We start from the raw sequence: 395,273 nt of genomic DNA, 5'->3' as shown, positions 1-395,273 counted from the left end.
ACCAGCAGCATTCCACTCGTATTGCCAATGGTCTTTTTTACTTCTAAAAATGCTGCTACTACCTTTGTACTTTTCGGTTAAAAAACCGTCGGCATCGTATTTATAGTTCCAGCTTCCTTTTTTCTCTAATCGTCCGCCTTTGCTATATTCTCTATCGTTATGGTTGGTGGTTTCAAAAAGATTACCAACATTATCTTGGTCACGTACTTGTTGCGTACCATCTTGAAAGTTGGCTTGCTCTAAATGTCCTGTTGCTGTGTACCCATATTTAGTAATCCCTTGTTTGCTATCGTCTGTTTTTTGTAAACGGTCGTTAATTCCCCAAGTGTATTTACGTTGGTGTTTTTGTTGCTTTTTGGTAAGTGTTTGCTGCGTGGTTAGTCTACCAATATTATCATAACTAAATTGTTGCTCCACTTTACCTGGCAACATACGTTCGGTTTCAAAACCTAAACTATCATGTTTGTATTGTGCTTCCCAATTGTTGGTGTCTTGACTAGCGCTTAAATTGGCTAGATTACCAAAATTGTCATGTGCATAATTAATATGAGCATCTAGACTGCTTTCTAATTGTGTACGTACACCTAAAGCATTGTATTGATTCGTAATGCTATGTTTATCTACTTGCTCATTCGTAATTAAACCTAAGGTGTTGCGTGTAAATACAACTTCGGCATCGTTATTTATAGCATTTAATAATTGGCCTGCAGGATTGTAATTAAATACTTGTGTATTGTCGTTACCGTAATCTATTTCTGTAATTCTACTCGCAGTATCATAGGTGTATTTTACTTTTTTACCACTGGCTTTGGTCAGTTCTAGAACACGTCCTGCTAAATCTCTTTTGAAGTGTTTTGTCGCTTCATCAAAACTTTGTTCTTTGGTAACGTTACCAACACTGTCTAAGGTAAAGGTATATGGATTTCCTTTTTCGTTTATAATTTTGGTAAGCTGCTCTTCGGTATCGTAATAATAATAGGTGGTACCACGCGCATCACTACGTCTGGTCATTTTCCACATACCAGAATAGCTGTAATTTACTTCTTGGTGTGTGTCTTGGTATTTTAAAAGATTGTCTATACCATCATACTTTAAATGGATTTTGTTACCATCAAAGTTAGAAACCTCTTGAATTCGGTTTATTAAATCAAAACCTTTCGTTTGTACCGCACCTTTTGGGTTGGTGATTTTAATGCAATTTCCTAAAACATCGTATTTGTACGTAGAAATATTGTTTAGGCTATCTCTTATTTCTTTTATATTATACTGTGCATTGTAAAGTAGGGTTGTGGTATTGCCTAAAGCATCTGTAATACTATCTAATAAGCCATCTTTATATTGCATTGTAGAGCTTGCACTCATTGGGTTGGTACGTTTTATAACGTTACCATTTGCATCATATTCCCATTTCCAGATACCACCATTGGCATCTTTTACTTTTACAGGAAGATGATTTTTGTTTTCTTTTACACTGTATTCTGTTTCTACAGTGGCTCCAGCAGGATCGATGCTTAGAATTTCATTTCCAAAGTCATCATAGGTATACAATTCTTTGTTTCCTAAAGGATCTGTGTAGGAGGTAAGCTGATTATCTTCATCATGCAACCATTGGTTAATAGCGCCATTTGGTTCTACTTTTTTGTATACTAAACCTCCTTTATGGTAATACTCGGTGATGTGCCCAAGGCTGTTTTCAACTTTAGTTAAACCGTCAAAAAATGCTAGTTTGTGGTTGTAAATATTATTATCTCCCCAAGTTTGAATACATCGCGAACCGATTTCTTTTCCATCATATACAAAGAACCATTTTAAACCATTTCGCCAGGTTTCCTTTACCATTAAATAGCCTTCATATTCAAAATGCATGCTATCTCCAACGGCATTGGTTTGCTTCAGCATATTACCTTTGGCGTCATAAACATAGCTAGCAATGGTAAATCGCTGACCTATTAATTCTGGATGTGGTGCCGTAATCTCGGTAATGCGTCCTTCTTTATCATTGGTTACTTGAAGTACACGATGTGCACTGTCTGTAATTTGAATTAAATGACCTTCTCTATTATAGTTAAACTGAATACTAAAACTGTTCGCATTTACAACGCTACGTAATTTTTGTACCCCGTTAAATTTTTCTTTAGTGAAATGGTAGTATACATCTTCGTTAATATCCCAAACATGGTATTCACCACTATCGTTTACACGAAGTTCCAATTGTTCGCCTTTTCTAAAGGTTGGTGTAGCGGTAGTTGGTTTTCTTAAGGCTAAGGGTCTTCCGTCCGGCATTCTTAAAGAGACGTTGTTTTCGGCTTCGTCTTCAACAATAGCAATATCATAGTTATGATGCCAACCGTTTCCTAACGGACCTTTGTAATCGCTTTCGCAATACCAAGAACGTTCCCACGAAAGCGGAATTGGACCTGGAAGGAAGAAATCTTCTTCGTCTGTAAAAAACATTCCAGAAGCTACATCTACTGGATGTCCTGTTTTAGTACATAATTTTTTATGTAGTTTATTTGCTAGTTTATTATTTCCTAATACTTTATTGATGGCACCATGGCCAAGTTTAGCTGCTAATTTATTAAAGTGTCTACCAAAGGCACCTTTAACGGCTTTGGTTAAAAGCGCCATAGGATTAAAAGGCGCAGGAATAGGACTGGTAACAATAGATTGTGCCATTGGAATAGGCATAACCACACTTGTAGGTAAATACAAGGTCATTTTTTCTTTAGTACCTCCAGAGGTATTTTTACTTTTTCTTGTAGCATGCACAGAAGGCATACCAATAGGGTGCGATTGGCAACTTAAGTGTAAGTGCAAACCACCACCGGCAATAGGGTCATTATCTGCTAAAGCAAATAAACTACCTAGCATAGCGTGACCAGTATTAGTAGGAGGAAGCGGCGCAAAGGTAGCGCCCATCGGGAAATGCGGAATGTTTTTAGTTGGTGTTCCTGCAACCGTTCTTGGTATAAAACCACCAATTTTAACGGTAGCTCCAATCATACCAACCACCATACTAAGTCCGGTGTTCACCAGTGTTGCTGTTTTATGATCGTTTGCTGCTTGTTGTTGTCCTTCTGTTGCTTGTTCCCCTTCTTTAGGTCCTTCTGGAGCTACTGGCGGCGGTGCAATAAAAGAAGCAAGAGCTGCTGCAATAAAATCTTCTGCTTTAAATAACATTCCAATATATGGATGTGGCATTGGTATAGGAAGAGGAGCAGGCGGTATCATAACCGTATGCACGTCAATACCTATAACAGGATCCATTTGTTTGGAAATAGGAAAGCTGGCAATACCTTTCATGCCTAAGGCAGCCATTGCAGGCATCAAAACCGATTGTGCAATGCTGTCTACCGTACCAGTAAGTGCACTAAAGGTTTGTATTCCTGTATCCACAGCATTTAAATTATGTGCTACATCTGCGGTACTAGCGGTAAGATTTGTATTTTGAGAAATAGCATCACGTTCTTGATTGCCTTTTTTAAAGCCTTCAATTTGCTCTCCAGTAGTAAGGCTTATTTGCTCGCTTACATTATCAAAATATGATTTATCTGTTGGCATAGATACGTGTTGTTAAATGTGTATAATGATTAATTTCTATAAATTACTAGCCCTATTGCTAAAGCAATTAATGCAATTGTAAAATAAATAATAGCCATTACTGTTTTACCAGATAGCTTGTTATTAGTTAGATTACTTAAGTTTTGTAAAGATTTTTTCTCTCCTTTGTCTAACAAAAAATTTTCTTTATAAAAGGCACTAAATACTAATGCTATTATAAAAATACTAGCAAAGATTTTTTTGAAAGGTATGTTGTTGAAAAATTCTTCCACTTTTATAAAACATTATATGGGTATTGTTGGTACTAATTTTTAAATGGTACTTGTTATTTATATAAATCCGGATTATAATTAAAATAACCATATAAACAGAGTATAATACCTATTAGCATAATAGAGCCATAAATAATACGCACTGTTTTTCTACCAAATGCATTAATAAAATATGCGATATTAAAATAACCTCCACCAGGTTCTACTACCCAATCCCAGTCTAATATTAGTCCTAATATAATGAACAGAAAAACACCTATACCTAATAAGTAACCATATTGCGGATTTGATGTCATTACTTCTGTGATTTCTTCCATTTTTATTGTTTTATTTTTTTACTTAGTTTTCCGAATTCTTCAATCGTTTCTTCCCATTGTTCCCCAAATAGCGGAGACATGTCTTGGTCCATTTGGTCGTCACTTAAAAATTGGTTTCTACTATAATCTTTTAGTAATTGTTGTACTACTAATGGGTAGGTAGACGACCTTGCTAAATCTGTGCCTAAATCATCTTTTAAATGATATGCTTGTAAGTAGTATTGTGTCGATTCATTTTTCAAACTCATTTTATTAGCCATATAACCTGCTAAACGCAAAGATTCACATTGCATTAAATAATCTTTTGCAGTTGCATACGCTTTTGCTGCTAACTCGTAATCTTTTACCGACTTCTCTTTATTTTTTTTTAATTGGTGTAGGGCACCTCTACCTAAATGTGTTTGACCAATAAGGCGATAAGCCATTTCTGGTTTTAATAAGTCTTTAGATATTATTGCTGTTTCTACCGCTTTATTAGAAAAGTAAAGCGCATCGTCATAATTTTTATACCCTAATTGGTCATTGTATAAAATGGTATACACGGTAACTATTTGCATGAGCCAATGGGCATCTTCTTTAAGTGCTTTGGTAGCTATATCTAAACAGTTTTTTGCTGCATGCTGTACTTTTTTTTCGTCTCTTTCTTTTACGCCATTTATTAGTTTGGCTAGATTTGCGCGATACGGCGTTTCTGTTGCAGTAGGATCTCCTAGTGCCGCCATTTGTTCTATTCCTGCATCGATGTTAAAATCGGGTTCAATGGTATAAACTTCTTCCGGATAGTTTTCTGCTAAGGAATTATAAATAGGATTTTCTCTAGTATCGTCAATTCCAATAATAAGATGCGATTCCATATCGGTCTCTAATACTGCATTAAAATAATCTGTCGCGTTTTTTTCTGAAATAGATTGTATTAATAGAACAATACTAATTTTTACTTTTTTTTCTGGCTGTAAGTAATTAGCAAAACTATTTAAGTTTTTTATAAGTAGTTGTGCAGGATTTTCAGGATTACCTAGGCTATAATCTGGTTTCCATGTAATGGTTTCAAATGGTATAGCGTCTGGGATTTCTGCAGTATTCCAATTATTTATTTCCTCTTCTAATTCTTGTAATAAATCGTTACTGTAAGCTGCTGCCGAAGTAAAAGGGGATGTTAAAATGAGTACAAAGTCTTGCTGATTAGAGTCTACTGCTAGCATATACTGGTAATAGGCTCCCAGCATATCTTGTTCGTCTTCTGCTGCTAAAACGCGAACAATTTTAACCTTTGGTGTGTTAATAGCCAATGTCCATTTTAGGAGCATTTGATCTACGCGCTCTTGTATTGGATTGTTTTGACCCATTTTAGTTCAGCTTTATTATAGTACCTGCTACAGAAGTTGTTCCTGAAGAAGTTAATGTTGCTTTTGCGCCACCTGTTACTGCTACTTCAACGCCTCCACTAATAGCCACTTCTTTTCCTCCATTAATAGAAACTTCATCACCACTAACAATACTTACTTCGGATCCTCCATTAATAGAAACTTCATCACCACTAACAATACTTACTTCAGATGCACCATTAATAGAAACTTCATCATCACTAGAAATACTAACTTCCGAAGGGGCTGTTATGGATACTTCACTAGAAGCAGCTGTAATGCTTATATTACCATTACCATCTAGAATTATAGAACTTCCAGCTTTATCTTGAATAGTGATACTACCATCTTCGTCATTTAATTTAAAAAACGAACCGCTTTTGCTCATTAGCATTTTTATATGGTTGCTAGCGTTTGCGCTACCTTCTGGAGGAGTGGCATTTGAATTATAAACGCCTCCCATTACAAAAGGAGCTTCTGCATTGCTACCTTCAAAGTCTACTAGAACTTCATCATTTACTTCTGGTATAAAGAAAAAACCTTGTCCTTGGGATGCACTAGGTGATATATAACGTATCCAAGGTGTTGTTAATCCGTCTTTCTTTTGCCAAACAAATTGCACTTTTACTCTTCCCATTCCTTCTGGGTCATGATTTTCTATTACTTTAGCTACTTGGCTTTGTGCAATAGGAAATGCATTAATTTCCGTTTTAGGGTATGTTTTTATGTTCGAAGAAGTCGCTTCAAAAAAGTTTTCATATTCTCCATTACTAGAATAGGAGTGTGTCACTTTTGTAATTATATAATTGTTTTGAGATACTTTTACTGTTGTTGCTAGCATTACGCCAGGATTATCTGAAGTACCATTGATTTTTACTTGATTGGCTTGTAGTGCATTTTGTTGCAGTTCTACATATTTATCTAATCTGCTTTTCGCATTGGTATCATCAGAAATGTTAACCCAAATCTTTGTTGGGTTCGCATAAATGTCTTTGGAGCTATCATTAACTACACCAAAATAGCCATTGCTAGATTTGGTTGCTGAAGACGATTCTTTTTCATGTACATCATCTGTAAGATAGTCATTGGTATAATAATTAAAGTTTTGAGGTATTGGAACTAAAGAGGTATTTAAATCTTGTAGATCTCTACCAAGTATTAGTTCTAATTCTTCCGACTCTGTGTCTACACCAAACATTAATTCTTCCCCATCATAGTACATCCATTCTCCATTTCTGGCTGCCATGCGTTGTGCAAATTTAAAGCAGCTTTCATTGTATTGTACGGTATACGTTAACGGTTCTGAAAGGTCTGAATTTTGTGTGTTTATTTTTAATCTAGAAGTGTCATAATTGCTAAAAGTATCTTCCATGATATCAATGAAACTTTTATCATTGAAAGAAGTATGATGCGGACCATCATCAGCAATTATTGTAGGACTTTGTGCTTTTATTAAAATTAAGTCACCTGCGTTAGAATACAGTCCTTTTTGATAACTTAATCCGGTTATAATTCCTTTAAACTTTAGGGTACCATGAAAACTTATACCTGCATAAGATTTAGTTTCTATAGTAATTATGGTTCCCAAGAGTTCTTCCATTTCTTGGTTATTGTCACCACAAAATTTTTCAATAGTTTCTAACAAGCAATATAAATCTAGTGTGTGGTGTTCCCCAATTTCTTGATGTAAACTACAACTATTATAGTAGGGAAGTTTATTTCCGTTTATATGTATATGTGTTGTTGAAAGAATAGCCATTGTTGAAAAATTTGTAATTAAGAAGTATTAATTTATGCCCATTCCAGGATTCTGATATAAGCTATCGTCTAACTCTAAGGATTCTACTGCTAAAACTAAGCTAGTAGACATAGGGGTTTTACTATTGTTTTCAAAAGATTCATTATAATTAATACAAAAAGCACCAGTGAATTTTAAAGTTCTTGAGCTTGCCATTGCATCTCTTTTATAAAAAATTATCTCGCCATCTTTTTGTTCGTACGGACTAATACTCCATGCAAAAAAGCCAGAATTACTAGAAGATTCAATTAATATATGTAAATGATTAATTGTTGGCATACCAGTTGGTCTACTAGAACCATGGTGTACTTGTTGGGCAACATCAAAAGAAAATGAAAGTACATTATACTCTTGATCATCTATACTTAATTTTGCTAAAAAAGACATGACCTGTGATTTATATTAATTAATTGTGTAGCATAAATTTAAGGAGTGGGTTTACACTCCTTAAATTATGAATGTATTATAATGAAATACGAAACTATGAAGTCCACTCGTTAACGTGCTCTCCGTTTCCTATACCTATAGTTTTTGCAGAAATAACTACAGTTTCAGCCATAGGATTGTCTCCTGAATGGTCAAATTTTTCGCTATAATTGATCATGTAAGCTTCTGTGAATTTTAATTCTTTAGCTTTAGCATCTGTATCTCTTTTTAAGAAAGTGATAGATCCATCTTTACGCTCAAAGTTGTTGAACATCCAATCTGATAAAGATGTGTCTGCAGTAGATTCTACAGTGATTTTAATTTTACCTCCTCTAGTAATAGAAGAAGGGCGTCCGGTTGCGTCAGTTTCTTGGTGCAGCTCATAACTACAGTTTAGTACGTTGTACTCTTTTCCACCAACATTTAGTTTTGATTTAAATGACATAATAATTGAATTTTAATTAATAATTAACAAATGATAAAAAGGTTTTTGAACTATTTATAATTGTAGTATTTTACTAAATACTACAAAATTTAAAAAAGCTATAACTTAATTTATTTACTATTTAATACTCTCTAAAATAAAAAGTTAACACAAAGGCATTCTTTATTTTATTTATTTTTTATGCAGGTCAGTAGAAATAATAATATTTCTAAAGATTTGGTTTGCTGTATTTTATTTATTTACTCTTTGACAAACAATAACATCATTTTCATGAATATCATTATTTACTACTGTTTTTTCAAAATTGATATGTTTTATGTTTCCTAGCCAGTTGGGTTTAAAATAGAAAACCCATTCTTGAGGTTGCATGTTATTAGGGTCTAAATACTCTATAGTACTTTCAGGGTGTCTTTCATTATAATCATTAATAAAGAAATAAAAGAGTTTCCCAAATTCCATGTTTTCGGGCGCTTTTATTCTAAAGTTGGTGATTTCATTAATCTCAAATTTTTTCTGAAATTCAAAACTAATAACAGCTGGATTTATTAATTCGTTTTTGGTTGGATCTTTAATACTTCCGTCTAAAGGGAATAACCATTTTTTATATACAGGAATAGGAATGCTAAATGCAAATTCGTACAGTTTTTGAAATAAAAACGGCGTGATAAAACATAAACTTGTTCCTAAAAATAAAATGCTAAAATTAGGTCTAAATCTATGTACTACATTCATGTAAGCGATAAGGCCAATACATAATATAATGATGGTAAATAGTAACTCGTAAAATATTCCGGATTTATCTTTCTTTAAGTCTGGAAAGTATTTATCCATTACATGTAGGTGTAAAATACCTAGGGCAAAGAACACTAATTGTATACCAATAAAACTGTTTAATGGTGTGTCATTTAAAACAAAATGAGAGCTTAGTAAAGCGGTAAGAGCAAAGGTTACAAGAATAAAAAGTAAGTACAGTATTGCTGCCTTTTTGTTTTTGTTAAAGATCGCTCGTATCTTTTTCATTAAACCAAGAATAATAGAGCTAATAAAAAACAAGCCTAAACTTAGTTTAAACATGTTTCCGTTCATTATATGGGTTAATGCATTCATACTCTTGTATAATTATATTAATGTTGTTAAACCTATTATTGGTTCTTTTTCTCTACTTAATAAAAAACCATCTTTAAGGTTAACTTTAAAGGATGTTTTTATTTCTACTTCTATTGGAAAAAAATAATCATAAAAAACATTTAAGAATTTTGTAAAGCCGTCTTTTTTTAAATAATCTTCAATATTATCTTCTAAAACCGGTCCGATTTCCACTTGATAAACTGGTTGCAAAATCGAATCCTTTTTATTGGTTAGGGTGAAACTGGTACCCAAATAATTATCTGTACTATTTAACTTACGTTCAAAAGTTGTTTTTGGACTATATACTTTCTTAATTTTTACTTTTTTATTTATAATATTTTCTAAACAAAGACTGGTGAGTTCTAAATCTCCAGCTATTTTGTAGCTATATGGCAATAGTTTTAATAATTTAAGTAAATACATTTTAGGGATAGATGCATCTACTTTCCAAAATTTTATTAAAAATTCATCTTCTAAATTTAGAAAATTATTTAGTAAATCTTGTTCTTTACTTTCAATTTTCAATTTCTGATTAAAAAACTCGTTTTCTAATGGTGAAAAAAAATGTCTAGCTTTAGTTTCTTCCTCTTTATAGGTCTTTCTTAATTCTGAAAAACCAACGCTACCTTTAGAGGTGTCTTTGGTATGAAATAAACCTTCTGGTAATTGGTCATACAAACCATTTCTACTTAGATTTAGGTGTAATTTTCCATCTTCATCTACATTACCAACATCTAAGATATCTCTTCTATGGGATCTTTTAAAGGTGCTTTTGTTCTTTATTATTATATCATCTTCATGAATAGTTGTGTTCTTTTTCAAGTCGGCAACTACAACTTCCGCTTTTAAGTTTTGATAAACAGAAATTAGTTCTTCAAATATTGCTTCTAATTCATCTGTGCTCATACCAGTGTTTCCTTTTTTATCTTCTTCCTCCAGCTACAAATCTTTTAGTCCAAAACGGATCTGTTAAATTGCTTATTTGTACTCCTGACAAACCATTATCTTTAGTGTAAGAAGTGGCATGCACAAAATAGCCGTTATGAAGAAATATACCAACATGAACGATGACTTCTTTGTTTTCACCAGAACCTCTAAAGAAAATTAAATCTCCTTCACGTAAAAATTCTTTTTTTCCAAATTTATCGGTAAGTTTAGAGTCGAATTGTTTTTGAGCGGTACGTTCTAAATAAATATCATAAACACTAGTGTAAAGTCTTTGTGTAAATGAAGAGCAATCTATACCTTCTCTAGTTTCGCCTCCTAAGACATATTTTGTTCCGTCCCAACTATCAATAAATTCGTATAATTTTGAATTAGATATGGTTTCTGGAGTGACATCTAGTTTAGATCCATATTTTATTTGTAAGCTAGTCACTTCTGCTGTTACAGGCAAAGGAGTTGCTTCAATAGGTGTGGTGTTTTCTATATTTATTTCGTTATTGTCTTTTTTGTTTTTAAGAAGTTTTTTCTTTTGCTTTTCTAAGATTTTATCTCTTTTTTCTTTTTCCTTTTGAGATTCTTTAAGAAACTTATCTCTTTCCTTTTGAGATTTCTTTTCTTCTTTTTGTTGTGCCTTTATCGCTTTATCTCTTCTTTTTCTTTCTTGTTTGTTAACTTCAATTTTAACATTATCTAGTATGATGTTTTTACCAGGACTCACCTCAATAAGTATATATTTTGTAACATAACCATCTTTAGTAATGGTTACCACATGGTCTCCGCTAGGGATGTCTTTTAATATGTTAAATGCACCATTTAAATCTGTTCGTTGCGCAATAGCTGTGCCTTCAATTGCTACAATAGCGTTGGTGACATTGAGAGAGGTGTCTTCTTCTATTACAATACCTTTAAAAGAGGTTTGCGCATTGGTAAAAGTAGTTACTAAAAGGGTTATAAAAAGGAGCAGTTTATGATTCATGAAACATGTTTTGATAATTAATGTTTTTTTTAAAATTAATGTTAACTAACATTAAAAAATAATATTAAATAAAAGTAATAAATAATTGTATTTAAACAATGTTAAATCTATTATTTGTAAAAAAAATCGTCAATTAAATTCTTTTTTTATTTAAAACACAAAAACGTGAAATTTTAGTATAATTAATATTCTATATTTACTTTTACAAAATTATGAGTAAACGCTTTTATAAATTACCAATTAAACCGGACAGCTTTTTTACTAAAAAAGAGCATGATAAATGTGATATAAAACAATCTATAGCACATTATATTCATTTAATAAATACAACATCTTTTGGGGAATCTACTTTTGATGAAACCTTTGGTAGCTCTATCTGGGAGTTAGATTTTGATAATTTAAAGAGTGCTAATAAATTAAAATCTTTAATTAAAGATTCTATTGAAGATTCTATAAAAGCACATGAGAAAAGACTAACCAATATTAGCGTTCAAGTTAAAATCAAACAAGAAGAAATTTTAAGCACAGACGCAGCAAATAGAATTAAAAAAAGAGTGGACCTTGTAATTAGAGCTAAAGTAAAACAAACGAACGAAGATTTTAAGTATGTAGAATACTTTTATATTGGACCATTATCCTATCAATAAATTTACCAAATGAAAACAGAATCTTTCGAACATATAAAAAACAGAATGGTAAAGAAAGCAGCCTCTATTTGGGGAGTAGCTGCTAATGAAATTGAAACGTCCTTTGATCCTGTGGTGTCTTTATTAATTTCTGCTTGCGCTTCTGAAATTTTGAAAATTGAGGCCGAGTTAAACGAATCTCAAAACAGGGTTACTGAGAAGTTAGTGCAACTAATGACACCAGAAACGGCAATAGGCTCTAAACCTGCTCATGCTATTTTACATGCAAACACCTTAGACGATAAAGTAAACATAAAACCAGAGTATCAATTTTATTTTAAAAAGAGAACCACAGAAAAAAAAGGTTCGGAAAAACTAAAAAATATTTTCTTTTCTCCTGTGCAAGACTTTAACCTTATTAATGCTAATGTTAAATATCTAGCAAGCGGAAACAAATGCTTTAGTTTGGATGGAAAAAAAGAAAAAACTAGAATAACTAAAAAAACGGATAAAGAAGAATTACCCGCGTCGACCATTTATTTAGGTATAGAAAGTAATTTGAAAGAGTTGCCTTTACAAGATATTTCTATGTATTTTGAAATCGATGATATTGATAATAGCGAAATGTTTTACCATTATTTAAAACATGCAAAATGGTCTATTAATAATGCCGAATTAAAAATAGAAGAAGGCTTTTACAATAGTAGTTCCTTAAATAAAATCGAGCTTCAATCCATTTTTAAAGAAGTTTCTAGAAATACACAAAATATAAAAAGTCAAGTATTACAATTCTATAAAAAAAATTACATCACTATCAAAGATGTGAAGTCCTATAAAGCTGCTGCTTGTGATGATTTAAAAGATTTTATTGCAGTAAACCAATTAGAAATTCCTGAAAATATAACTTGGCTTAAAATTGAGTTTTCAAGAGTATTAAGTAATGCTATATTGCAAAAACTGCATTGTTCTTTAAATGCTTTTCCCGTTTTAAATAGAGAATTAAACTCCTTTACATACCAGGTTAAAAACTACATTAATATTTTACCTATTAAGACAGAAAATTACTTTTTAGATGTGAAGTCTATTGTGAATACCAATGGCCAAACATATATTCCAAAACTTCAAGATGCCTTAAATACAGGAAAAGGCAATTATACGGTAAGAGGAAATAATGTTGGTAAGTTAGACCAACGCGGAGCAAAAGAATATTTAATTCATTTAATAGAATTACTTAAAGATGAAAGTGCTTCTTTTTCCTTTTTAAACAATGATTTTTTACATAGTAATCTTAAAAACTTAAATCAGCTAATTTCGTTATTAGAGAAAAAAGTAGCTGCAACAAAAGAGAATCTTACCGAGAGTAGTTATATCACCTTGGAGCCATATAGTAAAAAAGAAAACTTATTAATAGATTACTGGACAACCAATGGAGACGAAGCAAATAATATTAAATCCGGAAATGATATAGAGGTTTACAAGGCCATTGGAATAAAACAAAAAGGCAGTTACTTATTAACTACCACTTTTAATGGTCGAAATAATTTAAACATGGAAGAGCGTTTAAATTCTTACAGACGTTCTTTGCTTTCTAGGGACAGAATTGTAACCAAAGAAGATATTAAAGCATTATGCTATGAATTATATAATGATAAAATTGAAGCAGTAGAAATAAAAAAAGGATACACGAATAGTATTGAGGTTAATAAAGGAATAACACAATGTATCGAAATTGAACTGTATGCTAATAAAAATATGAAATTTGAACAAAAAGAATGGGATTCACTTAATAGTAATTTGCTGCTCTTTCTAGAAAAAAAATCTATAAATATATTTCCATATAAAATAAAAATAGTAAATTAATCCTTAATTTTATAGGGTTGAAAAATGAATACTACAATGAAAAATACATCCACACATCTAGATAAATCAGTCATTTATATTTTCTTGATTGTCTTTTTTTTATCCGCATCTATGTTTGCTTATAAATATTCAAAATATGCACCTTGTGAAGATGTAAGTTTTAATATTAATACCAATGATTATACTATAGGTTCGCTAATTAAATTTGAAGACTTTACCGATAGTGCAACAAATTGGGAATGGGATTTTGGAGATAATTCCATCATTTCTACGCAAAAGAAACCATTACATATTTATAAAGAACCAGGAGACTACAATGTAAGATTGCTAGTAAATGGTATTTGTGAGCAATCGGAAATTATCACCATATTACAGAAAAAAGAACTTTTAGATTCTACAAAATTCCCGGTTTTTAATATTCCAAAAACTATTCGTGTTGGTCGTACATTAACGGTAGAAGACAAAACGGAAAATGCTTCCAGTTGGGAATGGAGATTTGGTGAAACAGCAGAAGCAAATTCAAAAACAAAATTAGCATCCTATATATATAAGGAACCAGGATTTAAAACCATATCTTTAATTGTAAATGGAGAATTAAAGTATATTTCTAAACAAAAAATTGAAGTATTACCTCTAAAAGAAGTAGTGAATAATATCTTTGATGATATACCTGATGCACCTTCTAAACCTGTTTGGGATATTAAAGAAGCACCAGAAAATACAACCATTAAAGATAGACCTAATACTCCAAAATTAGTGCCCTATATTGGTCATGAAGATTTTAAGAAAAAACTTATTCTTGTTTCTAAAGAAGAAATGAGTCCAAATCAATTTGTAGATTACTTTTGCGGAGATATAAATAAACCAATAATTGCAAATGGTAAAAACACTACATTTTTAGTCTTTTGTGAACAGATTAAAGACAAAAAATTAAAAATTAAAAATTTCGAAATCTTTAGAGATAAAGGATCTAATTGTATAAAAACAATTACTATAGATTACAAAAAAGGATTTGGAATATTTTAAAGAAAGAAAGAAAGAAAGAAAGAAAGAATGAACGCACAAGATAAACATAGAGTAAATTGGATTGATGGAATGAAAATTAATAAAGATCACTTTATTGATTTTGAGGAGTCTATGATTTATGCCATTAAAAACTCCGAACAAAAACAAATTACACCAGTAAGTTACGGACTATTACCAGATTTTTCAGAACAAGGAAGCGCTATAGATTTATTAATTTCTATAGATGGACAAAGCACCATAGAAGTTATTCTTAATAAGTGTCATGCCATTACCTTAGGTGGGTATCAAATTAATATTTCAGAAAAAACAAAACCGCTATTAGAGCAATCTGGTTACATTTTAAAACAGCAATACGATGTTGGTACAGAAGATAATGAGTTTTATATTGTACTTACTGTAAATCCTTATATTAGAGTTCCGGTTGGTGATGCAGATCCCAATGAAGAACCACCAAGACATCCTTACGTATTACCAGAATATAAACTAGATGTGCTGGCAAGTGCAGAAGTTTCCAAAAGAGAACTTGGTTTACATCATATAACCATTGGTAAAATAGTAGTAAAAGATGGTACGCCAAGATTAGTAGATAACTTTATTCCGCCATGTAGATCTATTCAAAGTCATGCCGACTTAAAGTTTACATTTCAAGAAATTGTTACCTTTTTTAATCTTATGGAATCGTATGCAATGCATATTATTCAAAAAATTTATCAGAAAAAACAAGCGAACGATTTATCACACATGGTACTTCATATTTCGCAACGCGTATTAGAAAATTTAAACCGAAGTATTCCAGAATTTAGAATGCAAGATCAATATGAACCGCCAATTGTAATGATTAATAAACTTTCTGGTTTAGCAAGAGTTATCAAAAGTAGTTTAGATGTCTATGTAGGAACAGGGAAAGAAGAATTACTAAATTACCTAACAGATTGGTGTGATTTAAATCAAGGTGCTTTTGAAAACGTTTTAGTTGAAATGTTAGAGATTAAATACGAACATACAGATATTAATGAAGCTCTATTAAAAGTATCTTCCTTTTCTAAACTGATGCTTTCCTTATTTAAAAAATTAAACGAATTAGATTACATCGGTAAAAAATCAGATTCTACCATTTTTGTAAAAGAAGAAGTTGTAGATAACGTAGAAGTTAAAAACAGAAGAAGTTTTCTCTTAGATTAATAAAAAACTAAAATTAAATATTTATGAAACCAAAAAATAGTAAAGATAGACGTGCTTCCTTTTTAAAATTTTTAGCACTTTTTGTTATAACTATTACTGCTATTTTATTTGCGGTATACTTTAATTTTAAAGTTCCAAATAAAGAAAATGCAATATTAAAAGACCAAGTAAAATCTGTAGAAAAGGAAATGACTTTTCAAAATGGTTTTTCAAAAGAAATGAAAAGTATTCGTGGAATGATTGATTCTTTAGAAATTAAAGGTGCAAATTTGTCCTACCAAAACTCATTAATTAGTGGTAAATTAGTGGACTTACAAAAAACGATTCCAACTAAAGATTCTACCTATAGATATGATATGTATACAGGTATAATATCGGTATATGCCGAGCTTTTAGATGGTAAAATTCAATTAAGCGAATTAAAAGATTCTAAAGCTACTATTGACGAATATAAAATTGCTTTAGAAAAAGCAAGATCCGATTTTAAACAATGTGAAAGAGATTTATACATTGCTAGAGGATCTAATTAGTTGTCCATTGCAAATAAAATGTAACTTTTCGGTTTTCTGAAGGTTTTTTTCGAACCAGTATTTTTACTGTTTCTAAGTGCCGAAAAAAAACAAACCTTTAAAATAACTACTAAATATTAAACAACTTTTAGTTTTGTATCTCCTTCATCCTGTAGCATTATAATGAAGTACTCTTGGTTGTTTCTAGTAACTTTATAGCTTCCGAATATATACTAGGAATTTCTTCATTCAAAATTTCTCGTATTCTTGAAACCGTTTGTTTTATTTGTGTTTCAAAACCATTATAATGTTCTAATGCTGTTTTTTGGCCTGCAGGTTTATCTTCTAAATATGCAGTCAAGCCAGCTTTTGTAGTACTAAGAGATTCTTTTAATGCCACTTGCATAGCTTTAACTTGTGTAGCATGCGTTTTCATTTGAAGATTATAAACTTTAAAAGCACTTAAAGCTTGGTTTGTATCGTTCATAGATAGGTTAAGAGATGTTGGTTGGTTTTTTATAATATCACGAAGTGGCTTTATGCCAACTTCTAATGCGTTTATTGCTAGCCTTTCTCTTGCTAAAAACTTGGTCAATGTAGTGCGTATTTTTGTAAACTTAACATCATACTTTAGGTTGATTTTATCTCTGTTTTTAAAAAGCAAACGGTGATGTTCCGCCGTAATATTAATTACCCAAGAACCCCTTGGTAATTGTGTTAGGGTTTTATCTACTGTAGAGATTTTTTCTAAAAAACTTTTTAGATTGTGTATTGAATTTTGATCAGATTCCATAATGTTAGTTTTTTTATTTTAATCAAATAGATGCTATTTGTCTATTAACCTCTTGTATTGCTTTTTTGTTAGTCCCAAATTGATGATTGGCTTCTTGAGCAAGATTAGTCCAAAGATCGGTAGTAGCCATTATTGTTACTTGTTTCATAAAGTTGGATAAGTCACCATTCTGAACCGTATTTACACTAGCACTTATATTTTGCATTTGACCTATAAAATCCACTACAAGTCCAACTAAAGACTTTACAGCATTGTTAGCAGTGTTGGTGTCATTGCTTAATTCTGTAAACTGTATGCTTAATGTGTTTACAGTGCCTTTGTAAGATGCTTCCATAACATTGTATTGTGCTTTTGCATCCGATTGTCCGCAAGGTTGTCCATTAGCATAATCCAACATTCTTGTCAGTGCATTTTGTGTATCGGCTTCTAAACTATTTTGAACAGATTGTACAGCTAAAGTAGCGGTGTTTTGCCTATTCACAAAAGCAACCATTGCAATATTACCTTGTCCAAGTTCTGTTTCACTTTGCGTAAGGCCATTTTGTATAATATCAAATTGTTTAATCAATTCGGCTTGTTGCGCAGGCGTTATTGTTCTGCTTGAACCTATTATTTTTAAGATAGCCAGTATTATTTTTGCGGAAGCATCAAAAGTGACGCTAAAACTAGGAAGCGTTTGTTGTAGCCAATTTGTTACAGGTTGAAAACTGGTAAAGAATGTTTTTGCGCTGGTTTGTGCATCATTGATTAATTCTACTATTGGTGCTGTAGATATTTCAACACCAGTCGAATATTCACAATCTTTACATCCCGCATCATAAGAACATGTAACGTATATTCGATAAGGTCCTAATGTTGTTGCTGCAACAGCCTTTGCAACGTTATTTATTTGTGTCGGAAAATTTACTAGTACTGCAATATCTTGTTCACCGGTTGCCATCTTTATTTTTTTTAATTGTTTAATTAAATATTACGTGCATTTTGAATTTCGAACCCGGAAATAGTCATTTTTATAGCGGTAACATTTTTCCAGTTTCCTTTATCTACTGTTAGCGTCCATTGTGTATATGGCGAAGGTGTTAAATAGTTAGGAGCATCTTCTTTTGCAAATTCCCATTTAGTAATAAATGCAGGTAATAGGTCTGGTTTATAATCGGAAGACATAGAAAATCCAGAGGAAACAAATCGGAATTCTTTTCCATTTAATTTATTAGAATAATTGGCAGAAGTCTCAATCTGTAATTCCACCTCACCAGATTGCGAAGCACCTTGAAGTTCAAATGTAGCTTCTGTTATAAAGAATGCAGTGTTTCCATTAAGTTGTTCCGAAAGTGTAGTATCCTTTAAAGTAATAGACCATTGCGCTTGTCCTTTACCATTAACTTCCTTAAACAAAGGGTTTAGTTCTGGTCTTACATAATAATCAATTGGGCCAAAATCTTGTCTTGGTTTTATAACATTTGGTAAATTACCATGTAGTACGTTTTTTAAACTTTCTATTGAATTTTCCACATTTTGAACCAATTGTAAATACGTCATAGACGAGTCTACTGTAACAGTTGAAGGACGTAACCATTGGTAGTTAAAAGCAGCTCGATAATTATTTACAGAAAGCACAATACTTCTTTTTAGGTTTGTGTATCCTTTTTCTAGAAAGCCAATAGCGGCATTTATTTTGGCTTCTTTTGTTGCTAGTTTTGCTTCAAGAGCATTCCATTGTGCTTCTGCTTGGTGTATAACGCTTAATTGATCAAAGGCAATCATACCTTGATTATATAGCTCTAGTAATTTTGCTTGTTGGTCACCAATACCTTTACCATAAGTGGATGATAACTCAATAGCTTCTATATACGCTCGAGCTGGCGCACCAGTTTCTGATCCACTTAATAAAGGTTCCAGAGATGCTTTAACCTGAACAACCATAATTTCCCAATATGTTGTTGGGTCTATGCCTCCAATAGAAAACCCATTTAAGTTTGGAATTTTATCCATTGCTTTAACCATGTCTGGTGAAAAGTTAATTTGATTTTCACCACTTGCAATGGCACGACTCACAATATCCCAAAGTAAAGCACTAGCAAGGCCAAACCCAACTTGCGCACCCATTAAGACTTCTGCACCATTTCCTGTTTCGTTTAAATTTGGTATGGTTGGCGGACTATGTGCTGCAGTAGAACCAGATTCAATGGCTTGACTTATGAGTTCTTCTCCAGCTTCCGCTAATTTTTCTGCGATCTCTAGGGCAGCTTTTGCAATTTCACCAGATTCGGCTCCTATTAAGGCGGGATCTACTAAAATTGCACCAACACTAATATAAAGTGTGATTACTTTAAAGAGCATTTTAAATGCAGTTTCTAATAATTCCTTTTGAAATTGATCTGCAACAGCTTTATCAATTGCGTCTTGTAAAGGTGCAAGGGTTTTACTTATATTGTTTAACTGCAGCGCAGCACTTGTTAATTCACCTTGTGCTAATTGTGATTGATTTACTAATCGTTTTAAGGTGTTAAATAAAGGTGTTTTTGCTTCAGAATTGATACTTTTTAATGTGGATGCTAACTTATTTAGTAATTCATCTGTGTTTTCTTGCGATTTAAAATCTTGTATTTTTTGATTATATGCACCAGCGACTTTTAATAAACCATTCATCTCCTTTTCATATAAATTAACAGATAGGGCAGGTACATAGGTTGCATTAGTTACTGAAGCTTGTGTGAAGCTTAATAACGCCATGCTATTTGCTTGTAATGAAGATATATTTGCAATATCTAAATTAGTATAATTAGCACGTTCTTTAATTAATGCATGTGAAACTCCTGTAACCCAACGCAACATTTGGGATGCTAATTGCTTCGCTTCTTTATTGTCTAGTTCTACTAAATACGAAGCGGCAGAAAATGTAAGTTCTGCACCTAATATGGACCAAGGAGAATGAAATACATCGGCAATGTCATTTGCGCTATTACTTATAGAGGCTCCATTTGCGGATAAAGTTTGTACTTGTGGAGGTGCTTTATCGGAAGCAACTTTTACTACTTGAGCAGTTGCACCAACTCCTAATGTAACAGATAATTTACCTTTTATTTCAGAAGTAGCAATTTGAAAATTTGGTATGTTTATAGATGTTACTATAAGATTAGCATTACCATTGTTTAATACCTTTACAGAACGTGCAATTATTTGAACACCAATACTTGGTATTTTTATTTCACCTTCGGCTATATTTAAAGTATCTACAACTATTACAAGCCCTCCTTTTAATGGATTGTGAGTTTTCAATGCAGTTTTGACTATATTAGTTAAATCTCCAGTTAAACTTGTAAATACAAATCCTTTATGAGGTGCTGCTGTTGCTATTTGGGGAATTAATGCAGATGAATTTTTATAATTTGCCGCATGTGCTTCGAGTAATTTCCAGTTTGGTTGATAGTTAGACATGATAAAGTTGTTTTATTAATGTATAGATATAAATGCTGCCACCTTTTAGATAGATAACAGCATTTTCAAATAGTTAGTTAGATGGGTTAAATGAAATAAACCCTGCTTTTGAAAATTGCTCTGCTTTTGATGCAATTATCTTCCATGAATCTAAGGCAGTTTGAAAGTTTACTTTTTGTAAAAAGGCGCTCCAATCTTTTAAATCTTCTGGAGTTAAATCTTCCAGTTGGCTTTCAATCTCGCCTGCAAAATCTGTCCAGCCAGCAACCATTGATCCTATAGTCTTAACAAATGCGTCACCATCTTCTTTTACATGTACTACACTTTTATTAAAATGCCCAAGTATAGCAACTAAAGCCGCTTTTTTCTTTTCTTCTGCTCCTTGAGTTGCTAGATCTTTTCTCGCCTGATCTAAAGCATCTTTAGTTTCTTTTGCAAGGGCACCAAAGGTTGCAGCATCTGCTATGGCAAATAATATTCCAAAGAACGGAATTAGTAAGAATATTGGTGACATACTCGCAGCAACTGTAAAACCAATGTACTCATCATTAAGCTTATCAATATGGTGGTTTAATTTTTTTAAATTTGCAAGATCTGTTTTTACAATTTTTTTTGCCGCATCAAGTACATTACCGTCTTGGTTTAAGTATACTTGTAAAGACTTTGTTGGTCCAGTTAATTCGTTGTTTAGTGTGGTATAAAAATTAGCAGTTTTGGTCGAAAATTCAGCTATATTTTTTTTTAATGATGTCGCTCGTTGGGTAATCCCGCCATGACCAGATAGTAAGCCTTTTAAATCAGCAAGTCGTTTTACTGGATCTGGCTCTTCACCAATAAATTTCAGACCTTCTTGTAATTGTTTAATAATGAATTCCGCAGCAAATTGTGTACTGCTGGATAACCAAACGGCATTTCCATAAATAGATTTAGGAGCACTTGTTGCTTCCTGAAATGCTGCAATTTTTGTGAATAACGTGTTAGGGTCACCATATTCAGTAAGCACTTGCTGAATAGCTTTTAGAACAGCTACCGCATCTAATATAGTTTGTTCATTAGCAAATGTTCCATATAGTTTTGTAAATGTATTTGCTGTAATAGGAAATCCCATAGCAGTATGCGTAACGACTTGCATTTTTAACCATGCTTTGGTTTGAAGTGGAAAAGCATAATTTGGTTTATTAGTCTGAGGGTTTGTTACTTTAGTTAGTAATTGACTTGGAGGAGTTAGATTAAGGAATCCCGTTGTTGCTGTTGCTGCTTTCATGATTTTTAATTTTGTGTGTTATTAATGTTTAGTAAAATTAAAACTTTAAAACACTGATTGTTAGAGTAATAACACTAATTTGTTAAAATAGGTGTTTATACGTAATACAATATCTATGTCATTATTATTTATTACATTTATAGAAAATAGTCTATAAATGTTGAAAAAAGTCTATGCAAGTGCTGTGTTTGGAGTGGAAGCTTCCACAGTAACCGTTGAAGTAAATGTAGATTCTGGAATTGGTTATCATTTAGTTGGTCTACCAGACAATGCTATTAAAGAAAGTAATTATAGAATTGCCGCAGCATTACAAAATAATGGGTATAAAATTCCCGGAAAGAAGATTATTATAAACATGTCTCCAGCAGATTTGCGCAAAGAGGGAAGTGCTTATGATTTAACACTTGCGGTTGGCATATTAGTCGCAACCAAACAAATTCAAGCGGAAAACTTAGAAGACTTTCTCATCATGGGAGAACTTTCATTAGATGGAAACTTACAACCAATACGAGGCGCTTTACCAATCGCTATTAAAGCAAAAGAAGAAGGTTTTAAAGGTTTTATACTTCCAATTCAGAATGCAAAAGAAGCTGCCATTGTAGATGATTTGCAAGTTTTTGGAGTAGATAATATAAAACAAGTAATTGATTATTTTGATAAAGGAGAAGCGCTAGAACAAACCATAATAGATACTAAAAAAGAGTTTGAAAAAAATCTGGATTTCCCAGAGTTCGATTTTAGTGATGTTAAAGGACAAGAATCTATAAAGCGCTGTATGGAAATTGCAGCTGCTGGCGGACATAATATTATTTTAATTGGTCCGCCAGGAGCGGGAAAAACCATGTTAGCCAAACGATTACCAAGTATTTTGCCTCCAATGACTATTCACGAAGCATTAGAAACTACAAAAATTCATAGTGTTGTTGGTAGAGTAAAAGCAAATGCAGGTATTATGGCGCAACGTCCTTTTCGTAGCCCGCATCACACAATATCAAATGTAGCACTTGTAGGCGGCGGAAGTTACCCGCAACCTGGTGAAATTTCCCTATCCCATAACGGTGTTTTATTTTTAGACGAATTGCCAGAATTTAAACGCGAAGTTTTAGAAGTAATGCGTCAACCATTAGAAGATAGAGAGGTTACTATTTCTAGGGCGAAATTTACAGTTACGTATCCTTCGTCTTTCATGTTAGTAGCAAGTATGAACCCTAGTCCGAGTGGTTATTTTAATGATCCTGGCGCTCCTGTAACTTCTAGCCCAGCAGAAATGCAACGCTATTTAAGTAAAGTATCCGGGCCATTATTAGATCGAATAGATATTCATATAGAGGTGACTCCTGTTCCTTTTGAAAAGCTTTCCGAAGAACGAAAAGGCGAAACTTCTGTAGAAATAAGAAAACGAGTTACTGCAGCTAGACAGCTGCAAACAAAACGATTTGAAGATTCAGATACTGTTCATTACAATGCGCAAATGAATACCAAGCAAATACGAAAACATTGTGTGTTAGACGAAGCCTCTAAAGCATTATTAAAAACAGCAATGGAACGTTTAAATCTTTCCGCAAGAGCGTATGACAGGATTTTAAAAGTATCTAGAACCATTGCAGACCTTGAAAACCATGAAGAAATAACCGGTTCGCATATTAGTGAAGCCATTCAATATAGAAGTTTAGATAGAGAAGGTTGGTTAGGGTAAAAATTACAGTGCAGATAGAATTCCCTTTTACCCTTTTATACTGGGTTCATTAATTAAAGAGTATAGCTTTACTAAAGAATATAGAAGTATTGAAGGAGAACGTTGTCCAGGCTATTTTTTTTATTACCTTTATGGAGCTATTAATTAATCAATAACTTATGAAAAAATTATTATTACTACTACTTGGCTTTGCTATTGGATTCTTGATTTGTTATTTTTATTTCTGTAACTCACAAACAAATATACATATGACAACACCCAAAGGGATTATTACACCACAAGAAGCAAAGGTTTTAGATAAAGCTTTCGATTCTAGGCATCAATTAATTAGCGACTCTATTGTTGGTAGACCTGACAACCGTTCTGCTTGGTGGTCTTTAGAAGATATAGAAGGTTTTATTGAACATGCTAAAGCACAAAGTGAAAAATTAGGATATGACATGAATGGTATTCGTGTGTATTTAGGAGCGCATGCAGACGAAGGAAAAATGGTAGGGTACACAACCATGTTTATGGTGCCAACTGGTAATGCTTCTTTATCGGAAGGAAAAGTACTTTCTGCTCCTCCTGGTAACGGAGATATTCCTGGAGGATCTGGATTGAATGATGCATCTGGCGGTGAGCCACCTTCTGCAAATTACCCACAATAAAATGATTGATTATTTAATAGATAATAGATCAATTTTTATATTATTTATAGAAATATTAGCAGCTGTAACTGGACTTTTGTTATTTAAGAAGTTTACAAATACCGCTGCTAAATATTTTATTTGTTTTTTAGTCTATGTAATATTCATGGTTATTTGTGGTAGATACACTTATTTAATTCCTAATGATGGAGTTTTTAGCTTTCTACAAAATACCTTATTAGAAAGAAATTACTGGTGGTTTACCATTTGCTGGAAAATAGGAGCAATTGTTTTTTTTGGTTGGTATTATTTACAAGTATTGCATAATGCAAGGAGTAAAAGAATTCTAAAAACATCTTTAAGTGTTTTTATGCTTATTTCTGTCCTAATTATTTTATTTACTTTACCCGATTTTTTTAAAAAACCAATTCCCATTATTAGTATTATGGGAGGAATAATAATCTTACAATGTGTTTGTTTCTATTTCATTGAAATTTTGCAGAACGAAAAAATTCTTACCTTTTATAAATCACTAACTTTTTATATAAGTGTTGCCATCTTACTGTTTTGGTTAATTAAAACACCATTAGTATTTTATGAACAGTATTACAATACAAAGGATACGGATTATATAAACCTTAGAAGTTGTATTAACTTATTGGTTATACTTTTTATGTATGGAACGTTTACTATAGGCCTAATAGTTTCTAAGCCAGAAAATGAAAAAGAAGGTTTTGAGAAATAAGGGACTTTCCTTTAAAAACTTCCTTTTTGGGTATCTGTTTTTGAAATGTTTGAAGGAAACGGGATTGTTTCTAAACCCAAATTAAAGTATTCATGATTTCAGAAATAGTGAACTTTTTATCTATAATGGCAAATGCAGCACTAGCTGTTTCTGCTGGAATTGGATATTTCTCTTTAAAAAAATATAAAAATACATATACAAGGTATTTTATTTACTTTTTAATCTATGTGTTCCTTATGGAATTGATTGCGAATTACCCTAAGTTAAATGCTTTAGAGTCTTTTGCATGGACAAAAGATAATAAGTTTTTGAATAATAATTTTTGGTATTACACTATTTTTTGGACTATTGCCAGTGCTGTTTTCTATAGTTACTACTTTCAAAAAGTACTAAAAATAAAGCGATTTAAAAGCCTTTTAAAATATGGCAGATTTGCATTTATAGCGCTATCTGTAATATGGATAGTAAAGGATTATAATAAATTTTTCACTTTTGGTTTTGTAATATTAGACTACCTTAATACGGTCTTAATTATAGGAAGTGTAATTCTGTTTTTTTTAGAAATTTTGTTAACCAATAGAATATTAACTTTTTATAGAGATATTAATTTTTATATTGCATCAAGTATATTAATTTGGTGGCTAATTACCATGCCTTTAAGTATTTTTAGTGACTATTATAATGCAAATGATATGCATTATGTTTATTTGCATCGTATTTTAATTTATGCTTCCAGTATTTTTATGTATTCTTGTTTTGCTATAGGATTAATAGTTTCCAAGCCAAAACATTAAACAAATTATATGTTATTTAATTTAATACAAGACCCGCTAGTTTCTACAAGTGCAGAACGTTACCTTTTGATTTATATGGTAGGTGTTTTGTTAATTGTAACCTCGTTAGTCGTTCTCTTTTTTATTGTTTTTCAGAAACGGAAAAATAAATTATTACTAGATAAAATTAAACAGCAAAAAGTATTTGACGAAGAGATCTCTAGAACGCAAACCGAAATACAAGAACAAACTTTAAAAAATATAGGTTGGGAATTACATGATAATGTTGGACAACTTTTATCGGTAGCAAGTATGCAATTAAGTGTTTTAGGCACGCAAGTTTCTTCAGATATGAAAGAGAATATTAGAGAGACTACAAATATTGTTAGAGAGAGTTTAAAGGAAGTGCGTTCCCTTTCTAAATCGCTTAACAATGAAGTTATATTAAATATTGGTTTTGAAAAATCTATTACGAACGAACTAGATAGATTAAAACGAATGAAATTTACGAAAGCAGAATTACATGTAAAAGGAAATACGATTCCTATAGAAAATAAAAAGCATGAAATAATTATGTTTAGAATTCTTCAAGAATTTTTGTCTAATTCTGTGAAATACTCCGAAGCAAAAAACTTAAAAATCATCTTAGATTACCAAAACGAAAGTTTACTAATTGAAGCTAGTGATGATGGTAAAGGTTTTGATGTTGAGACTGCAGAAAAAGGGTCTGGACTATTAAATATGAAGAGTAGAGCGGCACTTATTAATGCTACATTTAGCTTAGCTTCAACAATAGGAGAAGGTGTTGTGCTTATTATTAATTATCCTTTGCATAAAGAAAGTTAATAGACGGTATCCTTTTTTAATCTTTCTTTAAGCAAGGTGTCTCCAAGGTTGGAAGGAGTTTTATGTTTTATGCAATCCAAGCATCTCAAATTACATCTAGCCAACGAACACAGAATTTTAATTTGTATTTCTATTCCAACTCCGTACTTTAGAAAAAGGAAGGTGAATTTTAGTATATAATTCAGATATATTTAAAAAATAAGACAAAATATTTTTTATAAAGAAAGAGTGAATTTGTTTTTGAGATATAAAGTTCGCTTTTTTTTTATGGAGTACAAGCATCCCAAATAGGATCTTTTGGTAAAGGAGCAGTTATATTAATATCTTCCTTAGAAACAGGATGTGTAAACGCTATTTTTCTAGCATGTAAATGTATACCTGCATCTTTATTACTTCTGTCAAATCCGTATTTTAAATCGCCTTTTATAGCGCAACCAATAGTGGATAGTTGCGAACGTATTTGATGGTGTCTTCCCGTTTCTAGATTTACTTCTAATAAATAATAAGTATCTAATTTTTTTAATGTTTTATAATGAAGAATTGCATTTTTGCTATCCGAAACTTCTTTTATATACGCTGTAGATTTGTTGTTTTTCGGATTCTTTTTTAACCAATGTATTAGCGTGTCACTATTTTTTGGCGGTGCATTTTTTACAACTGCCCAATACGTTTTACTAATATCTTTGGAAACAAAAAGTTTATTTAATCTCGGTAATACTTTACTCGTTTTAGCAAAAATCACTACCCCAGTTGTAGGTCTGTCTAGTCTGTGTACCGTTCCTAAATATACATTTCCAGGTTTGTTATATTTATCTTTAATATATTCTTTAACCACATCACTTAATGGTTTATCTCCCGTTTTATCTCCTTGTACAAGATCTCCAGCACGCTTGTTTACAACAATAATGTGATTGTCTTCGTAAATAACTTGAAGATTACTTTTATTAGATAAAATTTTTTCTGATGGTCTTCCCACAAATACTTGAATAATTTTTATTTACTGAACACTGAACACTGAACACTAGTACTGCTCCTCATCGTTAGGGAAATCACCAGTCTTAACGTCATTTCCATATTGCGTAAAGGCAGTAGTCATTTCTTCATATAAATTCATGTATCGTCTTAAAAAACGTGGATTAAATTCATGTGTCATACCAATCATATCATGGGTAACCAAAACTTGACCATCCACACCATTTCCAGCGCCAATACCAATAACAGGAATAGAAACACTAGCTGCAACCTCTTTTGCTAATTTAGCAGGTATTTTTTCTAAAACAATAGCAAAACATCCCGCTTTTTCAAGCATTAAAGCATCATCTTTAAGTTGTTGTGCTTCTTGTTCTTCTTTAGCACGTACTGTATACGTACCAAATTTATATATAGATTGAGGCGTTAAACCTAAATGCCCCATAACAGGAATTCCTGCATTTAATATTCTTTTGATAGATTCTTTAACTTCTTTTCCACCTTCCATTTTTACAGCATGACCGCCAGATTCTTTCATAATTCTAATGGCAGAACGCAACGCTTCTTTTGGGTCACTTTGGTAGCTACCAAAAGGTAAATCTACAACTACTAAAGCTCTATGTATTGCTCTAACTACCGAAGATGCATGATAAATCATTTGATCTAAAGTAATAGGTAACGTCGTTTCGTGCCCAGCCATGACATTACTTGCAGAATCACCAACTAAAATAACATCAATTCCCGCACCATCCACAATTTTTGCCATGGTATAATCGTAAGCAGTTAGCATAGAGATTTTCTCACCATGCTTCTTCATATCGACTAATGATTTTACGGTTACTCTTTTGTATTCCTTTTTTGCTACAGACATCTGTTTTTGTTTAGTTTGATAGAATGTAAAAGTACTAAATTAAGTGTATATTGTTATACTTTTCTTTTAAGAGGTCTTAAAATGCTAATCTTCAATTCTTTTAAGTGAAAATTCAAGAATATGGCAACAAGTGCTATCACGCTTTTCCAAGTTTTTTCTGTTTTATAGAAAAAAATATCTCTGTAAAAATACTTGAGTTAGAAGATTCGTTTACATATTGCTAACGCGGTATGGCTGATTACTGAATTAACAATCTGCCATATTAACACTAACCGCCAAACCACCTTCACTAGTTTCTTTATATTTAGAACTCATGTCCTTAGCAGTTTCCCACATGGTAGCCACTACTTTGTCAAAAGGAACTTTTACATTGTTAGGATCGGTATCTAAGGCTAATTCTGCGGCATTAATAGCTTTAATTGCTCCCATTGCATTACGTTCTATACAAGGTATTTGTACTAAACCACCAATAGGATCACAAGTAAGACCTAAGTGATGCTCCATAGCAATTTCCGCGGCAACCAATACTTGTTCTGGAGTACCACCAAGTAATTCCGTTAAAGCACCTGCAGCCATAGCAGAACTCACACCTATTTCTGCTTGACATCCTCCCATTGCAGCACTAATGGTCGCACCTTTTTTAAAGATACTTCCTATTTCTCCGGCAACTAATAGAAAACGTTTGATGTCTTCAAAATTACCATCGTGGTTTTCAATAACCAGATAATACATTAAAACGGCAGGGATTACTCCAGCGCTTCCGTTTGTAGGTGCTGTTACAACGCGACCTAAAGACGCGTTTACTTCATTTACAGCTAATGCAAAACAACTTACCCACTTTAATATTTGTCGAAACTTAACTTCGGTATTTCTAATAGAATAGAGCCACTCTACATGTGTGGTATACGGTTTTTCGCCTTTTAGCTTTTGATGCATATCATAGGCGCGACGTCGTACATTTAATCCGCCAGGAAGATTTCCTTCCGTATGACAACCAAGATACATGCATTCTAACATCGTGTCCCAAATACGTTGTAATTCCTTGTCAATTTCTTCCGAAGAGCGAATCGATTTTTCGTTTTCTAAAACGACTTGTGAAATTGGCAATTCTAAGTTTTTACAAAACTGTAAAAGCTCGGTTCCTTTATCTATAGGATATGGAAAGGAACATTTTATTTCAAAATTACGTTTCGAGTTTCTACGTTCTTCTTTAACCACAAAACCGCCACCAATAGAGTAGAAGGTAGACTTCTTTTTCTTGCCATCTATGATTGCTGTAAATGCCATTCCATTAGAATGAAATGGTAAAAATTTCCGGTTGAATATAATAGCTTCCGAAGGATGAAAAGGAACAGGCTTCTCGCTATTAAAAGATAAAGTGTTCGTCTCTTTAATAGTAGAAATTATTTCTGGAATATTTTCTGTAGGAATCGTTTCCGGATCCAATCCACATAAGCCAAGCATTACCGCATAATCTGTAGCATGCCCTTTTCCTGTTAAAGATAAAGAGCCATAAAGATCGACTTGAATACTTTCCACTTTCTCAAAAGTGTTATTTGCTTTTAATTCTTTGATCCATCGTTCTGCTGCACGCCAAGGACCTAAAGTGTGGGAACTTGAAGGTCCAACACCAATTTTTAACATATCAAAAACTGAAATACATTCCATTTACAATAACCTTTTAAAGTTGGCGTAAATATACATTTTGTAGGGTAAGAAACTTACTTTTTTTCAAAAGCTTCTATACTATTTGCTTTCATTACAGCTTCTATATTAGAGGTGTCTACAGCGTCCACATCATCTGCAGGAACAACAACTACTCTAAAAAGTTGATTTTGAGTCCAACCAGAATCTATAGCATTCAAGTTTACCGTACCATCTAAAAAGAATCGAACATCTGTTTGTGTGAAATCATAATTGTAAATTAAAATACTTTCATTGGTAGTACCTTCATCAAAAGTAACTTGTTGTGGCATTAATCTCCATGCATTTTGTCCGTCTGTTCCTGGCCATAAAATATAAACCAATGTCACATCTGAAGGATATACTTGAAAGCCATAATCTTCAAAATATTCATAATTATTAGTACTGTTAAAATCAATTTCAATTTCAAAAGCACTAGCAACAAAAATCCCTCCATCTTGCCCATCAAGACCATCTTCGCCCTGGCAAGAAGTTAATATTAATGCAAATACGAATAATATCGATACAATCTTTTTCATAAGTTTTTTGTTTAAAGTTACAAATCACTTTTAATATTAATTGTTAAAAAAGCATAATTTAATGATTTAAGTATTTTATGACATCGTGTCAGTCATATTGTATTGGCATAATCCTTGACTTATACATGACAAATAAAAATAAATTTCAACACACAAAAAATATAATTATGAGTAAAATTATTGGAATCGATTTAGGAACAACCAACTCTTGCGTTTCTGTAATGGAAGGTAACGAACCAGTTGTAATCCCAAACGCAGAAGGTAAAAGAACAACACCTTCTGTTATCGCTTTTGTAGAAGGCGGAGAAATTAAAGTTGGTGATCCAGCAAAACGTCAAGCAGTTACAAACCCAACTAAAACGGTTTATTCTATTAAACGTTTTATGGGAAACAAATATTCTGAATCTAAAAAAGAAGCAGAACGTGTACCATATAAAGTGGTAAAAGGAGATAATGACACACCACGTGTGGATATTGATGGTCGTTTATACACGCCTCAAGAATTATCTGCTATGATTCTTCAAAAAATGAAGAAAACGGCTGAAGACTATTTAGGTACTACAGTAACAGAAGCAGTAATTACTGTTCCTGCTTATTTTAACGATGCACAACGTCAAGCAACTAAAGAAGCTGGTGAAATTGCAGGTTTAAAAGTACGTCGTATTATCAACGAGCCTACAGCAGCAGCTTTAGCTTATGGTATGGACAAAAAAGGAACAGACCAAAAAATAGTAGTATTTGATTTTGGAGGAGGAACACATGATGTATCTATCTTAGAATTAGGAGATGGTGTATTTGAAGTGCTTTCTACAGATGGAGATACGCATTTAGGAGGAGATGATGTAGATCAAAAAATTATTGATTGGTTAGCAGATGAGTTTAATGCTGAAGAAGGTATTGACTTACGTAAAGACCCAATGGCTTTACAACGTATTAAAGAAGCTTCAGAAAAAGCGAAGATTGAATTATCATCTTCTGCACAAACGGAGATAAACTTACCATACGTTACAGCTACAGCTTCAGGACCTAAGCATTTAGTTAGAACATTAACGAAAGCTAAATTCGAGCAATTAATTGACGATTTAGTAAAACGTACTATTGAGCCTTGTCAAACCGCTTTAAAAGCAGCAGGTTTATCAAAATCTGATATTGACGAAGTAATTTTAGTTGGTGGATCAACACGTATTCCAGCAGTACAAGAAGCGGTAGAGAAATTCTTCGGAAAAACACCAAGTAAAGGTGTAAATCCTGATGAAGTTGTTTCTTTAGGAGCAGGAATTCAAGGAGGAGTTTTATCTGGAGATGTTAAAGATGTATTACTTTTAGATGTAACACCTTTATCTCTTGGTATTGAAACAATGGGTAATGTAATGACAAAACTTATTGAAGCAAATACAACGATTCCTACAAAGAAAAGTCAAGTATTCTCAACAGCAGCAGATAACCAACCTTCCGTAGAAATTCATGTACTACAAGGAGAAAGATCTATGGCCGCAGATAATAATACGATTGGACGTTTTCATTTAGACGGAATTCCACCAGCACAACGTGGTACTCCTCAAATTGAAGTAACATTTGATATTGATGCAAACGGAATTATTAAAGTTTCTGCAGGAGATAAAGCTACTGGTAAGACACAAGATATTCGTATTGAAGCATCTTCTGGATTAACAGAAGAAGAAATTAAGAAAATGAAAGCAGATGCAGAAGAAAATGCAGAAGCAGATGCTAAAGCAGCAGAAAACGCTCAAAAATTAAATGAAGCGGATTCTATGATTTTCCAAACGGAAAAACAATTAGCAGAATTTGGTGATAAAATATCAGAAGATAAAAAAGCACCAGTAGTAGCAGCTTTAGAAGAACTTAAAAAAGCATACGAAACTAAAGATGTAGCGGTAATCTCTCCAGCTTTAGATACTTTAAACGAAGCTTGGAAAGTGGCTAGCGAAGAAATGTATAAAGCACAAGCAGATGCACAAGGTGGAGCAGAAGGAGCTCCTGATGCAAACGCTGGAACAGATTCTAAAGAAGAAAGCGACGTAGAAGACGTAGACTTCGAAGAAGTAAAATAAGCAGAGAACCAATTTTCATAAAATGAAAATGGTGTGAATCGCTTATGCCGACGAAGGTGGGCATCTCAGAGAACCAATTTTCATAAAATGAAAATGGTGTGAATCGCTTATCCCAAATTCATTTTGGGATCTCAAGAGGTTTAGCTTAATATTAAAAACGCAATCATTAATTTGATTGCGTTTTTTGTTTTATACAAATCAAAATAAACTATGCGTGCATAATAAATTTATTATTATATTTGCGAAGCTATTCCAAAACCTTTGTTAGGAATGGAACGAATAGAATTTTCAGTTTAATAAAATAAGACAACCACTTTTGTGGAAAATTGATATGGAAACCAAACTTACACAACTCTTAAATATAAAGTATCCAATAATTCAAGCGCCAATGTTTTTGGTCTCTAATGTTGCCATGGTAACAGAGGCAATGAAAGGAGGAATTGCAGGTTGTATTCCAGCACTTAATTATAGAACTTTAGAAGAGTTAAGAGCTGCTTTAAAAGAATTAAAAGCGAATAAAGTAGTAGGTGGTTCTTTTGGTTTCAATTTGATTGTAAATAAATCAAACATAAAATATAAAGAACAATTACGTGTAATTTGTGAGGAAGGTTGTGATTTTATTATCACCTCTTTAGGGAGTCCAGAAGAAACCATAAATCAAGCGCACAAAGCAGGTATAAAAGTTTTTTGTGATGTTACCGATTTACGTTTTGCAAAAAAAGTAGCAGAATTAGGAGCAGATGCTGCTATTGCGGTGAACAATCAAGCTGGCGGACATCGAGGTAACTTATCTCCAGAGGAATTAACCAACCAATTAAGTACCGCTTTAGATATTCCTGTAATTTCTGCAGGTGGAGTAGGTTGTAAGGCAGATATAGATAAAATGTTAAGCTATGGCGCGGCAGGAGTTTCTGTTGGTAGTCCGTTTATAGCATCTATAGAAGCTGGAGTAACGCAAGAGTATAAACAGGCTTGTGTAGATTATGGAGAGAAAGATATTGTGATGACAGAACGTATTTCTGGAACGCCATGTACCGTGATAAATACGCCTTATGTAGAGAAAATAGGAACCAAACAAACGTGGTTAGAAACGGTTCTAAATAAAAATAAGAAATTAAAAAAATGGGTTAAAATGGTTCGTTTTTCTATTGGTATGAAAGCTGCAGAAAATGCTGCAACAAAGGCGACCTACAAAACCGTTTGGGTAGCAGGACCAAGTATAGAATACACGAAAGAGATTTTGCCTACTATAGAAATTGTTAGAAATTTAACGCATTAATTAGAATTAGTTCTTTTTACGTTTATAATAAAACCAAATAATTAGCACTGTTAGTATAGCTAGAATAAGCCAGAAAAACAGGAACTTAAATACATTATTTGACATTGGGTTTATGGAAGAATAACCAGAGCTAATGTTGTCTTTGGGTATGAAAAGAGTAAATCCAAAAGATTTATCAGCCTTGTTTATATCGTTTTGATATTGCTTAAATTCATTTGGTTTTATATAGCTATTCTGAATTTTCAGGTATTGCTTAACATCTACTTCATTTTTCTTTTTATTGTATTTCACTTCCCAGTCGTAATAAAAAATATCAGAGCTTACTAGTTCATTCATATTTTCAATATTCCATGGTTCAGGAAGTTTTATTTTAAAATTATGTTGTCTAGAAACCGGATAGGCTAAGTCTACTTCATATTTTCTGTTTTCCTTTGTTGGTATGTATAATAAACCAATAAGACTTGCTGGAGTAAAAGAGGTAGAAATATGGTCTTCTTTATATTGCATAGGACTCCAAATACTATCCATTTTATACGCTTCAAAAGTGGTAAATTCGTTTGCAATTAAATTATCTGTAAACTCTGGCTTCTTAGTAGATTTTATATTAAAATAATAATTAGAATAGAAATCTTCATATTCCTTAGAAATCGAATTTATACCGTTATTTTTAAAATAATTCCGCATATTATCAGCTTCTCCATCGGTATACGTGGTAATAACATTTAGTATAGCTCCTTTGTTTATATCTTCCAGAATGTATTCTTCATTTGTAGTAACCACATTAGAAGATTTAGAAGTTATGGTATCAAAATCGGTAACTCCTGGTTTTAGAACTAAACCAAATTCATAATTTGGAAAATGTGTGTTTTTAAAAGTTCCTCCTTGATTTGTAGAAGTAGGATCATAATATAAAATGTTTTCTGCTCCATCGATAACTTTTACTACACAATGATCAAAAAAGATAGGAGAAGGCAAAAGCTCTTCTTTAATAGTATGTTTTAAATAGGTGTTTAAAAGCATAGGATAAGACTCAATCCCTAACGTATTCAACATAGTAACCATTAGCAAACTTTTATCTTTACAGTCACCAAATCGTTGTTTAAAAACTTTATTAGGACTGTTGGGTTTATAACTTCCTATACCAAGCTCATATCCTAAATATCTAATGTCATTTTGAACAAAATTTAAAATAGCTTTAATTTTTTCACCTTCTGTTTTATATTTCTCGTCTATTTTATTTATTTCTAATGCTAGTGTTTTGTCTATTTTGTAATTAGAATTGTAGGTGCTATTTCCCCAATGAACAACTTCTTCCCAACTGTCATAATCACTAATTACTAGAGTAGGATAGGTCATTTTCCAGGCAGGAATAGCATCTTCATAATCAAATTTTTCAGGGGTGTTAACAGACCATTGGTAATTGTTTAAACCATTTTTAACGCTTATTTCTGGTTCAATATCTGTATTGATGGTTTTATAATTTATATCGTTTTTTGTGAATAATGCCACATGAATTTTTCCTATTGGTACATTATCACTTAAATAAAAGATATCACTGTATTTGTTGTTATGTATAGGATTAAACCCAATAATAGAATAACTGCAATCTATTATATCATTGGTTCTTACATCCGATAGGTTAATCATGGCGCTAAGAGAGCCATCATATAAATAATTTTCCGCATTTAACTCTCTTCTAATAACTTGAAAGTCATTGGCATTCAATTTGTTTATAATTTTGTTATCTCTGGTTATAGTTAGTTTATGAAAGATTAATTTTTGATATAATGGGTCATAGGATACATTAATATTGGAAGCAGATTGTATACCAACATTATCTGTTATTTTGGTTGTAAACCTATAGTAATATTGCTGCGTTGGTATGTGTACTTGATAATCTGCAAGTAACATTAAGGTACCATCCGATAAATCGTCGTAATTAATATTAGGAGTTGTACTATAATCGTGATTAATCAACCACGAAGGATTTTCTTTAGTTGTAACTTTTATTTGGGAAACAGCGTTGTTTGAGAAAAAGACTAAAAATAGTAGGGTAAGTATGTTTTTCAAAGTATAGATTTTAAAAGCAAAGATGCTATTTTAAGTTTAAACCAAAAAATTAAGAATGCTATAGAACGGATTTCTTTAAGCATAAAATCAGTGTTTCTATAAAATGTTTCGTTTTTGTTGTAACTTATTGGCACTGTTAGGCGTCCTATGTTTTTAATCAATCAAAAACAATCATCATGAAAAAACAATCCAAACACCATTCTCGTAAAACCAATGCTTTTATCGTATTTGCTTTATTATTTTTTGTCCAAGTAACTTTTGGTCAAGTTAAAGAGGCGCAAATAACCAAATTAATTAATACATACACCGAATATAAATCCTTTAATGGTTCTGTTTTAATAGCAGAAAAAGGGAAGATTATTTATAAAAAGGGCTTCGGGTTTGCTAATATGGAATGGGATATTCCAAATACTTCAGTTACCAAACACCGGTTAGGTTCTATTTCTAAACAATTTACAGGGATGTTAATTCTTCAATTAGCAGAAGCTGGCAAAATAGATTTGCATGCTCCTATAACAAAGTATCTTCCAGATTATCCAAATGCAACCGGAGATATAATAACGACACATCACTTATTAACACATACTTCTGGAATACCTAATTACACCTCGTTTCCAGATTTTTTCAAAAATAAAAGTAGAGATCCGTATACACCAACGGCGTTTGTTAAAGAGTTTTCTGAAATGGATTTAGATTTCACTCCAGGAGAACAATTTAGCTATAGTAATTCTGGATATTTTCTTTTAGGGGTTTTAATTGAAAAAATTTCGGGAAAGTCCTACGAGCAAATGTTACAAGAAAAGATCTTCACACCTTTACAGATGAAAGGTTCCGGATTTGATCATCATGCAACCATTTTAAAGCATAGAGCAACAGGTTATGAGAAACAAGGCGGCGATTTTGTAAATGCTAGTTATTTAGACATGTCTATTCCGTATGCTGCAGGATCTTTATACGCTACAGCGGAAGACTTATACCTTTGGGATCAAGCTTTATATACTAACCAACTTCTTTCTAAAGCATCTATGGATCTGTTTTTTGGAGAACATATTAAAGCCGGAAACGGACATTATGGTTATGGTTGGTTTATTGGAAGTGAATCGATAGGAAACACAGAAGAAAGTGTGGAAGCAATAAGTCATGGCGGAGGAATTAACGGATTTAATACCTTAATTACTAGAGTGCCATCGGATAAGTCTTTAATCGTACTATTAAATAATACTGGAGGCGCACCACTTAGTGAAATGGCTAGAGCTATTCGCGGAATTTTATATAATAAATCCTATGATTTCCCTAAGAAATCAGTGGCTACTGCTTTTGCCAATGCAATAGAATCGAAAGGAATAGATGCTGCTATAATCTACTATAATACCATTAAATCTTCTAATGATTATAGTTTAAACGAAAGCGATATGAATAACATAGGTTATACATTATTACAATCGGAAAAAGTAGACCAAGCAATTACTGTTTTTAAACTTATTGTGGATGAATTTCCAAAATCATTTAATGCGTATGACAGTTATGCCGAAGCTTTAATGACTCAAGGAAACAAAGAACAAGCAATTGTAAATTATAAAAAATCGGTAGAAATAAACCCAAATAACCAGAATGGTATCGATTACCTAAAGAAGTTAGGAGCAGACGTTTCCGGTTTAGAAAAAGAAGTAGTTGTAGCAGATAGTATTTTACAAAGTTATGTTGGGGATTACGAACTTGCTCCAGGATTTATACTTAAAGTAACCAAAGATGGAAGTCAATTAAATACACAAGCAACAGGACAAAGTATGGTTGCTATTTTTCCAAAATCAGATAACGTGTTTTATTTAAAAGTAGTTGCAGCACAATTAACGTTTAATAAAAATGCTTCAGGAGAAATAGAAAGTGTAACCCTTTTGCAAGGAGGAAGAGAAATGGTAGGTAAGAAAATGTAAAACAAACATTTTTAAATAGTAAAAACCCTTGAAAATATTCGAGGGTTTTTTTATTTGTAATAACTAGGTTTTATATGTTTTTGGCAAATCTAGAAAATAATCCATTAAACGAAATCTTTAAAAATACTAGCTTTTATTGCTGACCATTCTTCTTTTAAGATGCCATAACAGCAAGTGCTGCGTTTAAAACCATCTAGCATTAAAGTGTCTTTTCGTAAAAGGCCTTCAAGAATTCCTCCAACTTTTTCAACAGCTTTTCTAGATTTTATATTGCGCGCATCCACTCGAAACTCTACTTTATCAAAGGCTAAAGTTTCAAAAGCATATTGAAGCATTAAAAATTTCATTTGCATATTCAATCCAGAACCTTGAAAATCTGCACCAATCCATGTCCAACCAATATGCAGTACTTTATTTTTATAATTTATTAAGCCAAACCTTGTGCATCCTGCATAGGCTTGTTTTTTCTTATCGTAAATTATAAAAGGAATTGCGGTTTTTTGGTAATAACTATCTACAGCTTGTTGTACATATGCTTTTAATTTTGCAGGAGTTGAAATTGCACTAGGTGAGTAGAATACTAAATCCTTTTCTCTAGCAATTGTTGCTAAATGTTCGTAATTACTCAAGTCTAAAAGACTAAGTTTTACATGTTCGTTTTCTAAGGTTTGTGCTTTCATGTGTGCTTTCCGCGAAAGCGAAAATATTTTTAATTAAACCAATCCATTTATCAATGGGACATTAACAATATGTTTTCCTTCAAAAGGAAGGATATGCAAATGATCACCAAATAATTCTTTTGCTCTTTGGGTTTCCTGTGTAATGCGTTCTTCATTTAAATATTCGTCTTCGGTACCATAAATCATAGATACTTTAGCATTAAAAAAATCAAAATCTTTAGGTTCTATTTCTTTTGGTATTCCTCCAGAATGTAAAACTAATTGCGCACATTGTAATTTTCGTCTAGCAACAAAACGCGTAACAATGCTAACACCTTGTGAGTATCCTAAAAAGATGAGGTTTACATCGTTTGGAACATTTTCTGCTTCAAGAACTGCATCCAAATTACGCATAACGTTCTCCGTTTCTTTTATGGTATTTTCCTTAGTTAACCAACTTGCTCCAACATGTTTGAATTTTGGGGCGCTATAGAATTTGCTCTGTGCTTGTGGTGCAATAATATAGTTTTCGTCTTTGTTTAATCCTTCAAAATATCTTAAAAAATATCTACTTAAATAACCCATTCCATGACAAACAAACCAGACGTTTTTAGTTTTGTCGGTTAACTTATTTAAAGTAGCATAACTATTGGTAGTTGTGTATGAAATTTCTTTTTCTTCTAAATTCATTTTGTACTTTTACAATCCGACAATAAAAATACATTATTTATATGCAATTATCTAAAGAAAGCGTCCTAGCAAAAGCAAATGCTGCGAGTAAAAACACCTTAATGGAAACCTTAAATATTGAAATGGTAGACTATGGCGAAGATTTTTTAGTAGCAAGAATGCCTGTAGATTCTAGAGTATATCAACCAGATGGTGTTTTACATGGAGGAGCAACTGCTGCTTTAGCAGAAAGTGTAGGTAGTTTTGCTTCACATGTTTTTATGGATACTGAAAATAAATTTGTTCGTGGTTTAGAGATTACAGCAAATCATTTAAAAAGTGTGACCGAAGGTTTTGTATACGCAAAAGCTACTTTTTTGCACAAAGGAAGAACGACACAATTATTAGATATTAGAGTTACAGATGATCAGGATAATTTGGTGTCAATTTGTAGACTATCTACCATCTCATTACCTAAAAAGAAATAGGTTTCCGTTTTCACGGAAATGAAACACATAGTATTTATGCAAACCTCCGATTTTTTAGAAATTGCCCAGAATCATTTTGACGATGCTTTGCCTTTTGTGCTGTACCGTAAACCGAAAGCTTCCGTTTTAAAAGGGATTTTTCAAAATAATGATTCGGTGTATACTTCTAAAGATCTAACGGAAAGTGGTTTTGTCTTTGCACCTTTCAATAGCAAAAAGCAAACGATTTTAATGCCGTTTTCAGCTTCGGAAACATTGGAGTCTAGTTTTATTATTTCAGAATTTATAACGGAAGATGTACAAGAAAAAAGCGAAATTCAGCAGCAAGAAGAAAGTGTATTAAAAGAAGCACAAGAATTTCATGTTGATTTGGTTTCCAATGCAATTCAAGCAATTGAAATAAAGAGCTTAAAAAAAGTAGTCGTTTCTAGAAAAGAAGAAGTAAAGCTTATTGAAAGTAATCCGCTGCAACTTTTTAAACGCTTATTAGCACAATACCAAAACGCTTTTGTGTATTGTTGGTATCACCCAAAAATTGGTTTATGGCTTGGAGCTACACCAGAAACCTTATTAAGTGTAACCGGAAATAGGTTTACAACTATGGCTTTAGCAGGAACACAAGCTTATTTGGGAGACGATAATCCAAATTGGGAAGCTAAAGAAACGGAAGAACAACAGTTAGTAACCGATTATTTAATTTCTAGTTTAGAGACTTCGGTAAGTAATATCAAGGTAGCAGATACAGAAACTATAAAGGCAGGGAATTTACTACACATAAGGACTCGGGTTTCTGGTATTTTAAACGCCAATTTAAAAGAGGTTGTAATGGCTTTGCATCCAACACCAGCTGTTTGCGGATTACCAAAAATGGCTGCGAAGGAATTTATTTTAGAAAATGAAAACTATAATCGAGAATTTTATACGGGTTTTTTAGGCGAAATAAATAGTAAAGAAATAACAGCAAGAAATACCAACCGCAGGAATGTAGAAAATAACGCATATTCGGCCATTAAAACGGTATCTAACTTGTATGTGAATTTGCGTTGTATGCAGTTAACAGATATAAAAGCAAGTATATATGTTGGTGGTGGAATTACGAAGGACTCTATTGCAGAAAACGAATGGCAGGAAACCGTAAATAAAACGGAAACAATGAAGGCTGTTTTGTAGTCCAAGCAAGAATCTATCCGTGTTTTTTAGCTAATACTGAAAAATATAAAACCAAAATATAATCGGGTATTAGTAGCAAAAACTTACATTTGTATATCGCTTTTTTCTTAATTTAAAAAGATTCCCATTTTCAGGGGAAGTACGCATGAAATACCCGAAAATCCCTTTAGCCCAGACCGTTATTCAGCTTTGTAAAGCAAAGCATATAAACCATATTATTATTTCTCCAGGAAGTAGAAATGCACCTTTAACCATTGGTTTTACAAACGATGATTATTTTACATGTTACAGCGTTGTAGATGAACGTTGTGCTGCATTTTTCGCTTTAGGTATTGCGCAACAAATGCAAAAACCTGTTGCTGTTATTTGTTCTTCTGGTAGTGCATTATTGAATTATTATCCTGCAATTGCAGAAGCTTTTTATAGTAATATTCCGCTGGTAGTTTTATCGGCAGACAGACCAAAACATTTACTGGGAATTGGTGATGGACAAACCATTAATCAAGAAAATGTGTATGAAAATCACATTTTATATTCGGCAAATTTGAAACAAGATTTGAAAGCCGAAAATAGCTTTATTCAAAATGAGGAATTGCCCATTTTTAAGAACATTGAAAATAAATTAGAAAAGCTTTTAGGTTTACAGCAAAATATTCAATTGCAAAATGAAGTAGAAATAAATGAAGCTTTAAATATAGCGATACATAAAAGTGGTCCTGTACATATTAATATTCCGTTTGATGAACCTTTATATGAAACCGTTGACACGTTAACGGTTGCACCAAAAGTAGTTGAGGTAATTCCAAAAACGAATAAAATAGAAGAATTACTGTTATCTAATTTGGTTAGTGATTGGTATGATGCTAAAAAGAAGATGGTAGTTGTAGGTGTAAATCCACCGAATAGTATAGAACAAAAATGGTTAGATGAACTTGCAGAGGATGAAAGTGTTGTTGTATTTACAGAAACTACTTCTAATATACATCATCGACATTTTTTTAATAGTATAGATAAAATAATAGCCCCTTTAAATGAAGAAGAATTTAAAGCCTTACAACCTGATATTCTTGTAACTTTTGGCGGGTTAATTGTATCGAAAAAAATTAAAGCCTTTTTACGAAAGCACAAACCGAAACAACATTGGCATATTGGAACAGAAAAAGCGAACGATACTTTTTTCTGTTTAGAACATCATCTAAAAATAACGCCAAATTTATTTTTTACGCAGTTTTTTCAGGAAGTAACGCATCTTACCAAAAGTGATTACCAAGCATACTGGACAACAATAAAAAAAGATAGAAAAAAGAAACATGCAGCGTATTTTGAAAACATATCGTTTTCCGATTTAATAGCATTTAAAACTATTTTTAAATCTATTCCAGATCATTCGGTTTTACAATTAAGTAATAGTTCTACCATTAGATATGCCCAACTGTTTAATCTAAATAAAACGCTGGAAGTTTTTTGTAATAGAGGAACTAGCGGAATTGATGGCAGTACAAGCACAGCAGTTGGTTGTGCCGTTGCTAACCAAAAACAAACTGTTTTTATTACTGGAGATCTAAGCTTCTTTTATGATAGCAATGCACTTTGGAATAATTACATCCCTAATCATTTTAGAATTATTGTAGTTAATAATCAAGGAGGTGGTATTTTTAGAATTCTTCCTGGAGAAAAAAAATCTGAAAATTTTGATACCTTTTTTGAAACCACACACAATCTCTCAGCGAAACAATTAAGTGATATGTATGGTTTTACTTATGAAAGTGCTAGTAATCAGATAGAATTAAAAACTGCTTTGTCGTCCTTTTATTTGGAAACTGATACTCCTAAAATTTTAGAAGTCTTTACACCAAGAACCGTTAATGATACTACATTATTAAATTATTTTAAAGCTTTAAAGTAGCTTGTCGATTTATTTTGTGTTTCATCGATCATATCCAGTATTTAAAAATTTATTAATATTGAAAAATGCTTAAATACCTTATCTTTAAGATACTTAAAACAATCAATAACTATAAAATATAATACCATGAGTAAAAGAGATGATTTAATTGTAAAGTATGCTGCAGATTTAAAAGATAAGATTGGTGTGACTCCAGATATGGATTTACTAACGAAAGTAACTATTGGTTGTGGACCATCTATTTATAATGCAGATGCAGCTACAGTTTCAGGATCTGATGCATCAGAACTAGCAACCGTTAAAAATAATTTTTTAATTAAAAAACTAGGTTTAGCAGATACTGCAGATTTAGACAAAGCTATTGATTCGGTAATGGAAAAATATGGTAAGTCTAATAGAAGTAAGTACAGAGCAGTTGTATATTACTTACTAACACAACATTTTAAAAAAGAGGCTATTTATAAATAGATTTTTTTTACTAAATATATCGAAGCGCTACAGGAATGTAGCGCTTTTTTGTTTTCTAGTGATTTCGTTTTTAAAAAATTACATTTTTGAATTTTAATATCCTTACTTTTGCAGTATGATACATTTAGGAGAATACAATACGCTTACTATTATACGTGAAACAGAACCAGGATTATTCTTGAGTGATGAAGAAGATAATGAAGTTTTACTGCCAAATAGATATGTGCCAAATGAATTTGAAATTTGGGACAAGCTAGAAGTATTCATCTATTTAGATAATCAAGAACGGTTAGTAGCAGTTACAGATAAACCGTATATACAACGTAATGAATTTGCTTTATTACGCTGTAATGAAACAACAAAACATGGTGCTTTTTTAGATTGGGGAATGGTAAAAGAATTATTCTGCCCTTTTAAAGAACAGGCCTATGATATGATAAAAGGAGGTTGGTATTTGGTGTATTGTTACTTAGACGAAGAAACCAATAGGTTAGTAGCTTCTAGCAAAACCAATCAATTTTTAGATAATAAGGAATTAACGGTTGCAGAATATGACGAAGTAGACTTAATCGCATCTCATAAAAGTGATATTGGTTGGAATGTTATTATAAATAAAATACACTCCGGCTTAATTTATACCGATAATATTTTTCAAGATATTAGCGTAGGAGATAAGCTAAAAGGAATTGTTAAAAAAATAAGACCAGGTAATAAGATAGATATTATTTTAGGTCAAGTGGGCTATAGAAATATAGAGCCAAATGCAGAAATAGTAATGGGCTATCTGCAGGATAATAATGGGTTTTTAAATCTAACAGATAAATCTAGTCCAGAAGTTATTAAAGAGGTCCTACAAATGAGTAAAAAAAGCTTTAAAAAGGCTTTAGGTAATTTATATAAGCAGAAACTTGTAACCATTAAAGAAGACGGTATTCACCTAATTTAGAAATTTATTTCTATTTATTTTCTATAGATGAAGTTTGCTGCTGTAAATTTACCTCTTTAACCCAATTAATAGCTTCAAAAATACTATGGAAGCGTTCTAGTTTGGAGTTGAAAAACAGCATTTCAATAGCTACATTTGCTCTAGCATTTTTAGTGTAAGTTACTACGGCAAGACCATTTAGTTTTCTGCCCGTTTTAAAGAAATTATGCCAACCTAATGGATTTATAGAATATTGGTTTATCCTGTTTGATATTAGGCATATTGGGGCATCTTTCCCGTAATAGTTTTTTGCTAATGTTACAACTCCTTGTGTAATCCCCCAATTATAGTCCACACCTTCATTAACTTCAGAAACAATAAAATCTTTAAAGAAGTAATATACGCCATGTTCAAAAACATGTGTGTCTTCTATGAGTTCTTTTAAGTTTGTGTCTGTAATTCTCATTAATAATATTTTATAAAATTAATTAATAACAAATAGCTTAATTTTTATTAAGCTATTTGTTTGTAGGTTCTATAGAATGTTAGATACACTAACAAAATAAAAAGGTAGGTTTTGGAGCAAAAAAGAAAAGGCGGCTTGCGGTAATTTAAATTAGTTTCTAGGTGCTACTAATTGTGTTTAGGGATTTTTAATCTACCTTATTCAAGCGGTCCTCTTATCAGTAATACTGGAAATACTATCTATAGCATCATGCAAGCTTTTATAGCATTCTGATTTACATTTAATAAATGTTTGTTCTAATCTTGCATTAGCATAAGCCAATTCATTATAATAAACAAAAGAGACATTTTTTAAGGAGTTAGCATTTTCATTTTTATAAAAATCGAACCAATACGTTGGTTCTATAGAGTAATTATTTATTCTATTCGATATTACCTGTAAATTAGTATTTGTTCCATAATAGTCAAAAATTAAATTTGTTAGTTGAATGGATGATGCAAAGCTAAATAGCTCACCTTCATTTATTTCGGTGACGATAAACGTGTTAAAAAAATAAACTACACCAAATTTAGTGACGTGGATACCTTCAATTGAGGGAGCAAATTTTGAATCAATTAATTTCATAGTGGTTATTAGTGTGAGACAAAATTATATACTAGACGTCTTATTATCAGTTCTTTAATTTTGTTTTCTTAAAAACACGATGAAGGGGCTATAAATCAGCCAAAATACATGTTTTGTGTAGGAAATTACTACATAATTAAATTTAGTAAAATATAATTTGTTGTTTTACAGTTGTTTGTGTGGGTTTTAGAAATTATTGAAATGGATGTTTTAATGCAATGATTTAAATAATAAAAAAAATGTATTTTTACAGTCTAATTAGAGAACATGAGCCAAATAGATTGGAAAACCGCTAAAGAGTATGAAGACATTACTTATAAAAAATGTAATGGCGTTGCAAGAATCGCTTTTAACAGACCAGATATAAGAAACGCATTTAGACCAAAAACAACAAAAGAACTGTATGATGCATTTTATGATGCAGGAGAAGATACAAGTATAGGTGTCGTTCTATTATCTGCGGAAGGGCCTTCTACCAAAGATGGCATTTGGAGCTTTTGTTCTGGAGGAGACCAAAAAGCAAGAGGGCATCAAGGTTATGTAGGAGAAGATGGTTATCACAGACTAAATATTTTGGAAGTACAACGTTTAATTCGTTTTATGCCAAAAGCAGTAATTGCAGTCGTTCCTGGTTGGGCTGTTGGTGGCGGACATAGTTTACATGTGGTTTGCGATTTAACGCTTGCGAGTAAAGAACACGCCATTTTTAAACAAACAGATGCAGATGTAACTAGTTTTGATGGTGGTTATGGTTCTGCATATTTAGCCAAAATGGTTGGACAAAAAAGAGCACGTGAAATCTTTTTCTTAGGAAGAAATTATTCTGCACAAGAAGCGTATGATATGGGAATGGTAAATGCCGTTATTCCACATGATGAGTTAGAAGAAACAGCTTTTAATTGGGCACAAGAAATATTAGAAAAATCGCCAACATCTATTAAAATGTTGAAATTCGCAATGAATTTAACAGACGATGGTATGGTTGGTCAGCAAGTATTTGCAGGGGAAGCTACACGTTTAGCATATATGACCGATGAAGCAAAAGAAGGTCGAGATGCTTTTTTAGAAAAGCGTAAACCAAATTTTCCAAAAAAATGGATTCCTTGATTTATGAGTACATTTAAATATTGGGTACAAGCAGCAAGATTAAGAACATTACCGCTTTCTGTTTCAGGAATTATTGTGGGTTCTTCTTTGGCTGCATATAATGGATTTTTTAATTGGCAAATTTTCATATTTGCTATATTAACTACCATTAGCCTTCAGGTATTATCTAATTTTGCAAATGATTACGGTGATGGCGTAAAAGGAACCGATAATGAAGATAGAATTGGGCCGGAGCGTGCTTTACAAAGCGGAAATATCTCTGCAGAACAAATGCTGGAGGCCATAAAAAAGAACATTCTTATTTGTATTGTTTTATCCTTAGGTTTAATTTATTCTGCCTTTGGGTCTAAACACTTAGTATATGCTTTAGTCTTTTTTGTTATTGGTTTATTTTCAATTTATGCTGCCATTAAGTATACTATGGGAAGCAATGCTTATGGCTATAAAGGTTTAGGCGATGTTTTTGTATTTCTGTTTTTTGGTTTAGTAAGTGTAATAGGTAGTTATGTTTTATATAGCAAACAAATAGATCATGTTACTTTTTTACCCGCTTGTACTTTAGGTTTGCTAAGTGCTGCAGTGCTAAATCTTAATAATATGAGAGACATTGCATCGGATAGAAAAGCAGGAAAAAACACACTTGTTGTTAAACTCGGGAGTAATAAAGCGAAGAAGTATCATTACTTTTTAATTATTTCAGCGATTGCTTTATCTACCTTGTATGGAATTCTATATTATAATTCCGTATTTAATTTTTTATTCCTTATCGCGTATATTCCTTTATTTCTGCATCTTAAAAAGGTGAAAAATAATAAAGAGCCTGTGCATTTAGATCCAGAACTTAAAAAACTAGCACTAACCACATTTTTATTAGCAATTCTTTTGTCTGTAGGACATTTATTGTAATCTATTTCTTATAAAGCGCTGTATAGAAGTGAATTACAGGTTTATTTGTTTGTGAAACAAATAATTATATGTATATTTAAGATGTTGATACATCCTAGTAATTTAAAATACGAGGGTATTAACTTCAATTTTGGGGATTGAAAAACTCAGACAAATTCTACAATATGTCTGAGTTTTTTTTGTAATTTTCTTTTCTAAAAAATAACGAATGAAAATCACATTTTACGGCCACGCAAGTTTAGGAATTCAAATAGAAGATATACACATTCTTGTAGATCCATTTATCACAGGAAATCCAAAAGCTTCACATATAAATATAGATATGCTGCAAGCAGATTATATATTACTTACACATGCGCATCAAGATCATATTTTAGATGTAGAAGCTATTGCGAAACGTACAGATGCTGTAATTGTTTCTAATTTTGAAATTGTTACGCATTTTCAAAATTTAGGTTTTGAAGGGCATCCTATGAATCTTGGAGGAACTTGGGATTTTGAATTTGGAAGTCTGAAATATGTAAACGCTATTCATACTTCTTCTTTTCCAGATGGAAAATATGGTGGACAACCAGGAGGTTTTGTTTTAGAAAGCGAACATAAAAATATTTACATCGCTGGGGATACTGCTTTAACTATGGATATGAAATTAATACCTATGCAAACCAAATTAGATTTAGCCATTTTACCTATTGGTGATAATTTTACAATGGGAATTGCAGACGCTATTCTTGCTAGTGATTTTGTGGATTGCGATAAGGTTTTAGGCTATCATTTTGATACTTTTGGTTATATAGAAATAGATCATGAAGTTGCCAAACAACTCTTTTTTAATAAAGACAAAGATCTTATGTTATTAGATATTGGTGAAAGTATTGAGCTTTAAATTAAATGGAAAACCGTTTTTAATTATCCTTCTAATTCCTCTAAAGCCATAGTGTAATCATATTGCAAGTCTTCGTGTAAAGCAGAAATAATCTTTTTTATAGCGGCAATTTGCCTGTCATAAATATTGGTTAGCGTAACGTTTCTTTGGATAGAAGGTTTAAAGTCCTTTAACTTTTGGCAGAAATAGAGTAGTAGTTCTACTTCGGTTTCCTTTTTTAAAGAATATCGGCTAAACTTTTTAATGAGTCTTAATATTTTACGGACACTCTTTTTAATGTAAAAAAAGCTGTCCGTATTGATAGTTTCAAACTGTGTATCTATTTCCTGTTTTACGTTTTCAATATAACTAGCTTCATCATGCGCTTCAAAAAGCAGGTAGGTAAGCAGTTCCTTGTTTTCTTTTTTAAAACGAGATAAACGCAAACAAAGATCCATTAACTCTTCGGTAGAGTTATGCTTCAATTCGTCTTTAAGTTGTTTTACAGTAGCTGTTTTCATCTTTACTTTTCTCTAAAATGGAATCTTTTTTTAGTTAACGCAAGCTTTATACTCTTCTAAAATTTGTTTTAAGTTTTGTATTTCGGAAAGATCAAACTCTTTGTTTTTAATGTCTTCTGATACATTAGTACAGTTAGAAATATATTCTGCTAAAGCGTCTGATAGTTTATCATTATTTCTATTGTCTATCATGAATCCATCTTCCTTATCTGAAAATTTTAAAACATAGGTACCGTTTTCTCCTGGTTTGGTAAGCACCATACTATTATCTACAGTTTCTACTACTTGATAGAAATACGAATTGTTGAATCCGAAATTAGTAGCATTTGCAATTTTCTTCATGGTATTTCCTTTTGTTTTTAAACCATAAAAACATTTTTCTACACCATTATCCATGGCACAAAAAGAAACGTTGTCTTTTGCTGCGAATTTTTTAATTCGTGATCTACCTTTATCATTTAAGTATTTTATACTAACGTTTTTGCCATAATTATCTATAGATGTAGCATCATAAACATTAGGTTCTTCTTGGTTTGGATTTAATTCTAATTGTTCAAAAACGGCATAAATAGTTCCTTCATATTTCACACCTTCTTCATCTATAATAGAACCCAAAACGCCATAAAGATTGATGCTATTCTCTTTAGCGACCTTTACTTTTGCTTTGTGCAATGCTACCTTATTTGCTTTTGCTTGTCTGCCAAACGTATAACCTTTTATTAATAATTCTTCCACCAATAATTGTGCAAAGCTTCTTGAAAATTGTCCGGTTAACATGGTTCTTGAACCATAATCGTAGGAGAACGAATCTCCAGAATAGGTGATTACATGAACAGAAGTATCTGTGTTAGATGTTTTTTTAGTTTGTGCTACAGAAATTCTGTCTAGATCTGTAATGGTATATACATTATCATGAAAGGAAGCATGACCCACGATGTTTGTACTTTGAAAACCGCCAAATAAAATAGTACCATCGTCTTTTACAAAGGGATTGTACTTACGCATTAAGCTCTTTTTAAGCGCTTCTTTATTTTCTAAATCGGCAATGTCTCCAGCATATTTTTCACTTAAAGAGATTCTTTCTTCAGCAAAGAAACTTGCTACATTTGCTTTATTAATGCCGTTCGGATCTATTAGGTTATATTTTTCGGAAAGTAAACGGACCATTATTTTTTTAGCACTAAAGGATACTTTTAGAATTTCGAAAGGAATTTCGGTTTTTATACCTTCGTTACTAATGACTTCTACCCATTGAAAACCTTCTATTTTATATTCTTCTTCGCCATGAAAAATAGCATCAAAAGCTTTTTCGCCATTTAAATAAGAGAAATGGTATGTTTTGTCTTTAGAATCAAAATTGCCAACCGGAGTATCATCGAATAGAAGTTTGCCTTTTTTAATTTTTATTTTCTGTCCGAAACTTACTAATGGTAAAAGGAGCAGGATGCATAATATGTTTTTCATAAACTGTTTTTCTAATTCACGTTGCAAAAATACAAAAACAGAATCAAGAAGGTTTTTATATTATTTTATAGTCTGTTATAAGAGATTGCTTAGGATTCCTATTGTATTTTGTAATGCTTTTTTATGGTTTTTTTTACTCTAAATAATCGAATAATACCAATTAAAAGTATCACCGGAGAAATGGCAACTAGCGTAATACCAAAAGTTTTCAATTCACTAAAAAGAGCTAATTTTAAAATGGCAATTCCGGTACCAAGAATTACTAAAAAGGTTCTAAAATATGCTAGAAAGGTTCGCTCATTCGCAAGCTTGGTTCTTTCTATTGCCAACCAATCTCTAGTCGTTAATTTGTTGTCTTCTTTCATTTAAATATTATCCTTTTAATAAATTTACACTTACCGTTGCCAAATCGTTATCTGGAAATCTTGAAAAATAATTCTTATCGGGTTGCAATCCAACTTCTGTTGCTATTTTATTAAAAACATCCACTTCTAAAATAAATTGGTCGCTATAACCATGTGTCGCATCATAAGCGGTAGCTGCAGTTTTACCAATATTGCTGGCTGTAAATTTTGGATCTATAGTATGTAATTCAATAATTAATAAACCAAATTGTTCTACATAAGGTTTCCATTTTAACAGATGATCGCGTAAAGAATCTTCTACCAAATTATTGCTAATACGTTCCCCTTGACTGGCATACGCTCCTGTAGAAGAACTTATTTTATTAGTAATCGTTTCTGGGGCTTCCCAAATTCTATTATGATCTAAAAAGGTACGCACATTTAGTAAATCTTTAAGTTCAATATTATAATCTTCTTTAAGATCGTTTGCCAATAAATCTGGTCTGCCAATATCACCCCAAATTACTTTTGCCCAAATATCTGCTTTAATTAAATTGGCTCTAGTTACTTTTAATGCTGCCGGATTAAAATCTGCTCCAACCAATAATAAAGGATGCTCCTCTAACATTTTGCCACGTATTGTTTGGTGCTCAATGACATCAAATATATGTTTTATAAAGGCACCATTACCACAACCCATATCTAGAATACCTTTTGGTTGTTCATCAATTGGCTTATTAAAGAGTTTGATGATTACTTGATCTATCACTTTAAAGTATGTCGAATGCGCGCCACCACTTCCCCAAACATTCATTTCTCTATGGACGTGTTTTTCTGTTTCGTCAGGTGAATCTGTTTTTAGTACTAAAGGATTACCAAAAAGTAATTCGTCTAATTGTAAAAAGGTAGGTAAATAAGAAACCGTTACTCCATAAGCACTTGCTCTTTTTGCGAAAAATAAACCAGAATCTGTAAATTGATAGGTGTTTTTCTTTTTTGTAAACCAACCCAAATGGGAAAAGAAATCGAGTATTTTTTTAAAACTCTCTGGATCTTTGTGATATTCTTCAGCAGTAAAGGAAGCTTCCATAAAGTATTTATGGAATAAGCCATTTACGCCTAACATTACAATTATAGGAGCAACGATACAGCCTTCAATATGTTTTAAGACTTGTTGTTCTATCTCGCTTTGTGCTTTTAAATCGAAGTTATTTTGATACGTTTTAAAAATACGTTCTAAGGCTATAAAAGCATCTGCGCCAATATGCTTTTCTGGGAATCTCACCGAATAGGAGAGTAGCTTTACTGCGTCTTCATATAAAGGAGCAAGTTTAAAAGCTTCTTCGCTATTTTCATTTATTTGATAGGTAACGGCATTGGAAGCATTATCTATACGTTGTACCAGCCAACCTTGCGAAGCTAAAACGCGCAATGCAATGTTTAAATAGCCTTCATTTGCTTCAAAATGAGAAGAAATTTCTTCAATAGTAACTTTTTTGTTTTTCAGTAAAAAAGCGAAAATTCCTTTTTTATAAAGAGCAAAAGTGGTGGTAGCTGTAGCAATACCATCTAAGTGCCTGAAAATAATTCCTCGAAGTTGTTCTTTGTCTATTTTGGTTAGCATTTGCTTTTCAGATTGATTTCCTATAAATATAAAAAAAACCTTCCAAGAAATATTGAAAGGTTTGTTAATTGATTTTTAAATGTTAAGTTATCTCAATTTTGGAAAATCACCAGGATTAGCCTCATGCATTACTTTATAAACAGCTTCAAAAATATCTTCGTGAGACGGTTTAGAAAAATAATCACCATCTGTACCATAAGCAGGACGATGACTTTTTGCTGTTAAGGTTTGCGGTTTACTATCTAAATGCTCGTATGCATTTTGTGTGTTTAATATTTCGTTTAAAATATAAGCAGAAGCGCCTCCGGGAACATCTTCATCTATAACCATTAGACGATTTGTTTTGGCTATACTTTTTACAATATCATGATTGAGATCAAAAGGTAATAAAGATTGAATGTCTATTACTTCCGCATCAATACCAACTTCTATTAATTCTTTTGCTGTTTGCGCTACAATATTTAATGTAGAACCATAAGAAACTAATGTGATATCACTTCCTTCTTTAACGGTTTCAACAACTCCTAAAGGTGTTTTGAATGCACCAATATTATTTGGCATTTTCTCTTTTAGTCGATATCCGTTTAAGCATTCTATTATTAAGGCTGGTTCATCACTTTCTAATAATGTATTATAAAAACCAGCAGCCTTTGTCATGTTTCTTGGTACTAAAACATGAATACCACGAACCAGATTAATAACACCACCCATTTGTGATCCAGAATGCCAAATACCTTCTAGTCTATGGCCGCGTGTACGAATAATTAATGGTGCTTTTTGGCGGCCATGAGTTCTATAATGTAGTGTTGCTAAATCATCACTCATTATCTGTAAAGCGTATAAAATATAGTCTAGATATTGTATTTCTGCAATTGGTCTTAAACCACGCATTGCCATTCCAATTCCTTGTCCTAAAATGGTAGCTTCACGAATTCCAACATCGGAAACACGCAAATCGCCATACTTTTCTTGCATCCCTTCAAGACCTTGGTTTACATCGCCAATATGTCCTGCATCTTCACCAAAAACTAAAACTTCTGGGTATTTGGTGAAAAGGGCATCAAAGTTATCTCTAATTACTAATCGTCCATCTACTAACTTCGCATCATCGTCATAGGTTGGTTTTACTTCTTTTACGTGTAAAGCCGAAAGATTAGATTGACTATGTAAATGGGAACTATATTTGGGTTGTATTTTTTCTATATATGAATTTATCCAGTTAGCAACCTGTGTTTTTTCTGAAGAATTTTCATTAAGTACATAACGTAACGCTTTTCGAGCAGCAGAAAGACTATCTTTTCTAATAGGCTCTACAATTGCAATTAAGTCGTTTGTAAGTTTGGTTAAGAAAGCCTTATTGGTACTTGATTTAGCAAGATTTTCTAAAAGCACTATAAGTTCACTACGTTCTTGATTGATAGGATTATTGTAAGCAAGCCAAGCTGCTTTTTTACCTTCACGGACTTCCTTTTTTATATTTTTTTCTATGGTTCTAAGTTCGTCTTTGGTCGCAAAGTTATTTGCAATTAACCATTCGCGCATTTTAAGATTACAGTCATTATCTGCTTCCCAGTTAAGACGATCGGTGTCTTTATAGCGTTCATGCGATCCCGAAGTAGAATGTCCTTGCGGTTGTGTTAATTCATTTACGTGAATTAAAACTGGAACATGTTGTGTTCTTGCAATTTTGGAAGCTTTTTGATACGTATCTACTAAAGCAGGGTAATCCCAGCCTTTTACTCTTAAGATTTCGTAACCATTAGTTCCTTTTTCACGTTGAAATCCTTTTAAGATTTCAGATATATTTTCTTTTGTGGTTTGGTGTCTTGCGTGTACTGAAATTCCATATTCATCATCCCAAACACTCATTACCATGGGTACTTGTAAAACTCCGGCTGCATTTATAGTTTCAAAAAATAGACCTTCGCTGGTGCTTGCATTACCAATAGTTCCCCAAGCAACCTCATTTCCCTTATCCGAAAATTTAGTAGTATCAATTCCTTTTACATTTCTATAAATTTTAGAAGCTTGTGCTAAACCTAGTAAACGAGGCATTTGTCCTGCAGTAGGAGAGATGTCTGCACTAGAATTTTTTTGTTTTGTAAGGTCATTCCAATTTCCATTTTCGTCTAAACTATGGGTTGCAAAATGTCCTCCCATTTGTCTTCCTGCAGACATTGGATCGTGATTAATATCTGTATGCGCATATAAACCTGCAAAAAATTGCTGGATGGTTAATTCACCAATGGCCATCATAAAAGTTTGATCGCGATAATAACCAGATCTAAAATCTCCATTTTTAAAAGCTTTTGCCCAAGCAAGTTGCGGTATTTCTTTACCATCTCCAAAAATTCCAAATTTCGCTTTTCCTGTAAGTACTTCACGACGACCTAATAAACTGCACTCCCTGGAAGTTACAGCAATGGTATAGTCTTTTAAAACTTCCGTTTTAAAATCGTTAAAAGAAATGTCTTCTATTACCTCTGGATTTGTTGTCATTTTAGATGCTTTCATATAGTTACAAATTTAAGAATAATAAAGCATTTTTGCAATATCGCAAAGTCTTAAAAAAATGTATAATTATTGTTTTGATAGCCATTTTTTTGTCAAATAGTGAAAACAATGTGATTATATAGGTTTTTGCTGAATATCTTTTAAAGTATTTTTGTTTTAGATAATGAAATATTTAACGTTTTTTTATCTATTTCAAAAGTTATATAACTATAAAAGTTAAAATTCTCAATGGTTTTAATGTAGTAAATAAAAAGGGGAAAATAGCATTAAAGGAGATACTTATTGTTCTATTTCTTTAGAATAGTAATAAGAGGCTTTCTGATAAGTGTTTATAAACTATTTTTTAGGTATAAGATCTTTCATTCTTTTTCTTATACTGCGTTTTTCAGAAGAAAAAAATATTAATACCAACGCCTTCTAAACAATCCTAATAGCGATTGAATGTCTGCTGTAAATTTGAAACGTATTTTTTGACTGTATTGCGGTTGTGCTATTTCCCAGCCAAGGTTAGAATAAACAGGAAAGTAGATTTCAAAATAATCTTCTACTAGATTTACGCGAACACCAGAATCGTATACAAATTTCGCGTTTTGGTGTTTGTTTTTTAATGTACCTAAATCTCCGTAGGCATGAATATATTGCCAAATAGATGTGCTAATATTTGTGGTTGCCATCCATTGATTTGCATAAGGTACTTCTAGTTTCGATTTAAATCCTCCTTCTGCAATAATTAACTCCTGACTAAAGAGGCCTGTGTTTTCTGATCTTCCTAAATAACTATAATCAAATAAGTAATCTGTTGGCCTATCTAGCGCAAAACTAAAATAGTTGCTATTCGCTTCGTTTTTATTCTTTAAGAATGCTCCAGCAAAGAAACGAACGCTTAGTTGTCTGTTGTTTTGATATAGCTTTCTGTACTCGTAATTAAAGGATATTTTACTAAATGTTTGGGATGCTTGAAAGTCTGCAAACCAACTAGAATGCTCTATTAATCCTGGATCTTTATTTATATATCTTACATTAAATACGTTGTAATTGGGCTTCGTTTCTTCTAATAAAATCTTTTCAACATCTTTGTCTCTATGAATGCTAACATATCTAAAATTTAAAAACTCTCTTTTATTTGCACGTAAGTTTTTAGTATCTCTAAAATGAAGCGTTATAGATGGTTTTATGGAAGTAACAAATAAATCTGGAGCATAACTATCATAGCTTCCGGTAAGCACGTATTGAATTTTAAATAAGTTTCTGTTACTGGTATTATATTGTTGATATACTAGGTTTCCAGAGCCTGTTATAGACTGCGATTTTAATCCGTATTGTGGTGCAACTTTATACGTTAAGTCTTTTTTAAGCATGGTTTTATTATATGCTTTTGTACCCACAACAATACCATCATATATATTATTAAACTCTAAAATAGGCATAATTAAGACTTGGTTATACCTGGTGTCTTCTACATCTTTTAAAAGTCTAATCTGTAAAGGTTTATTTAATAAAGAAGCCGTTAGCGATTTAGTATTATTCCTGTCGTTTATTTCTGGTGTTATTTTATCTTGATTAATAACCAATTTTGTGGCATGGTTGTTTGGTAGTGTAATGGTATCCAGGTGTTTGTTGCTTTGAATCCATGATTTAGATAAAATACTATCTTTTTGTAAAGCAAATAACGAAGAAGGCATACTTGTTCTGCTCTTGTTTTTAACTATTACCGTAATCGAATCTTTTCCTTTTTCTACCTTTTTAATGGTGTAATCTATTTTTTTTGAAGTTTTAAGATACTCCTCAAAAAACCAATCAATATCTTTAGAAGCTTTTGGTTTTATAAAGTTTTCAAAATCTTTTGTGGATGTCGCTTTTAGTTTTTGATTGGTTACAAAATCCAAAATCGATTTATCTAAATCTAAGTTTTCGTCAAAGCTATTTAAGTATTCTAAACCAATTGCTGCTTTGTTAGGGTTTGCTATGTTTTTGTTGAATTTTAATAAGGAATCTTTTTGCATCGCAAGTGGTTGGTCTTGCCTACCTCTAGCCATATTCATATACAAAAGATTATACTGATCATTAAAATTAAGTTGTGCGGCATGAAAAGACTTGATACCCCAAATTTTAGATAGTGTTCCAAAAATTTTCTTTTCAGGATAATATTCTTTCACATACTTTTTTAAATAATATATCTGAAAACCATCAATTAACCATTGGTCTTTTCTCGGGTTTATTAGGAGTGTGTTTTCTAAATAATTATATAATACTGTTTTTAAAAGCTTTAATTCATATTGAAAACTATCCGGAAAAGGACGGAAAAAATCTGGCAATAAGTTAAGTCCGTAAATGGGTTTCTTTTTATAATCGGTATGGGAGACTAATAAACGCTCATGCGGATAATCACCAAGGTTTTTAGTTATAAACCCTGCAACTTTATCGGTTAGTATAACTCTTTCTACTTGCGCTATATTTTCGTCATCAATACTAGATACCACGTTAAAATAATCTGTTTCAACCGTATTGAATTTTGGTTCTTGTAATAGGAATAATTTGGTATTAATTCTATCTTTTCCTTCTAAGGTTGTTGTGATCGTATTGTTCTCCTTTGTGCTTCCCGTTTCGTTAAGTTCTGAAGTTAAGATATAACGCTCCGGATAGGTGATTTCGAAACTGTGATCTGCCTTGGGGATATATCCATCTTCTAAATCTTTATTACTAAAGTATTGCCAAGTGCCATCATAAATAGCAGGGGTAATGTACCAATATTTTATAGTGATATTATTATCGTTGTAAATACCATAGCGTGTAAACTTGGCATTAGGTATCTGCACTATATAGTTTAAATGAAGGGTATAGGTTTCGTTTGGCGCTAAAGCTTTATTTAATTTTACTTTAATAATATCGAGTTGGTCTTTCAGCCTTTCGTGCACCACATCTTCGTTGTCTTGTTGTAACGAAGTAATTACGGTGTAACCTCTATCTTCATTTTTTGCAAAGTGAAAATCATTTTTATATTCTTCAGCAAAACGTTTTGCTAAAGGAGTACTTTTTGTAGAATAACTATTGCTCCAATCGTTTAAATAAATATATTCTAAAGTGTTGTTTGTTGTGTTTTGATATTGAATTGTTTGCGCTATTTTTATCTTTTTATTTTCCACATCAAATGTAGCCTTAAGGTCAATGGTGTTTTGACTAAAGCTATAAAAATTCACAAAGGTGAATAGGGCAATAAGTAGGTGTTTATTTCTCAATTTACTTTCACAAACTTTAAGGATTCTAAATTCAAATTAGGCCTTGTCATGTAATATAGCCCTTTATATATGTTAGAAACGTTCATGTGATGCATTTCTGTATTGTTTAAAGGAATAGTTTTTACTACTGGCCCTAAAGTGTTAAAAATGTTTGGTTTTTTGTTGGTGAATGACTGATGGTTGGTTTGTAAATGTAAAGTATTAGATATTATATTTATGCCAATTATTTCATAATAAATGAAACTAGTGATCTTGTTTTTTGCAGTTAATATAAAATCAAAACGAGTATCCAATCTGTGCGCCGTTGCATCTAAACCTTGAGCTATGCGGATAAATTGCGTAGAAATAGCTATGAAATTGTTATTTGAAAAGCTTTTTTTATTAGCGGTTATCCCTTGTGAATTGGTGTAAGACAAATTATAAAACCTAATATTCAAGGTGTCTAAAGCGAAGACACCTTGAATACTTAGTATACTTAGAAAAACTAGTAATAGGTTTTTTTTCATGCTTACTTTCCACGAAAGTGAAATCTTAATTTATTTATTTAAGAGCCAAATACTTTAGAAGTTCGGACTAAAGCCAGACTTTTTATAAAAAGCATCTAAAATATTGATTACTTCATCTTCGGTATCTACAAGGTGAATTAAGTCTAAGTCTTTAGCGCTAATGTTGTTAAATTTATCTAATAAAGTTGCTTTTACCCAGTCTAATAAACCTTCCCAGAAATCGGTACCAACTAGAATTATAGGGAATTTTTCAATTTTATTGGTTTGTATTAAAGTGATTGCTTCAAACAATTCATCTAAAGTTCCAAATCCTCCAGGCATTACTACAAAACCTTGTGAGTATTTTACAAACATTACTTTACGTACAAAGAAGTAATCGAAATCTAAACTCTTATCGTGATCTATATACGGATTATCATGTTGCTCAAAAGGTAATTCTATGTTTAAACCTACAGAGGTTCCACCACCTAGATGTGCTCCTTTGTTACCAGCTTCCATAATTCCTGGTCCTCCACCAGTAATTACACCATAACCATGATCTACAATTTTATGTGCAACTTTTTCGGTTAATTTATAATATTTATCTTCCGGTTTTGTTCTTGCAGATCCAAAAATGGAAACGCAAGGTCCAATTCTACTTAATTTTTCATAACCATTTACAAATTCACCCATGATTTTAAAAATCGCCCAGGAGTCATTTGTTTTACTTTCATTCCAACCTTTATGGTGTTTTTCTTCTCTCATCTATTTTAATATTTATTTTAGTATTTTGTATTTTCGGCAACTTGCTAATTTAATTCTTTTTTTAGCACATCAACAAAACTAGATACTATTTATTTTATTCCAATTCTTTCTTTAAAAACTTCGCTGTGTAGCTCGTTTTATGTTTTGCAACTTTTTCTGGAGTACCTTCTACTATAATTTCTCCTCCATTTTTTCCGCCTTCATAACCTATATCAATAACGTGGTCTACGGTTTTTATAACATCTAAATTATGTTCAATAATTAAAACGGTATTTCCTTTATTTGCTAGTTTGTTGAGCACAATCATTAATACTCTAATATCTTCAAAATGCAATCCTGTGGTAGGTTCATCTAAAATATAAAAAGTATTTCCTGTATCGCGTTTACTTAATTCTGTTGCTAGTTTAATTCGCTGTGCTTCACCACCAGAAAGCGTTGTGCTTTGTTGTCCTAATGTGATATATCCTAAACCAACATCCTTAATGGTTTTTAGTTTTCTGTTAATTTTTGGGATATGCTCAAAAAAGTCCACTGCTTCATTAATTGTCATGTTTAAAACATCACTAATATTCTTTCCTTTATAACGAATCTCTAAGGTTTCGCGATTAAAACGCTTGCCTTGGCAGGTTTCACATTCTACATATACGTCAGGAAGGAAATTCATTTCAATAACACGTAAGCCGCCACCTTGACAGGTTTCACAACGTCCTCCTTTTACATTAAAACTAAATCTTCCTGGTTTATAACCACGAATCATTGCTTCTGGTATTTTGGCGAATAAACTACGTACTTCACTAAAAGTACCGGTGTAAGTTGCAGGATTACTGCGCGGTGTTCTACCAATTGGTGATTGGTTAATATCGATTACTTTATCTATATGTTCTAAACCTTTAATGCTTTTGTAAGGCATTGGTTTTTTTACACCATTAAAATAATATGCATTAAGAATAGGATAGAGCGTTTCGTTAATTAAAGTAGATTTTCCACTACCAGAAACTCCAGTTACCCCAATCATTTTTCCTAATGGAAATTTAACCGAAACATTTTTTAAGTTATTTCCGGTACAGCCTTTAAGCTCCATGAATTTACCATTACCTTCTCGACGTGTTTTAGGAACTTCAATGTTTTTAGTTCCATTAAGGTAATCTGCAGTAAGGGTATGGTGTTTTAAAACTTCTTCCGGTGTGCCTTGGCTAATAATTTCACCGCCATGTTTTCCTGCATGCGGACCAATATCAATCACGTGATCTGCACGTAAAATCATATCTTTATCGTGCTCCACAACAATGACAGAGTTACCAACATCCCGCAAAGCAACTAAAGAGTTTATTAGTTTTTCATTATCGCGTTGGTGTAAACCAATACTAGGTTCATCTAAAATATAAAGCACTCCAACCAGTTGTGATCCAATTTGTGTCGCCAATCGAATACGTTGCGCTTCACCACCAGAAAGTGTTTTAGAACTTCGGTTTACAGAAAGGTAATCTAAACCAACATCTAACAAAAATTGTAGTCTGTTTGTTATTTCTTTAATAATTTCTTCTGCAATTTTGAATTGTTTTTTAGAAAGGTTTTTTGGTAATTCTTTAAACCATTCCGCTAAATCTACAATGTCTTTATTTGCTAGTTCGGCAATATTTTGATCGTTTATTTTGAAATATAGAGATTCTTGACGTAAACGTGCGCCATGGCATTCGCTACAATCTACTTTATCCATATAGTCTTTTGCCCAACGTTTTAATGACGTAGAATCTGCGTTTACATATTGGTTTTCTATAAAGTTGGCAACCCCTTCAAAATCTATTTTGTAATCTCTTTTTATACCAAGTGTTTTGCTATCTACTGTGAATTTTTCGTTTCCACCATACAAAATCATTTGTTTCGCTTCTTCAGGTATACTCTTATACGCATCGCTAATTTTAAAATTATAACGCTGTGCTATTAGTTCTAACTGTTTAAAAATCCATGAGTTTTTTTCTGGTCCATGCGGAGCAAGAGCGCCATTTTTAATGGAAAGCGAGTCGTCAGGAATTATTTTACTTTCGTTTACTTGATACAGCGTTCCAATACCATTACATTTAGGACAAGCACCTTTTGGGGAGTTAAATGAAAAGTTATTAGGCTCTGGATTTGGATATGAAATTCCGGAACTAGGACACATTAAACTTCTACTAAAAAAACGTGTTTCGTTCGTATCTTGATCTAAAACCATTAATACATCATTACCATGATACATGGCAGTATTTATGGTTTCGGTTAAGCGTTTATCATTATCTACGGAAGCATCAATCTTCAATCTATCGATTACAATTTCAATATCATGATTCTTATATCTGTCGAGTTTCATACCTTTTACAAGGTCTTTTATTTCACCATCTGCACGTACTTTTACAAAGCCTTGTTTTGCAATTTGCTCGAATAATTCTCTGTAATGTCCTTTACGGGAACGAACTACAGGAGCAAGAATGTTTATACGTTTACCAGAAAAACTCTCTATAATTAAAGCTTTTATTTGATCGTCATTGTAGCTAACCATTTTTTCGCCCGTATTATAACTATACGCATCACTAGCTCTTGCGAAAAGCAAACGCATAAAATCATAAATTTCGGTAATGGTACCAACAGTAGATCGTGGTGACTTGCTCGTTGTTTTTTGCTCGATGGCAATTACAGGCGAAAGTCCGTCAATTTTATCCACATCCGGACGCTCTAAACCTCCAAGAAATTGTCTTGCGTAGGCCGAGAACGTTTCAATATATCTTCGTTGCCCTTCGGCATAAATAGTATCGAAAGCTAATGACGATTTACCACTACCAGACAAGCCAGTAATAACCACTAGTTTTTCTCTGGGAATAGTAACATCTATGTTCTTTAAATTATGAACACGAGCACCTTGAACTTCTATATTTTCTTCGAATTTAGACATAAATTAAGCAACCTGACTGTTTGGTAAACAAAGTTGCAAAGATACGCTTTTTACTTATCCTTTTGAAAGGTATTTAGTTAGGATTTTATTAATATTGTAATGAGAATATGTATAAACCGTTTTCCGTTTTCACGGAAATTAAATATGAATTTTATATGAAAATATTAGGAATAGGTTCCAGAATAAACCACGACGAATTTGGAAAAGGAGTAATTACAAATGTCGATAGTACCCATTATTGGGTAACTTTTATCGAGAACGGATTAGAAGAAATAGAATTAGATACCGAATTTGAAGTTATTGAAGCAGCAGAAAAGGAAGTCGATACCGTGAGTTTATTTGATGTAGAAAGTAGTTTAGTCCAAATTTTAAAAAAATGGAGCGATGTTTCGGAAGTAATTTCGATAGGAGATAAGTGGAAAGGCGGAAAACTTATTTTAGAACCAGGAGATACCAATTTAAAAAGTAAAGAAATTAAAGTGGAAGACTTTTTTCATAAAATAACGATGGTTAGAGACCGACTTCGTGTTATGGAACAAAAGGTGAATTCTAGTAGTCTTGAAGAACAAGAAAAAATAGATTTACAACAATACATCACGCGTATTTACGGAAGCTTAACCACGTTTAATGTGTTATTTAAAGTAAAGGAACAACAGTTTGTTGGACAAAAGAGTAAATAAGTATGCCGTTTGCAGTGTTCGTTTTTGGTATAAGATATGTATTCCTCTAAATATTGCGATTGCAATTAATTTTTAGAAGCTTGCACTTTTTTTAAGATGTTTTTTCCTGTTAAAGCAGTAGCGGTTAAAACACCAGAAAAAAGTGCCGATCCAATTCCTGCAGTCATAATATCTTGTCCAGTAAGATAGAAGTTTTTAATTGGTGTTCTAGGTTTTAAAAACTTTTGTCTAAAACGTTTCGGACTATGATCTAATCCGTAAATTTCGCCTTCTTCATAATTCACAAAATGTTGTGTGGTTAATGGTGTAGACAATTCATAACAATCCACTTTTTCTCTAAGATGTGGTAGTTTTTTAAATAAGGCTTCTAGTAATCTTTGGGCTATTTTTTCTTTTAACAGGTCGTAATCTTCCCCTCTTTTCTTCCACTTGCTACCTTTCCATTCGTTAAAAGTAGTGCTAGGCATAAGGGTAATAATATCTATAGCACTTTTTCCAGGATATCTATTTGGCCAATCTGGATCTTTAGCCGAAGGAAAAGAAATATAAACAACGGGAAAAGGTTGGTCTGTATCTTTTAAATAGCGAGCAATACACGCATCATGATCTAAATCTTCGGGATAGATCCAGTAATTCGTTTTTGGTAATTTAAGTTCTTCAGGAGAACCTTCTAAACCGATATATAAACAAGCAGAAGCAACAGATCGTTTTACTTTTTGTAATTGCTCTTTTAAATTGTGTTTTGCTACTATATCTTCGGGAAGTAATTTGTTGTACGTAGTCATAATACCAGCTCCGCTGATAATGTTTTTAGCATAAAAAGATTTTCCATCTTTCATTTTCACACCTTTCGCCGTATTATCTTCAATGATAACTTTATCTACTTCGGCACTTATTAAAAGTGTTCCTCCAGCTTTTGCTATTACAGGAACAATGGTTTTTACAAGTTGTGAAGATCCGCCAACAGGAAAGCTACCACCAGCAAAATAATGTTTGGCAACTGCGGTATGCATGACAAAACTACTTTCTTTAGGTGCTAAACCATAATCACCATATTGACCAGTTAAAACTTTAATTAATTCTTCGTTATCGGTAAGATTTCTTAATACTTCATAAGTGGTTTTATCAGAATACGTATTATAAGGTCTACGCATAAAACCACCTATTAATTTACTTAATAACGGCGGAAGTGATTTATCTAAATAGAATTTTTTACTAGTTTTACTAGCTTTAAAAATAGTATTGATGTATTCGGTGATTGCTTTTTCTTCTTTGGGAAAATAGGAAATCATTTTGTTTTTAAAATTGGTAACACCTTTAACAAAATCATATTCTTTGTCGCCTATGATGATTTTATCATATACTTCTCCCATATCTGCCCATTGTAAATTATCATCAGATATATAACTAAATAATTTTCTTAAAATACTTTTTGGGTGTTCCATATCCCCAATGTAGTGAATACCAACATCCCATTCATAGCCTCTACGTTTAAAAGTATGTGTAAATCCGCCAGGTTCATAATGGCGTTCTAGAATTAAGACTTTTTGCCCTTGCTTTGCTAATAAAGCGCCAGTTGCAAGACTGCCAATACCGGATCCAATAATAATAGTATCGTAATTTTCTTGAAGGGCTAGTTTCTTTTTATAAGATTGAATCATGATGGGTTTTATTAGGATAATATAGTCTTAAAATAAATGCGTTTTATTTGGTTTTAATATCTTCAATCTCCAATCCTAAAACTAGCATTTTATGAAAAGTAGGAAGCATTGCTCCAGTTTCGGTAGTTTCCCAGTCGCTCCAGGAAGCTTCTAGACCATCAATGGGCAGAATGGAAGTCCACATTTTAAAACTAGTAGGCTTACCAGAGTCGTCCAATAGCCATAAATAGGAATCTCCTGGAGTAGATCCTCCAGAAGTATAGGTGATTAAAAGCGCATGCTTTCCATTATCTAAAGTTACTAAACTTCTTTTTGTTCCTGCATCAAAAACTTTATATGGTGCGACTAACCAAAAAGAATCGTTATTAAAATAGTCTGTTGCTTTTTGTATTAATTCCTCTGCTTCACTTGTTTCTATTTTTGTTTCGCCTATATAGGCTTCGCTTTTAGAATTATCATTAAAGTCTAAATCTACTCTATAATTTTTCCAATAGACTTCACTACTAGCTGCTTCTTTATTCCATTTAAAATGATGCCTTTTTTTAAAGGTCCACTCTATATAATCTGTAGCTTCATATTTTTTATGATCTAAGGCATCTAGCATTTTGTATGCCAAAGCATCTGCTTGTTGATCTTGTATTCCTAAAGGTAATTCTTCGTTATATTTAAAATATAAAAATCCAAAGAAAAGGAAGGTTGGTAAGGTGAAGAAAATGATTACTCCTGCAATTATTTTCACTATTTTTTTTATGCTTGTTTTTTTAGCCACTTGATTTTGTGTTTGTTATCGTTTTTATAAAGAAAGGAATTTAATTAAAAACCTACAGCGGTATCATCACCGCGTTTGTCTGCACCACCTTCTAGTTTCCCATCTTCTAAAATTAAAATAGCATCCACTTTTCCAATAATAGGAGCATCTTTTTCATTAATGTTGTACCCTTTTAATTCCAATTGTTTTATGGTTTCTATAGCAAAAGAATTTGGTTCCATCATAATTACGTCAGGTAACCATTGGTGGTGAAAGCGAGAAACATCTACTGCTTCTTGCATGCCCATTTTGTATTCATGTACATTTAAAATAGTTTGCATTACGGAAGTGATAATGGTAGAGCCACCAGGAGTACCAACAACCATGTGTAATTTTCCATTTCTTTCTACAATAGTTGGTGTCATAGAACTTAGCATGCGTTTTTCTGGAAGAATACTATTTGCTTCTGCACCAATTAATCCATATACATTTGGGACTCCGGGTTTGCTAGAAAAATCGTCCATTTCATTATTTAAAAAGAAACCTAATTCGCTACAGAATAGTTTAGAACCAAAACCAGAATTTAGAGTTGTAGTAACTGAAATAGCATTACCAAACGGATCTACAATAGAGTAGTGCGTGGTTTCATCACTTTCAATAATTTGTACTTTTCCGTGGGATACTTCGGAAGATTTAGTCGCTTTTTCAAATGAAAAATCTTGCATTCTATCTTGCAAATAACGTACACTAATTAATTCTTCTTGAGGTACTGTTACAAAATCAGGATCTCCTAAATAGAAACTTCTATCGGCGTAGGCACGACGTTCTGCTTCTGTGATAATCTGAATCGCTTTTTCAGAGTTGTGACCAAATTCTTCTAAAGGATAAGGTTCAATCATTTTCATGATTTGTGCCAAACAAACGCCACCACTGGAAGGAGGCGACATAGAAATAATATTTAAATCATCATACGAAAAGCTAATAGGTTTACGCCACTTTGGTTTGTAGTTTGCTAGGTCTTCTTCGGTTACAATGCCGCCATTATCTTGAATATGCTTTGCTAGTATTTTTGCTGTTTCTCCTTTGTAAAATTCATCCGGACCATTTTGCATGATTCTGGTTAACGTTTCTGCAAGACTATTGTATTTGATGGTATCGTTCTCTTTCCAAGCTTTAGTAAATAGAAAATCTTCCGTATTCGTAATTTTAAAGTCCTCTTGTTTTTCAGCAATACGTAATTCCTGATTTTTGGTAACCACAACCCCTCTTTTTGCAAGGGCAATTACTGGTTTCATAATGGTTTCTATTGGTAATTTACCAAAACGTTTATGTGCTTCAAAAGTTCCTGCAACGGTTCCAGGAATACCAACAGCAAGTGCGCCACGAGTACTTAAATTAGGAATTACATTACCAAGCGAATCTAAATACATGTTTTTTGTCGCCGCTGCAGGAGCTTTTTCTCTGTAGTCTAAGGCACCAGTTTCTCCATTTTCTAAACGATAGACCATAAAACCACCACCACCAAGATTTCCGGCATACGGATATGCAACCGCTAAAGCCAAATCTGTGGCAAGCATAGCATCAAAAGCATTTCCGCCTTGTTGCATAATAGCACTTCCTATTTTAGAAGCTTCTTCACGGGCAGAAACAACCATTGCTTTTTCTGTGATAAGTCCAGTAACTTGTTTTTTAGTTTCTGTTTTACAAGCGGTTAAGCTAAATACTAGTATTATAAAAATAATTCTTAAATTCATACCTCTCTATAGTTTAATGAGATTGCTAAGTCGCTTAAAAAAGCACATCGCAATGACAATTAGTTGTTTTGTTTCGTTTGAATTTCTAATAATTTCTCCTTGGAAAACGGAATTAATTCTTCAAAAAAGCGTGTAAATTCATCTTCAAATTCGTTATAAAACTCTTGTAATTCGTTTACTGCTAAATTCATTTTAGAACGGTTTTCTGTTCGCTTGTTCATTCCAACTAAAACTTTAGAAATACCTTCAATAGTGGCATAGCTTAATAACCAATTATCTGCAATCATATACGGCATCATTTTCTGAATTCTACTTGGTAGAACCTCGAAATTGTCTTGCAAAGAATCATAAAAAGTATCGACATAGATATCTAATGGAATATCAGAATAGTTGCTCCAATTTTTCGCAAGAAAATGGTCGTAGAGTATATCGACTATCACACCAGAATAGTGTCCGTAATTTTTATGCAATCGTTTGGTGCTTTCTCTTACCGTTTTATGCGCATCTGTAAATGTATCTATTTGTCGGTGCAATAATATTCCGGTTTGAATTTCTTTAGGAAACTGCTGGTATTTTTTACCTCGAATACCATCCGCAATAAAATTACCAATGGTTACAGATTCATTATTTCCAGAAAGATAGATGTGTGCGAGAAAATTCATAATTTTTTCCCACGAAATTGGGAATCTTTTAATTCGTTAGACATGAATGTAAATTTACAAAAACCGATTTAAGATTTCCCCTTTTGAAATACTATATTTGTAATTCAATTTTAAAATAATATTTATGACCTTAATAAAATCAATTTCTGGAATTAGAGGAACTATTGGCGGACAAGTAGGTGAAAACCTTACACCAATTGACGCGGTAAAGTTTGCGGCGGCTTATGGTACTTGGCTAAAAGAACAACGTGATAAAGAAAATTATAAAGTTGTTGTTGGTAGAGATGCTAGAGTTTCTGGGGAGATGATTCAGAATTTGGTAATGAATACGTTAGTTGGTCTTGGCATTCATGTAGTAGATGTAGGTTTATCTACAACGCCAACGGTTGAAATTGCTGTACCAATGGAACATGCGGATGGCGGAATTATTTTAACGGCCAGCCATAACCCAAAACAATGGAATGCATTAAAACTTTTAAATGCGAAAGGGGAATTTTTAAATGGCGTGGAAGGAGAGAAGATTTTAAATATTGCAGAAGCAGACACGATGCAATTTGCAGGAGTAGATGATTTAGGGAAAATAACTAGAAATCAGGCCTACATAGATTTACATATTGATGCTGTTTTAGCTTTAGACTTGGTAAATGTAAAAGCGATAAAAGACGCTAATTTTAAAGTAGTTGTAGATGGCGTAAATTCTACAGGAGGAATTGCTATTCCGGAGTTATTAGAACGTTTAGGAGTGCATCCAATAAAATTGTATTGTGATCCAACGGGACATTTTCCTCATAATCCAGAACCTCTTAAAGAGCATTTAACAGACTTGTCGGAAATGGTGGTTAAAGAACGTGCCGATTTGGGTATTGTTGTCGATCCAGATGTAGATAGGTTAGCTTTTGTAGACGAGAATGGCGAAATGTTTGGGGAAGAATATACTTTGGTTGCCTGTGCAGATTATGTGTTGAGTAAAACGCCAGGAAATACAGTGAGTAATATGAGTTCTTCTAGAGCGTTACGTGATGTTACTGAAAAACATGGCGGAACCTACGAAGCAAGTGCTGTAGGAGAAGTAAATGTTGTAGCATTGATGAAGAAAAATAACGCCGTAATTGGTGGTGAAGGTAATGGCGGAATTATTTATCCGGCGAGCCATTATGGTAGAGATTCTTTAGTTGGTGTTGCTTTGTTTTTAAGTCTTTTAGCCGAAAAAGATATGCAAGTAAGTGAGTTGCGTAAAACGTATACGAGCTATTTTATGAGTAAAAAGAAAATTCAATTGACACCACAAATTGATGTCGATGCTATTTTGAAAACCATGGAAGCTCGTTATGCTAAAGAAAACATAACTACTGTAGATGGTGTGAAAATTGATTTTGCTGAAAACTGGGTACACTTACGTAAAAGTAATACAGAACCGATCATTAGAATTTATACAGAAGCAAAATCACAAGAAATTGCAGATGCTTTAGCAGATCGATTTATTGGTGAAATAGAAGCTATTTCAAAGTAGTATAAAGCTTACATTATAAAATAAAAACAGCGTACAAATGCATTATAATTTGTACGCTGTTTTTTTATGTGGAAAAGGCAATTGTTTATTGAAATTCAGTTGGAACTTTGTCTTTATGTTTCCAACGTTTATGTGTCCATAAATAATATTCTGGAGCGCTATAAATTTGTTCCTCTACCAATTTTAAAAACATATCGGTAATTTCGTAGTTTTTATAATCATTGGCATTTTTAGCTAAGGTTTTAAAAGTAGTTTCGTAGTAACCACGTTTTATTTTTTTAACGCCAAAGAAAACAACCGAAGAGTTTAAGCGCTTTGCAAGCATTTCTGCTCCGGTATGGACAGGAACTTTAATTCCCATGAAATCATTCCAATGATATGCTTTATTTACTTTTGGTGATTGGTCAGATACAAAGCCACTAATAGATAATTCACCATTTTTAATAGACTCCATTAAAACAGGAATGGTTTCTTTTGTGGTGATAAGTTGTGTATTATATTTAGCTCTTTTTCGTTTTATTAAGCGATCAAAATATTTATTTGCCAAACGTTTATAAACACCATATCCTTTATGTTTTACAAATTTTTGAGTAATAAAAATCCACTCAAAATTGGCATAATGCGCACACATTAGAACAATGTTTCTATTTTCTTTTTCTAGTTTGTGTATTTCTTCAATGTTCGTAAGCTTAAAACGTTTCATCATTTCCGCTTCAGAAATGGTTAAAGATTTTACAGATTCTAAGATCATATCACATAAATGATGGTAGAATTTTTTAGAAATTGTAGTGATTTCTTTTTCCGATTTATCAGGAAAGACAAGGTTTAGATTGTACTTTACTGTTTTTTTTCGGTAACCAATGATATAGTATACCAAAACATATAAAATATCGGAAACAACGTATAAAATTCTAAACGGAAGAATAGAAATAATCCACAAAAGCGGATAAATTAAAATGTAAGCAAGGAATTGCATGAAATAATTTTAGATTTGCAAGAACAAATATATGTTATATTTGATTTAAACGTTTCAAATTTATGGGCAATTTAAGTATTGTAACAATAGTAATTATTGTAGCAAATGTATTAATATCTTACAAAGGGTTTAGTGATTTTAACTTTTTTGAAAAATATAAATTCAATGTTGGTAGTATAAAAAGAGGGGAGAAGTTTAGAATGTTTAGTTCTGGCTTTTTACATGTAGACACGCAGCATTTGTTGTTTAACATGCTTACGTTATACTTTTTTGCCGATATTGTTGTACAAGATTTAGGAACCTTAAGTTTTGTACTTGTGTACATTGGTAGCTTGATTCTTGGTAGTGTATTATCCTTATATTTTCATAAAGATGAATATCATTATAGTGCCGTTGGAGCAAGTGGAGCAGTAACAGGAATTTTATATTCGGCTATTTTATTACGACCAGAAATGAGCTTGTATATGTTTTTTGTGCCTATACCAATCCCAGCTTATGTATTTGGAATTGGTTATCTTTTATATTCTATTTACGGAATGAAAACAAGATCCGGTAATATTGGTCACGACGCGCATTTTGGTGGTGCTATTGGTGGTTACGTAATCACACTACTTTTAGCAACATGGCTATTTGAAACGAATCTATTAATGATAGGTTTATTAGCTATACCAATTGTATTATTGTTTGTTTTAAAACGAATGAATAAGATATAAATAAAAATGTCCTTTTGACTAAAGTGGAGAAGTCTCTTTACTCGTAATTCGCTAACAAGATTTTTCTATTTTGCTTAAAATGACAAAAAAAGATATAAAAAATGCTGAAAAATTATTTCAGCATTTTTTATATCTAATACGTAGTTTCTGAAAATAAATTCAGAAAGTAAAAGTGCTAATCGTTTTTAGTTTAGCAAGGAAGCTATTTTTTCCTCTAGTGCTGGACCTCTTAGGTTTTTAGCAATAATCTTTCCTTCTGCATCAATTAAATAGGTTGCAGGAATAGCGTTAATATTAAATTGCTTAGCAATAGGATCATTAAAATATTGCAAGTTAGAAACGTGATTCCAAGTTAGTTTGTCTTGTTGAATAGCATCTGTCCAAGCTTGCTTAGCATCTTTTTGTTGTGGCGTACCATCTAAAGAAACCCCAATGATTTCTAGGCCTTTTTCATGATATTTATTATAAACGTTTACAACGTTTGGGTTTTCTTTTCTACAAGGTGCGCACCAAGCAGCCCAAAAATCAATAAGCGTAACTTTTCCTTTGATATCATTTAGAGCTATTGTTTTTCCTTCAGGAGTTGGTCCAGAAAAATTTGGTACTACACTACCAATAGCTGTTTTTTCGTTTGCTTCAATATAGGTTGCAATTGCTTTTCCTGGTCTTGTGTTTTTTAAAGATTCCTCAAAATTAGTGTATAGTTCTTTAATTTTCGCAAATTCTAATTTGTTAGACATTAAAGCACGTTCTAAAATAAGAGCAGACAAAACAGCGCTATTGTTTTCTGTAATAAAATGTATATCGTGCGCATCATTTTCAGCCATGATCGCTTCATATTTATTACGTAAAACAGACATTTGAGCAGTGTCTTTTGCGCTTTGGGAAGCTTGAAACTCTTTGGTTAAATTATTGTTTTTTAATCGGAGTGTTTTAATGAATTCTTGGTATTCATTTAGGTAATCATTTTCATTTCCTCCTTTAATAGTAGAAGTGAAAATACTGTCTGAGACGATAGTTAAATCTATAGTTTCATTTTCAACAATAAAAGGAAGGCTTCCTCTAACACCTTCGATAGTTAAAAAATACATATCGGGATTTTCTATTTTTCCATTTAATGTAAAAGTATTATCTGTAACCCTGGCAGAGTCTAAAAGAATTTCCTGTCTATTCTCTGTTCTAATTAATTTAACCAAGCTATTATTTTTAGCGTTGTCTACATTTCCATTAACCACAAAACCATCTGTTTTTTCTTTAGTACAAGAAATAATAAAAAGAGAAATACATAATAAGGATAGAATACGTTGCATAAATTATTTTTTTTATGCAAATATAACAGTTAATACTTATTTATTTTCAAAATGTAAATATGTTAGTTTTATTTTAACAATTGCTTACTTTTGCTACATGATATTAAATGATACTATAATTGCATTAGCAACACCTTCGGGTGCTGGAGCAATAGCTGTAATACGACTTTCGGGACCAGAAGCGATTAACATTTGTGCTGCTTTTTTTAAATCTATTCATAACAAAGATTTAACGAAACAAAAGACGCATACTATTCATTTAGGCCATATTAAAGAAAAAACGAAAACACTGGATGAAGTTTTGGTTTCTGTTTTTAAAAATCCAAAATCCTATACCGGTGAAAATGTAGTAGAAATTTCTTGTCATGGATCTATATTTATTCAGCAGGAAATTATACAATTATTTTTACGTAATGGGTGCAGGATGGCTAATGCCGGAGAGTTTACTTTGCGTGCTTTTTTAAACGGAAAACTAGATTTAAGTCAAGCCGAAGCAGTTGCAGATTTAATAGCGAGTGATAATGAAGCTTCGCATCAAATTGCGATGCAGCAAATGCGAGGTGGTTTTTCTTCGGAAATAGCCAAACTACGGGAAGAACTTTTAAATTTCGCTTCTTTAATTGAGTTAGAATTAGATTTTGCAGAAGAAGATGTTGAATTTGCAGACCGAACACAATTTAAGTCTTTAGTAGAAAAAATTGTTTTTGTGCTAAAACGCTTAATAGACAGTTTTGCTGTTGGAAACGTTATTAAAAATGGGATTCCTGTTGCTATAGTTGGAGAACCAAATGTTGGTAAATCGACATTACTCAATGCCCTTTTAAATGAGGAAAGAGCTATTGTTAGTGAGATTGCTGGAACGACAAGAGATACTATTGAAGATGAAATTGTTATTGGCGGAATTGGCTTTCGGTTTATAGATACCGCAGGAATTAGAGAAACTAAAGACGTTGTTGAAAGTATTGGGATTAAAAAAACTTTTGAAAAAATTGAACAAGCACAGGTAGTCGTTTATTTATTTGATGCTGAAAAATTTAAAACCAATAGTAAAAAGTTTATCGTTGAAATAGAAAAAATAAAAAATAAATATCCTTTAAAACCATTATTAGTGATTGCTAATAAATTAGATATCCTTTCCGATACTGAAGTGGAAGCTTTAAAAACTTCCATTGAAAATCTACATTTATTATCTGCAAAAACAGGAATTGGAGTAGAAGAACTAAAGGATAAACTTTTAGGTTTTGTTAATACTGGAGCGTTGCGTAATAATGAAACTATAGTTACTAATTCTAGACATTATGATGCATTGCTAAAAGCTTTTGAAGAGGTTACCAAAGTGAAATATGGTCTAGAATCTGATTTGTCAGGGGATTTACTAGCTATAGATATTAGACAAGCACTTTATCATTTTGGTGAAATTACAGGTGAAATTACTAGCGATGATTTGCTGGGTAATATTTTTGCTAACTTCTGTATTGGAAAGTAACTATAAACTTCTTCAAAAGTTTCTGGATATTTTTATACTTACTTAAACAACAGTTTTTTGTTAGTGACGCCTTGGTTACTGTAAACCCTAACAATACCATATGTTTGGTTAGTAAACCGTGTTGGTAGTTTCAATGTTTTTGTATTTAGATCTTCTTTATTTAAAATACGCTTTCCCAGTAAGTTGTACACTTCTAATTTAGAAATGTTTTGGTTAGAGTGGATGTAGATTTCTTTCGATTGTCTTAAAAAAGAAATAGAAGTTTCCTCCATATTGTTTTCATCTACAGCAAGCTGTATCGTATAACTATTAAAAACAGAACCGTTTGTGTTGTTTCCAAAAGAAATGAAATAACGATCTAAATAGGTTCCTTCATTAACATATTCTTGAAAATCGATTTCCGTAAGTAAAGTGTAGGTGTTGTATAAGGAGTCAAATAAGAAAACGTCAATGTCAGTTTCAAAATTTTCTAATTCATCCAGAGATATAGATATATCGCCAGCATTAGAAATAAACATACCTAAAGGATATTGGTTCGAGCTATTGAAAGCACCAACACCTTGTATTACGTAACTTTGATCTTCTATAATCCAGTTAAGGTCATCTGGAAAATCATCGATACTTAATGCGTCGTAGCCGTAATCTACTCCATCGGAAGCCGCATTATTAGGCGTAAAGCCTAAAAGTAAGTGTTTTATATAGCCGGTTGGCATGGTAAAATCGATTCTAACACGTTGAATATCGCTATAAGCCATAGCTGTTGCTGTGTTCTTGGAAAATGGATTGGCGCTCATTAATGTGCTAGTAAAAAGCACAATAAGGCATAAGTAGGTTTGTTTATTCATTTTGTTAGGTTTTAAATGAATTGATATGATTTGGGACTGCGAAGATATGTGATTTTAACAAAAAAATCTATTAAAAGCATAAATAATCGACGAAATACATCTTTTTTTCTTGTCGGTTTAAAATTGTGTATTAGTTGTAGCTGTATTTTTGTGCTTTTTTTTGTTTAGATAGTAGCTTTGAAGTCTTAGATATAGTTGACGTTTCTATACTTATTTAGCAAAAAAAAAGCGACCCAAAAGGATCGCTATTTTAATTTGTAATTTCGGATGTATTCGTTATTGTTTTACTACAATTTTCTTGTTAATGAGCGCATTATCCGAAGTTCGTACTTTAATTATGTAGGTGCCTTCTGATATTTTCTTAACCGGAAGTTTACATTCATGGGATAGAGGTGCGTTTGTTCCATTCCAAGATTTAACCGTTTGTCCTAATAAATTAACCAAGTAGACTTGTTTAATATCTACAGAAGTTGGTACATTAATATAAATTTCACTTGTATCCGTTAAATAGTTAATCACTACGTTAGAGAATTGCGCGTCAGGAGTATTTAATGCGCTTCCATCTTTGAAACTAATAAAGTATCTATCGCTATGGCTTCCCGGATCTAGTGCTACTTCATAATGCGTGGTATTGATACGTGTATAAGTTCCTAATAAGGCATCGTATATAAAGACATCAATTTCTTCGTCAAAATTTTCTAATTCTCCTAGTGCAATTTGTATGTTTCCAGAAATACCTAAATCAATCGTCACAGGATACATACTCTCGTCATGGAATGCACCAACACCTTGAATAATATATTTTTCTCCTTCTATGATAAAGGACATATCACTTGGATAGTAATCGGTGTTTAAGGCATCGTAGCCATAGTCAACACCGTCACCAGCTTCATTGTTTGGTGTGAAACCTAATAGTAGAGGTCTTAATGCTCCTTCCGGTGAAGTAAAGTTCACACGAACACGTTTTATGTCGTCTGAGGTGTCTGCCTCATCGGCTCTTCTTAAGAAAACAGAAGTACCTGGAGTTTCTTTAACAAAAGCACGTTGGCTATTATTAAATGTGATATTTCCACCATCTGCATCGCCAGTAACATAAAAACCTTGTCCAACAGCAACGTGTTTTCTAGGAGTTAAACCAACAGAACCGATTCCTCCTAAACCAATAGGTGGTGTAGTTGCAGCTGTACCACCAGTTAAAGAGTAGGTAGCGTAACCACCTTCGTAATCTGCAGTAATATGAGAGGCATTCGTTTTAGAATGTTCCCAGAAATATAAAGGACCTGTGATACTTCCTGCATTTTCTAAAATAAATAGATCTGCATCTATTGCGGATGGATATGGATTACCAACCAAGGCTTCATTTCCTCCGGTCACTGGAGTTATTATAGTACCATTATTTGGTTGCCCTACAAAGGTATAATTTTGAAAGTTAGTAATAGGATCGCCAACACCACTACCTTTCATAGTGAATCCAAGACCTACCGGGATATTGTAATTTTGATTTATTATATTCCAATCTGCATAATTTCCAGCAGTATAATTTTCATATAGATATAACCAACGGTTACTTAATGTTATAGGGTTTGTACTGCCAGTAGCATCATTAGCAGTAGTCCAATTTACTGGGTTTACACCATCATGAAGCGCTCCAATTTGGTAGGTGCTTCCGTTTGTGCTTACAGGAGATCCCCAGTAATTATAATTATATAAATTGGTAGTTCCTTGTTGATCACGATGCAGCGCTCCGGTTCCAGAGTAGTCGACTTCACTTCCCATAGGTTGTAATAATTGGGATTCCCCTTCTAGGTCTAACACGCTATCAATATTTAAATAGTTGTTAACGGTTAATATTTGGTCATTATTAATAGTGAACGTATTAGCATCCACTAATAAACCAAGAACTGTAGTTGTTCTATTGCCAGAGTTTACATTATGTTGGGTTCTAACAATGTTCCAGTTAATACCAATGGTATTTGGTAAGAGTTGCACGTCATTATTTAGCCAAGTGCTTGGTGTGTCCCAGTTTCCATTTGCTGCAGTTATATATGGTAAAGGAGCAGTTTCGGCTTGTAAAGATGTTATATTTCTAAGCGTACCAGCAACACCAATATTTCCATTTAAATTTCCTCCTGTAATATGTGTACTTTGATTCATTTGGTAGTACGCAGTTAAATTACTCCATGTTAATCCTGCAATATCTAAAGGAATTTCTGTTCCGTGAACCTGTCCACCATTATTTTGAATTTCTTGATTCATCATTTGACGAATTTGTTGTGTGCTCAAATTAGTATTCCAAATACGAATTTCATCCATCCAACCATTATAATAATTTGTAGGCACGTTATTTAATCGTGACATGGCACCTAAGCGCATATTTGAATTATTGGTTGTTGGACTTGGGCCATTAGCAGCATTTCTTTGAACACCATCTACATAAATAGTATACGCTGTACCATTATAGGTTACCGCAATATGATACCATCTATTAGCCGTTATTCCTCCTGTAGTTATACCAGAGCCATTAGCTCTAAAGCTGATGTTATTCCCTACAAGTCTTAAATCATAACCTGTAGCAAGATTATCTGCATTTCGTTTAGAAAGTATGGTTTGAATATTACCGTTAATAGCATTTGGTTTTATCCAAGCTTCGATACTAAAGTTTCCTGATAAATTATAATTATTAGAAAAATCAACATTGTCATTAATTCCATCAAAATCTATAAAGTCACCACAAGAAAGGAAGTTTACATTCACTATCGCTGTTCCATCAGCACAAGGTGAAGGATTATCGATAGTCCAAGTGATATTATATGCTATACCACTTTCCCCTGCAAAGGAAGCATTTGGATCTGTAAGATTGGAGAATGAAAACGGACTACCCGCAGGAACAGAAACTGCAGACCAAGTTCCAGTTGCGTTTGCTGCTAGTTGAATGGTAGTATCGCTACAAGAACTAATCGTTGTAGTATTACTTGCAATAGCAGTTACGAAAGGAGCAATAGTTACTTCCATGGTGTCACTTACTGCGTTACAGGTTCCTGTTGGGTTGTTAGTGGTATATGTTAATAATATAACAGATCCAGATGAAATGTCACCAAGACTTGGTGTATAGGTATTTCCTGCTATGGTTCCTGATGTTCCATTAGAACTCCATGTTGCAGAAGTTGCTCCACCACCAAAAGTTCCAATTGCTGATAAATCTAAAGTTTGTGAAGCACATAATGTTTGATCCGGACCAGCGTCTACAGTTGCAGCTTCATCAATAGTAATAGTAACAGTATCTATAGCAGATCCACAAATACCTGTTGGATTATTGGACGTTAAAGTAAGTATTACCGTTCCAGCTAAAATATCAGCAGGGCTTGGATTGTAGGTTGTGTTTAATACGGAAGCATTCCCAAAAGAACCTCCAGTAATCGAACTCCATATTCCAGAAGTTGCACTACCACCTAAACTACCGTTAAGAACAATCGTATCGGAACTACAAACGGTATAATCTGCACCAGCATTTACGGAAGCTGCTTCATTCACTGTTATAACAATAGTATCGGTAATTGGTCCGCAATTAGCTGGATTATTAACTGTTAAAGTAAGTGTTGCCGAACCACTTGTAATAGTTGGTGTATATGTGGCATTTAAATCATTTACGTTTGAGAAGTTTCCACTTGAAGCACTCCATGTATAAGAATTAGCATTACCACCGATACTTCCATTTAATATAACGCTTCCATCACTACAAATAGTTTGATTCACTCCAGCATGAACGGTTGGAAGTTCGTTTATATTTACAATCATAGAATCACTTACCGGTGAACAAATACCATCACTAGGAGTGTTTGTATAGGTAAGCGTAACTGTTCCATTAAAAATATCGGTTGCACTTGGTGTATAGATGCTTCCGGTAAATGTACCATTTCCTGATGTAGACCAAGTTGCTACTGCGTTTGAACCAGAAAAGGAACTAGTGGATAGATTTACGATATTTCCTTCACAAATTGTGATATCTGCAGGAGCTGTAATTCTTGGAGCTGTATTTACTGTAATAGTAACTGTTTCATTAAGTACTATTGGACAATCAATATTACCAGGATAAGCATTTATATCGTAGCGACTACTATTTAAAGTATAAGTCGTTGTAGTAGTTGGTGCAACAGGTAATGAAAAAGTACCATCGGGTTGTATATTATACCAAATATTTCCACTACCATCATAAACGCTTATTTGACTAGTTGCTACACCTTCAAAAGTTATTGTGCTGCTTTCTCCTTCACAAATAGTGGTGTCTGGTGAAGTGATTTCTGCTACAGGTGTTTCTAGAATATGTATTTCTAGGTTGTCTGCAACAGGACTACATGCTGTTGTACTTGCATCAAGAGTAATAGTTATAATATCACCACCTTCAGCATTTGAAGGGAATGTATATGTACTGGTTACAGTAGTTGTCGTGACTCCAGCTTCCAAGTGACCACTCCAGCAAATGCCAAAAAGGTAAAAATCACAAACGTAAGTTGGTGGTGATGTTACTGTTGAAAAACTACCAGAAGTACCATCAATTCCACCATTGTCAGTCCATTCCCAATCACTATAACTTAAACCTCCTACATCTCCATTCATTTGAAATGAAGTCGTTCCTTCACAAACATATATAACATCAGCATCTCCAGAAGTATCATCTGGTGTATAAACTTCAATATCTAATGGATTCAAGTTTAAAATCCATACAGTTTCAGATACGGAATCAGTACCACAAGGGTTTATTGCAGTTACACTTGCCGAATGACCAAATGCTCCAGTTTCTGTTACGTAAACATCAACGCTGTTAGCATTTGGATTACTAGAAATTATAGTGAAATTTGAACTTGAAAAGGTCCAATTATAAGATTCTACATTTGGATCTAATGGAACTGAAAAAGTAGCTGTTTGTGGTGTGTCACATATATTTGTAGGCCATCCTCCTGTATTATTTATACTACCAGAAATATTAGGAGGACCATTATAAACTTTTATAACTCCATCAATAGATGCAGCAGGTCCACAACCAGTAGTTGTTACCGTATAATTATAGGTTCCTACAGTAGTTGTAGATCCACTTATTGTATATACTCCAGTACCAGCATTAAAAGATCCAGTAATTCCAGCAGGTAAGGTAGGTGTGCTAGTTAAAACAGCACCTGCTGCTCCAGTACTCAATTGAAATTCTATTGGAGTCATAGCGGCTCCGCTATTGCATAAACCTTCATAAGCATCTGAAGAAATTAAGTTTATAGTGGCATCTGGTTGAATAGTAATTGTTCCAGAAGCTGTATTACTACCACAACCATCTGTTGAAACTGTATAATTAAAAATACCTACTTGTGATGATGAACCACTAATAGTTAAGATTCCTCCTGAGTAGTTGGTTGTTAAATCAGTTGGTAAACCAGTAAAAATTGCATTAGCTGCATCTGTTATATTATAAACAATATTTGTCATTGCAATTCCATTACAAACCGTCTGAATGTTATTAGCTGAAGTTAAATTAATAGTAGCATCCGGACTCACAACCATAGTTACACTTTCTGTTGCAGGTATAGGACTCGCACAAGTTTCACTAGAAGTTATTTCCACAGAAACTATTTCACCATTTGTGATTGTTGATGAGGTATAGGTATTGGTACTCGTACCTGCTGGAGTTGCACCTTCATACCATTGATACGTTGGTGTTGCTCCACCATTGGTTAATCCAGTAACAAAGAAAGTAAGATTGTCTCCAGAACAAGCAGGATTTGCAGAAGCATTTAATGTAAATGTTACTGGTCGCAATGGATTCACTGTCATAATAATACTATTACTAATCGTTACCGTATCACAAGGCCCAGAGGTGATTTCTACATACACGTCGTCACCATTATTTAAACTTGTAGTGGTATACGTTGCACTATCCGTTCCTACTGCTATACCACCTAAATACCATTGATAAGATGGAGTAGTGCCCAGATTCGTTCCAGTAGCGGTAAAGGTTACAGACTCTCCTTGACATATTGGAGATACAGGAGTAGATGTTATGGATGCAGTAGCACTTTGTACATTATCTAATATCGTTACTGTGGTATTGCAAGTGGTAGTATTTCCATTTGCATCGGTAACTGTTAAGATTACATTATTAACTCCAATATTAGTACAATCAAAACTAGTTTGGTTGGTATCAAAAGTTAATCCGCCACAAGCATCCGAAGAACCATTATTTACAGCATCTTCCGCAATGGAAGCATTTCCAGAAGCATCTAATGTTATGGTTAGTGGTTGACAAATAGCAATAGGATTTTCGTTATCTTCTACAACAACAGTAAAGTTACATGTAGAAGTTAATCCGTTACCATCATCCGCAATAACATCTACGCTAGTTGTTCCTAAAGGGAAAGCATAAGGAAAAGTTATTGGTATACTAGCAATTTCGTAAGAAACAACAGGAGTTGCACTACAATTATCTGTAGCTGTTGCGTTAAAGGATAATGTTGCATCACATTGGCCTGCATCTGTATTGTAAAAAGCATTTGGTATTGGACAAGTAATTACTGGAGGTGTTACATCTTGAACCGTAACCGTTTGTGTACATGTTGTACTTAAACCTACTGCATCTAAAACTGTCCAAGTAATAGTATGAGTACCTACAGGTAAAGGTAAAGTCAAATCGTTTGTTACCGTTGCCACACTACAATTATCATTGGTGGTTGGCATTCCTAGAGTAACTGCTGTTACTTCGCAATTAGCATCTGCATTTACGGTTATATTTGGTGGACAAGAAATAGTTGGTAGTTCCGTATCTGTTACTATTACTGTGAAAGAACAAATTGTATTATTTCCATGGCCATCTGTAGCAGTATATTCTATAGTTGTTGTTCCTATTGGAAATAAGCTACCAGATGTTAAACCTGTTACATCTGTTTGTGTTACGGTTGCTATTCCACAACTATCTGTTGCTGTAGGTATGGTATAATTTACAATTGCTCCACATGCTCCAGGATCATTGTTTCTAGAAACATTAGAAGGGCAGGAGTTAAAGGAAGGAAGTATAGTATCAATAATAACTATATTCTGTGTTTGTGTCGCAGTGTTTCCGTTTCCATCATCAAAGGACCAAATAACAACTGTTGTTCCTTGCGTTGTGATAGGAAAAGAAGTGGTTGTTGTTCCTGTTATTGTTCCGCTACAATTATCTGTAGTTGTTGGAGGTGTGATTGCAACAGAACATTGATCTGTTATATTAGCCAAGGTTGGCGTTACGGGATTCGTCGTATCATCGTAATTATAAGTTTGCGGAACAGAAATTATATTTCCGTTACCATCATCAAAAGTCCAGTTGATTATGGTGTTACCACCTTCAACAAAAGAAAGCGTATCAGTCGTTGTTCCTGTAATCGATCCAGCACAAACATCAGTCGTTGTTGGAGCAGTTAATGTTCCGTTGCAATCTACAGTAATAGAAGCTAATGTTGGAGCTATAGGATTCGTCGTATCATCATAATTATAGGTTTGTGGTACAGAAATAGAGTTTCCATTACCATCATCAAAGTTCCAGTTTATTGTGGTGCTTCCACCTTCAGAAAAACTTAGGGTATCTGTTGTAGTTCCAGTAATCGATCCAGCACAAACATCTGTCGTTGTTGGAGCGGTTAAAGTTCCGTTACAATCTACAGTGACAGAAGCTAATGTTGGCGTTACAGGATCTGTTGTATCATCATAATTATAGGTTTGAGGTACAGAAATCGTGTTTCCGTTACCATCATCAAAACTCCAGTTGATTGTAGTGCTTCCGCCTTCAGAAAAACTTAGCGTGTCTGTTGTCGATCCAGTAATGTTTCCAGCACAAACATCTGTCGTTGTAGGAGCAGTTAATGTTCCGTTACAATCGACAGTAACAGGAGATAAAGTTGGGGTTACAGGATTTTCATTATCCAAAACTGTTACATCAAAAGTGCAGTAGATTGCAGTGAAAGAAGTACCGTCATACTCTTCGTAAGTCACTGTGGTTGTTCCTAAAGGAAATGTACCTCCATCACCTATACTAGTTCTTAAAACCATAGAGCCACCAGTTATATTTGTCGTTGGAAGTGCAAATGTTACTACTGCACTACAAACTCCTGGATCTACATTTCTAGAAATATTTGGACCTGGACAAGTTGTAATAGTTCTAAATGTCGAATTATTTAGAGTATCCGTTTTATATTCAGAAAACAAAGCGGCTTCCGTATTTAAAGACGTATTGTTGTATGCGCTAGTTGAAGTTGTGTCAAGGGATAGGTGCTTAACATTTGTCGAAAATCCATTAAAACTATGTGTAAAAATAGTTATAACAAGCGTAAAAAAAAGTAGATTTTTTTTCATAATAGCAATCATTTTATAGGTCAAGCCATTGGCATAACGCCATGACAAAATCTTGTTCATTAAATAATTTGCTATTAATCTTAATGAGAGAAGCGAAAATAAGTGGAGTTCTTCCACAAAAAGAATTTAATCGTTAAACTACTTAATTACTCTTTAAAGCTTTCTATAATACGATGTATGACGTTTTTTATCGCTCTAATATATGGGCGATTTTTACTACCTGTTTTATATAAAATACTGTTTAGATTTAAAGGAATAGCAAGCACAAAGGGTTTATATTATGGCGTTCTAAAAAGCGTAAAACCAACAGAAGTAAGTACATATACTATTTAGTATAGAATTAAATAGGTAGTATAATTATTTCGTGATAATATTCACTTATCTTGCAGCCGTTTTATTTGCAGTCCATGCAAGTAATATAAAAGTGATAATCATGGAGAATAGAAGTAATAGCGAAGATAGAGTAACGCAAATAAATAAGGTAATAGAGAATTACTTTACTACAAATACGGATAAAGATTGGATTCCTGCAAAAGACATCATGTCTGATTTAATAGAAGCTGGTGTTTTTACAAAGGATCAAAAAAAAGGCTTACCGCTTAGAAAAGTATTAAGAGCTTTAGATAAAGAGAATACATTAAACACGATACCTTTTGTGCATGCAGAAAGAACAGAGACAGCTGTCTATTGGTATTTGGTAAGAGAAGGAGTTACGTTTCCTAAGAGTGAAACTGTAAGTACTATTTCTAAAAAAGAAAGATCCAAAGAAGTTAGAGAGAATAGTGATGAGTTCTACATTTTAGATCTTTGTGACGAAATACTTAAAGAAAAAGCTTCCCGTAAACATACCTTTTCTTTTTTGTTTGGCGATATGCATAAAAAAGGAAAAACAAGAACAAAATTACCTTTAGCAGCTTTTTATGAAGGAGCTAATTTAGTGGTTGAATTTTCAGAAAAGCAAAACCAAACAAAGGAGCATTTAGAAAAACTAGATGTGATGACAGTTAGTGGTATTACTAGAGGAGAACAAATAAAAAAGTATAATAAAAGACGAAGAGATGTTCTTAAAAAAAAGGAAATCCATTTCATCGAAATTGATTATTCTTTATTTGAATGCGATAGTAAAAAGAATCTAAGTCGTGAAAAGGATAAAGATGTAAGACTTCTTAAAAGTCTCCTTAATAAGTATATAAAATAAAAGAGTTATCTGTTGTTAAGCATTATATTTTTTAAGGTTAAATGAAATTATAATGCTTGACTTCTAGTAAATACATTCCTTTTTAGAAGTAAATACATAAATGATTGTATCGTTCTAAACTAAATTCTTAACCTTCTCAAAAGGTATCTCATTAAAGTTAGAAACTACTTTGTTCGCTAAAGAATAGTCTTGGTTTTTAGAATTTAAACTATCGTAACCAACACAATAAATTCCTGCATCAAAGGCAGCTTTAATTCCGCTAGTCGAGTCTTCAATTACCAAACATTCCTTTCTTTTAAAACCAGAAGCTTCCGCTGCTTTTATAAATATTTCAGGATGCGGTTTAGATGCTTTTAAATCTGCCCCACTTAATTTGGCTACAAAATATTGGTCCAAATTAAATTTAGTAAACACATTATTTATGGTAAGCATAGAAGCAGAAGAGGCAAGTACTAAGGTGATTCCATTTTTATGGTACTCTTTAATAATATCATGTACACCATCTATTAGCTTTAGGCTAGGATCGTTAAAAAAAAGATCTTTAAAATGGTATCTTTTTCTATCTACAAGTGCATTTGGGTTTTCGTTCAAATCAAAATGGTTACATAATTTTTTGCAAACATTTTTTGTGGATTGTCCGGTAAGGCTTTCGTATAAATCTTTGTTTACTTTTATGTTGTAGTCGTTAAACATCTTGTGATACGCTTTGTGATGTAGTGGTTCTGTATCTACAATAACACCATCCATATCAAATAAAACCGCTTTTAGCATTTTGTTTTTTTTACGAAGATAAGTGATCGTATATTTTTTTATTCTCTAAAAAATAGAATATTTTGCAAATACAATTTAAGAATATGATTTACACATTTGTTTTTATAGTATTTGTAATTTTTGTTTGCTATGCTTTCTATGTCATGAAAGCTAAAAAGGTACAAGAAACGCCAAAACATTGGCATGCTATTTTAATGGAAAAGGTACTTTTTTATAAAAATTTAACTCCAGAAAATCAAACAATATTTAGAAAACGGATTATGCTTTTTTTAAGTGAAATACATATTGATGGAGTAAATACAGAAATAGAAGAACTAGATAAGATTTTAATAGCTTCTAGTGCTATTATTCCGGTATTTGGGTTTTCTAATTGGAGTTACAATAACTTGTCTGGTATTATTGTTTATCCCGATAGTTTTAATGCGGATTTACAGTTTTCGGATACAGATGAAAATAAACAAATTCTTGGAATGGTAGGAACTGGTCGTTTTGAGAAACAAATGATTCTCTCTAAAAAAGCAATCCGATTAGCCTTTAATAACAAAACAGATAAACACAATACGCCAGTGCATGAATTTGTACATTTATTAGATAAAATGGATGGGGAAACCGATGGTATTCCAGCGTTTTTTCTAGGTAAAGAATATATTGCGCCTTGGTTAGCATTAATGCACAAAGAAATGGAAGCTATTAATAACGATGCATCGGATATTAGAAATTATGGAGGTACAAGTGACATTGAATTTTTTGCGGTAGCTTCCGAGTATTTTTTTGAAAGACCAAAGCTTTTTAAACAGAAGCATCCCGAATTGTATGCTATGCTTTCCGTTTGTTTTCAGCAGCCAAAAAAGTAGCGTTTGTTTCCACTGGTATTGTAAAATAAAAAGTGGTTCCGATTCCTTCTTTAGATTGTAACCAAATTTTTCCGCCATGCGATTCTACAATTTTTTTGCAATGTGCTAATCCAATACCAGTTCCTTCATATTTCTCTCTATTATGTAACCGTTGAAAGATAGCAAATATTCTGTCTTGGTAGTTTTCTGGGATACCAATACCATTATCTGTTACCGCAAATTGCCAATATTCTTGAGATTCTTCATCCTCGGTTTTAATGCATGAAATCATTATATTGGGCGTAGTGTTTGCATCTATAAATTTAACGCTATTACTTATTAAATTTTGAAATAATAAGCGTATTTCTATATCAGAACCAGTGATAATTGGTAGGTTTTTAGTGGTTATTTTAGCATTAGATTTAGATATCATGCTCCCTAAATCTATTTTTATAGCTTCCATTAATGTAGAAGTATTTATGGCGTTGTACTCTTTAATTTTTCCTAATCTAGAATATTCTAAAAGCGAATCAATGAGTGATTTCATTCTTAAACTAGATTCATTAATAAAGTTTAAACTCATTTGTCCGTCTTCATCTAATTTGTCTTCGTATTCATCTAGTAACAATACAATTAATCCAGAAATGGTGTTTAAAGGTTCTTTAAGGTCATGACTAGTAATATAAGCAAATTGTTCTAGCTCTTTATTTTGCGAGGCTAATTCTTGTGTTTGCTTATAAATAACAGCATTTTTTTGTTTTAATACTTGCAGGTATTTTTTATTAGAAACATACATTCTATAGATGCTATAAAAGGCAATAAGCGTTAACAAAGCTAATGCTGCTAATAAATAATTAAATAATTTTAGTTTGCTTATTTGACTATCATTTTCTTTTAGAATAGCTTGCTTTTTTTCAATATCTTGATATAGCGTTGTTAGAAAATCATTCTGAACTTTAATTTTTTCGTTACTTTCTCTTATCGTTTCACTTTGCGATTTTAAGGTGTCTATTTGTGAGTCTATAATTTGCTCTAACTGTTTTTCTATAGCAATTTTATCTTCTATCTTTTTGTTTTGTATTCTATTGTATTTGTTTAATTGATTTATCCAGTTTTTCTGATCATTCAATTTTATAGAAATAGTGTCTATTACATTATTTTTATCTAGGATCGTTTTTGTTTTATCTCGAATCTCCTTTTCACTATTTTTAATTATTACTTCTTGTAATGCTGAGGTATCTTTTGTTTTGTTTAAATTTTTACTTGCATCTTTATAAAGAAGTTTCCATTTGTCTGAAGAAGTTATTGCATGTTCACCTAAACTTTCAGCAGTTTGAAATCCTTCACGTTCTATGCTTTTTTCGTTTATTTCGTATTCAAAAGAATTATCTACATTAACCATATTAATCATAGAAGTATTATAGTTGTAATCTTCTGTAATAAGTAAAATGTTTTTATTTGCTATTTTGTTTAGAATGTAGTTAATATTATAATTGTAGTGATTATTAACGTAAAGCACCTGAATATTCCCAATGTCTTTTACAGCATTAAAATTTACAACTTGAACAGGTTTATTAAAAATTCTTCGTTTTAAGGATAAGGATTTTAAGTCTATAATGGTTCTATCGGGACCAAGAACTCCAATTTTAAATTGGTCAAGTTCCTCTAGATTAGACCAACTTACTTGTTGTGCAAAATTAAAAATAAAGATACTTCGTTGTATACGTTTAATCTCTTCATTATTGGATTCTTGGGATTGTGCAGTAAAATTAAAAAGAAAACAGACGAACAAAAAGGCTAAAATAGCTTTTAAATTTAAGGAGGATTTAGTTGTAATTATTATCATAATTTTAATAAAAATCTAACGTAATAATTAGAACCTTTAACATCAAATTGCTGAACCCTTCTACTATAAATAAAGTTACCGTTTTCTGTATTGGCAGCGTGTGTGTGTTTATCTGGATACACATTAAAGATATTTGTTCCTCCAAGTGTGATATTGCATATTTTTTCAAAGGTGTAAGATAGTGCTAAATCTGTTACCAATTTAGAAGAAAACGTTTGGTCTCTAGTTTCCAGTTCTCCAGAAAATTCATTTAATACCCAATTTTCTTGAATACCATCTTCTGCGTTTACATATTTTACTTTTCCAAAAAAGGTGTTTCCTAATTGTATTCTGTATTTATCAAAATGATAGGATATGATAGAATTTACTTTATAATTTGGTTGTCCAAATTCTACTCTAGCTATATCTTCACGATTGAACAAAGTGCTTTCTTGACCTTCTAAAAAATCAGAAACTTTATTAAGAGCAATAACTTCCGTTTGTTTTAAATTTCCTGCTAAAGATGCGTTTAATTCACCATTACCAATTTTGTTTTTGTAATGTACAGCCACATCTAAACCAATCGTTTTTGTATCTATGGCATTAGAGAAAAATTGAGCAGCACCAACATTAAATGGTTCTAGGGTTGCTTCGTAGCCTTCATCAAATCGTCCAGAAAGCACAATTCTATCTTTAATTTTTATATTGTAATAATCTGCAGTAAAGGATAATTTTTCAGCTAGTTTACCAGAAAAACCTGCGTTAAAGTGGTTGGAAAGTTCTGGTTTTAAATTTTTTATCTGAAAAGCTTCTTTAGCAACGGCACTTTCATTATTAAAAGTTCCCACTTGTACAATTTCGCCATCAATAAATTGTGTACTTATACTTTGAAAATATACTTGGTGTAGGGAAGGAGCTCTAAATCCTGTAGATAAGCCTAATCTAAAATTTAAATCTTTACTTATTTTATATCTTCCAGATAGTTTCCAAACAAACTGTGCTCCAAAATCATTGTAAGCCTCGTATCTAGCAGTAGCTTTAAGTAAGGTTTCTTTCGATGTATTTACTTCTACATCTATATATCCAGAACTGTTGGTTCTAAATCTGCTTAGTTCATTTTCAGGCTGAATACCTGGAAATACTTGAGCACCAGCAATACTTTGCTGTTCTATACCATCACTATCTATATAGGTGTTGTTTCCATCCAAATAAGAATCTTCTTCACCAGCAATAATGTTATAGTTTTCTACACGTAATTCTCCTCCAAAGGCGATGTTTACTCCAGATAACCAATCATAACCTCTAGAAATATCTAGATTAGATGTGTTTTGTTTATAAGAAAATCCACCCGAATAAAAAGTTCGAGGAGAGGTAATCCCTAAGGATGCATTATTTGAATTGTTTACCGTATAATCTAGAGTGTTAATACCAATGGTATGACTAAAATCTAATTTCCAATTATTTTTTTCTCCTTTAAATCCTAAAGAAATGGCATCATCTTGTATGTCGGTTAATATTTCTGGAGAAAAACCATTCGGAAATAATTCTAATACCACACGATCTATCTCTTTCGGAAACCTGTAAAAACCTTTAGATTTTCCTTCTCTGTAATTTCGCCCTCCATGAAAATAAAATAAAGAATTATTTGAAATGGGGAATTCTCCATTAAAGGATAATGCAAGATTTTGTGTAGAAGCATTACCAATTTCCATGACTCTTTTCCCGGAGTACTCATTTTGCCCGTAAAAATTATTTGCAGCAATTAAGTCTGCATCTTCATCCGGATCATTAGAATATACTAAACCATTATAATCACCAGCTCTATTATATGCTTCTCTATTTCGGTATTCTCCAGTAATATTTATAAATCCTTTTTTTCCTACTTCAAAACCAAAATTTGCCGAAAAATAAGTAGTAAAACCATCTCCTGCTGTAGTTTGTTCTGCACGTCCTTGTACATCTATGGATTGGGTTTGTTTTTTTAGTATGATATTAATAACTCCCGCAATAGCATCCGATCCATATTGTGAGGTTGCCCCATCTCTTAAAATTTCTATTCTTTCAATCGATGCCACAGGAATTGCATTAAAGTCGGTACCTACCGTTCCTTTACCAACGGTTCCGTTCACATTTAAAAGGGAACTGTTATGTCTACGTTTACCATTTACTAATACTAATATTTGATCTGGACCAAAACCTCTTAAAGTAGCAGGATCTATATGGTCTGTTCCATCCGATATGGTTTGATTTGTAGAGTGAAAAGAAGGTACTAAGTAATGTAATATGTGGCTTAACTCTATTTGAGGTGAGTTCGTAATATCTTGTGGAGAAATAATATCTACAGGGGCAGTTGTTTTTAATACGGAACTAGGTTCTGCCCTAGAGCCTAAGGAAACAGGCTGTTCTATAGAAAAACCAGTTTCTAAAATAAAATCGAAAACCACTTCTTCACCAGCGTTAACGTGTACCGATTTGGTTGCTGTTTTGTACATAATAAAGGCTACATGAATAATAACATCACCTTCTTCAATATTTAAAACGTAATCTCCATTAACATCACTAGTAGTAGACGTGTTTGACCCTTCAATGCTAATTTTAGCTCCAGGAAGACTTCCAAATTGATCTGATATTTTTCCTGTTATTTTAACTTTATTCTGCGAAAATGCAGAAAAGGTAAAGAGTGATATAACTAAGAAAATTAAAGCATTTTTATTAAAATATGGCACCGAATTATTTAGTTTTAACATGCAATACTAAATTAAGAAAAAATAATTACTTGTAAGTAAAAACTTCAAGTATAAAAAAATCTTTGTAAAGTGAAGAGGGCTTTACGTTTTTTTACTGGAAGCTAATATGTAATGACTTTGCTTAACGTGGTCTAAAATATCAGAAGTTAGTGGCTTGTTAATAAAATCTGAAATTATTTCAATGGTTTTAGAACGTTTAAAATCATCCGGATTATTAGAAGTAGTCAATAAAATAACTTTTATAGAGTTCGTGAAGTTAGAATCTATTTTATTAAATTCTTCTAAAAATTCCCAACCATTCATAGCAGGCATATTAATATCTAGAAATATTAAATCTGGTTTTGCTATTAATCCATTCTTGGCATCTTTTAAATAATCTAATGCATTTTGGCCACTGTTAACAGAGGTTACTTGTCCGAAATCATTATGTCTGTTTACAATTTTTTCATTGTAAAAATTGATAACTTTATCGTCATCAATTAAGAGGGTGCAATTAATGGAGTAATTATTAGTCATATTGCAATTTTAAAAAAATAAATGGTTTGTTTCTTATCTATATATTTTATTTTATTTCTAATCGATGAAAAGCAAATAAGAACGCCATAAGGCTGTGGTTTTAGATAACTACGAAGTACTTACTTCAATAATATGGCAATAGTAATTTACAACGAAGTTATTTATATAACTTTGTGAAGAAGAATATTTTATTATGTTAGACGAATTACAACAGTATTATGGTTATTTATTTGAAGATGCATTGCTTCAAGAAATTAATAATGTAGGTACTTATAAGGACATTCCGGAAGGTTTTAAACTAATAGAAATTGGAGATTATATAAAATCCATGCCACTTTTAGTAAGCGGAGCCATTAAGATTTTAAGGGAAGATAAAGATGGAGATGAGCTTCTTTTATATTTTATTGAGCAAGGAGATACTTGCGCCATGACATTATCTTGTTGTTTGGGAAATTCTAAAAGTGAAATTAGAGCAATTGCCGAAACAGATACCAAGTTAATAATGATACCTATTGCAAAAATGGAAGAATGGTTGGGTAAATATAAATCCTGGCAACAATTTGTATTACAGAGTTACCATAACAGAATGACAGAATTGCTTGAAGCTATTGATACTATTGCTTTTTTAAAAATGGATGAACGTTTGTTTAAGTATTTAAAAGATAAAGCAATGGTAAATCATAATGAGGTTATTGTGGTAACACATCAAGAAATAGCTAGAGATTTACATACTTCAAGAGTAGTCATTTCTAGATTACTTAAAGCACTAGAAAATTTAGGAAAAATTGAATTACACAGAAATAGTATTAAAATTTTAGATTTGTAACGCATGTTACACACTGTTAATTTATATAAATTACCTTTGTTATTCATATGGATGTACAGCAAATAATAACGTATTTAAGTGCTTTTTTAATTGGAGCAGTATTAGGCTTAATAGGTGGAGGAGGATCTATTCTTACCGTGCCATTATTGGTTTATTTTTTAGGATATAATCCTGTAATAGCGACAGCATATTCCTTATTTGTGGTAGGTTCTTCCTCACTAGTTGGTGTTATTCAAAAGCATCAAAAAGGATTGGTAGATTTTAAAATAGGATTAGCATTCTGTTTCCCGTCGTTTATGGCGGTATATATTTCAAGAAGATTTCTTGTTCCAGCAATTCCAGAAACACTTTTTACTATTGGAGCATTTTCTTTAACAAAAGGAATGGCAATCATGATATTTTTCGGAATAATCATGTTTTTAGCTGCTTTTTCTATGATTAAATCAAAAAAGAAAGAGCAAATTAGTAGTGGTTCGCAACCCTATTATAAAACTTTTATCCAAGGTGTTATTATTGGTGTTATTACAGGTCTTATAGGAGCGGGTGGCGGATTTCTATATGTGCCAGCATTAGTACTTTGGGCTGGTTTAGATATGAAAAAAGCCGTAGGTACGTCTTTAATAATAATAGCAATAAATTCGTTAATAGGTTTTTATGGAGATGTACAAGTCTTAGAAATAGAATGGTCGTTTTTATTAATATTTTCTCTTTTAACCATTATAGGAATTTTAGTAGGTGGTTATTTTTCTAAATTTATATCCAGTAAAAAACTAAAAAAGAGCTTTGGGTGGTTTGTATTGGTCATGTCTATTTATATTGTTTTCAAGGAGTTGGTTTTTTAAGAATGTAACTTATGTTGCAAAAAAAGAATAAAAATAGTAGTAAATTTGAAGTAGTAAAATAATTGGAATGTCTCATATACGAACACATTTTTACCAAAATTAAATAGAATTAAAAAATGCACCAAGCCGAAAGGCGAACACATTTTTACCAAAATTAAATAGAATTAAAAAATGAAAATAGAACAAATTTATACCGGTTGTTTAGCACATGCAGCGTATTATATAGAAAGTAAAGGCGAAGCAGCTATTATAGATCCATTGAGAGAAGTACAGCCATATATTAATAGAGCAAAGCGTGATAATGCAAAAATCAAGTATATATTTGAAACGCATTTTCATGCAGATTTTGTTTCTGGTCACTTAGATTTAAAGGCGAAATCTGGAGCACAAATAGTATTTGGCCCTACAGCAAAACCTTCGTATGACGCTATAATAGCTACCGATGGACAGGTCTTTGAAGTGGGAGATTACAAAATTAAAGTAATCCATACGCCAGGTCATACTATGGAAAGTACCACGTATTTGCTAATGGATGAAAACGGAATAGAATATGGTATCGTTACAGGAGATACACTTTTTATTGGGGATGTTGGTAGACCAGATTTAGCGCAAAAAATAGCTTCAAATTTAACGCAAGAAATGCTAGCGGGCTATTTATATGATTCTCTAAGAAATAAAATTATGACGCTTCCAGATGATATTATTGTCTTTCCAGCGCATGGAGCAGGTTCTGCTTGTGGTAAAAACATGAGTAAAGAAACTACCGATACTTTAGGGAATCAAAAAAAGGTGAATTATGCTTTACGTGCAAATATGACTAAAGCGGAATTTATTGCCGAACTTTTAGATGGTTTGTCAGAACCACCAGCTTATTTTCCTCAAAACGTAATGATGAATATTCAAGGGTATGAAAGTTTTGATAAAGTAATGACAAAATCCCAAAAGCCATTAACACCAAAAGCTTTTGAAGCCGCAGCTAATGAAACGGAAGCTATTGTTTTAGATGTACGTAATCAAGCAGATTTTGTTAAAGGACATATACCACGTTCTATTTTTATTGGTATTGATGGTGGGTTTGCACCTTGGGTAGGCGCATTAATTGCAGATGTAAGTCAGCCTATATTATTAGTTGTGCCAATAGGAAGAGAAGAAGAAGTAATCACCAGACTTTCTCGTGTAGGTTTTGATAATGTTATTGGTTATTTAGCGGGTAGTTTTGAAGCTTGGAAAAAAGCAGGAATGGAATATGATTCTATAACTTCTATATCTGCCGAAGAATTTGCAAAACGCTATAAAGCCAACCAAGATGTTATTTTTGATGTTAGAAAAGATGGCGAATATCTTGCAGAGCATGTAGATGGTGCAAAACTCACAGCGTTAGATACTATTAATAGCCATCTAAGCGAGTTTCCAGAAAATAAACCTTTCTATATTCATTGTGCTGGTGGTTATAGATCGGTAATTGCAGCTTCTATTTTAAAAAGTAGAGGTATTCATAACTTAATCGATGTTGCTGGTGGTTATGGCGCTATTAAAAAAACAAATGTACCAACAACGGACTATGTTTGTCCTAGTACCTTAAAATAAAATTAGTTTTTAGTTAATAAAAGCGCGTATTGCATTATGGTAATACGCGCTTTTTTGTGTAACAAAGGTTACTAACTAATAGGGTTTTATTCGTTATTTTTATAGAAAATAAATCATGAAATGAAATACATAATAAGCATATTTTTTATAACAACATTATTAGGATTAAATAGTACAGAAAGTAGCGTGATTACCGTGCTTTCTTCGGAAGATTTCAAAGGACAAACAGAAAATCTAAACGTACAATTAATAGATGTTAGAACTCCAAGAGAGTATGAGACTGGGCATATTTCGGAAGCCATAAATATCGATTTCTACGCTAATAATTTTAGTTTGGAATTTAATAAATTAAACAAAGATCAAGTAGTTTATATCTATTGTAGAAGTGGAAGAAGAAGCAGCAAGGCTTCAAAAAAATTAGAAGCAATGGGTTTTACAGAAATTTATGATCTTAAAGGTGGAATACTAAACTATAATTAAAAATGAAAACTTCCATACTAGTACAAAACCTAAAATGTGGTGGTTGCGTAAATACGATAACTACTAAATTATCTGAAATTAAAAATATTTCTGATATTCATATAGACCTTGATGAAAGTAGAATTTCATTTCGTTTTAGTAATGAAGCAGATCCTTTAGCTGTAAAAGATAAACTTAAAACTTTAGGTTATCCTTCCATTGATGAAGATAATAATATTGTATCTAAAGCAAAATCTTTTGTGAGCTGTGCAACAGGGAGGCTTTCTAAATAAAATAATGTATCATGAAAAATGTAATACTATTCGTTGTCTTTTTAACGTTGATTTTTAGCTGTAACAATTCCAAAAAAGAATATACTGCTTTCGAAAAACAAATGGAAGCTAACCAGCATCCAGGAAAAAAACTATTGGAAACCAATTGCTATACATGTCATAGTCCAACTGCAAGTCAGGAAGATAGAATTGGTCCACCAATGATTGCCATTAAAAAGCATTATATCAAGAAAGGTACTACCAAGCAACAATTTATTGCAGATATGCAAGCTTGGATTATAAACCCAAATACCGAAGATGCTAAAATGTTTGGAGCAGTAAAACGTTTTGGAGTAATGCCAAAACAAACTTTTCCAGAGAAAACTATTGCTCAAATTGCAGACTATATGTTCGATTTTGATATTGAACAACCGGAATGGTTTGAAAGCCATTTTAACGAAGAAAAAAGCATGCACAAAGGGAAAGGTAATGGAATGGGTAAAGGCAAAGGAATGAGAAATGGACAAGGCATGCAAAAGCAACAAGCAAACGCTAATAAGGATTCTTTAACCTATGGAGAACGTGGTTTAAAATATGCACTAGCTACCAAAGCGGTTTTAGGTAAAAACCTAATGGGAACTATTCAAAAAAAAGGAACATTAGAAGCGCTAACTTTTTGTAATGAAAAAGCATATCCTTTAACCGATAGTATGTCTGTAGTGCATCATGCAATTATAAAACGTGTTTCCGATAAACCTAGAAATCCAAATAATTTAGCAAATAAAAAAGAATTAGCGTATATTAATTCTTTTAAAAACGATATAAAAAAAAGTAAAGAACCAGAACCTATTGTAGATCTGTTTGACAATAAAGTACATGTGTATTATCCTATAACAACCAATGCAATGTGTTTACAATGTCACGGAAAACCTGATCAAGACATAAAGAACCTAACATTAAGTAAACTTTCTAGTTTATATCCTCAAGATAAAGCTATCGGTTATGGTGTTAATGAGGTTAGAGGTATTTGGAGTGTAACTTTTGATAAATAAAATTAATTGAGTTATGAGTAAATTTTCAGAAATAATAAATCAAGATAAACCAGTATTAGTAGATTTTTTTGCAACTTGGTGTGGACCATGTAAAGCATTAGCTCCGGTTTTAAAACAAGTAAAAGATGCTTTAGGCGAAAACGTTTCTATACTTAAAATAGATGTGGATAAAAATCAAACATTAGCAGCAAAATACCAAGTAAAAGGTGTGCCAACCATGCTTTTGTTTAAAAATGGTAAACAAGTCTGGCGACAATCTGGAGTCCTTCAAAAAGAAGAATTAATTAAAATAATTACCACTTCTAATTAATGGATTTAAGCGAAAAATTCTGGGATAATAGATATCAAACTGAGGATATTGGTTGGGATTTAGGCGAAATTTCTCCACCATTAAAAAAATATATCGATCAGTTATCTAATAAAGAGTTGAAAATACTAATTCCAGGAGGAGGGAATAGCTATGAAGCGGAATACCTTCATAATAAAGGATTTAAAAATGTGTATGTTGTTGATTTGTCTAAAACAGCACTCGACAATATAAAAACGAGAGTACCTTCCTTTCCTGCTTCACATCTTATTCTAAATAATTTTTTTGATGTCGACATGACTTTTGATGTCATTATGGAGCAAACTTTTTTTTGCGCTATAGATCCTAATTTAAGAGCAGCTTATGCCGCAAAAGCATTTGAAATGTTACAGGTAAATGGAAAAGTAGTAGGCTTACTTTTTAATGTACCTTTAAATAAAACACATCCACCTTTTGGAGGTTGTAAATTAGAATATATTGAATATTTTAAGCATTATTTTGATACTAAAATAATGGAAGCTTCCTATAATTCTATTGCATCAAGACAAGACAAAGAGTTGTTTTTTATCATTCAGAAAAAGAATATAATAACTACTGTTTAATAAAAGATGTATTTCCTGAAAAAGGGAAAATATCGTATTCATATTATATAAAAATTTTAAAAAGAAATCCATATTTATCCTTTTTTTTAGCTGATAAAAGTCATATTTATTAAGACAAATTATTATTATTTTTATACTTTTAAAAACACTAACACCTATTTTTATGATATCTCAAAGCATTGCATTAGCGAACTGGAATAACGGCGTAATTATGATAGCTATTTTTGGATTAGTTTGTCTAGCTCTTGTTGGTTTTTTAGTAAAATCTATGTCTAACAACGATAGAGATAATGAAGAACCAAAAGAAAGATAATTTTATTTAAAACATTTAATTATAAAAAAAAAGTAGCATATTTTTAAATACGCTACTTTTTTGTTTTTAGATTAAGTATGTGCTAAAATTTATACTGTAAAAAAGCAGAGAAATTACGACCGGGTTCTGTAATTGGTGTTCTTCCAAAGTCTGCTTGATTCGTAAAAGAGAAGTTTAAATGGTTATTATAAGCTTCGTCTAAAGCATTAATTACGGCAACCCCTAAAGTTATGTTCTTAATCGGTTTCACGCCAAAACGTACATCTAAAGTTTGGTAGCCATCGGTTTCCGTTTCTCCAAAACTTCTTGAAATGTTTTCTTGCTTAGAAACTAAGTTATATTGAACGCTTCCCCAGAATTTTTCTTTTTGAAATCCTAAACTTAGCTTACTAGTAAAAGGTGGTGTTAGTGGCAGCGACTCTTTTAAATCTTTGTTTTTTGCATATACGTAAGCAAATTCTGTTTTAAAATAATAATCTTTTAAAAAATCTACTTGTGCCATTGCTTCAAAACCAGTTTTGTATGCCTCGTCTATATTTTGAAATACTTTTACGTTGGTAGGATCTGCTGTAGGATTAAACTTTTTAGCAATTGTTGGATCTATAACACCTACAATATAATTTTCAAAAAAGGAATAATAAAAAGAGGTTTCATATCGAAAACTATTAAAACCATTTTTTAAAGCTTGTTTTCCTTTAAAACCAATTTCAAATTGATTATTTACTTCTGCTTTTAAATTAGGATTTCCAACATATTCATAAGGATCTTGGCCAACAGTAAAATGATTTATAAAACGTTCAATCATATTTGCAGAACGAATACCACGACCATAAGCAGCTTCTAAAGTGAAATTATCAGAGACTCTGTTTTTAAGAGATACTGTTCCGCTTACATTATGTTCTGTGCGTTTTTCTAAATCATACATAGCAGCAAAATCTGCTTCTGGATCTTGTATGTCTGAGGTTACATGATCATAACGAATACCAGCTGTAAATATGGTTTTAGGAGTCATATTATACTTGGCTTCAGTAAAAATTCCTAAATCTGTGATATAAGAATCTTGCCACACTTTATCATTAAAAGTCATGGGTGTTGGTAACATATTTCCATTCATTATTTTCACCAATCTAGTTCTTCCGCCATCTCTAGCAATATGCATGGCATCTAAACCAGAAAATACATTTAGTTTTTCTACAGGTTTCCAGTTTAGTTCTAGCTTTCCTCCAATAGTTGTTGCATCCACGCCAGAAGCTGCTTCCATCATCATAAAAGAAGGTCTGTTATCATTAGTCATTAAATGATCTACATAACTGTAATACACTTTTGCGGTTAATGATTTTGCTACTTCTCCAATATTATCTAGTTTATAATCTAAAGACAAAATACTGCTATTATCGTATTCGGTATCCATCGCCAAAGCAGCATGCTGTACATCACGTCCAAAAGATTGTCTCCAATGTGCTTGTAAACGTTGGTCGTCTGTAAAGTTATAACCTACTTTAATGCCGTAGTCGGTACTTTTAAAAGACGAAGGTATTTCGGTACCATCTCCATCTTCATAATTACCAAAATCTCTATAACCTGCATTTGCAACGATGTCATATTTTTCTTGAATATATTGAAGTTGTGCCAAGTTTACTAAAGAATTTCCGTTGCTTTCATATCCAGCCGAAACTTTTCCGTGTAACCCATAATCTTCATAATCTGGTTTCTGAGTTACCAAATTAATAATGCCTCCAAAAGTTGCTCCGTAGCGAACTGTGTATGGCCCTTTTATGATTTCTATTTTTGAAATTTCTTCCGGAATAATATGCGTGGTTATGGGATCCATTCGATTCGGACAAGCATGCATTGCTTTTGTTCCTCCATCGTATTGAATGTTTAATTGTTCGTATTGTGAAGCTCTAAAGGAAGGATCAATCGCGTAATTTCCTCTTTTTATAACCGAAAAACCGTTGATGTTATTAAATAAATCGGCAACGTTTTTAGGTTGTACAATTTTTTCGTCATAGGTATTGGAAACAACGGTTAATACGGGATCTTTTTTTAAGTTTCCAGTAACAATAACTTCATCTAAAGTGGTCGTTTTTTGTGCTGTGCTGTCTTGTTTAATTTCGTTTTGTTCTTGACCAAAAGAAATTGCTGAAATTAATGTGCATAATAACACACTATATACTGTTTTCATGTATAGTAATTTTATATTTTGTTTAAGTGTTTGCAGTGGGTTTCACTGAAAATAAGGAAATGAAAAACTACACTTTTGGAGGATGAAAACAATCGTTTATATTGTGGAAAGAATATAGGTTTTGATACGTACTTGGGTTTTGTTTTTTAAGTCGTATTTTTTGCTGAAATACTATAGTTTCCATTGTATTTGTGAATAAAAGGAGCTCTTTAAAATCTACAATACTTTCCGGAGTTTTTTGGTCTTTATCTTGTGATTTGGAAACCTTTTTTAAATGACATTTTCCATTACATTTTAATTCTGGTTTGTCCTGGTTTACACAAAATGCTTCTATAAAACCAATAGTGTCTATATGGTAATACCCATAATTTAACGTTACTCGCATTCCATTAAATAGAAGAAGCGTTGTTAAACCAATAGCGAATATTTGTGTGCTTAATTTCATTACAACAAAAATAAGATCCAGAATTTCTTTTAAAGCTGATTTTTATCATGTTTATAAATAATTCGGATATTTTTATCCACTATTGTCAATCCTTATAATACCATAAGAATTTGCTGTAGTTTAAGTGACAAATGTTACAGACCAATAATTGGTTGTGGTGTAATTTTATACTATTAATAAATAAAATCGATACCACTATGAATACTTTAGAAACAACAGAAAAACAAGAAGTTTTTACCATGCCAAGAATTGGAGATAAGGCTCCTGAATTTACAGCTACAACAACGCAAGGTGAAATTAATTTCCCTTCAGATTATAAAGGGCAATGGTCCATATTATTTAGCCATCCAGCAGATTTCACTCCAGTTTGTACTTCAGAGTTTATGACATTTGCACATTTAGAGGATAAGTTTAAAAAAGCTAACTGTAGCCTTATAGGTTTATCTATTGATGGTTTATACAGTCATATCGCTTGGTTAAGAACTATTAAGGATAAAATTGAATTTAACGGAATGAAAAACATTGAAGTTAAATTTCCTTTAATTGAAGATATCTCTATGAATGTTGCCAAAAAATATGGAATGATTCAATCTGGAGAAAGTAAAACACAAGCGGTTAGAGCGGTCTTTTTTGTAGATCCAGAAAGTACAGTTCGTGCATTAATCTATTACCCATTAAGTTTAGGACGTAATTTTGATGAATTATACAGAGCGTTGATTGCAATGCAAACATCCGACAAATTTAACGTGGCAACTCCGGCAGATTGGAATCCTGGAGATGATGTTATTGTATCTCCTGCCGGATCATGTGGTGTTGCTGAAGAAAGAATGACATCAACAGAAGGTTTAGATTGTAAAGATTGGTTTTTCTGTACAAAGAAATTGGATAAAGATTTAGTGTTAGATACGATTCTTAAAAAGTAAAATAATTTTAAACTTAAAAAGAGTCTTTATATTAAAGGCTCTTTTTTTATTTAATTCATTAGTAATAGTGTATTCTTATCAAAATAGAAAAATATAATGCTGTTTTACCATTTTAGTTTTAAATTTATAAGATCACTAATTTTTTTATCCTATTAATACACATAAAAATATAAAAATTATGAATGTTATACAGTTTGAAGATAAACCATTGGCTCATTATTCTTACGCTATAATAAGTAATAATGAAATGGCTATTGTGGATCCATCAAGAGATCCAAAACCTTATTACGAATTAGCAGAAAAACATAATGCAAAAATATCAGCGATTTTTGAAACACATCCACATGCAGATTTTGTGAGTAGTCACTTGCAAATACATAAAGAGACTGGCGCAAAAATTTATGTAAGTAAATTGGTTGGTGCTATGTATACACACCAGGCATTTGATGATGGAGATACTGTTAAAATTGGCGATATTACATATGCTGCAATTAATTCTCCCGGACATTCTCCAGATAGTATTACTATCATTGCTACAGATGCAGATAATAATCATGTCATGTTCTCTGGAGATACTTTATTTATAGGGGATGTTGGAAGACCTGATTTAAGAGAAAAAGCAGGTAATATGAAAGCAAAAAGAGAAGAATTAGCACAAAGTATGTACTATACAATTAAAGATAAGTTTAATCACTTAACAGATGCTACACTAGTATATCCCGCGCATGGAGCTGGTTCTTTATGTGGTAAAAATATGAGTGCAGATCCATCTAGTACCTTAGGAAGAGAACGTAATGAAAATTGGGCTTTTAAAGATTTAACGGTAGATCAGTTTAAAAATCACATTTTAAAAGATCAACCTTTTATTCCTTCTTATTTCGGATTTAACGTTGCTATAAATAAGGAAGGTGCAGATAATTTTGAAACTGCATTTTGCGATGTACCTTTCTCGTTTGGAATAACAGATTTTAAGGAGGATAACAGTTTAATTATTGATGTAAGAAGTGCATCCAGTTTTAAAAAAAATCATCTTAAAGGAAGTATTAATATTATTGCAGAAACCGAAGAGGACAAAGTGGAAACATGGCTAGGTTCTATTGTAGCACCTAAGGAAGCGTTTCATTTAGTAATTAATTCTATAGATGATAGAAAAAACATTCTTAGCCGTATAGCTAAAATTGGTTACGAAAAACAAATCAAATCGGTTATAACTTTAGGTGCTAATACATTTGAAACATTCAAATCATTAGATATACAAGACTTTAAAAAACACCCAAATCAATATACTATTATTGATATTCGAAATACTAGTGAAGTGGAGGAAGGTAAGATTTTTAAAAATGCTATTTCAATTCCTCTACATCAGTTAAGAGCTTCTAAAAACAAAATTCCTACAGATAAACCCATTGTAGTGCATTGCGCTGGTGGATATAGAAGTGCAGCAGGTAGCAGTATTATTTCAAATGCAATAGATAATGTTGCGGTATATGATCTTAGCGATGCGGTTAAAGAATTTAATGTGCAACACTAAAGGCACAAATGAAAAATTTTAATGGTATTAAAAGTTCTTTTAGTACCAATTATATAGATTGGTTTTTCGGTACGAAAAAATTAGATAAAGACTTAGTATTAGATACGATTCTTAAAAAGGTCTGAATTATTATTTCTTAATTTTAAAAAGCCTCTTTTAGAGGCTTTTTTGTAATAAAAGTTACATAGCGTTACGCGTTTGTGTTGTATTTTTATAGTCTAAAATTAGAATATGGAAGACATGATCTTTTACGATAGGTTGCAATTTGCATTTACTATCACATTTCACTATATATTTCCGCAATTAACCATGGGATTATCTTTATTGATCGTCTTTCTTAAAGGAAAATATTTACTATCCAAAATTGAAAAATATAATAATGCAGCAAAATTTTTAATGAAAATCTTTGCTATCAATTTTACCATGGGCGTGGTAACCGGGATTCCTATGGAATTTCAATTTGGTACCAATTGGGCGAAATTTTCGGAATTAACGGGAGGGATTATTGGACAAACATTAGCAATGGAAGGGATGTTTTCCTTCTTTTTAGAATCCTCTTTTTTAGCACTCTTTATTTTTGGTGAAAAATTGATGGGACAAAAGCTACATTTCTTAACGGGATTTTTAGTGTTTTTAGGTTCCTGGGCAAGTGGTTGGTTCATTCTAGCAACCAATGCTTGGATGCAACATCCGGTAGGTTATGAAATTTTAGAGAATGGAAAATTTGTCTTAGAAAACTTTTCAGCGCTGTTTACTAATCCGTGGTTATTACCTGCTTTTTTACATAATCAAATGGCTTCTGTGGTTACTTCTTCTTTTGTTGTAGCAAGTATAGGCGCTTTTTATATTTTAAGGAATAAACAAGTGGAATATGGTAAACTATTCTTGAAAACAGGTGTTGCTTTCGGATTAGTTTCTAGCATTTTAGTTGCTTTTCCAACAGGAGATTGGAATGCTAAAAATGTAGCAAAATACCAACCAGCATCTTTTGCCGCTATGGAAGGCATTTTTGAAACCGAAGAAGCTGGAGCAGAAATTGTATTGGTTGGTCAGCCAAATATGGTAGAGAAAAAATTGGATAATAAAATTGCTGTCCCAAATATATTAAGCTTTTTAACACATCAGGATTGGGATAAACAAATCCCAGGAATGGATCAGTTTAAAGAGGAAGAATTGCCAGGTAATATTCCAGCACTTTATTATTCGTATCATATAATGGTTGGTTTAGGGACCATATTTATAGGGGTTATGGTATTGGCACTTTTACTTTTATGGCGAAAAAAATTGTTCACTTTTAAGCCATTACTTTGGTTTATTATGTTTTTAGTTCCGTTTCCTTATATCGCAAATATTACAGGTTGGTATACCGCAGAATTAGGAAGGCAACCCTATTTGGTATATGGCTTATTAAAAACAAGCGATGGTGTTTCTCCAACAGTTTCTTCTGGTAATACCTTATTTACTTTATTGGGTTTTGTTGCTTTATATATGTTACTAGGATTGCTTTTTTTAGTCTTAGTTGGTAAAACTATTAATCAAGGTCCAAAACCGAAAACACATTAATTATGGAAATATTTTGGTATATAATAATAGGAATTGTTTTAGCGATGTTTTTTGTTTTAGATGGTTATGATTTTGGAACAGGAATTATTCATTTATTCTTTGCTAAAACCGAAGAAGATAAAGAAGTAATTGCTAAATCTGCAGGTCTTTTTTGGGATTCTAATGAGGTGTGGTTAGTGGCTGCCGGTGGCATGTTGTTTATGGCTTTTCCAACTTTTTATGCATCTGTTTTTAGCGGATTCTATTTACCATTAATCATCGTTTTGTGGTTAATTATTTTTAGAGCGATTGGTTTAGAATTTCGAGGTCAGTTTAAATATCAAATGTGGAAAGATATTTGGGATACTTCTTTTGGTGTTTCTAGTTTGTTATTAGCCTTGTTTTTCGGAATTGCTTTAGGTAATATCGTAAGAGGTGTCAATTTAGGAGGTGTAGAAAACGGAATCTCTGCTCATGAAGGACATTATTTTTTCTTGCCATTATGGAATAGTAGCTTTAGTCCGCTAACCGAAAACCCCGGAGTTATCGATTGGTTTACCATTGTTATTGGTTTAATTTCGGTGGTCACCTTAGCAATTCATGGTGCGAATTGGGTAATTTTAAAAACAAACTCCAGCGTTAATAAAAAGCTTAAATACGTTATTTTAAAATTAAATATTACCTTATCTATTCTTACTGTATTTTCTCTTTTTGTATGGCAAATAGTGAATCCGAATGCTTTAGATAATTTTATAGACAGACCTTATTTATTAGTGTTTCCTCTTCTTTATTTAATAGGATTAATTGGGTTGTTTTTTATTAAAAAAATAAAGAAAGATAGTCATGCTTTTGTATTATCTACCTTATTAATAGTTGGAGGAATTACATCTTCATTAGCATCGCTATTTCCTGTGATATTACCTTCTGTGAATAATATTCATGAAGATTTAACTATTTATAATACTGCAGCTCCTGAGTATGGTTTATCTGTGGCTTTAACGTGGGGAATTGTTGGCTTTATTCTTCTTTTTGTGTACATGATTATTCAAAAAAGACTGATGGGAGGAAAGGTTGATAAAATGGATTATGGACATTAGTACAAACCTACTATTATGACAGAAACATTAATTTCTTTAATCAGTATTCTAATCGGAATAATAGCTGCTAATAGTACAGGAGTGTTGTTTAAAAAATATTCCTTTGGTGTGATAGGAAATACTATCGCAGGTGTTTTTGGAAGCATATTTCTAATTAAATCCTTTGGAAGACTAGGTTTTGATCCGCTATCGATAATGGAAAACGGAACATTTCATACATCATTATTTATAATTAATGGTATTGTTTCTGCTTTAGGAGGCGCTTTAGGAGTACTAGTTATTAATTTAATCTATAAAAAGCTGAACAAATAGCGATTTATTCAGATTACATGATATAAATCATTTTTTACAATTACAATTCATTATATATTTGTTAACCACTTGGTTAAACCATGTAGTTATAATGAAAAAATCAAAAGACAAAAACACAGAAGAGCAGATTCTAAATGCGGCTAAAAATATATTTCAGTCTAAAGGAATGGATGGTGCTCGTATGCAAGAGATTGCCGATAAAGCAGGTATTAACAAAGCGATGCTTCATTATTATTATAGAAGTAAGCAGTTGTTGTTTGAAGCGGTTTTTAAGAATGCATTTAGCTTATTAGCACCACAATTAAATGCTATTTTAAATGATGATTCTTCTATTGAAGCGAAGGTGAAGAACTTTACATCAGACTATATAACATTCATTGTTAAACATCCTTATTTGCCAAATTTCATCCTTCAAGAATTGAATAGAAATCCAGAGTTTCTTCTTAAAATGAAAGACACCAATGGTTTTCCAAATATTGAAAAGTTCAAGAAACAAGTAGATAAAGAAATTGCAAATGGGATACTAAAACCAATTAGTGCGGAACATTTATTCATTAATATATTGGCTTTAAATATTTTTCCTTTTGTAGCCAAACCTTTAATAAAAGCATTTACAAATACAGACGATAAAGCATACAAGCAATTAATGGAAGATCGTAAAACCGAAGTTGCTAATTTTATTATCCATTCTATAAAGAACACATAAAATGAAACAATTATTAATCCTTCTAATTTTCTTAACTGTTTTCCCTAGTGTTGCGCAACAAAGTATCACGTTGGAGGAATGTTACCTATTTGTGACGTCAAATTATCCGTTAGCAAAACAAACAAAACTATTAGAAACGCAAAACGAATTAGATGCAGCTGTAATAGCCACTTCCAAATTACCTCAAATTAATTTGGATGCACAAGCAACCTATCAGTCAGATGTGATTGAAATTCCTATTCCAAATGCAAATATGGAAGGATTAAATAAAGATCAATATCGTGCAACGGTTTCTGTGAATCAATTGATTTATAATGGAGGCGCAACAGATGCCTCATTACATTTGAAATCTGCTCAGTTAAAAACAAAACTAAAGCAGGTAGAAGTCAGCTTGTATCAACTAAAACAGCAAATCAACCAAATCTATTTTTCAGTTTTGCTAATTCAAGAATCGGAGTTGTTATTAAGAGCAAAACAAGCACAATTACAAGCAAAATTAAAAGAAGTCCAATCCGGAATTAAGTATGGCGTTATTCTGCCAACTTCTGATAAAATATTAGAGGCAGAATTATTAAAAATTAACCAACAGTTTCAAGAATTAGCAAGTAATAAAGTAACACATATAGAAACACTTTCCAGTTTAATAAATCTTCCTTTAAATACTGCAACACAATTCCAAAATCCAATAGTAGAAACACAATTAGAGCAAGATTTAAGTAGACCAGAATTAGAATTATTTCAGCTTAAAAAAGAAGAAATTCAAAATTCAGAAAAGCTAATGTCTAAGCAAAATGGACCAAAACTTCTTGGTTTTGCAACTGGTGGATATGGCAATCCTGGATTGAATATGTTGGATAATTCCTTTCAACCATTTTATACTGTTGGTGTGAAACTGAATTGGTATGTTTTCGACTGGAATTCCAATAAAAAACAAAGACAATCCTTAGCTATCAACAAAGATATTGTAGATAATGAAACAGAAATTTTTAAACTGAATACAAACATTAAATTAAATCAACAACAAAAAGAAATAGATAAAACGGAAGCTTTTATTACTTCTGATTTAGAGGTAATAAATCTTAGAAAGGAAGTTTTGAAAACAGCAGATTCACAACTTAAAAATGGCGTGATTACGTCTTCAGCATATATCACAGAATTGACCAATTTATATGAAGATGAAAATACTTTGGTACGACATAAAATTCAGTTACAACTTGCAAAAGCAAATTACAATGTTATTAAAGGAGAAAAGAAATAAAATCTTACAGATAGCGCAGATTAACGCAGAAAAAGTTTGCATAATCAATTAAAAAATTCTGCGTATATCAGCGGGAGAAAATAAAATAATCATGAAGAACTACAAATACATATTAGGATTAAGCATCATGGCTTCTAGCTTATTTTCCTGCGGAAATGATAGTGAAAGAGCAGATGGCTATGGAAATTTTGAAGCAATAGAGATCACTATTTCAGCGGAGAATAATGGAAAACTAATACAGTTTAATGTCACCGAAGGAGATGTGCTTCAAAAAGAACAATTTATAGGTTATATCGACAGCATTCCGTTAGCATTAAAACGTGAACAACTAGAAGTGGCTAAGGCTGTGATTAGTTCAAAATCAAAAGGTGTTTTATCTCAAATTCAAGTGCTAAATGCAAAATTAAAAACAGCAAACACCAACAAAAATCGGGCTGTGAATCTATTAAAAGATAATGCAGGAACACAAAAACAATTGGATGATGTTTCAGGAGAAATCGATGTGATTAGAAACCAAATTAGAAGTGTAGAAATACAGAATGGTCCAGTGGTAAACGAACTGAAATCCATAGATGTTCAGGTAAAACAAATCGAAGATCAAATTCAAAAAAGTAAAATTATTAATCCAGTAAATGGAACGGTTCTAACCAAATACGCAGAGCCAAATGAAATTACAGCTTTTGGAAAACCACTGTATAAAATTGCAGATTTAAACACCATGCAATTACGCGTTTATATTAGTGAAACACAATTGGCAAATATTAAAATCGGACAAGAAGTCACAATTAAAATCGATGATGCAGACGCTATGCAATCCTTTAAAGGGACAATTAGTTGGATTGCTTCAGAAGCAGAGTTCACACCAAAAATAATTCAAACGAAAGAAGAACGTGTTGCTTTAGTTTATGCTGTAAAAGTGGATGTGAAAAATGATGGTAGCCTAAAAATAGGAATGCCTGCGGAATTATGGATACATAATTCCACAGAAAATTAGCAATAAAAATCAGTAAAATAATTTTAATAAAGCATTATGGAAAAACATATGTATAACGTCAATGTAAATTGGACGCAAGACAGAAAAGGAACGCTGTGTTCTCCGGAATTGAAAAATAACGGAACTAACGAAACGAATTGCATCGAAGTGGCAACACCACCAGAATTTCCAGGCGGAATGCCCAACATTTGGACTCCAGAACATTTATTTACAGCAGCAATAAGCAGTTGTTTAATGACTACTTTTTTAGCCATTGCGGAATATTCAAAATTAGAATTTGTAAGCTTTAAATGTGGGGCAAAAGGTATTCTAGAAAAAGTGGATGGCAAGTTTGTAATTAGTGAAGTATTATTGTTTCCAGAAGTTGTGATTACAGAAGAATCTAAAAGAGAACGCACAGAACGAATTTTAGAGAAATCGGAAAAGGCTTGTTTAATCTCAAACTCTATTACTTCAAAAATTACAATGGAAACTAAAATTAGTGTTCAAAATTAAAATCTTGTGAGTATATCTGTCCGCCATATTAGCAAATCTTATAAAAATGTAAAAGCTTTAGAAGACATTTCTTTTGAAGTGAAATCGGGTGAAATATTTGGACTCATTGGTCCGGATGGCGCAGGTAAAACAACGTTGTTTAGAATTCTAACAACCCTTTTAATTGCTAATAAAGGTACCGCAACAGTTGCTGGTTTTGATGTGGTTCTAGATTATAAAAAGATTCGGAATAGCGTTGGCTATATGCCAGGGAAGTTTTCACTCTATCAAGATTTAACGGTCCAAGAAAATTTGAGTTTTTTCGCAACTATCTTCGGAACCACGATAGAAGAAAATTACGATTTAATAAAAGAGATTTACGTTCAAATAGAACCTTTTAAAGATCGTAGAGCAGGAAAATTATCTGGAGGAATGAAGCAAAAACTCGCTTTATGTTGTGCATTAATTCACAAACCTAAAGTGTTGTTTTTAGATGAACCAACCACAGGAGTAGATCCAGTTTCTAGAAAAGAATTTTGGGAAATGTTGAAACGTTTACAACAAAAAGGAATCACCATTTTGGTCTCTACACCGTATATGGATGAAGCGGCTTTGTGTGATAGAATTGCCTTAATTCAAGATGGGGAAATTTTGCAGATAGATACACCTCAGGCGATTGTAAAACATTACCCAAAACAAATTTACAACGTACGTGCAAATAATATGTATTCGCTAATTAATAGTTTAAAAGCATACGAGTATAACCATAGTGTTTATCCTTTTGGTGAGTTTGTGCATTATACCGATCGTAGAGCAGATTTTAATCCGAAAGATTTACAAGTGTATTTAGAATCGAAAAATATTTCCAATGTGGAAATAGTAAAAACAGTAGCAACTATTGAAGATACCTTTATGGAATTAGCAAAATAAATTAATTAGGCCTGACAGGTTTCTAAAATATCCTGCGCGGTTTTTAAAATCTTGTAGGTATAAAAAAAAAGCAGGTAAATTAATAAGATTCCCATTTTCGTGGGAAATGAATATGAACAAGAACAAAGTCATACAAGTAGAAGGATTAACCAAAATGTACGGAGATTTTGCAGCTGTAGATGCCATTACTTTTGAAGTGGAGAAAGGTGAAATATTCGGATTTCTAGGAGCAAATGGAGCAGGGAAAACTACAGCTATGAAAATGTTGATTGGTATTTCTAAACCGACAGCGGGAAAAGCACAGGTTGCAGGATTTGATGTGTATAAACAAGCCGAAGACATCAAGAAAAACATTGGTTATATGAGTCAGAAATTTGCTTTGTATGACGATTTAACCGTTAAAGAAAATATTGCTTTTTTTGGGGGGATTTATGGATTATCAAGAAGAAGCATCAAAGAAAAATCTACTGTTTTAATTGAAGAATTAGGGTTAGAAAAAGTTGCGAACAAACTAGTTGGTGCATTACCATTAGGTTGGAAGCAAAAGCTGTCCTTTTCTGTTGCACTACTTCATGATCCTAAAATTGTGTTTTTAGATGAGCCAACAGGTGGCGTGGATCCAATTACTAGACGTCAGTTTTGGGAAATGATTTACAAAGCAGCTAGCGAAGGAACAACCGTTTTTGTAACCACGCATTATATGGATGAAGCAGAATATTGCGACAGAGTTTCCATTATGGTAAATGGTAAAATAGAAGCTTTAGATACGCCTAAAAAATTGAAAGAACAGTTTCAGGTAGGTAATATGAATGATGTGTTTTTAAAACTGGCAAGAGGATGACAAAGTTTTTTGCAAATGTCTAAAAAATAGTTTACCGCGGATTTCTCAGATTTACGCAGAAATGAGACTAAAAGAATCTGTGGTAATCGGTGTAATCAGCGGGAGAAAAAACAAGTAATTTATGGAAGAAAAAACAGAAAATGAATTATCCTATATAATCAGAGGAGGGATTTTTAAAGTTTATAATGAATTAGGTCCAGGTTTATTAGAATCTGTATATGAAAGCGTTTTAATGTATGAATTAGAAAAGCAAGGATTATCTGTAAAACGACAAGTAGCATTACCTATATTTTATGATGGTATAGAATTAGAAATTGGTTACCGATTAGATTTATTAGTGAATAATAAAGTAATAATAGAAATTAAATCAGTAGAAATTTTAGCGAAAGTTCATCATAAACAAGTTTTAACATATTTAAAGCTTTCAGAAATAAAACTAGGCATTTTAGTGAACTTCAATGTTGATGATATAACAAAAGGGATTTTCAGAAAAGTAAACGGGTTATAAAATAGTTTCCCACGGATTTCTAAGATTTACGCAGAAATGAGACTAAAAGAATCTGTGGTAATCGTTGTAATCAGTGGGAGAAATGAAAAAAATAAATGACCTATGGAAAAAAGAACAGGAAATGAATTATCCTATATAATTAGAGGAGGACTTTTTAAAGTCTATATAGTAAACTTCAATTTTGCTGATATAACAAAAGGGAATTGCAGAAAAGTAAACGGGTTATAAAAATAGTTTCCTGCGATTTCTCGGATTTACGCAGAAAAAAATATAGTTTGATTAACAAATCTGTGGTAATCGGTGAAAACTGCGGAAAAAGAAAATAAGAAATGAAACGATTCATAGGCTTCATAAAAAAAGAATTCTACCACATTTTTAGGGATAGACGCTCGTTGTTTATACTCTTCGGAATGCCTATTGCTCAAATCATGCTTTTTGGTTTTGCAATTACTAATGAAATCAATAATGTAGATATCGCTATTTTAGATCATTCAAAAGATGCAACTACCCAAGAAATTATCCGTAAAATTTCAGCTTCAAAATATTTCAGTATTAATCAAATCATCGAAAAGGAATCAGATATTGAAACCATTTTCAAAAAAGGAAAAGTAAAAGCAGTTCTAAATTTTGAAAAGAATTTCAGCAAAAACCTAATTAAAGATCATAATGCAAGCATTCAGATTATTACAGATGCCACAGACCCAAATACTGCAAATACGATAAGTAATTATGTAAATGCTATTCTTCAGAAATATCAAAAAGAATTAAACAAAGAGATTACTATAGTTTATCAAATAGTTCCACAAACACGCATGGTTTACAATCCAGAATTAAAAAGTGTGTACATGTTTGTTCCTGGTGTAATGACTATTATTTTAATGTTAGTTTCTGCAATGATGACCTCCATTTCTATTACTAGAGAAAAAGAATTAGGTACCATGGAAATTCTTTTAGTGTCGCCAATAAAACCAATTCAGGTAATTATAGGTAAAGTGTTTCCGTATATTTTTCTGTCTATAATTAATGCAGTAGTTATTGTTTTATTAAGCATTTTTATTTTCAAGATGCCAGTACAAGGAAGTCTCTTTTTATTGGCAATAGAAAGCGTTTTGTTTATTATTTCAGCATTAGCTTTAGGGATTTTAATCTCCACTATTTCAGAAACACAACAGACAGCAATGATGATTTCGTTAATGGGACTCATGCTTCCAGTGATTTTATTATCAGGTTTTATTTTTCCTATTTCAAGTATGCCTGTTCCACTTCAAGTTATAAGTAATATTATTCCCGCAAAATGGTTTATCATCATTATTAAAGGGATTATGCTCAAAGGAGTAGGATTGCAATTTATATGGAAAGAAACCTTGATTTTATTGGGAATGACTATATTTTTTATTGCATTAAGTGTGAAGAAATATAAAATAAGATTAGAGTAAAAAAGTACGTTTTCCTGCGAGGTTTTAAAAACCTTGAAGGTATTTTAAATTAATAAAAGAGATTCCGGCCTGCGCTGGAAGTTATATAAATCGAGCATGTTCAAAATTTTATCAGACAAGTAAATGAATAATAGCGAACAGCATGTGACCATAGAAAAACAATAGATATAGACACATGAAAACAATCTTATACATCATACAAAAGGAGTTCAAGCAAATCTTTAGAAATAAAGGCATGCTTCCTATCATTTTTGTTTTGCCATTATTACAACTCGTTATTTTATCTAATGCAGCTACTTTTGAAGTTCAGCATATTAAATTCGGATATATAGATAACGATCATTCTTCCACATCCAGAGCTTTAGTAGAAAAATTTAATGCTTCCACCTATTTTAATGTTTTAACAGATTTCCCTTCGGAAGCAATAGCAAGTGCAGCAATGCTTAAAGGAAAAGTAGATGTTATTCTACAAATTCCGCAATATTTTGAACGTGATTTACAAAAAGAGAAATACAACAATTTAGGAATAACCATTAACGCAATTGATGGCGCAGCTGCAGGTGTAGAAAATGTATATGTAACCCAAATTGTACAAAGCTTTAACCAAAATATAAAAGTAGACTTATTTCAAGTTTCAGATAAACAAATACAGCCAGTCAATATAGAAACCATTCCATTATTCTGGTATAATGAAACCTTAAATTACAAAACCTTTATGGTTCCAGGAATACTGGTTTTATTGGTAACTATGATTACGCTGTTTCTTTCAGGGATGAATATCGTTCGTGAAAAAGAGATAGGAACTTTAGAGCAAATTAACGTAACTCCAATTAAAAAAAGTCAGTTTATTATTGGGAAGCTCTTTCCATTTTGGGTCATAGGAATGGGGTTATTAACGGTTGGATTAATCTTAGCAAAACTCATATTTAATGTACCAATGCTTGGAAGTTTACCACTCATGTATTTTTATACCTCTATTTATATTTTAGTGATTTTAGGGATCGGTTTATTCATTTCTAATTTTACAGATACCCAGCAACAAGCTATGTTTATCGCTTGGTTTTTTACCGTTATTTTTATTTTAATGAGTGGGTTATTCACGCCAATAGAAAGTATGCCAGAATGGGCTCAAATAGTTACAGAGTTTAATCCAATAAAATACTTTGTAGAAGTGATGCGAATGGTAATGCTTAAAGGTTCTGGGTTTATGGATATTCTTCCACAGCTATTAAAAACATTGCTTTATGCTATAGTTATGAATGGATTAGCAGTTTGGAGTTATAAAAAAACAAACTAAAAATATCGTGTATGAAGACTAATAAAAAAATAAAACTATCTACAGATGAATCTTTGTTTGTTAGAGGGCCTCTATCGCGTTTTAAAGAATTATCCTTTGCTTTAAAAGTGTTCTTCAATTTTATAAAAGCCTTTCGGAAAATGCATTTTATTGGTCCATGCGTGACTGTTTTTGGTTCTGCAAGATTTACAAAAGATTCTGATCATTATCAAAATGCCGAAAAAATAGGTGCAGCCTTAGCAAAAACCGGATTTACAGTAATGACAGGTGGAGGTCCAGGAATTATGGAAGCTGCCAATAAAGGTGCTTTTGAGGCTGGTGGAAATTCTGTTGGTTGCAATATTATTCTACCATTTGAGCAAAAGCCAAATCCGTATTTACATAAATGGATTAACATTCCATATTTCTTTTTACGCAAAGTTATTCTAGTAAAATATTCGTATGCTTTTGTGGTTATGCCTGGCGGAATTGGCACTTTAGACGAATTGTTTGAAGCACTTACTTTAATTCAAACTAAAGTAATTCAAAATTTCCCAGTTGTTATTTTCGATTCGCAATATCATAAAGAATTATGCCAACATATTCATTTAATGGCAGAAAATGAAAGTATCAGTCCAGAAGATATGAAACTGCTATTTGTAACAGATTCTGTGGAAGATTTAATGACACATATTGAAACACATTCTATTAAAAAATTCGGATTAGTTAAAAAACAAGTCCAACCAAAATGGTGGCTTGGTGAATCAACTAATAAATAAATATCACATGAAAAACAGAAAGATTATTACCGCTGTAAGTGCTATTATTTTAGCACTGTTTGCATTGCTCACTTTATTTTTAAGTAGCTCTGTGATTTTTGATTGGTTTGGTATTAGGGCAAAAGAAGGAAACTATGTCTTGTTTATAGTTTGGGTAAATTTTATTTGTAGCATTTTATATCTAATTGCTGTTTATGGTTTTTTTAAAAGAGAAAAATGGACTTTTGGGATCTTAATAGCTGCTTTGGCTGTATTAATTGTTGCCTTTGTTGCTTTGCAATTTTACATCAACAATGGAGGAATTCACGAAGTAAAAACTATAAAAGCCATGGTTTTTAGAATGTTGGTGACTTTAGGTTTTTCTCTTCTGGCATATTTCAATTTTAAAGAAAGTAGGATAAGTACTAAAACCAAAGTATAAAAATAAATCAAAATAATTTAACAGAATAAAAAATTAATATTATGGAAAAAACAAAGTATTCTAAAGTATATCGAATTATTCATTGGGGAATTGCTGTTTCGTTTTTACTATTGTTAATCACAATATTTTTGCGGTTAACATGGATGAATAAGTATAACGTTGCAGCTATTATTCAAGATTATTTGAGTAATACAGGGCAGAATTTAACGGAAGACCAGCTCATTACATTAGCAAAAAAAATAAGACAACCCATGTGGGATTGGCATATTTACATTGGTTATGTATTGGTAGGATTATTTAGTATTCGTTTAATACTTCCTGCATTCGGGCAAATGAAGTTTCAAAACCCTTTTGAAACAAAACTAACTACAAAAACGAAAATTCAGAAATGGACCTATATCCTTTTTTATGTATGTGTCATTGTTTCACTTGTTACAGGATTAATTATAGAATTAGGACCAAAAGAATTAAAAAAACCAATGGAAGAAATCCACGTACTTGGTATTTACTATTTGATAGCATTTATAGTCATCCATTTAACAGGAGTATTAATTGCAGAATTTACGAACCAAAAAGGAATTATTTCAAGAATAGTTAGTGGCACAAAGGATAAAGAATAAAAAGACAATATTAAAGTAAACATGTTATAAAAATGAAAGTGTACATCTTGTTTATGTGTTTGTGTTCATCACATGTTGTTTTTTCGCAAAAAGATGTGGATACAATACCACATCTCGATTTGTACAAAATAGCATTAATAAATCAAACAGATAGTTATATCACATTCCCAACAGATATTGGAAATATAGAATCTTTAATGTTTGAAGCAAATCTAAATCCGTCATTTGTTATTAGAAAACGAAAGGATTCTAAACTAATGGCAGTGTTAACACCGCAAATTACCATTAGGATGTATAAAGAAGATTCGTATCCTGTTCGTACACCAAGTTACATTCCTCAGATTTCCCTTTATTACCTAGCTAACAAAAAAGAAGCACTTAGCTATTTGGTTTTCTTCGGAAAAATAGCACATCATTCTAACGGACAAGATGGTAACTTTTACAACGAAGAGGACGCAATCAACTTACAAACAGGAAATTTTGCTACTAATTTTGTTGAATTTGGCTTTCTTAAAACGGCATATAGTAACAAGCTTAAAGCAATAAAAACTTTAAAAAGTGCAATGGAAATTCATCCGAAAAGTTGGATGCTTGATGAGTTACAAGGTAAGTATAGTGGTTTAAGATGGCATAATGCATTTACATCGTTTAAGTTTCCTCTTAAAATATCGAAGAACAATAGAGCTAATTTTTCTTTAAAAGTGGAAACAACATTTATGCTTGATAATTATAAAGACTTGGATGTTTTTGATTTAGATAGATGCAATGCAAGTCTTACCTTTTATTACCATCCAAAGTTTTTAGAAGATATAGGTTTGTTTGTTCAGTTTTATCACGGAATGGATTATTACAATATATATTTTGAGCATCAATTATCAATTATTCGATTTGGAATTATGACAGAAATTCTAAGATTTTAAAACGTTTAAGTATCATGGAAAAACAAATTTATATTAAAAAGAGTAATGATGAGATCGAACTTTTTTCATTCGAAAAATTAAGACAATCCCTTCAATCAGCTAAAGCATCTAAAGAATTAGTTGAAACTATAGTGAAAAGAATGCAACCAGATATCTATGATGGTATGTCTTCCAATGAAATCTATAAAAAAGCCTTCTCCTTATTAAAAGAACAAAACAAAGTGTCTGCTTCTCGTTACAGCTTAAAACGTGCTATTTTCGATTTAGGGCCAACAGGTTTTCCTTTTGAGAGATTGGTTGGTGCGTTATTAAAAGAAAAAGGATATAAAACTAAAGTAAGTGTCATTTTAAATGGTGCTTGCGTGACTCATGAAATGGACGTATTGGCAGAAAAAGATGGAAATGTATATGCTATTGAATGTAAGTTTCATTCCGATGCTAAAGCTACAAGTAACGTTAAAGTTCCCTTATATATTAATTCTAGATTTTTAGATATTCAAGAGCAATGGAATTCTAATTCAGACAATAAAACACATTTAAAACAAGGTTGGTTGGTAACCAATACCAGATTTACAGAAGATGCCATTAATTATGCGAAATGTGTTGGTTTAACTTTGTTAAGTTGGGATTATCCAAAAAATAATGGATTAAAAGCAAATATAGATTCCTTGGCTTTATATCCTGTGACTGCATTAACAACATTAAATAAAAAAGAAAAGCATCAACTAATTGAATTGGATGTTATTTTAGTAAAGGAACTAATTAATGCAACAGAGAAAATGAAAAATATAGGATTATCAGATTTAAGAATGCAGCGTGTTTTAACGGAAGTGAAAAAATTGTGTATTATTAATCCTTCTGTAACCTAAGTTACTGTACAATTTTAAAAAGAGAATTACCTTTATTAAAAATATATATAATATGGCTAAAATTGTAATTCTAGGAGCAGGAATTTCTGGTCACGTTGCAGCAACTCATTTACGTAGAAAACTGCCGAAAAAACATGAAGTTGTGGTTGTTTCACCTAACAGTAATTACCAATGGGTTCCGTCTAATATTTGGGTTGGAATTGGTAGAATGAAATCGGAAAAAATCTATTTCCCATTAGAACCTTTATATAAAAAGAAGGGTATTGGTTATAAACAAGCCAAAGCCATTTCGTTTTTTCCTGAAGGAGATAAAACCGAAGAGAAACCTTATGTTTTATCGGAATATGTTGCAGGAAATAATAAAGGACAACAAGAAAAAATAACCTATGATTATTTAATTAATGCTACTGGTCCGAAATTAAATTTTGAAGCAACCGAAGGTTTAATTCCTGGTAAAAATAAAACGTATTCTGTTTGTACCTATACACATGCAGACCATGCTTGGGAAGGATTAAACACCTTGATTCAAGAAATGAAAGCTGGTAAAAAAGCCAAAATTTTAATTGGAACTGGTCATGCTAAATCTACCTGCCAAGGTGCTGCTTTTGAATATGTATTGAATGTGGAAAAAGAATTGTGCAGGCATAATGTTCGCGATATGGCAGAAGTTACTTGGATTGCAAATGAACATAAATTAGGCGATTTCGGTATGGATGGTATGTTGTTGAGTTATGGCAGTATGACTATGAAATCTAGTGAAATGGTAGAAATGATTTTTGAAGACAGAGATATAAAATGGATACTTGGAGCAGGAGTCAATAAAATTGAAGATGGTTTAGCACATTACGAAAATTTAGAAGGGGAATATAAAACAGAATCCTATGATTTTGCAATGTTAATTCCTTCATTTTCTGGTCATGGTTTTAAAGCGTATGATAAAAATGAAAAGGACATTACAGAGAAGTTGTTTAAAGGATTTATGATTGTCGACGCAGATTATACACCAAAACCATATGAAGAATGGTCTGTTAAAGATTGGCCAGAAACGTATCAGAATCCAAGTTACAAAAATATTTTTGCGCCAGGAATTGCATTTGCACCTCCTCATGCTATTTCTAGACCAAGAACTAGTAAAAATGGGACTGTTATTTCTCCTGCACCACCAAGAACAGGAATGCCTTCTGGTATTACCGCAAAATTAGTTGCAGATAATATTATCGATTCTATAAAAAGTGGAAATGAATCGCTAAATCATAAAGGATCTATGGGAAATATGGGAGCAGCTTGTATTGCTTCTGCTGGTTACGGTATGACATCCGGAAGTGGCGTAAGTATTACAACGTTTCCAATTGTTCCAGATTATGAAAAATATCCAAAAACTCAAGGTCGGCAATTAGGGAAAACCTTTGGGGAAATTGGTTTAGCAGGGCATTGGTTGAAACTAGCTTTGCATTATGCCTTTATATATAAAGCTAAAATGAAACCTTTTTGGTGGTTGATTCCAGAATAAAACAAGTATGCATTCGCAGTATTTAGTAAGCAGTAAAAAATAGAAATCATGACACAAAGAATTTCAAAATATCAAAGATTTAAAATGATGAATCCTATTATTCAGTTTTTTAAATTTATTTATTTAAGTATAAAAATAATGTTAGTTGTTGCTGGCGGACATGGAGGCACGAGAAAGGTTAGTTGATGCAGTGGTTTCTTTGTTCTATAAAGACGCTGATGTTATAATATGCACACCCATTGCTATCATCTGTTTTTTAATGTTTTCAAATTTTCCTGTATTTAATGCTTTTGAAGCATCTTCAATAAAGAAGCAGTCAAAACCTTCCTTAATACCATCACAAATAGAAAAGTAAACACAAATATCTGAAGCAAGACCACAAAAATATAGTTGGGTTGTTCCTTTTTCTTTTAAATAACCAGTTAATCCGGTTGGCTTTAAGTGATTGTTGTCATAAAAGGCACTATAACTATCCACGTTTTTATCGGTTCCTTTTCTAAAAATAGCTTCGTATTTTGTAGTGTCTAATTCCGAATGCAATTTAGCACCTTCGCTGCCTTGTATGCAATGTTCTGGCCATAAGGTTTGCATTTGTCCACGCCATTCTATGGTCTCAAAATTAGATTTCCCGTCCTGATTTATAGCAAAGCTAGAATGTTCTTTAGGATGCCAATCTTGCGTTGCTACTATCCAATCAAATCTATCTTGTATGCTATTTATTATCGGTATAATTTTATTACCGTTAGGAACAGCAAGGGATCCGCCAGGCATAAAATCATTTTGTGCATCAATCACTAAAAGTGTTTTCATATTTAGCTTTTATGTTGGTTAATAAGATTATTTCGTTCTTTTTTAAGTTGGCTACTAAGTCCGATTTTATAGGTATGCGGATTCTGAAAACGCTTATATTCATTAGGGAGTTGTGCTAAACGGGATTGCGAATATTGTGCAATTTCTGTAACTGTTCTAACCAGTGCCACACGTTTACCATGCTCCATGACTAATTCTAATAAAGGTTCTTTTTTAAGGGTACTAATATCTATTTGTTTCGTAATATCAAATGGATGTTCCATTTGGTTTATTTCACCTTCAGAAAAAATAGCCACCGCATCTGCACCATAAAACATACCATCGGCATCTATCATTCGGTATACTTGCTTTTTAAAAGGCAACGATACTTTTATGATGTTTTCAGAGAGTTTAATTCGTGGAGCACCATTGTATTCCGATAATTTATAAACACCATCTAATGCAGCATCTGGTCTTCCGGTAACTAGATTGGTTCCAACACCAAAAACATCAATAGGTGCGTTTTGTTCTTTTAAACTTTTTATAACAAATTCATCTAACTGATTGGAAACTACAATTTTTACGTAACCCAAGTCCGCAGCATCTAAAACCACTCTGGCTTTTTTAGATAAATAGGCTAAATCGCCGCTATCCAAACGTATTCCAAACAATTGCTCTCCTCTTTCTTCCATTTCTTTTGCTACTATAATGGCATTTGGAAGTCCTAGTTTTAAAGTGTTATACGTGTCTATTAACAGCACACAGTTTTTAGGTCGTACTTGTGCAAAATCGCGAAAAGCTTCTAATTCATTATCATAGCTCTGAATAAAAGCGTGCGCCATTGTACCTGTAGATGGAATATTGTAGTCTTCTGCTGCTTTCACATTACTAGTACTGTCAAAACCACCAATTGCAGCCGCTCTAGACGCATAATAGCCACCAGTAGCATGTGCGCGACGTAAACCCATATCTAATAATATAGCATCTTTAGCACTGTATCGTATTCTGCTGGCTTTGGTTGCAATTAAGGTTTGAAAATTAAGAATATTAAGTAAAAGTGTTTCTATGATTTGTGCTTCAATAATATTGGCTTCTACTTGTAAAATAGGGCGGTTAGGAAAAACAAGATCACCTTCTTTGCTGGACCGAATACTCCCTTTAAAACTAAAATTTTTCAAGTAGTCTAAAAACTCGTTTTCAAAACCCTTTTGTTTTAAGTAAGAGATATCGGAATCTGAAAATTTTAATGATTCCAAAATATCTAATACATCTTCTAATCCGGCAAATATGGCATACCCATTATCAAAAGGATTACGACGATAATAATAATCAAATACAGCTTTACCATTTGGTTTGGTAACAAAGTAGACTTGTGCCATGGTAATTTGATATAGATCGGTATAAGCAGCAGTAATGTCCATAAATTTATAAGTTTAGTTTACAAGATATTCAAAATTTGAAAGACTTCTAATTCCAAATTCGAAAGATGTTAATTGTTTTGTTGAAATTAATTTCCTTTTAATCGTTGCCATAATTCTGTTAGCAGTTTTTTGCCATCGCGATTATTTTTAGGTTCTTCCGTAAATGTAACTTTCCCAGAAGCATCTACATCTAGTCTATATTTAAAAACAAAGTTGTCCGATTTTGGCGTTACACTTAACAATCCAAATCGTAAATCATTAAAATAAAGACTCTCATCTTTTTTAGAAATAGTATACCATCCTTTGGAAATAGATATCATACGTTGCACTTTTTCGTTTGTCACTAGATTCCCTAAAAGCGCGTGATTTTTAGGATAGCTTTCAAAAGTGATCGGTTTCGTATCCAAAAAGGAATAATTAGCTAATAAATAGGCGTCTTCCGTTTCTACATTGGCACTCCAAAGTATCGTATTTAAAGGAGAAGGTCTCGTGTCTATTTGTAAATAGGCTATGTTCTGGTTTTTTAAAGCCGCTTCAAATTGAGTAAATGCCATGCCTTTTAAAAAGAAGGTAAGTAGTAAATAAGAAGAACTTACTATTAACCCAATTTTATTATACAAACGACGCTTTTTAGAGGTTCTTTTTTGTCGCATGGCAAGAATTAAAAACACTAAAAAAGGCACTGTATATAAGGGATCAATAACAAATATAGTCTTGAATGCCAATCGTAGATCAAAAGGCCAAAAGAGTTGTGTTCCCCAAGTGGTATGTGCGTCTAAAATTGGATGCGTGACAAAGGACCAGAAGAATAACCAAGACCAATTTTTAAAGTTCTTATAGGTCTCATATCGAGAAACAATCCACCCAAAAATGGGAGCAAAAAGTACGGAAAACACAATGGAATGTGTAAATCCGCGATGTATGGAAAGTGCAGAAACGGTATCTGTAAAAAAGGAAGCAAAGACATCAAAGTCCGGTATAGTACCAGCAATAGCTCCATAAAGCATTGCTTTGTTTCCAACTTTCTTTCCTAAAACAGCTTCTCCTACAGCTGCTCCTAATACTATTTGCGTTAATGAATCCATATAGCATGCAAAAGTAAGGGATACCAATATAATTATACTAATACTTTATTTTAAAGTTCCTTTTTTACTTGGTTAATAAAACGGTACTTATACGTGTGTTCTTTATTATTTTATGTGTGCTTAATTAATTATTGGCCAGTGTTTTATATGATAATTATCAGTGTATGCCCTTTTTGTTTGTTTTAATTTAGAACAATTAATGGTGCCTTAATTCAAATTACTTTTCTTAAGTAACCTATGTTACTGACTAAAGTATATTCCTGAAGTATTTTTGTACTGTAAATTAATAAGGAATGAAAAAAAATATTTATATATCTGCATTACTTTTTGTTTTCAGCGTGACTGTAAAAGCACAAGAAGTAGTAGCTATTACAAAAACGGAAGTTTTATCTAAAGTGTCTGAAAATAACACAAGTATAAAAATTTCTGAAGAAGAATTTAAACAAGCTAAAGCAGATTATAGTCAGACCAACGCTGTGTTTTTACCAAACATTACAGCAAGTCATACGGGAATTGCAACTACAAATCCGTTAATGGCTTTTGGATCTAAATTAAATCAAGAAATTTTAACGGCTAACGATTTTAATCCAGCGTTATTAAACAATCCTTCGCAGATTGAAAACTATGCTACCAAGTTCGAAATTCAGCAACCGCTAATTAATTTAGATGGCGTTTACCAGCGCAAAGCTGCAAAGTCTAAAATGGAAGCGATGTCTTTAAAAACGGAGCGTACGCAAGATTATTTAGTGTTTGAAGTAGAAAAAGCATACATGCAATTACAATTGGCATATAAAGCAGTTGTTGTTTTAGAAAAAGCATTAGATGCTGCAAATGTCAATAATAAATTAGCAGACGATAGTTTTAAACAAGGCTATTTGCAACGTGCAGATGTGTTAAATGTAGAAGTACGAGTGACGGAAGTTCAAAATCAATTACAAACCGCTAAGAGTAATGTACAAAATGCTTCCAATTATTTGTCCTTTTTAATGAATGATGAAACTTACGTGGTGTACCTACCAACAGATGAATTGACTGTTACTGCTTTTACTATTGAAGATAAAAAGGTTTCCGAAAACCGATCGGATATTAAAGCAATGCAATTATCTTCAAATGCTTACGAAGCTATGAATAAAGCAGACCGAATGGCGTTTTTGCCAAGACTGAATGCTTTTGGAAGTTATGAGTTATACGATGATCAAATTTTTCAGGGGGATGCCAATGGGTATTTATTTGGAGCACAATTAAGTTGGGATATTTTTCAAGGTTCGAAACGTTTTGGAAAAGCGAAAAAAAGTAAGTCCCAATTTGAACAATCGAAGTTAGAATACCAACAATATGTATCTAAAAGTAATTTAGAATTAAACAAAGCGAAACGCGCTTTTTTGGATGCCGAAAATAAATTAAAACTAACCACTTTAGCATTAGAACAATCGGAAGAATCTTTACGAATTAGAACCAATAGGTTTAAAGAAGGTTTAGAAAAAACATCCGATTTGTTAATTGCCGAAACAAAATATGCACAAAAGCAATTAGAGTATTACCAAACCATTTTTGAATACAATTATGCACAAGCATACTTACAATTTTTAACCAAAGAATAAAAGAGAAACAAGACAATAGAACCAAGAATCAAGATTGATTTTCTTGAGTTTACAGGAATAAAAACTGTCACACTGAGCGAAGTCGAAGTGTCTTAAATAAAAAAGAATAATGATGAAAAAAACATATACAATCCTAGTGCTTTCTGTAACGCTATTAGTCGCAAGTTGTGGTAGCGAAGACCAAAAACCAGTTGTAGATAATTCGCCAGCAATTAGCGTAAAAACGAGTCAGGTGGAAGCAAATGGAAACAGTCCATTCTTATCTGTTAGCGGAAAAATTCAAGCTTCAAAAAGTGCAGATTTAAGTACTAGAATGATGGGTTATGTCAATAAGGTGCACGTTAATGTTGGTGATAAAGTAAAAAAGGGCCAGTTATTAGTTTCTATAAATAATAGCGATTTACAAGCTAAAAGAGCACAAGTAAATGCAGGAATCACCGAAGCTACTGTTGCTTTAAATAATGCTCAAAAAGATTATAATCGTTTTAAGAATTTGTTTGCAGATCAAAGTGCATCGCAAAAAGAAATGGATGATATGACTGCTAATTTTGAAATGGCAAAAGCGCGAGTAGAAGCAGCAAACCAAATGAAAAACGAAATTAACGCACAATTTGCCTACAGCAATATTACTGCTCCTTTTAGTGGAACGGTAACTAGTAAAAACGTGGAGGCCGGTAATATGGCAAATCCAGGAGTGCCTTTAATAAGTATGGAAACTCCAGGAAATTTTGAAGTGATGGCTATGGTTCCGGAATCTGAGATTTCTGAAATTAAAAAAGGAACGACCGTAGATGTGTTGGTGAAATCGATAAACCAAACTATGAAAGGAGAAGTTACAGAGGTAAGTACTTCTGCTAAAAATACTGGCGGACAATATTTAGTGAAAATAGAATTAGAGAAAACAGATGCTAAAATCTTATCCGGAATGTTTACAACCGTTCAATTTCCCGTGGAAAGAAAAGCGAAATCCACAATGGTTTTAATTCCGAAGGATGCAATAATTACTAACGGACAATTATCGGGAGTGTATACCGCAAGCCAAAGCAATACTGCCATGTTACGTTGGTTGCGTTTAGGTAGAACTTACGGGAATCAAATAGAAGTGTTATCCGGTTTAAATGCAGACGAAGCATATATTATTTCTGCAGAAGGAAAACTTTACAATGGTGCTAAAATTATCTCATCCTCAGTCCTTCCCAAAGGGAAGGAAACCAGTACGGAAAGAAACTAAATAGTTGTCCTGCGAGGTTTCTAAAACCTTGTAGGTATTAAATAAAAGGAGTATCACGATGTATCGCGTTAAGGATAGAAACGACATCCTTTTTACGTCAGTTCGAGTGCATTTGCCCAAGCAAATTTGTATCGAGAACAAGTAAAAAGATATAGTGGATAGCCTGTTAAAACGCCCAAAATATAAAGATTACCTCCTTTGAGGTAGCTAAAAAAAGTAATAATTATGAAAGAAGGTATCGCAGGAAAAATTGCCAAAGTCTTTATGCAATCGAAGTTAACCGTGTTGTTAATGATTGTATTTATGGTAGTTGGTGTGTATAGTTCATTTTTAATTCCGCGGGAGGAAGAGCCACAAATTGATGTGCCAATGGCAGATATTTTTGTTGGATATCCAGGAGCAAGTCCTACGGAAGTAGAATCTCGAGTGATAAAGCCATTAGAGCAATTAATTTCGAATATCAAAGGTGTAGAATATGTGTATTCTACCTCGATGAAAGAGCAAGGAATGGTCATCGTGCAATTTTATGTTGGCGAAGATATTGAGCGTTCGTTTGTAAAATTATACAACGAGATCAACAAGCACATGGACGAAATGCCACAAGGTGTAACGTTTCCATTAGTAAAAACACGTGCTATTGATGATGTGCCCATGTTAGGTTTAACTTTATGGAGTGAAAATTATGACGATTACCAATTAAGTCAAATGGCGCAAGAATTGGAAGCAGAAATTAAAAAGGTAAACGATGTTTCGACAACCCATAAAATTGGTGGTAGAAATCGTCAATTACGCGTGGTTTTAGATAAAGATAAATTGGCGGCTAGTGGATTGGATTTCTTGTCTGTTTCTGAAATGATTACAGCGAATAATAGCCAATTAAGTTCCGGTAGTTTTGATAAAAATGATACGGAATTCCTTGTGAATACTGGAAAGTTTTTAGAATCGGTTACCGATGTGGAGAATTTGGTGGTTGGCGTGCAGCAAAATCAGCCAATCTACTTAAAGCAAGTTGCTAAAATTTTGGATGGACCAGAAGTACCACAGAATTATGTGAGTTTAGGATTTGGAAAAGGAGGAGAAAAATCTTTGGATTATAAATCGGAATACCCAGCGGTTACCATTTCTGTTGCAAAACGAAAAGGCGCTGATGCCATGAAGCTTTCGGAAATCATTATAGATAAAGTAGCGCATTTACGTAGCACTTTAATTCCGGATGATGTACATGTAGAGATTACTAGAAACTATGGGGAAACAGCATCGCATAAAGTATCCGAATTGTTGTGGCACCTTATCGGTTCTATCTTTGCAGTAACACTTGTGGTAATGTTAGCGATGGGTTGGCGTGGTGGATTGGTGGTGTTTTTATCGGTTCCTATTACCTTTGCATTAACGTTGTTGAGTTATTATATGATGGATTATACTCTGAATCGAATTACATTATTTGCTTTAGTATTTGTAACTGGAATTGTGGTGGATGACTCGATTATTATTGCCGAAAATATGCATAGGCATTTTAAAATGAAACGCTTGCCTTTTAAAGATGCTGCTCTATATGCGATTAATGAGGTTGGAAATCCTACTATTTTAGCAACATTTACAGTAATTGCTTCGGTATTACCTATGGCTTTTGTTTCTGGTTTAATGGGGCCTTATATGGCGCCAATGCCAATTGGAGCTTCAATAGCAATGATCTTATCGTTGTTTGTAGCCTTAACAATTACACCTTATTTAGGTTATATTTTTTTAAGAGAAAAAGATAAGAAAGGCGCGGTCGAAAAACCACAGAAAGCAGTTGAAGACACGCTTATTTATAAAGTCTATAATAGGTTTGAGCGTCCGTTGTTAGAAAGTAAGGCAAAACGTTGGTTGTTTTTAGGAGGAACATTTTTGGTGTTAATGGTAACTATGGTATTGTTTTTTACCAAATCGGTAGCGGTTAAAATGTTGCCTTTTGACAATAAAAATGAATTTCAGGTAGTCATTGATATGCCAGAAGGTACCACCTTAGAACGTACAGGAGTTGTAGCTCAAGAAGTATCACAGTATTTATCTACAAGACCAGAAGTGGTGAATTATCAAAATTATGTAGGTACATCTGCGCCAATTACTTTTAACGGTTTGGTACGTCATTATGATTTACGTGGCGGATCTAATATGGCAGATATTCAAGTGAATTTAATTGATAAAGGAGAACGTGATATTCAAAGTCATGGGATTGCAAAATTAATGCGTCCAGACATTCAGAAGATAGCAGCAAAATATAATGCGAATATAAAATTAGTCGAAGTACCACCAGGACCACCAGTAATGTCCACTATTGTTGCTGAAGTTTATGGGCCAGATTATAACGAGCAAATTAGAATAGCCAATAGTGTTCAGGATATCTTAAAAAATACAGAAGATGTAGTGGATATCGATTGGATGGTAGAAGCAGATCAAACGGAATATCAATTCGATATTGATAAAGAAAAAGCAATGCTGTATGGTGTGGCTCCACAACAAATAGCATACACCATGAATATGGCATTGTCGAACAGACCTATCACGAATTTATATGATGAAAATGCGGTACATCAAGTCGGTTTAGTATTGGCTTTAGATGAAAAGGAAAAATCCACTATTTCAGATATTTCACAATTAAAAGTAAAATCGAAACAAGGCAATATGGTTCCTATTGCAGATTTGGTGGATATTAAACAAACCATAGCTGCTAAAAGTATTTCTCGTAAAAATCAAAAACGAGTGGTTTATGTCATGGCAGATATGGCTGGAAAATTAGAAAGTCCTGCGTATGCTATTCTAGGAATGGAAGAAAAGTTAAAAGAAATTCCGTTGCCAAAAGGCTTTGAATTAAATGAAATGTATTTGGGGCAACCAGATTTTGAAGATAATTATACTGTAAAATGGGATGGCGAATGGCAAATTACCTTAGAAGTATTTAGAGATTTAGGGATTGCCTTTTTAGGAGCTATTATCTTGATTTATATCTTAATTGTAGGATGGTTTCAAAATTTTAAAGCGCCAATTGTAATGATGGTTGCCATACCGTTATCCTTAATCGGAATTATTCTAGGGCACTGGATTATGGGAGCGTTTTTCACTGCAACTTCCTTTATTGGAATGATTGCTTTAGCAGGAATTATGGTACGAAATTCTGTCTTGCTAATTGACTTTATCAACCTTAGAACTACGGAAGGTATTCCTTTAAAACAAGCATGTATAGAAGCAGGAGCAGTACGAACAACGCCCATTTTATTAACTGCAGGAACGGTTGTTATTGGCGCATTTGTTATTTTATTTGACCCTATTTTTCAAGGATTGGCTATCTCATTAATGGGAGGAACTATTGTTTCTACTGTGTTAACGTTGTTAGTTGTGCCATTGGTTTATTATATGATAGAGAAGAAGAATTACAAGTAATAATTGTCCCGCAGATTTCTCTGATTTCCGCAGAAAAGAATAGTGAAAATCTGCGTGAATTTGCGAAATCTACGGGAAACAAAAAACTAAAAATTATGAAATTAGTCATAGTTACAGCAGTCGAAGAATTTCAAAAAGAGGTTTTGAAATTATTCAAAAAAGCAAATATTGAAAATTTTAGTAGTTCAGATATTGATGGTTACAAAAGCGAACCGTCATTATTAATGGCTTCCAATTGGTTTTCTGTAGAAAAAGGAGGAAACGAATCGAGCATGTTTTTTTCTTTTACCGAAGATGAAAACATTGATACATTATTCCAATTAATTAAGGAATTCAATACAAATCTTGAAACCAATAATCCATTGAAAGCGGTTGTTATTCCTATTGAAAAGTCTATATAAATTTAAAAAATAAATCAAAATGTTAAATACATATTTTAGAGTAATTGTTGGTGTAATGGTATTGTTGAGTGTCATACTATCTGTTTATGTGAGTCCGAATTGGATGTGGTTTACCGTTTTTATAGGTGTGAATTTAATCCAATCCGCATTTACAAAATGGTGTTTGTTAGAAACTATTTTGCAGAAATTAGGGATTCGAAAAGAAGGAGCAAGTTGCGGTATAAAATAGATTAACTAATTTTTAGTACATAAAATTTCCATAAAGTAGTTTATAGCATGTATTTTTGTTGAAATTTATTTTATGGAATTTTTCTTTCAACCTTGGCCTTGGTATATCTCCGGTTTTTTAATAGCATGCACGATGCTGGTTCTATTATTAATGGGGAAAAAGTTTGGTATGTCTTCCAACTTAAGAACCTTTTGTGCAGCATGTGGTGCAGGAAAAGTAAGTTCTTTTTTTCAGTTTGATTGGAAATCAGACAAATGGAATTTACTCGTTGTAGTAGGAGCGATGCTTGGTGGTTTTGTGGCTTCGCACTATTTATCCAATGGAGAAATGCCAGCGATAAGTGAAGCAACAAAAGTATCTTTAGAAAGTATAAATATCGCAACAAATAATGGATACTTGCCTGCGGAGTTATTTTCTATTTCCGCTTTAAGCGATATAAAAACAATACTTATTTTAATTGTTGGCGGATTACTTATTGGTTTTGGTGCTCGTTACGCAGGAGGTTGTACTTCTGGTCATGCCATTTCTGGTTTAAGCAATTTACAACTTCCGTCTTTAATTGCTGTTATCGGCTTCTTTATTGGAGGTTTGGTTATGGTTCATTTGTTATTCCCTCTAATATTTTAAAAATGAAAAGCATTTTATATATCCTTGTTGGTTTTTTCTTCGGAATAATTATGTACAAATCGGAAGCTGCTTCCTGGTTTCGTATTTACGAAATGTTTCAGTTTCAATCTTTCCACATGTACGGAATAATAGGAACAGCATTAGCTTTCGGAATTGTATTTGTTCAAGTAATTAAACGGTATAAAATAAAATCTATAGATGGTAATCCTATTGTAATTCTTCCTAAAGAAAAATCATTTTCTAGGTACATGATTGGTGGAATCATTTTCGGACTTGGTTGGGCTTTAGCAGGAGCATGTCCGGGACCTATTTTTGTGCTGGTAGGTGCAGGGTATTTACCTATATTAATTGTTTTAGCTTCTGCAACGGTTGGTACTTTTTTATACGGAATTGTAAAAGATAAATTACCGCATTAAATACCTTTGCTCTTTGTTATGTGTAACATTTTACTGTTTTGTGCGTCCTATAAGTATTCATCAATAAATCAATCATCATGAGAACAGATAAACAACTTTTAGTAATTGCACATTTAAGTCAACTAGTAACTTTGGTTATTGGTTTTGGTAGTTTAATCGTACCACTTATACTTTGGGTTACCCAAAAAGATAAAGTGCAACAAATGGATGCACATGGTAAAAACATTATTAATTTTCAGTTGAGCTTAATTGTGTACTGTATTATATGTGTACCATTAATTCTTTTATTTGGTCTTGGACTTTTAGGTTTTCTAGTTTTAGGAATCATCGCTATAGTATTTCCTATTGTAAATGCTATTAAAGCAAGTAATGGAGAAACACCAACCTATCCTTTATCTTTTAATTTTATTAGTTAGGCGTATGAAAAAGGATAGTAAATTCACAAAATATATTGGACTAGGAATCGCATTAGGTTCTTCTTTTGGAGTAACTACGGGAGCAGTTATAGGAAGTTTAAAGAACGATGTTCCTACTTGGGTTAGTTACGGAATAATCATAGGAATGATTTTAGGTCTAGTAATAAGCATTATTTACGGATGCTTAATACAGGAGAAAACAAACATAGAAAAAAATAAAACATCAAAATAAAGACCTTTATCTTTTAATTTTATTAGTTAGTTAATTACTTAGATAAAGAACAACGCAACCCGAAAAGGTTGCGTTGTTTATTTTATAAAAATGGTTGTCTAAGTCCTTATTGCTTAATAAAATTGAATGCGGAAAAATCGGCTAATAGTAAATCTCCATTAGAAGCAAACTCAAAAGTAGTGGTGATGTCCTTATTATCTTGAGATATGGTTAATATATCCTTATCTACTTTCCATTCTATAGAAACAATATTCGAAATAACACCTTGTTCTGTATTTTTTTGATCTACTATGTATCCGGTATGGTTTTCCTCAAAGGTTAATTTGTATTCCGAATTGGCTTTAAAATCATGGCGTAACCATTCGCCAATTAAAGCATTGTTCTTGTTGTTACAAGAGAATTGCGTAACGCAAAGTGTTACCAGGAAGAATAAAGATATTCTACTTTTCATTTTTGTTAGATTAATTATTTAATTTCAATAACCAGATTTAAGGGAATCATTTTGAGGGTATTGATACGCGTAAAAGTAATAAAAAGAGTACAATATTAAAATAGTAACCGAAAAATAATTTGAGATACAAAAAAAAGCAATTCCGGAGAATTGCTTTTTTATTATTTTAAAGAAGATAAAATGTAACTATTTAGCTATTCAACATCACAGGCATTACTAACATAGTAACTTGTTCCCCTTCATCTAATCCATCTACAATAGTTGAAATTCCAGCTCTGTTTGGTAGACTCATCATTCCTGCGAAGGCAGGAATCTCTTGATTTTTTTCAAATTTTATAGCTCCCATAAAAGCAAAAAAAACACCCATTTATAAATGAGTATTTTTAATATTTAAAGGTTGTTTATCTCGATTATGAGATTCCTGCGAAGGCAGGAATTTAGCTATTTAACATCACAGGCATTACTAACATAGTAACTTGTTCTCCTTCATCTAATCCATCAACAGGAGTTAAAATTCCTGCTCTGTTTGGTAGACTCATTTCCAATTGCACTTCACCAGAAGTTAGGTTGTTTAACATTTCGGTTAAAAAACGAGAGTTAAAACCAATTTGCATATCGTCCCCTTGATAATCACAAGTTAAACGCTCTTCTGCTTTGTTAGAGTAATCGATATCTTCGGCAGAAATATTAAGTTCTGCTCCAGCAATTTTTAAACGTATTTGGTGTGTTGTTTTATTAGAGAAAATACTAACACGACGCACAGAATTTAAAAACTGTGTTCTGTCAATGCTTAATTTATTCGGATTCTCTTTTGGAATAACCGCTTCGTAGTTAGGATATTTTCCATCAATTAATCTACAAACTAATTCTGTGTTTTCAAAAGTAAACTTCGCATTAGAGTCGTTATACTCAATAGTTACAGCATCATCACTAGCAGCCAAAATTCCTTTTAAAAGATTTAAAGGTTTTTTAGGCATGATAAATTCTGCCACTTGGCTAGCTTGAACATCAGAGCGCGTGTATTTTACTAATTTGTGTGCATCTGTTGCTACAAAGGTTAAACCTTCTGTGGAGAACTGAAAAAAGACACCACTCATTACCGGACGTAAATCATCGTTTCCAGCAGCAAATATAGTTTTGCTAATTGCTGTTGCTAAAATATCACCAGAAATGGTTGTTGAACTAGGGTTCTCTAAAGCTACAGCTTTCGGAAATTCTGCACCATCGGCATATGCTAAAGCATACTTACCATGATTAGAGCTAATTTCTATCGTATTATTTTCTTCTACAACGAAAGTTAACGGTTGCTCCGGAAAAGTCTTTAAAGTGTCTAAAAGTAAACGAGCAGGAACTGCAACGCTACCTTCGTTATCACTTTCTACATCTAATTTAGAAGACATGGTTGTTTCTAAATCACTTGCAGAAACTGTAAGTTCGTTATGATTTAATTCGAATAAAAAATTATCTAAAATCGGTAAAGTATTAGAGCTGTTAATAACACCTCCAAGAACTTGTAATTGTTTTAGTAAATAGGTACTGGATACTATAAATTTCATGTATATAATACGTTAATTCGTTTCAATATTGAATAGATACAAATATATTCTAAAGCTAGTGAAAATGGAAACAAACTTATTAACAACTTGTTTCTGTGAAATGGACAAAATATTGCTGTTTTAAAATCTTATTTCGCGTACTTTTTTCTTCGGAAAAAATTAAAAATAAATCCGAAAACACCTAATAAAACTAGTGGTAACAGAATATTTACTATTTGCCATTTTGCTTTTTCGGAAGCTACTTTTTTAGGATCTAAAAATGCAACAGCAATTTCTTTGGTACGAATGTTTATAAGTCCATCGTCGTCTAATAAGTAGTTTACGGCGTTTAGCAGAAATTCTTTGTTTCCGTAGGTTTGTCCGGACCATTTATCAAAACCAAGTTCCTGAGGTCCATTTCTGCCCACATCATTTTTAATGACATCGCCATCTGCAATGACAATCATTTTAGTAGGAATACTTTTATTTAATTCGTTTTCTAAAGCAAATGGTTTCACTCTATTATTATACACGGAAGTAAATTGGCCTTCTAATAATACCGCAAGATTCTGACTGCCTTTGTTATATTGTTTGGGGTCTGGTTCTTTCTGCGTCATCTCTAAGCTAATCTCACGTGGTGTGCCGTCTATTTTAGAAAGAACAGAACTTTTTAACAAAATAGTCTTATCAATATTGTTTTTTAAGGTGTCTATTTGGTTCGCAAAATCAAACTTTACCAAGTTTAGATTATTGGTAATAGCATGCTTGCTTTCTGCATTTACTAATGGCGAATAATACCAGGGTAGTTGCTTAAATTGCGATTGGCTGCCTTCGCCTGAAGCTAAAGTTATAGGAGCAGAGTAGAGGTCGTTAACCAAAACGTGATTGATACGAGCGCCGTATTTAAAAAAGAAATCAGTAAGATTTAAATCTCTTGCAACAGCAACACTTTTTCCTGTAGGATTATACAAGCTGTCTTTTTCAATGGAAACAGCATCTATTAGCCAAAGACTTTTTCCACCTTTCATTGTAAATTGATCTAATACCAATTTTTCTTTTTCTGAAAAAGCTTCCGTTGGTTTAGCCGAAATAATCAAATCGAATGCATTTAAAGCTTTCGATGTTTTTTGCGGATTAGAAGCAACACTATCTAAAGTAAAAGGTGCAATGAAATAGTAGTCCCCAATGGTTTTAATGAAATCGTAAATGTATTTATCTTCTAATTGATTGTTTCCTCTAAGTATGGCTACTTTGCGTTTTTTAGGGTTTACGAGTTTGCTAAATGCATCTGCAAAAGCATATTCTAAATGCTGTACAGAGTTGGTAACTAATTCTTGTTGTGTAGCGCCAATCTTCGTTTTTACTAACGGAATTTTAACCGTTTCCCCATTATGGCTCGCTAAAGCCCAAGGGAAAATTACTGCTTGGCTAGACTTACCACTTTCTTGAACGGTTAATTGCATCGGAGTTAAACCTCTATCGTTTAACTGTTGCATGCTGCGATCACGAGTTGCTTCGTCTGCAATCGGATTTATAAAATGAAATTTAATGTTCGCATTTTGTGCTTCAAACTCTTCTAGTAATTGTTTGGTTTCGTTTTTAAGTCGTCTAAATTCCGTAGGAAAATCTTCGCCTTCTAAGAATACATCTATCAAAATTGGCGATGCTACTTTATCTATAATTTGTAAAGCAGCATCACTAATAGTATATCGTTTATCCTGGGTTAAATCATAACGTTGATATAATCCGCTTTTCGCTGAAAATATATTGAAAAGCAAAAGACCTAAAGGCAATAATAGAAAAATGACATAGTCTTTTTTTACAAAAGGTTTTGTCTGAATTTTTCTTGCTGTGAAGAAAATAAACAACACTGTTACGCTTAAAAAGTAAACAATATCTCGGGTGTCTAAAACACCACGACTCATACTTTTATAGTGTGTGCTCATGCCTAATTGCTCAACAAGTGTGCTAGACATAAAGTCTGCAATGCCTTGAAAGCCAATGTAAAAAAGGAAGCATAAAAAAACCGAAGTAATAAATGCTACAATTTGATTGTCGGTAATGCTAGAAGCAAATAAGCCAATTGCGGTATACGCTGCAACTAGAAATAATAAACCAAAATAGGAGCCAAGTGTGCTACCAACGTCTAGATTTCCTTGCGGATTACCAAGTTGGTTTACCGCATATACATAGAGTAATGTTGGTAAAAGGGCAATTAAAATTAAAATCAATGCGCCAAAATATTTGCCAAGTACAATGTTTACTTTGCTAATAGGTTTTGTTAATAAAAGTTCTAGTGTTCCTTGTTTTTTTTCATCACTAAAACTACGCATGGTTACCGCAGGAATAAGGAAAATAAGAATCCAAGGTGCAAGTAAAAAGAACGAAGATAAATCGGCAAAGCCGTTATCTAAAATATTGAATTCGCCTTTAAATAACCAAAGGAATAGACCGTTTAGCAATAAAAATATAGCAATTACTAAATAACCTATTGGTGAAGCGAAGAAGGAGTTTATTTCTTTTTTAAGTATTGCAAACATGCTTTGTTTATTTGTTTTTTGCTGATGCGTTTATTTGGTTTGTTACTACTGTTTACTTTTTTCACTTACGGAACACGGAACACGGAACACGGAACACTACTTACTTCAGCGAAGCGACTTTATCCACACTCCAGGCTTCCGGTTTACCATTAAACATTGGTTTTGTTTTTGCCCAGATATCTTTAAATAAATCAGAATGTCTATAATTTTCTAAATCGGCTTCCGCTTCCCAATAACTATACGTGAAAAATATATTCGAATTTGTTTTATCTCTGTATAACTCTAAAAAACGACAGCCTTCAAAGTTTCGTATATTTTCTTTCTTTTCATTAAAGTTTTCTAAAAATTCTTCAATTTTAGAAGGGTCAAAACTCATTTTTACAATACGTACAAACATAGATGTATTTTGTTTTATTTCCGCGAAAGCGAAAAGCTTAATTTATTTACTGAACACTGAACACTGAACACTGAACACTGAACACTATACTTTATTAATATGAATAGTTACCGTATCTCTAAGTTGTAAACCCATTAATGTGGATGCACTACCAACGGTATTTGTATTACTTTTATACAACGCGATTTCCAAATAATTGGAGGAGTTAAATACCACAACCCGGCGTCCTTCATCATGTCTTTTTTCTTCGGGAATATCAAAATTTATAATATCGCTATACTTTTTATGAATGGTTTTAAACTTATAATTTCTAGCAGATATTTCAAATTCACGACCTTTTTGGATTTCTTCAAAAAACGATTTTCTAATATTCGTGATCACATTACCGTAATTGTCAATATAAATAACACTTCCTATAATTTGTGTTCTTTCTTCGTTTACAAAAGGATGTATGTTGGTGGTTGGTTTTATATCTGTTATCACTTTACCAATAACTTCTAGCGTACCACCGCGAGCCAAATGCGAAGCGACTTTTACAAACACATCTAAAACAGGGAAACTAGTAACTATTTTATCGTGTATATTAATTTCTACAATTTTCTCAGGTGCAATTTCTGCACAAATCATACTCATAATACCATTATTGGCACAAATAAAATAATGTCCGTCTAACTTCACAGCAATATGTTTGTTCTCTGGATTTATTTCGGCGTCAATTCCTATAAGGTGAATCGTACCTTTTGGGAAACTACTATATGCATTTTGAATAATATACGCCGCTTCCGGAATATTAAATGGGGAAACAGAATGAGAGATATCAACAATTTTAACATCAGGAATTTCGCTATAAATAGCTCCTTTTATCGCACCAGCAAAGTGATCTTTCTCACCAAAGTCAGTCGTTAATGTTATTATTGCCATAAATTAATGTTGATATTTTTTTAACATAACACACCTTAAAATTGTTTAAGTTTGTTTAGCTTTCTAATTGGAAAACAAATCTAATAAAATAGAACAGATTACTATAATTAAATCGATACGCTTTTGAACGAATTAATAATTGAACTTGAAGAAATTACACCAAAAGAATTTTTTGGTGCTGGAAACGAAAATATTAAATTATTAAAAAAATACTTTCCTAAATTAAAAATTGTTGCTAGAGGCAATGAAATTAAAGCTTACGGAGAAGAAGAGCTTTTAGACGAGTTTAATAGGCGAATCACAATGTTGATAAAACATTTTGCCAAGTATAACAAGCTAGACGAGAATGTTATAGAGCGCGTTTTAACTAGCAATACTAGTCAAGATTATGCTACAAGTGCAAAAAGTGGAGAAACGATTTTGCATGGTGTAAATGGGAAAATTATTAAAGCCCAAACGGCAAACCAACGTAAAATGGTGGAACTTATGCGTACAAACGATATGGTTTTTGCTATTGGCCCAGCAGGAACAGGAAAAACATATACCGGAGTTGCATTAGCCGTAAAAGCATTAAAAAATAAGGAAGTAAAACGAATTATTTTAACGCGTCCTGCAGTAGAAGCCGGAGAAAATTTAGGATTCCTTCCCGGAGATTTAAAAGAAAAACTAGATCCATATATGCAACCTCTTTATGATGCGTTGCGAGATATGATTGCGCCAGAAAAATTAGCACAGTATATAGAAAATGGAACCATTCAAATTGCGCCTTTGGCATTTATGCGGGGACGAACCTTGGATAATGCATTTGTTATTTTAGACGAAGGTCAAAATACCACGCACGCACAAATGAAAATGTTTTTAACTCGAATGGGAAAGAATGCAAAGTTCCTTTTAACGGGTGATCCCGGACAAATAGATTTACCCCGTCGTACGGTTTCCGGACTAAAAGAAGCCTTATTGGTTTTAAAAGATATTGAAGGTATTGGTATGGTTTTCTTAGACGACAAAGATGTGGTTCGTCATAAACTTGTAAAAGCTGTAATTGCTGCCTATCGAAATATTGAAAATCTGGAAGGCTAGTTTTTTTAGGAGCCAGGAACCTGCTTTTCGCTATATCTTTTTACTTGTTCTCGATACAAATTTGCAAAAAAGCAAATCCACTCGAACTGACGTAAAAAGGATGCCGCCGCAATCAGGACTAAGGCTTTCTAGATAAAAATAAAAAATACAATTATTAAAGGCTAATAGCCAACAGCTACTAGCTAAAAGCAAAAAAAAATGAGTAATACAATTACAGATACCAACTTTAATTTTCCAAATCAAAAAAGTCTTTACAAAGGAAAAGTAAGAGCCGTCTATAATATCAATGATGAAGAATTAGTCATGATAGCAACCGATAGACTTTCTGCTTTTGATGTTGTGATGCCAAAAGGAATTCCTTTTAAAGGACAAATACTAAACCAGATTGCTACAAGCATGATGAAAGCTACCGAAGATGTGGTGCCAAATTGGTTAACAGCAACACCAGATCCAAATGTGGCCGTTGGTCATTTATGTGAACCGTTTAAAGTAGAAATGGTAATTCGTGGGTATATGTCTGGTCATGCAGCAAGAGAATATAAAGCAGGAAAGCGTATGCTTTGCGGCGTTGCAATGCCAGAAGGTTTAAAAGAGAATGATAAATTTCCTTCTCCAATAATTACACCTGCTACCAAAGCAGAAATGGGAGATCATGATGAAGATATTTCACGTGAAGATATCTTAAAACGAGGAATAGTTTCTGAAGCAGATTATATTGTTTTAGAAGATTATACCAGAAAATTGTTTCAAAGAGGAACGGAAATAGCTGCTTCTCGCGGATTGATTTTGGTGGATACTAAATATGAATTCGGAAAAACAAAAGAAGGAAAAATCGTTTTAATTGACGAAATTCATACGCCAGATTCTTCCCGTTATTTTTATGCAGATGGGTATCAAGATCGTCAAGATACAGGCGAAGCGCAAAAACAGCTTTCTAAAGAGTTTGTGCGTCAGTGGTTAATTGCAAACGATTTTCAAGGTTTAGAAGGACAAACGGTTCCTGTAATGTCTGACGAGTATATAGAAACGGTTTCCGAAAGATATATCGAGCTTTACGAAAAGATCATGGGAGAGACGTTTGTAAAAGCGGATGTTTCTAATATACAAGAGCGCATAGAGAAAAATGTTTTAGCGTATTTGGCTAGCTAAATTACCAACATATACATATTAGACCTGACAGATTTCAAAACCTGTCAGGTCTTTTTTTTACTTAAACTTTGTAAAAGGAACTATCATGGGTACTTCCTTTTGATAGATTTCATATTTTTCTCCAATAAATTTTCGTAAATCTCTTTCTTCTAAATATTTAACTGCAATCAGCATGTAAAGCGTGGTAACTATAGCAAATAGCAGATGCCCAACGGTCATAAATGGGGTTGCCCAAAACGCTATCATAAAGCCAAGCATAATAGGATGTCTTACCATTTTATAGAAATAGTTGGTTTGAAAGGTTGGGTCTTCCGTATGTTTATTTTTATAATTATTAAATATTTGTGTTAAACCAAATAACTGAAAATGACTAATCATAAACGTAGAGAGAAATACAATAAGCCATCCCATAAAAAAGACTCCCATAATTATATAATAGAAGGTGGTGTTTTCAATATTCCAAACTATAGTAGTCATTGGTTGCCATTTCCAATAAATTAAAAGCAGCGCTAAACTAGATAATAGGATGTACGTGCTACGTTCAATAGCTGGATCAATAACAGGTGAAATCCACTTTTTAAAAGCAGGTCTCGCCATAACGCTATGTTGTACAGCAAATAAACTAAGCAATCCTAAATTTATAAATAACGCATTGGTAAAAGAAGTTTCTACTCCAGAGTTTATTGCTTTTGGAACTATAAAATCTCCTACAAAACCGATAGCGTAAAGAAAAGCAATTAGAAATACTACGTACGCGATTAGGCCATACAGAATAATGATTAATTTTTTCATAATATATAATTTGATTAATAGCTTGTAAATCAGTGGTTAAATATCATGAATAAACTAGAGTTTGAATATTCTTAAAAGTTTAAATAATGTTCTCTAAGGTTTATTTGTTTGTAAGCAGCTTGTTTTTAGTGTTTTAGTTTGCGTTTTCTGTATTTATTTGGGGAAGTGTTATATTTTTCTTTAAATACTTTTATAAAATGAGAGTTGTTTTTAAAACCACTTTCGTAACATATTTGGTTTATGTTTAATTCGTTTTCTAATAGAAGTTTTTTTGCGTATTCTAAACGTTTTGCTTTTAGCCATTTATATGGTGTAGTATGGAATTGATTACTAAAATCTCTTTTAAATCCAGATAAGCTTCTTCCACATAGTTTTGCAAATGCTTCCATTTTTAAATGATATTGAAAATTGTCAAGCATCGTTTTTTCCATATCAATTTTAGCGTATTTAGTTTTCCTTTTAATATGTTGCTTTAAATCACTAATAGGTTTAATTCCTGTAATAAATTCCTCCATTGCTTCTAGAGCCGAATTGGAATCACCAACCCAAAAACAATGATCATTACCTTTTAGTTCTATAAATTTCGAATTAATAATTTGATTTGCAAGATACTTTCCTTCTTCTATATTTACATCTATATCGTCGGTTCGATGTAGTATTAATGTTGGCGTTTTTATTTTTTTTAAAATACCAGTAATGTCTGTTTCGGTATTCATTTTTGCGAGAGCAAGAGCAGCACTCGGACTTGCCGCAGAACGTAAATAACTTGCAAACCAATTATAGTAATTTGTGTCACTAGCTAGAGATGGCATAATTTTTTCCAATCCCATTTTTTGTCCATTTCCCCATTCTTTTTCAATAGTATTATAGAAAATCTCACGTGCTTCGGGTTTAGGAGCCCAAGGATAATTAATCGAATATTTTCTTTTTGCAAATACACCAAAAGTGATTAGAGAAATCATTCGTTCTGGATACGTTGCAGCAAAAAGACTTGCAATTGTTCCTCCTTCAGAATGGCCAAAAAATATAGCTTTTTTACTTCCTACCGCTTGCATCACGCTTAAAACATCCTCCATTCTTTCCTCCAGGGAGCATAATGCATTTACGCGATCGGAAAGCCCTGTTCCTCGCTTATCGAATAAGATGAGCCTTGAAAACTGAGAAAGTGCCGTTAAGAATTCCGATAGTTTACTATCTAACCACATCATATCTATGTTGGAAACCCATCCCGGAATAAAAACGAGGTCAACATTACCTTCTCCTATTACTTGATATGCAATATTAATATCGTTGTTTTTTGCGTATTTCGTGATTGGTTTCAATGTGTGTAAATGCTGTTTTCTGTGTTAAAGTGTATGATAAATTAATTCCAGATATTTTTTAAAAATAATTTGCTTATTTTAATACGTTAAGTTACATTTTTTTTAACCAATCTTCCAATTATTTTTTTGTAAAAAGGGCTTATTTTTCTTTTAATTATTGTCTAATTCTATTAATCAAATATTGATTTTAATCCATAATTTTGTAATTATGTTGAGGGTTGTATTAAGATACTAGTAGTAATTTCAATACATTTATAAAAAAATATCAATTTGGAAAAACTAGACCAATTTATTGCAAACTTCGCCTCCTTTGTTTGGGGACTTCCATTATTAATTTTACTAATTGGAGGTGGTTTGTACCTGCTTATTTTATCCCGATTTTTACCATTTCGGTATTTAGGTCATGCTATTCAAGTACTTCGCGGTAAGTTTGATAATCCAGAAGATGCTGGGGAAATCACACATTTTCAAGCTTTAACAACCGCTTTGTCTTCTACCATTGGTATGGGGAATATTGCAGGAGTTGCAGTCGCAATTTCTATTGGCGGACCAGGAGCTGTATTTTGGTTATGGGTTAGCGCAATTATTGGTATGGCTACAAAATTCTTTACTTCTAGTTTGGCAATTATGTATCGAGGAAAAGACAGTGAAGGTAATACGCAAGGCGGACCCATGTATTTTATTATGGAAGGTCTTGGTAAAAACTGGAAACCCTTAGCGGTGTTTTTTAGTCTTTGCGGATTAATAGGCGCATTACCAGTTTTTAATGTAAATCAGCTTACACAAGCAATAAATGATATAGTTTTAAAACCGAATGGTGTGGCAGTAAATTTCACTTCCAATCTAATTATAGGTCTTGTTTTAGTAAGTATAACTTCAGTCGTTATTTTAGGTGGATTAAACCGAATTAGTAAAGTGGCTTCCAAGTTAGTACCAAGTATGGTTTTGCTTTATTTTGTGCTGATTCTTATTATTTTGTTCGCTAATGCGGAAGTAGTTCCAACCTATTTCAAATTTATTTTTACAGATGCTTTTGCAGCCGAAAATTATAAAGGCGATGCCTTTTTAGGCGGACTTCTAGGCGGATTGATCATTTTAGGAATTCGTCGTGGTGCATTTTCTAATGAAGCGGGAATTGGTACCGCACCTTTAGCCCATGGAGCAGCAAAAACAAACGAACCAATTCGAGAAGGTTTAGTCGCGATGTTAGGTCCTGCAATTGATACTTTAATTGTTTGTACGCTTACTGCTTTGGCAATTTTAGTGACCGGAGTTTGGCAAACTACTGAAGCGAATGGCGTGAGTTTAACAGCAAATGCTTTTGGGGCTGCGATGCCAACTTATGGTAGGTATTTACTATTACTTTGTATAGTGGTTTTTAGTGTGTCTTCCTTGTTTTCGTATGCCTATTATGGCGGAAAATGTTTGTCGTTTCTAATTGGTGAAAAGAATAAACATTACTATAATTACTTCTATATTTTAAGTATTATTCTAGGAGCTACAACATCACTAGCTTTAATGATTAATTTAATTGATGGTGTTTTTGCATTGATGGCAATTCCTACCATGACGGCAACATTAATTTTAGCACCAAGAGTAGTGAAAGAGGCGAAAGCGTATTTTAAGAGAATGAAATCTAGTTAGCTTTAAAAAAAAATAAAAGCATAGAACTAAAAGCGATTTAAGCCTTATTAATAGAAGCCTTAAACTGCTGCGGCGTCATCAATTCCATTTTCTTAAACTGTCTATTAAAATAACTCGTGTTATTAAATCCGGATTTAAAAGCAATCTCAGACATTCTAAAATCGGAAGATTCTTTCATTAGTTTTTTTGAAAATTTAATCTTTTCCGAGTTTATATAATCAATAGGAGAGATTCCTAATGTGTTTTTAAACTGCTTATGAAAGTGAGAAGCACTCATATATGCTTTCTTTGCCAATACATCTACAGACATGTCTTTATTGGTTAAATTTTCTTTAATAAACTTAATAACCGTTCCTATTCTAGTATCATTAAAAACTTGATGCGGATCATTTATTATTAATGCTTTGGCTTTGGTTTGTAATAGCCTAACAATTAACTCCTGAATCATTAAATCTAATAATACATCCTTCGATTTATTATTGTTGGTAAACGTATATGTTAATCGTTCTATTAGATGGTTGACATCTGTGTTGTTTATTAGATGTGAAGTGGTTTCGTCTAAATCCCAAGTGTTATTTTCATTTTCAATCGCTACATGCTGATTAAACTTTTCCACAACCTCATCAATTTTAAAAGCATCAATTCCTAAAGCTAGGCATTGCGTCGGATTCTCTTTTGTTGCCACCGGAAAATCAATAACCATTTCTTTATTGGTTGGCATCACTACAGATTCGCCAGGAAAAAAATCAAAAGCTTCAAAACCGTCTAAGTGCATAATCTTCTTTCCCGTAAGCATACTTGCTATAATGGGAAAGTTAAACGTTAGCGATATTTTTTCCGCGAAAGCGTGGGTTTCAAAAATATTAAGCTCTGCATAATCGGCACTATACGTCGTTCTGTTCTCCACTAATGTGGTCAGTTTTCTGTGGTTTCTATGTTGATTTAATACCGAATTCATACTCAATGTTACAAAATTTTAGTTAAGAAATCTGTTAATAATAGATATGTTCAAAACTATGATAAATACGTGCAAGGTAATTAGGATATGATAAAATAACTTTATCAAAAATAAAGATAATATATTTTTTAGATTAAAAAATTATCTAATTATTAATTTAACAAGAAATTATATGAGTTATTCTAAACCGAAGTTTAAAGAGAAATATGGCAATTTTATTAATGGAAAATTTGTCGAACCATTAGGCGGACAATATTTTGATAATACATCACCAATAGATAATAGTTTTATTGCAAAATATCCACGCTCTCAAAAAGAAGATGTAGAAATGGCTTTAGATGCAGCAAATGCAGCTAAGGAAGCTTGGGGAAATACCTCAGCAACAGAAAGATCTAACTTATTAAATAAAGTAGCAGATATTATTGAAGCAAATTTAGAAGAGTTTGCACTTATTGAAACTTGTGATAACGGAAAACCAATTCGTGAAACGCTAAATGCAGATGTTCCTTTAGCGGTAGATCACTGGCGTTATTTTGCAGCTTGTATCCGTTCGGAAGAAGGTGGTGCATCCGAGTTAGATCAAAATACATTGTCATTAACCATTAAAGAGCCGCTAGGTGTTATCGGACAAATTATTCCATGGAATTTTCCTCTATTAATGCTATCCTGGAAATTACCTCCAGCTTTAGTTACCGGAAACTGTGTGGTTTTAAAACCTGCGGAACAAACGCCTTCTTCTGCTACTTTTTTAATGGAAAAAATTGCAGCGGTATTTCCTCCAGGTGTTGTAAATATTGTTCATGGTTTTGGTCCGGAAGCAGGAAAACCGTTAGCGTCCAGCTCAAAAGTAGATAAAGTCGCTTTTACTGGTGAAACTACAACAGGACAATTAATCATGCAATATGCGTCTAAAAACTTAAATCCTGTAACTATGGAATTAGGAGGGAAGTCTCCTAACGTGTTCTTTAATTCGGTGATGGATTATGACGATGCCTTTTTAGATAAAGCTATTGAGGGCGCCGTTCTATTCGCTTTTAATCAAGGTGAGGTTTGTACAGCGCCTTCCAGAATTTTAGTGCAAGAAGATATTTATGATGCTTTTATGAAACGCGTTGTGGAAAGAACAAATGCAATTATTCAAGATAATCCGTATGATATAAATACTATGGTTGGTGCACAAGCATCTAACGATCAGTATGAAAAAATTCAATCGTATTTTAAAATTGGTAAAGACGAAGGAGCAAAAGTATTAGCGGGTGGATCTGCTAATAAATTATCTGGAAATTTAGCAAACGGATTCTATATTAAACCGACTATATTAGAAGGGCATAATAAAATGAGAGTTTTTCAAGAAGAGATTTTCGGACCAGTAGTTTGTGTGACTAAATTTAAAGATGAAGCGGAAGCTATCGAAATTGCCAATGATACACTTTACGGACTAGGAGCAGGAGTTTGGACACGAGATGCGCACCAATTATACCAAATTCCAAGAGCCATTAAAGCTGGTCGTGTTTGGGTAAATTGCTACCATGCATATCCAGCACATGCACCTTTTGGAGGGTATAAAAAATCAGGTTTTGGAAGAGAAAATCATGTGATGATGCTTAATTATTATCGTCAAACCAAAAACATGCTAATTTCTTATGATAAAAACAAATTAGGTTTCTTTTAGTAGTTTTGATTAATAGCACTAAAGGCTGAATTATCTTAAAATTCGGCCTTTTTAATATTTTATACATATGGAAAGAATAGCAATTACAGAAAAAGCATCAAAGGTTTTAGAACAACTAAAAGCAAAACATGGCGAATTAATTTTTCATCAAAGTGGAGGCTGTTGTGATGGCTCTGCACCTATGGTTTTTGAAAAAGGAGATATGTATCTGGATGAAAGTGATATCCTTTTAGGAGTCTTAAATGGTGTTAGCTTTTATATGAATCAAGATCAATTCGAATATTGGAAACATACCCATTTAACCGTAGATGTAACCGAAGGTCGCGGTGCTAGTTTTTCTTTAGAAATACCGTTAGGACTTCGCTTTTTAATCCATTCCCGTTTATTAACAAAAGAGGAAGAAACTTTTTTCAATGCATAGTTCAACGGAAGCATAGTAAATTAGATTTTATTAATTTTAGCTCTAAAATTCAGGTTTATTCTTGGTTTTAGAGCTTTTTTTATACTAAAGCTTTAAATTTTTAACAGTATGCTTTTATTTTTATTGCTAAATTGATATATTTATGCTAAATTAATATATATGACCGTAGATTTATGTCCTAATTGTGGATCAGACCATTACATTAAAAGCGGAATTGTTAACAACAGACAGCGTTATAAATGTAAAAAATGTAACTATTTTTTCTCTGTGAATAAGATAGGAAAGAAGATAGATGACTACTACGTTAATAAATCATTACAATTATATCTAGAAGGGTTAACGTATCGAGAAATTGAACGTATTCTAGGGATCTCTCACGTTAGTATCATGAATTGGGTGAAAAAATATAATATTAAGCGCCCTTATAATTCTAATTATCATCCGACTTATAAGATTTTAAATGCTTTAGAATTAGGGAAGTACTTTAGCAATGCAGAAAATATTAAAGGAGCAGGTGTGGTCGTTACCGAGTTAGGCGATAAATTCATGCTGATTAAGTGGGAGCGTTTTAAGGATTAGTATAGTAAATTAACAGAAAGATATATTAGTTTTTTGTTAACACATTGTTTTTAAGAGATTAGTGGTGCACACAAAACCAATTATTACTAACTAATCCTTTAAACAATGAGAAAACAAACCCTTTTATTGATCGGACTCTTTTTAATGTCCTTTCAATTTATGACTGCTCAAGGCTCTCCAGATTATGATGGCGGACTTAAGTTTAAATTTAACGAAGATGGTTCTAAATATCTTCGACTAATTTCTTGGGCGCAAGTTCAAGCGAATTATAATACCGATGACACCTTTGATGCAAACGGAAACGAAAACAGTAAATTAAATTTTAACTTACGTCGTGCTCGTATATTGATGTTTGCACAAATTAACAAAGACTTTTTAATCGTAACCCATTTCGGATTAAACAGTTTAACAAGCACTACTTTAAGTCCGACAGGTAAAGGAGATGGTTCACAACTCTTTTTTCATGATGTTTGGGCACAATATAATGTAGGTGCAAATCATACCGTTGGTGGTGGTCTACACTATTTTAATGGTATTTCTAGATTAAATAATCAAAGTACTTTAAACATGATGACCCTAGATAATAATCGTCAATCCTGGGCAACTATAGGTTTATCCGATCAGTTTGCACGTCATTTAGGAATCTTTGCAAAAGGAAAATTTAACAAACTGCAATATCGTGTTGCTGTTAATGATGCTGCTAATGCTACTTTAGATGCTCGTACGGCTGTTGCTGGAGGAGATGCTGTATATAACGGTCGTTCTTCTTTGGGTTCTAAAGATGCAGGGAAAACGTATGCTGGTTATTTTGATTATAACTTCTTCGATCAAGAATCAAATTTTTTACCTTATAAAGTAGGAACCTACTTAGGTACTAAAAAAGTATTTAATGTAGGGGCTGGTTTCTTTTTACATCCAAAAGGATCTGTTATAGATACAGGAACGGCTTTAACTCCAAACCTAGAAGGTGAAGATGTTTCTATTTTTGCTTTTGATGCATTCTACGATGCTCCAATTGGAGAAAAAGGAAGTGCTATTACTGCATATGCGGTATATCAAAATAGTGACTACGGAAAAGATTATCTGTATAGCGCTTATGGAACAGGAAGTATGTTGTATGCACATGTAGGTTATGTCTTTAATGGCGAAAAAACAAAAACGAGATTCCAACCTTATGTAAGTTATGGTACGCATAGTTATGATGCGGTAAGCGATAATAGAAATACACTTGGTATCGGAATTAATGCTTTTATGAGTGGTCACAATTCAAAACTAACCTTAGAATATAAAAATCAAGAATTTGGAGCTTTAGATGCAAATACTATTTCTCTTCAAGCAATGATATATCTATAAAAACGAACAACTATGAGTGAAAAACAAGACAACGCATCCGCGTACTGGAAAGAAAATATCAAGTATTTAGCAATATTACTTGTGATATGGTTTGTCGTATCCTTTGGATGTGGAATTCTATTTAGAGAAGAATTAAACCAAATTAGACTTGGTGGTTTTAAGTTAGGCTTCTGGTTTGCCCAACAAGGATCCATATATGTATTCGTAATTTTAATATTCGTATACGTAAGATTAATGAACAAATTAGATAAAAAATACGGTTACGACGAGTAATCCTTAACTCAACTTAAAACAATAAAAATTATGAGTGTACAATTTTGGACATGGTTATTAGTAGGGATTACTTTCGCCTTATATTTTGGAATAGCAATTTGGGCACGAGCAGGCTCAACAAAAGAATTTTATGTTGCTGGTGGAGGTGTTTCTCCTTTAGCAAATGGTATGGCAACTGCAGCCGATTGGATGAGTGCAGCCTCCTTTATTAGTATGGCAGGAATTATTTCCTTTTCAGGTTATGATGGCTCTGTTTACTTAATGGGGTGGACTGGTGGATACGTGCTTTTAGCATTACTTTTAGCGCCATACTTACGTAAGTTTGGTAAGTTTACGGTCCCAGATTTTATTGGAGATAGATATTACTCCAACACAGCAAGAACGGTAGCAGTAATTTGCGCACTAATAGTATCGTTTACATATGTTGCTGGACAAATGCGTGGTGTAGGTATTGTGTTTTCGCAATTCTTACAAGTAGATATTAATTTAGGTGTAATCATTGGTATGACCGTCGTTTTAACCTTTGCATTATTGGGAGGAATGAAAGGAATCACATACACACAAGTAGCGCAATATTGTGTATTAATCTTTGCTTTTATGGTTCCTGCTTTTTTCATCTCGATGCAAATGACAGGAAATATCATTCCACAAATAGGAATGGGAGGGAAAGTAGAAGGTGGTGCCTTTCTACTCGACAAGTTAGATTTATTACATACAGAACTAGGTTTTCACGAATATACAAGCGGTACCAAAAGTACTTGGGATGTCTTTGCAATTACTTTAGCTTTAATGACAGGAACCGCTGGTTTACCACACGTAATTGTTCGTTTCTTTACAGTGCCTAAAGTAAAAGATGCACGTAAATCTGCTGGATATGCATTATTCTTAATTGCTATTTTATATACTACAGCACCTGCAATTGCAGTGTTTTCTAGAACAAACTTGATTGAAACAGTAAGTAATAAAGAATATTCTGAAATTCCAGTATGGTTTAAAAACTGGGAAGACACTGGATTAATTGCTTGGGCAGATAAAAATGGAGATGGAAAGATTCAATATGTAGCAGGTAGTGCTTTATCTAGCAAAAAACCAATGTATACAGATGCAAGAGGAGCACATGGAGAACGTATGGTTTCTAATGCAAGTGATGCAGAAAACGAGCTTTACGTAGATAGAGATATCATGGTATTAGCAAATCCTGAAATAGCAAATCTTCCAAATTGGGTGATTGCTTTAGTAGCAGCTGGTGGACTTGCAGCAGCATTATCTACGGCAGCAGGATTACTATTGGTAATCTCTACTTCTATTTCTCATGATTTAATTAAAAAACAATTAAAACCAGATATTTCAGATAAAAACGAGTTAAAAGCAGCAAGAATTTCGATTTTTGTAGCCATTTTAATTGCGGGTTACTTTGGTATTAATCCTCCAGGATTTGTAGCAGCAGTCGTCGCTCTCGCCTTTGGTCTCGCCGCAGCCTCCTTTTTCCCAGCTATTATTCTTGGGATTTTCGATAAGCGAATGAATAGTCAAGGTGCTATTTCAGGAATGGTTGTAGGTATCGTATTAATGTTATTCTACATGATGAAATTTAAACTAGATATGTTTGGTGGTGGTACGAGTGAAGATTGGTGGTTTGGTACATCTCCAGAAGGATTTGGTACTATTGCAATGTTCGTAAATGTTGTAATATCATTAGTCGTATCACGTATGACTCCAGCGCCACCGCAAGATGTTCAAGACATGGTGGAGAGTATAAGAATACCTTCAGGAGCAGGTGAAGCTTCCGATCATTAAAGTATTGAGTTCTGTCTTGTATTCTTTTGGCTTTAGCTAAAAAAATATAGAACTTAATTTAATTTAGTTAGTTTGTAAATCAGCATTACATTTATGTAGTGCTGATTTCTTATATTAGTAGCATTACTATTTTTTCGCTTTCGCGGATATGAAACCAACCAACCAATGAAAAAACGTCACGAACAAAAGCTAGTCGTATTATCGATAGCATTGTTTTTATTTTTTAATATACCATTCATTCTTGTTTTTAATTTTGAAGGTGCTGTTTTTGGTATTCCAAGCTTATACTTTTCTATATTTTCTATTTGGTTATTGTCCATCGTAATTTCATATATCGTATTAAAACGTCATTATGAATAATTACGCTTTAATAACTATTATTATCATCTATTTAGCAGTGTTATTTTACATTGCTTTTCTAGCGGAAAAAAAGCGCCAAAGTAAATGGGTGAATAATCCATACGTGTATACTTTATCTTTAGCGGTCTATTGTTCTGCTTGGACGTACTACGGAAGCGTAGGAATTGCCGCAAATTCTGGTATTAATTTTTTACCCATTTATTTAGGTCCCGTTATAGCAGCACCTTTGTGGATTGTTGTACTCCGAAAAGTTATACGAATTTCTAAGCAACACAAAATTTCATCCATAGCAGATTTTATTTCTTTACGTTACGGAAACAATAGGTTTCTTGGTGCATTAGTTACTATTGTTTGTCTCTTCGGAACCTTGCCATATATTTCTTTACAGCTAAAAGCGGTTTCCGAAACCTTTGAAATTATGTCGGATGATACCAGTTATATCTCCACAACAGTTATAGATGATTCTACTTTTTATGTCGCATTATTATTAGCCATATTTGCTACTTTTTTTGGAACACAAAATGCGGATGCTTCCGAGAAACATAAAGGAATCATAGCCACTGTGGCATTTGAATCCGTTTTAAAATTAGTATTCTTTTTAGCAATTGGAGTTTATGTTACTTTTTATCTGTTTGATGGTACCACAGATATTTATGAGAAAATTTCTGTTACCGAAAATTTTAAAGAACTCACCACGCTTAGCGGAATAGAAGATGGGTTTAATTGGTTGTTCCTGATAGGATTATCTTTTATGGCTATATTTTTATTACCGAGACAGTTTCAGGTTTCGGTTTTAGAAAACAATAGAGAAAAACATTTAAAAAAAGCCATTTGGCTGTTTCCATTGTATTTATTGCTATTTAATCTCTTTGTTATATTTATTGCTTGGGCAGGGAAACTTACTTTTGGTAGTACTCAAAATGCCGAGTATTACTCTTTATTATTACCCTTAGAAAATGGAAATTCATTTTTTGCTACACTAGTATTTTTAGGTGGTTTTTCTGCAGTCATTTCTATGGTGATTGTATCTACATTAGCCTTGTCCACGATGGTGAGTAACAACTTAATTATTCCGTATGGTTTTTTAGATAAGTTTATTAAAAATCAGCCAGATAGAAATTTAAAATACATTAAAAACATTAGGCGTATTTCCATTTTCACCATCATTATTGCGGCATATTTCTTTTATGTATCGTTTTCAAAAGAGTTATCGTTGTATTCTATTGGTTTAATTTCTTTTGTTATTATTTCACAATTAGCACCTTCTTTTTTTATAGGGTTATATTGGAATCGTGGTTCGTCAAAAGCAGCAATTATTGGTATTCTTATCGGTTTTGCCATTGCGGTGTATACTTTAGTTTTACCATTTACATTGCGTGAGTTGACAGGAACAGACGATTTTACGCAACTTGGTTTATTTGGTATTGCAGCGCTAAAACCGTACGCATTATTTGGTATTGATTTTTTAAGTCCGCCAGCACATGCTTTCTTTTGGAGTATGACCTTTAATGGTATGAGTTATTTAGTGTTTTCATTAATGGCAAAAGGGAATTATAGAGAGCGTAATTATGCCGAAATGTTTGTCGATAGTAACAATTTTACTACACTTCAAGACAGTGCATTAGTTTGGAAAGGAGAAGCATATGTTGCAGATATTAAAAATGTATTAGTCCGTTTTTTAGGCGAAAAAAGAGCCACTCGTGCGTTAACGATCTTCTTCACTAAATATAAATTACCACAAGACACGCAATTGGCAGATGCACGATTAATTAATTTTTCTGAAAAGCTCTTAACCGGAAGTATTGGTTCTGCATCCGCAAAAATATTAATTGCAAGTGTGGTAAAAGAAGAGCAGATTAGTTTGGTAGAAGTATTGAAAATTTTAGAAGAATCTAAAGAAAATATTGTCAGTAATAAAGTGCTTCTAGAAAAATCGAATGAGTTAACACAGCTATCTTCAAAACTTAAAGATGCAAATGAAGAATTACTTTCTAAAGACAAGCAAAAAGACGAATTTTTAGACACGGTTGCGCATGAACTTAAAACGCCAATTACTGGTATTCGTGCTGCTACTGAATTATTGATGGACGAAGAGGATGATATGCCAAAAGAAATTAAAGCACAATTCTTAAAAAATATACTTCAAGATTCGGATCGTTTAGGACGATTAATTCATAATATTTTAGATTTTGAAAAGTTAGAAACTGGGCGTTTACATTTAGATATGCAATACCAAGACATTCAAAAAACAATTACAAAAGCAATCAGTAGCATCTCTCAAATTGCAGCAAAAAAAGAAGTGCAAATTATAAATAAGAATACACATAGTTTTAAAACGAGCTATGATGAAGATCGTATTCTTCAAGTGTTAACCAATTTACTGTCTAATGCAATCAAATTTTGTACAGTCAAAACAGGGGAGATTATAGTAGATTATAAATTGGGAAATGCCTTTTTGGAAATCTCGGTAACCGACAATGGTAAAGGGATTCCAGTGGAGGATTACGATTTTATTTTTGATAAATTTTACCAATCGCAAGATCAAAATACAAGAAAACCACAAGGTAGCGGATTGGGTTTAGCAATTAGTAAGCAAATTGTGGAAAAACATAGTGGAAAAATTTGGGCAAAAAAAGGCATAAAAAATGGCGCAACACTTGTTTTTACCATACCTTTTAAGTAAATTGTTGTCGTAAAGTATGAAGAAGAAAATTTTAATTGTGGACGACGAGCCAAATATTGTGATGTCGTTAGAATATACCTTCAAAAAACAAGATTTTGAAGTGTTTATTGCAAGAGATGGAAGTGAAGCTTTAGAGATATTAAAACATCATATTCCTAGCGTGGTTTTGTTAGATATTATGATGCCAAATGTAGATGGTTATCAAACCTTGACACACATCAAAAATACAGTCGGTTTAAAAGATACCAAAGTGGTGTTTTTAACCGCGAAAAATAAAGCTTCAGATATAGAGAAAGGTTTAAAACTTGGAGCAGATAAGTATTTAACCAAACCTTTTTCAGTGAAAAAGATAGTTTCAGAAATACTGGAATTATTAACCTAAAAAGTCTTTGTAAGTCTTTTTTAAATATTGGTTTTGTGTGCAAACAAACTAAGTTTAATTAAAGTTTAAAGACATGAAATTTCACATCAACCCGCTAGCGTCAGATATTATAATTAGTATCTACATTTTAGTTACGCTTTTTTTAAGGTTTAAATTCGAAAACAAAACCAATGTAAGTCCTATGCTTTCTATAGTTATGGGAGTTTGTTTTGTGGTCATTATTTGGGCACTTGTCAAGTTAAAAATACTTAATCCTAATTGGTTTGGCTTGTTTAATTCTAAAAAAGCATAGCCATGAAATATCAAGAATTTTACCAAGAAAGTATACAATATCCAGAACGATTTTGGAAAGAACAAGCAAATCAACTCGATTGGTTTACGTCGCCAAAAACCATTTTGTCTAAAGATAAATATAACTATAGCCAATGGTTTGAAGATGGCGAATTAAACCTAAGCTATTTGTGTATAGACAAGCATATAAAAGATGGTTTTGGAGAACAAAATGCTATAATTTTTGACTCACCAGTTACCAACACAAAACAGCATATTACCTTCCATCAATTACACCATGAAGTTTCTAAACTCGCTGGTGGCTTACAGAATTTAGGCTTGCAAAAAGGCGATACTTGTATCATTTATATGCCAATGATTCCGCAAGCTGCATTCGCTATGTTGGCATGCGCAAGAATAGGCGTTATTCATTCGGTGGTATTTGGTGGATTTGCACCGCATGAGTTGGCAATTCGTATAGATGATTGTAAACCAAAAGCAATTATTACGGCGTCTAACGGTATAGAAATAGATCGTATTATTCCGTATAAACCTTTTGTAGATGAAGCAATTGCGAAAGCGAAAAACAAGCCGGAACATGTTGTTGTTTTTGATAGACAATTGGGTGTGGAAATTCCGAAGAAAAACTACGATATAGATTATACTACTTTAGTAGAAGAATCTCCTTCCATCGAAGCTGTTTCCGTACCATCCACGCATCCTTCCTATATATTATATACTTCAGGAACTACAGGAACACCAAAAGGAATTATTCGAGATACTGGTGGTTATGCAACTGCTTTAAAATTCTCTATGAAATATATTTATGGTGTAGACGAAGGCGATACTTTTTGGGCGGCAAGCGATGTGGGTTGGGTTGTAGGGCACAGTTACATTGTTTACGGACCTTTATTAAACAGAAATACAACGATTTTATTTGAAGGTAAACCAATACGAACTCCAGATGCATCTACATTTTGGAGAGTAATTAGTGAGCATCAAGTAAAAGTGATGTTTACAGCACCAACAGCAATTAGAGCTATAAAAAAAGAAGATCCAAATGGCGAATTATTAAAAGCATTCGACTTGTCTTGTTTAAAATATCAGTTTTTAGCAGGTGAACGTTGTGATGTTGCCACTTTAACTTGGACCGAAGAGCATTTAAAAGTTCCTGTAATAGACCATTGGTGGCAAACGGAAAGTGGTTGGCCAATGATAGCAAATATGGTTGGTGTAGCTTTACAAGAAGTAAAACCAGGATCTGCCAGCTTACCTGTTTGTGGTTATGATATTCAAATTTTGAATGAAGAAGGAGAAAAGGTCGACGCTAGCGTAGAAGGTTATGTCGCTGTAAAATTGCCATTACCACCAGGAACTTTAAGTAACCTTTGGGGGAATCCAGAGCGTTTTAAAGCAGGGTATTTAGACCGTTTTCCAGGATATTATTTTTCCGGAGATGGCGGTTATAAAGACGAAGATGGTTATATTTTTATAACAGGTCGCGTAGATGATGTAATTAACGTTGCTGGTCACCGATTATCTACTGCAGAAATGGAAGAAATTGTATCATCCCATAAAGCAGTTGCAGAATGTGCTGTTTTTGGTGTGCATTGTGACTTAAAAGGACAAAAGCCATTAGGTTTAATCGTTTTAAAATCTGGCGAATCTTCCACAGAAAACCAAATTCAAAAAGAAATTATACAAGAGGTTCGTAAAGAAATTGGAGCAGTAGCTTCCTTTAGAGATGTATTAGTTGTTAACCGATTACCAAAAACACGAAGTGGGAAAATTCTTCGTAAATTGTTGCGAAATATCGCAGATGAACAGCAATATAACATACCATCAACCATAGATGATATCGCTATTATAAACGAAATTAAAATAGTATATCAAACCCATTATATTGGGATTCATAAATAAGTTCTCGATACCATGCTCTTAAAATCGTATCACTCGAACTGACGAAGTGGATAACGTCATATCCATAGATAACGTCACTTAATAACTAACGTCATATCGAGTGATTTTTGAAGCATGAAAAAATGGTATCGAGATGTACTAAAATATAAACTATTTGTCAGGTCGAGCAGCGTCGAGACCAAATAATATATAAACCAATACATTATGAGTAATTACCACATTAAACACTTAGAAGAATATTACCAAGTCTATAGAAAATCCGTTAGAAATCCAGAAGGTTTTTGGGAAGAGATTGCGGAAGAGCATTTTCTATGGCGAAAAAAATGGGATAATGTTTTAAGTTGGGATTTCAAAAAACCAGAAGTAAAATGGTTTGAAGGAGCGCAACTAAACATTACCGAAAACTGTATCGATAGGCATTTAGCAACGCGAGGAGACAAAACTGCAATTCTTTTTGAGCCTAATGATCCAAGCGAAGGAGCAGAACATATTACATATAATCAGCTACATAAACGTGTAAACCAGTTTGCAAATGTGCTAAAAGAAAATGGTGTAAAAAAAGGAGATCGTGTATGTATTTACGTACCAATGATTCCCGAATTAGCAATTTCGCTACTAGCATGTGCTAGAATAGGAGCAATTCATAATGTGGTATTTGCAGGTTTTTCAGCAAATGCATTGTCAACCAGAATTAAGGATAGCGATTGTAAAATGGTAATTACTAGTGACGGCTCGTATCGCGGTGCAAAAACTATCGATTTAAAGGGTATTGTAGACGAAGCTTTAGAAAGCTGTGATGGCGTAGAAACGGTTTTAGTCGCAAAACGAATAAATTCAGAAATCAACATGAAAGAAGGTCGTGATAAATGGTTACAGCCTTTATTAGATGCAGCTTCAGACCAATGTAATGCAGAGGTAATGCAAGCTGAAGATCCTTTATTCATCTTATATACTTCAGGTTCTACAGGAAAACCAAAAGGAATGGTACATACCACAGCCGGATATATGGTGTACACAGCGTATACCTTTAAAAATGCATTTCAATATCGAGAAAATGATGTGTATTGGTGTACTGCAGATATTGGTTGGATTACAGGTCATAGTTATATTGTTTACGGTCCGTTAGCAAATGGAGCAACAACCGTATTATTTGAAGGTGTACCAAGCTATCCAGATTTTGGACGTTTTTGGGATATTGTAGAAAAACATAAAGTGAGTCAGTTTTATACCGCACCAACAGCCATTCGTGCCTTAGCCAAACAAGGCTTAGAGTTAGTAGAAAAATACGATTTGTCTTCACTTAAAGTTCTGGGAAGTGTAGGAGAACCAATTAATGAAGAAGCTTGGCATTGGTACAATGATAATATAGGAAAAGGGAAAAGCCCGATTATAGATTCGTGGTGGCAGACGGAAACTGGCGGAATTATGATAACGCCAATTCCATATGTAACACCAACAAAACCAACGTATGCAACTTTACCTTTTATAGGAGTGCAACCTTGTTTAATGGATGAGAATGGCGAAGAATTAAAAGGGAATCAAGTCGAAGGACGTTTATGTATAAAATTCCCATGGCCAAGTATTGCACGTACCATTTGGGGAAATCACCAACGGTACAAGGAAACCTATTTCTCCACCTATGAAAATAAATATTTTACCGGAGATGGTGCGTTAAGAGATGAGGTTGGCTACTATAGAATAACAGGTCGTGTAGATGACGTAATTATTGTTTCCGGACATAATTTAGGTACCGCACCAATTGAAGATGCTATTAATGAGCATCCTGCAGTTTCTGAAAGTGCTATTGTAGGTTTTCCGCATGACGTAAAAGGAAGCGCATTATATGGTTATATTACTTTAAAAGATGTTGGAGAAAGTAGAAACCATGATAACCTTCGTATGGAGATTAATCAATTAATTTCGGATCGTATCGGACCAATAGCAAAATTAAATAAAATACAGTTTACCGAAGGTTTACCAAAAACGCGAAGCGGAAAAATTATGCGTCGTATTTTACGTAAAATTGCCGAAAAAGATACTAGCAATTTAGGAGATATTAGTACGTTGCTTAACCCAGAATGTGTTCAGGATATTATGGATAATTCTTTATAGTTTTTTTATTTTCTTCAGACAAATATGGATAGCATTGCTAGTTACCGCTAATCCATTTAAAAAAGTGTTTCTACTATTAGGAACACTTTTTTTTATATTAAAATGAAAAGCGTATTTGAATTAAATTATAGAATTTGTAAATATAATCTATTGCCTTTCTGTTGGTTATGTGCCGAAGACATGAAATAAAAGAAAGGTTTTATCTTTTTTTTGTATATTTATCACAGTTAATCTTAACTATTTCTTCCTAGAAATAAATTAATAGCATCCCAACTATCTGTATTCAGATGGGTTTGCGCGCAAGTATTACTTTTTTGCGTGTGATTTATATGTTTTATAAAAACAGTAATAAGGTGCGAATTATGATTAGAAAAGCAAAGTTTTACGGCAATGAAATTAAAGTAGATAATGTAGATAGCATACTACCTATTGCATTACAAGCTAAATTTGAATTAAAAACAAGTATTGAAGTATCTTCCAACCGATCGGAAAATAAACCCATTACGGTCTCCTTTGAAGAACATGATTTACTGTCTCTACAGTTTACAGATAATACGGAATGGATAGGACATCCCGAAGATATTCAAGAAATATATAATGAAAAAACCTTAGAAAAAAGATCTGGTGGCGATGATGATTATTTGTTTGAAACGCAAATAGCAACAGACGAAAATTCTAGAGGACTTATTAAACGCGCTTTGGTAAAGGTGTTTAGTGTTTTTAAGGCTAAAAAGATTGCCGAAGTTTCTATGAAAGTACTTGGGGAAACTTATGATAAAAAAGTACAACCACATCCAGGTTTATATCAGGTAGATGCTAATTTTAAATTAGTACCGTATAAAAAAAGCAAACAGGATAAATACTTGTTATTACTTCACGGCACACTTTCTACTACTATCGATGCTTTTGGTAGTTTGAATAGTAGTAATGCTTGGCAAGATATTATTGAAATTTATGGCGCAAATATTCTAGCATTAGAGCATTATACCTTATCTCAAAGTCCGTTACAAAATGCTTTAGATTTTTTAAATCGCTGTCCAGATGATTGCACTATTGATATATTAAGTCATTCTAGAGGTGGTTTGGTAGCAGATATTCTTGCAAAATGTGATTTTAGAAATTATGTTTCTAAGGTTGGGTTTAGCGAAAATGAATTAAGTATTCTTAAAAAGGAAGATGCATATTCCTATAAATTGATGCTAGATATTAATGCTTTGGTGGTGAATAAGCGGATTAAAATTGATAAGGTGGTAAGAGTAGCTGCTCCAGCAAGTGGAACAACGATTCTATCTAGAAGAGCAGACCACTTTTTTAATCTATTATTAAATGCGGTTTCTATAGCTTTTGGTGTTAGAAATCCGATGTATGAAGCGGTAAAATCCTTTTTAATGGAATTGATTTCGCAAAAAGAGAACCCCGAAATACTGCCAGGTTTAAATAGCATGATGCCGGAGTCTTTATTTCAAAAAATGATGAATGCTGCAGATACTACGGTAGCCAGTGAATTATATGCTATTTCAGGAGATTCGGATGTTTCGGGAGTAAACTTTAGCTCCTTAAAAGTTATTCTTGCCAATCTTTTTTATCGTACCGAAAATGATCTTGTAGTAGATACGTATCGTATGGTTCATGGTGTACAAAGGACCAATGGCATACATTTTTTTCTTTCCAAAGGAAGCAATACAAACCATTTCAAATACTTTTCTAATGTAAAATCATGCGATGCTATACTTCAGGCTTTTAAGGATTCGGAACAAAACCCAGCTACCCTTTATAATACGCTATTGCAGAGTTCGGATGCAGACAGAGGCATTATATTAGATACGTTTTCATTAGACGGTTTTTCACTAAAACCAAGCAATATTTCTCGAGACGTTGTCATTATTATTCCTGGAATTATGGGATCTACACTAGCTAGTGATGACGATGATCAATGGGTAAATATGCGTAATATTAATAAAGGCGCTATTGTAAATAACTTAAATATTAGTGCCGATAATGTAAAGGCTTCCGGTATTATTAAGGACTTTTATTCTAAAATAAGCGAATATTATTCTGGTAAATATGATGTAATAACATTGGAATTTGATTGGCGGAAATCTGTAAAAGGAGCAGCCAAAGAATTAAGTACACAATTAGAAACACTAATAGAAGCAAATGCTAATATTAATATTATTGCGCATTCTATGGGCGGATTGGTTGCCAGACAATGCATGATGGATTTTAAAAATGTATGGTCCGATTTTTCCGATAATAAAAAGAACAAGTTTATCATGTTGGGAACACCATGGCTGGGTTCTTATCTTATTATGGAAGTGCTTACTGGTCATAGTAGACGTGTAAAACAATTAGCAGCTTTAGACTTTAGAAATGATAAAAAAGACCTTCTAAAAATATTTTGGAAATATCCTGGTGTATTCGAGTTATTACCTATCGAAAAATATAGCAAAAGGCCTTTTTGGGATGCTAAGTTTTGGAAAGATTTAGATAAAATGGCGAATCTAAAACACATGCCCGAACCAAGTAAAAATGAGAGATCGTTAAAAGATTTTAAAGCATTTAGAACTAGCGTTCTAGACTTTTTAAAAGATTTAGAAACTCCTGAAAATAAAGATGTTTTTAAGAATATATATTACGTAGCAGGAAAAGCAGAAGAAACCGTTTTCGATTATACCTTTAAAAGTAGATTTTTATCCAGCTATGAAAAACTAGTGTACAAAGCCACCTCGCATGGTGATGGAAGTGTTACTTGGCAATCAGGTATTCCGAAACAACTTCTTGGTAGTACCAATTTATACTATTCTAATACTACGCATGGCGATCTGGCAAATGAGAAATATATTTTTGAAGGTATTGAAGATATCATCGCAACAGGAAGTACTAATAAACTTAGTACGCAACAGCCAAAGTCTAGAAGCGGAGAAGTAATTAGTGAAGTATATCGATATGCTGAACCTTTACATAACCAACAAGATGTAGTAAAAGCACTATTTGATACACAACCAGTTGCAGAGACGGAGACCGAAATGATAAACGTTAGTGTTATTAATGGAGATTTACGAATATCTTCTTTTCCTGTTATGGTTGGGCACTTTTATATGGACTTGATTTTAAGTGCCGAAAAAGCATTAGATAATTATTTAAATAATCGATTGTCACAGCGTTTAGATATTGGTTATTATCCGGGGCAAGTAGGAGAAAGTGAGGTGTTTTTTAATTTGAAAACGCAGCCTAAAGGAGCTGTTATTTGCGGACTAGGAAGTTCGGATAACCTAACCACTTTTCTATTAGCAAAAACGGTGAAGTTTGCGACTTTAAAGTATGCCATGTTTATGCGAGATAACTATACGCTGCCAGAAGTTAAAAAATATGGCACCGGACTATCGGCTATTTTAATAGGTATCGGCTATGGTAAATTGCCATTAGAAGATTCCCTTAAAGGTATTTTACTAGGTGTTTCGGCAGCAAATGCATATATAAAAGATAGAGGTGAAGGATTAAAACAAATTAAAGATTTAGAGATTATTAATTACTACGAATCTGTAGCAAGTCAGGCATACTTCAGTTTAAGCAGAATGCAAGATAATGACAATCGAATCTCCATTAATTTAACCAAAGGTGTTTTACGAAGAGCTGGTGCGAAAAAGAAACAATTGTATTCGGATAATAAATATAACTGGTGGTATAACCTGCATATTAATGGCGTTGTAAAAGAAAGTAAAGATAGAAACGAAAAAGATAATGTGGTCGGATTTAAATATTATTCGTCCAACGGATTAGCAAGAGTAGAACAAGAAATGATTGATATTGGTTTAAATAAAATTAACTTTTTATTACAGCAAAAATCCTATCAATCTATTTGGGACAAAAGGTTATCCAAGGCATTATTCGAAATGTTAGTGCCTAATGAGTTTAAAGATACTTTTAGAAACCAAGCCAATATGATTATCAAACTAGATAAGAATGCGGCACAAATACCTTGGGAATTATTACACGATCATGAAACAGGAGAAACGCCGGCAGCAGTAAGCTCGAGTTTTATAAGACAGCTAGTTACCGAATATGCAACCTATAATTCACAGGTATCCCTAAATAATAATAGTGTTTTTGTTGTAGGTGATCCCAATTATAATAGCGATAATCTGCCACAATTGCCAGCAGCAAAAGAAGAAGCAGAGTGGATTACTAAAAAATTAAATCAATTTGGTTTTGAAACCACATCGATGATCAATGCTTCTGCAGCACCAATAATGATGGAGTTGTTTAATAAGAAATATAAAATATTACATTTTGCGGGACATGGTTTATACGATCCAGAAAATAACGAAGTAGGAATAGCCATTGGTGAAAGTATTTGCATCGATCCGGCAACCATAAAACAATTAGGGTATGTTCCAGAATTTGTATTTATAAACTGTTGCTATTCCGGAGCCATACATGTGGAAGACGAAAAATATACCAGAGAACGATATCGCTTAGCAGCAAATGTAGGAACGCAACTTATAGAAATGGGCGTTAAAGCAATTGTTATTTCTGGTTGGGCAGTTAATGATGCCGCAGCAAAAACTTTTTCCGAAGTCTTTTATAAAAATATGTTAGAAGGAGATACGTTTGGAAGTGCGGTTCAAAAAGCAAGATTAGCATGTTATCAAAACCATTCTAATACCAGTACTTGGGGAGCATATCAATGTTATGGGAATCAGTTTTACAGGTTTATTACCAGAGGATCCAAGAAGAAAGAAGACTTTGAATATGTAATTCCTTCGCAGATTTATACCGATTTTGATAACCTATTAATAGCGATTAGAGACCAAAAATACAATAGCAATCAAGCGCTTCAAAAATTAGAAGGTTATTTAGAAAAGGTAGAGCAAGCAAATTTATTAGACGCTAATATTTTAGAAAAAGAAGCCTTGGTGTATAATGAATTGGGCGAAACAGAAATTGCACTACAAAAATTTAAAGACCTATTTGTGTATTCTAATGGTAATTTCTCCATTGAAGCTTTAGAGCAATATTGTATCATTAAAACCAATCATTTAAATAGAAAAACACTGGTCTATGACTTAAAGGAAATTGAGTTTTTAACCTTGGTAGGTAAAAATCCATGCCGATTAAATATTGTAGGGAATGCCTATAAATTAGCATCCACACATTTAGAAACTACCAAAGAAAAAATTGAATACCTTAAAAGAGCATTCGCCATGTATGTCGATTCGTATAAAACATCCACTAATAAATACGATGGTAATAGTTTAGATGCGATGTCGAATTTAATTTTTGTCGGACATATAATCGAGCTTTTAGGAGACGATAAACTAGAGGATTCCATCACAAATTCTGGCGCATTTGAAAACAGCGTAGATATAAAATCCTACCTAATAGATTTCCATCAAGAGCTTGAAGATTATGATAAAACCGACTTAGACGTCTCGGTGCTTATTGGTATGGCAGAAGCTAATTTTGGGTTAATGCTAATAAACAATAAGTTTAAACCAAATATAGAAATCGATATAATAGCCAGATTTAAACATGTATTCCAGCTTTTATATAGTCCGCGATATATTAAAAACGAAATTATTCAAATAGACTTTTTACTAAATTATATAAAAGACGAAATCATTATCGAACAATTAAATAAAATCAAGCTAGAAATAGAAAAGCTTTTAAATTAGTTGGGCATTCCACTTTTTCGCAACAGCTGCAAAGTGTCGGGCTCTCACTACTCGCTCTCTGCGAGGAGCTCAAACATGCCGTTCTATCCCTAATGCAGAAACAATCGGCATTGCTAGTAACAAAGCAATCTGTTTAATGATTAATAAAAAGCCATTCCTGTAATGGCTTTTTTTATATTTGTTAAGCAATCAAAATAGGAGCATGAATTTACAACCACTTTTAAACTATATAAGTAAAATAGTAACGTTAACCGACCAAGAGATCACTTTTTTAACCAGTCAAGTTACGTCTAGAAAATATTTAAAAGGACAATATATTTTACAACAAGGCGATGTCAATAAATCGATTTGTTTTGTGGTTTCTGGTTGTACCAAAATGTTTTATGTAGATACCGAAGGACAAGAACATATCCTTATGTTTTCGGTGGAAGATTGGTGGACTTCCGATCTTGGAAGTTTCATTTCTCAAACACCTTCCGATTTTAATGTGCAATGTATAGAAGATACCGAATGTATTATCTTTTCACATACTAACATGGAAGAAACGTATGCGCAAATTCCTAAGTTAGAACGACTTTTCCGAAAAACTATTGAAAAAGCATTTGTAGCTTCACAAAAAAGAATCGTTCGAAATTTTAGTATGTCTGCAAAAGAGAGATACCTCATTTTTAGAGATAGTTACCCCGAAATAGAACAACGAATTCCGCAGTATATGGTCGCTTCCTATTTAGGGATTACCAAAGAATTTTTAAGTAAAATAAAAAGTCAAATCGCTGCCCAATAAAAAATGTTAATCTACATTAACAACATTTAATAAACTAGGTCATCTTTTCTTTCCTAATATTATTAGATCTTTGCTTCAGACAAATAAAAACATATAAAAATGAAAACACTTTTAACCGCAATTATAACATTTGCAACATTTTCAACCGCTATAATAGCGCAAAACAAAGAGATTAAAACTACAGATAGTAAAGTAGTTTGGAAAGGATACAAAGTAACAGGTTCTCATGAAGGAACAATAAACTTACAATCTGGATCTTTAGATTTTAAAGACGAAGTATTAACTGGAGGTACATTTGTTATAGATATGACAACCATTAGTAGTACAGATCTTGAAGGAGAATACAAAGACAAATTAGACGGACATTTAAAATCGGATGACTTTTTTGGAGTAAGTAAATTTGGAACTGCAAACTTAGTATTTACCGAAGTAACAGCAACAGGAAAAAACTCGTATACCGCTACTGGAGACTTAACGATTAAAGGAAAAACAAATCCGGTAACTATAAATATATCTGTGTACGGAAGCAAAGCAACAGCAACACTAAAAGTAGACAGAACAAAATTTGATGTAAAATATGGTTCTACTAGCTTTTTTGATGATTTAAAAGATAAAGCAATTTATGACGAATTTGATTTAGTAGCAGATTTACAATTCTAAAAAATCTATTTCTTCTTTATCATACCAATACAGCAAACAGATCTGTTAAAGTTTTCTTTAATTAGTAAATGCGTTAATCCTTAAATCGATTGCAATAATAAGTACTTTAGTTCTGCATTATCTTTGAAGTATTATTAACTTAAAACACACAATACTATGAATGCAGATCAATTTAAAGGAAAATGGAAACAGATAAAAGGTGATTTTAAAAGCAAATACGGAAAGCTTACAGATGACGAGTATACAGAAGCTGAAGGCGATTTCGATAAATTAGCAGGGAAAATCCAAGAAAAATACGGTAAAACAAAAGAAGAGATTAAAAGTGAAATAGAAAACTGGTAAACTTGAATTATTACCATTAAAAAAGCATCCTTATTACTACAATAAGGATGCTTTTTTTATATAAAATAACGTTCTTTGTAGTAATAGATAATTATGAAAAACATTAGAGCCTATATAGAAGAAACCATAACTGTAGATGATACCGATTGGCAATTGTTTTCCTCTAAATTAGTAAAGCGAGAATTCAAGAAAAAAGATAAGCTTGTGGAGGTTGGTCAAGTAGAAAATTACATCTCTTTTATAGAATCTGGAATCGCACGTTTTTTAATTCCTAAAGAAGATAAAGAAAAAGAAATCACCTTTGGTTTTTGTTTCGAAAACGAATTTATAAGTGCTTATGATTCTTTTTTAACTCACGAACCTTCGTTGTACCAAATTGAAGCACTCACTAATATGTCAATTTGGAGTATTTCCTATACCGACTTACAAGAAGTATATCAAAAAAGTTTTGTTGGTAATGTCATTGGGCGTATGTCTTCCGAGCGTTTATTTCTTATCAAATCCAAACGTGAACAATCCCTTTTAAACGAAACTGCCGAAGCCCGTTACCTCAAACTTTTCACAGAACGACCAAACTTAATTAAAGAAGTTCCGTTAAAATATATCGCTTCATATATTGGTGTAACCGCACAAGCATTAAGTAGAATTAGAAAACGAATTTCTTAACCTAGGTTCATTGTAATTCGCATAACATATTCCGACCTTTACAAAAAGCGAAGATTATGACTATTCTTATATTTATCATTATTTTATGGTATACCGGTTTGTTTTTTCAAACCTTCTTTTTACATCGCTATGCAGCGCATCAAACCTTTACTATGTCTAAGTTTGCAGAGCGAGTGTGTTTCTTTTTAACATGGCTATTTCAAGGTTCCAATTATTTAAGTGCGTATGGTTACGGTGTTATGCATAGAATGCACCATGCCTATGCAGATACCGAAAAAGATCCGCATTCTCCAAAATATGACGCCAATGTATTTACTATGATGTGGCGTACCAAAAACATCTATCAAGATATCAATCAAAAACGTATTGCCGTAGCAGATAAGTTTACTAAAAACGTTCCGCAATGGGAAGCTTTCGATAAATTTGCAAGCTCTAGAGCGTCTCGATTAGTTTGGGTAGTTTTATACACCGCATTTTTTGCTGTATTTGCAACTGCTTGGTGGCAATGGCTATTTTTACCAGTTGCCTATTTAATGGCACCAATTCATGGCGTGATTATTAATTGGTTTGCACACATTTACGGATATAGAAATTTTGAAGTTTCAGACACCTCAAAAAACCTTTTACCTGTCGATTTTTTAATGATGGGCGAAGGCTACCACAATAATCATCATTCGCATAGCGGACGCGCAAATTTCGGAATCAAATGGCACGAGATTGATCCTACGTATTGCATCATGGTGGTACTAGATAAAATGCATCTTATTAAATTGAAAAAAGCTACTAGTTAACGTCATTGCGAGGAGGCACGACGAAGCAATCTGTTTATAGTTAATCCGTAGGGCATTACCTTTTGCCAAAAAAAGGCAAAACGTCAGGCTTTCCGCTATATCTTTTTTGCTTTTTATGGCAAAAAAGATATAGCGGAAAGCCCTAATGCAGAAACAAAAAAAGCAACCGGTAAAGGTTGCTTTTTTTGTTTCTAAAAACAGGTAGTATTACATTCAAATCCGATTAATAATTCTCAAAAATGTGATTTTTTATCATATACGGAGTGATCTTTTTTAATGTTTCACCCGTAATTGGATGCTTTTCAAAACTAGTAAAATATTCTAAATCGCCCTTACTATTTTTTCCGTACCATAAGTTTTCCTTTCCATCTATTTTAAAAAAAGCATAGGTAGAATCTGGGGCTATTCGTTTAAATTTTTCTAGAACATACATGTCTTTTGTAATAGATTCAATATCTCCTTTTTCTTCACAAGACACTTTTTCATAATGTGTATTATCTACCCAAATCATGCAATTTTCTTTTGTATTATCATAAGTAATGTAGCCAATACAAGAAACTATAATTGTAGAACCGATAAGGCTTAACTTTTTATTAAAACTTATGGATTCCCTTTTAGTAGTGTTTTTCTTTTGAAGAGAAAAATCAGAGAAATTTTCGAAACCTAAATAAGTACTAAGTACATCTAGGTTAAATGAGTTTGGTTTGGTTTTTTCGCTTTCCTTTTTTAATAGGTAGCCATCATAATATCGTAGTAATGTTCTTTCTGCAATTTTTTCATGAATAGCAGTATACAAGTATTTTGAAATTCCATATCCAGTCGTTTCACTAGAATCTTCTGCTACTTTTTTAAATACTAGTGCCATCAATTTTTCAATTAATGCTTCCTTTTTAATTGTATTGGTTTCTATTATTTTCATTTTAAATCACTGATTAATAGTTATTTAGTTTGGTGTCACATGCATGTCAAACAGATGTCATTATGTTGTCACTATTCTTTTTTTTAATCTATCCTTTATTTGCTTCAGAACGGATAAACACCATAGCGTAATATGGTTTACGAAATATATCCATTCTATACTGGAGCAGCAAAGTAAAATGGTATTGCCACTTGGGAAGTAACAATAACTATTTGCTTCTGCGCTCCATACTTCCCAAAGAAGCGAGAGACGTCTCTCTAAAATTTTAGGGTGTTGCCCTGTAAAAATTTTCGATAAAACATATCGAATAGCAACACGTATGTCCAATTTTAAAATATAACAAAATGAAAAAAATATATGTAATTCTCCTTACGGTTTTCCTCAATGTAGCTTTATTTTCTTGTACGCCAACTAGTATTCAGGAAGATGCACCAACAGCAACAGTAGATTGTTGCGATGAAGATGGGGATATAGATCCGCCACCTCCACCGCCACCACCAGGAAATCGAGGATAAAACTATTGTTAGTTAAAAAATGTTTCTAAATTTGAGGAATGAGATACTTAGTAAAATCATTCCTCTTTTTTTTTGTGTTTTTTCAGATAATTTCTACTACCAAGATATATGCTCAAAAAAGTATAGATAGCAGTTCGTATTATGTTAACCTTATTAATAAACCAAAACTAAATGAGGATCTTGTTATTGGTTTAGGGTATTTTCAAAATAAAAAAATTAAAAATTTACATGCCGATAATAAATTAGCTGTAGTTTATAACTTGATTTTTATAGCTAGAGCAGAAAAGAAAATAGGGGTTCTGTATGATAGTGAAAACTCGGCTATTGAAGCTTTAAAATTATTAGATCAATTAGACGAAAACGGATATAATAAATATAGAATTTCATTATATAATCATTTAGGAGTTATTAGTAAAGAACTCTATAAATATAGTATAGCATTAGACTATTTTAGAAAGGTATTAGCTATTGAAAATCGCCCAAAAGAAATAGCTACGGTTTTAAATAATATGGGTAATGTCTATAAAGAAAAAAAGGAATATGTAGTAGCTATAAATTACTATAAAGAAGCGTATACTAAAAGTGTGATTATTAAGGATCGTTTAAATCAAGCAAGAGTTTTAGATAACTTGGGAGTGGTGCAATCTAAATTAGATCTACCAGAAGCATTGGGTAATATAAATAAGGGACTTCAAATAAGAATAGATAAAAAATTTAAACAAGGAATTATCTCAAGCTATTCTAGCCTATCAGAATATTACAAAAACCGTAAGGATAGAGTAAATGCTTTGTTATATGCAGACAAAGCACTAGATATTGCAAATTTCACTAAAAACATAGACTATATAATAAGTGCATTAGGTAATAAGATGAGTATTAATGAAGATATGGGTGTTCTTACTTATAAGCGATTAACAGATAGTGTAAATGCTAGTAAAGAGAAAATTAAGAATCGATACGCCGTTGAAAAATATAATTATGATAAGAAATCTGGTGAACTTAAAATAAATAAAATTAAAAGACAAAACGATCAAATTTTATTTTTTATTGGATTGCTTTTTCTGCTGTTATGTACTACTTTTTTATATTTTATTTTGAGAGCGAAACATAAAAAAGAGAAGCTCTCACAGGTTTACAATACTGAAACCCGGATTTCAAAAAAAGTACATGATGAGGTTGCTAATGATGTATATCAAGTAATGACAAAGTTGCAAAACCATACCTATCTAAATGAAGATGTATTAGATGATTTAGAAGATATTTATACCAAAACTAGGGATATTTCTAAAGAAAGTAGTGCTATTAATATGGAGCAAGACTTTAAAGATGCAATTACAGATTTACTCCTCAGTTATAAAAGTAATACCGTAAATGTGATCACAAAAGGTATTTCTACTGTAGATTGGCAATCTTTATCCGCAATTAAAAAGGTAGCAATTTATCGCGTATTACAAGAACTTATGACTAATATGAAGAAGCATAGTGGCGCGAGTATCGTCGTGCTTGTATTTCATAAAGAAAATAAAAAAATAAGCATTAATTATAAAGATAATGGTGTAGGCTGTATACTAAAAAAATATAATGGTTTACAGAATACGGAAAACCGTATAGAAACTATAAATGGAACTATTACTTTTGATTCTAGTACTAATAATGGTTTTAAAGCAAATATTATAATTTAAAATATGTTTCATAAAGTTTTAGTTTCGGATGACCTAGGAAGCATCAATCAAGGTGTTTTAACAGTCTTAGATAGCATGTCTATAAAAAACGTGCAGCAAGTACAATATTGTGATGATGCCTATTTAAGGATCAAAAAAGCAATTTTAGAGGATGCTCCTTACGATTTATTAATAACCGATTTATCTTTTGTATCAGATCATAGAGAACAACAATTTACTTCTGGTGAAGAATTAGTAATCGCTTTAAAGAAAGAACATCCAGAGTTAAAAATAATAGTCTATTCTGTAGAAGACCGTTTACAAAGAGTAAGAAGTTTAATGGGTACGCATAAAACCAATGCCTATGTATGTAAAGGCAGGCGAGGTTTAATAGAACTAGGTAAAGCCATTAAAGCGGTGTATAATGATGAAATCTATGTGTCACCACAAGTAGCGCAAGCATTAAGTGAAAAAACAAATTTAGAAATAGACGGTTTTGATATCGAGTTAGTAAAACTTCTTTCTAATGGTTTATCTCAAGATGAAATTAGTGCACATCTTAAAACGAATAATATTACACCTAGCAGTTTAAGTTCTATAGAGAAACGTCTGAATAAATTGCGTATTCAGTTTAAAGCGAATAATGCCATTCACTTAATTGCAATTGTTAAGGATTTAGGATTGATATAAAAAAAACCTTTTACGGGAAACAGTAAAAAACAGATTAATTTTTTGCTTAAAATTGTGTGCTTGTTATTAGAATCAGCAAATTAAGGAAGAGAAGAGGCAATCTGTAATGGTTGCCTTTTTTTTTACGGTTTGTTATAAAAACATCCTTTTTAATAGGCTTAAGTTTGGTAAAAGGAATAATATTGGAAGTCCAAAACCTAATTAATTCTTTAACTGAAAAAAAATAGATCAGTTAAAAGATAAAAGGAAACTAGAGAAATATAAACACTATGGATAATACTTATGTATTTGAAAAACAGTTATTAAATACTGCTAATTTAGATTAAATTAAATTGTCAAGCTATGCCCAAATTTTGGTTCTTTTTATTCGTAATTATATTATCCTCTTATAAATATTCAAATAGCACTTTAAAGCCTACAATCATCGCAGGAAAAGTAGTCGGTATTATGGATGGCGATACTTTTAAACTATTAACTAAAGACTCGATAACTGTAAAAGTACGACTAGCAAATATAGATTGTCCTGAAAAAAAACAAGCCTTTTCAGCAAAAGCAAAACAATTTGTATCCGATGCCGTTTTTAGCAAGCAGGTAATCGTGGAAGTTTTAAAGAAAGATCGATATAGACGTTTAATAGCAAATGTGTTTTATGGGGATTCTATTAATCTAAACCACCAACTAGTTAAACAAGGATTAGCTTGGCATTATGTTAAATATTCAAAAGACACCATCTTGCAAAGTTTAGAAGATCAAGCAAGAAAGGATAAAGTTGGCTTGTGGGCAGATAAAAATGCTATTTCTCCATGGCAATGGAGAGCTAATAAAAAGAAAGCATATAAGTTGCGAAAACTAAATAAAAAAAAGGATTGAGAAGCAATCTAAGTTTAAATGAAACCTTTAAAAATAATATTATTAATTTTAACTTTTGCATTTACATGTACTGCAATAGGGCAAACCGTTTACACAACAAATACAGGAGAAAAGTATCATAAATCTAGTTGTCGATATTTAAAATATTCAAAAAAAGAATACACTTTAGAAAAAGCAATAGAATTAGGCTTTAAAGCTTGTTCCGTTTGTAAGCCAACAAACAGTAATACCACAGCTACAAATGCTAATGCCTTTTCTTCAAGTCAAAGGAATACAACAGCCAAAAAAACAACAGCAACACAATGCACAGGTAAAACAAAAGCAAGTAAGCGCTGTAAACGGAAAACAAAAAATGCTAATGGTAGATGTTATCAGCATTAAAGAATAAATAAGTATATAACATACAGACTTACATGTCCTACGTCTTCGTAATGACTTTAACAAAAGCACACGTATTTAAATTAAAGTATACTGTTAAAAAACAGCATCTTACAAATATGTGTGTTTTATTTTATAAATTAGAGTTTAATCAAATTCTAAAATTTATGAAAAAAATTACGCAAGTACTTACACTATCATTTGCACTATTCACTATTGGAATTCAAGCACAAACTTTTCCACTTCCGTATTGTGAGATTACAAATGCAGGAGATGTTTTGGTGGAAGAAATCACAACAGTTAATTTTGGGGAAGCTACTATTGTCAATACAGATATTACATCCGTATTATTAGATGAAACTGGAACTATAGTAACTGTAAATCCAGATGGGATATATACTCTTGAAGTTTCAGGGAATACCTACGATATGAATGGAAATGCTTTCGATAATGATATTGTTGCATTTATAGATTGGAATCAAAATGATGTTTTAGATGATGCTGGTGAAATCTACAACATAGGTACTATTACTGGATCTACAGGAAACGATGGTGTTTCTGTGATGCTAAATATAACAGTTCCAACAAATGCTAATTTAGGAAACACACGTATTAGAATTACCAAAGTCTATCAAGACCCAGACTCTCCAGCAGTTGTGAATCCATGCGCTATAGAATTTTATCCCTTCGGTTTTGGTCCTTATGCAAGTTACGGACAAGCCTTAGATTTTATGTTAGAAGTAGAAGTTGCTCCTGTTTTTCCGCTTCCGTATTGTGAGATTACAAATGGAGATGGTGTTTTGGTGGAAGAAATCACAACAGTTAGTTTAAATGGAAGTACTATTAATAATACCGATATATCTTCTGTTTTAATAGATGAGACAGGAACTATTGTAGCCGTAAATCAAGATGAAATTTATACACTGGAAGTTTCTGGGAATACCTATGATATGAATGGAAATGCTTTTGATAATGATATTGTTGCATTTATAGATTGGAATCAAAATGATGTTTTAGATGATACTGGTGAAGTTTATAATATTGGAACCATTACTGGTTCTACAGGAAGTGATGGTGTTTCTGTAACTATGGATATCCCTATTCCTTTAGATGCTGAAGAAGGAAGAACGCGTATTAGAATTACCAAAACGTATCAAGATGGAGACTCTCCAGCAGTAGTAAATCCATGTGCTATAGAATTTTATCCCTTCGGTTTTGGTCCTTATGCAGGTTACGGACAAGCCTTAGATTTTACAATAGAAGTAGCACCAGCTTTAAGTATAGATACCTTTGATATGGAAGCTTTATCCGTTTTTCCAATACCTGCAAAAGATATTTTAAATATAAAGTACAAATCCGTATTAAATGCAGTGAAGATTTATAATCTTTTAGGACAAGAAGTGTATGCTGAAAATACGGCTTCATCTAATTTAAAATTAGACATATCGACGCTTTCTGCAGGTGTTTATATAGTGAAATTACTAGCAGAAAAAGGACAGCATAATATTAGAATTATAAAGCAATAGAAGTAGATTAAGATTATTTCACTACATTTAAACTATAATTTAAAAGAAAAATATTAAAACAATACAATCATGGCTAAATCACAAGATTCAAAGAAAAACGTAAAAAAAGAAGCAGCGTTAACACCTAAAGAAAAAAAGGCTGCAAAATTGGCTAAAAAGGCAGCTAAAAAATAATAACTTGTTATAACATATAAAACCACTCCAATTGGAGTGGTTTTTTGATATAATGCTATTATCTTTATATTCATTATTAAAAAGCACAAAATTTATGGACATTAAACTTGCAGTACTTATTGATGGAGATAATATTCCTTCCGCTTATGTAAAAGAAATGATGGAAGAGATTGCTAAATATGGTAATCCAACCATTAAACGTATTTATGGCGACTGGACCAAACCTCATTTGTCTAAATGGAAAAATGTATTGTTAGAAAATGCGATTACTCCAATTCAGCAATATGGTTATACTACAGGTAAAAATGCTACAGATTCTGCCATGATTATTGATGCCATGGATGTTTTGTATTCGGGTAAAGTAGACGGGTTCTGTTTAGTATCTAGTGATAGTGATTTTACTCGTTTAGCTACGCGATTGCGTGAAGCAGGAATGCAAGTATTTGGTATTGGCGAAAAGAAAACACCAAACCCTTTTATTGTTGCTTGTGATAAGTTTATATATATCGAGATTCTTAAAAATCAGGCCGAAGAAAGTGAATCAGAATCGTCTACAGAAAAGTCTGTGAGTAAAGAGAATAAATACGATAAAATAACACAAAAAGAAATTAAGTTTATTGCAGCAACTATAGATGATGTTGCAGATGATGATGGTTGGGCTTTTTTAGGAGATGTTGGAAGTTTACTGCAAAAGAAACAACCCAATTTCGATTCTAGAAATTACGGATTTCAAAAATTAACGCCTTTAATTAAATCTATTTCCACTTTTGAAATTGAAAGAAGAGAAGATGCTAGAGGACGTTCGAAGCTTATTTATGTAAAGATTAAAGAAGTGAAATCTAAGGGTAAAAAGAGATAGGGAAAAAGAAAGTGAAAAGTTAATGGCCTTTCGAGGTAAGAAGCAATCTCATTAATGTATATATCAATAATAAATCGTACTGGCTCTCCTCTTTTTTAAAGAGGAGAAAGAATTTAAATTCTTTTTCAGAATTTGAAGAAAGAGGAGTTAATAAAAGTGCTTCGCCTTTTTCTACAAACCATCCGATTTTTGTTACAACAAAAACCACCTTCCTTTAACTAAAGGAAGGAGCACCTAAACGCAAATTCTTTTATAAAATTCCGTATCGAGAACTTCTGATTAATTACTTCTCGATACCATTTGCCCATGCTTCACAAATCACTCGAAGTGACAAAAAAAGATGTATACTATTTATCGAGTTGAGTTGCATTATTCCTTGTCCGTTCGAGTGAAATTACATTTTGTCCGTTCGCGTGAAATTCTTTTTTCAGAATTTTGTATCGAGAACTTCTGATTAATTACTTCTCCATACAATTTGTACCTACTTCACAAATCCCTCGAAGTGACAAAAAAAGATGTATACTATTTATCGGTTTGAGTTGCATTATTCCTTTTCCGTTCGAGTGAAATTACATTTTGTCAGTTCGAGTGAAATTCTTTTTCAGAATTTTGTATCGAGAACTTCTGATTAATTATTTCTCGATACCATTTGCTCATGCTTCACAAATCACTCGAAGTGACAAAAAGAGATGTATACTATTTATCGAGTTGAGTTGCATTATTTCTTGTCCGTTCGAGTGAAATTACATTTTGTCCGTTCGAGTGAAATTCTTTTTCAGAATTTTGTATCGAGAACTTCTGATTAATTACTTCTCCATACAATTTGTACCTACTTCACAAATCCCTCGAAGTGACAAAAAAAGATGTATACTATTTATCGAGTTGAGTTGCATTATTCCTTGTCCGTTCGAGTGAAATTACATTTTGTCCGTTCGAGTGAAATTCTTTTTCAGAATTTTGTATCGAGAACTAGTGTATTACTTCTAAAAATCCCTCAACCTCAAATCTCTTTTTTTCTTCTTTTTTAACAAAGCAGCAAACTTTAAAAATAAAACAGCAGTTAAAAACGCATCACCAGAAGCCGTGTGTCTGTCGTGCATAGTAATATGAAACATGTCGCAGAGTTGATCCAAACTATAATGTTTTACGTCTTTAACGTATTTCGTTTTTTTATAAAGCTGTCCCGTGTCTACCAATTTGTTTTTAAGTTTTGGCAAATCCATTCGTTTTAGAGCTTGGTTAATCATAGCGACATCAAATGCAATATGGTGCGCTACCAAAACAGCACCTTCAATATGTTTTAAGAATAGCTTTATACCTTCCGTTTCTTCTATTTTATGAATAGATCCTGCTTTTAAAATGCCATGAATTTTTACTGTATCTGCATTAAAATGTTCTTGTTGTACGTAACATTCTAAGCTGTCGGAAACGTTTATACTAAAGTTTTGTATGGTAACTGTACCAATAGATAAAATAAGGTCTTCGTTTGGATTTAGTCCTGTAGTTTCGGTATCAAATACAACAAAACGCGTCGCTTCTAAAAGGTTGTTTATGCCTTTAAAACTTTCCGCGTAAGCGTTATAAAAATCAGGATATGTTTTGCGTTTAAACCAATTCATTTATAATAATTGAGACAGTTTAAAACGAATTTTTAATAAATCTTGTATGTCCTTTATTGGCTTAAAACAACCTTTAAGTTTTAGCCTGTCAGCTTTACTTAGGCTATTCAGATCTATAAATCTTCCAGAATCATTATTTTTTAAACCTTGTTGTGTTCTAAAACGCAGTAAAATCCGAAAGGCACTAATACAAGATTCGTATAAATCTTTGGTTTGCGGTTCTATTTCTGCAAGTTTTTTAAAACGTTCAATAGTACTGTTGACGTCTTTGGTGTTGTGCGATAAAACAAGCAATCGCGCAGCATCTACCAATGGCATAATAGCACGTGCTTTAATATCAAACTGGTCTTTGTGTTCCCCCGAATCTTCTACTAAAAAATTTCTAAAAAAGCTTAAAGGTGCTGGGTTTTTTAACGCATTTTGTCCCATAAAATTCAAGAAGATTTCATAGCTATCTATGGCTTCAAAAATACTGGTAGACATCTCATCAACAAGTTTATGATTTCCATAAACCAAATCGTAATCAAAAAAGATGTTACACAGCATCATTTTATCTGGATCTGGATGCGTAATCCAATTTTTAAATTGTGCTTTCCATTCGGTAACCGACAAACACCATTTAGGATTACTAGCCATCATATTGGCGGGACAAAGTTCAAAACCAACGGTATTTAGTTTGTTGTTAATCGCTTTTGCTAATTGTATAAAATAGGAGGTGACTGTTTCTTTTTTTTCTTCGGAAACATCTTCAAAAACCAAAGCATTGTCTTGATCTGTGAGCAGTAATTGTTCTTTTCTGCCTTGGCTACCAATCGCCAACCATGCAAAACCAACAGGTGGCTCTTGTTGTATTTCGGTAATACTTAAAATAATAATACGTTTGGTAATAGCTTCGTTTATTGCTGAAATAATATTGGCAATAAATGAAATTGGAATATGTTGTTCTATATAGTTTTTAAGCAGTTCTTGTGCCTTTTCTCGGATGTATTTTAAAGCTTCGGCTGAGGTTGCTCGCTTAATCTCTTTAATTAACACGGAAGGGTTATTTCCGTGAATTACAATAATATCATGCTCAGATAAAATCCCAATTAATTCTGAATTGGTGGTGCCATCTGTAGTAATACACAAATGGGAAATTTCATTTTTCAGCATGGCTATTTGTGCTTCTGCAACCGTAATAGTTGGCGGAAACGTAATAACAGGAGCAGACATGATGGTTTCTACTTCTTCACTTATGGCGTGCAAACCTGTTGCAATTTTATTGCGTAAATCTTTGTCTGTAATAATACCAATCGGTTTTTTATTATGGGTAATAACAATAGAGCCAACTTTATTTTTACTCATCACCAAACAGGCATCTTTTATAATGGTGTGCGCCTGACAAACAATGGGGTTTTTAGAGAAGTTTGCAGATTGCACTTCTGTAAAACTATTGGTGTTTGGTTGTAAAAAATCTTCGTTAGCAAATAGCGTTCCTTTGTCTTCTTCCGAATACGGATTACGCGTATTAGTAGCAAAACTGGCAATTAAAAACTGATTGGCTTTGGGGTTGGTAATAATAATTTCCTCTAACACTTTAGAAGACATACTGTAAACAATACTTTCTTCAATAGCTTTGGCGTCTAGCAAGTATTGATCTTTCCGAATTAAAGCGCGTAGACCAAAAATATCACCTTCATCACATTCATCTACCAAACTATTTCCGCGATAAATACCAATAGCACCATCTTTTACCACATAAAACGAATCGTGTAAATCTTCATTTTGCTTAAAAATAAAGTTGTCTTTTTCTATATAATGCACTTTAACTTGCGTGGCAATGCTAAATAGTTGCTCGTGAGTTAATGCATCAAAAGGAGGGAAGCCTTTTAAGAAATCTAAAATACGTTCGGCAATAGTATTCTTCATGCTACTAAGTTATAGAAAAAGAAGCGGTATTGTTCTGATAATTATCATATTGTTGCTAAAATACTATAGTTATTAAATGAAGATTTATTTCTTTAACTTAGTGTTCTAAATCCTTCCGTTTTATGAAAATCAAAATAGTAGTGCTAGTCGTATTAAGTGTATTATGTTTAAACTGTAAAAAAGAACATGGACAAGAACATGCAGGACATTCTGAATACGAAGCCACAAATACTTCCGCTGAAAATTATCTAAAACCGCAAGAAAAAGACCAGTTTTTAGGTGGCATTAAAATGATTCCTATACAAACGCCAAAGGGCGAGTTTAAAGTATGGACGAAACGTGTTGGTAATAATCCCACCATGAAAGTCTTGTTATTACATGGCGGACCAGGAATGACACATGAGATTTATGAATGCTTTGATGGGTACTTTCCGCAGGAAAATATAGAATATTATTATTACGATCAACTAGGGTCGTATTACAGCGACCAGCCAAAAGATTTAAGTCTTTGGGATTTAGATCGTTTTGTAGAAGAAGTAGAGCAAGTGCGAATAGCCTTAGGTTTGAATAAGGATAATTTCTATTTATACGGACAATCTTGGGGAGGAATTCTAGGGATGCAATATGCGTTGAAATATCAGAAAAATTTAAAAGGATTAATAATTTCTAATATGGTAGCTTCTATTCCAGAGTACCAAAAGTATAGTGATGCCGTTTTAGCACCTAAAATGAAACCCGAGGTTTTAAAGGAGATTATGACTTTTGAGGATAATGAAGATTATGGGAATCCGAGATATTTAGATTTAATTGTAAATAATTATTATATCGAGCATGTGATTAGAATGCCAGTTGCTGATTGGCCAGAACCTATTAATAGAAGTTTTAAACATTTAAATCCGGATGTCTATGTAACCATGCAAGGACCAAGTGAGTTTGGAATTAAAGGAGATGCAACGCTTAAAAACTGGGATGTAAAAGATAGATTGAAAGAAATAAAAACACCAACATTAACTATTGGAGCCACACATGATACTATGGATCCTGAGCATATGAAATGGATTTCTACCGAAGTTGAAAATGGAAGGTTTTTACTTTGCCCTAACGGAAGTCATTTGTCGCAATTTGATGATCAGAAAGTATTTTTTAAAGGCTTGATTGCGTTTATTAAAGATGTGGATAATGGTGCTTTTAAAGACTAAGTCAATGCAAACTTGCTAAATCATCCTTTTTTCTTTAGCTAAAGTATCTAGCCTAAATAACGTAATTTAAATAGTATTTGGTGCGGGTAGTATTAAAAAAAAAATAATTTGATTCGAAATAAAGCGGGTAAGAATACTGTTTTTTATATGGTTTGTTTAATTTTACGCAAGATTGATAATTTATAAATGTCTTTGTTTTTTATGATGCGTTGCGCGGTTTTAAAATTAATATTTTTTGGTGTTTTATTCTTTTTAGTGCCTTCTTCTTTCGGACAACAAAAGGAAGGTAGTATAGCTATGCAATACTTAGATTCTGCAGAAGTTTATATCGATGAGTTTCCTAAAAAAGCTGTTGCTTATTTAGATGTTATTCCAGAACCAATAGAAGAAAATCTAAAAGGGAAAGTAGCCAAATATTATAAACTAAAAGCAATAAGTAACAATGCGTTAAATCAACAAGCAGAAATTTTCAATAATTTTCTACTAGCTTTAAAATATGCTGAAATAGAAAAAGATTATGACACCGCAGGAATGTCTAGTTTAGAATTGTTTTATAATATTTATTCTATTAAGGAAGATACTACAGCAATGGTGTATTTAGATAAAGCAAAAACGTATTACGAATTAGGTAATAATAAAAATGGGCTTACAGAAGTGGAGCAGATGTATGCTTATATTGAGTTTCAAAATAAAAACTATAAAAAAAGTAATGCTCTGTTATTAGCACATTTAGAGGACTATAAATCTATAAAAGAAGACGGTTATTATTATATGTATGCCTTGTTTATGCTAATTTCAAATTATTTAGATTTGAATGATTTGGAACATGCAAAACAATTCTTTCAACCTTTTGAAAGGTTAAGAAATGATGTAACAATTTCACCTTCATTATATAAAAAGCATGAAGTAACTTTATATAACTGTTTTGCCGAAAGGTATTTTAAAAATAAAAAAAAGGATTCTTTAAAAATATATTTAGATCAAGCAGAAGCATTGCGTTTGTCAATGAATGATGCAGATGTTGAAAATTATTTTAAACTAAAAAGTAATTACTATGATGAAATAAATAATATAGAATTTAAAAATAATTATGTAGATTCTTTAAAGGATTTTCATCAAAGAAATTTGAAAGAAACTTTAGATGCAAGTCTTAAAATAAATAAAACATTAATTAATACGGAAAATAATTTACGAGAAGAAAGTAGCAAGAAGAAGTTAAACAGAAATGCTATGATAATCTTGGGATTTGTACTTCTTGTCTTTATTGTTTTTGTAAGTGTTAAAAACAATAAAATAAAACAAAAAATAGGAGAGTTTACTAAAAAGAAAGAAGAATATACATATATGCAAACCAACCATGAAAAATTGCAGGTGAAGGTTCGCGGATTAGAAGATTATTTAAATGACGTGAAAAAGGAAATCAAAAGTATTTCGAAAATAAATGACACACCAAAACAAAGAGAGCGAATAAAAGAATTATATAAAGATTTACACTTAAACTCTTCTACCGTTTTAGATAAAAGCAAAAACCATCTAGAGCTTGTTAATGATTTGAATATCGATTTCTTTAATACCATGAATAGTAAACATCCAGAATTAGATGATTCAGAAATTATAATCTGTTATTATTTACACATCGGATTTAAAAATAAAGAAATAGCAGTATTCTTAAATAGATCACTAAGGTCGATAGAGAATAAAAGATTTAGAATAGGAAAAAAAATACATCTTAAAGCAACGAATCTAAATTTATTAGAATATCTAAATGCGCTTTTTGAAGAAAATAAAAAAGTTGTCTAATACAATAATTTTATATCTCCACACCTTACGGTAATTGAAAACCAGTTTTTTATAGAAGTGAGTAATTAGTGAGTAGTCCTTTTTGTTTTATTACTTCCGAAGTTTTTAATATTTGTAGGAACAATTATAATGTTCTACTAATTTTTAAAATGGATAAAATGAAAAAAATTACCTACCTATTAATGTTGTTTTCAATTGCTGCATTTAGCCAAAATACAGAGGATGCAAATTGGAGATCTATTTATGGCAATAACGATGCTAGTTTTTATGAAATCCAAGCAGATTTTAATGCCTATTGGAAAGGCAAAACGCCAGAGCGCGGACAAGGATATAAGCCTTTTAAAAGATGGGAAGATTATATGGCACCAAGAGTTTATCCTTCTGGAGACATCAACTTACCTTCTAATAACTACAACAATTATATCTCTTGGTTAAAAGAAAAAGGAAATAGCAAGGAAGAAATTACATACAGAAGTTCTTTATCAAATTGGACAGAGATTGGACCAATTGGTGCTGCAGGTGGACCAAGCCCTTACACAACAACAGGTGCAGGAAGAACAAATTTTGTAAGATTTGATCCAAGTGATAACAATATTATGTACGTTGGTACTCCTGATGGAGGTTTATGGAAATCTACAAATGGTGGTGCTTCATATACAACCAATACCGATTTTTTAGCAGCTATTGGGTGTTCTGATTTAGTCATAGATCCTACAGATACCGATATTATGTATCTAGCAACGGGTGATTTAGAAGGAAATAGAAAAACTATTGGTGTTTTAAAATCTACAGATGGCGGAGCAACTTGGAATACTACTTCATTTGCAGTAGCTCCTTCGAATGGATATCTTATCTCTAAATTAGTAATGGATCCAAATAATCCTTTAAAGATGATTGCTTCTACTAATGTTGGTACTTTTAATACTAATGATGGTTGGGCAACATATTTCTATGGTACATTCCCTGCTGGAGATCCTAATCTTCAAGATATGGAGTTAAAACCAGGAAGTTCATCTACAGTATATGCATCAGGTACTAACTTTTATAAGTCTACAGATTTTGGAGTTAATTGGACGGAAGTTACTTCTGGATTACCAACTTCAGGAATTGTTCGTATTGCATTAGGAGTAACTCCAGGTAATGATTCCTATGTGTATGCATTATATGCTAATTCCGCGGGTAATAATTATAATGGTATGTATCTATCAACAGATAGCGGTACTACTTTTACAACACAATCTACTTCACCAAACTTATTAGGTTATGAAGCGGATGGTTCCGATGCTGGCGGACAAGCATTCTACGATTTATCGATTGTTGTTTCTCCAACAAATCCAAATATTGTAACTACAGGTGGCGTGAACCATTGGCAATCTACAGATGGTGGTGTAAATTGGGTAAATACTACGGTTTGGGATTCTGGCGAAATACATGCAGATGTACATGAATTATACTATTTACCAGGAAGTGCTACAACCATGTTTTCTTGTAATGATGGTGGTCTTTTTAAATCTACAGATAATGGAAATGATTGGTATGATATTAGTGGTAATATGGGAATAGGACAAATGGTGAAATTAGGATTATCTCCTTTAACGGCAACAACTATGGTGGCAGGAGAACAAGACAATGGTTCTATTTTAAAAACAAATTCTAGTTGGTATGCTATCAATGGTGGAGATGGCGGAGAATGTTTTATCGATTATACAGATAATAATACCATTTATACACAATATGTAGAAGGTAAATATGCACGTACTTATGATGGTGGAACAAATATGAATCCTATTGTAACAGGTCTTCCAACAGGAATAGATTTTTATAGTCCTTTTAAAATGGATCCTGTAGATAATTATACCATATATTCTGGAGGTACTCCTACATTATATATTTCCACTAATCAAGGAGATAATTGGTATCCGTTAGCGACCTCTTTAGGTACAGGAAGTATTACCGATTTTGTAGTTGCACCTAGTAATACTGCTGTAATATATACAGTACAAGCAGATGCTATTTCTAAGTCTACTGATTATGGTGTTAGTTTTACTAATGTTACCGGAACGCTACCTACAACTGCAGCTTTTTCTAGTGTTACCGTATCTAATACAAATCCAGATAAAGTTTGGGTAACCTATTCTGGTTACGAAGCTGGAACTAAAGTGTATCAATCTCTTGATGGAGGATCTAATTGGACAAGTATTTCAGCAGGATTACCTAATATACCTATGAATACTATAGTATATACTAATAATACGACTTCAGACGCTATTTATGTTGGAGGAGATATTGGTGTATATTATTTCAATAATACCTTATCTGCTTTTGAATTATTTAATATTGGTCTACCTAATACAAGTATAAAGGATTTAGAGATTCATTATGCTACAGCAAAAATTGTTGCTGGAACCTACGGAAGAGGTGCGTGGATAAGCAATTTAAATGATGCTACATTAGATGTAAATCAAAATGAAGTTGCATTTGAAATTAAGGTTTTTGAAAACGAAAACGAACAATTAAAAGTGAAATCTACAACACATACTATTAATAGTATTACTGTTTTTGATGCCTTAGGTAGACGAGTATTTGACCAAGTGAATATTGGAGCAAAAGAGTTTACCATTGCATCTATTAAAAGAAAGCAACAAGCTTTATTTGTAAATGTTACTTTATCAAATAATTCTATAATTTGTAAAAAAATAATGTTTTAATTAATAATTGTTTAATAGCGGGAAAGGGGGTTTCTATTTTAGAAACTCTTTTTTTTTAATATTAAAAAAGAATAACATATTTATAATTAGAACACAATCAATAATTTACTCTATTGAGTAATTAGTGAGTAGTCCTTTTTTTATTTAGTAGTAGACGGCTCCATATATTTGATGAGATTATTATTCTAAACAGGAAATAATATAAAAATAAAATTAGAAGAATAGGCCATATGAAGTAGGAAGCAAATAGAATAGCATTTCAAAATATCCGAAACTAATTACAAATAGTAAACGAAACATTACATTACCAATACAGTGCATGGTACACGAATATAATTTATAATGTAGTTGGTGTTTAGTATAAAACGCAAACTTAAATCTTAGAAAAAATAGTGTAGATGTTAATCATGTGGCTACACAGAAGATAGTTATTAAGTGAGGGAATAATTAATTAATGTTAATTATTGTAATTTGAAAAGAGCCCTAAAAAGGCTCTTTTTTTTGATTTTTATACAGATAAACTTGGTTTTAATTTCGCTACTTTTTTCTTGATATAAATAAAAATTAGAAGCGATAAAAAGCCAAATATAGTAAAGCCAATAAATAGAGGTAAAGCAGTGTCTTTTACAAAACTACCAATATAATTAGCAATTGGTACCGCCATTATGGTAGAGATAAAGCCCGTTAAAGCGGCTCCAATTCCAGCAATATGACCAATAGGCTCCATCGCAATGGCTCTTAAATTCCCGAAAATAAAACCAATAGTAAAAAACTGAATAGCCATAAATAATAGTATGATCGCTAAGGACGGGTTTGTTGCTGCACTCCAAAAAAGAAGCACGTATAACAACGCATTTATACTAAATACTATAATTGCTATATACGATAAACGCCACATACCTAAACGCATTACAAAACTACCATTTAAAAAGGTAGACAATCCAACACCAGCGGCTAATCCAGCAAAAATATATGGAAACTCTTCTATTAACCCATATTGATTCTCAAAAATAATTTGTGAAGCACTTAAATACACTATAAATGCTCCAGAAATAAAACCAGAAATAATGGTGAATGCTATAGTTTCTGGATGTTTTATTAATTCCTTTACACCATCAATAAATACGTGTTTACTAAACTTTATTTTATATTCTGGTTTCAGCGTTTCCGGTTGTCTTTTCCAAAACCAAATACTGACTAAAAATGCCATTACTAATTGTACATAAAAAATACCTTGCCATTCATAATGGTTTAAAATAAATTTTCCCATTACTGGAGCAATAACTGGCACTAAAATGAAAAAAGTGGTCACAAAAGACATGATTTTTGCCATATAATCTCCTTTGTACATATCTCTAATGACAGCAATAGCAATGGTTCTTGGAGCTGCTAAACCAATACCTTGTAAAATTCTACCAAAGATCATCCATTCTAAAGATGGAGATAAAACACATATTACACTCGCGACCGTAAAAACAGCAAAACCAATATATACTATAGGTTTTCTTCCAAAGCTGTCCGATAAAGGTCCGAACAATAATTGCCCAAATCCTAAACCTAAAAAAATCATGGTAATTAATAACTGATTGTTATTGGTGTCTAGACTATTAATAGAAACCCCAATAGCAGTCATCGCTGGTAAAATAGCATCAATGGCAAGTGCTACAATAGACATTAAGGAGGCCATTAAGGCTATAAATTCAAGCTTTACAGGTTGGTTTTCTTGCATCTTGCAAAAGTAAGTCAATTATTAACTATTTTTGGGCTTGAAATCTTAATTAAATCTTAATTATGCTAATACATACTTTGGTAAAACTCTTTACAAGAGACTTGAATGCTTTAATAACAGAAATTGAAACGTATACCAAGGAAACTAATTTGTGGATAACCAACGAAGCGGTGAATAACTCTGCAGGAAATTTATGTTTGCATTTGGTAGGTAATTTAAATGCTTTTATTGGTGATTCTATAGGAAACACAGGTTACATACGACAAAGAGATTTAGAATTCTCACTTAAAAATGTACCTAAAATAGAATTAATTAAGCAAGTTAAAGATACGATTATAGTAGTTGAAAATACACTTAAAATGGTAACGGAAGCCGACTTGCAAAAAGAATATAAGCGTCGTGTTTTTGAAGATACCATGACTACCGAATACTTTTTAGTCCATCTAACCATGCATCTTTCCTATCATTTAGGACAAATAAATTACCACCGACGTTTATTAGATAACTAACAAAAACCGGTCGGTCATTCTTCTTAACAAAACATTAATTTTTTAGTGTAAGTCTATTGCTTTTTCAAACGTATCTTTGCTTAACATTTATATAAATATGCAACATTTAAAAACTTCAGATTCTAAAGATAAAACCAAACCAAAAGTAACTTTAAAACAAGCGTTTAAAACCATTATTTGGCCTAGACGTAAATTGGTATTTATTGGTTTAATTCTAATCATCATTAAAAGTCTTTCCGGTTTAATATTGCCTTGGCAAAGTAAAGTATTACTCGATGACGTAGTGCCCAGTGGAGATACCAGTAAATTATGGACCCTTATTGCCATTGTAATTATTGCAATATCAGTGCAAGCGGTTACTTCTTATTTACTAACAAAAATATTAAGTGTTCAAGCGCAATATTTAATTTCAGAATTACGAGCTCAAGTTCAAAAAAAGGTGCTTTCGCTTCCTATTAGTTTTTTCGATAACACAAAATCGGGAGCATTAGTTTCTCGAATTATGACAGATGTAGAAGGCGTTAGAAATCTTATAGGTACCGGTTTAGTACAATTAGTTGGAGGAACATTTACAGCAGTAGTATCTTTATTTATCTTGATTAAACTGAATGCTTGGATGACACTTTTTGTATTTATTCCATTATCTATTTTCGGAATAATCGCATTAAAAGCATTCAAATATATCCGTCCTATTTTTAGAACTAGAGGTCAGATAAATGCGGAGGTTACTGGTCGTTTAACCGAAACTTTAGCTGGAGTTCGCGTAATAAAAGCCTTTAATGCCGAAGAACAAGAAAATGTAGCTTTCGAAAAAGGCGTGGATAGATTATACCAAAATGTAAAAAAGAGTTTAACAGCTACTGCTTTAATGACCAGTTCTTCTACTTTTTTAATAGGAGTTGCAACTACTGGAATCATGGGAATTGGTGGTTATTATATGATTATTGGCGAAATGACCACAGGAGATTTTCTGTTTTTCACCTTAGTATTAGGATTTATGATTGCGCCAATTATTCAAATGAGTAATATTGGTAGTCAGTTAACCGAAGCTCTTGCAGGTTTAGATAGAACGGAAGAATTGATGAATATGGCTGCCGAAGACGATGACGAAAATCGTACCGAAGAGCTTCAAGATTTTAAAGGGGAAATAGAGTTTAAAGATGTTTCTTTTGCATACGAAGAAGGAAAACCTGTCCTTCATAATATCGATTTTAAAGCGCCTTCAGGTTCTGTAATTGCTTTGGTAGGAAGTTCTGGTTCTGGAAAATCTACCATCGCAGGATTATCGGCTACTTTTTTAAATCCGGAATCTGGTACCATTACAATTGATGGAAAAGATCTTTCTAAAGTGAAATTAAATAGCTTCCGAAAACATTTAGGTGTGGTATTGCAAGATGAATTTTTGTTTGAAGGTACCATTCGTGAAAATATTATGTTTCCAAGACCAAATGCTTCCGAAGAACAATTGCAAGCAGCGGTAAAAGCAGCCTATGTAAATGAATTTACAGATCGTTTTGATGATGGCCTAGAAACTTTAATAGGCGAAAGAGGTGTGAAGCTTTCTGGCGGACAAAGACAACGTATCGCGATTGCAAGAGCTATTTTGGCAGATCCGAAAGTTATTATTTTAGACGAAGCGACTTCTAATTTAGATACCGAAAGTGAAGCATTAATTCAGAAATCTTTATCGCAATTAACCAAAAATAGAACGACCATCGTGATTGCACACCGATTAAGTACGATTCGTAAAGCAGATCAAATTCTAGTCATCGAAAACGGAAAAATTGCAGAGCGAGGTAATCATGAGGATTTAATAGCATCTAAAGGTCGATATTTTGATTTGTATACTTATCAGGCTAAAATTTAATTATTTTACGCTTAGAATAAGAAGGTTACTATAAATGGAGATAATTTAAATGTGTATTTTTGTTTGGTAAATCATTAAAATGGCACCATTAATTACAGCAGAAGATAAATTAAAAGAGCGTATTAAAGAGCTTAGCTGTTTGTATGCAATAAGTTCGTATATCGCTAATTGTAATATTGAAAATATTAATCCTACCATACAAGCGATAGCAATTAGTTTAAAAGATGCCATTCGTTTTCCTGAAGATGCTTCCGTTGAAATCTTGGTTCATGATGATTTATTTAAAACAGGAAAAGAGCCTTTAGAAAAGGTGTTTATTCTTTCTGCTATAAAAACATTTAACACGCCAATAGGTTCTATAAAAATTGGCTATTCGGAAGCTAAATATACGTCGAATAGTTTTTTAAACGAAGAAAAACAGCTTTTGCAAAAAGTAGCTTTAGAGATTGGTAATTTACTAGAACGCAAACAAATTATAGAAAACGAAGCGATCACTAGACGACAAATAGAACGTACGGATCGGTTATCTATTTTAGGAGAAATCACAGCTGGAATTGCGCATGAACTCAATACGCCTTTGGCAAATATTTTAGGCTATTCCGAATTATTAAAAGAGCAATTTGTCAATAATACCGATGCTTCTAACGATTTAGAAAAAATCACTAACAGTGCCATTTATTCTAGAGAAGTCGTTAAAAAGCTCATGTTTTTTTCTTGCGATATGCCACAGCAAATGCAACTAACAAACATTGTCCCTATTATTAAAGATGCAATAAGTCTTTTAAAACCCAATTTCATTAAAAAGAATATTGATTGTCAGTTACATATTTTAGAAGATAGTATTACACTTCGAGTGGATGCGATTCAATTAACACAAGTTATTTTTAATTTAGTAATTAATGCTATTTATTTTTCGCCAGAAAACGGCATTATAAAAGTGCATGTAACCCAAAATGAAAAGGATATTGAAATAGTAATTAGCGACCAAGGAAAAGGAATTGATGCAGGTAGTAGCGATAGTATTTTCAATCCGTTTTACACCACCAAACCCGTTGGTGAAGGTTCTGGCTTAGGATTGAGCGTTGTGCATGGCATTGTTAAAAGTCATAAAGGAAGTATAAAACACAAACCGAATGTTCCTAAAGGAACTATTTTTACTATACACCTTCCTAAAAATTAAAGCATGGAATTCAATCGTGAAAATATATTAATTGTCGATGATGATGTTCATATTTTAGAACTCATACAACGCCATTTACAAACATTAAATTACCATACGTATAAAGCAATTTCAGTAAAAGAAGCGATCGCTATTTTACAAGATAAGTCGATAGATTTATTAATTACCGATTTAAAAATGCCTGGTGTGGATGGTTTAGAATTAGTAAAATATGTTTCCGAACATTTTCCGAATATCCCTAAATTAGTGGTTACTGGTTATCCTTCTATCGATGGTGCTTTAGATGCTCTAAAATCTGGCGCTATGGAATATGTAACCAAACCATTCACTAAAGAAGAATTAAAAACTGCAGTTACAAAAGCATTAAAAGATACACCGAAAAAAGCACCATTTGCATCTCATAAATCGGAAGAGAAAAATGCCTATGGCGAACTTATTGGGCAATCGGAAGCATTAAAAAAAGTAACCGATGTTATCGATCGGGTAAAAAATAATAAAGCAACTGTTTTTATATCTGGTGAAAGTGGTACCGGAAAAGAATTAGTAGCACGTTCCATTCATTACCTAGGGAAATTTGCTACAGCACCTTTTGTTGCTGTAAATTGTGGTGCAATCCCAGAAAATCTTTTAGAAGCAGAATTGTTTGGCTATACAAAAGGCGCATTTACAGGAGCAGAAAACGATAGAAATGGATTTTTTCAAGCCGCTAATAAAGGCACTATTTTTTTAGACGAAATTGGTAATGCATCTTTAGCAACACAGTTGCGTTTGTTACGTGTTTTACAAGAAAAAGAAGTGGTTCGCGTGGGATCGCAAAAAGTAGAACCTGTAGATATTCGCGTTATTGCTGCAACCAATGTGAATTTAAAAGACTTAATAAAAACAGGGCGCTTTCGCGAAGATCTCTATTACCGTTTAACCGTTGTGGAATTAGAAGTTCCGCCATTACGAGATCGTAAAGATGATATTCCGCTTTTAGTGAAAAAGTTTTTGTTTAAATATGGTGTGGAATTTAAGGATAAATTAATTTCTATTTCTCCGGAAGCACTTACCGCTTTAGAACGCTATAATTGGCCAGGAAATATCAGGGAATTAGAAAATGTAATCCAACGCGCTGTAATTATGTGCGACAAGCAGGTTGCTATTCAAGACTTACCAGAACATTTAAAATACACCATCCAATTTCCGGAAGAAAACCAAGAACTCTTACCCTTAAAAACAGTGGAAAGAAATTATATTCTTAAAGTTTTAGAAGCTACAAATAACAACAAAACAAAGGCAGCTAAAATTCTACAAATAGATCGCAAAACCTTAGGCGAAAAAATAAAATAATTCCTTTTAATAGTGCGTATTATTTACGCAGTTGGGGAGTTTCTACACACTTCAATAATTCGCAAAACGCTTTAGTATTGCATGTAACATGCTGTTTTGTAGTTGTTTAGAATATTTTTCATAAAATTACTTTTAGTATGGCACAGCAGTTGCCTTTAGGTTTGTAATAATAAAACTAATAAAATAAAAGTATTATGGAAAATAGCTTATGCAGTAATTGCAAGTTTAACAACGACTGTAGTTTAACCTCCAATAAAAATTTTATATGGTCTTGTAGTGAACATGAAGTAGCTGCTATAAACAATTTTGACCATGAAGAATTAACTACAAAAAATGCCTTCGAGTACCAAACTACCGAACGTGCAATGGAACTTATCTAAACAAAACAAAAAATGACTTTAACAAAAGAATTAAAAAAGAAAAAACAACCAAAACAAGGCATGCTGGCAAATGTGATGCAACAATTTGACGCAGCAGCAGATATGGTTGAACTAAATCCAAACATTAGAAAAATATTGGAAGTAACCAATAACGAACTAATTATTCACTTTCCAGTGCGTATGGATAATGGAGAAGTGGAGATTTTTAAAGGGTACAGAGTGCAACACAACAATGCATTAGGACCTTATAAAGGTGGATTGCGTTACCATCCTACAATCGATATCGATTCTGTAAAAGCATTAGCGATGTGGATGACCTGGAAAACATCACTGGCAGGTTTGCCTTATGGTGGTGCAAAAGGAGGAATTCAAATGGATCCTAAAAAATATTCGAATTCAGAATTAGAACGTATTACAAGACGTTTTACTTATGCTTTAGGAGAAAACATTGGGCCAGAACACGATATTCCAGCTCCAGATGTAAATACAAATGCGCAAACTATGGCGTGGATTGCAGATACCTATATGTCTACAAAAGCACCATCAGAACGTTCTAAAAATCAACACGTAGTAACAGGAAAACCTGTAGGTTCTGGAGGATTAGAAGGTAGAGATAGAGCAACAGGATTTGGTGTGTTTTTAACCATTAAATATTGGGCAGAAAACAAGAATGTAGATTTAAAAGGAAAAACATTTATTGTACAAGGTTTTGGAAACGTTGGCTATTGGACCGCACACTTTTTAGAATTAGAAGGTGCGAAAATGGTAGGTGTTCAGGATGCTTTTGGTTCTATTACTAATACCGAAGGATTATCTGTGGAGCATTTATTTGAATACATTAAAAACAATCAAGGAAGTGTACAAGGATTCCCTGGTTCTACAGCTGTTTTAAAAGAAGATTTCTTTGCATTACACTGTGATATCTGTATTCCTGCTGCTTTAGGGAATCAAATTACGAAAGACAATGCCAATGATATTAAAGCTTTTTTAATAGCGGAAGGTGCAAACGGACCTACAACTGTAGAGGCGGAGAAGATTTTATTAGAAAAAGGGATCACTGTAATTCCGGATATTTTATGCAATTCTGGAGGTGTAATTGGTAGTTATTTTGAATGGTTACAAAACCGTAACGGAGAGCTTTGGGAACTGGAAGAAATTCTTGTCAAATTAGATAAAAAGATAAAAGAAGTTTTTAATAGGGTTTTAAAAACGGCAGAAGCTAAAGATATTGATATGCGTTCGGCAGCATATTTTATTGCAATAGAACGTATTGAAAAAGCCTATGTACAAAGAGGGATTTTTCCTTGATAATTTAAAAATTTAGAACATGAAGTATGGCAGTATAGTATTAGAGAAAAAGGAATATGTTACATTAAAACAATTACTTAATTTATCTGAAAGTTATAAAGAATCCACAAGAAAGACATCCATTTTAAGATTGAAAGAGGAGTTAAAAAGTGCTATAATATTAGATGAAAAAGAATTGCCAGATGATATTATTCGGTTTAATTCTAATGTCGTTGTAGCAACCAAAGATGGTTGGCAAAATGATTTTCAACTGGTAGCAGTAGCAGAAAGTAATTTTTCAAATAAAAAGGTTTCTATTTTAACACCAATGGGCTTAGCTATTATTGGTTATGCAAAAGGGGATATTATAGATTGGGAGTTTCCTGGTGGTGTAAAATCTTTAGAAATTAAAGATGTAAAACAAACAGAAAAAGTAAAGTAATAAAAAATAAAAGTTATGGAATTAAATACATTTTTTAACCATGATACCGATGAGCAAATTATTCAGAAAAGAAGTGCTGAAGAGTTAAGCTTATGGATGTCTCATATTAATTATATTCTTAATGAAAGTGATAGGTTAGCAAAAATAGCTTCCAATGTTATTAAAAACAGAGATTTTAGAGATCAGTTTTTAGAGTTAATAATTCAAAACCAATCTGTTTTAAATGAATTGCTTAGTTATAAAAATACCATGGTACATTATAAAGAATGTGATGATTTTGAATGCGATTTATTTTATATTAATAAGCATGAGGATTTTAGAGAGAAATATATAAAAGCTGTCCGTAATTATAGATCACATAAAGATCAGTTTTATTCTAAAATGCTTTCCTAAGTGTATTATAACTACTTGATTTTTATATGAAAAAAGCCAAAACAGTCTATGTTTTGGCTTTTTAATTTTATGAATATTCTTACTTTAAAAATACTTTTTGTGACTAAAATTGTAGTCCTATAAAAGTTTTTCGTTTTTAATATTAGCCATGTATTTTCGTATTGTTTATTATATATATTAGTACTATATTATAATCTATATCAACCCTTTTAATTAAAATGAAAAATAGACTTCTATTTTGCTTTAGTATTTTTTTATGTTCGTCTTCTTTAATGGCGCAAAAGCTCGATTCCGAAAAGATTAAAGAGCAAATCACACAATATAAAAACGATCTGCGTGGTCCTTATAAAGACATTCGTTGGTTTTGTACAGATGGCAGTATAAGACAACCAAAAGATCCTTGTCCAGATAATATCGGGCCAGGAAATCAGCATGCTAGATATAAAGATGAAGTTGAAAAATTAGCGAAAAGTAACCATGTTTTTTTAGGACAAATTTTAACCTACACTAAAAACGAAGCATTTTGGGATGTCGATCATAATAACTCTAGATTAAAACAATATCAAATTGATAAGTATTTAAGAGCTGTAGATGATGGTTGGGTGAATAGAAAAAGCCAATTTTATCGCGGTGCAATCCAATCGGAAGATGAAGAAGCTTGGGGAATCGATTTTTACAAGTGGTTACTAGCACAAGATGCATTGTTAGTAGATAATTATTATTTAATAAGACAGTCGTTAAAAGATATTCCGCATAGTGGCGACGATAATGTAGCGCAACTCATGCGTAGTCAGTCTAAAGTGCTTTCTGATTTATATCCTTCTTTTATGGATTTACGTGTTAAAATACATGCGCAACCAGAATTTGTAGATATTGAAAAAGTGAAAACTTTTAAAATAAAGCACGTTTCAAAAATGTCTTCTAGCCAAACTAAAGTTTTAGACGAATTAGTAGCCACTATGACTATGTTTTTTAAACCTATTGATTTAGTTTCGTTACAACAGAAGGCTACTTTATTAAAAACAACAGCTTTTGGAGAAGCCTTTAAAGATTATGCTTTAGCGAATAATGTAAACACAAATGCGGCAGATTTAATTCAGGATACAGCAGAATTACTAGTAAATTTAAGAACCAATCTTTTAGTAGAAAAAAGACCTTTGGCACGTTTACAAATGCTAGATGTTTCTATTAAATTAGAAGAAGTTATTTTTAAAAAAGCACCACTTTGGAAACCAGAAACCGTAGAACAATTAGTAGAAAAAGTATGTTATCTAGGAATGGCAACAGCGGCAGCTGGCTATATTGAACAACACGAATGGGAATCTTTAAGTCTAACCAAAGCAGCTAATTTAAATAATGAATCTACATTAGGAGAGTTAACAACCATCTTACAAAGCGGAAGAAGTCTGGTAGAATGGAGTTCTGGAATGGTGAAAGCCAATTACCAAAATGAAGTAGATGCATACACAAGCTTTGAGCCTTTAGCTTATGGTTTTATAGATGATAAAATTAGAGGTTCTATTGCGTTACATTTAGGAAAAGCAGTAGGAGAGTTAGGTGATTTTATTGCTCAAGAATCTTCTTTAACGAATAAGGCTTTAAACATTCCAAACCAAAGTACTATTCGTGGTTTAAATCCGGGTTATGCTTTTGGTGAATTAGTGGTTGTTGCTGGATCTCCAGATGCTATTGAAGTGTCTTCTAATAAAATATATGTGTTTCAACGTCCGCCAGCAGATTTAAAACCTATTGCGGGAATTGCAACCGTTTCCGAAGGGAATATGGTCTCTCATGTGCAGTTGTTAGCGCGTAATTTAGGAATTCCGAATGCGGCATTATCCGATGAGAACTTGGATGATTTAAAACAATTTAGCGGACAAAAAGTATTTTATGCAGTTTCGAATAAAGGAAATGTGATTATAAAAGCAGAGAAAGATATGTCTGCGGAAGAGGTAGCATTGTTCGCGAAAAAAGAACGTAAAGAAGGAAAAATTGAGGTTCCGGTAGAAAGTATTGTTTTAAATGAAACGAAAGTTTTAAATATGCGAAATGTGGATGCTAGTGATTCTGGAAAGATTTGCGGTCCAAAAGCAGCTAATTTAGGACAACTTAAAAAAATGTTCCCAGAGCAAGTAGTAGAAGGTTTAGTGATTCCTTTCGGAATTTTTAGAGATCACATGGATCAAGAAATGCCAGAACAAAATCAATCATATTGGGAGTTTTTAAGTGCTATGTTTCAAGAAGCAATAGCAATGGAAAATAAAGGTATTGTAGAAGAAGAAATTGAACATTATCAATTACGCCAGTTAGAAATTTTACGTGCAGCGATTAAACAAATGCCTTTAAAAGCAGATTTTATTTCACAAATGGAAAATGATTTTAAATCCGTTCTAGGAAAAGGCTTAGGAGAAATTCCTGTGTTTTTAAGAAGCGATACCAACATGGAAGATTTAAAAGAATTTACAGGAGCAGGTTTAAATCTTACCTTATTTAATGTCGTGGATAAAAACAAAATATTAGAAGGCATTAAAGATGTCTGGGCTTCGCCATATACGGAGCGTAGTTTTAAATGGCGACAAAAATATTTATTAAATCCTGAGAATGTATTTCCTTCTATTTTAGTTATTCCTAGTGTAGATGTAGATTATTCAGGAGTTTTAATTACAAAAGGATTGACTTCAGGAAACGATAATGATTTAACCGTTGCTTTTAGTAGAGGTGCGGGTGGCGCAGTAGATGGGCAATCGGCAGAAACCTATTTGCTAAAAGATGCAGGAGGTTCTCAATTATTAGCACCTTCTAGAGAGCCTTTTTATAATAGTTTACCAATAACTGGAGGAACGCTTAAAAAGACAGCAACCTTTGCGCAACCTATTTTAAATGCACAAAATATTGCAGATATTAAGCAATTGGCAAAAACAATAAGAGAAACCATGCCAAAAGAAACCAATTCAGATTATGAAGGAGCTTATGATGTAGAGCTAGGTTTTAAAGAAAATAAATTATGGTTATTTCAAATTAGACCTTTTGTAGAAAATAAGAAAGCACTAAGTTCTTCGTATTTAGAATCCATCACACCAACCATTGATACTAACAAAGCGATTTCGCTTTCCAATAAAATATAAATGAAAAAAGTAATTTTATTAATCGCAGCGGTATTTGTTTTTTCTGCATTTACTACCATAATGGTATATCCTATTGATGGATATGAATACACAGGAATAAAACGTTTAAAGCGGTTAGCCCTTATTAAAAGCGGTGAAATTGTTGAAAAACAAACTCTGCCAGAAGGTGCTTTTAAATCGTATTTAGATATTAAACTAAATTTAAAAGAGAAAGCAGCAGACAGTTTACATTGTTTTTTTAAGGAAAATCCTGCTTTTCAAAAAGAGATCAGCGATTTGTTTCGAGGTTTAGATAAAAGTTATTCGTTAACGGTTTTAGACATCACGAACTTAAACGAAATTAAATACGCACATAGAAATGAAACTTCTGGTTATCAACCGGGAAGTGTAGGGAAATTAGCGGTTTTAGTAGGTTTATTTGATCAGCTAGCAAAAATTTATCCGGACGATTTTGATAAACGTATTGCACTCTTAAAAACCAAAGTGGTGAAAGCTGGAGTTTGGGGTTTAACTGATGAACATACCATTCCTATTTATAATATAGAAACTAAGAAATTAGTAAAACGCCAAGTGATTGCTAGTGATGAATTTTCGTTATTTGAATGGGCAGATCACATGCTTTCAGTTAGTAATAATGGTGCTGCAAGTATTGTTTGGCGAGAAGTATTATTAATGCAAGCTTTTGGTGAAAAATATCCAGAATTAACCGAAACGGAAGCTTTAACGTATTTTAAAACTACAGAAAAAAAGGTGCTTACAGACCTAGGAAATGACGTGGTTAATTTACCATTACGTGATTTAGGAATCACTGCAGACGAATGGCGCTTAGGAAGCTTTTTTACACGAGGAGCAAATACCTATGTTGGAGATAAAGGCGGAAGTATTGGTACGCCACTCGGGGTTATGAAGTTTTTAGTGCAATTAGAACAAGGGAACGTGGTAGATGCACAATCTAGTCTAGAAATGAAACGATTAATGTACATGACCGATAGACGAATTCGGTATGCACAAGCACCAGCTTTAAAAGAAGCTGCTGTGTATTTTAAATCTGGCAGTTTGTATAAATGTGATAGAAGTAACGGACAAGAATGCGGAAAGTATATGGGAAACATTCAGAATTTTATGAACTCGGTTGCCATTGTAGAACATCCAGATAACACAACGTATATGGTAGTTTTAATGACGAACGTTTTACGGAAAAACTCTGCTACAGATCACATGAATTTAGCAGCTAATATAGATAAGCTAATTAGGAAATAGTTTGTAAAAGCGATTCCGTTTTTGCTCTAATTTTTTTATTGGTTTCATTGATTAAAACCATTTCTAAAAGGGATTTATAATTTGCAGTATTCGATTTTTCAATGAGATATAATACTGCAAATTTTAATTTCACATCTTTCCTTTTTAATAATTCATGATAACATTCTAATTCACTTAAAACCTTAAGATTAAGCTTCTTAATTTTTTCTTCGGAATTGGCGTCTAGTAAAATCGATTCCGCTAAAGGAATTAATTCCTTTTTAAGTTGACTATTTAAGATATTATCTAAAAATTCAATGGCATGAATACGCTGTTCTTCCTTCCCATTTATAATAGTTTTTAAAATAGGATCTACATCGTTAGGTGGATATTTTATTCCTAAAAACCTAAAAATACGTTGCAGTTGTCTATCTAATCGTTGTTCTAAAACATGAATTAATCCATTTCTAGCTTCGTTTTCCTCTTTAGACTCTATGGCTACCGATTTCTTTTTATACTGAAGTACAATTTGTGTGTGTATTACCGCTAATGTATTTTGATATAATTGACATTCGTCTAAAATTTTATCAACAATAAAACGGTCCTTGATTTTTAAGTTTGGGTATTTCCATTTTAAACGTTTTAAGGCTTCAATAGCTTCTACTTTTACCGTATGTTCTGTGTCATTAGTTAAGAGGATTAAAGTCTGAATTGCCTTTTGTGATTTGAATTTTTCAATAGCCAAAATAACATAAGCGGCATCTTCAAAGTCTATCGTTTCTTTGATTATTTTATGGTATAATAGATCCATAATTGGTTCGCCATAAATGTGTAAAGCATCTACAGCTATTGGTCTAGTTTCTTTTACCGATAAATGCGAAATGATTAAATCTATAAATTCAGGATCTAAGGTTTTTGAAGCACTAGTTATTGCCGTTTTTACCACTTCTATATCTTTGGAAAGTAATTGGGTTTTAATAACGTTGTAATAAGTGCTTATTTTTGCATTTCCGATACTTTCTAATATCGCTTTTATAGTATTACTTTTAAATTCTTCGTTTGGTAATTCTAAATATTTAATTAATGCAGTTTCTATTTTTTGCTCTAAATTGAATTTATTTTGAAGCGATGGATTGTTCCTTAATTCTAAGGATAAACCTAATAATGCAGCATTACTTATGGTGTTGTCATCGCTATTGCTGTATTTTTCAAATAAAACGATGGTATTTTGCTTGTAGTTTTTTAATAAATATCGAAAAGCAGAAGTGGTCACATTTTGATCTTTATCTTGAATCATGCTTTCCATTTGTGCCGATAAATTTTCGGTTTTTAGAAAGTACAAATTCTCAATTGCTAAAGCTTTTACTCTAGGTGAAGGATGGTTTAATAGGTTTTTAATGCCGTTAAAGAAACGTTCGTCTTTAACTTCCAATGTTTTGGTAAGCATATTAATAATTTGATTTTCGGTACCGGTATTGAATACTCTTTTTACCGACTCTATAATGGATGTTACCTTAATTTCTTCCTTTAAATGCTTGTCTTTTTTAGTGGTAGATATTTCTAATAAATCTTTAAATGCGATGATATATTCTTTCCTTAAAAAATAAATAAGCGTCAGCCAAACCACTATTAAAATAATTATAATAACACTTATATAGGTGGAAGAAATATCTAATCCGTTGATAAAGAAAATTAAAATAAACCCGGCAATTCCTGTCGCAATACTATCTACAACAACATCTGTAAAGGTTTTGGTTTTCTTTTTAATATCTATTGGGATTGGAATCGATAATAACTCCGTAGATGCTTTGTTTACCGATTGTTTTAAACTACCATCTACAATTTTAATAAATACAATAATCCATAATTGCGGAATTAAAAGTAATAAGATCGAACCAACTAAAATTCCTGTAGGTAACCATAATAGGGATTTTCCAACACCAAAAGTTCCTACAATACGTTTGGTTAAAAATAATTGAATAACTAGTGAAATGACGCTTAAAGTAGAAAACCAAAATCCAAAAAAGGAGGTAAGATCCTCTTGGTTATCTATAAGTCTAAAGGCATAATCACTATATTGATAATCTACTAATTTTGCAACTAAAACGCTAATACCAATCACCAATGCTATTAAACTTAATAGCTTCGATTGTTTTATTAATTTGAAAGGCGAATCTCCTTTTGGGCTACTTCTAAAAGATACTTGAAAAGGATTCAATTTAATAACTTCTGTTTTCCAAATAAATCTAGTGATTACAATACATGTTATTAGGAGCAGGGCAGCAACAAAAAGTAAATCTTCGGTATTTATAAAATTGGTAAGTAGCGAAGTTAAGTAACCTCCAAAAATACCACCAGCTATTGCGCCAGCACCAATAAAACCAAACACGCGTTTTGCTTCTCTAACATTATAAACGAGGTTGGCTAAAATCCAGAATTGGGAAGCGGTTAGTAAACCAAAAATAGCTACCCAAACGTATGGAATGTATAAAAAATAACCAGTAATTAGGTTGAGATTTAAACCAATACCAAATACAATTAATGAAATTACAGAACCAATTAGTGTTCTGTCTATTATAATGTTTAAGGGATATTTACCTAACGCTTTGTCATAAAAATAAGATCCTATAATAGCAAGAATAGCAGTAAATACATAGGCTAAAGGCAATGCGTCTGATGTTAATTCGGATAAAAAAAGCGAATTAATAGTCGGCTTAATAATTAATAATGTAGTAATTAATATGAAAATATTAAACTGAAGAAGAAGTGTTTTGTTTAACTCTTCTTCTTTTAAATCAAAAACCTTTAAAATATATCGCTTCAGAATATTAATTATGGACATCAAGGTGTTTTATTATATGAAATTTATACCAATCAAAAATAGTTAATATATATTCTAGTTATTCGTCCTTAAAGGAAAATAATGGAATATATATTAACTATAAATATATAAGTAATAAATAACTTTTAGTTGGAAGCGAGCTTTGTTCTTTCGTGTTTCTTTAACGCTTTTTCGATTGGGTTTACTAAGCTTCTTATTATTTGTTCTCCATCTGCATCATCTATCAACGCTACTAGAATATAGCGTCTGTTTGGATCATTTCCCCAAACTAAAATAGAATCTGAATGATAGGTTTGCCAAGAACCCGATTTTCTAAATAATTGTGCTTGTGGAGCAATTTTTTCAATAGAGTTCACAAACTTATGATGTAAATCTGGATTGCCCATAATGGCAAGCATTTGCTTAGAACGTTTGTTATTTACAAGTTTTCCATGCGCTAATAAATAATAATAACGACAAACTTGATCTACAGTTGCAGCGTGGCTTAAGTTTTTTAAAGGTTCTCTATTGGTGTCTCCACCGCCGCCATAACGTTTTCCAACCCATAAACCACCACCACAATCTTCGTCGTAAAACATGTATTTAGGATCTGTCATTACCGATTCTATTTTCTCATAACCTAATCGATCTATCATTCTTGTAGATGCTGCATTATTCGATTTGCTAATCATTAAACGCATATCACTCTTCACTTCAGCAGTTTCTTTTAGTTCGCCTTTATCAATAGCGTCCATTGCAGATAATAAAACAGCAATTTTAGGTAAACTTGCTGCGTACATCATGTATTCTCCATTTACACTTGCATATCGCACGTGATCGGGATTACTTAAATCTACAATACCAACAGACATTTTATTTTGCGCAATTAATTTCTTCCAACTGGGATTTGCATTTAACTGCATTTCTAAATTGTCCTGTAAAGAAGCATTTTTAAGAGAGGTTAACGGAACTATTTTAGAATTATCTACTTGAATAGGTAATCCGTTTTGTCCATTAATGAATAGGTGAAGACCTAGAAATAACACAATAAACAATTTTGTTTTCATTTTATATTTTATACGTTTTAAGAATATAGTCAAAGATATTTAATTCGCTCACTACTAAAGTGTTAAATTTTATAGTAGGTGTGAAATAATATTATACAGCAAATACGATATCTCTTCGTAATTAGGATCTCTAGAATATGTTAAAATTTTAAAAGGAAGAATAAAGAAGTCGTCTACCGCCAAACTTTTGGTCTGTCCATTTTGAAATTATAGCATCGTTAGCGTTAGATATTTTTAAATTTCTAAGTCATTAAATGCCATCCATTGTTTTACGGTATGTATCCAATATTTTAGAAAATCTTCACTTAAAAATGGATTAGAAAAATCGTTGAAACGTTTTATATGAATACCATTATAATGCAACCAAATAGCCAAGCTACCATAGGGAATCAATCGTTTTTCTTCTTTAGAAATAGAAACAATAGATTCGTACCCTTCATAAAAACGGATGCGTTTTTCTTTAAATGAATCTTTATCAGGTTCATTTCTAAAAAGGATCATTAAACTATAGGAAATATCTAAAAACTGCCAACCATTACCACAATTATCAAAATCGAATAAAGTGATTTCAGAGCCATTTTTAATCTTCATATTTTCATACCAAAAATCTAAATGCACCGTTCCAGTTCTAATATTTTGTGTATCGGCATTTTCAAATTCCGAAGTAATTATAGTATTTGCACGTTTGTAATATTGCATTTCTTCAGAATCTTTTTTGAAGAAATTGGTTGCAGCTTCATAGGCTTCATGTACAAGTGTATTGGCGTTGTAATCTATTCGGTTAATGGATTTGTTACTCGTTAACTGATGGAATTTTGCCATCGTTTCCCCAAGATTAAAGCAAATTTCTTTGGAAGGATTTCGAACTGTTTCACCTTCGGCATACGAAAATAGAACCGAATAACGTTCCCCTTCCGAAGCAGCTATACTTTGAATATAGTTATCGTTTTTATCTTTTATAGGATAGGAAACAGAAAGACTATTCGACTTTAAATAGTCTAATAATTGTAATTCTGCTTTTATTTCATTTTTAGTTCTCCAATTTAAGAAATAGACACGTAAAACATATTTTTTAGTTCCTTCTGAAACTAAATAGGTATGATTAACCCCAATTTTTAAAACGCTACATGTTGTGGTAGCTTTGAGATTATAGTGTGTTTTTACAAACGCCGAAAGATATGCTGGCGAGATTATGCTACTAATAGTAGGAGCGTAGTCCATTTGGAAAAAAGTTTAAGATTTAGTGTTTTCTGTCTGCGCAGGAATTATAACGGAATATTTCCATGTTTACGTTTTGGTCTTACAACCTCTTTATTCTCCAGCATAGTAAAGGCTTTAATTAACTTTCGTCTGGTGTCTTTTGGTAGAATAACTTCATCTATAAAGCCGCGCTCTGCTGCACTATACGGATTCGCAAAAAGTTCTGCATATTCTGCTTCTTTTTCTTTCCATTTAGCGTCTTTGTCTTCCGCAGTATTTATTTCCTTTTTAAAGATAATTTCTGCTGCTCCTTTTGCGCCCATAACTGCAATTTCAGCACTTGGCCAAGCAAAATTCATATCACTTCCAATATGTTTCGAATTCATTACATCATAAGCGCCACCATATGCTTTTCTAGTAATTACCGTAATTCTTGGAACGGTAGCTTCACTAAAAGCATATAAAAGTTTTGCACCATGTACAATAATACCATTCCATTCTTGATCTGTTCCAGGTAAAAATCCTGGTACATCTTCTAAAGTTAATAATGGAATATTAAATGCATCGCAAAAACGAACAAAACGTGCCGCTTTTTTAGAACTGTTTACGTCTAATACACCAGCTAAAAACATAGGCTGATTAGCTACAATACCGATACTTCTTCCGCCTAAGCGAGCAAAACCGACAAGAATATTTTCTGCATAATTTTTATGGATTTCATAAAAAGAATCTTCATCTATAATTCCTGAAATTACAGCATGCATATCATACGGTTTATTCGCATTGCTAGGAATAATAGTAGATAAACTATCTCGTACTTCGTCTTGTAATTCAAAAGGAAGTAGGGCAGGAGTTTCTGTATTATTTTGTGGTAAATAGCTTAATAGTTTTTTTATATCCTCTAAACATTCCACATCATTAGAAGATGTTTTATGTGCTACTCCAGATTTAGTAGAATGTGTACTTGCACCACCAAGTTCCTCACTAGTAACTTCTTCATTCGTTACCGTTTTTACAACGTTTGGACCCGTTACAAACATATAACTGGTGTCTTCCACCATAATGGTAAAATCGGTCATTGCAGGAGAATATACGGCTCCTCCAGCGCAAGGTCCCATGATTGCAGATATCTGCGGAATCACTCCAGACGATTGCACATTTTTATAAAAAATATCGGCATAACCTCCAAGAGAGCGAACACCTTCTTGAATACGTGCACCACCAGAATCGTTTAAACCTATAATTGGCGCACCAACTTTAAGCGCTAAATCCATAACCTTACAAATTTTTTCTGCATGTGTTTCCGATAAAGAGCCACCAAAAACAGTGAAATCTTGCGCAAACACATAGATAAGTCTTCCGTTTACGGTACCATAACCAGTAACCACACCATCGCCATAAAACTGTTGTTTTTCCATACCAAAGTCTTTGGTTCTGTGTGTTACTAAAGCACCAATTTCTTCAAAAGAACCTTCATCTAATAAATACATAACGCGTTCTCTTGCGGTTAGTTTTTTCTTTTCGTGTTGCTTATCTATTCGTGCTTGTCCACCACCTAAAAAGGCTTTAGCAAGTTTTTCGTTTAGGTTTTTTATTTTAGATTCCATTATTTAGTATTTTATCGCAAAGACGCAAAAGCGCAGCGCTGTATGTGATTACTTCTATCTGTTAATTAACTCTTTTAAAATATTTTTATTTGTATGTGGTTTGTTGCGTGTTAAAGCACTAAATTCAGAAAATAAAACCGAATAGAAAATCTGATAGGATTTTTGTAAGTAGTCTAGAACTAGCAATAAATTATATAAGGTGTTGCCTATAGCTTTTTTAACCTTTGTATTTCAATTCAATTATTTTCCCGTCGATTACAAATGTATCTATGATTTCGTTTTTATCAAACGAAGGTTGGAACTCTATAGCTATCTTTCTTTTTTTATTTGCTTTAAGTTTTTGCTGCATTTTGTTTGTTTTACCTGTCAACTTCATAGCAGCTAAAACGAAATCAATACTATGTAATTCAGAATTGTTGTCTTGTATAAATATTTTTTCAAAATCAATTATTTGAGTTTCTGAAGATTTATTATTGAATTCTAATACTATTGAGATGAACCGTTTTCCTTTTTTAGCAATAATTGTATTGGAATAATTTGCAGATCCTCTGTCAATCATTCTTTGTTTTTTTAATTGATATATTCTAAATTCAACCTTATCAGAGTAGTCGTAATGCACTTTCCTGTCTATTTTTTGTGCAGAAATAAGTAAAGGAAAAAGCATCAAAATAAGTATTATTTTATTCATTTGAATAGGGTTTTTGTTACTGTTTTGGTCAATATTGCAAAAGGAATACGACTTCTGTGTTGTTGTGTTTATTGTTGCTTACTGTTTACTGCTACACGCAATAATTTTTGATCTTCTATATATTGTTTTACAGCGATTAATGCTGCAATTTTTGCTTCTTCTTCCTGTTTGCTTTTTAACGCTTCCGTGGAATAATATTTTTTCACAAAATGCGTGTCAAAGTTCCCGGAACGGAACGCTTCATGTTCACAAACAAAAGTTCCGAAAGGCAAGGTCGTTTGAATACCTTCTACTTGATAATCGTTTATCGCTTTGATCATTAGCGCGATAGCTTCTTCTCTAGTTTTTCCGTAGGTAATCAATTTTGCAAGCATGGGATCGTAATAAATAGGAATATCCATACCTTGCTCAAAACCATTATCAACTCTAATATTTTCGCCAACAGGTAATTTATAAACTTCTAGATTTCCAACACTTGGTAAGAAATCGTTTAAAGGATCTTCGGCATACACACGCAATTCTAGCGCATGTCCATGAATTTTTAAATCTTCTTGTTGCATAGGAAGCGTTTCGCCTCTTGCTACACGAATTTGTAGTTCTACCAAATCGGTGTTGGTAATCCATTCGGTAACTGGATGCTCTACTTGTAAACGTGTATTCATTTCTAAGAAATAGAAGTTAAGGTCGTCATCGAGTAAAAATTCCACTGTTCCTGCACCAACATAATCACAGGATTTAGCCACTTTAATAGCTGCTTCTCCCATTTTTTCTCGCATTTCTGGAGTTAATACTGCAGAAGGTGCTTCTTCCACTACTTTTTGGTGACGACGTTGTACACTGCATTCACGCTCGAATAAATGTACCACATTACCATGCGTATCTGCCATGATTTGAATTTCTATATGTCTTGGTGAAGTCACATATTTTTCAATAAAAACAGAACCATCGCCAAAAGCATTTACAGCTTCGCTAATAGCACGATCCATTTGCGAGGTGAAATCGGCTTCTTTTTCTACAACACGCATTCCTTTTCCACCACCTCCAGCAGATGCTTTTATTAAAATAGGAAAGCCAATTTGTTTTGCTAATTTTTTTGCTTCTGGTATATCGGTTATCGCTTGGTCTGTTCCGGGAACCATAGGAATGTTATATGCTTTTACAGCTTCCTTTGCTGCAAGCTTGGATCCCATGATTTTTATGGCTTTACTTTTCGGACCAATAAATAGGATGTTGTTTTCTTCGCAAGCTTCTGCAAAATCGGCATTTTCAGATAAGAAACCATAACCAGGATGAATGGCATCTACATCTAAGCTTTTTGCAACTTCTATTATTTTGTCACCTAATAAATACGATTTGTTTGAAGGTGCTTCTCCTATTAAAACGGCTTCGTCGGCAAACCTTACATGTGGCGCATTTCTATCGGCAGTAGAATATACTGCAACAGTTTTAATTCCCATTTTTTTTGCAGTTCGCATCACCCGGATTGCAATTTCTCCTCTATTTGCTACTAGTAATTTTTTCATCGATAAATGTATTTATCGTTCCCGGAAAACGGGAATCTATTTAATTTTTATTTCCGTGAAAACGGAAAACTTATATTTTATTATTTAATAGCAAGACTTTCAAAAACCTTGTAAAAAATCAACTTATTTATTTAAGCTTCAAATTCAATTAGTAATTCGCCTTTATCTACAGCATCTCCTTTTGTAACAGAAATAGACTTTATAACTCCATCTCTTGGTGACGTTAATGCGTTTTCCATTTTCATGGCTTCCAATATTAAAAGGACATCATTTTCTTTTACTTCTTGGCCAGTTTTTACAATGATATCTAGTATTAATCCGGGCATTGGCGCTTTTATATCGTTAACCATTTTGGTGGCACCGATCTCAAATCCCATTTGCTTTATTAAAACATCTAAATCGTTTAAAATGTTTATGTTATAGGTGTTGTTATTCACTTTTACTTGGTATGCTCTTTCTTCAAAATTGGCTTCCGTAATTTCCGCTTTAAAGGAATGGTTATTCTGAAGGATATGAAATTGGGATGGCCCTGTTTCTATAGTATCTAATGCTAAAGCATCACTTTTTGTAATATCAATTTCTGTAGCGCTATTGATTTTTACTTTATAAGATGTATTCATTGTATGAAATTTAAATGCTAGTAAATATATGTATAATAAAGAAAACCTTTTAAAGTAATATTTGTTTTTCTGCTAATTTGTTATAGTTCAGTTTTTTAGCTGTAAGAATTATTTGGCATCTAAAAATGGATTTAATGCGTATATCTCATGTAAACCAAAAGAATCACTAAGGGTTTATTTTTCAAGGAAATATAAAATTTAAATCGATGAAAAAAATTACGTTACTTATTTTCTGTTTTATATTACAAAAAGGATTTTCACAAAACCTCGGACAAGGTTATATCGCTAACGACTTGGTCCAACACCCAATGCAAAGCTTAACAAAACCAGCTTATTTGCAGTCGGTTGCAGATCCATCATTTCCAAATACACAAATAAGACGTATTACAAATGCTTCCTCTGGAAATTATATAAAACCAATGTATAGTACCATTCCGGCTTGGAATGCTGACGAAAGTTTGATGCTTGTTTATGGAGGCGGAACGCATCAGCTTTTAAACGGACAAAATTATACATTTATACGAAACCTTACCGATGTAAATCCAGACGATATAGAAAACATTTTTTGGTCGTTTACAGAACCAGATATTTTGTTTTACATGGATGGAAGTACAGACGATTTAATTCGGTATAACGCACAAACACAAGTAAAAACGATTCTTGTTAATATAAGAACCATTAGTAGTTGTGTTTCTGGAAATGGTTTAACTGGCGGTAATGATATACAAATGATGTCTTGGGATAGTGATGTTTTTGCATTTAGATGTGGAAATGACGCTGCTTATTATTACCGAATTTCTACGGGAATTTTAACCGAGTTTAGTATTTCGAATATAGCATTTACTGCTCCAATGCCTTTTCCTAGTGGTAATTTGTTTTTTCATCTTGGCGATATATATGATGCAAACGGTGATTTTGTTAGAAGTTTAAATCTAGATGTAATAAATGAACATTCTTGTTTAGGAAAACTAAGTAATGGTCATGATGCTCTTTTTGCTATTGGTTTTGAGGAAGGTCCAAATGGAGGCTGTCAAGGTACTTTGGTTGCACATGATGCCACTACTGGAAGTTGTTTTTCTGTAACGCCTACAAGTGATTATGCGTATCCAAAACCTGGAACACATATTTCTGCTTTAGCACATGCAAATAACGAAGATGGTTGGGTTGCAGTTTCTTCTTTAGGATTTCAGCGAGATGGTGTGCAAATTTTAGATCAAGAAATTTTTGTGGCTAAAGTGAATGCAAGTGATGCCGATGTGTATCGCGTTGCGCATCATAGAAGTGATAGAGATTCATTTGGTTATGAAGGTGAACCACATGTTACTATGAGTCCGACAGGAACACGTTTATTATTTGGAAGTGATTGGAGTGGCGCAGAAGATGGAATTTCTGTAGATAGTTATGTTGCGGAATTAGATGTTTATTCCTTAGGGATTTTGGAAGGAAAAACAAATACTTCTATTCAAATTTATCCCAATCCGGTGGTTGATTTTTTACATGTTTCTGCGGAAGATGTATCTACTCTAAAATATAAAATCATAACTATTTCAGGACAAGTTGTATTAGAATCTGAAGCAATTACGAATACTAAAATTTCAGTAGAATCTCTTTCTAAAGGTATTTACTTTGTAACGTTTTATTCCAATGAAAAAGTAGAAACCTATAAGTTTATAAAGTAAACGAATCTTTAAATCTGGAGTTATTAGAGTGTTTTTTAATTGCTTTTCTAGAAAGTACTAATCCTATGAAAAGAGATATAAAAGCACCAATCCAGATACCCGGAATAAATTCTAGAAACAAAAAGAAATCGTAAGTACCATGAAAAAGAACAGCAAGTATTAAACCTAATAAATTGAGTCTTCTTCTGTTTTTAGAAAACTTTGCTTTTCCCATAAAAAAGCCCATTATGACGGCAAAAGTTGCATGCGCAGGAACGGCTGTAAATGCTCTTAAAAGCGCTGTTTGCATACCGCCTTGTAATACATACATAATGTTTTCGGTAGCAGCAAAACCCATAGAAACCATTACGGCATAAACAATACCATCAAACTGTTCGTTGAATGCTTTGTTTGGTTGTGCAAAGTAGCGCACGATAATATATTTACTAAATTCTTCAATTAAAGCAACGATAAAAAATGCCTTTATAAAAAGTTGTAAAACACTTTTATTTCCAACGATTTCTATAGGAATGGTATAATCTGAAATAATATACAGTATGGTTGTAACTATGATGCTTACAACAGCACCAAGTAAAAAACTGAAGAATAGTAAACGCTTTGGTTCTTTGTCGTATTTATCTTTGTAATAGATATATAAGATGATTAAAAAAACGGGAGCTATTGCTAGTAGGAGTAGATGCATGATTCAAAAATAATTAAAAAATAGATAACACTTGCTTTCTACTTTCTTTATCTAAAAAAACATAGGCAATGTTGGTTATAAAGTGGCTCGTTAAAACAGCTATAGCGGCTCCATTTACATAGAAAACAGGGATTAGTAAATAACATAAAACAACATTTGCTACGCAACCAATTATAAAACGATATACGTTTTTTTGTAAATGACCGGTATTAACCAAGTGTTTTTCGAAAATCATTCCTATAAAAACAAAAAGTGGCGCCCAACAGAAAATGAATAATGGCGTTTTAACTTCGGAATAGGAATTGGTGAAAAAAGTGTCTAAAAGCGTATTTCCGAAGCAGGTATAAAAGCTTCCGATAGCGATTCCTAAAGCGAACATGATTTTTAGAAGTTGCTTTATCTTTTGACGATACAGCATTTTGTTTTCCTGAAAAGATTCCGCTAAAGAAGGATATAATGCATTAATAATAGAAAAACCAATATTCCAAGTTAAACCAATGACTAAAAATTGAACTGTTGCAAAAATTCCGATGGCATGATCGTTATGAAAATATTTTAGAAATAATTCGTCAATAGTAATATAGAACATAATTAGACTATTCGAAATTATTAAAGGAAAAGACATCCTTAATAAGGATTTTGCTAATGGTAAGGAGAACGTCCATTGTTTAAATAAAAAAGGCTTTTTATGTTTTAATAGGATGCCATAAATAAGACCTTGAATGAAGAAATCTAGAATAATAAGTTTCGCAAAATAATATACATCCAACTGTTTTTTTACTCCGTAATATTGCAAAGAAACGATAATAATTAAGCTTGTTATTTTGCTGATAAAAATATATTTAGTCCATTTATTAGCTATTAAATAATACTCAAAAACATCGGTTATTTTAAAGAAGTAACTACAAGTAATAATAAGATATAAAGCAGTTAACGGACTATTTTCAGCAAAACTAAAATAGATTAAAACGCCAATAAATATAGCACACCAACTTATAATTCTTAGGTAAAAAGCAGTAGCCAAAATAAGCGGACTACGTTTTGGATGAAACACAATTTCTCGAATACAGATAGCAGATAAACCCAAGAAAAACAAAGGCGTAAGCATACCTAAAATGGATTCTACAAATTTGAGTTTTCCTATGTCCATAGTACCTAAAGTATTAAAGATTTTAGGAACTATAAAAACACCAGTAATCAGTTGTATTATTTTTTCTAGCGTAAACCATTTGGTAGCAATAAAATCTTTTTTACTAAAAACCGATGTCATGAAATGTATTTAAAAATCAAATATATAAAAACAGATTCCTTTTACCTGTTTGAAAGATTATTATTACATTCGTTTTTACAAACAGTACTATGACTCCAGAGTTTCTTCGTCGATATTATATTTTACGCGTTATTTCAAACCCGAAAGTATATGGCATTGAAAAAAATGGTTTTGTGCCTCTTTCCGATTTACAAAACGCTCTCGATCAATTGCGTTTAGATAATATTGACGATCCGCTTTACGATAAATTAAATCAGTTTTCTCAAAAAACGATTAAACGGGACTTGGAAAAAATAAAGTCGTATTACCAAGCTATTATTTTACACAAGCGTAATTATGGGTATTATGTAGAAGGTTATGAGGTAAGCGAAGCATTACAGGAGGTTTATGAAAAAACCGAACTCTATCTTTTAAATCATCATGCGCATGCTTGGAAAGAGCATGTTACTACTTCTCGAAGTTCTTTAAGTTCACAAGTAGATTTGGTTTCTCTTATACATGCTATTGAACAACAGTTTTTGGTGGAGATTGTATATTATGGTTGGTATGACGATAATGGTTTTCAAACTATTTCTGGTTTTTTTCAACCTTTACATATTAAAGAAATTAATAAAGCTTGGTATTTAATAGCGCATAACAAGCAATTTGGAGTGTACGCTTTTTGTTTGGACTATAGAATTAAAATGTTGCAAATTGGCAAACAGCAGGTAAAAGAACCTATAGTTTTTAATCCATCTGCGTATTATAAAAATACGATTGGTATTCTAAAAACAGGCATGCAGGCAGAATGGATTCATTTAAAAGTAGCGAATCACCATTTTAAGTATTTGGAGACAAATCCTTTGCATCCTTCCCAACAAATTGTAGTCGCTCCGAGAAAACTAGATACGCAAGATTTAGATTATTCTAATCCAGATATTTGGGGAGAAATAAAACTATTTGTAGAACCTAATTATGAGTTTTTAATGGAAATATTAAAATACAACATTTGGGTGAAAGTTTTACGTCCGTTGCATGTTAAAGACTATGTAAAGCGGCATTTAGGTTTGATTGTGGAATATTATAATTGATTTAGTTTCTATATAATTTTCATTAATTACGATTTATAATTTGAATATTCCAATTCTTGGTTTATTACAATTCCCAGTATTTGGGAAAACCATCTTCTAATATTGTATTATAATTATTTTAATCGATTAAATTTATTTTAAACGGACAGGTTTTGTCTGTTTTGAAAATACATTTGAAAAATCTTACAAACCAATAACCCAAATTAACGAAACAATGGCAACCTACAAATGCCGAATCTGTGGCATCTATAAAAACGACACCTTAAATTCACAATTAAACACTAGTATAACTTGCATTCCTTTAGAGGGAACAAAGAAACCTGGGTTTCATGGTTGGGATAAGGTTTCGGAAGAGGATTTGAGGTTGGATTGAATTTGATAAAAACATTATCATGGCAAAATTTGAAATAAAAACAAAGCAAGCTATAAACGTGCAAGGCGAATATGTAGATGCAGGTTTATCGATACAGATAAGCTCTATGTTTTCTAATCCTTTTGACGAGGTAGAAAAAGTGCGTAAAGCATTTATAAGAGTCCACGGAATAGATTTAAAACCCGAAGGCTATTTGAGTTTGGGGTATTTGGAGTATAATAAATTATAAGTATTCCTGAATTGATTAACTATAATAATAATAATAATAATAATTTAAAATAATGGCAACCTACAAATGCAGAACCTGCGGTATTACTAAAAATGATACGTTAATATCTAAAATGAGTACACCTACAAAATGCAAACCAGCGAATACCAGTGCAACACTTTCTCATCATTCCTGGTCTAAAATTTCTAATGAAGATTAATAAATTATGGCAACATTTGAAGACATCACAAAATGGAATTTAAAAAGTTTACTTCCAGAAGTAATTAGGCAAATTCACGAATTAGTTATCAAGTTATCTACTAATAGAGTAATTTATAATAGAAGACAATTAGTTGATTACCTAAATGAGAATATTGAGGGCTTAGATCTTAAAGAAGGAATTTTATTAAGGTATATTTTAAAAGAGGCTTATATAAAAGCATCTCATTCAAAAACAGTACAGGATGGAATTATCAACAATTTAATAGAAAATAATAGCAATGATAGTATTTATAGTCCTAATAGATTATTTGTCAATTCAGCTTCTCTAACTTATGATGGAGATTATTTGAAAAATTTTGAAAACAAAATAAAATTAATTGAAAATAATTCCTTGGAAATACGAGGAATGGACGTGGTTAATATTTTAAATCAATCATATCAAAGTGCTTTAGAAGTTACCAAAAAGGAAGAATTCTCGTTAACAGGAAATACTAAAGTTGAAAATGCTTATAAATATGCTGTTGATGTAAAAAAAGGCTATATTAATATCATTAACAAATATGATGAAATTAAAGATGTAAACTTAAATTTGATTAGTGATTTTGAGTTTTTACGAAATGAATTAAAATTATTAAGAACAGATTTAATTGACTTATTGATAGATTTATTTGGAGATAGTATAAAAAATAATGAACCTGATCTATTTGATTTTTCCGAAGTTGAATGGATAGATTTTGAAAGTACTTGGGAAAATTTAAACTTATATTTTTCACAAATAGAACAGAACCTCCAAAGTTTTAAAAATATTCATGATTCAGAAATGAATAAGTTAGGTGAATCTGGTTTACAGTATGGAAAGCAAGCCTTTAATAACCTAAAGAAAAAGAATAAGAGTGGTGGCCTATCAACAGGTGATATTAAAGGTGAGCTTGCAGGAGCTGCTATTAGCATGGCTATTCAGGGTGTTTTTAGTGTTGGAAAAACTAGAAGTGAATCCAAAAAGACTATAGCGATGATTAACAAAGACGTTGAAGTTCTTAAAAATGAGATGCAAAACGATCAGAATAAAATGATAAATGATTTGTTAAGAATAGCGAGTATTTTTTCTCATTTAAATGATAAATTAATCCCAAGTTTCAAAATATTCATAAACAAAGTGATTTCAATTATTGAAGATGATATAAAACCCATCTACAAACAAATAGAATCAATTGAAGGGATTAAAGAAAAAAGGGATAATAATTCTAAATTAATTAAAGAAACAAGACTGATTAGGTTAGAGCTTGCTGATAAAGAAAATGGATTAGACTTTTGTGACATAGAAAAGGTTAGAATAAATGATCTACTAAATAAATCCCAATTTGAATATAATTTTGTACTTGATATAAAACCAGAAAAACCATCTTTGTTTTATAAGATCGTCTCTTTAGGAAAAGGAACAAGATTCTATAATGAAGTTTTATTGGAATGGAATGAATTCTGTTTACCTGTTGTAGAATATTATGATAATTTACAAGAATTACTATTAAGACAAGATGCTATTAAAAATGAGATACGTACAGATTTAAAAGATTTAAATGAGCGCAAAATTGAACTAACTAGTTTAATTAAAAAGAATTCTGAAGAGATACATGGGATTTTTAATAAAAGCTCATTTTCAAAAGATATTTTAAAATCGCTACTTAAAAACATTAAAGAAGTTTCTGATGCGTCAAAAACTACAATTTCTGTAGAATTACTAACTGAAGACTTAAAAATTCTAAATTAAAAATGGATTCACCTAACCTTACTGTGTTTAATCAAATTGAAAAAAAGGAAACGCAATTATTATTTTTCAATGGTATAAAACAATTTACTAATCAATTGAATAATGAAACAAATTTTGAAGTTCTAATAAAGTCTCATCTTAATGAAAGAATAAATGAAAATGATAGTTTTTCCTTTATGTCTGGCAACCAGAAATCGGAAATGGTAAATTTAGGTTTAGACATTATTAAAAATGAGTTTGAGTCTAGGCTAATTAATTTAGAAGCGGATCAATTAAGAGCTGTAAACCAAATTAAAGAGGATGCATTTTTAAACTTGTTCAATGAGAATCTTTTTAAGTTTAAGGAGAAAGTGCTTCAAAACCAATCTGATTATGAGAGTTTATTGAATATAAACAACAATGATTCAATTGACTCTTTAAAGGAAATGTCAAAAATTATTAACAACAAATATAATCCTGATCTAACAACAAATGTTGATGAAGATATCAATGATTTTTTAAATGGTGGAGATCTTGAATTTTAAATAAAAAAAATATGAGTTTAGAAAAATACATTGAAACGAATAAGTTATCAAAATCAAAATGTCTAAAATATTATTTTTTGGGTAAGGAGGATAAACTGTTCTTAACTGATGATCACGATGATATTAGAAAATTGGGAAAAAGTAATAAAAAAGAGTTCAGAATGCTTTTGTATCGAGCAAACTATTTTCTAGCATTATTCTTTTTAATTGGTTCTATTGTGATGATTTCATCAGGTGGACTTATTATGCTTTTACCCTTTTTCTTCGTATTCATAAAACCTTTGGGTCATTTCTTTGCTTTGGGTAATAAAAGAAAAAAGAAAAATATAGCTATATATAAAAATTATTATGGAAACTAAAATTTTATTTAAAAAGATTTTTTTACCAAAATTTTATATATACAATTATTTGAGAAATCAACCTGGAGTAAATAAACGAAACTGCTTATAAACATTCTTAGGCAATTTTTACTTATTTAAGAATACATATTAATACCATGCCAAACCCAATCCGCCCATATCACCGCACAGAAATAGATCTACTTTTCACCAAAGTAAAATCACAAATGCATCAAGAAGCATTAGCGAGAGGAGGAGATGGAATAGCGATGTATACAGATTGTTATACTGGAGAAATATTAAGAGGAGGTGATAGATATGATTACGAACACATCCGTTCATCGGAAAGTATATTTATGATGTATAGAGACCGTTTAACCAATACGGAAATAGCAGAAGTAGTTAATTGTCCAGCAAATGTTTCTGTTACTTTGCGAACCATTAATCAGTCGAAAGGAAAAATAAGAATGGAAGATTGGATGGCTAATACAAACAATGTTTCTAATTACAATATAAACGTTTCTTTAGTTAAAAAAGGAATAGCGAATGCCGATAAAGGGATTAGTAGAAAAGCGAAAGAAATACAAGCAAGATAATACCTTTTAAATATTTGTTATTTGGAACAAGGTTTCACTGTTAAAATCTTGAAATTCTGAAATTATTGAAGCTAAATAAAAAGTGCTTCGCCTTTTTTGTTAAACCGTCCGGTTTTAATTAAAATAAAATCTACCTTCCTTTAGCTAAAGAAACCTGGGTTTCATGGTTGGGATAAGGTTTCGGAAGAGGATTTGAGGATAGTTTGAATGTATATTATAATGATATAAAAGTATTCACGATTTGTAGTATCAAGTATGACAGTAAAGTTTATCGTTTTAATTAAGGTTTTTAGTCAATTAGGGGCTTAATACTATGGTCGTGATATTTTATAAAACCTCAATTTTAAAAGATTGGGGTTTTATGTGTTAAAGGCTAAGTCCTTTTTAGACGTTTCATTATTACATTAGAGTTGAAATAGCATCCAATATTTTATGGTAGTACGCATAATTACTTGCCACAAAATGACCATTCGTTTCGCTATTCTCTAAAAGAGTTTTAAATTCAGAAAGAGGTACTAGTTTAATTTCTTCGACTTCTTCTTCCTGAAAGATTAAAGTTGGTAAATCTGCTGTTAATTCATAGGATATATATAAAGAATTAATTATCTTTAATAATAAACCCCAAAAATATGCTTCGCTTCCTTTCTATTTTATTCGTTTTTTTCTGTTTTTGTAATAGTTCTTTGTCGCAAAATAGCATCAATGAAAACTCAATTAACTCAATTTTTGATAATGAGTATTTTAATAATTATAGCTTAGAGAATTTTTATTTACACACAAACAAAAGTATTTATTTCTCACAAGAGGAAATATTTTTTAAAGCGTATGTGGTACACGAAGAAGACAATAAGCCATTTGTAGAAACAACTAATCTTCATATTAGCTTGTATGACTTTAATAATAAACTTGTTTTAAGCGAATTGTTTTATGTAAATAAAGGAACATCTTATGGATCAATAGCAATTCCTGAAGATATTAAAACAGGCAATTATACTATTCAATTAAACACACAATGGAATAAAAATTTTAAAGGAGGCTCTCTTTTTCCTATTCAAATTTATAATATTAATAATACTTCTTTAGAAACAGCTAAAAATGAAAAATTAAATATTACTAAAAAAATACAAGTAGTAAAATCATTTCAAGATAATAATTCAGGTTATCATTTAATTAAAAGCAAATCTAAAAACAGTGAAATAGTAAGGTTTCAACTAAAGTTAAATAACGAAACCATTGCAGCAGAAAAAGATGAATTTATCTATGCTATTTCACATAAAAAAGGTACAACAAAATCTGTTGCACCAATAAAATTATTAAATAATATAAAAACATATAACTTACATTTTTATAAGGACTCGTTATTTCAAGGATTTAACTCCATAACAGTTTTTAACAAACAAAATAAAATTTTAGCAGAAAACAATTATTTTAACAAACCAAAAAAAGAAATAGACATCTCTACTAGTATTATAAAAGAGACTAATGATTCTATTAGCTTAGATATTAAACTACTTAATATAGCTAAAGAAACTAATATTAGTATTTCGGTTTTATATGAACAAACAAAAGCATTAGATACTAATACAACAATAACTAAAAGGTTTCTTGAAAGCCCAGAAAGGACCGATGGATTTAATGCATTTCCTTATAAAAATAGAGCAAATAGAGAACCAGTTTTAGAAAATGAAAATGGTCTAAAACTATCTGGATCTGTTAATACTAAAATAGATAACACAAGTAGTTATAAAGTTATGTTAACTTCTCAGGCTAATAATTTACTGGTAACTTCTCCAATTTCTTCAGACAAGAAATTTGAATTTAAAAATCTGTTACTAAAACATCCTTCAGATTATAAGCTTGCATTAGTAAACAAAAACCGAGAAGTAATTAAAGGGGAATTCTTCATATATAAAAACTTTGTTACTTTTAAAGCAGATAGTCTTTTAAATAATAATCCAGTTAATAAATTAGAAAAAACGCCTATTATTCTTGAAGAAAAAGAAGAAGCTACAAATAAAACTATTAATTATTTTCCTGTAAATAAAGAGGTAGAACAATTGGAGGAGGTATTTTTAAAAAGTGTTATCAATAAAAAAGAAGAAAGAATTATAGAAATAAAAGATGAAAACCCTTTTTTAGGTATAAGTACTAGTTTTTCCAAAGACTATTTAGTTGATTTAGATAAAGATTATGTTTTAACACTTAGACAATATTTACAAAGAATACCAAGTATTTATGTAGCGGAAAGTTCTTTTGAAAAATTAATAGTTAATACGAGAAGAATTTCTACTATAACAGGTGATAGTAGTGTGCTTTTTATTTTAGACGGAACGCCATTAGATGCAGAGCGTGGACTAGATATAGGTCATTTAAATGTCACAGATTTTGAGTTAATAAGTGTTAATATTTCAGGTTCGGGTTATGGTATCCAAGGTGCCAATGGTGTAATTAATTTAATTTCTAGAAATCATGTAGCGTCAAATAATAATACAAATACTTTAGTCAAAGAATACCAAACAAGCTTAGGTTTTAATTTTGATAAAAGTAGTTTAGAAAACAGCAAATTAGTATTTCCAAACTTGCAATCTAGTTATTATTATAAAACCATAGATTGGGTTCCTAATTTTACTTTAAGACCAAATAACTCTAATATTTTAAAAATAAAAAAGCCGAAAAACGAGAATGTAAAGCTAATTATCAACGGTTTTAATAATGACGGAGACTTAATCTATAAGGTAATAGAATTATAATTTTAAAGTGTTTATAAAGAATTAATTATCTTTAATAATAAACCCTAAAAATATGCTTCGCTTCCTTTCTATTTTATTCGTTTTTTTCTGTTTTTGTAATACTTCTTTGTCGCAAAATAGTAAAGCAGAGCAAACAAAAACCTTTATTACAGAAAGCAACAACTTGCACAAAGAGTATTTAGAAAAATTTTCGATACACACCAATAAATCCGTGTATTTTTCAGGAGAAAGCATTTGGTTTAAAGCTTATATTGTTTATGATATAACAGAAACACCTAACTATGAAACCACAAATTTGCACGTAAATATTTATGATGCAGAAAAAAAACTAGTTGCCAATCAATTGTGTTATGTTACAAACGGAAATGCAAACGGCAAAATAAAAATTCCTGAAGATTTAAAATCAGGCACTTATTATATTGAGTTAGATACTAATTGGAATAGCAATTTTAAGAATACGTACATAAAACCAATTCAAATAAATAACTTGCAAGATGACTTTATTAATAAGACAAATAGTGAATCTTTTATAAACAACATTATTGATTTTCAATTTTACCCAGAAAGCAACGTAATACTTAAAAATGCGGAAAATACGATATACTTTATTGTTACCGAAAATAACTTACCATTAGAATTAAATGGAAATGTAATAGATAGCAATGGAGAAGTAGTTTCTCAATTTAATAGCGATAAAAATGGACTAGGAAGCTTTAAGTTGAGAACAAATAAGGATGCCAAGTACTATGTTGCATATAATAAAGAAAAATTCGAAATACCAAAAGCGCAGGAAACAGGCTTCATAATTCATAAAAATGAAAATAACGAATCTAATGACTCTATTAGCTTAAGTTTAATAACAAATGAAACTACAATACAACAACAAAAAGGAACCACATTTTTTGCCGTAATACATAGAAAAGGATATGTGTTATCTGCGATTCCTGTAACTTTAAACGAAGACCATTATAGCTATAATTTAAATCTTTCGAAAAAAGATCTTTTTAATGGTGTAAACACTATCACGTTATTTAATAAAAACAATCAGCCAATTGCTGAGCGTAATTTTTATAGCAATAACAAAAAGTTAATTAAATTAGAAGCAACCAAAATTTCTCAAACAAAGGACTCTACTTACATTAAGATAAATCTTAAAAATACGTATACCAATACAAATGTTAGTATTTCTGTTTTACCAGAAAACTCCTTAATGTATAAAAACCAATATAATATTCTTACAGATTTTTTAGTAACTCCTTATATAAATGATAAAACAGGTAGTATTACAGAGTATTTTTCTGAAGAATCGAACACAAATAAGCTAGACACTTATATCCAAACAAAAAGTAAAAACAACTTTGTTAATCTTTCAAATAACACAAAAGGAAATCTTAAACATGAAGTTGGAATTAAAATAAAAGGTTTTGTTATATTAGATAACGAAGTCGCACAAAACTCTAAAATAATGCTTACTTCTCAAGAAAACAATATTGTTTTAGTTTCAAAGTTAAAACCAGACAACACATTTGCTTTCGATAATCTTTTATTAAAACAGAACTCTAGTTATAAGCTCTCACTAGTAGATAATAATGGTAAACTTTTAAAAGCAACTATAAAAATAAATGAAGAATTTATAGATTATAAGCCAGAAGCTGTATCTAGTAAGTACTTAAATAACTTTTATATTAATAACTATAGAGATGAAGAAACAACGCACCAATCTTCAAAAGAAATTACAAAACTAGAATACCTAGATGAAGTAGTTCTTGAAGCTAAAATCCAAAAAATAATTTTACCAGACGATTACCCAGACCCTAAAGTTAGAGGAAACAGTGTAACTAAAACATATCTGATAGATGAAAACCAATACACCATTGGTGATTCAGCATTAGATGTTGTTAAGGATTTACCAGGAGTTTTAATTAATTCTTTTGGTAGATTAGCAACTAGCAGAGGACCCAAATCAATAATTCCTGGCAGTAGAAATGATGAAGTAGCTGTAATTATGAATGGTGTTAGAGTATCCGATTTAGCCATATTGTTATCTATTGATGCCACAGAAATTGTAGAAGCAAAAGTAAATGCATCTGGAGCTGGTTATGGTTTAGATGGTTTTGCAGGAGTTATTATCTTAAAAACCAAAGGAGTTGGAAATCCGTTTAAAAACAAAAATACCAATACTGAATCTCATTTAATAAAAGGGAATGTCGATTTTGGGTTTACAATTACAGACCAAAATTATAGCAACTATGAAATGAATTTTCCCACAAAGAATTCTAAAATACATTATAGCGCTTTAGATTGGCTAACAAATGTGGATTTAAAACCCAATACAGATAATTTTATAACTGTATACAACAACCATTTAGATAATATTAAATTAATAATTAATGGTCAAAATGATAAAGGGAATCTAGTTTTTGAGATTTTTATTTTTAAAAATTAATGCTATTTAAAGACGTATTGATGTAAATAGATATACGGAAAACTAAAAAAAATAGAGAGGAATGATAAAATTGTATTTATATAGCTAATAATGTATTTGCTTTTTAATAATCTCAAACACAAACTTGTAATATTCTCTATTACTTGCCACAAAATGACCATTCGTTTCGCTATTCTCTAAAAGAGTTTTAAATTCAGAAAGGCTTATTAGTTTAATCGCTTCTACTTCTTCCTCCTGAAAGATTAAGCTAGAAAAATTTACTTGCAATTCGGCTATAAACGTATGATGAAATTCGTTATCTGTAATCCCGTTAGGATAGCTTTGAAAACATTCAAAAACACCAATTTTCTCTAAATCTTTCTCAGAAATTGTTAGTCCGATTTCTTCTTTCACTTCTCTAATGGCACCTTGTTTTATAGATTCACCCGCATCCATATGTCCAGCAACAGAAACATCCCAAAGTAATGGGTAAATAGTTTTTGAAGCTGCGCGTTGTGCTAATAATATTTCCCCTTTTTTAGTGTAAAACCAAATATGCGCGGTATTGTGGTAATAGCCTTTTGCGTGGATCTCTGATTTTAAAGCAGATTTCCCAGTTGGTTTGCCATCCTTGGTTACTATATCTATTAACTCGTCCATATTTAGGTTTTATAAATGACTAACCAAACATTTAATTAATGGTTTAAAATCTTCAGTAGTATTAAACAAATGACACGAAATACGAATGTAATTTCCTCTAAAAGAGACAAAAATATTGTTGCTAGCTAGATCTTTTTTTAGTGCATCAAGGTTTGTGTTTTCTGGTAATTCTATTCCGAAAAGATGATGCGTTCTTAGATCATCGGCTTTTATTTTACAACCTAATTCTCTTAATTCTTTTATCGCTTCCGCGGAAATTGTGCGGCAATATTCTTGAATCGCTTTTGGTGTCCATTCTAGTATTTGTTGCAATGCCGCAATTTGCATTTTTACATAAATAAAATTGCCACTTTCTCCAACAGAATAACGATTTGCTAATGGTTTGTATTCACTTTGGTAATTGGTTAATCCCGCAAAATTTTCGCTATCTAATCGATTCGACCAGTTTTCTTCTATAGGATTTCCGTTATCAAAATATTCCCCAAAATAGGCATAAGCACAGCCATAAGGACCAAATAACCATTTATAACCAGCGCAAATTAAAGCGTCTGGTTGTATTTCTTTCACCGAAAATGGCAAAGCACCAACACTCTGACTCCCATCAATAATAAGCAATGCACTTTGTTGTTTCGCCTTTTTACTAATCGTTTTTAAATCGAATAAATCGCCGTTCGACCAATGTATGTTTCCCATAGCAACAACAGCAGTTTTATCTGTTATTGCTTCTAGAATGGTAGTATTCCATTGTTCTCCTTCGGTTTTACAAACTGTTTTAATAGTAGCCTTATATTTTTCCGCAAGTTTTTGCCAAGAATAAATATTACTTGGAAATTGCTCATCAATTACTAATATTTCATCGCCTTCCTGTAACGTAATATTATTGGTTACTGTCGCAATTCCGTAGGAAACAGAAGGAATTGTAGCTATTCTGTTATAATCGGAAACAGCTACTAATTCTGCAAATAATTTTTTCAACGCAATAACTGGTTCAAAATAATCGGAACCTTTTATAGTATGCGGTCTACTTTTTTGCTTTAAACCTTCTAATCCAGCTTCATAGATTGCTTTAAAAGCTGGGGATTGTGACGCTATGTTTAAATAGGTGATGTCTTCAGGAATATCGAAAAGGTGTTTTTGGTTTGGTAAAAGCATGAGTTTAAAAATAAGTATGGTATAAAGTTACTAAAGTTTCCGAAGAAAAAAAGGAAAAGATAACAGAAGAAGAATAGAGAATTGGTAATAAAAAAGCCTCTATAGAAGAGGCCTTTTTTATTCATTTGTCATTCTGAGTTACGACGCAGAATCTATTATAATTGTAGATAAGGAATCCAGTTCCCGATGACAACTTTTTATTTAAAATAACTAAAATCTTCGCCATCTTCAATTTTAAGAAGCGTTTCATAAATCATTTTTATAACATTTTCGACATCGTCTCTATGTACCATTTCTACGGTAGTATGCATGTAACGTAAAGGTAGCGAGATTAACGCAGAAGCAACACCACCATTGCTATATGCAAAGGCATCTGTATCTGTTCCTGTTGCTCTAGATAATGCAGAACGTTGAAACGGAATTTTATTCGCTTCCGCTGTTTCTGTAATTAAATCACGTAGTTTTTGTTGCACCGCAGGAGCATAAGCAATTACAGGACCTAAGCCAAGCTCTAAATGACCTGCTGACTTTTTTTCAATCATTGGTGTAGTGGTGTCATGCGTTACATCGGTAACTATCGCCACATTAGGCTTAATCGTTTGTGTAATCATTTCAGCTCCACGTAAACCAATTTCTTCTTGTACCGAGTTGGTAACATATAAACCAAATGGTAATGTTTTTTTATTCTCTTTTAGTAAACGTGCTACTTCCGCAATCATAAATCCACCCATTCTATTATCTAACGCACGACAAACAAATTTGTCTTTGTTTAAAATATGAAATGCATCTGGATACGTAATCACGCAACCAACATGAACACCAAGTGCTTCTACTTCTTCTTTAGTAGCGCAACCAGTATCTATAAAAATATTGTCTGGTTTTGGCGCTTCTTCTTTTGCTTTACTTCTTGTATGAATTGCTGGCCACCCAAAAACACCTTTTACAATACCGTTTTTAGTATGAATATTTACAATCTTACTAGGTGCTATTTGATGGTCACTTCCTCCATTTCTAATTACGTAAATCAATCCATTATCAGAAATATAATTTACATACCATGAAATTTCGTCGGCATGTCCTTCAATCACAACTTTGTACTTTGCGTCTGGGTTAATAATACCAACCGCTGTTCCGTAGGTATCGGTAATAAACTCATCTACATACGGTTTTAAATAGTCCATCCAGATTTTCTGTCCTTCCCATTCGTAACCCGTTGGTGCTGCATTATTTAAATATTTCTCTAAAAAGTCCATAGACTTTTTGTTAAGTATGCTCTTTTTTGCCATGTGTATAATTTTCCACTAAATTAATAATATTAATACTATTTTAAGGGTTAATAAAGCCTAAATTATTAATTTTACTCCGTTACTCTCCAATTGTGGATTTTGTAATGACAAACCTGCATAGCAAACGGTGGTTTTCAATACTGAAATGCATTTGTAGGTTTGAAATTGAATTTGGAACGATTTTGGTGCTTACTATTAACAATCAAAACAATTCCGTTTTCACGGAAGAAAAAAATGAAATACATAAGTTGCTTTTTTATATTATTTCCAGTGTTGCTCTTTGCTCAAATTAAAGACGTAGAGCAAGATAGCACCGACTACGATTATATTATCGTGGAAGGTGATTCTATTGCGACGTCTGCTATCGATTTAGAAGAAGTGATGCTATTAAATAAATTGAAGTTTGATAGTAGAGCAGACAGAAAACGTTATCTTATTTTAAGACGAAAAACCATAAAAGTATATCCGTATGCCAAACTTGCAGCAGAACGTTTGCAAACCATGCAAGAAAGATTGGATGCTATAGAACGTAAAAGTGTAAAGAAAACCTACGCAAAACGCGTGCAAAAATATATTGAAGAAGAATTCTCTGAAGAATTAAAACACCTTACCAGAACCGAAGGCCAAATCCTGGTAAAACTCATCCACCGACAAACAGGAAAAACAACTTTCGATTTAATTAAAGAATTACGAAGTGGTTGGCGCGCCTTTTGGTTTAATAGTACCGCAAACCTTTTTGATATTTCGTTAAAACGCGAGTTTGACCCAGAAAATGAAAAAGAAGATTACCTTATTGAAGACGTTTTACAACGAAACTTTCAAAATGGTATTTTAGAAAAGCAGGAACCTGCAATCTCTTTTGATTTTTATGCGCTTTCCGATAAATGGTTATCTGCAAAAAATAATCCGTAAATGCGTATACAAACTCTTTTTGAAGAAAAACTCAATGCCTTTTCACATCTAATAGGTGCATTTCTTGGTATTGCAGCATTGGTATTGCTTATTATAAAAGATGCACATAAAAGTGATTGGAGTCTTTTTAGCGTGATTGTTTATGGCATTTCTATTATCGTTTTATTCACCGCATCTACTTTGTATCATTATGTGCAAAACGAAAAAAAGAAGCATTATTTTAGAATTTTAGATCATATTAGTATCTATCTTTTAATTGCAGGAACCTACACACCAATTCTACTCATCTCTTTGCAAAATAGCTTAGGTTGGCCTTTGTTTTATACCGTTTGGGGAATTGCAGCTTTTGGTGTGATCTTAAAAATATTCTTTACAGGTCGTTTTGAAGCTTTCTCGGTAATTCTATATTTAGCAATGGGTTGGTTAGTTGTTTTCGACTTTAGCCATTTAAGTGAAGTTATTGGTGCCAATGGAATTTTATTATTATTTGCAGGAGGCTTAGCCTACACTGGCGGAATTATCTTTTATGCCATTAATAAAATACCTTATAACCACGTTATTTGGCATTTATTTGTACTGGCAGGAGCAATCTTCCACTTCTTTATGGTGTATTTCTACGTGATTTAAGTAGCAGTTTAAATTGCGGTTATTCTTTAATATTTCTAGTTATATTGTCAATTCTAATGCGGTGTGTTCGTTGTAAAATAACAGGATACAGATTTCCAATTATATTTATTACCGTGATAGTACTGACGAGGAAAAAATAGCCATGTATAAGTAATATTACAGATAAAATTAGGATAACAATGAATGCAGCAAGGTGACCAAATTCCGATTGTTTGGTTTGAAATACAAAATTTTTCAATCCTTGTTTTGTTCCGTTAAAATACTTTTTTCTGTTTTTTTCTTTTCCCCAAAAAGCAAAGAGAAGCAAGTATTTAAAATATTTCACACCAAGTATTTTACTTATAAAGCTTAACCTTTTCGTATTTTTAATGGTGTAATACCTAGAAGGTAATATTTTATGTGAAGGATAGGTAAATCCTATAAAAGCAAAGATTCCGGTAATAAAAAGCGTGAGTAAAAAGGAAATTATAAAATTTTGCAGGGTGCTGAGATCGGTTGGTTCCGAAGCGAATAAAATCTTCATGATAGCTACCGTTTGATAGCATAGAAAAATGGAGAATAACGGGAAAAGTATTTTCTTTAAGGTATTCAAATAGATGTTATTAGGTTTGAAAGAGGTAAACAAGTTAAACGAAATTATTTAATATGTACCTTTTTTAAGTCTGTTATTCTGTCATTTATACCAATATGGAGAAATCTATTTTATTTATATAAATTTCGATTCGCGCATGATGGAGAACAAAATATATTTTGCACGAAGGTAACTTAAGAAGTCAGTCGTGAACTATAGTGAGATTAAATGGCGCCTTAGCCAGACCCCATTAATAGTATTACGTAATTAAAAGGCATAAAAAAACAAGGTCTACAAAAGTAGCCTTGTTTTATATATACTGAAAGATGTAAAGCGATTATGCTACTACGTCTTGCTTCTTGATTTTTCTAAAAGTAAAAGAGTTAAAAATACTACGTTTACCAAAACGAGATTGTTTATCACTTTGCGAAAACTTAATGTATAAAGCTTTGTTCACACCAAAGTATTCATAGGTATTACCATCTAAAAAAGAAACCTCTAATAATAAACCTTTATGTTGCCAGTCTAATATTGGACTAGAAATAGTGGTAGCGTATTCTTCTTTGTTAGCTTCTGTAGTTTCTGGAGCAATACTCACTAAGAAGTGGTACCCATCAATTACTTTACGGCTCATAAGTTCTGCTTCTGCAGCCTTATCATCACCTGATTGAAACTTATCTGGATGCCATTCTTTTACTAAACCTCTGTACGTAGTTTTTAAACTTTTTAAAGTCATTTCTTGTTCTACGTTAAATAGCTTTTTGTACTCGTTAATACGTTTCATAAATAAAAGTGTTTTTTTAAACCGAGTGCAAAGGTACTACTTCTTTTTATAATGTGTTACTTTAGTTTGAAAAATTGGTTTTTTGTTTCGTAAATGGGATTGAATAGTAACACTTTAGTGGAGTTCCTTCTCCTATTTTAGACAATTAGCGCATAAATATAGTAAGGATTAAAATAGGTCGTCTAAGTGTACACGAACACCAATTAAAATCATACCTGTTTAAATGTTTGTGTACTAGCTTTAGGTGTGGAAAATGTTGTTTTTCTGATAAATGGTTTTTATATTCATTTAAATAAAGACCAATTCCTGCAATATCGAAATTGCCGTTATGTACATATTTATTAAGGGATAGGATGCAAGTATTGTATAAAGTCTATAACTGCAAAAAGAGATTTTTAGTAGGAAAACCAGTAGATATAAATTATAGTCATTGTTGTATGTCTACTTTTAGAATCTTAAGAAATGGAATGCTTTTTTTGCGCTTAGGGAAAATTGTTATTTCGTAATATTTCTTGATTTTTTTGAAAAATAAAAACTTTTCTAATTAATTTTTATGGATTTCGCTTTTTTTAGCTGGGTGAGATATTTTAGCTAACAGATGCCTATCTTTGTGCCCATAATTAAAAAAAATATGAAAAAACCAACTATTGGATTTATCGGACTAGGCCTTATGGGCGGAAACATGGTTGAAAATCTACAAAAGAGAGGATTCGAATTAACGGTAATGGACCTTAATAAGGATGAGGTTTCAAAAGTTATCGCTCGCGGTAATGCTACGGAAGCTTCTTCTCCAAAAGAATTAGCGGCAAAGAGCGATATCATAATGTTTTGTCTTACTACTTCTGCTGTTGTAGAAAAGATTGTTTACGGTGAAGAAGGTATACTAGCAGGTATTCAAGAAGGATCTGTTTTGATTGATTTCGGAACGTCGATTCCTGCATCTACTATTAAGATTGGTAAAGCGCTAGCTGAAAAAGGCGCAGGTATGATTGATGCGCCACTTGGACGCACACCTGCTCATGCAAAAGACGGACTGCTTAATATTATGGCAGCTGGAGATAAAGATACTTTTGCAAAGGTGAAGCCAGTTCTTGATGAACAAGGTGAGAATGTATTTTATCTTGGTGCTCTTGGTGCTGGTCATACAACAAAACTGATCAATAACTTTATGGGTATGACAACTGTAGTTGCCATGTCTCAGGCGTTTGCTGCAGCAAAACTTGCAGGTGTAGATGGACAACAACTTTTCGATATCATGTCTTCAGGGCCATCGAATTCACCATTCATGAAATTCTGTAAAAACTACGCAGTAGATAATGTAAGTGATTTAGGTTTTTCTATAGCTAATGCAAATAAAGATTTAGGTTATTTTGTACAGATGATGAATGATCTTGGAACCGTTTCTCAGATAGCAGAAGCTACTTCTTCTAACCTTCAGGCTGCTTTAGGTGCTGATATGGGTAGTGGAAATGTTCCTGAAATTTATGATTATTTCATGACGCTAGAGAAATAAATAATACTTTGGTATTTAAAGAGTAATGAATTTTTCTTTTTTAAGTAGAGTTTGTTATTGTATACAATACGATGGCAAAAAATCGTTTGATGTCTTTTATAAGATATTAAACGATTTTTTTCGTTAATAGGAATAAAGCCTGGCTGTTTTCAAAATTTAAGAATCTAAAATATAGGTTTTAAAAGGAACAGTTAATCAAGAACAGCTTGTATTTCTTCTTCGGAAGGAGTTCTTCAATCCGGATATATTTTTGATAACGGATCTATTCTAAGAATTTTCAAATGCATGTTGTTCTTTAGAACTTATTTTTGAAGCAACAATACTAATTATCAATAATTGTATAGCGTGATACAACATAATAGGTAAAAGTATAATACCAATGGAAGCCATATTGCCAAATATTATTTTGGAAAACACGGTACCGTGAACCAATGATTTTTTTGTTCCGCAAAACTGTGCCGTAATTTGATCTTCGTTCTTAAATTTCATTTTCTTCGCTAAGAAACCTGTTAAAAAAAATAGGATGCCAAACAAAATTAAAACAGCAATAAAGAGCAGGAATATATCTAAAATAGAAATCGAACTAAATAGGTTATCCGCAAACGAACTTGCAAAGCTTTTGTAAATGATTAATAGGATAATCGATTTATCGAACCGTGTTAATAGCTTGGCATGTTTATGCGCAAATTCTCCTAAAAAACGCTGTAAAAGAATACCAAAGATTACTGGTAAAATTATTTGCACTATTAGTTTTACGTAGATATCCATAAAACTAAAATCTGTTTCTGTATGCTGTACAAATAAGCCCATCCATAAAGGAGTAAGAATAACACCTATAATTCCGGAAATACTAGCATTAAAAATGGCAGCAGGAATATTTCCCTTTGCAATAGAAACCATTACTACAGAAGAAGAAACGGTGGAAGGAAGCGCAGCCAAGAAAAAAAATGCCAACCAGATGATTTCTTGTTCTTTGTTTTGAATTAATGGGCGAAATATTAATACCAATAATGGAAATATCAAGAAGGTGGATGCTTGTATTAAAAGGTGTAATTTCCAGTTTTTAATTCCTTCTTTTAGTTTTGTCGGACTTAATTTAAGTCCGTAAAAAAAGAAGATTAGAGAAATTCCTATCGCGCTAATGGTGTCTATAGGAATTGGACTTTCGGCAGTTCCCCACTGTGGGAAAATATAAGCTAGTCCGATTACTGCTATAATAGATAAAACAAATCCATCAATTTTCATTTTCATAACTTTTTCTTTGGGGCACTAATTTATAGATTTGATGAGATGCAATCCGGATAAAATCCTTGCGATTAATCCTATGTATTAAGAGGACAAAATTAGAAGACAATTGCTACAAAACATACTTTTCAAAAATATCTTCTAATACTTTTTCTGGATCTTCACATAAACCAGGATGCGTTTTCGAGCTTTGTATAATAGTACTTCTGCAAGCGGTTAGCCATCTAAATCTATCCGATAATTCTAGAGTTCCTATTTTACCTCCAGCAGGAGCACCTTCGCAAATTAATTGCCAAGCATGCAAATATTCTTGAAAGACTTCTCGTTCTATTTCTGTGGTAAAGGCTTTTAGTTTCTCTGGGTTAATATGGTATTTAATGCCTAGAAATTTTTTCCTTTTAGAAAAAAGAATCACACCGACGTTAAAGAATTCTTCACGTTCTACTTTAGGTACAATTCTAATAATTGCATATTCAAATGTGTGTCTATCTTGCATCTTCGGCTTCTTTAACTAATACTTCTATTTTAGAAAGTCTAGAGTTTATAAAAGCAATATATGCTTCTCGCATTGCTGTGCTAGACATGGTATCTGCTTCGCTTTGCAACCAATCTTCTGGTATGTTATTAATTATTTCGGTAATGGTTTCTAGATCTAATGCTTGTTTTATATGTACTGCAGCTTCTTTTAATTTGGTTGCTTTTGGTACTAATACATGATCTTTTATAAGCGGAAAAGTTCTACTCAGATGATTTTCCCAACTTTTAAAATCATGATGAAAATAAAAGCTTGCGCCATTATCGATAACCCAAAGTTCCTTATGCCAATGTAATAAATTGGTGTTTTTAGCGGTTCTGTCAATATTACTAATAATGCTATCTAGCAATACTACTTTGGAAGCTGAATCTGCATCTACAGTACTTACCAAAGGGTCGTAGGTAATTGCACCAGATAAAAAGTGTAACCCAAGGTTTAATCCAACACTAAACTTAAGAAGGTCTTGAATTTCTTCGTCTGGTTCTGTTTTACTAAAAGAATCATCTAGATTCATAAATACCAATTCGGGAACATGTAAACCAATGGCTCGTGCCATTTCACCACCAATAAATTCAGCTACTAATGCTTTTTTTCCTTGTCCGGCACCTCGAAATTTTAGTACATACAAAAAACCATCATCTGCTTTTACAATAGCAGGAAGTGATCCGCCTTCTCTTAAGGGCTGCAGGTATTGGGTAACATCTACGGTTCTAATATCCATTTTACTCATAAATATTTTAATGTGTATTGCAAAATTACATGATTTAAATAAAGGGACCTTTTATTTGTTCTGTTGTTTTAAATGAAAGTGAGCAGAAAACCAATAAACGCACCTCCTAAAACAATAAATGCACTATTTACATTTTTTAAAACAAAGACGACTATTAAACTAGCTATAGCAATAACCATTGTGCGCCAATCGGTTAACGTGTCCATTCCCATTTGTATACAAACGGCGATTATTAATGCAACAGCAGCAACATTTATAGCATCTAAAGTGGTACTAATAATTTTGGAGTTCCTCATTTTAGAAACTAGTGGATTTAATATAAGTACAAAAAGAAAGGATGGAAGAAAGATTCCAATGGTTGCCGCAATGGCTCCGGTAATGCCGTGCATTTGCCAACCTATAAAAGTGGCTGTCGATAAAACAGGTCCTGGTGTTATTTGTCCGATAGCAACCGCATCGATTAATGTCTGTCTTGTTAACCAGCTATTTGCGACAAGTTCTGTATCTAGAAAAGCGAACAGTACATAACCACTTCCATAAAGTACTGCGCCAACTTTTAAAAAAGTAAGGAATATTTTTAATGCACCAATTTTGGAAGGATCTAGTATTTGAAATAATAAAATAGGAGCAAAGCTCTTTAAATTGGTCTTATCTTTTTTAATATAATAAAGAAGTAAACCGAGTAATCCGGTACCAAAAAGAGCCACAATTTCATTCACACCAAATAAGCAAGCTGCTAAAGCTAAAATACCAAGTATGGCTAATTCTGCCGTTTTTATAGCCTTTTTACCAAGACGATAAGAAGCCATAAGAATAATAGCAATAACTGCAGGTTTTATGCCATAGATAAAAGGAGTTACTTCTGGTAATTGTCCGTATTCTTGATACAACCAAGCAAGAATAGAAGTAATTACCACGGCAGGAAATATAAAACAGAAACCTGCAACAATAAGTCCTTTCCAACCAGCACGTTCATAACCACAATGCATGGTCATTTCGGTAGAGTTCGGACCAGGAATGATGTTTGTAGCACCAATTAAATCTAGAAAGTGTTCTGGTGTCATCCACTTTCTTTTTCGTACTACTTCATCTTCCATCATGGCAATATGCGCAGCTGGACCACCAAAGGCAATACTTCCTAATTTGAAGAATACTTTGGCTATTTCTTGGAGTTCTTTTTTCTGTGACATTATAGTTTCAAAAATATAAAAACTTTTAATCTATAACGTTTTATGCAGTGCCTTTTCCGAAGTATTTTTTTCGTAACCAAAAGGAAACTCTAACCAATAATATTAATGCTGGAACTTCTACTAACGGACCAATAACTCCTGCGAATGCTTGTCCGGAATTCAACCCAAAAACAGCAATAGCAACAGCAATGGCTAATTCGAAATTATTTCCTGCAGCTGTAAAAGCAACTGCTGCGGTTTTATCATAGGACGCTCCCGTAGCTTTGGTAAAGAAAAAACCAATAATAAACATGAATGTAAAGTAAATAAGTAGCGGAATAGCAATGATAATTACATCCATTGGGATTTCTACAATCAGTTCCCCTTTTAATGAAAACATAACCACAATAGTAAATAATAGAGCGATTAAGGTCATTGGTGAAATGGTTGGAATAAAAGTATTCGTATACCAATCTTCGCCTTTTAGAGGTACTAAAATGAGACGACTTAAAATTCCTAGGGCAAATGGAATTCCTAAATAAATGGCTACGCTTTCTGCTATAGTTGCAATAGAAATATCTACAATAGCACCTTCAAATCCGAAGTAGGGAGGAAGTACCGTTATAAAAAGCCATGCATAAAAACTATAAGCAAATACTTGAAAAATACTATTTAATGCTACCAATCCTGCTCCGTATTCGCTGTTGCCTTCTGCAAGATCATTCCAAACTAAAACCATTGCAATGCATCGCGCAAGACCGATTAATATAAGTCCGACCATATATTCCGGATAATCTCTTAAAAAGGTAATTGCTAAAAGGAACATTAAAATTGGACCAATAATCCAATTCAGAATTAGAGAAATAGAAAGAATTTTGGTGTTTTTAAATACTTTTGGTAATAAGGCAAAATTCACCTTTGCTAAAGGCGGATACATCATTAAAATTAAACCAATGGCAATCGGGATATTTGTGGTACCGCTACTTAATGCGTTTACAAAATCTGGAAAGCTTGGTGAGAAATATCCTATGGAAACACCAATAGCCATGGCGACAAAAATCCAAAGCGTTAAATTTCTGTCTAGAAAACTTAGTTTTTTATTTGTCATTTTTAAGATTGAATTTGAGAGAATACGTAAAACATTTCGGTTGCAATTTGTAAGCTTCTTTCGTTGTATTTATCTGCTTGTTGCGGTGTATTATCAAATGCCTTCGGATCTTCAAAAGTAATCGGAATCCGTTTTTCTGCGCCTGCAATAAACGGACAACCACCATCTGCTTGCGAGCAAGTCATTATAGCTGCAAATTTGGATTTCGGGTTAAAATTAGCATCCAGTTTTTTTGAAAAACAAATAATGGGATGTTCGTTTGGAGCATATTTAATACTGTAAATCGGATTGCTGGTTGCTGCTATTTTTTCGATCTCAAAACCTGTGTTTTTTAAGGTTTCTGCAACCATTGGAAATAATGCAGTAGCTTCCGTTCCTCCAGAATAGCAAAACACATTTTTAATCTTGAAATGATGTGCTAAAGTTTGTGCCCAAACTTGTGATAAATGGCTTCTTCTAGAATTATGTGTACAAATAAAATTTATTCTAATTTCTTGATTTGCATTTACTTTTTCTTGCATATAAGCAACTAGCGGTTGCAGTGTTTCTTTACGTGCAGTATCTATATTTTGCACATTTAACGTTGCAATAGTTTTTGCTACAGATTTAAATAAGGACATATTCTATTGGAATTTAATTATAGATTAGCAGCAACCGCTTCCTGGTTCGCAAGCGTTTCCTGTTGGCATATCTGAAAATTGTAATTTTGGTTTTTCCGCAGGAATTCCGCAATTATCTTTTGCTAAACAATCGGTTTGTTTTGTGGTTAAAAGAAAGTTTGTTCCATCAAAATCTAATCCGAATTTACCAATAGTTTCTGCTTGATATTCTACTTCAATCTCTAAATCTTCGATGCCGAGCGTCTTTTCAGAAAGTTTAATAATATGCAATAGTTTTTCTGGGTGTAATCTATGGTCGTAGTCATTCGCATTCCAAAGTTGAAAGTTTACTACTTCTTCTTTTCTAACGGTTCCTCCACAATCGATAAAGTGTTTGGTGATTTTACCAACCTCGGTAACGTGAAAGTGATTAGGTACTAGTTCTCCGTTTGGTAATTGAAAAGCAATTGTTTCTAATTGGTCTAATTTGTTTTTAATTTCTGAAAGTTTCATATGTTTATTTTTGTTTCCTACGACATCCTATTAATCATTGCCTTTGAGTATTAAGGATTTGTTATGGATGTTTTATAAGTGTATTTGTTTATTGCGATTATACGATTAATGATTGAAATTTTTTTAACAACAATCTGTGCTAATAATATCTTGATCTAAAAAGGTGTACATTATATTTTTCATTTTGCTCCAGTTCTCTGTATTTATACAGTAGCAAACACTAGTTCCTTCTACATTTCCTTTAATTAAACCTAAATGTTTCAGTTCTTTTAAATGCTGTGAGATAGTAGGTTGTGCTAAGCCAATTTCGTTTACCAAATCCCCACAAACACAAGCGTTTATTTTAAATAAGTGCTGTAAAATAGCCACTCTTGCAGGATGACCAAAGGCTTTTGCAAATAATGCAATTTCGTTTTGTTGGTCCGTAAACATTTCTGTTTTTGCTAATCCCATTTGTTTTATATATTTGTTCATTGCAATATTACGATTAATATTTCAATTGCTAATTATATTTTCAGAAAAAACATATAATATGTTTTAGAAGTAGGGAATAGTTATTCTTCCTTTTGCGGAATATGCCAATCTATTCCTCTTGCTTTAGCGAAATCTTCAATAGGATCTAGGCCAATTTCTTTTCGTCTTTTATGGATATATTCAGGTTTATCAATTTCGAAAAAAGTAGCATTTCCATCTTTATCTTTTGTGGTTTGTGATCCATACACTTGCGGTTTATTGTCATTAATACGCATTCGATCTATGAGTCTAGCATATTGCATGGCTTGCGATTCGTTCTGTAAAACGGATGCTTTCATTAACGGCGCATATTTTTCTTTTATTTCTAGACTGCTATGTTGTATAACACTCCAAATGGCTCCATTTGCTAATCTGCCAACTTGACTAGTACCAAGCCAACCATATTTGTCGAGAATTAATATAAGCTCATTTTCAATGCGTTTGTCTTGTTCTTCCACAATTTTCCAGAAGTAATCCATTTCCCTAGAATCTACACCAAATTTTTGCTCCGCGTCTTGGTACAACCTTCTAAAAAGTTGGTCTTGCATAAAGAGCGTTTCTAGTTTGGTTTGTATAGCATCCATTTCTTTTTTATTCGTATTCTCGTTTTGTGCGCAAATAGAGGAGGAGGAAATAGTAAGTATTAATAAGAAGATTATTTTTTTCATAACTGATTTTAATTGGAGTAAAACGTTCTAATAGTTTACGAAGTTATATAAATTATTTTAAATTAAAAAGGCTTACGTGTTTATAACTAATTATTATTCAGGTGTTTGTACTCTTTTTTTATTCTGTTTAAAATCTGATATTTATAGAGCTAAAAAGGAAAACGAATCCATTTAATAAAATAGATGTCTTATGAAACTTGCAAAACCTTTATTGATTATTATCGTTTTATCTACATTATTTGCTTGTAAGTATGATGTAAGAAAAAATTTAAAAACCGAAGTAGTTCCCGATTATATAAAGGTTTCTAAGATAGTAGATTCCGATTGGGTAGCTGCATCCAATTGGGTTGCAAAATTTGATGCAGCGATTAGCGTATTTAAAAACAAGCATTTATAACAGTCAAAAAAGCAATCCACTTAATAAATTGGAAGCTTATGAAACCTTTAAAATCTGTAGTGTTTTTTATCGTTTTAATAACATTATATACTTGTAAAGAAGAAGTAAAGCAAGATGTAAAAACCAATAATTTATCACAATATATGCAGGTTTCTGAAATTGAAAATTTAGCTTGCACAGCATCTTCTAGTTGGTTTACCATGGTAGATGGCGTGCGTAAAATACCAGCATCAAAAGAGGGAATGACAAGTGTTTTTGCAAACAATGCGACCGTTACAAACTGTAATTTTCACCAATGGTCACGGCAGAAGTTTTTATGGCTAACGAATGAATATAATGGACGACCACTGTTTTTAGATAGTTTGCATCAAGTTTCTACATTAGGTGAAAAGTATCTGAAAGGCAAAAGGATAGTTTTAGTAGATACAGCACAATCTACGAATGCATTAGATGTTTTAAAAACCCTATTTTTCTTCAGGTAAACCTGCTTCAACTACTGTTTACTATGCTATTTATATGGATGACACTAGTTATAATTCGATGTTAAAATATGGGCCAATGGTAAAATGAAATCCGACGAGCTTAAAAGAGATAGCATTTCCTGTTGGTGCCTTAGAGCTTAAAACTTCTTGGGTAGATGTTAATGCTTTAAAGGATGCTTCCACCTATTTTGTAACCGATGCTTTAATAAATAATGTACCTACTAAAGTCGCACTTTTAGGAATGCATGTGATTGGCGTGGTAGAAAACCATCCAGAGTTTGTTTGGGCTACTTTTGAGCATGATGCACTTGCACCTTATTATGATTGGAGTAAAGCGACTTCTACTACAGATGCACCAGTTACAAGTGCGGTTGATTATCCGTTATTTAATAAAAATAGTACCGCAACAGTAAAAAATATAACGTCTAATAATGGCAATTATACAAATGTGTTTTCGGTATATAAATACGGAACTCCAGTTGTCATTAATACCACGGGTACTACAAATACAAAGACATTTATGGAAACCAGCCAGAATGGAAAGGAAAATTTTGATAATATACAAAACCTGAATACGAGTGTTAAAAGCAATTATCAGGAATTTGATATAATTACTTTTACAATGGTTCGATATGGCTGAATACCGAAAATTATAAAGGGATAGAGACACAAACAAACCTCATCGATTCTCTGTCTGTGCATTTTGCGCTTCAGAATTCTAAACTCGTCTATTGGACATATAATTGTTTTCCATTCTTGAAGCAGGAACAATTGCAATTGGGTTTATAGAATGCTTATTTTGGATCCTGTATTTGAGGATCTGTTAGGTTTTCGATTAGAAAATTAGCAACTTCAGGAAGATTATTTACAAGTTCTTCTACTACTTTTGGGTCTGCCAAATCAGTACGAAGTCCGGGGAGCATACTCAGAGTAGGATCATCAAAATCGGCACAACCCATAGCCCAATTTTCAAATAAACGATGGTCTGTAGGACTTTCAAAAAGGATATGAATATCAGCATGCCTAGTATCTTTTTTCAGACGGATAAAAAGCGCATCTATAGTTTCTGGTTCTCCCTCAATAACCTGAAGAAAATAACCTTCTTTATACATTAGTACTCCAGTAATATTATCTATCATATTGTAACCACGAGCTTCATGGAGTAAGTCTAACAAGTCCCGTTTACTAAGTGGTACAATTGCATGACTAGAGTAGACTAGACGACGTAATTTCATATGGAATACTATTTGGGTTTGAATACGTTTTTTTTACTGCTATTAGAAGTAAGTAGGGTTAACAAATTTAGAATAAACTTTTTACAAAGACAAGTTTTTTTAATTTTTATAATGTATTGATTTTTACCGAATAAACTTGTTCATAGAGCGGTTTTTGTATTACGGAAAATAGCGATTTTACTTCTTGTAATTTGTGTGATTGAACTTTTTGTACTCTTAAATTATTTTCTAAGTATTGACATCAATCAAGCATCCAGGTTTTTATTTTAGAGTAGATTTTTGGATTGCTCAATAAGTCTAGATGGTTATTCTCATAAACAATCCACGTATTTTTCTTTTTGAAATTTAAATTTTTGTCTGGATTTTTGTGTTGCCCTAAAGCACTTTTTACACCCACCATATTATCGCCTAGTAATTGCGGGATACCAGATTTGTTATTTTTACTTGCAACAGCTGCTATACTGTAGCAACCTATCTTTTTAGGAAGCGGCACATGTTGCCTTTTATCTTCTTGCATTTCAAAGCGATCCCTATCTTTCCAATCGGTGTCTAATAGATTTCCGTATCTTAAATCGGTAACACCAGCACTTCTAATTTTTCCTAATCTAGCAAAAGGTTTTGCATAGGGAACAGCTTCTAAAATAACATCGAGATAATTTCCTGCTTTTTCCAATGGTGCTCCGTGATGTGGTGTACCAAGAAAAATAATTTTTTTAAGATGTTTAGTCCATGATTTTTTTTGTTGTTGCCCATAATGTATTGCGCTTCTCGAAACTAAACCTCCCATACTATGTGCAATAATTACAATTTCTTCTACAGGAACTGGCCAATGTAGTACCAATTCTTCCAATAGTTCATTGAGTTTTTGTCCGTTGGTAGAGATATGAAGGCCACTATTATACTGCAAGTAGATGGGGTTTTTTTCGAGGTCTTCTGCTATTGCAGCTCCGTGATTATGCCCTTTTCTAGTCCATTGCATAGCATTCATACAAGAACCATGTACCATCAAAAGAATTTTTCCGGTGATAAAAGGATATGCTTTTGTAATGCTTTTTTTATCTAGAGGAATTGCCTTTTCTTCATTTCTGAATTGCATAGTAATGCATAAAGGATTTTTAGTTTTTTCTAAATAGTCACCAATAATTCCGTTTAAAACGGATTGTAATACTTCTCTTTCTTCGGAAGTTTTTATTTTTCCACTTACAGAAACAAATTTCCCTAAAGCTTTATCTACGCTACTACCAATAAGCCTAGTGCTCCATCGAATATTTTTATATGCAACTCCTGAAATATTGGTAATAAGGTGTTGTATTGGTGTAGAAGGTAAAAATGGCGGATGCACAATTCTGTGATGCATAGATTCTACCAAGTCGGTAACTCCTATGGTGGCATCTGTAATTAAACGACTAATGCCTTGTAATTTGGAATCTGCATTTTTTTTGTTTGCCATTTAAATTTTTATAAAGGAAAGCTTTATGTGTGTGGTATCTATTATCTAGAGAGTTAACATCTGCTAAACAAATATAAGGAAATTAAACATTTATAATATCTTGATACTCTTCAAAAAAGGCCTCAAATTGATGCATGTTTTCATTGAAAAACACCATTACTTCTTGCCATGTATTTTTGTTATGTATAGATACTTTGTTTTCTAAAGGAACATAAATACGCGAAATTTCTTTACCATTTTCTAGAAAGAATTCTTCTTCAAAAATAGCATTTGGTAAGTACTCGTTAAGTAAAATAGATTTTAAGGATTCTAATTTTTCCCAATAAGTAATTCGGTTTTCTAAATCGTCTTCTAAATCTAGAGCCACTAAAGCTGTTTTGTTATCAAAATGAAACTTAAAGCTAAAACCTTTTATTTTAGTATTGTATAAGGTCCATTTTCTGGGAAATGATTTCCCAAAACTAGTCCAAAATAACTGTTTTATTTGTCTGGATTCTTCTTTACTGAACATAGCAAAATTGTGAATTTTGGAGTTCCCTTAAAAAAGGGAATTTCCTTTTAATTATTTTAACTCCTCTTTCTTATAATTTTTTGTAACAAAAATTATAATTCATTCTCCTCTTTAAAAAAGAGGAGAGCACTTACTAATAAACTTTTACTATACTACACAAAATAAGCAATCGTAATTGCTGCTACAATGGTTATTAATTTGGTAACATTAAATTTATGATCTTCATTGCTTTCAAATAAAATAGTAGTAGAAATATGTAAAAATATTCCAATTACTACGGCTGAAATCTCAAAATAATAATTTTGAATAAACGTAAATTTTTCAGATAGTAAAACTCCAAAAGGCGTCATTAATGCAAACAAAATTAAGAAAAAAGCAATCTTTGCTTTTGGTAATTGAGATGCAAAAAAGAAGGTAGCAAGTATAATAGCAACAGGGAGTTTATGGATTATAATACCATATAATAAAGTACTATGGTTGTGTATTGGTATTCCTTCTAAAACACTATGAATACTTAAACTTATAAATAATAACCAAGGAAAAGCGGTTGTGCTTTTATCTAAATGTACATGACCATGTTCTGCACCTTTAGAGAAAAATTCTAAAACTATTTGAAGTAAAATACCAATCATAATAAACAGACCTATTGGTTTATTGGTATGTTGATACACTTCTGGTAAAAAATTAAAAACGGTAATAGATAGGAGGAAAGCGCCACTAAATGCGAGTAGTAATTTTAGGTTTTTGTTTTGCGATGGTTTTAAAATTAAAACAAAGGCATAGCCTAAAAGCACACTTAAAATTGGTAGTAATATGTTTTGCATCTATTTAAAGAAATATTTAATTTAAAGACTCTTCGATAAGCTTAGAGTACTTCTTTTACGTATTATTTAAAGTCAATTATCCAGTAGATTATGAATAAGATTATTTGAAAATCATAATTAATCTTTCGCTTTGTTTGGCATGAAACTTATTCAGTTTAAAATCGCCAAATACGTCTAATAAATACACGCCAGCTTGCTCAAAAAGAGCTTCAAAATCTGCTAAAGTAAATCCTCTTACACGTTCTTGAAAATTATAATCCTCGTCATCGACTGTAAAAGAAATATCTTTGATGATATAGCCATCAACAACGCTTCGTTTTTGGGTGAAGGTAATGCCTTCTACCGTTTTTACATCTTCAGCAACTAAGTGGTCAATAACGTATTCACTATTCATAAAATCGATAACCCCGAAACCAAATTCATTCAATTCCGATTTAATCGCTTTTATGGTATTCAAGTTATCTTCTTCTTTATCAAAATAACCAAAACTGGTAAACAAATTAAAAACAGCATCAAATTGATGTTCATAAGGAGTACTCATGTCATGCACATTAAAATGCAAGGTGTCATTTTCAAACTGTTTTGCATGCGCGATGCTATTTTCGGATAAATCTACTCCAGTGACATTATATCCTAAAGTATTTAAATAGATCGAATGTCTACCTTTTCCGCAGGCAAGGTCTAATATTTTTCCACCTTCCGGAATATTTAAATAATCGGTAAGATTATCCATAAACTGTTGCGCTTCGGTATAATCTCTGTCTTTGTAAAGAATATGGTAAAATGGCGAATCAAACCAAGAAGCAAACCATTCTTTTTTGCTTTTTATCATGTATTGTTATATATCAGCACAAAAATAATCTATTTTTGCAATCTATTTGTCGAAAAACATGGAGAATAATTTTAAAATGCTAGCCAAAACTTTATTTGGCTTTGAAGAGATATTAGCAAAAGAGCTAACTCAATTAGGTGCGCAACAGGTAAAGGTTGGCGTGAGAAGCGTTACTTTTGTTGGAGATAAGGGCTTTATGTATAAAGCGAACTTAGGCTTGCGTACGGCAATTAAGATTTTAAAACCTATTAAGACTTTTAGAATTGTCAATGAAGAGGATTTGTACAAACAAGTGTACAAAATGGATTGGAGCGAATACATGAAGTCTTCGGGTACTTTAGCGATTAGTTCGACCGTGAATTCGACACAGTTTACCCACTCACAATATATTTCTTTAAAAACGAAAGATGCTATTGTAGACAAATTTAGAGATACAACTGGAGAAAGACCAAATATAGATTTACGTTTTCCAGATTTAAAGGTAAATGTACATATTGACAGACAAATGTGTACGCTTTCTTTAGATGCATCTGGAGAGTCGTTACACAAACGTGGTTATAAAACAGCTACCAATATTGCTCCAATTAACGAGGTGCTTGCTGCTGGTTTAATTATGCTTTCTGGTTGGGACGGACAAACTGATTTTATGGATCCAATGTGTGGTTCTGGAACCATGCTTGTAGAAGCGGCTATGATTGCATGCAATATACCACCAAACTTGATGCGAAAAGAATTTGGTTTTGAGCGTTGGAGTGATTGGGATGTAGAACTTTTTGAGAAAATTGAAGAATCTCTGTTAAGTAAAACTAGAGATTTTCATCATAGATTATTAGGTTTTGATAAATCGCCAAGTGCTGTTGCAAAAGCAAAAGAGAATTTAAAAAATGCCCATTTAGACGAATTTGCTACCATTAAACACGAAGATTTCTTTAAAACGCGAAAAGGAGGAGACGAAAAACTGCATATGGTTTTTAATCCGCCTTACGGACAACGTTTAGATAATTTAGATATAGAAGATTTTTACGGAAAAATAGGAGATACCTTAAAACAAGGTTATCCAGGAACCGATGCATGGTTAATTACTTCTAATTTAGAAGCTTTAAAGTTTGTTGGTTTACGTCCTTCACGAAAAATAAAAGTATTTAATGCAAAATTAGAAGCGCGTTTGGTGAAATACGAAATGTATGCCGGTAGTAAGAAAGGAAAGTATATGAATCCAGATGAGGATTAGGTTTTAGTCTTCAGTAGGGAGTCTTCAGTGAGCAGTGTTCAGTAGACAGGCTTTAGTAGGCAGTAATCGGTTTTTGAATACTATATTCATGTCATGCGACTTTGGAAAGTTTTTTTGCCTTCAACTTCAACTTCAACTTCAACTTCAACTTCAACTTTGCAATCATTTATGCACTTCTGGGAATTCTAAAAAAAGTTGATCTACTAAAGTTTTAATGTGCTTTCTTAAGGCATGTTTCGATTTATCTAGTTCGCATGGAATTGTAGCTTGCCATACTACTTGATTTTTTTCTATATCCGAAACATATAGAATAAGGGTTTCTTTAGTATAAATAACAGAATTTATGGTACAAGTTCTCCAATAGTCAAATTCATTTTCTAATTCACAGTTTTTTACAAAAGTCTCTTTTTCTGTTATAGCAATTTTAAAACCAGCTTGTAATTGTGGACTAAACACGTTGGTTCTGTAGCCTAATGCGGCCATATTTTTATCTACTTCTCCAGCAATTAACTCACGAACATAGGTGTTATCTAGGTTTGGATATTTGGTATTGTCTACTTGAAAATCATCCAAGCAAAGCATAAAGGTTTCGTAAGAATCAAAATCGACTTCATCATCATATTCCGATATAATATCTAGGCTTGCTGCACAACCAAATAAAAGAATAAAAGTGAAAAGAGGTAAAATTTTTAAAGATTTCATGTGTTATATTTAGTACATAAAGATCTTTGATTTTAAGTTGCTTAACTATGATATTTGTCAGCTTTATCGTTTTTATACTAATATTTTTCTTGAAGAATTTGTGTATGATGTTCTACATGATGTGCGGTCCACATAATAATTTCCCTTACAGGCATTTTTCCCATTAAAGGATGTGGAATAATATAGGTGTCCAGTTGCTTATCACTCCATCGTTTTAACGTTTTGTATTGTAGTTTTTTGTTTTCTACTTGCAGTCTGTTCAGTATATATTCTTTTTCGCTTAAAGCAGGCACTTTCATGTTTTGAGAACCCTTGAAGGTTTTACCTTGTACATTTACTAATCGTTCCTGGTAGCGTTTTACAATAGCATCATAATCTCTTACTTCTCTATTTGCTTTACCAAATTTAAACTTTAGTAAAAACTTAGGCATGCTTAACGCATCGTTTAAGGGTTTTATACTTTGTAGTAAGTGTAATGCTTGTTGACCAGATGTCCATTTTCCTTCTGGGCCATCTTGCCATTTATCGTCTTGTTGATTTTGCAACCAATCTATAAGTGTATTATGTTTTTCTTCTAGATTGCTTACAATATCTTCTTTGTTCATGAACTTATCCTTTTTTAAATAAAGGAATAAGGTAAGAAATATTATAGCCATAACCTACACCAAAACTACTACCATCATACGTTCTATTATAGCCAGGAACGTATAGGTTTTCGAAGTTATTTGGCTGGTCTTGACTAATCATGTTTTTTAGCTGCGCATTTATACCTATAAATAAGTTAGGTAATACTTCGGCTTTAATACCAATAATTAATTCTGCCCAAATAGCAGTTAAGCCGCTAAATTTTTCGGAATCATTAGAGATTAATGGTTCCCAATATTGCTCTTGCGAATATACCGCATAGCTATTTCTTGTTTGGCTGAAGGTACTTGCTCCAACACGCAAACCACCATAAATCATGTTGTGCATACCAAACCAATTGGTATATGAATTATAATCTATTCCTGCTTTAAAATAAGAACCAGAAGCTGTAGCATTCACATAGTCATTACCAAGAGTTCTTTCTTCGGTACCAAGTTCTCCTGCAACATAGATACGTTTGGTTAATCTAAAATCGGCCATGATTTCAAAACCTTTATAGTCATCGTCAAGCGCACTTCTTATTAGCTTGCTTAAATCACCACCAATACGTAGTCCGTACTTTTGTATATGTTTAATCGAATCTTTTTTAGCTTTAGCAATACTATCATTTTGTGCATTTACAGACGCGCAAAATAGCATGAAAAAGATAAATATATTAATGGAAAAGGTTAAAGTGCGCTTCATCTTCATTGCTAATAGGTTCGTTATCTGTTGTTGATATTATATTGTTTATCCATTTGTCTCCATCGTCTACAACGCTAATAGTAACATTTTCAAAAACCGTTTTATAGCCACATGCTTTAGATACATATTCTAGTTTTGTATTATACGAAATGGTAATTATATCTTCGTTTCCGTTGGGGAAATCATCCGTATCGTCATCTGGTGTTCCATTGTCGTTAATAGAATAATCATTATGCAATTTAAACTGCGTTGAATTTTCTGTGGTTTTTAAAGGTAAATACACACTACTCGCAGTAACAATATTATAAGCACTTAAAACGTCGTCATTATCTACACCTTGTACTCTAAATTTTAATACGTTTTTTAAGTTTTCGGTATTAGAACTATTATAAAACTGTATATATAAACGTGCTGTTGTAGAGGTTTCATCCGAGCATATATCATCTTTTTCGCAACTTAAAAAAGCGACAAAGGCGATAAGAATTGGGATTACTATTAATTTTATTTTTTTCATGTTTACTTTCCGCGAAAGCGGTAATCTTTTCAATACTAATTAACGTTTTTCTAAAAGTACAACGGTTTCTACGTGCGCTGTGTGTGGAAACTGATCTACTAAACTTATTTTTTTAATGTAATATCCTGCCTGCATCAAGGTTTCGGTATCTCTTGCTTGTGTTGCAGGGTTACAAGATACATAAACCATTCTATCTGCATTCAAATCAATGATTTTTCGAAGTGTTTTAGGCGCTATTCCTGCACGTGCAGGGTCTAAAATTATAGTTCTTATCTTTTCTTTATATTCTGGGTGTTCGAGTAAAAATTTCCCAACATCTGCAGCAAAAAAGGTTAACCCTTCAATATTATTTCTTTCGGCATTCTTCTTAGCGTCTTCAATTGCTGAAGCAACAATATCGACACCAACTATTTTTGTGTTTTTAGATTTTGAAGCAATAATTTGGCCAATAGTTCCTGTTCCACAGAATAAATCCATTACAATAGTATTGTCAATCGCTTCTTTGTTTTCTAACGCATAATCCACTACTTTGGTATATAATCGCTCTGCGGATTTGGGATTGGTTTGAAAAAAGCTTTTCATGCTAATTTCAAAGTTTAAACCTAAAAGTTCTTCAATAATTTTATCTTTTCCGTAAACTAAATCGATACTTCCTGTAGTTGCAAGCGTTCTATCTCCGGTTTCATCATTAATTGTATGTAAAAGCCCAGCGACTCTGTTTCCAAATAATTCCACTAAAAAGTTCGAGAATTTTGTTAAGTCAAATTTTGGTAAATCGTAAGAAGTAGTTACTAAATTGAATAAAAGCTCATTGGTTTTGTAGGATTTACGTACCACCAAGAAACGGAAGAATCCTTCTCTTTTTGGACCATGCCAAGGTGCTAATCCAGTGGCTTCACAATAGGCTTTAATTTGGATAAGATGGTCTTCAAATTCTTTATCGAACAATCCGCTATCTTTATCTAAGTTTTCACCACACCACCAAGTTCCTCGTTTCTTAAAACCTAATGTAAATTCATCCACATCGGTTTTTTCTTCTCTATCGTATCCTATAGCAGAGAAGCTATATTCCATCTTATTTCTATAATGGAAATCGTTAGGTGAAGTAATAAATTCATCAAATAGATCTTCAATATTTTCAACTTTACCAATGCGTTTAAATAATTGAAGCGTACTATCTTTTTTGTATTTGTGTTGTTTTTCAACAGGAAGTTTAATGTATGGAGCACCTGCAATTTCTTGAAAAGGCATCTCCATTTCATCACTAGAAGGTTCTAAAACCTCAAATAATTTACATTCCGCGTACTTTTTACTTGATTTTTTTACCTGTGCTTTTACTAGTTGACCAGGTAATGTATTGGGTACAAATACTACGAATTCTCCATGTTCATTTCGGATACGCCCAATTCCTTTTCCGCCAAAGGCATAATCTTCAATCTTTATTTCTATAATTTGTCCTCGCTTAACAAATTTGTTTCTTTCTCTTTTTGGCATCTATTCTATTTTAGAATGCAAAATTATAAAAAAAGCACCTCGATTGCGGTGCTTTTTTCAATTTATGTTGATTTGATTATTTCTGAGTCTATTTATCTAAATTTATTTCTAAAAACTTCACGACCACGAAGGCTAAAAAATAAGGTAATGATTAATGCGTCCATGCCTATACTAATATCAAAAGAGTTTGAAAATAGTACAATAATAGCAGTACCTAAAATGTATGTAATTTGGGTTATCTTTAAAAGATTTCGGGTTTCTTTTAAAAGATTGGGTATTTTATGGGAGTACATTGAACCTTTTACCTTTTTTTACGTCTTTATAATATGCGAGTAATAAATATTCATAAACGAAAAGTACAGGAATCCGTAGAAAAAGTAGCCCTTCTATTGGATACATTAGGGACCGATGAAGATCAGATTTGGCCTGTTGTAAATTGGCCTGCAATGCGTTTTAAAAATGGAGTAGAAGTAGGAAGCAAAGGCGGACATGGTTTTATTAGATATACCATAATTGCTTTAAAGGAAGGAGAAAGTATCACTTTTCAATTTACAAAACCAGATAATTTTATAGGAACACATTCTTTATTTCTCAAAGCAGTTTCAGAAAAGGAAACAGAAATTAGTCATGAAATTACAATGCGTACAGCATCTTTAAAAGCTTCCGTTTTATGGCTTTTTGTTATAAGATGGTTGCATGATGCTTTACTGAAAGAAGCTTTCGATAATTTAGAGAATCGTTTTATGGAAGGAAAGAAAATTCCGAAGTATAACTTTTGGGTACGTTTTTTAAGAAATACGTTTAAGAGAAAACCATTGCAAACCAAAGAAGCCTAGTTGAAAATAGACAAACATAGAGATGCACAATTAGTGGAAGCTTTTCAATCTGGAAAGAAGGAAGCCCTGACTATACTCGTAAAAAGATGGCATCTTATATTTTGTGAAAAGGCATTTTGGTTGGTTAAAGATGCCGATATAGCAAAAGATATTGCTCAAGATTCTTGGCAAACCATTATTGCTAAAATAGAAACTTTAAGAGATGCTAGTTCTTTTGGTAGTTGGGCTTTACGGATTGTGTATTCTAAGTCTTTAGATGTGTTAAGAAGAAAGAATAATGAGCGATTTAAAAACGAAGAGTATGCAAAGGATCGGGATATTATAGCAGAAGATGTTTCTGATAGTACAAGTTTAAAAAAGAAGCTTTTGCGAGCAATTCAAGATTTACCAGAGCAACAACAGCTAGTTATTAAGTTGTTTTATTTGGAAGAATATACATTAAAAGAAATTAGTGAAGCGCTAGATATATCTCCAGGAACAACTAAATCTAGACTGTTTTACGCTAGAGAGAAATTACGATTGCAAATAAATAAGTAAATAGTATTTAGTAGCAGAAAGCAGTGCTTACTCAAATACAATCATTAGGGATCGTTCTTTTCTGTGGAGAAAAGGTCGCAAAGCGAAAAATAAAATAATTAAAGAGATAATAATAAACAGTTTCTCACTTTCGTGGAAATAATAAAATAAATTTTAGAATGGAAGATATAGACAAATTAATTAAAGACACGCTAACGCAAGAAGAAGCAAAATTCTATGACACGTTAGAAGAACAAAGTGTATTGGGAATGATTTTTGGTTTATTCCAAGGAAAAAATAAATGGTTGCTAATTATGATGAATTTTATGACCGTAGTATTTTTTGGTTTATTTATTTACTGTGTCTTACAGTTCTTTCAAGCCGAAGCCACTAAAGATTTACTAAAATGGGGATTAGGAAGTATTGTGTTTATGCTTGGTGTAAGTATGCTTAAAATTTTTGCTTGGATGCAAATGGATAAGAACGCATTGCTAAGAGAACTTAAACGATTAGAACTACAAGTATCTTCATTATCTGGAAAATTATCTTCAGAAGATTTATAATTCGACATTAATATTTAGTAATTTGCAGGTCTTTAGGGATGATTTCTTTCCCACGCTGAATTTTCGACACTTCGAAAGGATAAAGGTAGATAAGGAATGGCTTTTTTATTCACTAATAAAATTATTTAAAATGGCTGTTTTAGACCAATTAACATCGCAAGAAGCGATGGATTTAGAAAACAAGTATGGTGCACACAATTACCATCCACTTCCAGTAGTACTGAGTAGAGGAGAAGGTGTGTATGTTTGGGATGTAGAAGGAAAAAAATATTACGATTTCCTTTCTGCTTATTCTGCAGTAAACCAAGGACATTGTCATCCGAAAATTGTTTGTGCTATGGTAAACCAAGCACAAACACTTACATTAACTTCTCGCGCGTTTTATAACGATATGTTAGGAACATTTGAGAAATACGCTACCGAAACCTTTGGCTACGATAAATTGTTACCTATGAATACAGGTGCAGAGGCAGTAGAAACGGCTTTAAAACTATGTAGAAAATGGGCGTATGAAGTAAAAGGTATTGATGAAAATGAAGCCGAAATTGTAGTTTGCGAAAACAACTTTCACGGAAGAACAACTACTATTATTTCGTTTTCTAACGATCCTGTAGCTAGAAAAAACTTTGGGCCTTATACCAAAGGATTTATTAAAATTGAATATGATAATCTTAAAGCATTAGAAGAAGTACTTTCTAGTAATTCCAATGTTGCAGGATTTTTAGTAGAACCAATTCAAGGGGAAGCTGGTGTATATGTACCAACGGAAGGGTATTTAACTAAAGCCAAAGCTTTATGTGAAAAGCATAATGTTTTATTTATTGCAGACGAAGTACAAACTGGAATTGCAAGAACTGGTAAAATGTTAGCAATTGATCATGAAAACATTAAAGCAGATATATTAATTCTTGGTAAAGCATTAAGTGGTGGCGCATATCCTGTTTCTGCTGTTTTAGCAAATGATAACATTATGAATGTTATTAAACCAGGAAATCATGGAAGTACATTTGGTGGAAACCCAGTTGCAGCAGCAGTTGGTATGGCAGCATTACAAGTAATTAAAGACGAAAAACTTGCGGAAAATGCACAAGTTTTAGGGGAATTATTTAGAGCAGAAATTTCTAAATTTATTGAAACCTCTAATATTGTTAATGGCGTAAGAGGTAAAGGTTTATTAAATGCTATTTTAATTAATGATGATGAAGAAAGCGAAACTGCTTGGAACATTTGTATGGCTTTACGTGATAATGGTTTATTAGCGAAACCAACACATGGAAACATTATTAGATTTGCACCGCCTTTAGTAATGACTAAAGAGCAATTATTAGATTGTGTTTCAATTATTACAAAAACGCTTAAGCAATTTGAAGTATAAGTTTTTTGTAAAAATAAGTATAAAAAAAAGCGACCATTGGTCGCTTTTTTTTTATAAAATCTATCCACTTTTTTTAGGGAGACTTAACTATTGGATTTTATTGGTTTTGTTGTTGCCATTCTTCCATTACTTGTTGAACGTTTTCCATATAAGCATCCCAACCACCAATACTGTAAATTTGATATACAGAATACAATAAAGAGAGTACAGCCAATGCAAGTCCAATATGGGCAATTATTTTAGCTGTTTTTACTTGGCTATAATTAGAGTAAAGTTCTGGATTCTCCATATATAAAGCATCATCTTTCTTTAATAGGAATAAAGCAATTCCAGAAAAAAGAAGTCCTCCAATTCCCATACTACAGCAGCATGCTATAAAAGAGATAATTCCTAAGACTAAAGCGATTGTTGCATTTGGTAATTTTTGTTGTTCCATTGTTTTTTTGATTAGTTATACAAATTTTAAAATATAGCTTCCCATTATGATCACAATATTAATAATGGCAAGAGAAATGATGATTTTATTTGCGAATTTAAAATTCTTAAAATGATTAATTAGTACAAAGCCAAAAAGCAGAATTAATGTAAAAATTGCAGGATACATATTAAAAGCTGCTGTTAAATCTCCTTGAAATATTAAAGAAACGGAACGCTGCATACCACAACCTGGGCATTCTATACCAAGTAGTTTTTTGTTTAAACACGGAAGCATGTAATCTTCAAAGGAAGACATAAGAATCATTTTTTTGAATTACAAATGTATAAAAAAGCCAATGGTGAACCATTGGCTTTTTCAAATATATAGAAGTTTCGTTTATTTTTTCTGTGAAACGATTACTTTTTTACTCATTGTGCTTTGATTAGCAAAAGTTACTTTAGTGATATAAATACCTTCACTTAAGTTTTTAGTAGAGAATGTATATCTATCTTTAACAGATAAATTATTTTCGTTAAATATTCTTTTTCCGGAAACATCCAACAAAGAAACCGTTGTCACCTCTAATTGGTTAGGGTTTAAAATCGTTAGTTGTGCTGTGTTATTATTTTGCATTACTAAGAAATCTTTGTCGTTAAATGCTTCTGAACTTAAAGCATTGGATTGAAATGTTATTTCAAATCGATCGGTATAATTACCTTGCTCTAAAGTAATTTCATAAGCTTGCTCTTGTAAATTAATATATAGATCACGTGTTTTATCGTGAATATATATAGGCTGACTTGTAGCGAAATTTTGAACATCATAAATACCAAATCGTACCAATTGGGGATTATTTATGTTTACTAGTAATGGAATTTTTAATGTTTCGTCATAATTAAATGCTTGTATAGCATACGGAGTTTCATCAAGAATCCAATTTGCATCCGAACTTGTTTGTTCTGAAATTTGAGCTTCTAAACCATAGTCAAAACCATCTGTTGCTGTATGGTGAAAATTCATTAATAATTGTCTTGTGTACGAATCATTTCCATTATTGTCAAAACCTACATTAATTCTGAAACGTTTAAAATCTTCTGGAACTATGTTATAGCCATCCGTATTGTATTCTGTATCTGTTCGTGTATTGGAAGAAGTGTCTACGGTTCTAAAAAACTCACTATTAGCCCCAGATTGTTTGTAGAAAACTCTTTGAGAATTTGAGAAAATTACGCTAGTTGCACTAGCAGTACCTTCCATCATGAATCCTTGTCCAACAGGAATATATCTCCTTCCTGTTTTTGGAGCTGCGTTCGTTATAGGAGGAGTACCAGCTACGGTACCATCTAATAAATACATTCTAAAAGCAGCAGGAACAAAAGAGTCCGTAATTGTATCATCTGTAAGGTCTGCAGGAGTACCATTATCATTTACCGTTGCAATGGTGTATATACCATATCCACCAACATAATTAGATAAAACATGAGATGTTGCTCCCGGTTGTTGTTCCCAATATTTTATTGCTCCAGTTGTGTTCGTTATATTTTGAGGGTTATGTAAAAAATAATAGGCATCTAAAGCAGAAGGATATGGATTACCAACTAGAGTTTCTCTATTTGGGTTTAATGTAACTGCTATATCTCCATTGTTTGGTTTTCCTCTAAAATCATATTTTTGAGCGCCGCTCGGGTTTCCTTTCATAGAAAAACCATAACCAGAAAGCAAAGTGCCGTTTTCATCTCCACCTGCAGGTAAAGGACCGGTTACACCTAAACCACGCCAATCACCATAAGCATCAATTGGAGCTGTTGAACTTAAGCCGATAAAAGTATATAACCAATAACTAGAAATTTGTGTGGCAGTACCATCATAACCTGTAACAAAGCCGTAAGGAGTTGTATTTGTAGGAAGAGGCCCAGTTTCAAGATAAAAACTATTACTAGGCATAAAACTGGAGTTTCCAGTAGCGGCTAAATTTTGACCTACAGGAGAAGCCCAATAATTATACATATACGTATTAGAATTACCAGTCTGCTGCACACTAAGTTGTCCATTTCCAGTATTTGTACTTGTTGTAGTTGCATTACTTTGTAATAACTGTGCATCATTACGAAGATAGATGTGGCCGTTTGTGTTTAAATTAACATCATCTGTTACATAAAGAGGTGCCACATTTGGTCCGCTAGCAAAAGCGGTTCCATCTACATATACATAACTTCCGTTACTCACGTATAAATCAGATTGTGCAAAGGTTATACTGCAAATAGTAGATAGAAGTAAGGTGTATAAATATTTCATGAGGGTATTATTTACTTTTTAAATGGAATAATAAAAGTGTTATCATCTAATGCGACGTCTAATTGCTTTTAGTCGCAGTTGCTGTTGTTAGAACAAGTTTATCAGATCTAGTTATAGGAGTTAGAATAACCTTGTCTTTTGAAAGTCTTTTTTTGTTCACTATAACAGCAGTAGGTTCGACATTTATATAAAACACTGTTCCGCGGTTTCTTATTGTTTTTAAAAGAGGAATTATTTTTGGTATCTTTATATTAGACTTAAAGGAAGTTTCTGCTTTTTCAGCAGTAGCTACAACATTCTTTATTTCACTATTTTGACGTTCAGCTGCAAAATTAGGAATAGTTTTAACCTGTGAAAATGTAATATTCACAGAAAAAAGGAATAAAGTACCAATTAGAACTTTTATGATTTTAGTAAAATGCATAGTATATAAATTGATGATTATTTAAATTGTATCCTGTATAATTTGCAAAATGGAAAATAAATTGGCCATTTCGAGCCTCAATCGTTGTTACTAAATCACCATAATCAGGTAAAGGAGAAAGGTTTCCTCCCCAAGTTACTGTACATGTGCTAGTAGTTGTACAATCAGAATCAAGCAACGTTAAAGTGGAATAACCTGCAGGAATATTAAAGAGTCCGCTATAGTATTTACCCATTTTTGTTGTTTGAGTTGTATTTAATAGTCTTAAGCCCCAGGTAGGAGAATTTCCTGCACCTTCCGATAATAATATTTGTTTTGAAATTCCAGCTAAATTGTTTGGCATTAAAGCACGAGAGAACTTTACATTTCCTACTACGTCCAAAGACTCTGAAGGCGTAGTGGTACCAATACCAACTTGGGCAGTAATTGTAAAGGTAAATAGTAGGCAAAAAATTAAGATTTGGAACTGTACAGATTTAGTAATCTTTTTCATAATACAGTCGTTTTTTAGGGTTCTTCTACTAAATCTAGTTAAAAATTATTAGAGATGTGATTTATATTGGTTATTTTCGACCAAAAGTATTAATGCATCGTTTATTATATGTTTTTATCTAAATATTTAAGTTATATATTGATTTTAATTGGTTGTTTTGTAGCGATTTATGCGCAAGCGGAAGCGCAACAAAATACATTGGTTTTAGTTTTAGGAATTGTATTATTAATGTTTGGTTTGTATAGAGTTTATAGTACTATACCGAATAAAAAAGAGGAAGAAGAAAAAGATGAGTTTTAAAATTGGTGATTTTGTGTTTGTTTTAGATGACGATTTATCTGGTGAAATAGCTAAAATTTCAAAGGATACGATTACCATTTTAACCGAAGATGGTTTTGAATTAGACTTTACTAGTAAGGAACTGATAAAGCAAGAAAAATCGAATGCTTTAAATCAAAATGTTTTTAAGAATAATTCTTTTCAAAATGTAGTTTCCGAAAAGGAATCAAAGAAAAGAAAACAAGTAACCAAAAAGCCTAAAGAGCGCTACGAACCTACTTTTGAAGTAGACTTACATATACATCATTTAACAAATTCTTCTAGAGGAATGTCAAACCACGACATGTTAAACTTGCAGTTAGATACTGCAAAAAGGCAGTTAGAATTTGCCATACATAAACGCATGCAAAAAATGGTGTTTATTCATGGCGTAGGAGAAGGCGTTTTAAAAATGGAATTGGCGTATCTTTTTGGTAGATATAATGTGAAATATTATGAAGCTAATTACCAAAAATATGGATTAGGAGCTACAGAAGTTTACATCTACCAAAATAGTAATTCTTAAGGGAAAGGTATATCTTCTACCGTTCTTTCTGTGGTTAAACTGCTGTCTTCCAGAGTTCCAAAATCTAAAAAGTCATAGGTAATCGAAGGAAGTTCTATGCTTCTTAGTTCTATGGTGATTTTAAAAACTTGTTCTATATCGTGATCTTTATATGCGGTTGCTGGAACGGTATTAGCGACTTCATCATTTAAATAATCCGCAACTGTAATTAAAGGATTCGTACCTGTAAAATCGTTGGAAGGATCTTCGTCTTGCGAATCGTTTTCTTCATCTATAGTTTCTACACCATCATTGTCATCATCTGTATCCAAATAATTTGGTATTCCGTCGCCATCTGTATCTAAAGGGTTCGTTATAGGATCTTCATCTCCATCCGCATCGGTCGTATCAATTTCTAAGCGGGTAAGTACGTTGTCGCCATCATCATCTTCATCTAAATAATTTGGGATACCGTCTCCATCACTATCATCGTCTGTTAAATCGCCATTCAAATTAATATCTTCCATTTCTGCAGGAATACCATCGTTGTCATCTTCAACAAGTGAAACATATATAGTTGCCGTTCCTGTGGTGCTTTCTTCATCATTGGTAATAAGGATTGAAGAAGAAGGTACATCGTTACAAAAGAAATCTGTTGGTGTGGTGTTGTATCTTCTATAATTAAATAGGTTAGTGGTTCCGTTAATGGTGAATTCTTCTTCATTATAGGTTAAAGTACCGTCGGTTTCTATTTCTAGTAAATCTGCTAAGGTTAATGCTGTAGAAGTAATTTGTAAAGAAAGCGATTCTGCTGGGTCTTCTTTTATTTTATAAAACACCAATTCGCCGCAAGCGGAAAAAGTATCTTCAAAATCTAATTCTTCCGTAATTATATCTCCATCGTCACAAGAAATAAATATAAAAAGAGATAAAAAAACAAAAAGTAACTTTTTCATAGCAATGTAATTTTTGAACAAAAATAATAGAATTGTTAAACTTATAACGATGCTTCTTGTTAATAATTTTAATTCCTCTATTTTTGTTGCTTCTAACAAACCATTCTTATTTATGAAAACCGTTTATTTTGATAGTGCTGCAACAACTCAAGTTCGAGATGAAGTAATAAAAGATATGCAAGATGTTCTTGCTACGCACTATGGTAATCCATCATCAACACACGCATTTGGGCGTTCTTCAAAAGCTATTATAGAAACAGCAAGAAAAACCATTGCGAAGCAATTGCATGCATTACCTCAAGAAATTATTTTTACTTCTGGAGGTACAGAAGCAGATAACATGATTCTGCGTTGCGCGGTTAGAGATGGTAATGTAACCACTATTATTACTTCTCCAATAGAACATCATGCCGTTTTGCATACTGTTGAAGAATTAAGAAATGAATATAATGTAACCATAGAGTATGTGAAATTACAACAATGTGGAACGCCAGATTACGAAGATTTGGAAAGATTACTATCTGCTAATGATGAGCGTAAATTGGTAAGTTTAATGCATGTTAATAATGAGATTGGTAATATTCTAGATATAGATAAGGTTGCTGCATTATGCCAAACCAATAATGCCCTTTTTCATAGTGATACGGTACAATCTATTGGTCATTTTGAATGGAATGTACAAGAAACTCCTATTGATTTTATGACTGCTGCTGCACATAAATTTCACGGGCCAAAAGGAATTGGCTTTGCTTATATACGTAAAAACAGCAATTTTAAGCCACTTATTTTTGGAGGATCTCAAGAACGTGGTTATAGAGCAGGAACAGAACCTGTGCATGCTATTAAAGGTTTAGAAACCGCTTTTAAACTAGCATATCAAAACCTAGAGGAAGAGCGTGCTTATATACAAGATTTAAAAGACTATTTTAAAGTGGTACTTAAAAAGGCTATTCCAGGAGTAAAATATAATGGTAATTGTGAAGATCAAGTAAAAAGCACCTATACTTTAATAAATGTATGTTTGCCAATGAGTGCTGAAAAAGCATTGACCTTGCAATTTCAAATGGATTTAAAAGGAATTGCTTGTTCTAAAGGTTCTGCTTGTCAAAGTGGAAGTGGAAAAGGATCTCATGTTTTAGCGCAAATCTTAGAGGAAGAAGATATACAAAAGCCATCTATTCGATTTTCTTTTTGTAAATACAATACGAAAGAAGAGATTGATTATGCTATTGGTGTTTTAAAGGAGTTTGTATAAATATATTTGTAAGCCTAATTACTATTTTTTTTTAGATAAAAAGTGCTTCGCCTTTAGTGTCAAACCATCCAAGTTTTATTGCAGATTTATCAAATTATAAAACATAAAAAAACCTTCAGAAATTATTTTCCTGAAGGTTTTTTATTTCAATTAATCAACACTTAAGCAGCTTGTTCTTTTTTATGTAGTCTGCTTTTAATTTTAGTTTCCCATTTTTCTAGAAGCGGAACTTCATTCGTCATTTCAATGTTTACATCTACATTGTAAAACTCTAATACTTCTTTTGCTTTATTCGAATTTTTATAACCAATAACCAAATCGATTTTATCGGTTTCCGTTTTAAAAACTTTATTGCTTTTAAAGGTTCTATTGGTTCTAACGATTTCACAAGAAGCTATTTCTTCTACATCTATAATAATAGTGTTATGTTCTTCATTAACTATTTTAGAATAGATTAATTTGTTTTGTGTTTCATCTAATGCAATAGCATAGTAGGATCCCCAAAAGTCAGGTTCTGTTACATTTAAATTGTTTTTTTGTGCTTCGTCTATAAAGCCTTTTTTAGATTTTTTCTTTTTACTCGTTTGTGATCTTTGTATGAATACAATTGGTATAGTTATAATAAGAACAATTACAATTCCGATAATGGTGCTAATGGATTCCATAAATTTATTTTTTTATTTGATTATAAGTGGAAATTCTTGGCTGAAAACCAAGGATAAATAAGGTGACAGCTAATTCCTTTTTAGAAAATTAGTTGTTCGAATAAATAAAAAAATAGGTTTTATGAAAATGTATGGAAAGGGTAGAGTAGTGCTTCCAAATCTAATCCAGGATGGATGTTTACACTACGATATACGTATTGTTTGTCTTTCGTTACGGTGTAGTTTTCCACATACTTAAAAAGTGGAAATTGTGCTTTTAGCTTTTCAGATTCAAAATTGAAAGTATTGGAACTAGCAATATCTACGAGTGGTTCTAAATCTGGAAATACAGAAAGCTCAGGTGTTTTAGCGTCCGAATGATTATGGGAAACATCCTGATGTTGACTACTATCTGAAACAACATCTATGACAAGATTTTGTATAGAAATGCTGATGCTTAAACTATAAGCAAGCAGCAGGCATAAAGCCGTTAAATTTCTAAACATTTGTTTCATGAAGGCAAAATTACTACTGTTTTTAATTCGGTATTAAAAAAATATGTTAAATTTTTTAAAACTTCATATTTAGTCTCACATTAAAAACTCTTGGTGTCAAGTAGTTTGGTATTGCATATTGTCGTTTGCTGTACACATCTCTAACCCAAGTGTTTGTAATAGAGTTTTGTACATCGAAAATATTAAATATTTCAATACCTAAAGCAAGTTCTTTAAATGGTTTTTTCCAGCCAGATTCAAACTGTTTTTTGTCGTCTACAAGTACATATTGCACCCCTAAATCTGCACGTTTATAATCTGGTAAACGGTTTTGATATACATAAGGATCTGCATAACTTGGTGAACCACCAGGAAGTCCTGTGTTATACACTAAGTTTAAATACATTTTTAAGTTTGGCATTGTTGGTACGTAATCTTGAAACAATGCTGCAAATTTTAAACGTTGGTCTGTTGGTCTTGCAATATAGCCACGACCATCAATATTTTCTTCTGTTTTTAAATAACCAAAACTAAACCAAGATTCTGTTCCAGGAACAAACTCACCATTTAATCGTAAGTCTAAACCGTAGGCATAGGCTTCCGCATTGTTATCGGCAGCATACCGTATTCTTACATTTTCTACGGTATACGGATTAACATCGTTTATCTTTTTGTAATACGCTTCACTTGTTAATTTAAAAGGTCTGTCCCACATTTTAAAACTGTAATCATTTCCTAAGACAAAATGAATGGATTGTTGCGCTTTTACATTGGGTTGTACTTCTCCGTTTTGATCGCGTAATTCTCTATAAAAAGGCGGTTGGTAGTAAAAACCGGTTCCAAATCTAAACAGCATGTCTTTTTTCCAATTCGGTTTTATTGCGACTTGTGCTCTCGGACTAAAAACAGTTTGTGAAGAACTTGCAATACCATCTCCTTCTACATTCCAATTGTGCATTCTTGCGCCAGCATTTACCCAAAGTTCACTTTCACCAACGGTAAAACGTCTGCTCCATTGCAAATACGCTTGAATTCTATCTATAGAGGTATTGTTATTGGCTCTAACGTTTTGGTAGGCCGTGATAGGTCCTTCATTTGGTTGATACGGTTGGTTATTAAAATCATCTAGACTTGGCGGATTAACAGTAAATCCAGCCGAATCTACAACTTCCCATTCTACTAATCGATCTCTAATATCTTCGTTGGTATATTTTATAGACCATTCGAAATTGTTGTCGTTAATTTCGTAATCTCCTTTATGTTCAATCGTTGTAATAAGCGCATCTAAATCATTTCTACCATGATTTAATTGTCCGCCAATACCTTCACTAAATTCTACTTCTCCTAAATCTTCATCCCCAATATTGGTATTTACTTCCCCAAGTCGGTATTGTGCTAAAATATCAAAATACTCTTCTTCCGTAGTGTGATATGTAGAAGCTACTAAACTTAAGTTTAAATCGTCATTTACTTTGTAGGTTCCTTGTAATGCACCAAAAAGTGTTTGGTATGCATCTTTTTCTTGCCCTTCATAAAAAACAAGTAAAGCAATAGGATCTGTTAACGTTCCAAAATTGGTTTGTCTTGTTTGTGGTTCGTAATTATATTTGTTTATAGAGGCGTTTCCTAAAAAGCTCAAGCTAAATTTATCTGTAAAATTATAAGTGACATAAGATTGCACGTCTAAAAATTTAGGATCGTAATTGGTTTCTGTTTCTTTTGCGTTTACCAATAAACTATTATCTCTGTAACGTACACCAACAATTCCTGTTAATTTATTGTCATTACTTACGGCTTCTATAGCAATGCTTCCACCAAGTAAGCTTAAATCTGCTGCGATACCAAATTCTGAAGGTTTTCTATAAGTAATATCTAAAACGGAAGAAAGCTTATCTCCATATTTAGCTTGAAATCCTCCAGCAGAAAAATCTACATTCTGCACTAAATCTGTATTTACAAAACTTAAACCTTCTTGTTGTCCGGAACGAATTAAAAACGGTCTGTATACTTCAATACCATTTACATATACCAGATTTTCGTCATAATTACCACCACGAACGGAGTATTGTGTACTTAATTCGTTATTACTATTTACACCAGGAAGTGTTTTTAATAAGTTTTCTACTCCTGCATTTGCACCCGGAATTCTTCTAATGGTTGCAGGTTTTAGTGTAATAACACCTTGAACGTCTTTTCTTTTTCTTCCCGAAATAACAACCGTCGCAATTTGCTCTATATTGGTTTGCATTACTGGATTGAACTCTATTTCTTCCCCATTTTTTAAGTTAAAAGTGGCAACTGTCTTTTTTAAAGATATATGCGTAAAGGTTACGGTTACATCTTGATTAGCAGGTATTTTTAGAATAAAAAAGCCATTAGCATTTGTTGTGGTTCCAGTATCGTCTACTTGAATGTTTACGTTGTCTACTGGTTTGTTAAATTCATCTAGAATGACACCTCTTAATGTTCCTGTTTGGGCAAACATAAAAAAAGGTAGAAGAATAAATAAAGAAGATAGGAATTGAAATTTAGTATTCAAGATAGTTCGTTTTTATTTTCGGTAAAACATAGTTTCAAATGTAGAATTATTTCCAACATTATCTGTAACAATTAGCTTTAAATTATTTTTTGTTTCCGTGGAAACGGCATCATTAAAGTCGTAAGTTAATGTTTTTGTTTTATAATCGTACTCGGTTAAAATCCATTTCCCGTTTAAAGTAGCTCTGTAATTAGATATTCCAGAACCTTTATCTTCAATTTTAATTTTAAGGAATCGGTACTTGCTTAGCCATTTTCCTTTAGAAAAGTTCTTTGGTGTAATAGTTGGAGCAATGGTATCTGTAGCCAACGCATATTTACCCAATGTTTTTGTGCTAGTAGTTAAAATATTTCCTTTCCTTTTTGTTCGGGAGTATAACGGATAATCATTCCAGCCAACCAATCTTGCAATGTAAACTTTACTGGCATCTTCGGTTTTATAACCACTTAAATCATAACTAATATCAAAATTCCTTTTTGCAGGAATGATATCTTCATGTAGTGTCAATGTATCTTTGGTAACCTTAAAGTCGATAAAAAAGTTATCATAAAAAGTATTACTTCCAATATTTACTTTAACGCGACCATCGTTTAAAGATTCTTCTTGACTAGCTAATATATAAAATGGAGTAGTAGGGTCTTCCAAGGGTAAAACATCCTCCGATTTTAAACCTTTAATATTAATTTGAAGCCAAACCTCATTGTTTTTAATATCGGAAACACGCACTTTGTACACAGAAGAAGTACTATCTTCTACTTCAATATAGCCATCATTGGAAGCATTATTGTACATGCTTAACGGATTATTTTCTTCTATAAAAAGCTTTTGAACCCTTTGTTTCTTCGTTTTATATAGATCATAATCTATTAATCGATTAAGGTGTTTTGTTTCGCTAAACGAAAAGCGCTTAAAATCTAACTCAAAGCATAGATCGCCATTATATCTGGTTTGAATATTATAGACGCCGTTTTTATTGGCTGCCAAATCCTGTCTATCTATAGTTGCAATAGCAAAACCTATTTTACCAAAAGCTTCTAAATTTTCAACAGCATAGGTACCATCTTTATTATCTATTAATCGAAGCTTTTGTTTTATTTTAGACTTGTTTACATGTGCATCTTGACCAATTGGATAGGCATATACTTCTGTAATAATTGGCTTTGTACTGTCTTTTATATCTAATCCGAAAAGTAACGGGTTTATAGGTCTTTCTTCGTTGTCTCTAATTTCGTAATGTAAATGAGGTCCGCCAGAGCCGCCAGTGTTTCCGGAATAAGCAATGATTTCTCCTTTTTCTACTAGGAGTTCTTCCGAGTTTGGAAATAGCTGAATTTCGAAGGATTCCTCTTCGTATTGACGTTTTTTTACATAGGCTTCAATTTCTTTGGAAAAGCTTTGTAAATGACCATAAACGGTAGTATATCCATTAGGATGCGTAACATATAGGGCTTTTCCATAGCCAAAATGAGAAACCTTAATTCTACTAATGTAGCCATTTGCGGTACCGTATACTTTTAAACCTTCCCGCTGTTGCGTTTTTAAATCCATTCCGGAATGAAAATGGTTGGATCTTAGCTCGCCAAAAGTACCGGCGGCAACCAAAGTAATGTCTAAAGGGGATCTAAAATAATCAGTAGGGTACACGCTTTGTGCATTACAGAAAGAGGGGAAAAGCAGAAATAAAATAAATAGAATTCTCATAAAATATATTGTATTGCGAAAGTATTAAATTGAAATGAGCATAACCAAAAAGTTATAATATATTCATTAAAACATTTATAGAAAATTTTCTATAAATATATAGAAAATGAATTTTGTAAGCAAGGATTATAGCAAATAGTACGCCATTGTATTGATATTTAGTGTCTTTCAATATTTTTTAATTTAATTATAAAAAACAATTGCTAATTAGCTTCAGGTATGTTAACTTTGTGAGATAAGTATTGAATTTGTAAATGAGTCATATTGAAGATATTGTAGATGCTTTAGAAAATAAAATTAGCAAAGTGTTGCATAAACAAGACGTTTTAAAACAAGCTAATATAAAACTAGAGCAAGATTTACAGGCATCTAATCAAGAGCTTCTACAAGAAAAACAACACATTGTTGTTTGGCAAGAAAAATATGAAGCACTCAAAATGGCGAATTCTTTGCTTGGCAGTGATAATAATAAAAGAGAAACTAAGCTTAAAATAAATACATTAATTAGGGAGATAGATCATTGTATCGCACAGCTTTCTGAGTAATGAAACATAGTTAAATGGCAGAACAGCTTAAAATAAAGCTATCTATAGCTAATAGAGTATATCCTTTAACCATCAGTCCTAGTCAGGAAGAAGGTTTACGTAAAGCAGCCAAGAACATTGAAGCTATGATTACCCAATTTGAGCAAAGTTATTCTGTTAGAGATAAGCAAGATGTATTAGCCATGTGCGCATTACAATTGGCATCACAAACAGAACAAAAAACTATAGATAAAGAGAATGTTAACGAGCATGTAGAAGAGAAGCTTAACGCTTTAAACAACTTACTACAGGAACATTTAAATTTATAATTCGTTCTTTTAAATAAAATAAAGGTTACTGCCTGCATTGATTATTTTTTTTGATAAACTCAACGTTAATTCTTTAAAAAGGGTGAGTTGAAGTTGTAAAAGCGAGCTACCTCGAGTAGATACTTGATCAGCTTGTTAGCCCTAAACTTGTTTTTAAGGAGTTTATACAAAACCATAAATTGATGTAGGCTTTTTTATATAATAAATACTAATTAACTAAACATGGAAAACCCAATTGTATTAGCAATAATAGGCATTGTAATAGGTGTAATTATAGGATACATTATAGCTAAAGCATTAGAAAAAAGTAATGCATCAAAATTAATTAAAGGCGCTAAAAAATCTGCAGCTTCTATTCTAAAAGAAGCAAATAGTGAAGGAGAATCTATAAAGAAAGATAAAATTCTTCAAGCCAAAGAAAAGTTTATTGAATTAAAATCAGAACACGAAAAAGTAATCTTATCTCGCGATAAGAAAATGGCGGAAACAGAGAAACGTATTCGTGATAAAGAATCTCAAATATCTAGTGAGCTTTCCAAAAGTAAAAAATCTAATACAGAAGCAGAAGCTAAAATAAAAGACTATAACCATAGGCTCGATATTATTGAAAAAAAGCAAGAAGAAGTAGATAGGCTGCATAAAAGCCAAATACAACAATTAGAAGTAATTTCTAGTCTTTCTGCAGAAGAAGCAAAAGAGCAGTTAGTAGAATCTTTAAAAGGGGAAGCTAAAAATGATGCAATGGCTTATATTCAGAGCACATTGGAAGAAGCTAAAATGACCGCACAGCAAGAAGCTAAGAAAGTTATTATTAATACCATACAACGTATTGGTACAGAAGAAGCGGTAGATAACTGTGTATCTGTATTTAATATAGAATCAGATGATGTAAAAGGACGTATCATTGGTAGAGAAGGAAGAAATATTCGTGCTATTGAAGCGGCTACAGGAGTAGAGATCATTGTAGATGATACTCCAGAAGCTATTATATTATCTTGTTTTGATTCTGTAAGACGTGAAGTTGCTCGTTTATCTTTACATAAATTAGTTACTGATGGACGTATCCATCCTGCAAGAATTGAAGAAGTAGTAAAGAAAACGCAAAAACAAATAGAACAAGAAATTATCGAGGTTGGTAAACGTACCGTTATCGATTTAGGTATTCATAACTTGCATCCGGAGTTAATTAAAATGGTAGGTAGAATGAAATATCGTTCTTCTTACGGACAAAACTTACTACAACATTCGCGTGAAGTAGCTAAACTTTGTGGAGTAATGGCTGCGGAATTAGGTTTAAACCCTAAACTGGCAAAACGTGCTGGGTTATTACATGATATTGGTAAAGTGCCAGATGCAGAAGCAGATATGGAAACGCCGCACGCTATTCTTGGTATGCAATGGGCAGAAAAGTTTGGTGAAAAAGATGACGTTTGTAATGCTATTGGTGCACATCACGATGAAATAGAGATGACTTCCTTACTTTCTCCTATTATTCAGGTATGTGATGCTATTTCTGGTGCAAGACCAGGTGCTAGAAGACAAGTATTAGACAGTTATATACAACGTTTAAAAGATTTAGAGGATATTGCCTTTGGTTTTCAAGGTGTGAAAAAAGCGTACGCTATTCAAGCTGGACGTGAACTACGAGTAATTGTAGAAAGCGAAAAAGTATCAGATCAAAATGCGGCAGACTTATCGTTTAATATCTCGCAAAAAATACAAACAGATATGACGTATCCTGGACAAGTTAAGGTTACCGTTATACGTGAAACAAGAGCAGTAAATATTGCTAAATAAAAAGAATACTATTTTACAGTAATAAAAAAAGTCTAGCTACGTGCTAGACTTTTTTGTTGGGATATTTTATAGTAAAAGTAGATCCAACGTTTACGGTGCTTTCTACTTCTATTGTGCCATCAAAAGCTTCAATCTGACTCTTGGTAAGATATAGTCCTACGCCTTCCGCGTTTTCATTGTTATGAAACGTTCGGTATAATTCAAAAATATCATTTCCGTATTTATCTAAATCAATACCTAAACCATTATCGGTAATAGTAAGAATGATTTCCTCAGGAGTAATTATAGATTTAATATTTATAATTGGTGTTCTGTCTGGGTGTTTATACTTAATAGTATTAGAAAGTAAGTTTTGTAGGATACTTTGAAAATAGGCAGGATTGTATTCTAAAAATAAATTTGGGTCTATATTGTTAGTAATAGTAATTTCGGTTTTTTTTGTTTTTGTTTTTAAAAAGCGCACCGCATTAACAACATATTCTTTGACGTTAATAGTTTGTATGGTTTTGTTTTTAGAAGCGTCTGTTGTAACTATTTTATTTAAATTACTAATAGTTTTGGTTAGTGAATTATTTACGGTTTTAAGATGATTAATAATCTCCTTTTGCTCATTTTCATCCTCGGCTTCCTCATAAAAATTTAATAAACTATCAAAATTAGCAGTATGCGATTTTAGATTATGAGTTACTATTAGCGCAAAATTTCTAAGCCTTTTATTTTGACCTTTTATAATGTTTTGATTCTTTGCTAGTTTTTCTTCTTGTTCTTTCCCTTCACTAATATCTGTGTGCGTACCAATAATTCGAGTCGGTTTCCCGTAAATATCACGCTCAATAATACGACCTCTATCTAGAATCCATTTGTAAGAACCGTCTTTACATTTTATTCGATGTTCGTTAACATAGTCTGGATTTATACCAATAATATGATTGTTAAAATCTTGAAAATAAAGAGCTTTGTCTTCTGGATGAACGCGATCGTTCCATTCTTTGGCGGTTGTTCCTATTTCGTGATCTTCAAAACCTAAAATATGTTTTGATTCTTTAGAATAGAAAACACTTTGGGTTGTTGCATTATAATCCCATGCTCCAATATTGGAATTCTCTAAAGCAAATCGCAAAACCTGTTCTTTAATATCTAATTGGTAATGGTCATTTTCTTTATCAGAAATGGTAGGGTTTAACTTATTTGCGTTATTCATTGTAGGTCTTTAATTAGTTTAGGGGAGTACAAAAATAAGCAACTGTAATGTATTCTTACTTTATTTAATTCGAAAAACAAAAGAAACACGACGAAATGCTTGTTTATAGGTTAAAGCGTTTAATTATTGTTGTGTTGTAAGAAATATAGACGATTGTAACAATTAATTTAATAAAAAAGCTAATCTGTTTTTGGTTTGGGAAGATTACATTTTCTTTCTATTTGTTATTGTAATAGTAAAAGTAGTTCCTGTATCTACTTTACTTTTTATAGAAATTTTTCCGCCAAAAGATTCTATTTGGTTTTTAATAAGGTACAATCCAACGCCTTCGGCATCTTCATTATGATGGAACGTTTTATATAGACCAAAAATATCCTTACCAAACTTATTTAAATCGACACCTCTACCATTATCAGAAATGATTAAGTCAATCGCGTGCTGTTTTAAGGTGTAATCAATATTAATTACAGGATTTCTGTCTTTATGTTTATATTTAATAGCGTTTGTAAGTAGATTTTGAATTACACTTTCAAAATAAGAGAGGTTGTAATAAATAAAATACTTTTCATTTACATTATTAATTACTGTGGTATGGCTTTCGTTAATAACAAAATCAAGAGATTTTAAAACATTATTGATTTCTTGAGCAACATAAATGCGCTCTGTTTTTTTGTTATTATTGGCTTGTACAGATACTACTTGGTTTAAATTGTTTATTGTTTTGGTAAGGGAAGTAGAAAGTGTTTTTAAATGTAGCATTAACTCTTTTTTCTCTTCAAGCGTTTCTGCTTCCTCATGAAAATCAAGTAAACTTTCAAAATTACCAACATGTTGTTTTAAATTATGCGTGACTATATGGGCAAAATTCTTTAATTTATTGTTTTGCTCTGTTGCTATATTTAAAGATTCAATTATTTGGTTTTCAGCTACTTTTTGATTGGTTATTTCTGTATGAGTACCAATAATTCGTTTTGCTCTGCCATCCATGGTAAATTCTACTATTTTACCTCTATCCAAAATCCACTTATAACTGTCGTCAGCGCATTTTATTCTATGCTCATTTTCATACATTGATTTTATTCCAGTAAGATGATCTTGAAAGTCTTGAAAATATTTTTTTCTATCATCCGGATGTACTCTATCATTCCAATCATTTATATTGGAACCAAAAGTATCGCTATCTTCAAAACCTAGTATTTTTTTAGATTGATTAGAGAAGAAAACCTTATTCGAATCTAAATCAAATTCCCAAAAACCAATTTTTGTGTATTCTAGTGCAAGCTTCCACTTCGTGTCGTTTCGATCTTGCAAAACATTATTTTCAATAAACCCCTGATTTATAGCATACATATGTATCGTATTTAAAAAAGTTTTAGGGATTTTTTTAAAAATTATTTAAGTCAGTTACAACTTACATAATTCTATTCAAATATAATAAAACATCGATTAATAACAAATTTTTATCGATTAAAAACTCTCATTTCTAGGGTGATACGTATTCATAATATCTTTTAAATGACTTTTATCTACATGCATGTAAATCTCTGTAGTTGTAATACTCTCATGACCTAACATGAGTTGTATTGCTCTTAGATCTGCCCCGTTTTCTAGTAAATGCGTTGCAAAAGAATGTCTAAATGTATGCGGAGATATGTTTTTATTTAAGTCAATTTTCACAGCTAATTGTTTAATTATTGTAAATATCATTGCTCTTGTCAGCTGTTTTCCTCGTCTATTTAAAAATAAAACATCTTGAAATGCTGCTTTTACTGGTGTATGAACTCTTACTTGGTTTTTGTAAATATTAATTATTTTCTGGGTTTCTGGTACAATGGGAACAAAACGTTGTTTATCTCCTTTTCCTGTAACTTTAATAAAACCTTCATCAAAAAATAAATCTGAAATTTTTAAACCAACAAGTTCACTAACTCGCAATCCGCAACTATATAGTGTTTCTAATATGGCACGATTTCTTTCGCCTTGAGGAGTACTTAAATCGATTGCCTCAATTAATGAATTTATATCTTTTTCAGATAATGTATCTGGTAGCTTTCTTCCTATTTTAGGAGATTCTATAAGTTCTAACGGATTGGTTTTAATGTAATCTTCAAAAACGAGATAATTAAAAAAGCTTCGTAGTCCAGAGATTATTCTAGATTGTGATCTTGCATTTACTTGTTTGGCAACTTCATAAACAAATTGTTGAATGATTTCAGAAGAAATAGTTAACGGCGATTCTTGTATTTTTTTCTCTTCTAAAAAAGCAATTAGTTTATTAACATCTAGCGCATAGTTATCTATAGAATTTTGAGATAAACCTCGTTCTATCTTTAAATACATTTTATAATCTAAAAGCGCCTGTTGCCATTTCATTGCAGTAAAATTAATCGTTTTTTTTGAATTATTAATTGTATTCTAAACATTAGATGAGTAATTGTTTTTAGTGTTAAAAATGTTAATTAAACGCTAAAGTCAAAGGTAAGATTCGCATTACATAGTATTTTTGCCGACTTAAATATAAAACTCAAAATAGTTATGAAAAAATTATTGTTTACAGCTGCAATTGCAGTATTAGGATTTACAAGTGCTAACGCGCAAGATGAAACAACAACAACTGGTGGTTTTTCTAAAGGAGATATCTTTCTTTCAGGATCTGTTGGTTTTGGTAACGAAACTACAGGAGATGTTAAAGCAAACACATTTATGATTGCTCCAAAAGCAGGATTTTTTGTTTCTGATAACATTGCAGTTGGTGCGAAATTAGGGTATACTTCTTGGAAAGCAGATAATGATGGTACAGATACTGTAGATCAAAATCAATTTTCTGGTGGTGTTTTTGGTAGATATTACATGACTCCATCTAACCAATTTTCTTTATTTGCTGAATTAGGTGTAGATTATACTTCTACAGATAACAAATTAGCAGATGTAAAATCGGATGGCTTTAGTACAGGTTTTGCTCCTGGAATTAGCTATTTCGTTTCAGACAAATTCGCTATCGAAGCTTCTTTTGGTATCTTAGGATATTCTACAGAGAAAGGTGATTTTGATGGTGCTGAGTCTACAGACAACTTTGACTTCGGATTAAACTTTAGCAATATCAACTTTGGTATCGTTTACAATCTATAAGCTAAATAAATTTTTATTTAAGCCGAAGCATTTGCTTCGGCTTTTTTTATGCCTATTTTTTAATATCTTTACTTTATGAAGAAACTCATTATCATTAATGGTCCTAATTTAAATTTATTAGGAACGCGAGAACCAGAAATTTATGGAAGCTTATCTTTTACCGAATTTTTAGAGGAAATAAAAGAAAAGTACCCTAAAGTAGATATAGACTATTATCAATCTAATGTAGAAGGTGAACTTATTAATAAAATACAAGAAGTTGGTTTTAACTATGATGGTATCATATTAAATGCAGCAGCTTACACACATACTTCTGTGGCAATAGGTGATGCTATAAACGCGATAGAAACTCCAGTAGTAGAAGTACATATTTCTAATACCTTTTCTCGTGAAGATTTTAGACACACCTCCTATATTTCTCCAAATGCAAAAGGCGTTATTCTAGGCTTTGGTTTGCAGAGTTATGAATTGGCGATTCAGAGTTTTTTGTAAACTGGTTTAGATGCTGTAAAAGTTCAGGATGACAACATTCGAAATAAAAAATGCGATTCCATATGTATGGAATCGCATTTTTTTTATATTTCTAACAGCTAACAGCTAACAGCTAACAGCTAACAGCTAACAGCTAACAGCTAACAGCTAACCAGCTAACAGCTATAAATGAATCACTTCACCATAAGCAGCAGCTACAGCTTCCATAACCGCTTCACTCATTGTTGGGTGTGGATGAATCGCTTTTAATACTTCATGACCAGTTGTTTCTAGTTTTCTTCCTAAAACAGCTTCAGCAATCATATCGGTTACTCCAGCTCCAATCATATGGCATCCTAACCATTCGCCATATTTAGCATCAAAAATAACTTTTACAAAACCTTCTTTTGCTCCAGAAGCACTTGCTTTTCCAGAAGCAGAGAATGGGAATTTACCAACTTTAATGTCGATACCTTGATCTTTAGCTTGCTTTTCGGTTAAACCAACAGAAGCAATTTCTGGAGTACAATACGTACAACCAGGAACGTTTCCGTAGTCTAAAGCTTCTACATGCTGACCAGCAATTTTCTCTACACATAAAATAGCTTCCGCAGAAGCAACGTGTGCTAAAGCTTGACCAGGAGTAATGTCTCCAATAGCATAGTAACCCGGAATATTAGTTTGGTAGAAATCGTTAACTAAAACTTTATCTCTATCTACAGCAATACCAACATCTTCTAGTCCAATATTTTCTATGTTTGATTTAATTCCAACAGCAGAAAGAATAATATCTGCTTCCAAAATTTCTTCTCCTTTAGCAGTTTTTACCGTTGCTTTTACACCTTTTCCAGAAGTATCAACACTAGTTACCTCTGCAGATGTCATTATTTTTATACCACTTTTCTTAAAGCTTTTTTCTAATTGTTTAGATACATCTATATCTTCAACAGGAACTACATTTGGTAAGTATTCTACAATAGTTACATCGGTTCCCATAGAGTTATAGAAATAAGCAAATTCTACACCAATTGCTCCAGAACCAACTACTATCATCGATTTAGGTTGCTCAGGTAAAACCATTGCTTCTCTGTATCCAATTACTTTTTTACCATCTTGCGGCAAACTAGGCAATTCACGAGAACGTGCTCCAGTAGCAATTATAATATGATCTGCTGCATATTCTTTTCCGTCAACATCTACTTTTTTTCCAGTTTTTAGTTTCCCAAAACCTTCAATAACATCGATTTTATTTTTTTTCATTAAAAACTTAACGCCGTTACTCATGCCATCAGCAACACCACGACTACGTTTTACAACCGCATTAAAATCTTTGTCATACTCTTTTACAGAAAGACCATAATCATCCGCATGTTTTAAATATTCAAACACTTGGGCCGATTTTAATAAGGCTTTAGTAGGAATACATCCCCAATTCAGGCAGATTCCACCAAGGCTTTCTTTCTCAATAATAGCTGTTTTTAAACCTAATTGAGAAGCTCTAATAGCTGCTACGTAGCCTCCAGGACCACTTCCAAGTACAATTATATCGTATTTACTCATTGTGTATTTTTTAGTCGATTTTTCAAGTTACGAATTTACAAAACAAAGCCGAAATAATAAATTGATGTTTCATTTTTATTTGGGCGTGCCCTAAAGGTCGGGCTATACACTATATCTTTTGCTAAAAAAAGCAAAAGGATGCCGTTTCTATCCCTCACGCGAGATGCAGAATAGTTTATAAATCGTCGGTAAAATGTCTTTTTCCTTTTTCTTTTGCAAATTTTTCTTGATTGTATGTAGCAGAATTTCCTTTGGAAATTGATAAAGATTGCCAAGTAGTTCCTTTTATAAATTTACCTATAAAAACCATTTGTCCTATGTGATAGGAGTAGTGTGCCAGTTGCCTGTTAATAGCTTCTGTTACCGTATGTCCTTGGTTTCGTATGTAAATAATACGTTCTTGGTCTTCTTCCTGTAAAGGTGTAATAGCATTAAATAAACAAGACCATCCGGTTTCCCAAGAAGCAATAAGTGCTTCTTTACTAGTATACGTCTCTATAAATTCTTCATCGCGTTTTCTCCATTCTTTTTCGCCATCTTCGGTTAAAAAGTTGGTCCAACGAGATACCATATTACCAATAACATGTTTCGCTATAATTGAAACGCTATTAGATGCGGCATTAGGTTGCCACTGCAATTCTTGAAAAGAAAGCTGGTTTAGGATTTTATCGCCAAGAGATTTGTAGTAGACAAACTGTTTTATAGTGCTAGATAAATAAGTGCTTTCCATACATTCAGAATTTGTTTACTAAAAGTAGTACTTCTAAATGTATTTCATACCACATTAGTATCGTTAGAATTTATGTAGCTATACGTTATTTTAATTATTTAGCAGGTACAAACTTTAGTGCATCGCCATTTATACAATGACGCTTTCCGGTAGTTTTTCTCGGACCATCATTAAATACATGGCCTAGATGTCCGCCACAATTTGCACAATGCTCTTCGTCTCTCGAAAAGCCTAGCTTGTTATCTGATCCAAAGGCAACATTACCTTTAATTTCTCTATCAAAACTTGGCCATCCAGTTCCAGAATCGAATTTGTGTTCACTTTTAAATAGCGCAATATTACATGCCGCACAATGGTAGGTTCCTTTGGTTTCGTTTTTATTTAACGGACTAGAAAAAGGGCGTTCCGTTCCTGCTTCTCGTAATACATAATATTGATCTTCGCTAAGTTCTTTTTTCCATTCGGTATCCGTTTTCGTTACCGGATATGCTGCTTTTTTTTCATTCTTATTTTTTTGTGCGGAAGAATTACAACTAAATAAAATACTTATAATACTGACTAATAAAAACTTTTTCATAAAATAAAGGTGTTGATTTTGTTTCTTTATTATGTCGAAATAATGATCACATCATTACGAAATCGGTATAGTAATATATTTACATTAACTATTTAACTATTAAAGTTCTCTTTTCATATAAATTTACTAATTTAGAAGGGTAATATTAAATACATTGGATGAATATAACACATATTAGTGCCGAATGTTACCCAATAGCTAAAGTGGGCGGATTAGCAGATGTGGTTGGTGCACTACCTAAATATCAAAATGCACTTGGCTTAAAAAGCAGTGTTATTATGCCTTTTTATGACAATAAATTTACTGCAGATAACAGCTTTGTTTCTATCTATACATCTCAAGTTTTATTGGATGAAGTGGCACACGATTTTGAGGTACTAATACTCAAGGAAAACAGTTTAGATTTTGATGTGTTTTTTATAGATGTACCGTATTTGCTTTTTAAAAATTATGTGTATTCTTTTGATGATACCAATCGTTTTTTAGCGTTTCAAATAGCAGCTTTAGATTGGATTCTTACTTTAAAAGATAAACCGAATATTATACATTGTCACGATCACCATACCGGACTTATTCCTTTTATGTTGCAAGAAAGTTTTAAATATGAAAGTTTAAATAAAATTCCTGTAGTAACTACTATTCATAATGCGCAATACCAAGGTTGGTTTACGTATGATAAGCTGCATTTAATTCCTGAGTTTGCTTTGGGAAAAGCAGGATTGTTAGATTGGAATAGTCAGATAAATCCGCTAGCCGCAGCAATAAAATGTGCATGGCGTGTTACTACTGTTTCTCCAAGTTATATGGAAGAATTAAAACTAGAAGCCAATGGTTTACAAGATTTGTTAAAAGCCGAAAGTGATAAATGTGTTGGTATTTTAAACGGTATTGATGCGCAAGTTTGGAATCCGGAAAATGATGATTACTTAGTCCATAATTTTTCAGAAAAAAACGTAGATTTAGGAAGAGAGAAAAATAAAAAGTGGCTATGTGAAACTTTTAATCTAGATGTTACAAAACCATTATTTGCATTTATTGGTAGATTGGTTTATGAAAAAGGATCGGATTTACTTCCAGAAGTATTTGAGACTATTTTAAAAGAAAAGAATTGTTCTATCCTACTTTTAGGCTCTGGAAATAAAGAGGTGGAGCAGGAGTTGCGAGATTTAAAAGAATCACATAAAGGAAATTATGATGCTTTTATTGGTTATGATGAGAAGCTATCACATATTATATATGGAGGAGCAGATTTTTTGTTAATGCCATCTAGAGTAGAACCTTGTGGTTTAAATCAGATGTACTCCTTAAGGTATGGAACAATTCCTATAGTTAGAAGTACAGGTGGATTAAAAGATACGGTTATAGATATAGATTCTGAAAACGGTTTTGGTATTTGCCATAAGGAAGTAACCGTTTTAGAAATCGAGCAAGCTATTAAAAGAGCAATTACGTTGTATGACGACCAAGAAAAATTTAAAAAAATTAGAAAATATATAATGGAAATTGATCATTCTTGGGATGCATCAGCTAAAGAATATATTAAATTATATAAATCAATAAACTAAAAAATTATGATTAATAATAAAGTATTATCTATTATTTTAGGAGGAGGACAAGGCTCTAGACTATATCCTTTAACACAAGCAAGATCTAAACCTGCAGTTCCAATTGCTGGAAAATATAGATTGGTAGATATTCCTATTTCTAATTGTATAAATTCTAATCTTAAAAGAATATATGTGCTAACGCAGTTTAATTCAGCGTCTTTAAATAAACACATAAAAAATACCTATCATTTTAGTTTTTTTAGTCATGCTTTTGTAGATGTTTTGGCTGCAGAACAAACCATGCAAAGTGATAAATGGTTTCAAGGTACTGCAGATGCTGTAAGGCAAAGTATGCATCACTTTTTAAGTCATGATTTTGAATATGCGTTAATACTTTCTGGAGATCAATTGTATAATATGGATTTGCAAGACATGATTAATAAGCATAAAGAAAGTAATGCTGAAATTACTATTGCAACATATCCTGTTACGGCAAAAGAAGCAACTGGTTTTGGAATTTTAAAGACAGATGATGAGAATACAATTACTTCGTTTGTTGAAAAACCAGATGCAGATTTATTACCAGATTGGACAAGTGATGTAAGTGATGATATGAAAGCAGAAGGAAGAAATTATCTTGCTTCTATGGGAATCTATATATTTAATAGAGATCTATTAGTAAAACTAATGGAAAACCCAGATACCAATGATTTTGGTAAAGAAATTATACCACAATCTATTCATGATCACAAAACAGTGAGTTATCAATATGAAGGTTACTGGACAGATATTGGAACCATAGAATCTTTCTTTGATGCGAATTTAGGTTTAACAGATGATATTCCTAAATTTAATTTATATGCCGAGGATAGAGTATATACTAGAGCAAGAATATTACCAACTTCTAAAATTTCTGGTACTTTATTAAATAAAACAGTGATAGCAGATGGTTGTATTATTCATGCCGCTAAAATTGAAAGAAGCGTCATTGGTATTCGTTCTAGAATTGGTAAAGAATCCGTTATATTAAATACCTATATGATGGGAAATGATAGATACGAATCTTTAAAAGATATTGAAAAAAATAAGATTGAAAATATTCTGGGTATTGGCGACAGATGTTATATAAACAACTGTATTATAGATAAAAATTGTAGAATTGGTGACGATGTTAAGATTGAAGGAGGTCTGCATTTAAAAGATATAGAAACAGATACATATCTTATAAAAGACGGAATTGTAGTGGTTAAAAAAGGAGCAACGATACCAAAAGGAACTATAATTAATTAGTAAAATTTAAACTTACCCAAAAAACAATATATGTCTAAAGTAATAGTACATAGCTTATTTACAGATTTTGATATTAATTTATTTAAATCTGGCAAACATTACAAACTTTACGAGAAGTTTGGATCACACATTATTACTGTAGATGGCGTAGAAGGAACTTATTTTGCGGTTTGGGCTCCTAGTGCAAAACAGGTTTCAGTAATTGGCGATTTCAATTATTGGAAAGAAGGAGAACATCAATTAAATGTCCGTTGGGACGAAAGTGGGATTTGGGAAGGTTTTATACCAAATATTGGTAAAGGAACCGCGTATAAATATAAAATTGAAAGTACTAATAATGGTATAAAAACGGAAAAAGCAGATCCTTACGGGAGACGTTTTGAGCATAACCCGAAAACAGCTTCTATAGTTTGGGAAGATGCATACAGCTGGAAAGATTCCAAATGGATGAAATCTCGAAAAAAGAAGAATGCATTAAACGCACCTTTTTCTGTTTATGAAGTCCATTTAGGCTCATGGAAAAAACAAATAGAAGAGAATCGTTTTCTTTCTTATGTAGAATTAGCAGACCAATTGGTAGACTATGTAAAGGAAATGAACTTTACACATGTAGAGTTAATGCCAATTATGGAGTTTCCTTATGACCCAAGTTGGGGATATCAAGTTACGGGATATTTTGCGCCAACCTCACGGTTTGGTTATCCCGAAGAATTTAAACTTCTAGTAGATAAATTACACCAAAATGATATTGGAATTTTATTAGATTGGGTGCCTTCACATTTTCCAGAAGATGCACACGGACTTGGTTTCTTCGATGGTTCTTGTTTGTATGAACATCCAGATAAAAGAAAAGGATACCATCAAGACTGGAAAAGTTTAATCTTTAATTATGGTCGTAATGAAGTGAAATCCTTTTTAATAAGTAATGCCTTATTTTGGTTGGACCAATATCATGCCGACGGGTTGCGTGTAGACGCAGTGGCATCGATGCTATTTTTAGATTATTCTAGAGAAGAAGGCGAGTGGGAACCAAATGAACATGGCGGAAGAGAAAATCTAGATGCCATTGCGTTTATGAAAGAGTTAAACGTAGCCGTTTATGGTACGTTTCCAGATGTACAAGCCATTGCAGAAGAATCGACATCTTTTCCAGGAGTCTCTAAACCTGTTTTCTTAGGCGGTTTAGGATTTGGTATGAAATGGATGATGGGTTGGATGCACGATACCTTAGATTACTTTGCTAAAGATCCTGCGTATAGAAAACACCACCAAAACGATTTAACGTTTAGTATGACCTATGCGTTTACAGAAAATTTTATGTTGCCACTAAGTCATGACGAAGTGGTATATGGTAAAAAATCCATTTTAAATAGAATGCCTGGTGACGAATGGCAAAAATTTGCAAATTTGCGTTTGCTTTATAGCTATATGTTCACACATCCAGGAACAAAATTATTGTTTCAAGGCGCAGAATTCGGACAAAGTGAAGAATGGAATTTTCAAACCAGTTTAGATTGGCATTTACTGCAATACAAACCGCATAAAGGAGTACAAAAACTAATAAAAGACTTAAATACTTTATATAAAACCGAACCAGCTTTACATGAAAATCAGTTTACGCAAGAGGGTTTTGAATGGATCGATTATAACGATGCAGAGAATTCAGTTTTAGTGTATATAAGAAAAGGAAAGAAACCAAAAGATAATATAATTATAGCTTGTAATATGACGCCGGTTCCTAGAGAAGGATATCGTATTGGTCTTCCTAAAAAAGGAAAATTAAAAGAAGTGTTTAATAGCAATGAAAAAGAATATTTTGGTACTGGAGATTTTAAAAATAAAACCCTTACTTCGGAAGCTGAAAAATGGCAAAACAGAAAAAATTCAGTAGTGCTAAATATACCTCCTTTAACCATGTTAGCATTTAAATATCAATAAAATATATCTCTTTTTTAAGCTTCTTTTTTAAAAATTTAATAAAAATTACATACTAAAACGATGTAGTTAATAATAAGTTATAAGAACTAATAGTATAGTTTTTTTTACAACGTTTTTTTATGTTTTTTTACATACTACTTAAAAGATTGCAAGATGATTGTAAATACAGAATTAGAACAAAAAGGGAATCTATTTCCTACCGAAATAATAAAATATAAGAAAGATGTAGATACCTTACATTTTTCAACAAAAAACGGAGTGGTACTCCAAATAACGGTTGTTAGAGATAGTGTTATCCGATTTAGATATAGCACAACAGGAAAATTTGAAAATGATTTTTCTTACGGAGTTACTATCCATGCCAGTAGAGGTTATAGTTTTTTAGATGTAACAGAAGACGAAACGCATTATATTATTACTACTTCCAAATTAATTTGTAAAGTAGAGAAGTTAGGTTTGCAAGTCGCTTTATTTGACGCTATCGATAATAAACTAATTAATCAAGACGAAATTGGTTTCCATTGGGAAGAGAGTTATGAATATGGAGGAGACATTGTGAAAATGAGTAAAGCTTGTCAGAAAGCAGAAAGTTTTTATGGTTTAGGAGACAAACCTGTAGATGTAAATCTAAAAGGAAAGCGTTTCGAAAACTGGGCGACAGATTCGTATGCTTTTGGCAAAGATACCGATCCTATTTACAAGGCAATTCCTTTTTATACGGCAATACAAGACAATAAATCGTATGGTATTTTCTTTGATAATACCTTTAAAACACATTTCGATTTTGCACACGAAAGAAGAAACGTAACGAGTTTCTGGGCGCAAGGTGGAGAAATGAATTATTATTTCATTTATGGTCCGCAAATGGAAGATGTTGTTAAAAACTATACCGATTTAACAGGTAAACCACATACCTTACCTCCTTTATGGGCATTAGGTTTTCACCAGTGTAAATGGTCGTATTATCCAGAAGCGAACGTAAAAGAAGTAACCAAAACCTTTAGAGATTTAAAAATTCCTTGTGATGCTATCTATTTAGATATCGATTATATGGATGGTTTTCGTTGTTTTACTTGGGATAAAAAACTCTTTCCAGATCCAAAAAGAATGGTGAAGGAACTAGAAGAGGATGGTTTTAAAACTGTAGTAATTATAGATCCAGGAATTAAAATAGATTTAGATTATGCTGTTTTTAAAGAAGGATTAGATAAAGATTATTTCTGTAAACGTGCAGACGGACCATATATGAAAGGTAAAGTTTGGCCTGGAGAATGTTATTTTCCAGATTACACAAAACCAGAAGTGAGAGAATGGTGGTCTAGTTTATTTCAAGAATTAATTGAAGATATTGGTGTAAAAGGCGTGTGGAATGATATGAATGAGCCAGCTGTAATGGACGTTCCTAATAAATCCTTTCCAGACGATGTGCGTCATGATTATGATGGCAATCCTTGTTCCCATAGAAAAGCACATAATGTTTATGGAACACAAATGGCGCGAGCAACCTATCATGGTTTAAAAAAATACGCGTATCCAAAAAGACCTTTTGTAATTACAAGATCTGCATATTCTGGAGCACAAAGATATACTTCCACTTGGATGGGAGATAACGTTGCAACTTGGGAACATTTAGCAATTGCTAATAATCAAGCACAGCGTATGGCAATGTCTGGTTTTTCTTTTGCAGGAAGTGATATTGGAGGTTTTGCAGAACAACCACAAGGAGAATTATTTGCAAGATGGATTCAATTAGGTGTTTTTCATGCCTTTTGTAGAGTGCATTCTTCCGGAGATCATGGCGATCAAGAGCCTTGGGTTTTTGGTGAAGAAATTACAGATATTGTAAGAAAGTTTGTTGAAATTAGATACCAATTATTACCGTATTTATATACCGCTTTTTGGAAATATATCAATGACGGAACACCAATCTTAAAATCTTTGGTGTTGTACGATCAAGAAGATACAGCTACACACTATAGAAGTGATGAGTTTGTGTACGGAGAACAAATTTTAGTTTGCCCAATTTTAGAACCAAATGGCAAAGGAAGAAGAATGTATGTTCCTAGAGGGAAATGGTATAACTTCTGGACCGATGAAGTGATTGAAGGAGGAAGAGAAGTTTGGGTAGATGCAGAATTAGATAGTATGCCAATGTTTATTAAGGAAGGCGCTGTAATTCCGAAATACCCAATACAACAATATGTGGATGAAAAGAGTTTTGATGAAATTACTTTAGATGTATACTATAAAGAAGGTAAAGAATCTTCCAAATTATATGATGACGCGCATGATGGCTATGATTATAAAAAAGGAAGATTTAGTTTACGGACTTTTAAAGTGACTGGTAAAAAGGAAGAGTTAATTCTTCAACAACATAAACGTGGAGACTTTAATGCAGATTATAGTAAATTTAATCTAGTATTACATAATTTACCTTTTCAAATTACATCGGTGCAAATAGACAATGTAGAAATTAATTTAGAAAGTGTGAATCTAGAATCGCAATCTATTTCTGTGGGTAAAGAGTTTACGGAAATACACATTATCGGTAAATAGTGACACTTAATAGAATATATAGTGGTCAATTGCCCTCCAGAAAATTAGTTATTGGTTAACTTTCATTAACTTTATCGAGATTAATTAAAATATGTACTTAAATGAAATTTAAAAACGTAATAATTGCTTGTAGTACCATTGCACTTTTTCTGTCTTGTGCAACAAATCCTTTTACAGGAAAATCTACAATGGCATTAGTGCCAAACTCTCAATTATTTCCAACGGCCTTTGCCCAATATAATCAAGTATTAGCGGAAAGCAAAGTAGAAACAGGAACAGCTAGAGCAGATATGATTACTAGAGTTGGTCAGCGTATTGCTGTTGCAGCAGAGCGTTGGTTAAATGCAAATGGACATCAAGGGTACTTAGCAGATTACAAATGGGAATATAATTTAATAGATGATGCCACTGTAAATGCTTGGTGTATGCCTGGAGGAAAAATTGTTTTCTATACCGGAATCTTACCAATAGCACAAAGTGAAACAGGAGTTGCTGCAATTATGGGGCATGAGGTAGCACATGCATTAGCAAATCACGGACAACAACGTATGAGTGCTGCTTACATTCAACAAGGTGTAGCAATCGCAGGAAATGTAGCGATCCAAAACGATCAAGATAGAAATACCTTTAATCAATATTATGGTATTGGTTCTCAGGTTGGTGTGATGTTACCTTTTAGTAGAAGCCATGAAACCGAAGCAGATAAAATTGGTTTATATTTAATGGGAATTGCAGGATATAATCCTACAGAAGCTTCTAATCTTTGGGTGAGAATGAAAGCGAATAGTGGAGATGGAGCGCCACCAGAAATGTTAAGTACACATCCATCTAACGATAGTAGAATTGCGAACCTAAAAGCATTAGCGCCTCAAGCTATTGCTGAATCTAAAAAGTTTGGAGTACAATCTTTTAGACCTATTACTAGTTTTTCGTACTAATTAAAAATATTTGTTTACTTTAGAAGCTGCTCCAAAAAAGAGCAGCTTTTTTTATGAATAAACTTGAAAAAGGAAGTAAAAAACTTCTAAATGCCTGGGCTTTTTACGATTGGGCAAATTCGGTATATACACTTACCATTGCATCTTCTATATTTCCTATATTCTATTCTGCATTATTTCTTACCGAAATAAAGAATGTGCACGCTTTTGGTATGGATTTTAAAAGTACTGCACTAATAACTTACGTTACTGCTTTTACTTTTCTAGTAGTGACTTTTACCTCACCAATTCTTTCTGGGATTGCAGATTATGTGGGGAATAAAAAGAATTTCATGAAGTTCTTTTGTTATGTTGGTGGTTTAGGTTGTATAGGTTTATATTGGTTTAGTTTAGAAAATATACATCTCAGTTTGTTGTTTTATTTTATGGGTTTAATAGGGTATTGGGGAAGCTTGGTTTTCTATAATTCCTATTTGCCAGATATTGCATATCCAGAACAGCAAGATAGTATTAGTGCCAAAGGCTTTAGTTTTGGTTATGTTGGTAGTGTTTTATTGTTAATTGCTAATTTAGCTATGGTGATGAGTCAAGATACCGGTGAAGCAAAAATGCAAATGATGCGTTACTCTTTTATTACGGTTGGTTTATGGTGGATTCTATTTAGCCAATACACTTTTTATATTTTACCAAATGGTGTTTCTTCTGGTCATAAAGTAACCAAAGATGTGGTCTTTAATGGCTTAAAAGAATTACGAATTGTTTGGGGTGAGCTAAAAGAAAACCTACGATTAAAACGATATTTAGTAGCCTTTTTTGTCTTTAGTATGGCAGTACAAACTATTATGTTAGTTGCTGTTTATTTTGGGGAAGAAGAAATTGCTTGGGGAACAGATAGCGATAAAACCACTGGATTAATCGTTAGTATTTTAGTGATTCAATTAGTCGCAATACTTGGTGCGTATTTAACCTCTAAAGCTTCTTCTAAATTCGGAAACATAAAAACACTTATAGTCGTAAATATCATATGGATGGGTTTATGCTTTTATGCCTATTTAATGGAAACCCCTTTTCAGTTTTATTTGGCTGCAGGTTTTGTAGGTTTAGTTATGGGAGGAATTCAAGCATTAGCACGTTCTACGTATTCTAAGTTTTTACCAGAAACAGAAGATACCACATCCTATTTTAGCTTTTTTGATGTCGCTGAAAAAATAGGAATTGTAATTGGTATGGTCATATTTGCAACCATAGATCAAATTACGGGAAGCATGCGAAACGCTATTTTGTTTTTATTTGTTTTCTTTTTAATAGGAATAGTGCTCTTACTTAGAGTGCCTAGAGAGGAAACAAATTAAAATATTTTACTATGTTTGTTTATAATTAGAAATCATTTCAATAAAAATTTTATGAAAAGCTTAAAGATTGCTAGTATTTTTATTTTATCATTATTCGTATTTACCATCACTTCTTGTGATGATGAACCATTAGAAGGCGAATTTACAACCGACGGTGGTGGTGCTGTAACCTGTGTAGAGGCAACTCAAAACCTTGCTACTGCTTCGGCTACTTATGGAACGACACCTACAGACGACGTGAATTATGCTGTAGTTTGCAATGCCTATGCAGTTGCTTTACAAAACATGATTGATGCTTGTGGGGATGAGTCAGGAGCAATACAGACTTTATTAGAAGCTTTAGATTGTCCTGCAGTTTCAAATGATTGTACAACAGCACAAAATGCAACAAGTATTGCAGAAACAGCATATAACGCAGATAACACCAACGCAACTTTGTGTAATGCATACGAAGCCGCTTTACAAAATGAAATTGCGCAATGTGGGGATGCAGACGGAAGTTTACAAACGATTATAGATGGGTTGGATTGTGATACTACGAATCCAACAGATACTTTATTTTTAAAAGAAATGATTTGGACAGAAACAGATGGTACTACTATATATACAGATACTTTTACTTATGAGGGAAATAATTTAATTTCAATTTTAGATTCTGATGGTTATGAAAATACATATGTTTATGAGAATAACTTGCTAACTAGAATAAATTTTTACGAATCTGGAACATTAAGAGATTATGTTTTAATTGAATACAATGGAAGTAATCAATTAATATCTTATACAATATATATTATTTTAGATAACGAAGGTTGGAGGTATGATTTGACATATAATACAGATGGAACCATTACACAAAAGAGATATATTGGTGACCTTACTTCTCAAACTAATTTTCAATCAGAAACATTAGTTACAATGGGAAATGATCAAATTTTATTAGAAAATAAAGCTAATGGCACAGAGACTGTTTATACTTATGATACGAAAAATGGTATTTATAAAAATATTTCAAATTTAAAAACACTAAACTTAATCAATATTGATTTTTCTGGATACATAGATGGTGGATTGAATAACCTTGTTTCATTAGCTGGAGATTACAATGGATCTGCAGTAGTTTTTGAAGAATATGAGTACACTTATAACTCCAGTAACTATCCTGCAACTTCTAATGATTATGTAGAAGGAGTTTTAGATTCTACGCGCGAATATATTTACGAATAAATTCAATTATCAAAATAAATTAAAAGCCATTCTATTCGAGAGGTTTTTTACGCATTTCGTTTTATTATGTTAATAATACAATAAGAACCAATACTTTTAGTTTCTTTTTAAGAAGTGAGTTGTAACTTAAATCATTTCCTTAATTTCGTTTCCTAAAAAACTAATTTCAATAAAAAATTTATGAAAAGCTTAAAGATTGCTAGTATTTTTATTTTATCATTATTTGTATTTACCATCACTTCTTGTGATGATGAACCATTAGAAGGCGAATTTATAACCGATGGCGGAGGAAGTGGTGTAACCTGTGTACAGGCTACTCAAAACCTTGCTACGGCTTCTGCTACTTATGGAACCACACCTACAGACGACGTGAATTATGCTGTAGTTTGTAATGCGTATGCAGTTGCCCTACAAAATATGATTGATGCTTGTGGTGATGATTCCGGAGCAATACAGACTTTATTGGAAGCTTTAGGTTGCCCAGCAATTTCAAATGATTGTACGGATGCACAAACAGCTACAACTAATGCAGAAACAGCTTATAACGCAGATAACACGAACACAACTTTGTGTAATGCATACAAAGCTGCTTTACAAAATGAAATTGCACAATGTGGGGATGCAGACGGAAGTTTGCAAGATAGCATGGATGCATTGGATTGTGACACCACGGATTTAATCCTGCCAAGACAGATAACTCAAACCTATGGGGATGGCTCTACAATTGTAAGTGATTTCACATTTACCGGAAATAGATTGACCAAAGTAGAATATACTATTGATTTTGTAGGATCTTCTACAGAAATTGAGATGGAAGAATTTACGTATAGTGGCGATTTATTAGTCAGAATTGATGAAAGTTCTACGGATTCAAGTGGGAACATAGAAACTGCTTTTTCAGTTTTAGAGTATAATGCAAGTAATCAGTTAATTACGGAAACGTATAATACATCTACAAATACACAAGTAAATACCTTTGTACATAATACAAATGGTACTGTGACATTTAATGAAGATGGAGGACAGATTTATGTTTATACCATGGAGAATGGAAATATAATCTCGGAAGATAATACAAATGGTAATCAGGATTACAGTTATACTTATGATGCTAAAAACGGAATTTCAAAAAACGTTTACGCAAAAGAAGTTTTAGCATTGTTGGGATATACTACTTTTAATAATAACCCTTTAAGTTATACGAACACTGGAGGTGCAACTTTTCCGGATAACGAGAATAACACATATACTTATAATACAGATAATTATCCTGTTACTTCTAATACGTCTGAAAATCCAGGAACTGCAGATGAAGAAACCTATACTTCTATGATTACTTATTATTAGTAATTTAAGAATTAGCAAATAAAAAAATCCGAAGCAAACGCTTCGGATTTTTTTTTTTTTTTGCCAATAATTTAGTGTCTAGTAAATTATGTATATTTGTTTATCTAACAATAATTAGTATGGAAGCAGTTGAATTAAGAAAAAAATGGTTACAATCTATAGCTAAAGTAGATGAACGGTTTTTACGCATGGTAGATGCTTTATATGAAAGTTATATTACTAATGAAGCAGATTACACAATTTCATCTTCACATAAAAAAACCTTAGATACTCGATTAAAAAACCATAAGGATAATCCTGCTTTAGGTAAAGATTGGGAAGTTGTTAAAGAAGAGCTTACTCAAAAGTATGGCTCTTAAAGTAATTATTAAGCCAGAAGCAGAACTAGATATTCAAGATGCAATTAATTGGTATAATGAACAAAAAGATGATCTTGATTTTGAATTGTTAACGGAAATTATTCTTGTTATAGATTTAGTAAGAGAAAACCCAAATTACTTTCAAAAAAGATATAAAGATTTCAGAATTTCATTTACTAAAAGATTTAAATATGGAATTCATTATACTGTTGAAAATAAAACAATTTACATACATGCAGTTTTGCATATGAATCAAGAACCAAAAGAGTAGAGAAATTTACTTTGAAAAATTAATAAAAAATCCGAAGCGTTTGCTTCGGATTTTTTATTGTTTTTAAATCTTGTATGTCATTTCAAGCGTAGTCGAGAAATCTATTATATTAATAAAAAAGATTCCTCCATTACAGTCGGAATGACATAAGGGTTCCATTTGAAAATTTATTTTACCAACAGCCAACAGCCAACAGCTAGTTTCCGGTAATACTTCCAGAACCAGCAACCTTAGTATCTTCCTTTTTTGGATTTCCTTTATACTCTATATCACCAGAACCAGAAACTCTTGCTCTTAAGGTTTCCGTACTATAAACATCTGCATCCCCAGAACCTCTTACAGAAACTTCTGTATTTTCTGATTGCAGATTATTACCATTAAAATCTCCAGAACCGGTTACGCTTGCTTTTAAATTCGTAGTTTTTCCTTTTAAAGTGACATCACCAGAACCAGTTACGCTTCCGGATATATTATTGGTTTGAATATTTAAAACGATATCTCCAGAACCTGTTAAGCTTACCTCTAAATTGGTTTCGGTTATGGTGTCTGTATTCCATACATCTCCAGAACCTGTAAGAGATACTCTGTCAATATCTTTAAACGGAATCGTAATCTTTATTGTTTTGTTACGGCTTTCTCTTAGATCAACACCATTTGCTACTTTTACAGTTAAGGTATTGTTTTTTACTTCGGTTATAATATGTTCTAAAAGGTTTTCTTCTCCTTCAATCGTTAGTTTTCCTTCTGTACCTTTTACTAAAATAAAGTCCATAGATCCTATACAAGCAATAGCGTCATAATCACCAGTGGTTCTTGAAATAGTGGTCACATTTCCGTTTCCTTTCACTTTATTACCAAACCAAGATTGTGCTTGTATTTGTGTGGTTAGTAAAATAGTTGCTAAAATTAAGATTGAATTCTTCATAATATTTATTTTTTAATGGTTTAATTAAAGGTTGTTCTATCCTGCAAGGTTTTTGAAACCTTGTAGGTGTTTTTTATAAAATTATTATTGTTTGTGATTTTCTAAACCTACAAGGTGGTTTAAAACTTGTCCGATTAGGTAATGTGTTTTCTAATTTTGTTTAAGCGTTACGCTTCCGTAATCGGAAGAGATACGAAGTGTGTTTCCAGAGTTTGCATTACCATAATATCCTTCGTAATATTTATCTGTAGACTCTACGCGCTTTTTGGTGAATTCTAATCCTTCATAATCTCTTAAGGAAGCATATTCTAAATCGATATTAAAGTTAAAGTGATACGCAGGATCATAACCAATAGTAATACCTACGTAATCGGATTCTATGCTAACATTCTTTGCATTTGCCGTGATCTTATCAATTTTAATAGAACCATAATCGGCATTAATAGAAGCCGTTTTATAAATTTCGCCTATTCGTGTAGTCAGATAATCGCCATCTCCTTTTATATGGTTTGCTTTTTCAATATACACCGAACCATAATCACAATCATAAGTAACGTCTTCTGCTATTTCTACAACAGACTTTGTGTAATCTGCTATAATATCTATCTTTTTTGCTTTTGCGACAGTAAACCCACTATAATCTGCGTTTATTTTTCCGCTTTTTATATATTCAAAATAACAATTATTAGAGTAGTCAAAGGTTATGATATTGTTATCGGCTAAAAGCTCTTTGGTTGTGATCTTTCCGTAATCGCAATTTAAAGTTGCTTGTCCTTTTAGTTTGTCTAGATTAATATTACCATAATCATTATCTAAGTTTACATGATTGGTAATCGGCATCTTGATAACATAGTTAATTTTCATGTTTACGTTATTTCCATTATTCCATTTAAACCAAGAGTTCGATTTACTTTTATTAAAAATGGTTCTTGCAGAAATTAGGCTAGAAGAAGCTTCAAAATCTACAGTGATTTCATCTAGTTTGTCTTGTACTTTCTCTGCATCATTGCCATTTGTAGTAATAGTGATTTCAAATGCTATTCGGTTTTCTTCCCAAGTAATAACATCTATATTACCATAGCTATTATCTACTTTTAAAGTAGCATCTGCGTTTACAGAAAACTCTTTTTTAATTACTTTTTCTTTGGTATGTTTTCCTTTAACAGGATCATTTCCTGCTATAAGTAACATAGGTATTAGCAAGAATGCTAATGTGATTTTATATAGTTGTGCTGTTTTCATTCGTGCTGTTTTTTAACTGTTTAATGTTTTCTATTTGTGTTAAGGTGTCTTGTAGAATATCAATCCTGTTTTGAAAATTGCTAATCATAGCATAGATAACACGTTTATCTTCGCCACTTTCAGACAAGTCTGTTTTTAAATCTTTATATTCTTTTTCTAAGCGCTGCATTTGCATCATAGCATCTGCAATTAATAATTTTGTTTCTGGATTGGACGCTTGTTCAATTTTTGCTAATTCACTTGCAATTACATTGGTAAAGAAATTTTGTGTTTCTGCCATTTCTGGAGAAATACTAGCCAAATCAAGAACCTTATCTTCTTGCTGAGTAGTAACAAAAACAGTCACTAAAATTGCTAATGAAGCCGCAATACCTAGAAAAGGTTTCCAAAAACTATTTTTTGGCTTAGATGTATTTGCAAGCGTTTGCTTGTTTAGCTTCTTTAAAAATCTTTTTTCATGATCTAGCGTAGGAATTTCTACATCAAAATCATCTTTCAGAGTATCAAAAAGGCTATCTAAATTATCTTTATTCATCTTTAGTTTCCGCGAAAGCGGTAATCTTTTAATTATTTATACTTTATTTAAAGTGCTACTAGTTCTAGTTTTTTTCTTAAACTTTCTTTAGCTCTAGAGATTGTTGTTCTACAATTGGCATAAGTTATACTCATAATGCCACTTATTTCTTCGTAATCATATCCTTCAATAAGATGTAATGTTAGTGCAATTCGGTAATTGTCTTTTAGTAATTTCATCGTTTCTAAAACTTGTTGCGCTTTTAAGTTTGTAAACTCGTAATCACTAGATATACCATCGTTGTCTTCCATTTTATACAACACATCTTCTAAAGGAACATCTTGGTATTTATTATTTTTATTGAAATGATAAATACTGTTATTAATTACAATTCGTTTTAACCAAGCTCCAAAAGTCATTGTATCTTTTATAGTGTCTAGTTTTGTAAAAGCGGAAAGAAAAGAATCTTGCATAATATCTTCTGCTTCAAATCTATCTTTTACAATCCTAAATGCTACGTTAAACATTGCTTTATAGTATCTATTATAAATCTCCAATTGCGCAAATTGGTTATTAGACTTACATAGCGCTATGAGCTGCTCGATATTTTGGTTGGTTAGTGTCAAAAAATTAAATCAAATTGTTATAGTATAGATACGCATAAAGATAAACTGTTACAGTTTGTAAATAAAAAGTTTCAGGTTTTTTCTAAGCATTGGCATATTAATTGACTTTAATACTATAGATATGTAGGCGGTATGTGTTAATAACGTACTGATTGCCATTTAGATAAATAGAAAAAGACTAATAATTTTAAACTCAAATCGTAATAGCATTATTTTATTTAATGACATTATGACTTAAATATATATATGAAGAAATCTAGTTTATTAAGCCTTGACAGTTTGTCATTACAGGATTTTGATGAAAATTCAGAATTAATTCCATTAATGACACCTGAGGATGAAGAAGAAATAAATAACGAAAAATTACCAGAAACCTTACCAATTCTTTCTTTACGGAATACGGTTTTATTTCCAGGAGTTGTAATCCCTATTACTGCAGGAAGAGATAAATCTATTAAACTAATTAACGATGCTAATAATGGAAGCAAAGTCATTGGTGTAGTTGCGCAAAAGGATGAAAGTGTTGAAGATCCAAAGGCAGGAGATATTCATGAAACAGGAACCGTTGCTAGAATTCTACGTGTTTTAAAAATGCCTGATGGAAATACAACCGTTATCATTCAAGGTAAAAAACGTTTTAAAGTTGCTGAGGTAATAACCGAAGAACCTTACATGAATGCTACCATTCGTGAAGTTCCAGAAGCAAAACCTGCTAAAGAGAACAAAGAGTTTGACGCTATTATTGATTCTATTAAAGAACTTGCTTTACAGATTATAAAAGATAGTCCGAATATACCAAGTGAAGCTTCGTTTGCGATTAAAAATATTGAAAGCAATTCGTTTTTAATAAACTTTGTGTCCTCTAATATGAATCTTTCTGTTAAAGAAAAACAACTTCTATTAGAAAATAACGATTTAAAAGAACGTGCACTTGCAACCTTAAAGTATATGAATTTAGAGTTTCAGAAATTGGAACTTAAAAATGACATTCAATTAAAGGTTCAAAGTGATATGAACCAACAGCAACGCGAATATTTCTTACACCAACAAATGAAAACCATTCAAGAAGAACTTGGAGGAGGCGTTTCGTCTGGCGAAGAAATTGAAGAAATGCGAATGCGTGCTAAAAAGAAAAAATGGGATGATAAAGTTGCAGAACATTTTAATAAGGAATTAGCCAAAATGCAACGTATGAATCCGCAAGTTGCAGAATACTCGATTCAGCGTAATTATCTAGATCTATTTTTAGATTTACCATGGAATGAATTTAGTACCGATAAATTCGATTTAAAACGCGCTAAGAAAATATTAGATAGAGATCATTACGGTTTAGATGATGTAAAGCAAAGAATTTTAGAGCATTTAGCAGTTATTAAATTGCGTAATGATATGAAGTCACCAATTATTTGTCTGTATGGACCTCCGGGAGTTGGTAAAACTTCTTTAGGTAAATCTATCGCAGAAGCTTTAGGTAGAGAATACGTACGTATGTCGCTTGGTGGATTGCGGGATGAAGCAGAAATTCGCGGACATAGAAAAACATATATTGGTGCTATGCCGGGACGTATTCTTCAAAGCTTGAAGAAGGCAGGAACTGCAAATCCAGTTTTTGTTTTAGATGAAATTGATAAACTTTCTAATTCGCATCAAGGAGATCCTTCTTCTGCAATGTTAGAAGTATTAGATCCAGAACAAAACAGCGAGTTTCATGATAACTTTTTAGAAATGGGCTTCGACCTTTCTAAAGTGATGTTTATTGCAACATCTAATAGTTTATCTACCATTCAACCAGCTTTACGCGATAGAATGGAAATTATAAATGTAACCGGTTATACTATTGAAGAAAAAGTAGAAATAGCAAAACGTCATTTATTACCAAAGCAATTAAAAGAACATGGTTTAACAGATGCGCACCTAAAAATTGGAAAGCCACAATTAGAAAAAATAGTGGAAGGGTATACGCGTGAGTCTGGTGTTCGTGGTTTAGAAAAACAAATTGCGAAAATGGTGCGTTATGCTGCCAAAAGTATTGCAATGGAAGAGGAGTATGATATAAAAGTGTCTAATGAAGATATTATAAAAGTACTTGGTGGACCAAAATTAGAAAGAGATAAATACGAAAATAATAATGTAGCAGGAGTAGTTACAGGATTAGCTTGGACAAGCGTTGGAGGTGATATTCTTTTTATAGAATCTATTCTTTCTAAAGGAAAAGGGACAATGACTATTACCGGAAACCTTGGTAAAGTCATGAAAGAATCTGCAACTATTGCTATGGAGTACATTAAAGCAAATGCGGAAGAATTAGGTGTAGATCCAGATGTTTTTGGTAAATATAATGTGCATATTCACGTACCGGAAGGTGCAACACCAAAAGACGGACCAAGTGCAGGTGTTACCATGTTAACTTCTTTAGTGTCTTTATTTACACAACGTAAAATAAAAAAGAGCTTAGCAATGACCGGAGAGATTACGTTAAGAGGAAAAGTACTACCTGTTGGCGGAATTAAAGAAAAAATTCTAGCGGCAAAGCGTGCAAGAATAAAAGAAATCTTACTTTGCGAAGACAATAGACGTGATATTGAAGAGATTAAGCCAGATTATTTAAAAGGATTAACTTTTCATTATGTTTCAGAAATGAAAGATGTTATCGCTATTGCAATAACAAATCAAAAAGTTAAGAATTATAAAAAGCTATAATTATGAGGTCTCTAATTTTTATTTTAACATGCTTCGTTTCGCTTGTTTCGTTTTCGCAAGAAACAGAAACTAAAGAGGAATTTCTTCCTATAAATCTAGAAGGAAAAGAAGCATTTCTTTCAACTCAAACGGGAGAATATGTTTTTTTAGAGCATGCTAAAACGGATGCTACAAAATTAGAGACTACAAATAATGGCGTAATTTATACCGATATTAAAAGACATACGGTAGCAAAAAAGGAAACAATTTCTAAAATTGCAAAGCAATATGATTTGAGTAAAGACGAAGTAATGCGTCAAAATAAGTTGTCTAATAGTAAATTAAGTATCGGACAAGAACTTAAAATCATAAAAAAAGTAGTGGTAAAGTCCAGTAGCCCTGTTATTAGTCAAGAAGAAGGTACTATTATCGCAAGATTAAGTCCAGGGCAAACACCAACAGGTTTAGATACAGCAAGAACAAATAGCGCTCCTGTTGAATCACCTAGCCCAGTTGCTGTTGTAAATGAAGAAATAGAAACACAAGATATAACAGAAACTGAAACTGAAACTGAGACGCAAAATATAGAAGCAGTGGAAGAAGTTGCAGAAGAAGCTTTAGAAGAAGTAAAGGAAACTGTAGCAGAAGTGGAAGAAAGAATTGAAGAATACATTGAAGAAGAAGTTAAAGAGTCTGCAACTACAAATGTAGATTCTGTATACATCGTTAAAAAAGGAGATAACTTATATAGCATAGCTAAAAGACATGATATTAAGTTAGATGCACTTAAAAAAATGAACGGTTTAGAATCCAATAATCTGAGTATTGGACAAAAGTTAAAGTTGAAATAAAAATATTTTTCCAATATCTGCGTTTTAAGATAGATTTAGTTACTTTGCAGCTTTATGATTAAGAAATATTTTACTTGCATTTGTCTTTTATACTTTGTTACTTCTAATGCACAATTAGGAGGAGAAAGTACGTATCAATTTTTAAACTTAGTCTCTTCACCTCGTCAAGCTGGACTTGGAGGTAAAGTACTTACCAATGTAGATTATGATGTTACACAAGCTATATTTAATCCAGCAACTATTAATTTAGAGATGGATAATCAATTTGCTGTTAATTATTCCAGTTATTTAGGTGGCGTAAATTATGGTACTGCAGCGTATGCATATACAGTAGATAGAAGAAATCTTACCTATCATGTAGGAGTTACTTATATTAATTATGGAAGTTTTGATGGTTATGATGAACAGGGTAATGCTACTGCATCCTTTTCAGGGAATGAAGCAGCGATCTCTTTTGGTCATTCTAGACAAATAGGATATTCCGATTTTTATTTAGGTGGAAACGTAAAGCTAATCACTTCCAAATTAGAAGAATACAGTTCTATTGGTATTGCTTTTGATGCTGGTTTAATTTATATAAACGAAGACATCGAGTTTCAAGCAACTTTAGTACTTAGAAATGCAGGAACACAAATTACTACCTATGCCGGACAAAACGAATCTTTACCATTTGAAGTAGATTTTGGTATGTCGCAAACTTTAGAGTTTGTACCAATACGTTGGCATTTAACTTTTGAAAATTTACAAAAATGGCCAATTGGAGCTTCTAATCCCGCAAGAGCAACTACCGATTTAGAAGGAAACCAAACCCAAGAGGAAGTTGGTTTTTTTAATCAGGCATTAAGACATACTATAATAGGAGCAGAGCTGTTTCCAGAAGGCGGTTTTCAAATTAGATTTGGTTATAACTTTAGAAGAGCAGAAGAACTTCGAATAGTTGAACAACGTAATTTTTCGGGTTTATCTGCAGGGATTTCTATAAAACTAAACAAGTTTCGTTTTAGTTATACACACGCAAAATATACAAGTGCAGCAAATGCAAACTTTTTTGGAGTACAGTTGGATCTGAATTAATACTTGCTGGAGTTTCTAAAATCATATAGGTTTTTTATCTAGTTTTTATTTACTAAATTACTTACTAAATCACCTAACAAACCACAACCCAAACAATACAAAGTGCAAAAAATTACAATAGCCATAGACGGATTTTCATCCACAGGAAAAAGTACAGTAGCAAAACAAATAGCAAAACATTTGGGGTATATCTATGTAGATTCTGGCGCTATGTATCGAGCGGTTACTTTATATGCCATGCAAAATGGTTTTATTGATGCCAATCATTTTGATATAGAAGGTTTAGTTTCAAAACTACCTGAAATTACGATTCATTTTACATTTAATCCAGAACTAGGCTTTGCAGAAGTATATTTAAATGGCGTAAATATTGAAAAACAAATTAGAACATTAGAAGTATCTAGTTTTGTAAGTCAGATTGCAACCATTCCAGAAGTGCGTTCCCAACTAGTAAAGCAGCAACAACAAATGGGAAAAGATAAAGGTGTTGTAATGGATGGCCGGGATATTGGCACTGTTGTTTTTCCGTATGCGGAATTAAAAATATTTATGACAGCTTCCGCCGAAACTAGAGCACAACGTAGATACGATGAACTTATTGGTAGAGGAGATGTCGTATCTTTTAAAGACGTATTACATAATGTACAAGAACGAGATTATATCGATTCGCATAGAGAAGATTCTCCTTTAGTAAAAGCAGAAGACGCCGTTGAGGTGGATAATTCTAATCTTTCCTTAGAAGAACAGTTTCAAAAAATATTAGATTTAGTTACTGGGACTCTTGAGGGTAGGGAGTAGTGGGCAAGTGTTTAGTAGGCAGTAATCAGTAGGCAGTGTTCAGTATTTAGTCATCCGTTACTTTAATATTCTATAACTATATAAGAACTAATAGGTAGTAGTTAATTTTCGGGGATTCCTTTTTAATCTTCGCAAAATTATTATTGAATACGGTAAATATTAAATTTTGAACTTCAACTTCAACTTCAACTTCAACTTCAGATTCAGATTCAACTTCAGATTCAATTTCAGATTCCTCTTCAACTTCATTTTTTCCTATAATAAACATTTGAGAATCAAAAATATAATTGTAAATTTGCACTCCTTTTAGCGAATAATGGAAAGATAAAAGGAATAAAACAAAAACAATTTTAACACTTCTGTGTGTTATCGCATCCTATCTTCCTAAAGCATAGCAGAATACAAAAACATAATGTGTATACGTTTTCAAATAATTGGAATCCTATTGCATTATTAAATTAATTAAATGGCTGAAAAAGCAAAAAAAGCGGAAGTTGAAGCAACGGAAGCAACAGAAGTACAAAAAACAGAAGCGGTAGCAACTGAAACTACAGAAGCAACTGCAGTAAAAGAAGCTCCTCAGGTTTCTGAAGCACAAGCAAACCCAGAAAAATTCTTGGCAAGCTTTAACTGGCACAATTACGAAGAAGGTATTGATGAGGTTGAAGATTCTCAATTAAAAGAATTTGAAAAATTAGTATCCGAAAATTTCGTAGATACTTTAGATGACGAAGTAGTAGAAGGTGTGGTAATTCACATTTCAGATCGTGATGCAATTATTGACATCAACGCAAAATCTGAAGGTGTAATTTCACTAAACGAATTTCGTTACAATCCAGGTTTAAAAGTAGGAGACAAAGTAGAAGTATTAATTGATGTTCGTGAAGACGCAACAGGTCAATTAGTATTATCGCACAGAAAAGCTCGTGTAATTAAAGCTTGGGATAGAGTAAATGATGCACATGACACTGGTGAAATAGTAAACGGTTTTGTTAAATGCAGAACTAAAGGTGGAATGATTGTAGATGTATTTGGTATTGAAGCATTCTTACCAGGTTCTCAAATTGATGTTAAACCAATTAGAGATTACGATCAGTATGTAAACAAAACTATGGAATTTAAAGTGGTGAAAATCAACCACGAATTCAAAAACGTAGTAGTATCTCATAAAGCGCTTATTGAAGCGGATATTGAAGTACAAAAGAAAGAAATTATTGGTCAATTAGAAAAAGGTCAAGTACTAGAAGGTATTGTTAAAAACATTACTTCTTATGGTGTCTTTATTGATCTTGGTGGTGTTGATGGATTAGTTCATATTACAGATCTTTCTTGGTCAAGAATCAATCATCCAAATGAGATTGTTGAGTTAGACCAAAAATTAAACGTTGTAATCCTTGATTTTGATGAAAACAAATCAAGAATTCAATTAGGTCTTAAACAATTATCTAAACATCCTTGGGATGCATTAGGAGAAGAAGTAAAAGTAGGTGACAAAGTAAAAGGTAAAGTTGTAGTTATTGCTGACTATGGTGCTTTTGTTGAGGTAGCTGAAGGTGTTGAAGGATTAGTTCACGTAAGTGAAATGTCTTGGTCTACACATTTACGTTCTGCTCAAGATTTCGTATCTGTTGGTGATATTGTTGAAGCTCAAATCTTAACTTTAGATAGAGAAGATAGAAAAATGTCTCTTGGTATCAAGCAATTAGCTCCAGACCCATGGACAGATATTACAACTAAATATCCTGTAGGTTCTAAACATTCAGGAACAGTTCGTAACTTTACAAACTTTGGTGTTTTTGTTGAATTAGAAGAAGGTATTGATGGATTAATTTACATCTCAGATTTATCTTGGACTAAGAAAATCAAGCATCCATCTGAGTTCTGTGCAGTTGGTGATACTTTAGACGTAGTTGTACTTGAGTTAGATGTTGAAGGACGTAAATTATCTTTAGGTCATAAACAAACAACTGTGAACCCTTGGGATAAATACGAAACTGAATTTGCTTTAGGTACTACACATACTGCAGAAATTGCAGAAGTTGTAGACAAAGGAGCTACTATTGAGTTTAACGAAGATATCGTTGCCTTTGTTCCTTCTCGTCATCTTGAAAAAGAGGATGGTAAGAAACTTAAAAAAGGAGATTCAGCAGAATTCAAGATTATCGAATTTAATAAAGAATTTAAAAGAGTAGTTGCTTCGCATACTGCTATCTTTAGAGAAGAAGAAATCAAGAATGTAAAAGAAGCTGTTAAAAAAGCTGCAAATCAAGCTGCAGAAGCAAAACCTACTTTAGGAGATGCTAACGAAGCTTTACAAGCACTTAAAGATAAATTAGACGGAAAAGTATAATCTTTCTGAAAACTTTATATAAATTAAAGCCTTTCCATTCACTTGGAAAGGCTTTTTTATTTTTACTATTTTAACTTCTAGAGGCGCAACGAGATCCTTTTTAGGATTAAAAAGAAAACGATTATAAATTTTTATTATCTATAGAATACGGATTTTATAATTTCAAAACCGTTCTTCCAACTAGCCCAATAATACTAGATTTAGAAGTTACCAGAATTTAAAATATAAACTTATTTACGCTACTTCCTAATTATCTTTCAACTTCTAAAATTTTGCATTATCTTTGTTTACCAAATACGTTTGGATATTCTATGGGTCAAAAAGTGTTACTTAACGCAAAAGAGGTAAACATCATTCTTCATCGATTGGCTTGTCAACTTATTGAAAATCATAAAGACTTTTCTAACACCGTTTTAATAGGTATTCAACCTAGAGGAAAGTATTTAGCAAATAGGTTAATTACTTTACTAAAAGAAGATTATAAAATTAAAAACCTACAAACAGGGCAGCTAGATATTACTTTTTATCGAGATGATTTTAGAAGAAGTGACAAACCTCTAGAAGCGAATGCTACAGAAATGGATTGTGTTGTAGAAGATAAAAAAGTCGTTTTTATTGATGACGTTTTATATACCGGACGAAGTATTCGTTCTGCATTAACAGCAATTCAATCTTTTGGTAGACCAAAGGAAATAGAACTTTTAACCTTAATAGACAGACGATTTAGCAGACATTTACCAATTCAGCCAGATTATAGAGGAAGACAGGTAGATGCTATAAATGAAGAAAAAGTAAAAGTGAATTGGATAGAAAATGAAGGAGAAGATGTAGTGTATTTAATTTATAGTTAGTTTTTTCTAAGTTATAAATAAATAGATGACACACAGAGTCCAGTAGAAGTGTCTCAATAATAAGAATATAAAAATAATTTGCCAATAGCTAATAGCTAAGTGCCAAAAGCAAAAAAATATGAGCGAATTAAGTGTAAATCACTTATTAGGAATTAAATATCTTAACAAACAGGATATCGAACTCATTTTTAAAACTGCAGATCATTTTAAAGAAGTGATTAACAGACCAATTAAAAAAGTGCCTTCACTTCGTGATATTACTATTGCCAATTTGTTTTTCGAAAATTCTACGCGTACCAAACTATCTTTCGAGCTGGCAGAAAAAAGACTTTCTGCAGATGTAATCAATTTTTCAGCTTCGCAATCTTCTGTTAAAAAAGGAGAAACCTTAATAGATACCGTAAACAATATACTTTCTATGAAAGTAGATATGGTAGTTATGCGTCATCCCAATCCTGGTGCAGGCGTATTTTTATCGAAACACGTTAATGCAAGTATCATTAATGCGGGTGATGGAGCACATGAGCACCCAACACAAGCATTATTGGATAGTTATTCCATAAGAGAAAAATTAGGAGAAGTAAAAGGAAAGAATGTGGTTATAGTTGGAGATATTCTACACAGTCGTGTAGCATTATCTAACATTTTTGCATTACAATTACAAGGTGCAAATGTGATGGTTTGCGGACCAAAAACATTAATACCAAAGTATATAGATACGTTAGGTGTAAAAGTAGAAACCAGCTTACGCAAAGCATTAAATTGGTGCGACGTAGCAAATATGTTACGTGTACAAAATGAAAGAATGGACGTAAGCTATTTTCCAACAACCAGAGAATACGCACAACAATTTGGAGTAGATAAAACCTTATTAGATTCTTTAGATAAGGAAATAACAATCATGCATCCTGGACCAATAAATAGAGGTGTAGAAATCACTAGTGACGTAGCAGATTCAAAACAAGCCATTATTTTAGATCAAGTACAAAATGGTGTCGCTATTAGGATGGCAGTAATATATTTATTAGCTTCAAAAATAAAACAGTAAATTATGATTTTTGATACCGAAGAAAATATCACCATTATAACACAAGAAAAAGCATCTACTATTGAATTAGTAAAAAAGCTTAATGTGTTATATGAAAGATTTAAAAACGATAATATAATCGTGAATCTAACGAGTTTAAAACCAATTATGTTAGAAAACATTGTAGAGTTTTTACAAATATCTAATACGCATAGAAAAGCAAAAAAGTCTTTTGTAATTGTAACAGATAAAATAAACTTAAGTGAAACTCCAGACGAAATAATTGTAGTGCCAACTTTACAAGAAGCGCATGATGTTATTGAAATGGAAGAGATAGAACGCGATTTAGGTATCTAACAGAAAGTGGATGCGTTTATTCGTCTAAAGTTTATGTACTCTACTATTTAAAACCTATAAACTCAATATGAAATTACGCATTTTAGGCTGTTATAGTGCTACTCCAAGAGTGAATACCAACCCTACAGCGCAAGTACTAGAAATAAATAACCACATGTTTTTAATAGATTGTGGTGAAGGCACGCAAGTACAGTTGCGTAGACATAAGATTAAGTTTAATAGAATTAAGCATATCTTTATTTCCCATTTGCACGGCGATCATTTTTTTGGGTTAGTTGGTCTTATTTCTACATTTAGATTACTTACTCGGGAAACAGAATTACACATTCACGCACCAAAAGGTTTGAAGGAAATAATTACGCTTCAAATGAAGGTTTCAAAATCATGGACTAATTACCAACTTATCTTTCATGAGTTGAATGCCAAAACTTCTGAACTTATTTTTGAAGATGATACGGTAGAAGTACATACTATTCCCTTAGATCATAGAATTTATACCAATGGTTTTCTATTTAAAGAAAAAGAGGGAGAACGTAAGCTGGATATAAATAAAGTAGAAGAAGCTAACATTAACGTAGCGTATTACCGAAAATTAAAACAAGGTCATGATGTAGAAAATGAAGACGGTATTTTAATCGATAATAGCAAAGTAACCAAACCAGCAAACAAACCTAAAAGTTATGCTTTTTGTAGTGATACAGCTTATTCTGAAGCTATAATTCCGATAATTAAGGAGGTAGATGTGCTTTATCATGAATCTACTTTTTTAGAAAAAAATGAAAATCTTGCCGCACCTACTAAACATAGTACTGCCAAACAAGCCGCTACAATTGCACAAAAAGCGAATGTTGGAACTTTAATTCTTGGGCATTATTCTACTAGATATGACGGTTTAAAGGAATTTAAAGAAGAAGCGAGTACTATTTTTAAAAATGTAGAACTTGCAGAAGACGGAAAACTTTTTGAGTTTTAGTACACTTTCTTAAACTCATCCAAATTTAATGTCCAAGAAACTGCTTCTTCAATAGAATTGGAACGTTTTAGACTCTTTTTAGAAAAGAGTTTTTCTAAAGTAGCATTATTATAGTTTAATTCAGAATAGTAAACAGATACACTCGCGACAACAAAATCATATTTATCGAAAAAATTCTGCCAATGGTTGGGATCATAGGAATATGAATTTACTTTATTAGAGATATAGGCAATCTTAAAATTATCACCATAGTGTAAATCAATAATTTCAATTATTTCTACAATTTTGTTCCAACTTAAGTGTATTCCTTCATTCATTTCGGAAATCACGAATTTTTCACAAAAATAAAACGTTCCAAAAGGAAGCATTTTTTTAGTATAAGCATGTTGTGTACTTATAATAGAATTTTCAAATAGCATTAAAAATATTTTTAGGGATTGACAAATTACATAATTTACTTGAAAATTCAAATCCTATTCGCTCTCGATATACGTTTTAAATTGACGCATCCAGGTATCTACTTGGTTTTTAAACATTCCCGGAAATAATTTCATCAGTATTTTTATTATAAAGCCATTTAATTTTATATAATCTATTTGGGAGACGTAGCGAGTAGTTTCGGGGTTTATAGCATTAAAAATGACATGCATAGTATTGGTAGTGTGTTTGTGTTCATACAAAGCTTTAAATGCATCTGGAAGATTGTTTAGCTGTATGGTTTCGATTAGTTCTAACTTTTTATATATTAATTTAGACTTTGTACCTACTTCATTGATTTTTCCGCTTAAAAGCTCCTTACGTATAAAACCATCTTGAAAATGGTGCTGTTTATTAGGATCTAAGAAAATAGACACGACTTTATTTCTTGGTGCGTGGATATCTATAGTACAAGTGAATTTCATGAATACATTTTTTATAAAGTTACAAAAAGGCTTTATACATTATTTAAAAAACGTGTAAATTGCAGGTATGGAAAAAGACCTAGGAAATTATAGAAAATCGTACGAAAAGGGAGCACTTTTATTAGAAGACACTCCAGAAAATCCATTGGAATTATTTCAAAAATGGTTTCATGAAGTGGATACACATTTTCCGGAAGATGAAACGAATGCCATGACATTATCTACCATTGGTTTAGATGCCTACCCAAGGAATAGAGTAGTGCTGTTAAAAAAATATACATATGAAGGTTTTATTTTTTATACCAATTATAATAGTGAAAAAGGACGCGCAATAGCGAATAACCCAAATGTTTGCATTTCTTTTTTTTGGCAAGCTGCAGAGCGACAAATTATTATTAAAGGTAAAGTAGAAAAAATTGCGGCTAATCTAAGTGATGGTTATTTTGAGTCTAGACCAAGAGGAAGCCAATTGGGAGCAATAGTATCTAACCAAAGCGAAATATTAAATAGTAGAGAAACGCTTGAGCTTAAATTAAAGGCTTTAGAAGAAAATTTTGAAGGGCAAGAAATAGAGCGACCTGAATTTTGGGGAGGTTATATTGTGAAACCTGTTGAAATGGAATTCTGGCAAGGAAGAGCGAATAGGTTACATGATAGAATACGTTACACACTGGATAAAGAATACTTTTGGGTGAAAAACCGATTATCTCCTTAAATTACGGTTGAAATACGTTAAAATTGGCTTGAAAATTGCATTTCATCGATTATGTGTCTTTTAAATCGACGAAATACATGCGTTTTATCGAATTTAACATTTCGTTAACATTTTCTTTAGACTTGGTTTGTATCTTTATAATCCCAAATCTAAAGAACCCTAACCATGAAAAAACCTACTTTATGGCTTATGGCATTAACCGTTTTGTTTAGCACGTTTTCGTGTTCTACAGAAAATAATGATCATGAAGCAAAAAACGTTAGCAGTGAATATGTAGTACCAGATACTAAAGGTATTGAAACTGAAATTCTAGAACTTCTAAATGAATATAGAATAAATGAAGGTTTAAGTACTTTGGAATCTTTAGATTTAATTAAATCTCAAGCTTTTGTACATTCCGATTATATGGCAGAAGTTAGTAATATTTCTCATGATAATTTTGCGCAAAGAAGTGCTTTTTTAAAACAGTATGCTGGGGCAAATAGAGTTTCTGAGAATGTAGCTTATGGCTATAGTAGTCCTGCTTCGGTTGTGAATGCTTGGATAAATAGTGAAAGTCATAGAGGAGCAATAGTAGGTGATTATACGCACTTTGATGTTTCTGCAGAGCAAGATGAAAATGGGTATTGGTATTTTACGAATATATTTGTAAAGAAATAAAGAAGGATCATTAAAAGTAAACATATAAAAAAATATAAAAACCACTCTATTTAGAGTGGTTTTTTAGTTTCATAAACTACATAAAATTGGATCTAGTTCGTAATTCATATACCTTATGTAAGGTCGTTTTTCATTATTAATGAGGTGCATATAGAAATAATAACGGTAACAATTACCTTAGTGTTTTGTTTTGCAAATGAATCTTGATTCCAATGCTATACGATCGTAATTAGCGATAAATTAGGTGATATCACTTGTTTTAAACCATTAACTTCGTAATTATAGGAAATAGCTTTTAGTTTTAAAGCGACTTTATTATAAATAAAAAGCCACTCTAATTAGAGTGGCTTTTTGAAGTATAGGATGTTGTTAGGAACGCTTTATAAAAATTATAAAGTAACATCTTATACTATATTAATATTCATTGGTAATAATGAATTTGGATCTACGATTTTCTTGGTGTTCTTTTTCAGAACAAATTTTTCTATGTGCATTATCACATCTATTTACTAATTGGGATTCCCCATAACCAATGGCACTATTAATTCTATCGGAAGTAATTCCTCTAGAAATTATATAATCTCGAGTAGACTTAGCTCGTCTATCCGATAGTTTCATGTTATACGCATCTTTTCCACGACTGTCTGTATGTGCTTCTATTTTAATATGCATTTTTGGATGATTTTTCATCACGGTTACAATATTTTCTAACTCGTACGCCGCATCTGGTCTAATGTTCGATTTGTCATAATCAAAGAAAATAGGATTAATTACAATTTCATTATTAACGATAAATGGCGTTAATAGTAAATCTTGCACTTGCTCTTCTTCTGGAACATCTGTTGTTTGCACTTCTTGTATGTCTTCTCTATAATCTAATTTACTACCGATAACGGTGTATTTCTTTTCACATTCTACTTCAAATTCATATGCTCCATTTTCATCAGACATTATTTCTTCTAGTTCTTTTCCGGTTTCGTCTAAAAGTTTCACTTTCGCTTCCGGAATTGGCAATAGCGTAATTTTATCTTTAACGACTCCTTTAATTACTTGTTTACATTGGTAAGAACCAAATTGGTAAATATCATCGCTACCGCTTCCTTCTTCTCTGTTAGAGGAAAGAAACCCTCTATCTTTATCCGAATCAATAAAGAATGCAAAATCATCGAATCTACTATTGAAAGGCGCTCCTAAATTTTGTGGTTCTGTAATCGAATCTTTATCTTTAACTTGAAGCATATTAGATTTAAAAATATCTAATAAACCTAAACTTATATGTCCGTCTGATGAAAAGTAAAAGGTACTGTCTTTGGCAACATAAGGAAACATCTCTCTACCTGGCGTATTGATTTTTGCTCCTAAGTTTTCTGGAGTACCATAAGCTCCAGATCCTTTTATTTCTACACTATAAATATCTGTACTTCCTAAACCACCTTCTCGATCGGAAACAAAATATAGTGTTTTATTATCTGCACTTAAAGCTGGATGCCCGGTAGAGTGGACTTTGTCATTAAATGGGAGTTCTACAACATTACCCCATTTTTCTCCAGATTTAGTAGCTTTATATATTTTTAAATAAGAGGTACCTTCATCATCATAAGAAATCTTTTTACGATTGTTAATATTATCTCTTGTAAAATACATGGTTGTGCCATCCTTTGTAATAGCAACAGTCGCTTCATGAAATTCTGTATTTACTTCTTCAGAAAGGGCTTTAATATCTTCAATAGTTACTTCTTCTTGACCATATTCAATGGTTCCTGAAAATATATCTAAATATGGTTCTTCGTTCCATTTGTAAATCTTACCACTGCCACCTTCGCCAGAAACTTTAGTAGAAGCATAGTAAAAAGTACTATCATGAACATACCCTCCAAATTCGGAGAACTCTGTATTTATAGCTAACGCAGAAAATTTAACATATTTTCCTTCGGTAGAAGATAGTTCTTTGTACTTAGCAAGATCCATGATTTCAAAATCTTCCGCTCTTTTATCGCTTGTCTGTAATTCTTTAAATTTAGCTATCCAAGTGTTCGCATTTTCATATTCACCTAAACTTCTTAAGGATTGTATATACTTGTAAATAAATTCCGGATTTATTTTTTCGTATTTATTTACCGCTTTTCCATACCACATAGCTGCTTTTTCAGAATTAGAATTGTTATAATAACAATCTCCTAATCGTGTTAATACATGCTCGCTACTATCTCCTTTTTTTACAGCAGACTCATATAGTTCACTAGCTTTGATATACGCATAGTCTCTAAAATAATTGTCTGCAACTTTTACCTGAGCAAATAGCATGGTATTGCATAGAACTAATAAAATTAATATAACTTTTGTTTTCATCTGTATCTTATTTTCTTATTAACCATCAGAAGGAATTATCATATAATAAAATTACACGTTTTTATCTGAATATCTATTTTAGAAATATCTTGGTGATTTAATACGTTTCACTTTAAATACTTCGAACATTAATAAAACCTCATGTGTTCCTCCTGTATATTGGTTGATATCGGATAAAGGATATTCGTAGGTATAACCAATTCTGATTTCTTTAGAGATTTGAAAATCTGCTATTGCACCAAATGCAGAAGTGTAATTATTAATTCTGTAGGATGCACCTAGCCAAAGTTTTTCATGAAACAAAAAGTTTGCAGTTAGATCATAAGATAGAGGAGCACCGTTAGTAGCTTTAATTAAAGCAGCTGGTTTGAATTTTGTATTATCACTTAAAGTAAATACATAACCACCAGTAAAATAATAACTAATTCTTTCTAATGCTTCATATTGAACTCCGCTTGAATTTCCTTCTTTGTTATAATCGGTGTTTAGAATTCTAGGAGCAGATAAACCTAAGTACCATTTTTGCGTATGCCAAAAGAAACCAACACCAATGTTTGGGCTCCATCTATTCTCAACCCCGTAAATAGAAGGGTCATCTGGTTCATCACCTCTTAATGTGGCACTAAGACTATATTGGGTAAACCCAGCTTTTAATCCGAATGCTAATTTTGTTTTTTCACCAGTATTAATGGTATATGAAAAGTCACCATAAATATAGGAGAAATCTTGATACCCTAATTTATCATTTATTAAAGATAAACCAACACCGATTTTTTCATTTCTAAGTGGTGTATGCGCAGAAAGAGTTTGGGTAATTGGTCCTCCTTTAAAGCCAACCCATTGACTTCTATGAAGACCAACTACACTTAGTGTTTCTCTGCTTCCTGCATACGCAGGATTAATAGATATTGTATTATACATGTATTGTGTAAACTGTGGTAATTGTTGCGTAAACCCAACTGTACAGCTTAATAACGCAAATGCAACAATATATTTTTTTATAAGTTTCATATAGGTTAATATTTTTATTTGGTTCCTACGTAGATATATCCATTTATAGGATCAATTCCACTTTCTTTTAAAGTTACTATGTAATAATATGTACCATCAGGAACGGTATTAGATCCACCAACAGAGTTGTTATGTGCGGTTCCATTCCAATTATTTTGATAATCATGAGATTCATAAATTAATGCTCCCCAACGGTTAAATATTTTCACATCTATTACATAATTACAAAGCTCAACGCCACTAACTTCAAAGAATTCATTGTATTGATCTCCGTTAGGAGTTACTGCGTTAGATATTTCAACATCATCTTCACCACAGTTCAATACGAAACATCTGTTGTGAACTTCAATAGAAGCTTCCACGTAAGTAGGACAAGCCGAATTGTTTTCCGTATAGCTAAATTCAATATCTACACCAACATTTTCACCAGCTAGCGTAATACTTAATGGATCGAAATAATGACCATCCATAATTGTAGCATCACCTGAAATAACTTCCCATGTACCACTATCCTCATAGTAACCACTTAATAAATCGAATAAATCATACACTTGAGCTTCAATTTCACTTGTATTACATATACTAATATCACTTCCAGATACGGAATTGTTTTGTAGTGTTAACATCGCATAAACTTCTGTTTCATTACCACAATCATCTGTAATTATATATTGAACATCTAGCATTCCTCCTAAACCAGGAGCAGAAGATAAATCAGCAAAGTTATAATCTGAAGTTATTTGACCAGTAAAGTCTAAATCACAACCATCGGTAACACATGCTTCAAGAGCTGCAATGTTGTCTGTATTCCATTGGTCTGCAATAGCTTCATTGTTTTCACCATCACAATCTAAAGTTTGGTCGGTTACACAATTAGTTGCATCTGGAGCCGTATTATCTACTATAGTAAGTGTTGCAGTAAGTGTTGTAGAATTATTACAATCGTCTTTTACAACATAAGTAACTTCTATAGAACCAGTAAGACCACAAGCAGCTACAAGATTAGTGAAATCATAATCAGAAGTTACATCGAATACCGCATCTGTATCACAAGAATCCGTACCACAAGATTGAAGCGCTAATATGTTAGTTGTATTCCAATCATTCGCGATCGTTTCGTTATCTGTTCCGTTACATTCTATAGTTTCGTCTACAACCGTACAAGCTGTAAGATCAGGACCGATAGAATCTTCAAGAGTAAGTGTTGCAGTAAGTATGGTTTCATTACCACAATCATCTGCAACTGTATACGTAACTAGAATAGTACCACCAGCGCCACAAGTGGAAGCAAGGTTAGTAAATACATAATCAGAAGTTACATCGAATACTGCATCTGTATCACAAGAATCTGTACCACAAGATTGCAGTGCTAAAATATTAGCAGTATTCCAATCGTTAGCAAGCGTTTCATTATTTGTTCCGTCACACTCAATCGTTTCATCCGCTACCGTACAAGCTGTAAGATCAGGACCAATAGAATCGTTAAGTGTAAGAATTGCAACAAGTATAGTTTCGTTATCACAATCATCTGCAACGGTATAAGTAACTGTTAATGTACCACCAGCGCCACAAGTAGAAGCAAGGTTTGTGTACGCATAATCAGAAGTTACATCAAATACAGCATCTGTATCACAAGCATCTGTACCGCAAGATTGAAGTGCTAAAATATTAGCAGCATTCCAATCGTTAGCAATCGTTTCATTATTTGTTCCATCACACTCGATAGTTTCATCTGCAACAGTACAAGCTGTAAGGTCAGGACCAATAGAATCGTTAAGAGTAAGTGTAGCAGTAACCGAAGAAGTATTTAAACAATCATCAGTAGCCGTATATGTTACTTGAATAGTTCCACCAGCACCACAAGTTGTAGCTAGGTTAGTGAAAACATAATCAGAAGTAATAGTTACATTAATATCATCCGCACAAGCTTGAAGTTCTGCTATATTATCAGCATTCCAAGTATCTGCTAAAGTTTGGTTATTATCACCATCACATTCTATCGTTTCATCTACTACATTACAAGCAGTAAGATCTGGACCAGTAGCATCACCGAAGTTTAGCGTTACTGTAATTGTAGATTCATTACCACAATCATCTGCAACGGTATAGGTAACAGGAAGCGAACCACAAGGACCACAAACCACATTTAAGTTATTGAAGTCGTAATTGGAAGTTACTTGACCAGCAAGATTCATATCACAGTTATCTGTAGCACAAGATTCAAGCGCAGCAATATTGGCAGCATTCCAAGCATCTGCAATGGTTTCGTTATCATCCGCAGTACAATCTACAGAGGTATCTGTAACAGTAGTACAACTAGTAATATCCGGAGCAATATTATCTGAAACGGTAATCGTTTGTATTTGCGGCGTTGCAGGATTCCCACAATCGTCTGATAAAGTCCAAGTTCTAGTAATAATAAAAGAACCTTCACAAGCACCAGCCGTTACAACATCTGTAAAAGTAGCATCTAAAGTAGTATCACAATTATCAGAATCATTGGTTACATCACCAGTTTCACTAACCGTTGCATCATAATTACAAGAAGCATCCGTAAAAATTTCAATAGCTGCAGGCGCAGTAAATGTGGGTGCAATATTATCTGAAACGGTAATCGTTTGTATTTGCGGTGTTGCAGCATTTCCACAATCGTCTGATAAAGTCCAAGTTCTAGTAATAATAAACGAACCTTCACAAGTACCAGCGGTTACAACATCTGTAAAAGTAGCATCTAAAGTAGTATCACAATTATCAGCTTCATTGGTTACATCACCAGTTTCGCTAACCGTTGCATCATAATTACAAGAAGCATCCGTGAAAATTTCAATAGCTGCCGGAGCAGTAAATGTTGGCACGATATTATCTGAAACGGTAATCGTTTGTATTTGCGGCGTTGCAGTGTTCCCACAATCGTCTGATAAAGTCCAAGTTCTAGTAATAATAAACGAACCTTCACAAGTACCAGCGGTTACAACATCTGTAAAAGTAGCTTCTAAAGTAGTATCACAATTATCAGCTTCATTAGTTACATCACCAGTTTCACTAACCGTTGCATCATAATTACAAGAAGCATCTGTGAAAATTTCAATAGCTGCAGGAGCAGTAAATGTTGGGTCCGTATTATCTATTATAGTAAGTAAAGCGGAAGTAGTTGTGGTATTTCCACAAGAATCCGTTGCAGTAAAGATTACGGTTGTAGATCCTGCTGCACCACATTGATTAGATGTTACTCCGTTAAAATCATTAGTCCAAGTTATAACGCAATCCCCAACAACAGATGCATTTCCAGCTGTTGTTAACCAATCATTTACAGCGATTGTATTTCCTGAACCATCACATTCGACAGAAAGGTTTGAAGCCGCACTATCTATTTCTAAAGAAGGAATAACAGTTATTACAATAGGTTCTGATATTGGGTAAGCAATACAAGGAGCTTGTTGGTATCCACTATTAAATTTTATAAAAAACGGACTTTGAGAGACCGCACCAGTACCTGTCATTATAGCACTTGATAAAGAAATAATAGGACTACAGTTTGGAGGATTAAAAGCTTCACAGTTTGTAGAAGCTTCTACTTCAAAGGATAAGGATGCTAAAACATCACTTAAGTTTGTAGCTTCTGGTAAATCACCAAACGCCCAAATAATTCCACCATTGGTACCAAAGGCTGCATCATAATAAGGTACTGCAGTAGTAGTAGCAGGTGCATTTACTTGATATTGAATACTACCAGGAACAAAAATACCAGTTTCAGGAACAGGAATTTGTATTAAAAAATTCTCTAATGCTTCATTCCCATTATTATGAATTTCAATATCAAATTGTGCCGTTTCTCCTGGATTAATGGTATAAGGTTCTGTTACAGATACATTACCATTTATATTGTTTATTGCAATTTGACCATCTAAGGAAGGAACAAAGGCATCAATGGCCATAGCAATATTAAAAATAACATAAGTATCTTGAGTAGATCCATATCTAAAACTAGTATTAGTAGCTCCGTTATCAATAATGTCATTATTTGAATTATTAATATAAAACATACTAATATCTAAACCAGTATTGTTTGTTAGATTTGGATTTCTAGTATTGCTTCCAGTTTGAATGGAAGAATTAAAAAAGTTTCCTGTTGAATTTCCTGAATGGTTTAAACGAGTCCATTCGTTATTATCAATAACGTCATCATTATCAGAGTCTTCCCATATTTCTAAGTAATCTCCAGAAATTCCTCTATCACCTTCCCCTGCAATTACTCCAAGTTTTACATTTACAGGTCCATTTTGTATGGCATTAAAACCACTAACATCTAATTGATTACTTGTTGTTTGAGAACCTACTAAATAGGCGTAACCATCAAAAACAGTAACATCTCTCCATTCCATTAAATCATTTTCATACACCACGACTAAAGCCCAACCACCATAATAACCAGTACTTCCACCATTTCCTGTAGATATTTCTACGTTTCCGGTAAAATATTGACCTGTACCATTTGCTTTTACAATATCTGTAACTTCCGCATAAGCGGCATACATATTATTATCCCCAGGGAAATATATATTATTAGCATCAGCAACAACATCTTGATAAGTGGTTTGATTTGCATGTTTAAATTTAACACTACGTTTTGCTAATGTTACAGCAGAACTAGAAGTTCTACCTGTCCAATATAAACCAGCGTATATAATGTTAGAACAATCTTCAATAGCACCATTTTCGTTACTAAAATTTAAATTAGCAGAAGAAGAATTGGTTGTGCTAGAATCCCCATCCACATCTACAGCAATCATTGTATTATTACTATTAGTAGTATTGGTACCGTAATTCTGTAGCGTTAAATTGGTGTTACCTATTAAAGTGAAATCCCCTTTAATACTATAAACCGTTTGAAGGGGCGTATCATCAGCAGTTCTTTGTGTAAAAGGAACTCTAACCTGACTGTAAAGATTATTTAAACTAAAAAAGCATAGACAAATAACTACTATTGCTTTTATTAATGGATTAGTAAATGTTTTCATAGTCTATGTTTTAAGAAGCTAATTGTTTAGTGTAATATTGTTTTACATGAATAGGTAAACAATTAATTTTTTGTAATTCACTATTATTTTCCATATCTATTTGATAGATATAGTAGATGTATTTTAAATTATCAAACTGTTTAAGTTTAGAACAATCTATAGTCTCTAAATTTAAGTTTGGTTTTAAAATTTGAATGATTATCATTTCCACCGAACTGGAGAAATCTAAGGATGCATTTAATTCTTCCATATCACTACTTGAGACACGAATTAACTTAATACCGTTTTCTTTGTTGTAGGTTTTTACTTTATTTTGCTCTAAATAAGCAACGCCAATTTCTGCCTTAGTTGCTAGATTTTTAAAATCGTCTAGAGCGTTACTTTTCATTAATTGATTATTCTCAAAATCGGAATAATCAAGTTTAACTAATTCTTGTGTAAAACCAAGTTGCGATATTAGGCTTACCACTAGTAATAAGATTACTTTTTTCATATTATAAAAATCTTAAATTCTTTAATTTATAAAAGTTATATTATATGTCATTATGTGTGGACACATACTTGTTTATAATAGTTTCCTATTTAAATTAAAATAATTATATTTAAAACAACCAAAATGTAAAGTAAGACGTTAATCTTTAGAGAGGGAAGTACATTAATTTTTTAATGTGTTTAGATTAAGTTTAATTATTAGATTTGGGTTATTAATTAATAGCTTATTAAACAAATGTACGAACGATTATATTTTATAATCAAATATTTGTGGTAAGTAACTCATAAATTCGACAAACTGAAATAGAAATACGTTTAATCGTTAAAATGTAATATTAATCGAATATATAAATGAAGAAAATAACAATAATTAGACATGCAAAATCCTCTTGGGAGCATCGCGTAACCGATTTTGAAAGACCTTTGAAAAAGAGGGGTTTAGAAGATGCATTTTTAGTTTCCTTTTATGCAAAGAATAAGATTATTATACCAGATGTTATACTTTCTAGTGATGCAAATAGAGCAAGGTCAACTGCAGCAATTTTTATAAAAACGCTAAATTTTCAAGAGGTTGATTTTCAGACGAATAATAAGTTGTATGATTTCTCTGGAAATGATTTAATTCAAGTGATAAATAACTGTGATAATAATGTCGATCATTTAATGATTTTTGGGCATAATTTTGCAATCACATCTTTTGTAAACACTTATGGGTCTGTGCTATATGATAATGTGCCAACAAGTGGTTTGGTAAGTATTGATTTTAATATCGATACATGGCAAAATTTAGCGCCAGGAAAAACGATGTTGAAAATCTTTCCGAAGGATTTAAAATAACATAAATCTATTTCTTTTTCAACTAAAAAAAGTATTAATTCATTTATATTTGTTTAAGAAAATACTACTAAATGACCAAGCCTGAAAAATTAAATAACATTTATATTAATAGAGAAGTTAGCTGGTTACAGTTTAACGCTAGAGTTTTACAAGAAGCGGAAGATGAGGATGTTCCGTTAATTGAACGATTGCGTTTTTTAGGTATTTTTTCTAATAATTTAGACGAATTTTTTAAGGTGCGTTATGCCACTGTAAAGCGAATTGTTGAAGCAGGAAAAGAAGGTAAAAGTGAGCTTGGTGGAGTAAAAGCTACTGCTTTATTAGAAAAGATAACGCAAATAGTTATAAAGCAGCAAAGTGAGAGTTTGAAAATTTTAAATGTTATTCAAAAAAAGTTAGAATTAGAAAACATCTTTATTATTAATGAAAAACAAATTAATGAAGAACAGAAAAAATTTATTAAAAACTACTATCTTCAAAAAGTAAGCCCAGCGCTTGTAACTATAGTCCTTAACGAATTTGTTGAATTGCCTAATCTTAAGGATAGTGCAGCATATTTAGCAATAAATATGGTGCTAACAAATAATAAAAAGCAATATGCGCTTATAGAAATATCCAAAGCTATGGAGCGATTTGTAGTGCTACCAAAAAAAGAGGATAAAAATTATATTATTATGGTAGACGATTTACTTCGTTATTGTCTGGATGATATTTTTAATATTTTTGATTACAAAAGCATAACCGCGCACATGATTAAAATTACCAGAGATGGTGAGTTAGATTTAGAAAGTGATTTAAGTAAGAGTTTTATAGAAAAAATTTCAGATAGTGTTAAAGATAGACAAATTGGTGATCCGGTTAGATTTGTTTATGATAAAACGATAGACAAAGAAACACTACATTATTTTATGACCAAAATGGTTATCGAAAATACAGATAGCGTTATTCCTGGAGGTAGATATCATAACAGGCGGGATTATATGGATTTTCCTAGTTTAGGAAGAACAGATTTACTTTACGATAAAATTGAAGCTTTACCAATAAAGGGACTAAGCCTTGAAAAAAGTATTTTTAGTGAGATTGCTAAAAAAGATTATTTGCTTTATGCACCGTATCATACTTTTTCTTATATCGTTAAATTTTTACGGGAAGCAGCATTAGATCCTGCAGTAAAAACGATAAAAATTACTATTTATAGACTGGCGCAAATTTCGCATGTAGCAAGTTCGTTAATCAACGCCGCAAAAAATGGAAAAAGAGTTACGGTATCTATAGAAATTAGAGCAAGATTTGATGAACAGGCAAATATAGATTATGCCGAACAAATGGAAAAAGAAGGTATTAATCTAATCTTTGGAGTTCCTGGTTTAAAAGTACACAGTAAAATGTGTGTTATAGAACGTCAAGAAAAAAATAAAATAGTTCGTTACGGATTTGTAAGTACAGGGAATTTTAATGAATCTACGGCAAGAATATATACCGATTATACCTTATTTACTACCAATCAAAAAATATTAAAAGACATCAATAAAGTGTTTAGCTTTTTTGATACCAACTATCGTGTTTTTAGATATAAGCATATAATAACATCTCCACATTATACCAAATCGGCATTTTTTAAATTAATTAACAAAGAAATAGAAAATGTAAAAGCAGGGAAGCCGGCATATATAAAGCTTAAAATGAATAGTATGTCTAGCTATAAAATGATAGATAAATTATACGAAGCTAGTCGAGCAGGAGTAAAAATTCAACTCATAATAAGAGGTCTTTGTTGTTTAATTCCTGGTAAAAAAGGAATGAGTGAAAATATTGAAGTTATTAGTATAATAGATAAGTTTTTAGAGCATACTAGATTATTTGTTTTCTGCAATGATAATGATCCTAAAGTATATATATCTTCTGCAGATTGGATGACCAGAAATATAGAAAATAGAGTAGAAGTAAGCTGTCCGATTTATGACGAAGAAATAAAACAAGAACTAATCGATACTTATAATATATGTTGGAGTGATAATGTAAAAGCGAGAATATTAAACGCGAATCAAAATAATATATACAAACGTAATGATAAGCCAAAGGTTCGAACACAATTTGAAACCTATAAGTATTACCTAAATAAGCAATAAATGTTATCTATAAAAAAATACGCAGCAATAGATATTGGTTCTAATGCCGTAAGACTATTAATAGCAAATATTATAGAAGAAAAAGGAAAAGCTCCTCGTTTTAAAAAGAGCTCTTTAGTGCGTGTGCCAATTCGTTTAGGTTCTGATGTTTTTATTAAACAAAAAATATCAAAAGAAAACACGAAGCGTATGGTAGATACTATGCAAGCTTTTAAATTACTCATGCAATCTCATAAAGTAGAAAAGTATAAAGCATGTGCAACTTCTGCAATGCGCGAAGCAGCAAATGGAGAAAAAATTGCCGCGCTTATTTTAGAGCAAACCGAATTGAAAATAGATATCATTGATGGGGAAGAAGAAGCTGCAATTATTGCCGCAACAGATTTACACGCATTTATAGATAAAAATAAAACCTATTTATATGTAGATGTTGGTGGTGGTAGTACCGAATTCACCGTTATAAAAAATGGGGAATCCGTTACTTCAAGATCCTTTAAAATTGGTACTGTACGATTGTTAAATGATATAGTAAAAAAGGAAACTTGGTATGAATTAGAACAATGGATAAAGGAAAAAACATCTGGTTATGATAAAATAGATGTTATTGGTTCTGGTGGTAACATTAATAAAATATTCAAAATCTCTGGAAAAGCATTTGGTAAACCATTAACGTATTTCTATTTAACAAGTTATTACAATATGCTGCAGACGTATTCTTATGAAGAGCGTATTACAGAACTGGATTTAAATCAAGATAGAGCAGATGTAATTATTCCTGCAACTAGAATTTATTTGTCTGCAATGAAATGGAGTGGAGCAAAAGATTTATATGTTCCAAAAATTGGATTGGCAGATGGTATCATTAAGAGTATGTATTATGACACCGTTTCTAGTAATATACAGTAGAAAATTGCTTTTTATCTTTTAAATGTTTGAATTTTAGTATTTTAATTTATATTTATCCCACATTTAATAAAACGTATAATCTAATTTATTTTTGAAGTCTCTAGTATTCAAATCTTAAATTTAATATCGGAAGACTTCAAGCTTAATTAACAATAATGGTATCCAAATGAAAAAATCAATACTAATTTTAACCCTTTTATTTAGCTCTCTTTACGGATTTTCACAAGAAAAAGATGTGCTATACGGAATAAGAGGAGGACTTAATATTTCTAATTTAGATTATGACCCAGACCCAAATTTTACAAATGAACACAGAAACGGTTTTGCTTTTGGTTTCTTTGGGGAATTTGATTTAAGTGATACAATATCCCTAATGCCAGAACTTCAATTCTCTGCCGAAGGAGCCAAAGAAAAATCAATACGTATAGATTATATTCAAGCGCCAATTCTTTTTAAATATAGAATTACAGATAAAATAGCTGCTGGAGCAGGACCTTTAGTAGGAGTAAAGATTCATGAGGAAAACGATGGATTTAAAAACTTTGCACTTTCGGGTATTATAGGAGGAGAATACATGATTACAAGTGAAATATTTGTCGATGTAAGATACAGTTATGGTTTTACGAATAAAATAGATAAAGAATCCGATTATAAAGTAAGACAAACCAATATTCAATTTGGCCTTGGTTATAAAATTTAAATTTATTCTTTTGTAAACATTTTTATTATTACTTTCGTTCCTTTAATTTTTAATTTATAAACAATGAGAAAAAATTTACTTTTAGTAGCCTTTTTATTTACAGGATTTTTAATGCAAGCGCAAGATGTAACTTCTGGTATACGTGTAGCAGTTAACATTTCTAATTTAGATTTTGAGCCGCATCCATCATTTGAAAATGCACACAGAAACGGATTAGCAATTGGAGCTTTTGTAGATTACGCTTTTTCTGAAAAATTATCAGTAATGCCAGAATTAATGTATTCTGCTGAAGGAGGAAAAGAGGAAAGCTTAAGAGCAAATTACATACAATTACCTATCACTTTACGTTACCATATTGGTGAATTATCGATAGGTGTTGGACCACAAGCAAATTTAAAGATTTGGGATTATGAAGATGGTTATAAAACTTTTACATTTTCTGGAGTTGCAGGATTACAGTATGATGTATTTGAAAACTTTTTTGTAGACGCAAGATTTAGCTACGGTTTTGGAAATATTTTAGATGATAATGCTACTAATTTGGAAGCTAAAACTTCTACGATTCAAATAGGTGTTGGATTAAAAATATAAGTAGAATTACATATATAAAAAAAGCCTTCAAGATAATTCTTGAAGGCTTTTTTATTTAACCATGTATGCTTTCGCTTTTACTTAAATCTTTCATGATTTCTGCTTCGTATTCTAGCAAGCCATCCCATTTTTCATCCACTTCTTTTCGGTCTCCATATTGTCTGGCAAAACCTAAAAACATCGTGTAATGATTTGCTTCACTAACCATTAAGTTTTTATAAAATAGGGCTAGTTTTTTGTCTTCTAATGCTTCCGATAGTAACCTAAAACGCTCACAACTTCTTGCTTCAATTAATGCCGCGTAAAGCAATCGGTGTACCAATTGCGTTGTTCTACTTCCGCCTTTAGGAAAGAACTTTAAAAGTGCTATTACATATTCGTCTTTTCGGTCTCTACCAAGTATCCAACCTTTTTCAAGAATGATATCATGTACCATTTTAAAATGGCTAATTTCTTCTTTTACCAAAGCCACCATTTCCTGTACCAAATCCGTATATTCTGGAAAACTTACAATCAGTGAAATTGCAGTACTTGTTGCTTTTTGTTCACAAAAAGCATGATCGGTAAGAATGTCTTCTATATTCTTTTCTACAATATTTACCCAACGTGGATCTGTTGGTAGTTTTAATCCTAGCATGTATTTTAATTAAAAGTTCTGTGCATCATTTTAACGCAAAAAAGGAAGTCCATTCTTTAGAATTTTGATAACCTCCTATTTTTAGCCAAAATTACTAATTAAATTATTGTTCTTTTCCTTTCTGTATTTTTTTATGTTTTTTTTCTGAAGATAGAGGTATTCCGCTATAATAATTTTCCTCAAATACGAAATATATTTAGTCGTATTTTGTTCTTAATATTTATTTCAACTCTAGTTTATCAATTCGATTTCCAATCGTGAAATCCTTCATTTCGGATTCCAGTTTATTAAAATCTTTTTGCTTTACTTTTTTAATTATTTCTCCGTTTTTCATTAAAAATATTGCATCGCAAGTATCGGCTAAAGTGGAAAATATATGGGAAGAAATAATCACTGTTTTTTCTAACTTTTTAAACTGTTTTATAATTTCTGTAATAATTAAATTACTTTGTATATCGACGCCATTAAAAGGTTCATCTAGAATAAATACATCATTTTCTTGTAACAATATTGCGGTGAAAGCTAACTTCTTTTTCATGCCTGTAGAATAGGTAGAAGCATATTGATTTAGTGGTAAATCAAATATATTTTTATCTTCCATATTCGATAATTTTATTTGTCTTGCGTTGGCAAGTAATTGTATGTATTCTCTTCCTGTAATTTTAGGAAAAAAGAAAGGTTCTGTCAGTAAAAGACCTAAATGATCTTTTAGATTTTTAAAGTCGGATGTTATATTTCCTTTGTAATTTTCTAGCCCAGAAATACATCTAAATAACGTTGTTTTTCCTGCGCCATTTTCTCCAACGATTCCATATATTTTCCCTTTTTCAAATTCTAAATCTAGCGTATGCAACACTTGTTTTTTTCCGTAAAACTTAGATAGCTTTTCAATTTTAATCATTTAAAACGGTATTTAATTTTTTAATAGATTGGGAATAGAAATAAGGGATAATTACGATTAGCATGGGTGGAAACATAAAACTCATTGCCATTAAAATCCCTTGTGATAGATTAATTTCATTAGGAAAATCGGAGTATTTCGCTAAAATCATTGTGGCTAAATAGGTATAACACAAAAGGAAAAATATAATTAAAATTTCTATTTCATTAAAGAATGAAATGCTCAAAGCTATTAAAATAGGTAGGCTTAAAATTGTAAAATAAGTAAAGCACGTTTTTATTTTTTTGAGTAAAAATTCTTTAGGAGATACATTAAAATTCCAAACAAAATATTCGTTTTCCATTTTAGAATAATATGAAAAACATACCATTCCAAGGAGCAGCATTGCAAATACACCAAGATTGAAATTACCAACCGATATTGTTATAAAAGTTAGTAAATAAGCGATAGGAAAAACATAAAATGTCTTTCTAAATCCAACAGTAAATTCAAAAGGGTTTTTACCAAATGGTGTCGGAATTGTGATATTAATACTAGTGTTGAATTGGAATAGTGTCATGCCAATTACCAATGCATGTAATAGTATTGAAAAAATAAATTGCTTTTGATAAAGAAGGTAGATCGTAAAAGGCAAACAACAAATGCTGTTTTCTAAACTTCTTAAAAGTTTATATTTCGTCTTATTAAAGATAGATTTTAAAAAATCATTTCTTTTGGATGCGCTTAATCTAGAAATAAGACTTAAAGCCATTAGACCGTAAATATAATTCGCAAAAGCAGTGTTTTGGAATAGGTAGTTAGAGCATAAAATAAATATAAATACAGGGAGTGCATATCCAATTAAAAGAGGAAGGCCGAAATCGATCATTCTCCTGTTTAGCATTTTAAATTGCAGTTGTAAATATGATTTCATTAGAAGTTAATACTTATTAATTGGTAATGTTGGGAATGGTCTTTATTTTCACGATTGTCCAACTGTTGTTCTGGTTTCTAATGGGATATTATTTTCATTTATTCCTATGGTCCATTTTTCTAATAGCTCCAAACAATATTTCAATAATGGACTAGTCAATTCTTGTGTTTTTAGGAATAGCGTTATTAAACCGATGAACAATATAATCTTTTTCAAGTTATTGTATGGTTAAAGATTCCAGTGGATTGTAATCAAAATCTTCAGTTAAAAATATTTCAGAATTCAATTTGTTTAAGATGGCTATTTTTAGAATCGTATCCGGTTTAATATTTCATTAAATATAGCTGTTATTTTTGAAATTGTTTTCGAGTTTAGAAAGCCGTACTTATATTTTGGATTTTATTTGTACGCTGCTTATGCGACTAGACAAAGTGAATGTTGGCTAATTTAACAATTTAACCAGCATGTCCGTTTTCCTCGTTTCTGTCGTTTGATAAGTTTGATCTTTATTCATTAATTTGTTGAATTTCGCCATATAAAAAAGACTTTATGTGTGTTTTTAGTCCTGCTAAAAATTAAATAGTCAGTCATTTTCAACGGAAAATAACTGACTATTTGATGTTATAAATTGGCTTTTAGTGATAGAATGAAGTTTCTACCAGCACCAGAAATACCGGAACTATATGGACGATAGCGTTGGTCAGTAAGATTTTCAATCCCTGTATTAATGGTAAGAATATCTGACAATGGATACATCGCTTTAATATTTAACGTATACCAAGAAGGTGCATACGTTTCACCATTGGCATCTTTAGCATACAATTCTACCTTTGATTGCTCTCCAAAAGGTAAATCATCATGTTTGCGTTCTGCCATATAGTTTCCATAAAACTGAAGTTGTAATTTATGGACCTCATAATTTAAACGAGCAACCCCAAAAACTGGAGGAGCATGTCTAGAAGGACTTTTGGTTCCATCGTCCAATTCTTCCTCGCCAACTTGATAGTTCACATTAGCAGAAACGGTGAAACCTTCTGGTAGCTTAACTTCTGCACTAGCTTGTATGCCGTAAACTTTTGCAACAGCAGCATTTTGTATTGCTTGCACTTGGCTTAGTTCACCATTATAGATAATTTCATCCATACCATTCAACTGGAAATTTCTTTTAACCATCGCATTTTGCAATATCGTATAGTATCCCGTAAGATCAACTTTAAGGTGATTTCCAAATACTTTTGCAATTCCTAAATCGAAATTATAGGCATATTCTGCTTCCAAATCGGGATTTGGTACAGTCACACCTCCCAATTCTGAGTCAAATACTTTACCAACATCATCTACGTTTGGGGAGCGAAATGCAGTGCCAAAGTTAGCTTTAATCACCCATTTGTCTGTTGGTCGATATACACCACCAAGACTACCCGTAAGTGCAGCGTTGTTTATGCTTGCGGAACTAAATGGTAACGGATAATAAGGTAGATTTTGTGTGAAGTCCGATTTAATAGCGTAATGATTATAACGCAGACCTGCAATTGCAGTAAACTTGTCTGTAATTCTATATTCATCATTTACATAAGCGGCTATAGAAGTCCAAGTGGAAATTGGATAACGAGACGCTCCATCTGTAGTAATACCTGTTGTAATATCTGTAACGCTTCCTTTTGAGGTAACATCATCATAAACGAATTCTGTACCATAATACAAAGTGTTTTTCGCGCCTAAAGATTTTAAAAAATCAAGATTTGCAGAGTAGGCTTTTACATTTTCTACGTTTTCTGATAAATCTTTTTTGTTTAAAGTTCTATCCATTCTGCTCTCCCCAAAGTTTTGCAAGGCTAATCGAATGGTCATCTCATCATAGATTGCATTATTAGCTTTGTTAGTAATGGTTAAGTTATTCATCATCCATTTTTGCGGACCATAATACCAAAGAGCATAGCGAAGTGTTCCGTTTTTATAACGCTGATTCCTGTCATATCTGCCATAAGGAGAAGTTTCTGAATAATGAAAACCATATTGAAAATCCCATTTTTCATTGGGTTTGAACCTGATTTTTTGCATCAGATTTATTTGCGAATAACCAGAGGGACTTTGAATGAGTGGATCGGATTGTGTAACAATTTGATCTAAACTGTCTATGCGTTGTACATGTATTGGTTTTAGGTAGTCGTCCGGACCATGACTTCCCTGTTTCAAGTCATCAAAAGACCAAGAACTAAAACTGGTTACAGAAGACCATTTTTTTAGTCCTATGTTTACATCAAAATGACCTGTATTCTCTTTGTTTGCACTAGAATATCTTGTTATAGCTTTACCAGTTATAAGTGGTTTGTCTGTTAAAGATAATTGTGGCGTAAGCGTCTGAAAACTCATTACGCCACCAATTGCATCACTACCATATATTACAGAACCAGGGCCAAAGAGTACTTCGGTGCTTTCCGTTGCAAAAGGATCTAGGTTGATAACGTTTTGTAAATTTCCAGCTCTAAAAATTGCAGAATTCATACGCACACCATCCACTGTATAAATCAAACGATTAGTGGCAAAACCTCTAATCATTGGACTGCCTCCACCTTGCTGACTTTTTTGAACATAAACTTGGCCAGAAACACTTAATAAATCAGCTGCTGTTTGCGGATTTTGAAATGCAACTTCTTTCGCTGAAATAGTTGCGATTTTAGATGGAACATTGCCAGATGTTTGCCTCCAACGGGTGGCAGAAACCACTACTTCATCCAGGTTTAAGTTAGATGGCTCGATATGAATCCAGAAATCAAAAGATTTTATTTGGGTGAAGCTAAAAACCTTGGTTTCATAGCCAAGAGCGTGAATTTGAATATTATCGGCCTCTTTAAAAGCCGAAATATCGGCCTGCCCTTTTGCATTAGTTACTATGGATGCTATGGGATTTTCACTGATCAGAAATACGCCTTCAAGTGGTTTTTCGTTTTGCTGATCTAGGATCGTTATTGTTTGCGCATAAGACATACCTATATACCCAAACAATAACAAAAAAAAATATAAATTTTTCATTGTTATTATTTTTAATTGTTTAAATAAATTAAGTGTAGTCCGTCAAGTTTTGATTTGACAGACGGAAAATGGAACTTCTATTTATTTAACTAAAGCGAGGAGGTGGTATAGGTGGTGCGTGATAAAAGGTTGAAAAACCTTCCGTATAGCTGAAATGTTTTTTTTCTTGTTTGGAAGTTATTGCTAAATGATTTTCTTGATTTTCGTGAAAAAGTTTTTTGAAAAAATCAGTCAGTTGATTTTTCTTTTCTTGTCTCTTTTGAATATTTCCAAGTACATTTGTGAGTAATCGGTCAAGTTGTTTGTTGAGTTTTGTTTCTTCATGATCCCACCAGCACCAATAATAGGTATTGTCTCCTTCAACATGCTTTTCTACAATATCATACATCTGACCTTTGAATTCAAATTCTTTAGAATGCTCCCATCTAATTTCCGTTTGGGTTTCTGCTTCTGTGAATTTCAATAAAACAAGTTCGTTCTTGTTAATTCCGGTAATCATTTTCCCTTTTACTTCACGCCTAACGCGCCTTTTCTGAAAGTGTAAAAAAGTAAATGTTGAAACAACTGGTGTAATCAAACAAAACAATAATAATATACCAGTTATTTTTCCTTTCATGAGTTACGATTAATCGGAAAGTTAGTTAAATTTATTGAAGGCATAGTATTACTCTTTTTAAAGCTTGTTTAATAGGTTGGGGTATAAACTTTTAGTAACTCTAAGCAAGGGGTTTTTCCGTTTTTGCCATTGTAATTATTCGTTTTAACGTTTGCCTTTTTTGTATGCAATTGTTTTTTATTGCACTGTGATTTTTTCTTATAATCGCTAACGTCTTTATAAACGGTACTTTTTTCTATTTAATCATTCAGATTCTTTTAAAACAGATGTGCTATTTTACTTCTTCAAATAGAATTCCTTTTTCATGAAAGTTAAATCGAAATAGCCTTTGGTTTTTCGTTTTCGGATGGATATATTTTAAAACAAGAACGGGAAATCCATATTCATGATCCATGTTATCTAACCAAAAATCAGAAATCAAATACGTTTTTGCATCTTCTTTATTAAAAATTTTATTTTCAATTAGGAAGGCTTTATCAATGGTGTTATTAAATATTTCTTTACTGTCTTTAGATACTTTTATGTCTATTAGAATATCTCTGTAATAGGTCTTTAAATCTGTGCTGTCTTCAATAATAACACCAGTTTTCATACTCGAATAAAACTTAGTATGCATTTGATAGCCATTGCTAAATATGGTATCGGTAACGTTTTCAAAATAGGTTTTAGGAACAGTCTTAATAGGTTCTGTAAAGGTATCTAAGACTTTATTTTCTAATAAATCTTGTTGTGTTGTTCTTCGTGTTTTATCACGACCATCGCAACTAGATAGTATAATCACAACTAGTAAAAAGAGTAGTGGGAGCTGTTTTTTTAAATTAAACATCTAAATCGAAAGTTTTTCTAAGCAATTCAATATTTGGATTTTTCTCCATCAATTTCTCAAACTTATCTTTTGTGCTATACGCATATTTTTTGTCCAACTCTTCATTAACAGTAACGGCTAAAGTAATATCATAATTATTGAGTTGTTTTCTAATAAAACCTAATAAAGGATATTGTTGACGCTCTATTTCAACCTTATTTGTCGCATTCGGGTATTCCACATGTATGGTGGTTCCTTTAACTTTTGGGGTGTCTATAGATAAAATAGAAGCCAGATTATGTTGCCCGTTTTCTTCAATTTTTTTCACAAAAGCATACCAAGCTGCAATAAGATCTTCTTCCGTAAAGGCATCAGAAGGTAAGTCTTCTTCATCCAAAACAACTTCCATTTGCTTTATTTGGTGTTCTTTTTTTAGTCGGATACTTTTTAAGGAAAGTCCAGAAGACGTTTTTTTCTGTGAATTTAAAAGAATGCTTGGTGCTTTTTCAGCGGTTGGTTTTGCCGCAACAGGCTTTGGTGTATTAGCAGTTACCGTTGTATTTTCTTCTTTCTTCGGAAGAATTTTCTCTTCCACTTTAGGTCTTTGAACAGGAATTGGTATTATTCCTTTTTTTGCAAAGTAGGAAGCAGGGATTATGTAATGTTTGCTATTTTTTTTTTCTCCATCAAAAGTGATAGAGGCAAGCTGCATTAAGGTTAGTTCAACGAGTAGCCGTTGATTTTTACTACTTTTATATTTTAAGTCACAATCATTAGCGAGCTCTATTCCTTTTAGTAAAAAGTCTTGAGGTGCTTTTTTACTTTGGGCTAAGTATTTTGCTTTCGTTTGATCTCCAACTTCTAGAAGCTCTATCGTTTGTTCGTTTTTACAAACCATTAAATCCCTAAAGTGACTTGCTAATCCGGCAATATAATGATGCCCATCAAAACCTTTAGATAGCGTAGTGTTAAATTGAATTAATAATTCCGGGATCTTATTTTGTAAAATATAATCGGTACTTGTAAAATAGGTTTCGTAATCTAAAACATTTAAGTTTTCTGTTACCGCTTGACGGGTTAAGTTTTTACCAGAAAAACTAACGACTCTATCAAAAATGGAAAGCGCATCACGCATCGCTCCATCTGCTTTTTGAGCAATGATATGAAGTGCATCATCTTCTGCTTCAACACCTTGTTCTTTAGCAATGTATTTTAAATAATTCTTTGCATCTTTAACGGTAATTCTCTTAAAATCGAATATTTGACAACGCGAAAGAATCGTTGGTATTATCTTATGTTTTTCGGTAGTTGCAAGAATAAAAATACAATGCTTTGGTGGTTCTTCTAAAGTCTTTAAAAAAGCATTAAAAGCTGCTTGAGATAACATGTGTACCTCGTCAATAATATATACTTTGTATTTACCAACTTGCGGCGGAATACGTACTTGATCTGTTAAATTTCTAATATCATCTACAGAATTGTTAGAAGCTGCATCCAATTCAAAAATATTAAAAGCAAAATCTTCATCTGGTTTTTCTGTACCATCACTATTTATCATTTTGGCAAGAATACGTGCACAAGTTGTTTTACCAACACCACGAGGACCTGTAAATAATAATGCTTGCGCTAAGTGATTGTTTTCTATTGCATTTAGTAACGTATTTGTAATAGCTTGCTGACCAACAACATCTTTAAATGTTTGTGGTCTATATTTTCTAGCCGATACTACAAAGTGTTCCAATAGATAATTTTTATTTTAGCATCTTAAAATGCTAATTAATGAATAGAAGAACAAAGTTAAAAATTACAATTGAAATGGACTATTTTAGAATTAAAATTTAATAGGAGTTATTAACAAAAAGGAAGCTGAAATAACGACCTAATAAATTGCCTTTTTCCTACCTTATTGAGTCTTAGATCTGTGAATACCAAATGGAAATCGAACGAACTGTTGTAACTATAAATTTCTTGATTTAATAAATGGTTATATTTACAGTATTAAGAGGGAAGAAGTGGGCAACAATTTGAAAAACAACTATATGAGAAACTATATTTTATTTTTTGCACTTATTGGATTTTTAAAAACAGGAATTGGTTATTCTCAAGATGTTAATGTTAAAATTGGAATTAATAATGGTAATAGATTCTACAATTGATACACTTCCTGTTTTAACTACTTACCCTAATTGGAATGTAGCCTTTATTGGAAATTAAGCAACATAGAATTATAACTATCTTGAACCGATTGAATAATATAAGACTTATCTGAATTCAAACCTTCTATGTCTTTTATTTTATTAAATTCTCGCATATTAGTATCGCCCCATAAACTGAATTCAACGATTATTGGAGTTAAACGAATTCCTTTTTCTGTTAACAAATAAATATTCTCTTTTTTATTTTCAGGTATTTTCGTTTTGGATATTAATTTATAGGATTCTAATAGTTTTAATCGTGCAGACAAAATACTTGGAGCTATCCTTTCGTCCGAATCAGATATTTCTTTAAACGTCTTTTTATGTTTAATTAACATATCTCGGATAATTAATAAAGACCATTTATCACCCACAACATCTAATGCAGAAGAGATTGGACAACCAGAGCGAAATTCTTTTTTCATTTTTAAACATTATTACTATTAATTCGATAGTAATTATTATTTTTGCTATCGAATTGAAAGCAAAAATACTAAAATTATGTTAGCAGGACATTTTACAACAGCATTAATAGCAAAACAAAAGTTCCCTAAAGGAACATTGCTTTATTTTTTAATTATCTCACAATTACAGGATTTATTGTGGTTTACCTTCCATTATTTAGGACTTGAACCTACTGCCCCAAGCGATGCCTTTGATGCAACTTTAAGTAATATGGCAGTAGATATGCTGTATAGTCATGATTTGTTGCCTCTATTATTTTGGTTAGCTATGGTGTTCGTAATTGGAAAATTCATGTTCAAAAGCACACTAATAGGATTAGTAAGTATGGGTTTAGTAATTGTCCACTTTGTATTAGATTTCTTTTCTGGTCATATGCACCACCTGTTTGGCGCAGATACAATGGAAGCGGGTCTTGGCTTATATGCTTCTAGCACCTATTTAGCCATTTTCATAGAAGCAATATTCAGCGTTGGAGCACTTTGGTATTTCTTTAGAGGAGAGGCAAAAAAAGGAATAATACGAACTACTAAAAATAAAGTAGCTATTATTTCTGTTTTCGCCTATGGAATTATTTTCATGTCACTAATTGCAACGCGCTCTTTTAGAGAGCTTTTAAGTATTCCTGAATTTGATTTAGGATTTAACACCAATATGCCTACACTGATTATCACTTATGGAGCAATGCTTTATTGCTTGAATTATTTTGTGCCGAAATTTAAGACATCGGACCAGTAACAGAATGTCCTTTTTATAAATTACGGCTTATTAGTAAAAGTTCACTGCAGTATGTATTAAATAGATTAATTTATTGACTTAGGTCAAATAGTTTGGTTGGAAACAGTATTAGTTTTGCTAATCGAATACATAAATAAATTAAAATGGAATTAGCAGAATTAGATACGATACAAACAACTAGTACAGAAAGTATAGAACGATTAGAAAAAGCATTAATACATATTCGAAATGGAAATGGTGTTATTTTAACTGACGACAAGAACAGAGAAAATGAAGGGGACTTGATATTTTCGGCGCACAACATGACCAACAATCACATGGCACTTATGATTAGAAAATGTAGTGGTATTGTTTGCCTTTGTTTGACAAATGAAAAAGCTGATGCACTTAATTTACCTTATATGGTAAAGGAGAATACAAGTAGTTTTCAAACCCCTTTTACAATCACTATAGAAGCAAAAGAAGGAGTAACTACAGGAGTTTCTGCTAAAGATAGATTAACAACTATACAAGTTGCTTGCAATGAAAATGCTAAAAGCAATGACTTAGCTAAACCTGGTCATATATTTCCATTGAGAGGAAACGACAAAGGAGTGCTAGGAAGAAAAGGCCATACCGAAGGTAGTATAGATTTAATGAAACTAGCAGGCTTACAACCAGAAGCAGTACTGTGCGAATTAATGAATGATGACGGAACAATGGCAAATTCGGCCACAATCACAGCATTTGGTAAAGAGAATAATTTGATAGTCTTATCCATACAGGATATTATTCATTATCGTAAATTTGTTAGAGACTACAACTAAATGACAAATAATATCGAACTCACTAATTTCATAAAAAAGAATATTACTATTGAAGATGAAGATTTAAAAATCATTTTGTCTTATTTTAAAACCATAAAAAAAAGTAAAAATGAGATTTTACTTCCTGCTGGAAAAATTAGTCAGGTTAGCTATTTTGTGAAAAAAGGTTGTTTAAGGTTGTTTTTTATTGATGATAAAGGGAAAGACGTTACTCGTTATATTGCATTTGAAAATCAATTTGCTACAGCACTTGTTAGTTTTATAACAAATGAACCTGCCCAAGAAACAATTCAAGTTATTGAAGATAGTGAACTTCTATACATTACGCATGATGACTTTAGGCATCTTATGAAAGCTATTCCCAAATGGAAGGATTTTTATAATATATATTTAGAAAAAGCATATGTAAATAATTCAAAGAGACTCATGTCGTTTACCACTTTAAATGCTTCAGAAAGATATAATCAGTTATTTAAAATAAACCCAAATATTGTGAAACGGTTACCAAATAAAATAGTAGCTTCTTATATAAATATATCACAAGAAACATTAAGTAGAATAAAATCTAAAGTCTTACAATAAAATTTATAAAATATGAAATACGCTTTATTACTCCCATTATTCTTACTACAAATATTTGTTCATGCGCAGTCCACTGATACTCTTAAAAGCTCTGAAAAAGCGGATGACAAGTTGTTATTGACAATCTTCCTTAAACATGATCAAAGCATGACTTTGAACGAGGTTGAAGAAATAAGAATGGATCAAGGGTTTTATGAAAATCTTCCTCCAGAAGGTGTTTCTGTAGTTAATTGGTTTGTGGTTATGGGGCTTGGTCAAGTGGCTGTATTAGAACTTCCTGCTTCCAAATTATCCGCTGTAAATTTAGCAATTGAAAGAACCGCATGGAAGGCTTTTACAACAGAAATGTATCCAACTTACAATTTGTATCCTATCATAGAACATAAGTTGAAAAATAAGTCAAAGGTAGTGCTGGATACCAAACCCAGCTCTAAAAAAGCGAGTGATAAGTTGTTATTAACAATCTTTCTTAAACATGATCAAAGCATGAATTTAAATGAAATTGAAGAGATAAGAACCAATCAAGGGTTTTATGAAAATCTCCCTCCAGAAGGTACTTCTGTAGTTAATTGGTTTGTAGTTATGGGACTTGGTCAAGTGGTTGTGTTGGAACTCCCTGCCTCAAAATTAGCAGCTGTGAATTTGGCGATTGAGAGAACTGCATGGAAAGCTTTTACAACAGAAATCTATCCAACCTACAATCTATATCCTATCATAGAACATAAATTAAAAAATAAGTCAAAAGTAAATTACTAGAATTTTAATGCTTATCAACATAATATAAGCTTTGGGCTACACGGTATAAAAAAAAAATTATGGCTATTTACGCAATTGGAGATATACATGGCAGCATAAACGCATTAAAAACTATATTTCAACAAGAAATAATAAAGGAAGACGATCAAGTAGTTTTTCTTGGAGATTACGTAGATAAGGGATCTAATAGTAAAGGCGTTATTCATTGGTTAATTGAAAAAAGCAAAACATTCAACTTCCATTTTATTCTTGGCAATCATGAGATCATGATGACACGTGCCAAATCCTCAGCTGAAATAGTTGCGCATTGGCTCGAAAATTATGGAGGATCACTTACATTAAACTCCTATAAAATTAGTGATAACCCAAACTGGATGCATCAGATAGATAAAACGCATTGGAACTTTATTGATTCTTGTTTACCCTATTTAGAAATTGACGAATTTATATTTGTTCATGCAGGACTTGAAGAAAACAAGCGTTTAGAGGAACAGGATGAGCATCATTTATTTCATAAGAAGTTTGAAAAACCCACTGTTTATGACCCTAGTAAAACTGTGATTTGTGGACATACCGCTCGGAAAAATGGAAAAATAGCAGATTTTGGTCACACCATTTGTATTGATACTTTCGCGCATGGTGGCATGTGGTTAACTTGTTTGAACGTGGAAACAGGTGCGTTTTTAAAAGCGAATAACAAAGGACAAATAGAAAAAGGAAAATTAGAAAGAATGCACTTAATCCCTTAAATGGAATGTAGCTAGTTTCCGGAAATGTTAACTCAAACTCTTCATAAAAAGGAAAAATTACTACATCGAAATTTTGAGTAAGTTTATGGGAATTAAAAAAGAGTTGGATTATAACTTAGAAGACATTCTAAGCTAACATCCTACATAATAGGAAAAAGATAAAAAATGCAACGTGAACTTTTCCTTCTTAACTAAAAGTTCATATTAAGGATCTAGACTAAAAAAGAAAGTATATCTGAAAAATTAATTTTAAAAGTATTTATTATGAGCAAATTAAAAATTATAGCTACAATTATTGTAAAACCCGAATTTAAGGAAGAGGTTTTAAATATGTTACAAACCGTAACCGATGCCACACGGAAAGAGGAAGGTAATATCTCGTATGTATTACATGAAGATATTAATAACAGCTTAAAGATCCTGATTTTAGAAGAATGGAAATCTCAGGAAGCGATCGACTTTCATAATCAAACAGAGCATTTTTTAATATTAAAAACCGAACTTGGAAAAAAGGCGGATAGTTTAACGATAGATATAATAAGAGCGTCTTATTAATTTATAATTTAAAATAGTATACAAAATGAAACGTTCCATTTTAATAGTACTGTGTCTTGCAGTATCTTTTCTAGCAAACGCACAATCAAATTCTAAACTGTACACTTACAAGCAGTTTGGTAACAAGTACGTTGTAAGTATTCAAAACCATAATGAGATTACAAAAGCAATAACTGCGTTTGTTGAAGAACAGGATATAAAAGCAGGAACAATTTTAGGTCTTGGTGCTGTAAATGAAGCTACTTTACGATTTTTTGATCCAGCTACTAAAGAATTTGTAGATAAAACTTTTTCCGAACAAATGGAAATCACCAACTTAACAGGCAATATATCTCAACAAAATGATAAGCACTACGTACATATGCATGTAACTCTTGGTCGTAATGATTACACGGCTTTAGCGGGACACTTGCTTACAGCCAAAATTAATGGAGCTGCAGAATTTGTTATAGAAAGTTTTGACGGTACCGTTAATCGCTATTATGATGAAAATATTGGTCTAAACTTGTACAAGTTTTAGAAGCATAGAAAAGAAGACAGGTAATAAACATGGATAAATTACTGTATGCATAGCCTTTGGAAATATGCATCTTCAATTAAAATTTAATAGTAATGCAGGAATGAATATTAGACGAACAAAAGTACCTCCTGAATTCGAAAAAAAACATGAACCAATCCCATAATCATTATACCGTTGAACACGCTAGTCTTTCACAACAAGATAATTGGTTACCACGGTTACTTAGTGGATTCTATAAAATACAAGGATTAAAAGGAAAAACAGGTGTTTTGTTTTCAAATTCTATTTTAGAAAAATTTATTTTAGCGGAAGAAAAACACGATATTTTTGAATTAACTTCGGGAAAAGATAGAAGGCTTAGAACATTTTCTACCGGTGAGCAAAGGAAGGCATTACTTTCTTTTTTACTTCAACAAAACCCGGATTTCATAGTACTATCAAACCCTTACGAAGGCTTAGATATTACTTCTGTATCCATGTTAAAAAAGCAATTAATATCTTTATCTAAAAAAATACCTACCGTATTTATTGTCCATAGACAGGAGGATTTATTACCAATAATTACACATGTAATTGAATTTAATAAAGACGCCCTTAAAGCAGTTATACCTATGGAGGAATATCGTTTTAAAAAGAGTGTTTTCCTTTTTGATAAAGAAATCCCGCCATCCATAACCGCGTATAAAGAGATTCCTGAGGTGTTAGTTGAACTGAAGGATATACATGTGAGTTATAATGATCATCCCATTCTAAATAGTATTAATTGGACGATTAAAAAAAACGAATTTTGGCAATTAATAGGTCCGAATGGAGCTGGTAAAACCACTCTGTTATCCATGATTTATGGAAATAACTCCAAGGGCTATGGTCAGGAAGTATATCTTTTTGGTAAGAAAAAAGGCACTGGTGAAAGTGTTTGGGATATAAAACAGCGAATTGGGTATATTAGCCCTTCTATGTTAGAATTATTTAAGCTAAACCATACCGTAGAACAAATGATTATTTCGGGATTTTTTGACAGCATAGGTTTGTACAAAAACCCTTCTACTTTACAAAGTAGCACGGCAGCTAAGTGGATGGAAGTACTAAATTTAAGTAAAGAAAAAAGCACCCCTTTTCTAAAATTATCATCAGCTACTCAACTATTGATACTAATAGCAAGAGCTATGATTAAGCATCCGCCTTTGCTAATCTTAGACGAACCATTAATGCATGCAGATGATGAAGGTGCAGCTCAGATTATTGCTTTAATAAATAAAATTGCAAAGGAAAGTGAAACAAGTATTTTATTTGTTTCCCATCGACAGGAGTCCAATATTCAAACCGATTTTACTTATCAGCTTTGTCCCTCACCAGATGGTTCTGTAGGTATCCAGAAATAGCATCTGCCATTTTAAATTAAACCTCATAACATGGCTAACTTAGAAAGTTACACATTCAAAACTAGGAGACAAGCGTAATTCAATAAAAATTACATAAAAAAGCTATGGATTAAATTCAATAAAGTTGTAATTACTCAGATAAAACTTTTTTAGAACATAAAACTATCGCTAAAAACTGCTAACAATTTGTATATAGCAAATAGGGCGATTAGGAGTTTACGAAAATTCAGTCCTATATACGAACACTCCAAATTTTTAATTTGGCTTTTAAGATGAATAAGTTAAAAACAAAATATAAAAATGTGGCTCAGAGTAACTCGAAAGTTTATCGCTTTCTACTGCCATGCTTGCCATATACTAACCGTTGGTAATAATTTTTAAAAAAAAAATGAGAAACCTTATAAACCATGGTCTTCAATACGGTCTATCAGAAGATTTAATTCAAGAGATAAATTTGAATGGTAAACAAATTGAAATCAAAAAAAACGAAAATATTCTTAATCTAGGAGAACATAGTAAATATATCTACATAGTAATAAAAGGCGGATTTGTAAGTCAGTATTTTGATGATAATAAATCAAATTTTAGAACAACTGCGTTCCACATTGATAATTATCATCCATTTATGACGCAACCAGAAAGTTATTTTTCAAAAGAGCCTTCAGATACCCAAATAAAAGCATTCAAAAACTCTGAGGTAATTGCATTTCATAGAAATACAATAGAAAGATTGAGTTCAAAACATAACGCTTTTGATAAATTTTGTAATACGCATATTATAGAAGCTCTCATTTTTATAAATCAAATAAAGTCCAAACTAATAGGTCTACCAAAAGATAAATTATACAGCTACCTTCTAGAAAAACACAATCCAATTACTAAAAATGTTCCATCTAAATATATAGCGGAATTTATGGGGGTTACGCCCCAATGGCTAAGTAAAATAAAACGTACTAGTTAAAACATGAAATTAGTTTCATAAAACTCGAATCAGTAATATTTATTTTTGTGGTATACAAGAACTATAAATTACAACTTGATTCAAATGGATATGAAAATCAAAATTAGCCTTACACTTATAACCCTTCTTTTTTCCACTTTTTTATTCAGTCAAAAATTAGCAAAAATTAGTGACGACTATAACAAAAGAAACTTAACAGAAGGTAATATTCCTGAAAAATGGGAAGATGGAATGAGAACAACCGGAGATAAAGGAAGTTACGAATGGTGGTATTTTGATGCTCATTTGCACGATGGAAGTACTGCTGTAATGACGTTTTACACCAAGTTTATGACCGACATAAAAAAACCTTTTAATCCATACTTAACAGTTAGTATAGATAAAGCTGACGGCAGTAAAATATCAGAAAAATTTTACTGTGACCCCGAAGATTTCTTTGCTTCAAAAGATTCGTGCAATGTTAAGATGGGTAATAATTATGTAGTAGGAAACTTAAAGGAATATAAAATTCATATAGAAAATGAAGATATAAACTTAACAGCCGTTATAAAAAGAACTACGCAAAGCTGGAGACCAAAAACAGGACATATGGTATTTGGTGCCGACGAAAGCAAAGAATTCAATTGGGTAGTGCCTGTACCTCAAGGTGAAATGGAAATGGAATACGATTACAAAGGTGTAACAACAAAAACAGCTGGTTCTGCCTACCACGATCATAATTGGGGAAATGTCTCTATGATGGAAATTTTTAACCATTGGTATTGGTCTAGAGCTGAAGTTGGCCCTTATACCGTAATTGCTTCAGAAATGATATCTGAAAAAGAATTTAATAATGACAATATAATTACTTTTAATATTTCTAAGGATGGAGAAACAGTTGTTGATGATGGTGAATTAGTAACCCTATATAGAACGTATGGCAAAGAGCATCCAACATTAAAAAAAGAGGTAAGTGACGATTTAATTTTTATTTATGATGATCCTCAAAGTGAATGCAGGTATGAATATTCACTTTTTAGAAAAAATACTATTGTTGAAGTAGATTTAATTGCGGCATCAGTTGGTCATGGGCTTAAATATAGACTTGCAAAAATGCTTACAAGTATGGATCCTGCATACTTTAGGTTTATTGGAAAATCAGAAATAAGAGTTTACAAATCAGGTAATTTAATAGAGAAGTACACCAGTAATAAAGCAGTTTGGGAATTAATGTATTTTGGGAATCCTGTTGGGAAATAATAGACTGCAAACCGTGTATAAAAACCATAGGACTTTTACTTCTATTCAATAACTTAACACAATAAATCTAAAAATTAATATCTTAAACAAGATAAAGCTATAACAACCATTTAAAAGCTAGATATTATGGAAAAAAAAGAAATTAATTACACAAAAGCAGACGCAACACATATTGCTTTTCCAGTAACAAACAGAGAGGAATCTTTTGATTGGTGGTACTTTGATGCACATTTTGACAATGGAGATCATTTTGTAGTTATGTATTCTCTTAACGATACTCGATTAAACCCAAGACAACCGTCTGTTAGATTAAATATATATCCGCACGGGCAACCAGAAATTAGCAAAATAAAATTATACAAAGAGGAGGATGTATCCACTAGTTATGAAAAGTGTGATGTTACACTTGGTGAAGAGTATTGTAAAGATTGTGGCGATCATTATGAGCTTTATACTATGATTGATGGGTATGGTGCTAAATTAAAATTAAAGAAAAAGAATCACCCATTTACAACAGAAGGATACCCGGTTCCAATGGGATGGACAGTAGCTGTTCCTTCTGGACCAATAGAAGGAGAATTATACAAAGGAGGAGACGCTATTAAAGTTAAGGGTATTGGCTATCATGACCACAACTGGGGTGAGAAAAGTTTAGCAGGTGCGTTTAAGAATTGGTATTGGGGAAAAATCCATACACCAAATATCTCAATTGATTATTCAATGATGATAGGTTTAGATGGTAAAATTGCCAACCCGGTGGCATTAGTTACGGATGAAAAGAGTTTAATAATGGCACCTACAGATCCATTTGATGGTCCAAACCATATAAGTAAAACTGAGGGTATTATCAATGCGATTATGACCGAAGAAACAATGGGATATACCTTTGCTAAAGATTTTACATTAAAAGGAACAAAAGGGGATTTTAGTTTTATTGCAAATGTTAAACTAGAAAAGATTGTAATGATAGAGAAATCTGAAATCGCTAAAGGTGAAGATGCTTATAGATATACTGCAAAAGAAGAGTTGATTGTAACAAGAAATGGTGAAACAAAAACGTATCATACAGATGGCCTACACGAAATAGTCTATTTAAATCAATAGAAGTAGATTATTATAATGAAACAATTACGATCATAATCCTTTCATAAAAAATGAAAGGATTATTTTTTTAAATTCTAAAAGAAATAAAAATAAAATCATAAACAAAAGTATATTTGAAAGAAAGGCCAAATAGAAATAATAATTCGAAGAATAGAAACTACGGCCAACACCATATATATTTAATTCCTGGGTTCTCGCCTATTTGGAAAATTCTTTCAGAACTTTTTCTGGCTCATTTTCTTTTGCTATTTTAGTTCTCCAAAACAAAACATAATCATACACAAGACCTTTAGGGCAAATGATGTCAAAAAACACAAAACGGAATGAAAATATTTCCCGAGAAAGACTATTCTATCGAATTAAATAAAGATAGTTCGTTAGCGCTTTCGGAATTAAAAAATCAAACATTATCGAAAGAACAGTTTGTTACTAGTTGGAATAATCAATCATTCATTGGAAAAATTGAAACGAATGAATTTGAAGTAAAACTTTCAAAAAAAATAATCGGAGAATTTTGTGTTCTAAATGGAAAATTAGAAAACGGAAAAGGAACGTTAAAAATTCGGACAGGTAGAATTATTAAAATCATTTTTATTGCGATAGTTCTGTTTGCGATTTATGGAATAATTACAGCAATACTCCGAACGGACTTTGAACTAGTATTCCACCTTGTTATGACACTATTAGTTATGAGGTTTATTCTAGAATTAGGATTTAGATTTGTTTCAAAAAACGCAATAAATAAATTGACTGATATAATCGGAATAAAAACGTTGCAGAACACCGTATAAAATAATGCGTAGTTTAAGCAGTAATGGTAAAAAAAAAACATAAAGTATTCTAATTCAAACACCTTCTGATAAAAAAAAAGAGTTTCTAATACATGAGTAATACACAACCAGCTAAGAATATAGTAAAAACAGTATGGCATACATGGATTAGTAGTTCGGCATGGCGTTGGTTTCAGAAAGCAATGGTATTAATAATTTTCTTTTTAATGGTAAATCATTTAGCAACACGCGATAGTTTTCCAGATAGTGAGTCGTATAGATTCCCCATAGAAGGTTTTCTGTCGTCTATTGTTTTATGTATTCTATTTGGAATCATAGCACATCTTAATTTTACATTTTACAAGAAAAAGTATTTCTCTAAAAAAGTAGAAATTGTCACTATCCTATGGTTTATGGCTTCTACTCTAGGATATATTACAATCTTGTATTTTCCGGTAAATATTATTTTTAATATAGTTGCAGGCGGACAGTCAGAGTTTTATTATTTATTAATTGGATTGCTAATTACCTTATTATTGAGTTTTATTCTCATAGGTTTATGGTATGCACAAGACATATACAATTTATATAGGTTATCCATAAAAGATGCTGAAATTACAATTGAAAGTGGCGCAAAAATAACGAAGCTTAACTATCAAAATATTGCGTGCTTTTACAGCGAAAACAAAATTGTGTATGCTGTTCAAAAGGATGGCACAACAATTAACACCGATTTTACATTGAACGAGCTCGAAGAAAAAGTAAACGATCAATTATTTTTTAGAGCCAATCGACAAATTATCATTCACAAAGATGCTGTAGCCCAAATGGAAAAAATTGAAAATGGAAAGCTGCGTATTCGATTAAAAGTTTCTACTGTAAACGATACGATTGCTGAAATCAATATCAGTCGTTACAAGCGAAAAGCTTTTATAGATTGGTTTCAAAAAAAAACACCAAAACTATCGACTATTCAGTTATAAATTAACTACCACTCAGTAAAAACATAAGTATATTAAAGGGTTTTCAGAGAATTTGTTCATTATTTCGCTTCGAATTTAAAATAAGAAAGCAATGAATAAAATTACCTTAAGACAAATATTAATTCCGTTAATTACTTTTACAATCATCTGTTTTTTATGGTTTGGACCAATACGTATTGGTTACATAGAAAATATCATTATTTCTATATTAATCATTATAGCGAATTTTATAGAATACAAAGAAAAACCATTTTCAGCACTTGGATTTCAACGTGAAAAATTCACATTCAAAAACATCTTCGTACTTGCTCCATTAGTTGCGCTAGGACTCTTTGCTTTTTATGTTTTTGCATTGGTCCCCGGAATTACAAAACTCACAGGAGCTCCCATAGATTATTCAAGTTTTGACCAATTGAGAGGAAATCTCCCAGTCTGTTTAATTGCTTTGTTATTAGTGTGGAGTGCTACAGCGTTTGGAGAAGAAATTATCTTTCGAGGTTATTTTATGCGACAGTTTGTAAAATTCTTTGGAGAAAGCAAAGTCAGCATTGTGCTTAATATTGTCCTATTTGCTTGTTTCTTTGGTTTTATGCATAGTCAACAAGGAATTACAGGACAACTTGTTACAGGGATTGTCGGAGCACTCTTAGCCCTGATATTCTATTTGCGTAAATACGATTTGTGGTTTATTGTTGCTGTACATGGTTTTTTTGACACCATTGCTTTAATTTGCATTTACTTCGGTTTGGCATAACGATTCCAAGTTACTACACCTGCAACTTGAAGTTATCATTTGTCTTTGGACCAAGCGCTTATTTGAAATCCTTTCAACTAATATGGAGTAGTGGAGTAATGCTTTTGGATTGCACCTATTTTTGATTGGAATTTTAATGAGGCTACATCAAATAATTCCGAAAATACTATCGTATCTTGCTTTATTCACTGTCATATCTTATAGTATGATATCTATTCTAAAGTGGAGTAATGGGAGTTCCGTATTGGTAACAAAATTAGAAATGGTATTAGCTTTACCAATGGCACTTGGTGAACTCGGATTAGCAATTTGGCTTCTAATGAAAGGAGGAAGGGAAAAACACCAAAATAATGTGCGTAATTTATTTAAAAATTAATCTTTTCTATATTAATGATAAAATTTCTACCCTTATATTTTACGGTACCTGGATTAATATATTTTTGTCTGATTTTAGCTGTTTTTATCGACTCACTTATTAAAGTAATCAAATTTTGGAGACTAAATAAAATTAAAAATAAGGACTTCCTTCTTGGATTTATTATTTCTCTTCTGCTTTTTGGAATGCTTTATTTAATATATCGAGGAGTGGACCAAAGTTTAAGTCGGATTTTTATAGCTCCTTTTTTACTGATATTTTTACCTTACTTTTTGCATATCGTAACCTATAAAGACAAAAAAGAAAATTACACCTATAAATTATCGGTAATAATTATTGTTTTTTCCGTGGTATTAGGAATCTTAAAATCTATAATTTCTAATCTTCTATAACAGGTATAGGAATAAAAAAAACGCTAGTAAAATGAAAAATACATGAAAAAAATAGACTGGAATCTTATGAACGAAACAATATTTTGGTGGGAAAAAAAATGAATTATTTTTAATATTGCTGTTGGTCTATCTGGAGTATTATCCTTAATTGTAGTATCTCCTTACTTTTTTGGAATTATAGAAATAATGGGAATTTTAATTTGGGCTATCCTCGCTAATATTCTTTATTCAAGTGGTATTTTAATTGAAATTATTAATTTGTATTATTATAGTAGTAAGGTGAAGTTTTTTAAATATAGATTTGGATTTTATGTGTTTGGATTACTTCTTTATTGCGCTGTGACATTCTTTTATCCATTTCTTTACTTCTTTCCAACTTTTGATTAATTAATAAAGGAGTTAATTAGCAGACAAACTTCTTAAATAAAAGTACTTTTCCATTAAAAACATAAAATTGTTTGTTGTAGTTTTGCAGCAAGTAATTCGCCTTATCGCTATTTTAATTTATTAAATTAGAGGAAAGTCCGAACACCATAGTGTAACATAGTGGTTAACAGCCACCAGTCGTGAGATTAGGAAAAGTGCAACAGAAAGTATGTACAGGTAATGCTGTAGTGAAACCAGGTAAACTCTATGTGGTGCAATGTCATGTAAACTAATGTTTGAGCGTACACGCGCGATGTTAGAGGGTAGGCAGCTAAAGTGTATTGGTAACAATGCACGTAGATAAATGATAAGGACTTTTTCTTTTAGAAAAAGCACAAAATTCGGCTTATAGATTTACTTAATCAAACAAGCCCTTTACGTGAGTAAAGGGCTTTGTTTTTTGCTATAAAATCAACTATTCCTTGGAAGGAATTACTTTATTTTTTTAATTTATTAGTGAAAAACCCTTGTAAAAAAAAGAAACCAAATATAATTCTTAGTTCCGCTTTCCTTGTTTTTAATAATTGCTTAGTACAAGATAGTAAATAGATGAATACAAGAAGTGCAAATTGTTGATTTTCAGTATTTATACGTAAGAAAATAAAGACAAAATTTGACGTATAAATTTACTTCATTAAACAAGCTCTTTACGTGAGTAAGGGGCTTTGTTTTTTATATTTTTTATTGACAAGAGTAAGATTTTGCCTAATCTGCCTTAGGCAGTGCAAAAAAACTAAACATGTTTCCACCGTAACTTTTAGAATGCGAGTAATTTTGCAAGTTGGATAAATCGGTATGTTTAGAGTGTTCTATTATTAATAAACCTTCTTCTTCTAATAAGCCGTTTTGAAAAATTAGTTCCGGTATTTTAGAAAATTTTTCTACAGGAAAATCATAAGGAGGATCTGCAAAAATAATAGTATGTTTTGTAGTTGTTTTTGCTAAGTAGGTAAATACATCACTTTTTATAGTTTGTATTTCCATGTTAAAAGCTTCCGCCGTTTCGTTTATAAACTTAATACAACCAAAATGGGCATCTACACTGGTAATGTCTTTTGTTCCTCTAGAGGCAAATTCATAGCTTATGTTTCCGCTTCCGCTAAATAAATCTAATACCGATACATCATCAAAATAATATTGGTTATTTAAGATATTGAATAGAGATTCCTTAGCCATGTCTGTGGTTGGTCTAATCGGTAATTTTTTTGGTGCAGTTATTCTTCTGCCTTTGTATGTTCCTGAAATTATTCGCATGAAAAGCTATGCTTTAAAATATAATTAGAATGTTTTGTTTCTTCTGCTACTAGGTAATTCGTGTTTGGCTTCCCAAATTGTATATGTCTTATATACTTATATACCATGTTGTACAATGTATCCTTTTCAATAATAGTACCCAAAAGTACTAGTGTTAGTGTTTCCGGATTCAATTGTAATTGTTCTGCTGTAAAGAGAATATAGTATATAAAATCTTCTTTCGAAGTATACGTAAAAGTATTGTAAAGTGTTAAATTTCCTTTTGTGGTTACTACAATTTCAAAATGGGTTTTATTTACATGCACATACATTTTTTGGTCTAGTGCATGTTTTTCGGTTTGTAAAATTTCTTCTATTAAAACCGTAGAAAAATGCTTGTATGCAAAGGTGCCAAACCTTTCGTATAAATAATTATTAATATTCATGTAAGGTACATAAACATTTACACTATCATTTATTGCAATAGCATCATGTGCAATAAAATCGGTTTGCAGAATTTTAGAATTAAATTTTAAGTAGTCTGCAATGACATTTTCGTTGAATAGCGGTTTTGGTACAAGTGTAGCCAGTTCGTTTATATAAATAACGTGTATAGTGCTAAAAGGGGTTTGTAGCGCTTCTGTGTTTTTAAATATTTTTTTTAACGCGTCTAATACTTGAAAAGGGGTTTGTTTTTGAGTAACCTCAAAATGCTTTAAATAACCAATGGTATTTGTATCTCTTTGAAGTATACAAAAAGAAAGTCCATTCAAACTTATTTGAATGGACAACTCTTGGTTAATTAGTATGTTTGTTTTATTACTCGCTGTCGCCATAAGTTTTTGGCCAGTTACCACTAGTATTTATTTCATTTAAAGATCCAACTCTAATCGCATCTCCATTAACACCATCTACAGAAATTGTTTCGTTTTCTTGCGCTAATAAATCTTTGTTTTGATCGGCTAAAATTACGTTCTTTAATAATTTTGCTTCAAAAACTGGGATTTTATTTTCTCCTTCTTCACCAAGTAAACCAGCTTTCATTTCAATTTTGGCACCATTAATATTCATCATGGTTTTATATCTATCTGATTTTTTAAATAACGAATCTTTTACAGAAACATAACCTAATGTATCAATAACAGTAATATCTTTCATGGTTTCAACACCACCAAAAGCTTTTGTTCTTTCCACATCTATAACCGTTTCTATTCTTCGTTGTGTAATAGTAAACTTTGCAGTATCTATAAATTTGATTAAGTTTTCAAAGTTAGGAGCAAAATTACCAATAACTTGTCTGTGTGCTAACTGTGCATCTCTAACATCTACCATTTTTTCAATTACGGCAGCGTAACGTTTTTCTTTTACTTTATTAAATTTAATAGGTTCATAGATAGAATTAAAAGTTTGGTAACCTAAAAAGGCTATTAAAGCCCAAAGAGCTATCATTAAAACTGGTCTTAACTTAGATGGAATAAACTTATCTATAAGCCAAACCAATCCAATAGTTACAAGAATTACTGCAATCGCAATTAGTATTAATTTCATAGTATGATTAATTAAATTTTAATAAAGGTCTTTCGCAAATCTACAATTTTTTTTTAATCGTTAAAACCAAAGTGCATAAAAATCATCACTATATTTGAGGAAATTTTATTAGACCGCCATAATTAATGAATGCTTCCCAATTTTATTCCCTTGTAAAACAGCAGTTTCCGTTTAAACCGACTCCAAAACAAGATATTGTTTTATTGCAACTTTCTGAGTTTATTTTTTCGGAAAGACCAAATGCCCTTTATTTACTAAAAGGGTATGCGGGAACCGGTAAAACTACTATAATTGGTACTATTGTGACACATTTAGGGAAAGCAAATAAAAGTGCTGTGCTAATGGCACCAACAGGTCGGGCAGCAAAAGTAATCTCTAATTATTCTAAAAAAGTAGCATTTACCATTCATAAAAAAATCTATTTTCCAAAAAAAGATAAAGGTGGAGGCGTGAAATTTGTTTTGCAACCAAATAAACATAAAAATACCATTTTCATCGTAGATGAAGCTTCTATGATTCCAGATACTCCTGGAGATTCTAAACTTTTTGAAAACGGATCCTTGCTGGACGATTTAATGCAATACGTGTATTCTGGGCAACAATGTAAATTATTACTAATCGGGGATACGGCACAGTTACCACCGGTGAAATTAGATTTAAGTCCCGCTTTAGACGAAAACACATTGAGTCTAAATTATAATAAAGAGGTGACTAGAATGGAATTAGACGAAGTAGTACGTCAAGGACAAGATTCTGGAATATTAGAAAACGCTACCATTTTGCGTGAGGCCATATCTAGTGCTTTCGCGGAAACCTTTAAATTTGATTTAAAAACCTTTACAGACATTGTTCGTTTGGTGGATGGTTATGAAATTATGGACGCTATTAACGATTCTTATAGCAACTTAGGAAACGAAGAAACTGCCATTATTGTTAGAAGTAACAAGCGCGCAAATATGTATAACCAACAAATTAGAGAGCGTATTTTATTTAATGAAAATGAACTTTCTGCAGGGGATTATCTCATGGTTGTTAAAAATAATTATTTTTGGATTAAGCCAACAACCGAAGCTGGTTTTATTGCAAATGGCGATATTATTGAAGTTTTAGAAATATTCTCGATTCAAGAATTATATGGTTTTCGCTTCGCGGAAGTAAAAGTACGTATGGTAGATTATCCTAATATGATTCCTTTTGAAACGGTTTTACTTTTAGATACTATTTCTGCGGAAACACCTTCGTTGGCTTATGAAGATTCCAACCGATTATACCAAGAAGTACAAAAAGATTTTGCCGACGAAACCAGTAACTATAAACGGTTTTTAAAAATTAAAGGAAACAAACATTTTAATGCCTTACAAGTAAAATTCTCGTATGCAATTACTTGTCATAAATCACAAGGTGGACAATGGAATACTGTTTTTGTAGAGCAACCATATTTACCAGATGGTATTAATAGAGATTATCTGCGTTGGCTATACACCGCAGTTACAAGAGCTAAAGAAAAATTGTATCTTATCGGTTTTAAAGAGGAGTTTTTTGTAGAAGATGAAAGCTGGAAGACAGATGACAGATAACTAAAGACCAAAGATTGTAGATTTTAGAATAAAATATTTTCTAGTAATAGTAATATAAATAAGACTTCTTCCTTTTGGGAAATCGAAGTTTCAACGATTCAAATAAATAAATATTAACTAAGAGTTAAAATGCCACAAAGGGATAGATGGGAACAGAAGCTATTTTAAGTATATTTTTAGGAGTAGGTCTTGCAGCATCTGTTGGATTTAGGGTCTTTGTTCCATTATTCGCACTAAGTTTAGCGGCACATTTTAATGTTTGGGAATTGAATGAATCTTGGCTTTGGATTGGTAGTTTAACAGCCGTAATAACACTTGGTGTGGCAACTATAGTCGAGATTTTTGCCTATTACATTCCGCTTGTAGATAATCTGTTAGATACTATCGCAGTACCTTTAGCCGCAATTGCAGGAACCGCAGTTATGGTTTCTACGGTTGCAGATTTAAGTCCTGCTATAACTTGGGCTTTAGCAATTATAGCAGGTGGAGGAACCGCTGCCGCAATAGCAGGAACCTCCAGTGTTACAAGATTAGCGTCTACAACCACAACTGCTGGTTTGGCAAATCCTGTAATCTCAACTTTAGAAACAGGAACAGCAATTATTATGTCTATCCTCTCTGTATTTATTCCCGTTTTGGCCTTTATACTTGTTGTTATTGTGCTGTTTATAATTTTTAGAGTTTATAAAAAGTTTAAATCTAGGAAGGCTTAAATCTATTTAAAAAGTTATATTTTTGTAATAAGATTAATAGTATATATGAAAATAATTTCCATGATTCCTGCACGTTATAGTGCTTCTCGTTTTCCAGGTAAGCTCATGCAAGATCTGAATGGTAAAACCGTTATTCTTCGTACCTACGAAGCGACTAAAGCAACCAATCTATTTGATGATGTTTTTGTGGTAACCGATAGCGAAATTATCTTTAAAGAAATTACAAGTCATGGAGGTAAAGCAATCATGAGCATAAAGGAGCATGAATGTGGTAGCGATAGAATTGCCGAAGCGGTAGAGAATCTAGATATAGATATTGTTGTAAATGTGCAAGGTGACGAACCGTTTACGGAAGTCGCTTCCTTAAAAAAACTAATCCAAGTTTTTAAAGAAGATAAAGAGAAACAAGTCGATTTAGCTTCTTTAATGGTGCATATTACAGATGAAGAAGAAATTAAAAATTCGAATACCGTAAAAGTAATCGTAGATCAAAATAATTTTGCTTTGTATTTTTCACGAAGCCCAATTCCGTTTCCTAGAGCAACAGATGTTGGCGCAAAGTATTATAAACATAAAGGTGTTTATGCGTTTAGAAAGGAAGCATTATTAGATTTTTACAGATTACCAATGTTACCATTAGAGGCTTCAGAAAAAATTGAATGTATTCGTTATTTAGAATATGGTAAACGTATTAAAATGGTGGAAACAGATGTCGAAGGTGTTGAAATTGATACGCCTGAAGATTTAGAAAGAGCAAAAAAGCTCTGGAAGTAATTACAAAAGAATACTAGTAGTTGTAACCTGGATCGTATTTGAAATGCCTTCCGCGAAAGCAAAAAAATAATTGAATAAAGAATACCAAAATATAAAAGTAATTGGCTTTGATGCAGATGATACACTTTGGGTGAACGAAACGTATTTTCGGGATGCAGAGTTAGAGTTTGCAAAACTTTTAGGTGGTTTTGAAACTGCTAATAAAGTAGATCAAGAACTTTTTAAAATGGAGATGAAGAATTTACCTTTGTATGGTTACGGAGTGAAAGGTTTTGTTTTATCTATGGTAGAAATGGCTTTAGAATTATCTAATTATACCATTTCGAATAAAACCATAGAAAAGATTTTAAACATTGGTAAACAAATGCTTAAGGAGCCAGTAGAACTTTTGGATGGCGTTGAAGAAACCTTGAAAGGCCTCTCTGGAAAGTATAAATTAATCGTTGCCACCAAAGGAGATTTATTAGATCAAGAACGAAAATTAGAGAAATCAGGATTGCTAGATTATTTTCATCATATTGAAGTGTTAAGTGATAAAAAAGAAGAAAATTATTCTAAACTATTAAAGCATTTAGATATCAATCCGTCCGAATTTTTAATGATTGGAAACTCATTAAAGTCCGATATTTTACCATTAATAAATATCAAAGCAAAGGCTATTCACATTCCGTTTCATACCACTTGGGCACATGAACAAGTAACCGAAAAAGAAACCAATGGTAAAGCATATAGAACCGTGAAAAGTTTAAAAGAAATTTTAAATCTAGTTTAGCAATTTGAAAAAGATCAATTTAGAAACATGGAATAGAGCAGAGCAATTTCAGCATTTTAATAAAATGTTTGATCCTTATTTTGGCGTTACTATTCCGTTTGATGTTACCAAAGCATATCAATTTTCTAAGGATAATGGCATTAGCTTTTTTGGTAAATATGTACACGCTTGCATGCAAGCCATGAATAGTATAGAAAATTTAAAGTATAGAATTATAAATGAAGAGGTAGTTGTGTATGATGTTATTCATGCATCTGCTACCATAATGAGAAAAGATAAAACATTCGGATTTTCTTTTATAGATTTTGATGAAAATTTAGCTGTTTTTTTAAATAATTTAGTTGAAGAAAAATTAAGGATTGAATCCTCTAGTAATTTATTTCCAGAAAGAAATGGATTAGATTGTATTCATTGTTCCGCAATGCCTTGGCTAAATTTTACAGGACATAAAGAACCGTTTTTTGGAGAAAAAGATTCTGTTCCTAAAATAGCATTTAGTAAAGTAAATAAAGATAATAATGCCTTAAGCATGAATGTAGCAATAGCGGTTAATCATGCATTGGTAGATGGTTACCATGTTGGTTTGTTTTCCGAAAAGTTTCAATATTTTTTAAATCAATAGGAATTTTAGTAATAGTATTTCTATTTTTGTTAAACAATTATAATAAATGAGTTATAAAAATTACCCAATGGTGTCCAGAATAGTTTATGGACGTGGAAGTTTTAATCAGTTAAATGACATTTTATCGCCTAAGCGAAACGGCGTTAAAGCACCATTTATATTTTTAGTAGACGATGTATTTAAAGGTAAAACTTGGTTAACCTCAAGAATTCCTTTGTCTTATGATGACAAATTAATTTACATCTCTGCCGAAGAAGAACCAAAAACTTCACAAGTAGATGAATTGGTAGAACAAATAATTTTGGACTATAAAGAAAGACCATCTGGAATTATAGGAATTGGAGGAGGAACCATTTTAGATTTAGCAAAAGCGGTAGCTTTAATGTTAACTAATAAAGGGGAGTCTAAAGATTATCAAGGTTGGGATTTAATTAAAAATCCAGCAATTTATCATGTTGGTATTCCTACCATTTCGGGAACTGGAGCAGAAGTTTCTAGAACTACTATTTTAACGGGACCTGTTAGAAAACTAGGAATTAATAGTGATTACACACCATTTGATCAAGTGCTATTAGACCCAGAATTAACTAAAGACGTACCAAAAGACCAATGGTTTTATACCGGAATGGACTGTTTTGTACATTGTATAGAATCTTTAAAAGGAACGTACCTAAATGCATTTAGCCAAACGTATGGCGAAAAAGCTTTGGAGCTTTGTAAAGAGATTTTTCTAGAAGATACGCTAAGTGAGGAAGAAGCTGCAGATAAACTAATGATGGCTTCTTGGCATGGTGGAATGAGTATTGCATACTCTCAAGTAGGTGTAGCACATGCTATGAGTTATGGTTTAGGCTATTTATTAGGTGTAAAACATGGTGTTGGTAATTGTATCGTTTTTGAACATTTAGAAGAATATTATCCAGAAGGTGTTGCCATGTATAAGGAAATGCGAGAAAAACATAATATTACCATTCCTCAAGGTGTTTGTGCAGATTTAAGTGATAAAGAGTTTGATATCATGATAGATGTTGCCTTAAGTTTAGAACCTCTTTGGGAAAACGCTATAGGTAAAAACTGGAAAAAAACAATTACCAGAGAAAAGCTTAGAGCTTTATATCAAAAAATGTAATTTTTTATGCTGACAATTATATACAAATTTATATACTTTAAAATAATGAAATGGAAACTCGTAGGTGAGTTTCCTAAAGAGTTGAAGAAGTACGTGATAATAGCGGTACCGCATACCAGTTGGCATGATTTCTATATTGGATTATTAATCCGAAAAATTGCAAATACAAAAATTAATTTTCTCGGTAAAAAAGAAATATTCATATTCCCTTTTGGTTATTATTTTCGAGCTGTAGGAGGAAGGTCATTAGATAGAACTCCTGGTCAGAATAAAGTGGAAGCTATTGCTAAACTTTTTGAAACTAATGACGAATTGCGATTAACATTAGCTCCTGAAGGTACTAGAGATAAAGTATCCGAATGGAAAACAGGTTTTTATCATATAGCAAAAGCGGCAAATGTGCCAATAGTAATGGTTACTTTCGATTTTGGAAAGAAACAAAACAAAATATCAGCACCTTTTTATCCTACAGATAATATGGAAGCAGATTTTGCCTTTATGCATAATTTCTTCAAAGGTGTAAAAGGTAAAGTATCCGATAAATCTTTTTAGCGTTAAAGTGAATTTTGAAGCCGTGATCCCCAAACGGAACTGCTTTTAGCACTACTAAATTTCATATGATATATTAAAATTTTAATATTCAAGTAGCGTCTTTTCAGGAAACAAGAAGCCATAAATATGGAATTAAAGAAGCCGAATCAAGTAATAAACATGGGAGGACCATGGATAGCAGATTTATACGTCGGTATTATATTCGTTTCTAGTATGTGGTTATGGACAACATTGTTTAAAAAAAAGAAAGCAGTATTATTTTCGTTGTAAAGTATCATCAAGTATCTAGATGGTAGAAAAATAACTTCTTTACTATTAACTCGTGGAATAATAAATTAAAGCTAGAAAGTGAGTCGAATGGTAAGCTTGATAGACTAATTTTTTTCTGAAGCAATAAGTAAAGATGAACTTGTTATGGATACCGGATTACATAGCTACACTAAAAAACATCTTCAATTTTCAATATAGATTGAAAACGCAAATTTCTTTACACAAAACCGATAACCGGCACCAAGGCTTTATTTTAAGTAGTAAAGAATCGTATTTAAACTAGAAATGAAACCTAAAGTAACGCATACATGGGGTCCATTAAAAGGAACAGGTGTCAAGTAATACATACTCATTTATATAATTTAAATAACTTTTTTTATTAAACAGCTGTTTATCAGTAGTTTAGTTTTTCCAATTTACACTTTAATAATATAACTTTAAACCGCTGATTTATAGCGCATTAAACAATGTTTAAGTGATCAATTCATTGATTATCAGCATATTATATTTGTATTGTTCGTAAGTTTTATTACATTTGTGCTTTCTTCCTAACTTTTTTAGCTGTATTTCCTAAAATACACATACTGACAATTACTAATACCTCTTTTAGTGGCATTAATTTTTAAAACCATAAACAATGGGAAAGAAAAAATCCACACCTGAAAAATCTGCTCCGAAAAAAAAGACAGTTTCAAAAAAGGTTACTAAAGCAGCATTAGAAAAAGTTAAAATGCGTAAAGAAAACCTTAGTAAAACCAAGTTCGTAACTGGTAAAAACGCCATTTTAACCGCATTAGAATCTGCTTCCTTTAGAAGTAAAAAATCGGTAACAGATGCCGTTAAAAAATGTAAGTATAAAGCGGTAGAACTTGCTCCAGCAGTACGGATGCTATTTAAAGAAAGCGAAAATAAAGCGGTTAAATTATCCGAATCCTACGCAAAAACCATTAAAGACCCAAAAGAGAATAGAGAATTCTTTCAAGGGGTTGCACAAATGGAAAGAAAAGAGCGATGTGCTGTTATTAAAGGCTATCGCAATGCAAACCAAGCAAGAGGTGTCGTACATGCCATGAGTCAATTGCCAAGACAACAATGCAGAACTATAATGCAAGATTTTGTGTTTGATAACAAAGGCAAAAAAGACGAAAAAGGTGTTAAAGAAGTTCTTTTTTGGCTTCGAGATGCTGGAGCACAAATGCGAAAGATAGAAGGACAAACACCTGTTTTTCCAGATGGTGAAACCGATGATGCCGTTGTCGAGTTTTTTGAAGATGTAGCAGATGCAATATCAGATGCTGTCACTACCATTGTAGATGGTCTTACAGAGTTTTTTGAGGATTTGGTAGAGGCTATTTCAGATGCTGTTAATTGGGTGGTTGAAGAAGTTGCCAGTCTGGCAAGAGCATTAGTGGAAGCTGGAAAACAACTTTGGGAAATCTTAAAAGCTGCAGCAGAACTTGCTGTCAACCAAGTAAAAAAGTTTGTAGAAGCAATAAAACTTATCGGAAAATCATTTATTGAAATATTAGAAGATGTTTTTGCCTTTGCAAAAGAAATAATCGCATCTGTAATAGATGCCATAGATAAACTTGGCGAAATTTTTGCAGATTTATTAAGTTGGTTAGCAACAAAAACATACGAGTTTATTAAAGCGGGTATAGAAGCATTAATAAGCATTGGTAAAAAAATCGGTAATATTTTGGAACAAGCACTCCAGGCTAGTGTGGCACTAGTTAGAAACGTGGTTAGAGCGCTGATAGAAATTGGTGAAACCATAGGCTCTATATTAGTAACATTAATTACGCGTCCTAGAGATTTATTGAATGAAGTGGTTAGAGCTTTTGGAGAACTAGGAAATACTTTAGCAGATATTATTCAAGAAACAGTAAATGTAGCAGCAGATTTTGTTAGAGATGTTGTTAGAGCAGCGGCAGCAATTGGTACCGCATTAGTTGAGTTTACAGACTTTGTCATTCAAACTACAAAAGAACTGGCAACCAAAGTAGTAGATGGTTTATTAGCTGCTGGTCGAACTTTAGTCGAATTAATCGCCACTATAGCAAACAAAAGTATTGTTGCAATTAAAAAAATTGTTGAGGCTGCTTTCGAGCTAGGTAAAACTATGGTAAACTTTCTAAAAGATGTGTTTGATTTAGCTGTAGATTTATTAAAGGAGACCATAAAAGCTATGCTAGAAATAGGTAGAAAAATTGCCGAATTCACAAAAGCAATGGTAGAATTTACATACAGAAATGCTGCTAGATTTATTGAAGCTGCACTTGCTGCAGGAGCTACTATTGCAGATATTTTAGAATCTGTAATGGAAGAAACGTATTTCGTATTTAGAAAAATAGTGAATGGTGTATTACAAGCTTTAGGTCCTGTTGCAGATATATTTGAATGGCTAATTGCTAGAGGAGAAGATCTAGCTTCCGAAATTTGGAGACAAGCCGTTTTAGCAATTCGTTTTGTAAAAGAATCAATTACAGAAGTTATGGATTGGGCTTTAGAACAAGCAGATGCTATTTTTGATAGACTTTTAGAGTTAGTGGAAGATATTGGAAGTAGAATTTCTGAAGTGATAGATTGGGCAATCGCTGTTGGAGACGCTGCTTTAGAATTTTTAGGCGAAGCTACAGAACGAATAGGGAACTCCATTGGTTATGTCCTTAATTATTTAGAAAATGATTTTATTCCAGGTATTCGAAAGTTTGTGGAAGGTGCATTAAGAGCAGCAAGCGCAATAGCTGGTTTAATTGCTTGGGTTGCTAATAAAACCTTTGAAGTCATGCGAGAAGTTGTTATTGGTGCTTTGGCGGCAGGAATTGCTTTAGCTACTTTATTAACCGAAATTATGTTACATCCAGATCAAACACTCGATCTCTTTATTGCAGCAGCTAGAGATATAGGAAATTCTATTCAAGATATTTATCAATCCGTTTTAGATACAGGCGAAGAATTTTTAGAAGAAGTAACACAAACACTTAGAGAATTAGGGGAATCTGTTGAAGATATGCTTTCCGCAGCCTTTGAGGTAAGTGCCGGAATGCTAGGAGCTACCATTTCAATACTTTTTGAAATGTTAGGTAGTTATAGAAGTTTAACGCCTGCAGAAGAAGCAGATGGTCGTTTTGTTTTTGGAAATTCTATAGATTGGGATAACATCTTTATTGCTACAGAAGGTCCGTTAAATGATATTGTTTTTGGGGTTCAAGATTTTGTTACTAGAAACCAAGATTCACGCGCATTTGTAACGGGTAACTTAATAAATTTTGATGTAGATGATGATTTTAGTCGTGGTACTTTAATTCACGAATTGACACACGTTTGGCAAAACCAAAATACGGGTCCTGTGTATTTAGCACATGCTATTGCGGCGCAAGTATTAGGTGGTGGTTATAACTATGGATATAATGAAGAGGATGCGGATATTGGTATCAATATTCCAAACGCTTTTTATACACCAGTAGGATCACCTCCAACAATAAATATGAATAATGTTTCTCAAGGATTTTGGACTGGAGAAGGAGGAGAAACTGTTTTAGAAAACACCAATTCTTTTACCGATTTTAATGAAGAGCAACAAGGTCAAGTTTTAATGCAATTCTTTGTTAGAGCACGGTTATTAGGACAAACAGGAGATGCTATTAATAGATTTCAACCTTTTGTAGATGAAGTTAAAGCAGCATAAAACCATTTTAATTGTAAAACCACAATTTTCTTCTGGTTCTAAATCGGAAGAAAGTTTTACGTTGCTTAAAAACACATACATTAAGCATGATATAGAGGTGCATGTAATAGATTACGACACCAGACCAAGTTATAAGGAAATGCAAAGTCAAGTGCAAACAGAAGATGCCGTATTATTAATAGGTGATGCTACATGTTTTCCAAAAAATGCATTAAAGTTTCCATTTATTAAAACGATGGAAAACAAAAAAATACCGATTGCTTGGTTACCCATTAGAAATAGTAAGGATCTATTCACATTTTCTAAAACGATTCATGAAGTGCATGGTAGAAAACAAGAACAATGTGCTATCGCATTACTTTCACAAAAACATCCTAGATTTGTAAGAATTGTAGATCGAATGGCTACTATTTTAGAAACACCAAATTTATTACCATATAAATGGAGTAGTGATTTGCTCTTTAGAGAAAGTATGATTGAAGGTCTGGAAAGCGGATTGGGTTTAGCAACTTATTTTGGTCATGGAAGACCAATTGGTTGGGTTGGTTATTATGGTTTGCGTTCGCATCATTTTGAAAATAAAAATTCAAAACCTATTGGTGCATTACTATCGCTATGTTGTAAAACAGCAAGTAGGAAAAACACAGAAATCTCTTTTTGTGAGCAATTGGTTTTAGATGGAAAAACAGCAGTAAGCTTTGGAGCAGTAGATCGTACTTTACACACAGATAATACCAGATGGTCTATTGGTATTACAAAAGCTTTATTAAGTGGGGCAAGTACTATTGCTGAATTAATTATACAAGCAACACCAAAAAATCTTTCGTCGTATACACACTATCGGTTAATTGGCGATCCGTTAGCACCAATTTATTCTTCTAATAAAACCACATTATTCGCTAATAATATTAAAACATATCCATGAAAAATATAATAATAAATACGATTCTATCTCATTTTAGAGATGTGAAACCTAAGTTAGAAGTCGATTCTAATGATTCTAACTTTAAAGAAGAATTGGGTGTAGATTCTTTAGATATGGCAGAATTTGTTGCCAGAATAGAACAGGAATACAGAATTGAAATTCCAGATACAGATTGGTCGCAAATTGCTACGGTAAATTTAATGGCAGAATACATTCATAATGTCCATCACTAACAAAATAGCGGTTTCCGGATTAGGTGTTATTTGTTCCTTAGGAAATAATATAACCGATTTTTGGAAAGCTTTAATTAACGATTCCTGCGGCATTAAAAACTGGGAAGATTTAAAGAACTTAGATTTTAAATATACACATGCTAGTCGTGTAGGAAATATGGAATGTGATCCTTTGCAAAGAGGATTTCATTTTTCTATTTCAGCAATAGAGCAAGCCGTAAAGCAAGCGAATTGTTCCAACACCGAAAATTGGGGCTTGTTTTTAGGAACGACTATGGGAGAAAGCGCTGCTTTTGAAGCTATAGCAGAAAAAAATACAACGCTTAATCCGGAAGCATATACAGGTTTCGGAATTTGTAAACGTTTGATGAAAAAGTATCCAGAAATCACTAATTTTCAATGTTTTGCTACCGCTTGTGCGGCAGGGAATTATGCGCTTAAAGCAGGAATGGATGCGTTGCAAAAAGAAGAAGTTTCTATTGCAATAGTCGGTGGCGTAGATCCTTTTTCAAAAATAGCAATGACTGGTTTTAGTAGGAGCAGAGCGATGAGCCCTTCCGGAGTTTGTAAACCTTTTGATATCCATCGAGATGGCATGATTTTAGGCGAAGGAGCAGGTTTTCTAGTTTTGGAAAAAGTAGAAAATGCGACAAAAAGAAACGCGAATGTTCTTGCTGTTTTAGAGGATTGTGCTTTGTCTTGTGATGCCTATCATCCTACAGCACCAAAACCGGATTCTTCCGGAATTATAGATTGTTTTCAGCAACTTTTAAAAACAAATAATTTGAAGCCTTCGGAAATAGATTGGATTTCTGCTCATGGAACAGGAACCAAACTTTCCGATCAATCGGAAGCGCATGCAATTGCAAAAGTATTTGGTACTCATAAACCGTATGTTTCTAGTATTAAACCTAAAATCGGACATACTTTGGGTGCTTCTACAGCTATTGAAGCCATCGTTTCTGTACTTTCCATGCAGCATCAAACCATTCCACATACCTTAAATTATAACCATGCCGAATTTGATATTCTTATTCCGAAGAAACCCGTTTTAACCACAGTAAATAAAGTGTTGAATTGTGGTTATGCTTTTGGAGGACTGAATTCAATTACCTTATTTTCATCATGGAATTAAATTGGAACACATACGAAGCGCTAGGAGAATCGGAAGCAGATTTAGCAACGCAATTTGTAGATGCTATTTGTGCAAAACAGGATTTTGAGTTCTACGGAAATCAATCTGCTGTATATTTTATATCGTCTAATGCTGGAACTTTTTCTTCTATTGCTTTTTGGGAAAACGCTCTAGAACATAGTCCGCGTTTTGCTAATCCTGGAATCTTTCCTTGGACACTCGCCAATGCAACTTCTGGATATATTGCGAGAAGATTTTCTATCACCGGACCTAACTATACGATTATAGATAATACCATTAACGAAGCACAATTGATTTCTAGTTTTAAAATGGATGCATTAAAATATTCCTTAAAAAATGCCATTTGTGTGCATTGGGAATTAAAAGTAGAAAAGGAACTACTTGCAGTAATTGCTAAGTGGTGTATTATTTTGGCATAATATTTGAAAATATAGAAATGTAGTACACTAGTGAAACATAAAGTAAACGATACGTCCCTAAAAAGAAACATTAGCTAGCTACTTACAAAAGCTACTTGAATAGAAATTCAAGTAGCTTTTTTTAATTCGTTTCTTCTGGTGCTACCTTAAAATTTTTCATATCATTTAAAGGTTCTAGAACATTATATTCTGCCCAGATAGATGCATCGTACGTTTTAGAATCTTCAAAATCGATTCTCGTTTTTTCGGTATAACCATTATAATTACTAGCTTCCATATCTTCTCTTGAAATGACTAAAAGCTCGGATTTTCCTTTAAAGGTTCCTTCAATTTTAAAGTTAAAAGAAACTTTATTTCTGGAGTTATCATTTTCAATAAACTTAATTGGTCGATTTACATAAAAGTAGCGATCTACTTGGTTATTTATATAATTAGGATAGTAATAATTGTCCGCATCTTTTTTATACACGACAATTCCTCTTCGATTTTTTTCAACGTATTTTACGCCAAATAACAATCTTAAATTAAGTTTGTCTCCAATTCTATTTTCATAGAAGGTATAATCGGTTCGAATAACAGCAAAGGTTTCATTAGAAACATACATGGTTCCTGTATATAAAGCAGAAGATCTTTTAGGTTTAAATTCTATAATATAAACCATTTCGCTGTCTAAAAAAGTGACATCTTTAAGAGAATACTTGTACTTTCTAGTGTTGGTAACAAAATCTAATTTGGCATCCGGGTTCGAAAAACTACTATTCTTTATCATGTTAAACGTTTCGTTTTTTGCATATCGAAGCGTATTCACGGTATCTTGTCTTTTCTTAATTTCTTCTTTATTTACTGTAGCAGAATCGGTTATTTTAAAAAAACCAGATTTAACGGTATACATTTTGTCTTTATCTAAATGTTTCATAACGATATTTTGTCCGCGTTCTGCTATACTTTCCATCGATTGATCGTTCTTTTCATCCCGTAAGCTAATTGCTTTTTCTACATCTAGTTTGGCATTATCTTTATCCAAAATCTTTAGGGAGCCTACAAAATCTGTGTATTGTTTTGATTTATTATTTACTAAAGAAGTTTCTAATTTATCAAAATCATCATTGAATGCTTGCAGTTGCTTTTTCTTAAAACCAGTAGATTTTTTAATTTCAAAATCTGCTAAATCACCTATTACATAATCTGTTTTCCTGCTAAAAACTTTAAATTCATTGCGGTCTAATCTGTAATTGCTTTTTAAGTTAGCATTCACATAAAATAGTATAGAATCTGCAGATAGTGCGGTATGGTTTAAAAAGACTTCGGAAAGTTCATTCATCTTTTCCTCTAATATATATGCTTTAGAAGTGAAGTTTTCAAGGAGCAATCCATTTTTTTCAAAACCTAAACAGGAAATTTTAACGGAATCTGTTGCTGCAAACCCTTTGGTGTCAATAGAAAAACTTCCTTCTTCATTAGAGATAACGCCATAATGTTCGCCAATTTGAATGGTTGCAAAAGGGATTTCCTCGTTGGTAGAAGATAGAACTTTTCCAGAAACGGTTTGTCCTTGTATATTATAAAAACTGAAAATACTAAGTGAAAGAAAGAAAAGGATATTTTTAAATTTCATAGACTTGCTTTTTATTAAAACGATTTACGATATATAATGTTACAAAAAAAACCTAAACAATTTGCTTAGGTTTTAAAAAAAAAATCGAAAATTTTCTATATTTTTATTCTTCCGTAGATTCTTCCATGGTATGATATACGTTTTGCACATCATCATTATCATCTAATTTCTCTAGAAGCTTTTCTACATCTGCAGCTTCTTCTGGAGTCAATTTTTTAGTTACTTGTGGTATACGTTCAAAACCAGAAGAAAGAATTTCAATACCTCGAGATTCTAATTCTGCTTGAATAGCACCAAAACTTTCAAAAGGAGCATAGATTAAAATACCATCATCATCTGCAAAAACTTCTTCTGCACCAAAGTCAATAAATTCTAATTCTAGTTCTTCCGGATCTAATCCTTCCGCTTCAATTCTAAAGTTACAAGTATGATCAAACATAAACACTACAGAACCTGAAGTACCTAAACTACCATCACATTTATTAAAATAGCTTCTTACATCGGCAACGGTACGCGTATTATTATCTGTTGCAGTTTCTACTAAAACAGCAATTCCGTGCGGTGCATACCCTTCAAAAATCACTTCTTTATAATCGCCAAGACTTTTATCACTTGCTTTCTTAATAGCGCGTTCTACATTATCTTTAGGCATGTTCACGGCCTTTGCATTTTGAATAACCGCTCTTAAACGCGAATTACTTGCCGGATCAGGACCACCTTCTTTAACAGCCATAACAATGTCTTTACCAATACGTGTAAAGGCTTTGCTCATAGCAGACCAACGTTTCATTTTACGTGCTTTACGAAATTCAAAAGCTCTTCCCATTAAAAATATATGTTTTTAGTTTCCACGATTCCCGATAACTACAGGAAGGAAACTTATTAATTAAATTGTTTGAATTACAAATATAAAAATTACAATCGCAAACTGCAACAACTGTGGTTTAGATATTTTAATATGATTGGTTTTATAAGGAGTTATTTCACAACGTTTTCCAAAGTACCGCATAGATGTACCATAAAACAAGACTAGTTTGCATGCTTTACTCTAGAGAAGTGGATTGCTAAATGTATACTATTTTTAAAGTTGAAGTGCGCACTGCTAACTGCGATTGAAAACGGTTAATTAATCTTCGTCTTCGGGAACAACAATGGCATCAATAGCCTTAACAAGTTTGAAATCTTTTTTTGTTACGCCGTTTACATCATGTGTAGATACCGTTATTTTTAAAATATTATACACATTACTCCAATCTGGATGGTGATTTTGGGCTTCGCACTCAAAAGCGATTCTACTCATGGCACTAAAGCAATCTTTAAAGTTATCGAATTCAAATTCTGCATGAAGTGCATTGTCAAAATAGTCCCAATCTGGAAAATGTAATAATCGTTTTTCTATATCTTCTGCTGAAATTTTTTCCATTTTTATTGTTTTATAATGCACTACAAAATACTCATTTTTAAAACATCCTTACTCTGTATTTGTAAGTTTTTTGGTAAAAGGTTATCCTTTGGTAAAACAGCTAAATATCTATCGTCATTAGTAGTGTACACTTGTTTGTAAACGGGTTGATATAATACGAGAGAAGCTACAATTTCTTTTATAAACTCATCATGATGTATTAAATCGGTGCTTCCTAGATGGAAAATCCCGGACTTACTTCTGTTAATGATATAATGTATTTGCTGTGAAAGTTTATAGTCTGTAGTTACGTTTATTATTAAGTTAGGAAAAACCTCTATCGGTAATTTCTCTTTTAATTGCATTTTAATCTCTTCGACTCTAGGAGAGCCTTGTCCAAAAACCATTGGAACTCTTAAAATTGCCCATTTTTTTTTGGGTAAACGCATGAGCATATTTTCAATTTTAATTTTAAAATGCCCATAAATACTAGAGCTTAATGTTTTGTCTAGCTCGTAACTAGGATAGTTTTTATACGCATCAAATACGTTTGCAGACGATAAGAAAATGATTTTGCAATCGTGATGTTGTACATATTCTGTAATGTGTCCATGTGCTATTGTTTGCGTTGCAAAGTTTCCGCGAAGCGCTGAAATAATAATACTAGGTTTTGTAGCTTCTAATATTTCTACCACGTCATCTTCTTCGTGATTATAGTGAAAAAATTGTTTGTTTTTTTCGGAAGCTGTATTGGATGTGACATAAGTGCCAAAAACTCTAAAATAGGCGTAGAGCTCTTTGTAAACAGCATTACCAATAAAGCCATTAACACCAAGAACTAGTATTTTATGTTTTTTTTTATCCAACATTATTGGGGCAATTCTTTAAAAAATAGAAAGTTTAGTTTTGGTCGTAAAAGCTTCTAAAGCTTGCATACCAATTTTAGAATTTCCTTTTGGATTTAGTCCGGGAGACCAAGTGGATATAATGAAATTATTGGGTAGTAACGCAACAATACCACCACCGACGCCACTTTTTCCAGGTAACCCAACCTCGAATGCAAACTCACCTGCTTCATCATAAAATCCGCAAGTAAGCATAATAGCATTGATACGTTTTATTTGGCTAGCCGTTAGCCATTCTTTATTTTGCAGGCATACGCCATGATTAGCGAATAAAAAGAAAGCATTTGTTAATTGCTCACAAGTCATTTCTAAAGCGCACTGGTGAAAATAGAAATCTAGAACATCTTCGACATCATTTTTTAAATTCCCAAACGATTTTAAAAGATTTGCTGCCGCATAGTTATTAAAACCTGTAGCTTTTTCTGAAGCTGCAACAGCCTCGTTATAATCGATAGTTGGATCGTTTGCTAAAGCGCGAACAAAGTGTAAGAAATCTGCTTTGGGGTTTTCTAATTGTGAAACCAATATATCTGCAATAACAATGGCTCCAGAATTTATAAATGGATTTCTAGGAATTCCATTTTCAAGTTCTAGTAACGATAATTGATTAAAAGGATCGCCAGAAGGCTCCACGTCCATACGTTCCCATAGCGCATCTCCTTGTAGTTGAAAAGCCTTAGAAAGCGCAAATGCTTTAGAAATACTTTGAATAGAAAAAGGCGTTTTAGCTTCACCAACCGAAAAACTTTCTCCAGAGATTAGTTGTAAATGGATACCAAAATTATTGGCATTTATATGCGATAATTCAGGGATGTAATTTGCGACCAATCCACGATCTATTTCTTGTTTTAAATCGTTGTGGATGGTATTAATTACCTCTTGAAAATCTATCATATTTAACCTTTATAAAATGGTAATTTTACAACCGTTGCTGGAATCGCATTTTTACGAATCTGTATGTTTATCTTACTGTTTACATCTGCAAAAATAGTTGGTACATAACCCAGACCAATTCCTTTACCAAGCATCGGACTCATAGTTCCAGAAGTAACATTACCAATCTTTTTACCTTGACCATCTACAATATCATAGCCTTGACGAGGAATTCCTCTTTCGTCTAATTGGAATGCAATAAGTTTACGTTCTGAACCTCTTCGTTTTTCATCTGCTAAAGCTTCGGAATTTGTAAATTCTTTAGTGAATTTTGTAACCCATCCTAAACCAGCTTCAATAGGAGAAGTAGTATCATCTATATCATTTCCGTAAAGACAATATCCCATTTCTAAACGCAGTGTATCTCTTGCAGCAAGACCAATTGGCGTAGCTCCAGCTTCGGTAACTTTATCCCAAATTTGTTTTACTTCTGTATTTTTACAATAAATTTCAAATCCGCCACTTCCTGTATAACCAGTAGCAGAGATAATCACGTTTTCAATACCTGCAAAATCGCCAACAACAAAATTGTAAAATTTAATAGCAGCCAAATCATGACTAGTAAGGCTTTGCATCGCTTCTACAGCTTGAGGTCCTTGAATTGCTAGTAAAGAATAGTCTTCACTTATGTCACGCATTTCTGCATCGACTGTATTTTTAGAGGAAATCCAATTCCAATCTTTTTCAATATTACTAGCATTAACCACTAATAAATATTGTTCTTCTTTCAGTTTGTAGATAATTAAATCGTCTACAATTCCGCCATCATCATTAGGGATACAACTGTATTGCGCTTTGCCAATAGTAAGTTTGCTTGCATCATTACTACATGCTTTTTGAATTAACGCAAGTGCATTCGGACCAGAAATTAAAAATTCTCCCATGTGACTTACATCAAAAACACCAACACTTTTTCTAACCGTTTCGTGTTCTATGTTTACGCCTTCGTATTGTACAGGCATATTGTAACCAGCAAAAGGAACCATTTTTGCTCCTAGAGCTTCGTGTGTAGCAGATAATGCAGTGTTTTTCATAAAGAATATATTTTTTCATTTCCGTTGGGACGGAAATCTTGATTATTTAATTATTGAATAACAAAAGTATTGAAAAATTTTGAGTTGGTTTTAGGAATAGCAATAATATGGAGTTAAAGTTTTTTTGAAGTAAAGTTTTGAGTTTTTGAAATTAAAGGAATGAATACGATGCTATAAAATCGTTTTAATGTTTTCTTTCAACAGTTCCTTTAAAATGGAAATTCTGTAGTTTTTTCGAGAAAGTTAAACCACTATTTTTTTTGCCAAGGAAATTTACCTTCTAATTCTACTTGTAACGAAAGACTTAAAAATGTTCTAATAAGAACAATTAGCCCTAAAATAGAAACAGATTTTAATGATGGCTCTGTAACCACTGTTGCCATAATATCTGCTGCAATTAATATTTCTAATCCTAAAAGAATGGATTTCCCAACAGATTGTCTAAGTGCTATATAACTGACCGCTTTTTTACTTTTGATTAAAAAAATAAATTTTCCAATGGCGAATATGGAACCAAAAAAAATGGTTAGCACTCCAATTGCTTCCATTATTGTTGCAACATAATCGATGTATGTTTTAATATTTTCCATCTAATTGTTAAGGTTCTGTTTCATTATGTATCTCTTTTTAGACGCTATAATATCGCTTTTATAATTTAGAATTGCAATTTATTTAATCTCCAATTCTTTCTGTTTTTACTTGCATAAACTTTGTTTGATATTAGCAGTCGGAGGTAAGTCTGCAAATGTTTTTTAATACATAAGAGACTTCTTAAACTTTCTATTTGGTCAGTGTTTTATATACTTCATCAAAAATTTCTGGTTTATCTGCTAATACAATTAGTGTGTCATCAGCTTCCACTTTGGTTAAACCATTTGGAATAATATAACTTTCGCCTCTTTTAATCATTGCTATAATTGCATTTTTAGGAAAGCCTAATTCTATGATTTTCTTATCTACCGCAAAGCAGTCTTTAGATATGATAAGCTCTTTCATTTCTGCTTTAGGGTTTTCCGTTAGAAGCAAATCGGTATCGGTAAATTTCTTTTGTGTTTCTGGTAATCCCACACCTAACCATTTTGCAACAATAGAAAGTGTGGTTCCCTGAATTAAAATAGAAGTAACCGAAATGAAAAATACAATATTAAAAATCATGTGTGCTTTATCTATTCCTGCTAAAAGCGGATAGGTAGCAAAAACAATAGGAACGGCACCACGTAAACCAACCCAAGAAATATAAAACCTTCTTTTCATTTTCATCTTAAAAAACATAAGACTTATAAATACGCCAATAGGTCTAGCAACAAGGATTAAGAATACGGAGATAAGTAATCCGATACCCATATATGGAATTATTTGAGAAGGGAAAACGAGTAAACCAAGCGTAAGGAATAATACAATTTGCATTAGCCAAGCTAAACCATCAAACATTTTTAAGATAGTTTTTTTGTGTATTAGGTCTTGATTTCCTAAATAAACGGCACAAATATAAATGGAAAGAAATCCGTTACCTCCTACAAAGTTGGTAGCAGAAAATGTGATAAACATCAAGGCTATTACTAAAACAGGGTAAAGCCCTTCAAAATCTAATTTTATTTTATTGATTATATATTTACTAGTAACGCCAAAGGTTATACCCAAAATACCACCAAAAATCATTTGTTGTAAAAACAATGGGATAATAGATAGAAAACTTTTGTCTTGATTAATAACTAAGGTTAGAAAGGCTATTGTAAGTACATAGGCCATTGGGTCATTACTTCCGCTTTCTAACTCTAAAGTGGGTCTTAAGTTGGTTTTAAGTGCAAGACTTTTAGAACGTAGAATGGAAAATACGGCAGCGGCATCTGTAGAAGATACAATAGAACCTAATAATAGGCTTTCATAAATAGTGAAATCGGTAACAAACCATACAAAAGTACCGAGAGAAACTGCTGTAAATAATACACCTAATGTGGATAACGCAATTCCTTCTCGAAGAATGGGTTTTACAGATTTCCAATTGGTATCGAGTCCTCCTGAAAACAATATAAAATTTAGCGATACAATACCAATAAATTGGGCAAGTTTTGGATCGTCAAAACGAATACCTCCAATACCGTCAGATCCTGCTAGCATTCCTATTCCTAAAAACAGTAATAAGGTAGGAACACCAAACTTATAGGAAGTCTTACCTGCAAAAATGCTGATAAGAAGTAATAAAGAGCCAACTAATAGTATATTTTCAATCGTTAAATTCATGCATTTTTCTTTTTGAAATCAAAAGATAAAGATACTGCTAGTTCTCTAAAAACCCATAAAAAAGGAGCACTTAACTTATGCGATTTTTCGACGTAATTGGAATTTGTTTAACCTACGAGTTGCATACTATAACTTTACCACCAAACCACAAAAAATTTTAGGGTTTCCCCATTTGTTTTTTTTAACCAACATAAAGGGGCTTTTTCTTGATTTAAAAGCGGTTTTAATTCCTTAGAAAAAGTATTGTACGATTGCCAGGAATCATGTGTTGGAATATCGATTAGCCAATCTCCTTTATCGGGAATAAAGAAGGTGCAATCTTTAAATTCTTGTAGCTCTTTTTGGGTAATATAAAAGCCTTTAACACAAGAAGCATTTATCGCTTTAAAAGGAATATTCTGGTTGTGAAAAGGAACAAATAGTTGTGCTTTAAAACTGACGCGTTGTTGGATTTCTTCCACTTGTAAACCTAGTTTTTCTAGTACAGGTTTTGTGCAAGTATGATAGAGTAGTGGTAATTGCTTTTCTTCTAGCTTGGCTAATTTTTGTACAAGGCTATCTTTTCTATTCGGACCAATCCAGTGGTCTATTTCTTTAGTCCCAACAGTTTCATCATACAAGTAAAATTTATAGATAATTTCTAAATGAATGATTTGTTCGTCCTTTTTAAGAAGACAATCTATTTCTCCAATAGTAAGCTTCCCGTTTTGTATCTGAATGTTTTCGATTAAAATAGAAACGGTTTCGTCTTGTTTTAATTGCCGACTAACAAAACGTTCGACTAATTTGCCAAGTCTTAATTTAGGTGTTTCTGAAGCATTTAAAATAGCGATTGTATTAGAGATTTCTAATTGTTGCATTTCAAAATCCGAAGTATTTAACCACAAATTTGGTGTGTTTAGAAAACCTAAATATTGTAATGTTATGTCTTTCATCTATATTAAAATCGCTTTGTGAATTTTATTTGTCGTCTAGCAAAAGTATTGAAAAAGAAGGAGATGTTTGTGAGAAATATAAGCGTATAGCAGAAGTATTAATTTTTTATTAGAGGATATTAAACTTAAGTTAAAGGGCTCATATTTTTTGGTTTTGGGCATTTTTATAGATAAGTTAAAGTATGGAAAATATTTTAGTAGCAGGTGCAAATGGCACTACAGGAAAAAAAATAGTTAATCTTTTAAAGGAATCTCTATATTTTAACCCAATAGCAATGGTTAGAAAAGAGGAACAACAAGCTTATTTTAAAGCAAAAAATATAGATACCGTTTTAGGAGATTTAGAAACAGATGTTTCTCATGTATTTAATAATTCTAAAAGCATCGATAAAGTAGTATTTGCTGCCGGTTCTGGTGGAAAAAAAGTAGTCGAAGTAGATCAAGAAGGCGCCAAGCGATTAATAGATGCTTCTAATAAAAATGCTGTGAAAAAGTTTGTGATGCTTAGTTCTATGGGAGCAGATCAACCAGAAAAAGCAGAACAATTACAAGACTATTTAAAAGCAAAACATAATGCGGATGTATACTTGAAATCTAGCGGATTAAATTATGCTATTGTTAGACCAGGTGCATTAACAAATGGCGAATTAACGAATGCCATAGATTTGGAAGAAAAATTAAATACCAGAGGAGAAATAAGTAGAAATGATGTTGCGCAAACATTAGTGCGTACGCTTAATGATGACGTTGCAAATAATGTCACTTTCGAAATCATAAAAGGCAACACATTAATTGGTGATGCCTTAAATAAAGTATCTTCTGTTAAAGCGTGATTAGCCTTTTAATAAAAAGGACTTTAAACCATCGTAGCTGCCAATTTTGGTGGCTACTTTTGTTTTTCCCATTACCGCTTGAATTTGTTTTGGTAATGCTTGTTTTTCTAGGATAACTTCTTCTACAACATCTAAAAACTTAGTTGGATGTGCTGTTTCTAAAAACACGGTATGTGCATTTGGGTTTTCCTTTAAATATGCTTTGCAACCTAAATAACCAACAGCGCCATGCGGATCTGCAACATAGTTATAGTTGTTGTAAATTTCTAACATGGCTTCTTTCGTTTCTATATCTGAAAAACTATAAGAAGAAAGGTTGTTTTTTAGGCTATCGAAATTGTTTTTATAAATTTCTTGAATACGAATGAAATTACTCGGATTACCAACATCCATGGCATTACTTATCGTTTGTACCGATGCTTTCGGGTTGTATTCTTCGGTTTGTAGATAATTAGTAACCACATTATTTTGGTTATTGGAAGCTATAAAATGTTTAATTGGTAAACCTAATTTTTGTGCCATCATTCCTGCGCAAACATTTCCAAAATTCCCACTAGGTACAGAAAAAACAATGTCTTTGTGTGTTTTATGTAATTGCTTGTATGCAAACATAAAGTAGAAAAGTTGTGGTAACCAACGTGCAACATTAATAGAGTTAGCAGAAGTTAATTGCATTTTACTGGTTAGTTCTTCATCTAAAAAAGCACGTTTTACCATGTCTTGACAATCATCAAAAACACCATCTACTTCTAAAGCTCTAATGTTTTGCCCAAGCGTGGTAAGTTGCATTTCTTGTATATCACTTACTTTTCCGGAAGGATATAATATCACTACGTTTACACCTTTAACGCCAAGAAAACCGTTTGCAACAGCGCCTCCAGTATCTCCAGAAGTTGCCACCAAAACAGTAACTTCGTTGGTGTTATCTTTATTAAAATAGCCTAAACATCTTGCCATAAATCGAGCACCAACATCTTTAAAAGCCATAGTCGGACCATGAAAAAGTTCTAAAGTCGAAATATGATCGTTTAGTTGTACCACAGGAAAATCGAAAGAAAGTGTTTCTTCAACTATTGTTTTTAAAACGTCCTCCGGAATTTCTGGATAAACAAATTGTTTAATGGCTGTAAAAGCTATTTCCGAATAGGATAAGTTATCTATATTATCAAAAAAAGCTTTTGGTAAAGGTGTAATATTCTCAGGGAAATATAATCCTCTATCGGGAGCTAATCCTTTTATTACTGCATCTTTAAAAGATGTATTTGGTGCTTTTTTATTTAAACTATAGTAATTCATTTCCTTTTAATTTTACTTTTAATACAGTTGTCAGTCTGAGCTTGTCGAAGACTAATCTTTTTTATACAATTTCTATTGTTTTAATCCCTTCCGCATTAATTTTAGAAGTGAATGTATAAAATTCAATTCCTGTTGTGCCATATATTTCTTGTATCGCTTTTTCTACTTTTTTCGCAGTTTCTATGCCTTCCGATAAGGAGAAAATAGAAGGTCCAGAACCAGAAATCCCACAACCTAAAGCGCCATTTGAAATAGCGGTTTCTTTTACTTCGTTGTAATGGGGAATTAACTTACTTCGGTGCGGTTCTACAATAACATCATGTAAAGAATCTCCTAATAAATTATAGTCGTTAGTGTGCAAAGCATGCACCAAACTACCAACATTAGACCATTGTGTAATGGCGTCTTGCATGGGTACGTTTTTTGGTAAAATACTTCTAGCTTCTGCAGTTTTAACTTCGATTTGCGGATGAATTATAGTTGCATATAAATTGGATGGAGTAGGTAGCTGTAGTATTTGTAAAGGTGTATTACTTTTTACTAAAGTAAAACCACCAAAAATTCCGGGAGCAATATTATCTGCATGTTCGCTACCACTTGCAACTGCTTCGCCTTTCATAGCAAAGTTAGAAAGTTGCGTTTTGTTATATGGTTTTCCTAATAATTCATTGATGGCAAAAACAGCACCCGAAGCACTAGCCGAACTACTACCAATTCCGCTTCCAGGTTTAATCTTTTTATATATTTCAATTTCAAATCCGCAATCTGGATTCGCGTCATTATAAATTGCTAGAGCAGCAACGCCAGCTACGTTTTTTTTGGTTTCTAATGGTAAATCAAAACCTTCGATTTTTGTTATTTTAATTCCCTTTTCGATTGTCTTTTTAATAACCATTTCATCACCAACGGTATCTAAACAAAAACCAAGTACGTCAAATCCGCAAGAAACGTTTGCAACTGTGGCAGGTGAAAATATTTTTATTTGATCCATTGAAATCTATTTTTTTCATTTCCGCGAAGGCGGAAATTTTATATTTATACCTACAAGGTTTTTAAAACCTTGCAGGAAACAGTTGTTTTTTATTTCCGCGAAAGCGATATTTTTTTAATTATACCTGTCAGGTTTTTAAAACCTTCAAGGAAATCATTTGTTTTACGTTTGAGTAAGCACTGCCTACTGTGACTGAATACTGCTTACTTATATACCTATTTATTAGCAATTTGAATAATATTAGCAAACAAACCAGAAGCAGTTACATCTGCTCCAGCTCCAGCTCCTTTTACTATTAATGGTTGTTCTGGATAGCGTTGCGTGTAAAACATGACAATATTATCTTTTCCTTCTAGGTTGTAAAAAGGGTGTCCTACCGGAATTTCCTTTAAACCAACTTTCGCTTTTCCGTTTTTAAATTCTGCAACATATTTTAACTGACAGTTATTTGCTTTTGCCGAAGCGTATAGTTTTTGAAAATGAGCTTCGTCTGTTTTTAGCGTTTCGTAAAAATCATCTACAGAATCGCTTTCTAAATTCGCTTTGGTTAAAAAGGAATCGTTTATAATATCTCCAATTTCCATCTTTTCACCATTCTCACGAGCAAGAATTAATATTTTTCTTGCAACATCAATTCCGCTTAAATCTATTCTAGGATCTGGTTCTGTATAGCCTTCAAATTGTGCTTGCTTTACGGTATCATGAAAGTTTCTTTTATCACTAAAATTATTAAAGACAAAATTTAAACTACCAGATAAAACTGCTTGAATACTTGTTACTTTATCTCCAGATGCAACTAAATTCTTTAAGGTGTTTATTATTGGTAGTCCAGCGCCAACGTTAGTCTCGTATAAAAATGGTGCATTATATTTTAGAGATAAATCTTGTAAGTTTTTGTATTTTTCATACGTATTAGAACATGCGATTTTGTTACATGCAACTACCGCAATACTATTTTTAAGATAGTCTGCATATAGATTAGAAACCGCTTCATTTGCAGTAATATCCACAAAAATACTGTTACGTAAATTCAGTGCGATTACTTTATTTAGAAAGCCTTGTAAACTAGATGTATCCGAATGATGAAATTGGGATGTCCAGTTATTTAAATCGATTCCTTTTTCATTAAAAATCATTTTTCTGGAATTTGCCATTCCAACAATTCTTACATCAATTTTAAGATTCTTTTTTAAATACGCATGTTGCTGTTGTATTTGGTCGATTAGCTTTTCACCAACATTACCAACACCAGTAATAAATATATTAAGCTGTTTTGTGTTCTCTTCAAAAAAGCGTTCGTGTAAGGTATTTAATGCTTTTTTTACATCCTTATCTGCAATTACCGCAGAGATGTTTTTCTCTGAAGCACCTTGAGCAATAGCTCTAATATTAATATTATTTTTACCAAGTGTACTAAACATTTTTCCACTAATACCTTGATGATTCTTCATGTTATCACCAACAAGAGCGATTATAGATAAATCTTTTTCTACAATTAATGGCTCTATTTTATGCAGCGATATTTCGTTTTCAAAAGCAGTATCTATAGCTTCTTTAGCAAATTCTGCATCTTTAGATTCAATACCTAAACAGATGGAATGTTCTGAGGAAGCTTGCGTAATTAATACAATGTTTATTTTTTCTTGTGCTAAAGTTTCAAATAAACGCTTTGAAAAACCAGGAATACCAATCATTCCGCTTCCTTCTAAAGTAAGTAGAGCAATATTGCTAATATGGCTTATTCCTTTCACAGGAGATTTTCCGGTAGAAGCAGCCTTAGAAATAATAGTTCCGACTTCTTCGGGCTTTAAAGTGTTTTTAATATGAATAGGAATGTCTAAATTTAAAACCGGTTGCACTGTTGGAGGATATAGAACTTTTGCACCAAAATGCGATAATTCCATGGCCTCTTGGTAAGAAATAGTATCTATTGGATAGGCTTGTTTTACCAGTTTCGGGTTTGCAGTGAACATACCACTAACGTCTGTCCAAATTTCTAATTGTTTCACTTGTAAAGCTGCAGCAATAATAGCAGCAGTAAAGTCGGAACCGCCACGGCCAAGTGTGGTGATTTCTCCTAGTTTAGATTTAGAAACAAATCCAGGAAGCATCGTTATTTTTTGATTCGCTTTATTAAAGTAGTCTTTAATATTTTGATTTGTAATTTTATATTCTACTTCCGCTTTTGTGAAATTAGAATTGGTAACCACTAACTCCTGACTATTTTTTAATTCTGCATTAATACTTCTACTTTTTAAAGTTTCTGCAATAATATAAGAAGACAATAATTCCCCAAAACTTACAAGTTTGTCGGATGTTTTAGGTGATAATTCATTTATCAAATAAACACCGTCTAAAAGGCTCTTTAAATCTTGTAGCATTTTTTCTACGTGATCTAAAGTTTCCTTGTTTTTAGTCGGAATTAATTCAGAAATAATACTAAAATGTTTTTTCTGAATGGCTTCAAATTCCTTTATATAATCTTGATCTTTATTGTTGGCTAATGCACCAGCTTTTAGCAATCTATCTGTAATACCACCAACAGCAGAAACTACACATATTATAGCATCGGTTTTAGAATAGTCTTCTAATATGCTAATCACTTTGTTTATGTTTTTTGAGCTTCCTACAGAAGTTCCTCCAAATTTTAGTACTTTCATTAGATTTTACTTAATTATATAAGTTTTAATATACGTCTCAAAAGTATTACATTTACTTCTAAAAAAATATTAAAACGCTATTTTTGAGGAATTAGTAATATAAGATGCAGATACTGATTAAAATGAAACAATCCTGATAAAATCATTTGTTCCATTGAAAATTATTAAATGAATTTAGAAGACAATTAAAAAGCAATACGAATTAACAAATGAAGATATTTTCGAAAGAACAAATTTACGAAGGCGACAAATTAACTGCTGAAAAACAAGGCATAACATCTACAGATTTGATGGAGCGTGCTGCAACCCAAATTTTTAATTGGATGCATATGCGAATGCAAGGAGCACAAGTTCCAATTCATGTTTTTTGCGGAATTGGTAATAATGGAGGAGATGGTTTGGTGTTAGCAAGACATTTAATTACGCATGGTTATAACGTGAAAATGTATGTTATTAATTATAGTGATACACGATCTAAAGATTTTTTAATCAATTACGATAGAATTAAAAACATTTCGAAAGTTTGGCCTTTATTAATGACAGATGCCGAAGAATTTCCAGAGATTCATCCAGATGATATTATTGTCGATGCTATTTTCGGAATTGGTTTAAATAGGCCAGTTGTAAGTTGGGTGAAAGCTTTATTTCAATATTTCAAAGCATCCAAAGCTTTTACTTTAGCTATCGATTTACCTTCAGGTATGTATCCAGATCAAGTACCAGCAAATGAAAAGGATGTTGTTTGGTCTCATTATACATTGAGTTTTCAAACGCCAAAATTGATTTTCTTTTTACCAGAAACGGAAAAATATACGGTGCAATGGGAAGTTTTAGATATAGGAATAGATCCCGAATATTTAAATGCAACAGACACAGCATATGAATTGATTGGAAAAAACGAAATGCTTCCTATTTATAAACCAAGAGAAAAATTTTCGAATAAAGGAACGTATGGTCATGCGCTTATAATAGGAGGAAGCTATGGTAAAATGGGATCGGTTACTTTGGCAAGCAGAGCAGCATTATCTTCTGGTGCAGGTTTAGTTACTGCATATATTCCAAAATGTGGGTATACTGCTTTACAGTCTTCATTTCCAGAAGCAATGGTACTTACAGATACAAATGAAGAAATACTGACTAATATTTCCTTTGATATAGAACCAAATGTAATTGCTTTTGGAGTTGGAGTAGGAACCGCAACAAAAACCATTAACGCTTTTGAAAACTTTTTAAAAACGAATAAAATACCTTTGGTTATTGATGCCGACGGAATAAATATTCTTGCTAAAAAGAAGGCCTTATTAAAGTTATTACCAGAACAAACTGTTTTAACGCCACATCCAAAAGAGTTGGAACGCTTGGTTGGTAAATGGAACGACGATTTTGATAAATTAAAGAAGGTGAAAGCCTTATCTAAAAAATACAAGCTTATCATTGTAATTAAAGGAGCAAATAGCCTTACTGTTTTTAAAGATAAAGGTTATGTGAATACGACTGGGAATCCAGGGCTAGCAACGGCAGGAACTGGTGACGTACTTACTGGAATTATAACCGGATTAATAGCGCAAGGTTATGAGCCGCTTTCTGCAACGCTTTTCGGAATTTATTTACACGGAAAATCTGCAGATATTGCGATCGAAACTTTAGGCTACCAAAGTTTAATTGCTAGTCATGTTATTGAAACTTTGGGTCAAGCATATATCGACTTATTTAAGCAACCAGAACAACCTCAAGTAGAGGAAGAGGAAACAGAAGGAAAAAACCAAAGACGTAAGAAATAGTAAAGAGGAAAAATAAAGAGGAAATAGTAAAGTATAGAAATAAAAAAAAGCCACTCTAAAGAATGACTCAACTACGTTATTTATAGTGTGGCTTTTTTTTTATATTATAAGCTTAAAGAAGCGAATAATGTATCAAATTTTGGGCTAGAAGGTCTTGGTGCATCTGCATCTACAACAACGCCATTTGGATCTATTAAAATAAATCTAGGAATACTATTTACTTTAAAAGCAGCAATGAAATCAGATTTCCAGTTTTTATCGGAAAACAATTGAATACCACCCATTTCTTTTTCGATAATCATTTTGTTCCAACCTTCTTTTGAAGCTTCAAAAGATTTGTCTTTATAACCTCTTCCTTCATCTACAGAAATACTTACAAATTTCACTTTTTTATCTTCATATTTTTTCTCTGCTATTTTTAATGCAGGAAGTTCCGCTAAACATGGTCCGCACCAAGTTGCCCAGATATCTATGTACACATAGTTTCCTTTTAAATCTGCTAAAGAAGTAGTTCCTCCTTTTTGGTTTTCATAGTTATCAAAACTTGCGGAAGGTTGACCAATATAACTCGCAAATTGTTCTGCTCTTGCTTTTGCTCTTTCTTTACCTTCAGCAAAATAACCTAACATTTTCTTTTCAAAACCATCCACCTCTTCTTTTTCTGTTGCATAAAAAACAGGATCAATATCTTTGTTTTCTTCTAAAAAGGTAGCTCGCTTTTCGTTTATTTCAGAAATACTCTTTGTGAAATCTTCTTCTTCAAAATCAAAAAGGCTAGGAGGGAAAAGGGTTTCTTCAAATAATGCTTTTTTAGCTAAATAGTTATTTGTTTTATCTCCAATTCCGGTATAACTAATGGTTTCATCAAACATCTTGGTGTCTAATGTCATATTTAAATCATAGCCATTTTGTAGGTATACATTAGAGCTTTCACCACCATCATAAAAATTATATATTCCTGTAGCTACTTTTAATGTATCGCTAAATGTACCATCTTCATTCACCTTAATTGTTTTAGAATATGTTTGGGTTCTTAAAATAATAGAGTCGCTATTTTTATCTGTAATCGTTCCAGAAAAGGTAACATAATCTTTAGCTTCTTCTTTACAAGCAACAATGCTTAATGCGCATAAGGCAATTAATAGTTTTTTCATTTTTTGTGTTTTAGTTTCTCAAAAATAGGAATAATAAATTAGTATTTCCTGTATTTAATTATTAACAATAGTTGCATAACTAGTTTTGAATTGTCATTTTTGAATTACTTAAAATAAAACATGAGCACATACCATTATATATCTTCCGAAAAACTAGACATTGTAACCATTTACAATATTTTTAAAGACAATAAAAAATTAAAACTATCGGAAGAATCTGTAGGAAAAATAAAAGCCTGTAAAAAATATTTAGACAAAAAATTAAGTGAAGCAGAAAAGCCTTTTTACGGAATTAATACTGGTTTTGGTTCTTTATATAATGTCGAAATTTCTAAAAAGGATTTAACGAAATTACAGGAAAACTTAGTGATGTCACATGCTTGCGGAACCGGAGACCGTGTTCCAGAAAGTGTGGTAAAAGTGATGTTACTTTTAAAAATACAATCTTTAAGTTATGGACATAGTGGTGTACAATTAGAAACTGTAAATCGATTAATAGACTTTTTTAATAATGATGTTTTTCCGTTTGTATTTACACAAGGATCTCTTGGTGCTTCTGGTGATTTAGCGCCTTTGGCACATTTGGCTTTACCATTAATTGGAAAAGGAAAAGTAGTACATGATAAAAAAGAAATGAAGGCAAGTACCATTCTTAAAAAGTTTGGATGGGAACCAATAAAATTAGAAGCTAAAGAAGGTTTAGCACTCTTAAACGGAACGCAATTTATGAGCGCTTATGGCGTGTATCTTTTATTAATGTCACACAAAACATCCTATTTAGCAGATGTTATTGCTAGTATTTCATTGGATGCTTTTGATGGAAGAATTGAACCTTTTCATGATTTAGTACATCAGGTTCGTCCACATCCTGGACAGTTAAAAGTAGCACGACGTTTTAATGAATTTTTAAAAGGAAGTGAAATTATTACAAGAGAAAAACAACATGTGCAAGATCCGTATTCCTTTCGTTGTATTCCACAAGTTCATGGGGCAACAAAAGATACTTTAGATTTTGTGGAACGCGTTATTTTAACGGAAATCAATTCGGTTACCGATAATCCTAATATTTTTCCAGAAGAAGATTTAATTATTTCTGGCGGAAATTTTCACGGACAACCATTAGCATTAGCGTTGGATTATTTAAAAATTGCAATGGCAGAAATAGGAAATATTTCGGAAAGACGTGTGTTTCAATTAGTATCTGGATTGCGAGGATTACCAGCTTTTTTGGTAGACAATCCGGGCTTGAATTCTGGTTTTATGATTCCGCAATACACAGCAGCGAGTATTGTTAGTGCAAATAAACAATTAGCAACACCAGCAAGTGTAGATAGTATTGTTTCTAGTAACGGACAAGAAGATCACGTAAGTATGGGAGCAAATGCAGCAACGCAAGCTTATAGATTAATACGAAATGTAGAGCGTGTAATTGCTATAGAATTAATGAATGCTAGTCAGGCAATCGCGTTTAGAAATCCGTTAAAAACCTCTCCTTTTTTAGAATCCTTTTTAGAGCTATATAGAAAAGAGGTTTCCTTTGTTAAAAAGGATAGAGTTTTACATGATGATATTGAAGCATCTATTCAGTTTTTAAGTGATGTAGACGTAGAAATAGAGGAGTTGTTTTTGAATAATTATGGCGTTTAATTTGGCTTACTTTTTTTTGCAAAGTTGATTTGCCCAAGAAATAGCTTCGTCTAGGTTTTTAAACATTTCGAAAGGTTTATCAAAAAAGAGTTTTTCAATTAACGCATTATTCATGTCTATTTCTTTTTCAGATACCACAGCAAAACCAATAAGGTTCTTTATTTTTTTGGTTTCAAAATAAACGGCAGGATTAACACCATACGAATTTTCACGATTTGTTATGTAAACAAATTCGTTGTCTTGATAAAAAGTTTCTACTAAATTTATTAGTATTTGATTCGATGCTACAGTAACCGTTTCTCCTTGGTTTATAACTACAATTAAGTAATTTTCGTTGATGCTAACAAAGCCAATACCTATGTCTATGTGTTTTGTTTCCGTCATTATTAGCTGGTTTTGATGTATCATGTTAAGATACAAAAAAAAAAGAGGTTATCTAAAAAAATAGATAACCTCTTCTATCATAGAATATAAATATTAAGATTCCGCTGGTTTTTCAGCTTTCTCAATTTCAATTTTTAATTCATTAGATTCTTTATCTAAATCCATCATTATTTTATCTCCTTCTACTAATTGGGAAGTAATAATTTCTTCCGCTAAAGTATCTTCAACATACTTTTGAATAGCACGTTTTAATGGTCTAGCTCCATATTGTTTGTCAAAACCTTTATCTGCAATATAATCTTTGGCTTCTTTACTTAATTTTAAAGTGTAACCAAGATCTTTAATTCGTAACAATAGTTTTTCTAATTCAATATCAATAATTTTATTAATGTCTTCTTTTTCTAAAGCATTAAAAACAACGACATCATCAATTCTATTTAAAAACTCTGGAGCAAATGCTTTTTTAAGTGCATTTTCAATAACGCTTCTAGCATTTTTATCCTCTTGCGATTTTTGAGAAGCAGTACCAAAACCAACGCCAGTACCAAAATCTTTTAATTTTCTAGAACCAATATTAGAAGTCATGATAATAATAGAATTTCTAAAATCTATTTTTCTACCAAGACTGTCTGTTAAATAACCATCATCTAAAACTTGAAGCATCATGTTAAATACATCTGGATGCGCTTTTTCAATTTCATCTAGTAAAATGACAGAGTACGGTTTGCGTCTTACTTTTTCTGTAAGTTGCCCACCTTCTTCGTAACCAACATATCCTGGAGGTGCACCTACAAGTCTAGAGATTGCAAATTTTTCCATGTATTCACTCATGTCAATTCTAATTAAAGAATCTTCAGAATCAAATAACTCTCTGGCTAAAACTTTAGCTAATTGTGTTTTACCAACACCTGTTTGTCCTAAAAATATAAAGGAGCCAATTGGCTTATTCGGATCTTTAAGTCCAGCACGATTACGTTGAATTGCTTTAACAACCTTGGCAACAGCTTCGTCTTGACCAATTACTTTTCCTTTTATAAGTTCTGGTAATTCAGCAAGCTTATTACTTTCTTTTTGCGCAATTCTGTTTACGGGGATTCCGGTCATCATGGAAACCACATCAGCAACATTATCTTCGGTAACAATTTCACGATGCAATTTGGTGTCTTCTTCCCATTTCTCTTGTGCGATTGCTAAGTCTTTTTCGATGCGTTTTTCATCATCACGTAGCTTTGCCGCCTCTTCGTATTTTTGCTTTTTAACTACAGAAGTTTTTGTTTTCTTCACTTCTTCTAGTTGTTTTTCAAGTTCTAGAATTTGTTTAGGCACTTCTATATTTGTGATGTGTACACGAGAACCAGCTTCATCTAAAGCATCAATAGCTTTGTCTGGTAAAAAGCGTTCTGTCATGTATCTACTAGTAAGCTTTACACAAGCTTCAATAGCTTCTGGTGTGTATTCTACATTGTGATGCTCTTCATATTTACTCTTAATATTATTAAGAATTTCTATGGTTTCAGCAACCGTTGTAGGCTCGACAATTACTTTTTGAAAACGACGTTCTAAAGCGCCATCTTTTTCAATGTATTGTCTATATTCATCTAAAGTAGTTGCGCCAACACATTGTATTTCTCCTCTTGCTAAAGCAGGTTTAAACATGTTAGAAGCATCTAAACTACCTGTTGCTCCACCAGCACCAACAATGGTATGAATTTCGTCTATAAAAAGAATAATATCATCATTCTTTTCTAGTTCATTCATCACCGCTTTCATGCGCTCTTCAAACTGTCCTCTATATTTTGTTCCAGCAACTAGGCTAGCCAAATCTAGAGTTACAACACGTTTGTTAAAAAGGATACGAGATACTTTTTTGCTTACAATTCTATTTGCTAATCCTTCTGCAATTGCAGATTTACCAACTCCTGGTTCCCCAATTAAAAGCGGATTATTTTTCTTTCTTCTACTTAAAATTTGAGAAACTCTTTCTATTTCTTTCTCACGACCAACAACTGGGTCTAATTTTCCTTCTTCTGCCATAGCAGTTAAATCTCTTCCAAAATTATCTAAAACCGGAGTTTTTGATTTTTTGTTCGATTTTCCTCCTGTTGGAGCATTGAAAATATCTTTTGAAGACGCATCTTCAGAAGAAGTATCTTCATCTGGAAATTCTGCTTTTGGTTCTATATAATTATCATCGTTTGTAATCATAAATTTAAATTGTTCTTTAACATTATCGTAATCCACTTTGAGCTTATTTAAAAGCTTGGTAGTAGGATCGTTTTCATTTCTTAAAATACACAATAATAAATGTGCGGTATTAATCGACGTACTTTGAAAAAGTTTTGCTTCTAAAAAAGTAGTTTTTAAAGCACGTTCTGCTTGTCTAGTAAGATGTAGGTTTTTCTTTTCGTTAGAAGCCACTGCTACATTTGGGTTTGCAGGACTTAAAATTTCTACTTTACGCCTTAAATGATTTAAGTCAATATCTAACGCGTTTAATATGTTAATAGCTTTGCCGTTGCCATCTCTTAATAAACCAAGCATTAAGTGCTCTGTGCCAATAAAATCATGGCCTAAGCGTAGTGCTTCTTCTTTACTAAATGCAATTACATCTTTTACTCTTGGTGAAAAATTATCATCCATAAATTGTTCCTTTCTTCATTAAAAATACTAAAATCCTAATACTAAAATCAAAAACTATACCTTAAATAATAGGATATATGCTAATAGACGAAAAAAAGTTTATAAAATCAAAATAATTAACAGCATACTTATTAACTAATAAAGTATGTAAAATTGTTAATAAAAAGTCTCAAAAAAAACAATTGAAAGGCTTACTATGACTAATGAAAGTATTATATTAGCGTGTTTTGAAAATAACAGAATAATTTAATATTTTATATATATGGCAGAAGGAGAAAAACTCATTCCTATTAACATTGAAGATGAAATGAAATCGGCTTACATTGACTATTCAATGTCAGTCATTGTGTCACGTGCTTTACCAGACGTAAGAGATGGTTTAAAGCCAGTACATAGACGTGTACTTTATGGTATGCATGAACTAGGTGTTCGAGCAACTGGAGCGCACAAAAAATCTGCAAGAATAGTTGGTGAGGTTTTAGGTAAGTATCATCCGCATGGAGATACTTCTGTTTACGATGCAATGGTTCGTATGGCTCAAGAATGGAGTTTACGTTACATGTTAGTAGATGGTCAAGGTAACTTTGGTTCTGTGGATGGAGATAGTCCTGCAGCAATGCGTTATACAGAAGCGCGTATGCGTAAGATATCGGAGGACATGTTGGCAGATATTGACAAAGAAACAGTAGACCATAAATTAAATTTTGATGATACTTTAGAAGAACCAACCGTTTTACCAACACGTATTCCAGGACTTTTAGTGAATGGAGCTTCAGGTATTGCAGTAGGTATGGCAACGAATATGCCACCACACAACTTAACAGAAGTTGTAGATGGTATCATGGCTTATATTGACAATAAAGACATCGAAATTGATGAGTTAATGCAACACATTAAAGCACCAGATTTCCCTACAGGAGGAACCATTTATGGTTATGATGGTGTTAAAGAAGCTTTTCATACTGGTAGAGGACGTATTGTAATGCGTGCTAAAGCGAGAATTGAAGAGGTTCAAGGTAGAGAATGTGTTATTGTAACCGAAATTCCGTACCAAGTTAACAAAGCAGACATGATTAAAAAGACTGCGGATTTAGTTAACGATAAAAAACTAGAAGGTATCTCTACGATTAGAGATGAATCGGATAGAAACGGAATGCGAATTGTATACGTTTTAAAACGAGATGCAATACCAAATATTGTACTTAATAAATTATACAAGTATACTGCATTACAATCTTCGTTTAGTGTAAATAATATTGCACTAGTAAATGGAAGACCTCAAATGCTAAATTTAAAAGAGTTAATTCATTATTTTGTAGAGCATAGACATGATGTGGTTGTAAGAAGAACTACGTATGAGTTACGCAAAGCGGAAGAAAGAGCACATATTTTAGAAGGTTTAATTATTGCTTCCGATAATATTGATGAAGTTATTAAAATTATAAGAGCATCCTCTAATGGAGATGAAGCACGAACTAATTTAATAGCGCGTTTTGAACTTTCAGAAATACAAGCAAAGGCGATTGTAGAAATGCGCCTTCGTCAATTAACCGGACTAGAGCAAGATAAGCTTAGAGCGGAGTATGAAGAAATCATGAAAACGATTATCGACTTAAAAGATATCCTAGACAAAAAAGAACGTCGTATGGAAATCATTAAAGAAGAATTAGCCGTAGTTAAAGAAAAATATGGAGATGAGCGTCGTTCTGTAATTGAATATGCAGGAGGAGATTTAAGTATTGAAGATATGATTCCGGATGCAAAAGTAGTAATTACTATTTCGCATGCTGGTTATATTAAACGTACTTCCCTTAGTGAATACAAAACACAAAATAGAGGAGGCGTTGGACAAAAAGCTTCCACAACTAGAAATGAAGACTTCTTAGAACATTTATTTGTGGGTACAAATCACCAATACATGCTATTCTTTACACAAAAAGGAAAATGTTTCTGGATGCGTGTTTACGAAATACCAGAAGGAAGTAAAACCTCTAAAGGTAGAGCAATTCAGAACCTTATAAACATCGAGCAAGATGATAAGGTAATGGCATTTATTTGCACACAAGATTTAAAAGACGAAGAGTACATAAATAGTAATTATGTAATTATGGCGACTAAAAAAGGACAAGTTAAAAAGACTTCTTTAGAGCAATATTCTCGTCCGAGAACAAACGGTATTAATGCGATTACTATTAAGGAAGGGGATGAGTTGCTAGAAGCAAAGCTTACTACAGGTGAAAGCCAAGTGATGTTAGCGCTTAAATCTGGTAAAGCAATTCGTTTTGAAGAAGCGAAAACACGACCGATGGGAAGAAATGCTTCTGGTGTTCGTGGTATTCGATTACAAGATGAAAAAACGGATGAAGTTATTGGTATGATTGCCGTAGATGATATGGAAAGCAATATCCTTGTCGTTTCTGAAAATGGTTATGGTAAACGTTCTAGTTTAGAGGATTATAGAATTACCAATCGTGGAGGAAAAGGTGTGAAAACGATTTCTATTACAGAAAAAACAGGTAACTTGGTAGCAATCAAGAATGTAACAGATACAGATGATCTAATGATTATTAATAAATCGGGTATTGCTATTAGAATGGCAGTAAAAGATTTAAGAGTAATGGGTAGAGCTACGCAAGGAGTAAAACTTATTAATTTAAAAGGAAAAGACTCTATTGCAGCTGTAGCAAAAGTAATGCAAGATGAAGATGAAGTAGAATTAGATGAAGATGGAAATGTAATAATTCCGGAAGCTACCGAAACTATTGATGATGATGAAGATGGCACAACTCTTGATATTAGTGAAGAAGAAGAAGAATAAACAATACCATTAATTAAAACAAACTTAAAAAATGAAAAAACAAGTAATTATAGCTTTAGCACTATCTGTTAGTGTATTTTCTTTTGGACAGAAAAAAGAGCTTAAAACTGCAGAGAAAGCAATCAAAAACAATGATTTTTCTGTAGCAAATTCTATTTTAGATCAAGCAGAATCAATGCTTGCTGATATGGATGACAAATCTAAAGATAAATTTTATTACCTTAAAGGTAAAGCACTTTATGCTAATGGAGCAGGAAGTGATGCAGATTTAGATTTGGCAATTGAAAATTTTGACAAGGTAAAGAATGCATATAAAGTAGAAATTGGAGATGTAAAACAAAATTTAATAAATACACTTTTAACAAATTCTAATAACCAATATCAGGCTGCTCAATATTTAGATGCAGTAAAAGGATTTGAAAAATTGTATAAACTGATTCCTTCAGATACTACGTATTTATATTATGCTGCTTCTAGTGCAATTACTGGTAAGGATTTCGATTCTGCAGCTAAAAATTATGAAACGTTACTAGAATTAGGGTATACAGGAATTGAAAAACAATATGTTGCAACTAATGTAGAAACAGGTGAAGTAGAGCCATTTCCTAAAGCACAAAGAGATTTATTTGTAAAAGCAGGATCTCACATTAAACCAATGGAAAAAATATCGGAATCTAAAAGAGGAGAAATAGTTAAGAATCTTGCTTTTATTTACTTAAATAATGGAGAGTCAGAAAAGGCGCTTTCAGCGGTTCAAGCAGCAAGAAAAATGGATCCTACAGATTCTAATTTAATCTTATCTGAAGCTAATTTACATTATAAAAATGGGGATAAAGAAACCTATAAAAAACTAATTGAAGAAGCTATTCAGTTAGATCCAGACAATACAGATTTAATATTTAACTTAGGAGTAGTTGCTTCTGATAATGGCGATTTTGTTAAAGCAAAAGAGTATTATACTAAAGTAATTAGTTTAGAACCTAACAATGTAAATGCACAAACTAATATGGCTGCATTAATATTAGGAGAAGAAAATGCTTTGATTGAAGAGATGAACGGTTTAGGTACTTCTAATAAAGATAATATCCGTTATGACGAATTAAAAGCAAAACGTACTGGGATTTATAATAGTGCTATACCTTATTTAGAAGCTGTTTTAAAAGTGCAACCAAAAAATATTGAAGTAGCTAAAACGCTATTAAATATTTACGGTGCTATTGGTGACACAACTAAAGAAAAAGGAATTAAAACTTTAATTAACTCTTTAGCAAACTAAATATTAGTTTCTTTAGAGTACTAAAAAATGCCACTTCATTGAAGTGGCATTTTTTTTATAATAATTTTAAATGGAAAAGAGTATTATATAATCTTTTTGATTACTCTTAGTTTGTGGGTATGCATCCGCTTGTCGGCATTATATATTCCAGAATGATCTAATCTGTCTATTCTTACTTTTCCATGCGCATGAATAATATAATTATCTTCCATGATAATACCAACATGAATAATCACTCCTTCGCTATTATCAAAAAAGGCTAAATCACCTGGTTCACTTTCTTCAATAAAACTTAAAGCTTCTCCTTGTGAAGCTTGTTGCGAAGCATCCCGTAATAATTTATAACCATTAAGCTTGTACACCATTTGTGTAAAACCAGAACAATCAATCCCTAAAGGTGTTTTTCCTCCCCAAAGATACGGCGCATTTAAAAATGAAAAAGCGGTACTTATTATATGTTCTTTTGGATTAATGCTACTAGTAGTTGTACCATCAAAGGTATGTTCTAAAAGTTGTAACCCGTTTAAGGAAGCTCCCAATGTAACAGGATATAGATGTTGGTCTTTATCTTGAACAAATTCAATTAAATCATTTACAAGAATTGGAGCCTCTTGGTTTAGTGTATAATATTGGTCTTCCGTTATTTCAGCATATTGTTTATTATCAATCCAGCCTTCGTATTTATCAAAGGCTAACCGAATTTTGCTCCAAGATTTACGTTGCTCCAAAACTTTAAAATAATCGCCATACAAAACTTGCGAAACGAGTTCGGTTTTGTCGGATGGCTCAAATCTTAAAGGAACAATGCTTAAGTTACAAATTCCGTATTGCATTAATAAATTTGGTTGTTAGGTCTAAATTAAAAATTTATTCATTTTGAGTGAGCAACTGCGCACCGCAACTGAATACTGCTTACTATATTATTCGCGTTCAATTACAATAGCAGAAGCACCTCCACCACCATTACAAATAGATGCAGCACCAATTTTAGCGTTATTTTGTTCTAAAACGTTTAATAGTGTTATTATAATTCTAACGCCAGAACATCCTAAAGGGTGACCTAAAGAAACAGCGCCACCGTTTACATTTATATTGCTATCGTTTAAACCTAAAATTTTCATGTTTGCTAAACCAACAATGGAAAAAGCTTCGTTAAACTCAAAATAATCTACATCACTAATAGAGATACCAGCTTTGTCTAGTGCTTTTGGTAACGCTTTTGAAGGAGAGGTTGTAAACTTATTAGGTTCTTGTGCCGCATCGGCGTAACTTTTAATCGTTGCTAAAACTTTTAATCCTAATTCATTTGCTTTTTCTCTGCTCATTAAAACCATTGCACCAGCGCCATCATTTATAGTAGAAGCATTTGCTGCAGTTACAGTTCCGTCTTTAGTGAAAGCAGGACGTAAAGCTGGAATTTTATCCATTCTTACATTGGTAAATTCTTCATCTTTATTTACTATAACAGGTTCTCCTCGTCTTTGTGGTACTTCCACAGGAACAACTTCATTATCAAATTTCCCAGCTTCCCAAGCAGCAGCAGAACGAGTGTAAGACTGTATAGCATACGCGTCTTGATCCTCTCTAGAAAAACCATATTCTGTAGCACAAGCATCAGCACAAACTCCCATTGCATTCTGGTCGTAAGCATCTACTAATCCATCACGTTGCATACCATCTTCCATTTTAGCAGGACCAAATTTTGTAGCCGTTCTTGCATGAAAATAATGCGGAATTAAACTCATGTTCTCCATACCTCCAGCAACAACAATTTCAGCATCACCTAAAGCAATAGCTTGAGCAGCTTGCATCACTGTTTTCATACCAGAAGCACAAACTTTATTAATAGTAGTACAAGGTACAGTATTTGGAATACCAGCATAAATAGCCGCTTGTCTTGCTGGAGCTTGACCTGTTCCTGCTTGAACAACATTTCCCATTAAAACTTCATCTACCATTTCTGGCTTCAAATTAATCTTATCTAAAGCTCCTTTTATTGCAATTGCTCCTAATTTAGGTGCAGGAATTGTAGATAATGCGCCTAAAAAACTACCAATTGGTGTTCTTGCTGCAGATACTATTACTACTTCTTTACTCATAATTATGTGCTTTTAATTTTAATTGATGCGAAATTAATCAATTTTTGGCATAAATTAATACGATTAACATTTTATAACTATTTAAAAAGTATATTTTATTACATTTGAAAATAGTATTATCCCTATGAAAGACTTTATAAACAATTTATATAAAAATCACGCATTAATATACAAGGTGTTACTCTTTATAAGTGCCACGGTATTGATAGTGTATTTGTTTCCGAAACAAGGAAAGTTTAAATATAATTTTGAACAAGGCAAACCTTGGCAATCTGAAAATCTATATGCTCCTTTTGATTTTGCAATTAAAAAGACTTCGGAAGAAATTAATCAAGAAAAACGGCTTATCGAAAAGCAAGCTAGTTTGTATTTTAATATAGATGATAAAGTAGAAGACCAAGTAAGAATACATTACAAGACAGGATTTTATGAGATTTTCCCAGATTCTCTTTCTCAGGTAAAACTAAATGAATTATTTAAAACAGGTGAACTTGTTATAGATAGGTTATACAATAACGGTGTTTTAAATGAAAATTATGCATTTTCCGAAGACAAAAAAAGTGTACTTCTTAATGGGCAAACAACCATTAAGCAAACGCAGTTTTCCGATTTAGTACAGCAAAAGGAAGTAACTTCGATAGTTAATAAAGTGTTATTAGATAGTAATCAAGATTTTTATAAAACACAATTTCTTGCTTTATTTTTTGATGTTGTAGAACCCAATCTGGCGTATAATAAATCGTTAACCGATGGTGCTTTATTGGAAGATTTAAATAGAATAGCATATACTAGAGGAAGTATTAAAAAAGAAACCTTAATTATTTCTAAAGGAGAAGTAGTGGAAGGAGAGAAGTACCAAACTTTAGAGTCTTTAAAAAATGAATATAAGTCGCAAGTATGGACGGCATCCAATTATAACTGGGTTATTTTTGCTTATACATTATTAGTCGCATTGGCATTATTGATGCTATTACTTTTTCTAAGAAAATATAGATTAGATGTTTTTAATAATAATACCAAAGTAACCTTTATTTTCTTCAATGTTATTTTAATGGTATTGCTAACCACGTTGGTAATTAGTTATAATTCAAAATATTTATATGTAGTACCAATTTGTATTTTGCCTTTGGTATTAAAAGCTTTTTTTGATGCTAGATTAGGTTTGTTTACGCATGTTATAACTGTTGTTTTATTGGGATTAATTGTTCCAAATAGTTATGAATATATGTTCTTGCAAATTATAGCAGGAATTGTAACCATTCTAACCGTTTCTGAGCTATATAAGAGAGCTAATTTATTTATTTCGGTCGGACAAATAACACTTATTTATATCATTGCTTATTTTGCTTTTTTTGTAATTCACGAAGGAAGTGTAGACGCGATACATTGGGAAACTTTTGGTTTATTTGTTTTATGTGGGTTAGCAACCTTATTTGTGCAACCACTTATATATGCGTATGAAAAATTATTCGGATTAGTTTCTGATGTATCTCTCTTAGAATTGTCGGATACGAATTCGAAACTATTAAAAGAATTATCTAACAAAGCACCAGGAACATTTCATCATTCTTTAAACGTCGCGAATTTAGCGGAAGCAGCAGCGAATGAAATAGGAGCAAACGCCATGTTAATTAGAGTAGGAGCATTGTATCACGATATTGGTAAAATGAAGAACCCAACGTTTTTTACCGAAAATCAATCTACCGGAATCAATCCGCATGACGAATTATCCTCTAATGAGAGTGCAAGCATTATAATTGATCATGTTTTAGATGGTATTGAAATTGCAAGAAAAAATAACCTTCCAGATCGTGTTATTGATTTTATTAGGACACATCACGGAACAAGTGTGGTTTATTACTTTTATAAAAAAGAGAAAGCTATAAATGAAGATTTAGACATACAGGAATTCATGTATCCTGGTCCTAAGCCATTTAGTAAAGAAACGGCCATATTAATGATGTGTGATAGTGTAGAGGCTGCTTCTAAGAGTTTGAAAGAGCCAACATCCACAAAAATTGATAAATTTGTAGAAAACATTATAAATAAGCAAATGGAAGGGGAACAATTCTTAAATGCGAATATAACTTTTAAAGAAATTCAATCGATAAAAAAAGTGCTAAAACACAAGCTTGCAAACATTTATCACTTGCGGATAGAATATCCCGAATAATTTTTTAAAAAAAGTAAAAAAAATGCTTGTAATGTTTAAGATGATATCTTACATTTGCATCCGCGTTGAAATACAAACGCAATAGTTCTTAAATAAAATTACCGGAGAGGTGCCTGAGTGGCCGAAAGGAACGGTTTGCTAAATCGTCGTAGGTGGCAACACTTACCCAGGGTTCGAATCCCTGTCTCTCCGCAATATTTTTTTTATATTTTGATAATCATTCGGGGTGTAGCGTAGCCCGGTTATCGCGCCACGTTTGGGACGTGGAGGCCGCAGGTTCGAATCCTGCCACCCCGACACTGTTTTCGTAGAAACATAAAATCTACGGGCTCTTAGCTCAGCTGGATAGAGCACCTCCCTTCTAAGGAGGCGGTCTCAGGTTCGAATCCTGAAGGGCTCACTTAAAGCTTCACAGAAATGTGAGGCTTTTTTGTTTTTGGTAGGTTTTGTAATACTTCACAAAGGTTTTACATCTTTTTAAAATACCTTCATACAATTTAAAATATACTAAAGTGTGTCTTTTTTAGGTACACAATTAGGTACACTACTTTTCACTGAGGTACACCTCTTTCTCAAAACTAAAAAAATCATGAATAATTATAAAATCTCAATCCTATTCTTGCTTCATAAAGTGGGAATAAACAAACAGGGTAAATGCCCTTTACGTTGTAGGATTACATATAAGAAGAAAAGAAAAATATTCTCTACAGGACTATTCATAAATCCAGATAGTTGGAATAGTAGCCAACAAATAGCTAAGCCTCCTAACAAGGAAATTAATATTATTAATGCTCAACTAAGCCTCATAAGTCAAAAGATTAATGAGGCTTTTTTAATGCTTCAAATCTTACCTAATGAGTTTGATGTAGATGATGTCTATAGAAAATACAAGGGAGAGGATACTAAAGAGGAAATAACTATTCTTGGAGCTTATGACCTTCATAATGAAAAGATGAAAAAGCTTATTGGTGTTGACTTTAATAAGCTGTCTTGGAGTAGATATATAGAAAGTAGAAGGAAAGTAGCTGAGTTCATTAAGAGCCAGTACAAGAAGTCTGATGTAAAGTTGAAACAACTAGATTTGAAATTCATTAAAAATTTAGAATATTATTGGAAAACTGAAAAGCATCTAAAACAAGCCACTATATATAGAAGTATGCAAAGAGTTATGAAGATAATTCAATTTGCTATCAATGAAAACTACCTTCAACATAATCCTTTTAGTCTATATAAGAACAAGAAGCATAGAGTTGTTATAGTATATTTAACTGAGCCTGAATTGAAGAAGTTAATGAATCATGAGTTCATTCAAGAAAAGCTACAGAGAGTAAAAGATATGTTTGTATTCTGCTGTTATACAGGCTTAGCTTATCAAGAAATGAATAGTTTAACGACTCATCATATTAGTACTGGGTTTGATGGTAATTTATGGATTAATATGATTAGGAAGAAAACTGAGCAGCCATTAGCTATACCTTTATTACCTCAAGCTGAAACTATTATTAACAAGTATAAGCAAGTTGATTCTGACGTAGTATTTCCTAGTATTTCTAATCAAAAATTCAATTCATATTTAAAGGAGATAGGTGTGTTAGTTGGTATCAATAAAAACATGTCACATCACCTCGCTAGAAGAACTTTTGCAACTACTATCTTACTATATAATAATATACCAATGGAAATAGTTTCAGAACTCTTAGGGCACTCTAAAATGAGTGTAACACAAGATAGTTATGCTAAAGTGGTTCAACCTAAAATAAGTATTGAAATGAAAAAGTTAAGAAAAAAATTAAATAACTAAACATTTTGTTTAACTTTGCCGGAAATCAGTTAGAGGTTTTCATTCAATAGTCTCATTCTATAACTGATTTTTAACGAGTTTTCTACATTTTATAAGAACATATAGTTCTTTACACCGAGTTTTCTTTATGTCAAATGAAAGAGTTCATTTGAATATTAATCATTTAATATCATTATTATGATAAATAAAGAGAATATTGCTACACAAGAGTCACTAGCAATAAACAACCAGAAAACTGCCTATGCACCAGAGCAGATTGAGTATTTACAACAATTTAGCTCCTCTACAATTGATAGAGAAGACTTTGAAATTGACAAAATTTTAGAAACATCTAATGTATCTAAAACCACCCCTGAATTGCATCTTGATGAACATGAAGATTGGTTAGGAAATAATATTAAGAAAGAAGCCGATTTTATTGAGTTATCACTATATGACCATACATTAACTAGAGAAGAGAATTTTACTGATAGTGATGAAAAATTTGTGGTATTTAGAGTGACTAAAAATGGAGAGTTTGGTGTTGCAGACAAAGAGAATATAATACCTTGTCCTTCAGCTAAATGCTTAGTAGATTTATCTGTTATAGAGGATTATGACTCAGAATTCAACTTTACTCCTGTAGCCTATAGTAGCTTCATGGGAGTAGAAGTGTTAAATTTCATGAAGTATAATTCAAACTTTTTTACTTGTGATGAAAGAGTCTTCTTTATAACGCTATTGGTGAAGTTTAAATGCTTCGACTTTAAGCCTTTTTATTGGTCGAAAGAAAAAATATTTCAAGAAATTGGAGTTAAAAAGGATAGAGCAAACAAGATTATTAAGAAATTCATAGAGTTAGGTTTTCTTTCTACGGAATTAGTAAAAACTAAAATTGATGGAAGACCTATGCAGGCTACTTACTTTGACATTGATGGAGGGAAAGTAATAGATTTATTACCTGAGATTTTACTTAATGAAGAAGATAGTGAAGGGTATAACTCTACAGACCAAGACATTGAAAAGTATCTCAAACCTTCAATTAAGAAAGAAGAAAAGTCATTATCTAATCTTATACAATAACTAGATTTCAAGTTATTTTTAAAGGCTACTATAAAAAGTAGCCTTTTTCGGTTAGCGGAAATCCTCCAATAAAAGAGAATGCATTTATTTCTTTAATAGAACTTATAATATATATGTTATAAGAAATTATACTTATTAGTATATAATAGGAAGAACACATATGCTCTTTTATTAGAGGTATTCCGCTAATGACTTTCAGCATCCCAATAATTGGGATGCTTTTTTTTATGTAATTAATATTAACCTTCAAAAACAAAAGATTATGCAATTAAGACAATCAGAAAGAAAACAAGCCAAAATTAAAATGGCTTTACAAGGGAGTAGTGGCTCCGGAAAGAGTTTAAGCTCCTTATTGCTAGCTAAAGGACTAACTAATGACAATCTAGCTAAAGTCGCTGTGATAGACACCGAAAATGGCTCAGCAGACCTTTATGCACATTTAGGAAACTATAATGTATTGGCACTACAACCACCTTACACACCAGAGAAGTATATAGAGGCTATTGAGGTTTGTGAAAAAGCAGGAATGGAAGTAATTATTCTAGATTCAATCTCTCAAGTATGGGATGAGCTTTTAGACTTTCATTCAAAGTTACCTGGCAATTCTTTTGCTAATTGGAGCAAGGTTAAGCCTCGTCAAAATGCATTTATAAATAAGATACTACAAGCTGATGCTCACATTATAGCAACAATGCGCACTAAACAAGATTATGTGTTACAACAGAAAGATGGAAAGTTTGTACCAGAGAAAGTAGGACTTAAAGCAGTACAAAGAGATGATGTTTCATATGAGTTTACAGTAGTATTTGATATTGATATTAAACACTTTGCAGTAGCAAGTAAAGACAGAACTAATCTGTTTTCAGGTAAGCCAGAGTTTATGATAAATACTGCAACAGGAAAACGCATTTTAGATTGGTGTTCATCACCTATAAAAGAGGAAGATGTAAAGCAGGAGATAAAAGACTGTTTATCTGTTAGTAAACTAATGGAATTATACAAGGAGCATCCAAGTTTTCAGTTGCCATTAAAAGCTTTGTATCAAGCTAAAAAAGAACAGTTAGAACAATTAGTTAAACCAGAAAATTTTAGTCAAAATGGAAATAGTATCAGTAACAGAGCTTAGTAAGCAACATAATGGAGTATTTATTAATCCTGAAGGTATACCTAAAACTGTAAATCCTTTAGAAATACCTTCAGAAAATAAAGTATATAACCATAACCCATTCTTAGAGGCTAACACGAAAGAGGTTAGCCTTTCTACTTTGAAGCATGATTGTATTATACCTGTTTTTAGTAAGGATAACGAGAAAACATTAGCACATCAAGAGTTTATAGAGATAGCACAAGACTGTGTAAGTAAGGTGTTTTCGCATCATACTATAGAAGTACCAGAAGTAAGAGTATCTCATCAAATAAAGGGTAGGACAGCTGATGCTATTTATAAGCCAGTAAAAGAACTTTTAGACCATGAAAAAACTCAGTATTTTGAGAGGATGGCATTCATTATAAGAATTCCATCTATAACAGAAAACATTAATGGAAATGATGTAGCTTTAACAGTAGGAGGAGTTAGAGCTTACAACCAAGAAAACCTGTATAATAAGAAATCTTATGAGAAATTTAAATTCTTTATAGGTTTTCAAAACATGGTGTGTTGTAACCTTTGTATTTCTACAGATGGTTATCAAGATGAAATGCGAGTTGGAACTTATGCAGAGTTACAGTCTAGAATAATGGACTTGATTCAAGGATATGATGCCCAAAATCATCTACAACAGATGAAGCAATTATTTAAACAAAACTTAACAGAAAAACAATTTGCTCAGCTTATAGGAAGGGCAAGATTATATAACTATTTACCTAAAGAAGAAAGACTTAAAATTCCAGAATTGTTACTTAATGATGGGCAAATTTCTACAGTAGCAAAAGACTATTATTTAGATAATAGCTTTAGTAGAAACGAAAATGGAGATATTAATCTTTGGAATGTATATAATCTCTTCACAGGAGCTAATAAGAGCTCTTATATAGACTCTTTTCTATCAAGAAATGTCAATGCCTTTGATTTTACAAAAGGGTTGGCTAATGCTATCAATAGTGACTCTAACAACTATTGGTTTTTGAGTTGAGTGAAGCCCAATCTTTATTTTTATAGAGGTTGGGTATTTTATTGTTGTTCAAGCAAGTTGTTAATTATTAGAACATCTTCTACAAGTATATAATTCTCCTGATGGTTTTTTGTTATATAATGGGTTTATGTTTCAAATCTCCGATATGAGGAGTTGCAGCTCCACTCCAGTTAATGTTACCATTATTAGCTTTTGCGGATTCAATCTTTTCTTTGAAGTTGTTTAAAGTGTTTTTTATAGCCTCTTTAGTAGCTCTTGAACCAGCAAAATATTCAAATTCTATAGGTATACCATTAGGATCTTTAGAGTACCTAATTGATAACTCTTCTCGTTTCTCTTCAGGTATATTGGCTTTATCGCACAATACTTCAAATGAGCTTGAAACTCCTTTTATATCTTCTATTTCTGTTCCTTTTAAAGTGGATTTCAGTATTATTTCTGATTGATCGTCTTTAAAGTGGAAGAGCGGTTTTGATGCTGTCTCATCTTCAATTCTAAATTCTTCAGCAGCTTTTTTAAATTGTTCGTCTTTCCAAAGAGCAACAATGTTGACTACAACTTCTTGAGGTAGAGGTCTATGTTTGAATACTGTTACGAACTTTTCTTCATTTCTTATTCTTGCTTTAAAGCCTTTTGCATAGTCTAAACTTTCTGTCCAGCTTGCTATTCCTTCAAAAAAATCATCATCAATCAAAATTGGTATAAGTTCTTTAGAATTAATAAATCTCTTTCTATAACAACTACCATTAACTTGTTTGAATTCCTTTGGTAATTTCTCACACTGAATAACAAGCTCGTCAGCGAGTAATCTTCTTCTTTCTTGGACTTCAGACCAGCCTCTTTGCCAATCTGATATAGCAATTAGAAGCTCTCTAGTAAATATGTTTTTATTTATCATAAAACGGTTTCTTAATCTTGTCTTTAAAGATGCTTTTTCTTGTACAGTTGGATTAGTTATTTTACTTTTTCAACTAAATCCTTGAGTTTAGAATGATAATCTTTATTACCATAATTTATTAAAATCAAATTAGCTCTACTTCTAGTGATACCAGTATAAAGAATTTCATCAAAAGTCATTTGTAAGTTGAAATTCTCTAATATTAAAAAGACTGTTTCACTTTCCCATCCCTTGAAACTATGAATAGTAGAGAGTTTTACTGTTCCTCTATTCATATGAAAGTGAATCTTCTTGTTGTTACGAATCATCTTGATATTGCTACCTTGTTTTTTAGGTCCAAAATCTTCCTTGAAATTATCAATAGCTTCCTTGTTTTTACTTAAGTATTTTAAGAATTCATCAAGACTTGTTGAAAATCTCTTACAGTATATCTCTAATTTATTTTTAAACTGTTCTGGGTATTCAGAGTATAAATCATTTAAGGTAAATAATATACTTATTTGATTAAAAGCCTTGTTGTCTGTCAAGTACCTTTGCTTATTCATTAAGTTAATCCCATCAACAAGCCAAAGAGGTTTGTTTTTTTGTATGTAATTTAGTCCCATTAAGTAAACTACTTCATAAGTTTCAAACATGGTGTTGGTTTTCTCATTTGAAGAGTAGCGGTAATAAGCATCAAACTTTTTTAGTAATGAAACAGAGTTTCCTAAAATTGTAATATCATTTGGAGGAATCTCTTTATTGATTGCATTTTCATAAATTATGGTGTATAGACTACTTACCCTGTCTGCGTCTTGCAAGTAAATATAATTTATGCTTCCTTCTTGGTTTCTCTCGAAAGCCAATTCTAAACTTTGAGATTTTTTGTTAAAAGAATCAACTTCATACTTATCTTTAAAAATATCTTTTTGATACAAAATAGCTAAGTCTTTAATTTTGAAATCAGAACGAAAACAGTTTTTTAATTCTGTAACACCTCTGACATTAGTCGATATATCTTTAGCTTCAGTTTTGTTATTATATATGTTCTGTTTAACATCTCCAAATAAGATGTATTCCCCATTCTCAGCAAGGAAGCACTCTTTAATAATCTCCATCCAAGGTCTTTTGTAATCTTGAATTTCATCAATTAATATTACCTCATAAGGTCTAATTTTTTCTTTGTTCTCAGTGAAGAGTTTTTTATTAGAGTAATAGTTGCTTTCAAAATATTTGTCTTTTTGCTCATCAGAGTACTCATCAAATCCATCAGGTATTACTACAGGTATTCCTAAGTTATTAAGTTCAGAATTAATGAACAAATGATAATTAGAAATCACAAAGTTCTTCCAAGGAAATTCCTCTCTAACTTGACTAATTTTGTCCTTGATATAATTTTTTAAAGTTATATTGTAAGTTAGTATAAGTACATTTCCATTAGTCCTTTTATGAGCTTGAACTGCCCTTGCTGCTAAGACAGTTGTTTTTCCTGAGCCAACTACACCCTTTATTCTTTGCTCTTTTCTAGTAGCATCATAAATGATTTCAAGTTGTTTTTTACTGTATTTAATGTCTTTACCATCCTCTTTTAAATGTATTGGAGGTTTAAGAAATCTTCTAAAGCTGTTATAAATTTCATCTGTAAAAAGAAAAGAAGGCTTTTCAGACTTTAAATATCTTTTTTTTAAAATAGTATTCAGGTCAAATTCATTAAGGTTATTTCTCCCAATTAGGTCTATATTATATTCTAAAAATTTTAAATACTTATTATTGATTTCAAAGGGAGTTACAAGTAATTCCTTTATTTGTTCGGAATCTGCCTTGTGAAAATATACTGCACATGAAACAATATTAAAATGTCTAATGTTCTTAATTTTTTTCTCAAGTAATTCATCTATGTGAAGCTCATATAGGTTCTCCTTGTATTTTAGCACCTGTGATATAGGAGATTTTGATGTTCTTATATTACCGTTTTTAATTACAAAATTCTTTCTTTCATCAAGTTTGTATAAATCAAGGTTATAGTCTTTTACTTCTATAACTAAGACACCTTGACCTTTCTTCATTATTACGATATCTGGACGGTCACCATTCATGTATGGGTTGAAGTAAACCTCAAATGATTCATCAAGGTTAGTATCAAGAAATTTTAATAAATGTAATTCTCCCTCTGTAGGTTTTACTTTTTGAGATAATATCTTATCATATGGAGGAATTATAGTAGCCATTTAGTTACATGTTTTATCTTATTTTCTTGAAAATCTCTTCACTTAAAACCTTACTATCTTTAATATTGTTATCATCTAAGACGCTTACAAAACCTAATTTGCACTGGTTTTCATTAATCCCTGGATGTGTGTAAGTATAGTTGCCAAAAACACTGTCTTGTTGATTAACTTGAGGGTAAAGTAGCATACTTCTTGTAGAGTTCCAATGCAAGTTATAGGCAAACATTTGTTTTAGGTCACTATCAGAAGGGTTACTTGACTCTACAATTTTCCATTTGGTATCAATTATAAAATTTTCGTCTTCAGCATTAGATATCACAATATCTGGTCTAATACTTTTATGCTCCCAAAAGGTATCTGAGTTTTGAAAAGAAACTTGAAAATTTTCAGGTTTATGTTTGTTTAAAATTCTAAAAATGTATTCTTCCCAAAGTACATTCATATCAAATAGTAAAGTAAGCATATTGTCTTGACCAAAACTAATATTAGGAGAGTAGTTAAGGATTAGCATTTTAGCTATGTTTAAAGCTCTTTCATAAGGTTGAGACTTCCTGTTTAAACTTACTTTCTTAAAGTGTTTAGCGCTTATTTCAATGCGCTTTACAGCATCAAACTGGTATAGTAACTTGTTTGTTTTATCGGATAAATGAGAGTTGTCAAACGAGTCTAGAACTTGTAGACCTTTAAGTAAAATCTGATGTATTAAATGGTCTTTGTCATAGACTTGATGTTCACAATAAAATCGTTCTTTATGTACTGTGTTTTTTTGTAAATTTTGTGCAAACAACAGTTTTCCTTTAAGAGCTAACTGATTAGTTTGAGTTCTTCTGTATTTTTTAATTAAGCCTCTTTTTATTAGCTGCTCAACTTCTTCTAGATACATTGTAAAGTAGGCTTCTAGAATAGAATGGTATCTTTTTTTTAGTTGTGTTTCTGAAACAGTTTCAACTTGAATTTTCTTACACACTTTAAGCATGTGAAGTAAAACACTTTGCCAAGTGTCTTTTTCTTGTTGAGAAGTTTCATTGTTTTTATCTGCCTTTGGGAGTATCTCTATAGTTAAACCACCTATTTGTATAACACCTACATAGCTAACAAACTGAATGCCATTATAAATAGTCTTAAAGTATTTGTTATTGCCTTCTTCATTAAACTTTACTAATGACTTAAAATGGCTCTCAGTGAAACCATTGTCATCAGTAAATCTTAATTTCTGATATTCAAAAACTTGTATGAGGTTCTTGTTTGGCATTAGTTATTGTAAATAGATATAAAGTCTGAATCTTCCATGTTATCAATAGGTTTTATTCTGAAAATCTTTTTATCTGTAACAAAATCTATTTCATCATATGCTTTAAAAGGAGCTAAGATTGTTTTGTTTTTAATAGCCTGTTGTTCTACAAATCTTTCTCCTAACACTAAGCCTATCTTACCAAAATCACCATAAAAGTATTCTTCTAATAAAGGTATGATACTATCTTTGAAAACAAGTTTTAAGTCTTCTAATGTATTAATATTGAAAAAATAGGAGTGACCTATTTGATGGTCTTTATCTACTAATAACTCAATTCTTTGATTAATTCTATCTAACAATAATTCAAGATTAACTTCTTGATAGTTAAGCTCATTTAGAAGTTCTGGTTTTGGTAAAACTTCTTCAAAAGAAAATCTTCTCCTTAAAGCTGTATCTAAAGCTTCAACACTCCTGTCAGCAGTATTCATTGTTCCAACAATGTAAACGTTGTTAGGTACTGAAAATAAGCTTTTAGAGTAGGGTAGAGTTACACTAATTGACTCTTTTTCTCCTAATCTCTTATCTGTTTCAATAAGTGTAATCAATTCTCCAAAGATTGCAGATACATTTCCTCTGTTTATTTCGTCTATGACTAATACGTAGTTTCCTTTCTTTTTATCTTTAATTTTTGTAGTTAAATGGTGCTTAGTTTTTAAATACTCTATAATACTACTTGCATAACCTCCCCATCCATCAAACACATCAAAACCATTAATTTGTTTTAATAATTTATCTTTAGTTAAAGTTCCTTGTTTTTTTATATCTTTTGAGGTGTATAAATTTAGATTATTATTACTATTTATATTAATCCTAAATTCTTTCTTTCTTGGAGTTTTAAGTAGCAAATAATCATCAGTAATTTCGCTTATTTCATTTAATAAGCTTTGATAAGCATCTTCAAAATTAGATTCTTGTTTTACTTTAGCTTTATTACAAATTTCTTTAAAAATACCATCTTTTACATCATAGATTACTTGGTTATCTGAAGTTTCAGGTTTTATACCTTCAATGAAATCTTCATAACTTAAACTTTGGTGAAAAGTGGTAAAATGTATATTACCCGAGTTTACATAAGTATCATATTTTGCTAATATAATTTCTCTATCATCGAGAGAATCAGAGTATTCTTTATTTTCTATAATCTCTACAGCTATTTTTTTTGTTTTATATGTTTTACCAGTTCCTGGAGGTCCATATAAAATTTGATTTAGTGAGTGTTTTTTTAAGTCCATGCTGTTTGTTTTTAAGTCATCCCCATTAGAAAAGTCATCTCCATTGGAAGGAATGAGGAACTTATTAATCTTATCTTTTGTTTCCTTCTTTGTTAAAGGATAAAAAGTAGTACGAATACCATCATTTAAAGTGAAATTTTTTACATCTTTTTTTAACCAAATTATGCTTCTACTATGTGCAAAAGGATAATTCTTATTGTACTTATAGTTGTCTATTATTTTACCAATTGCAATAACAGAGTTTCCATTCATTAAGGTTACGATGTCATTTTTATTTGCATTTAAGTAAAAGTCAAATATTTCTCCTGCTTTTCTAGTTTTAACTCCTTCACTTCCAAAAGTCTGTTTGTGTTTGGTTAATAGTTCAGAAACCTCTTCTTTAGTCTTTATCTTTTGAGCAGCTAAATCACCGATATCATTCCAGCCTAAAGCAATATAATCATCAGAAAGCATTTCTTTAGAATAAGAATGATCTCCATCATTAGAGCCAATTCTCCAATACTTGATTTTATCATTAAAATGATTAGCTACAGTGTATATAAAATCTTGTGTTAGTAAGTGTAAACTATCATCATCATAATTATTATCTTTCTCTGTAAATTCTTTATATTCATCAGAGAACTCTATGTCTTCTTTTATAAACTCTAATACTTGATTAGAAATGTCTAAGTATGTTCCTAAATTTTCTTTATTTCCCGCTTTAATCGTAGGGAGTTCCATTTTCTGGTAAAACTTTTTTACCATTCCATATTTAAATAAGAAATATTTTTTTGGGTGCTGTAAAGTAAGGTATAGGGCAATAGCCCTTAAATCATTATGACTGTGATACTTTATTTTTTTATCAGGTATAAGCTCTTGTAGTTCAGGTAATTTAGTGTCATAAAAATTAATAAAATTATTAATTCTATCTATTAGTGGTAGACCTTCATTGAGTAGGGTAGAGATGGCATTCTCCGTTTCTGATCTAAAATTTTGAAACATCCAATTGGTATGCTCTATTGGATAAAAATTACCACTAAGCCATAGGTTTTTTGGTCCAGACACATTAAAAGCATCTTTAAACATTTGAGGCTTGTTCTCCGCATCCCAATCCCAATTACTGTAGACTTGTTTAAGTACAGACCACTTATACTTCTCAGTATGCTCTGAATCAGGTAATCTAAAATAGTCTTTGTATTTAGC

General features: G+C 32.2%; 353 protein-coding genes, 3 tRNA genes and 2 other RNA genes (1 of these 358 only partly in view). 204 read left to right on the top strand and 154 right to left on the bottom strand.

The genetic code is table 11. The annotated features are described in order from the left end of the window. The 10 genes from ACVCZW_RS19415 to ACVCZW_RS19370 form a co-directional block, all read right to left on the bottom strand. Nucleotides 1-3,561 (bottom strand): DUF6531 domain-containing protein (locus ACVCZW_RS19415; RefSeq protein WP_452233233.1); only part of this gene is annotated, 3,561 nt, incomplete at its 3' end. 29 nt (nucleotides 3,562-3,590) lie between these two features. Further along, nucleotides 3,591-3,737, bottom strand: a complete 147-nt coding sequence (locus ACVCZW_RS19410; RefSeq protein ID WP_452227757.1) for a hypothetical protein — start codon at nucleotides 3,735-3,737, stop codon at nucleotides 3,591-3,593. 149 nt (nucleotides 3,738-3,886) lie between these two features. After that, nucleotides 3,887-4,150, bottom strand: a complete 264-nt coding sequence (locus ACVCZW_RS19405) for an immunity 17 family protein (RefSeq protein ID WP_452227758.1) — start codon at nucleotides 4,148-4,150, stop codon at nucleotides 3,887-3,889. A 2-nt stretch (nucleotides 4,151-4,152) separates the two neighbouring features. After that, a complete protein-coding gene (locus ACVCZW_RS19400; protein ID WP_452233232.1) occupies nucleotides 4,153-5,496 on the bottom strand; it encodes a hypothetical protein in 1,344 nt (447 codons plus the stop codon). A 1-nt stretch (nucleotide 5,497) separates the two neighbouring features. Beyond that, complete coding sequence (locus ACVCZW_RS19395; protein WP_452233231.1) at nucleotides 5,498-7,273, bottom strand: type VI secretion system Vgr family protein; 1,776 nt, start codon at nucleotides 7,271-7,273, stop codon at nucleotides 5,498-5,500. Between the two features lie 27 nt (nucleotides 7,274-7,300). Continuing rightward, nucleotides 7,301-7,699 carry a type VI secretion system tube protein TssD gene (gene tssD / locus ACVCZW_RS19390; RefSeq protein WP_452227761.1) on the bottom strand — a complete coding sequence of 133 codons (399 nt, stop codon included), beginning with the start codon at nucleotides 7,697-7,699 and terminating at the stop codon, nucleotides 7,301-7,303. A 94-nt stretch (nucleotides 7,700-7,793) separates the two neighbouring features. Further along, nucleotides 7,794-8,183 (bottom strand): type VI secretion system tube protein TssD, encoded by a 390-nt coding sequence (tssD, locus tag ACVCZW_RS19385; protein WP_452227762.1) that lies wholly within the window; start codon nucleotides 8,181-8,183, stop codon nucleotides 7,794-7,796. 231 nt (nucleotides 8,184-8,414) lie between these two features. Further along, nucleotides 8,415-9,290, bottom strand: a complete 876-nt coding sequence (locus tag ACVCZW_RS19380) for a TssN family type VI secretion system protein (RefSeq protein ID WP_452227763.1) — start codon at nucleotides 9,288-9,290, stop codon at nucleotides 8,415-8,417. A gap of 12 nt (nucleotides 9,291-9,302) precedes the next feature. Further along, the gene (locus ACVCZW_RS19375) at nucleotides 9,303-10,217 is read right to left on the bottom strand and encodes a hypothetical protein (protein WP_452227764.1); all 915 of its coding nucleotides are present in this window, start codon (nucleotides 10,215-10,217) and stop codon (nucleotides 9,303-9,305) included. A gap of 16 nt (nucleotides 10,218-10,233) precedes the next feature. Then, nucleotides 10,234-11,232, bottom strand: a complete 999-nt coding sequence (locus ACVCZW_RS19370; RefSeq protein ID WP_452227765.1) for an NlpC/P60 family protein — start codon at nucleotides 11,230-11,232, stop codon at nucleotides 10,234-10,236. Nucleotides 11,233-11,444: 212 nt separating this feature from the next. On the opposite strand from ACVCZW_RS19370, the gene ACVCZW_RS19365 reads away from it, so the two are divergent. From ACVCZW_RS19365 to ACVCZW_RS19345, 5 genes are read left to right on the top strand one after another with little or no spacing between them, the layout of a single operon-like run. Then, a complete protein-coding gene (locus ACVCZW_RS19365) occupies nucleotides 11,445-11,879 on the top strand; it encodes a GPW/gp25 family protein (protein ID WP_452227766.1) in 435 nt (144 codons plus the stop codon). 9 nt (nucleotides 11,880-11,888) lie between these two features. Next, nucleotides 11,889-13,718 carry a type VI secretion system baseplate subunit TssF gene (locus ACVCZW_RS19360; protein ID WP_452227767.1) on the top strand — a complete coding sequence of 610 codons (1,830 nt, stop codon included), beginning with the start codon at nucleotides 11,889-11,891 and terminating at the stop codon, nucleotides 13,716-13,718. A 36-nt stretch (nucleotides 13,719-13,754) separates the two neighbouring features. After that, nucleotides 13,755-14,744: a PKD domain-containing protein gene (locus ACVCZW_RS19355; RefSeq protein ID WP_452227768.1), complete on the top strand. Its 990-nt coding sequence runs from the start codon at nucleotides 13,755-13,757 to the stop codon at nucleotides 14,742-14,744. A 27-nt stretch (nucleotides 14,745-14,771) separates the two neighbouring features. Next, nucleotides 14,772-15,926: a hypothetical protein gene (locus ACVCZW_RS19350; RefSeq protein ID WP_452227769.1), complete on the top strand. Its 1,155-nt coding sequence runs from the start codon at nucleotides 14,772-14,774 to the stop codon at nucleotides 15,924-15,926. A gap of 23 nt (nucleotides 15,927-15,949) precedes the next feature. Further along, nucleotides 15,950-16,456 carry a type VI secretion system transmembrane protein TssO gene (locus tag ACVCZW_RS19345; protein WP_452233230.1) on the top strand — a complete coding sequence of 169 codons (507 nt, stop codon included), beginning with the start codon at nucleotides 15,950-15,952 and terminating at the stop codon, nucleotides 16,454-16,456. Nucleotides 16,457-16,613: 157 nt separating this feature from the next. Here ACVCZW_RS19345 and ACVCZW_RS19340 read toward each other — a convergent pair whose 3' ends face one another. From ACVCZW_RS19340 to ACVCZW_RS19325, 4 genes are all read right to left on the bottom strand, one after another. Further along, complete coding sequence (locus tag ACVCZW_RS19340) at nucleotides 16,614-17,228, bottom strand: hypothetical protein (protein ID WP_452233229.1); 615 nt, start codon at nucleotides 17,226-17,228, stop codon at nucleotides 16,614-16,616. Between the two features lie 22 nt (nucleotides 17,229-17,250). Next, the gene (locus tag ACVCZW_RS19335; protein WP_452233228.1) at nucleotides 17,251-18,168 is read right to left on the bottom strand and encodes a hypothetical protein; all 918 of its coding nucleotides are present in this window, start codon (nucleotides 18,166-18,168) and stop codon (nucleotides 17,251-17,253) included. A gap of 23 nt (nucleotides 18,169-18,191) precedes the next feature. Further along, nucleotides 18,192-20,666: a hypothetical protein gene (locus ACVCZW_RS19330; RefSeq protein WP_452227773.1), complete on the bottom strand. Its 2,475-nt coding sequence runs from the start codon at nucleotides 20,664-20,666 to the stop codon at nucleotides 18,192-18,194. 73 nt (nucleotides 20,667-20,739) lie between these two features. Continuing rightward, on the bottom strand, nucleotides 20,740-21,930 hold the full coding sequence (locus ACVCZW_RS19325) for a hypothetical protein (RefSeq protein ID WP_452227774.1): 1,191 nt from the start codon (nucleotides 21,928-21,930) through the stop codon (nucleotides 20,740-20,742). Nucleotides 21,931-22,087: 157 nt separating this feature from the next. Between ACVCZW_RS19325 and ACVCZW_RS19320 the strand changes: the two genes are divergently transcribed. The 5 genes from ACVCZW_RS19320 to ACVCZW_RS19300 all read left to right on the top strand — a co-directional run bounded on the left by ACVCZW_RS19320 (nucleotide 22,088) and on the right by ACVCZW_RS19300 (nucleotide 26,619). Continuing rightward, a complete protein-coding gene (locus ACVCZW_RS19320; protein ID WP_452227775.1) occupies nucleotides 22,088-23,626 on the top strand; it encodes a YifB family Mg chelatase-like AAA ATPase in 1,539 nt (512 codons plus the stop codon). A gap of 158 nt (nucleotides 23,627-23,784) precedes the next feature. Continuing rightward, entirely contained in the window at nucleotides 23,785-24,276 is a 492-nt protein-coding gene (locus ACVCZW_RS19315; protein ID WP_452233227.1) for a hypothetical protein, read from the top strand. 1 nt (nucleotide 24,277) lies between these two features. Further along, the gene (locus ACVCZW_RS19310) at nucleotides 24,278-25,000 is read left to right on the top strand and encodes a hypothetical protein (RefSeq protein ID WP_452227777.1); all 723 of its coding nucleotides are present in this window, start codon (nucleotides 24,278-24,280) and stop codon (nucleotides 24,998-25,000) included. 92 nt (nucleotides 25,001-25,092) lie between these two features. After that, nucleotides 25,093-25,794, top strand: a complete 702-nt coding sequence (locus tag ACVCZW_RS19305) for a hypothetical protein (protein ID WP_452233226.1) — start codon at nucleotides 25,093-25,095, stop codon at nucleotides 25,792-25,794. Nucleotides 25,795-25,803: 9 nt separating this feature from the next. Continuing rightward, on the top strand, nucleotides 25,804-26,619 hold the full coding sequence (locus ACVCZW_RS19300; RefSeq protein ID WP_452233225.1) for a sensor histidine kinase: 816 nt from the start codon (nucleotides 25,804-25,806) through the stop codon (nucleotides 26,617-26,619). A 265-nt stretch (nucleotides 26,620-26,884) separates the two neighbouring features. On the opposite strand, the gene ACVCZW_RS19295 is transcribed toward ACVCZW_RS19300, so the two are convergent. The 4 genes from ACVCZW_RS19295 to ACVCZW_RS19280 all read right to left on the bottom strand — a co-directional run bounded on the left by ACVCZW_RS19295 (nucleotide 26,885) and on the right by ACVCZW_RS19280 (nucleotide 30,681). Further along, complete coding sequence (locus tag ACVCZW_RS19295) at nucleotides 26,885-27,595, bottom strand: RluA family pseudouridine synthase (RefSeq protein WP_452227780.1); 711 nt, start codon at nucleotides 27,593-27,595, stop codon at nucleotides 26,885-26,887. 45 nt (nucleotides 27,596-27,640) lie between these two features. Continuing rightward, nucleotides 27,641-28,459, bottom strand: coding sequence for a 3-methyl-2-oxobutanoate hydroxymethyltransferase (gene panB / locus ACVCZW_RS19290; RefSeq protein WP_452227781.1), 819 nt, complete (start codon nucleotides 28,457-28,459; stop codon nucleotides 27,641-27,643). Between the two features lie 246 nt (nucleotides 28,460-28,705). Beyond that, nucleotides 28,706-30,127 carry an L-serine ammonia-lyase gene (locus ACVCZW_RS19285; protein ID WP_452227782.1) on the bottom strand — a complete coding sequence of 474 codons (1,422 nt, stop codon included), beginning with the start codon at nucleotides 30,125-30,127 and terminating at the stop codon, nucleotides 28,706-28,708. 53 nt (nucleotides 30,128-30,180) lie between these two features. Continuing rightward, nucleotides 30,181-30,681 carry a hypothetical protein gene (locus ACVCZW_RS19280; RefSeq protein WP_452227783.1) on the bottom strand — a complete coding sequence of 167 codons (501 nt, stop codon included), beginning with the start codon at nucleotides 30,679-30,681 and terminating at the stop codon, nucleotides 30,181-30,183. Between the two features lie 167 nt (nucleotides 30,682-30,848). On the opposite strand from ACVCZW_RS19280, the gene dnaK reads away from it, so the two are divergent. Together dnaK and ACVCZW_RS19270 are read left to right on the top strand one after the other, a co-directional pair. Beyond that, on the top strand, nucleotides 30,849-32,753 hold the full coding sequence (dnaK, locus tag ACVCZW_RS19275; RefSeq protein ID WP_452227784.1) for a molecular chaperone DnaK: 1,905 nt from the start codon (nucleotides 30,849-30,851) through the stop codon (nucleotides 32,751-32,753). A gap of 331 nt (nucleotides 32,754-33,084) precedes the next feature. Beyond that, complete coding sequence (locus tag ACVCZW_RS19270; protein ID WP_452233224.1) at nucleotides 33,085-34,032, top strand: NAD(P)H-dependent flavin oxidoreductase; 948 nt, start codon at nucleotides 33,085-33,087, stop codon at nucleotides 34,030-34,032. Between the two features lie 6 nt (nucleotides 34,033-34,038). On the opposite strand, the gene ACVCZW_RS19265 is transcribed toward ACVCZW_RS19270, so the two are convergent. Continuing rightward, nucleotides 34,039-36,102 (bottom strand): DUF3857 domain-containing transglutaminase family protein, encoded by a 2,064-nt coding sequence (locus ACVCZW_RS19265; protein WP_452233223.1) that lies wholly within the window; start codon nucleotides 36,100-36,102, stop codon nucleotides 34,039-34,041. Nucleotides 36,103-36,278: 176 nt separating this feature from the next. Between ACVCZW_RS19265 and ACVCZW_RS19260 the strand changes: the two genes are divergently transcribed. After that, on the top strand, nucleotides 36,279-38,036 hold the full coding sequence (locus tag ACVCZW_RS19260) for a serine hydrolase (RefSeq protein ID WP_452233222.1): 1,758 nt from the start codon (nucleotides 36,279-36,281) through the stop codon (nucleotides 38,034-38,036). A gap of 104 nt (nucleotides 38,037-38,140) precedes the next feature. Here ACVCZW_RS19260 and ACVCZW_RS19255 read toward each other — a convergent pair whose 3' ends face one another. Continuing rightward, nucleotides 38,141-38,716, bottom strand: a complete 576-nt coding sequence (locus ACVCZW_RS19255; RefSeq protein ID WP_452233221.1) for a GNAT family N-acetyltransferase — start codon at nucleotides 38,714-38,716, stop codon at nucleotides 38,141-38,143. A gap of 33 nt (nucleotides 38,717-38,749) precedes the next feature. Further along, on the bottom strand, nucleotides 38,750-39,385 hold the full coding sequence (locus ACVCZW_RS19250; protein ID WP_452233220.1) for an alpha/beta hydrolase: 636 nt from the start codon (nucleotides 39,383-39,385) through the stop codon (nucleotides 38,750-38,752). 41 nt (nucleotides 39,386-39,426) lie between these two features. Between ACVCZW_RS19250 and ACVCZW_RS19245 the strand changes: the two genes are divergently transcribed. From ACVCZW_RS19245 to ACVCZW_RS19225, 5 genes are all read left to right on the top strand, one after another. After that, nucleotides 39,427-39,852: a PaaI family thioesterase gene (locus ACVCZW_RS19245; protein ID WP_452227789.1), complete on the top strand. Its 426-nt coding sequence runs from the start codon at nucleotides 39,427-39,429 to the stop codon at nucleotides 39,850-39,852. A gap of 18 nt (nucleotides 39,853-39,870) precedes the next feature. Beyond that, on the top strand, nucleotides 39,871-41,022 hold the full coding sequence (locus ACVCZW_RS19240; RefSeq protein WP_452233219.1) for a chorismate-binding protein: 1,152 nt from the start codon (nucleotides 39,871-39,873) through the stop codon (nucleotides 41,020-41,022). Between the two features lie 145 nt (nucleotides 41,023-41,167). Next, complete coding sequence (gene menD, locus ACVCZW_RS19235; protein WP_452233218.1) at nucleotides 41,168-42,928, top strand: 2-succinyl-5-enolpyruvyl-6-hydroxy-3-cyclohexene-1-carboxylic-acid synthase; 1,761 nt, start codon at nucleotides 41,168-41,170, stop codon at nucleotides 42,926-42,928. Nucleotides 42,929-43,054: 126 nt separating this feature from the next. Then, complete coding sequence (locus ACVCZW_RS19230) at nucleotides 43,055-43,396, top strand: DUF2853 family protein (protein WP_452227792.1); 342 nt, start codon at nucleotides 43,055-43,057, stop codon at nucleotides 43,394-43,396. 115 nt (nucleotides 43,397-43,511) lie between these two features. Beyond that, nucleotides 43,512-44,342: a CvfB family protein gene (locus tag ACVCZW_RS19225; protein ID WP_452227793.1), complete on the top strand. Its 831-nt coding sequence runs from the start codon at nucleotides 43,512-43,514 to the stop codon at nucleotides 44,340-44,342. A gap of 10 nt (nucleotides 44,343-44,352) precedes the next feature. Here ACVCZW_RS19225 and ACVCZW_RS19220 read toward each other — a convergent pair whose 3' ends face one another. Both ACVCZW_RS19220 and ACVCZW_RS19215 read right to left on the bottom strand, forming a co-directional pair. Further along, nucleotides 44,353-44,787, bottom strand: coding sequence for a hypothetical protein (locus ACVCZW_RS19220; RefSeq protein ID WP_452227794.1), 435 nt, complete (start codon nucleotides 44,785-44,787; stop codon nucleotides 44,353-44,355). A gap of 201 nt (nucleotides 44,788-44,988) precedes the next feature. Then, nucleotides 44,989-45,411 (bottom strand): hypothetical protein, encoded by a 423-nt coding sequence (locus tag ACVCZW_RS19215; protein WP_452227795.1) that lies wholly within the window; start codon nucleotides 45,409-45,411, stop codon nucleotides 44,989-44,991. Nucleotides 45,412-45,678: 267 nt separating this feature from the next. Between ACVCZW_RS19215 and ACVCZW_RS19210 the strand changes: the two genes are divergently transcribed. The 3 genes from ACVCZW_RS19210 (at nucleotide 45,679) to ACVCZW_RS19200 (ending at nucleotide 48,310) form a co-directional block, all read left to right on the top strand. Then, nucleotides 45,679-46,518 carry a 1,4-dihydroxy-2-naphthoyl-CoA synthase gene (locus ACVCZW_RS19210; RefSeq protein ID WP_452227796.1) on the top strand — a complete coding sequence of 280 codons (840 nt, stop codon included), beginning with the start codon at nucleotides 45,679-45,681 and terminating at the stop codon, nucleotides 46,516-46,518. 3 nt (nucleotides 46,519-46,521) lie between these two features. After that, the gene (locus ACVCZW_RS19205) at nucleotides 46,522-47,424 is read left to right on the top strand and encodes a 1,4-dihydroxy-2-naphthoate polyprenyltransferase (protein WP_452233217.1); all 903 of its coding nucleotides are present in this window, start codon (nucleotides 46,522-46,524) and stop codon (nucleotides 47,422-47,424) included. Between the two features lie 208 nt (nucleotides 47,425-47,632). Further along, nucleotides 47,633-48,310 (top strand): metal-dependent hydrolase, encoded by a 678-nt coding sequence (locus ACVCZW_RS19200; protein ID WP_452227798.1) that lies wholly within the window; start codon nucleotides 47,633-47,635, stop codon nucleotides 48,308-48,310. A gap of 23 nt (nucleotides 48,311-48,333) precedes the next feature. Here the strand turns inward: ACVCZW_RS19200 and ACVCZW_RS19195 are convergent, their stop codons facing one another. From ACVCZW_RS19195 to uvrA, 9 genes are all read right to left on the bottom strand, one after another. After that, the gene (locus tag ACVCZW_RS19195) at nucleotides 48,334-48,810 is read right to left on the bottom strand and encodes a hypothetical protein (protein WP_452227799.1); all 477 of its coding nucleotides are present in this window, start codon (nucleotides 48,808-48,810) and stop codon (nucleotides 48,334-48,336) included. 30 nt (nucleotides 48,811-48,840) lie between these two features. Continuing rightward, a complete protein-coding gene (locus ACVCZW_RS19190; RefSeq protein ID WP_452233216.1) occupies nucleotides 48,841-50,274 on the bottom strand; it encodes a hypothetical protein in 1,434 nt (477 codons plus the stop codon). 98 nt (nucleotides 50,275-50,372) lie between these two features. Then, the gene (locus ACVCZW_RS19185; protein WP_452227801.1) at nucleotides 50,373-50,639 is read right to left on the bottom strand and encodes a DUF202 domain-containing protein; all 267 of its coding nucleotides are present in this window, start codon (nucleotides 50,637-50,639) and stop codon (nucleotides 50,373-50,375) included. 7 nt (nucleotides 50,640-50,646) lie between these two features. After that, nucleotides 50,647-52,242: a class I SAM-dependent methyltransferase gene (locus tag ACVCZW_RS19180; RefSeq protein WP_452233215.1), complete on the bottom strand. Its 1,596-nt coding sequence runs from the start codon at nucleotides 52,240-52,242 to the stop codon at nucleotides 50,647-50,649. Between the two features lie 87 nt (nucleotides 52,243-52,329). After that, on the bottom strand, nucleotides 52,330-54,741 hold the full coding sequence (locus tag ACVCZW_RS19175) for an alpha-ketoacid dehydrogenase subunit alpha/beta (RefSeq protein WP_452233237.1): 2,412 nt from the start codon (nucleotides 54,739-54,741) through the stop codon (nucleotides 52,330-52,332). Between the two features lie 416 nt (nucleotides 54,742-55,157). After that, nucleotides 55,158-57,992 (bottom strand): metalloprotease, encoded by a 2,835-nt coding sequence (locus tag ACVCZW_RS19170; RefSeq protein ID WP_452233214.1) that lies wholly within the window; start codon nucleotides 57,990-57,992, stop codon nucleotides 55,158-55,160. Continuing rightward, entirely contained in the window at nucleotides 57,989-58,498 is a 510-nt protein-coding gene (locus tag ACVCZW_RS19165; RefSeq protein WP_452227804.1) for a hypothetical protein, read from the bottom strand. Before ACVCZW_RS19165 ends, ACVCZW_RS19170 begins: the two co-directional genes overlap by 4 nt. A 54-nt stretch (nucleotides 58,499-58,552) precedes the next feature. Then, nucleotides 58,553-59,242 (bottom strand): LOG family protein, encoded by a 690-nt coding sequence (locus ACVCZW_RS19160; protein ID WP_452227805.1) that lies wholly within the window; start codon nucleotides 59,240-59,242, stop codon nucleotides 58,553-58,555. A gap of 94 nt (nucleotides 59,243-59,336) precedes the next feature. Beyond that, nucleotides 59,337-62,168, bottom strand: coding sequence for an excinuclease ABC subunit UvrA (gene uvrA / locus ACVCZW_RS19155; RefSeq protein WP_452233213.1), 2,832 nt, complete (start codon nucleotides 62,166-62,168; stop codon nucleotides 59,337-59,339). Between the two features lie 155 nt (nucleotides 62,169-62,323). Between uvrA and ACVCZW_RS19150 the strand changes: the two genes are divergently transcribed. Next, nucleotides 62,324-62,848 carry a hypothetical protein gene (locus ACVCZW_RS19150; protein WP_452233212.1) on the top strand — a complete coding sequence of 175 codons (525 nt, stop codon included), beginning with the start codon at nucleotides 62,324-62,326 and terminating at the stop codon, nucleotides 62,846-62,848. A 65-nt stretch (nucleotides 62,849-62,913) separates the two neighbouring features. Here the strand turns inward: ACVCZW_RS19150 and ACVCZW_RS19145 are convergent, their stop codons facing one another. From ACVCZW_RS19145 to ACVCZW_RS19130, 4 genes are read right to left on the bottom strand one after another with little or no spacing between them, the layout of a single operon-like run. Further along, a complete protein-coding gene (locus ACVCZW_RS19145) occupies nucleotides 62,914-64,509 on the bottom strand; it encodes a phytoene desaturase family protein (protein WP_452233211.1) in 1,596 nt (531 codons plus the stop codon). Nucleotides 64,510-64,552: 43 nt separating this feature from the next. After that, nucleotides 64,553-65,278 (bottom strand): hypothetical protein, encoded by a 726-nt coding sequence (locus tag ACVCZW_RS19140; protein ID WP_452227809.1) that lies wholly within the window; start codon nucleotides 65,276-65,278, stop codon nucleotides 64,553-64,555. A gap of 44 nt (nucleotides 65,279-65,322) precedes the next feature. Beyond that, a complete protein-coding gene (ggt, locus tag ACVCZW_RS19135; protein ID WP_452233210.1) occupies nucleotides 65,323-67,011 on the bottom strand; it encodes a gamma-glutamyltransferase in 1,689 nt (562 codons plus the stop codon). A 59-nt stretch (nucleotides 67,012-67,070) separates the two neighbouring features. Further along, complete coding sequence (locus ACVCZW_RS19130) at nucleotides 67,071-67,673, bottom strand: acyl carrier protein phosphodiesterase (protein WP_452233209.1); 603 nt, start codon at nucleotides 67,671-67,673, stop codon at nucleotides 67,071-67,073. 124 nt (nucleotides 67,674-67,797) lie between these two features. Here ACVCZW_RS19130 and glmM point away from each other — a divergent pair, with 124 nt between their 5' ends. After that, the gene (gene glmM, locus ACVCZW_RS19125) at nucleotides 67,798-69,183 is read left to right on the top strand and encodes a phosphoglucosamine mutase (RefSeq protein ID WP_452227812.1); all 1,386 of its coding nucleotides are present in this window, start codon (nucleotides 67,798-67,800) and stop codon (nucleotides 69,181-69,183) included. Nucleotides 69,184-69,268: 85 nt separating this feature from the next. On the opposite strand, the gene ACVCZW_RS19120 is transcribed toward glmM, so the two are convergent. Continuing rightward, nucleotides 69,269-70,159 carry a lysophospholipid acyltransferase family protein gene (locus ACVCZW_RS19120; protein WP_452233208.1) on the bottom strand — a complete coding sequence of 297 codons (891 nt, stop codon included), beginning with the start codon at nucleotides 70,157-70,159 and terminating at the stop codon, nucleotides 69,269-69,271. A gap of 62 nt (nucleotides 70,160-70,221) precedes the next feature. Between ACVCZW_RS19120 and ACVCZW_RS19115 the strand changes: the two genes are divergently transcribed. Beyond that, the gene (locus ACVCZW_RS19115) at nucleotides 70,222-70,872 is read left to right on the top strand and encodes a rhomboid family intramembrane serine protease (RefSeq protein WP_452227814.1); all 651 of its coding nucleotides are present in this window, start codon (nucleotides 70,222-70,224) and stop codon (nucleotides 70,870-70,872) included. 185 nt (nucleotides 70,873-71,057) lie between these two features. On the opposite strand, the gene ACVCZW_RS19110 is transcribed toward ACVCZW_RS19115, so the two are convergent. Continuing rightward, nucleotides 71,058-72,182 carry a redoxin domain-containing protein gene (locus tag ACVCZW_RS19110; RefSeq protein ID WP_452233207.1) on the bottom strand — a complete coding sequence of 375 codons (1,125 nt, stop codon included), beginning with the start codon at nucleotides 72,180-72,182 and terminating at the stop codon, nucleotides 71,058-71,060. A gap of 97 nt (nucleotides 72,183-72,279) precedes the next feature. On the opposite strand from ACVCZW_RS19110, the gene mnmE reads away from it, so the two are divergent. Further along, nucleotides 72,280-73,668: a tRNA uridine-5-carboxymethylaminomethyl(34) synthesis GTPase MnmE gene (gene mnmE / locus ACVCZW_RS19105; RefSeq protein ID WP_452227816.1), complete on the top strand. Its 1,389-nt coding sequence runs from the start codon at nucleotides 72,280-72,282 to the stop codon at nucleotides 73,666-73,668. A 38-nt stretch (nucleotides 73,669-73,706) separates the two neighbouring features. Here the strand turns inward: mnmE and ACVCZW_RS19100 are convergent, their stop codons facing one another. Both ACVCZW_RS19100 and ACVCZW_RS19095 read right to left on the bottom strand, forming a co-directional pair. Continuing rightward, nucleotides 73,707-74,513 carry a hypothetical protein gene (locus ACVCZW_RS19100; protein ID WP_452227817.1) on the bottom strand — a complete coding sequence of 269 codons (807 nt, stop codon included), beginning with the start codon at nucleotides 74,511-74,513 and terminating at the stop codon, nucleotides 73,707-73,709. Nucleotides 74,514-74,789: 276 nt separating this feature from the next. Further along, nucleotides 74,790-82,877, bottom strand: a complete 8,088-nt coding sequence (locus ACVCZW_RS19095) for an HYR domain-containing protein (protein ID WP_452233206.1) — start codon at nucleotides 82,875-82,877, stop codon at nucleotides 74,790-74,792. A 433-nt stretch (nucleotides 82,878-83,310) separates the two neighbouring features. Here ACVCZW_RS19095 and ACVCZW_RS19090 point away from each other — a divergent pair, with 433 nt between their 5' ends. Continuing rightward, complete coding sequence (locus ACVCZW_RS19090) at nucleotides 83,311-84,075, top strand: hypothetical protein (protein WP_452233205.1); 765 nt, start codon at nucleotides 83,311-83,313, stop codon at nucleotides 84,073-84,075. A gap of 114 nt (nucleotides 84,076-84,189) precedes the next feature. Here the strand turns inward: ACVCZW_RS19090 and ACVCZW_RS19085 are convergent, their stop codons facing one another. Then, nucleotides 84,190-84,846, bottom strand: coding sequence for an HAD family hydrolase (locus tag ACVCZW_RS19085; protein ID WP_452233204.1), 657 nt, complete (start codon nucleotides 84,844-84,846; stop codon nucleotides 84,190-84,192). 83 nt (nucleotides 84,847-84,929) lie between these two features. Here ACVCZW_RS19085 and ACVCZW_RS19080 point away from each other — a divergent pair, with 83 nt between their 5' ends. After that, nucleotides 84,930-85,700 (top strand): M90 family metallopeptidase, encoded by a 771-nt coding sequence (locus ACVCZW_RS19080; protein WP_452227821.1) that lies wholly within the window; start codon nucleotides 84,930-84,932, stop codon nucleotides 85,698-85,700. Here the strand turns inward: ACVCZW_RS19080 and ACVCZW_RS19075 are convergent. The 3 genes from ACVCZW_RS19075 to ACVCZW_RS19065 all read right to left on the bottom strand — a co-directional run bounded on the left by ACVCZW_RS19075 (nucleotide 85,663) and on the right by ACVCZW_RS19065 (nucleotide 90,767). After that, a complete protein-coding gene (locus ACVCZW_RS19075) occupies nucleotides 85,663-87,525 on the bottom strand; it encodes a YfiR/HmsC family protein (protein WP_452227822.1) in 1,863 nt (620 codons plus the stop codon). The two genes, ACVCZW_RS19080 and ACVCZW_RS19075, sit on opposite strands and share 38 nt — an antisense overlap. After that, nucleotides 87,522-90,251 (bottom strand): TonB-dependent receptor, encoded by a 2,730-nt coding sequence (locus tag ACVCZW_RS19070; protein ID WP_452233203.1) that lies wholly within the window; start codon nucleotides 90,249-90,251, stop codon nucleotides 87,522-87,524. Before ACVCZW_RS19070 ends, ACVCZW_RS19075 begins: the two co-directional genes overlap by 4 nt. 81 nt (nucleotides 90,252-90,332) lie before the next feature. Next, a complete protein-coding gene (locus ACVCZW_RS19065) occupies nucleotides 90,333-90,767 on the bottom strand; it encodes a response regulator (protein WP_452227824.1) in 435 nt (144 codons plus the stop codon). A gap of 193 nt (nucleotides 90,768-90,960) precedes the next feature. Here ACVCZW_RS19065 and ACVCZW_RS19060 point away from each other — a divergent pair, with 193 nt between their 5' ends. From ACVCZW_RS19060 to ACVCZW_RS19020, 9 genes are all read left to right on the top strand, one after another. Continuing rightward, on the top strand, nucleotides 90,961-91,593 hold the full coding sequence (locus ACVCZW_RS19060) for a Crp/Fnr family transcriptional regulator (RefSeq protein ID WP_452227825.1): 633 nt from the start codon (nucleotides 90,961-90,963) through the stop codon (nucleotides 91,591-91,593). Nucleotides 91,594-91,640: 47 nt separating this feature from the next. Further along, complete coding sequence (locus ACVCZW_RS19055; RefSeq protein WP_452233202.1) at nucleotides 91,641-92,435, top strand: sulfite exporter TauE/SafE family protein; 795 nt, start codon at nucleotides 91,641-91,643, stop codon at nucleotides 92,433-92,435. 171 nt (nucleotides 92,436-92,606) lie between these two features. Further along, nucleotides 92,607-94,022, top strand: a complete 1,416-nt coding sequence (locus ACVCZW_RS19050) for an MBL fold metallo-hydrolase (protein ID WP_452233201.1) — start codon at nucleotides 92,607-92,609, stop codon at nucleotides 94,020-94,022. A gap of 120 nt (nucleotides 94,023-94,142) precedes the next feature. Further along, nucleotides 94,143-94,502 (top strand): rhodanese-like domain-containing protein, encoded by a 360-nt coding sequence (locus tag ACVCZW_RS19045; RefSeq protein WP_452233200.1) that lies wholly within the window; start codon nucleotides 94,143-94,145, stop codon nucleotides 94,500-94,502. 2 nt (nucleotides 94,503-94,504) lie between these two features. Continuing rightward, a complete protein-coding gene (locus ACVCZW_RS19040; protein WP_452227829.1) occupies nucleotides 94,505-94,774 on the top strand; it encodes a heavy-metal-associated domain-containing protein in 270 nt (89 codons plus the stop codon). Between the two features lie 11 nt (nucleotides 94,775-94,785). Beyond that, complete coding sequence (locus ACVCZW_RS19035) at nucleotides 94,786-95,805, top strand: c-type heme family protein (RefSeq protein WP_452233199.1); 1,020 nt, start codon at nucleotides 94,786-94,788, stop codon at nucleotides 95,803-95,805. Nucleotides 95,806-95,818: 13 nt separating this feature from the next. Further along, the gene (trxA, locus tag ACVCZW_RS19030; protein WP_452227831.1) at nucleotides 95,819-96,115 is read left to right on the top strand and encodes a thioredoxin; all 297 of its coding nucleotides are present in this window, start codon (nucleotides 95,819-95,821) and stop codon (nucleotides 96,113-96,115) included. Continuing rightward, nucleotides 96,115-96,714 carry a methyltransferase domain-containing protein gene (locus tag ACVCZW_RS19025; RefSeq protein ID WP_452233198.1) on the top strand — a complete coding sequence of 200 codons (600 nt, stop codon included), beginning with the start codon at nucleotides 96,115-96,117 and terminating at the stop codon, nucleotides 96,712-96,714. Before trxA ends, ACVCZW_RS19025 begins: the two co-directional genes overlap by 1 nt. A gap of 163 nt (nucleotides 96,715-96,877) precedes the next feature. Then, nucleotides 96,878-97,027, top strand: coding sequence for a hypothetical protein (locus ACVCZW_RS19020; protein ID WP_452227833.1), 150 nt, complete (start codon nucleotides 96,878-96,880; stop codon nucleotides 97,025-97,027). An 82-nt stretch (nucleotides 97,028-97,109) separates the two neighbouring features. On the opposite strand, the gene ACVCZW_RS19015 is transcribed toward ACVCZW_RS19020, so the two are convergent. Both ACVCZW_RS19015 and ACVCZW_RS19010 read right to left on the bottom strand, forming a co-directional pair. Continuing rightward, a complete protein-coding gene (locus ACVCZW_RS19015) occupies nucleotides 97,110-99,212 on the bottom strand; it encodes a TonB-dependent receptor domain-containing protein (protein ID WP_452233197.1) in 2,103 nt (700 codons plus the stop codon). Between the two features lie 67 nt (nucleotides 99,213-99,279). After that, entirely contained in the window at nucleotides 99,280-99,657 is a 378-nt protein-coding gene (locus ACVCZW_RS19010; protein WP_452227835.1) for a hypothetical protein, read from the bottom strand. Nucleotides 99,658-99,854: 197 nt separating this feature from the next. Here ACVCZW_RS19010 and ACVCZW_RS19005 point away from each other — a divergent pair, with 197 nt between their 5' ends. The 20 genes from ACVCZW_RS19005 to ACVCZW_RS18910 all read left to right on the top strand — a co-directional run bounded on the left by ACVCZW_RS19005 (nucleotide 99,855) and on the right by ACVCZW_RS18910 (nucleotide 118,604). After that, entirely contained in the window at nucleotides 99,855-100,580 is a 726-nt protein-coding gene (locus ACVCZW_RS19005) for a peroxiredoxin (protein ID WP_452233196.1), read from the top strand. Between the two features lie 178 nt (nucleotides 100,581-100,758). Then, the gene (locus ACVCZW_RS19000) at nucleotides 100,759-102,111 is read left to right on the top strand and encodes an MBL fold metallo-hydrolase (RefSeq protein WP_452227837.1); all 1,353 of its coding nucleotides are present in this window, start codon (nucleotides 100,759-100,761) and stop codon (nucleotides 102,109-102,111) included. 231 nt (nucleotides 102,112-102,342) lie between these two features. After that, complete coding sequence (locus ACVCZW_RS18995) at nucleotides 102,343-103,674, top strand: cytochrome ubiquinol oxidase subunit I (RefSeq protein ID WP_452233195.1); 1,332 nt, start codon at nucleotides 102,343-102,345, stop codon at nucleotides 103,672-103,674. Between the two features lie 2 nt (nucleotides 103,675-103,676). Then, nucleotides 103,677-104,750: a cytochrome d ubiquinol oxidase subunit II gene (cydB, locus tag ACVCZW_RS18990; RefSeq protein ID WP_452227839.1), complete on the top strand. Its 1,074-nt coding sequence runs from the start codon at nucleotides 103,677-103,679 to the stop codon at nucleotides 104,748-104,750. A 15-nt stretch (nucleotides 104,751-104,765) separates the two neighbouring features. Continuing rightward, nucleotides 104,766-105,062, top strand: a complete 297-nt coding sequence (locus ACVCZW_RS18985; RefSeq protein ID WP_452227840.1) for a hypothetical protein — start codon at nucleotides 104,766-104,768, stop codon at nucleotides 105,060-105,062. Between the two features lie 91 nt (nucleotides 105,063-105,153). Next, a complete protein-coding gene (locus ACVCZW_RS18980) occupies nucleotides 105,154-105,768 on the top strand; it encodes a TetR/AcrR family transcriptional regulator (RefSeq protein WP_452227841.1) in 615 nt (204 codons plus the stop codon). Nucleotide 105,769: 1 nt separating this feature from the next. Next, the gene (locus ACVCZW_RS18975) at nucleotides 105,770-107,026 is read left to right on the top strand and encodes a TolC family protein (protein WP_452233194.1); all 1,257 of its coding nucleotides are present in this window, start codon (nucleotides 105,770-105,772) and stop codon (nucleotides 107,024-107,026) included. A 91-nt stretch (nucleotides 107,027-107,117) separates the two neighbouring features. Continuing rightward, nucleotides 107,118-108,020 carry an HlyD family secretion protein gene (locus ACVCZW_RS18970; protein ID WP_452227843.1) on the top strand — a complete coding sequence of 301 codons (903 nt, stop codon included), beginning with the start codon at nucleotides 107,118-107,120 and terminating at the stop codon, nucleotides 108,018-108,020. 36 nt (nucleotides 108,021-108,056) lie between these two features. Next, nucleotides 108,057-108,515 (top strand): OsmC family protein, encoded by a 459-nt coding sequence (locus ACVCZW_RS18965; protein WP_452227844.1) that lies wholly within the window; start codon nucleotides 108,057-108,059, stop codon nucleotides 108,513-108,515. Nucleotides 108,516-108,521: 6 nt separating this feature from the next. Further along, entirely contained in the window at nucleotides 108,522-109,424 is a 903-nt protein-coding gene (locus ACVCZW_RS18960; RefSeq protein WP_452227845.1) for an ABC transporter ATP-binding protein, read from the top strand. A 112-nt stretch (nucleotides 109,425-109,536) separates the two neighbouring features. Further along, nucleotides 109,537-110,265: an ABC transporter ATP-binding protein gene (locus ACVCZW_RS18955; protein ID WP_452233193.1), complete on the top strand. Its 729-nt coding sequence runs from the start codon at nucleotides 109,537-109,539 to the stop codon at nucleotides 110,263-110,265. 121 nt (nucleotides 110,266-110,386) lie between these two features. Then, a complete protein-coding gene (locus ACVCZW_RS18950) occupies nucleotides 110,387-110,773 on the top strand; it encodes a GxxExxY protein (RefSeq protein WP_452228244.1) in 387 nt (128 codons plus the stop codon). Nucleotides 110,774-111,102: 329 nt separating this feature from the next. Continuing rightward, nucleotides 111,103-112,209 carry an ABC transporter permease gene (locus tag ACVCZW_RS18945; RefSeq protein WP_452227847.1) on the top strand — a complete coding sequence of 369 codons (1,107 nt, stop codon included), beginning with the start codon at nucleotides 111,103-111,105 and terminating at the stop codon, nucleotides 112,207-112,209. Between the two features lie 175 nt (nucleotides 112,210-112,384). Further along, nucleotides 112,385-113,506, top strand: coding sequence for an ABC transporter permease (locus ACVCZW_RS18940; protein ID WP_452227848.1), 1,122 nt, complete (start codon nucleotides 112,385-112,387; stop codon nucleotides 113,504-113,506). An 11-nt stretch (nucleotides 113,507-113,517) separates the two neighbouring features. Then, entirely contained in the window at nucleotides 113,518-114,264 is a 747-nt protein-coding gene (locus ACVCZW_RS18935; protein WP_452233192.1) for an LOG family protein, read from the top strand. Nucleotides 114,265-114,271: 7 nt separating this feature from the next. Next, nucleotides 114,272-114,685, top strand: coding sequence for a hypothetical protein (locus ACVCZW_RS18930; protein ID WP_452233191.1), 414 nt, complete (start codon nucleotides 114,272-114,274; stop codon nucleotides 114,683-114,685). A 41-nt stretch (nucleotides 114,686-114,726) separates the two neighbouring features. After that, nucleotides 114,727-115,305, top strand: coding sequence for a cytochrome b/b6 domain-containing protein (locus tag ACVCZW_RS18925; RefSeq protein WP_452233190.1), 579 nt, complete (start codon nucleotides 114,727-114,729; stop codon nucleotides 115,303-115,305). 32 nt (nucleotides 115,306-115,337) lie between these two features. Continuing rightward, nucleotides 115,338-116,225: a hypothetical protein gene (locus ACVCZW_RS18920; RefSeq protein ID WP_452227852.1), complete on the top strand. Its 888-nt coding sequence runs from the start codon at nucleotides 115,338-115,340 to the stop codon at nucleotides 116,223-116,225. 14 nt (nucleotides 116,226-116,239) lie between these two features. Beyond that, nucleotides 116,240-117,094 (top strand): restriction endonuclease, encoded by an 855-nt coding sequence (locus ACVCZW_RS18915; RefSeq protein WP_452227853.1) that lies wholly within the window; start codon nucleotides 116,240-116,242, stop codon nucleotides 117,092-117,094. 52 nt (nucleotides 117,095-117,146) lie between these two features. After that, the gene (locus ACVCZW_RS18910; RefSeq protein ID WP_452233189.1) at nucleotides 117,147-118,604 is read left to right on the top strand and encodes an NAD(P)/FAD-dependent oxidoreductase; all 1,458 of its coding nucleotides are present in this window, start codon (nucleotides 117,147-117,149) and stop codon (nucleotides 118,602-118,604) included. Nucleotides 118,605-118,808: 204 nt separating this feature from the next. Here the strand turns inward: ACVCZW_RS18910 and pncA are convergent, their stop codons facing one another. The 3 genes from pncA to ACVCZW_RS18895 form a co-directional block, all read right to left on the bottom strand. Next, a complete protein-coding gene (gene pncA, locus ACVCZW_RS18905) occupies nucleotides 118,809-119,414 on the bottom strand; it encodes a bifunctional nicotinamidase/pyrazinamidase (RefSeq protein ID WP_452233188.1) in 606 nt (201 codons plus the stop codon). Nucleotides 119,415-119,416: 2 nt separating this feature from the next. Further along, entirely contained in the window at nucleotides 119,417-120,814 is a 1,398-nt protein-coding gene (locus ACVCZW_RS18900) for a nicotinate phosphoribosyltransferase (RefSeq protein ID WP_452233187.1), read from the bottom strand. A gap of 86 nt (nucleotides 120,815-120,900) precedes the next feature. After that, nucleotides 120,901-121,899: a metal-dependent hydrolase gene (locus tag ACVCZW_RS18895; protein ID WP_452233186.1), complete on the bottom strand. Its 999-nt coding sequence runs from the start codon at nucleotides 121,897-121,899 to the stop codon at nucleotides 120,901-120,903. Nucleotides 121,900-122,192: 293 nt separating this feature from the next. Between ACVCZW_RS18895 and ACVCZW_RS18890 the strand changes: the two genes are divergently transcribed. The 9 genes from ACVCZW_RS18890 (at nucleotide 122,193) to ACVCZW_RS18850 (ending at nucleotide 130,472) form a co-directional block, all read left to right on the top strand. After that, the gene (locus tag ACVCZW_RS18890) at nucleotides 122,193-123,500 is read left to right on the top strand and encodes a TolC family protein (protein WP_452233185.1); all 1,308 of its coding nucleotides are present in this window, start codon (nucleotides 122,193-122,195) and stop codon (nucleotides 123,498-123,500) included. A gap of 112 nt (nucleotides 123,501-123,612) precedes the next feature. Beyond that, on the top strand, nucleotides 123,613-124,731 hold the full coding sequence (locus ACVCZW_RS18885; protein WP_452233236.1) for an efflux RND transporter periplasmic adaptor subunit: 1,119 nt from the start codon (nucleotides 123,613-123,615) through the stop codon (nucleotides 124,729-124,731). A gap of 225 nt (nucleotides 124,732-124,956) precedes the next feature. Continuing rightward, on the top strand, nucleotides 124,957-128,151 hold the full coding sequence (locus tag ACVCZW_RS18880; protein WP_452233184.1) for an efflux RND transporter permease subunit: 3,195 nt from the start codon (nucleotides 124,957-124,959) through the stop codon (nucleotides 128,149-128,151). 95 nt (nucleotides 128,152-128,246) lie between these two features. Then, nucleotides 128,247-128,552 (top strand): hypothetical protein, encoded by a 306-nt coding sequence (locus ACVCZW_RS18875; protein ID WP_452227861.1) that lies wholly within the window; start codon nucleotides 128,247-128,249, stop codon nucleotides 128,550-128,552. Nucleotides 128,553-128,571: 19 nt separating this feature from the next. Further along, a complete protein-coding gene (locus ACVCZW_RS18870; protein WP_452227862.1) occupies nucleotides 128,572-128,781 on the top strand; it encodes a YgaP family membrane protein in 210 nt (69 codons plus the stop codon). 72 nt (nucleotides 128,782-128,853) lie between these two features. Then, on the top strand, nucleotides 128,854-129,408 hold the full coding sequence (locus ACVCZW_RS18865; RefSeq protein WP_452227863.1) for a YeeE/YedE family protein: 555 nt from the start codon (nucleotides 128,854-128,856) through the stop codon (nucleotides 129,406-129,408). Between the two features lie 2 nt (nucleotides 129,409-129,410). Beyond that, nucleotides 129,411-129,824, top strand: a complete 414-nt coding sequence (locus ACVCZW_RS18860; protein WP_452227864.1) for a DUF6691 family protein — start codon at nucleotides 129,411-129,413, stop codon at nucleotides 129,822-129,824. Between the two features lie 77 nt (nucleotides 129,825-129,901). Further along, nucleotides 129,902-130,240 carry a DUF4870 domain-containing protein gene (locus tag ACVCZW_RS18855; RefSeq protein WP_452227865.1) on the top strand — a complete coding sequence of 113 codons (339 nt, stop codon included), beginning with the start codon at nucleotides 129,902-129,904 and terminating at the stop codon, nucleotides 130,238-130,240. A gap of 4 nt (nucleotides 130,241-130,244) precedes the next feature. Then, complete coding sequence (locus ACVCZW_RS18850; protein ID WP_452233183.1) at nucleotides 130,245-130,472, top strand: hypothetical protein; 228 nt, start codon at nucleotides 130,245-130,247, stop codon at nucleotides 130,470-130,472. A gap of 106 nt (nucleotides 130,473-130,578) precedes the next feature. Here the strand turns inward: ACVCZW_RS18850 and ACVCZW_RS18845 are convergent, their stop codons facing one another. The 6 genes from ACVCZW_RS18845 to ACVCZW_RS18820 form a co-directional block, all read right to left on the bottom strand. Next, nucleotides 130,579-130,923 (bottom strand): hypothetical protein, encoded by a 345-nt coding sequence (locus tag ACVCZW_RS18845; protein ID WP_452233182.1) that lies wholly within the window; start codon nucleotides 130,921-130,923, stop codon nucleotides 130,579-130,581. Nucleotides 130,924-131,113: 190 nt separating this feature from the next. Beyond that, complete coding sequence (locus ACVCZW_RS18840; RefSeq protein ID WP_452233181.1) at nucleotides 131,114-131,290, bottom strand: hypothetical protein; 177 nt, start codon at nucleotides 131,288-131,290, stop codon at nucleotides 131,114-131,116. Between the two features lie 70 nt (nucleotides 131,291-131,360). Continuing rightward, the gene (gene dnaN / locus ACVCZW_RS18835) at nucleotides 131,361-132,479 is read right to left on the bottom strand and encodes a DNA polymerase III subunit beta (protein WP_452228256.1); all 1,119 of its coding nucleotides are present in this window, start codon (nucleotides 132,477-132,479) and stop codon (nucleotides 131,361-131,363) included. Between the two features lie 128 nt (nucleotides 132,480-132,607). Beyond that, the gene (gene gldG, locus ACVCZW_RS18830; protein ID WP_452233180.1) at nucleotides 132,608-134,998 is read right to left on the bottom strand and encodes a gliding motility-associated ABC transporter substrate-binding protein GldG; all 2,391 of its coding nucleotides are present in this window, start codon (nucleotides 134,996-134,998) and stop codon (nucleotides 132,608-132,610) included. Between the two features lie 100 nt (nucleotides 134,999-135,098). Beyond that, complete coding sequence (locus ACVCZW_RS18825) at nucleotides 135,099-135,395, bottom strand: putative quinol monooxygenase (RefSeq protein WP_452233179.1); 297 nt, start codon at nucleotides 135,393-135,395, stop codon at nucleotides 135,099-135,101. An 84-nt stretch (nucleotides 135,396-135,479) separates the two neighbouring features. Next, a complete protein-coding gene (locus ACVCZW_RS18820; protein ID WP_452228259.1) occupies nucleotides 135,480-136,316 on the bottom strand; it encodes an SAM hydrolase/SAM-dependent halogenase family protein in 837 nt (278 codons plus the stop codon). Between the two features lie 123 nt (nucleotides 136,317-136,439). Between ACVCZW_RS18820 and ACVCZW_RS18815 the strand changes: the two genes are divergently transcribed. Together ACVCZW_RS18815 and ACVCZW_RS18810 are read left to right on the top strand one after the other, a co-directional pair. Then, the gene (locus ACVCZW_RS18815) at nucleotides 136,440-137,396 is read left to right on the top strand and encodes a PhoH family protein (RefSeq protein WP_452228260.1); all 957 of its coding nucleotides are present in this window, start codon (nucleotides 136,440-136,442) and stop codon (nucleotides 137,394-137,396) included. Between the two features lie 198 nt (nucleotides 137,397-137,594). Continuing rightward, on the top strand, nucleotides 137,595-138,545 hold the full coding sequence (locus ACVCZW_RS18810; protein WP_452233178.1) for a phosphoribosylaminoimidazolesuccinocarboxamide synthase: 951 nt from the start codon (nucleotides 137,595-137,597) through the stop codon (nucleotides 138,543-138,545). 57 nt (nucleotides 138,546-138,602) lie between these two features. Here ACVCZW_RS18810 and mddA read toward each other — a convergent pair whose 3' ends face one another. Both mddA and ACVCZW_RS18800 read right to left on the bottom strand, forming a co-directional pair. Continuing rightward, a complete protein-coding gene (gene mddA / locus ACVCZW_RS18805; RefSeq protein WP_452233177.1) occupies nucleotides 138,603-139,337 on the bottom strand; it encodes a methanethiol S-methyltransferase in 735 nt (244 codons plus the stop codon). Nucleotides 139,338-139,462: 125 nt separating this feature from the next. Beyond that, complete coding sequence (locus tag ACVCZW_RS18800) at nucleotides 139,463-140,659, bottom strand: alpha/beta fold hydrolase (RefSeq protein ID WP_452233176.1); 1,197 nt, start codon at nucleotides 140,657-140,659, stop codon at nucleotides 139,463-139,465. A 270-nt stretch (nucleotides 140,660-140,929) separates the two neighbouring features. Here ACVCZW_RS18800 and ACVCZW_RS18795 point away from each other — a divergent pair, with 270 nt between their 5' ends. Beyond that, complete coding sequence (locus ACVCZW_RS18795; protein ID WP_452233175.1) at nucleotides 140,930-142,303, top strand: alanine/glycine:cation symporter family protein; 1,374 nt, start codon at nucleotides 140,930-140,932, stop codon at nucleotides 142,301-142,303. Nucleotides 142,304-142,340: 37 nt separating this feature from the next. Here the strand turns inward: ACVCZW_RS18795 and ACVCZW_RS18790 are convergent, their stop codons facing one another. Then, the gene (locus ACVCZW_RS18790; protein WP_452233174.1) at nucleotides 142,341-143,261 is read right to left on the bottom strand and encodes an AraC family transcriptional regulator; all 921 of its coding nucleotides are present in this window, start codon (nucleotides 143,259-143,261) and stop codon (nucleotides 142,341-142,343) included. 172 nt (nucleotides 143,262-143,433) lie between these two features. Between ACVCZW_RS18790 and ACVCZW_RS18785 the strand changes: the two genes are divergently transcribed. The 18 genes from ACVCZW_RS18785 (at nucleotide 143,434) to ACVCZW_RS18700 (ending at nucleotide 166,001) form a co-directional block, all read left to right on the top strand. Continuing rightward, the gene (locus tag ACVCZW_RS18785) at nucleotides 143,434-144,933 is read left to right on the top strand and encodes an aldehyde dehydrogenase family protein (protein WP_452233173.1); all 1,500 of its coding nucleotides are present in this window, start codon (nucleotides 143,434-143,436) and stop codon (nucleotides 144,931-144,933) included. A 67-nt stretch (nucleotides 144,934-145,000) separates the two neighbouring features. Then, nucleotides 145,001-145,354: a DUF779 domain-containing protein gene (locus ACVCZW_RS18780; RefSeq protein WP_452228267.1), complete on the top strand. Its 354-nt coding sequence runs from the start codon at nucleotides 145,001-145,003 to the stop codon at nucleotides 145,352-145,354. Nucleotides 145,355-145,513: 159 nt separating this feature from the next. Continuing rightward, a complete protein-coding gene (locus ACVCZW_RS18775; protein WP_452228268.1) occupies nucleotides 145,514-145,933 on the top strand; it encodes a transposase-like zinc-binding domain-containing protein in 420 nt (139 codons plus the stop codon). Between the two features lie 105 nt (nucleotides 145,934-146,038). Beyond that, a complete protein-coding gene (locus ACVCZW_RS18770; protein ID WP_452233172.1) occupies nucleotides 146,039-147,286 on the top strand; it encodes a hypothetical protein in 1,248 nt (415 codons plus the stop codon). A gap of 12 nt (nucleotides 147,287-147,298) precedes the next feature. After that, a complete protein-coding gene (locus tag ACVCZW_RS18765) occupies nucleotides 147,299-147,559 on the top strand; it encodes a DUF4212 domain-containing protein (protein WP_158847847.1) in 261 nt (86 codons plus the stop codon). Between the two features lie 30 nt (nucleotides 147,560-147,589). Then, a complete protein-coding gene (locus ACVCZW_RS18760) occupies nucleotides 147,590-149,356 on the top strand; it encodes a sodium:solute symporter family protein (protein WP_452228271.1) in 1,767 nt (588 codons plus the stop codon). Nucleotides 149,357-149,521: 165 nt separating this feature from the next. Next, complete coding sequence (locus tag ACVCZW_RS18755; RefSeq protein ID WP_452233171.1) at nucleotides 149,522-149,716, top strand: hypothetical protein; 195 nt, start codon at nucleotides 149,522-149,524, stop codon at nucleotides 149,714-149,716. Further along, complete coding sequence (locus ACVCZW_RS18750; protein WP_452233170.1) at nucleotides 149,709-152,399, top strand: ATP-binding protein; 2,691 nt, start codon at nucleotides 149,709-149,711, stop codon at nucleotides 152,397-152,399. The genes ACVCZW_RS18755 and ACVCZW_RS18750 overlap by 8 nt, the downstream gene beginning before the upstream one ends. A 16-nt stretch (nucleotides 152,400-152,415) precedes the next feature. Further along, nucleotides 152,416-152,781, top strand: a complete 366-nt coding sequence (locus ACVCZW_RS18745; protein WP_452228274.1) for a response regulator transcription factor — start codon at nucleotides 152,416-152,418, stop codon at nucleotides 152,779-152,781. A gap of 73 nt (nucleotides 152,782-152,854) precedes the next feature. After that, the gene (locus tag ACVCZW_RS18740) at nucleotides 152,855-153,073 is read left to right on the top strand and encodes a hypothetical protein (RefSeq protein WP_452233169.1); all 219 of its coding nucleotides are present in this window, start codon (nucleotides 152,855-152,857) and stop codon (nucleotides 153,071-153,073) included. A 2-nt stretch (nucleotides 153,074-153,075) separates the two neighbouring features. Continuing rightward, nucleotides 153,076-154,971 (top strand): acetate--CoA ligase, encoded by a 1,896-nt coding sequence (locus ACVCZW_RS18735; RefSeq protein ID WP_452233168.1) that lies wholly within the window; start codon nucleotides 153,076-153,078, stop codon nucleotides 154,969-154,971. A gap of 204 nt (nucleotides 154,972-155,175) precedes the next feature. After that, on the top strand, nucleotides 155,176-157,083 hold the full coding sequence (acs, locus tag ACVCZW_RS18730; RefSeq protein ID WP_452233167.1) for an acetate--CoA ligase: 1,908 nt from the start codon (nucleotides 155,176-155,178) through the stop codon (nucleotides 157,081-157,083). A 362-nt stretch (nucleotides 157,084-157,445) separates the two neighbouring features. Then, nucleotides 157,446-162,758 carry a DUF7379 domain-containing protein gene (locus ACVCZW_RS18725; protein ID WP_452233166.1) on the top strand — a complete coding sequence of 1,771 codons (5,313 nt, stop codon included), beginning with the start codon at nucleotides 157,446-157,448 and terminating at the stop codon, nucleotides 162,756-162,758. A 202-nt stretch (nucleotides 162,759-162,960) separates the two neighbouring features. Beyond that, the gene (locus tag ACVCZW_RS18720) at nucleotides 162,961-163,542 is read left to right on the top strand and encodes a Crp/Fnr family transcriptional regulator (protein ID WP_452233165.1); all 582 of its coding nucleotides are present in this window, start codon (nucleotides 162,961-162,963) and stop codon (nucleotides 163,540-163,542) included. Between the two features lie 99 nt (nucleotides 163,543-163,641). Beyond that, complete coding sequence (locus tag ACVCZW_RS18715) at nucleotides 163,642-164,202, top strand: YceI family protein (protein ID WP_452233164.1); 561 nt, start codon at nucleotides 163,642-163,644, stop codon at nucleotides 164,200-164,202. 156 nt (nucleotides 164,203-164,358) lie between these two features. Next, nucleotides 164,359-164,544 (top strand): CsbD family protein, encoded by a 186-nt coding sequence (locus ACVCZW_RS18710; RefSeq protein ID WP_452233163.1) that lies wholly within the window; start codon nucleotides 164,359-164,361, stop codon nucleotides 164,542-164,544. A 93-nt stretch (nucleotides 164,545-164,637) separates the two neighbouring features. Next, nucleotides 164,638-165,210, top strand: coding sequence for a Crp/Fnr family transcriptional regulator (locus tag ACVCZW_RS18705; protein WP_452228281.1), 573 nt, complete (start codon nucleotides 164,638-164,640; stop codon nucleotides 165,208-165,210). Nucleotides 165,211-165,266: 56 nt separating this feature from the next. After that, entirely contained in the window at nucleotides 165,267-166,001 is a 735-nt protein-coding gene (locus ACVCZW_RS18700; RefSeq protein ID WP_452228282.1) for an acyl-CoA desaturase, read from the top strand. Between the two features lie 223 nt (nucleotides 166,002-166,224). On the opposite strand, the gene ACVCZW_RS18695 is transcribed toward ACVCZW_RS18700, so the two are convergent. Next, nucleotides 166,225-166,920: a hypothetical protein gene (locus tag ACVCZW_RS18695; protein ID WP_452233162.1), complete on the bottom strand. Its 696-nt coding sequence runs from the start codon at nucleotides 166,918-166,920 to the stop codon at nucleotides 166,225-166,227. A gap of 344 nt (nucleotides 166,921-167,264) precedes the next feature. Between ACVCZW_RS18695 and ACVCZW_RS18690 the strand changes: the two genes are divergently transcribed. The 7 genes from ACVCZW_RS18690 to ACVCZW_RS18660 all read left to right on the top strand — a co-directional run bounded on the left by ACVCZW_RS18690 (nucleotide 167,265) and on the right by ACVCZW_RS18660 (nucleotide 173,593). After that, nucleotides 167,265-167,435, top strand: coding sequence for a hypothetical protein (locus tag ACVCZW_RS18690; RefSeq protein ID WP_452228284.1), 171 nt, complete (start codon nucleotides 167,265-167,267; stop codon nucleotides 167,433-167,435). 38 nt (nucleotides 167,436-167,473) lie between these two features. Then, on the top strand, nucleotides 167,474-169,117 hold the full coding sequence (locus ACVCZW_RS18685; protein ID WP_452233161.1) for a tetratricopeptide repeat-containing sensor histidine kinase: 1,644 nt from the start codon (nucleotides 167,474-167,476) through the stop codon (nucleotides 169,115-169,117). Nucleotides 169,118-169,120: 3 nt separating this feature from the next. After that, the gene (locus ACVCZW_RS18680; RefSeq protein WP_452233160.1) at nucleotides 169,121-169,786 is read left to right on the top strand and encodes a DNA-binding response regulator; all 666 of its coding nucleotides are present in this window, start codon (nucleotides 169,121-169,123) and stop codon (nucleotides 169,784-169,786) included. Nucleotides 169,787-170,128: 342 nt separating this feature from the next. Continuing rightward, nucleotides 170,129-170,656 carry a thermonuclease family protein gene (locus tag ACVCZW_RS18675; RefSeq protein WP_452233159.1) on the top strand — a complete coding sequence of 176 codons (528 nt, stop codon included), beginning with the start codon at nucleotides 170,129-170,131 and terminating at the stop codon, nucleotides 170,654-170,656. An 18-nt stretch (nucleotides 170,657-170,674) separates the two neighbouring features. Beyond that, nucleotides 170,675-171,037 (top strand): hypothetical protein, encoded by a 363-nt coding sequence (locus ACVCZW_RS18670; RefSeq protein ID WP_452233158.1) that lies wholly within the window; start codon nucleotides 170,675-170,677, stop codon nucleotides 171,035-171,037. Between the two features lie 164 nt (nucleotides 171,038-171,201). Continuing rightward, on the top strand, nucleotides 171,202-172,560 hold the full coding sequence (locus ACVCZW_RS18665) for a T9SS type A sorting domain-containing protein (RefSeq protein ID WP_452233157.1): 1,359 nt from the start codon (nucleotides 171,202-171,204) through the stop codon (nucleotides 172,558-172,560). A gap of 268 nt (nucleotides 172,561-172,828) precedes the next feature. Next, a complete protein-coding gene (locus ACVCZW_RS18660) occupies nucleotides 172,829-173,593 on the top strand; it encodes an NYN domain-containing protein (protein ID WP_452228290.1) in 765 nt (254 codons plus the stop codon). A gap of 983 nt (nucleotides 173,594-174,576) precedes the next feature. Here the strand turns inward: ACVCZW_RS18660 and ACVCZW_RS18655 are convergent. Then, a complete protein-coding gene (locus ACVCZW_RS18655) occupies nucleotides 174,577-175,212 on the bottom strand; it encodes a 3'-5' exonuclease (protein WP_452233156.1) in 636 nt (211 codons plus the stop codon). Continuing rightward, nucleotides 175,213-177,120 (bottom strand): DUF294 nucleotidyltransferase-like domain-containing protein, encoded by a 1,908-nt coding sequence (locus tag ACVCZW_RS18650; protein ID WP_452233155.1) that lies wholly within the window; start codon nucleotides 177,118-177,120, stop codon nucleotides 175,213-175,215. A 122-nt stretch (nucleotides 177,121-177,242) separates the two neighbouring features. Between ACVCZW_RS18650 and ACVCZW_RS18645 the strand changes: the two genes are divergently transcribed. The 3 genes from ACVCZW_RS18645 (at nucleotide 177,243) to ACVCZW_RS18635 (ending at nucleotide 182,827) form a co-directional block, all read left to right on the top strand. Further along, complete coding sequence (locus ACVCZW_RS18645; protein WP_452233154.1) at nucleotides 177,243-178,319, top strand: proline iminopeptidase-family hydrolase; 1,077 nt, start codon at nucleotides 177,243-177,245, stop codon at nucleotides 178,317-178,319. A 201-nt stretch (nucleotides 178,320-178,520) separates the two neighbouring features. Further along, nucleotides 178,521-180,119, top strand: a complete 1,599-nt coding sequence (locus ACVCZW_RS18640) for a hypothetical protein (RefSeq protein WP_452228294.1) — start codon at nucleotides 178,521-178,523, stop codon at nucleotides 180,117-180,119. A gap of 158 nt (nucleotides 180,120-180,277) precedes the next feature. Beyond that, nucleotides 180,278-182,827 carry a T9SS sorting signal type C domain-containing protein gene (locus ACVCZW_RS18635; RefSeq protein ID WP_452228295.1) on the top strand — a complete coding sequence of 850 codons (2,550 nt, stop codon included), beginning with the start codon at nucleotides 180,278-180,280 and terminating at the stop codon, nucleotides 182,825-182,827. 508 nt (nucleotides 182,828-183,335) lie between these two features. On the opposite strand, the gene ACVCZW_RS18630 is transcribed toward ACVCZW_RS18635, so the two are convergent. Further along, nucleotides 183,336-184,556: a multidrug effflux MFS transporter gene (locus ACVCZW_RS18630; RefSeq protein WP_452228296.1), complete on the bottom strand. Its 1,221-nt coding sequence runs from the start codon at nucleotides 184,554-184,556 to the stop codon at nucleotides 183,336-183,338. 62 nt (nucleotides 184,557-184,618) lie between these two features. On the opposite strand from ACVCZW_RS18630, the gene ACVCZW_RS18625 reads away from it, so the two are divergent. From ACVCZW_RS18625 to ACVCZW_RS18580, 10 genes are all read left to right on the top strand, one after another. Continuing rightward, the gene (locus ACVCZW_RS18625) at nucleotides 184,619-185,065 is read left to right on the top strand and encodes a DUF1572 family protein (RefSeq protein ID WP_452228297.1); all 447 of its coding nucleotides are present in this window, start codon (nucleotides 184,619-184,621) and stop codon (nucleotides 185,063-185,065) included. A 97-nt stretch (nucleotides 185,066-185,162) separates the two neighbouring features. Next, a complete protein-coding gene (locus ACVCZW_RS18620; RefSeq protein ID WP_452228298.1) occupies nucleotides 185,163-186,932 on the top strand; it encodes an ABC transporter ATP-binding protein in 1,770 nt (589 codons plus the stop codon). Between the two features lie 79 nt (nucleotides 186,933-187,011). Beyond that, a complete protein-coding gene (locus ACVCZW_RS18615) occupies nucleotides 187,012-188,112 on the top strand; it encodes a sensor histidine kinase (protein WP_452233153.1) in 1,101 nt (366 codons plus the stop codon). Nucleotides 188,113-188,115: 3 nt separating this feature from the next. Beyond that, complete coding sequence (locus ACVCZW_RS18610) at nucleotides 188,116-189,444, top strand: sigma-54-dependent transcriptional regulator (protein WP_452233152.1); 1,329 nt, start codon at nucleotides 188,116-188,118, stop codon at nucleotides 189,442-189,444. 194 nt (nucleotides 189,445-189,638) lie between these two features. Beyond that, nucleotides 189,639-189,824, top strand: a complete 186-nt coding sequence (locus ACVCZW_RS18605; protein WP_452233151.1) for a hypothetical protein — start codon at nucleotides 189,639-189,641, stop codon at nucleotides 189,822-189,824. 12 nt (nucleotides 189,825-189,836) lie between these two features. Further along, nucleotides 189,837-191,132, top strand: a complete 1,296-nt coding sequence (locus tag ACVCZW_RS18600; protein ID WP_452228302.1) for a Glu/Leu/Phe/Val family dehydrogenase — start codon at nucleotides 189,837-189,839, stop codon at nucleotides 191,130-191,132. Between the two features lie 19 nt (nucleotides 191,133-191,151). Then, nucleotides 191,152-191,553: a GreA/GreB family elongation factor gene (locus ACVCZW_RS18595; RefSeq protein WP_452228303.1), complete on the top strand. Its 402-nt coding sequence runs from the start codon at nucleotides 191,152-191,154 to the stop codon at nucleotides 191,551-191,553. 15 nt (nucleotides 191,554-191,568) lie between these two features. Next, nucleotides 191,569-191,946: a hypothetical protein gene (locus tag ACVCZW_RS18590; RefSeq protein WP_452233150.1), complete on the top strand. Its 378-nt coding sequence runs from the start codon at nucleotides 191,569-191,571 to the stop codon at nucleotides 191,944-191,946. Nucleotides 191,947-192,164: 218 nt separating this feature from the next. Then, entirely contained in the window at nucleotides 192,165-195,071 is a 2,907-nt protein-coding gene (locus ACVCZW_RS18585) for a PEP/pyruvate-binding domain-containing protein (RefSeq protein WP_452233149.1), read from the top strand. Further along, nucleotides 195,072-196,331, top strand: a complete 1,260-nt coding sequence (locus tag ACVCZW_RS18580; protein WP_452233148.1) for a serine hydrolase — start codon at nucleotides 195,072-195,074, stop codon at nucleotides 196,329-196,331. On the opposite strand, the gene ACVCZW_RS18575 is transcribed toward ACVCZW_RS18580, so the two are convergent. From ACVCZW_RS18575 to ACVCZW_RS18545, 7 genes are all read right to left on the bottom strand, one after another. After that, nucleotides 196,321-199,152 carry an Npt1/Npt2 family nucleotide transporter gene (locus ACVCZW_RS18575; RefSeq protein WP_452233147.1) on the bottom strand — a complete coding sequence of 944 codons (2,832 nt, stop codon included), beginning with the start codon at nucleotides 199,150-199,152 and terminating at the stop codon, nucleotides 196,321-196,323. The two genes, ACVCZW_RS18580 and ACVCZW_RS18575, sit on opposite strands and share 11 nt — an antisense overlap. A gap of 125 nt (nucleotides 199,153-199,277) precedes the next feature. Then, nucleotides 199,278-200,198: a serine hydrolase gene (locus tag ACVCZW_RS18570; protein WP_452233146.1), complete on the bottom strand. Its 921-nt coding sequence runs from the start codon at nucleotides 200,196-200,198 to the stop codon at nucleotides 199,278-199,280. A gap of 234 nt (nucleotides 200,199-200,432) precedes the next feature. Then, nucleotides 200,433-201,419, bottom strand: coding sequence for a phosphotransferase (locus ACVCZW_RS18565; RefSeq protein ID WP_452233145.1), 987 nt, complete (start codon nucleotides 201,417-201,419; stop codon nucleotides 200,433-200,435). 44 nt (nucleotides 201,420-201,463) lie between these two features. Then, nucleotides 201,464-203,005: an acyl-CoA carboxylase subunit beta gene (locus tag ACVCZW_RS18560; RefSeq protein WP_452233144.1), complete on the bottom strand. Its 1,542-nt coding sequence runs from the start codon at nucleotides 203,003-203,005 to the stop codon at nucleotides 201,464-201,466. Nucleotides 203,006-203,222: 217 nt separating this feature from the next. Then, on the bottom strand, nucleotides 203,223-203,693 hold the full coding sequence (locus ACVCZW_RS18555) for a hypothetical protein (RefSeq protein ID WP_452233143.1): 471 nt from the start codon (nucleotides 203,691-203,693) through the stop codon (nucleotides 203,223-203,225). Between the two features lie 68 nt (nucleotides 203,694-203,761). After that, complete coding sequence (gene accC / locus ACVCZW_RS18550; protein WP_452233142.1) at nucleotides 203,762-205,216, bottom strand: acetyl-CoA carboxylase biotin carboxylase subunit; 1,455 nt, start codon at nucleotides 205,214-205,216, stop codon at nucleotides 203,762-203,764. 131 nt (nucleotides 205,217-205,347) lie between these two features. Next, complete coding sequence (locus ACVCZW_RS18545; protein WP_452233141.1) at nucleotides 205,348-205,836, bottom strand: acetyl-CoA carboxylase biotin carboxyl carrier protein subunit; 489 nt, start codon at nucleotides 205,834-205,836, stop codon at nucleotides 205,348-205,350. A 206-nt stretch (nucleotides 205,837-206,042) separates the two neighbouring features. Here ACVCZW_RS18545 and ACVCZW_RS18540 point away from each other — a divergent pair, with 206 nt between their 5' ends. Then, on the top strand, nucleotides 206,043-207,515 hold the full coding sequence (locus ACVCZW_RS18540; RefSeq protein ID WP_452233140.1) for a T9SS type A sorting domain-containing protein: 1,473 nt from the start codon (nucleotides 206,043-206,045) through the stop codon (nucleotides 207,513-207,515). On the opposite strand, the gene ACVCZW_RS18535 is transcribed toward ACVCZW_RS18540, so the two are convergent. Then, nucleotides 207,505-208,197: a PrsW family intramembrane metalloprotease gene (locus ACVCZW_RS18535; RefSeq protein WP_452233139.1), complete on the bottom strand. Its 693-nt coding sequence runs from the start codon at nucleotides 208,195-208,197 to the stop codon at nucleotides 207,505-207,507. The genes ACVCZW_RS18540 and ACVCZW_RS18535 overlap by 11 nt on opposite strands. A 13-nt stretch (nucleotides 208,198-208,210) precedes the next feature. Continuing rightward, on the bottom strand, nucleotides 208,211-209,467 hold the full coding sequence (locus ACVCZW_RS18530; protein ID WP_452233138.1) for a flippase: 1,257 nt from the start codon (nucleotides 209,465-209,467) through the stop codon (nucleotides 208,211-208,213). A gap of 89 nt (nucleotides 209,468-209,556) precedes the next feature. Here ACVCZW_RS18530 and ACVCZW_RS18525 point away from each other — a divergent pair, with 89 nt between their 5' ends. From ACVCZW_RS18525 to ACVCZW_RS18485, 9 genes are all read left to right on the top strand, one after another. Further along, on the top strand, nucleotides 209,557-210,537 hold the full coding sequence (locus ACVCZW_RS18525; RefSeq protein WP_452228317.1) for a helix-turn-helix transcriptional regulator: 981 nt from the start codon (nucleotides 209,557-209,559) through the stop codon (nucleotides 210,535-210,537). A gap of 392 nt (nucleotides 210,538-210,929) precedes the next feature. Then, nucleotides 210,930-211,139: a DUF6140 family protein gene (locus ACVCZW_RS18520; protein WP_452233137.1), complete on the top strand. Its 210-nt coding sequence runs from the start codon at nucleotides 210,930-210,932 to the stop codon at nucleotides 211,137-211,139. Nucleotides 211,140-211,191: 52 nt separating this feature from the next. Then, nucleotides 211,192-211,338 (top strand): hypothetical protein, encoded by a 147-nt coding sequence (locus ACVCZW_RS18515; protein WP_452228320.1) that lies wholly within the window; start codon nucleotides 211,192-211,194, stop codon nucleotides 211,336-211,338. A 6-nt stretch (nucleotides 211,339-211,344) separates the two neighbouring features. Continuing rightward, the gene (locus tag ACVCZW_RS18510; protein WP_452228321.1) at nucleotides 211,345-213,108 is read left to right on the top strand and encodes a hypothetical protein; all 1,764 of its coding nucleotides are present in this window, start codon (nucleotides 211,345-211,347) and stop codon (nucleotides 213,106-213,108) included. Nucleotides 213,109-213,110: 2 nt separating this feature from the next. After that, entirely contained in the window at nucleotides 213,111-213,632 is a 522-nt protein-coding gene (locus ACVCZW_RS18505; protein ID WP_452228322.1) for a hypothetical protein, read from the top strand. An 11-nt stretch (nucleotides 213,633-213,643) separates the two neighbouring features. Further along, the gene (locus ACVCZW_RS18500; RefSeq protein WP_452228323.1) at nucleotides 213,644-213,991 is read left to right on the top strand and encodes a hypothetical protein; all 348 of its coding nucleotides are present in this window, start codon (nucleotides 213,644-213,646) and stop codon (nucleotides 213,989-213,991) included. Between the two features lie 137 nt (nucleotides 213,992-214,128). Next, entirely contained in the window at nucleotides 214,129-214,566 is a 438-nt protein-coding gene (locus ACVCZW_RS18495; RefSeq protein WP_452233136.1) for a hypothetical protein, read from the top strand. A 629-nt stretch (nucleotides 214,567-215,195) separates the two neighbouring features. Further along, nucleotides 215,196-217,316 (top strand): hypothetical protein, encoded by a 2,121-nt coding sequence (locus ACVCZW_RS18490; protein WP_452228325.1) that lies wholly within the window; start codon nucleotides 215,196-215,198, stop codon nucleotides 217,314-217,316. A 52-nt stretch (nucleotides 217,317-217,368) separates the two neighbouring features. Further along, nucleotides 217,369-219,762, top strand: coding sequence for a TonB-dependent receptor (locus ACVCZW_RS18485; RefSeq protein WP_452228326.1), 2,394 nt, complete (start codon nucleotides 217,369-217,371; stop codon nucleotides 219,760-219,762). An 84-nt stretch (nucleotides 219,763-219,846) separates the two neighbouring features. Here the strand turns inward: ACVCZW_RS18485 and ACVCZW_RS18480 are convergent, their stop codons facing one another. The 3 genes from ACVCZW_RS18480 to ACVCZW_RS18470 all read right to left on the bottom strand — a co-directional run bounded on the left by ACVCZW_RS18480 (nucleotide 219,847) and on the right by ACVCZW_RS18470 (nucleotide 222,839). Continuing rightward, nucleotides 219,847-220,401: an NUDIX hydrolase gene (locus ACVCZW_RS18480; protein ID WP_452228327.1), complete on the bottom strand. Its 555-nt coding sequence runs from the start codon at nucleotides 220,399-220,401 to the stop codon at nucleotides 219,847-219,849. Nucleotides 220,402-220,410: 9 nt separating this feature from the next. Further along, a complete protein-coding gene (locus ACVCZW_RS18475; RefSeq protein ID WP_452233135.1) occupies nucleotides 220,411-221,553 on the bottom strand; it encodes an aminotransferase class V-fold PLP-dependent enzyme in 1,143 nt (380 codons plus the stop codon). A 197-nt stretch (nucleotides 221,554-221,750) separates the two neighbouring features. Then, nucleotides 221,751-222,839 (bottom strand): M42 family metallopeptidase, encoded by a 1,089-nt coding sequence (locus ACVCZW_RS18470; protein ID WP_452228329.1) that lies wholly within the window; start codon nucleotides 222,837-222,839, stop codon nucleotides 221,751-221,753. A 234-nt stretch (nucleotides 222,840-223,073) separates the two neighbouring features. On the opposite strand from ACVCZW_RS18470, the gene ACVCZW_RS18465 reads away from it, so the two are divergent. Both ACVCZW_RS18465 and trhA read left to right on the top strand, forming a co-directional pair. Further along, nucleotides 223,074-223,751 (top strand): DUF4294 domain-containing protein, encoded by a 678-nt coding sequence (locus ACVCZW_RS18465; protein WP_452233134.1) that lies wholly within the window; start codon nucleotides 223,074-223,076, stop codon nucleotides 223,749-223,751. Beyond that, entirely contained in the window at nucleotides 223,752-224,378 is a 627-nt protein-coding gene (trhA, locus tag ACVCZW_RS18460) for a PAQR family membrane homeostasis protein TrhA (RefSeq protein ID WP_452228331.1), read from the top strand. Nucleotides 224,379-224,397: 19 nt separating this feature from the next. Here the strand turns inward: trhA and ACVCZW_RS18455 are convergent, their stop codons facing one another. After that, nucleotides 224,398-224,901 (bottom strand): glycosyl-4,4'-diaponeurosporenoate acyltransferase CrtO family protein, encoded by a 504-nt coding sequence (locus tag ACVCZW_RS18455; protein ID WP_452233133.1) that lies wholly within the window; start codon nucleotides 224,899-224,901, stop codon nucleotides 224,398-224,400. Between the two features lie 385 nt (nucleotides 224,902-225,286). Continuing rightward, nucleotides 225,287-225,733, bottom strand: a complete 447-nt coding sequence (locus ACVCZW_RS18450) for a KTSC domain-containing protein (RefSeq protein ID WP_452228333.1) — start codon at nucleotides 225,731-225,733, stop codon at nucleotides 225,287-225,289. A gap of 631 nt (nucleotides 225,734-226,364) precedes the next feature. Between ACVCZW_RS18450 and ACVCZW_RS18445 the strand changes: the two genes are divergently transcribed. Then, nucleotides 226,365-227,246 (top strand): NAD(P)-dependent oxidoreductase, encoded by an 882-nt coding sequence (locus ACVCZW_RS18445; protein WP_452228334.1) that lies wholly within the window; start codon nucleotides 226,365-226,367, stop codon nucleotides 227,244-227,246. Nucleotides 227,247-227,513: 267 nt separating this feature from the next. Here the strand turns inward: ACVCZW_RS18445 and ACVCZW_RS18440 are convergent, their stop codons facing one another. The 9 genes from ACVCZW_RS18440 to ACVCZW_RS18400 form a co-directional block, all read right to left on the bottom strand. Beyond that, the gene (locus ACVCZW_RS18440; RefSeq protein WP_452228335.1) at nucleotides 227,514-228,497 is read right to left on the bottom strand and encodes a bile acid:sodium symporter family protein; all 984 of its coding nucleotides are present in this window, start codon (nucleotides 228,495-228,497) and stop codon (nucleotides 227,514-227,516) included. A gap of 106 nt (nucleotides 228,498-228,603) precedes the next feature. Further along, a complete protein-coding gene (locus tag ACVCZW_RS18435; RefSeq protein WP_452228336.1) occupies nucleotides 228,604-228,987 on the bottom strand; it encodes a DUF3037 domain-containing protein in 384 nt (127 codons plus the stop codon). After that, nucleotides 228,977-229,756, bottom strand: a complete 780-nt coding sequence (locus ACVCZW_RS18430) for a HipA family kinase (RefSeq protein WP_452228337.1) — start codon at nucleotides 229,754-229,756, stop codon at nucleotides 228,977-228,979. Before ACVCZW_RS18430 ends, ACVCZW_RS18435 begins: the two co-directional genes overlap by 11 nt. Nucleotides 229,757-229,824: 68 nt before the next feature. After that, nucleotides 229,825-230,946 carry a chromate efflux transporter gene (gene chrA / locus ACVCZW_RS18425; protein ID WP_452233132.1) on the bottom strand — a complete coding sequence of 374 codons (1,122 nt, stop codon included), beginning with the start codon at nucleotides 230,944-230,946 and terminating at the stop codon, nucleotides 229,825-229,827. 40 nt (nucleotides 230,947-230,986) lie between these two features. After that, on the bottom strand, nucleotides 230,987-232,033 hold the full coding sequence (gene arsB, locus ACVCZW_RS18420; RefSeq protein WP_452228339.1) for an ACR3 family arsenite efflux transporter: 1,047 nt from the start codon (nucleotides 232,031-232,033) through the stop codon (nucleotides 230,987-230,989). A 2-nt stretch (nucleotides 232,034-232,035) separates the two neighbouring features. After that, nucleotides 232,036-232,653 carry an arsenate-mycothiol transferase ArsC gene (locus tag ACVCZW_RS18415; protein ID WP_452228340.1) on the bottom strand — a complete coding sequence of 206 codons (618 nt, stop codon included), beginning with the start codon at nucleotides 232,651-232,653 and terminating at the stop codon, nucleotides 232,036-232,038. Between the two features lie 24 nt (nucleotides 232,654-232,677). Continuing rightward, nucleotides 232,678-233,145: a DUF6428 family protein gene (locus tag ACVCZW_RS18410; RefSeq protein WP_452228341.1), complete on the bottom strand. Its 468-nt coding sequence runs from the start codon at nucleotides 233,143-233,145 to the stop codon at nucleotides 232,678-232,680. A 123-nt stretch (nucleotides 233,146-233,268) separates the two neighbouring features. Continuing rightward, the gene (locus ACVCZW_RS18405) at nucleotides 233,269-233,598 is read right to left on the bottom strand and encodes an ArsR/SmtB family transcription factor (protein WP_452228414.1); all 330 of its coding nucleotides are present in this window, start codon (nucleotides 233,596-233,598) and stop codon (nucleotides 233,269-233,271) included. Nucleotides 233,599-233,699: 101 nt separating this feature from the next. Continuing rightward, entirely contained in the window at nucleotides 233,700-234,326 is a 627-nt protein-coding gene (locus tag ACVCZW_RS18400) for a DUF6624 domain-containing protein (RefSeq protein WP_452233131.1), read from the bottom strand. A 190-nt stretch (nucleotides 234,327-234,516) separates the two neighbouring features. On the opposite strand from ACVCZW_RS18400, the gene ACVCZW_RS18395 reads away from it, so the two are divergent. From ACVCZW_RS18395 to ACVCZW_RS18385, 3 genes are all read left to right on the top strand, one after another. Then, on the top strand, nucleotides 234,517-234,723 hold the full coding sequence (locus ACVCZW_RS18395; protein ID WP_452233130.1) for a hypothetical protein: 207 nt from the start codon (nucleotides 234,517-234,519) through the stop codon (nucleotides 234,721-234,723). A 38-nt stretch (nucleotides 234,724-234,761) separates the two neighbouring features. Next, nucleotides 234,762-235,205, top strand: a complete 444-nt coding sequence (locus ACVCZW_RS18390; RefSeq protein ID WP_452233129.1) for a hypothetical protein — start codon at nucleotides 234,762-234,764, stop codon at nucleotides 235,203-235,205. A gap of 241 nt (nucleotides 235,206-235,446) precedes the next feature. Continuing rightward, nucleotides 235,447-235,845 (top strand): hypothetical protein, encoded by a 399-nt coding sequence (locus ACVCZW_RS18385; RefSeq protein WP_452228345.1) that lies wholly within the window; start codon nucleotides 235,447-235,449, stop codon nucleotides 235,843-235,845. Between the two features lie 154 nt (nucleotides 235,846-235,999). Here the strand turns inward: ACVCZW_RS18385 and ACVCZW_RS18380 are convergent, their stop codons facing one another. The 5 genes from ACVCZW_RS18380 to ACVCZW_RS18360 form a co-directional block, all read right to left on the bottom strand. Continuing rightward, nucleotides 236,000-236,440: a BLUF domain-containing protein gene (locus ACVCZW_RS18380; protein ID WP_452228346.1), complete on the bottom strand. Its 441-nt coding sequence runs from the start codon at nucleotides 236,438-236,440 to the stop codon at nucleotides 236,000-236,002. Between the two features lie 241 nt (nucleotides 236,441-236,681). Beyond that, complete coding sequence (locus ACVCZW_RS18375) at nucleotides 236,682-237,890, bottom strand: lipase family alpha/beta hydrolase (RefSeq protein WP_452233128.1); 1,209 nt, start codon at nucleotides 237,888-237,890, stop codon at nucleotides 236,682-236,684. 82 nt (nucleotides 237,891-237,972) lie between these two features. Next, entirely contained in the window at nucleotides 237,973-238,401 is a 429-nt protein-coding gene (locus ACVCZW_RS18370; protein ID WP_452228348.1) for a DUF4268 domain-containing protein, read from the bottom strand. 152 nt (nucleotides 238,402-238,553) lie between these two features. Continuing rightward, nucleotides 238,554-239,225 carry a ZIP family metal transporter gene (locus tag ACVCZW_RS18365; RefSeq protein WP_452233127.1) on the bottom strand — a complete coding sequence of 224 codons (672 nt, stop codon included), beginning with the start codon at nucleotides 239,223-239,225 and terminating at the stop codon, nucleotides 238,554-238,556. Nucleotides 239,226-239,325: 100 nt separating this feature from the next. Further along, complete coding sequence (locus tag ACVCZW_RS18360) at nucleotides 239,326-240,057, bottom strand: SAM-dependent methyltransferase (protein WP_452233126.1); 732 nt, start codon at nucleotides 240,055-240,057, stop codon at nucleotides 239,326-239,328. Nucleotides 240,058-240,115: 58 nt separating this feature from the next. On the opposite strand from ACVCZW_RS18360, the gene ACVCZW_RS18355 reads away from it, so the two are divergent. Next, entirely contained in the window at nucleotides 240,116-241,288 is a 1,173-nt protein-coding gene (locus ACVCZW_RS18355) for a THUMP domain-containing class I SAM-dependent RNA methyltransferase (protein WP_452233125.1), read from the top strand. Between the two features lie 162 nt (nucleotides 241,289-241,450). Here the strand turns inward: ACVCZW_RS18355 and ACVCZW_RS18350 are convergent, their stop codons facing one another. The 6 genes from ACVCZW_RS18350 to ACVCZW_RS18325 all read right to left on the bottom strand — a co-directional run bounded on the left by ACVCZW_RS18350 (nucleotide 241,451) and on the right by ACVCZW_RS18325 (nucleotide 245,620). Continuing rightward, nucleotides 241,451-241,990 (bottom strand): DUF4136 domain-containing protein, encoded by a 540-nt coding sequence (locus tag ACVCZW_RS18350; RefSeq protein ID WP_452228352.1) that lies wholly within the window; start codon nucleotides 241,988-241,990, stop codon nucleotides 241,451-241,453. Between the two features lie 77 nt (nucleotides 241,991-242,067). Next, complete coding sequence (locus tag ACVCZW_RS18345) at nucleotides 242,068-242,595, bottom strand: DinB family protein (RefSeq protein ID WP_452233124.1); 528 nt, start codon at nucleotides 242,593-242,595, stop codon at nucleotides 242,068-242,070. A gap of 4 nt (nucleotides 242,596-242,599) precedes the next feature. Then, entirely contained in the window at nucleotides 242,600-243,325 is a 726-nt protein-coding gene (locus tag ACVCZW_RS18340) for a DUF6048 family protein (protein WP_452228354.1), read from the bottom strand. Continuing rightward, nucleotides 243,291-243,833 (bottom strand): DUF6452 family protein, encoded by a 543-nt coding sequence (locus ACVCZW_RS18335; protein ID WP_452228355.1) that lies wholly within the window; start codon nucleotides 243,831-243,833, stop codon nucleotides 243,291-243,293. The genes ACVCZW_RS18340 and ACVCZW_RS18335 overlap by 35 nt, the downstream gene beginning before the upstream one ends. A gap of 39 nt (nucleotides 243,834-243,872) precedes the next feature. After that, nucleotides 243,873-245,327 (bottom strand): 23S rRNA (uracil(1939)-C(5))-methyltransferase RlmD, encoded by a 1,455-nt coding sequence (rlmD, locus tag ACVCZW_RS18330; protein ID WP_452228356.1) that lies wholly within the window; start codon nucleotides 245,325-245,327, stop codon nucleotides 243,873-243,875. Nucleotides 245,328-245,419: 92 nt separating this feature from the next. Then, nucleotides 245,420-245,620, bottom strand: a complete 201-nt coding sequence (locus ACVCZW_RS18325) for a hypothetical protein (RefSeq protein WP_452233123.1) — start codon at nucleotides 245,618-245,620, stop codon at nucleotides 245,420-245,422. Between the two features lie 33 nt (nucleotides 245,621-245,653). On the opposite strand from ACVCZW_RS18325, the gene ACVCZW_RS18320 reads away from it, so the two are divergent. From ACVCZW_RS18320 to rocD, 4 genes are all read left to right on the top strand, one after another. Continuing rightward, nucleotides 245,654-246,163: a hypothetical protein gene (locus ACVCZW_RS18320; RefSeq protein WP_452228358.1), complete on the top strand. Its 510-nt coding sequence runs from the start codon at nucleotides 245,654-245,656 to the stop codon at nucleotides 246,161-246,163. Further along, nucleotides 246,164-246,700: an RNA polymerase sigma factor gene (locus tag ACVCZW_RS18315; RefSeq protein ID WP_452233122.1), complete on the top strand. Its 537-nt coding sequence runs from the start codon at nucleotides 246,164-246,166 to the stop codon at nucleotides 246,698-246,700. Between the two features lie 158 nt (nucleotides 246,701-246,858). After that, nucleotides 246,859-247,242: a DUF6768 family protein gene (locus tag ACVCZW_RS18310; protein ID WP_452228360.1), complete on the top strand. Its 384-nt coding sequence runs from the start codon at nucleotides 246,859-246,861 to the stop codon at nucleotides 247,240-247,242. Nucleotides 247,243-247,372: 130 nt separating this feature from the next. Further along, complete coding sequence (rocD, locus tag ACVCZW_RS18305; protein WP_452233121.1) at nucleotides 247,373-248,617, top strand: ornithine--oxo-acid transaminase; 1,245 nt, start codon at nucleotides 247,373-247,375, stop codon at nucleotides 248,615-248,617. Between the two features lie 97 nt (nucleotides 248,618-248,714). Here rocD and ACVCZW_RS18300 read toward each other — a convergent pair whose 3' ends face one another. The 5 genes from ACVCZW_RS18300 to ACVCZW_RS18280 form a co-directional block, all read right to left on the bottom strand. After that, nucleotides 248,715-249,053 carry a CCC motif membrane protein gene (locus ACVCZW_RS18300; protein ID WP_452228362.1) on the bottom strand — a complete coding sequence of 113 codons (339 nt, stop codon included), beginning with the start codon at nucleotides 249,051-249,053 and terminating at the stop codon, nucleotides 248,715-248,717. A gap of 15 nt (nucleotides 249,054-249,068) precedes the next feature. Continuing rightward, nucleotides 249,069-249,350, bottom strand: a complete 282-nt coding sequence (locus ACVCZW_RS18295; protein WP_452228363.1) for a DUF2752 domain-containing protein — start codon at nucleotides 249,348-249,350, stop codon at nucleotides 249,069-249,071. 81 nt (nucleotides 249,351-249,431) lie between these two features. Continuing rightward, on the bottom strand, nucleotides 249,432-251,330 hold the full coding sequence (locus tag ACVCZW_RS18290; protein WP_452233120.1) for a T9SS type A sorting domain-containing protein: 1,899 nt from the start codon (nucleotides 251,328-251,330) through the stop codon (nucleotides 249,432-249,434). Nucleotides 251,331-251,388: 58 nt separating this feature from the next. Further along, nucleotides 251,389-251,754 carry a hypothetical protein gene (locus tag ACVCZW_RS18285; RefSeq protein WP_452228365.1) on the bottom strand — a complete coding sequence of 122 codons (366 nt, stop codon included), beginning with the start codon at nucleotides 251,752-251,754 and terminating at the stop codon, nucleotides 251,389-251,391. Next, nucleotides 251,741-252,247 carry a hypothetical protein gene (locus tag ACVCZW_RS18280; protein WP_452233119.1) on the bottom strand — a complete coding sequence of 169 codons (507 nt, stop codon included), beginning with the start codon at nucleotides 252,245-252,247 and terminating at the stop codon, nucleotides 251,741-251,743. Before ACVCZW_RS18280 ends, ACVCZW_RS18285 begins: the two co-directional genes overlap by 14 nt. A 108-nt stretch (nucleotides 252,248-252,355) precedes the next feature. Here ACVCZW_RS18280 and ACVCZW_RS18275 point away from each other — a divergent pair, with 108 nt between their 5' ends. Together ACVCZW_RS18275 and ACVCZW_RS18270 are read left to right on the top strand one after the other, a co-directional pair. Continuing rightward, nucleotides 252,356-252,547, top strand: a complete 192-nt coding sequence (locus ACVCZW_RS18275) for a hypothetical protein (RefSeq protein WP_452233118.1) — start codon at nucleotides 252,356-252,358, stop codon at nucleotides 252,545-252,547. Continuing rightward, nucleotides 252,537-253,091 (top strand): DNA mismatch repair protein MutS, encoded by a 555-nt coding sequence (locus tag ACVCZW_RS18270; RefSeq protein ID WP_452228368.1) that lies wholly within the window; start codon nucleotides 252,537-252,539, stop codon nucleotides 253,089-253,091. The genes ACVCZW_RS18275 and ACVCZW_RS18270 overlap by 11 nt, the downstream gene beginning before the upstream one ends. Here ACVCZW_RS18270 and ACVCZW_RS18265 read toward each other — a convergent pair. Beyond that, a complete protein-coding gene (locus ACVCZW_RS18265; RefSeq protein ID WP_452228369.1) occupies nucleotides 253,088-254,026 on the bottom strand; it encodes a hypothetical protein in 939 nt (312 codons plus the stop codon). The genes ACVCZW_RS18270 and ACVCZW_RS18265 overlap by 4 nt on opposite strands. A 112-nt stretch (nucleotides 254,027-254,138) precedes the next feature. Between ACVCZW_RS18265 and ACVCZW_RS18260 the strand changes: the two genes are divergently transcribed. Beyond that, the gene (locus tag ACVCZW_RS18260) at nucleotides 254,139-255,281 is read left to right on the top strand and encodes a cysteine desulfurase family protein (RefSeq protein ID WP_452228370.1); all 1,143 of its coding nucleotides are present in this window, start codon (nucleotides 254,139-254,141) and stop codon (nucleotides 255,279-255,281) included. 161 nt (nucleotides 255,282-255,442) lie between these two features. Here ACVCZW_RS18260 and ACVCZW_RS18255 read toward each other — a convergent pair whose 3' ends face one another. The 4 genes from ACVCZW_RS18255 to ACVCZW_RS18240 all read right to left on the bottom strand — a co-directional run bounded on the left by ACVCZW_RS18255 (nucleotide 255,443) and on the right by ACVCZW_RS18240 (nucleotide 260,602). Next, the gene (locus ACVCZW_RS18255) at nucleotides 255,443-255,946 is read right to left on the bottom strand and encodes a hypothetical protein (RefSeq protein WP_452228371.1); all 504 of its coding nucleotides are present in this window, start codon (nucleotides 255,944-255,946) and stop codon (nucleotides 255,443-255,445) included. Between the two features lie 119 nt (nucleotides 255,947-256,065). Continuing rightward, nucleotides 256,066-256,440: a hypothetical protein gene (locus ACVCZW_RS18250; RefSeq protein WP_452228372.1), complete on the bottom strand. Its 375-nt coding sequence runs from the start codon at nucleotides 256,438-256,440 to the stop codon at nucleotides 256,066-256,068. Between the two features lie 55 nt (nucleotides 256,441-256,495). Beyond that, nucleotides 256,496-258,904 carry a TonB-dependent receptor gene (locus ACVCZW_RS18245; protein WP_452233235.1) on the bottom strand — a complete coding sequence of 803 codons (2,409 nt, stop codon included), beginning with the start codon at nucleotides 258,902-258,904 and terminating at the stop codon, nucleotides 256,496-256,498. Between the two features lie 66 nt (nucleotides 258,905-258,970). Next, nucleotides 258,971-260,602: a M23 family metallopeptidase gene (locus ACVCZW_RS18240; RefSeq protein WP_452233117.1), complete on the bottom strand. Its 1,632-nt coding sequence runs from the start codon at nucleotides 260,600-260,602 to the stop codon at nucleotides 258,971-258,973. A 311-nt stretch (nucleotides 260,603-260,913) separates the two neighbouring features. Between ACVCZW_RS18240 and ACVCZW_RS18235 the strand changes: the two genes are divergently transcribed. The 4 genes from ACVCZW_RS18235 to rny all read left to right on the top strand — a co-directional run bounded on the left by ACVCZW_RS18235 (nucleotide 260,914) and on the right by rny (nucleotide 263,309). Then, nucleotides 260,914-261,204: a hypothetical protein gene (locus tag ACVCZW_RS18235; protein ID WP_452228374.1), complete on the top strand. Its 291-nt coding sequence runs from the start codon at nucleotides 260,914-260,916 to the stop codon at nucleotides 261,202-261,204. A gap of 14 nt (nucleotides 261,205-261,218) precedes the next feature. Continuing rightward, on the top strand, nucleotides 261,219-261,512 hold the full coding sequence (locus ACVCZW_RS18230; protein WP_452233116.1) for a cell division protein ZapA: 294 nt from the start codon (nucleotides 261,219-261,221) through the stop codon (nucleotides 261,510-261,512). Between the two features lie 57 nt (nucleotides 261,513-261,569). Further along, nucleotides 261,570-261,676, top strand: a non-coding RNA gene (gene ssrS / locus ACVCZW_RS18225) — 6S RNA. Between the two features lie 58 nt (nucleotides 261,677-261,734). Further along, nucleotides 261,735-263,309: a ribonuclease Y gene (gene rny, locus ACVCZW_RS18220; RefSeq protein ID WP_452228376.1), complete on the top strand. Its 1,575-nt coding sequence runs from the start codon at nucleotides 261,735-261,737 to the stop codon at nucleotides 263,307-263,309. A gap of 43 nt (nucleotides 263,310-263,352) precedes the next feature. Here the strand turns inward: rny and ACVCZW_RS18215 are convergent, their stop codons facing one another. The 3 genes from ACVCZW_RS18215 to xerD form a co-directional block, all read right to left on the bottom strand. Further along, the gene (locus tag ACVCZW_RS18215; protein ID WP_452233115.1) at nucleotides 263,353-264,510 is read right to left on the bottom strand and encodes a sensor histidine kinase; all 1,158 of its coding nucleotides are present in this window, start codon (nucleotides 264,508-264,510) and stop codon (nucleotides 263,353-263,355) included. A 204-nt stretch (nucleotides 264,511-264,714) separates the two neighbouring features. Then, nucleotides 264,715-265,860, bottom strand: a complete 1,146-nt coding sequence (locus ACVCZW_RS18210; RefSeq protein WP_452233114.1) for a sensor histidine kinase — start codon at nucleotides 265,858-265,860, stop codon at nucleotides 264,715-264,717. Nucleotides 265,861-265,977: 117 nt separating this feature from the next. Further along, nucleotides 265,978-266,883, bottom strand: a complete 906-nt coding sequence (gene xerD / locus ACVCZW_RS18205; RefSeq protein ID WP_452228379.1) for a site-specific tyrosine recombinase XerD — start codon at nucleotides 266,881-266,883, stop codon at nucleotides 265,978-265,980. A gap of 162 nt (nucleotides 266,884-267,045) precedes the next feature. Here xerD and ACVCZW_RS18200 point away from each other — a divergent pair, with 162 nt between their 5' ends. Further along, on the top strand, nucleotides 267,046-267,639 hold the full coding sequence (locus ACVCZW_RS18200) for an outer membrane beta-barrel protein (RefSeq protein WP_452233113.1): 594 nt from the start codon (nucleotides 267,046-267,048) through the stop codon (nucleotides 267,637-267,639). Nucleotides 267,640-267,714: 75 nt separating this feature from the next. Continuing rightward, nucleotides 267,715-268,131 carry a type II 3-dehydroquinate dehydratase gene (gene aroQ, locus ACVCZW_RS18195; protein WP_452228381.1) on the top strand — a complete coding sequence of 139 codons (417 nt, stop codon included), beginning with the start codon at nucleotides 267,715-267,717 and terminating at the stop codon, nucleotides 268,129-268,131. Between the two features lie 162 nt (nucleotides 268,132-268,293). Here aroQ and lpdA read toward each other — a convergent pair whose 3' ends face one another. From lpdA to msrB, 3 genes are all read right to left on the bottom strand, one after another. Further along, complete coding sequence (gene lpdA, locus ACVCZW_RS18190; RefSeq protein WP_452228382.1) at nucleotides 268,294-269,670, bottom strand: dihydrolipoyl dehydrogenase; 1,377 nt, start codon at nucleotides 269,668-269,670, stop codon at nucleotides 268,294-268,296. Nucleotides 269,671-269,845: 175 nt separating this feature from the next. Beyond that, nucleotides 269,846-270,400: a DUF1572 family protein gene (locus ACVCZW_RS18185; RefSeq protein WP_452233112.1), complete on the bottom strand. Its 555-nt coding sequence runs from the start codon at nucleotides 270,398-270,400 to the stop codon at nucleotides 269,846-269,848. Nucleotides 270,401-270,494: 94 nt separating this feature from the next. Continuing rightward, nucleotides 270,495-270,977, bottom strand: a complete 483-nt coding sequence (gene msrB, locus ACVCZW_RS18180; RefSeq protein WP_452233111.1) for a peptide-methionine (R)-S-oxide reductase MsrB — start codon at nucleotides 270,975-270,977, stop codon at nucleotides 270,495-270,497. A 158-nt stretch (nucleotides 270,978-271,135) separates the two neighbouring features. Here msrB and ACVCZW_RS18175 point away from each other — a divergent pair, with 158 nt between their 5' ends. From ACVCZW_RS18175 to ACVCZW_RS18130, 10 genes are all read left to right on the top strand, one after another. Then, on the top strand, nucleotides 271,136-272,542 hold the full coding sequence (locus ACVCZW_RS18175; protein ID WP_452233110.1) for a glycogen synthase: 1,407 nt from the start codon (nucleotides 271,136-271,138) through the stop codon (nucleotides 272,540-272,542). A 6-nt stretch (nucleotides 272,543-272,548) separates the two neighbouring features. Continuing rightward, a complete protein-coding gene (locus ACVCZW_RS18170; RefSeq protein WP_452228386.1) occupies nucleotides 272,549-273,814 on the top strand; it encodes a glucose-1-phosphate adenylyltransferase in 1,266 nt (421 codons plus the stop codon). A gap of 30 nt (nucleotides 273,815-273,844) precedes the next feature. After that, a complete protein-coding gene (gene glgB / locus ACVCZW_RS18165; protein WP_452233109.1) occupies nucleotides 273,845-275,752 on the top strand; it encodes a 1,4-alpha-glucan branching protein GlgB in 1,908 nt (635 codons plus the stop codon). A gap of 153 nt (nucleotides 275,753-275,905) precedes the next feature. After that, entirely contained in the window at nucleotides 275,906-278,308 is a 2,403-nt protein-coding gene (locus ACVCZW_RS18160) for a glycoside hydrolase family 31 protein (protein ID WP_452233108.1), read from the top strand. Between the two features lie 101 nt (nucleotides 278,309-278,409). After that, nucleotides 278,410-279,246, top strand: a complete 837-nt coding sequence (locus ACVCZW_RS18155; RefSeq protein ID WP_452228389.1) for a M48 family metallopeptidase — start codon at nucleotides 278,410-278,412, stop codon at nucleotides 279,244-279,246. 53 nt (nucleotides 279,247-279,299) lie between these two features. Next, the gene (locus tag ACVCZW_RS18150; protein ID WP_452233107.1) at nucleotides 279,300-280,598 is read left to right on the top strand and encodes an MFS transporter; all 1,299 of its coding nucleotides are present in this window, start codon (nucleotides 279,300-279,302) and stop codon (nucleotides 280,596-280,598) included. A gap of 51 nt (nucleotides 280,599-280,649) precedes the next feature. Continuing rightward, nucleotides 280,650-281,825, top strand: a complete 1,176-nt coding sequence (locus ACVCZW_RS18145; protein ID WP_452233106.1) for a hypothetical protein — start codon at nucleotides 280,650-280,652, stop codon at nucleotides 281,823-281,825. A gap of 180 nt (nucleotides 281,826-282,005) precedes the next feature. Next, entirely contained in the window at nucleotides 282,006-283,172 is a 1,167-nt protein-coding gene (locus ACVCZW_RS18140; RefSeq protein WP_452233105.1) for a hypothetical protein, read from the top strand. A gap of 119 nt (nucleotides 283,173-283,291) precedes the next feature. Beyond that, the gene (locus ACVCZW_RS18135; RefSeq protein WP_452228393.1) at nucleotides 283,292-283,531 is read left to right on the top strand and encodes an addiction module protein; all 240 of its coding nucleotides are present in this window, start codon (nucleotides 283,292-283,294) and stop codon (nucleotides 283,529-283,531) included. After that, nucleotides 283,521-283,802, top strand: coding sequence for a type II toxin-antitoxin system RelE/ParE family toxin (locus ACVCZW_RS18130; protein ID WP_452233104.1), 282 nt, complete (start codon nucleotides 283,521-283,523; stop codon nucleotides 283,800-283,802). Before ACVCZW_RS18135 ends, ACVCZW_RS18130 begins: the two co-directional genes overlap by 11 nt. 196 nt (nucleotides 283,803-283,998) lie before the next feature. On the opposite strand, the gene ACVCZW_RS18125 is transcribed toward ACVCZW_RS18130, so the two are convergent. From ACVCZW_RS18125 to ACVCZW_RS18110, 4 genes are all read right to left on the bottom strand, one after another. Then, nucleotides 283,999-284,727 (bottom strand): head GIN domain-containing protein, encoded by a 729-nt coding sequence (locus ACVCZW_RS18125; protein WP_452233103.1) that lies wholly within the window; start codon nucleotides 284,725-284,727, stop codon nucleotides 283,999-284,001. A 150-nt stretch (nucleotides 284,728-284,877) separates the two neighbouring features. Further along, nucleotides 284,878-285,969, bottom strand: coding sequence for a hypothetical protein (locus ACVCZW_RS18120; RefSeq protein WP_452228396.1), 1,092 nt, complete (start codon nucleotides 285,967-285,969; stop codon nucleotides 284,878-284,880). Continuing rightward, nucleotides 285,947-286,504 (bottom strand): hypothetical protein, encoded by a 558-nt coding sequence (locus ACVCZW_RS18115; RefSeq protein ID WP_452233102.1) that lies wholly within the window; start codon nucleotides 286,502-286,504, stop codon nucleotides 285,947-285,949. Before ACVCZW_RS18115 ends, ACVCZW_RS18120 begins: the two co-directional genes overlap by 23 nt. A 47-nt stretch (nucleotides 286,505-286,551) precedes the next feature. Then, nucleotides 286,552-287,109, bottom strand: coding sequence for an RNA polymerase sigma factor (locus ACVCZW_RS18110; protein ID WP_452233101.1), 558 nt, complete (start codon nucleotides 287,107-287,109; stop codon nucleotides 286,552-286,554). A gap of 246 nt (nucleotides 287,110-287,355) precedes the next feature. Here ACVCZW_RS18110 and lon point away from each other — a divergent pair, with 246 nt between their 5' ends. The 9 genes from lon to ACVCZW_RS18065 all read left to right on the top strand — a co-directional run bounded on the left by lon (nucleotide 287,356) and on the right by ACVCZW_RS18065 (nucleotide 298,069). Next, nucleotides 287,356-289,809, top strand: coding sequence for an endopeptidase La (gene lon / locus ACVCZW_RS18105; RefSeq protein WP_452228399.1), 2,454 nt, complete (start codon nucleotides 287,356-287,358; stop codon nucleotides 289,807-289,809). Between the two features lie 2 nt (nucleotides 289,810-289,811). After that, nucleotides 289,812-290,639 (top strand): LysM peptidoglycan-binding domain-containing protein, encoded by an 828-nt coding sequence (locus ACVCZW_RS18100; RefSeq protein ID WP_452233100.1) that lies wholly within the window; start codon nucleotides 289,812-289,814, stop codon nucleotides 290,637-290,639. A gap of 54 nt (nucleotides 290,640-290,693) precedes the next feature. Further along, nucleotides 290,694-291,713 (top strand): type IX secretion system protein PorQ, encoded by a 1,020-nt coding sequence (gene porQ / locus ACVCZW_RS18095; protein WP_452228401.1) that lies wholly within the window; start codon nucleotides 290,694-290,696, stop codon nucleotides 291,711-291,713. A 102-nt stretch (nucleotides 291,714-291,815) separates the two neighbouring features. Then, nucleotides 291,816-292,511: a (d)CMP kinase gene (gene cmk, locus ACVCZW_RS18090; protein ID WP_452233099.1), complete on the top strand. Its 696-nt coding sequence runs from the start codon at nucleotides 291,816-291,818 to the stop codon at nucleotides 292,509-292,511. Nucleotides 292,512-292,977: 466 nt separating this feature from the next. After that, nucleotides 292,978-294,861 (top strand): 30S ribosomal protein S1, encoded by a 1,884-nt coding sequence (gene rpsA / locus ACVCZW_RS18085; protein WP_452228403.1) that lies wholly within the window; start codon nucleotides 292,978-292,980, stop codon nucleotides 294,859-294,861. Nucleotides 294,862-295,172: 311 nt separating this feature from the next. Further along, on the top strand, nucleotides 295,173-295,712 hold the full coding sequence (pyrR, locus tag ACVCZW_RS18080) for a bifunctional pyr operon transcriptional regulator/uracil phosphoribosyltransferase PyrR (RefSeq protein ID WP_452233234.1): 540 nt from the start codon (nucleotides 295,173-295,175) through the stop codon (nucleotides 295,710-295,712). 118 nt (nucleotides 295,713-295,830) lie between these two features. Next, a complete protein-coding gene (locus tag ACVCZW_RS18075; RefSeq protein WP_452228404.1) occupies nucleotides 295,831-296,760 on the top strand; it encodes an aspartate carbamoyltransferase catalytic subunit in 930 nt (309 codons plus the stop codon). 3 nt (nucleotides 296,761-296,763) lie between these two features. Further along, on the top strand, nucleotides 296,764-297,096 hold the full coding sequence (locus ACVCZW_RS18070) for a ribonuclease Z (protein ID WP_452233098.1): 333 nt from the start codon (nucleotides 296,764-296,766) through the stop codon (nucleotides 297,094-297,096). Nucleotides 297,097-297,163: 67 nt separating this feature from the next. Beyond that, nucleotides 297,164-298,069, top strand: a complete 906-nt coding sequence (locus tag ACVCZW_RS18065) for a ribonuclease Z (protein WP_452228406.1) — start codon at nucleotides 297,164-297,166, stop codon at nucleotides 298,067-298,069. Here the strand turns inward: ACVCZW_RS18065 and ACVCZW_RS18060 are convergent. Continuing rightward, entirely contained in the window at nucleotides 298,066-298,488 is a 423-nt protein-coding gene (locus ACVCZW_RS18060) for a hypothetical protein (protein WP_452228407.1), read from the bottom strand. The genes ACVCZW_RS18065 and ACVCZW_RS18060 overlap by 4 nt on opposite strands. Nucleotides 298,489-298,542: 54 nt before the next feature. Next, a complete protein-coding gene (locus tag ACVCZW_RS18055) occupies nucleotides 298,543-298,971 on the bottom strand; it encodes an SRPBCC family protein (RefSeq protein WP_452233097.1) in 429 nt (142 codons plus the stop codon). Between the two features lie 67 nt (nucleotides 298,972-299,038). On the opposite strand from ACVCZW_RS18055, the gene pdxH reads away from it, so the two are divergent. Both pdxH and ACVCZW_RS18045 read left to right on the top strand, forming a co-directional pair. After that, entirely contained in the window at nucleotides 299,039-299,686 is a 648-nt protein-coding gene (gene pdxH, locus ACVCZW_RS18050) for a pyridoxamine 5'-phosphate oxidase (protein ID WP_452228409.1), read from the top strand. Between the two features lie 165 nt (nucleotides 299,687-299,851). Beyond that, nucleotides 299,852-300,346, top strand: coding sequence for a CAP domain-containing protein (locus tag ACVCZW_RS18045; protein WP_452233096.1), 495 nt, complete (start codon nucleotides 299,852-299,854; stop codon nucleotides 300,344-300,346). A 414-nt stretch (nucleotides 300,347-300,760) separates the two neighbouring features. On the opposite strand, the gene ACVCZW_RS18040 is transcribed toward ACVCZW_RS18045, so the two are convergent. From ACVCZW_RS18040 to ACVCZW_RS18025, 4 genes are all read right to left on the bottom strand, one after another. After that, nucleotides 300,761-302,695 (bottom strand): OmpA family protein, encoded by a 1,935-nt coding sequence (locus ACVCZW_RS18040; RefSeq protein WP_452233095.1) that lies wholly within the window; start codon nucleotides 302,693-302,695, stop codon nucleotides 300,761-300,763. A gap of 78 nt (nucleotides 302,696-302,773) precedes the next feature. Next, nucleotides 302,774-303,706: a PorP/SprF family type IX secretion system membrane protein gene (locus ACVCZW_RS18035; RefSeq protein WP_452228412.1), complete on the bottom strand. Its 933-nt coding sequence runs from the start codon at nucleotides 303,704-303,706 to the stop codon at nucleotides 302,774-302,776. A gap of 14 nt (nucleotides 303,707-303,720) precedes the next feature. Next, entirely contained in the window at nucleotides 303,721-308,724 is a 5,004-nt protein-coding gene (locus ACVCZW_RS18030) for a T9SS type B sorting domain-containing protein (RefSeq protein WP_452233094.1), read from the bottom strand. Between the two features lie 10 nt (nucleotides 308,725-308,734). After that, nucleotides 308,735-309,217, bottom strand: coding sequence for a hypothetical protein (locus ACVCZW_RS18025; protein ID WP_452230181.1), 483 nt, complete (start codon nucleotides 309,215-309,217; stop codon nucleotides 308,735-308,737). A gap of 350 nt (nucleotides 309,218-309,567) precedes the next feature. On the opposite strand from ACVCZW_RS18025, the gene ACVCZW_RS18020 reads away from it, so the two are divergent. The 5 genes from ACVCZW_RS18020 (at nucleotide 309,568) to ACVCZW_RS18000 (ending at nucleotide 314,379) form a co-directional block, all read left to right on the top strand. Beyond that, nucleotides 309,568-310,053, top strand: a complete 486-nt coding sequence (locus ACVCZW_RS18020; RefSeq protein ID WP_452230180.1) for a SixA phosphatase family protein — start codon at nucleotides 309,568-309,570, stop codon at nucleotides 310,051-310,053. A gap of 71 nt (nucleotides 310,054-310,124) precedes the next feature. Beyond that, on the top strand, nucleotides 310,125-312,182 hold the full coding sequence (ppk1, locus tag ACVCZW_RS18015) for a polyphosphate kinase 1 (RefSeq protein WP_452230179.1): 2,058 nt from the start codon (nucleotides 310,125-310,127) through the stop codon (nucleotides 312,180-312,182). Next, nucleotides 312,183-313,088 carry a Ppx/GppA phosphatase family protein gene (locus ACVCZW_RS18010; RefSeq protein ID WP_452230178.1) on the top strand — a complete coding sequence of 302 codons (906 nt, stop codon included), beginning with the start codon at nucleotides 312,183-312,185 and terminating at the stop codon, nucleotides 313,086-313,088. Nucleotides 313,089-313,254: 166 nt separating this feature from the next. Further along, nucleotides 313,255-313,788, top strand: a complete 534-nt coding sequence (locus ACVCZW_RS18005; RefSeq protein WP_452233093.1) for an outer membrane beta-barrel protein — start codon at nucleotides 313,255-313,257, stop codon at nucleotides 313,786-313,788. A gap of 63 nt (nucleotides 313,789-313,851) precedes the next feature. Continuing rightward, nucleotides 313,852-314,379 carry a porin family protein gene (locus ACVCZW_RS18000; protein WP_452233092.1) on the top strand — a complete coding sequence of 176 codons (528 nt, stop codon included), beginning with the start codon at nucleotides 313,852-313,854 and terminating at the stop codon, nucleotides 314,377-314,379. A 55-nt stretch (nucleotides 314,380-314,434) separates the two neighbouring features. Here the strand turns inward: ACVCZW_RS18000 and miaE are convergent, their stop codons facing one another. The 8 genes from miaE to ACVCZW_RS17960 all read right to left on the bottom strand — a co-directional run bounded on the left by miaE (nucleotide 314,435) and on the right by ACVCZW_RS17960 (nucleotide 323,904). Continuing rightward, nucleotides 314,435-315,016: a tRNA isopentenyl-2-thiomethyl-A-37 hydroxylase MiaE gene (miaE, locus tag ACVCZW_RS17995; RefSeq protein WP_452230175.1), complete on the bottom strand. Its 582-nt coding sequence runs from the start codon at nucleotides 315,014-315,016 to the stop codon at nucleotides 314,435-314,437. Nucleotides 315,017-315,236: 220 nt separating this feature from the next. Continuing rightward, nucleotides 315,237-315,917 carry an ABC transporter ATP-binding protein gene (locus ACVCZW_RS17990; protein WP_452230174.1) on the bottom strand — a complete coding sequence of 227 codons (681 nt, stop codon included), beginning with the start codon at nucleotides 315,915-315,917 and terminating at the stop codon, nucleotides 315,237-315,239. Next, complete coding sequence (locus ACVCZW_RS17985; protein WP_452233091.1) at nucleotides 315,910-316,830, bottom strand: ABC transporter permease; 921 nt, start codon at nucleotides 316,828-316,830, stop codon at nucleotides 315,910-315,912. Before ACVCZW_RS17985 ends, ACVCZW_RS17990 begins: the two co-directional genes overlap by 8 nt. A gap of 621 nt (nucleotides 316,831-317,451) precedes the next feature. After that, nucleotides 317,452-319,863: a TonB-dependent receptor gene (locus tag ACVCZW_RS17980; RefSeq protein WP_452233090.1), complete on the bottom strand. Its 2,412-nt coding sequence runs from the start codon at nucleotides 319,861-319,863 to the stop codon at nucleotides 317,452-317,454. A gap of 85 nt (nucleotides 319,864-319,948) precedes the next feature. Further along, nucleotides 319,949-320,479: a hypothetical protein gene (locus tag ACVCZW_RS17975; protein WP_452230171.1), complete on the bottom strand. Its 531-nt coding sequence runs from the start codon at nucleotides 320,477-320,479 to the stop codon at nucleotides 319,949-319,951. Between the two features lie 271 nt (nucleotides 320,480-320,750). Continuing rightward, the gene (locus ACVCZW_RS17970; protein ID WP_452233089.1) at nucleotides 320,751-321,305 is read right to left on the bottom strand and encodes a hypothetical protein; all 555 of its coding nucleotides are present in this window, start codon (nucleotides 321,303-321,305) and stop codon (nucleotides 320,751-320,753) included. Further along, nucleotides 321,298-323,025 carry a DNA polymerase III subunit gamma/tau gene (gene dnaX, locus ACVCZW_RS17965; RefSeq protein ID WP_452230169.1) on the bottom strand — a complete coding sequence of 576 codons (1,728 nt, stop codon included), beginning with the start codon at nucleotides 323,023-323,025 and terminating at the stop codon, nucleotides 321,298-321,300. The genes ACVCZW_RS17970 and dnaX overlap by 8 nt, the downstream gene beginning before the upstream one ends. A gap of 459 nt (nucleotides 323,026-323,484) precedes the next feature. Continuing rightward, nucleotides 323,485-323,904, bottom strand: a complete 420-nt coding sequence (locus tag ACVCZW_RS17960; protein WP_452230168.1) for a winged helix-turn-helix transcriptional regulator — start codon at nucleotides 323,902-323,904, stop codon at nucleotides 323,485-323,487. 76 nt (nucleotides 323,905-323,980) lie between these two features. Between ACVCZW_RS17960 and ACVCZW_RS17955 the strand changes: the two genes are divergently transcribed. From ACVCZW_RS17955 to rnpB, 16 genes are all read left to right on the top strand, one after another. Next, nucleotides 323,981-324,679 carry a hypothetical protein gene (locus ACVCZW_RS17955; protein WP_452233088.1) on the top strand — a complete coding sequence of 233 codons (699 nt, stop codon included), beginning with the start codon at nucleotides 323,981-323,983 and terminating at the stop codon, nucleotides 324,677-324,679. Nucleotides 324,680-324,822: 143 nt separating this feature from the next. Next, nucleotides 324,823-325,485 (top strand): 3,4-dihydroxy-2-butanone-4-phosphate synthase, encoded by a 663-nt coding sequence (gene ribB / locus ACVCZW_RS17950; RefSeq protein WP_452233087.1) that lies wholly within the window; start codon nucleotides 324,823-324,825, stop codon nucleotides 325,483-325,485. Then, complete coding sequence (locus tag ACVCZW_RS17945) at nucleotides 325,486-326,067, top strand: Crp/Fnr family transcriptional regulator (RefSeq protein WP_452230165.1); 582 nt, start codon at nucleotides 325,486-325,488, stop codon at nucleotides 326,065-326,067. 12 nt (nucleotides 326,068-326,079) lie between these two features. Then, nucleotides 326,080-326,823, top strand: a complete 744-nt coding sequence (locus tag ACVCZW_RS17940; protein WP_452233086.1) for a hypothetical protein — start codon at nucleotides 326,080-326,082, stop codon at nucleotides 326,821-326,823. 59 nt (nucleotides 326,824-326,882) lie between these two features. Next, nucleotides 326,883-327,572, top strand: a complete 690-nt coding sequence (locus ACVCZW_RS17935) for a metallophosphoesterase family protein (protein WP_452230163.1) — start codon at nucleotides 326,883-326,885, stop codon at nucleotides 327,570-327,572. Between the two features lie 264 nt (nucleotides 327,573-327,836). Next, nucleotides 327,837-328,127 (top strand): putative quinol monooxygenase, encoded by a 291-nt coding sequence (locus tag ACVCZW_RS17930; protein WP_452233085.1) that lies wholly within the window; start codon nucleotides 327,837-327,839, stop codon nucleotides 328,125-328,127. A gap of 25 nt (nucleotides 328,128-328,152) precedes the next feature. Continuing rightward, entirely contained in the window at nucleotides 328,153-328,647 is a 495-nt protein-coding gene (locus ACVCZW_RS17925) for a PPC domain-containing DNA-binding protein (RefSeq protein WP_452230161.1), read from the top strand. 146 nt (nucleotides 328,648-328,793) lie between these two features. Further along, on the top strand, nucleotides 328,794-330,029 hold the full coding sequence (locus ACVCZW_RS17920; RefSeq protein ID WP_452233084.1) for an ATP-binding cassette domain-containing protein: 1,236 nt from the start codon (nucleotides 328,794-328,796) through the stop codon (nucleotides 330,027-330,029). A 388-nt stretch (nucleotides 330,030-330,417) separates the two neighbouring features. Continuing rightward, nucleotides 330,418-330,990, top strand: coding sequence for a Crp/Fnr family transcriptional regulator (locus ACVCZW_RS17915; RefSeq protein ID WP_452230159.1), 573 nt, complete (start codon nucleotides 330,418-330,420; stop codon nucleotides 330,988-330,990). A 90-nt stretch (nucleotides 330,991-331,080) separates the two neighbouring features. Beyond that, on the top strand, nucleotides 331,081-332,229 hold the full coding sequence (locus ACVCZW_RS17910) for a hypothetical protein (protein ID WP_452233083.1): 1,149 nt from the start codon (nucleotides 331,081-331,083) through the stop codon (nucleotides 332,227-332,229). A gap of 126 nt (nucleotides 332,230-332,355) precedes the next feature. After that, nucleotides 332,356-333,333 carry a hypothetical protein gene (locus ACVCZW_RS17905; protein WP_452233082.1) on the top strand — a complete coding sequence of 326 codons (978 nt, stop codon included), beginning with the start codon at nucleotides 332,356-332,358 and terminating at the stop codon, nucleotides 333,331-333,333. Between the two features lie 323 nt (nucleotides 333,334-333,656). Continuing rightward, nucleotides 333,657-334,124 (top strand): hypothetical protein, encoded by a 468-nt coding sequence (locus ACVCZW_RS17900; protein ID WP_452233081.1) that lies wholly within the window; start codon nucleotides 333,657-333,659, stop codon nucleotides 334,122-334,124. A gap of 92 nt (nucleotides 334,125-334,216) precedes the next feature. After that, entirely contained in the window at nucleotides 334,217-335,086 is an 870-nt protein-coding gene (locus ACVCZW_RS17895) for a LytR/AlgR family response regulator transcription factor (protein ID WP_452230155.1), read from the top strand. A gap of 91 nt (nucleotides 335,087-335,177) precedes the next feature. Beyond that, the gene (locus ACVCZW_RS17890; RefSeq protein ID WP_452230154.1) at nucleotides 335,178-335,840 is read left to right on the top strand and encodes a CPBP family intramembrane glutamic endopeptidase; all 663 of its coding nucleotides are present in this window, start codon (nucleotides 335,178-335,180) and stop codon (nucleotides 335,838-335,840) included. A gap of 109 nt (nucleotides 335,841-335,949) precedes the next feature. Beyond that, complete coding sequence (locus ACVCZW_RS17885; protein WP_452233080.1) at nucleotides 335,950-336,216, top strand: DUF4386 family protein; 267 nt, start codon at nucleotides 335,950-335,952, stop codon at nucleotides 336,214-336,216. Nucleotides 336,217-337,083: 867 nt separating this feature from the next. After that, an RNA gene (gene rnpB, locus ACVCZW_RS17880) (RNase P RNA component class A) lies at nucleotides 337,084-337,399 on the top strand. 340 nt (nucleotides 337,400-337,739) lie between these two features. Here rnpB and rsmD read toward each other — a convergent pair. The 3 genes from rsmD to ACVCZW_RS17865 are packed head-to-tail and all read right to left on the bottom strand — an operon-like array spanning nucleotide 337,740 to nucleotide 339,815. Beyond that, nucleotides 337,740-338,288 (bottom strand): 16S rRNA (guanine(966)-N(2))-methyltransferase RsmD, encoded by a 549-nt coding sequence (gene rsmD / locus ACVCZW_RS17875; RefSeq protein WP_452230151.1) that lies wholly within the window; start codon nucleotides 338,286-338,288, stop codon nucleotides 337,740-337,742. Next, on the bottom strand, nucleotides 338,279-339,103 hold the full coding sequence (locus ACVCZW_RS17870; RefSeq protein ID WP_452230150.1) for a DUF3822 family protein: 825 nt from the start codon (nucleotides 339,101-339,103) through the stop codon (nucleotides 338,279-338,281). Before ACVCZW_RS17870 ends, rsmD begins: the two co-directional genes overlap by 10 nt. Further along, the gene (locus ACVCZW_RS17865) at nucleotides 339,087-339,815 is read right to left on the bottom strand and encodes a hypothetical protein (protein ID WP_452230149.1); all 729 of its coding nucleotides are present in this window, start codon (nucleotides 339,813-339,815) and stop codon (nucleotides 339,087-339,089) included. The genes ACVCZW_RS17870 and ACVCZW_RS17865 overlap by 17 nt, the downstream gene beginning before the upstream one ends. A gap of 125 nt (nucleotides 339,816-339,940) precedes the next feature. Between ACVCZW_RS17865 and ACVCZW_RS17860 the strand changes: the two genes are divergently transcribed. The 13 genes from ACVCZW_RS17860 to ACVCZW_RS17800 all read left to right on the top strand — a co-directional run bounded on the left by ACVCZW_RS17860 (nucleotide 339,941) and on the right by ACVCZW_RS17800 (nucleotide 352,648). Beyond that, nucleotides 339,941-341,392 carry an ATP-dependent DNA helicase gene (locus tag ACVCZW_RS17860; RefSeq protein WP_452230148.1) on the top strand — a complete coding sequence of 484 codons (1,452 nt, stop codon included), beginning with the start codon at nucleotides 339,941-339,943 and terminating at the stop codon, nucleotides 341,390-341,392. A gap of 146 nt (nucleotides 341,393-341,538) precedes the next feature. After that, the gene (locus ACVCZW_RS17855; protein WP_452233079.1) at nucleotides 341,539-342,105 is read left to right on the top strand and encodes a DUF4126 domain-containing protein; all 567 of its coding nucleotides are present in this window, start codon (nucleotides 341,539-341,541) and stop codon (nucleotides 342,103-342,105) included. Nucleotides 342,106-342,150: 45 nt separating this feature from the next. After that, a complete protein-coding gene (gene kdsB, locus ACVCZW_RS17850; RefSeq protein WP_452230146.1) occupies nucleotides 342,151-342,879 on the top strand; it encodes a 3-deoxy-manno-octulosonate cytidylyltransferase in 729 nt (242 codons plus the stop codon). A gap of 70 nt (nucleotides 342,880-342,949) precedes the next feature. After that, the gene (locus tag ACVCZW_RS17845) at nucleotides 342,950-343,651 is read left to right on the top strand and encodes an HAD family hydrolase (RefSeq protein ID WP_452230145.1); all 702 of its coding nucleotides are present in this window, start codon (nucleotides 342,950-342,952) and stop codon (nucleotides 343,649-343,651) included. A gap of 4 nt (nucleotides 343,652-343,655) precedes the next feature. Next, on the top strand, nucleotides 343,656-344,273 hold the full coding sequence (locus tag ACVCZW_RS17840) for a CatA-like O-acetyltransferase (protein ID WP_452233078.1): 618 nt from the start codon (nucleotides 343,656-343,658) through the stop codon (nucleotides 344,271-344,273). Between the two features lie 46 nt (nucleotides 344,274-344,319). Further along, complete coding sequence (locus tag ACVCZW_RS17835) at nucleotides 344,320-345,402, top strand: iron-containing alcohol dehydrogenase family protein (protein ID WP_452230143.1); 1,083 nt, start codon at nucleotides 344,320-344,322, stop codon at nucleotides 345,400-345,402. 45 nt (nucleotides 345,403-345,447) lie between these two features. Continuing rightward, the gene (locus ACVCZW_RS17830; RefSeq protein WP_452230142.1) at nucleotides 345,448-345,954 is read left to right on the top strand and encodes a 1-acyl-sn-glycerol-3-phosphate acyltransferase; all 507 of its coding nucleotides are present in this window, start codon (nucleotides 345,448-345,450) and stop codon (nucleotides 345,952-345,954) included. A 126-nt stretch (nucleotides 345,955-346,080) separates the two neighbouring features. Then, on the top strand, nucleotides 346,081-346,224 hold the full coding sequence (locus tag ACVCZW_RS17825; RefSeq protein WP_452233077.1) for a hypothetical protein: 144 nt from the start codon (nucleotides 346,081-346,083) through the stop codon (nucleotides 346,222-346,224). A 637-nt stretch (nucleotides 346,225-346,861) separates the two neighbouring features. Continuing rightward, a complete protein-coding gene (locus ACVCZW_RS17820; RefSeq protein WP_452233076.1) occupies nucleotides 346,862-349,915 on the top strand; it encodes a phage tail protein in 3,054 nt (1,017 codons plus the stop codon). After that, a complete protein-coding gene (locus tag ACVCZW_RS17815) occupies nucleotides 349,896-350,840 on the top strand; it encodes a C25 family cysteine peptidase (protein WP_452233075.1) in 945 nt (314 codons plus the stop codon). The genes ACVCZW_RS17820 and ACVCZW_RS17815 overlap by 20 nt, the downstream gene beginning before the upstream one ends. After that, a complete protein-coding gene (locus ACVCZW_RS17810) occupies nucleotides 350,837-351,073 on the top strand; it encodes an acyl carrier protein (RefSeq protein WP_452230139.1) in 237 nt (78 codons plus the stop codon). Before ACVCZW_RS17815 ends, ACVCZW_RS17810 begins: the two co-directional genes overlap by 4 nt. Continuing rightward, on the top strand, nucleotides 351,060-352,208 hold the full coding sequence (locus ACVCZW_RS17805; protein WP_452233074.1) for a beta-ketoacyl-[acyl-carrier-protein] synthase family protein: 1,149 nt from the start codon (nucleotides 351,060-351,062) through the stop codon (nucleotides 352,206-352,208). Before ACVCZW_RS17810 ends, ACVCZW_RS17805 begins: the two co-directional genes overlap by 14 nt. Next, nucleotides 352,199-352,648: a hypothetical protein gene (locus ACVCZW_RS17800; RefSeq protein WP_452233073.1), complete on the top strand. Its 450-nt coding sequence runs from the start codon at nucleotides 352,199-352,201 to the stop codon at nucleotides 352,646-352,648. Before ACVCZW_RS17805 ends, ACVCZW_RS17800 begins: the two co-directional genes overlap by 10 nt. A 121-nt stretch (nucleotides 352,649-352,769) precedes the next feature. Here the strand turns inward: ACVCZW_RS17800 and ACVCZW_RS17795 are convergent, their stop codons facing one another. From ACVCZW_RS17795 to ACVCZW_RS17755, 9 genes are all read right to left on the bottom strand, one after another. After that, nucleotides 352,770-354,263 carry a carboxypeptidase-like regulatory domain-containing protein gene (locus ACVCZW_RS17795; protein ID WP_452233072.1) on the bottom strand — a complete coding sequence of 498 codons (1,494 nt, stop codon included), beginning with the start codon at nucleotides 354,261-354,263 and terminating at the stop codon, nucleotides 352,770-352,772. A 103-nt stretch (nucleotides 354,264-354,366) separates the two neighbouring features. Beyond that, on the bottom strand, nucleotides 354,367-355,089 hold the full coding sequence (locus tag ACVCZW_RS17790; protein ID WP_203459004.1) for a YebC/PmpR family DNA-binding transcriptional regulator: 723 nt from the start codon (nucleotides 355,087-355,089) through the stop codon (nucleotides 354,367-354,369). A gap of 300 nt (nucleotides 355,090-355,389) precedes the next feature. Further along, complete coding sequence (locus ACVCZW_RS17785; protein WP_452230135.1) at nucleotides 355,390-355,686, bottom strand: 4a-hydroxytetrahydrobiopterin dehydratase; 297 nt, start codon at nucleotides 355,684-355,686, stop codon at nucleotides 355,390-355,392. A gap of 20 nt (nucleotides 355,687-355,706) precedes the next feature. After that, nucleotides 355,707-356,534 (bottom strand): sugar nucleotide-binding protein, encoded by an 828-nt coding sequence (locus ACVCZW_RS17780; protein ID WP_452230134.1) that lies wholly within the window; start codon nucleotides 356,532-356,534, stop codon nucleotides 355,707-355,709. A gap of 15 nt (nucleotides 356,535-356,549) precedes the next feature. Beyond that, complete coding sequence (locus ACVCZW_RS17775; RefSeq protein WP_452233071.1) at nucleotides 356,550-357,464, bottom strand: glutaminase; 915 nt, start codon at nucleotides 357,462-357,464, stop codon at nucleotides 356,550-356,552. A 2-nt stretch (nucleotides 357,465-357,466) separates the two neighbouring features. Continuing rightward, entirely contained in the window at nucleotides 357,467-358,537 is a 1,071-nt protein-coding gene (gene gcvT, locus ACVCZW_RS17770) for a glycine cleavage system aminomethyltransferase GcvT (RefSeq protein WP_452230132.1), read from the bottom strand. A gap of 251 nt (nucleotides 358,538-358,788) precedes the next feature. After that, nucleotides 358,789-359,127 (bottom strand): DUF1622 domain-containing protein, encoded by a 339-nt coding sequence (locus tag ACVCZW_RS17765; protein ID WP_452230131.1) that lies wholly within the window; start codon nucleotides 359,125-359,127, stop codon nucleotides 358,789-358,791. Nucleotides 359,128-359,317: 190 nt separating this feature from the next. After that, nucleotides 359,318-360,778: a potassium/proton antiporter gene (locus tag ACVCZW_RS17760; RefSeq protein WP_452233070.1), complete on the bottom strand. Its 1,461-nt coding sequence runs from the start codon at nucleotides 360,776-360,778 to the stop codon at nucleotides 359,318-359,320. A gap of 134 nt (nucleotides 360,779-360,912) precedes the next feature. Then, nucleotides 360,913-361,713, bottom strand: coding sequence for a DUF1853 family protein (locus tag ACVCZW_RS17755; RefSeq protein WP_452233069.1), 801 nt, complete (start codon nucleotides 361,711-361,713; stop codon nucleotides 360,913-360,915). Nucleotides 361,714-361,895: 182 nt separating this feature from the next. Between ACVCZW_RS17755 and ACVCZW_RS17750 the strand changes: the two genes are divergently transcribed. Further along, the gene (locus ACVCZW_RS17750) at nucleotides 361,896-362,546 is read left to right on the top strand and encodes an SDR family oxidoreductase (protein WP_452230128.1); all 651 of its coding nucleotides are present in this window, start codon (nucleotides 361,896-361,898) and stop codon (nucleotides 362,544-362,546) included. Here ACVCZW_RS17750 and thrC read toward each other — a convergent pair whose 3' ends face one another. The 3 genes from thrC to thrA all read right to left on the bottom strand — a co-directional run bounded on the left by thrC (nucleotide 362,547) and on the right by thrA (nucleotide 367,493). Further along, nucleotides 362,547-363,842 (bottom strand): threonine synthase, encoded by a 1,296-nt coding sequence (gene thrC, locus ACVCZW_RS17745; protein ID WP_452233068.1) that lies wholly within the window; start codon nucleotides 363,840-363,842, stop codon nucleotides 362,547-362,549. Nucleotides 363,843-363,903: 61 nt separating this feature from the next. After that, nucleotides 363,904-364,833: a homoserine kinase gene (locus ACVCZW_RS17740; protein ID WP_452230126.1), complete on the bottom strand. Its 930-nt coding sequence runs from the start codon at nucleotides 364,831-364,833 to the stop codon at nucleotides 363,904-363,906. Between the two features lie 215 nt (nucleotides 364,834-365,048). Next, nucleotides 365,049-367,493: a bifunctional aspartate kinase/homoserine dehydrogenase I gene (thrA, locus tag ACVCZW_RS17735; protein WP_452233067.1), complete on the bottom strand. Its 2,445-nt coding sequence runs from the start codon at nucleotides 367,491-367,493 to the stop codon at nucleotides 365,049-365,051. 209 nt (nucleotides 367,494-367,702) lie between these two features. Here thrA and ACVCZW_RS17730 point away from each other — a divergent pair, with 209 nt between their 5' ends. Further along, entirely contained in the window at nucleotides 367,703-369,274 is a 1,572-nt protein-coding gene (locus tag ACVCZW_RS17730; RefSeq protein ID WP_452233066.1) for an NAD(P)H-hydrate dehydratase, read from the top strand. A gap of 104 nt (nucleotides 369,275-369,378) precedes the next feature. Here the strand turns inward: ACVCZW_RS17730 and ACVCZW_RS17725 are convergent, their stop codons facing one another. Then, a complete protein-coding gene (locus ACVCZW_RS17725) occupies nucleotides 369,379-370,428 on the bottom strand; it encodes a TlpA family protein disulfide reductase (RefSeq protein WP_452230123.1) in 1,050 nt (349 codons plus the stop codon). A 120-nt stretch (nucleotides 370,429-370,548) separates the two neighbouring features. Here ACVCZW_RS17725 and hutH point away from each other — a divergent pair, with 120 nt between their 5' ends. Beyond that, the gene (gene hutH, locus ACVCZW_RS17720; protein ID WP_452230122.1) at nucleotides 370,549-372,075 is read left to right on the top strand and encodes a histidine ammonia-lyase; all 1,527 of its coding nucleotides are present in this window, start codon (nucleotides 370,549-370,551) and stop codon (nucleotides 372,073-372,075) included. Between the two features lie 6 nt (nucleotides 372,076-372,081). On the opposite strand, the gene ACVCZW_RS17715 is transcribed toward hutH, so the two are convergent. Both ACVCZW_RS17715 and ACVCZW_RS17710 read right to left on the bottom strand, forming a co-directional pair. Beyond that, nucleotides 372,082-372,483, bottom strand: coding sequence for a hypothetical protein (locus ACVCZW_RS17715; RefSeq protein ID WP_452233065.1), 402 nt, complete (start codon nucleotides 372,481-372,483; stop codon nucleotides 372,082-372,084). Nucleotides 372,484-372,552: 69 nt separating this feature from the next. Continuing rightward, the gene (locus ACVCZW_RS17710; RefSeq protein ID WP_452230120.1) at nucleotides 372,553-375,099 is read right to left on the bottom strand and encodes an ATP-dependent Clp protease ATP-binding subunit; all 2,547 of its coding nucleotides are present in this window, start codon (nucleotides 375,097-375,099) and stop codon (nucleotides 372,553-372,555) included. A 262-nt stretch (nucleotides 375,100-375,361) separates the two neighbouring features. Here ACVCZW_RS17710 and gyrA point away from each other — a divergent pair, with 262 nt between their 5' ends. Both gyrA and ACVCZW_RS17700 read left to right on the top strand, forming a co-directional pair. Continuing rightward, nucleotides 375,362-377,917, top strand: a complete 2,556-nt coding sequence (gene gyrA / locus ACVCZW_RS17705; protein ID WP_452233064.1) for a DNA gyrase subunit A — start codon at nucleotides 375,362-375,364, stop codon at nucleotides 377,915-377,917. 31 nt (nucleotides 377,918-377,948) lie between these two features. After that, on the top strand, nucleotides 377,949-379,193 hold the full coding sequence (locus ACVCZW_RS17700) for a tetratricopeptide repeat protein (protein ID WP_452230118.1): 1,245 nt from the start codon (nucleotides 377,949-377,951) through the stop codon (nucleotides 379,191-379,193). 83 nt (nucleotides 379,194-379,276) lie between these two features. Here ACVCZW_RS17700 and ACVCZW_RS17695 read toward each other — a convergent pair whose 3' ends face one another. Then, nucleotides 379,277-380,026, bottom strand: coding sequence for a C40 family peptidase (locus ACVCZW_RS17695; RefSeq protein ID WP_452230117.1), 750 nt, complete (start codon nucleotides 380,024-380,026; stop codon nucleotides 379,277-379,279). 87 nt (nucleotides 380,027-380,113) lie between these two features. Further along, nucleotides 380,114-381,292, bottom strand: a complete 1,179-nt coding sequence (locus ACVCZW_RS17690) for an acetyl-CoA C-acyltransferase (RefSeq protein WP_452230116.1) — start codon at nucleotides 381,290-381,292, stop codon at nucleotides 380,114-380,116. 124 nt (nucleotides 381,293-381,416) lie between these two features. Here ACVCZW_RS17690 and ACVCZW_RS17685 point away from each other — a divergent pair, with 124 nt between their 5' ends. The 8 genes from ACVCZW_RS17685 to ACVCZW_RS17650 all read left to right on the top strand — a co-directional run bounded on the left by ACVCZW_RS17685 (nucleotide 381,417) and on the right by ACVCZW_RS17650 (nucleotide 388,460). Then, nucleotides 381,417-383,465: an HD family phosphohydrolase gene (locus ACVCZW_RS17685; RefSeq protein WP_452233063.1), complete on the top strand. Its 2,049-nt coding sequence runs from the start codon at nucleotides 381,417-381,419 to the stop codon at nucleotides 383,463-383,465. Between the two features lie 103 nt (nucleotides 383,466-383,568). Further along, nucleotides 383,569-383,657: transfer RNA gene (locus tag ACVCZW_RS17680), tRNA-Ser, on the top strand. Nucleotides 383,658-383,687: 30 nt separating this feature from the next. Then, nucleotides 383,688-383,762, top strand: a tRNA-Pro gene (locus ACVCZW_RS17675). A 29-nt stretch (nucleotides 383,763-383,791) separates the two neighbouring features. After that, nucleotides 383,792-383,865, top strand: a tRNA-Arg gene (locus ACVCZW_RS17670). Nucleotides 383,866-384,054: 189 nt separating this feature from the next. Next, complete coding sequence (locus ACVCZW_RS17665) at nucleotides 384,055-385,266, top strand: tyrosine-type recombinase/integrase (protein ID WP_452233062.1); 1,212 nt, start codon at nucleotides 384,055-384,057, stop codon at nucleotides 385,264-385,266. Between the two features lie 177 nt (nucleotides 385,267-385,443). Further along, nucleotides 385,444-386,328, top strand: coding sequence for a hypothetical protein (locus tag ACVCZW_RS17660; RefSeq protein ID WP_452233061.1), 885 nt, complete (start codon nucleotides 385,444-385,446; stop codon nucleotides 386,326-386,328). A 262-nt stretch (nucleotides 386,329-386,590) separates the two neighbouring features. Then, nucleotides 386,591-387,454, top strand: coding sequence for an AAA family ATPase (locus tag ACVCZW_RS17655; RefSeq protein ID WP_452233060.1), 864 nt, complete (start codon nucleotides 386,591-386,593; stop codon nucleotides 387,452-387,454). Further along, entirely contained in the window at nucleotides 387,426-388,460 is a 1,035-nt protein-coding gene (locus tag ACVCZW_RS17650; protein WP_452233059.1) for a DUF3871 family protein, read from the top strand. Before ACVCZW_RS17655 ends, ACVCZW_RS17650 begins: the two co-directional genes overlap by 29 nt. Nucleotides 388,461-388,572: 112 nt before the next feature. Here the strand turns inward: ACVCZW_RS17650 and ACVCZW_RS17645 are convergent, their stop codons facing one another. The 4 genes in view from ACVCZW_RS17645 to ACVCZW_RS17630 are tightly spaced (at most 56 nt apart) and all read right to left on the bottom strand, a layout consistent with a single transcriptional unit that may run on beyond the window. Beyond that, the gene (locus ACVCZW_RS17645; protein WP_452233058.1) at nucleotides 388,573-389,358 is read right to left on the bottom strand and encodes a hypothetical protein; all 786 of its coding nucleotides are present in this window, start codon (nucleotides 389,356-389,358) and stop codon (nucleotides 388,573-388,575) included. A gap of 56 nt (nucleotides 389,359-389,414) precedes the next feature. After that, the gene (locus ACVCZW_RS17640) at nucleotides 389,415-391,565 is read right to left on the bottom strand and encodes an NERD domain-containing protein (protein WP_452233057.1); all 2,151 of its coding nucleotides are present in this window, start codon (nucleotides 391,563-391,565) and stop codon (nucleotides 389,415-389,417) included. Nucleotides 391,566-391,578: 13 nt separating this feature from the next. Beyond that, nucleotides 391,579-392,817 carry an McrC family protein gene (locus ACVCZW_RS17635; protein ID WP_452233056.1) on the bottom strand — a complete coding sequence of 413 codons (1,239 nt, stop codon included), beginning with the start codon at nucleotides 392,815-392,817 and terminating at the stop codon, nucleotides 391,579-391,581. Continuing rightward, on the bottom strand, nucleotides 392,817-395,273 hold the 3' portion of the coding sequence (locus tag ACVCZW_RS17630; protein ID WP_452233055.1) for an AAA family ATPase. The gene runs 657 nt beyond the window's last position; the window shows 2,457 of its 3,114 coding nt (coding positions 658-3,114); its start codon lies off the right edge, out of view; it ends in the stop codon at nucleotides 392,817-392,819. Before ACVCZW_RS17630 ends, ACVCZW_RS17635 begins: the two co-directional genes overlap by 1 nt.

Source organism: Lacinutrix sp. MEBiC02595, assembly GCF_053601555.1.
The sequence above is the reverse complement of the archived record's forward strand: the minus strand, read 5'-3'. Positions and strand labels throughout refer to the sequence as shown.

What these genes read in the sequence shown, in the direction of transcription:
- ACVCZW_RS19405 (WP_452227758.1), bottom strand. Translation starts at nt 4,150, where the DNA reads ATGGAAGAAATCACAGAAGTAATGACATCAAATCCGCAATATGGTTAC.
- ACVCZW_RS19400 (WP_452233232.1), bottom strand. Translation starts at nt 5,496, where the DNA reads ATGGGTCAAAACAATCCAATACAAGAGCGCGTAGATCAAATGCTCCTA.
- ACVCZW_RS19395 (WP_452233231.1), bottom strand. Translation starts at nt 7,273, where the DNA reads ATGGCTATTCTTTCAACAACACATATACATATAAACGGAAATAAACTT.
- tssD (WP_452227761.1), bottom strand. Translation starts at nt 7,699, where the DNA reads ATGTCTTTTTTAGCAAAATTAAGTATAGATGATCAAGAGTATAATGTA.
- tssD (WP_452227762.1), bottom strand. Translation starts at nt 8,183, where the DNA reads ATGTCATTTAAATCAAAACTAAATGTTGGTGGAAAAGAGTACAACGTA.
- ACVCZW_RS19380 (WP_452227763.1), bottom strand. Translation starts at nt 9,290, where the DNA reads ATGAATGCATTAACCCATATAATGAACGGAAACATGTTTAAACTAAGT.
- ACVCZW_RS19375 (WP_452227764.1), bottom strand. Translation starts at nt 10,217, where the DNA reads ATGAGCACAGATGAATTAGAAGCAATATTTGAAGAACTAATTTCTGTT.
- ACVCZW_RS19370 (WP_452227765.1), bottom strand. Translation starts at nt 11,232, where the DNA reads ATGAATCATAAACTGCTCCTTTTTATAACCCTTTTAGTAACTACTTTT.
- ACVCZW_RS19365 (WP_452227766.1), top strand. Translation starts at nt 11,445, where the DNA reads ATGAGTAAACGCTTTTATAAATTACCAATTAAACCGGACAGCTTTTTT.
- ACVCZW_RS19360 (WP_452227767.1), top strand. Translation starts at nt 11,889, where the DNA reads ATGAAAACAGAATCTTTCGAACATATAAAAAACAGAATGGTAAAGAAA.
- ACVCZW_RS19355 (WP_452227768.1), top strand. Translation starts at nt 13,755, where the DNA reads ATGAAAAATACATCCACACATCTAGATAAATCAGTCATTTATATTTTC.
- ACVCZW_RS19350 (WP_452227769.1), top strand. Translation starts at nt 14,772, where the DNA reads ATGAACGCACAAGATAAACATAGAGTAAATTGGATTGATGGAATGAAA.
- ACVCZW_RS19345 (WP_452233230.1), top strand. Translation starts at nt 15,950, where the DNA reads ATGAAACCAAAAAATAGTAAAGATAGACGTGCTTCCTTTTTAAAATTT.
- ACVCZW_RS19340 (WP_452233229.1), bottom strand. Translation starts at nt 17,228, where the DNA reads ATGGAATCTGATCAAAATTCAATACACAATCTAAAAAGTTTTTTAGAA.
- ACVCZW_RS19335 (WP_452233228.1), bottom strand. Translation starts at nt 18,168, where the DNA reads ATGGCAACCGGTGAACAAGATATTGCAGTACTAGTAAATTTTCCGACA.
- ACVCZW_RS19330 (WP_452227773.1), bottom strand. Translation starts at nt 20,666, where the DNA reads ATGTCTAACTATCAACCAAACTGGAAATTACTCGAAGCACATGCGGCA.
- ACVCZW_RS19325 (WP_452227774.1), bottom strand. Translation starts at nt 21,930, where the DNA reads ATGAAAGCAGCAACAGCAACAACGGGATTCCTTAATCTAACTCCTCCA.
- ACVCZW_RS19320 (WP_452227775.1), top strand. Translation starts at nt 22,088, where the DNA reads ATGTTGAAAAAAGTCTATGCAAGTGCTGTGTTTGGAGTGGAAGCTTCC.
- ACVCZW_RS19315 (WP_452233227.1), top strand. Translation starts at nt 23,785, where the DNA reads ATGAAAAAATTATTATTACTACTACTTGGCTTTGCTATTGGATTCTTG.
- ACVCZW_RS19310 (WP_452227777.1), top strand. Translation starts at nt 24,278, where the DNA reads ATGATTGATTATTTAATAGATAATAGATCAATTTTTATATTATTTATA.
- ACVCZW_RS19305 (WP_452233226.1), top strand. Translation starts at nt 25,093, where the DNA reads ATGATTTCAGAAATAGTGAACTTTTTATCTATAATGGCAAATGCAGCA.
- ACVCZW_RS19300 (WP_452233225.1), top strand. Translation starts at nt 25,804, where the DNA reads ATGTTATTTAATTTAATACAAGACCCGCTAGTTTCTACAAGTGCAGAA.
- panB (WP_452227781.1), bottom strand. Translation starts at nt 28,459, where the DNA reads ATGTCTGTAGCAAAAAAGGAATACAAAAGAGTAACCGTAAAATCATTA.
- ACVCZW_RS19285 (WP_452227782.1), bottom strand. Translation starts at nt 30,127, where the DNA reads ATGGAATGTATTTCAGTTTTTGATATGTTAAAAATTGGTGTTGGACCT.
- ACVCZW_RS19280 (WP_452227783.1), bottom strand. Translation starts at nt 30,681, where the DNA reads ATGAAAAAGATTGTATCGATATTATTCGTATTTGCATTAATATTAACT.
- dnaK (WP_452227784.1), top strand. Translation starts at nt 30,849, where the DNA reads ATGAGTAAAATTATTGGAATCGATTTAGGAACAACCAACTCTTGCGTT.
- ACVCZW_RS19270 (WP_452233224.1), top strand. Translation starts at nt 33,085, where the DNA reads ATGGAAACCAAACTTACACAACTCTTAAATATAAAGTATCCAATAATT.
- ACVCZW_RS19260 (WP_452233222.1), top strand. Translation starts at nt 36,279, where the DNA reads ATGAAAAAACAATCCAAACACCATTCTCGTAAAACCAATGCTTTTATC.
- ACVCZW_RS19255 (WP_452233221.1), bottom strand. Translation starts at nt 38,716, where the DNA reads ATGAAAGCACAAACCTTAGAAAACGAACATGTAAAACTTAGTCTTTTA.
- ACVCZW_RS19250 (WP_452233220.1), bottom strand. Translation starts at nt 39,385, where the DNA reads ATGAATTTAGAAGAAAAAGAAATTTCATACACAACTACCAATAGTTAT.
- ACVCZW_RS19245 (WP_452227789.1), top strand. Translation starts at nt 39,427, where the DNA reads ATGCAATTATCTAAAGAAAGCGTCCTAGCAAAAGCAAATGCTGCGAGT.
- ACVCZW_RS19240 (WP_452233219.1), top strand. Translation starts at nt 39,871, where the DNA reads ATGAAACACATAGTATTTATGCAAACCTCCGATTTTTTAGAAATTGCC.
- menD (WP_452233218.1), top strand. Translation starts at nt 41,168, where the DNA reads ATGAAATACCCGAAAATCCCTTTAGCCCAGACCGTTATTCAGCTTTGT.
- ACVCZW_RS19230 (WP_452227792.1), top strand. Translation starts at nt 43,055, where the DNA reads ATGAGTAAAAGAGATGATTTAATTGTAAAGTATGCTGCAGATTTAAAA.
- ACVCZW_RS19225 (WP_452227793.1), top strand. Translation starts at nt 43,512, where the DNA reads ATGATACATTTAGGAGAATACAATACGCTTACTATTATACGTGAAACA.
- ACVCZW_RS19220 (WP_452227794.1), bottom strand. Translation starts at nt 44,787, where the DNA reads ATGAGAATTACAGACACAAACTTAAAAGAACTCATAGAAGACACACAT.
- ACVCZW_RS19215 (WP_452227795.1), bottom strand. Translation starts at nt 45,411, where the DNA reads ATGAAATTAATTGATTCAAAATTTGCTCCCTCAATTGAAGGTATCCAC.
- ACVCZW_RS19210 (WP_452227796.1), top strand. Translation starts at nt 45,679, where the DNA reads ATGAGCCAAATAGATTGGAAAACCGCTAAAGAGTATGAAGACATTACT.
- ACVCZW_RS19205 (WP_452233217.1), top strand. Translation starts at nt 46,522, where the DNA reads ATGAGTACATTTAAATATTGGGTACAAGCAGCAAGATTAAGAACATTA.
- ACVCZW_RS19200 (WP_452227798.1), top strand. Translation starts at nt 47,633, where the DNA reads ATGAAAATCACATTTTACGGCCACGCAAGTTTAGGAATTCAAATAGAA.
- ACVCZW_RS19195 (WP_452227799.1), bottom strand. Translation starts at nt 48,810, where the DNA reads ATGAAAACAGCTACTGTAAAACAACTTAAAGACGAATTGAAGCATAAC.
- ACVCZW_RS19190 (WP_452233216.1), bottom strand. Translation starts at nt 50,274, where the DNA reads ATGAAAAACATATTATGCATCCTGCTCCTTTTACCATTAGTAAGTTTC.
- ACVCZW_RS19185 (WP_452227801.1), bottom strand. Translation starts at nt 50,639, where the DNA reads ATGAAAGAAGACAACAAATTAACGACTAGAGATTGGTTGGCAATAGAA.
- ACVCZW_RS19180 (WP_452233215.1), bottom strand. Translation starts at nt 52,242, where the DNA reads ATGCTAACCAAAATAGACAAAGAACAACTTCGAGGAATTATTTTCAGG.
- ACVCZW_RS19175 (WP_452233237.1), bottom strand. Translation starts at nt 54,741, where the DNA reads ATGACAACAAATCCAGAGGTAATAGAAGACATTTCTTTTAACGATTTT.
- ACVCZW_RS19165 (WP_452227804.1), bottom strand. Translation starts at nt 58,498, where the DNA reads ATGAAAAAAAACCTATTACTAGTTTTTCTAAGTATACTAAGTATTCAA.
- ACVCZW_RS19160 (WP_452227805.1), bottom strand. Translation starts at nt 59,242, where the DNA reads ATGAGAGAAGAAAAACACCATAAAGGTTGGAATGAAAGTAAAACAAAT.
- uvrA (WP_452233213.1), bottom strand. Translation starts at nt 62,168, where the DNA reads ATGTCTAAATTCGAAGAAAATATAGAAGTTCAAGGTGCTCGTGTTCAT.
- ACVCZW_RS19150 (WP_452233212.1), top strand. Translation starts at nt 62,324, where the DNA reads ATGAAAATATTAGGAATAGGTTCCAGAATAAACCACGACGAATTTGGA.
- ACVCZW_RS19145 (WP_452233211.1), bottom strand. Translation starts at nt 64,509, where the DNA reads ATGATTCAATCTTATAAAAAGAAACTAGCCCTTCAAGAAAATTACGAT.
- ggt (WP_452233210.1), bottom strand. Translation starts at nt 67,011, where the DNA reads ATGAATTTAAGAATTATTTTTATAATACTAGTATTTAGCTTAACCGCT.
- ACVCZW_RS19130 (WP_452233209.1), bottom strand. Translation starts at nt 67,673, where the DNA reads ATGAATTTTCTCGCACACATCTATCTTTCTGGAAATAATGAATCTGTA.
- glmM (WP_452227812.1), top strand. Translation starts at nt 67,798, where the DNA reads ATGACCTTAATAAAATCAATTTCTGGAATTAGAGGAACTATTGGCGGA.
- ACVCZW_RS19120 (WP_452233208.1), bottom strand. Translation starts at nt 70,159, where the DNA reads ATGCAATTCCTTGCTTACATTTTAATTTATCCGCTTTTGTGGATTATT.
- ACVCZW_RS19115 (WP_452227814.1), top strand. Translation starts at nt 70,222, where the DNA reads ATGGGCAATTTAAGTATTGTAACAATAGTAATTATTGTAGCAAATGTA.
- ACVCZW_RS19110 (WP_452233207.1), bottom strand. Translation starts at nt 72,182, where the DNA reads ATGCAACGTATTCTATCCTTATTATGTATTTCTCTTTTTATTATTTCT.
- mnmE (WP_452227816.1), top strand. Translation starts at nt 72,280, where the DNA reads ATGATATTAAATGATACTATAATTGCATTAGCAACACCTTCGGGTGCT.
- ACVCZW_RS19100 (WP_452227817.1), bottom strand. Translation starts at nt 74,513, where the DNA reads ATGAATAAACAAACCTACTTATGCCTTATTGTGCTTTTTACTAGCACA.
- ACVCZW_RS19095 (WP_452233206.1), bottom strand. Translation starts at nt 82,877, where the DNA reads ATGAAAAAAAATCTACTTTTTTTTACGCTTGTTATAACTATTTTTACA.
- ACVCZW_RS19090 (WP_452233205.1), top strand. Translation starts at nt 83,311, where the DNA reads ATGGAGAATAGAAGTAATAGCGAAGATAGAGTAACGCAAATAAATAAG.
- ACVCZW_RS19085 (WP_452233204.1), bottom strand. Translation starts at nt 84,846, where the DNA reads ATGCTAAAAGCGGTTTTATTTGATATGGATGGTGTTATTGTAGATACA.
- ACVCZW_RS19080 (WP_452227821.1), top strand. Translation starts at nt 84,930, where the DNA reads ATGATTTACACATTTGTTTTTATAGTATTTGTAATTTTTGTTTGCTAT.
- ACVCZW_RS19075 (WP_452227822.1), bottom strand. Translation starts at nt 87,525, where the DNA reads ATGATAATAATTACAACTAAATCCTCCTTAAATTTAAAAGCTATTTTA.
- ACVCZW_RS19070 (WP_452233203.1), bottom strand. Translation starts at nt 90,251, where the DNA reads ATGTTAAAACTAAATAATTCGGTGCCATATTTTAATAAAAATGCTTTA.
- ACVCZW_RS19065 (WP_452227824.1), bottom strand. Translation starts at nt 90,767, where the DNA reads ATGACTAATAATTACTCCATTAATTGCACCCTCTTAATTGATGACGAT.
- ACVCZW_RS19060 (WP_452227825.1), top strand. Translation starts at nt 90,961, where the DNA reads ATGTTAGACGAATTACAACAGTATTATGGTTATTTATTTGAAGATGCA.
- ACVCZW_RS19055 (WP_452233202.1), top strand. Translation starts at nt 91,641, where the DNA reads ATGGATGTACAGCAAATAATAACGTATTTAAGTGCTTTTTTAATTGGA.
- ACVCZW_RS19050 (WP_452233201.1), top strand. Translation starts at nt 92,607, where the DNA reads ATGAAAATAGAACAAATTTATACCGGTTGTTTAGCACATGCAGCGTAT.
- ACVCZW_RS19045 (WP_452233200.1), top strand. Translation starts at nt 94,143, where the DNA reads ATGAAATACATAATAAGCATATTTTTTATAACAACATTATTAGGATTA.
- ACVCZW_RS19040 (WP_452227829.1), top strand. Translation starts at nt 94,505, where the DNA reads ATGAAAACTTCCATACTAGTACAAAACCTAAAATGTGGTGGTTGCGTA.
- ACVCZW_RS19035 (WP_452233199.1), top strand. Translation starts at nt 94,786, where the DNA reads ATGAAAAATGTAATACTATTCGTTGTCTTTTTAACGTTGATTTTTAGC.
- trxA (WP_452227831.1), top strand. Translation starts at nt 95,819, where the DNA reads ATGAGTAAATTTTCAGAAATAATAAATCAAGATAAACCAGTATTAGTA.
- ACVCZW_RS19025 (WP_452233198.1), top strand. Translation starts at nt 96,115, where the DNA reads ATGGATTTAAGCGAAAAATTCTGGGATAATAGATATCAAACTGAGGAT.
- ACVCZW_RS19020 (WP_452227833.1), top strand. Translation starts at nt 96,878, where the DNA reads ATGATATCTCAAAGCATTGCATTAGCGAACTGGAATAACGGCGTAATT.
- ACVCZW_RS19015 (WP_452233197.1), bottom strand. Translation starts at nt 99,212, where the DNA reads ATGAAAACAGTATATAGTGTGTTATTATGCACATTAATTTCAGCAATT.
- ACVCZW_RS19010 (WP_452227835.1), bottom strand. Translation starts at nt 99,657, where the DNA reads ATGAAATTAAGCACACAAATATTCGCTATTGGTTTAACAACGCTTCTT.
- ACVCZW_RS19005 (WP_452233196.1), top strand. Translation starts at nt 99,855, where the DNA reads ATGAATACTTTAGAAACAACAGAAAAACAAGAAGTTTTTACCATGCCA.
- ACVCZW_RS19000 (WP_452227837.1), top strand. Translation starts at nt 100,759, where the DNA reads ATGAATGTTATACAGTTTGAAGATAAACCATTGGCTCATTATTCTTAC.
- ACVCZW_RS18995 (WP_452233195.1), top strand. Translation starts at nt 102,343, where the DNA reads ATGGAAGACATGATCTTTTACGATAGGTTGCAATTTGCATTTACTATC.
- cydB (WP_452227839.1), top strand. Translation starts at nt 103,677, where the DNA reads ATGGAAATATTTTGGTATATAATAATAGGAATTGTTTTAGCGATGTTT.
- ACVCZW_RS18985 (WP_452227840.1), top strand. Translation starts at nt 104,766, where the DNA reads ATGACAGAAACATTAATTTCTTTAATCAGTATTCTAATCGGAATAATA.
- ACVCZW_RS18980 (WP_452227841.1), top strand. Translation starts at nt 105,154, where the DNA reads ATGAAAAAATCAAAAGACAAAAACACAGAAGAGCAGATTCTAAATGCG.
- ACVCZW_RS18975 (WP_452233194.1), top strand. Translation starts at nt 105,770, where the DNA reads ATGAAACAATTATTAATCCTTCTAATTTTCTTAACTGTTTTCCCTAGT.
- ACVCZW_RS18970 (WP_452227843.1), top strand. Translation starts at nt 107,118, where the DNA reads ATGAAGAACTACAAATACATATTAGGATTAAGCATCATGGCTTCTAGC.
- ACVCZW_RS18965 (WP_452227844.1), top strand. Translation starts at nt 108,057, where the DNA reads ATGGAAAAACATATGTATAACGTCAATGTAAATTGGACGCAAGACAGA.
- ACVCZW_RS18955 (WP_452233193.1), top strand. Translation starts at nt 109,537, where the DNA reads ATGAACAAGAACAAAGTCATACAAGTAGAAGGATTAACCAAAATGTAC.
- ACVCZW_RS18950 (WP_452228244.1), top strand. Translation starts at nt 110,387, where the DNA reads ATGGAAGAAAAAACAGAAAATGAATTATCCTATATAATCAGAGGAGGG.
- ACVCZW_RS18945 (WP_452227847.1), top strand. Translation starts at nt 111,103, where the DNA reads ATGAAACGATTCATAGGCTTCATAAAAAAAGAATTCTACCACATTTTT.
- ACVCZW_RS18940 (WP_452227848.1), top strand. Translation starts at nt 112,385, where the DNA reads ATGAAAACAATCTTATACATCATACAAAAGGAGTTCAAGCAAATCTTT.
- ACVCZW_RS18935 (WP_452233192.1), top strand. Translation starts at nt 113,518, where the DNA reads ATGAAGACTAATAAAAAAATAAAACTATCTACAGATGAATCTTTGTTT.
- ACVCZW_RS18930 (WP_452233191.1), top strand. Translation starts at nt 114,272, where the DNA reads ATGAAAAACAGAAAGATTATTACCGCTGTAAGTGCTATTATTTTAGCA.
- ACVCZW_RS18925 (WP_452233190.1), top strand. Translation starts at nt 114,727, where the DNA reads ATGGAAAAAACAAAGTATTCTAAAGTATATCGAATTATTCATTGGGGA.
- ACVCZW_RS18920 (WP_452227852.1), top strand. Translation starts at nt 115,338, where the DNA reads ATGAAAGTGTACATCTTGTTTATGTGTTTGTGTTCATCACATGTTGTT.
- ACVCZW_RS18915 (WP_452227853.1), top strand. Translation starts at nt 116,240, where the DNA reads ATGGAAAAACAAATTTATATTAAAAAGAGTAATGATGAGATCGAACTT.
- ACVCZW_RS18910 (WP_452233189.1), top strand. Translation starts at nt 117,147, where the DNA reads ATGGCTAAAATTGTAATTCTAGGAGCAGGAATTTCTGGTCACGTTGCA.
- pncA (WP_452233188.1), bottom strand. Translation starts at nt 119,414, where the DNA reads ATGAAAACACTTTTAGTGATTGATGCACAAAATGATTTTATGCCTGGC.
- ACVCZW_RS18900 (WP_452233187.1), bottom strand. Translation starts at nt 120,814, where the DNA reads ATGGACATTACTGCTGCTTATACCGATCTATATCAAATTACCATGGCA.
- ACVCZW_RS18895 (WP_452233186.1), bottom strand. Translation starts at nt 121,899, where the DNA reads ATGGATTCATTAACGCAAATAGTATTAGGAGCAGCTGTAGGAGAAGCT.
- ACVCZW_RS18890 (WP_452233185.1), top strand. Translation starts at nt 122,193, where the DNA reads ATGAAAAAAAATATTTATATATCTGCATTACTTTTTGTTTTCAGCGTG.
- ACVCZW_RS18885 (WP_452233236.1), top strand. Translation starts at nt 123,613, where the DNA reads ATGAAAAAAACATATACAATCCTAGTGCTTTCTGTAACGCTATTAGTC.
- ACVCZW_RS18880 (WP_452233184.1), top strand. Translation starts at nt 124,957, where the DNA reads ATGAAAGAAGGTATCGCAGGAAAAATTGCCAAAGTCTTTATGCAATCG.
- ACVCZW_RS18875 (WP_452227861.1), top strand. Translation starts at nt 128,247, where the DNA reads ATGAAATTAGTCATAGTTACAGCAGTCGAAGAATTTCAAAAAGAGGTT.
- ACVCZW_RS18870 (WP_452227862.1), top strand. Translation starts at nt 128,572, where the DNA reads ATGTTAAATACATATTTTAGAGTAATTGTTGGTGTAATGGTATTGTTG.
- ACVCZW_RS18865 (WP_452227863.1), top strand. Translation starts at nt 128,854, where the DNA reads ATGGAATTTTTCTTTCAACCTTGGCCTTGGTATATCTCCGGTTTTTTA.
- ACVCZW_RS18860 (WP_452227864.1), top strand. Translation starts at nt 129,411, where the DNA reads ATGAAAAGCATTTTATATATCCTTGTTGGTTTTTTCTTCGGAATAATT.
- ACVCZW_RS18855 (WP_452227865.1), top strand. Translation starts at nt 129,902, where the DNA reads ATGAGAACAGATAAACAACTTTTAGTAATTGCACATTTAAGTCAACTA.
- ACVCZW_RS18850 (WP_452233183.1), top strand. Translation starts at nt 130,245, where the DNA reads ATGAAAAAGGATAGTAAATTCACAAAATATATTGGACTAGGAATCGCA.
- ACVCZW_RS18845 (WP_452233182.1), bottom strand. Translation starts at nt 130,923, where the DNA reads ATGAAAAGTAGAATATCTTTATTCTTCCTGGTAACACTTTGCGTTACG.
- ACVCZW_RS18840 (WP_452233181.1), bottom strand. Translation starts at nt 131,290, where the DNA reads ATGGGTGTTTTTTTTGCTTTTATGGGAGCTATAAAATTTGAAAAAAAT.
- dnaN (WP_452228256.1), bottom strand. Translation starts at nt 132,479, where the DNA reads ATGAAATTTATAGTATCCAGTACCTATTTACTAAAACAATTACAAGTT.
- gldG (WP_452233180.1), bottom strand. Translation starts at nt 134,998, where the DNA reads ATGTTTGCAATACTTAAAAAAGAAATAAACTCCTTCTTCGCTTCACCA.
- ACVCZW_RS18825 (WP_452233179.1), bottom strand. Translation starts at nt 135,395, where the DNA reads ATGTTTGTACGTATTGTAAAAATGAGTTTTGACCCTTCTAAAATTGAA.
- ACVCZW_RS18820 (WP_452228259.1), bottom strand. Translation starts at nt 136,316, where the DNA reads ATGGCAATAATAACATTAACGACTGACTTTGGTGAGAAAGATCACTTT.
- ACVCZW_RS18810 (WP_452233178.1), top strand. Translation starts at nt 137,595, where the DNA reads ATGAGTAATACAATTACAGATACCAACTTTAATTTTCCAAATCAAAAA.
- mddA (WP_452233177.1), bottom strand. Translation starts at nt 139,337, where the DNA reads ATGAAAAAATTAATCATTATTCTGTATGGCCTAATCGCGTACGTAGTA.
- ACVCZW_RS18790 (WP_452233174.1), bottom strand. Translation starts at nt 143,261, where the DNA reads ATGAATTCGGTATTAAATCAACATAGAAACCACAGAAAACTGACCACA.
- ACVCZW_RS18785 (WP_452233173.1), top strand. Translation starts at nt 143,434, where the DNA reads ATGAGTTATTCTAAACCGAAGTTTAAAGAGAAATATGGCAATTTTATT.
- ACVCZW_RS18780 (WP_452228267.1), top strand. Translation starts at nt 145,001, where the DNA reads ATGGAAAGAATAGCAATTACAGAAAAAGCATCAAAGGTTTTAGAACAA.
- ACVCZW_RS18775 (WP_452228268.1), top strand. Translation starts at nt 145,514, where the DNA reads ATGACCGTAGATTTATGTCCTAATTGTGGATCAGACCATTACATTAAA.
- ACVCZW_RS18770 (WP_452233172.1), top strand. Translation starts at nt 146,039, where the DNA reads ATGAGAAAACAAACCCTTTTATTGATCGGACTCTTTTTAATGTCCTTT.
- ACVCZW_RS18765 (WP_158847847.1), top strand. Translation starts at nt 147,299, where the DNA reads ATGAGTGAAAAACAAGACAACGCATCCGCGTACTGGAAAGAAAATATC.
- ACVCZW_RS18760 (WP_452228271.1), top strand. Translation starts at nt 147,590, where the DNA reads ATGAGTGTACAATTTTGGACATGGTTATTAGTAGGGATTACTTTCGCC.
- ACVCZW_RS18755 (WP_452233171.1), top strand. Translation starts at nt 149,522, where the DNA reads ATGAAAAAACGTCACGAACAAAAGCTAGTCGTATTATCGATAGCATTG.
- ACVCZW_RS18750 (WP_452233170.1), top strand. Translation starts at nt 149,709, where the DNA reads ATGAATAATTACGCTTTAATAACTATTATTATCATCTATTTAGCAGTG.
- ACVCZW_RS18745 (WP_452228274.1), top strand. Translation starts at nt 152,416, where the DNA reads ATGAAGAAGAAAATTTTAATTGTGGACGACGAGCCAAATATTGTGATG.
- ACVCZW_RS18740 (WP_452233169.1), top strand. Translation starts at nt 152,855, where the DNA reads ATGAAATTTCACATCAACCCGCTAGCGTCAGATATTATAATTAGTATC.
- ACVCZW_RS18735 (WP_452233168.1), top strand. Translation starts at nt 153,076, where the DNA reads ATGAAATATCAAGAATTTTACCAAGAAAGTATACAATATCCAGAACGA.
- acs (WP_452233167.1), top strand. Translation starts at nt 155,176, where the DNA reads ATGAGTAATTACCACATTAAACACTTAGAAGAATATTACCAAGTCTAT.
- ACVCZW_RS18725 (WP_452233166.1), top strand. Translation starts at nt 157,446, where the DNA reads ATGATTAGAAAAGCAAAGTTTTACGGCAATGAAATTAAAGTAGATAAT.
- ACVCZW_RS18720 (WP_452233165.1), top strand. Translation starts at nt 162,961, where the DNA reads ATGAATTTACAACCACTTTTAAACTATATAAGTAAAATAGTAACGTTA.
- ACVCZW_RS18715 (WP_452233164.1), top strand. Translation starts at nt 163,642, where the DNA reads ATGAAAACACTTTTAACCGCAATTATAACATTTGCAACATTTTCAACC.
- ACVCZW_RS18710 (WP_452233163.1), top strand. Translation starts at nt 164,359, where the DNA reads ATGAATGCAGATCAATTTAAAGGAAAATGGAAACAGATAAAAGGTGAT.
- ACVCZW_RS18705 (WP_452228281.1), top strand. Translation starts at nt 164,638, where the DNA reads ATGAAAAACATTAGAGCCTATATAGAAGAAACCATAACTGTAGATGAT.
- ACVCZW_RS18700 (WP_452228282.1), top strand. Translation starts at nt 165,267, where the DNA reads ATGACTATTCTTATATTTATCATTATTTTATGGTATACCGGTTTGTTT.
- ACVCZW_RS18695 (WP_452233162.1), bottom strand. Translation starts at nt 166,920, where the DNA reads ATGAAAATAATAGAAACCAATACAATTAAAAAGGAAGCATTAATTGAA.
- ACVCZW_RS18690 (WP_452228284.1), top strand. Translation starts at nt 167,265, where the DNA reads ATGAAAAAAATATATGTAATTCTCCTTACGGTTTTCCTCAATGTAGCT.
- ACVCZW_RS18685 (WP_452233161.1), top strand. Translation starts at nt 167,474, where the DNA reads ATGAGATACTTAGTAAAATCATTCCTCTTTTTTTTTGTGTTTTTTCAG.
- ACVCZW_RS18680 (WP_452233160.1), top strand. Translation starts at nt 169,121, where the DNA reads ATGTTTCATAAAGTTTTAGTTTCGGATGACCTAGGAAGCATCAATCAA.
- ACVCZW_RS18675 (WP_452233159.1), top strand. Translation starts at nt 170,129, where the DNA reads ATGCCCAAATTTTGGTTCTTTTTATTCGTAATTATATTATCCTCTTAT.
- ACVCZW_RS18670 (WP_452233158.1), top strand. Translation starts at nt 170,675, where the DNA reads ATGAAACCTTTAAAAATAATATTATTAATTTTAACTTTTGCATTTACA.
- ACVCZW_RS18665 (WP_452233157.1), top strand. Translation starts at nt 171,202, where the DNA reads ATGAAAAAAATTACGCAAGTACTTACACTATCATTTGCACTATTCACT.
- ACVCZW_RS18660 (WP_452228290.1), top strand. Translation starts at nt 172,829, where the DNA reads ATGGACATTAAACTTGCAGTACTTATTGATGGAGATAATATTCCTTCC.
- ACVCZW_RS18655 (WP_452233156.1), bottom strand. Translation starts at nt 175,212, where the DNA reads ATGAATTGGTTTAAACGCAAAACATATCCTGATTTTTATAACGCTTAC.
- ACVCZW_RS18650 (WP_452233155.1), bottom strand. Translation starts at nt 177,120, where the DNA reads ATGAAGAATACTATTGCCGAACGTATTTTAGATTTCTTAAAAGGCTTC.
- ACVCZW_RS18645 (WP_452233154.1), top strand. Translation starts at nt 177,243, where the DNA reads ATGAAAATCAAAATAGTAGTGCTAGTCGTATTAAGTGTATTATGTTTA.
- ACVCZW_RS18640 (WP_452228294.1), top strand. Translation starts at nt 178,521, where the DNA reads ATGATGCGTTGCGCGGTTTTAAAATTAATATTTTTTGGTGTTTTATTC.
- ACVCZW_RS18635 (WP_452228295.1), top strand. Translation starts at nt 180,278, where the DNA reads ATGAAAAAAATTACCTACCTATTAATGTTGTTTTCAATTGCTGCATTT.
- ACVCZW_RS18630 (WP_452228296.1), bottom strand. Translation starts at nt 184,556, where the DNA reads ATGCAAGAAAACCAACCTGTAAAGCTTGAATTTATAGCCTTAATGGCC.
- ACVCZW_RS18625 (WP_452228297.1), top strand. Translation starts at nt 184,619, where the DNA reads ATGCTAATACATACTTTGGTAAAACTCTTTACAAGAGACTTGAATGCT.
- ACVCZW_RS18620 (WP_452228298.1), top strand. Translation starts at nt 185,163, where the DNA reads ATGCAACATTTAAAAACTTCAGATTCTAAAGATAAAACCAAACCAAAA.
- ACVCZW_RS18615 (WP_452233153.1), top strand. Translation starts at nt 187,012, where the DNA reads ATGGCACCATTAATTACAGCAGAAGATAAATTAAAAGAGCGTATTAAA.
- ACVCZW_RS18610 (WP_452233152.1), top strand. Translation starts at nt 188,116, where the DNA reads ATGGAATTCAATCGTGAAAATATATTAATTGTCGATGATGATGTTCAT.
- ACVCZW_RS18605 (WP_452233151.1), top strand. Translation starts at nt 189,639, where the DNA reads ATGGAAAATAGCTTATGCAGTAATTGCAAGTTTAACAACGACTGTAGT.
- ACVCZW_RS18600 (WP_452228302.1), top strand. Translation starts at nt 189,837, where the DNA reads ATGACTTTAACAAAAGAATTAAAAAAGAAAAAACAACCAAAACAAGGC.
- ACVCZW_RS18595 (WP_452228303.1), top strand. Translation starts at nt 191,152, where the DNA reads ATGAAGTATGGCAGTATAGTATTAGAGAAAAAGGAATATGTTACATTA.
- ACVCZW_RS18590 (WP_452233150.1), top strand. Translation starts at nt 191,569, where the DNA reads ATGGAATTAAATACATTTTTTAACCATGATACCGATGAGCAAATTATT.
- ACVCZW_RS18585 (WP_452233149.1), top strand. Translation starts at nt 192,165, where the DNA reads ATGAAAAATAGACTTCTATTTTGCTTTAGTATTTTTTTATGTTCGTCT.
- ACVCZW_RS18580 (WP_452233148.1), top strand. Translation starts at nt 195,072, where the DNA reads ATGAAAAAAGTAATTTTATTAATCGCAGCGGTATTTGTTTTTTCTGCA.
- ACVCZW_RS18575 (WP_452233147.1), bottom strand. Translation starts at nt 199,152, where the DNA reads ATGTCCATAATTAATATTCTGAAGCGATATATTTTAAAGGTTTTTGAT.
- ACVCZW_RS18570 (WP_452233146.1), bottom strand. Translation starts at nt 200,198, where the DNA reads ATGAAAACAAAATTGTTTATTGTGTTATTTCTAGGTCTTCACCTATTC.
- ACVCZW_RS18565 (WP_452233145.1), bottom strand. Translation starts at nt 201,419, where the DNA reads ATGGACTACGCTCCTACTATTAGTAGCATAATCTCGCCAGCATATCTT.
- ACVCZW_RS18560 (WP_452233144.1), bottom strand. Translation starts at nt 203,005, where the DNA reads ATGGAATCTAAAATAAAAAACCTAAACGAAAAACTTGCTAAAGCCTTT.
- ACVCZW_RS18555 (WP_452233143.1), bottom strand. Translation starts at nt 203,693, where the DNA reads ATGAATAAAATAATACTTATTTTGATGCTTTTTCCTTTACTTATTTCT.
- accC (WP_452233142.1), bottom strand. Translation starts at nt 205,216, where the DNA reads ATGAAAAAATTACTAGTAGCAAATAGAGGAGAAATTGCAATCCGGGTG.
- ACVCZW_RS18545 (WP_452233141.1), bottom strand. Translation starts at nt 205,836, where the DNA reads ATGAATACATCTTATAAAGTAAAAATCAATAGCGCTACAGAAATTGAT.
- ACVCZW_RS18540 (WP_452233140.1), top strand. Translation starts at nt 206,043, where the DNA reads ATGAAAAAAATTACGTTACTTATTTTCTGTTTTATATTACAAAAAGGA.
- ACVCZW_RS18535 (WP_452233139.1), bottom strand. Translation starts at nt 208,197, where the DNA reads ATGCATCTACTCCTACTAGCAATAGCTCCCGTTTTTTTAATCATCTTA.
- ACVCZW_RS18530 (WP_452233138.1), bottom strand. Translation starts at nt 209,467, where the DNA reads ATGACATCGGTTTTTAGTAAAAAAGATTTTATTGCTACCAAATGGTTT.
- ACVCZW_RS18525 (WP_452228317.1), top strand. Translation starts at nt 209,557, where the DNA reads ATGACTCCAGAGTTTCTTCGTCGATATTATATTTTACGCGTTATTTCA.
- ACVCZW_RS18520 (WP_452233137.1), top strand. Translation starts at nt 210,930, where the DNA reads ATGGCAAAATTTGAAATAAAAACAAAGCAAGCTATAAACGTGCAAGGC.
- ACVCZW_RS18515 (WP_452228320.1), top strand. Translation starts at nt 211,192, where the DNA reads ATGGCAACCTACAAATGCAGAACCTGCGGTATTACTAAAAATGATACG.
- ACVCZW_RS18510 (WP_452228321.1), top strand. Translation starts at nt 211,345, where the DNA reads ATGGCAACATTTGAAGACATCACAAAATGGAATTTAAAAAGTTTACTT.
- ACVCZW_RS18505 (WP_452228322.1), top strand. Translation starts at nt 213,111, where the DNA reads ATGGATTCACCTAACCTTACTGTGTTTAATCAAATTGAAAAAAAGGAA.
- ACVCZW_RS18500 (WP_452228323.1), top strand. Translation starts at nt 213,644, where the DNA reads ATGAGTTTAGAAAAATACATTGAAACGAATAAGTTATCAAAATCAAAA.
- ACVCZW_RS18495 (WP_452233136.1), top strand. Translation starts at nt 214,129, where the DNA reads ATGCCAAACCCAATCCGCCCATATCACCGCACAGAAATAGATCTACTT.
- ACVCZW_RS18490 (WP_452228325.1), top strand. Translation starts at nt 215,196, where the DNA reads ATGCTTCGCTTCCTTTCTATTTTATTCGTTTTTTTCTGTTTTTGTAAT.
- ACVCZW_RS18485 (WP_452228326.1), top strand. Translation starts at nt 217,369, where the DNA reads ATGCTTCGCTTCCTTTCTATTTTATTCGTTTTTTTCTGTTTTTGTAAT.
- ACVCZW_RS18480 (WP_452228327.1), bottom strand. Translation starts at nt 220,401, where the DNA reads ATGGACGAGTTAATAGATATAGTAACCAAGGATGGCAAACCAACTGGG.
- ACVCZW_RS18475 (WP_452233135.1), bottom strand. Translation starts at nt 221,553, where the DNA reads ATGCTTTTACCAAACCAAAAACACCTTTTCGATATTCCTGAAGACATC.
- ACVCZW_RS18470 (WP_452228329.1), bottom strand. Translation starts at nt 222,839, where the DNA reads ATGGCAAAAAAGAGCATACTTAACAAAAAGTCTATGGACTTTTTAGAG.
- ACVCZW_RS18465 (WP_452233134.1), top strand. Translation starts at nt 223,074, where the DNA reads ATGAAATACATAAGTTGCTTTTTTATATTATTTCCAGTGTTGCTCTTT.
- trhA (WP_452228331.1), top strand. Translation starts at nt 223,752, where the DNA reads ATGCGTATACAAACTCTTTTTGAAGAAAAACTCAATGCCTTTTCACAT.
- ACVCZW_RS18455 (WP_452233133.1), bottom strand. Translation starts at nt 224,901, where the DNA reads ATGAAGATTTTATTCGCTTCGGAACCAACCGATCTCAGCACCCTGCAA.
- ACVCZW_RS18450 (WP_452228333.1), bottom strand. Translation starts at nt 225,733, where the DNA reads ATGAAACGTATTAACGAGTACAAAAAGCTATTTAACGTAGAACAAGAA.
- ACVCZW_RS18445 (WP_452228334.1), top strand. Translation starts at nt 226,365, where the DNA reads ATGAAAAAACCAACTATTGGATTTATCGGACTAGGCCTTATGGGCGGA.
- ACVCZW_RS18440 (WP_452228335.1), bottom strand. Translation starts at nt 228,497, where the DNA reads ATGAAAATGAAAATTGATGGATTTGTTTTATCTATTATAGCAGTAATC.
- ACVCZW_RS18435 (WP_452228336.1), bottom strand. Translation starts at nt 228,987, where the DNA reads ATGCAAGATAGACACACATTTGAATATGCAATTATTAGAATTGTACCT.
- ACVCZW_RS18430 (WP_452228337.1), bottom strand. Translation starts at nt 229,756, where the DNA reads ATGAGTAAAATGGATATTAGAACCGTAGATGTTACCCAATACCTGCAG.
- chrA (WP_452233132.1), bottom strand. Translation starts at nt 230,946, where the DNA reads ATGTCACAGAAAAAAGAACTCCAAGAAATAGCCAAAGTATTCTTCAAA.
- arsB (WP_452228339.1), bottom strand. Translation starts at nt 232,033, where the DNA reads ATGACAAATAAAAAACTAAGTTTTCTAGACAGAAATTTAACGCTTTGG.
- ACVCZW_RS18415 (WP_452228340.1), bottom strand. Translation starts at nt 232,653, where the DNA reads ATGTCCTTATTTAAATCTGTAGCAAAAACTATTGCAACGTTAAATGTG.
- ACVCZW_RS18410 (WP_452228341.1), bottom strand. Translation starts at nt 233,145, where the DNA reads ATGAAACTTTCAGAAATTAAAAACAAATTAGACCAATTAGAAACAATT.
- ACVCZW_RS18405 (WP_452228414.1), bottom strand. Translation starts at nt 233,598, where the DNA reads ATGGGATTAGCAAAAACAGAAATGTTTACGGACCAACAAAACGAAATT.
- ACVCZW_RS18400 (WP_452233131.1), bottom strand. Translation starts at nt 234,326, where the DNA reads ATGAAAAAAATAATCTTCTTATTAATACTTACTATTTCCTCCTCCTCT.
- ACVCZW_RS18395 (WP_452233130.1), top strand. Translation starts at nt 234,517, where the DNA reads ATGAAACTTGCAAAACCTTTATTGATTATTATCGTTTTATCTACATTA.
- ACVCZW_RS18390 (WP_452233129.1), top strand. Translation starts at nt 234,762, where the DNA reads ATGAAACCTTTAAAATCTGTAGTGTTTTTTATCGTTTTAATAACATTA.
- ACVCZW_RS18385 (WP_452228345.1), top strand. Translation starts at nt 235,447, where the DNA reads ATGCATGTGATTGGCGTGGTAGAAAACCATCCAGAGTTTGTTTGGGCT.
- ACVCZW_RS18380 (WP_452228346.1), bottom strand. Translation starts at nt 236,440, where the DNA reads ATGAAATTACGTCGTCTAGTCTACTCTAGTCATGCAATTGTACCACTT.
- ACVCZW_RS18375 (WP_452233128.1), bottom strand. Translation starts at nt 237,890, where the DNA reads ATGGCAAACAAAAAAAATGCAGATTCCAAATTACAAGGCATTAGTCGT.
- ACVCZW_RS18370 (WP_452228348.1), bottom strand. Translation starts at nt 238,401, where the DNA reads ATGTTCAGTAAAGAAGAATCCAGACAAATAAAACAGTTATTTTGGACT.
- ACVCZW_RS18365 (WP_452233127.1), bottom strand. Translation starts at nt 239,225, where the DNA reads ATGCAAAACATATTACTACCAATTTTAAGTGTGCTTTTAGGCTATGCC.
- ACVCZW_RS18360 (WP_452233126.1), bottom strand. Translation starts at nt 240,057, where the DNA reads ATGATAAAAAGCAAAAAAGAATGGTTTGCTTCTTGGTTTGATTCGCCA.
- ACVCZW_RS18355 (WP_452233125.1), top strand. Translation starts at nt 240,116, where the DNA reads ATGGAGAATAATTTTAAAATGCTAGCCAAAACTTTATTTGGCTTTGAA.
- ACVCZW_RS18350 (WP_452228352.1), bottom strand. Translation starts at nt 241,990, where the DNA reads ATGAAATCTTTAAAAATTTTACCTCTTTTCACTTTTATTCTTTTATTT.
- ACVCZW_RS18345 (WP_452233124.1), bottom strand. Translation starts at nt 242,595, where the DNA reads ATGAACAAAGAAGATATTGTAAGCAATCTAGAAGAAAAACATAATACA.
- ACVCZW_RS18340 (WP_452228354.1), bottom strand. Translation starts at nt 243,325, where the DNA reads ATGAAGATGAAGCGCACTTTAACCTTTTCCATTAATATATTTATCTTT.
- ACVCZW_RS18335 (WP_452228355.1), bottom strand. Translation starts at nt 243,833, where the DNA reads ATGAAAAAAATAAAATTAATAGTAATCCCAATTCTTATCGCCTTTGTC.
- rlmD (WP_452228356.1), bottom strand. Translation starts at nt 245,327, where the DNA reads ATGCCAAAAAGAGAAAGAAACAAATTTGTTAAGCGAGGACAAATTATA.
- ACVCZW_RS18325 (WP_452233123.1), bottom strand. Translation starts at nt 245,620, where the DNA reads ATGTACTCCCATAAAATACCCAATCTTTTAAAAGAAACCCGAAATCTT.
- ACVCZW_RS18320 (WP_452228358.1), top strand. Translation starts at nt 245,654, where the DNA reads ATGCGAGTAATAAATATTCATAAACGAAAAGTACAGGAATCCGTAGAA.
- ACVCZW_RS18310 (WP_452228360.1), top strand. Translation starts at nt 246,859, where the DNA reads ATGGAAGATATAGACAAATTAATTAAAGACACGCTAACGCAAGAAGAA.
- rocD (WP_452233121.1), top strand. Translation starts at nt 247,373, where the DNA reads ATGGCTGTTTTAGACCAATTAACATCGCAAGAAGCGATGGATTTAGAA.
- ACVCZW_RS18300 (WP_452228362.1), bottom strand. Translation starts at nt 249,053, where the DNA reads ATGGAACAACAAAAATTACCAAATGCAACAATCGCTTTAGTCTTAGGA.
- ACVCZW_RS18295 (WP_452228363.1), bottom strand. Translation starts at nt 249,350, where the DNA reads ATGTCTTCCTTTGAAGATTACATGCTTCCGTGTTTAAACAAAAAACTA.
- ACVCZW_RS18290 (WP_452233120.1), bottom strand. Translation starts at nt 251,330, where the DNA reads ATGAAATATTTATACACCTTACTTCTATCTACTATTTGCAGTATAACC.
- ACVCZW_RS18285 (WP_452228365.1), bottom strand. Translation starts at nt 251,754, where the DNA reads ATGCATTTTACTAAAATCATAAAAGTTCTAATTGGTACTTTATTCCTT.
- ACVCZW_RS18280 (WP_452233119.1), bottom strand. Translation starts at nt 252,247, where the DNA reads ATGAAAAAGATTACTAAATCTGTACAGTTCCAAATCTTAATTTTTTGC.
- ACVCZW_RS18275 (WP_452233118.1), top strand. Translation starts at nt 252,356, where the DNA reads ATGTTTTTATCTAAATATTTAAGTTATATATTGATTTTAATTGGTTGT.
- ACVCZW_RS18270 (WP_452228368.1), top strand. Translation starts at nt 252,537, where the DNA reads ATGAGTTTTAAAATTGGTGATTTTGTGTTTGTTTTAGATGACGATTTA.
- ACVCZW_RS18265 (WP_452228369.1), bottom strand. Translation starts at nt 254,026, where the DNA reads ATGAAAAAGTTACTTTTTGTTTTTTTATCTCTTTTTATATTTATTTCT.
- ACVCZW_RS18260 (WP_452228370.1), top strand. Translation starts at nt 254,139, where the DNA reads ATGAAAACCGTTTATTTTGATAGTGCTGCAACAACTCAAGTTCGAGAT.
- ACVCZW_RS18255 (WP_452228371.1), bottom strand. Translation starts at nt 255,946, where the DNA reads ATGGAATCCATTAGCACCATTATCGGAATTGTAATTGTTCTTATTATA.
- ACVCZW_RS18250 (WP_452228372.1), bottom strand. Translation starts at nt 256,440, where the DNA reads ATGAAACAAATGTTTAGAAATTTAACGGCTTTATGCCTGCTGCTTGCT.
- ACVCZW_RS18245 (WP_452233235.1), bottom strand. Translation starts at nt 258,904, where the DNA reads ATGTTTGCCCAAACAGGAACATTAAGAGGTGTCATTCTAGATGAATTT.
- ACVCZW_RS18235 (WP_452228374.1), top strand. Translation starts at nt 260,914, where the DNA reads ATGAGTCATATTGAAGATATTGTAGATGCTTTAGAAAATAAAATTAGC.
- ACVCZW_RS18230 (WP_452233116.1), top strand. Translation starts at nt 261,219, where the DNA reads ATGGCAGAACAGCTTAAAATAAAGCTATCTATAGCTAATAGAGTATAT.
- rny (WP_452228376.1), top strand. Translation starts at nt 261,735, where the DNA reads ATGGAAAACCCAATTGTATTAGCAATAATAGGCATTGTAATAGGTGTA.
- ACVCZW_RS18215 (WP_452233115.1), bottom strand. Translation starts at nt 264,510, where the DNA reads ATGAATAACGCAAATAAGTTAAACCCTACCATTTCTGATAAAGAAAAT.
- ACVCZW_RS18210 (WP_452233114.1), bottom strand. Translation starts at nt 265,860, where the DNA reads ATGTATGCTATAAATCAGGGGTTTATTGAAAATAATGTTTTGCAAGAT.
- xerD (WP_452228379.1), bottom strand. Translation starts at nt 266,883, where the DNA reads ATGAAATGGCAACAGGCGCTTTTAGATTATAAAATGTATTTAAAGATA.
- ACVCZW_RS18200 (WP_452233113.1), top strand. Translation starts at nt 267,046, where the DNA reads ATGAAAAAATTATTGTTTACAGCTGCAATTGCAGTATTAGGATTTACA.
- aroQ (WP_452228381.1), top strand. Translation starts at nt 267,715, where the DNA reads ATGAAGAAACTCATTATCATTAATGGTCCTAATTTAAATTTATTAGGA.
- lpdA (WP_452228382.1), bottom strand. Translation starts at nt 269,670, where the DNA reads ATGAGTAAATACGATATAATTGTACTTGGAAGTGGTCCTGGAGGCTAC.
- ACVCZW_RS18185 (WP_452233112.1), bottom strand. Translation starts at nt 270,400, where the DNA reads ATGGAAAGCACTTATTTATCTAGCACTATAAAACAGTTTGTCTACTAC.
- msrB (WP_452233111.1), bottom strand. Translation starts at nt 270,977, where the DNA reads ATGAAAAAGTTTTTATTAGTCAGTATTATAAGTATTTTATTTAGTTGT.
- ACVCZW_RS18175 (WP_452233110.1), top strand. Translation starts at nt 271,136, where the DNA reads ATGAATATAACACATATTAGTGCCGAATGTTACCCAATAGCTAAAGTG.
- ACVCZW_RS18170 (WP_452228386.1), top strand. Translation starts at nt 272,549, where the DNA reads ATGATTAATAATAAAGTATTATCTATTATTTTAGGAGGAGGACAAGGC.
- glgB (WP_452233109.1), top strand. Translation starts at nt 273,845, where the DNA reads ATGTCTAAAGTAATAGTACATAGCTTATTTACAGATTTTGATATTAAT.
- ACVCZW_RS18160 (WP_452233108.1), top strand. Translation starts at nt 275,906, where the DNA reads ATGATTGTAAATACAGAATTAGAACAAAAAGGGAATCTATTTCCTACC.
- ACVCZW_RS18155 (WP_452228389.1), top strand. Translation starts at nt 278,410, where the DNA reads ATGAAATTTAAAAACGTAATAATTGCTTGTAGTACCATTGCACTTTTT.
- ACVCZW_RS18150 (WP_452233107.1), top strand. Translation starts at nt 279,300, where the DNA reads ATGAATAAACTTGAAAAAGGAAGTAAAAAACTTCTAAATGCCTGGGCT.
- ACVCZW_RS18145 (WP_452233106.1), top strand. Translation starts at nt 280,650, where the DNA reads ATGAAAAGCTTAAAGATTGCTAGTATTTTTATTTTATCATTATTCGTA.
- ACVCZW_RS18140 (WP_452233105.1), top strand. Translation starts at nt 282,006, where the DNA reads ATGAAAAGCTTAAAGATTGCTAGTATTTTTATTTTATCATTATTTGTA.
- ACVCZW_RS18135 (WP_452228393.1), top strand. Translation starts at nt 283,292, where the DNA reads ATGGAAGCAGTTGAATTAAGAAAAAAATGGTTACAATCTATAGCTAAA.
- ACVCZW_RS18130 (WP_452233104.1), top strand. Translation starts at nt 283,521, where the DNA reads ATGGCTCTTAAAGTAATTATTAAGCCAGAAGCAGAACTAGATATTCAA.
- ACVCZW_RS18125 (WP_452233103.1), bottom strand. Translation starts at nt 284,727, where the DNA reads ATGAAGAATTCAATCTTAATTTTAGCAACTATTTTACTAACCACACAA.
- ACVCZW_RS18120 (WP_452228396.1), bottom strand. Translation starts at nt 285,969, where the DNA reads ATGAAAACAGCACAACTATATAAAATCACATTAGCATTCTTGCTAATA.
- ACVCZW_RS18115 (WP_452233102.1), bottom strand. Translation starts at nt 286,504, where the DNA reads ATGAATAAAGATAATTTAGATAGCCTTTTTGATACTCTGAAAGATGAT.
- lon (WP_452228399.1), top strand. Translation starts at nt 287,356, where the DNA reads ATGAAGAAATCTAGTTTATTAAGCCTTGACAGTTTGTCATTACAGGAT.
- ACVCZW_RS18100 (WP_452233100.1), top strand. Translation starts at nt 289,812, where the DNA reads ATGAGGTCTCTAATTTTTATTTTAACATGCTTCGTTTCGCTTGTTTCG.
- porQ (WP_452228401.1), top strand. Translation starts at nt 290,694, where the DNA reads ATGATTAAGAAATATTTTACTTGCATTTGTCTTTTATACTTTGTTACT.
- rpsA (WP_452228403.1), top strand. Translation starts at nt 292,978, where the DNA reads ATGGCTGAAAAAGCAAAAAAAGCGGAAGTTGAAGCAACGGAAGCAACA.
- pyrR (WP_452233234.1), top strand. Translation starts at nt 295,173, where the DNA reads ATGGGTCAAAAAGTGTTACTTAACGCAAAAGAGGTAAACATCATTCTT.
- ACVCZW_RS18075 (WP_452228404.1), top strand. Translation starts at nt 295,831, where the DNA reads ATGAGCGAATTAAGTGTAAATCACTTATTAGGAATTAAATATCTTAAC.
- ACVCZW_RS18070 (WP_452233098.1), top strand. Translation starts at nt 296,764, where the DNA reads ATGATTTTTGATACCGAAGAAAATATCACCATTATAACACAAGAAAAA.
- ACVCZW_RS18065 (WP_452228406.1), top strand. Translation starts at nt 297,164, where the DNA reads ATGAAATTACGCATTTTAGGCTGTTATAGTGCTACTCCAAGAGTGAAT.
- ACVCZW_RS18060 (WP_452228407.1), bottom strand. Translation starts at nt 298,488, where the DNA reads ATGCTATTTGAAAATTCTATTATAAGTACACAACATGCTTATACTAAA.
- ACVCZW_RS18055 (WP_452233097.1), bottom strand. Translation starts at nt 298,971, where the DNA reads ATGAAATTCACTTGTACTATAGATATCCACGCACCAAGAAATAAAGTC.
- pdxH (WP_452228409.1), top strand. Translation starts at nt 299,039, where the DNA reads ATGGAAAAAGACCTAGGAAATTATAGAAAATCGTACGAAAAGGGAGCA.
- ACVCZW_RS18045 (WP_452233096.1), top strand. Translation starts at nt 299,852, where the DNA reads ATGAAAAAACCTACTTTATGGCTTATGGCATTAACCGTTTTGTTTAGC.
- ACVCZW_RS18040 (WP_452233095.1), bottom strand. Translation starts at nt 302,695, where the DNA reads ATGAAAACAAAAGTTATATTAATTTTATTAGTTCTATGCAATACCATG.
- ACVCZW_RS18035 (WP_452228412.1), bottom strand. Translation starts at nt 303,706, where the DNA reads ATGAAACTTATAAAAAAATATATTGTTGCATTTGCGTTATTAAGCTGT.
- ACVCZW_RS18030 (WP_452233094.1), bottom strand. Translation starts at nt 308,724, where the DNA reads ATGAAAACATTTACTAATCCATTAATAAAAGCAATAGTAGTTATTTGT.
- ACVCZW_RS18025 (WP_452230181.1), bottom strand. Translation starts at nt 309,217, where the DNA reads ATGAAAAAAGTAATCTTATTACTAGTGGTAAGCCTAATATCGCAACTT.
- ACVCZW_RS18020 (WP_452230180.1), top strand. Translation starts at nt 309,568, where the DNA reads ATGAAGAAAATAACAATAATTAGACATGCAAAATCCTCTTGGGAGCAT.
- ppk1 (WP_452230179.1), top strand. Translation starts at nt 310,125, where the DNA reads ATGACCAAGCCTGAAAAATTAAATAACATTTATATTAATAGAGAAGTT.
- ACVCZW_RS18010 (WP_452230178.1), top strand. Translation starts at nt 312,183, where the DNA reads ATGTTATCTATAAAAAAATACGCAGCAATAGATATTGGTTCTAATGCC.
- ACVCZW_RS18005 (WP_452233093.1), top strand. Translation starts at nt 313,255, where the DNA reads ATGAAAAAATCAATACTAATTTTAACCCTTTTATTTAGCTCTCTTTAC.
- ACVCZW_RS18000 (WP_452233092.1), top strand. Translation starts at nt 313,852, where the DNA reads ATGAGAAAAAATTTACTTTTAGTAGCCTTTTTATTTACAGGATTTTTA.
- miaE (WP_452230175.1), bottom strand. Translation starts at nt 315,016, where the DNA reads ATGCTAGGATTAAAACTACCAACAGATCCACGTTGGGTAAATATTGTA.
- ACVCZW_RS17990 (WP_452230174.1), bottom strand. Translation starts at nt 315,917, where the DNA reads ATGATTAAAATTGAAAAGCTATCTAAGTTTTACGGAAAAAAACAAGTG.
- ACVCZW_RS17985 (WP_452233091.1), bottom strand. Translation starts at nt 316,830, where the DNA reads ATGAAATCATATTTACAACTGCAATTTAAAATGCTAAACAGGAGAATG.
- ACVCZW_RS17980 (WP_452233090.1), bottom strand. Translation starts at nt 319,863, where the DNA reads ATGAAAAATTTATATTTTTTTTTGTTATTGTTTGGGTATATAGGTATG.
- ACVCZW_RS17975 (WP_452230171.1), bottom strand. Translation starts at nt 320,479, where the DNA reads ATGAAAGGAAAAATAACTGGTATATTATTATTGTTTTGTTTGATTACA.
- ACVCZW_RS17970 (WP_452233089.1), bottom strand. Translation starts at nt 321,305, where the DNA reads ATGTTTAATTTAAAAAAACAGCTCCCACTACTCTTTTTACTAGTTGTG.
- ACVCZW_RS17960 (WP_452230168.1), bottom strand. Translation starts at nt 323,904, where the DNA reads ATGAAAAAAGAATTTCGCTCTGGTTGTCCAATCTCTTCTGCATTAGAT.
- ACVCZW_RS17955 (WP_452233088.1), top strand. Translation starts at nt 323,981, where the DNA reads ATGTTAGCAGGACATTTTACAACAGCATTAATAGCAAAACAAAAGTTC.
- ribB (WP_452233087.1), top strand. Translation starts at nt 324,823, where the DNA reads ATGGAATTAGCAGAATTAGATACGATACAAACAACTAGTACAGAAAGT.
- ACVCZW_RS17945 (WP_452230165.1), top strand. Translation starts at nt 325,486, where the DNA reads ATGACAAATAATATCGAACTCACTAATTTCATAAAAAAGAATATTACT.
- ACVCZW_RS17940 (WP_452233086.1), top strand. Translation starts at nt 326,080, where the DNA reads ATGAAATACGCTTTATTACTCCCATTATTCTTACTACAAATATTTGTT.
- ACVCZW_RS17935 (WP_452230163.1), top strand. Translation starts at nt 326,883, where the DNA reads ATGGCTATTTACGCAATTGGAGATATACATGGCAGCATAAACGCATTA.
- ACVCZW_RS17930 (WP_452233085.1), top strand. Translation starts at nt 327,837, where the DNA reads ATGAGCAAATTAAAAATTATAGCTACAATTATTGTAAAACCCGAATTT.
- ACVCZW_RS17925 (WP_452230161.1), top strand. Translation starts at nt 328,153, where the DNA reads ATGAAACGTTCCATTTTAATAGTACTGTGTCTTGCAGTATCTTTTCTA.
- ACVCZW_RS17920 (WP_452233084.1), top strand. Translation starts at nt 328,794, where the DNA reads ATGAACCAATCCCATAATCATTATACCGTTGAACACGCTAGTCTTTCA.
- ACVCZW_RS17915 (WP_452230159.1), top strand. Translation starts at nt 330,418, where the DNA reads ATGAGAAACCTTATAAACCATGGTCTTCAATACGGTCTATCAGAAGAT.
- ACVCZW_RS17910 (WP_452233083.1), top strand. Translation starts at nt 331,081, where the DNA reads ATGAAAATCAAAATTAGCCTTACACTTATAACCCTTCTTTTTTCCACT.
- ACVCZW_RS17905 (WP_452233082.1), top strand. Translation starts at nt 332,356, where the DNA reads ATGGAAAAAAAAGAAATTAATTACACAAAAGCAGACGCAACACATATT.
- ACVCZW_RS17900 (WP_452233081.1), top strand. Translation starts at nt 333,657, where the DNA reads ATGAAAATATTTCCCGAGAAAGACTATTCTATCGAATTAAATAAAGAT.
- ACVCZW_RS17895 (WP_452230155.1), top strand. Translation starts at nt 334,217, where the DNA reads ATGAGTAATACACAACCAGCTAAGAATATAGTAAAAACAGTATGGCAT.
- ACVCZW_RS17890 (WP_452230154.1), top strand. Translation starts at nt 335,178, where the DNA reads ATGAATAAAATTACCTTAAGACAAATATTAATTCCGTTAATTACTTTT.
- rsmD (WP_452230151.1), bottom strand. Translation starts at nt 338,288, where the DNA reads ATGCGAATAATTTCAGGAACATACAAAGGCAGAAGAATAACTGCACCA.
- ACVCZW_RS17870 (WP_452230150.1), bottom strand. Translation starts at nt 339,103, where the DNA reads ATGGCGACAGCGAGTAATAAAACAAACATACTAATTAACCAAGAGTTG.
- ACVCZW_RS17865 (WP_452230149.1), bottom strand. Translation starts at nt 339,815, where the DNA reads ATGAAATTAATACTAATTGCGATTGCAGTAATTCTTGTAACTATTGGA.
- ACVCZW_RS17860 (WP_452230148.1), top strand. Translation starts at nt 339,941, where the DNA reads ATGAATGCTTCCCAATTTTATTCCCTTGTAAAACAGCAGTTTCCGTTT.
- ACVCZW_RS17855 (WP_452233079.1), top strand. Translation starts at nt 341,539, where the DNA reads ATGGGAACAGAAGCTATTTTAAGTATATTTTTAGGAGTAGGTCTTGCA.
- kdsB (WP_452230146.1), top strand. Translation starts at nt 342,151, where the DNA reads ATGAAAATAATTTCCATGATTCCTGCACGTTATAGTGCTTCTCGTTTT.
- ACVCZW_RS17835 (WP_452230143.1), top strand. Translation starts at nt 344,320, where the DNA reads ATGAGTTATAAAAATTACCCAATGGTGTCCAGAATAGTTTATGGACGT.
- ACVCZW_RS17830 (WP_452230142.1), top strand. Translation starts at nt 345,448, where the DNA reads ATGAAATGGAAACTCGTAGGTGAGTTTCCTAAAGAGTTGAAGAAGTAC.
- ACVCZW_RS17825 (WP_452233077.1), top strand. Translation starts at nt 346,081, where the DNA reads ATGGAATTAAAGAAGCCGAATCAAGTAATAAACATGGGAGGACCATGG.
- ACVCZW_RS17820 (WP_452233076.1), top strand. Translation starts at nt 346,862, where the DNA reads ATGGGAAAGAAAAAATCCACACCTGAAAAATCTGCTCCGAAAAAAAAG.
- ACVCZW_RS17815 (WP_452233075.1), top strand. Translation starts at nt 349,896, where the DNA reads ATGAAGTTAAAGCAGCATAAAACCATTTTAATTGTAAAACCACAATTT.
- ACVCZW_RS17810 (WP_452230139.1), top strand. Translation starts at nt 350,837, where the DNA reads ATGAAAAATATAATAATAAATACGATTCTATCTCATTTTAGAGATGTG.
- ACVCZW_RS17805 (WP_452233074.1), top strand. Translation starts at nt 351,060, where the DNA reads ATGTCCATCACTAACAAAATAGCGGTTTCCGGATTAGGTGTTATTTGT.
- ACVCZW_RS17800 (WP_452233073.1), top strand. Translation starts at nt 352,199, where the DNA reads ATGGAATTAAATTGGAACACATACGAAGCGCTAGGAGAATCGGAAGCA.
- ACVCZW_RS17795 (WP_452233072.1), bottom strand. Translation starts at nt 354,263, where the DNA reads ATGAAATTTAAAAATATCCTTTTCTTTCTTTCACTTAGTATTTTCAGT.
- ACVCZW_RS17790 (WP_203459004.1), bottom strand. Translation starts at nt 355,089, where the DNA reads ATGGGAAGAGCTTTTGAATTTCGTAAAGCACGTAAAATGAAACGTTGG.
- ACVCZW_RS17785 (WP_452230135.1), bottom strand. Translation starts at nt 355,686, where the DNA reads ATGGAAAAAATTTCAGCAGAAGATATAGAAAAACGATTATTACATTTT.
- ACVCZW_RS17780 (WP_452230134.1), bottom strand. Translation starts at nt 356,534, where the DNA reads ATGTTGGATAAAAAAAAACATAAAATACTAGTTCTTGGTGTTAATGGC.
- ACVCZW_RS17775 (WP_452233071.1), bottom strand. Translation starts at nt 357,464, where the DNA reads ATGATAGATTTTCAAGAGGTAATTAATACCATCCACAACGATTTAAAA.
- gcvT (WP_452230132.1), bottom strand. Translation starts at nt 358,537, where the DNA reads ATGAAAAACACTGCATTATCTGCTACACACGAAGCTCTAGGAGCAAAA.
- ACVCZW_RS17765 (WP_452230131.1), bottom strand. Translation starts at nt 359,127, where the DNA reads ATGGAAAATATTAAAACATACATCGATTATGTTGCAACAATAATGGAA.
- ACVCZW_RS17760 (WP_452233070.1), bottom strand. Translation starts at nt 360,778, where the DNA reads ATGAATTTAACGATTGAAAATATACTATTAGTTGGCTCTTTATTACTT.
- ACVCZW_RS17755 (WP_452233069.1), bottom strand. Translation starts at nt 361,713, where the DNA reads ATGAAAGACATAACATTACAATATTTAGGTTTTCTAAACACACCAAAT.
- ACVCZW_RS17750 (WP_452230128.1), top strand. Translation starts at nt 361,896, where the DNA reads ATGGAAAATATTTTAGTAGCAGGTGCAAATGGCACTACAGGAAAAAAA.
- thrC (WP_452233068.1), bottom strand. Translation starts at nt 363,842, where the DNA reads ATGAATTACTATAGTTTAAATAAAAAAGCACCAAATACATCTTTTAAA.
- ACVCZW_RS17740 (WP_452230126.1), bottom strand. Translation starts at nt 364,833, where the DNA reads ATGGATCAAATAAAAATATTTTCACCTGCCACAGTTGCAAACGTTTCT.
- thrA (WP_452233067.1), bottom strand. Translation starts at nt 367,493, where the DNA reads ATGAAAGTACTAAAATTTGGAGGAACTTCTGTAGGAAGCTCAAAAAAC.
- ACVCZW_RS17730 (WP_452233066.1), top strand. Translation starts at nt 367,703, where the DNA reads ATGAAGATATTTTCGAAAGAACAAATTTACGAAGGCGACAAATTAACT.
- ACVCZW_RS17725 (WP_452230123.1), bottom strand. Translation starts at nt 370,428, where the DNA reads ATGAAAAAACTATTAATTGCCTTATGCGCATTAAGCATTGTTGCTTGT.
- hutH (WP_452230122.1), top strand. Translation starts at nt 370,549, where the DNA reads ATGAGCACATACCATTATATATCTTCCGAAAAACTAGACATTGTAACC.
- ACVCZW_RS17715 (WP_452233065.1), bottom strand. Translation starts at nt 372,483, where the DNA reads ATGATACATCAAAACCAGCTAATAATGACGGAAACAAAACACATAGAC.
- ACVCZW_RS17710 (WP_452230120.1), bottom strand. Translation starts at nt 375,099, where the DNA reads ATGGATGATAATTTTTCACCAAGAGTAAAAGATGTAATTGCATTTAGT.
- gyrA (WP_452233064.1), top strand. Translation starts at nt 375,362, where the DNA reads ATGGCAGAAGGAGAAAAACTCATTCCTATTAACATTGAAGATGAAATG.
- ACVCZW_RS17700 (WP_452230118.1), top strand. Translation starts at nt 377,949, where the DNA reads ATGAAAAAACAAGTAATTATAGCTTTAGCACTATCTGTTAGTGTATTT.
- ACVCZW_RS17695 (WP_452230117.1), bottom strand. Translation starts at nt 380,026, where the DNA reads ATGCAATACGGAATTTGTAACTTAAGCATTGTTCCTTTAAGATTTGAG.
- ACVCZW_RS17690 (WP_452230116.1), bottom strand. Translation starts at nt 381,292, where the DNA reads ATGAGTAAAGAAGTAGTAATAGTATCTGCAGCAAGAACACCAATTGGT.
- ACVCZW_RS17685 (WP_452233063.1), top strand. Translation starts at nt 381,417, where the DNA reads ATGAAAGACTTTATAAACAATTTATATAAAAATCACGCATTAATATAC.
- ACVCZW_RS17665 (WP_452233062.1), top strand. Translation starts at nt 384,055, where the DNA reads ATGAATAATTATAAAATCTCAATCCTATTCTTGCTTCATAAAGTGGGA.
- ACVCZW_RS17660 (WP_452233061.1), top strand. Translation starts at nt 385,444, where the DNA reads ATGATAAATAAAGAGAATATTGCTACACAAGAGTCACTAGCAATAAAC.
- ACVCZW_RS17655 (WP_452233060.1), top strand. Translation starts at nt 386,591, where the DNA reads ATGCAATTAAGACAATCAGAAAGAAAACAAGCCAAAATTAAAATGGCT.
- ACVCZW_RS17650 (WP_452233059.1), top strand. Translation starts at nt 387,426, where the DNA reads ATGGAAATAGTATCAGTAACAGAGCTTAGTAAGCAACATAATGGAGTA.
- ACVCZW_RS17645 (WP_452233058.1), bottom strand. Translation starts at nt 389,358, where the DNA reads ATGATAAATAAAAACATATTTACTAGAGAGCTTCTAATTGCTATATCA.
- ACVCZW_RS17640 (WP_452233057.1), bottom strand. Translation starts at nt 391,565, where the DNA reads ATGGCTACTATAATTCCTCCATATGATAAGATATTATCTCAAAAAGTA.
- ACVCZW_RS17635 (WP_452233056.1), bottom strand. Translation starts at nt 392,817, where the DNA reads ATGCCAAACAAGAACCTCATACAAGTTTTTGAATATCAGAAATTAAGA.